This window comes from Faecalibacterium sp. HTF-F (genome assembly GCF_023347535.1).
Taxonomy (GTDB): Bacteria; Bacillota; Clostridia; order Oscillospirales; family Ruminococcaceae; genus Faecalibacterium; species Faecalibacterium wellingii.
Map to the genome: position 1 here is coordinate 1,717,345 of NZ_CP094473.1, position 461,373 is coordinate 2,178,717.

The following is a 461,373-nucleotide window of genomic DNA, read 5'->3' on the forward strand; positions in this document are numbered from 1 at the left end:
ATAAGCAAATTTCTTGTAGAAAAAATCGTTTCCGAAAAATCGTCGTTGATTCATTCAATATTGCACAAAACCGGAACTATTACTTCCGGTTTTGAAGGCAAAAAGCGGAAGTATCACTTCCTAAAAAATCGAGCAATTTTATGGTATGCTCTATCCAGAGCCGTTCACAAGAACCGGACCTCCCAAGTCCGGTTTTCTCCCTCAAAACCGGACCTGATACGTCCTAAAAATACTTATTTGATTGTGATAGGCTTTCTACAAGCCTTCATCGAACCTTGAGAACCGAATGACCGTCTGCATGGGATACCCGGCCATGACCCCGCAAGGGAGAGCCGGAAAACGCCGCTGGAAGGGGGTAGGAAGTCCGTGCAGAGAGAACGGCACCCAAAATTTGAAATCACGTTGATACGAAAAACCAGAACCAGTAGTTCCGATTTTGCCTTGAAATTCATTTCATATCCCTTAAAAACCGGAACTACCAGTTCCTAAAAACAAAATTTACGATGTGATACACTAAGCCCACAGAAGCACATTCTTCATTGCTTTCACACCAGTTCAGGCATTGAATGTCCGATTTTTAGCAGAAATTCAAATCAACTTTCGTAAAAACCAGACATAATGTGTCCTAAAAAATCTCCCATGAATGTGTTAGCCTAGTTTCAAATCTATCATTGAACCTTGAGAACCAAATGACCGTCCGCATGGAATACCCGGCGATGATCTCACAAGAGCGAGCCGGAAGACGCCGCCGGAAGGGGGCAGGAGATCCATGCGGGGATAACGGCTGAACTACCAATAAATTTTTGAAAGGAGATTTTGCCTATGAAGAAAAACAAGTTTGAATTTATCATTGATTCCGAATTTCAATCTCAGATTCCTGCATTGACCGATGAAGAATTTCAGCAACTGGAAGAAAACATCCTTTCAGAGGGCGAAGTCCTGTCTCCCCTGATCGTCTGGGGCAACATTCTTGTTGATGGTCATAATCGCTATAAGATTCTCCAGCATCACCCGGAAATTCCTTATACCACCCGTTCGATTTCCTGCACCTGCGAAACCCGTGAAGATGTTCTGGCATGGATCTGCAAACATCAGCTGAGTCGTCGGAATCTGACACCCGAGCAGAAAAAGTTTCTGATTGGAAAGCAGTATCACTCTGAAAAATCCACTCGTGGGGGAAACCATGGCAATCAGTACACGCAGGTGGCAAACTGTCAAATTGACAATTTGCCATCGGTAGAAAACACGACCGAACGAATCGCCAAAGAAAACAATGTAAGCCCTTCTTTCGTAATTCGTGCCGAGCAGTTCATGAAAACCGTTGAGCTGATGGAAAAATACTGCCCCGGCATTCAGGAAGAAATCTTATCCGGAAAACTTAAGCTATCTCAGCGAGAGGCTACCATTATCCGTGGAACTCCCACGGAAGCATTGCCTACCGTGGTATCAACGTGGCGAGAGGGAAAGCTGAACGGTAAACCAGACGATAGTGCAGACACCTATGAAAATTTAGAATTGCTTTCCAAGGTCACCGAACGCAATTTCTCTAGTGCTGCCACATCGAAGATCCAAACGGCTGATCCACTCTCGGAGAATCGACCTTTTATTTCATCGGGAAAGCGCAGCACCGAACTCCAGACCATTCGTGAGCTAGGAGAAAAGATGGCAACGGTTGATCATGTCGCCGATGCCGAAGGAATGTTCAGTGAAATCAACAGTGCCTCTGATAGCTTTATTTTCCGTCTCGAACAATGCTTTGCTCTGTATCCCGACTTTCTGACAAATGTAGAGATTGAAGCAAAAGTTATTGCTGCTTTGCAAAAGGCAGAAAGCTATATTGTGCATCTGAAAGAACAGCATCGGCAGCATCTTCTGGAGACTACCAACAGCCAGTAAAATGCTTTCCAAAAATTTGTTTGATGAAAAAACACTGGAGGTGAATTTTATTTCCGACTACCTGACTGTTACTACACCTTTGCCGCAATATCTGCCCTATGCTCGCTTTCTACTGGATACAGACCTGAGCCACACAGCAAAATTGCTCTACACCCTGCTGCTGGACCGGGCAACACTTTCCCAAAAGAACAACTGGATGGATGAGCGCGGCTTCGTCTATGTAATTTTTCCCATTTCATCATTGAGCGAAGCCCTGCGATGCAGTACCATGAGCACTAAACGTGCATTGCGCTCACTGGAGGATGCCGATCTGATCGAGCGCAGAAGAGGTCGCATTACTGTGCCCAACAGCATCTTTGTAAAAGTCCCGACAGAACAAAAATGTTCCTTTGCATGGAACGATTCTGCCCTATGCGATGGAACAGAAATGATACCTTCCACGGAACAAAAGTGTTCCACTAACCAACGTAATAAGAACAACCTGAAAGATAACCACCTGATAAAAACAACAGCTGCTCATTTGACCTTTGGCGAATATCAAAACGTCTTTTTAACAGAGATGGAGTACAAGCGGCTCAAAGCCGACTTTTCCGGACTAGATGGCCTGATCGAACAGCTTTCAGCTTATATCCAGTCCACCGGCAAAAAATATGCCGACCATGCCGCTACCCTGCGCATCTGGGCAAAACGGCAAAAGTCGGAACAAAAGCAAGCACCGGGCATCCCGGACTACACATTCAGGGAAGGAGAAAGCCTATAAAGACGATCGAAAAAATTTTGGAACAGCTCCCATCCAGTATTCCCGAAAACACCGATGATTATTATGGCAAGGACGGCCTGCTTCATTGTGGAAAGTGTCACACCCCAAAAGAAGCGTTCTTTGCAAAGGGCATTGCCCTGATGGGCAAAAACAAGCACCCAATCGAATGCATCTGCCAGCGCACGGAAAGAGAAAAACAAGAAGCCCTTATCAGCCAGCAAAAGCACAACGACCTTGTGCGGCGGCTGAAAGCAGAGGGATTTTCTGACCCGTCAATGCTGGACTGGACCTTTGAAAACGACAATGGCCGCAGCCCACAGATGCACCACGCACACCGCTATGTAGAGCAATGGCAGACCATGCGCGCAGAGAACCTTGGGCTTCTTCTCTGGGGTGGTGTAGGCACCGGCAAGAGTTTCCTTGCCGGGTGCATTGCAAACGCTCTGATGGAGCAGGAAGTGCCTGTGCGTATGACAAACTTTGCCCGAATCCTGAACGAGTTGAACAGCAGCTTTTCCGGGCGGAACGATGTTGTGGACAATCTCTGTCGCTACCCCCTGCTCATCATTGACGATTTCGGCATGGAACGTGGCACCGAATACGCACTGGAACAGATCTACAACATCGTGGACAGCCGATACCGCAGCCGGAAGCCGCTGATCGTCACCACCAACCTGACGCTGGGCGAGATACGATACCCACAGGATACCGCCCATGCCCGCATCTATGACCGCCTGCTGGAAATGTGCATTCCGATCTCCTGCATTGGGGTCAGCTTACGGAAGGAGAACGCACAGGAAAAGCTGGAACGCTTAAAAAGTTTAATCGGATGAATCAAAAAATATTTCTAAAAATCCGCCTGGACTGTCAAAGTTCTGCTACAAGGAAATGGAGTTGCCTATTGAAAAAATACTATGACACCGAAACTGACAATGCATCCTTTGTACGCTGTATCGATGTTATGGCAAAGCTGATTCAAAAATATGGCTCAACTGTACTGGAGCAAAAGGAGTCTCCGCTTTGCGCGACCAACAATAAAGCTGCATAAGCAAATTTACACGTTGCGTAATTTTTATTTTTATGTTAAAATAATTGCGTAGCGTGTTTTATATATATGAGGGCAACTTTATGGACTGCAAAGACAAAATCCTCGAACTGCGCGAATCGACCGGGATGAACCGCCGGGAGTTTTGCACTTTCTTCCAAATTCCCTACCGCACTGTAACAGAATGGGAACTCGGCCACCGCCATGCGCCAGAGTATGTACTCCGGTTGCTAGAGTATTATATCCAGCATGAAAATCTCACACAACAACCAACCGCTGAAAGTGAGGATTTCTTATGAAAAAAGCACGCACCAAATGCTACATTTATACTCGCGTATCTACGGCCATGCAGGTGGACGGTTACAGCCTTGATGCACAGCGTGAAAAGCTGCGCAAATATGCCGATTATGAAGATATGGTCATTGCTGGAGAATATTCTGATGAAGGATTTTCCGGTAAGAACATTCAAGGTCGGCACGAATTTCAACAGATGCTGCGAGATGTGCAAGACTGTAAAGACGGCGTTTCTTATGTTCTGGTATTCAAACTCTCCCGTTTTGGGCGCAATGCGGCCGATGTTCTGAACTCCTTGCAGCTTATGCAGGATTTCGGTGTCAATTTGATTTGCGTAGAAGATGGCATCGACAGTTCCAAAGATTCCGGCAAGTTAATGATTTCCGTTCTTTCTGCTGTTGCTGAAATCGAACGTGAGAATATCCGTGCTCAAACGATGGCCGGCCGTGAACAAAAAGCCCGTGAGGGCAAATGGAACGGCGGCTTTGCACCCTATGGCTATAGGCTGGAAAATGGCGAGCTTTCGATTGCAGACGATGAAGTGGAAGTTATCCGTGTTATTTTTGACCGCTTTATCCATACCAACGATGGTGTAGCAGGTATTGCCCGGTATCTGAACACCCATGGGTATGTGAAAAAGCTCCGTCAGAATGGAACTATCCCAAAGTTTTCTGCTGTATTTGTTAGAGGTATTCTGGACAATCCCATTTACTGCGGTAAGATTGCATTTGGTCGCCGCAAGGTTGAAAAGAAACTCGGCACTCGAAACGAAATGCACGTTGTGAAGCAATCCGAGTTTCCCGTCTATGTCGGTCAACATGAAGCCATCGTTTCCGAGGACGACTGGAATCTTGCACAGACAAAGCGTCAGCGTACCACAGGGCGGCGTGAAAAGGTCCGCGACCCAGACCACGCACATATTCTTTCCGGCATTCTGAAATGCCCCTGCTGTGGACGGAATCTGTACGGAAATGTCTCTAAGGCTCACAGCAAGGATAACAAAACTCGTTACTACTACTTCTGCAAGAGTATCAAAGGGCAGACTGGACACGAATGTTCTTTCCGGTTGAACATTGAACAGAACGAAATCAATCAGATGGTCGCATCCATCGTATCCGCTATGGTTCACGACCCACGCTTCGTAGATGCCATCAAAGAGAAAATCGGTTCCGCAGTCGATACCAGCGAGTTAGACCGTCAGGCCGATGCAATCAAAGTGCAGCTCCGCCAGCGACTCAGTACGAAATCTCGTCTGGAGCACCAGATGGACACACTGGACTTTAATGATCCCTATTATGACCGTAAGTCTTTGGATTTGCAGCGACGTTACGATGAGCAATATGAACTGATTGAGGACATGGAAACCCAGCTCGCTGAAATCCAAGGTCAGATTGATGACATTCATCAGGAGAAGATCACAGCTGACAACATCTATCACCTGCTTCTGGCCTTCGATGAAGTCTACAATGCCGCCACTGAGGTGGAGCAAAAGGAATTCATGCGCGCCTTCATCGAGCGCATTGATATTTTCCCGGAAAAACAGCCAAATGGCAACTGGATTCGGAACATTGTATTTGCCTTCCCTGTTCCCTATAATGGAAAAGAGATTCGAGAATTTCCCTTGGAATCGCAATCAACCGTTGAGTGCGTACTCTTGATGTCAAAAGCGCAGTAATATCGTGCGGTGATTCGTTTAATATTGTTTAGACATCATTTTACAGTCTGAACCGTTCTCGTCCTTGGAAACAGGTCGAGGGCGGTTTTTGAGAATTTGGACAGTATCTAAATTGTAGCCACAGGGGTAACAGATAATTGAGTTTCTGGATTAGATGTTTGGGCTAACAGCAAATCCGGCAACTCAGGTATCTTGGGGTATTCAGTGTAGGATTTAGATGTCATCTATAAAGGAGGATAGCAAACAGAAATGAGTACGAAAATCAAGGGTTCCGAATTTCCGCTTGCAAAGATTTTCAGTTCCGATTTTGATTACAATATCCCATCTTTCCAGCGCCCTTATTCCTGGACGGAAGACCAGACGCGAGAACTCTTCAACGATTTGCACGATTTCTATGTAGAAGAGAGCTCCGAAGAACAATATTTTCTTGGCAGTATCGTTCTTGTAAAGGAAGATGACAAGCCGCACTCGGAAGTGATTGATGGGCAGCAGCGTCTTACCACTCTGACGATTCTTCTGGCTGCGCTGACTTCCAGGCTAACCGGGGACAATCGGGCGGATTTCAAAAACTATATCATCGAACCCGGTCGTGCCTCTCAGGGCATCGTTCCCAAACCGCGCCTGCAATTGCGCAAGGTGGACAATCCTTTCTTTTGCACTTATGTGCAGGAAATGCAATTTGATAAACTGTTTGGTTTGAATCCTGATATGCTGCCAACAGAAGCGCAGCAGAACATTCTTCTCAATGCCAAATTGCTGATGGACCTTCTAGTGGCTAATTTTGCCTCGGAGGCCGAACTGGTTCGTTTTGGTGCTTTTCTGGTACAGCGCTGTCTACTGATTGTAGTATCTACCCCCACCGAGCAATCTGCGTTCCGCATCTTTTCGGTCATGAACAATCGCGGTATGGATTTGCTTGTCACTGATATCATCAAGGCAGATGTAATTGGAGCCATCACGCCAGACAGCCGGCAGCAGGATTACAATGAAAAATGGGAATCCCTTGAAATTCAGCTTGGCCGATCCGGATTTAACGACCTCTTCGGCCATATCCGCATGATCCGGATGAAGGCCAAAGCCAAAAAATCCCTGCAAGAGGAATTTTACAAGTTCGTTCTGCCTGCCATCACCTGTCCTATAGCTATTGATTTTATTGACAACACCCTAGAGCCCTTTGCAAACGCCTATGACATAATTTCCAGCAGTCATTACGCTGGTGCCGAGGATGTTAATAACATACTCCGCTGGCTGAACCGGATTGATAACTCCGATTGGCTTCCAGTCGCCATGCTTTACTATGTGAAGCACAAAGACAATGCTGTGCTTCTACAGCGTTTTTTCAGCAAACTGGAACGCTTGGCTGCCTATATGCGCATTTCCTCTACGGATGTTACCCACCGAATCGACCGCTATGCCAAGGTTCTAGCCGATCTAGAAAACCCTGCTGTGGCAGACTTTGGTCCCTCTATCGAACTTTCTGCCGCCGAGATTCAGGACTTCCTCACACGCCTGGGTTCCGATGTCTATAAGATGACTTCCAACAAGCGCAACTATCTGGTACTCCGGCTCGACTCCTTTGTATCGGATGGTTCGGCATACTATGATTCCAAACTTCTTACCATTGAACATGTTCTGCCCCAGACAGTTGCTCCCGGAAGTCAATGGGAAAAAGACTGGCCCGATCCTGTCGAGCGAGAAAAGTGGCTGCATAAACTCGGAAACATTCTGCCGCTTTCCAAACGAAAGAATTCACAGGCGCAGAACTACGAATTCCCAGTCAAAAAGGAAAAGTATTTCAAAACAAAAGGTGTTTCTTCCTTTGCACTGACTACACAGGTTCTTAATTACACCACATGGACTCCTGCTATTGTACAGAAACGACAGTCTGAACTTATTGAGATCTGCAAAAAGAAGTGGGATCTCATCCTCTAAATTTCTCTAATACTCCTTATATTTTTAATTACAAAAAGCCGCCAGCGTATCATGTGAAAATCCATCACACTGTACGCTGGCGGCTATGCTTTATCCTCTATTCTTTTCATTTTTCACACAGGCACATCAATACTAACTCCAGACTTCAGTTCCACGGTGTAGTGGTCATCCCAGACCGTGATTTGCCGGAGCCAGCGTTTGACCAGCTTTTCATCAAACTCGGTCAGCTCATTTCTCTGCTGCCCGATAAAATCCTGCAAGTCCTTGATGCGTTCCATCTGGATTGCCTTGGTGGTTTCATCGGAATCCGTCTGCTGCTGCAACTCTCGCAGATGGAAGATCTCCTCGGCAACATCATCGTAGGCTTCCCGGTTGTTGGCACGGTTCAGCAATTCCTGTTGGAGCACCAGCAGCCGCTCCGCAATGCGGTCTTTCTGGGCAGAAGTATCATTCCGCAGCACAAGCATATCCAATCATGGATTTATGCTGGACTGATCTGGTCGGGCGCATTTGGCTGTCTGATCGCTGCTCTGAATTTCAGAAATGCAGATAAAGATGAACCTGATAAAAATAAAATCAAACCAGATTCCAACGGTATCTTCCACTCAAAAGTAACTGTAGGTACTCAATCCGACAATTCTATCTAAGTGACACTTGACATTTTTAAGAAATACGCTTTCATGCGTAGTTTTACTGTCAACAATTTATTTGTTGACAGTTTTTTATTTTCCTGCTATACTCTATAAAAAGAAGCTGGAGGTGGTATGACATGGCAGAAACATTTGAACAGCAGATTTTAAATGTGTTCGGCACAACCGACATCAAAAAACTTCGTAGGATTTCAGATGATGCTGCAAAATACCGTAAAGCAACAACCAGTATCAAATCTCCTGCTGGCCGAAAGAACTCTTTCACCAACGCCCAGCGCGCACAAATTCTTGCATTGCAGGCATCTGGCATGGACATTGTTAAAATTGCGCGCACATACAACGTTTCTCGGCAAACCATCTACAACCAAATCAATCAAGCCCACCATTTCAGTAACGACCCCGATGTTCAAATGCGCATGAATTTTATGAACCGGGATCAGCTTTGCACGGCTATCGACATCGATTTTAAACATGAAAAAATAAAAATTTGCAACTACACAAATCAGATTCCTCTTCGCGCATTTGGCATCATCGAGAATCCCACATGGAATGATTTTGAACGTTTTTTGGAAGACCGCTGTTTTCCTAAAAGTCGTGACCACGCTAAAACCATTCTGAAAGAAATGCAGCTCCCCTTTTACGATCCACTATTGATTGTTGAGAAAACACATGGTCGCATGGCTGGTGACCACCAGTGGATCATGATTCTAAAGAAGGAGGATCAGTAATGGCAATAAATCTTAACACAGTTTCCCCCCTTCACAAAACCGGACATACATCAAAAGGTGACCAATTAAAATGGACTACTAACAGAATCTGGTACAAAGCTGACTATAACATCGGTGTACAAGGGGTACAAACGAGATAAAATAGAAATGAGGGGCGATAGAGCGGAAATATCAGATTTTCCACTCTATCTGAACACGGTCGCTGGTGGCCTTGATTGTAGAGATCAAACCATCGGCGGCTTTTCTTTTGTCGTCAAAATCTATGCTGTCCCAGTTGTCGAGATAATAGGATAACTTCTTTATCTGCTGAGGAGATATGGTTTCAACGCTCAATTCAGCGATTGCCTTTGAAATGGTCTGGCGTCGGGTGTCCAGTTCTTCAATTTTTTTGTTAGCGTAGGCAAGCAAGGTCGCATTGGCTCCGGTTAGCGTATCCAGCAGCTTTTCAATTTCTGCCTCCACCTGTGCCAGCTCCACTTGATAGGCGGTCAGTTTCGGATTGACTTTTTCCTCTCTGCCGTGGAGTATCTGAAAGTCTTTGAACTTTTCCTGCATGGCCGAGAAAATGAATTGCTCAAATTCTTCTTTGCGGATTTTCCCGCAGCCCGGACAGCCTTTGTTTTCCGTCCGTTTGGTACAGCGGAAATATCCGGTGCTGTTTGGTACATGGGTGGCTTTCAGAGCATACCCACAATGCCCGCATTTGATTTTTCCGGCCAGCCAAGTGTTCTTCGGTTTCCGTCCCTGCTGGAAGGTGGTATTTTCCATAAGTTTTTTCCGGCATTTCAGCCATGTGTCAGAGGAAATGAGTGCTTCATGGGGAGCGATAACAAGTATCTGGTCTTTTAAGCACCTGTCCTTGTCCTCTTTCACATCCCGCCCCTGATAGAGATAGCAGCCGTTTGTTCCGGCAAAGTCAGAAGCGTCATTGACAATCGCTGCACCCTGACTCTTGAAAAATTCGTACAGCTCCAAATCGGCCTGTGCGTAAACGGGGTTTCTTAAAAGCTGGGAAAGAAATGTACGGAACATGGATTTTCCATAAATTTTTATATCATGTTCCTCGAAGTATCGGGTAATATCTCCGAAGGAGGTTTCCGGTTCAGCGTACATTTCAAACATCAGCCGAACATGGTCGGCGGCTACGGGGTCGGCAACCATTTTCTTTGTGCGGATACCCTCTACCACAGTAGGCTCTAACTGATAACCGTATGGCGCCTGCCCGCTCATGTGAAAGCCTTTCAAGCAACGGGAATAGTAGGCGTCCGTGACGCGCTTCTGGATTGTCTCACGTTCAAGCTGGGCGAATACAATGCAGATATTCAGCATGGCCCGGCCCATCGGGGTCGAAGTATCAAACTTTTCCGTGGATGATACAAACTCCACATCGTACTCTTGAAACAGCTCCATCATCGTTGCAAAGTCCAGAATAGAGCGGCTTATACGGTCCAGCTTGTACACAATGACCCGCCGGACCTTTCCCTTGCGGATCTCGCCCAACAGCTTTTGAAACTCCGGCCTGTCCGTATTTTTACCGGAATAGCCTTTGTCCTTGAATACCCGGCAGCTCCCACCTTTCAATTCATACTTGCAAAAGTCGATCTGACTTTCAATGCTAATACTGTCCTTGCGGTCTACTGACTGTCTTGCGTAAATACAATCTTCTCTGATAAATTCCATATTGGGCTCCTTTCCTTGTTGGAATGGAGCTACCAACCTTACAACTATATTATACCATCAGCAGCCCCGGACAACAATGTTGCGAATGATTAGGGAAATCTGTCCCCATATTTTCTGAACACCTCATAAAGACAACGCTCAATTTCTTTTTTGCGCTGTGCTTTCTCCTTCGGGGGAAGTACCGGCGTGAGGCTTTCCAGCACAATGATCTTCCCTTGAAATGCGACAGACTTTGTTTCTCGTTCATAAGTGACAGCTTGCGTCATTGAAAACCTCCTTTGCGAAAGTGCGTGTATATGCCTGCCTTTCCCGCTTGTCCTGTGGGGAAATGTCAAAAGACGGCACCCAGCAGGTGCCGCCCTTTGAGCTTTCTCCACTTCGGGTCGATGTGACCCGAGGTCAGTAAGGACTGGAATGGTACTTTTCTTTGGCGTCCTCCACGCTGTTGAGGTCAAATACTTCATAAAGCTGTCCCACAACACGGCGAATATCCTTCTTTGAAAATCCGCAGTCCTCCATTGCCATAATGACATAACCACGGCAGGCGTCATTGCTCCATTCGTCCGGTTCCAAGCCGGGGATCATTCCAAACGCATTTCCCATAAAGTGCTCCTTTTTTTGAAAAGATGGGGAGCCACGCCGGATTGGTTGGCCTATCACCAGACAGCATTGCCGGGGGCTCCCCATAGGTTTTCACTTCATTTCAGACACACCGGACGGACATAGGCTTCATGCCCCATAGTATTTCAACTCTCCCCATTCTGATGGCAAGGCGTTCTCATTGCCTGCGACGGCTCACGGCTTGCAAAGCCGCTTCAACGCTCGGACTGTGACTAAACGCAAGTATCCGGGTTCTGCGCCTGTTCCGGTGGAGCCAGCCTTGCCCCACCTATGGCATGGACCTGTTCGCTCGCTCAGTTTTACAAAGACTGTATTCTCTGAAATCCGAGGTCATGGCGGGTCTGTCACACAGCGCGTTCCCCTTCGTATCCGGGTGTCTTTTTATTCAATTTTCAATCTGCATGAGGCTTGTCTGAACCTCGGGTCATTGTGACCCGAAGTGTTTTGCCTCTCATAAACCATTTCATTTTCCGGTCTAAATCGGTACGCCTTACAAAGAATTTTTCAAAATTTTTTCTAAGTGCCGCAGACCTCGCTCGATTGCGACACGAATCACTTTTTCATGGACGCCCTCTGCCCGGGCAATGTCCTGTTTTGTCATGCCGAGAATGAAATGAGCATAAATCCGTTTTGCCTGTTTGTCCGGCAGACTGGCAATCGCCGCATGAAGCTCCTGCATGGTCACTTTCCGCTCATACAGTTCATGGGGAGATAAGGCAACAAAGACAGCCTCATGCTCCAGCCCGTCATCCCGATCAAGGGAATAGTAGGCTTTGTGGCGGTATGTACGCAGCCGGTAGGCCGCCTCTTTACGATCAAACTCTTTGAACATTTCTGCAACTTCTTCCGATACTTCCATGAAGCAATCCGATGTATAGAATGGGTAGTAGTCCCGCAAATTGATAATAGCCATATTGACCTCCGTTTCGGTTGTTGGTTGACGAGTGACCGAAACGAAGGCGGCGGTGAGCGGCACCGGGGAATGGCTTCGGGCCAACATGACCCGAAGCCGCCCCATAAGAACGCAAAAGCGCCCGGGCGGCATGAAGCCACTCGGACGCATGAAAATACATATTCAATTATGTGATATTTATTTTCACATCCATAACCAGACTGTCCCGGCGGCGGGGCAAGACTTTTTTTAATTGATGTAACTCATGGGTACTATGAACCACTAACGCAGACATGGCGGCATCCTCCTTATATGCCGCCCTTGCTGATTGCATAAGGGTCGTCGGGTTTCTATTTTAGGCAAAAAGAAACGGCGGCTCTGAATTTTTCAAAGCCGCCGAAGATAGTATAGGCGTGTTGATGTGTCTGCTGTACGACGGCTTTTTTCTTTTGCCGTCGTGCGGCAGATATACATATTCACTATTTTGAAAATATAATATCAAAACTGTACGGATTCAGCATGAGTAAATCACGCATCTTTTCTGCGTGATTTACTCATGTTCTTTTTTTCTATGCACGCTATACTGTCCGTGTACCACGAAAGGAGCGAATCATTATGAGTACACTATTACAAGTAAAAAATATCACAAAAATCTATCCGAACCAGCCAAAGCCCGGTCTTGACAATGTTTCCTTTGAGGTTACACAGGGGGAGTTTTTAGGCATCATGGGTGCGTCTGGCTCAGGAAAAACAACTCTCCTGAATGTTTTATCTACAATCGATGTTCCGACTAACGGCCATATTGTCATGGGAAAAACCCATATTGAAAAGCTTGGCCAAAGACAGGCCGCTGATTTCCGTAAAAACAATCTAGGCTTTATCTTTCAGGAATATTTCCTTCTGGATAGTCTTACTGTACGCGAAAATATTGCAGTCCCATTGACTCTGCTTCACAAACCAGCGCAGGAGATTGATAGGAAAGTTAAGGAACTGGCCGAACTGTTTGGGATCGACTCTCAGCTTAAAAAATATCCCAGCGAATTGTCCGGCGGTCAACGGCAGCGTGTGGCGGCAGCGCGCGCAATGGTAAAACGGCCTCCTCTGATTTTTGCAGATGAACCCACCGGTGCACTGGACTCCAGTTCCGCAACAGAACTGCTTACTGCATTGAAAGAGGTCAATCATACTTTGGGAACCACAATCCTCATGGTAACACACGATCCCTATGCTGCCAGCTATACAGACCGTATCCTTTACTTCAAAGATGGACATATCATCTCCGAGTTGCAGCGCCATAATTCTGAACGCCGGTGCTTCTATGAGGCTATTATTCAGGAATCTGCCCGGCAGGACGAGAAACGGTAACTGGGGGGTGAATATATGAACTTAACGACGATAGCGTTAAAAAACCTGAAACGAAACTTTTCCTTTTATTCACTGTATCTTGTGTCCGTTTCTTTCGTTTTGATGGTTTACTTTTGCTTTACTTCTTTTTCTATGAATGAGATTATCATGGCGAAAATCTCATCGGATGGCCGCGTAGAAATGATGTGCAGCGTAGTCGCAGTATTCATCATGGCGTTTGTTGTGTTTTATATGTTCTACTCGAACAACTTTTTCATGCGCCGCCGAATGAAAGAATTGGGGATTTATGCCCTACTTGGATACCGCAAAGTGGATATGCTTTGTCTGCTAACCATAGAAAATATTTTCATTTGCCTTGGGGGATTGTTCATTGGCATTTTAGCTGGTAGCCTGCTGCACATCGGCGTAACGGCAGGAATTGTTGCTTTGCTTGGTCTGACGATTGATATGGGGGCAATTCCGTTTATCAATCCTCATGCTGTCAGTTTGATTTTCCTGTTTATCCTTGCTGTGCTGCTTACCCTTACGGTTTCCAATGCAGTATTGCTTCTAAAATCAACCCTTTTGGATTTAGTCCGACTAGAAAAAAAGGTGGAAAAACCTGTTTGTCCGAACATCATTTTTTCCGTCATAGGAATTATTTCTCTGCTCGGTGGATATGCTCTGGCATTGGACATGGTTCGGGGTGCTCGCTCTGTCTGGACAACAATTGGATTTTATCCTATTGCATTGTTGACACTGGTGCTGGTAGTAGTTGGCACAGTATTGTCCATTTATTCTTTTGCTCCCTTTGTATGCCAATGTATCAAAAATCGCCATAGCGTTCTGTACCGGGAAAATACAATTATTGTAGTTCCTAAATTTATGCACCGCATCCGCTCCAATGCAAAATCGCTGATTCTTTTGGTTTTGCTTGCTGCCGGAACACTTGCCGTTTTTGGGGCAACCACACTTTCAGTCTGGTATCCTTACAGAGCTGTGGAGCGAATCATTCCTTCTGCCATTGAATACCGGATTGAGGACGAACAGCAGAGTAAAGACGCATTGGAGGCATTAGCTAAGGCTCTAAATGGACAGGAATGCCAGGTACAAGAAACCACCTTACTCAAAACCACAGCCATATCAGATCATCTTCCCTATGAATATAACATTAGCGGCGAAGAAATACGGACTCCGGGTTTTGAATGTATGAGTCTGACAGACTACAATACTTTATTAAGCAGTCAGGGAAAAGAAAGTACGATTTCTGAGCTTAGTGATACAGAATGTGTTTTAGTGAAATATCGCCCAGACCCGGAAAACAAGGATGTTGGTGCTGTTTATCGCCTGAACATTGGCAATGGAGGCACAACGGATGTGACAGTTGTTCAGACCACCTTGAATAATCCTATCGGGTTTGCAAATAGTGTTGCTACGCTTCTTGTCTCTGACCGGCTTTATCAGACCATAGCAAGCGGGCAGCCTGAACAGATCACTGTTGTCAGCATCAACGGAGGAACGACCCGTTCTGATGGGACTGCCTATACGATTTTGAAAGGTGCTATGCCCGAAAACATTTATCTTACAAGTGCATGGCAGCGGCAGACTGAAATTGTCCAGCTGAACAGTTCCACCTATCTGCTGATTGCATTTGCAACCATCATCTTCCTGATCGCAACCGGTAGCATCCTCTACTTTCAAAATCTATCTGCTGTCTCCTACGATCGGGATGATTACAACATCCTTCAGCGCATGGGTTATAGCAGGGATACGATAAAAAGATGCGTCCGTCGGCAAATACAAATTTACTTTGTGATCCCTTATGTGATGGGTATGTTACACAGCATTTTTGCTATTGTATGTTATAAATCTGCATTGATGGATGATGTGCTGGGTCAGGCAGGCGAGGTTATCCTGCCCATAGCCTTAGCTATCGGAATTTTTTCTATCATTTATTTTATCTACTATCAGATAACTAAATATTCCTGCTATAAAGCAGCGATAAACTAATAGCATCGTAGGCAGTTGGAATCCAGTATGAATCCCGACTGCCTACGGTGATTGCTCCATTTCATTTTCTTGCGGATATGGCACAAGTAGAGTAAAATAGAGAAAAGCAAGGAGGTGTTGCTGTGAAACGAAAATATATGCTAAGACAAGGCTTGATGATTCTCAATCAGCTATTGCTTATCGTGTTTCTGTGCGTAATGAATACAATCGAAGCTACAATACCGGTAGAAAATATCGTTCATATTGGACTTCTCACATTTCTGTTTTGGGATGGCTACAACATATCCGGTAAAAATATAAGAGGGAATCCTGTCCTGTCACAATTTGCAATTCTCCTAGTGTTATTTGGATGGCACTTTGGATTATCTTTGTTTGCTTCATATTCCCTTGCAGACATAGCATCAGTTGTGATTCTTCCAGTCTGTTTGTATCAGCTGGTGAACTTTGTACAGGCGTTTCTTTTTCAGGGCGTCAATTACAAGGGAAGGAAGATATTCCTATCTGGGATAGCGATACTTTGCTTTACAGCAACTATGAGCTTTTTCTTTGACAGACGATGGTTTTATATCCTCTATAACATTCAGTTTCTATTTTCCTTCGTCTGGTGCATTGCCATATCCGTAGTTCATCGTAAACGAATATGGTTTATTTTAAGGAGTCAAAGAAAGCAGCTATTATTTTCAGTGTTCTTTGTTCTGCTCCCATTTATGTGCTACATGACAGCTTTTTCTAGGAAAGAGAGTTATGTTAAACAGATGGGGTTATATCTGATCGTTGTGCTTACATTTGTAACTATACACAGTATTATTTTTGGGGCAGATCATAAGCAAAAGACATTTTTTTCATTAAGCAGGTCTGTAATTGCTATTTTTCTTTTTGTGTGTATGACCAGTTTCCTGTTGACCATATGGTTATTTGATTTGCCTATTTTAACGGTGATTACACTGATTTATCTGCTTGTGTTTTGGGTATTGCTTTATCGCCTGCTATTGTTCTGGAAAGCAGGAAAATTGGAAGATAACACCTCAGATGAAGTTTCTTCATTTTATGAATACACAGTAGCACAAATCAAGCATGAAGAAGCTCTCCGAAAAGAGTTTACCAATTACCTGCACGACGATATTTTACAGGATCTTCTTTCCATGAAAAACCTGGTGCATAAAGCTAACCAGATTGAAATTCAGCAACTGCTGGAAGATACGTTGCGGAAACTCACATCTTCCATACGGTTCCAGATGCAGGCATATCATCCAAAATTATTAAAGAACTTGACATTCAAAGAGAATCTTCAAAGTGTTCTGGACTCTATTACTAATGACAGTGACACCTTAGTTGTTTTGGATTGCAGAGACGATATTTTTTTGGTGGAACCATACACTATGTTAATTTGTCGGTTTGCAAGAGAGTTGACCGTAAATGCCCTCAAACATTCTCATGCAGTAAGAATTGATGTGAAACTGCAACAGGAACAAGATATGATTACCCTGCAAGTGTCAGACAATGGAACAGGATTTTCAAAAATACCTGACGAGAACATCCTTCATCACGGACTTGCTTCTATTCAGGAGTCGGTGGCCTTTTTGAATGGCAAAATGACGATTAGAGCAAATCCGGGAGGTGGAACAAATATCAATCTCTTAATTCCCATGAAAGGAGAGGAATCTTATGCGAGTTTTGTTGGTCGATGACCATGCGCTTTTTGCCAAAAGTCTTTCAATCGCCCTGTGTGATTTTCCAGAAATCGATCAATTTTCCAGCACAAAAGATATTAAAAATTTGGAAAATCATATTACCACAGAGCAACCAGACATTTTACTGATTGATATTAACCTAGGGGGGCTGACGAATGAGGATGGTTTAATGCTCACACAACATTTATTGAAACATTTTCCAGAACAAAAAATAGTTATTCTCTCTGGCTATAATCTCCCTGTTTATCATAAAGAGGCAAAACGAATTGGTGCAAAAGGATTTATCAGTAAAGATGTGGAACCGGATGAACTGCTCCATATTTTAATGGCTATCAGAAATGGAACTACTTATTTCCCACAGGAAAAAATATTTATTGAAGATTTGACAGAGGGAGAAAAGAAAGTTCTCGAATTGGTATCAACTGGTGCCAAGCGTAAAGAAATTGCCAAACAACTTTTTATTAGTGAACGGACAGTATCAAATCACTTACAGCATATTTTTGAAAAGTTGCAGGTTGGGTCTACGGTAGAGGCAGTAACAAAAGCAATTCAAATAGGCTATATATCTCCCGTGAAATGAAATACTACTTAATGTAAAATTTCATTACATTCTCATAATTCAACCCGAAATGTAGAATGATATAGGGTGATATGAGAATGAACCAAGATGAAAGAAGATTTGACTTTCACGGCCTCGGGGCAGCTCTCAAACGAGCCAGAGAAGAAAAGGGCTGGACACAAGCCTATGTTGCGGAATTAGTAGACCGTGACTCCCGTACCATTATGAATATTGAGAACAAAGGTCAGTATCCCAGCTTCGACCTTTTTGTTAAACTCATTACTATGTTTGACGTTTCAGTTGACCAGTTTATTCATGCGGACGGAGGGGCAAGGTCAAGTTCTTGCAGAAAGCACATTGATGTTCTTCTAAACTCCATGAACGAAAAAGAGCTTGTCGTGATAGAAGCCACAGCCGAGGGCATTAAGAAAGCCAGAGAAACGGAGGTTCCAGAATAAGGGCCTCTGTTTTTTTGCGCCATTTTAGGGGCTGCCGCTAAGTGGCAAGCAATGCCTCTGTGGCCACAAGTGGCACAAAGGCGGCTTGTTGGGGCTCGCCCCAAACCCGTATCTTCGGGCCAACATGGCCCGAAGTGTCAGCGTCGCTTTGCTCCTTGTTTTCATAACCTTAACGCTCCTTTTCCTGCTTTCTTCCCGATTCGGTGTAGCCCATCAGAGTGTCAATGTTCGCTTTGATCGTGACGATCTCCTGCATATCCCGTCGTGCCTTTTGATATTCTCCATAGAGCTGTTTTTTCTTTGCTGTGAGCTTACGGCCTTCTTCCTTCAGCACATCCATTTTGGGGAGCTTCGCCCCGCCCAGCAGAGAGCGCATTTCCGTTTGTGCAGCCCGGTACAGTTCAAGGTCGGCCTCATGCTCCGCAAGGAATTTCCGGCTGTACTTCGTCGCCTTATACTGCTCAAAGACTGGACGGGTTTTGGCATACTGAACCGTTGCGGCCTTTAGCCCGGCATTGGTTTTCATGGCCTGCTCCGTCTGCTTGACCTGTTCGGAAATAACATGGAAACGGTCTGCCGCCTCGGTGGCTTTCTTCGCCAACTGCTCATAATCGGTCAGGTTATTGTCCTGTATATAGGCAAGAGCGGCGGCCATCTGCTTAATGTTAAATACCTTCGCCCAGCGTTCATATCCCGGCCCCTTACCGGCAGCCAGCTTTGCTTGAATATCCACCGCCAGACTGATTTTCCGCTCCGAGTGCCCGGGGCGTTTTTCTTTGCCCTCAATGGCGGCCAAAACATCTTGCAAGTCGTAGCCGTCCCCCAGCGTGGAGGCACGCAGACGGGTGAAGCGTTCCTGCCCTTGCCCGGTCAGCCGGAAACTGATACCGCCGCCCCGAACCTTCTTGACTTCATATCCGGCCCGTTTCATCAGGGCAAGAAATTCATCCAGATCGGCGGGGCGCTCGGCCAGTGCGGTATCAATGGCAAGGCGCAGTCGGTCCTGATAGGAAAGCGGCCCTTTCCGGTCTTTCTGCCACTCCCCATAGTTCCGATACTTGCCCTTGCTCCGGGGCTTCGGGTTCTCCACAATGGACAGCCCGTTTTCAAGACACAGCCTGTCAGAGAGCCGACGGAGGGCAAAGCTGGAACCCCAAAAGTTTCGGAATTTCCGGGTACAGTCAAGGATGGTGGAGTTGTAATAAATGTGACAATGGATGTGCTGCTTGTCAGTATGCGTGGTAACGATAAATGCGTGCCGCCCCTTTGTCCAGCGCATAGCCAGCTCATAGCCGATACGGTTCGCCTCCTTCGGGGTGATCTCACCCGGATAGAAGGATTGTCGTATCTGATAGCACAGCACATCATTTTCTTTTTTCTGTTCTCGGCCCGTCATAGCGGCATAGCTGGCCTTTGCCAAAAGGAACTCGTCTGCCACGGTGGCCGGATCACATTCATAAGCGGAGATATACTTTCCGCTTTCTGTTTTCTCCGGGTCCTTGCCATAGTCCAGACAATCCCGGATTGCCTCGGCAATCGTTTCGCCTTCGCCCGCATGGCGCTGCAACAAAGTTGTGGTAGCCAGAAATCATCCCTCCTTTCCATGAGAAAGGGGCGGCCTATTCAGACCGCCCCGACTTCGGGCCAACATGGCCCGAGGTTGTTTAACTTGCCAGAAACCGGTACAGAGCGGATTTGCCTCCATCCAGCGCCCAAAGAAGGGAGCCCGCCGCCGCTTGCAGTCCATACGGCGAAAGAAGGAAGGCAAGAAACAGAAATACAATCCCGCCTATGGGCGTCGGCGTGAAAAAGAGAGCGACACCCAGCACCGCCAGGATCACAGAGGCAATCGTCAGCAGGACGGCACAAATCTCAAACAGAAACACCAGCAGAGCCGCCAGAAGGGACAGCGCCAAAGCAAAGGGAGCAACCAATATTTTCAGCAGTATCTTCATCTTCAAAACCTCCTTTATCTATCCTTTCTACCTCTATTTTATCATGCCTGCCCGGGGACATAAATGTTGCGAAAGATTAGTAAATCCTGTCCTAAAACTTCGGGTCATGCTGGCCCGAAGCTTGATGGTTTTATCTAAAAAGTTATGATATAATGAAATCAATATTTTGGTTAGACGAGGTGATGAACATGGGGAACAGCAGAGACGACTTTACTTCAGCAACAAAGGAATTACTGGCAAATCGGGTTGGTAGAAGATGTAGTAATCCTGCTTGCCGAAAGTTGACTTGTGGGGCAAATACCAATCCTGAAAAAATTACAAATATAGGGGTAGCAGCTCATATCTGTGCAGCGGCTCAAGGCGGTCCACGCTATGACGATTCTATGACACCCGAAGAAAGAAAGTCGTTTGAAAATGGAATTTGGTTATGCCAGTCTTGTTCTAAATTGATTGATACGGATATTACTCGTTATCCTAAAGAACTGCTACAAAGTTGGAAGCAGCTTGCAGAACAGACAGCAATTTTGGAAGTCGAAACTACTTCTTCCACACCTGCCTTTGAAAAAGATAAAGAGCTTGTCCAATTTTATTTGGAGTGCTTTAATCGTCCAGCCTTTCAAGATGACATTTATCAAGAAGGTCGAATGGAGGATTTTGATAAAGCGATTGAAGATACGCTGATTGCCTTGAATACAGGGGTACTAAGAACTCGTGATGGCTCCATATTAAAACAGGCTGATGGAAAATCTTCTGTCCAAAACTCTTTATGGAGAGAAAAACTCTATACTATCACTGATATGCTAACAGCAATTCGCAGACGATTGAAAATAGCCAAAAAGGAAAAAGCCTATTCGACATATGGCACAGGCGAAGATGTCGCTTATTGTTTCTATGATCGTGAGCTTGCTGAATGGCTTAATTCTACACGAGAAGAAATACTAAAAATTCTATCGTCTATTTGTAAAGAGGCTGGACTTCGGGAATTACATTTTCGGAAACATAGATATAGATGGTAAAAAGAACAAGGCGGCAGGTCCCAACATCGGAACCTGCCGCCCTCGTCTTACTTTGCCACCAGCTCGGAAAGCTCCCGCAACACCTTTGACACCTCGCCCCACAGCTTTTCATAGTCCCGCTTCAATCCGTCGATTTCCTCCGGGTACACGCCATAGGTGTGTGCGTGTACGGCGACCTGATTGAGATTGTTGGAACAGCGCCGTTGCAGAGAGATCAGCTCTTTTACGGGCGTAAGGTCGATGTGCAGGATATACCCGTTCAGAGCCATTTTCCGTACATAAGCCCCGGCGTTGGAAATGCCCGCCTCGGTCATCCGCTCATGGATGGCCGCCAGCTCGTCCGGCGTTACCATAACGTGCAGATGGACATTCCGCTTGCGGTTCTCCATCAGAGTTCCAGCTCCCGGCCTTTCCGGCGCTCTTTGGGCTCCTTTACCTTGTCCAGCGGCTTTGCGTCCAGCTCCGGGGGCGTGGGTTGGATGGGCGTGTTGTTGGGTACGCCGTCGATCATGTTGCAGTTCTGCTCTGTGGAGAGCTCGGCGGTTTTCAGATAGTTGTCTTTTTCGTGCATGGCGATCCTCCTTTATCGTTCCTCATGGTTTTTATGGCTCCGCTTCTGGCCGGGCTCCTTCGGGGGTTCCTGCCCTCTGGTTCCATCTTTGAGCCGGGCGGTAATGGATGGGCGCACCCGGTCAGGATTGCCCGGTGCTGGTTTCAGCTCATAATCCTCTATCTGCTTTTCGGTCAGCGGCTTTGCGTAGGTCAGTTCGCCCCATGCCATCAGCCTGCCGTCTGCCACAGGACGCCGCCTGTCATCATCGTAGTTGACGATGGAAAGAGGCTGGTTATCCGGCGGCTTCGGGTAGGTGCCTATGTCCACGGGTCGCTGGGTGGAATAATAGCGGTAAACGCCCTCCGGTCCCAGCTCGGTATGCTTGACCGCCGCATGGTAAAGCTGCTGATAGTCGTCCACCCGGCGGTCAAAGTCCCTCTGCGCCCACGCCTGACTGGTTCCATAGCGGCCCCAGTAGTAATCCCGATGGCCGTTTTCCCCCTCGGTAAACTGCCAGGTCACAAAGGGGCTCGGTGCTCCCGGATTATGCCCCAGCGCAAAGCCGTGTCCGGTTTCAAAGGCGGCAGTTTTCAAAATCACATATCCTTGTACGGTCTCCAAGAGATCCCTCCTTTCTGTGCCTCGGGCCAATATGACCCGAAGTGCTGGATGTTACGAAATAAGAGGGCAGACCGGGGAGGAATGTAATAAGATATTCCACCCCGGAAACACCCTCAAAAAAGCCCGGAATGTCAAGCCTTTGGAGGCGGCAAATCGTAACAGCCGCCCGGCCTTTTCTCCCGCATTTTCCTCATGCGTTCCCGGCTTTTCCGTCGGTTCCCTTCGGCCTTGCAGGCGTCGGAGCAGTAGGCTTGACGCCCCTCGGGCAGAAATGCCTTTCCGCAGACCGCACAGGCCCGCAGCTCCGGGGAGATGCCTTCCGTTGTCAGCGCCGCTTGAAGCTCCGGGTTAAGGGGCAGGACAGCCTCACGGAAGTAACGGCAGTACGCCCCTGTCCAGCACTTGTGCAGCATATAGCAGGCACAGTCAAGAGGAAGGCACAGGCCGCTTTCCCGGTCATAGTTGGCGCACATCCCCATGACAAGAGAACGGATTTTCTTCTTCTCGTCACGGGTCAGCTCCCGGGCGTCCATTTAAGACTTCGGGCCACGATGGCCCGAAGGGCGGGGCTCCACGATCAGCGCCCGGAACTTCTTCCGGCACTGTTTTTTCTTTCCTTTGCACTCCTTGTAGTAACGGCATCCCTTACAAGGGTCGTCATTGTTCCAGCCGGGGTGCGGTACTTCCTTCATCATTCGTTCAAAAGGGCTGCTTGTAAAATTCATTCTCATTCCTCCGTATCTTCCTCCCACGGCGGGGTATCTTCGTCATCGGGTTCCTCTGCGATCTCCTCCAGCTCCCCGTCCTCATATTCGCAGTAATCATCTTCCAAATCCGGGGCCTCATGCTTCGGCTTGTAAATCTTGAAATAGTAACCAATCCCACCGCCGGCCAACACCACCGCACCGATCAGGAGCAGAGAGAGAAGGGGGCTGTCCTTTTTCTCCGGCTTGGGTTCCGGTACTTCCTCCACCGGTTCGGTGGGCTTTGGCTCTGGCTCAGGGGTCACTTCTTTGGGCGGTTCCTTACCCTGTTCAGCAAGAGGCAGAAGGTCGTCTGTGGTAACGGTATTGAGAAAATAGACGTTCTCGCTGGTTTTCTGTTTGTCGATCACCAGATAAAACACGCTCTCGTCTGCTGTGGTGATGGTGTAGAACTCCTTTCCATCCTCGTCGGTGGCGTTGTCCACCACGGTTCCCGTCCCGTCCGGGGTAAAGGGGTTCTGGGTTTCCGGCTCTGCTTCGGTTTCTGCCGGGGAGGGAGCTGTCTCCGGCTGCGGCTCGCTGCTCTGTGCATAAGCCGGGACTGTAAAGATCAGGCAACACAAAAGGCTGGCAGCCATCGCCGCCAGCCTGCGAAATTTAGTTTTCTTCATGGGCCGTGTCCTCCTTTTCGGGTGCCTCCGGCTTCGGGTCAGTATGGCCCGAAGCGGTAAGGCTGTTTTTGGGGTCATTCAGAAAAGCCATAAGCTGGGCGGGCGTCAGTTTGAGGGAGCGCACCGCCTGCACGATCTGGCTGTTTTCTTCCTCCTGTTTCTGCTTTTCCAGCTCCCGGATTTTGGCCTGCCATTCGGCGGCCTTCTCCCGGGCTTTTTCCAGTTCCTTATCGAGCTTGTCGATTTTGTTCATGCAAGGACTCCTTTCCTCTGGCTCACAAACGCCCGAAGGCATAGAAATGTGTCTGCCAGTAGCTTGAATTGATGTTTGCGTATTGGATGGGCGAACCACAATGGAGCATCATCCCGTCGCCCACATAAATCCCCACATGGGATACAGGGCCGGGGCTGTCATAGGTTCCCGTGAAAAAGATAATGTCGCCGGGCTTTGCCTCGGAGGGAGAAATGATAGCACACTGGTTGTAAATGCCCTGCGCCGTGGTACGGGGCAGGTTGTGGACGCCGCTGGCCGTGTACACCCAGCAGACAAAGCCCGAACAGTCAAAGGAGGTGGACGGGCTGGAGCCGCCCCACACATAGGGCCAGCCGATGTACTTTGTGGCTTCTTCCATGAGCGCCGCAAAAGCCGGGTCATCCAGCGCCTCGCCGGGTATCTCATAGCTGGGGCCGGTATCTTCGCCACCGTTGTAAATCCCTTCCCACAGATAGGGTTTGTTGCCTTTGAGCTGCTGCATAACGGTGTAGATTTCCCGCTGCTGTTCGTTAAGCCTCGGCAGGATCACGGCAGGCAGCGTCTTGTTTGTGAGGGTCACATTGAGAATGTAATACTCATAGGGAACTTCCTCGGTGGTGGTTTCCCCGGTCTCCGGGTCGGTGCTGGTTTCGGTGCGGTAGCGTATCTCGACTTCCTCCGTCAAGGTCAGTTCATACTGTGCCTCGAAAATCTCCCGCAGCTCGTCCTGCACCTGTTCACGGAAATACACATGGTACTTTGCCGAGAGATAGGACGCCAGCTCATAGGGGTTATGGCCGATCTCGTCCACGGAATAGCGGTACTCGTCATAGCCGGGATGGGTGCTTTCGATGTTCGCTACCGTCTGCGCCAGCTCGTTTTCCAGCGCTGTGTAGTCCTCGTCCACCCCCAGCAGGTCCGTATCCTCCGAGGCGTAGGAGGTGCCGGATAACACATTGGCGAGGCCGCTGCCAAGCGTGGGGAAGATGGAACTTACCGCCGACACAAGAAAACAGAGCAGCAACAGCAGGAGCAGGACCAGCACCGCCACGGGATGACGGGTCACAAACTGCGCCGCCCGACGGGTCGCAGTTCCCGAAGCGGCAGCGGTTTTCTTTGCGGCCTTTGCGCCCTGTTTTGCAGCCGCCTTTGCTTCTTTGGAATACCGGCGTTTCAGTTTCCATTTCTGCTGCGCACGGGAAAGCGGATTGCTGGCAAGCTCCGGGTGATCGGAGGCCATCTTTTGAAAATCCACATTGGCCCGGGCTTTTATGTCCTTCCGTTCCCACTTTGCCACCTTCCGGGCCGGGTGTTCCCGGTATCTCCGTTTGGCATACCGGGTCAGTTTCCGGGCTCCGGCCTCGGCCACAAGTTCCGACTTATGGGCTCCTTCCACACCCACATTTTCATGCTCAACTTCGTGGATTTTGTTGTGGAGATAAAACCATGCTTCGGTGCGGGCTCCCCGGACTGCCTTTTTTGCAAGCCCCGGCGGCTTCTTCGCTGCCCGTTTTGCCTCGGTCTTGTCCAGTTTCTCCCGGGCCTTTCCCAGCTTTTCCCCGGCGTGTTCCGCTTTTGCCTGTGCTTTCTGGTACTTGTCCTTTTTGCTCCCGGCCTTCTCGGCGGAGCCCTCCGGCTCCTGTGCCTTGCCGGTATCCTGCGGCCCGCCCGCTTCATCTTCCTGCCTCATGCGGTCAGAGGGACGGCTTTTCCGGCTGTCCTCTTGAAACTTGCCGCTTTTGGACTTCGGGCCATCATGGCCCGAAGGACTGTCCTGCCCGGTATCCTCGTTCTTAAACCGCAGGCGTCGGGATGGTGCGGGGGAAGGCCCTTCCCGTTCAGCCGGTCCGGGGCGATTGCTCCCGGTATCCTCCGTCGGCCCCGGCCTTTGAAAATTCCGTTTATCCGGTTTCTTTCCGATGATGTATCCCTCCTTTCCAAACCTCGGGCCATCATGGCCCGAAGTGCGTTATGCCCGGTTCATTTCCTGTTTTTTGTCCTCCGGGCGGGTGGTCATAATGGCGTACAGCTCGGTATTCTGCGGGAAGCGGTCAACAAACGGGATGGTGGTATTCCCGAAGAACAGCAGCCCTTCGCCGGAATTGGTATGGGTCACATAGGAAAGCTGGTGGGGGCTGATCCCAAGCTGTTTGGCTAAAATCTGCCGGTCCCCCTGTGCCTGCGAGAGCAGCACAAGGAAGTCCGAGTTTTCAAAGATGTTCTCGATCTCCGGGCTTGCCAGAAAATCCTTCACGTTCTGCGTTAAAGCACTGGGAACGCACCCTTTTTTTCGCAGCATTTTCCAGATCGCCACACAGTAGCTTGCCGTCAGCCGGTCACGGAGCAGCACATGGAACTCGTCGAAGTAGCACCATGTAGCGATACCGCGGAGGAAATTCATGGACACCTGTGAGTTTACCAAGTCCTGCATAATGAGCATGGCAATCGTCCGAAGCCCGGCCCCCAGCTTTTTTAAGTCAAGGCATACCAGACGGCGGTTTAAGTCCACATTGGTTTCATGGTTGAACACGTTAAGGGAACCCGACACATAGATTTCAAGGGCAGTTGCCAGCCGTACCGCCTCGCCCTCCGGCTGGGAACAGAGCAGGTCATACAGGGTTTGGAGGGTCGGCATTTTGCTTGTTTCCGGGTCCTGCAAATGTTCCCGGTACATCTGGCGTACACAGCGGTCAATGACGGTCCGCTCCACCGGCTGCAAGCCATCCTTGCCGCCAACGATTAGCTCCATCAGCGACAGGATAAAGTCGGCTTTCAGCGCCATCGGGTTTTCCTCGTCAAAGCTCAGGTCAATGTCCATCGGATTGATGTGGTGGGGGCTGTCCGGGGCGATCTCGATGACCTGTCCGCCCAGCCGCTTGATAAGGGGCGAGTATTCGCCCATCGGGTCCACCACAATGATCCGGTCACGGGTGGCAAGGAACACGTTCACAAGCTCCCGCTTTGCGGCAAAGGATTTGCCGGAGCCCGGCACGCCGAGGAACAGGCCGTTGGGGTTTTTGAGCTTTTTCCGGTTTGCCATGATGACGTTATGGGAAAGTGCGTTGAGCCCGTAATAGACGGCTTCGCCATCCATGCGGAGCTCCTGCGTCATAAAGGGAACGAAAATGGCCGTGGAGCTGGTCGTCATGCCGCGCTTGATCTCAATGCCGTTATGGCCCAGCGGAAGGCTGGAAAGAAAACCATCCTCCTGCTGGAAGTCCAGCCGCTTCAAGGTGCAGTTGTATTTCTGGACGATACCCGACACCGTGAACAGGTCATTGTCCAGCTCCCGGCGGGTCGGGGCCATGTTTACCACAAGGAAGGTCAGAAGGAACATTCGCTCATTCCGGCTCTGTAAATCTTCCAAGAGGGTCTTTGCGTCGTTGCTGTACGTTACAAGGTCGGGTGGAAGTATGTCCATGTCGTACCCTGACCGGGCTGCCTTCTTTTGTTCCTCCACCTTCATCTTGTCAATGTCGGAGACTTTGGCCTTGATGGATTTTACGGCGGCGGCCTGATCGACGGTTTGGATATGGAGAGTGATGGTCATTTCCGCATCCATTTCCAAAAGCTCCGCCAGCAGCTTGTCCGAGAGCTCCGAGGCCAAAATCTGCAAGTAGGAGGCGGCACCCCAAGTCGTCCCCACCCGGAACAGACGGCTGAAACGGAAGTCGAAGCTGTCCGGGGCGATAAAGTCTTTGGTGGAAAGCCCGGTTTTGGGGATCATATCCCATGAAAACCGGAAGGGGGAGCCGCTGCCGGGGTGGAGCTGCCCGTGAAGAAGCTCCAGCCGTTCCAGCCCCGAAAGGGAGCGGCACTTGACGCCCAGCTTTTTGAAGTTCCCGCAAATGTCCGCCTCTACACGTTCCAGCCTTGCCCTGGCGGTGGGAAGGTCGTCCACATTCACGCCGAAGGTCAGGAGCTTTGTGCGGACAATGCCGTTGTTGCTTTTGGCGATCTGGTTTTCCAGCATTTCCACATACTCACACCGGACGCTGTTGTAATCATCGTCCTGCATGGGGATGTTCACGCTGTACCGGCTGCCCGGGCGGCTCCGGTGGTTGAGGAAGGAAAGCTGGAACGGAAGGCTGCTGTCAAAGTAGTTGAGGCAGGCGCTCCACCCGTCAAAGATGGCTGCCTGATCTTCGGACTGTGCGAGCTGGTAGTTGATGTCCTCGTATTCAATGGTTTTGGTGTAATAGCGGTCCGCTACCCGGCACACGCCGTCCCGGTACATTTCCCGGTAAGGGAGGGTCTGCTGGGCGGTGGTGGGAATGTTCTTTCCTTTCGTGAACAGGCCGGTAAGGCCCTGTTTTTCAGGCTTTCTGCCTGCGGGCTTTCCGGCCCTTCTGCTGTTTCGCAATCGGCTGCGCCTCCTTTCTGGCGCTAAGCAGCGCATAGAAGTTTTCGGTTTTGTAAGGCCGCACACGGGGATAGAGGAACCGGGTGCGGATGATGTTTTTCAGCACTTTTTCCAGCGGCAGACCGTCTCGTTCATACATAGCCAGAAAGAAGAACGGGAGCATGAGGCCGATCATCAGGAACATGGCGGCACTGTTCCCGATACTGCCACGGGAAAACAGGTAGGCCGGGAGGCCCACCGCCGCCGCGCTGGAAAAACAAACAAGCTGGCGCTTCGTCAGATTGAAGGCCAGCTTTGTCTTGATTTTGGAAAGGTCTTTTGGTACTGGTACATAGGCCATTTTGGTACACCTCCTTTATTGCTTCGGGCCAGCATGACCCGAGGTTATCTTGCGGCCTCTTTGGCCGGGGCTGTGCTGCGGGCAGCTTCGGCGGCCTCTCGTCCGCTCTGCCTTGCCCGCCAGTATTCGGGGTGATACTGCCGGATGGACTGATTGAGTTTTTCTTCAAACTGTCCTTTGTCCTTAATGCGGTCAGGGATTTTCCACAGCTTTTTGTCCAGCAGCTCCCGGAGCACTACGCTTTCCTGTGCGTCCTCCTCATAGCAGATATAGCCCTTGTCCTTGAAGCCGCATTTTTTGGCCGCTGGGGAGAGAACAGCGGCTACCTCGTTTGCCACCATCGTTCCGCCGTGGCTGGCGGTAGATACCAGAAACGCCCCCGGACAGAGGGTTTCACAATTCTGCACCTCGCCCCACGGGGAGCTTTTCGGCGCATGGAACATTCCGCCCGTCCGGCTCCGGTCCGCCTGCATGAGCGCCGCCTTTTCCAAGATGGCTTTCAGTTCTGGGGAAAAATAGGCATATTCCCGAAGAACACGGGCAGCCTCCCCGCCGCAGGCGTTCATCAACAGGGTATAGGCGTCGCTGTCCGCTTTGGTACAGCGGCCCAGCAGTTTTCCGTCGTAATAGCAGGCCGCGTCATAGCCCGTCCGTTTGCGTGGCATGGTTCCCGCCTCCTTTCTGCTTCGTGCCAGCATGGCCCGAGGTCAACGCTCTGCACTGCGGCTGGGCTTTTCCTTCGGAGGCCGCTCTGCCTTTGCCTGTTCGGCAGCCGCTTTTCCGGCTTTGAGCTGGTCGCTGATGGACGCACGCCCCACAGAGCCGCGCTCCGCCATCTGTTCCAGCTTTGCCTCATAGGCTTGCAGAACAGCGGTGTTGAGCTGTTCTCGGAACTCCTTTGTGACAGGGTAGGCCATATCCCGGTAGCCGCCTTTGCCGTCCGGCTGGCTGGGCATCCCAAGAAAGAGGCCCTTGCTGCCCTGTACGATTTTCAGATTTTCCACCACAAAGCAGTCATTGAATTTCACGCTGGCAAAGCCCATCAGATTTTTCATAGGTTCGATGACCCGCACGCTTACATCCAGCTTCAACGGTGCGGCCGGGGTGGTGTTTGCAACCTTTTCCTGCATGGTTTCCTCCTTTCCGGCGGGAACAAGGTTCCCGTCCTTGTAGGCATAGCCTTCCGCCCGGAGTGCCGCCAGCGTGTCCGCCGATACGCACCCGGACAGTTTCAGATCGGTTTCCACCATAAAGCGCATGGTGTCTGCTTTAGAAAATTCTTCGGGGAACTTTCCGTAGAAAGCCGGGTGCGGCTGTCCGTCCGCACCCTGTTTGTAACGCCGGGGCATACCGCCTCCTTTCCGCTTCGGGTCAGCATGGCCCGAAGTCTCTTAATGGCAGCCGAAGATGGATTTTGCAAGACTGCCTGTTTTGAATAAGGTAAAACACAGCAACACCGTATATCCCACGCATCCCCAGATCGCCCCGATGGGGTCGCCGTCGGCGGCGATACTCTGGATCAGCACCGCATAGATGGCGACACAGACTAAGATCAATAGACCTTGAAAGCCCACCGCAAAGAGGGAGCGGAAATAGTTCTGCCCCATGTGTCCGATTTCCCTGTTGGGGACGGTGGCAAACGGGATAGGCGCTAAACTTGTGAGTAAATAAATTTCAATCATACGGCCATATACGATGACGAAGATCACGATGTTTAAGGCAATCATGGTAAGCTGGATCAGGAAGGATTGTAGCCAGAGTCCGAACAGAGGGCCTAACTCCATCGCTTCAAGTTCTGTCCGCAGACTGTCCAGCACATCCGGCGTGATCTCTGTCCCATTCTGGATAATGCCCGCTGACTGCTGTATCACATGCTGGCTCACATCAAAGACCGCCAGCACGATATTGAAGGTATTCGTCAGGATCATCACAGCCACAAAGGTTTTGAACACCCACTTAAAAAACATCCATGTGTCAACTTCATGTAGGTTGTTGCGTTCTATGAGCATCTGTATCAGTTCATAGGTCATAACAAAAGTGAGGATGACCCCGGCGATTGGCAGAATGGCAGTTTCGGAGATCTGTCGTATCATGGAAAAGACCCCGGCGTTCCAGTCCGCCGGGGTCGTGCCTACCTGTGTGGCGATTTCGCCAACGCTCTGATTGACGTTATCGAAAAGGCCGTCCAGATTTCCCATGATACCATCGACGAGCAGACCTTTCAGCCATTCAACGATTGCGTCGATGATAAAGTCCATACATCAGCTCCTTTTCTGGAAAAAGGGACAACGGGTGACATTTAGCTGAACAGCCCGGACAGCAGAGGGATAAGCTGAAGGCCGATCAGAACGACACCGCCGCCCGCCATGAGCTGCTTAATGCCCTGGCTTTTTGCTTATGTGTGATAAAGAAGTAATAGAAGTGTAAAAAATTTTGCCGTTCCTATCCGGCACTTAGCTCTTGTGTCGGATAGGTCGGGCGGTTATTCGGGCAAGTCCACCTTGCCAACAAAAGAATAATAAATCTCAATGTCCTGTCTGCGGGTCTTGTTCTCGTCATAGCTGCACTCATGCACAACGATTTTCTCTACAAACTCCCGCAGCAGAGTGGGGGTAAGTTCTTCAAAGCTGGTATGCCGCCGGACAACATTCATAAACTTTTCTGCGTTCACGGTGGCTTCCTGTGCTTTGGAAAGCTCCGCTTGGATAGCAGCGGCTCTTTCTTTCAGCTCCCGTTGCTCTGCTTCATAGTCTGCCGACAGTTCTGTGAAACGCTCGTCTGATATGCGCCCGGTCACGCTGTCCTCATACAGCCGCTTGAAAATAGCGGAAAGCTCACCGATACGCTTTTCAGCGGCTTCCAGTTCCTTTTTCTTAGCGGCGTTCCGGCGTTTGCCGCCGTCCTCGTTCTGCTCGATCAGCAGCTTCATAAACCGGGCTTCATGCTTTGCCGCATAGCTCGTCACTTTCCGCAGATTGGAGAGAACGCCCGCAGTCAAAAGGTCAGTGCGGATAAAATGCGCGGTGCAGTCATGGGTACGCTTCTTGTAATTCCCACAGATATAGCAGTCCTGTTTTCGCTTATCGGTCTGGTAACGCTGCTGATACATGACGCTGCCGCAGTCCGCGCAAAAGAGCATACCGGAAAATAAGCCCACTTCATCATAGCGGTTCGGACGCTTGCGCTGTTTGCGTAATTCCTGCACGCGCTCCCATGTCTGGGTGTCAATGATAGGCTCATGGTGGTTCTCGAAAATCGCCTGTTTCTCAATGGGATTTTCTACGCTGTGTTTGGTCTTGTAGGACGGTTTCTCCGTCTTGAAGTTCACCAGACAGCCCATGTACTCCCGGTTTTCAAGGATATGCACCACGGTATTTGTCGCCCATTTGCACTCATAGCCGGGGTGATAGCGGCGTGTGCTGCCCGTCCTGCGGTATTCCAGCGTTCCCGGCGTTGGGATTTCCTGCTCGGTCAGCATACGGGCTATCTTGGTCGGACCGTTCCCGGCAAGGCACAGACGGTATATCTGCTTGACTACGGGTGCGGCTTCCTCGTCAATGATGAAGTTTTCGTCCTCGTCCATGAGGTAGCCGTACACGGGTTTGCTCGTAACAGGCTTGCCACTCATGCCTTTTGACCGTTTTACAGCTTTAATTTTCTTGCTCGTATCTCTCACCAGCCATTCGTTGAAAATGTTCCGCAAAGGGGCAAAATCATTGTCGCCCTGTGCACTGTCCACTCCATCATTGATAGCGATGAAGCGGACACCTTTCTGTGGGAAAATCATTTCTGTGTACATTCCCACTTGTAGGTAGTTTCGCCCTAACCTCGACATATCCTTTACGATAACTGTCCCGACTTTTCCGGCTTCAATGTCTGCAAGCATGGCTTGAAAACCGGGTCTTTGAAAGTTCGCACCAGAATAACCGTCGTCCGTGTACCAGCGCAGATTGGAAAAGCCGTTCTGCTTTGCATAGGTTTCAAGGATACGCTTCTGATTGGAAATGGAATTGCTTTCGCCTTGCAGCTCGTCCTCATGGGAAAGTCTTGGGTAAAGGGCGGTAATTGGTTGTTGGTTGGTCTGTCTTAACATAAAATCCTCCGTTTCCGACAGCCAGCCCCACTATTCCGTACCTTGATTGTACCACATGGGGCGGCTGTCTGTATAGCGGCAAAAGCGTCAAATCTGCTTCTTTATGGTCGGTCAAATCGCCGTTTTTTGTGTAGCAGCTTCCGCTTCCAGCACTTTCATCATCTTGTCTGCTGCGGTATCGGTTGCGCCCTGCTTGAAGAAGCCGGAAACGGTAAGGACGGAGTTGCCCATGCGGATTTCCGTTACACAGTCCGGGCGGCGGTCTGTTTTGGTGGTGCTTGTCTGTTTGGTTTCTGTCATAGGCTCTCCTTTCGCTGCTTCATCAGTTGCTTTAAGCGTTCCAGCTTTTCCTGTGCGGTTTCCTTTCGGAAGTTGCTGCCCGTGAAGCGAACGGGGGCGCACATGGAAGTCAGCCTGTCATAGATACGGGCGTGGGGCGTGTCCTGCGGGTGCTGCAATTCCTCCAGCGTGAGGTTGGTCGTGGCGATCAGCGGCTTGCCGCTTCGGTAACGGCTGTCAATCACGCTGTAAACCTGTTCCAGCCCGTATTCTGTCCCTCGCTCCATACCGAAATCATCAAGTATCAGCAGGGGATAGCTGCAAAGGCGGGAAATATATTCGTTCCTGCCCTCAAAGCTGGCGGCAAGGTCACCCAGTATCGTTGCAAAGTTTGTCATGCGAACGGCAACCTCTTTTTCCATAAGGGCGTTGGCGATACAGGCGGCAAGGTAGCTTTTTCCTGTCCCCACGCCGCCTCAAAACAGGTAGCCGATATTTTCAGCCTGCATGGTTTCCCAGCTCTCCACATAAAAGCGGGCGGTTTCGGTCTGTGGGTTTCTGCCGTTGTCATGCTCAAATGTCCAGTTCCGCATAGCAGGGTCGGTAAAGCCCCGGCGTTTCAAGTCCTCCACTTTTTCAAGGTGCTTCTGTCGGCTTTCGGCGGCTTGCTGCTTTTCACGGGCTGCTCGCTGACAGTCGCAGTCTGTTGGGTGGCGGTCATACCCTAACCATTGGGCAGTTTCTTTTGAAAAGTAGGCTTCTTTTGGCGTATGGCACTTGCCACAGTATAAAAGCCCGTCCTCGCCTGTGTAGTCCTCCGCTTCGGCGGTAGTGGTTGTAATGTCCGTAATCATAGCTTCAATCTCGTTTTTCATAAGCTCTCGCCCTCCTTGCATGAGTAATCGGGTATGCCCTGTTTCGGGGCAGCCTTGCCTTTGGCAACGTCCTCCTGCGCCCACTTGTAAATGGTGGCTGCATGGCTGTGGTACTGCTTCCCGGTGGAAGCGATATGGCAGGAAAGCCGGTCAATATAATACTCCCACTTGTCGGGCAGCTCTGTTTTCAGCCCGGAAAGCTCTGTATCGGTCAGTATCACATTGTTGTATCTGCCATAAGCGGCGGGGGCGGGGTGTCCCTTTTCTCCCTCTCTCTCTTTTTCTATCTCTATCTCTTTCTCTAACTCTATCTCTGGTGGACGAATGTCGGACAAATGTCCGCCTTTTGTCCGGGGCGGTAAAAGTGCCTTGTTTTCCAGCCTTGCAGCCCGTTTCCTCTCGGCTTCGGTAGAGGACTGTCCTATCATCAGCTCAATGTCGGTCATATAGAAAGCCCCGCTGTCAAGCTGCTCCACAAGCCCCAACTGCCGGAAAATCTCTAAAGCCCTTTCAACCGTCCCTATCTGGTGGCGGGTCAGTGTCGCTATCATCTGCGCTGTGTAGGGGATATGCTCGTCAAGCTGCAATTTCCCGCCGTTTTTCAGCGATTTTAAGTACAGCTTCAAGAGGATATTGGAGTATAAAATCCCGTCTTTCATATCTTCCAGCAGCACAATGGAGTCGCTGTCAAAAAAGTTCTCTTTCAGCTTGAGGTAGTAATATTTGCGGTTATCTGCCATTGTCCCTGTCCTCCTTTTTCCGGCGTTTGGAGTAGTAGCGGGGGCAGAGTATGATAACCGCCCGGAAGCTCTGCTTGCAGCTATGGGTACAGCCCCGACAGAGGTCGTTGTATGTGATACGGTCGCAGGTGGTATTCCCGACTTTCACTTGCCGCAGGAAAAAAGACCATTCCAGCCGCCGTTTCTTGCTCATTCTTGGCATGGGTGCGCTCCTTTCTGCCGTTTCCGCTGGTGTGACGGTATCGGCGGTAATTCTGTATCATCTCGGTATCATTTTCGGGGTTTTTCTGCCCTGTAAGCCCGTTAAAAAATCCTTTGGTATTGCGGATAGGGTACGGGGCAGCCCCCTTGTTCGGTATGGGTTCGGGTACATTTTGGGGTGGTTTTTATCGATCCTGTTCCTGCCTTTTCACAGGCTTGCGTTCCCGGCGTAAAATCTGGTCGATATTGCCCTTGACAGTCTGTAAGCGGCGGTATTCCTCCCGTTTTGCCCGGTAATCGTTGTAGCCGCTGTTTTTCTCTTTGATAAGGGTTTCAATCTCTGCTTGCAGGGCTTTATGGCTCGGCAGCTTGGAAATGCCGTTCTCCCTGAAATAGCGGGCGGCTGCGTCTGCTATAATAAAGTCGCTTTCGTGCTTCTGACGGTAGGCTGCTTTTGCTTTGGCGTTTTTCTGCTGTTTCAGCCCGTCCCGGACAGGGCGGGTCTTGGAATAGGCAAGCACCTGCCGTTGCAGCTCCTTTTTTCCGTTCAGCGTCTTTTCCACCTGCTTCAGCTCTGCAAGGCTTTCCTGCATGGTGGTATAAGCGGCAAAACAGACTTCGTCCAGTTCCTCCGGGGAAGAAAAGCCGTACTGCTGATAGGCGGTAACGGTAGCCGCCATTTGCTTTAGATTGTGCTTTGCCGCCCAACGGTCATAGCCCACGCCCTTGCCCTCGGCTCGCTTTGCTTCCCGGTCAACCATGCGCTGCAAGGTGTTGTCTGCCGGGGTGGTTTTTGTGGTTTTTTCCCCTTGTGACAGCTTTTTAACTGCGGCAGGGTATTCGGGTATGGCTTTGCTCTGTTCGGCGGCTCTGTGGGCGTTCTGCGTGAGCAGGGCAAGGACAGCAGCCTTGTCAAAATCGTCCCCCAGCTTCCGGGCTGTGATAGGCTTTGTCCTGTCCGGCGTGAGGTAGGAAAGCCGCCCCCGGCTCTCCTTGACGGTCACACCCTCCCGCAGCAAAAGGGAAGAAAATTCGTCAAAGCTGGTAGCTTGGGAAAGTGCCTGCCGTATCGTCCGGCGCAGCTTCGCCTTGTCCGTTTCAAACTTGGTGGGCTTGGTCGGCTGTCCTGCGGCTTCTCTGGCAGCGTTCTCTTTATCAAGGGCAAGCTGCCCTTTCTTTGCCGCCCAGTATTCCCGTTCCGTTATCCGTTCCTTGCTGCCGTTCAAAAGGTCGATTTGGTAAAGCCCCTCCCGGTGGCACATCTCCATGACTTCACTCTTGAAATATTCCATAGCGGCATTGGTGCAGCGGTGCTTGCAGCCCTCCCGTGTGTCGGCTGGTCTGTCCATGTAGGGCAGAAGCGGGACTTCATAAATCCGCAGGGAGTTGATGACGATATGCACATGGATATTGCCGCTGTGGTTATGCCCGTCCGGGTGGGTGCAGACTAAGGCTTGGTGTCCGGGAAAATGCTCTTTACAGAACTGCTCGCCCAGCTCCTGCGCCCGGTCTACGGTCAAGCCGTTGTCTGTCCCGTCCCGTGGGTCAAAGCTGATGATATAGTGGTGGCTTTTCACATCTTCCCGTTTTTGGTTTTTCTCATAGTGGAGATTGGCTCGCATACAGGAAACGGCGAAATCCTCGCCCCCGCAGTTGAGGGAAGAAATGCGGTAATCCTCCCTCGGTATCAGCCGCCCGTTTTCATCAAGGGTGGGCTTCATGGTAAACTCGTCATGCTCAAATGTGAGATAGGCTTCCGCTGCGCCATAGTCAGCATTTTTAGAGCTGATATGTTTGAATGTTGCCAACAGCGTCACCCACTTTCTGCAAGACTTCAAACTTTAGGGCAGCAAGGTCGGAAAACGCCGCCCGTACCTCCCCGGCAAGCTGCGGGTAGGGGCTGTGCCACTCGTTCAGCGTCCGGGCTATCTGGTTTAAGTTGCCGCCGATCCTGCCGTATTCGGCGGTCAGCTTCCCAACAGCGGCAAGCAGCTCATCATTGACGGGAGAAACGGTTATGATGGGGCGTATGGCTGCCCCGGTTATGGCTTGCCGGATAAACTCGGCTTGGCTCATGTTGTAGGCAGAAAGCCTTTCTGCAAACTCGGCGTATTCTTCCTCGGTCATGCGTGTCTTGACTACCCGGCTGCGGTGCGGCGTGTTGTATCGTTTTCGCATGGTAAAACCTCCTTTCTGTGCGTGGTGTCCTCTCACTAATAGGAGAAAAACGGGGTGTGAAGCGGAACTGTTTTTGAAAAATCCGAAAAAATATTTTGAGGGATTTTTAAGCGGCGCAAGCCGCATAAGCAGGGTTTGGGGAAGGCACTCCCCAACAAGATTCCCGCAGGGGCAAAATGAGCGAAAAGCGAATTTTGGTACTGCGGTAGAATCTTGCTCTAAAAAACTACCGCTTTCCTCGCTCTAAAAAACTACCGCTTTCCTCGCTCTAAAAAACTACCGCTTTCCTCGGCGGCTCTGGTTTGCGGATATACTGGCTTGCTCCACCAATATAGCGATTGCGGCGGCGTGTTCTGCCCGCTGTTCACCACTACAACGGTGAAAAGGGGTCGTTTTGGCAAACGCAGCGGAAATTTTTTTGTTTTTCCTGTCTGCTCCCTACAACAATCCGGCGGTGTGGTTTGCCAAAGATTTTTGAAAATGGGCGCAAAAAAAGCAGTAAACCTTTTCAAGATTTACTGCTTATCTGCCGCTGTGATGGGCGGCGGTATTAAATTGTCAGCCGTTTTTCAAATGGAATTTATCTGCAATCGCTTTCTTTCCGCTTTCCAATTCCTTTTCTGTAATCTTCCATAATCCTAACGCAATGATCTGCTATCTTTTGCATTCCGAGTTCTTCAAAAAAGGCAATTTGTATTTTCATCAGTTCTTCACAAACAGTCAACTTCTGCTCATCCATATTGCTAATAGCAAGCCATGGGAACGCTTTATATTTCTTAGTGTCCCCAATGAGAAAATTGTACCCTATCAACTCATTTTCACGGAAAACGAAATAGAATTGTGGGCCTGAACCTGGAACTGACTTTTCCATAATTTGCTGCATTGTTCTCACGCCGCCGTATGCCGGAAAAAAACCTATTCGCTCAAGAGCATTTAATATGTCAATCCTTTTATCTGTGGGTATGTCTCTATAATTGATAATCTGTTCCATTTGCTCTACCCTCATTGAAGTTTAATTTGTCAGGCTCTAATTATACAACTTTTCTGTTTAGCGGTCAAAGCGGAACTTCAACAGGCTTTCTATCAGTTGCCTGACGATATGCTCCTGCATATCCGTGTTAATCTGTCCGTCCATTTTCGCACAAGAGCGGACATATCCCGCATAATGGGATAGGACGGCGGCAACAGCTTCCGGGTCGCCCTCGCTTGCCTTAACGATTGTCTCATAGGGAAGTAGCTGGCTCATAGGACAAACCCTCCAACTCTGCCCGTAGCCGCCGTAAAATCATCTGAATACGCCGCCCGGTTGTGTTGCCAGCCCGTCCATATCTCCGTCCAATCTCCCTATGCGTCAATCGTTGGAAGTAGTACAAGAAAATGATTTCCTGTTCCATCTGTGATAGTGCGGACAGGGCTGCGGCAAGCTCTGGACTTTCCAAAAGCACCATCTGACCACAGACGAAAAGCGGATAGCTGGTCATGCCGGATTGCTCCGCAAAGTATTTATCTGTGGTACTGAATGGATAGTGTTTTTCTTCTATCAGATATTCAAGCGAGATTTCCCGCTTGCGGCGGCTCCGTATGCTCCGGGCTGCGTCTATGGCAGCGTGGCGAATAACAGTCTTGCAAAAGGCATCGTGTGTATGCCGGATATGTTCTTGATACTTTTCGTGTTCGGTCATGGAAAATCCCCCTTTCTGAATAATGGCAGAGGGCGGCAGCATCTTGTGCTGTCGCCCTCTTGATTACCGAACAGCAAAGACGGGCGGGGCTGTCAACGGCGGCGCATTTGCGCCGTTCATCTTGACCGTTGACAGGCTCGGCTGGGTTTGCTATCTGCTCACGGCAATTCACTCTCATTGATAGGAATTGCCTCAAGTTCCGTATTCAAATTGTTCCAATAAGAGCCGATATCCGCACTTGTGAAATACTTAAAACCGCCTGCTGCTGACTTCAATTCGCCGTTTTTAACCCCATAGCAGGCGTAAATCAAATCGTAGCTTGTTCCATCTGAGAGGTTAAATCTAAAGCTGGTCACATCTGCTCCGGCAGTTTCCTCAGTCGTTTTGTCTTTTAGGGATAAGCCCTTGAACTTATCATACAGGGTCTTTATATCATTTTCAGCAACAACTACTTTCTTTTCTGCTGATGCAGGCACTCCGTCATAGTGGTACATTTCAACGTTTTCGACATCTTCAACCTCAAATGGGAAGTCGATTTTGACAGGCTCATAAGCAATGTTTATAGGTAACAGAAAGAGAGCTGTAAAAATTGCAATGATACAAAGAGCGATGGAAACGAGAACAGCAATCGTTATCTTTTTTCTGCCTCTCTGCTTTTCTTTTGCCTCATGGCGCATAATAACGCTTTCGCTTTCTTCGTGAAGAACATCTTCGCTCGTGTGAGAAAGCAATTTTTGATAAATTGCGTTACAGTCAGCACAGGCGTTCAAATGCTCTTTTACCATCTCTGCGCTTGCTTCGCTGCAAGCACCGTCAACATACAGCGGAAGAATATCTCGAACAATATCGCATTGTTTACTCATGCTTTTCATCCATCCTTTCTTGAATTTTTAGCTTTGCACGATGATAAGTAACTCTCGCCCATGATTCTGTTTTTCCAAAAATTGCAGCGATTTGTGAAAAAGATAGTTCCCCGAATACGCGAAGCTGAAAGACTTCTTTGTATGGTTCTTCCAAACGGTGAAGAACGAGGTGTATGCGGAACGCCATGTCAGAATCTGCAACTGAGTTCTCAACATTTTCATTTGATGGCAAGTCATTGATTTCACTCACATCAGCTACTCGCTGACGGCTTCGCATTTCATCATGGTAAAGGTTTTTTGCTATGGAGCAGAGCCATGTCAATTCATCTGACTTACCTTTGAATTGTGATGTTGTAGAAACAGCCTTATAGAATGTGTTCTGCGTGATTTCCTCTGCTATCTCACGATTTTTGGCAAGAGAAATAGTATACGAGTATACCTGTAAATAGTAGGCTTTATAGAGCTTTTCATAGTCCATACTTGTCATCACCTCCTTCAGCTTCATAGGTTAGACGGAGAAATCGGAATTTCGTTACAAAGAAGTTTGAAATTATTATACCTTTACGCTACTCTTGCTTTGTGCGGACTATTGGTAGACGCGCATTAACGGCAAGTAAAGAGATTGCTGTGTCAGCTTGATATGTTCAAATGCTAATTAAGTATAGCATACAGCTATGAATTTTTCTATTGCGTTCCCCTGACTTCGGAATAGTGGCAGGGCTGGCTATCCTTGTTTTGCTTTGTGCTTCTCTACCGTACATGAGCATTTGCCGCAGGGTTGTCCGACCCGTAACCTTCCAGAAGGTTGATGACGCCCCATACCGCCAGACCAGCGCCAAGAGCCATGACCAGAATTTTAAGAATGTCGATTGCCTGATTGAAAAATTCCATATACGTTCCTCCATTTTGTTTGTTTGATGGTTTTGGGTACAAAAAAAGCCGCCCACATCGGCGGCGCTTCGGGTCATCATGGCCCGAAGTTACACAAACTCGTCGCTGTCCAGATCATCGAAATTCAACAGGTCAGCTTCTTCGTCCGTGTCGGAGCCGTCCACTTCGTACACCGTGTATTCGTCCTCCGGCTTTAGTCTCAATGGCCGGTGGCGGAACAGGCTTTCCAAGCGGAAGGCGTTTTTCTTTTTATCAAATTCGGCTGTGTACTTGTAATTCGGGTGCTTTTTCAAGTCATACTTCGGGGACAGGAAGGGCGGGAGCCCCCGAAGCTGCAAGATACATTTATCCCCGGGCATGGTGGTGATCTCGCTGGTGGTCATCAGTTCCCGGCCAAGCCGCTGCATATTCTGGCTGTAACTTTCAGACTGTCCCCGGCTTCGGCCCTCGGTCTGCATGGAGATGGTGGCCTTGCCCAGCCAGTTTTCCGAAATATCCTTTAGGGTGGAAGCCTCCCGGCCTCCGAGGAACACGATGCTGTCCATGTTTCCCATGATGGTTTCGGAATGGTCTTTGTACAATGCCTTGCACTGGCTCATAGCCTGATAAAAGAGCGTCAGGCTGATCTCCCGGGAGCGAATGACGGCCACGATCTTTTCCAGCCCCGGCACCTGCCCGGTGTTGGCAGCCTCGTCCCACAGCACCCGCACATGGTAGGGCAGACGCCCGCCATAGGTGTTGTCAGCCCGTTCACACAGAAGATTGAACATCTGCGAGAAAGCAAGGGCAACCAAAAAGTTGTAGGTGGTGTCCGTGTCGCTGATAAGGAAGAACAGAGCCGATTTTTCATCCCCCAGCTTATCCAGTTCCAGCTCGTCATAGGACATGATCTCCCGGAGCTGTGGAATGTCAAAGGGAGCCAGCCTTGCACCGCAGGAAATCAAAATGCTTTTGGCTGTCTTGCCGCTGGCGAGCTTGTATTTCTTATACTGCCTCACGGCGAAGTGCTGGGGGCTGCGGCGTTCCAGCCCGTCAAACATATAGTCCACCGCATTTTTGAAGGTTTCGTCATCCTCCCGGACTTCCATGCTGTTTATCATTTCCACCAGCGTATTCATGTTGCGTTCTTCTTCCGGCCCCTCAAAGACGATGTAGGCCACAAGGGCGCAGTATAAGAGGGTTTCGGCTTTGGTCCAGAACTCGTCGCCCTCCTTGCCGTCGCCTTTGGTGTTGGCGATCAGAGCGGTAACGAATTTCAAAACATCGCTTTCCGTCTTGATATAGGCCAGCGGATTGTAGTGCATGGATTTTGAAAAGTCGATACTGTTGAACACCCGCACCCTGTATTTCTCCCGTTGCAGAAACCGCCCGCACTGGTCGAGGGTGCCGCCCTTCGGGTCTACCACCACATACGAGGAATGGGCTTGAAGGAGCTGCGGGGTCAGCCAGAACCTTGTCTTTCCCGAGCCGGACGAGCCGATGACACAGGCGTTTAGGTTCCGGGCATTGGCGGGAATCTTCGGGCGGGTGTTCATGGTAAGGAACTCCGTCCCGGTCAGAATGACATTGTTCTGAAATTTAGGGTCAACAAACGGCTTTATATCCTCCTTTGTTCCAAAGCGGGCGGTGCCGTACTCCGCATCCCGCCGGAATTTTTTCGCCTGCCTGATCTTTGACTGTATCAGCAGATACACCCCAGCCGCACCGGCAAGGCCCACCAGGAGGTCAATACCTCCCAGCCCCGGCCAGTAGGTTTCACAGGCTTTGGGGAAGGTATCGAGCATCCCCATGAGCTTTGTCCCGAAGTCTGTGCCGGGGGCGATCCGGTAGGCCGTCCCGATTTTGGAGAAGAACCAGAACACAAAGAGGTACGGCAGGTTTGGGAGCACATATTTTCTGATCTTGTCACTCAACGTCCGTCCTTCACCGCCTCTCTGGTTCGCTGCTTTTCCTTTGCCTGTGTCCTGATCTGCTCCGTGAATTTCCGAAGCTGGCCGAAGATGGAAGCCTTGTCCTGCTCTTTGTTCAGCACCTTTGCGCTGTACTTCTGGAAGGCCGCCGTGATAGCGTCCGCCTGATTGGCTTTGAAAAACAGCAGGTAATGACCGGGGCTCACTTTATGGAAAGCGTAGTCCACATGGAACTCCTTCGCGATCCGGTCAAAATCCTTTGGAGCTCCCACATAGGGCATGGCACTTTTGCCGCCATAGTGGTTCATCAGCTTTTTCACGCTCTGGCGTCCCTGCGGGGTCAGCGCCTTCTGGTGGTGCTTTTGCAGCGCCCGAACCACCTTGCCAAGAGCGGCAGCCAGCACTTTTCCCGTGAGTTTCGTTGTCCTGATCGAAAGGGCAACCGTTTTTTGGTTTACTTCTTCCTGCATAAAACCTCCTTTCCGTCGGGGTTCCCGCTATCCGGGAGGCCCCCGTACAATCTCGGGGAACAGAAAACCTCGGGCCAATGTGGCCCGAGGCTTACCGCTCGGCATCTCTGCCGGACGGAGCTTTCTTTTCCGGCTCCGTCTGGACTTTTTCGTCCTGTTCCCGCATGGTCTGCAAGATAGAGGGCTTCTTTTGAAGTTGGGAGGGCTTTTCGCCGGACAGCGGCTTGATACATTCCAGACGGTCAGCCGCCCGGATGGCGTTGTCCGTGAGCTGCCTCTGCCATGCGCCCACGCTGGGAGCCCAACGAAAGCCGCTGCTTTTCAGCTCGGCCCGGGTGTCCGCGTCAGGCTTTCCGTCAAAGAACACCTGCAAGCGGTTGTCCTCCCGGTTCATTTCCACACGACCCCCATCGAACTCCCAGCCGGAAAATTCCTGCTGTGCCTGTTTGGAAAGCTGTTCGATACGGGCCTTTACCCGGCGGATCTCCGCATTGTTGTTGGTTAGCTGGTAACTTTCAAAGGGCCTCGGGTCGCTTCGCCAACTTGACGCCATGCTTGCTTTCAGCTTTTCAATCTGGTCCGGCGACAGCAGCGCACAGCCGTCCAGCTTGCCATGCTTGCGGTAATAGGCGTTGACCTCCTTCATAATGAGCTGGGAGCGTTCCAGCCCGTCCAGCTTCTTCTGGAGCTTTTCAATCGCTGCCGGGTCATCGGCGCTGATCCCGCCCATGCCGGTGCTGCGTATCTTATCCAGCAGCCCTTGAATATGCCGCCATTCCTCCATGTTGCTGTCCCGCGCCCGGTTCTGTTTATCCTTCTTTCCCACCGGGAAATTGGAAGGCCCGGCGATCAGCACAGAGGGAACCCTCGCGTCAATGGCAAAGCCTTGGTTCATGTTTTCGGCCAGCTTGCGGGCGTAGGTGTCTAACAGATGGTCGATCTTCTCATGGTACATGGGGTCCACCCGGGATTTCTGCTTTTCCGCTATGGCAGCGGCCTTGTCCACCATTGCCCGGTATTCCGCCGTTGCGCTCCCTTCCTTGTAGTCGGAAAAGCTGTTCATTTCTTTTGCCCGGCGGGCGGCTCCTTCATTGATAGGGTAATAGTTGATGGTATGCACCTCCTTCATGCTTCGGGCCATGCTGGCCCGAAGTCTTACCGTTCTTCATGGGAAGGCCCCGCCTTGTCCTTTTTCGGAGCGGGCGGGGCTTCTTGAAACCGTTTGAGTGCAGCGAGAATGGAGTGGACAGGCTCGGCCTTTTCGGGATAGGCAAATATCCGGTGTTCCGGCGGGATGTCCTGCGATCCGTGGTAATACTCCTTGAAGCCCTCCGGGACTGCCGACACATACCCACCGGGAGCGAATACGCCGCCTTCGTTGATACGCACATCCCGCCCGTATGCCTCATAATCGAAGTAGTTCTGAATGTGCTCCGGTATGTCGATAGTCCCAAGCTCGTCGGCGTAAAGACGGCCCAGCCCTTCATCATCGGAAATATCCGGGTAAAAGCGGTACAGGTCAAGGTTCTGCGTCAGGTTTATCAAATCCTTCACGCTCCTTGTGTAGTTTCCCAAGACAAGAGCGGCTTCAAAGGTTTCCAGTCCGCCCTTATCCCGTACTTCCAGCAGGGCGTGGCCCAGCTCGTTCAGCTCGTCGATGTTCTCACATTCGTAGAGATGATCGTAGAGCCCCAGCACATCGCTGTCAAAGCTGGTAAAGAACACTTCGCTGTACCGTTTCCCATCTATCCCGATTTTGGCAAGGGCGGCCTGCAACTCCTGTGTCGTCATGGGGAAATGTACCGTTGTCCCTACCTCAATCCCCATCAAGGGGTACAGGGCGGTGTTGGTTATATAGGCTTCAAACATGGGCTCATTCCTCCTTTCCGGCCCGGTCAGCCAGCACCTCATAGATCCCGGCCATAATGTAATCGGCGCAAGGGAGGGCAATCGCATTTCCCAGCGCCTTGTAGCGTTGCAGAGGCCGGATCTCCATGCCGTCCGCCCCGTACTTTGTCCAGCCCTCCGGCAGCCCCATCAGCCGTTCACTTTCTGTTTCCGTCAGAAAACGGATACAGCCGCCCTCCGGGTCGCCCTCATACCAGAAGGCAAAGGGCGTTACATCACTGGCTAAAAGAGTGGGAAAAGGGTCAGTTGGTAATCCGAAGCTGTTTCGGAAGGCCGTTTCTTCCTGCCTTTTTGCCGCTCCCCGCATACGGAAGCACTGAAAGGGGTGGATGACTGGTATCTGCCGCCCTGTTTCAAAAGAAGCTGTTCGATTTCCTTCGGCGGCGGCCCGCCCGCCCTCTCCGCAAGGCGGAGGAAGTGGGAGCATTGGACGGGGCTTAAATAGTATGTCTGCGGCACGTCTGCCTCCAAAATCCGCCACGACGAAAATCCGCTGCCTTCGTGCCAGCCTTCGGGAGCCTGCCCAATACTGGGCGTCCATGAGCCGCCAGCACACATCAGGCGTTCCCCCTCGCACCATTCCGGCGTTTCCCCATCTTCCCGAAGGAGGCATTGGAACTTCGGTGTCCGAGAAGGCGGATAGGACGGCTCTAAAGTCCATCCGGTCATTTGTAGAAAACGCTCCCATGACGTTTTCCCAAACAGCGATAGCTGGATATAGGTTATCAGTAGCATCCCTCATTTCCTGTATGATACGAAACGCCTGATAGAACAGGCTTGATTTTGCCCCGGCAAGGCCGGAGCGGTTGCCGATCAGAGAAAGGTTCTGACAGGGAGAGCCGAAGGTTATCACATGGACCGGCGGGATTTTCCCGCCGTCCACCTTCGTAATATCCCCCAAATGCACCATGTCGGGAAAGTGCCTTTTGGTTATGGAGATGGGTGCTTTTTCAATCTCGCTGGCCCATACCGGACGGATACCGCAACGGGAAGCCGCCAGAGGGAACACACCAATCCCGTCGAAAAGGCTCCCCAGCTTAACGTCCGGCATGGCCCGGGGTGCCGTGTCCCTTCACGGCAAGCACCCCTTCCAGCGTTGTCGCCGCAATGCCCAGCCGTCCGGCAACCGCAATATCGTTTTTCACATCCTCGTCCACAGCGCTGCCGCAGACGATCAGGGTGTGGGAGCGCCGCAGCATATCCCGGCGCATATCGATCCCGGCCTTATGTTCCTCGGGAACGCTGTCATTCAAAAACAGCGGCAGATACAAGAGCGGGCAGATCGGGGAAAAGCCCGCCTCATAAGCAAGGCGGCAGTAGTGGGCCGCCAGCTCCATATCAACATCCGGCTCACCGCTCCATGCGGCGGTCAGGTATGCTAAAGGTCGTTTCATTGGTTGAACCTCCATTTCTGTTTTGGTTTAGGGAAAAGCAAGGTATCGCCTAACCCCTCCGCCCCTTCCCCCGGGAAGGGGAACGGCTCTGGAGAATTTATATCCCCGTCGCTTGATCGGGAAAAAGCATAACCGGGAGAAATCCGTCAAGGGTGCCTCTGGCACCGCCTGCGGCGGCGCTGCCCTTGACTGATTTTCCCGGCTATGCTACGGAATAACTGGCGACGGGGAATAATTTATATCTCCAGAGCTTCGGGGCGCGGGGCAGAGCCCAGCAATCCTCGGGCCACGTTGACCCGAAGTTTCGGCTTACTTTTCCTGTTCGTTTTTCTTCTCCGGCTTTTCGTGTTCCCTCTGCTGGCCCTTCCAGTCGTCCAGCAGCTTGATGATCTGGTCCTTCATTTCCCTCGGCGTAGTTTCCTTGCCGAAATACTTGCTCAGTTCCGCACCTGTCAAAATCACTTTGTCTACCTCCTTTTTGTCCTCCATCATAATGCCGTCGATCACATCCCCGTTGAGCAGCTTCTTTTCGTCCAACTCACGCATACGCTTTGCCTGCGCCTGTGAAGGCGAGGACTGCTGGCTGTCAATGGCGACGGCGATATAGTTCTGGTTCTTCTTGCCGATATAGGAAAGCTCCACCGCCGTAGTAAAACCCAGCTTTTTTTCATCCATCAGCTTCATCAGGTCTGGAACCAGCTCATTGAGACGGATATACCGCTGCACCTGCTTGACCGCCATCTTATTGCGCTCGGCTACAATTTCGTTGGAGCGTTTTCCTGCGTCCTTCGGGTCAATCTGGCCCGAAGTGCGGGAGCCCTGGTGCTTGATGGCCTCAAGCTGCATTTTCAAGGCTTTGGCCCGCTCACTGGGGAGGATTTCTTCACGCTGGTTGAGATTGTCCTCGACCATCTGCGTGATGGCTTCATCGTCCGTCAGATTGCGAACAATACAGGGCATATCCGCATATCCGGCAAGCTCGCTGGCCTTCTGGCGGCGGTGGCCGGACACGATCTCATAGCCGCCATCCTCACGGGGACGGACGATAGCGGGCTGGGTCACGCCCTTGTCCTTGACGCTGGACACCATAGCCCGCATTTCTTCATCATCCCGAACCTCAAAGGGATGGTTCTTGAAGGCGTGAAGCTCGTTCAGCTTGATATAGACGATCTGTTCCTTGCCCCGGCGTGGTGCATCCTTCGGTTTTTCGGGTTCCTTCGGAGCGGGAGCGGCCTGTACCGTTGGCGCCGTTTTTTTCTCCGGTTCCTTTTTGACCGCATTTTCCGGTTTCTGTGCGGGAGCTTCGGGCTTCGGGGTTGCGGCCTTGTCCTTATCTGCTTTCGGGGGACGGCCCCGGCGCTTCGGCTGTTCCGGCTCTTTGTGTTTTTCCTCCGCTTTCTTCGGAGCCTCCGGCTGCTTTTCCGGTTTTTCCGTTTTTGCCGGGGCAGGCTTTTCCCCGCTGGGAGCTGCCGCCCGTTCCTCGACCTTCTTTTCCTTCATAATTTCAGCGAAGTTATAGACGGAAACCTGCGGGTTCTTTACCTCCGGTTCCGTCTTTTTTTCCGGCTCCGGAGAAACGGAAACCTTCTCCGGCTCTTTTGGGGGAGCGGGAGGCGTTTCCTTGCCCGGCCCGCTATCCGTTACCGGCTGTTCCGGCGTTTTTGTGGTTTTATCATCTGCCATAAGCATTTACCTCCTGTTTTTTGGCATGAAAAAAGAGGCTCAACTTTTCAGTCAAGCCCCCGTGGGAAGTTCCTCCTTTCTCCGCCATGATACAAAAATACCGCCCGTAGTCTCGTTTGGGCGGTACTTTGTGTAAGATTGGCAGTCCATTATTAAGTTTTTTATTATGTTCCCTTTGTACACCGTTGCTATGGGATATGAAGGTTTATCCGAGGTTTTGGTATCCCATCTTTTGCAGAAAAGCACTATACAACATTCTTTTGTTCTATACCATCCGGTTCAAATAGAGTATAACAATACCCTTTATACTGGATGCACCAGCACAGATTTTTTGAAAGAAGATCAGATGTTGATTCCTCTTGAGAAACTATATCGTCAATTCACAGGTGAGAGCCTCGCCATCAAACTATCAGAACTTGATGGTTCGTCCGAACGGATTCCATTCCTTGTGGGTGAGGTTGAGCGCATCACCGGTCTAACAAACTTCGGCGCATATCTAACCGCTATGCTCGAAATTGATGCTTTCTTTTTGAATGAAGATCGGCATACAAACAACATCGCCGTCCTCTATAACGATAAAATACAGGAATATGCTTTAAGTCCGCTTTTCGATCAAGGACTTTGCTTATTTGCGGATACAAGTAACGATTATCCGTTAGAGTTACCTTTGGATGCTTGTTTGAAGAAAATCGAAGCAAAACCTTTTAGCCTTAGCTTTGATGAACAGTTAGATGCCGCAGAAGAGTTATACGGCATACAGTTGCATTTCAACTTTACGATAAAAGATGTACATAATGAATTGGAGCAACTGGTTCCATACTATGCTCCAGAAATTCGGCAGCGCATAGAGCAGCTGCTCCGGATACAAATTCGCAAATATGCTTATCTGATGGACAATTGATAGATATTCATTGCAATCACAAAGCGTTTGCAGTATATTATTTTATAATAAAATGGTTGCTCTGTTCCCCAGAACGAGCCACTTTTCTCCTCCTCCCCTGCCCCATCCCCAAATCCGCATTACTTTGTTTCCGAGAACGAATCCCCAAAATGTATGATTATGACATCATTTCGCAGGTATCGAGCCATTGCGAGGTTGTGAGTTGTTATACCAAAACGATGTAACAAACGCAACCCTCAAGCCATTGCGAAGCGGTTCTCCTTTTGACCAAACTCAATGTCGAGCGGCACATCGAAGTGGACGTCAGCATGGATGAACTGGATGTGACTGCTGCGGAAAGCAAGGCGACTTACAATGAGATTCGGGATTATGTATGGGAGCATCATCAGTTGAAGGCCTCCAATCTCTATATCGCACAGGTGAAGCAGAAGTACGGCATTATTGAGCGAGAGAATTACCATAAAGCGAAAAATGAAAATGCGAAGCAGCCCAAGTGTCCGAAGGAGAAAGAGGATGCGATTGTGGAGGCTTTGAAGCATTTTCAGATGATTTGATACGCAATCCCCAGTCTAAACCGACTAGAATCAGTATAGACTGGGGACTTTTCAATCATCCGTTGGATTCATGATTGCATTCAGATTGTCTATCACGAATTCCTGTGCATTCTCATCGTAGACAACGCACGGATATTCTCCATGTACTCCTGTACGGATTTCAGTAGTGATTCCCATCGCAATACCACTGGCAGTTGGAACCTTGCGACATTTTCCATCTGAAATATCTTCCTCCTCCATAAGTCCAACTTTTACCAGCCACGTGGTGATGGTTCGATAAGATACCTTCCGCATTTTCTTTTTGTCCAGAATCTCATTTACTTTATAGCTGATTCCACTGGCAGGTATCGGTGTTTTTGACGGTACATATTGCAGCTTTTCTTCTTCCGTAATGTAAAACAGTTTCTTATCCTTCTCGGACACCTTTTTAGGTTCATGACCATCAAGCTGTTTTCTCAGGACATCGGATACAAAGAACAGGCATCGAGAAATCTTTACGTTATTCACGATGTCCTGTTCTGGAATCGGTGTTCCATCCAGTGGATTCAACCCATTGGCAAGGCTGTCAATATAGTGTTTTGCGTGGTGGAGTTTTTCCTGTTCAGTCATCGAGCACACTCTCCTGTACACTTTACATAATATAGAGTTCTATTGTCTTATCAGACATTCAAAATCTTCTGAACTGCATACGACTTTGCATATTGTCCGCACAATTCACACATAAAAAGCCCACTGCGTGCAGATACCGATTCTCCCGGATGGCTACGGGCGACTTCTTCAGGTGCGATATGAGTCCAGCCCTTAGAAGACCACACACATACATGCGTTAGTGATCCCATAATAGTTCTCCTCATACACTTTGTCGAACCCAATTATAATAGATTAATATTACCACTAATAGTTCAACAATAAAATAGAAATTCCAAACAGCCGCATTTTATCCAAATCATTCGGTTGAAATTTGTTTGTTATACCAGTTTTTTCGGTACATCAGCCTGCATCCGGCGGATGCAGTTCACGGGTTTTGGTGTCCCCCAACAAGCATTTTGCAATGAAAAAGTTGCCGTTGTATATCTCATCTCTGAAATTCTGGAGAAAACATTTTGTTTTTTCGTCTGTCTACTTGACAGGGAGCGGTTCACTATCCTTGTGCAACAGCCTCTTGTCTTTCTGTGGGCGTGCTTTCACTGGGCGGTTACCTATGAAGCCTCTCAACGTGCTTCCCGTATTTGAAAAAAGGACGCCTGTCCTCGGTTTTTCCCGAGGGCAGGCGTCCTTTGATTTTTGCGGGCAACGAAATTTTTATTAGGACAGGATCATGCGGTCGTTTGCAAACTCACCGCCGCTGGCGATCTGGAATTTGGCCAGCAGGTCAGAAACATGCAGATTCTTCTTTTCCTCACCGGCCACGTCATAGATGATGTGGCCCTCGTGCATCATGATGAGGCGGTTGCCATACTTGATGGCATCCTTCATGTTATGGGTGATCATCATGGTGGTCAGGTGGTTTTCCTCCACGATCTTGGCTGACAAGGTCAGCACCTTTAATGCCGTCTTGGGGTCCAATGCCGCCGTGTGCTCGTCCAGCAGCAGCAGCTTGGGCTTGTTCATGGTAGCCATCAGCAGGGTCAGTGCCTGACGCTGACCGCCGGAAAGCAGGCCTACACGGGCGGTCAGACGATTTTCAAGGCCCAGATCAAGGGTCTTGAGCAGCTCACGGTACTGCTCACGCTCGGCCTTTGTGATGCCGATGCGCAGGGTACGTGGCTTGCCACGGCGGGCTGCCAGCGCAAGGTTTTCTTCGATCTGCATGGTGGCGGCGGTGCCGGTCATGGGATCCTGAAATACACGGCCGATATAGGCTGCGCGCTGATGCTCGCTCAGGCGGGTGACATCCACACCATCAATGATGATCTTGCCCTCATCCACCGGCCACACACCGGCAACAGCATTGAGCATCGTAGATTTGCCCGCACCATTGCCGCCGATCACAGTGACAAAATCGCCCTCATTCAGCTTCAGGTTCAGGCCGTTCAGGGCAGTTTTCTGGTTGACCGTGCCAGCGTTAAAGGTCTTGGAAACGTTCTGGATCTCAAGCATTTTTTGCATCCTCCTTTGCCTTCTTCACCGGCTTCGAGAAGTACTTGCCCTTCCAGTACGGCACGGCAAGGAAAATTGCCACCACGGAGGCGCTCAGCAGCTTGAGCAGGTTTGCATCAAAGCCCAGCGTCAGCACCAGCTGGATCACAATGTAGTAGATGATGGCACCCAGAGAAACGGCAGCCATCTTGAGTGCAAAGTTGTGGAAGATGCGGCTGAACAGTGCCTCGCCGATGATAACCGCAGCCAGACCAATGACGATGGCGCCACGGCCCATGCCGACATCTGCAAAGCCCTGATACTGGCTCAGCAACGCACCGGACAGAGCCACAAGACCATTGGAGACCGCCAGACCCATCACAATATTGAAGTTGGTGTTGATGCCCTGCGCCCGGGACATTGCGGGGTTGGAGCCGGTAGCACGGATGGCGCAGCCCAGCTCGGTGCCAAAGAACCAGTACAGGATACCGATGAGCGCAGCGGTAACGATGATGACCATGATAATGGGGTTATGGAGTGCAAATTCCTTGACCCAGCGCAGGGAGATCAGCAGACTGTACTTATCCACATTGATAGCCTGATTGGCCTTGCCCATGATTTTGAGGTTGATGGAATACAGCGAAAGCTGGGTCAGGATACCGGCAAGGATAGCCGGGATTCCCATAAAAGTGTGCAGGATGCCGGTGACAAAGCCTGCCAGCAAGCCTGCCAACAGCGCCATGAACAGCGAGACCCAGACATTCTGGCCGGACAGCAGGCACATGACGCACACTGCGCCGCCGGTGCCAAAGGAACCATCCACGGTCAGGTCAGCCACATCCAAAATGCGGTAGGTCAGATACACGCCAATGGCCATGATGCCCCAGATAAGGCCCTGTGCGCAGGCACCCGGCAAAGCGCCCGGCAGATTTGCCAATCTTGCAATAACGTCCAAAACAATTCCTCCTGATTCTGATACACTTTTTTATTCGCCCGTTTGAATACGGGAAAGCGGAGAAGAGCGTTCTCAGCCCTTCTCCGCTGATTTTCTATTTTGTTTTCCGAAATACTTTAGCCTTCGATTTCCTCGTAGCCATCGGGAACGGTCAGGCCCAGATCGTCGCAGATGGCCTTGTTGTACTTCTTGGTTACATCGGTGTACTCGATGGGCATAGAAGAAATATCAGCCTCGCCATTCAGGATCTTGACTGCCATCTCACCGGTGGTGTAGCCCAGATCGTAGTAGCTGATGGAAAGGGTGGCCACACCGCAGCCGGCGCAGATGCCCTCTTCGCCTGCGAACACAGGCTTCTTTGCCGGGCGGCAGATACCGTCCACGATGCCGGTGTTGGCAGCGACCGTATTATCGGTAGGAACGTACAGAGCATCGTTCTCGTCCGCAGCCTTCTGGCAGACAGAGGACAGGTCGTTGGAATCAGAGAAAGCGTACTGAGTAACGGTGACACCCTTTTCCTCCAGATACTTCTGAACCTCGTCCACCTGATACTGGCTGTTGGCCTCAGCAGAGCAGTACAGCAGGCCAACCTTCTTGGCTTCAGGCATCCACTCCACGATCATCTCAGCCTGCTGATCCAGCGGGGCCAGATCGGAAGTGCCGGAGATATTGCCGCCCACAACGCCGTCGAAATCGGTCAGGCCCAAAGCCACACCGTACTCGGTAACAGAGGTGCCCAGCACCGGGATAGTGTTGGTGGCAGACTGTGCAGCCTGCAGGGCAGGAGTGGCGTTTGCCATGATCAGATCCACACCAGCAGAAACAAAGCCGTTGGTGATGGTAGCGCAGGTTGCAGAATCGCCCTGTGCGTTCTGGAAATCGAAAGTAACATTCTCACCGAAGGACGCAGTCAAAGCATCTTCAAAACCCTGAGTGGCGGCATCCAGAGCGGCATGCTGCACCAGCTGGCAGATACCAATGGTGAACTTCTGGCCGTCAGCTGCAGCAGAGGTTGCTGCAGAAGATGCAGGGGCGGCAGAAGAAGCAGCTGCAGAAGATGCAGAAGAACCGCCGCAGGCAGTCAGAGCAGCTGCAGCACCGCAGGCAGCGGCTGCTGCCAGAAACGAACGACGAGTGATTTTACGCATAATGATCTATCTCCTCTATCTCTTTGCTTACGCGGCCTACAGGTGCCGCGCCAGAAAGCATAGTCTTGTATGCGGGACTTGTACAGTCTCGCTTTACACTCGTGAAGTATAACACACATTTCGCGGTAAAACAACTCACTTTTGTTCAAAAACGGCCTTTATTATCGATTGCATCAAATATATCTATCGATTATTTTGATTTGTTATTTTGCTTTTTCTGATATTCCGTCAATTTTATAATTTCGCCATTCAGCCAATCGAGATTGCGCTCCAACTGCGGCAGAAACAGCTGTGCGTAATCGTAGTTAAAGTACAGCGCCTGCCAGAGTTTCGCCTGCATCCGCCGTACCAGCACCGGGCTGAGCAGCATCTCGGCCTGTTCCACTACATCTTCCAGCTCCATACAGCCCAGTGCCCAGCGCACGTCCGTCTGCTCCCGGGCGGGAACATCATAGCGGGACAGGTAATCCTCCACCTTCGCTTCGATCACCCGTCCGCCGCAGGCAGTAGGCTGCAGAAAATAACTCACCTCCCCTTCCCTGCTGATCTCCTGCGCCAGCGGGTAAAGTGCACACACCAGCGGCTCAGCATCATGGATGGCGCAGTGATTCCCGGTGAGGAAAGGACAATTGTTTCGGTTTTCTTTCACCGGGGCCAGCCGCAGCACCGGCAGATGGCTCACTGTGCCGATGCTTGCCCGGCAGAACCCCCGCGCCACTATTAGCGGTGGCAGACGCAGCCGGGCCGCAATGCGCCAGAGATCAAAGCCCGACAGCACGATATCCTCCCGCCCCCGGCAGCAATCGCCACAGCCATTGCACGCAAAGCTGAAATGCGCGTCCCGTGCCAGCAGAGGCATGGCATCCGTACGTGTGAAATCAATCTGTCCGCAAAGGTCGATATGATGGTTCCTCATTTGTTCTTCCTTCTTTCCCTGCAATCCTGCCCACATAAATTCAAAAAAGCCCTGAGACATCCATCTCAGAGCTTTCTGTTCAAGTCGGCGACTACCTATTTTCACGCGCCGTTTCCAGCGAACTATTTTCGGCACAAGTGAGCTTAACTTCTGTGTTCGGAATGGGAACAGGTGGAACCTCACCGTCATCGACACCGACCGATTTGACTGGCCTAGTATAACATACATGTTGTACTTTGTCCAGTGTTTCTTAGAAGGACGTGCCTTCAAAACTGAATAATCACTGCTAGCATTTTTTCGTTGACTCTCAGAGTCTCAAGCGAATTGTGGTCAAGCCCTCGACCTATTAGTACACGCTTGCTGAATGGATCGCTCCACTTACACATCGTGCCTATCAACCTTGTAGTCTTCAAGGGGTCTTACTTGTTTGAAACAATGGGATATCTTATCTTTGGGTCGGCTTCACGCTTAGATGCTTTCAGCGTTTATCCGATCCGTACATAGTTGCCCAGCTATGCTCTTGGCAGAACAACTGGTGCGCCAGAGGTACGTCCGCTCCGGTCCTCTCGTACTAGGAACAGCTCCCATCAAATATCCTGCGCCCACGACAGATAGGGACCGAACTGTCTCACGACGTTCTGAACCCAGCTCGCGTACCGCTTTAATTGGCGAACAGCCAAACCCTTGGGACCGAATACAGCCCCAGGATGCGATGAGCCGACATCGAGGTGCCAAACCTCCCCGTCGATGTGGACTCTTGGGGGAGATCAGCCTGTTATCCCCAGGGTAACTTTTATCCGTTGAGCGATGGCATTTCCACTCACATACCACCGGATCACTAACTCCAACTTTCGTTACTGCTCGACCCGTCAGTCTCGCAGTTAGGCTCGCTTCTGCGTTTGCACTCTTTTGCTTGATTTCCGTTCAAGCTGAGCGAACCTTTGAACGCCTCCGTTACTCTTTAGGAGGCGACCGCCCCAGTCAAACTGCCCACCTAACAATGTCCCCCGCCTTGATTCAAAGGCGCAGGTTAGAATTCCAATATCGCAAGGATGGTATCCCAACGGCCACTCCACAAGCGCCAAAGCACCTGCTTCCCAGTGTCCCATCTATCCTGTGCATGCAACATCGAAACCCAATATTAGGCTACAGTAAAGCTCCATGGGGTCTTTCCGTCTTGTCGCGGGTAACCGGCATCTTCACCGGTACTACAATTTCGCCGGGCGGGCTGTTGAGACAGTGCCCAAATCATTACGCCTTTCATGCGGGTCAGAACTTACCTGACAAGGAATTTCGCTACCTTAGGACCGTTATAGTTACGGCCGCCGTTCACTGGGGCTTCGATTCAATGCTTGCACATCTCCTCTTAACCTTCCAGCACCGGGCAGGCGTCAGCTCGTATACGTCATCTTTCGATTTAGCACAAACCTGTGTTTTTGGTAAACAGTTGCTTGGGCCGATTCTCTGCGGCTGCATTGCTGCAGCACCCCTTCTCCCGAAGTTACGGGGTCAATTTGCCGAGTTCCTTAACAACCCTTCTCCCGTTGGCCTTAGAATCTTCTTCCTACCTACCTGTGTCGGTTTGCGGTACGGGCACCGCAGAAATACACACAGCTTTTCTCGCCATCTTCCATCCCGGACTTCGGTACTAACTTCCCTCGATCGCTACCGGAACCAACACCCGGCTCCGAGACTTCATATGTGTCCCTGTGCTTAACTCTTTTGGTGGTGACGGAATCTCTACCGTCTGTGCATCGGCTACGCCGTTAGGCCTCACCTTAGCTCCCGACTAACCTGGAGCGGACGAACCTTCCTCCAGAAACCTGAGGCTTTCGGCCATGCAGATTCTCACTGCATTCGCGCTACTCATTCCGGCATTCTCACTTCTATACACTCCACAGCCGCTTACGCTACTGTTTCACCGCGTATACAACGCTCCCCTACCCAATACATTGCTGTATTGCCTAAGCTTCGGTGTCAGGTTTAGCCCCGTTAAATTCTCCGCGCAAAGACGCTCGACCAGTGAGCTATTACGCACTCTTTGAATGAGTGGCTGCTTCTGAGCCAACATCCTGGTTGTCTGCGTATCTTCACATCGTTTTCCACTTAACCTGACTTTGGGACCTTAGCTGTAGATCTGGGCTGTTTCCCTTTTGACAATGACATTTATCTGACACTGTCTGACTCCCAAGCATCAATACTCTGGCATTCTGAGTTTGATAAGCTTCGCTAACCTCTCGGCCGCTAGGCTATTCAGTGCTTTACCTCCAGGTATCTAACTTGAGGCTAGTCCTAAAACTATTTCGGGGAGAACCAGCTATCTCCGGGTTCGATTGGAATTTCTCCGCTACCCACAGTTCATCCGCCGCCTTTTCAACGGAGGTCGGTTCGGTCCTCCATGGAATTTTACTTCCACTTCAACCTGACCATGGGTAGGTCACCCGGTTTCGGGCCCATTATATGCAACTTAACGCCCTTTTCAAACTCGCTTTCGCTTCGGCTCCAGACCTTAAGTCCTTAACCTTGCTGCATACAATCGCTCGCCGGACCGTTCTACAAAAAGTACCCTATCACGCTTTGACGCGCTCTAGGTGCTTGTAGGCACAGGGTTTCAGGTTCTTTTTCACTCCCCTCCCGGGGTGCTTTTCACCTTTCCTTCACAGTACTATACGCTATCGGTCACTGGGTAGTATTTAGGGTTGGAGGGTGGTCCCCCCGTATTCCGACCAGGTTTCACGTGTCTGGCCGTACTCTGGAATTCGCTCGGCTCTTGTCGTTTTCACCTACGTGGTTTTCACACTCTCTGACCGGCCTTCCCATGCCGTTCGGTTAACAACTTAAGTCCTAAATGCGCTCCGTACCCCGAAAGTATTTCTACTCTCGGTTTGCCCTCTTCCGCGTTCGCTCGCCACTACTTACGGAATCTCGTTTGATGTCTCTTCCTCGCCCTACTTAGATGTTTCAGTTCAGGCGGTTCCCTCGATATACCTATTTTGAAGTTCAGTATAACGTACCTGAGTATGAACCCAGGTGAGTTTCCTCATTCAGAAATCTCCGGATCAATGCTTATTTGCAGCTCCCCGAAGCTTATCGCAGCTTATCACGTCTTTCATCGGCTCCCAGTGCCAAGGCATTCGCCCTGCGCCCTTGTTCGCTTGACCTTTCAAACGTTCTCTTGGAACATTTGGTATCCTCTTGATTCTCTCTTGCCAACGAAGATTATTGTTACCCTTCCTTTTGAAATTGTAATATTTCTTAAAAAGAACTTACTATAATCTTTGTTTCGCAGTTATTATTCAGTTTTCAAGGTACGTCTTTGAAGGTTCTTTCAAGCTTTCGCTCTTCAGGGCCCTCAAAATCGAACAATATCTACTCTGCTTGTTTGTTACCTGTCCGAAAGATCGTCATCTTTGATGTCGCTCTTTCGCCTGACTCCTTAGAAAGGAGGTGATCCAGCCGCAGGTTCTCCTACGGCTACCTTGTTACGACTTCACCCCAATCACCAGTTTTACCTTCGGCGGCGTCCTCCTTGCGGTTAGACTACCGACTTCGGGTCCCCCCGGCTCTCATGGTGTGACGGGCGGTGTGTACAAGGCCCGGGAACGTATTCACCGTGGCATGCTGATCCACGATTACTAGCAATTCCGACTTCGTGCAGGCGAGTTGCAGCCTGCAGTCCGAACTGGGACGTTGTTTCTGAGTTTTGCTCCACCTCGCGGTCTTGCTTCTCTTTGTTTAACGCCATTGTAGTACGTGTGTAGCCCAAGTCATAAAGGGCATGATGATTTGACGTCATCCCCACCTTCCTCCGTTTTGTCAACGGCAGTCTGGCCAGAGTCCTCTTGCGTAGTAACTGACCATAAGGGTTGCGCTCGTTGCGGGACTTAACCCAACATCTCACGACACGAGCTGACGACAACCATGCACCACCTGTCTCCTTGCTCCGAAGAGAAATACTGTTTCCAGCATCGTCAAGGGATGTCAAGACTTGGTAAGGTTCTTCGCGTTGCGTCGAATTAAACCACATACTCCACTGCTTGTGCGGGCCCCCGTCAATTCCTTTGAGTTTCAACCTTGCGGTCGTACTCCCCAGGTGGATTACTTATTGTGTTAACTGCGGCACTGAAGGGGTCAATCCTCCAACACCTAGTAATCATCGTTTACGGTGTGGACTACCAGGGTATCTAATCCTGTTTGCTACCCACACTTTCGAGCCTCAGCGTCAGTTGGTGCCCAGTAGGCCGCCTTCGCCACTGGTGTTCCTCCCGATATCTACGCATTCCACCGCTACACCGGGAATTCCGCCTACCTCTGCACTACTCAAGAAAAACAGTTTTGAAAGCAGTTTATGGGTTGAGCCCATAGATTTCACTTCCAACTTGTCTTCCCGCCTGCGCTCCCTTTACACCCAGTAATTCCGGACAACGCTTGTGACCTACGTTTTACCGCGGCTGCTGGCACGTAGTTAGCCGTCACTTCCTTGTTGGGTACCGTCATTATCTTCCCCAACAACAGGAGTTTACAATCCGAAGACCTTCTTCCTCCACGCGGCGTCGCTGCATCAGGGTTTCCCCCATTGTGCAATATTCCCCACTGCTGCCTCCCGTAGGAGTCTGGGCCGTGTCTCAGTCCCAATGTGGCCGTTCAACCTCTCAGTCCGGCTACCGATCGTCGCCTTGGTGGGCCGTTACCTCACCAACTAGCTAATCGGACGCGAGGCCATCTCAAAGCGGATTACTCCTTTTCCCTCTGCTCGATGCCGAGCCGTGGGCTTATGCGGTATTAGCAGTCGTTTCCAACTGTTGTCCCCCTCTTTGAGGCAGGTTCCTCACGCGTTACTCACCCGTTCGCCACTCGCTCGAGAAAGCAAGCTCTCTCTCGCTCGTTCGACTTGCATGTGTTAGGCGCGCCGCCAGCGTTCGTCCTGAGCCAGGATCAAACTCTTTATAAATGATATTTATCACTTAAAAGTGTTAAATCTTGTTCGCTCAGCACGCAATCGCTTGCGTCCTGTGTGAATTACTTTTGGAATTGTTTTAAGTGTTTTTCCAAACACATAAAGGTTCCTTACAAGTTTTTCGATATTGTTCAATTTTCAAGGTCCTGTGCGCCTCAGCCTTGCGGCTGACGACCTGTTTATTGTACCACCGAAGTGGTTTTTTGTCAAGCCTTATTTTTTAGAAGCTTTTGAACTTTCTGAACTTGGACGCTCAAGAAGTTTCTCAGAACAAACTGGAACTTTTTTCAGCGTCTATTGGTTCTTTTCAAGGGCTTCCTGCTGTGGCTTCGGAAGTCATTCTTTTGCCTCAGCGCTTGGCGCTCAAGTATAATACCACACCCCCGCCCCCTTGTCAACACTTTTTGACAACTTTTTTCATCTTTTTTCTTGCGCTGCTGAAAAACGTTCATTTTCTTGTATTCAACGTTCTCTTTTTACGCAAAAAAGCCGCCTGCACATTCCTGCACAGACGGCCTTATATTACTTATATAATAAAGTTAGCGGATCTCGATGCCAAGCTTGAACTTCAGGTTGCCGAGGATCTTCTTGACCACACGCTCCACTTCCTCAGCGGAAACTTCCTTCTTCGGGTCGGACAGAGACAGGGTGAATGCCATGCTCTTCTTACCCTCGCCCAGATTTGCGCCGCGGTAGATATCGAACAGCTTGATCTCACCCACCAGAGGGCTGGCCTTCTTGATGGTTTCTTCAATCTCGCCGCAGGTAGTCTTTTCATCGCAGACCAGTGCCAAATCACGCTTGACAGCAGCATAGGGGCTGAGCGGCTGATAGCGCAGCTCGCCGTCCACGCAGGACATCAGGGCCTCGTAATCCAGCTCGCCCAGATAAATATTCTGGCTGTCTTTCTGATCCTTTGCAATTTCCAGCTCGCCGTTGATCTCGTTGGACAGCTTGCCGAATACACCCAGACGCTTGTCACCGCAGTAAACAGCAGCACTGATGCCGGGGTGCAGCCAAGAGGTGGTCTCGCGCTTGTAGTCAAAGCTCAGGCCAAAGCCGGCTGCCAGTGCTTCCAGTGCACCCTTGACGGTGAAGAAATCTTCTTCAGGGCCGAATGCGCCGATGCACAGGGTCTGGCGCTCGTGCGGATGCTCGTTGATGGGCAGTTCCTTGGCAAGATACACCGGTGCCATCTCGAACAGACGGCCTTCCGTGTTGCCCTTCTTGAGATTGTCCACAATGACATTCAGCATGGAGGGAGCCAGCAGGGTACGCATGATGGACAGATTCTCACTGATGGGGTTCAGGATGCGAATGGCCTTGCGGGCAGCATCGTCCGCCGGGATGTGCAGCATATCCAGTTCTGCGTTGGAGTAGAAGGCCAGCGTGGAGGCCTCGTAGAAGCCCTGCGCAGCCAGCAGACGCTTGGTCTTGAGCTGCTGCTTCTGGTCGTAGTTCAGACCGCCGTTTGTAACGGAGGCGGTGTTCAGGAAGGTGGGCACGATGTGGTCGTAGCCGTACTCACGGATGACCTCCTCGGCCAGATCCGGGAAGCTCTCCACGTCCTCGCGGTACAGGGGTGCGGACACGTCCCAGCTGCCATCGGCCTGTACATCCACCGTGAACTCCAGACGCTGCAGAATGTCGATCATGGTCTGATCCGGCACGGTAATGCCCAGCACGCCGCAGATCTTAGCCGGGGTGGTAACGATGTGCTTGCGCTCCATCGGGCGGCCATCGGTCAGGTCATATTCCAGCGTGGTGATGTCGCCGCAGTCCAGCTCCTGGATCAGGTGCAGGGCACGGGCAAGACCCAGTTCAGGAGAGTGGCGGTCCACACCCTTCTCGTAGCGGGCGGATGAGTCGCTGTTCTGGCCCAGAGCGCGGCTGGTCTTACGCACGCAGTCGCGGGCGAAGGTGGCACACTCAAACAGCAGGCTGGTGGTGTTCTCGTCCATGCCGGAGTTTGCGCCGCCCATGATGCCGGCAAGTGCCACCGGCTTTTCGGCATCGCAGATGACCAGATTGTTGGGGTTCAGGGTAAATTCCTTCTCGTCCAGTGTGACGATCTTCTCACCCTCATGGGCACGGCGCACATCGATGGTGCGGCCGGCGACCTTGTTCAGGTCAAAGGCGTGCATGGGCTGACCCATTTCCAGCAGGGTGTGGTTGGTGATATCCACCACGTTGCTGATGGAGCGCAGGCCGCACAGAGCCAGATGGCGCTTCATCCAGCGGGGAGACTCGCCCATGCGGATGTTGCGCACATAGTGTGCCATGTAGCGGGGGCACAGGTCCGGTGCCTCCACCTTGACGGTGATGGGCGCATCCGGCTCGCAGGCAGTCTTGTAGTCCATGGCGGGCATGTGCAGGGGCTTACCCAGAACGGCAGCCACCTCGCGGGCGATGCCCAGAACGGACTGGCAGTCCGGACGGTTTGCGGTGATGGAGATATCAAAGATATAGTCATCAAGACCCACCACGGGAGCAATGTCGGTGCCGGGGACAGAATCCTCGGGCAGGATGAGCAGGCCGTAGACCTCAGAGCCCGGGAACAGATCGTCGTTCAGACCCAGCTCTTCGCCGGAGCACAGCATACCGTTGGACTCCACGCCCTGCATCTTGCGGGCCTTGATCTTGATGCCGCCGGGCAGGGTGGAGCCATCCAGAGCAGCGGGCACGCAGTCGCCCAGCTTCATGTTGGCGGCACCGGTGCTGATGCGGATGTCGTGGCCGTAGTCGCCGCAGTCCACCACACACTTGGTCAGGTGGGTGCCCTCCTGCTTTTCCATCTCCACGATCTTGCCGACGACAACCTTGCTGATGCCGGCATCCAGCGGGATCAGCTCTTCGACCTCAAAGCCGCAGGAGAAGAGCTTTTCCTCCAGTTCCTGCGCAGTAACGTCGATGTCTACAAATTCTTTTAACCAGCTGAAAGGTACTTTCATTGTCTCTTCTCTCCCCTCTTATTCGTGAAACTGCTTGAGGAACTGCAGGTTGTTCTCGAACATCAGGCCGATGTTGTTGATGCCATACTTCAGCATGGCGATACGCTCGATGCCGATGCCGAAGGCGAAACCGGAATACTCGTCCGGGTCGATATTGCAGTTCTCCAGCACCTTGCGGTTGACAACGCCGCCGCCCAGCACCTCGATCCAGCCGGTGTGCTTGCACAGCGGGCAGCCCTTGCCGTGGCACTCGAAGCAGCTCACGTCCACCTCCACGCTGGGCTCGGTGAACGGGAAGTAGGAGGGACGCAGGCGGGTGCGGGTGTCAGCGCCGAACAGCTTCTGCACGAAGGTGTTCAGTGCGCCCTGCAGGTCGCCCAGCGTGATGCCCTTATCCACCACCAGACCTTCCATCTGGTGGAACATGGGGCTGTGGGTGGCGTCGGAGTCGGAGCGGAACACACGGCCGGGCATCAGGATCTTGATGGGCGGCTTCTGAACGTCCATGGTGCGGATCTGGCCGCCGGAAGTCTGGGTACGCAGCAGGAACTCCTCCGACAGGTAGAAGGTGTCCTGCATGTCGCGTGCCGGGTGATCCTTGGGCACGTTCAGGCGGGTAAAGTTGTGGTCATCGTCCTCGATCTCCGGGAAGGTGCCCACCGAAAAGCCCATGCCGGAGAACACGTCGATGATCTGGTTGGTGATCAGGGTCAGCGGGTGCAGGCCGCCCATGGGGCGGGTCTTGGCAGGCAGCGTGATATCCACCGTCTCCGCAGCATTGCGGGCAGCAAGCTCTGCCTGCTTCACCTGTTCTGCGGCAGCGTCATAGTCTGCCTGCACCTTGGCCTTAAGTTCGTTGATGATCTTGCCCATGGCAGGACGCTCTTCCGGCGCAACGGTGCGCAGGTTCTTCATCAGGGCAGGGATCTTGCCGTTTTTGCTGAGGTACTCCTGCCAGAAGGAGGCCAGCGTTTCCTTGCCGGACACCTGACCAAGGCTTTCAGCGGCCTGTTTTGCCAGCTCGTCGATCATTGCTTGCATGGATGTTCTCTCCTTTATTCTTCGTGTTGATGAGCGGAGTGCAACAAAAAAGCTCCGTCCCCCTGCCCGATTTCTCAGGCAAAAGGGACGAAGCCGTAATTCTTCTGCTCCGCGGTACCACCCGGTTTCCACCCGTGCACAGATGCCGGGCGGCTCTCAGAACGCCGTAACGGGGCGCAACCGTTCTGTGCTAGTGAGCTTCCGCCTTTCGCACAGACCGCTCAGGAGCGAACTTCAGCCAGCCCGCACACGGAAGCCCTTTCAGCCGGTGAAGCTTCTCTCTTTGCCGTGCGGTACAGACCTACTCTCTCCGTCGCTGCGTTTGGGAGTATTCAGGTTTATAACCGTATGTATACTACCACATTTCGCGGAAGTTTGCAAGGGGTTGTATCATTTCCGCCCAAACAGGATCAGTCATATTCGCCGCTCATCATTTTATTTTTCCAGTCTGCATCCAGATGATATTCTTCTGAGACCTTTATCACAAGCACACCATCCATTTTCCGGATGGAACCTTCCTGCGGGAATGTCGGCATCTCTGCGATTTCCTCCGTTTCAAGAAGTTTCTGATAAGTTTTGTCATCACACAGATTCAGCCAGATCGGCGTATAATCGCGGAAAGCTGCATCCCAGGAAAAACGGATCGTACCCGCCGTCTCTGCCATAAACAGTCCCACTCTCGCATACGGGTTTGCCGTGTGGTATAGCTCATGGGTGCGGAACAACGGGCTGCTGCTTGCATTTCCCACAAGCATCACCGGGATCTCGTTATCGTAATATCCTTCGCTCACCAGCGTCTGTGCGATCAGGTCAGAGAGTTCTTTCGTTGCCTGCCTGCCCTCATACATCGCCTGCTGATCGACCGCCGACATGAATACGCTCCCGTAAACGACAGCAGCCGCCGTCAGCAGGATCAGTGCTTTTTCTGCTTTATTCCAGCATTTGCGGAACGCATCACAGGCTGTTTCTCCCTCCCGGCTGCTGTCCAATAGCCAGAAACAGACCGGCAGGAACAAGGCCAGACCTCCGGACATGGGAATATAAAACGACGCCTGCGAGGTTGCCACCATAAATACCGTGCACATCATGGGTAGCACCAGCAGCGCTGCCGTGCCATAGAAAACGTTTTCCCAATCTTTCCGGCGTATGAGCCGAACCATTCTGCACGCAAGCGCGGCACCCACCACACAAAAAATCAAAACAAATACAACTGCAGTTTCCTGCAGCATATTGTGTTTTACAAGGGTGCCAAAGAAATACCGATAAAAAAGCTCATAGCACTTTGCAACGCTGGAAGGAAGATTTTTCAGGATTCCAGACACTGAAATATCTGCTCCGCCCTGATAATTCGTCATTGCAACACCTGAAATCTTCAGAATAATCTGCAATATTCCCCAGTACAGCGCCGCGCCACACACCGCACTGCCCAGACATTTTGCGATATAGCACCGGAGCTTTATCCCTTCTTCACCTCGGAACAACAGTACCAGAAACCACGCCAGCAGCACCATGCAGAAGCAAGCAAGGTCTGTCTGATAGAGTCCAAGACTCAACGCAAGTAAAAATGCTCCCTGCGCAACGCCTGCCGCAATGCTGCGGCTTCTGATCACACAGACCGCTGCCAGCACCGACAAATAAAATGCCAAACCAAACTCGACCGATTGATGTGCAAACGAGAGGTAACAACCGATCACGGTATTAGCCAAATAGCATAATCCTGCGAGCCAGTCAATGCAGGATGTTCTCATCCATGCCGGTTTGAAGAGCATATGAAGTCTGGTGACTCCAAGAGAAACCAGCATCAGACACACCACTGCGTTGATGGGTTCCAGCTGCAGGCTAAACCGTAAAAAGCTGAACGCTGGCCAAAGCCATCGTCCGTTGGAAAGCTCCCACCCGCCTACCCGGTATTCCGCCGTTGTCCACATTCCGTCATAAGCATTTGTCAAACGCTGGCTGACAAGCGGAAAAAACACAAAGGATGAAAAAAGCAGCATTCCCAAAAAATATTTTTTATCCAGTTCATTCCACCATTGCAGTATATTCCGCTTTATTGTTTTTAACATCCGCAATTTCCTCCGACCCAAATTTTAATTGTATTATATCAGGCTTCTTTCGATTGTTCAATTGCTGCAAAAAGGCCGCTACCCGCCGAGGCTCTTCGGCAGGCAGCGGCCCTGTACAGACCATTCTGTTTACTTTTCCGTGATCTCCGCAGCCAGAGCATCCATCTGGGCTTCTGCAGCGGCATTGGCGGCAGAACGGATGGTGACCACATTCTCACAGACCGTGATGTTCTTCATGCCTTCCAGCTCGGCGCGCATGAGCTTTGCGGCCATGGGTGCCCAGGTGCCATTCTCCATCAGGCCGACCGTGCGGTTCTGGAAGCTCTTGGTCTTGAGGTGGGTCAGCAGATTCTCCATCGGCGGGAAGAGGAAACCGTCGTAGGTGGCGCAGGCCAGCACGATCTTTCCGCAGCGGAAGGCTTCGGTGACGGCATAGGACACATCGGTGCGGGTCAGATCCATCTCCACTACCTTTGCGCCCTTTGCACGCAGCTTTTCTGCCATGAGGTGGGCTGCTGCACGGGTGTGGCCGTGGATGGAAGCACTTGCCACAAGAATCTTTTCCGGCTCCTCGGGCTTGTAGCTGGACCAGATGTCATAGTAATTCAGGTACTTGCCCAGATCTCCGGTCAGCACCGGGCCGTGCAGCGGGCAGATGGTCTGGATGTCCAGCGCCGCTGCCTTTTTCAGCAGCGCCTGTACCTGCGGGCCGTACTTGCCTACGATGTTCAGGTAGTAGCGGCGGGCTTCGCTGGCCCAGTCGGCCTTTTCGTCAAACTTTGCCACGGCGCCAAAGCGGCCGAAGCCATCAGCGGAGAACAGCACCTTCTCGCTGCTCTCATAGCTGACCATGACCTCCGGCCAGTGCACCATGGGGGCAAAGACAAAGGTCAGGGTGTGGGTGCCAAGGCTCAGGCTCTCGCCGTCCTTCACCACCACGCGGCGCTCCTTTGCCACAGCATCAGCACCAAAGAACTGATCCATATACAGGAAAGTCTTGGCGTTGCCCACCACCTGCATCTCCGGATAGAGTGCCGCCAGCTTTGCGATATTTGCGCCGTGGTCTGGCTCCATGTGGGAGACCACCAGATAATCCGGCTTACGGCCTGCCAGAGCTTCGGTCAGGTTTTCCAGCCACGGCTCGGTGGCGCGGGCATCCACCGTATCCAGAACGGCGGTCTTCTCGTCCAGAATGACATAGGAATTATAGCTGACACCGGTGGGCACCGGATACTGGCTCTCGAACAGGTCGATGGTGGTATCATCCACACCAACGCCCAGAATGGCTTCACTGATCTTGTTTACGCTCATAATGCTCGGTCTCCTTATTTATATTTTTATGCAGTGCCGCGTTTTTGCGGCGGTTGTTTCTGAGAACAGTTCCTATCATACCACATCGTCAGAAAAATCGCAAGGGATAACGCGGGAATATTCTGCACATCAGAGCTCTTCCCCATTCTCCGGCAGATGTGCCGCCACCGGTCTGCCCGGCTCGTTGTCCAGCTCCAGCAGCGCGGCGGCAGCGCCCTCGTCCATGGTCTGCACCGCCCGCAGCTTGCGGCTGATGGCACGGCTGCGCACCCCGATGAGGTTATCCAGCTCTTCGTCGGTCTGGCGCAGACGCTGCTGCATCTTGGAAAGTCCCTGCCCGAACTTGTCAAATTCGGTCTTTACCGCACCCAGCAGCTGCCACACCTCGCCGGAGCGCTTCTGGATGGCAAGGGTCTTGAAGCCCATCTGCAGACTGTTGAGCAGCGCCGCCATGGTGCTGGGGCCCGCGATGTTCACCTGATAGTCCCGCTGCAGCACTTCCAGCAGACCGGCGTTCACCACCTCGGCATACAGGCCCTCAAACGGCAGGAACAGGATGCCGAAGGCCGTGGTATAGGGCGGCTCCACATATTTTTCCCGGATGTCCTTGGCCTCGCTGCGCAGCACCAGTTCCAGTGCATGGCGGGCATTCTCCACGGCCTGTGCGTCGCCGGAAGCCTGCGCGTCCTGCAGATGGGCATAGGTGTCGCCCGGGAACTTGGAATCGATGGGCAGCCAGACCGTGCTGCCGTCCGCGCCGGGCATCCGGATGGCATATTCCACCCGCTGGGTACTGCCCGGGATGGTGGCCACATTGGTGTCGTACTGTTCCGGGGCAAGGATCTCTTCCAGGATCGCACCCAGCTGGATCTCGCCCAGAATGCCGCGGGTCTTCACGCCGGAAAGCACCTGTTTCAGCCCGCCCACATCGGCGGCAAGGTTCTGCATCTCGCCAAGACCCTTATATACCTGTTCCAGCTGGTCATTGACCGCTTTGAAGCTCTCGGTCACCCGCTTTTGCAGGGCATCCTGCAGCTGCTCGTCCACGGTATGCCGGATCTCGTCCAGCTTCTGGGCGTTCTGGGTCTGCAAGGTGGTCAGGCCCTCGGCAAGGGTGCGGCGCATCTCTTCCAGCTTACGGGAATTAGAGGCTTCCAGCCCCTGCAGCCGCTGCTCCATGGTCTGCTGCTGACTGCCCTGCCCGGCAGCAAGGGCAGTGCTCATGCTCTGCACCGAAGCCTGCAGCGTCTCGCTGATCTGCCCCATGGCGGCAAGGTTTTGCTGAGACATCTCTGCCAGCTTCGCTTCCATCTGACGGTTCTGCGCATCCAGCTGCTGGCGCAGCCATTCCTTCAGTTCCGTATCGTCCCGGCTGGCCGTCGGCTTTGCCGAGCGGTAGAGCAGCAGCGCCATCATCAGGCAGATGGCCACCAGCAGCACCGTGTAAAGAAATGCCAGAAATTCCATTTTCGTCTCCCATTGCAAAATCCGGGCTGTGCAGCTGCAAAGCCCGGATCTGCGTGTTTTTTATTTTGTCTGTTCTTCCCAGAATGCAACAGCCTCGTTCAGCCAGCCTTCTGCATCGGTGCCGCGTCCTGTAGAAATCGAATGCGGCGCGTTATCATACACATGGCTGACATAGGGCACGCCGTTCTTCTCCATCGCTTTTTGAAGCTGCGGAATTTGTGCGTACCAGTCCATCAGCATAAGAGTCAGGTCATTTTTGCCACACCAGAAAAAGGTCGGTGGGTAATCCGGCGTTATATAGTCCGACACATTCATATCGTAATACCGCTGTGCAAGCACACCGGGATCCAGCAGGATCCGATAGCCCGGTTTCAGTTCCCGGAATGTATTTACCGGATAACCCAGCAGCAGAGCACCAGGCTTTGGCAAGCCGTAGTTCCGGTATCCCACTGCATCTGTACCGAACAGACCGGTGATCTGTCCGCCGGAAGAGTATCCGATCACCGCATACTGCTCCGGCTGCACATCAAACTGCTCTGCATGTGCGGTGATATACTGCACTGCCCGCGCCACATCTTCCATAGGTGCGTTGCCGCCTGCCCGTATCCCGATACGGTAGCGCAGCACAAACGTAGTATAGCCCATCTGGTTCATCTGCCACGCCGTAGATATGCCCTCGCGGATCTCGGCGCTGGTGATCAGGGCATTTCCACCCAGCACCAGTGCATATTTCCGGTTTTTCGTTTCTCCCTGCGCCGGAAAATAGTACAGCTCCACAACATCCCGGCTGGTGTCCTGCGCAATTTCCTCTGCCGTATACAGCGGGTAGGTGATCTGGATGCCCGCATTATAATTCCGGATCAGCTGATTGAGGCCCTCTGCCGCATCCTGTGCCGTCCACTGATTGGAGAACTTTTCAAGTTCCTGTGTACCCCAGTAGGCTTGTTTCAGGGTGCAGTCCTGCTCACGCGAGTAGGTGTACAGGCCGGAGCCCACGATGCTGGGATTTTCCCTCAGCTCATTCATCGTGGTCTGCGGGGTAATATTGGCTTTGCCGTATTCTGCCGCCCATGCGGGCAGTGCCAGAGCCAGCAGCATCCCGATGCACACTGCAGCCGTACAGAGTTTGTGTCTCATTGCCACATCTCCTTTTTATCCGACCTGTTCTTCCCAGAACGCAGCTGCCTCCGTCAGCCAGCCTTCTGCATCGGTGCCCTTACCCGCACCTACCGCATGCGGTGCATTATCATACACATGATAAATATGGGCAACACCGTTCCGGACCAGCGCTTTTTCCAGCACCGGTCCCTGTGCCCACCAGCACATGCTCATTAGGGTCAGGTCGTTCTTACCGCACCAGTGGTAGGTAGGGGGATAGTCCGGCGTGATGTAATCCGACAGCGTCATCTTATAATAGCGCTGCTGACACACACCGGTATCCAGCAGAACATTATAGAGCGGCTCGAACTCCAGAAAGGTATTTACCGGGTAGCCCAGCAGCATTGCGCCCGGCTTCGGCAGGCCGTAGTTTTTATAGCCCACCGCATCGGTGCCGAACAGGCCAGAGATCTGTCCACCGGAGGAATAGCTCAGGATCGCGTAATCCTGTGCCCGTACACCAAACTGCTCTGCATGCTCAGTGATATACTGCACGGCACGGGCCACATCCTCCAGCGGCGCATTGTTGGTCGCTTTTATGCCGATCCGGTAGCGCAGCACGAACACCGGGTAGCCCATTTCGTGCAGGTTCCATGCCGTGGAAATGCCTTCGCGGATTTCCGCGCTGACCACAATGGCATTTCCTCCGATCACCAGCACATATTTCTGGTTCGGCTGTGCATTTTCTGTCGGCATATAATACAGTTCTACACCATCCCTGCTGGTATCCTGAGCGATTTCTTCTGCCGTATAGAGCGGAAAAGTCACCTGTTGTCCGGCATTGTATGTTCGGATCAGGTAATTCAGTCCATCTGCCGCATCCTGCGCCGTCCAGTGATTGGAAAGGCGGCTCAACGGCTGTGCATCCCAGTACAACCGATCCAGCGCACGATCCTGGTCCAGTGAATATGTGTAGATGCCCGCCCCCACAATGCTGGGGTTGGAGCGGATCTCCTCCATTTTGGTCTGCGGTGTGATATTGGGCTCGCCCAGCTCTGCCGCAAATGCAGGCTGTGCCAGCAGGAACAGGAGTCCCAGACTCAGCAGCACCGCACGAAATCGTTTTTTCACAGCAATCCCCTTTTTCTGTCGGTTATTTACACTGTTCCTCCCAGAACTCAGTAGCCAGCTTGATCCATCCGTCCGCATCGGTGTGACGGCCCGGGCCAATGGCGTGCGGGGCGTCCTCATACACCACGCACTGATAGGTCGCACCGCTCTCCTTCAGGGTCTTTTCCAGCAGGGGGCCCTGCTTTTCGTAGTTCATGCACTCCATGTAATAATCGTTTTTGCCGTACCAGAAGAAGGTGGGGGTGTAATTCTTGTTTACCACATCCGAGATGTTGGTCCAGTAGTAACGCCAGCTGATCATGAGCGGGTCGATGGCAATGTGGTACAGCGGCTTTACCTCATAGAAATCGTTGATGGGATAACCCAGCAGCAGTGCTGCCGGCTGAGGAATGCCAAAGGCCTTGTAGCCGAACCGCTCGTTGTCCGAGCCGATCAGTCCCACGATGTGTCCGCCGGACGAGAAGCCCATCAGGGCGTAGTTCTCGCGCTGGACACCGAACTGCTCTGCATTTTTGGTCAGATACTTCACGGCATTGGCAATGTCGTACAGCGGCGCGTTGTCGGAAGCATTCAGGAACGAACGGTACCGCAGCACGAACACCGCATAGCCCAGATCGTGCAACTGGTTCGCGATGGATGCGCCCTCGTTCAGCTCTGCCGTGGTGTTGCCTCCGTTGCCGGGCACCACGACCACATATTTGGCGTTTTCCGTTTTTGCCGGGAAATAAAACAGCTGCACCATGCCCAGCGCCGGGTCTGCCTCGATCTCTTCCGGTGTATACACCTGCCATGTGACCTGCACGCCCTTGTTGTAGTTCTCGATCACAAGGTTCATGCCCTCGGCGGCATCCTCAGAGGCCGCCCAGCTCACATAGCCCTTAATAGGCGTGTTGTCGTATTTTGTGCTGCCCTCGATCCACTCGTTGCAGTAGGTGTAAAAGCCCGAACCCTTGATACTGGGGTTTTCACGCAGCTCCTTCATCGTGGTCTGCTCTGTGATGTTCGGCTCTCCAAGCTCTGCTGCAAAAGCCGAAAGTGAAAGGCACGCCAGCATTCCCAGCGCACATAGTGCCGTTCTGATCCATTTCATGTGTCAATGTCCTCCGTTCTGCAGCGGCGGTCTCTGCGCCGTGCCCTTGTTTATATGTTTTATTGTATCACAAACCTGCCTGATGTCAAAGAAATTTCTGTGCAGTGCGGCGCTTGTACCGCACTGCAAATTCTGCTATACTGAAATCGGTCATTTTTGAGAGTTGAGGGTATGGGCAGGCTTCTGCCTGTCCGCTGGGAAATTGCATATGAGCAAGATCACGATCCGGCCCATGGAGCCGGAAGACTGGGACGCCGTTTCCAGAATCTATTTAGAGGGCATCGCCACAGAACATGCCACCTTTCAGACTACCTGCCCCCCATACGCTGCGTGGGATGCCTCCCACACAAAGGACTGTCGGCTGGTGCTGCTGGTGGATGATGTCATTGCCGGGTGGACCGCACTGCACCGGGTAGACCCGCGCTGGTGCTACCGCGGCGTAGCGGAGGTGAGCATCTATGTGGGGGAGCAGTTCCGCGGCCATGGACTGGGCTGTCATCTGCTGGCCGAGCTGTGCCGTCAGGCCGAAGAGGCCGGCTACTGGACCCTGCAGTCCACCGTGCTGCAGGATAATGCTGCCAGCCGTGCCCTGCACACCAAGTGTGGCTTCCGCCTGGTAGGCCGCCGCGAGCGCATTGCACGGGACTGTCATGGCCGCTGGCTGGACACCTTCCTCATGGAGCGCCGCGCCGCTGCGGATGAGCCGGAGGGCTACAAAAAGCTGTGAGATGCAAAAAAGGACTCTGCACCTTGACGATGCAGAGTCCTTTTTTTGTTTCGCTTATTTACCAGCAGGCAGGCTTACCACTCTTCGCCATCGACTTCCACGCTGCCGTCTACCACAGCACCGGCGTGGGAGCGCTGGAACATGCTCTCCACCACAGCGCAGTACTTATCTGCCAGACAGACGATAATGGCCTCACGGCAGGTGGGTACATGACGGAAGGTCAGCGGCCACATGTGGCTGGAAATGATGCTCTGTTCCTTTTTGGTGATGCCGAACACACGCTCTGCATTGATGCAGGCACAGCCCGGGTGCGAGAAGCCGTGCATCTCAAACAACCGGCGCAGGCCGTGGAAGGTGCCCTTGTTATGCCAGTCATACAGATAAAAATCATGCAGCAAGGCCCCCACCGCCAGCGAGGTCTCGTCGGCGTGCAGATGCAGACGGCGGTTGAGCCAGAAGCTCACCAGCGCCACATTCTTGCAATGCTGGTAGGTGGTGACAGAACCGTGCTGGATATACTCCCGCATCCGCTGTACATCCGGGTGATGATCGTACTTTTCTACGATGGCATAAAGCTGTTCGCGCTCGATCTCAGAAAGCTGCATGCTGCAAAATTTCCTTTCGCTTTAAGGTGATGTTTTCAGGAACGAAGCTGGACCGGATTGGAATTGCCGAAGTTTTCTGCGCTGGAAGGGTTCTCCCGCTTGAGGGAAAGATCTACCAGATACTGCTTGCCGTCGCCCAGTTCTTCCAGCTGGGCCAGCTTTGCGTTTGCAGCCGCTTTGTCCGGATACCACTGGATCAGGAAGAAGTTCTCTTCCTCCACCCCGTAGTACAGCCACTGGCCGTCGGCACGCAGCCAATCGTCCAGATGATCCACCTCTTCGCCGTCCGGCAGGCCAAGGCCTTCTTCGGCATAAAGGTTTTCCGGTTCCACCTGCAGCATTTCGATCACCTGAATGGAGCTTTGCAGGTATTCGTCCTGCGAGACTGTCTTGTCCGAAAGCTCCCATCCGGTAAGAAATGCCTGCATGAGCAGGTCGCGCACAGAAACACGCGGCAGGGTCGGGTCCATAACCATAGGTATTCCTCCTTGAGTTTGTCCCTGCTGACCAGTATACGTCAAAGGTTTATGCAAGTCAACAGTTTAATTGTAAATTTTTTGTAGGTTCGTTCAAATATGTCAGATTTATCCAACCGACCAGTCAAAAGTGTCTCCCAGCCATTCCACTGCCAGTTCCACCCAGTGATGCCGGTGGCGGCTGGGCTGATCCACCTCTGCGGTGCTGATGCTGGTGCCGTGCACCCCCTTTTCAAACAGATGCGCCTCGCAGGGCACACCTGCCCTGTGCAGAGCGCTCACCAGCATCAGCGTATTCTCCACCGGAACAGTGGCGTCCTCCATGGTGGCCCACACAAACACCGGCGGCGTCTGCGGCGTGATCTTATCCTCCAGACCGAATGCCTGCTGTGCCGCCGGGTCGGTGCTGCCCGCCAGCTGCACAAAGCTGCCGCGGTGGGCATACTGTCCTGCGGTGATCACCGGATAGCCCAGGATCACCGCATCGGGCCGGGGCTGGGCGCGCTCCCCGGGAATGTCCAGCACAGCACCGGAAAGTGCCAGATGGCCGCCCGCCGAAAAGCCGCACACTGCGATCTTTTCCGGCAGGATATGCCATTCGGCCGCGTGCTGCCGCACAAGGCCGATGGCCTGTGCCAGCTGGCGCAGCGGCAGACCGTCCTTCGCCTGTTCGCAGATGGCGTAGTCCAGCACAGCGGCATGATAACCCGCTGCTGCAAACTGCAGTGCCACCGGGTCGCCCTCCCGGGCGCTGACGTGGGTATAGCCGCCGCCGGGCACCACCAGCACCAAAGGCCGGTCGATGGCCTTCGGCATCCGTTCGCAGGATTCCCGCAGATAAACAGTCAGCGTTCCGCCGCCCTCCAGTTCCAGCTGCTTCAGCTGCATGATATTTTCCCCCTTCGGAAATGATCTTCGGGGTTCATTATAGCACAAAACGCTTTCATTTGAAATACGATTTAAACCCGTCTTTGTGTGCACCACGGTCATCTATAATGGCAGTTCCGTTTTTATTGGCAGGCACAAAAGGTCTGCACAGACCGCAGGCCGCTTCCGATTTTTAAACTTTTTATGAAAGCCCTTGATTTTTGCCGGGAAGCGGTGTATATTAGCACTCGAAAGTTATGAGTGCTAAGCATTTCGAAGTGTTTCAGCTTCCCGAGTGCCCGGCGCTGAATACAGATAAAAAGAGGTCTTGCATTATGGCTAAGAAAGAATTTCAGGCTGAAAGCAAAAAACTGATGGATATGATGATCAACTCCATCTACACCAATAAGGAGATCTTCCTGCGGGAGCTGATCTCCAACGCATCGGATGCCATTGATAAGCTCTACTATAAGAGTCTGACCGATCCCTCCGTGGGCATGAACAAGGGCGATTTCCGCATCCTCATCACCCGCGACAAGGATAACCGCATCCTGACCATCGAGGATAACGGCATCGGCATGACCAAAGAGGAACTGGAACAGAATCTGGGCACCATCGCCCACTCCGGTTCTCTGGACTTCAAGAAAGACAACAAGGACGAGAACATCGACATCATCGGTCAGTTCGGCGTGGGCTTCTACTCCTCCTTCATGGTCGCCGACAAGGTCACGGTCATTTCCAAGGCCTATGGCTCGGATGAAGCATGGCAGTGGGAGTCCTCCGGCGTGGACGGCTACGAAATGACCCCCGCCCAGAAGGACACCGCCGGCACCCAGATCATCCTGCACATCAAGCCGGACACCGAGACCGACCACTACGATAATTTCCTGGATGAATACGGCATTGTTGCCATCGTCAAGAAGTACAGCGACTATGTGCGCTACCCCATCCAGATGGAGCGCCAGCACGAGCGCCAGAAGCCGGAACCGGACCCCAAGCCCGAGGATTACAAGCCCGAGTGGGAGAGCTACACCGAGCTGGAGACCCTGAACAGCATGGTGCCCATCTGGAAAAAGCAGAAGAGCGAAGTGACCGACGAAGAGTACGCCAGCTTCTATAAAGAGAAGTTCAACGATTATACCGATCCTGCCCGTGTCATCGTCAGCCGCACCGAGGGCACCGCGAACTACAACGCCCTGCTGTTTGTTCCCAGCCACCGCCCCTACGATTTCTACACCAAGGATTACGAGAAGGGTCTGGCCCTGTACGCATCCGGCGTGCTCATCATGGAGAAGTGCGCTGACCTGCTGCCCGATTACTTCAGCTTCGTCAAGGGCATCGTGGACAGTCAGGATCTGAGCCTGAATATCAGCCGCGAGATGCTGCAGAAGGACAACCAGCTCAAGCTGATCCACAACGCTCTGGAAAAGAAGATCAAGAACGAGCTGCACGCCATGCTGGCCAACGACCGCCAGAAGTACGAGGAATTCTGGAAGGAGTTCGGCCGTCAGATCAAGTTCGGCGCTTACTCCGACTACGGCATGCACGCCGAGCTGCTGCGCGACCTGCTGCTGTTCTGGTCTGCCAAGGAGCAGAAGATGGTCACCCTGCAGGAGTATGTGGACAAGATGCCCGCTGAGCAGAAGTATATCTACTTTGCTGCCGGTGATTCTACCGACCGTCTGGCAAAGCTGCCCGCCGCTGAGTTGGTCATGGATAAGGGCTATGACGTCCTGCTGCTGACCGAGGATGTGGATGAGTTCTGCCTGCAGATCCTGCGCAGCTATCCCCGCAAGGATGCTGAGGGCAAGGACGGCATTGTGGAGTTCAAGAATGTCAACAGCGGCGATCTGGGCCTTGAGACCGAGGAAGAGAAGAAGGCCGCCGAGGATGCCACCGCCGAGAACAAGGCTCTGTTCGACACTATGAAGGATGCTCTGGACGGCAAGGTGAAGGAGGTCAAGGTCTCCACCCGTCTGAAGGATCACCCCGTGTGTCTGAGTGCCGACGGCCCGCTGTCCATCGAAATGGAAAAGGTGCTGTCCAAGCAGCCCGGCAGCGAGGGCGTAAAGAGCGACAAGGTGCTGGAGCTGAATGTCAACCATCCCGTGTTTGCCGTGCTCAAGGCCGCACAGGAGGCCGGTGACACCGACAAGCTCAAGAAGTACAGCGCTCTGCTGTATGCACAGGCACAGCTCATTGAAGGTCTGCCGGTGGATGACCCTGCCGCTTACGCGGAGGCCGTCTGTAGCCTGATGAAGTAACGTTTCCCGGAAAACAGCGGTCTTACTCCCCTGCTGTTTTCGCACGCATCGATATTTACCCCTTAACAAAAAGACCGTGCTCCGCTATAATAGAGTGGAACGCGGTCTTTTTCTGTTTTGAACTGTTTTTGATACATTGAGAGGTCTTATCCATGCAGCCAAAGAAGCACTATTTTGCGCATATCCCTACCATTGCCATTTTTATTGTGTTTGCCATGTCGGCACCGCTGGGCGTGCTGCTGTTCATCTTAAAAAGCATCGATAAAAACGCTGAAAAAGAAGAAAAAGCCGCTGCACAGGCGCAGGCAGACTATCGTTCCGACCTCGGCCCCGCCCCTGCGCAGACGGCACCCCGGCAGGAAACCGAGCCAACTTACGGCCACGATGTTCCCACCAAAGAGCAGAAGGATGCCAAGGAGCGGCACAAGCTCCTTACCACCCTGTGCACCATCGGCGGTGCCGTCTTTCTGTTTGCAGGCTTCAGCACCCTGTTCATGGATGATGCTGACAGCATGATGGAGGCGTTTACAGCCATCGCCCAGATGCTGGGCGGCGGCGCTGCTCTGCTGACCGGCCTGCGCATGGACCGCACCCGCAAGCTGGAACGCCTGCTGGACAAGATCGCAGGCGACCGCGACAACATCCCGCTGGACGAGCTGTTTGCCGCCGCAGGCATCGATGCCGCAAAGGGGCGTGCTGCGGTGGAAAGTGCCATTTCCCACGGTTACTTTGGTGCCGACGCCTACATCGACAACCGCACCGCTACCCTTGTGGTGCGCGGTGCTGCGCCCCAGCCGCCCAAGCAGCCGGAACCGAAGCCCGCACCGGCACCAGCGGACCAGTACGCCGCCCTTCTGCAGCAGCTGCGGCAGGCCAACGATGCCATTCCTGACCCGGTGATGACCGCCAAGATCAGCCGTCTGGAAGCGGTCAGCGCCCGCATCTTTGAGCTGGCAAAGCAGGACCCCGGCAAAAAGGCGCAGCTGCAGAAATTTATGGACTACTATCTGCCCACCGCTCTCAAGCTGCTGAACACCTATGCCAGCCTTCCTGCGCAGGATGTACAAGGGGAAAACATCGCCGATGCCAAAAAGAACATCGAGCGCAGCATGGACCTGCTGGTGACCGCCTTTGAAAACCAGCTGGACAAGCTGTTCCAGTCCGACGCGCTGGATGTCTCCGCCGATGTGGCTGCACTGGAAGGAATGCTGAACATGGACGGCCTGACCGGCAGCGATTTTGCAAAATAACCGCTCAGGCGGGATCTTATATCATAGGAGGCCGGGACTGCCGCACCAGACGATGTGCAGCAGCCCCGGTTTTTTTATTTCACCGGAAGGGTCATGGCCGTCAACGGCATTGTCCCATCTGTCCGACGCAAATCTCCATGCCGTGCAGTGTTTGTCCACCTTGCGCAAAGCACCCGATTCACAGGCGTTTTCCACAATGGTTTTTCCGTTTCTAAATTGATTTTATTTCAATCGTCCATTTCCCTTCCGATGCCGGATTTTACACTTTTTGCAACTTTTCATTCAGATGCAACAATAACACATGGTTTTTTCTGTCCGGATTTTATATGATAAAGGCAGAAGTGTGCAGAGCGTCCTGTATGCTGCCCTGTACTTGCAGTTCCAACCCGCTCAAAAGGAGGACTATCCTATGATGAAATCTGTTTCCACATGGAAGCAGGAGCTTTCCAGCGGCGCACACGCTGCCCGTCTGGCATCGCTGTACTGCTGCGCACCCGAAGAGACCGCCCCGCAGGCTGCCCGCTACGAAGCAGCCCTGAATGGTCTGGAGACCACCTTTGGCCCCCACGCCGAAGCCGGCCTTTACAGCGCCCCCGGCCGCACCGAGATCGGCGGCAACCACACCGACCACCAGCACGGCCGCGTTCTGGCCGGCAGCGTGAACATTGATATGATCGCCGCCGCCGCGCCCAACAGCCTGAACCAGCTGCGGGTGCAGAGCGAGGGCTACGACCTGTGCGTTATCAGCCTTGACGACCTGACCGCCCGTAAGGAAGAGGAAAACACCACCATCTCCCTTCTGCGCGGCGAGTGTGAGGCGTTCCGTCAGCGGGGCGCAGAGCTGGCCGGTCTGGATGTGTACATTTCTTCCAACGTGCCCAAGGGCAGCGGCGTTTCTTCCTCTGCCGCCTTCGAGGTGCTGATCGGCGTCATTCTGAACGACTGCTTCATGACCGATAAGGTCTCCCCCATCGAGATCGCGCAGATCGGCCAGTGGGCAGAAAATGTCTACTTTGGCAAGCCCTGCGGCCTGATGGATCAGATGGCTTCCAGCGTGGGCAACATCATCACCATTGATTTTGCCGACCCTGCCCACCCCGATGTGGAGCCGGTGCCGGTGGATTTCTCCAAGGCCGGCCTTGCACTGTGCATTCTGGACTCCTGCGCAGACCATGCCGACCTGACCGACGAATACGCCGCTGTCCCCGCCGAATGCCGCGCTGTGGCCGCTGTGTGCGGCGGCGAGGTGCTGCGGGATGTGCCCTTTGAGACCTTCCTTGCAAAGCTGCCGGAATGCCGCAGGCAGTGCGGCGACCGCGCGGTGCTGCGTGCCTTCCATATTTATGCCGACAACGATCGTGTGGCAAAACAGGTCACCGCTCTGCGCGAGGGCGATTTCGGCACCTTCCTGCGTCTGGTCAACGAATCCGGCCACAGCAGCTGGGAATACCTGCAGAACGTCATCCCCGCCGGGTATAAGGAGCATCAGGAAATGGGCGTGACCATTGCTGCCGCCAAGCATTACCTGAACGGCAAGGGCGCGGTCCGCGTGCACGGCGGCGGCTTTGCCGGTACCGCGCAGGCTTTTGTGCCGGTGGAAATGCTGGCTGATTTTAAGAAAAACATGGAGGCCATCCTCGGCGAGGGCCGCTGCCATGTGCTGAGCATCCGTCCCGAAGGAGGCGCTGTCCTGTGATCTCTACCGCCATCCAGCAGCTCGTGAATTACGGGCTGGACACCGGGCTCATCCTGCCCGACGACGAAATCTATATCCGCAACCAGCTGCTCATGACCATGCAGCTGGACGATTTTACGGCACCCGAGGGCGAGGTATGCTACACTGATCTGGAAAGCATCCTGAAAACGTTGGTGGACGACGCCGCAGCCCGCGGCGTGTGCGAGGACAATTCCACCGCCCGCGATTTGTTCGACACCAAACTCATGGGTGTGCTGACTCCGCGTCCCAGCATCGTGCGCGCCAATTTTGAGGAACGCTACGAAAACGAAGGCCCGCAGGCTGCTACCGACTGGTTCTATAAGTTCAGTCAGGATACCGATTATATCCGACGCTACCGTATCAAGCGGGATCTGAAATGGGTCACCCGGACTCCCTACGGCGATCTGGACATCACCATCAACCTCTCGAAGCCGGAGAAGGACCCCAAGGCCATTGCCGCCGCAAAGCTGGCCCCCCAGAGCGCCTATCCCAAGTGCCAGCTCTGCGCTGAGAACGAGGGCTATGCAGGCCGCATGAACCACCCTGCCCGCGAGAACCACCGCATCATCCCGCTCACCATCAACGACAGCGCATGGAACCTGCAGTACAGCCCTTACGTCTACTACAACGAGCACTGCATCGTGTTCAATAATCTGCACACCCCCATGAAGATCGAGCGCGCCACCTTCCGCAAGCTGCTGGACTTCGTGGGCCTGTTCCCTCACTATTTCGTGGGCAGCAACGCCGACCTGCCCATCGTGGGCGGCAGCATCCTGAGCCACGACCATTTTCAGGGCGGTCATTACGAGTTTGCCATGGCCAAGGCTCCCATTGAAAAGAAGTGGGTGTTCCCCGGTTTTGAGGACGTGGATGCCGGTATCGTGCACTGGCCCATGAGCTGCATCCGTCTGACAAGTGAGGACGACAGCCGCCTTGTGGAGCTGGCGGACAAGATCCTGACCGCATGGCGCGGCTACTCTGACGAGAGCTGTTTTGTCTTTGCCGAGACGGACGGCGAACCCCACAACACCATCACTCCCATCGCCCGGATGCGGGACGGCAGATACCAGCTGGATCTGGTGCTGCGCAACAACATCACCACCCCGGAACATCCGCTGGGCGTGTTCCACCCTCATGCAAAGCTGCACCACATCAAAAAGGAGAACATCGGTCTGATCGAGGTCATGGGCCTTGCCGTGCTGCCCAGCCGCCTGAAAAAGGAAATGGCTGAGCTTGCCGATGTGCTGGTCTCCCGCACACCTGCAGCCCAGTACCCCGAAGAGCTGCAGAAGCATGCCGAGTGGGCCGGGGACATTCTTGCCCGTCACCCTGAACTCAGCGCCGACAATGTGCACCCCATCCTGCAGGATGAGATCGGTCAGGTGTTCGCCGAGGTCCTCGCCGACGCCGGCGTCTACAAACTGGACGAGGCTGGCCGTGCAGGCTTTGTGCGGTTCCTCGCAAGCGTACAATGATCTTTTAAGATAGTCGCTCTCCCCCTTTCCCCCGCCGGTATGCCTTGCCGGCGGGGGATTTTTATTGCTCAGCGAAGATATCGGGCCGATCTTCATTCCGCAACACAGCACAAAAAAGCCGCCTTTCGTGCCAATCAGCACAAAAAGCGGCTTTTTATCGTCTTATTTCAGGAGCAAAGAGCCTTGCGGAAGCTTATTCCGGCAGGTCCTCTTCGTTCTCCAGGCTGTGCCAGACGTTCTGGACGTCATCATTGTCTTCCAGTGCATCCAGCAGCTTGCCCATCAGCTTCAGCTGATCGGGGTCGGTCAGGCGGGTGGTGGTCATGGGCACCATAGCCAGATCGTCGGACAGGATCTCGTAGCCCTTCTCCTCCATGGCCTTGACCACGGCAGAGTAGTTCTCGGGGTCGGTGGTGATCTCAGCTGCATCCTCGCTGGCGTCGAAGTCCTCGGCACCGGCATCCAAAGCATCCATCATAGCCTCGTCGGCATCCTTATCTTCCAGAGAGATATCAATGACACCCTTCTGGCTGAACAGGAAGCCCACGCAGCCCATAGCACCCAGATTGCCGCCGTTCTTATCGAAGTAATGACGCAGATCGGCAGCGGTACGGTTGCGGTTGTCGGTCAGGGTCTCGACCATGACAGCAACGCCGCCGGGGCCGTAGCCTTCGTAGGTGATTGCTTCGTACTCGGTCTTATCGCCGCCCTCAGCCTTCTTGATGATGCGCTGGATGTTATCGTTGGGCACGCTCATGCGCTTTGCCTTGGCGATCAGGTCAGCCAGCTTGCTGTTGGAAGCAGGGTTCGGGCCGCCGGTACGGACGGCAACGCTGATCTCGCGGCCGATCTTGGTAAAGACCTTCGCCTTTGCGCCGTCGGTCTTTTCCTTCTTGCGCTTAATGTTGTTCCATTTGCTATGTCCAGACATGGGAAAGAGCCTCCTGTATATTCTCAAATCTCCGCCTGCGGGCAGACGGGCTGTGGTCGCCCGCATTGTGGCAGCACACAAAATCTAACTCTATTATTGTAGCACAACCGGGCAGAGCGTTCAAGTCTTATCGGCCCGGTTTTCGGCGGGTCGTGGAGAAAAATGCGCTTTTTCTGCCTGTTTACAGCAGACGCAGGGCCTTGGGGTAGTGGTTTTTCACCCGCCCGCCGGACACCTTGCCGCCGCCCAGCGGCCAGCCGTCCACCGTCACACAGCACCAGCTGTCTGCGGCAGTGCGGGCCTCCACCTCACGGCCGGAAAGGTACTCTGTCGTGCGCGGGTCGGCAAGGGTCAGCTGCTCGCAGTTCGTACACTGCGCGCCGAACGCCGTGAACAGGTGGTGCTCCGGCACAAAGCGGCCCTTCTGCACGCTGCCCACGAACACGCCCGCCCGCAGCACATGCAGGTTCGTCTGCGGGAAGGGCACCGGCAGCAGCACACCGCCGCCATGCACCACAGCCGGGCGGTCTGCCAGCGCCGGGAAATACTGCCCGGCAAATTCATGCCACGCTGCAAGGCTCTGGGCAGGGCTTGTCTCCCCTGCCTGTGCTTCGCGGCTGCGCTTGCTGCCCTGCACCGCCTCACGGCAGGCGCGGGCATTCTCGCGGCGGGCGCTGCGGGCGTCCGGGGTCTTGGCAGGCTTACCGTTCTTCCCCTTGGCCTTTTTGCCTGCGGCTTCCGCTGCGGCCAGCCAGAGCTGCTCCTCCGGGGTGTATTCTCCTTCCGGCGGCAGGGCGCGAGGCGTGCCTGCCTTGATAAGCCTTGCCATAAAATGCCCCTCGCCGCCCTGACAGGGCCAGATGCGCCGCACCTTGCTCACATCCAGCGGCAGACCGCCGGTGCGGTTGGCTTCGCCCTCGCTGCCAAAGGTATAGTCCACATTTCCCAAGGCATCTGCAAGTGTGAACTCCGGGTGGCGCTGCAGGAATGCCGCCACCTGTCCCTCGTCCTCCTCCGGCGCAAAGGTGCAGGTGGAATAAACCAGCTGCCCGCCCGGGGCCAGCACGGCGGCTGCACAGTCCAGAATTTCCGCGCCCAGCTCAGCACACTGCTTCACCAGCGCTTCACAATGCTGCTGACGAGCCACCGGCTCCTTGCGGAACATGCCCTCGCCGGAACAGGGTGCATCCACCAGAACACGGTCAAAAAACTCCGGCAGAGCGTCCGCAATGCGGGCGGGCGACTCATTGAGCACCACCGCATTGGACACGCCCATGCGTTCCAGATTGCTTTTCAGGATATCCGCACGGGCCGCAACATATTCGTTGCTCACCAGCACACCGCGCCCCTGCAATGCCGCCGCCAGCTGACTGCTTTTGCCGCCGGGGGCTGCACACATGTCCAGCACGCGCATTCCGGGCCGCACGCCCAGCAGCGGCGCTGCCGAGGACGCCGACGGCTCCTGCGAGTAAAACACGCCTGCATGGTGGTACGGATGCCGCCCGGGCTTAAAGTCCGGCTGGTGTACCACAAATGCCGCCTTGCAAAAGGGTGATGCTTCCAGCGAAAAGTCTGCCTTTGCGGCGAACTGCTCCGGCGTCGTGCGCAGGGCCGAGACCGTCACGCCGCGCTCGGCGGTCTCCTGCGGGGCCGCGTACAGTGCGTCGAACCGCTCTCCCAACAGGGCACGCTCCCGCTGCTCAAAATATTCTGTAGGCATTCTGCAATCCTCCTGTGGGATGTATAAAGCCGCCGTCTGCGGCCAAACTAGGTCTTGTGAGGGGCACACCGCCCCGCACGGAAAACCGAAAGGAGATCATTCACTATGGCAACCGAAAACCGCAGCAATAACTGCAAGAATCAGACCTCGAACCGTACGTCCAACCAGACTTCCAACCGCACCAGCAATCAGACCTCCAACAGCGCCACCAACGAGCACAAGCACCCCAACCAGTACACCAAGGGCGCTGACGACGAAAGCGCCAAAAACTCCACGAACAGCCGTTCCAGCAACGCCAGAAACAGCCGCTAACGCTGCCCTGCGCGCCTGACGGACCACAGACGTGCACCCTTTGACCTTTCTCTCAAACCGCAAAGCCCGCTGCCCTCCGGCACTGTTTTCCAGTGCGGAAAGCAGCGGGCTTTCGCGTTTTTATTTTTCGTTGGGGTCAAACTGCTGCCAGAGCGTATCAAACAGCTCATGCACACGGCTCAGCTGCCCATTCAGATACAGCCAGCCCAGCAGGCACTCGAAACCGGTGGAAGCGCGGTATTCCTCAGGGGATGCATGCTTTGCCACACTGGCCTTGCTGGCGTTGCGGCCCCGCTTGAACACAGCCAGTTCGTCCTCGGTGAACAGCGGCTCCAACAGCTGTTCCTCCCGGAACTGTGCCCGGGCCGAAACATATTTGACCTTTTCTGCGTTGAGCTTTCCGGCAGACAGGCGGTGATGCTCCACCAGCCGCTGACGCACCAGCAGTTCCAGCACGCTGTCACCCACAAAGGCCAGCGCCAACGGGCTGAGCTCCCGCAGGTCGATCTTTTCTGATTCGTTCATAAAAAATTTCCTCTGGAAAGCGTCCTCGCCCTCTCAGCTTCGTTGCGCTCAGCAGCTCTCCCAAAGGGAGAGCCTTTGGCAAAACCGGAAAGTCTGCCGCACTGCCAAGGCCTCTCCCTTTGGGAGAGGTGGACGCGAGTTTAGCGAGCGGACGGAGAGGGCGAGCCAGTTTCCCATTTTAGAAGATATAATCGAACTGGTAATCGCCGATGAGGATGGTATCGTTCTCCTGCACGCCCTTTTCCACCAGAGCATCCAGAATGCCGCTCTCTCCCAGCTGACGCTGGAAGAACTGCAGGCTTTCGTAGTCGTCCACATTGCTGCCGGCCAGAATGTATTCCAGCCACGGGGCTTCCACGCTCCACACATGGGCTTCCATGCGCTTGATCTCAAACGCACGGTCGTTGGCCTTGGGTTCGGGCTTCTTGTACTCGGGAGCAAACACCGGCACCGGCGGGATATCCTTCAGGCGGTTATACACGAGGCCCGGCAGTTCCTTCACGCCCTGCATGGTGGCTGCAGAGATGGGCACAAAGGTCAGGCCCTTGGCTTCCACATACTTGCGGAAATCCTCGATCTGCTCCTCGGTGGCCAGATCGCACTTGTTGCCAATGACGATCTGCGGACGCTCAGCCAACACAGGGCTGAACTTTGCCAGTTCCTCGTTGATCTTCTCAAAATCCTCGATGGGCTCACGGCACTCGCTGCCGGAGACGTCCACCACATGCAGCAGCAGGCGGCAGCGCTCCACATGGCGCAGGAAGTCGTGGCCCAGACCGATGCCCTCGCTGGCACCCTCAATCAGGCCGGGGATATCGGCGCAGACAAAGCTTGCGCCCTCTGCCACGGACACGACACCCAGCGTGGGCACCAGCGTGGTGAAGTGGTAGTTTGCGATCTTGGGCTTGGCTGCGCTGATGGTGGAGATGAGGGTGGACTTGCCCACATTGGGGAAGCCGATCAGGCCCACATCGGCGATCAGTTTCAGCTCCAGCGTCACCTGAATGTCCTCGCCGGGCATACCGGGCTTTGCAAACTTGGGGATCTGGCGGGTGGGCGTGGCAAAATGCGCATTGCCGTAACCGCCGCGGCCGCCCTTTGCGATGGTGACAGGGATGTGATCGGACAGGTCCGCAATGACAAGGCCGCTCTCGGCGTCCTTGATGACGGTGCCCAGCGGCACCTTGATGACAAGGTTCTCCGCGTTTTTGCCGTGGCACAGGCTGGCGCCGCCCTTGCCGCCCTCCGGGGCCACATACTTGCGCTTATAGCGGAAGTCCATCAGGGTGGTCAGGTGATCGTCCACCACAAAAATAATGTCGCCGCCGCGGCCGCCATCGCCGCCGTCCGGGCCGCCAGCGGCCACGAATTTTTCACGGTGAAAGCTCACCGCACCGTCGCCGCCCTTGCCCGCGTGGAGCCATATCGTGGCGATGTCGATAAAGTTGGTTTGTGCTGCCATACAGCCCCTCCTTAGTTTTTACCTCTATTCAGCTCGCCCCTCGGGAGAGCTGGACGCGCCAGAGCGCGGCCTGAGAGGGTTCTTTTCATCAAAAAGAGCCGGGCCACGAGGGTCCGGCTCTCTACGTTTTGCAGTTATCCGAAAGAAGTTACTGCTTGACGCTGCACTTCTTGCCGTTCTTGCCCACGCGCTCAAAACGGACGGTACCGTCCACCAGAGCAAACAGGGTATCATCGCTGCCCTTGCCAACGTTCTCACCCGGCATGATGTGGGTGCCACGCTGACGAACCAGGATGTTGCCGGCCAGAACGAACTGACCGTCTGCACGCTTGGTGCCCAGACGCTGTGCTGCGGAATCGCGGCCGTTCTTGGTGCTGCCTACGCCCTTTTTATGTGCCATTGTAATTTACCTCCTTAGCCGTTGATCGCAGTGATCTCAACCTTGGTGAAGGGCTGACGATGGCCCATACGGCGAGCACTGTGCTTCTTTGCGCGATAGGTGATGATGTTCAGCTTCTTGCCCTTGCCATTCTTGATGACCTTAGCAGAAACGGTAGCACCCTCAACAACAGGAGCGCCAACCTTCACAGAACCCTCCTCGCCAATAGCGAGAACCTGATCAAACTTCACTTCGGAGTCGGCCTCAACGTCCAGCTTTTCGATGTAGACGATGTCGCCCTGCTCCACGCGGTACTGCTTACCGCCGGTAACAATGATTGCGTACATTTTGTTCATTCCTTTTCGTTGTACTCGCTGGTCGTAAAGGCAGGCCCTTACACTGGGCCATTTCAGGCGCCCACACCACGCGGCTAGAATAGTATAGCAAAAAAAGGCCGGGATTGCAAGAGGAATTTTCCTCTTTCCGAAAGATTTTTTATTTTTCCGCCTTTCCGCTTTCCGCGATGGTGCGTTTTACTTCGGCGTTATACGCTTCGGTGCGCTCCACGAAAAGCTTGCGCGGGCTGGAAGCCAGCAGCTGGGTCTTGCTGCCTGCAAAGGCGATGGGCCCGTCCAGCTTTTTCATGGCCGCTTTATTATCAGCGTTCAAAGCCAGCTCCACCATCAGGGGCTTGTCCCTGAACTTATGGGTAAAGTAGATCTCTGCCGCAAGGCCTGCCACCACGGCGATACCTGCCACCAGCTGGGACGCCCGCAGGCCAATAGAAGGCACCAGCATCAGACTGTCGGTGCGCAGTGCTTCGATCCAGAAGCGGCCTGCACCGTACCAGATCATATACCGCAGGGCGATGTCGCCGTTGAATCTGCGCTTTTTGATGTAGCGGAACAGCAGGAGGAAGCCCACGAAGCACCAGATGCTCTCATACAGGAAGGTGGGATGCACCGGCAGGTTCGGATCGATGGTCACGCCGCTCTGGGCTGTGACCGTACTGCCCATGAGGTATGCTCTGGTAGCCTCGCTGTACATGCCCCACGGCAGGGTGGTGTTGCAGCCAAAGGCCTCCTGATTAAAGAAGTTGCCCCAGCGGCCGCAGCCCTGCCCCAGCAGAAAGCCCATGGCGGTCAGGTCGAACATGGGCAGCACCGGCACGCCCCGCCATTTGCAGGCAAGGCCTCCGAACACAAAGCCGCCGATGATACCGCCGTAGATGGCCAGACCACCGTCGCGGACCGCGATCATCTCCCAGATGCTCTCATATTTAAAAGGTGCCATGGCTACATAGTAGGCGCGGGCGCTGACAATGCCCAGCACGATGCCGATCAGGATCACATCCACCATGCTGTCCGGGTCCACGCCGAACTCGATGCTGTGACGGAACGCGAACACCAGCGCCAGACAGATGCCAAACGCGATGCACACACCATACCAGTAAATGCTGAATCCACCGATGGAAAAGGCCACACGGTTGAGCTCAAAGCTCAGGCCAAGGCCCGGGAACTGTACCAGATTTGTCATTCTGCTTCCTCCTCGTCCTCTGCCAGCGGCGCAGTGCCGTCCGGCTGGATATACATGACCGCCATGCGCTCTGTGCTGAGGATGTGCTGCAGTGCTGCATCCGCATCCTCTGCGGTCAGGCCCGCCAGCATGGCGATCTGCTGGGCCACCGTCTGGCCGGAGAGGGCAAAATCTGCCATCTGACTGGCCGAATCCTCCACATTTTCGAGGTTTTCGATCAGCTGGCCGTATTTTTCGTTCTTGCACAGGGTAAAGATCTCCCGGTCCACGCCTTCTGCGCGGATGCGGGCGATCTCGTCCAGAAGCATCTGCTTCACGGCATCGGGGGCGTCGCTCTCGCCGGTGAACAGGATGCAGCAGCAGCCGTCCACCCGCAGCACTTCCCCGCCAAAGCCCGGGTTCACAAGGCCTTCGTCGTACAGGCGGCGGTACAGCGGTGACATGCCGCCGGTGATGCAGCTCAGGATCAGATCATACAGCGCTTCGGTGCGCAGGTCGCCGGACGGCAGCGGCTCTTCCTTGAAGCCCACGCCGAAGCAGGGCTTGGACACCGGCATCTTCAGCGTTTTTTCCGCTGTGGCCAGCGTCATGGGCTCCGGCGTCCAAAGGCGCCGCACACCCTCTGCCGTGCGGGGCTCCGTCAGACCATGGCGCTCGCAGGCGGCTAAAATTTGCTCCATGGTGGTATTGCCAGCCGCTGCCAGAACCATGTTGCCCGGTGCATAGAACGCTTTGCAGCTGTCGTAGAGCATTTCGGGCGTAATTTCCGCAATGCTCTCCACCGTGCCCGCGATATCACTGCGGATGGGGTGGCTGTGGTACAGGCACTCGAACAGGCCGGTGATGAGCCGCCAGTCCGGGCTGTCGTCGTACATTTTGATTTCCTGCCCGATGATGCCCTGCTCCTTGGCGATGGTCTGCTCGGTAAAATAGGGGTGGGTCACCATGCCCAGCAGCACATCCAGACTCTCGTCCAGCTGCTGGGTCGCGGTGAACAGATAGCAGGTGCGGTCAAAGCTGGTGAAGGCATTGGCGTTCGCACCAGTCTTTGCGTACTTTGCAAAGGCATCCCCGTCCTGATCCTCGAACATCTTGTGCTCGAGGAAGTGTGCCACGCCTGCGGGCAGGTGCACTTCTTTTCCGTCCAGTCGGAAATCCCGGTCGATGGAGCCAAAGCGGGTGGCAAAAATGACATGGGTGCTGGAATAGCCCGGCATAGGCCGCACGATGACGGTCAGGCCGGAGGGCAGGATCTTCCACTGATCGGCCACGGTCTTTTCCAGCAGGGTCTGATCATTCTGCGGCATGGGCGTCCACCTCCTTTGTGAGCAGATAGCTGACCGAGAGGGTCAGCTTGCGCAGGATCGCGCGCACATCATCCCGGGTCACAGCCTGCAAAGCGGCGCGGGCCTCGGCAGGCGTTTGGACTTTGGCAGGGTCGCCGCCGCTGCGCAGCACCTCGATATAGTACCATGTCTCAATGCCGCCCAGCGTATCCTCCACGCCCTGCATCCCGCTCAGCAGTCCCAGGCGGCAGTCCTCCAGCTCCTCATCGGTGATGGGCCCGCTGCACAGGTCGGCCAGCTCCTTCAGGATAGCCTGCTCGGCGCGGGCAGCGTCGGCGTGCTCCACGCCGCTGTTCACAGCCATGCTGCCGGTAAAGCTCTGGAACGAGGACGAGCAGTAGTAACACAAATGGTCACGCTCGCGCACATTCAGGAACAGGCGGCTGGTCACGCTGCCGCCATACAGCGCCATGGCAAGGCGGACTGCTGCCAGCTGTTCGGTGCGCATGGGCTCGCCCAGTGTGAACAGCATACACAGCTTTGCCTGCACCATATCGTAGGTTTCTACCCTGTGCACAGGCTCGCGGCGCGGCATGGCAATGTTCTCGGCCAGCGGCAGTGGAGCCCGGTCGATGGCGGCAAGTTCGGCCAGCAGGGCATCCCGCACGGCTGCCGTCTGCGCGGCGTCGCAGCCCAGCACAAGCAGCTCAATGTTCGCGGTCCGCAGCATCTCGTAATAAGCCGCGGTAAGCTGTTCCGGCGTCAGGTCGTCCACCTCTTCCAGATAGCCCTCCTGCCGCACGCTTGCCGGGCTGTCGCCAAAGAATTCCCGGTTGGCCTGATGCAGGCAGTACAGGCGCTTATCGTTAATCTCATCTTCCAGCGCCTTTTTCAGCATCTGCTTTTCAATGCCCACGGCCTCCGGGTCAAAGGTTCCGCCCACAAAATAGGGGTGGAAGGCCGCGCCCAGTGCAATGGATGCATATTCCCGCGTCAGTTCTTCGCCTTCCAGCGCAAATTTATCCTTGATGCCGGTGACGCTGACGCACAGATTGTGGCTGCAGCCCATGGGCCGGGCATCCACCGTGAGATCTGCACCGTAGAGCTTGGCCAGCCTTTTGGTCAGTCGGGTCATGTCCGGGCAGTCGGCATAGCCGCGCTCCATCACAAGGGGCAAAAGTGCATGTGCCGTGGCGGTCTCCCGCTTTGCCGGAAAGGCAAAATGGATGCTGATGCGGCAGCGGTTGAATTTTTCCGCCGGGTCGCAGGAAAGGTGCACGCCCGGCGCAATGAGAGTACGTTTCAATTTGTTCCTCCACCCTGCTTTTACAGGGAGCTTTTTATTTTATGATGCCTTCTGCAAGGCAAGAAATTCTTCCAGACTCAAGCCGCTGGCCCGGATGGCAAGGGCATTTTCTGTACCCACATACCGCCAGTGCCACGGCTCGAACACCACGCCGGTCGCGGCCTGCCGGTCTTCCGGGTAGCGCAGGATGAAGCCGTATTCCGCGGCATAAGCGGTCAGCCACTCGTAGGCGCGGGTCGTATCAAAGCCGGTGTCACGGTCCGGGTAGTCGCTGCTGAGGATATCCGCCGCATAACCGGTGCCATGCTCATTGCATTCTGCAGGCAGCTGGATGTCTGCGGACAGGCTGGCGGCTTCCTCCTCGGTCTTGCCCTTTTCCAGATACTGCTGCTTCTGTGCCTCATAGGCTGCGGTCCGGGCATCTGCGTCCTGATAGCCTGCGGACAGCACCAGCGCAACGCCATCCTCTGCCGCTGCGGCAGACATCTGCCGGTAGGCATCGGCAGCCTCCGCTTCCAGCTGGATGGTGCCATCCTCATTGGCCGGGGCAAGGGTCGGCGACGGTTCCCCGGCAAAGGGCAGATTGGCGTTTACCAGTATAAGCCGCGCATCGTCGGCATCAAAGGTGTAGCCGGTGCCGCTGTAGCTGGCAGCTTCAAAGCTCCGGGGCCCGGCAAGCAGAGCGTTTGCTTTGGGCAGCAGCCAGAGGATGCCCCGGGTCATCAGGGCCACGATGGCAGCACAGATCAGGATCAGGAGCGCCCAGTTGCGGGCCAGACGCAGGCGCTTGCGGCGCATGTATTGCTCACGGGTCATACGGGGCTTTACAGTTTTTTTGCTGGTTGGTTCCATGGTGCGTTGCAGCTCCTTTGGCAGAATTTGCAGCGCGCTGCGCCGCACAGATACAGTGTATATTATACACCCCTTTGCATTTTGTGTAAACGCCGGAAGTGTAAAATAAGTATGACCGTCCTCGTCAGCGGCCTTGCCTTCTCCGTCCGCTCACGCTGTTCGCGTCCACCTCTCCCAAAGTGAGAGGCCTTGGCAGAACCAGAAAGTTTTTCTCTTCGCCAGAGGCTCGCCCTTTGGGAGAGCTGTCGCGTAAGCGACTGAGAGGGCGAGGCCGTTAACAAAAAGAGCGCTGTACAGCTTTCAAAGAAACTGTACAGCGCACAAAATTCATTTTTTACAAATCAGTCAAACAGCATATCGTGGATCGCAGAAACGGCCTTGTCGGCATCCCCGCGGTCGATGATGCAGGAGATCTTGATCTCACTGGTGGAGATCATCTTGATATTGATGTTGTTGTTGGACAGTGCCTCAAACATCTTGGAAGCAACGCCGCTGTGGCTCTGCATACCGGCACCCACGATGGAGACCTTTGCGCAGGTGGTGTCCACGCTCACATCGTTGAAGTGTGCGCTCTCCTTCAGCACGCGCATGGCCAGATCGGCTTCGCCCTCAGAACAGGTAAAGCTGATATCCTTCTTGCCGTCACGGCCGGTGGACTGCAGGATGATGTCCACGTTGATGTTCTTCTGGGCCAGCAGACCGAAGATCTTGAAGCTCATGCCCGGCTCGTCGGGAACGTTCAGAATCGTGATAACAGCAACATCAGCGTCCTTTGCGACGCCCTTGATCAGCATACCTTCCATGTCTTTCGTAACCTCCTTGACCACCGTACCGGGCACGGGATTCAGGCTGGAGAGCACCTCCAGCTCCACATTATACTTCTTCGCCAGTTCCACGCTGCGGTTGTTCAGCACCTGTGCGCCCAGAGATGCCAGCTCCAGCATCTCGTCAAAGGTGATCTCCTCCAGCTTGCGGGTGTTGCGCACCTTGCGCGGGTCGGCCGTGTAAACGCCTTCCACATCGGTATAGATCTGGCAGCGGTCTGCGTGCAGGGCTGCTGCAATGGCAACTGCACTGGTGTCGGAACCGCCGCGGCCCAGAGTGGTGATGTCGTCCAGCTTGTTCAGCCCCTGGAAGCCAGCCACAACAACAACACGGTTGCGCTCCAGCTCCGAGGAGATACGCTCGGTCTCCAGACGGCTGATGCGTGCCTTGGTGTAGGCGCGGTCGGTGCGGAAGCCTGCCTGCCAGCCGGTCAGGCTGATGGCATGGCAGCCCAGCTCATTCAGCGCCATGGCCAGCAGCGAAATGCTGATCTGCTCGCCGGTAGCCAGCAGCATATCCATTTCACGAGCCGAAGGGTTGTGGGTGATCTCCCCAGCCTTGGCGATCAGGTCATCGGTGGTATCGCCCTGAGCGGACACCACCACAACTACGTCATTGCCCGCGTTGTGGGTGTTTGCCACAATGCGTGCCACGTTGAAGATACGGTCACGGTCCTTCACCGAAGAACCGCCGAACTTCTGTACGATCAACGCCATATCTTGTCACTCTCCTCTTTTTGTCCCTTGATCAAAAGGGGTACACCGGGTGGAAGCAGCAGGCAGAACCTTGCACTTCCCTATCCCATTTATCATTCCACCGTTGCGCCGGTGTTATCGGCATCCAAACGCAGCAATGTAAATGCTTCACATCCGTCCAGACCTTCCAGAAGCTCCAGACCCTTTTCCAGCTTGGAATAGAACTTTTCGGCCTCAGCCTTTTCGGCCACCGCCATCACGGTGCTGCCCGCACCGGAAACATAGACCGCCTTTGCACCGCACAGGCGCGCCATGTCGAACACTTCCTTGGAGCCCGGCATCAGCGGCATGCGGTAGGGCTGGTGCAGCTTATCCTCCGTGGCAATGGCCAGCAGGTCATGTCTGCCCTCACAGAAGGCGGCAGGCACCAGCGCTGCACGCGAAAGGTTATATACCGCATCCTTGTGGGAGACCTCTTTGGGCAGTGCCGCACGGGCGGCTTCCGTCAGCAGCTTGTAGTCCGGCACGATGGCGGCAAAGCACAGTGTTTCGTCCACATTGCGCTTGACCGAGTACACCTTGCCCTCCTCAAACACGCTGCTGGTCAGACCGCCCAGCAGGGCCGGGGCCACGTTATCGGGGTGGCCCTCGATGGAGGTAGCCAGCGTGAGCAGCTCCTGGGTGTTGAGCACATCGCCCAGCATCCGGTTGGCACCCAGCAGGCCCGCGATGATGCAGGCCGAAGAAGAGCCCAGACCCCGGGCCATGGGAATGGGGTTGGTCTGGGTGATCTTGAGGGGCGGGATCTGCTTGCCAACTTTTTCAAACAGGCCCTTTGCCGAGCGGTACACCAGATTGGATTCACCGCGCGGGATGCGGGTACCGTCCGCAGACGAGATATCCAGCACCTCACTGTCTTCAAAGGTGACCGTATTATACAGCGTCACCGCCAGACCCAGCGCATCAAAGCCGGAGCCGATGTTCGCGCTGGTGGCCGGGACAGAAACCTTGATCTTCATAGCCGCTGCACCTTTCTTTTCCGTTATCAGTTTTCTTCCGGCAGACGCTTGAGCACCAGCTTCACGCTGCCGCCCACGGCTTCCACCTTGCGGGCCGCTTCGGACAGAGCTTTGTCATCGGCACGCTCCACAAAGTAGGCGCAGCCCTCGTAGCGCTCATCCACCACCTTGCCGTAGCCGTAGATGGCTTCCACCACTGCGGGAGCAATGCCTGCCACACGCACATAATATGCAGCAGGAGCAGGATCGGTGAGCATGCCGTCCACCGGCTCAGCGGGCTGCCAGAACAGGCTGTCGTGCACCTTGGCACCATGCTTCAGGGCATCCACCACATCGGCCACAACGGCGCTGGCGGTGGGCAGCTTGCCGGCGCCCTTGCCGTAGAACACCACATCGCCCAGCATATCGCCCTTGACCAGCACGGCGTTGAACACATCGTCCACGCTGGCCAGCTGGTTTGCCTTGGGCACCAGACAGGGCTCCACGCCCGCCGCCACGCTGCCGTCCTTGCCGCGCTTCATCCATGCGATCAGCTTGATGACACAGCCGAGCTTTTCAGCTGCTGCCACATCCGCGGCGGTGATATCGCGGATGCCGCGGGTGGGAATGTTCTGGGGGTAGATCTGGTGGCCGCAGACCAGCGAGGACAGAATGGCGATCTTGCGGCAGGCATCGCGGCCATCCACATCGTCGCTGGGGTCCTTGGTCTCCGCATAGCCCAGCTCCTGCGCAATTTTCAGTGCATCGTCAAAGCCCAGACCCTCACGCACCATCTTGGTGAGCATGAAGTTGGTGGTACCGTTCACGATGCCCTCCACCTCGGTGATGACGTTCGCGGCCAGACACTGGTGCATCGGCGTAATGATGGGGGTGCCGCCGCCCACAGAAGCCTCGAACAGGAAGGCACAGCCGTGCTCTTTGGCAAGGCCCAGCAGCTCAGCGCCGTAGGTGGCCACCATTTCCTTGTTGGAGGTGCACACGCTGCGGCCGCTCTCAAGACAGGCCTTTACATACGGGTAGGCAAAGCGGGTGCCGCCGATGGTCTCCACCACTACCCTGATCTCCGGGTCCTCCAGAATGACATCAAAGTTCTTGACAAACAGGTTTGCGGCCGGATGACCGGAAAAATCCTTCGGGTCCAGAATATACTTGACCTCTACCGGCTCACCTGCACGGCGGGAGACACTTGCAGCGTTGCGGCACAAAACCTCGTACACGCCGCTGCCCACCGTGCCAAAGCCCAGAATTGCAATTTTAGCCATTGTTGCTCTCCCTCGTTTTCCTGAGTTTTCCTGATTTGATATCTACTTTACAGATTGTATCCGCAGTGCACACCCACCACCATGCGCTGACGCGAAAGCTTTTCGGTCAGCTCTTCCGGAGTCATCTGCATGGTGTCGGTGCGGATGGTGACTGCCACCAGTGCTGCACCGTTTTCCGGCGTGGACTGGTTGATGGTCACAATGCTGGCACCTGCAGCGCTGATGCCTGCCAGCAGGCTCTGCAGCGCACCGGTCTCATCCCGCAGAGTGGCCATGACGGTGATCACTTCGCGGCCATTCTCGGAATCAAAGATGCAGTCCTTATACTTATAAAAAGCGCTGCGCGAAAGATCAACTGCACGGGTAGCAGCGGAAATGCTGCGTGCCTCCCCGCTGGCCAGAAGCTCTTTAGCGCGTACCACCTTGAGAAAAACCTCAGGCAGCACCTGCGCGTCCACCAGATAAAAGCGGCGTTCCAACTTGTTCACCTCACAAACACAAGTGTTCTTGCAGTGAATATAATAACATCCGGCCCCCTGCAATGCAAGGGGTCGGATGCGTTTTTGTCAGATTACCCAGTTTTGTTGTGTGACGTGCGGTGTTTCCTTGCCGGATTCACCCCGGGGCCGTGTTGAAAGTACGCCTTTTGCGTTTTGTTTCCCCGCCGAATACAGATTACTCGGTATCCAGATTACTTGTATCTGCTGGGATGACAGTCTGCTCCGGTGCTGCATCTGCTGCATCTGCTGCATCTGCTGCAGGCGCAGCGGGTGCTGCCGCATGGGAATAGTTGCAGGCGGCGGGCAGATCATCTGCACGGTAGTAGCCCACGGCCGTGCTGGGGCAGGAACCGCCGGCCAGCAGACCGCTCTGGGTGCAGTAGCGGCGCTCCACAACGCCAGCGGAACTGGGGAATGCCTTATAAGGCAGGTCTGCCTGCACCTGTTCCATCAGTGCCTTCCACGCCATAACACAGGTACGGGTCTTTGCCTGCTGCTTGCCAAGGGTCTTGGTCATATCGTAGGGTGCGTCGTAGCCCCACCACACAGCGGTGACATAATACGGCGTGCCGCCCACGAACCACAGATCCTTTTCGTCGCTGGCCGTACCGGTCTTACCAAAGGACTCCATACCGTTGGAGTTGGGGTAGCGTCCGCCTGCGGTACCCACGCTGGAGTACAGCACATTCTTCAGCAGGCGGTTCATCACGTAAGCGGTGTCCGGCGTCAGTGCCTGATAGCTGGTAGCATTGTTTTCCAGATAAATGTTGCCGTCACGATCCAGCACCCGGGTGTACAGGTGCGGGGTGGTGTACTGGCCATCGTAGAAGATCTGGAATGCAGCCGCCAGAGCCGTGGGCGTAACACCATGGGTCTGGCTGCCCATGACCATCTGGGCAAGACCCACATCGTTCACCGGGTCCAGCGTGTTCAGTTGCAGGGTGTTGTAAACAAAGTTGAAGATATTGCTTGCGCCCACCAGATCGCCCACGCGGATCGCGATGGTGTTCAGCGAGCGGGCAAGGCCGTTCCACAGCGGGATATCGCTGTGGTCGCCATAATTGCCGCCGTAGTTCCGGGGCCAGCTGCGCCATGCGTTGGGGTAAGCACGCAGCTGCTTGTCCGACAGGCCCATCAGGCCGTTCTTACGGCAGTAGTCCTCATCACGGATCACCATGTCCTGCTTCTGGTACAGAGGCGAGTTGTTGAGCATGGTAGACCAGTTCACCAGACCATATTCAATGCCCAGTGCATACGCGCCAATGGGTTTGATGGTAGAACCCGTCTGGCGGGTGACGCTGTAAGCGCGGTTCAGCGAGAGGCTTCTGGTCTTTTCGCCCAGACCACCCACAATGGCGATCACATTGCCGTCATAGTCCAGCGTGACCATCGCCGCCTGTGTGCGGACGTTGCGATAATAGTAGACCGTGCCGTCATCGCCAGTACGGGTCTTGGGGGTACCGTCGTCGTTCATCACCTGAACGTCGTCATCGGAAATGGAGGTCACCTCTTCCTCATGCCAGCCCGCCGGGAAATATGCGTCGTTGGCATTCAGCATCAGGTTCTCCATGGCAGACTGCACCTTGGTGTTCACCGTAGCCTCCACGGTAAAGCCGCCGGTGTACAGCAGCTTCTGGGCTTCGGATTCGGAGATGTTCTCCTTGGCCATGATATCCTGCACCAGCTCCGTGAACAGTGCATCGGTAAAATACGAGGTAACAGAAGAGTTCTTCTTGCTGTCCTCTTCCTCAGCCAGTACCAGCGGCTGGGCAGCTGCATTGCGGTACTCTTCCTCACTAATCACGCCCTGCTGCCACATGTTGTACATGAGGAAGTTGCGGCGGTTGATGAGGTTTTCGGGATTCGTATAGGGGTTGTAGTTGGTAGGGTTCTTGGTAATGGACGCAATGGATGCGCATTCCCACAGGGTCAGCTGGCTGACATCTTTATTAAAGTACTCGTTGGCCGCAGTCTGCACGCCCTGAATGGTACCGGTAAAGCTGATGGTGTTCAGGTACGCTTCCAGAATGGTCTCCTTGGAATAGCTTCGACTCAGGCAAAGGGCACGATAGATCTCACGCAGCTTGCGCAGTGCGCCCTCGATGCCGCTGGCGCTGTTGTCATCCGTCAGGTTTTTGATGAGCTGCTGTTCCAGCGTGGACGCACCCTGCTTGGAGCTGTAGATGGGCAGCAGATACTCATTGATCATTGCGCCAATGGTGCGCTTGAAGTTGACGCCGGGCTCGTTGTAGAAATCCTTATCCTCCGTGCAGATGAACGCATACTGCAGGTTGGCAGGAATCTGTTCCAGATCTGCCCACACGCGGTGGCTGTTGGAGGAGCGCAGGGTCGCGTACTCCACCTGTGCACCAGTGTCCGGGTCGGTGGCCATCACCACGCTAGACTGGCTCAGTTCAATGTTATCCAGATCCAGCAAATCGCCGTCATTGGCCGTAGCCTGCACCACGTAATAGACGGCACCCACAGCCAGCAGGCTGCCTGCCATCACGCCCAGACAGAGCAGGGTGGCAATGGTCCGGCCAATGAACCGCAGGAGCGGATGCTTTTTCTTTTCACGGGATTCCTGCAGCTCCTCCGGTTCCCGTCCGGACCGGGGGGCATGCTGAGGTTCCCGGCGGCTGTTGCTCGTATTCACCCTCCGGCCTTTGGGCGCAGCAGGGCGTCCGTTGTCGGAGCGGTTGATCTTCTTCATATTGGAAATAGGAATCGCCTCCTAACATTTCAGGCTGCATTTCAGCGCCGTGCGCTGGTATCTTCCATCCATGCGCACACAGCTGCACACAATACCATATTATAGCACGCACACAGAATGCGGGCAAGAACCAATCTTCGGCCATAACAGGTCTAATCGATTGTAGTATAGCACATCCTGCCATGCAAAGTACAGCATTCTCGTGTGAAAATTGACTGTTCTCCCCTGTTTTTGGGCATACTTGTGCCAGAAGGGAGCGTGTTACCCCATGCGCAAATTGTGTGTCTGCCTGTTTTATGGGCTGTGCGTATTTACCATTGTGTTCAGCCTGTTCTGGATGGCCCTGCCAAAGCTGCGCCTGCCGGTGCCCGATCCCGGCAGCGAAGCCCCGCCCTCCTCCGCAGCAGACCTTGCCGCGCAGGCGCTGCCGGAACTTGCCGCGCAGAGCTACCGTCTGTGCGACAAAGGCGGACGGGTGGCCGTGTACCGCTGCGGCACCAACGGTCAGCCGGAAGTGCTCATTACCATCACCGGCATCTACACGAATCTCCTGCCGGAGAACGATGCTCTGCGCATCAAGCGCGGCGTGACGGTGTACAGCGAACGGGAATTGGACCTGCTGCTGGAAGACTTGGGAGAGTAAGTGCAATTTGCCTATTTTTATTCCAATTTTGTAATCGTTTTTGTTGACATTCCGGTGTAAAAAACATATAATAGGGATGTAAGGTAAAGTTTTTTAACCCGTTTCAGCAGTTATAAAAGGAAGTGCGTCCTTATGTCAGAACAGATCACCCTCCATTACCAGTGCCGTCTTTGCGGCAAGCAGCTGGACCGCGGCGTCCACCTCGGCCCGCCCAGCCCCGGTACCTGCAGCAAAGCTGCCAAGGTGGACGGCTTCCATGGGCCGCACCGCTGGGTCATTGTGTCTCTGCCCAAAAGTGCCTGAGCACTCCATTTCACTGTGATGCAAAAAGGACCTCCGGATGCTTCTCCGGAGGTCCTTTTCTCATTCAGGTTCAGGCTTCCATTTCTTCCAGCGGAACAAGGTAGGTCTTGCGGCACTCCTCGTATTCCAGCATGTAATCCTTGGTGGGATTGTGGTGCATGATGCTCTTGAGGGTATGGGAGTCGTAGTCCTCACTGGCATCCATGCCAATAAGACGCGCGGCAATATTCGAGCAGTGATCCGAGATGCGCTCTGCATTGTTCAGCACATCCAGGAACACAACGCCGGTGTCAATGGAGCACACGCCGTCCTTCAGGCGCAGGATGTGCTGGTCGCGCAGGCGCTCTGCCATCACATCGATCACCTCTTCCAGCGGTTCCACCTGAGCCGCCATGCGCATATCGTTGTTGTCAAAGGCATCGTTGGTCAGGGTCAGGATGCGTTCCAGTGCATTTTCCAGCAGCAGCAGCTCCTTGGTGGCACTCTCACTGAACGAAGCTTCCTTCTCTTCCAGCTCCTCTGCCTTTTCCATGATGTTCACTGCATAGTCACCAATGCGCTCGAACTCAGTAACAAAGTTCAGCAGCTCCGTCACGGTGTGGCTCTCGTCGTCGCCCAGCTCCTGATCGGTCATTTTGATCAGGTAGTTGGAGATCGCCACCTCCATCCGGTCGATCAGGTTCTCACGCACACGGATGGCGCTGACCGTATCCTCGTCCATTTTCAGCAGCAGCGGTGCGGCCAGATTCACATTGCGGGCAGCACGGCGGGACATCTTGACCACAGCGCTCTTGGCCTGCTGTAGGGCAACCGCAGGGCTCTTGAACAGGCGCTCGTCCAGCACCGGCATGCTCAGCTCCTGTGCTTCCTCGGCACTGTCCGGCACAGTGAGCATGGCCAGCTTGGACAGCACACCGCTGCAGGGCAGGAACAGCAGCATGGCGCACACGCTGGAAAGGGTGTGGATGTTTGCGATGGTGCTCTTGTTCATCACGTCGTTCCACATGGGGATGCCAACGGTGAACTGCACCGCATACACCAAGGCCAGCAGGATCACGCTGCCGATGATGTTGAAGTACAGGTGGATCAGTGCAGCGCGCTTACCGTCCTTGGAAGAGCCGCCGATGGTCAGCAGCGGCGTAAACGCGGTGCCGATGTGGGCACCCAGAATGATGGGGATGGCCGAGCTGAAGGTAACAAGGCCGGTGCTGGACAACGCCTGCAGGATACCCACCGATGCAGAGGAGGACTGGATGACCACCGTGACTACTACGCCCACCAGAATGCCCAGAATGGGATTCGTCATGGTAACGAACAGGTTCTGGAACACGGCACTCTCACGCAGGGGAGCCACACCGGTGTCCATCAGGCTCATGCCGGTAAACAGGATGCCAAAGCCCAGCATGATCTGGCCGATGTTCTTCTTTTTGGCGCTGCGCAGGAACACATAAAAAATGCAGCCAATAAACGCCACCACCGGTGCAAAGGTCTTGGGCTGGATCAGGGTCAGCCAGAGGCTGTCGCCGGAGATGTCCGCCATGCGGATCAGCTGACCGGTAACAGTCGTACCAATGTTTGCACCCATGATGACGCCTACGGACTGCGTAAGGGTCATGATGCCGGAGTTGACCAGACCGACACAGATCACGACCGTGCCGGCCGAGGACTGAATGACACCCGTGATCAGGGTGCCGAAAATAACTGCTTTGAGCGTAGAGGAGGTCAGTTTTTGCAGCACGCCCTGCATTTTGCCGCCAGCCAGCTTTTCCAGACCAGCGCCCATAATGGACATGCCGTACAGAAACAGCGCAATTCCACCCAACAGAGAGGTAATGTGTGTGATATCCATAACGATACTCCTAAAAAATGATCTTCCTTTTGATCCTTGTCCATCTGCCCTGCCCGCACACCGGACCTACTTTATCCGGCAGATGCCGCGGTCTGCCGCTCTGCTGCGCAGAACGGTGCACAATGACCGCGCTTGAATTTATTATATCATTTTTTATCCCGTCACAACAAGGTTTATTTTACAAGAAAATCACTTTTTCTACACATTTTTCCGTCTCTTAATAGTTTCGCTCTTTCTTTTTTCAATTATTTTACATTGATTTTACATTAAAGCCGTAAACGACTGTAGTCGTTCCATACACAGAAGTTGTTTTTTGCAGGATGAGCATGCCGAATGGCCCGAGTTTTCCGGCCCGGCAAGGCGTTTTTCCGTATCATGAGGGAACGCAGCCTCTTACTCTGCCAGTTCCTCCATGGCCTCCCGCACGGTATCTGCCGAGAACAGGAACGCTCCGCTGCCGCTGTATACTTCCACATGGCTTCCTACATAACGCATTTCAAAATCCTTCATAGGGGTTCCCTCCCATATCCGTTTTTTGCAGATTTTTGGAACCTTTTTGGTTCCATGGCTGTATTATCGCACAGTTCAGGTCCCATAAACCGGATTTTCAAATCCTTTTTCAGAACAAAGACCGCCCTGTTCCTTCAGCCGAACAGGGCGGTCTCCTACATATTATAATATGGCGTGATGCAGCTTTCCTTTCCTCAATGGACTGCCGCATATTCCAGAATGTGTTTTTCCTCGTGCTGCTCGGCGCGAGTCTTGTCGTAGCAGTACCGGATGATGGCCTGCCGCCGCACGATGCCGATGAAGATGCCCCGGTCATCCACCACCGGAACAAAGTTCTGGTTCATGGCTGCTTCGATCAGCTGATCCATGCTGGTGGTCACGGTGACGGCCTTGTAGTCCCGTTTGTGGGGAAAAGCGGAAATGGGCACATCCTCAGCCGCTTCCAGATCCAGCCCGTGGTATTTTTTCAGGCCCCAGAGGATATCGCCCTCGGTCAGAGTGCCCACATATTTGCCCTGACGGTTGAGCACCGGAATGGAGGCGTAGCGGTTATTCTCCCACTTTTCCAGTGTCTGTCGAAGGGTGAAATCGTCGTAAACGTACATCAGATCCTGCTTGGGGGAAAGGAAGAACAGAATATTCATGACAACAGCTCCTAAACATTGATCCATGCGCCGTGCGCAAAAAATAACGCAGTCCATCCGCACAAGCGGGAACCCTGCGCCGCAGTCCCTATCCTTGATTCTATTTTAGCACTTTTTCATAGTCAGATAAAGCATCCCCTGCCATCTTTTATAATTTTTTAACAGATTGTTTGCTTTCTTTCGTCATACTTTCGTATTTGATAAAAAAGCGGCTCACGTTCAGCATCTTAGCATCGGCCTCCTGCGAAACAGCCCGAACTCTGCAAAAGCCGCAAAAAACTGTGCAAAAAGTGGATATCCCAGCAATTAGAACTGTACAACCGTCCCCGGAAGTTGTATAATAAGGTGGGTGTTTCTCGGTGCAGCATGTGCAGATGCCTGCTGTACCCCAGACCTTGAATGTGTTTTACGAAAACGAACATAAAGGAGCAGAGCGACTATGATCACTTCCCGTTTCCCTCTGGGGGATGTCAGCTTTACGTCCGGGTACTTTGCTACTCTGGTAGGTGAAGCAGCCAAACAGTGTTACGGCGTTGCCGCAATGGCACCCCGTGATATGACCGATGCCGTCAAGAGCATGGTGCACGGTTCCGATTACCCGGAAAAGGGTGTCCGTGTCACGCAGGAGGATGGCCGTCTGGTGATCGAACTGCACATTGCCGTGAGCTACGGCCTGAATATCTCCACAGCCGCCCGCAGCATCTCCCACCGCGTCAAGGACGAGGTGGAGCATTCTACCGGCCTGAAGGTGGCACGCGTTGTGGTCTCCGTAGACGATGTGATCGCCTGATTTTTGTCCGACCATCCCAGGGTGTGTCTGAAAGCGCCGGGCTTTTCCGGCAAGTACAAGGAGTAAAAAAGAATGATTTCTGGTAAGGTTTTGCGTGACGCCATTATCTCTGGCGCCAACAACATCAACAATCAGCGTTCCCGCGTGGACGAGCTGAATGTTTTCCCTGTTCCCGATGGCGATACCGGCACCAACATGGGCATGACCGTGGGTGCTTCCGTGCGCGAGCTGGAGGCTCTGGACGACAGCTGCACTGTAGGCGAGGCCTCCAAGACCGCTGCTTCTGCCATGCTGCGCGGCGCACGCGGCAACTCCGGCGTTATCACCAGCCTGCTGTTCCGCGGTTTCTCCAAGGCTCTGGAAGGCAAGAAGGAAGCTACCGCCGCCGACATCGTCGAGGCTCTGAAGAAGGGCGTTGAGGGTGCCTACAAGGCCGTCATGAAGCCCACCGAGGGCACCATCCTCACCGTGGCCCGCGTTGCCTCCGAGGAAGCCGCTGCCTGCGGCGCTGAGGATGTGCCGGCCCTGTGGGATGTGGTGATGGCCGCCGGCCAGAAGGCTCTGGAGAACACCCCCAACCTGCTGCCCGTGCTGAAAAAGGCCGGCGTTGTGGATGCCGGCGGTCAGGGCATCATGGTCATCTTCGAGGGCATGGGCAAGGTGTTCCACGGTGAAGGCATCGTGGCTGGCGGCGAAGCTGCCCCCAATAAGGCAAAGCTGTCCACCGAGAACGCCGGCAAGGGCGTGTTCACCGACGACCTGATGAAGGTGGAAGACATCAAGAACGGCTACTGCACCCAGTTCCTCATCAACAAGTATGAGGGCGCAAGCGCCGCAAAGATGCGTGCCTTTGCAGAATCCAACGGCGACAGCGTGGTGTGCATTGAGGATGATGACGTCATCAATCTGCACGTTCACACTGCCGACCCCGGCAAGATCCTGAGCGAGGCCATCAAGTATGGCTACCTGACCAACTTTAAGATCGAGAACATGCACGAGCAGTTCCTGGCCCGCCAGAAGCAGGGCAAGAGCCTGGAAAAGCAGGCTTCTGCCGAGAAGGCTCCTTCCCAGTCCAGCGAGTTCATTTATGCTGCTGTAGATCCTAGCCGTGACTACGGCTTTGTGGCTGTTGCTGCCGGTGAGGGCCTGAAGGCTGTGTTCACCGACCTGTCTGCGGACGCGGTCGTTTCCGGCGGTCAGACCATGAACCCCGCCACCGAGGACATCCTTGCAGCCATCCAGAGTGTGCCCGCCAAGACCGTGTTCGTGCTGCCCAACAACAAGAACATCATTATGGCTGCGGAGCAGGCCCAGAAGCTGGCTGACCGTCAGGTGGTCGTTCTGCCCACCCGCACCGTGCCCATGGGCATTACCGCCATGCTGAACTTTGATCCCTCTGTGAACGCCGAGACCAACACCATCAACATGATGGCTGCTGCCGATAAGGTGTCCACAGGCCTGATCACCTATGCAGCCCGCGACAGTGAGTACGACGGCAAGCGCATCCGGAAGGGCGAGATCATGGCACTGGAGAACGGCAAGATTGTCTCCACCTCCAACGACATCACCAAGGCCACCTATCGTCTGGCACGCAGCATGTGCAAGAAGGATTCCAGCTTTGTCACCATCATCTCCGGCTGCGACGTCAGCGATGAGGATGCCGAGAAGGTCACCGAGATCGTAAAGGCAAAGTGCCCCAATCACGTGGAGGTCAGCCACATCCGCGGCGGCCAGCCCGTTTACTATTATATGATCAGCGTGGAGTAAAAACTCCTTCTATTTTCATCGCAAAAGCGGAGCTTTCCCCTTTTGCCATATCTGGGATCGAGAAAAAATCGAGCCGGGAAGCTGCTGGAAGGCAGCCGCCCGGCTCTTTTCTTTTTGGATTTCGCAAGGGCTTTTTGACTTTCAAAATCCGAAGTGAGGCCAGAGTATAAAGAAGAGACGCTGGTTCTGAACGAACCAGCGTCTCTTCTGCATGGAGCGGGCAATGGGAATCGAACCCACCTCCTCAGCTTGGAAGGCTGATATACTAGCCGATGTACGATGCCCGCATTTACGAACGATATTATAACATGTTCCGGCGCAAATGTCCAGCCCAATTTTTGTGTGTTCCTTAAAGCACCGGAAAAGAATTCCGGAACGGCCTTGCTTTTCCATACGGCTCTGCTACAATAGAAAAGAATGGAGGGAAAGAGGATGGAGCCGGAAGCAGAGATCATTCGTGCGCAGCTGTTTGCCTTGCAGGATGAAGCATACCGCACCTTTCACAGTGCGTTGATGCCCACCGTGCCGCCGGAAACGGTGATCGGCGTGCGCATTCCGGCTCTGCGCAGGCTGGCAAAACAGCTCGCGGGCACAGCGCAGGCAGAGGTGTTTTTACAGGCCCTGCCGCATGGATACTACGAAGAGAACAACCTCCACGCGTTCCTGATCGAGCTCATCCGGGACTACGACAGGGCGCTGGCTGAAACGGAAGCGTTCCTGCCCTACATCAACAACTGGGCCACCTGCGACTGCTTCTGTCCCAAAGCGTTTGCAAAGCACAAGAAGGAGCTGCTGGTGCCCATTCGCCGCTGGCTGGATTCGGGTGAGGCATACACCGTGCGCTATGGCATGGAGATGCTGATGCGCTATTATCTGGATGATGCATTCCGGCCGGAATATCTGGAATGGGTAGCCGATGTGCGCAGCACGGAATACTATATCAATATGATGCGGGCATGGTATTTTGCCACGGCACTGGCAAAGCAGCCGGATGCCGCGCTGCCGTGGCTCACAGAAAAGCGGCTGGATCTGTGGACCCACAACAAAGCCATCCAGAAAGCGGTGGAAAGCCGCCGCATTCCGCCCGGAATGAAGCAGTTGCTGCGCGGTCTGCGCAGCCGTTCATAAAAGCTTCCGGATTTCCGCGCAGATTTCCTGTTTACTTTATTCAGGTTTTATTGTAAAATATACTTGAATAACAATGCCGGGCATAGACCCGACGGAATATAAACAGGTGGTGTTTGAATTATGGCATTGAAATATCAGCGTATCCTTCTGAAGATCAGCGGCGAAGCACTGGGCGGCGAAAAGGGCATGGGTTTTGACGAACCCACCATGGACGCGATCTGCGGCGGTGTGAAGAAAGCACACGAGCTGGGCGTGCAGATCGGCATCGTGGTTGGCGGCGGCAACTTCTGGCGCGGCCGTTCCAGCGGCAAAATGGAGCGCACTCTGGCCGATAAGATCGGCATGCTGGCAACGGTGATGAATGCACTGGCTGTCTCCGACAAGCTGGAGCAGCTGGGTGTCCCCACCGAGGTGTTCACCTCCATCACGATGCCGCAGGTGGCACAGCCCTTTACGCGCAAGGAGGCCCTGCGCGCCATGGACGAGGGCAAGATCGCTGTGTTCGGCGGCGGCACCGGCAACCCGTTCTTCTCTACCGACACGGCTACCGCTCTGCGCGCTGTAGAAGTGAGCGCGGATGTAATGTTCAAGGCTACCATGGTGGATGGCGTCTACGATAAGGACCCCCACAAGTACCCGGATGCAAAGAAGTACGATACCCTTACCTTTACCAAGGTGCTGGAGGATCAGCTGGCTGTCATGGACGGCACTGCAGCGACCCTGTGCCGCGACAATAAGCTGCCCATCCTCGTGTTTGATCTGGCCGACCCGGACAACATTGCCCGTGCCGTGCAGGGCGAGAATGTGGGCACGCTGGTTTACGAGGGCTGAGAAGCCCGCAGCAGACATACATTATAGGGGCAGTGCTCTGCGCACCGCCCTGAGATAAAAAGGAACAGGAGACTACCACAATGAGCAGCAACACCAAGGTTTACGAAGAAAAGATGAAGAGCTCGGTCGAGCATCTCAGCCGCGAGCTGGCCGCTGTGCGCGCAGGCCGCGCAAACCCCGCTGTGCTGGATAAGGTCAGCGTGGACTACTACGGTGCCCCCACGCCCATCCAGCAGGTGGCATCTGTGGCTGTTGCCGAGGCGCGCACCCTGACCATCACTCCCTGGGATCGCACCCTGCTGCGCCCCATCAGCAAGGCCATCATGGCAAGCGATGTGGGCATCACCCCCATCGATGACGGCTCCACCATCCGGCTGAACTTCCCCGCTCCCACCGAGGAGCGCCGCAAGCAGCTGGCCAAGGAGGTCTCCAAGCTGGGTGAGGATGCAAAGGTCGCCGTGCGCAACATCCGCCGCGAGGCAATGGACAAGGCCAAGGCAATGAAGAAGGCCGGCGAGCTGACCGAGGACAGCCAGAAGACCATGGAAGAGGATGTCCAGAAGCTGACCGACAAGTATATCAAGAACATTGATGCTGCAGTGGAAGAGAAGCAGAAGGAGATCATGTCCGTCTGATCGGCTGCATAAAGTCAAAAAGAACGCAAGGTGCCGTGCGCTGGTGAGGAGTTATGCTTCTGTGGTGCGCGGCACTTTTGTTGGAGGCGGTCTGACCGCCGGGAGGAAGGAATGGAGCATCCGAAAGAGTTTGCCGAGGGGCTTTCCATCGGCATCATTATGGATGGCAATGGCCGCTGGGCAAAAAACCGGGGTCTGCCCCGTACTGCGGGCCACAAAAAAGGCGCAGAGGTCTTCAGCGATATTGCCGACTACTGTGACGAACTGGGCGTTTCGTCGGTGTACTTCTATGCGTTTTCCACCGAGAACTGGAAGCGCCCGCTGGAAGAAGTCAACGCCATTATGCGGCTGTTCGGCGAATATCTGCTGAAAGGCTTTGACTATAAGAACCGCAACATCCGCATCAAATTCATGGGTGATCGCACCGTACTGGACCCGAAGCTGCAGGCGCTGATGGATCAGCTGGAAGCGGATTCCTCGGTCAAGACCGGCATGACTCTGAACATCGCCATCAACTACGGCGGCCGCCCGGAGATCGTGCGCGCCGCGCAGCGTCTGGCTGCAAAGGCAGCGGCCGGTGAGATCCGTCCGGAAGAGATCACCGAGCAGATGCTCAGCGACGCGATGTATACCGAAGGCCAGAAGGACCCGGATTTCATCCTGCGCCCCAGCGGAGAGAAGCGGCTTTCCAATTTTATGCTGTGGCAGGCAGCCTATTCTGAACTGGTGGAAATGGACGTTCTGTGGCCAGATTTCACCCGCAGCGATCTGGACGCCGCCATTGAGGAATTCAACCATCGTTCCCGCCGGTTTGGCGGACTGTAAACCCAAGACCTCCTGCACGCGGTGCAGGGACCGGACGGCCCGGCGGCTTTGCCGGAGCCAAACTTAATCCAGAGGGGCGCGGCACCCGACCGGTGAAAAGGAGATCCAATCTATGAAAACACGTGTTATTACTGCGATCGTGGGCATCATCGTACTGATCGGCGTGATGTTCACCTTCAACACCCTGATCTTTAATCTGGTCATCGCGGCCATTACGCTGATCGCCATCCACGAGATCTACAGTGCCCTCGGCTTTGAAAAGAAGGACTGGCTGATGTATGCGGTTCTGGTGCCGTATACACTGCTGGTCATGACGAGCAACTATCAGGTCATGCGGCGGCTGGTGATGCCGATGTCCTTTCTGCTGGTCACATTTTACGCCATCTATCTGGTGGTGCGCAACGGCACCATCAGCTATCAGAAGGCCAGCGGCCTGCTGATGTTCTCCGGCATCGTGATCTTCTGCTTCTATTCCTTTATCCGGCTCAAGGAGCTGCTGCCGGTGGAGCAGTACGGCTACGATGCGGTGTTCTTTATCCTGCTCATTCTCTGCTTTGCCTGGGGCGGCGATACCTGTGCCTACTTTGCAGGCCGTGCCTTTGGCAAGCACAAGCTCTGCCCGGTGGTCAGCCCCAAAAAGACCGTGGAAGGTGCCATTGGCGGCGTTCTGGGCACCATGGTGTTCGGTGTGATCATCACGCTGGTGTACTCGGTGGCAGCAAACCGGATGGAAGCCTTCACCCGCTCCAACATTGGCGTTTCCATGTATGTGATCATTGCGCTGCTGGGCTGCGTGGCCGCGGTGCTGGGCATTTATGGCGACCTGTTTGCCAGTGTGGTCAAGCGCCAGTGCGGTATCAAGGATTACGGCACCATCTTCCCGGGCCACGGCGGCATTCTGGATCGTTTTGACAGTGTGATGTTCATTGCGCCCTTTGTGACCATGGTCATTACGGCGGTGTTCTATTATTAAGGGAGGGAATGTGTGATGTCGAAAAGAATCACGCTGCTGGGCTCTACCGGCTCTATCGGCACCCAGAGTCTGGATGTGATCCGGGCTCAGGGGTACGAGGTGTTCGGCCTTTCCGCCCACAGCCATGTAGATGAAATTCTGCAGCAGATCGAGGAGTTTCATCCGCGTTATGTCTGCATGACCGATCCGGATGCAGCCCGCAGGCTGGATGCGGAGCTTTCCGGTCGTGCAGATGCGCCCCGGCTGCTGGTAGGGCCGGAGGGGCTCAAGCAGCTGGCCGCACTGGACGGCACCGATGTGGTGCTGAACAGCGTGGTGGGCATTGCAGGTCTGGGTGCCAGCCTGTGCGCCATCGAAAGCGGCCATGATCTGGCGCTTGCCAACAAGGAGAGCCTTGTCACCGGCGGTCATCTGGTCACACAGGCTGTGGCAAAGCATGGTGTAAAGCTGCTGCCGGTGGACAGTGAGCACTCTGCCATTTTCCAGTGCCTGCAGGATAAGGAGAGCGCCCCCAGCCTGACCAAAATCCTGCTCACGGCTTCCGGCGGTCCCTTCTTCGGGATGAAGACCGAGGAGCTGCGCGGCAAGACCAAAGCTGACGCCCTCAAGCACCCCAACTGGAACATGGGGGCAAAGATCACCATTGACTCTGCCACCCTGATGAACAAGGGTCTGGAGCTGATCGAGGCCGTGTGGCTGTTCGGCCTGCCGCCGGAGAAGATCCAGATCGTTGTCCAGCGCCAGAGCATCGTCCACTCGGCGGTGCAGTTCAGCGACAACTCAGTGATCGCACAGCTTGGCGTGCCGGACATGCGCATTCCCATCCAGTACGCACTCACCTATCCCAAGCGGGTGCCGGGCGTCGTGCCGGAGCTGGACTTTGCCGCGCTGAAGGTGCTCACCTTTGATGTGGCGGACGACGAGACCTTCCGGTGTCTTGCCGCCTGCAAAAAGGCCATCCGGAAGGGCGGCCTGGGTCCCTGCGCCGCCAACGGTGCCAACGAGGAAGCCGTCAGGCTCTTCCTTGAGGACAAGATCGGTTTCCTCGACATTGGCCGTCTGGTGGAGGCAGTCGTGGACAGCGACAGCTTTGGCGGGGACTATACCCTTAGCGATGTGTACGAGTGTGACCGCATGGCACGGGAATTTGTAAGAGCGCACTTATAAAAACCCTCTCAGCCTCACTGCGTTCGGCAGCTCTCCCAAAGGGAGAGCTTTCAAAAAGCATCAGGCCAGATGTGCAAAAGCTCCCCCTTCGGGGGAGCTGGCAGGGCGGCAGCCCTGACTGAGAGGGTTTCCGACTTTTCAGCTTTAGGAGACGCAATGTCAATTTTCATTACCCTGATCGCCGCACTGATCGTGTTCAGCGCGGTGATCGCCATACACGAGTTCGGGCACTTTGCGGTGGCAAAGCTCTGCGGCATTCAGGTCAACGAGTTTTCCATCGGCATGGGTCCGGCTCTGTGGAAGAAGATCTATAAGGGCACTCAGTACAGCCTGCGTGCATTGCCGGTAGGCGGCTATGTGGCGCTGGAGGGCGAGGAAAGCCCCGAGAGCCAGCAGGCCGAAGCAGCCTGTGACGAGCGGGAAGCAGAGACCGCAAGCCCCATCCCGCCGGAGCAGCGCACCGGCATCCCTTTGAACGATGCCCCGGTATGGCAGCGTGCATTGGTGATGGCGGCAGGTGCCTTCATGAATTTTGTGCTGGGCTTTGTGGTGCTGGTCATTCTTGTGACAGCGCAGGAAGGCCCCATCACCAGCAGGGTCATCTACTCCATTGAGGGCAGCGCCCTCTGCGGTCAGACCGGCCTGCAGGCGGGCGATGAGATCGTTGCTGTGAACGGCAGGCGCTGCTTTGTGGCCAACGACATCCTTTATGAGCTGGTGCGCACCGAACAGTACCGTGCCCGGTTCACTGTGAAGCGGGATGGCCAGAAGGTGGAGCTGCCGGACGTGCAGTTTGACACCTGGCAGGACGAGGACGGCCAGACCCATATGAGTCTCGGCTTTACGGTATACGGCATCCCGAAAACACCGCTCCATGTGCTGAGCGAAGCGTGGAACAGTACCCTGTACTATGGGCGCATCGTGTTCACCTCCCTGACAGATCTTGTACGCGGACGGGAAAGCATCAACAACCTCTCCGGCCCGGTGGGGATCGTGACCGCCATCGGGCAGGCGGCAAGCTACGGCTGGCAGGACCTGCTGGAGCTGCTGGCGCTTATCACCATCAATCTGGGCGTGTTCAATCTGCTGCCCTTCCCTGCGCTGGACGGCGGCAAGGTCGTATTTTTGGTCATTGAGGGCGTCACGGGCCATGCGGTGCCGGAAAAGCTGCAGAGCTGGCTGACACTTGCAGCCTTTGCACTGCTGTTCGGTCTGATGCTCTTTGCAACCTACAATGATATCATCCGGCTTTTGACCGGTGCAATGTAAACGAAAGGGGAACCCTATGCGGCAATTAAAGCGGGAAGTAAAGATTGGCAATGTGACCATCGGCGGCAAGAATCCTGTTGCGGTGCAGACGATGCTCAATGTGCCGGTGGAGGATATTGAGGGCAATGTGGCTCAGGCAAAACGGTGCGAAGCTGCCGGCTGCCAGATCCTGCGGGTGACCTGCCCCAGCCCGGCAGATGCAAAATGCATCGAAGCCGTCAAAAATGCGGTGAACATCCCCATCGTGGCAGACATCCACTTTGACTACAAGGCAGCTCTGGCCTGCGCGGACGTGGGTGTGGACAAGATCCGCATCAACCCCGGCAACATTGGCGACGACGACCGGGTGAAGGCGGTGGTGGATGCCTGCCAGCAGAAGAACATCCCCATCCGCATCGGTGTGAACGGCGGCAGTCTGGAAAAGCATATCCTTGCCAAATATGGCGCCCCCACCCCGGAAGCCATGGTGGAGAGTGCACTGTACCATGTGCGCCTGCTGGAAAAATTCGATTTCAACAACATCGTCATTTCCATCAAGAACTCCAATGTGCCCCGCATGATGGAGGCCTACCGCCAGCTCAGCGCTGTCACGGATTACCCGCTCCATGTGGGTGTTACCGAGGCGGGTACCTACCAGATGGGTCTGCTGAAAAGCGGCATGGGCATCGGCGGAATGCTGCTGGAAGGCATTGGCGATACCATCCGCGTCTCGCTGGCCGCAGAGCCGGAAAAGGAAGTGGAAGCTGGCTACAACATCCTGCGTGCCGTAGGCTTCCCGGTGGCGGGCCCGGAGGTCATCACCTGCCCCACCTGCGGCCGCACCCAGTATCCATGCACCCAGATCGCCAACGAGGTGGAAAAGCGGCTGCAGGGCTGCAAAAAATCCATCAAGGTGGCCGTGATGGGCTGCGTGGTCAACGGCCCCGGTGAAGCCCGCGAAGCAGACATCGGCATTGCCGGCGGCAAGGGCGAGGCGGTGCTGTTCATCCACGGCAAGCCCATCAAAAAGCTGACCGGAGACAACATTCTGGATCAGTTCATGGATGAGATCTATAAACTGTAAAGTGGGAGAATGCTATGGCACTGCAAAATAAACTGGGCCTGACCGATGAACTGGAGCTTGCCCGTGAAGAGGAAAGGATCAGCAAACAAAAGGCGCTGGCGCTGTATGATACGGGTTTGCTGGATACTTTTCCGGTAGGAACATTTGCAGGCCTTGCAATGATCCATAAATATCTGTTTGAAGATATCTATGAATTTGCCGGTCAGATGCGCACCGTAAACATCGCAAAGGGAAATTTTCGCTTTGCACCGGTCATGTATCTGCGCCCGGCACTGGAAAGCATTGACCAGATGCCGCAGTCTACGTTTGATGAAATTATTGAAAAATATGTAGAAATGAACGTGGCGCACCCTTTCCGGGAAGGCAATGGCCGCAGTACCCGTATCTGGCTGGACTGCATCCTGAAAAAAGAACTGCATCAGGTGGTGGATTGGAGCCGCGTGGATAAAAGCGACTATCTGATGGCCATGGAGCGCAGTCCGGTGAAAGATCTGGAAATCAAGGTACTGCTGCATAAAGCACTGACGGAACAGATCCATGACCGTCAGGTGTATATGAAGGGTATTGATGCAAGCTATCATTATGAGGGCTACCAGATTTTCAGAACAGAGGAACTTGCAAAGAAATAAAACCACATTTTTGCTGCCACACCTGCAAAAAACGGGTGCGGCAGTTTGTGCTGTATAAAAAGGAGTACCATTTGTGACACCACTCGTATCCAACCTGTGGCCGCAGTTCATGGTGGACCCGGCATTTGCGGCCTGCTTCGGGCAGGTCATTGTGGAGCACGCGCAGATGCTGCGGCAGGAGCGGCAGGTCATCTTTACCCTGCGCAGCGGTGCACCGCTGGACAAAGATCTCTGTGCCCGGCTGCTGGCATCCCTGCAGCCGGACTATGAGGGCTTTGAGCTGCGTATCCAGAACCTGTTTGGCTATGCCATGCTGGATGAAACCGCTCTGCGCGGCCTGATGGACGAAATGAAGCGGGACGGCGTGCCCATCAACGGCTTTCTGGACCGGTGCACCATCCAGATCGTTGGCCAGAAAATCACCATCGGCGTGTGCCACGGCACAAAGTTTTTGCAGGAAATGCACTTTGAAAAGCTGCTTGCCGAGCGCATTGCGGCGCACACCGGGGTAACGCCGCAGGTAACACTGCAGAGTACTGTGAGTGAGGCGGAACAGCATCAGCTGGAGGAAAAACTGGAGCGCAAGATCGCGCCGCCGGTGGTTAAGTTCGAGAAAAAGAACACCGCACCGTCCATCAAGGTGGATGGTCTGGATCTGACCGATAAGCCTGTCACCATTTTCCATGGCAAAATGTTCACCCCCAAGAACCTCACCCCGCTGAAGGATCTGGGCGGTGAGGGCGGCAAGTGCATCATCTGGGGCGATGTGTTCTTCTCGGAGGTCAAAGGCAACTACCGCAAGATCTACACCGTGTCCATCACCGACTATCAGGGCTCCATCAACCTGAAGATCCGTGCGCAGGAAGGTGAGGATTGCTCCAAGTGGGAGAGCCTTGGCAAGGGCACCACCCTCATCGTGCGCGGCGACTGCTCCTACGACAAGTACGAGCACGATTATATCGTCTACCCCTACGATGTGCTCATCGTGGAGCGCAAAAAGCGGGAGGACACCGCACCGGAGAAGCGGGTGGAGCTGCATCTGCACACCAAGCTTTCCAGCATGGATGGCTTCTGCGACCCCGGCGGCATTGTCAAGCTGGCCCACCGCATGGGGCATCCGGCCATTGCCATCACCGACCACGGTGTGTGTCAGGGCTATCCGGAAGCCATGCTGGCAGCGGACGATATCCATAAATCCGATCCGGATTTCAAGTTGATCTATGGATGCGAAGCCTACTTTGTGGACGACATGATCCCCTGCGTGTACGGTGTGAAGGATCAGCCGCTGGACGGGGAGTTCTGCGTCTTTGATACCGAGACCACCGGCCTTGACCCGGGCGTGGAGTATATGACCGAGATCGGTGCCGTCATCGTGAAAAACGGCGAAGTGATGGAGGAATTTGACACCTTTGTCAAGCCCGGCAAGCCCATCACCCCCAAGATCACCGAGCTGACCGGCATCACCAACGAAATGGTGGCGGATGCTCCCGGCGAAAAGGAAGCGCTGGAAGCCTTCCTCAAATTTGCGGGAGACCGCATCCTTGTGGGCCACAACGTCCACGCCTTTGATATGCGTTTCCTGCGCGCCGCCGCCAAGCGCAGCGGCATCAGGCTGGAGCCGACCTATATCGACACCCTGACCATGGCGCAGGCCATGTATCCCGGCCTGCACAATTACAAGCAGGGCACCATCAACAAGCATCTGGAGCTGCCTGCCTACGAGGCCCACCGTGCCTGTGAGGACTCTGCCGCGCTGGGCCGTATCTTTGGTGTCATGCTGAAGGATCTGGAAGAAAAGCAGGTAGCAAAGGTCAGTGAGATCAACACCGGCCTTGGCGGCAACCGCGAGGTGCTGAAAAAGAAGTATTACCACCTCATCATTCTGGTCAAGAACCAGATGGGCCTGAAAAATCTGTACAAGATCGTCAGCGAAGCCCATGTGAACTACTTTTTCAAAAAGCCCCGGGTGCCCCGGAGCCTTTTGAACAAATACCGGGACGGCCTGCTGCTCACTTCCGCCTGCGAAGCCGGCGAGCTGTACCGGGCCATCGTGGATGGCACCAGCTACGAGGAACTGAAAAAGATCGCCGCCTACTACGACATCCTTGAGATCCAGCCGCTGGGCAACAACGCCTACATGGTGCGGGACGGCAAGGTGGACAGCGAAGAGGACATCAAAAACTTCAACCGCACGGTCATCAAGCTGGGTGAAGATCTGCACAAGCCGGTCATTGCCACCGGCGACGTGCACTTTACCGAGCCGGAGGATGCGGCGTACCGCGCCGTGCTGCAGGCGGGCAACGGCTTCAAGGATGCGGACAACCAGCCGCCCCTGTTCTTCCGCACCACGCAGGATATGCTGGCACAGTTCTACTACCTGCCCAAGGAAAAAGCCTACGAGGTGGTGGTGAAGAACCCCCGCAAGATCGCGGCGATGATCGACAACAATGTTCGTGCCATCCCGCGCGGCACCTACCCGCCCAGTATCGAGGGCGCAGAGCAGCAGCTGCGCGATGCTACGTGGGAACACGCCAAGCGTGATTACGGCGATCCCCTGCCCGAGATCGTGGAGAAGCGGCTGCAGAAGGAACTGGACTCCATCTGCGGCCATGGCTACGCCGTGCTGTACGTCATTGCGGTCAAGCTGGTGGCCTACTCCAACGCGGGCGGCTATCAGGTGGGCAGCCGTGGTTCGGTCGGCTCATCGGCCGTGGCCCACTTCTCCGGCATCTCGGAGGTGAACAGCCTGCCGCCCCACTATCGCTGCCCCAAGTGCAAGCACAGCGAGTTCATCACCGATGGCAGCGTGGATGACGGCTTTGACCTGCCGGATAAAAACTGCCCCCACTGCGGCACCCGGATGCTGGTGGACGGCCACGACATTCCCTTCGAGACCTTTCTCGGCTTCTACGGCGACAAGGAGCCGGATATCGACCTGAACTTTTCCGGCGAGTACCAGTCCAACGTGCACCGCTACACCGAGGAGCTGTTCGGCAAAGCCAATGTGTTCAAGGCAGGCACCGTATCCGGTATTCAGGACAAGACCGCCTACGGCTATGTGAAAAAGTATCTGGATGAGCGCGGCCGCACGGTGAACCACGCCGAGGAGAACCGCCTGACTCTGGGCTGCACCGGCGTCAAGCGCACCACGGGTCAGCACCCCGGCGGCATGGTCGTTGTGCCGGACACCTACGAAATCTACGATTTCTGCCCCATCCAGCACCCGGCGGATGATGTGGCGGGCGGCCTGCTGACCACCCACTTCGAGTTCAAGTATCTGCACGACACCCTGCTCAAGCTGGACGAGCTGGGCCACGATATGCCCACCTTCTACAAGTATTTTGAGGAGTACACCGGTATTCCCATCGACAGCATTCCCATGAACGACCCCAAGGTGTACAGCCTGCTGACCAGCCCGGAAGCGCTGGGCGTGACCCCGGAACAGATCGACAGCCAGACCGGCACCTTCGGCATCCCGGAAATGGGTACCAACTTCGTGCGCGGTATGCTGGTGGAGGCACGCCCCAAGAACTTTTCCGAACTGATCCAGATCTCGGGCCTGTCCCACGGCACCGATGTGTGGACCGGCAACGCGGACGAGCTGATCCGCAGCGGCACCTGCACCATTGCGGAGGTCATTGGCTGCCGTGACAGCATCATGCTGTACCTGCTGCGCAAGGGTCTGGAGCCCAAGATGGCCTTTGATATCATGGAGGCTGTGCGTAAGGGCAAGGTAGCCAAGGGCGGCTTCAAGGATGGCTGGGAGGAAGCCATGCGGGAGCACGAGGTGCCGGACTGGTACATCGAGAGCTGCCGCAAGATCAAGTATATGTTCCCCAAGGCCCATGCTGTGGCCTACCTGATGTCGGCCATCCGCCTGATGTGGTTCAAGATCTACCGCCCGCCGGAGTTCTATGCCGTGTACTTTACCGTGCGCGGCGACGATATCGACTACGAAGCCGCTGTGGGCGGTGCGGCAGTGGCCCGCGCCCACATGGAAGAGGTCAAGCGCCGCCTGAAGGAAGAGAAGAACGCCAAGGACGAAGATGTGCTGGTCAGCCTGCAGCTCGTCAACGAGATGCTGGTGCGCGGCTACGAGTTTTTGCCCATTGAGCTGGGCAAGAGCCGCGGCTCCAAGTATGTGGTGGAGGACGGCAAGGTACGCCTGCCCTTCTGTGCACTGAAGGGTCTGGGCGGTGCCGCCGCCGAAGCGCTGGAACGTGCCACCATCCACGGTGAAGAGTATATCTCGGTGGAGGAGCTGCAACAGGCGTCCGGCGTCGGCAGCAGCATTCTGGACCGCCTGCGTCAGGTGGGCGCTCTGGGCGACCTGCCGGAAAGTAGTCAGGTGAGCTTTTTCTGAAAAACGCTACAAAATGATATGCCCCCGGAGCAGGCAGAGCAACGCCAGAACTCTGCACGCTCCGGGGGTATTTTTATGTCAGGGAAGAACGATCACGGGCTGGGCAGACACCGGTTTGCACAAAAAATTCGCCGTTCCTTTGTGGAAACGGCGAACATTGTTCTTGTATTGTTTTGCCTTATCGATCCCACTTGTCACACAGGGCGTTGATCTGGTCGGCAAACTTTGCCAGATCCTTGTTGGCACCGCCCTCGTTGTGCTCAATGACACGCAGCAGGCGCTTGCCGGCACTGACCAGCCGCTGGAACACGCTGGCGGCACGGCTCTGCCCTTCGGATGCCTTGTGCTCAATGCGCACCCGGGAGCCCTCCTGCAGACAGACAGCACCCTCGGCACCAATGGCCCACTGTGCCCCATTGTAGGGTGCGCAGGCGGTAAATCCCTGTTCGGTCAGGGTCTCCACAAAGCGGTCCTCGGTCTCGTCGTCGCCGTGCATCACAAAGACCCGCTTCGGCTTCTGCTCAAAGGCACCCACCCAGCGCAGCAGGCCCTCCCTGTCCGCATGGCCGGACATGCCGGTGAGCTGGCAGATCTCCGCCTGTACCTCAATGGGCTCGCCAAACAGCTTGACGTTGACTGCACCATCAATGAGGGTGCGGCCCAGCGTGCCCACCGCCTGATAGCCCACGAACAGGATCGTGCACTCCGGACGCCACAGGTTATGCTTGAGGTGATGGCGGATGCGGCCCGCTTCGCACATGCCGCTGGCCGAGAGGATGACCTTGGGCACACGGTCTGCGTTGATCATACGGGATTCATCACTGGTCACGGTTACCCGCAGGCCCGGAAGCGCAATGGGGTCAATGCCTTTTGCCAGCATGGCCCGGGTCTCTTCGTCAAAGCACTCCATGTCGGTATCCCGGAAGATCCGCGTTGCTTCAATGGCAAGCGGGCTGTCGATGTACACCGGGAAATTGCCGTGGCCTTTGACCAGCCCTTTTTCCTTGATCTCACGGATAAAGTAGAGCATCTCCTGCGTGCGGCCCACCGCAAAGCTGGGAATGACCACATTGCCGCCGCGGTCAAAGGTGCGCTGCAGGATCTTTGCCAGCTCGTTCACATAATCCGGCTTTGGACCGTGGCTGCGGTCGCCATAGGTGGACTCCATAAAGACATAGTCCGCCTCTTTGATGTAGGTGGGGTCCCTGATGATGGGCTGGTCCGTATTGCCAATATCGCCGGAGAACACCAGTTTTGTGGTATTTTCGCCCTCGGTGATCCACAGCTCGATGCTGGCCGAGCCCAGCAGATGGCCCACATCCACAAAGCGCGCCTCAATGCCCGGCGCCAGCTCCACGCGCTGTTCATAGTTTACTCCCCTGAACAGCTTCATGGCCGCTTCGGCATCCTGTACGGTGTACATGGGCTCCACCGGCTCTGCACCGGAACGCTGGCCCTTGCGGTTTTTCCATTCGGCTTCAAATTCCTGAATATGGGCTGAGTCCCGCAGCATGATGCCGCACAGCTCCACCGTCGGGTTCGTAGCATAGATGTTGCCCCGGAAGCCATTGCGCACCAGCAGCGGCAGCATGCCGGTATGGTCGATATGGGCATGGGTAGCCAGCACCCAGTCGATTTCCCCGGGAGCAACCGGGATGGGCTGATTTTCGTAGACATCCTTGCCCTGCTCCATGCCGCAGTCGATCAGAAAGCGCCGTCCGGCCGCTTCGATCAGCGTACAGCTGCCGGTGACCTCATGGTTCGCGCCCAGAAACGTGATCTTCATAAAAACACCTCCGGTTTTGCAGCATTTTATCGGTACTTCTCCGGGCTGAGGGCCGGGAGTTTTCCCAGCGAATGATCCGAGGGTGGGAGCTGGAAGCCCCGAAATTTCGCGGGAAAAGCCCCCGGCTCGCAACCCCGTTCTCCGCATTTTGCTTTTGCACCCTTAGTATAGCATATTTTCAAGGGACACGCCGCACAAATCACGCCGCTTTTCTCGGGCATTCTGCCGAAAGACTGAAAAATTTTTTATACAATCTTGACAAACCACCCTCTTCTGTTATAAACTTAGGTTTGTATGACGTTCGTTCGTATTTTATGAGTTTTAATAATAGAGAGGTTGAATTTTATGGTTCGTAACGATTTGCGCAACGTTGCCATTATCGCTCACGTTGACCACGGCAAAACCACCCTGGTGGACGCAATGCTGCGTCAGAGCGGCGCGTTCCGCGACAATCAGGTCGTGGCTGAGCGCGTCATGGACAGCGGCGATATCGAGCGTGAGCGCGGCATCACCATTCTGGCCAAGAACTGCTCCTGCACCTACAAGGGCGTCAAGATCAACATCGTCGATACTCCGGGCCATGCCGACTTCGGCGGCGAGGTCGAGCGCGTGCTGAAGATGGTCAACGGCGTTCTGCTGCTGGTGGACGCTGCCGAGGGCTGCATGCCCCAGACCCGTTTCGTGCTGCAGAAGGCTCTGCAGCAGAACCTGAGTCTGGTGGTGGCCATCAACAAGATCGACCGTCCCGATGCCCGCATCAAGGAAGTCATCGATGAGGTGCTGTACCTGCTGATGGATCTGGGCGCCACCGATGAGCAGCTGGACTGCCCCATGCTGTTCTGCTGCGGCCGTGATGGCACCGCAAGCCTGGACCCGGATGTGCCCGGCACCGACCTGATCCCCCTGTTCGATACTCTGCTGAGCACCATCAAGCCGCCTGAGGGCGACCCCGAGGCTCCCTTCCAGATGCTGGTGTCCTCTGTGGACTACAACGACTTTGTGGGCCGCATTGGCATCGGCCGCATCCAGAACGGCGTTGCCAAGGTTGGCGAGGAAGTTGTCGTCTGTGACTGGCACAATCAGGATCTGAAGATGCGCGGCCGTCTGACCAAGCTGTACGACTTCCAGGCCAATGGCCGTCAGCCCTGCGATAACATCACCGCCGGCGATATCGTGGCCTTCTCCGGCCTGCCCGATGTGACCATCGGCAACACCCTGTGCAGCCCCTCCAATGTGGAGCCGCTGCCCTTTGTGAAGATCAACGACCCCACCGTGGAAATGACCTTCTCTGTCAATGACAGCCCGCTGGCCGGCCGTGAGGGTAAGTATGTTACCAGCCGTCAGATCCGTGACCGTCTGCAGAAGGAACTGCTGAAGGACGTCGCTCTGAAGGTGGAGGATTCTGCCACTACCGATTCCTTCCGCGTTATGGGCCGTGGCGAAATGCATCTGTCCATCCTGATCGAGACCATGCGCCGCGAAGGTTATGAGCTGCAGGTCTCTCCCCCGCACGTTCTGACCAAGGTCATCGACGGCAAGACCTACGAGCCTATGGAGCATGTTGTCATCGATGTGCCCACCCAGTATCAGGGCGCTGTCATGACCGGTCTGGGCCAGCGCAAGGCCATCCTGCAGCAGATGGAGTCTCTGGGCACCGACCGCGTGCGTCTGGAGTTCCGTATGCCCAGCCGCGGCCTGTTCGGCTACCGCAACCAGTTCCTGACCGATACCCACGGCGAAGGCATCATCAACCAGATCTTCGACGGTTATGATGTCTGGGCCGGCATGATCGCCAACCGCTCCACCGGTTCTCTGGTCAGCTTTGAGACCGGCGAGGCCGTCACCTACGGTCTGTTCAACGCACAGCAGCGCGGTACTCTGCTGGTGGGCGCCGGTGAGAAGGTCTACGAAGGCATGGTCATCGGCTACACCGCTTCCGGCGAGGATGTGGATGTCAACGTCTGCAAGACCAAGCATCTGACCAACACCCGTGCATCCGGCTCTGACGATGCCCTGCGCCTGATCCCCATCAGCAAGCTGAGTCTGGAAGGCTGTCTGGAGTTCCTGGCACAGGATGAGCTGCTGGAGGTCACCCCCGAGAATCTGCGCATCCGCAAGCAGATCCTGAACCACGAGCAGCGCATGAAGGCCAAGAGCAAGCTGAAGTAAGCGTTCCACTCCCTTATATAATATGCATTTCCCGCCCTGCAGCGTTTCAAAAACGCCGCAGGGCTTTTTGTTTTTGCAAAAAATCTCTGATTTTGTAAAAAAAGGCTTGCAAAAGGCATTCTTATGCGGTATAATATCTCTCGCAGTCACAACTGTGATCTGCCTCTTTAGCTCAGTCGGTTAGAGCACCTGACTGTTAATCAGGGTGTCGCCTGTTCGAGTCAGGCAAGAGGCGCCAAAGCAGAGCAATGTTCCTTACGGACATTGCTCTTTTTATTTGTGCTGCAGCCGGCAGCTGATGCCGCATGGATTTTCCCCTCTGTCCCGCCATCTCCGGTCTCTGTCCACAGCCCCGGAAAAGGCAGCATCTATGCAGAAAAAAGCATCCAGCTTAATGATTTCTTAAAAATTGACCACTTGAAGAAGATGTTGCATTGTGGTATACTTTTTATGTTCTTTGGGAATTAGTATCTGATTTTCCAAAACCCGGCACACAGTTCCATGGGCATTTTGCCATTTTTAACAGCAGCTGACCGGTGCTTTGCCGCCGTTCTCCGCAGGACGGGGTAAGCCACCGGTTTTTATACTGCTTACAGACTGTGTTTTTTGTGTTGTCAGAGCTGCTGCCGTCCGCTTCCCTTGGAAGTGTTCTGCAGTCGTTTGAATAAATTTGTATATGATCAAAGGAAGCATCTATGCGTTATACCTACGTCCGGCAGCATGACACTACCGACTGTGCGGCTGCCTGCCTCGCAATGGTGTGCCTCCATTACAAAAAGGAAGTTACCATCACCCGCCTGCGCGATATGATGGGCACTGACCTGAAAGGCACGAACCTTGTTGGTTTGCAGAAAGCCGCTAACGAGTTGGGTTTTTCCACCGCAGCGGTTCGCGTGGACCGTGAAAATTTCCTCAGCGATTTCTCTTTGCCCTGTATCGCACAGGTCATTACCGACCAGGGTCTGGCCCACTTTGTGGTGGTCTTTAAAAAGACCACCATCAAGGATGAGGGTGAGCGCCGCAAGCACATGCTGAAGGAGTCGGAATCTGCCAAGGAAGATGAGAAGAACGGCAAAAAGCACAAGTGCAAGGATTATGTCATCATCGGCGACCCCGCCACAGAGCTGAAAAAGATCAGTCTGGATGAGTTCTACAAGAACTTTACGGGCGTTCTGCTGCTGATGAACCCCACCTCGGAGTTCAAGGGCGGCAAGGTGGAAAAGGGCGGCATGTTCAAGCGCTACATTGATCTGCTGCTGCCGCAGAAAAAGCTTTTCTTCTATGCAATTTTTGCCTCACTGATCACAACGATCCTCGGCATTGCATCCTCCATGTTCAACAAGATCCTGATGGATGAGGTGCTGCCCTACGGATTGGATAATCTGCTGGTCACACTGATCCTCGTGTTCAGCATGGTCAGCCTGACCAATACTCTGATCGGTTTTGTGCGGCAGTGGGTGCTGATTCATCTGTCCATCAAGATCGATATCCCGCTGATGATGGGCTACTTCGGGCACATCTTCCACCTGCCCATGAAGTTCTTTGCCACCCGCAAAACTGGTGATATCACCACCCGTTATTCGGATGCAAACACCATCAAGTCCATCTTCACCAGCATTGCGCTGAGTCTGATCATGGATATTTCCATGGCCATCATCACCGGCATCATCCTGTTCCGCATGAACGCGATGCTGTTCTCCATTTCGCTGTTCATGGCTCTGGTCAGCATCCTGCTGGTGCTGATCTACAAGCAGCCGTATAAGAAGATCAACGAAGAGACCATGGTGCAGTCTGCTGCACTGAACAGCCAGATGATCGAAAGCCTGCGCGGCATTGAGACCGTCAAGTGCAACGCCAACGAGGACACCGAGCTGGAAAACCTTGAGCGCGAGTACATCAAGAGCCTGAAGATCAGCCTGCGTTCCAGCCGCATCAGCACCACACAGGGTCTGATCTCTACCTTCATCTCCATGATCTTTGGCATGCTGACTACTTATGTAGGTATCAGTCAGGTGCTGAACGGCGAAATGACGCTGGGCGGCTATATGGCTTTCAGCACCCTGTCTTCCTACTTCACTTCTCCGCTGAGCAACCTGATCGGTCTGCAGATGCAGATCCAGGAAGCCAACATCTCCATGAAGCGTCTGACCGAGATCATGGACTATCCTTCTGAGACTGCCGGCGACGAGGATCGCACGGATCTGGAAAAGGTGGAGGGCGACATCGAGTTCAAGGATGTTACCTTCCGTTACGGCAACCGTGCTCCTGCACTGGATCACATCAGCTTTACCATCCCGGCCGGTAAAAAGGTGGCTCTGGTGGGCAGCAGCGGCAGCGGCAAGTCCACCATCACCAAGCTTCTGCTCAAGTATTATGAGCCGGAGGATGGTGAGATCGACTTCAACGGTGTGAATCTGACGGAGTATACCAACGATTCTGTCCGCCGCGCCATTTCCTATGTGCCGCAGAACGTTGAGCTGTTCAGCAAGACCATCTATGACAACATCCGTGTTTCCCGCATGGATGCCACCATGGACGAGGTCAAGGAAGCTGCCAAGAAGGCCGATGCGCACGACTTTATCCGTCATCTGCCCCTGCAGTACAACACCTATCTGGAAGAAGCCGGCAACGGCCTGTCCGGCGGTGAGAAACAGCGCATTGCACTGGCTCGTGCTTTCCTGAAGGATTCCAACCTCTACATTCTGGATGAGTCCACCAGCAACCTCGACTTTGCAACGGAAAACCTGATCTTCAACATGATCTATGATCAGCTTGCGGATCGTTCCATGTTGATCGTTGCTCACCGTCTGTCCACTGTCCGTGACTGTGACATGATCCTGGTGATGGATCACGGCCAGATCGTGGAGCGCGGCACCCATGAGGAGCTGCTTGCCAAGGAAGGCAAATACTACGAGCTGTGGAACATGCAGCAGGGTATTTACCGCAGCAAGAAAAAGGCAGAACCCAAGCAGCCTGTCATGCAGGCTGTCGTGGAAGAGGATGACGACGGCGAGTCGATCACCTATTGATATGCTGAGATCGGATGGAGTTCCGGTTCCATAATATGACTGCCAGGGCCATCGATGCTGACAACAGAAAGCCTGTTTGTCTCGTCTGTCCTGAATAAGGAAGATGGTGTTACCCTGAAGCGGCGCGGCCTGCTCAGGTGACAATGCCTTACTATGGTGTGCCCGGAGACAAAGCGCCTCCGGGCACATTTTATCTAACGCCGATGTAAAGTAAATCTGAAACGAAACAGAGGTATTTATCATGAATGAGATCAAAGTAGCTGAAAACAAGACCCTCAAGCTCACCAATGTGCTCTCCCGCGAGATCCGTCCGGAAGAAATGGCCAGCCTGCCGGTGGTGCTGACCCAGATGCACAATTTCATCAAGAGCAACAACGCTCAGCCCATCGGCCCCATCATCCAGTCCCTTGCACTGGGCGAGGATCATCAGATGCACCTGTACATGATGCAGCAGGCCACCCAGCTCATCCCTCAGATGGACCCGGGCTACCACATGGATGCCATCCTGCGCGTCAAGAACTGCCTGTACGCCCACTACACCGGCCCCATGGAAAACAGCCAGCTGGCCTCCTACAAGCTGCAGGTCCACGCTTTTGAGAACGACCAGAAGCTGACCGGCACTACTTATACGATCTATGTCAATCAGGATTCTGACGATGCTGTGATTGATGTCTTTATGGAGACCAAATAATTATGACGATGAAAGTTCAAAGCCTGACGGACCTGCAGGACCGCCGTATCATGCTGGACAGGGATGTGCCGCCCTACGGTTACGCCTTTGTCATTCTGGTGGGTATCTTTATGGTGTTCCTTCTGGTGTGGAGCACCCAGACCAACCGCATTTATGTCAGTCAGAACACCGGCACCGTGCAGGCCAGCAACAAGACCTACATCATGTCCAGCTATTCCGGTTCCATCACCGAAATGTATATCTCGGAAGGCAGCTATGTGAACGAGGGCGACCTTGTGGCGCACATCAAGAGCACCGACATCGATATGCAGCAGGACAATCTGGAAAGCCAGCTCAAGATCTACCAGACCCAGCTGGACCAGTATAATAAGCTGTTGCAGTGCGTGCAGGACGACACCAACTACTTCAGCGAGACGAACCCGGAAGATCAGCCTTACTACTACCAGTACGAGACCTACAAGAGTCAGGTCTCGCAAAAGACCTTTGACGCTACTGCCTATCAGGCTGCCGGCTATTCGGATGCTCAGATCAAGACCATGATGGAGCAAAGCCAGAGCGAGGTGGAGGCCTTGTACTACTCCACCATGCAGTCCATTTCCCAGAGCATCACCAGTGCGCAGAGCAACGTGGACAACATTCAGGCCCAGATCGATACCCTGAACACTGGTGCCAACGATTATTATATCTATGCTCCCACCTCCGGTGTGATCCACATGGATACCCCCTATAAGGAGGGCATGGTCCTGAGCGCCGGTTCTCCGCTGGCTACTGTCGCCAGTGAGAACGACGATCTGGAGGTCGTTGCCATGGTCACCGTGAATGACCGTCCCCTGCTGCATGTGGGCGACCCCTGCAAGATCGCCATCACCGGCCTGTCGGAGTACTCCTACGGCACCCTGACCGGCACCGTGACCGCGATCGACAGCGATGTGACCGCCAGCACCAATGCATCCTACTACAAAATGACCATCAAGCCGGATACCACCTACGTGGTAAGCAAGAGCGGTGATAAGGTAGACCTTTCCAACGGCATGAGCGTTACCGCCCGTGTGGAGTACGACCAGATCACTTACTTTGAGTACGCAATGGAAGCACTGGGTGTTCTGTTCCATTAAAACCGGACTGTCAGCCGCTGCCAAATCACCCCAAAGAGGTATACTTACTATGAAATCAACCGCAAAAAAACTGGCCGTCTGTGCGGCAGCGTTTTGCCTGCTGGCCTGCGGCACAGCTGTGTCTGCGGCCGCAGCAAGCCCGGTCTCCGGCCTCGCCCTGAGCGGCATTACCATGCCGTGGGATCAGAATGTACCTGCCGAAAGCATTGAAGCCGGCAGCTATACCGCCAATATGTTGCTGGGTTCTTCTCAGCAGCTGTCCCCTGTGGTGCGTCCCCGCAACTCTACCGATTCGGTGGTCTATATATCGGACGATACCTCCATTCTGACCGTGAGCAACACCGGTGTTGTGCAGGCCGTGGGTGTGGGCACAACCCGTATCACAGCTGCTGCCGGTAATCAGATCTGTGCTTACACCATCGTGGTCTCCATGGATTCCTCCATGATCGTGACCGAAATGGATCTTTCTCTGTCCTCCAATACCATTTATGTCGGCAACTCGGTATCGGCACAGCTGCAGGTGCGTCCCACCTCGGCCTCCAATTATGCCACCGTCACCCTGACCTCTTCCAACGAAAAGGTAGCCACGGTGAATAATTTTGGCCGCGTTACCGGTGTCGCCCCCGGTACTGCCACCATCACCGCTACCTGCGGTTCGGTGACTGCTACCACCAATGTTACGGTCATGAGCATTCCCAACTCCGGAACCGGAACCGGAACCGCCAGCACCGGTTCTTCCAACAGCGGTCAGGTCGTCACGGTGAATCCTTCCTACGTTGTACTCAAGCCCGGTGCCACCCGCACCCTGACCGCCAGCGTCAAGCCTTCCTCTGCTTCTCAGAAGTTCACCTTTAAGTCCGCCAACAGCAACATTGCCACGGTCAGCCCCAGCGGCGTGATCACAGCTGTGGGCACCGGTGCAACCTCCATCACGGTCTCCAACGGCACGGCTTCTGCTATGGTCACGGTCATTGTCAACCGTTCTGCTGCTTCCTCGGAGGAATCTTCGGACAGCAGCACTACAAAGCCGGAGGGCGATACTCCCATTGAGATCGATCCCGTGGTGCAGGCGATCCAGGACAGCACGGACAACGAGATCGTCTTTACGCAGGCCGAAGTTCCCACTGTGACCGGTGATATCCTCAACGCCCTGCGCACCACCGGCAAGACCCTGTGTGTGGTGGGCGACGGCTACACCATGCAGATCGCGGGCAGCAACGTCAAGAGCACCACCAGTGAACTGGATACCATGCTCGTGCTGACCGAGAGCAAGGAGGGCATTGAGTTTGAGCTGGACAAGGGCAAAGCCCTCCCCTGCTCGGTGCGCATCGATCTGGATGTGAGCACCTATACCCGCTTGTATCTCTACAACCCCACCTCTGGCAAGTGGCAGTACCTGAACAGCTACACGGACGGCATCATCACAGCAGATACCGCCGGCCATTATCTGCTGACCAATCAGAACCTGAAATTTGCCAACATCAACTGGACCTTCTTCATTGCCGGCGGCGTGACGATCATCATTATCGGCATCGCCTATATCGTGCTGAAAAAGCGCTACTGGTTCTGGTAAGCCGGAAGCTCTATAAAAACAGCAGCTCCCCTCTCTGACAGCTCAGAGAGGGGAGCTTTTTTCGTTCTATCCATCGGTCCGGCGTCCGCATCTTCTCAGAGCGGCCTGCGGGCCTTTTCAGCGTGGTTTTGTGCCATTACTCCACCGTCACGCTCTTTGCCAGATTGCGCGGCTTATCCACATCACAGCCGCGCAGAACAGCCATATAGTAGGCAAACAGCTGCAACGGCACAATGAGCTGCAGCGGCATCAGGATATCCTCGTATTCATCCAGCCGGACCACCGCATCGGCCACACCCTCGGGCACCACGGCGTCCTTTGTGGTGAACAGCAGCACCCTTGCGCCGCGGCTGCGGGTCTCTTTGGCATTGGAAATGGTCTTTTCGTATACCTGCTTCTGGGTCGCCAGTGCGATCACCGGCACGCCATCCGTGATCAGACTGATGGTGCCATGCTTGAGCTCCCCTGCCGCATAGGCATCCGAGTGCACATAGCTGATCTCTTTGAGTTTAAGGCTTCCTTCCAGCGAAAGTGCGTAGTCGAAGCCACGCCCGATAAAGAAGCAGCTCTGGGTGTTCACATAGCGGCTGGCAAGGTATTTGATCTGCTCGCAGTCCGCCAGACGTGGCTTGATGACCTCCGGTGCATGCAGCAGCTGCGCCGTATAGCGGCGGGTCTCCGTCTCGCTCAGTCGGCCGCGCGCATAGGCCAGACGCAGGGCAAACAGGTACAGCACACACATCTGCACCGTGTAAGCCTTGGTGGAGGCCACAGCGATCTCCGGCCCCGCATAGGTGTACATCACGTAGTCGGCCGCGCGCGCAATGGAACTGCCCACCACATTCACGATAGCAAGCACCGGCACACCGCGGCTCCTGGCCAACTTGAGTGCTGCCAGCGTGTCGCTGGTCTCGCCGGACTGGCTGATGATGATGACCAGATCATTCTTTTCCAAAATCGGGTCCCGGTAGCGGAACTCGCTGGCAATGTCCACCTCGGCAGGCACACGGGCCAGCGCTTCAATGGCAGATTTCCCCACCATGCCGGCGTGCATCGCCGTGCCGCAGCCCACCAGATGCACCCGGCCAATGCCGCGCAGCACCTCGTCCGTCAGCGCCGGGATGCGCAGCTCCGGCATTCCATCCTCCACACGGGGGCTCACTGTGGCCGTGATGGCGGCAGGCTGCTCGTTGATCTCCTTGAGCATGAAGTGGGGGTAGCCGCCCTTCTCAGCCGCTTCCATATCCCAGTCTGCCGTGAGCTGCCGACGTTCCACCGGCTCACCAAATTCGTTGTAGAAGCGGATGCCCTCAGCCGTGCAGACGGCCATATCGCCCTCTTCCAGCACGCTGTATTTCCGGGTATATTTGAGCAGCGCAGGGATATCCGATGCAATAAAGTTTTCGCCTTCTCCCCAGCCGACGATCAGCGGGCTTTCCCGCTTGACCGCAAAAATGGTGTCCGGGTAATCGAAGAACAGCACCGCCAGCGCGTAGCTGCCGCGCACCTTGGCAAGAGCCTGCTGCAGCGCCCGCAGCGGGTCGCCGGTATAGCAGCTGTCGATCAGCTTTACCAGCACTTCCGTGTCGGTCTCGCTCTGGAAAGTATAGCCCTTTGCAGCCAGCCGTTCCTTGAGCAGCCCGTAATTTTCAATGATGCCGTTGTGCACGATGCTCACACGCGGCGTGGAATGCGGATGGCTGTTCACGTCGCTGGGCTCGCCATGGGTAGCCCACCGGGTGTGGCCGATGCCGCAGAAGCTTTGTGCCAGCTGCTGTGCTGCCAGCTTTTCCCGCAGGGCTGTGAGCCGTCCCTTGCTTTTTACTACGCAGATCCCCCCGTCCAGCGCAAGCGCCACACCGGCGGAATCATATCCGCGATACTCCAGCTTTTCCAGACCATCCAGCAGCACATCCTGTGCATTGCGCTTACCGACATAACCAACGATGCCGCACATACAAAACACCTCCATACCGACCGCTCCCGCGCAGAAAAGCGCAGTGACACACGGTCAGCTTTCTTGTACAGTTTATGTTCTTGTATGGCTTTCTTTGAAGGGATCTGTTGCGGTATTGCTGCCGTTTTTTGCCCTTCTCTGCGGCTGGTCTAGCCCTCAGCCGGAGAAACATCCGCCGAATCTTTCGATGATTCCTCTCCTCGTCACCCTCGCGGCTGTCACCCGCGTGGCCCGGCGCTTTGCGTTACCTGTGTGCTGCGCTCTCCCCTTTCTGATGCCTCATTATAGCACAAAGGCTGGCTCAACGCCAGCCCAGAGTTTTATGAAGTTTCGGCCGCCAGACCAGCCGGTACATCATGAGCATGTTGTGCAGTGCCCGGTCGTACAGCACAAAGGCAACGTTGCCCATGGCCAGCGTTGCCAGCGATACCGCCAGTGCCGTGGTACGCAGCTCCTGCGAAATGCTGCCTGCCGGTACCAGCAGAAATACCAGTCCATACATGGCCAGCACTGCGCCGTTGCACAGCAGCAGCTTGCAGACAATGCGCAGAACAGCAGGGCGGATGCGCTCAAACTTCGGCTTTGCCAGCGGGTAATACCCCAGCAGGAACACGAAGATCAGCGCCACTTCCTTATCCGGCACAAAGAGCAGCGCCAGCAGGCTGACCGCAGCGTAGGCCGTCAGGGCCAGCTGCATCCCGCACTCCACGCAGACTGTTGCAACAAGAAAGCCCGCCACTGCAGGCGCAATGAACATGGCAATGGGGATCACGGCCCCCAGCAGCATCAAGGCGACACACAGTGCCGTCACGATGCCGCAGTAAGCCATGCCCCAGCTTTTTTGATGTTTCCGATTCATGGGATCTCCCAGTTTTCCCGCTCAACGCCTGCTTCCAGCGGCTCCACCGCATGATGCAGGCCCAGCAGCATGATATTATCCAGCAGACTGCGGTTCAGCTTGACGTCCAGCATACTGTACACCCGGATCAGGTCGTTGGCCACCGCCAGCGCCTGACGGCGGGCATTTTCCATTGCAGCAGACTGCCCTTTCAGCTCATTCACCACAAACACGTTGTAGCGGCCGCTGCGCTTGTCCGTTTCAAACCGCTCAGCCTTATCCAGCAGATAAAAGATGCGTCCGATGCAGCTGCCAATGTAGCGCATGCTCTTGCGCTGGCTGGGGTCATCGGTGGCAAGGGTGGAATACAGGGCACCATAGATGTTGCTCATGGGTTCCGCTGCGAGGGTGTAGTTTTTGGCGCTCAGTTCCATCTGCGTCACAGCCTGCTCCCGCTCCTGCACGAACAGGCGTTCCAGTGCCGGGTTCTCCTCCACAGCACGCATGTAGGCGCGGCGCAGCAGCAGCCGGTCCACCGCACGGCACAGACGCTTGAGCGGCTTCAGCTCACTGTATTTGCGATCCTGCAAATTATGCCAGCCCAGCAGCACCTCCACCTGTGCGGCCAGCCGGATGCCCTGGGTCTGGCACATGAGCCTGCGCCAGGCCAGTGTGCCCGGGACCCGCTTGCGCTGGCAGGTGGCCTGCCGCCCGGCCAGACCGTCCGAAAGGATAGCAAACAGCACGCCGTTGCTCCGCAGCAGATGGCAGGAATATAATCCGTATGCCTCGTACAGCTGGCGCCGCACCCCGCGCAGATACCGCAGGTAGATATTGTAATCCCGGATGGTGAGCTCCGGCAGATATGGCCGCATCCTACCCTTCATATACACCTTTTCCTCCTCGGAAGAACTGTAGAATAATAAGGTAAGTATAATCCATTTTCAGCCCGGGTTCAACCATCCTTTGTAAAAAGAGCATGAATTTGTCTCATCTTTGCAGCACAAGGCACTGAACATGGGATAAAACTTTCTGTGTGTGCGTCCGTTTCCCCTGCTTTGGCAGGAATTTTTCCGTTTTGATTTTTCCGGTAATTACCGGCTGCAATGTAAAAAGCCGCACGGGACAGCTCCGGTGCGGCAGGTAACATTTATCAATTACTTCTTGTCAAAACGGTTCGGCGTAGTGCGCTTGCCGTCAAAACCGCTTTTCGGCATGGGCTTTGCGGTATGCTCAAACTTGGGTGCATTGTAGTACATATACAGCTGGCAGGGGATCATGCCATTATACATCTTGCGGCGCTTGTTGGCACGCTTGCCGTAGTGGTTCTCAAAATCCATATCGGCAGTGATGGCGTACACGCCTGCACAGGGGTGTGCTTCCATCTGCCGGCCCAGCGTGCGGGCCAGCTTAGCAGCACCTTCAATGGTGCTCATGCGCTCGCCGTAGGGGGGGTTCGTCAGCACGATGGCCTCCTGCTTTGCAGCAAAGTCGGCCACATCGGCCACTTCAAAGTGGCAGCGCTTTTCCACACCGGCCAGCTTGGCATTGGCATTGGCCAGCGCCACAGCAGCAGGGTCGATGTCATAACCGAAAGCTTCAAAGCCCACGTCCAGCTTGGCCTCGGCCAGTGCCTTCTGACGCTGCTCGGCCCAGATGGCTGTCGGCACAAAACCATAGCGCTCGGCAGCAAAGCGGCGCTTCAGGCCGGGGGCAATGTTCATGGCCTTCTGAGCGGCTTCGATCAGCAGTGTGCCGCTGCCGCAGAAGGGGTCCTCCACCAGACTGTCGCGGCGCACACGGCCAAGATCTGCAATGGTGGCTGCCAAGGTCTCGCGGATGGGCGCCTCCATGGCGTTGCGGCGGTAGCCGCGCTTATGCAGACCATCGCCGGTGGTGTCCAGCATGATCTCACACTGATCCTTGCGCAGCATGAAGCGGATCTTGTACTCGGCACCGGTCTCGGGCAGCACAGAGGTGTGGTGCTTTGCCATCAGGCGCTTGACCACAGCTTTTTTGATGATGCTCTGGCAGGCGGGCACACTGGACAGCTGGCTGTTCAGCGAAGAGCCGGTGACCGGAAAGGCTGCGTCTGCGGGCAGCAGCTCCTCCCACGGGATATCGTACACACCGTCGAACAGATCATCGAAGGTGGCGGCCCTGTAGCGGGCCAGCAGCAGCATCACGCGCTCCACCGTGCGCAGGTTGAGGTTGGCTGCGGCGATCATATCGGCACCGCCGGCAAAGCTCAGACGGCCATCCTCTACCCGGATGTTCTCTGCGCCGATGCGGGTCAGCTCAAATTTTGCAGTGGACTCGCACCCAAAAAAGCAGGGAGCGATCAATTCAAATTTTGCAGGCATTGCAATTCCTTTCTTTCAGCGAAAAAACAGACCTGCCCGATCAAATGAGACAGGTCTGTTCCATCCTTTTGACTTAGAGCGGACTGAGAAGAAGTGCCGTTTCTCAGCGGCGTCCGCCACGACCGCGGGGCGCATAACCACCGCCGCGGCGGTTGTTGGTCTCGTGGTCGAGATCTGCCATCTTCTCTTCGCTCTGGCTCTTGAAGCGGCTCATCATGTCCTCAAAGCTCATATTGTCGGAATGGACCGGAGCCTTGGGCTGCCACACACGGGGTGCGCTGTCACGGGCAGGGCCTCTGCCGCCCTCACGGGGGGGACGGCCATTGCCGCCGCGGCCTGCACCAAAGTGTCCACCCTCACGGGGGCCGCCCGGGCGCGGAGCGCCGGGACGTGCTCCGCCTGCGGGGCCTCTGCCCTCACGCGGCTGGCGCGGAGGAGGAGGCAGCAGACGCTTGATGGACAGTGCGATCTTGCCGTCCGGTGCAACATTGATGACCTGCACCTTGACCGTATCCCCAATATGCAGGACTGCTGCAATGTCCTGCACGAATTCATTGGACACCTCGGAAATATGGACCATGCCCGTACCGCCCTCCGGCAGTGCGACAAATGCGCCAAACGGCTTTACACCGGTGACGCGGCCCTCGAATACGTTCCCTACCTCAATTGCCAAAACTCAATACTCCTTGTTTTCCATAGTATCGGCAGCCGTTCAGCTGCCGGTCACATCCACAAAGATGCGCTCGTTCGGTGCGGCGTAGTTGTAAGAATCCCGCGCGACCCATTCTGTGATCTGATCCGAATCGCCGCTGAGGATACGCTGCATTTCCTCATTCTCGGTTTTCTGCTGGTCGATCTGCTCGTTCAGTGTGTCCAGCTCTGCGCGTTTGGAGCTGATGCTGACCTGATTGGAGATGTACGCTGCCAGCATGCTCAGCAGCAACAGGACAAAAAACACCCGCACAAGCGTTTTAACGACCACTTTCTTCTTGCGTTTTCTGCGGTCCGGTGCTGCCATTGTTTCTTCTGCCCCCATTGCAATTTGGTTCTTACTGATGTCACTTATGAATTATACATCATCCGGCGCTGGTTTGGCAAGTTCTTTTTGCGCTTTTTTGCGGTTCTTTTTGCGTTGCGGCGTAATTTGCGGGCATTTTGCCGCCGGGCACGCCGCTGTGCGGCAGGCCGGAGCACCCGCCGCTGCAAAGCCTTCCCTGCCGCGCGCAGCGGCACGCCCAGAACAAAGGCCGCAGCGCCTGCTCCGGCAAAGCCAGCTGCTGCCATATACCAGCGCAGCACGCCCGCCGGGCTCTGCCCCGCCGCATAGCTCTGCAGCAGGGTCAGCACCGTGCCCACCCATAGAAAATCGGGCACCCACGCCGCCCGGCCCCTGACCGGGAACACGGCCCGCACCACACCGGTGCACCCGCCCAACACCGTGCAGGCGGTCAGCTCCTGCGCAATGGCTGAGGGCGGCAGGACCGGGATCATCGCAGCAGGCGGTGCAGAAAACTGCCCGCCGGGGCGCTGGCCGTGTATTCCAGTGCGTCGATGCGGCCGGTGAACTTTGCCTCCCCGGCCTCCAAGTCCAGTGCCGCCATGCTCAGCTGTGCCCCGGCAAGATGCAGGATGCCCCTGCCGGTCTCTATTGCGGCACTGTCTGCATTGCAATGCAAAACCTTCTGCACGCCCGTCACGGTCAGGCGTGCACGGCCCTCTAAGATCAGGTCATGCGGCGGCGCAGGCTGCGGGCTTCTGGTGTTTTTTTCCGGCATTGCTCGTCTCCCCTTTTCTGGTGCATCCTATGCACCAGACGAGAGCTTTTATACCGTTTACTCGCTGATGATCTCGTACATTTCGCGGGCCACATCCTTAGTGCGGGGTTCCACATCCGAGAGCACCCGCACCCTGATGGGACGGTTGCCGAAGGTCACCTCAATGACATCACCCGCCTTGACGGCCTGACTGGCCTTGGCGATCTTGCCGTTGATGAGGATGCGGCCTGCATCGGCCACTTCGTTTGCCACAGTGCGGCGCTTGATGAGCCGCGAAACTTTCAGATACTTATCCAGACGCATCGTCTTATCCTCCTGTGATGAAAAATGCCGCCGCACCTCCTGCGAGGCAGCGGCGGCAAAAGAAAACAGCTTCTTACAGGGTGTCCTTCAGGGACTTGCCGGGCTTGAACACGATGCTGCGGGAAGCAGCAATGGTGATGGGCTCACGGGTGCGGGGGTTGATGCCCTGACGCTCTGCACGCTCGCGCACCTCAAAGGTGCCAAAGCCGGAAATGGTGATCTTTTCGCCCTCGGCCATGGCCTTGCCCAGTGCCTCGAACATGGCATTGACAGCCTGCTCAGCATTTTTCTTGCTCATCTCAGTGTTCGCAGCAACCTGTGCGATCAGATCGGTCTTCGTCATAAAAATACCCTCCAAATTTGTTCCTTGGTGTTCTTCTTTCTCTATCGGAGCAGGTCACTCGACCTGAGTACCGCTTTGTGGCTCCTGTTCCAGCAGCCCTGCACAGAAGCGCTTGGAGGCAAAGGTCAGCGCCTCCTCTGCATCCACTCCGGCCAGCCGCATGGCGTTGGCTGCGGCAAACAGCAGCTCCCCCGCCGTCCGGGCATCCTGTTCCCGGCTCCAGCCGTCCAGAGCATCCTGCAAAGCCTGCTGCGCCCGGGTCTTGTCCGGCTGCGCCGCACCGCAGCGGTCGGCACGCTTCTGCAGCTTCTGAGCACGCATCAGTGCAGGCAGGGTGGCGGGCACCGTGCCCAGCTCATCGGCCAGAGTGGTGCGGCCCTTTTCCTTATTTTTGAGCGCATCCCAGCCATTTATACCGGCATTCTGCGCTGCTGAGGATGCAAAAATGTTCGGGTGGCGGAACACGAGCTTCTCGCACACCTCACGGCAGACATCCTCAAAGGTAAAGTGTCCGCGCTCCTCTTCCATCACGGCATGGAACGCCACCTGCATCAGCACATCGCCAAGCTCTTCCTGCATCAGCACCGGGTCATCGGCATCGATGGCCTCCAGCGCCTCACAGGTCTCCTCCAGAAAGTTCTTCCGGATGGAGGCATGGGTCTGCACCTTGTCCCACGGGCAGCCGTTCTCCGGGTCCCGCAGGATGCGCAGGATCTCCAGCAGCTGTTCTGCCGTGTAAGGGGCCTTGGGCTGCCAGTCCAGCACAGTGCTCACACTCCTTGCAAAAGATACTGCATATTGTACCGCATCTTCCGCGTTTTTTCAAGACAGCACCGGCAAATTCCGGCAATTTGCCTTTATTTTCTGCATTTTAGCCTATCCCGCAAAAAACAGGACGGTGCCCTGCGGGGAGCGCCGCCCTGTTGCCTGACGGAGATTACAGCTGTGCGCCGCACTTGTTGCAGAACAGTGCATCGTCCGAAACGGGCGCGCCGCACTGCGGGCAGCTCTTGTGCTCTGCAGGCGCAGCCTCGGCGGCAGGAGCTTCCGGCTCTGCAGCGGGCTCCTCCTCGTGCACCACATAGTCCACCTCTGCGGCTTCTGCCGGGGTCAGCGATGCCTTCAGGCGGGTGATCTCCTGCTCGATGTGATCGATCATTTCGATATACTTATCCACCAGCGGCTGGTTTTCTTCCTTGCCCTTGGCCAGACTGTACACCAATGCGCCCAGCTGACGCTGCGCCTTGAGCAGCTTGCCCTGTTCGTTGACGATCAAAGCCTGCGTTTTGCCCTTTTCGGCCAGATCCAGTGCAGCGTTTTTGCCTTTTTCGGCATATTCCAGACCCATTTCCTTGATCCTGTTGAAATCCATAAAAGACACCTCTCTTACTATCGGCCTGTTTATCGTGGGCCATGTGCGGATGTTATCTCCATTATAGCGCACAGGCCGCCCGTTTGCAACGAACGGGCCGCATTTTTTACAGTTTGGTGCCGGTTTGGAAACAGTTTTTTCGCATTCAGACTAAATTTACACGATATTTTCACACATTGGCATCCTGTGCCATGCGGTCGGCCGCGCCGCCGTAGAATTCCCGCAGCATACTGTCTTCCGGCAGCAGCTCCAGCTCCAACGGTGCCACATGCTCAAACCGGCGGGCGGTCTCATCCCACAGCTCGGCATTGTGGCCTTCCAGCGTGAACTGACGGCGCACCACGCCCAGCAGCTTGGAGATCAGGCCCAGCTCGTAGGTAAAGGAGGTATCCAGCAAAAAGTCCGCTGTGGATTTGAAGCCCTTGATATAGCGTGTTTCACCGTCCAGCACGCGGTCCCACATGGCAAGGGTCTTTTCCGGGCTGCGGCCGCGGGCGGCAGCATCGCGCAGGGTGCGGCGGCACAGGCGGATATCCTGTGTATTGATGACTCTCCGGCCATCGATGCAGTATTCCTCCCGCAGGCCGGCATACACGCGGTAGATATCGTCGCCTTTCACAAGGCCGGTGAGCTCCGGGTTCAGGGCATGGATGCCCTCCACGATGCATACACCGCCCTGCAGGTCGATGGGCTCCACCTGCTCCGAGCGCCTCTCTGCAGAGAAATCATAGACTGGCAGCACGGTCTTTCCGGTCTCGCTGAGTTCCCGCAGGCACTGCTTGATGAGGGGCAGGTCCAGCGTATCGGGGTTTTCGTAATCCAGTGTGCCGTCCGGCAGCCGGGGGTAGAACTCTGCCCCTTTGAAGAAATTATCCAGACTTACCACCTGCGCCGGAGTCCCGCGCTTTTGCAGAGCTTTTGCCAGACAGTGGGCGCTGGTGGTCTTGCCGCTGGCCGACGGGCCGGTGAGCATGACGATCTTTGCGCCGGAGAGCTGTACCTTCTGGGCGGCATAATCCACACGCTGTCTGTAGCTCCGCTCGCTCAGATCTGCCAGCATCTGCGGGCTGCGGGCCGCCACATTGTACAGATCGACCTCAACCAGACGTTTCGGTACCCAGATCGTGATCATAAAAATCAGCCACTCCTTTTTTGCGTTCCAGCACCTCCGCAAAACGCTGGATATATTCATTCGGATATTTGAAGTTAAAGATGCGCTGCATCCGTTTGCCGCCGTCGGCCACCAGCTTGGTGCTGCCGCCTGCACCGGCGGAGAGGATGGTCTGGACTTCCTCCATGATATAGATGTTGTAATATCCCTCGTGGCCCGGCTTGCACCAGCCCACGTTCTCAAGGTTCTGCAGGGTGTTTTTCTGGCGGTAGAGGTAGTAGGGACGATAGCCCGCTTCTGCCAGCAGACGGCATTTTTCCAGCATGGCGGCGACGTCGGCGTAGTCGTTGGTGCTCTGGTCCTCGATGACGATGCGGGAAGCCCGCTTGAGGGTCAGGGTGTGCACGGTGATGTTCTCCGGGTCCAGCGCAATGGCCTGCCGCAGGCTGTGCTCAAAGCTTTCCACCGTGTCGCCGGGCAGGCCGGCAATGAGGTCCATGTTGATGTCATCGTGACCGGCTTTGCGTGCTTCGGCATAGCAGTCCAGAATGTCCTGCGCCGAGTGCTTGCGGCCGATGCCGGCCAGCACCTCGTCCGAGAAGGTCTGCGGGTTGATGGAGATGCGGGTAGCGCCGTATTCCCGGATGACAGCCAGCTTTTCCGCATCCGTACAGTCCGGACGGCCTGCCTCCACCGTATATTCCACGACCTTCGAGAGGTCAAAATTCGCCCGGACCGTGCCCATCAGCTGCCGCAGCTGGTCGGCAGACAGGCTGGTGGGCGTGCCGCCGCCAATGTAGATGCTGCAAAGGGTAAGCCCCGCCTTGTCGGCCTGAATGCGGATCTCTTCCACTTCCCGGCACAGACAGTCCACATAGGGCTGCACCATCTTGCGGTCGCGGTCCAGATTGCAGCTGACAAAGCTGCAGTAGCTGCACCGGGACGGACAGAACGGGATGCCGATATACAGGCTGTAGGTTCTGGGTTCACTGCCCACCTTCAGGATGGGCTCCTGCAGATCTGCAATGGCCTTGGCCATGGTGTATTTCTGCTGCGAGCAATCAAACCGCTCCAGAAAAAAGCGGTCGATCTCCGCTTCCGTCCAGCCTGCGGCGCGCTTGTCATGGATGAGCCGCACCGGGCGCACGCCGGTCATTTTGCCCCAGGGCGGGCGGAGCCCCGTCCACTGGCGCAGCAGATCGTAAGTCAGGCTGGCAAGGCTGAATTCCGGGGTCTCGCCGCCCTGTTCCACAGGCGCAGGCAGCGGTGCGTGCCGTTCAGCACTTCTGCCGCCCTGACGCACCAGCGCATGCAGGCCGTCCGGCGTTTTTTCTGCCCAGACGCAGTCCTCGGCGTCCTCCGGTGGGGTGAGGGTGAGCGGTGCCATGGGGTAAAACAAACGCACCAGATGCTCCACTTCGTAGCCGGAGGGCAGGCCGGTAATATAGATCTTCATTTTCGTTCACTCTTCAAAAAATGTCGTTTCCGCCGCGCAGAGCGCTGCGGATATAGTAGTTATTGTCCAGTTCATCGCCAAAGGTGGAGAACTCGCCATGGCCCGGCAGCACCTGCGTTTCCCGTGGGATGGGCAGCTTTGCCAGTTTACGCAGACTCTCAGCCATCTGTGCACTGCTGCCGCCCTCCAGATCGGTGCGGCCGATGCTGCCTGCAAACAGGGTGTCACCGCAGAAGAGATAACCGCCGCACAGCAGCACCACGCTGCCGGGGGTGTGTCCGGGCGTGTGCCATGCCGTAAAGATCAGTTCATCCACCGTCACGGTGCCGTCCTCGGCATAGCCGCAGTCTGCCGCAGAAAGCGGATACATGCGGTCGCCTGCAAGGTCCGCAGCCTCACAGTAGAGCTTTGCGTTCCACTCGGTGCGCAGGGCTTCGGCGCTGCCCACATGGTCGTAGTGACCGTGGGTGCACAGGATGGTGGTGAGCCGGGCATGGTTCTCTTTTAAAATTTTATCGTAGGTCTGCGCATCTGCCGCCGGGTCAATGACCACGGCATGGCCTGCATCGGAAATGAGCAGGAAGGTGTTGGTATACAGCGGCGCATCGGCCGGAATGTGAAAAGCCTGCATGGCATTTACTCCTTTTTCTTCCACTCGTCGGTGTCGATGATGATGGTGCAGGGGCCTTCGTTCACAAGCGACACCTGCATATCCGCGCCGAACTCGCCGTGCTGCACGTCCTTGAGGCCGTGCTTGTTCATCTCGGCAAGGAACAGCTCGTAAGCATCCACCGAAAGGGGCGGCTTTGCGGCCTTGATAAAGCTGGGACGGTAGCCTTTTTTCGTGTCACCATAAAGAGTGAACTGGCTCACCACCAGCGCGGAATAGCCAAGATCCCGGGCACTGAGGTTCAGCTTGCCCTCGGCATCCGGAAAGATGCGCAGCCCCGCACATTTATCGGCAAGCTTTGGCACGATGTCAAGGCTGTCGGTATCCTTGACCCCCAGCAGGATCACAAGTCCCGGGCCGATGGCGCGGGGCTCACCGCCGTTCACCCGCACACTGGCGGAAGAGACTGCCTGAATGACTGCACGCATGTTTTAGCTCCTTGTCACCTTGAGCACGTCCTTCACCTTGGAAAGTCTTGCGACCACGCGGTTGAGGTGCTCGGTATTGTTGATGCCGATGGTCAGGCTGACCATCGCACAGCCGTTTTCCACCTGACGGGCGTTCACCGCATAGATGGGCACCCGGATGTCTGCCAGCGCAGCCAGCACATCCTGCAGCAGCTCGTTGCGGTTCAGCGCGATGATCTCGATGCCAGCCTTATAGCTGTCCTTAACGCTGTCGGCCCAGTAGGCCTTGACCCAGCGGGGGGCGTTGGTGGGGTCCTTCATGCTGGAAATGGCATTGGCACAGCTCTGCTTGTGGATGGACACGCCAAAGCCGCGGGTGATGAAGCCTACGATGGGGTCACCCGGCAGCGGGCTGCAGCACTTGGCAAACTTGATGGGCGTGTTGTCGAAGCCTTCCACCACCACGCCGTCGGTGGCATGCACACGGCTCAGATCCACCTTGGGCAGGTCTTCCTCGTTTTTATCCTCGGCCGCCTTCAGCTTCTGCCACTCTTCCTTGATCTTGGGCAGGCAGTTCGCAATGGTCATGCCGCCGTAGCCGATGGCTGCATACAGCTCCTCGGCGTTGTTCTGGCGCAGACGGCGGGAGCAGCTGTTGATGAAATCATCCAGCTGGTCGTCCGGAATGATGATCATTTCGCGGCGCAGCTCACGGGCCAGTGCATCGCGTCCCTGCGTGATGTTTTCCTCGCGGCGCATCTTCTTGAACCAGTTGCGGATCTTGCTTTTGGCCTCGCTGGTGCGCACGATCTTGAGCCAGTCGCGGCTGGGGCCCTTGTCTGCCGGGCCAAGGATGACCTCGATGATCTCACCTGTGGAAACGATGTGGTCGATGGGCACCATGCGGTTGTTCACCTTGCAGCCCACCATGCGGTTGCCCACCGCCGAATGGATGGCATAGGCAAAATCGATGCAGGTGGCACCGGTGGGCAGGTTGATGACATCGCCCTTGGGGGTAAAGGCAAACACCTCTTCCGGCAGAAGGTCGCTCTTGAGGTCGTGGAGAAGGTTGCCGGAATCCTCGCTGACGCGCTGGTTTTCCAGCAGCTGGCTCACCCACGCCAGACGTTCGTCCAGCTTGTCGTGACCGTCCAGTCCCTCTTTGTACTTCCAGTGGGCGGCAACACCGTACTCGGCTTGTTCGTCCATCTTGCGGGTGCGGATCTGCACCTCAAAGGGGATGCCCTCGTGGCCGATGACGGTGGTGTGCAGGCTCTGGTAGCCGTTGGGCTTGGGGGTGGAGATATAGTCCTTGAAACGGTTGGGCAGCGGGTGGTACATATCGTGGATGAGGCCCAGCGTGCTGTAGCACTCGGCCAGCGTATCCAGAATGACCCGCACCGCATAGATATCATAGATCTCGTCGAAGGACTTGTTCTGCATGATGGTCTTGCGGTAGATGCCGTAGATGCTCTTGACACGGCGTTTGATGGTGGCACCCTCGATGCCGCTTTCCACCAGACGCTGCTCAATGACTCCGGACACTCTGGCAAGAAATTCCTCACCGGCACGCTCGCTGAGCATCCGGCTGATCTCCTCATACCCCACCGGGTCGAGGTAATGCAGACTGCGGTCCTCCAGCTCTTCCTTCACGTTCAGGATGCCCAGACGGTTGGCGATGGGGGCATACACCTCCATGGTCTCGCGGGCTTTGTCGCGGCGCTTCTGCTCCGGCCATGCATCGCCGGTGCGCATGTTGTGCAGCCGGTCGCACAGCTTGATGATCATGACCCGCACATCGCGGCTCATGGCCAGCAGCATCTTGCGCAGGTTTTCAGCCTGCAGCTCTTCGATGTTGGAGAACTGGATCTTGGTCAGCTTGGTCACGCCGTCCACCAGCAGGGCCACTTCCTCGCCAAAGGCGTCGGTCAGGTCTGCCAGCGTGGTGGGGGTGTCCTCTACCACATCGTGCAGCAGGGCGGCGGCAATGCTTTCGGTATCCATGCCCAGATCCAGCACCAGCCGGGCCACGGCCAGCGGATGGCAGATATAGGGCTCGCCGCTGCGGCGGCATACCCCCCTGTGGGCAGTGTTAGCAAGGTCGTAGGCCTTTTCGATCATTTCCATGTTATAGGAGCGGCCGCTTGCCCTGATGGCCTCGCACAGCTTTTCCCAGGTAACGATCTCCGGCCGCACCTCCGAAGGCAGAGCGCCTTCCGGTGCATCAGCCAGCTGGGCCGTGGCTGAAACGGTGGCCGTTTCCTGCACTGGCATCGGCTGATGCAGGTGGGTCTTTGCGGAGTAGAGATCTTCGTCCCGCACCGGCTTGGGTGCCGGGACCGCAGCTTTCTTTCCCTCTGGCATTTTACATTCCCTCCAAACATTTCAGGACCGGGGCATCTGCAAGGTTCTTTTTGCCCTGCGCAGGCACAAGCTCCAGATATTTTGCCCCACCCTTTTCCACAGCGGCGATCAGGCCCACCTGTTCCAGAGCCGTCACTGCCACCAGTGTTTTGCCTGTATTTTCCTCGCCCAGCTTCGCACACAGCGGCTGCAGATCCTCTGCATGCCAGCGGCGCGCCTGCAGCTCACGATATACCGTGATCATGTGGCTGCGGTCGGGCGTGATCAGTGCTTTTTGTTCTGCCGTCAGCGGCGTGCCCCGGCGCAGCGCCGCCACCAGTGCGGCCTGTTCCGCAAGTTTGCTGCCAAGGCCTGCCGGGTGCAGATCCAGGATGCGGCCCGAAAGCTGTGCGCCCCGGGGCGAATCGTAGACCGAAAGATTCAGCGCTGCATCCACCACGTCTCCCGTGGTGTAGGGCAGCTGCTCCGGGTGCATGCCGAACCACACCGCATACACGCTGGCGTTGCCCTGCCGCAGGCGCAGGCGGCTGTGCCTGCCATCCGACACCGGATACACCCCGTCCACCACGGCATTCTGCAAAAGGAACACCGGGGTGGGATTTTCGGCGCCATAGGGTGCCAGCTGATCCAGCCTGCGCACGCTCTCCACCGTGACCCGGTCCAGATGAATGGACAGGTCACATTCCAGCGGGGTCGCATGCAGCACCGGGCATTCCCGCGCGGCCCACTCGTTCAGGCGGCGGCGCAAGGCAGGCAGGTTTTCTTCCCGCACCGAAAGGCCCGCCGCCATGGCGTGGCCTCCGTAGCGGATGAGCAGGTCTGCGCAGGAGCCGATGCAGTCGTGGAGGTTGAATCCCTGCACACTGCGGCCGCTGCCTTTGCACTCGCCATGCTCGTCCACCGTCACCACGATCACCGGCCGGCCGGTGCGCTCCACCAGCCGGGAGGCCACGATGCCAATGACGCCGGGGTGCCAGTCGCGGCCCCACAGCAGCATCACGCGGTCTTCCAGCCGTTCCGGCTCCTGTTCCAGAAGCTCCTGCGCCGCATTGAAAATCTGCAGCTCGATCTCCTGACGCCGGGCGTTGATCTCGTTCAGTTTGCGGGCCAGCTCCTCGGCACGGTCGGGATCCTCGCAGAGCACCAGCTGCAGGGCGGTCACGGCGCTGTCCATGCGGCCCGCCGCGTTGATGCGCGGCGCAATGGCATAGCTGACATTCTCCGCCGTGACGGGTTTACCCGTAAGGCCCACCTCTTCCAGCAGGGCTTCCAGCCCGGGACGGTCGGTGTTTTGCAGCTGGTGCAGGCCGGATCTTACCAGTGTGCGGTTCTCGCCGGTCAGCGGCATCACATCCGCCACCGTACCCACAGCGGCAAGGTCGCCGCAGTAGTCCAGCATTTCCTCCGGCGGGCAGCCGTCCAGCGCGGCGCACAGCTTAAAGGCCACGCCCGCACCGCACAGGCCCTTGAAAGGGCTGGTATCATCCCTGCGGCGGGGGTCCACCACAGCAGCCGCCTTCGGCAATGTATCCGGCGGCAGATGGTGGTCGGTGATGATCAGGTCGATGCCCAATTCTGCAGCGTAATCCGCTTCGTCCACGGCAGAAATGCCATTGTCCACGGTCACGATCAGCTGACAGCCCTTGTCGTGGATGGAGCGGATCGCGTTTTTGGAAAGGCCGTAACCATCGCCCTCGCGGCTGGGCAGCATACACTTGACGGTCGCTCCCATGCCCTTGAGATGCTGGTACAAAAGGGCCGTAGCGGTCACGCCGTCCACATCGTAATCGCCGAACACCACGATGGTTTCCCCGTCATCGATGGCCCGCCAGATGCGCTCACAGGCCTTCTGCATATCGGTCAGCAAAAACGGGTCGCTCAGCTCTTCCTCACCGGCCAGCAGGGTCAGCGCGTCGGTGGGGTCGGTGACGCCGCGGGCCGTCAGAACGCCCGCCAGCAGGGCGTTTTCCTTCTGCTGGGCAGCAAGCACGGCCTTGTATTTCTGTTCGCTCCAGGGTTCCCCCTCCTGCGCATTGTATTCCAGTTCTTCAGCTGCCTGCTCCGCAATGGCTGCGGTCAGTTCCCGCAGGGCAGCGCGGTCAAGGTTTTTCAGCTCCCATGCACGGTAGGTCATTGAAAATCCCCTCCCGTCAGCCCATCGCTGGCCAGCATACCCTGCAATGCGGCGATCTCCGAGGAGACATCCATGGCAACATCCGAGAGCAGCGTATCATACAGGGTGTCGTACGCCTGATTCAGCGTGTGAAGGATGCCCGCGATATCGCGGCGGATGGTCTCGGCGTTTTCGCCCTGCTGGCCCTGCACGTCGTTGTAGGTGTGCAGCAGCTTGAGGGTGGTGGGGATATAGTATTCCGCAAAGCGGCGGGCCTTGGGCAGGCTTTCCGGGTGTGCCTCCAGCCAGTCACAGATGGCGGTGGTGGTGGTCTGCATATGGTCCAGCTCTTCGCGGCCCTGCGCATCCTGCATCAGCTGTTTTTCCTGCTGCAACACGACGGCAAAGCGGCGGGCCGTTTCCAGATTGAGCGGCACATCGTCTGTTTTTTCCTTTACCGGTTCCGGCTGCGGCTCTCTGGGGGCCGCTGCGGCCTCCTGCGCGGCGCGGTAATCTTCCGCCGTCAGATAGAGTTTTTCCGTTTTTTCGTCCACCCATGCGCTCAGCCAGCCATTGCGGATGAATCTGCGCACCCACTTGAGGGCCCGGGTCTTTTTCTCGTCCACGGCTTCCAGCGGCAGGCCCTTTTTGCAGTCAAAGCCTTCCGCCGCCTCGGCCAGACGGAGCAGCGTCTTGCTGGCCTTCAGGCGGGACGCACCGGCAGTGATCATCCACACGAACACGGCCGTGACAGCCGCAAAGCACCAGCCGGTGATGCGCACCGCCCCCAGTGCAAAGCTGCCCATGGCTGCAGCATTTTCTGCCATAAAGCTGTCCTGCAGAATGGCCTGCAGAACAGCCGTATTGGGCGTAAACAGGCCCGCCGCACCCAGACAGGAGACTGCCGTGATGCCAAAGATCACCGTAAACGTAATGCCGACTGCCAGCAATGCGCAGCCAGCGCTGTGCCGTTTTTTGGCGCTGGCGCGGATCTCGTCTGCCGGGGTCATCTCTGCCTTGCCGAACATCTGCCGGAACCAGCCGGGCATTCCGGCGGCCTGCGGGGCGCGGTACTCTTCGTTCAGGCCCTGTTCCTTTTGTTCCGGTGCGCCGCTGTGCGCATTCCGGCGGCTGCGGAAAGCCTTTGCCGCCTCGTTGATGCCATAGTTCGCGGCATCCACCGCAGCACGGCCCACGCCATAGGCGCGGTCGCCAATGTCCTCGCCTCTGCCCTCAAAGCCATGGGCAAACGCATCGGACATGGTATCGCCAAAGGCGCGCAGCTGGGATTCCAGCTCCTGCTGCACCTGACGGCCATCGGTCTGTTTTTTTGTATCGTTTTCACGATCGTTCATCAAAATTTTCTCACCCTTCTGCCGGTGCATACCGGCTGATGATGGCGCGGGCCACCCGCAGGCCATCCACGGCGGCGCTCATGATGCCGCCCGCATATCCGGCACCCTCGCCGCATGGATACAGGCCCGCCAGCTGAGAGCACTCAAAATTATCTTCCCGTTTCAGCCGCACCGGGCTGCTGGTGCGGGTCTCAAGACCGGTCAGGATGGCCTCCGGTGCGGTGTAGCCTGCAATTTTGCGCTCGTAGGCACGTAGGCCTGCCCGCAGCGTATCGGCCAGCTCCCCGGGCAGCAGTGCACCCAGATCCGCGGCTGTCACGCCGCGGTCGTAGGTAGGCTGCACACGGCCGATGTTCAGCTGACCGTGCCCTTCCAGAAAGCTCTGGATATTTTCAGCCGGGGCAGCATACTCTCCTGCGCTGCGCCCGGCGGCGTAGGCTCTGGCTTCCAGCTCCCGCTGGAATGCGATGGCCCGGCGCGGGTCGTCCCCAAAATCTTTGCCGCCCACGCTCACCACCACAGCCGCATTGGCATTTTTGCCGCTGCGTGCGTGGTAGCTCATGCCATTGGTGACAACGCAGCCTTTCTCGCTGGCCGATGCCACCACCTGCCCGCCGGGGCACATGCAGAAGGTGTACACACACCGCTCCCCCACATGCTGGGAAAGCTGGTACTCGCCCCGCGGCAGGGCCGGGTGCCCGGCAGCTTCGTGATACAGGCTTTTTTCGATCTCGCTCTGTAGGTGTTCGGCGCGGAATCCCACGCTGAAGGGCTTGCACTCCAGCACAAAGCCGCCATCCATCAGCATCCCGAAGGTGTCCCGGGCCGAGTGGCCCACTGCAAACACCAGCGCTTCGCAGGCAAAGGTACCGCTGGTGGTAAAAATACCGGTGAGCGCGCCATTTTTCTGTTCAAAGCCGGTCAGGGCCGTGTTGAAATACACCTCACCGCCCAGAGCTTCGATCTCTCTGCGGATGGAGGTGATGACGCCACGCAGCAGGTCGGTGCCCACATGGGGCTTCTGCTTCCAGGCGATCTCCTCCGGCGCACCGTGCTGCAGGAACACCTCGGTGACAAAACCGCACAGCTCATCGCCGATGCGGGTGGTCAGCTTGCCGTCCGAAAAAGTACCGGCACCACCCTCGCCAAATTGAATGTTCGCATTCACATCCAGCTCGCCGGTGGCAGAGAAGTGCTCCACCGCCTTTACGCGCTCGTCCAGCGCCGGGCCGCGCTCCAGCACAATGGGCCGGTAGCCCTGCCGGGCCAGCAGCAGCGCCGCGAACAGGCCCGCCGGGCCAAGGCCGCACACCACAGGCCGGTGCGCCAGCGGAAGCGTGCCATTCTGCACCGAAAGATCCACCTTTTTCTGCAGGGATGCATCGCCGCAGCGGGCAGCAAACGCTGCTTCTTCGGCAGGCTCTTTCAGGGTGACGGCCACCGTGTACACCAGCTTGGGCTGGCCATGGCGGGCATCCACCGAGAGCTTTGCCACGCCCAGATGCTGCACCTTTCCGCGCGGGATGCGGGCAGCGTGCAGGGCTTTTTCAAATGCCTGCGGCTCTCCGGCAGAGAGCGGCAGACGGATGTTGCGAACCAGAATCATAGTATCGTGTGTTCCTTTTTTCAGTTGCTGTCGATGCGACACTGCAGCACATAGCTGCCCAGCGCAAAGATCTTGCCATTGGAGGGCACATACAGGCGGCAGGCGATGTTCTGCTCGCCCGTTGCCACCGAGAAATCCTCTGCATCGATCTCAATGACCACCTGCTCCGGGGTCAGAGACGCCATGGCGGCCTTGGGCCCGCAGAGAGTCACGTTCATCAAGCGTTCGGTCTGCACCGTCAGCTGATAGGTAGGCGGCAGGTTGACCACCTGCACACAGGTGTTGGGCAGGTTCATGGTCTTGGTCTCCAGAGCAGAGCAGTCAAAGCTGACTGTGATGGTGGAGATGTTATCCAGCAGATAGATGTCCGTGGGCAGGTCGATAGGCAGCTCGTAGCTCTTGTTCAGCGTAAAGGTGGAAAGGTCGATGCTTCCAATGGGCAATGTGGACAGCATATCGATCTTAGCCTCCGGGCCGGCCACCTTGAGCTGCTTGCGGCTGAGCGCATATACCAGCACCGAATCATCAAAATCGCGCGGTGCATTGATGAAATTCACATTCACCGGCAGGGTGGCCATCTTGTACACCTGCAGGGTGACGTCCACACTGTTTTCTTCCAGCTCCGTGTACTCAAACTTGACCTCCCTGCCGCCGGAGGTGTAGAAGCGCAGCGGCGTGCTCAGCGTGACTGACTCGGTCAGCTCCCCGCTGTAGGTCACCTCTGCGGTACAGGTAACGGCCCTGTCCAGCTCACTGCTGGGGCCGGAAAGGGTGATGTTCTCCTTGGAAACATCGGTGCTGTAGAGGATATAGCCATCCGCAATGGTCAGGTAGTTGGTGGTAACGGTAACGGGCAGGGTCTTTTCCTCCACCACGTCGAACACCACGTCCACCGTGTTATCATTGCCTTCCATGGTCACAGTGACACCGTTCAGCAGGCCGTTGGCACCGCGCACCAGCAGGCGCAGAGTCTTTTCGCCGCTGTCGCGCACGCTGGAAAAATCCGGGTAGACCACAAAATCGGAAGCGGTCAGGCCGCCGATGGTGTAGCCGTCACCGGAGATCTTCAGGTTCACGGTCTTGTCCTCGGCGCTGACGATGCTCAGGCCCCGGGAAGTGTAAGCTGCGGAATCGTAGGTATAATCCACCGGCACATTGTAAATGGTGTTGGTGGTGCCTGGCTGGACGATGATCGTGACCACCATCCATGCAACAATAGCACCCAGCACCGAAAGTGCCAGCCGGATGCGGCGGTCATCCAGAATGTTTTTCTTATGGGCGACCGCCGGCTTTGCGCCGTTTTTCTTGTTGGGTTCGTTGTTCATTGCGCATCGTCCTCCTTCTGGCTGACCCATTTCCACAGACGGTCCAGCTGACCGCGCCAGCCGCTGACCGTCGTCTTTTCGGCAGCGGTCTCCTTGGGGATCATTTCGTCCACCAGACGGGTATACAGGGTCTGGCGGTCAAAGTGGCGGATCAGCACACCGTTTTTCGCCATGGAGATGATACCGGTCTCCTCGCTGACCACGATAGCGATGGCGTCGGAATTTTCGGCAATGCCAAGGCAGGCACGGTGACGGGTGCCCATATCCTTGCCGAGATCCAGATTGTTGGAAAGCGGCAGCACACAGCCCGCCGCTTTGATGCGGCCGTTCTCAATGATGGCGGCACCGTCGTGCAGAGGCGTGCCCTCATAGAAGATGGTGCCCAGCACCTCCAGATTGACGGCGCTGTTCACCGGCGTGCCGGTGCGCACGATCTCCGAAAGGTTCGTGTGGCGTTCCAGCACGATCAGCGCACCGGTCTTGGTCTCCGAAAAGCGCTCGGCGGCGTCGCAGATGGCAATGATGGCACTGCGCCATGCGCCCTTGAGGCTGGGGTCGTTGTAGCGGCCTTTGACATTGAACAGCTTGGCAGCCCACTGGTCGGTCTGGCCCATGCGCTCCAGCGCACGGCGGATCTCCGGCTGGAACAGCACCACCAGCGTCAGCAGGCCCACCTGCAGCAGTGAGTTCAGCAGCCATGTGACGGTACGCATGTTCAGCGTTTCCGCCACCAGATAGACTGCCATCACCAGCAGCGCACCCTTGAACAGCTGGCCGGCACGGGTGCGGTTGACAATGCCCAGCAGCTGGTAGATCAGGAAGGAAATGATGATGATATCCAGCAGATCGACCAGCTTGAAGGTCTGGAAATTTGCAATGATCGCGTTCAGAGTCATTGGTACACGCTCCCGTTTACAGTGTTTCGATCAGGGCAACGGCATGGGCGGCAATGCCCAGCCCCTCGCCGGTAAAGCCCAGATGTTCCTCGGTGGTAGCCTTCACGCTCACAGCGTCCACCGGCAGGCCGAAGGCGTCGGCCAGATTCCGGCGCATGGCCGGGATGTGCGGTGCCAGCTTGGGCCGCTGACACAGCAGCGTTGCGTCGATATTTTCAATGCGGAAGCCATGCTCCTTTAAAATTTCAGCCACACGGCGGGCCAGCTTCAGGCTGTCTGCGCCGGAGTAGGCAGGGTCATTGTCCGGGAAATGCTGGCCGATATCGCCCAGCGCCGCCGCGCCCAGCACCGCATCCATCACAGCATGGGCCAGCACATCGGCGTCCGAGTGGCCCAGCAGGCCCTTTTCAAAGGGCACTTCCACGCCGCCCAGGATCAGCTTGCGGCCTTCCACCAGGCGGTGCACGTCATAACCATGTCCAATGCGCATTTTATGTTCCTCTTTCTGTTCCGGGCGGGGCAGGTCCTCGCGGGTGGTGATCTTCAGATTCGCGTAATCGCCCTGCGTCAGCTGCACGGGGCGCCCGGTCAGCTCGAACAGGCTGCAGTCGTCCGTGACAAGGCGGGCTTTTTCGGCGTCCAGCTCTTCCAGCGCTGCCAGATAGGCTGCGCGGTCAAAGCACTGCGGCGTCTGCACCGCATACAGGGTGCTGCGGTCCGGGGTGGCATGTACAAAGCAGCTTTCCGGCACCGTCTTGCCGCTGCCCCGCACTGCCGCCTTGATGGTATCCTTCACCGGCACGGCAGGCGCTGCGGCACCGCACCGGGCTGCAGCTTCCAGCGCAGCAGTGATGACCTGCTGGCTGACGAAAGGCCGGGCCGCATCGTGCACAGCCACAAGCGCACCGGAAGCTGCCAGCACACCGTTTTTCGCGCTCTCTGCGCGGGTGGCACCGCCCGCCACAACGCATACAGGCTTTGCGCAGTCTGCGGCCTGCTGCTGGGCAAAGGCACGGTTGCTGCCTGCCACCAGAATGATTTCGTCCACCAGCGGACACTGCGCAAATGCGCGGATGCTGCGATGCAGCACCGTCTCCCCGCCCAGATCAAAGCTGAGCTTATCAAAACCCATGCGCGTGGAGGAGCCTGCCGCCACCAATACCGCCGATACTTTCTTTTCCAATCTCTTCACCTGCCCGATCCCTATAATAAGCCATATTTTATTATAGCGTATAACTTCTCAAACTGCAACCGATAATCTGCAGCAAAAATGCCCCTCTGCACAGGGCAGAGGGGCACAAACTTGTTCTTGATGAAGTTTACTTCAGCATCGGCTCAATGGCAGCAGCCAGAGCATCTTTCTGTGCCTGTGCTTCTGCCAGATCCTTACCCAGCGTGGTGAAGTAGGTCTTGATCTTCGGCTCGGTGCCGGAGGGACGCACCACAACGGTAGCGCCGTTTTCCAGACTGTAGATCAGCACGTTTGCTGCAGGCAGGCCGGTCTCCTCGGGCTTCTTGTAGTCCGTCACCTTGACCACCTTATGACCGGCCAGCTCAGCGGGCGGTTCATCGCGCAGCTTCTGCATGATGGAAGCCATCTTCTCCATGCCGGTCAGGCCGGGGAACTCAAAGCTGTCCACCTTGTTCAGGTAGCGGCCATACTGCTTATAGATCTCTTCCAGACGCTGCTTGATGGAGGAACCGATGCTGCGGTAGTAAGCAGCCATTTCGCAGATCAGCATGGAGCCGATGACAGCATCCTTATCGCGCACATAGGGGCCGGCCAGATAGCCGTAGCTTTCCTCAAAGCCGAAGATGAAGCGGTCCACCTCACCTGCAGCTTCCAGATTTGCGATCTGGTCGCCGATCCACTTGAAGCCGGTCAGCACGCTGCGCATCTCCACGCCGTAATGTGCGGCAATGGCGTCGGCCAGCGGAGTGGACACGATGGACTTGACTGCCACCGGATCCTTGGGCATGGTGCCCTTTTCAATGCGGCCTGCGCAGATGTAGTCCAGCAGCAGAGCGCCCATTTCGTTGCCGGATACCAGCTCATAGCTGCCATCCGGGCACTTCATGGCGATGCCCACACGGTCCGCATCGGGGTCGGTGGCCAGCATCAGGTCTGCACCGGTCTTGGTGGCCAGATCCAGACCCAGCTTCAGAGCCTCAAAGATCTCGGGGTTGGGGTAGGAGCAGGTGGTAAAGTAGCCGTTGGGATACTCCTGCTCGGGCACGATGGTGATGTCGGTGATGCCCATATCGTTCAGCACATGGGTGACCGGCACCAGACCGGAGCCGTTCAGCGGGCTGTACACCAGCTTCAGGCCGGCAGTCTTGCACAGTCCCGGGCGCACCTGACGAGCCTCAATGGCGTCGTACAGAGCCTTTTTGCAGTCATCGCCCACAAAGCGGATCAGACCCTGCTCCACGCCCTCAGCAAAGGAAATGTACTTTGCACCGGTGAGCACGTCGGTCTTCTGGATCTCATCGTAGACGATGGCAGCAGCGTCATCAGTCATCTGGCAGCCGTCCGGGCCGTAGGCCTTATAGCCGTTGTACTTGGCCGGGTTGTGGGATGCCGTGACCATGATACCGGCGTTGCACTGGTAGTAACGGGTAGCAAAGCTCAGGGCAGGCACGGGCATCAGGGCATCATAAATGCGCACCTTGATGCCGTTTGCAGCCAGAACGCCTGCGGCAGTCTTGGCAAAAACATCGCTCTTCAGGCGGCTGTCGTAGCTGATGGCCACGGTCTGGGTGCCACCCTGAGTCTTGACCCAGTTTGCCAGACCCTGCGTAGCCTGACGGACGACATAAATATTCATACGGTTGGTGCCAGCGCCCAGAACGCCGCGCAGACCAGCCGTGCCAAACTTCAGAGCCACCGCAAAGCGGTCCTTGATCTCTTCGTCATTTCCCTCGATCTTGGCCAGTTCCGGCTTCAGATCTGCATCTTCCAGATCGGCAGCCATCCAGCGCTTATATTCATCCAAATACATCTTGCACACCTTACCTTTTGTAAATTTTTCCGCAAAAAGAAACAGGTTTAACAAAACCTACTTATAATATAAACTCTCTGCGTCCATGTGTCAATTGCGTAATCTGCAACAAGATTTGCTGCTTAAAACCGGCATAAGGCACAAAAATCCAAATTATCGCCTGCAAAGTCCGGGATCATCCCGGCTGTGCCTGCATTTTCCAGCAGCTCATAGCTCTGGCCCACATCCGTCAGCACCTCCAGCCACTGCTCCAGACCCACGCTGTTTTCGCACAGGTAGCGCAGCAGCTGCATGGCCCGGGCAAAGCTGCCCTCGGGCAGACGCACCGCACTGCAGCGCACCCGGCCATCCTGCTCGTGCCGCAGCTCCATCACCACGCCCTGTGCGGACAAAGCTCCGCAATAGACAAGGCTGTGGGCATGCTGCAGCCCCTCCAGCTCCGAATATGTATGGATATAGCGGCAGTATTCTTTGTTCATCATGGAAAAATTCTCTCCTCTCTATCGCATTGACATCTTTCCTGCCCTTTACTATAATGAATCCAGACATATTTTTGTGTCGAAGTTTGGCATTTTTGTCCATTATTTTCCACTTTTGCCAATTCTTTTCCGTTTTGTCACTCATTGGAGCGAGGGAGAGCACCATGTATTCTGTCACCCGAAGCTTTGGTCTGAAGGGCCTGAACGGCTTTGCCGTAGCGGTAGAAGCCGATGTTTCCGGCGGTCTGCCCGCATTTTCCATCGTAGGTCTGCCGGATTCCGCTGTGCGCGAAAGTGCAGACCGCGTGCGTGCCGCCATCAAGAATCTGGGGTTCAAGTTCCCGGACCGGCGCATCACCATCAATCTGGCCCCGGCCGATGTCCGCAAGACCGGCCCGGTGTATGATCTGCCCCTGCTGCTTGCGCTTCTTATTTCCAGCGGCCAGCTGGAGGCCGTCCCGACAGATTCTGCCTTTCTGGGCGAGCTGGCGTTGGACGGCACCCTGCGGCCAGTATCCGGCGTTCTGCCCATGGCTCTGGCCGCTGCCGAAAGCGGCATCCGTGCTCTGTATGTCCCCGCCGAGAACGCCGCGGAAGCTGCCGAGGCCTGCGCCGATGGAATGGCGGTCTACCCCGCCCACACAGCCCGTGAGGTAGTGGATGCGCTGAAGGGAATCTCGTCCCTGTCCCCTGCCGCTGCTGTCCCCTTTGATCCGGCAGAAGCTTGGGCACAGGTACCGGATTTTGCGGACGTACTGGGCCAGTCTCTGGCGCGGCGGGCCATGGTCATTGCCGCTTCCGGCGGACACAACGTTTTGCTGATCGGCGCACCCGGCACTGGCAAATCCATGCTGGCAAAGCGCCTGCCCGGCATCCTGCCGCCGCTCACCCGGGAGGAAGCCGTGGAGACCACCAAGATCTACTCCATTGCGGGCCAGCTGCCGCAGGGACATGGGCTCGTCTCTGTACGCCCCTTCCGCAGCCCGCACCACTCAGCCAGTGCCGCAGCGCTGGCTGGCGGCGGTGCGCAGTTCCGGCCCGGCGAGTGCAGCCTTGCTAACTGCGGCGTGCTGTTTCTGGACGAGCTCCCGGAGTTTTCCCGCGAGAGTCTGGAAGTCCTGCGCCAGCCTTTGGAGGATGGTCAGATCACGGTCAGCCGCGCGGCAGGCAGCGCCACCTATCCCAGCCATTTCCAGCTGGTAGCAGCCATGAACCCCTGCAAATGCGGCTACTACGGACACCCCACCCGGCAGTGCACCTGCTCACCCAGTGCCGTGCGGCAGTACCGCAGCCGGGTGTCCGGCCCGCTGCTGGACCGCATCGACCTGTGCGTAGAGATGGACCCCATCGCCTTTGACGAGCTGCACACATCGGCTCCCTCCGAGAGCAGCGCCGATCTGCGCAAACAGGTGCTTGCCGCCCGGGCCATTCAGGCAAAGCGCTATGCCGCCCCGGGTTTTGAGGGCGTGCTCTGCAACGCCCAGCTCACCGCCGGGCAGGTGCGGCGCGTCTGCCGCATGACCCCCGCCGCCGAGCGGCTGCTGCGTGCCTCCTACGACGCTTTGGGCCTTTCCGCCCGCGCCCATGACCGCATCCTTCGGGTGGCCCGCACGGTGGCCGATCTGGCAGGCAAACAGCTGCTGGATGAGGACTGCGTGCTGGAAGCCCTGCAGTACCGGTCACAGGAAAAAGTAGAAGTATAAATGCCTTTCCGTCTTTGCTTCGCAGATCCGTCTTCCCCGAAAAGGGAAGGTCTTGTGTGGTTTACCGTTACGCGCAAAAAAGCCATCTGTATCTTTCCGAATGCTCAATACGAGCAGAGGATCACAGATGGCTTTTTGTTATCGCTTTTTAGAATCTGCGCCACGTATCCGGCAGGAACAGCACCAGCATCGGGAAAATCTCCAGACGGCCGGCCAGCATGTCGAAGATCATCACCAGCTTTGCAGGGTTCGTAAAGCTGCCAAAGTTCATCATGGGGCCCACCTGCGCAAGGCCCGGGCCGATGTTGTTCAAGGTAGCTGCAATGGCTGTGAAGTTCGTCACCATATCAAAGCCATCCAGACTGATGAGCAGGAAGGATACCACGAAGATGAAGAAATACGCGCCCATAAACACATTGGTGGTGCGGATGGTCTCATGGTTGAGCAGCTTGCCGTCCATGCGGACGGGGGCCACCACCTGCGGGTGCAGCGCCTGCTTGAGCTCCTTGCCCAAGGTCTTGCCCAGAATGAGGAGGCGGCTCACCTTGATGCCGCCGCCGGTGCTGCCTGCGCAGGCACCAATGAACATGAGCACCACCAGAATTTCTTTGGAGAGGGTGGGCCACAGGTCAAAATCGCAGCTGGAAAAGCCAGTGGTCGTGATGATGGAGCCCACCTGAAAGGCTGCCTGACGCAGCGCTTCGCCAAAGTTGTTGTAGATGCTGTAGATGTTGGCCGTGATGAGGCCCACCGCTGCCAGGATCACCACAAAGTAGCCGCGCACCTCCTCGCTGATGACGCGGTTGAATTTGCGCAGCAGCAGCAGGAAGTAGGCATTGAAGTTGACGCCGAACAGGATCATGAAAATGGTCACGACCCACTGGATGTAGGGAGAAAAGCTGGTAAAGCTGTCATTCTTGAAGCCGAAGCCGCCGGTGCCCGCCGTGCCGAAGGCCGTGAGCATGGACTCAAACAGCGGCATGCCGCCCAGCATCAGGAATACCAGCTCCAGCACGGTGAGTGCAAAATAGATGCCGTACAGGATCTTTGCGGTAGATTGCACCTTGGGCACCAGCTTATCCACCTGAGGGCCAGGGCTTTCCGCCTTCATCAGGTTGACGTGGGAGCCGCCGGTCAGGGGCAGCAGCGAGAGCAGGAACACCAGAACGCCCATGCCACCGATCCAGTGGGTGAAGCTGCGCCAGAACAGGATGCCCTTGGGCAGATCCTCTACCCCGGGCAGGATGCTGGCACCGGTGGTGGTAAAGCCGGACACTGTCTCAAACAGTGCATCCACCGGGTTCGGGATGCAGCCCGTCACCACAAACGGAACGGCACCCACGATGGAAATGACGATCCAGCTCAGCGAGGTAGCCGCAAAGCCCTCCCGCATATAGAACACCTTGCTTTGGGGCTTGATGCCGCGCAGGGCGTAGCCGATGGCGGCGCTGACTGCCGCCGTGATCAGAAACACGCCCAGCACAAACCATTCGCCGTAGAATCCGCTGGCCGCTGCGGGCAGCAGCAGCAGCGCGCCTTCGATCATCAGCACATAGCCCAGCAGACGGAAAACGATCGCATAATTCATAGTCTGCCTCCGTCAACCCTCTGCGCCCTTATCCAGAATATCGCGCAGATCATGCAGGCCATGCTCCAGCGTGACCACGATCACGTTATCGCCCACCTGGATCTGGTCGCCGCCGCGCGGGATCAGGATCTGATGGCCGCGGGTGATGCAGCACAGCAGCAGGTTCTTTTTCAGGTGCAGCTGGCTCAGGGGGACACCCGTGGCAGCGCTTTCCTCGTGGACGGTAAATTCCAGCGCTTCCACGCGGTCGTCCAGAATGCGGTACAGCGTCTTGATATTGCTGCCCGCTTCGTTCTGCAGTGCACGCACATACTGCACGATGTAATCGCAGGTCATGTACTTGGGGTAGACCACGCTGCCCAGATCCAGACCGGCCAGAATATCATCGAACTCCAGACGGTTGACTTTGGTTACCAGCTTGCCCTTGGAGTGCTTTTTGGCAAACAGGGTCAGCAGCACGTTCTCTTCGTCGATGTTGGTCAGGGCCACAAAAGCTTCGGTGGACTCCATGCCCTCGGACAGCAGGAATTCGCGGTTGGAGCCGTCCTCGTTCAGGATCTGTGCGCCGGGCAGCTGTTCTGCCAGCTCCATGCAGCGGGCAGGGTCGCGCTCCACGATGCGCACCCGCACATGGTTTTCCAGCAATTCCTGACTCAGGTAGAAGGCAATGGCACCGCCGCCCACGATGAAGGCATTGCGCACCGGGCGCACCGGCAGATGGATGCGCTGGAAGAACTCGTGGGCCTTTTCCTGTGTAGCAAGGAAGGTGACCTGATCGCCGTTCTGCAGCACAAAGTTGCCGTTCGGGATGATGACGCCGCCGCTGCGCTCCACAGCACACACTAAAATATCGCTCTTCAGGCGGGTGGGGATCTCGCGGATGGCCACACCGTCCAGCCCCTGCTCTGCAGTGAGTGCAAACTTGATCAGCCGCACACGGCCGTCTGCAAAGGTGTCGATCTTGCTTGCGCCCGGGAAGCGCAGCAGATGGGAGATCTCCTTTGCTGCAGCCATTTCCGGATTGATGATGGCCGAAATGCCGATCTGCTTTTTGATAAAGTCCAGCTCATGGCTGTAGGACGGGTTACGCACACGGGCGATTGCATGGCAGTGGCCCGCCTTTTTGGCAAACATGCAGCACAGCAGATTCAGCTCATCGGAGCCGGTCACGGCAATGAACACATCCGCATCTTCAATGCCGGCCTCTGCCAGCGTGGTGATCGAGGAACCGTTGCCCACGATACCCAGCACATCATAGCTTTCAGTCAGATGTTCCACACGCGCTTTGTTGGTGTCCACAATGGTCACATTATGGTCTTCCTCACTGAGCTGCCGCGCCAGCGCAGTGCCAACCTTGCCGCCGCCCACCAGAATGATCTTCATAACAAGTCCTTTCTCTTTCCGCGTCCCTTCTGCCGGGACAGCACAAATCCATCATAGTATAGCATATCCCCCGCCAAAGTTCCACTGTTTTCCACATTATGCAGCAAAAATGGCAAAATGACGCAAAAAAGCCCCGGGGCACAGGCCCCGGAAGCTTTTTAATCACATTTCAACGCCGTCCTTTGTCACAAGCGCATATACCAGCGGAGCTTCCTCCGGCTTTTCGGCGCCATACACAAGGCCGCTGCGGTACTCGGCTGCAGCAGCCTCAAACTTGTCTGCTGCGCCGTAGAAGGTAGCCAGACTCTCGCCCTTCTTTACGTAGTCGCCGCGCTTTTTATGCAGGGTGATGCCAGCTGCAAAGTCCAGCGGGTCGCCCTTTTTCTGTCGGCCCGCACCCAGCAGCACGCTGGCAGAGCCGATTTTCTCGGCATCGTTCGCCACAATGTAACCGTCCTGCTCTGCCAGCAGCTCAAAGCTTGCCGCAGGCCGCTCAAACAGGCTGTAGTCGTCCAGCACGCGGGTATCGCCGCCCTGCGCCGCAAACATCTCCTTGCACTTTGCAAAGGCAGAGCCGTCGGCAATCGCCGCCTCGGCCATGGCACGGCACTCGGCAGGAGTGCCCTTATCGGCCAGCACCAGCATGTTGGTCGCCAGCTGCAGGCAGACCTCGGTCAGGTCGGCGGGGCCATGGCCCTTGAGCACATCCATGCTTTCCATGACTTCCAGACTGTTGCCGATGTTATGGCCCAGCGGGGTGTCCATATCAGTGATCATGGCGGCAACGCGGCGGCCATGGTGGGTACCGATGGAGACCATCAGCTTGGCCAGCTCAATGCTCTGGTCTACCGTCTTCATAAAAGCTCCGGTGCCGGTGGTCACATCCAGCAGGATGGCATCCGAGCCGGAAGCCAGCTTTTTGGACATGATGCTGGACGCAATGAGCGGGATGCAGCTGACGGTTGCGGTCACATCCCGCAGGGCATACATCTTTTTATCGGCAATGGCAATTCCCTCGCTCTGGCCAATGACCGACAGGCCGATCCTGTTCACCTGCGCAAAGAACTCCTCCTGCGAGAGGGCGGTTTTGGTGCCGGGCACGCTCTCCATCTTATCGATGGTGCCGCCGGTATGGCCAAGGCCCCGGCCGCTCATCTTGGCGATCTTCACGCCGCAGGCTGCGACGATCGGTGCAATGACCAGTGTGGTCTTGTCGCCCACGCCGCCAGTGGAGTGCTTGTCCACCTTGATGCCCGGAATGGGCGAAAGATCCACCATCACACCGCTGTGAGCCATCACATCGGTCAGCTCTGCGGTTTCTTCATCGGTCATGCCGCGCAGATAGACAGCCATCATCCATGCAGCCATCTGGTAATCAGTCACTTCTCCGCTGACATAGCCATTGACGATCTGCTCCAGCTCCTCACGGCTGTGCGTACCGCCGTCACGCTTTTTTGCAATCAGATCATAAACGCGCATCGTATCACGCTCCTCGTTTTTTCAATAGTACGACATTGTAAGATATAGTATAGCAAAATTCCAAACAAAAGCAAGTATCATTCTGTAAACTTTGCCCAATTTTAAGTCAAAAAGGGCGCAGCCGCCCGGAAAAGCAGCTGCGCCCTTGTTTTGGGATCACGAGTCGTCGTTTTAGCGGGATCCCTTGTCGTAGGGGATGCCCTCTGCCTTGGGTGCCATGCTGTTCTTGGAGGTAAATGCAAGAATGATCATGGACGCCACGAACGGCATCATGTTGTAGATGTTGCTGGACCAGTGCAGCTGTGCCAGGAAGGTGGAGTCTGCAATGTTTGCCAGACTCTTGAACACAGCAAAGAACATTGCTGCGCCAAAGATGTTGAAGGGCTTCCACTGACCAAAGATCATAACAGCCATAGCCAGGAAGCCTGCGCCGGCCACGCCCACTTCAAAGTTCCAGGTCTGCACCGGGGGCACGATGTAGGCCATGCCGCCGATCGCACCCAGTGCACCGGAAATGACAACACCGGCATAACGCATCTTGTAGACGTTGATACCCACAGAGTCCGCTGCCTGCGGATGCTCGCCGCAGGCACGCAGGCGCAGGCCAAAGCGGGTCTTGTACAACACCACATAGCTGATGATCAGCAGAATGATGCCCAGCGGCACAAAAATGCTCAGCTCCAGCCCGCCGATGCTGAACAGGAAGGGCTTGTTGGTGTAGTTCAGCTTTGCACTGCCGCTATCGCTGAAATACTTGGCAATGACCACCGCGATGGCCGTGGCCAGCAGGTTCAGGGCCGTGCCGCCGATGGTCTGATCCGCCTTCAGGTTGATGGAGGCAAAGGCCAGCAGCAGACTGTACACCATACCGGCCAGTGCCGCCACCAGAACAGAGATCAGCACCACGAGGAAGACCGGCATCCCGGCAGGCAGCATGGTCAGGGTGAGAACACCCGCCACACCGCCAATGACCATGATGCCTTCCAGTGCGATGTTGATGATGCCGGAGTGCTCACTGAACATACCGCCCAGTGCCACCAGCATCAAAACGATGCCATACAGCAGCGTATATTTGATCAGAAGCAGCATATCACTTGCCCTCCTTTTCGGTTGCAGGCTTTGCAGGAGCAGCAGGCTCTGCGTTCACATTGGTCTTGTCGGCATTCCTGAACAGCAGTGCGTGGATCCTGCCGCGGAACAGCATGGAGAATGCGCACAGGTAGATGATGATGCCGCTGATCAGATCCGAGATCTCAGTGGGGTAATACTTGGTGGAAAGGAAGGAACCGCCCACCGAGATATGGGAAATGAAGATGGCCGAGAAGATGGTGCCGATGGGGTTGGAGCTTGCCAGCAGTGCAACGGAAATGCCGTTGAAGCCCATCGTCGGCAGGCTGGTGGAGTTCAGCGGGTTCCACTGGGACACATTGGAAAGGTAGTACAGGCCCGCACCAAAACCGGCCAGCGCACCGGCAATGGCCATGGAAAGGATGATGTTCTTCTTCTCGTTGATGCCGGCGTAGCGGGCAGCGCTCTTGTTCAGGCCGACTGCCTTGAGCTCGTAGCCGAAGGTGGTCTTGTTCAGCACCACCCAGATCAGAACTGCCACTGCTGCCGCCAGAAAGATGGCGATGGTGGTGCTGTTAGTCTGGAACAGCTTGTTCAGGCCAAAGTCCGGGATGATGGACTGGGCGTAATCGGCGTTCTTGCTCAGGTTCATGGTACGAGTGTTTCGCACATCGTACATGGGGCCGGTGCCGTTCTGGTAAATGAGCTCATTGACCAGATACAGGCCGATCCAGTTGAACATGATGGAGGTAATGACCTCGTTGATGTTGAAGTAGGCCTTGAAGAAGCCGGGGATCGCACCCCAGAGACCGCCCAGAATGGTGGCGGCGATCAGGCAGACGAACCATGGCAGCTTGAGCATGATGGCGCAGTACAGAGCGCCGTAAGCGCCCAGCGTATACTGGCCCGCCGCACCGATGTTGAACAGGCCGGTCTTGAAGGCAAACGCCACGGACAGACCGGTCATAATAAGGGGAGCCGCATTTGCCAGTTCCTTGCCGACGCCATAGGGTGCGTCATGAAAGCCGCCCTTCAGGATGCGCACAAAGCCGTCGCCCCATGCGTGTGCCGGGTTGATGGCCAGCAGCACCAGAAAACCGACCACAAGGCCGATCAGGATGCACAGCAGAGCAGCCAGCACACTGGTGATGGAGCTGTTCAGACTGCTGTGGGAAAGTTTTTTCTTGTTCATGTGTTATTTGCTCTCCTTTCCCTGCTTGCGTGCGCCTGCCATATACAGGCCCAGCTCCTGCACGGTGGTGGTCTTGGGGTCAAATTCGCCCACGACCTCGCCCTCGTACATCACAAGGATGCGGTCGGACAGGTTCATCACCTCGTCCAGCTCCAGACTGACCAGCAGCACGGCCGTGCCCTTATCGCGCTCGGCCACGATCTGGCGGTGGATGTATTCAATCGCACCAACGTCCAGACCGCGGGTGGGCTGGACTGCCACCAAGAGCTTCGGATCCTTATCGATCTCGCGGGCAATGATGGCCTTCTGCTGGTTGCCGCCAGACATGCTGCGCACGGTGGTCAGGCTGCCCTGACCGCTGCGCACATCATACTGCGCGATCAGCTTATCGGAGTATTCGCGCACCTTATCGCTGCGGATAAAGCCGCCCTTCTGGAACTCCGGCTGCCAGTAACGCTGCAGCACCATGTTGTTTTCCAGACTGTAGTCCAGCACCAGACCGTGCTTGTGACGGTCCTCCGGGATGTGGCTCATGCCGTCCTTGGAGCGCTGACGAATGGTCTCATTGGTGATGTCCTTGCCGTCCAGCATGATCTTGCCGCTGCTGATCTTTTCCAGACCGGTCAGGCCGTAGACGAACTCGGTCTGGCCGTTGCCCTCGATGCCTGCAAGGCAGACGATCTCGCCCGCGTGTACCTGAAAAGAGATATCCCGAACCGCGTCCTTCTTGTGCTGGGCATTGTGCATGGTGACGTTTTTCACATCCAGCACCACCCTGCCGGGGTCTGCAGGCTTTTTGTCCACCTGCAGCTGCACATCGCGGCCCACCATCATGCGGGAAAGCTCTTCCTTGGTGGTATCCTTGATGTCCACGGTACCCATGCACTTGCCCTTGCGCAGAACTGTGCAGCGGTCTGCCACAGCCATGATCTCGTTGAGCTTGTGGGTAATGAACAGGATGGACTTGCCCTCCTTCTTGAACCCGCGCATGATCTCCATCAGTTCGTCGATTTCCTGCGGGGTCAGCACTGCCGTGGGCTCGTCGAAGATCAGGATCTCGTTGTCGCGGTACAGCATCTTCAGGATCTCAACGCGCTGCTGCATACCAACAGAGATATCGCTGATCAGTGCATCCGGGTCCACGCGCAGGCCGTACTTTTCGCTCAGGGCCATTACCTTTTTGCGTGCCTCAGCCTTCTGCAAAAAGCCCATCTTGTTGGGCTCCACGCCCAGAATGATGTTGTCCAGCACGCTGAAGCATTCTACCAGCTTGAAGTGCTGGTGCACCATGCCGATGCCCAGTGCATTTGCATCATTGGGGTTGCGGATGGCAACCTCCTTGCCGTTTTTGCGGATCTGACCAGCTTCCGGCTGGTACAGGCCAAACAGCACGCTCATCAGCGTACTTTTGCCGGCGCCGTTCTCGCCCAGCAGGGCATGTACCTCGCCTTTGCGCAGCTGCAGGGTGATATCGTCGTTTGCCTTGATTCCAGGGAACTCCTTGGTAATGTGGAGCATTTCGATCACAAAATCCTCTGCCAATCTGCTCACTCTCCTTTCGTGTCGTTTCGACACAGATACTTCTTTAGTATTCATTATACCTGATTTGCGGCAATTTGCACATGTCTTTTTTGCTTTTTGGCAGAAAGCACAGATAATAGTATTACTTTTGTGCCTTTTTCACGAAGAGTCCGCTGCATTTTTTCCGCATTACGCCAATAGCTGACAGAAAAAGCGGGGCACCCCGCTACAGGATGCCCCGCTTTAAAAAGACCTATCGATCGTCCGCAGGCAGGCCTGCCGGACAATAACTTACTGGATGTAGTTGACAGTGGTGAACTCGCTGACGGTGGGCTTGGTAGCGTCGTCGGAGCTGTTATCAACAGTGATCTCGCCGCTCTTGATCTTGCCCTTGACTTCCTCGTACTCGTCGGTGGTGAAGGACTCGAAGTTCCAGCTGTCTGCATCGGTGGGCAGGCCGATATAATCGCCGTCCTCCAGACCGAAGTTGCCATTGGAACCTGCGATGTCGCCCCAGCTGCCGGCCTCGATATCAGCCAGAGCAGTGTTGACAGCCTCGGTCAGACCCTTCATAGCGGAGGTGATGAACGGGTTGTAAGCGTAGGTGCCATCTGCAACGCCCTTTGCACCGATGTAGTTCTGGTCAACGTCAACGCCGATGACGTAGCCGTTGTTCTTCAGAGCAGCCTCAACAGCGGAGGTGTAGATGCCGCCGCCGCAGGCAAAGACGACCTGAGTGCCGTTGGAGTACCAGCCCTCCATACGGGAGGTGATGTTTGCATCGCCGTAGAACTGGCCGCCGTAGAAGTAGTTGATCTCGATGTTCTGGCCCAGCTCAGCAGCAGCGGCGTCAGCGCCCTGCACGAAGCCGTAACCGTAACGGATAACAGCGGGAACAGCCATGCCGCCCAGGAAGCCCAGCTTGGTCTTGCCGTCCTTTGCAATGGCGTAGCCTGCCAGATAGCCTGCCTGCTCCTCCTTGAAGGTGATGCAGTAGCAGTTGGCGGGGATGGCGTCGGTGCCGATATCGCCCTGAGTCACATCGATGGCGATGAACTTGACATCGGGATACTGGTCAGCAGCCCATGCCAGAGAAGCGCCGTACAGGTAGCCGACGCAGACGATCACATCAGCGCCGTCGTTGACAGCCTGACGGATCTTGGTCTCACGGACCTCATCGGAAGCGTCAGCATCGGGGATGTAGTACTGGCAGTCATCGCCCATGTAGCTGGAAACAGCAGTCCAGCATGCCTGGTTGAAGCTCTCATCATCGATCGTGCCGGTATCGCAGGTCAGAGCGACCTTGACGATCTTCTCACCGCCCTCAGCAGCAGAGGAAGCGGTAGAAGCAGCAGCGGAAGAAGCGGTGCTTGCAGAAGAAGCGGAAGAACCACCGCAGGCGGTCAGAGCAGCGGCAGCGGCAGCGGCGCCAGCCACAGCCAGGAAATTACGACGAGAAATCATCATAATCAAACTCTCCTTTTATTTTTAATAAAAATTGCGTCAAATAAATAAAATGCGCAGAACTGCACATTTACTGGCTCAAGTATAACGGCAAGCCGTGTCAGATGCAAGCAAATTCCGATTACAAAATCTTTACAATAATTTTGTAAGTTTTTATTAAAAGTAGTATTTATGCACAAATTTGCCGTAGTTCCGGCCATTTTCCGTGCACTCCCTGTGTTTTGCCGCACAATGCACGTATTGCCGTTACTTTATTGTCCTGCAGTGCGCCTCTGCGTTTTTATCCCGTCACTTCACGGCACGGTTGCCCGCCACATTGGAGGGGCCAAAACCGAAGGGCAGCAGTTCATCCATGCTGCGCTCGATAAAGTCTTCCGGCGTCTTTGCCATGATAACGTTCAGTTCCGGCCCGCCGAATTCAAACAAAGCCTGACGGCACACCCCGCAGGGGGAAGTGATCTGCTCGTTCACCTCACCGCGGCGGCTGCCCACCACAGCAATGTCGGTGAACTCGGTCACGCCCTCGGCCACCGCCTTGAACAGAGCCGTGCGCTCGGCACAGCTGGTGGGGGTAAAGGCAGCGTTCTCCACGTTGCAGCCGGTAAAAATGCGGCCGTCTCTGGCACGCAGGGCAGCACCCACCATAAAATCGCTATAGGGCACATAGGCTTTTTCCCGTGCAGCCAGTGCCATGCGGATGAGCTCCTTCTTTTCCTCCAAAGTCAGATTGGTCATATCCGTTACTCCTTTTTTATTATGCAAAGGGAGAAAACAGCGCGGCCCGCCCTCCGGCAGGCAAGCCGCGCTGAAATGCGTTTTTAATGCTTAGTATTCTGCGCCCAGTGCTACCTTCATCATGTCGGTAAAGCTCTTCTGGCGCTGCTCGGCCGTGGTGATCTCCGGCGAGACAAAGCTGTCGGAAATGGTCAGCAGACAGGCAGCATTCTTGCCCAGCACCTGTGCATTGGCAAACAGAGCAAAGCTCTCCATCTCCACGCACAGGCATCCGCGCTCATCGCGCAGCTTTTCCCAGTAGGTGGGCTTCGCATCGGAGGGCTGACGGTAGAACACATCCGAAGAGTGGATGTTGCCCTCGATGAGGGGGATGCCCTGCTTTGCGGCAGATGCGCGCAGCTTGTCGTTCAGGCTCTGGCTGGGCAGCGTGAGGTCCCCTTCAAAGCCGCTCTGCACACGGGCATAGTTGCTCTCACTCACAGCACCGGCGGCCAGCACGGTGTCAAACAGTCTGGCCTTGTCGGTATAGCTGCCGGCAGAGCCAATGCGGACGATGTTCTCTACATCGTAGAACTTGAACAACTCATAGGAATAAATGCCAATGGACGGCATGCCCATGCCGCTGCCCATCACGCTGATGGGACGGCCCTCGTAGGTGCCGGTAAAACCCAGCATCCCGCGCACGCCGGTCACCTGACGGACATCCTTGAGGAAGGTGTCCGCAATGAATTTTGCGCGCAGAGGATCGCCCGGCATCAGGACGGTCTTTGCAAAATCGCCTTTTTCAGCACTGATGTGAGGGGTAGACATAAGATCATCTCTCCTTTTCTGTTACATAATACAGCAGATGGGCCTTCTCCGGAGAAAAAGCCCTCTGCAAACTTACCTATACTTGCTGCGGTTGAACACATTCTGCGGCGCGATGTAGCTGCCGTTGCGGCGGATCTCAAAGTGGCAGTGGTTGCCGCTGGAGCGTCCGGTGCTGCCCACATAGCCGATCAGCTGGCCCTGCTTGACCGACTGACCAGAGTGCACCGCCAGCGACAGACAGTGCGCATACACCGTGGTGTAGCCGCTGCCGTGGCTGATGATGACGGAGTAGCCGTAGCCCGTGCCGGCACCAGCCTTATTGTAGCCTGCCTTGGTTACAGTGCCGCCTGCCGATGCGTAGATGGGCGTACCCGCTGCAGCGCAGATATCCACGCCCTTGTGGCCGCTGCCGTACCAGCGCGAGCAGTAGCGGTAGCCGGGCACCGGCCAGATGAACTGACCGCTGCCGGTGATATAGGCGGTGCTGTTGGTCACCTTCTTGGTGCCCTTCACGATCTTTTCGGTGACAGGCTCCTGCACCACTTCCGTGCTCAGGATCTTCTGGGAAAGCTGGATGCCATCGGTGTTATAAACACGCTGCGCCGTGATCTGGCGCAGGCCGTTCACACCGTTCTGCACCGTTTTCTTGGTGCCCACCGTGTACTCGTTGGAGGTAGTGGTCTCGGTGGAGTAGGGGATCTCTTCCTGCCATGTTTCCACCTTGGTGATGCGCACTTCCAGCATGGCTTCCTGCTTGGTGACGATCAGTTCATCCCCTGCCTGAATGTTGGAGTTTTCATTTAACTGTGCGCCTTTGAAGCTGGGGTTCAGCTCACACAGCTCCCGGAAGGTCAGATCGTTTTTCTGGGCAATGCTCCACAGCGTATCGCCCATCTGCACAGTATAGATCTTTTCCTGCTGCTGCACACCGGAAAGCTGCTGCTCCACATCCGCTTCGTTCTGGAAGCTGTCGTTGAAGTAGATACCGTTCTCCAGCGTAACTTCCTTATTGAAGCCCACGGTCATATTGGAATTTTCGGGGTCTTCATAGGGTTCCAGCAGGCTGCTCAGGTAGCTTTGCAATGCTGTGCCGTCATTGCACACGGCGGTCAGCTCGCCGTCCAAGTACAGGGCTGTGCCCTCGCTGATCTGGTCGCTGGCGCTCTTCAGGATGGCGTCTGCCATTTCGTTTTCGTCCAGGGTCTTATGGGCCACGGTAACGGTGTAGGTAGGTTCCACGGTCCACTCCGTATGGTCGGTGCCGGCGTAATTGATACGCTCCTGCACTGCCTCGCGGGCCGAGTTGAACACGTCCTCGTTGGCCACATAGCCCACGGTCTGGCCGTTCACCTGCACTTCCAGCGCGTAGGGCTGGCGGATAGTATTGTTGAACACAGTCACCATGACTGCCAGTGCACACACCGGCAGCACATACATGGCCATCCGCGGCAGGGTCCTGATATTGCGGCGCACGCCGCTGGTCAGATAATGTACACTTTCGCGGCAGGCCACGGCAAAGCCTTTTTCTTTGCGCACCCGATGGGCGTGGACCAGCAGGGAGCCGCAGCCCCGGAAAAACAGCCAGATGGGCCCGAACAGATCCCGGAACATCTGTGCAGCGCCCGGGAATGCGATGGCTGCCGTATTCCTCAACAATGCCGCAGCAGAGTGCCACAGCCACAGCCAGCTGCTGCGCAGGCCGCGTCCGGTGCGGACGAATACATACTCGGTGGAGTAGCCCAGTGCATACAGCGCCTCGCCAATGACCGGAACGGCAGCGTTCTGGGCGATCTTTCTGCTGAAATTGCTTACACGATTCTGCGTTTTACGGCGCAGCCGATGCCGGTGCAAAAGCCCCATGCACTGCAACTGTGCCCAAAGGGAGCGCAGCTTCTGTCCCCACTTGGGCTTTGCCGGTGAGGCAGGCTGCTGCTCCTTTGTTTTATCTTCGATCAAAAGGTCTTTCTCCTTCCTTGCCGCCAGTGCACACAGCGGTGCGGGGGTAAGACGGCGGCGGTCTGAAACGTGCGCAGCCTTTCCAGCGGCTCCGCGCACGCAGTTATCTTATTTTATTATACACCCTGTCGGCATTGAAACAAGCATTGTCACAAAATTTGGCAGGTTCTTTCACTTACTTTTCACCAAAAAGCTGTTTCATGTCCTGCGGCAGGGGGCTTTCCACCGTGACCACCGTGCTGTGCTCACGCACCGGCACCTGCACACGGATGCCGTCCGGCTGTCCGACATACATCGGTACCTGAAAGCTCTGCCTTGCGCAGTGCAGCGCCTGACGGCCAATGCGTGCTCTGCTTCCGCCGTAAAGATCATCCCCCGCCAGCGGGTGTCCGATGGACGCAAAATGCACCCGGATCTGGTGCGTGCGGCCGGTCACCGGCACACAGGCGGCAAGGCTCAGGCCGTTTTCTGCCTTTAATATGGTATACTCGGTACGGCTGGGCTTGCCATCCGGGGTCACACACCGCCCGATAACGCTCTCGGCCTGACGGCCAATGGGCGCATCGATCACGCCCGGGCCCAGCGGCAGCTCTCCCTCCACAACGGCATAGTAGAGCTTTTCCACATTCCGGGCCAGCAGCGGCGCAGCGTAGGCGTGCTTCGCAGCCAGAACAAGGCCGCTGGTGTCCTTATCGATGCGGTTCACCGGGCGGAACACCGGGCTGATGCCCTGCTGCGCGGCCCATGCCGCATAGCCGTTGGCAAGGGTATCGCAGGGGTAGTTCAGGGTGGGGTGCACGGCCAGATGAGGCGGCTTTTCCAGCACCACCGCAAACGCATCCTCATAGACCACCTTTACCGGGATCTCCGGCTGCGGGGCCACGCCGTCTCCCTCCGGCGGCAGCTCAAAGGACACCACCTGCCCCGGGTAGACCCGGCGGTTGGCAAGGACAGGCTCCCCTTCTGCAAAGAAGCCGCTGCCCCGGAACTTGACTGCACGGGCAAGCTCGGTGGAGACGGCACACTGGCGCAGAAAATTGCGCACAAGCACGCCGTCCTGCGTCTGCGGTGTCTGCGGCACGGTAAATTCCAGCTGTATACGCCCCACCCCCTGTGCAAAAAATATATGAATATTATACCAAAAAACGCTTCTACTTGCAAATCCTGCTTTTTTATGGTATCATGAGGAGCGGAAAACGAGTGGAACATACGGCGGCGGGGCGGCTTTGACCGCTCTGAGGAAAGTCCGGGCCTCACAGAGCACGGTAACTGCTAACGGCAGCCGAGGGTGACCTTAGGGAAAGTGCAACAGAAAACAAACCGCCGCAGCAATGCGGTAAGGATGAAACGGCGAGGTAAGAGCTCACCAGCGCATGGGTGACCATGCGGCTTTGTAAACCCTACCGGAAGCAACGCCTATATGGGACGTACAGCGCTGCTCGCGTGTCCCGAAGGCGGCACGAACCTGTCAGCAATGGCAGGTCTAGACAGATCGTCGTTTAATACAGAACCCGGCTTACGGTCTATCTCGTTTTCCATTTCTCAGTCTTTGCTTCCCGCACATTTTTGTGTGGGATTTTTTATTTTTTGTCTTGCCCGCTTTCTCCGTCGGGAGCGGGCGATGCTGTTTTGTTTTTGTCATTGTTCTTTTACTTCCCGTTTGGGTCTGTTTGTGGTATACTATGTGCACTGCAGGAAATTGCAGTCAACTTAGAAAGACAGGATGTGAAAACCTCCGATGAAAGATGGTTTTTTGAAAGCAGCCGCCCTTTCTCCCGCACTGCGGGTGGCCGACTGCGCCTATAACGTCCGGCAGATCACCGAGGCTCTGCGCAAGGCCGCAGCTCGCGGCGTGAAGCTGGCCGTGTTCCCCGAGTTCTGCCTGACCGGCTATACCTGCGGCGACCTGTTTCTGCAGCGTACTCTGCAGACCGGCGCGCTGGACGCTTTGAGCGCCCTGCTGGCTGAAACGCAGGAGCTGGACGTGGTGGCTCTGGTCGGCCTGCCGCTGCTGGTGCACGGCAAGCTGTACAACTGCGCCGCCGTGCTGTGCCATGGCAGGATCCTGGGCCTTGTGCCCAAGACCTATCTGCCCAACTACGGCGAGTTCTACGAAAAGCGCCAGTTCACCCCGGGCAGCACCGAGGTGGAGCTGACGGAGGTGTGCGGTCAGCAGGTGCCCTTTGGCACCTCCCTGCTGTTCCGCTGCCGCCAGATGCCCAGCTTTGTGCTGGGTGTGGAGATCTGCGAAGATCTGTGGAGCGCCCTGCCGCCCTCCACCTTCCATGCGCTGGCCGGTGCGACCGTGATCGCAAACCTTTCCGCCAGCGATGAGACCGTTGGCAAGGCCGAGTACCGCCGGGCGCTGGTGTCCAACCAGTCTGCCCGCCTGCTGTGCGGCTACCTTTATGCTTCCGCCGGGCACGGTGAGAGCACGCAGGACATGGTGTTTGCCGGGCATGACCTCATTGCCGAGAACGGCACCGTCCTCTCTGAGAACGCCCCCTTTGACGGCGGTTGTGCCGAGACCGAGATCGACTGCCAGCGCATGGAAGCCGAGCGTGCCCGCAACACCAGCTTTGAGCCGGCCGGTGAGGGCTACCAGACCGTGGAGTTTGATCTGGAGCCGGTGGAGACCGTGCTGACCCGCTGGATCGATCCCGCGCCCTTTGTGCCCGGCGACCCCAAGCGCCGCGCTGAACGCTGTGAGCTTATTTTGAAGATGCAGGCGGACGGCCTTGCCAAGCGACTGGATCACGCCCACGCCAAAACGGCGGTCATCGGCATTTCCGGCGGGTTGGACAGCTGTCTTGCGCTGCTGGTGGCCGTGCGTGCCATGAAGCAGCTGGGCCGCCCCGCCCGGGATGTGCTGGCTGTGACCATGCCCTGCTTCGGCACCACGAAGCGCACCCGCAGCAATGCAGAGATCCTGTGCGATGAGCTGCAGGTCTCCTTTAAGGAGATCGATATCGCCAACACCGTGCACAGCCATTTTGCGGACATCGGTCAGGATGAGAGCGTGCTGGACGTCACCTTTGAAAACGGACAGGCCCGCGTGCGCACGCTGGAGCTGATGGATACCGCCAACCGCACCGGCGGTCTCGTGGTGGGCACCGGCGACCTTTCGGAGCTGGCGCTGGGCTGGGCCACCTACAACGGCGACCACATGAGCATGTACGGCGTCAACGCCGGTGTGCCCAAAACGCTGGTACGCCACCTTGTGCGCTACGAAGCCGACATTGCCGCCACCGATGCCCTGCGCACGGTGCTGCTGGATATTCTGGACACCCCTGTCTCCCCGGAGCTGCTGCCCGCCAAGGACGGCGAGATCGCACAGAAGACCGAAGACCTTGTGGGTCCCTATGAGCTGCACGATTTCTACCTGTATCAGGTGCTGCGCTTCGGCTTTGGCCCGGCCAAGATCTTCCGGCTGGCAAAGGCTGCATTCGCAGGCCGGCCGGAGTACCCGGACAGTGTGCTGTACAAGTGGCTGCGCAACTTCTACTGGCGGTTCTTTGCCCAGCAGTTCAAGCGCAGCTGCCTGCCCGACGGCCCCAAGGTGGGCAGCGTGACCCTTTCGCCCCGCGGCGACTGGCGGATGCCCAGCGATGCCTGTGCTGCACTGTGGCTGGCTGAGCTGGAACAATTACAGATCAAGGATTAACGCATGAAAAACAAAAAGCTGCTTACCAATCTTCTGTTTGCCGTGGTCATTCTGGCCATTGCCGCTGTGCTGCTGGTGGTACGCCGCGTGCACGCTTCCGGCTCCGGACTGCGGGCCGAGCTGATTTACGGCGACAACAACACCACCATGAACCTGCCGCTGGACGTGGATGAGACCTATGATGTGGACACCGGTTACTATACCGTCCACATCCAGATCAAGGACGGTGCAGCCCGGTTTGTGGATTCGCCCTGCCCGGATCACATCTGTGAAGGCTTCGGCTGGCTTTCCAACGAGGATCAGACCGCCACCTGCCTTCCCGCCCGTGCAGTGCTGACCATTGTACCTGTTTCCTGACAAAAAGGAGTGGTTTTGAATGATGGATGAAAACGATCGTTCCCACGAAGATTACCGTTCTCTGCGGCACATCAGCCGCAAGGAAGGCTCTGAGGATACTGCGCCCATTGAGGTGGACAGCTCGGCGTTCTTTTCCGAGACTCCTCCGGAACCGCCGCAGACCCCGCCGCCCAAGCGTCCTTCCGCCCAGAAGCCCACGCACAAGCATCACGATGCACCGGTACCGCCGCAGGCGCATCCGCCCGTGGACGGAGCCGTGGCCGTACCTTCCAAATGGGGGAATATTTTGCTGATCTTACAAGGCCTTTTAAGTGTTCTGTCTCTGGTGCAGCTGTGGCGCACCCAGATGCTTCCGGTTCTGTATCTGGTCATTCTGGCCGCGCTGCTGGCGCTGCTGTGGCTGCTGGTAAAGCGCTGTCAAGAGTACAACGTTCCCGGCAAGGTTGCCCGGGTGTTCTCGGTGTTCCTGTGCGCCGCCATGGCGCTGGGCTGCTTCTGGGCTCAGCAGGGCCTTTCCGCTCTGGGCAGCATGACCTCCGGCCTGCTCACCGGTGCCGAGGCCAACAAGATCACCAAAGAGCCCTTTGTGATCTACCTCAGCGGTGTGGATACCCGCGGCGAGCTGACGGAAAATGCCCGCAGCGACGTGAACATCCTTGCTGCCGTGAATCCTGTCACCAAGCGGGTGGCCCTCGTCAATACGCCCCGCGACTATTACGTAGACCTTGCCGGCACCGACAGCAAGGACAAGCTGACCCACGCCGGTCTGTACGGCGTGGAGACCAGCATGGAAACGTTGGGCAACCTGTACGGCGTCAACGTGGATCATTACATCCGCATCAACTTTGCAGGCTTCATCAGCATCATCGATGCGCTGGGCGGCGTGGATGTCTACTCCGATCAGGCGTTCACCTCGGTGGGCAGCCCCGGATACTACGATCCCACCACCTTTGTAGAGGGCTGGAACCATCTGGACGGTAAGTCCGCACTGGCCTTTGCCCGCGAACGCCACGCCTTTGCGTCCGGCGATATCCAGCGCGGCATCAACCAGATGAAGGTGATCGATGCCATGCTGAACAAGATCAAGTCCCCTGCCCTGCTGATGGGCTTTTCCAAGATCATGGATGCCGCCTCCGACTGCTTTGTGACCAGCTTTTCACAGGATCAGATCAGTGCGCTGGTGCGGATGCAGCTGAGCGACTTTGCCGAGTGGGATATTGAAAGCTATACCGTCACCGGCACAAGCTCCAGCAGCACCAAGTGCTACTCTGCCAAGGGACAGAAGCTCTACGTCATGAAGCCGGACGATTCTTCTGTAAGCAAGGCCAGGGAAATGATCGCGTCCGTGATGGGCGGTGAGGGCACCGTTGCCGACACCACCCAGAAGCCGGAAAAGACCGAGGTGTTCACCCCCACCACCGACCCGAACGCCGCTGTTTCGGAGGTGCCTGCCGAGAGCGTTCCCGAGGAAGTGCCCGCCGAGAGCGTGCCGGAAGAGACCGTCCCGGCCGACCAGCCTGCAGATGCAGAGCAGCCTGCCGACACCCAGACGCCGGAGCCGGAAGCTCCCGCCGAGGGTGAGACCGGCGGGGACACACCTGCCGAAGCCCCGTCTATCTCCCTGCCCACGCAGGAAGAGGTGGAACAGGCTGCATCGTCCATCTACAATGCGGCTTCCTCCATCTGGGGTGCCATTCAGGATGCCGCATCTCAGCAGAACGACGCGGCCTGACGATTTGAAATCTCCTCTGCGCAAGCTCCGGACTCTATAGCGGAAATATTATTTTATTTGCAAAACAGGAAACGACTGCGGTCATTTCCTGTTTTGCTTTTTCACCAGAAAGGCCGTGCCGCTGAACCGCATAAAAATGCCGCCTGCATCTTGAACCAATGCAGGCGGCTTTCTCATTTTATAAAATCATTACGCTTTGATCTCATTCCAGACGCTCTTGCCATCCAGACTGGAAGCATCCACATCCAGATACTCGCAGATGGTCTGGGCAATGGTGCCAAAGCACAGACGGGTGCCAAGGTCAACGCCGGGCTTCACGCCCTTGCCGCAGATCAGGTACGGCACATACTCGCGGGTGTGGTCGGTGGTCTTGGTATAGGACGGGTCACAGCCGTGGTCAGCCGTCACCATCAGGAGATCGCCCTCCCGCATTCCGGGGATGAAGTCTGCCACGAACCTGTCGAACTCCGTAGCAGCGGCGGCATAGCCCGCCACATCACGGCGATGGCCGTAGAGCATATCGAAGTCCACCAGATTTACAAAGGCAAGGCCCTCAAAGTCGCGGGTCTGCAGTGCCTTGGTGAAGGCGATGCCGTTGGTATTGCCGGTGGTCTTGATCTTCTCGGTCACGCCCTCGCCGTCAAAGATATCGAAGATCTTGCCCACGGCGATGACATCCCTGCCCGCGTCCTTCAGCAGATCCAGCATGGTGGCGCGGGGCGGCTTCAGGCTCAGATCGTGGCGGTTGGTGGTGCGGTAGAAGGTGTCGGCAGTATGGCCCAGGAAGGGGCGTGCGATCACGCGGCCCACACCGTACTCGCCCTTGAGCATTTCGCGGGCGATCTCGCAGTAGCGGTAAAGCTCATGCACCGGCACCAGCTCTTCGTTGGCAGCCACCTGAAATACGCTGTCGGCACTGGTGTAGACGATAAGGGCGTTTTCTTTCATGGCCTGCTCGCCGTAATCCTTCAGCACCTGCGTACCGGAATAGGGCTTGTTGCACAGCACCTTGTGGCCGGTCTTTTCCTCAAACTCGTGGATGAGCGCCTCCGGGAAGCCCTCCGGGAAGGTGGGCAACGGCTTGGGGCTGACAACGCCCGCGATCTCCCAGTGGCCGATGGTGGTATCCTTGCCCATGCTCTGCTCCTGCAGGCGGGCAAAGGAGCCGATGGGTGCATCGGTCTTTTCGCCTGCCGTGACGCCATCGATGTTGAACATGCCCAGCCTGCGCAGATTGGGGCAGTTGAAGTTGGGATGCTTTGCAATGGCGCCCAGGGTGTTGGTGCCCTCGTCGCCAAAGGCGGCGGCATCCGGCTCTGCACCGATTCCAAAGCTGTCAAGGACGATCAGAAAAACACGCTTCTCCATATCGTTTTTTCTCCATTTCCTCCGGAGCATGCCCCGGATAAGTGATACTATCTTTACTTATCATTATAAGCAAATCCCGCACCGGATGCAAGCTTTTTCGCCCTCCCGCAAATATCCGTCATTTTCACCAAAATGTTCGTCATTTTGTTCACGAATCGACCGGGCGTTTTTTCATTTTTGAGCGTAAATACGTCATTCCGTGGTAAAGATTTCTTGACCGCCTAAAAAATTCAGCCATAGCGCAAAGTTTTCCTTGCCCTATTGTATCCCAGCGGATATAATAATAGATGGAAAAGTTTTGAACCACAGGATTTTTCCGCTTTTGTACCACAGCACGGGATTTTTCCCGTTGGCCGCGCGCAGCTGTCTGTATGACAGTGGACAGCCTGCCGCAAAATAGAGAATGTGAAGTAGTAGTTGGAGGTAGTAAAAGTATATGAGAAAAACAAAGATCATCTGCACTCTGGGCCCGTCCACCGATCAGGAAGGCGTTCTGCGCGAGCTGGTCGCCAACGGCATGAACGTTGCCCGTTTTAATTTTTCCCACGGCTCTCACGAGGAGCATCTGGGCCGCTTTGAAAAGCTGAAGGCCATCCGTGAAGAGCTGGGCAAGCCGGTCGCTGCCCTGCTGGACACCAAGGGCCCCGAGATCCGCCTGAAGGACTTCAAGAACGGCACCGAAATGCTGGAAGCAGGCCAGACCTTCACCCTGACCACCCGGGATGTGGAGGGCACCAAGGAGATCTGCTCCATTACCTATAAGGACCTGCCGCAGGATGTGCAGCCCGGCGGCACCATCATGCTGGACGACGGCCTGATCAAGCTGCAGATCGTCACCGTGAATGATACTGACATCGTCTGCAAGGTGCTGAACAACGGCAAGATCAAGAACAAGAAGGGCGTCAATGTACCCGGCGTGCACCTGTCCATGCCGTATATGAGCCAGCGTGACCGCGACGACATCATCTTCGGCGCACAGCAGGGCTTCGACTTCATCGCTGCTTCCTTCGTGCGCACCGCACAGGATGTGTACGACATCCGCAACCTGCTCAACGAGTACGATTCCGACATCCGCATCATCGCCAAGATCGAGAACCGTGAGGGCGTGAACAACATCGACAGCATTCTGGCTGCAGCCGATGCCGTCATGGTGGCCCGCGGCGATCTGGGCGTTGAGATCGACTTTACCGAGCTGCCCGGCATCCAGAAGAACATCATCGAGCGCTCCTTCTCCTTTGGCAAGCCCATCGTCACCGCTACCCAGATGCTGGACAGCATGATCGTGAACCCCCGCCCCACCCGTGCCGAGATCTCCGACGTGGCAAATGCCATCTACGACGGCACCTCTGCCATCATGCTTTCCGGCGAGACTGCTGCCGGTGCTTATCCGGTGGATGCTCTCAAGACCATGTCTGCCATTGCTGAGCGCACCGAGCAGGAGAACCACGCCCGCTTTGTCCCCCTCACCGAGAACACCGGCAAGATCAGCGTGAGCGATGCAACTGCACACGCTGCCTGCCTGACCGCCAAGGACGTGAACGCCGCAGCCATCGTTACGGTGTCCGAGTCCGGCAACACCGCCCGTCTGCTGAGCAAGTATCGCCCGGAGCAGCCCATTATCGCCTGCGTGATGAAGGAACAGGTACAGCGTCAGCTGGCCCTGAGCTGGGGCATCACCCCGCTGATGATGCCTCTGGCACACAGCACCGATGAGCTGATCGAAATGTCCACCTCTCTGGCCAAGGAGAACGGCTACCTGCACAACGGTGAGCTGGCAGTCGTGACCGCAGGCGTGCCCGTGGGCGTGTCCGGCACCACTAACATGATCAAGATCCACATGGTGGGCAACTGTCTGGCTACCGGCGTGGGCGTTGGCCGCGAGAATGCCGATGTGACCAGCGCCACCGGCAAGGCCTGCGTCTGCCGCACTCTGGAAGAGGTGCGTGCAAAGTTCAAGCCCGGCATGGTGCTGGTGGTCCCCGCTACCAGCAACGAAATGCTGAGCTATGTGCGTGATGCCGCCGCTCTGGTGGTGGAAGAGCCGGGCCTGAACAGCCATGCCGCCATTGCCGGCAAGGCCCTGCTCAAGCCCACCGTCGTGGGTGCTGCCGGTGCCACCAGCCACATCCGTGACGGCCTGATGGTCGCTGTGGACTGCGCGCACGGCAGCGTGCAGCGCCTGCAGGCATAAGCCAAAGGAGAAAAACTCATGGAACGCATTGCAAGCTTCTGTGTTGACCATACCAAGCTGGACCGCGGCATGTATCTGAGCCGTCAGGACGGCGATGTTCTTACCTGGGACATCCGCATGAAAAAGCCCAATCACGGCGACTACCTGACCACCGGTGCCGCCCACACGCTGGAGCATCTGTTTGCCACCTATGCGCGCAACAGCGCCTTTAAAGACAGCGTGATCTACGTTGGCCCCATGGGCTGCCGCACCGGCTTCTATCTGCTCACCCGCGGCCTGACTCCCGCCGAGGCACTGGAGCTGACGGTGGAGTCCTTCCGCTTCATGGCTGGCTTTGAGGGCGCAGTGCCCGGTGCCAGCGAAGTGGAGTGCGGCAACTACCGCGATATGGACCTGCCCGCTGCCAAGGCCGAAGCCGCTGCCATGCTGCCGGTGCTGGAAGCACTGACCGGCGACGAGCTGCATTACTAAGCTATCTTCACCCTTCAAATTCATCATCATAAAAAGCGCTCTCCCACCGGGTTTCCGTTGGGAGAGCGCTTTCGTTTTATTCGGTTCTTAAAGGCTATCCAATGCCTGCCGTGCAGCACGGACGTTTGCTTCGCTGGTCTGCCACACCTCAAACTCCGAAAAGCCGGGCAGGCCCATGGGCACGCCCTCGCGCCGGAAGGTCATGCGGCTTTGCAGCACCTGTTTGCCGGAAAGGTGAAATGCCCGCACACCGGTCTGCGCGGCCAGCACCGGGATGTTCTGTGCCGAGACCCCGGCACCTGCCAGAATCTCCACATCCTTCCCTGCCCGCTCTGTCAGCTGCCGCAGCAGTGCAGCGCCCTGCGGCGCGCTGGCCGCCTGTCCGCTGGTGAGGATGGTACAAAGGCCCATCTCCCGGGCTGTTTCCAGCGCAGCAAAGGGGTCCGCGCAGACGTCAAAAGCGCGGTGCAGGGTACACGCCACCGGACGGCCCGCCTTCTCTGCTGCCTTGCGTGCCGCCGCATAGATGGGCTGCATGGCTCCTGCATCCAGCACACCCTCCGGGGTCAGCACACCGGTCACGATGCCGTCTGCCCCGGCTTCCACCAGCTCTGCGGCCAGCTGTTCCATCTGGGCAAGCTCATAGCTGTCATAGCAGAAATCGCCAAAGCGGGGCCGCAGCAGCGCCCGCACCGGCAGGCCGGTCTCTGCCTTGACCTGCTGCACCAGCGTCAGGCTGGGCGTTGTACCGCCAACGATGAGGTCGGCACACAGTTCCAGCCGGTCGGCACCGCCGCGCTTTGCCGCCAGCGCACTGGCGGTGCTGTCCACACATACTTCCAGAACGGAACGCATGATAATTCCTCCTTTTTTGCCGGATGGCTCTCCGGCGCTTTGTTTTATTCTACCACATTTTTCCGGTTTGTAAAATTATTTTATTGTGCTCCGGCGATGTAGCAGCAAAAAGGCTACGGCCCGGGTCTTATCCCTGCCGCAGCCTTTGTTGTTTTTGTTCAGATCAGGCCAAGCGCCTTGAACTCCTTTGCAATGCCGTCCTCATATACCGAGGGCGCAATGCGGTCACAGCGCTTTTTCAGTGTTTCAGAGCCATTGGCCATACACACGCTGATGCCTGCCACATCGGTCATCTGCAGGTCATTATCGCTGTCGCCAAAGCCAATGGTATCTGCCAGCGTACAGCCCAGATGGTCACAGATGGCCTTGATGCCGGTGCCCTTATCAAATTTGCGGTTGATGAGCTCACCATTCACAAAGCCATCGGTCAGGCTGTCCAGCTTGCTCTCGCAGAACACGAACTGATCCGCATAGAGCCGCTTTGCCTCGGCAAGGTCGCTTTCGTGGTCGGCAATGAATACGATCTTATACAGCGGTTCCCCTTTGTAATCGGAAAGCGGCAGGATGGACATACCCTCTTCCATGGCTTTGCGCCAGCGCTCTGCTTCGCTGTTCAGCGGTGCTCCGTTCTTTTGGTGGATAAAGCTCCACCTTTGGGTCATTTTGACACCGCCAAAAGTAGCATCCCGGGCTTCCAGCGTGCACTCCACGCCATGGCGTTCCAGCGCCGCGCGCACGCCTTTGGCCTGCTGCGGCTCCATGGGGATATCCACCAGAGTCTTGCCATCGCACAGCACATAACCGCCTGCACTGCATACCGCGCCCGCAAAGCAGCCGTGGCGCAGCAGCGGCTCGGTCATGCGGTGGTTGCGGCCGGTGCACAAAAACAGCCTGTGCCCGTTTGCTTTGGCGCAGTCCAGTGCGGCCAGTGTGCTTTCCGGGATCAGCATATCCCCCGGCGGCAGCAAGGTACCGTCAATATCCAGAAAAATCAATCTGTGATCCATATCATCCTTACCCTCTGTTTACAGAGAACCGCGCTCCACTACCTGATACCCCAGCGTCACCTGACGCACCGGGCCGCCATGTTCCTTCTCTTCCAGCATCTGCAGCAGGATCCGGGCGGCTTCCTGCCCCACCTGCTTCTGATAAAACCGCACCGTAGCCAGACCCGGGTCGGTCACATTGCCCGCCCAGCTGTCGCCAATGCCGGCAAGGCCCACATCCCGGCCGATCTGCCGTCCTGCCTGCTTGAGCGCATGCATGGCGCCAAAGGCCACCGTATCGGTCACGCAGACCACACCATCCAGAAACGGGCAGCGGGTCAGCAGCTCCTGCATACAGCGCTGCCCCTCTTCCACGGTGAATGCATTGCAGCAGATGCGGGGCAGCTGGTCGCCGTCCAGCCCTGCGTCCCTCAAGGCATCCTGCACGCCTTCCCGGCGCTGGATGCCGGTGGCATCGTCCCGTTCGGAGCCGCCAATATAAACGATCCTTCTGCGGCCATGCTCCAGCATCCGCTGGGTCAGCTCCCGGGCGGCGGTATGGTCATCGTTGTACACGCAGGCCACGTCCGGAAAACGCTGGCCTGTGACCACCACCGGCACACTGCAGTTTTTCAGCGCCTGTGCCAGCTGAGGGGTATAGTAGCTGCCCAGCAGGATAATGCCCGCCACGTGGTTGCGCTGCATGGCAGTCAGATAGCCCAGCTCCCGCTGGGCGTCCAGCTCGGTGTTTCCCAGCAGCAACAGATAGTTTCTGGCATCCAGCTCACTGGCGATCCCGGCGGTGAGCTGCCCGACCGACTGGGAGCCGATGCTGGGGGCGATCACGCCGACCTGATTCACTTTGCCGGTGCGCAGAGTCTGAGCGGTCGTATCGGGGCGGTAGCCGGTCTTCTCCACGACCTCCCGGATGATGGCACGCTTCTGCTCGCTCAGAGGCCCGCCGTTCAGGTAACGGCTGACGGCCGCACTGGACACGCCAGCCATTTTTGCAATATCACTGATGGTCATATTCGCGGTACTTCTCTCTTTTGGGGTGCATTGTTGTGTGTAAACGTTTTCACGCTTATTATAAACCGCTTTCACCCATCCTGCAAGATGCGCTTTTTCCGGTTTATCCCGGAATGCGATTTGTTTTTTTATCAACCGTGCACAAAAGACAGCCTTTTCTCCCGGCGAAAAGCGACCATTTTTTTCAAAACAGACGGGTCACACTGCACCCATGCTCCAGGCACGCACCAGCAGCCCCAGCACCAGCGCTGCCAGCAGCACGATCATGACTGTCTGATTGCCGGAATTTTTTCGTTTCTTTTTACAATTTGTATTTCCACGGCCCTTTGCAGAGCTGCTGCGGCCGGAATTGCCGTGCGCTGCCGTTCTCTTGCCGGAAGAGCGGCTGCTGCCTGTTTTGCGGCTCTGGGCGCTTCCGTGCTGGTTCTGTCTTGTGCTCTGGCGGGATGTACTGCGGGCGGCAGGCTTTTCTTCAGCCGGTGCACGGCTGGATGCAACAGGCTCCTTTGCCCCGCAGCGGGACAAAAACTCCTCTGCCTGACGGTAATAGCGGGCCAGCTCGTTTTCCCGGAAGGCCGTGCCCGCATAGGCATCCTCCAGACATTCGATGGCTTCGTTGAACAGGATCGCCGCCTGCGCCGCATCGGTTTGGTCGGTGGCGTGGGCTGCTTCGTTGCGGGCCGTGCGCACGGTGTTGCAGGCGCGGCGGGCTGCACCCGGGCTGCTGGTGTTTCCCAGCAGATCCAGAGGCTTTTCCGCATCCTTTTCCGGGTCCAGCAGCACACGCATACAGATGGTGGTGTCCAGCTGCTGCCAGCTGCTCTTGCCGGAAAGATCCGGCATCCGGTCATAGTAGTCCGGGCTTTCCTGCTGGCGCTGGGCAATATGGTCAAGCAATGCGCCCAGACTGTTGGAGCCGGGCTTGTGCTCCCAGTGCCAGCGCAGCAGGCGGCGGCTGATCTCATCACAGGCGGTCTTGATCTCAAAAGCGGCCTGTAAGGCTTCTTCCGGCATAGTCGGGTTCTCCCTTCTGATATGCAAAAAGCGGAGAAGGCAGATCAGCCCTCTCCGCTGCTGTTTGTGTTTACAGTACGAACTGATAGTACACGAAGCCGCACAGCGCCACAGCCGCACAGATGACGGCAGTGATGGGCGGCACCCAGCGGATCAGCGTTTCTGCCACGCTGTCGCGCTCGTCCTCGTACTCCTCATTGTCCTCATAATCAGGCTCCGGCTGCTGGGCCGCCGGCTGTGCACGGCGGGAGGCGGCAGGCATCACACGGGTGCCTTCCTCTGCCTGTGCACGCGCTGCCCTGTCCGGGAACTGTTCCCGCATTCCGTCATCCAGCATACGGGTCGGCTCTGCAGCAGGCTCCTGCGGCTGCGGGCGGCGCGGTGCGCCCATGATGCGGGTGGGCTCCTCCTGTGCCGGCTGCACAGGGGCGGCTCCCATGATACGGGTCGGCTCTTCCTGTTCCGGCTGCGGCGCCAGAGGAGTTTCCAGCTCCGGCTCGGTCTGGGCAGGCTGTTCCGGCTGCAGCAGGGTGTTCAGCGCATTCTGCAGCAGGATGCGATCACAGCCACACTCCGAGCAGTAAACGGTGTCTTCTTCCTTGGGATGGAACGCACCGCAGGCGCAGTACCAGCCGTTTTCAAACACCTGAGGCTGATACTTCAGCTCCGGGCGGTTCATGCGGACCTCCAGCGCCTTTTCCAGCTCTGCGGACAGGCGCTTGGGGGCAGGCAGGCGCACGCGCTTGATGGCATCCAGATGCACCACCCGCTTGCCGTTGTACACATTGCACAGCGAAACATCCACGCTGGTGATCGCCTTGGAGGTAACGAACACGGCATCGTCCATGCCAAACATTTCGCCGGGCTTCACTTCCAGATCGCGGTACTCGAACCGGTCTTCGCACAGGATCACACCGTCCACGCCCTTGCACTTGAAGTGGATCTCCAGCGCAGTCAACGTCACCTTGGAAATGTTCTTGAAGGTCAGGCAGACCGCGTGCTCACCGCTGACATCCCCCTTGAGCAGCTCCACGCAGACGAACTGCACCGGACTGCCGGGGGTGTAATAGTTTGCGCGGGTCCGTGCGACCGGGTTAAAATTTTCCTCCACGACACTCGCTCCTTTCCATTTGGATCAAATCAGTTCTGCGGGTCCTGTGCATCCGGCGTTTCCGGTGCAGCGGTCTCCGGCAGCGGCTGGGCCGTTTCGGCCTGTTCGGCAGGCTCCGCAGCTTCTGCAGGCTGCGCCTGCTCTGCGGTCTCGGCCGGTGCAGCCTGCACGGTCTGCTCCGGCTCATCCCCTTCACGCGGGGGCAGGGTGCCGCCGGCCATGATGGTGTTGAACTCCTGCTCGTTGAGCTTTTCGCGTTCCATCAGAGCCTTTGCCAGCGCGTGCAGCTGATCGATGTGCTCGGTCAGGGTGCGGCGGCAGGTCTCGTAGGCTTCGTCGATGATATCCCGCATCTCGCCGTCGATCTCGGCAGCAGTGGTCTCGCTGTAGCCCTTGCCCTGACCCAGATCGCGGCCCAGGAAGGTCTCCTCCTGCGAGGTGCCGTACACCACAGGGCCGAGCCTCTCCGAGAAGCCGTACTTGGTGATCATCTGGCGGGCAATGTTGGTAGCCTGCTGCAGATCATTGGAGGCACCGGTAGAGATATCCTCCAAAATCAGCTGTTCGGCCACGCGTCCGCCCAGACTGGAAACGATATCCTCGAACATTTCGCCCTTGGTCACATAGCTGCGGTCTTTCTCGGGCAGATACATCGTGTAGCCGCCTGCCTGACCGCGGGGGATAATGGTGATCTCGTGCACACGGGGATGATGCTTGCAGTAGAAGCCCGCCACCGCGTGGCCTGCCTCATGGTAAGCAGTCAGCTTCTTTTCCTCGGGGGTCACAACGCGGCTCTTCTTTTCGGGGCCGGCCATGACCTTCATGGAAGCTTCCTCGATATCCTCCATGGTAATGGCCTTGCGGTTGCGGCGTGCAGCCAGCAGGGCCGCTTCGTTGACAAGGTTCTCAAGATCTGCGCCCGCAAAGCCTGCGGTGCGCTGTGCAATGACCCTGAGAGAGACATCCGGGGCCAGCGGCTTCTTTTTGGTGTGGACCTTGAGGATCTCCTCACGGCCCTTGACATCCGGCAGGCCCACATAGACCTGACGGTCAAAGCGGCCCGGACGCAGCAGAGCCTTATCCAGAATGTCGGCGCGGTTGGTGGCCGCCATGACGATGATGCCGTCGTTGGCCTCAAAGCCGTCCATTTCCACCAGCAGCTGGTTCAGGGTCTGCTCGCGTTCATCGTGGCCGCCACCCAGACCGGCACCACGCTGACGGCCCACAGCATCGATCTCATCAATGAAGATGATGCAGGGCATGGACTTCTTGGCCTTATCGAACAGATCACGCACACGGGATGCACCCACGCCGACATACATTTCCACAAAATCAGAGCCGGAAATGGAATAGAACGGCACACCGGCCTCACCGGCGCAGGCACGGGCCAGCAGGGTCTTACCGGTGCCCGGAGGGCCTACCAGCAGCACGCCGTGGGGAATGCGGGCACCCAGAGTGTTGAACTTTTCGGGGCTCTTGAGGAACTCCACGACCTCTTTCAGCTCTTCCTTTTCCTCGTCCTCACCGGCAACATCGGCAAAGGTAGCCGTCTTTTTGTTCTCGTGCTCATCCTTCACCTTGGCCTTGCCAACGTTCATGATCCCGCCGCCGCCAGCGCCGCCGCGCATCATGGAGAAGAGCAAAAAGCCGGTGCAGCCCAGCATTGCCAGATAGAACAGGATCTCCATCCATGGGATGCTTTCCTTGACAGGGGTATAATCGTACACCATGGGAGCATCCGGGTTTGCTTCGTCATAGGCGGCAATGTAGTCGCCCACATACTTGACGAACATGGAGGCATAGGGCAGCTTGTAGCGCACCGTCACAGTGCCGTCGCTGTTCTTCTGCGCAGCGGATGCAGTGCTGTCCGAGGAGGACAGCATCCCGCTCAGCAGGCCGCCGGTAGCCTGTGTGGTGCTCGGGGCCGTGGTATCCGGCAGGGGCAGGTTATTTTTGCCGCCTTCCTTGAGGTTCATGGTGATGACGCCGGTGTTCAGGTCCAGCGAGAACTGCGTGACCTGCAGGCTTTCAAAGTAATGCACCACCGTGGAATACTCCATGGAAGAGCTGCCGGCAGAGCCGGTGCCGCCCAGCACCGACCAGACCATCAGCACCGCCGCCAGCGCCAGCGCCAGGATCAGCGGATTGAAACGGGGTCTCTTGGATTGCAAAAAAATCAACTCCAGTTCTTGGATGAATTATAGTGTGAGAAATCACTTCTCGTAGACTTCAGGCTTGAGCACACCCACATAAGGCAGGTTGCGGTATTTTTCATCGTAGTCCAGACCGTAGCCCACCACGAACTCGTCCGGTACCTGGAAGCCCTCGTAGTCGGGCTGGATATCGGCCTTGCGGCGGCTGGGCTTGTCCAGAATGGTGCAGATCTTCACCGAGTTGGGGTTGCGCATCTTGAGCATGGGCACAAGGTTCGAGAGGGTGACGCCGGTATCCAGAATATCCTCCACGATCAGCACATCCTTGCCGGACAGATCGCCGTCCAGATCCTTGATGATCTTCACAAGGCCGCTGGTAACGGTGTTGCTGCCGCCGTAGCTGGACACCACCATAAAATCGATGCTGCACGGAATGCTCACCGCACGCATCAGGTCGGCCATAAACACCACCGAACCCTTGAGGATGGACACCAGAACAAGGTTTTTGCCCTCGTAGTCCCTGCTGATCTGTGCACCCAGCTCAGCCACCTTTGCCTTCAGCTCTTCTTCACTGACCAGAACGTTCTTGATATCATCATGCATGCTCATGATAGTTCCTCCCTATGTTCCATTTCCATCTGCAGCACCTGTGCAGTGCCCTCGTCCGGGGCAAGGCCCTCTGCAAAGCCTGCACCGCAGACCCAGAGCACCTCGCTGCCCGCCGCCAGCAGCGGCAGCTGGTCGCGCATCTGCGCGGGGATTCCCGCTTCGTTCATCCACTTGCGCAGCCGGTTGTGCACACTTCGTCCCGCCGGGCGGTAGACATCCCCCGGCTGGCGGGTGCGCAGAACAAGACCAGCATACAACGTAGTTATTCTAGCATAATCCGCCTGATTTTTTAAGTCTTTTTTATGAACGACTTGTATTTTTTCTTCAAAATCAGCCGTAAAAAGCTCTGCAGTCACCTTCCAGCCGCCTGCAAAGCCGTATTCTGCCTGTTTTTCCGGCACAAAAGGCCAGCTTTCGGGCTGCGGCGCGGTCTGCCTCTGCGGCAGCTCCGGCACCTCTTCCTGCCAGAAAAAGCCATTCCCTGCACAAAAGCGCACCCGGCCGGTCAGCTGCACCGCGCCGCTGCCGCGCCGCACAAGGGCGCACAGCAGCTGCACATATTTTTCCTCTGCGTCCCGCACAGGGGCCGTCAGCGAATGCATGGCCGCTTCCAGAACAGGCGCATCCGCAGCGGAAAGCGGGCCCAGCCGCCACACCCTGCAGGCGTCCGGGGCCCTGATGCCGGCCTGGGTCCCATCCAGACGCGCAGCGGAAAGCAGTTCCTGCGCTTTCCGGGCAAAGTAGTCATCCGCCCGGGCCGCTTTTTCGCAGAAGCGGGCAAGGTTTTCCACCGCTGCGCCGTTGGTGCTCTGCAGTGCAGGCAGTGCCGCACGGCGCACCCGGTTGCGGGCATAGGCATCGGTCTCGTTCGTCTCGTCCGTCACCCAGCGCTGCCCGGCTGCACGGCAGAAGCTTTCGGTATCCTGCCGGGTAAGGGGCAGCAGAGGCCGCAGATAAGGCCCGCGTCTGGGCCGGATGCCTGCTGCGCCGTGCATCCCCGTGCCCCGGGCCAGACGCAGCAGCAGGGTCTCCGCCTGATCATTTGCAGTATGGGCTGTTGCAACGGCGTCTATCCCCTCCCTGCACAAACGCGCAAAGCAGGCGTAGCGCAGGCGGCGGGCCCAGTCCTCCCCGGCATGTTCCGGCACAGGGCCAAGCTCTTCCGCATGGAACACCCGCAGCGGCACGCCCAGACGGGCGCATTCAGCACGCACAAAAGCTTCGTCCCGGTGGGCGCTCTCACCCCGCAGGCCATGGTTCACATGGCAGGCAGAAAGCACAAATCCGAACTCCGGCTGCAGGGCCAGCAGGATGCGCAGCAGCGCCATGCTGTCTGCCCCGCCGGACACTGCCGCCGCCAAATGCAGCTCATGCAGCGGGGCACCCGGGGTCAGCAGTGCTTCCCGCAGACAGTATTCCCGCACCCGGGCAAGGATCGTTTCGTTTTCCATCAGCGTTTGAAGTCCACATCCATAAAGCGGGTGTGGGCACCATCCCAGCCCAGCGGCACCGTGCTGGTCTCGCCATGACGGTTCTTTGCCACGATGCACTCGGCGGTATCGGCGTCCACCTCCGCGCCGTCCGGGTTCTGGCTGGCATAGTAGGAATCGCGGTACAGAAACAGAACGCAGTCGGCGTCCTGCTCGATGGAGCCGGAGTCGCGCAGGTCGGAAAGCTGGGGCCGGTGGCTGGAGTTGTTGCCCTGTTTTTCCACCGCACGGGACAGCTGGGAAAGCGCGATGATGGGCACATTCATCTCCTTCGCCATGATCTTGAGGTTTCGGGTAATGGAGCTGATCTCCTGCACGCGGTTCTCGCTGCGCTGGCCGGTGGTCATCAGCTGCAGATAGTCGATGACGATGAGGCCCACGTTCGGGCGGGTGGGGTCCTGATTCACCCGGCGGATCTTTGCCTTCATCTCGGTGATGGTGATGCCGGAGGTATCGTCCATATAGATGGGTGCATCGTGCAGCTTTTCGGTGGCAAGAGCCAGATACTCCCAGTCCTCGGCACGCAGGGCGCCGGTGCGGAAGGCCTGACTGTCGATGCCGGCTTCGGCAGAAAGGATACGGTTGGTCAGCTGTTCCTTGGTCATTTCCAGACTGAAGATCGCCACCGGGACCTTTTGCTGCATGGCCACGCGGGTGGCAATGTTCAGCGCAAAACTGGTCTTGCCCATACCGGGGCGGGCCGCAAGGATGATGAGGTCGCCGCGGCCAAGGCCGGTGAGCACCGTATCCAGCAGGCGAAACCCGGTGGGGATGCCCTTGTATTTGTCTGCATCCGGGCCGCTGATCTTCTGCAGGTTGGTCAGGGTCTCCACCATGCTGGAGGAAAGCGGTGTCAGTGCGCTGGAATCGCGGCCGGAGCGGATCTCATAAATGCGCTGTTCCGCGTTTTCCAGCAGCAGGTCGGCGTCCTGCTCATCTCCGGCATCCTGCAGGATGTCCTTTGCCACCCCCATCAGCTGGCGCACCAGATACTTTTCCTGCACGATCTGGGCGTAGGCCTTCACATTGGAGATGCTGGGCACCGTCTCGGCAAGGCCGGTCAAGTAGACCTTTGCTTCGTCGGCACTGGGGAACACGCCGTCCGAGATCACCGCGTCCAGCAGGGTAACAAAGTCGATGGTCTGGTCGGCGGTGAACAGCCGCAGCATCTCCGAATAGATCTGCGCGTTCTGCCGGGTATAGAACATCTCCGGCCGGATGATCTCCACCAGATCGGTCAGAGTCTCGGGTTTGAGCAGCACCGCGCCCAGCACGCTCTGCTCTGCCTGCATGTTATAGGGCAGGTTGATGCCCACACTTTCCAGATTCAGTTCATTGGAATAACGTCGTTCATTCGGCATGGTCATTTATCCTTTTGCGTTTTTGCTGAAAAGCCAAAAAGCGCCCCCTGCTGTGAGGGGGCGCAGATGGCAGAAAAATCAGGCCTGTTCCACTTCCACCTGGATCTTGAAGGAAGCAACCACACCAACGTGCAGGCGGACCTTGCCGTTGAACACACCGGCGTCCTTGATGTCCTTGGTCTCCAGCTCGATCTTCTTCTTATCGATGGGAGCACCTGCCAGCACAGCCAGAGCATCGGCAACTTCCTTGCCGGTGACTTTGCCGTGCAGACGGCCGGATGCACCGCCCTTGGCCTTGATGGTCACGGTCTTGCCCTCGATCTTTGCAGCCAGAGCCTTGGCAGCGGCCACGGTCTCAGCCTCATGGAAGTCGGCTGCAGCTTCCTTGCTGCGGGCAACGTTCACAGCGCTGGCATCTGCCACAGCGGCAAGCTTGCGCGGGAACAGATAGTTGCGGGCGTAGCCGTCGGAGACCTCGTGGATCTCATCCTTCTTGCCAATGCCCTTGATATCCTGCTTGAGAATCACTTTCATGATAGTATCCCTCACTTCTCACCGGAAAACCGGTGCAGTTGTTGTGTTTATAGTATAGCGCATTTGTCGCTTTTGGGCAAGAGGAAGCGCCTGACCATTTAAAATGGCCGCCGCTCCGCTCCGGCCATATTCAGCGGTAATTTTATTTTTAATTTGTAAATCAGAAAAATCTGCGGATTTTTCTGATTTACTTTTTCACGGGAGGGGTCGTAACGGCAAACGGCATATGCTGCTGTCGGCCTGCGGCCGTTGCGCAGCGACTTTAATACGAAAAGCGTTAAGCAAAGCGGTTACGCCAGTTCCTTTGCGGCCACGTCCAGAGCTGCCTCAATGACCTTGTCCATGTCGTAATACTTGTACTCGCCCAGACGGCCGCCGAAGATGACGCCCGGCTCCGCATCGGCCAGCTTCTTATACTCGGCATACAGAGCGCCGTTCTTCTCGTCATTGACGGGATAGTACGGCTCGTCGCCCTTTTTCCATTCGGCGCTGTACTCGCGGCTGATGACCGTTTTGGGCTGGGTGCCGAACTCAAAGTGTTTGTGCTCGATGATTCGGGTGTAGGGGGTCTCGGCGTCGGTGTAGTTGACCACCGCGTTGCCCTGATAGTTGTCGGTGTCCAGCACCTCGGTCTCAAACCGCACGCTGCGGTACTGCAGTGCGCCCAGACGATAGCCGAAGTATGCGTCCACAGGGCCGGTGTAGACCACCTTCTCTGCCAGTGCGTTCAATGCGTCACGGTCAGCCAGATAATCCACGCCCAGACGCACCTCGGTGCCGTCCAGCATTTTTTCCACCATGGCAGTGTAGCCGCCATTGGGGATGCCCTGATACAGTGCGTTGAAGTAGTTGTCGTCGTAGGTGAAGCGCACCGGCAGGCGCTTGATGATAAAGGCCGGCAGCTCCGTGCAGGGACGGCCCCACTGCTTGCCGGTGTAGCCCTTGATGAGCTTTTCGTAGATATCGGTGCCCACAAGGCTGATGGCCTGCTCTTCCAGATTCTGCGGGTCGGTGATGCCGGCAGCAGCCTTCTGCTCCTCGATCTTGGCCTTGGCCTCGGCGGGGGTAACAACGCCCCACATCTTATTGAAGGTGTTCATGTTGAAGGGCAGGTTGTAGATCTCGCCGTGATAGTTTGCCACTGGGCTGTTGGTGTAGCGGTTGAACTCCGCAAACTGGTTCACATACTGCCACACGGCCTTGTTGTTGGTGTGGAAAATGTGCGCACCATAGCGGTGGACGTTGATGCCCTCCACCTGCTCGGTGTAGATGTTGCCTGCAATGTGGCCGCGCTTGTCAATGACGAGGCACTTTTTGCCTGCTTTTTTTGCTTCCTGTGCGAACACGGCACCATAAAGGCCGGCGCCGACGATCAGGTAATCGTATTGTTTCATAGGTGTGGACCTCACTCTTCTGGTTATTTTCCCTCAGCACCGCCCTTTTTCTGCGATGCGTAGTATTTGTCGATGGCGCCCTCGATGCGGGAACGGGCTGCCTCCGGCGTGATGTGCTTGAGCTGTGCCGCGGCCATGGTCTGGTGTCCGCCGCCGCCCAGACTCTCCATGATGACCTGCACGTTCACAGCGCCCAGACTGCGGGCCGAGACGTTCACGCCTGTGCCCACCTGCACCGCCACAAAGCTGGCATCCACGCCCTGAATGGTCAGCAGGTCGTTTGCTGCCTGTGCAATGGCCACACGGGCCTCCGCGGCCACCTCACCGCCGATGGAAATGGCGCAGTTCCGGTACATTTTTGCTTTTTCCACAAGCCCCGCCTTGGCGTTGTACTCCACCATCGTCACGTCGAACAGCTGACGCACCCGCTCGGTCTCCGCACCGTAGCGGCGCAGAGCAGCGGCGGCTTCAAAGGTACGCACACCGGTGTGCAGGGTAAAATCGCGGGTATCCAGCATGATACCGGAGAGCAGGCCCTCGGCTTCCACCCGGTTGGGTTTGTCGTCGCGCTCGCCCACGTACTGCAAAAGTTCGGTGACAAGCTCGCTGGCCGAGGAGGAATAGGGCTCGTGGCAGACAAGGTCCGGGTTCTGGATGTAGCCCACGCCCTTGCGGTGGTGGTCGATGACGGCCACCCTGCCGCATTTTTCCAGGATCTCCTTGCTCTCCACAAGACCTGCCTGATATGTATCCACCACGATGCACAGGGTGCGTTTGGAAATAATGGGCAGGGCATCCTTCGGGTCGATGAAATCATCCCGCTGGCCCGCTTTGCACAGGGCATCGATCAGGCTGCCCGCCAGCGTGGCGTCCCGCCGCACTGCGATCACCGCCGGGACGTCGCAGATCTTGCAAATGCGCAGCACACCCTCGGCAGAGCCAATGGCGTCCAGATCGCTCATACGGTGGCCCATGATGACCACATGGTCGGCTTCCTTGATCAGCTTCACCAGCTGATCGGCCACGATGCGGCTGCGCACCTTGCTGCGCTTTTCCACGCCATGGCTCACGCCGCCGTAAAAGGTAAAGCCGTCCGGCGTCATTTCAGCCGCCTGATCGCCGCCGCGGCCCTGCGCCATATCCAGTGCCTGCACGGCCATATCCTGCGCTTCCCGCAGGGTCTTGGCACCGCGGCCAATGCCGATGGACAGCGAAAGATTCACGCTGGGGTCCAGCGCACGGATCTTGTCCAGCACATCGTAGCCCCGGTTGGCGAACTGCTCCATCTGGCGCTCTTCCACCACGGCGATGTAGCGGCCGCTGGCCACACGGCGCAAAAAGCCGCTGCCCCGGCCGATCATATCCTCCAGCGTGCGGTTGATGCCTTCCAGCAGGCGGGCGCGCTCGCTGTCCAGCATGTCACCGAACACATCATCGTAGCCGTCCACCAGAAACACCAGATAACCCGGACGGCTGGCTTTGTATTCCGCCTCCACCTTGCGCAGGGCGGTTTCCTCGTTCAGCACCAGCAGGGTCATGCTCTCGGCATTGCCGGGCACCGTGGAACTGTGTACGCTCCACATGCCGTCCGCGAGGGTCAGCAGCTGGCCCTCCTGCTTGCGGCACTGCTGCAGGTCAAGGCCGGGCATCACCTTCTGCACACGGCTCACCAGCACATCCTGCCCGTTCAACAGGCGGGCGCGGAACTGTGCATTGTACCACAGCACCGTCTCACCGGAAAGCAGCGCGGCCGGCTGCGAGAGCGGCTCCAGACTGAACTGCAGTTTGGAGCTTTCAAAGCTGCCGCCGCACATCCACCGGGCCACCCACTTGCGCAGCTGGCAGCGGAACAGCACCACCACAACGCCCCACAGCACCACCAGTGCCAGCAGCGCCGGCCATGCCGTGGGCCGCTGGACCAGCAGCACCAGCACCAGCAGGCCGCACAGCACGGCCAGACTGGCGGTGAGCATCTCCAATGTCCATCTTGGTTTTTGTTTCATCAAATCTCCTGCCTTCCGCCGCATTGTTTGCGGCAGCGTGCCCGGATCAGACCTCCATCAGGATGGGGAGGATCATCGGGCTGCGCTTGGTGCGCCGATAGATATAGCTGCTCAGTGCCTCGCGCACACGGGTCTTGACGCTGTTCCAGTCGCGCACATGCTCGTCCACGCAGCGGTCCAGCGCATTTTCCACGATGCTCTGTGCACCGTCCATCAGGCTCTCGTTCTCGCGCACATACACAAAGCCGCGGCTCACAAGGTCGGGGCCGGCCAGCACTTTGCCGGTCTTGCTGTCCACGGTGGCCACAATGATCACCAGACCGTCCTCGGACAGGTGCTTGCGGTCGCGCAGGACTACATTTCCCACATCGCCCACGCCCAGACCGTCCACCATGACGGCACCGGCCGTCACCGGCTCGCCCAGCTTCATCTCATCCTGACTGAGGATGACGTTGGAGCCATTCTCCGCAATGAGGATGTTGCTGGTGGGGATGCCGAGGCTTGCAGCGGTGAGGGCATGCTTTTTGAGCTGCTTGTACTCGCCGTGCACCGGCAGGAAATACTTGGGCTTCGTCAGGGTGAGCATGAGCTTCTGCTCTTCCTGACAGGCGTGGCCGGAAACGTGCACATCGTACATGCTCTCGTAGATGACCTCTGCCCCCAGCAGCAACAGCCCATTGACGATCTTGGTCACGCTCTTCTCGTTGCCGGGGATGGGATTTGCCGAAATGATAATGAAATCGCCGGGGCCCACCCGCACCTGACGGTGGCTGCAGGACGCCATGCGGGAAAGGGCGCTCAGGGGTTCGCCCTGACTGCCGGTGGTAATGAGCACTACCTGCTCCGAGGGATACTGGTTCAGCTCATCCACGCTGATGAGGGTGCCCTCCGGGATGTGCATATAGCCCAGCTCCTGTGCCATGGCGGTGTTGTTCACCATGCTGCGGCCACTGAAGGCCACCTTGCGGCCATCCTCCACAGCCAGATCGATGATCTGCTGCACGCGATAGATGTTGGAAGCAAAGGTGGCAATGATGATCCGCTTGTTGCGGGCACGGGCGAACAGATTGCGCACGCCTGCAGCCACCTTCTGCTCGGTGGCGGTAAAGCCCGGGCGCTCGGAGTTGGTGGAATCGCTCAGCAGGGCCAGCACGCCGCGCTGACCGTACTCGGCCAGTGTGGACAGGTCGGTGACACCGCAGGCCAGCGGGGTATAATCGATCTTGAAGTCGCCGGTCTGGATGATGGTGCCCGCCGGGCTGTCGATGGCAAAGGCCACTGAGTCCGGGATGGAGTGGTTCACATGGATGGGCTCAATGGTAAAGCAGCCCAGCCTGATCTTCTGTCTGGGGGTGATCTCCACAAACTTGGTCTTGCCTGCCAGACCGAACTCTTCCAGCTTGTTGCGGATCAGGCCGCAGGTCAGGCGGGTGCCATAGATGGGCAGATCAAATTTCTGCAGCAGATACGGGATGCTGCCGATGTGGTCTTCGTGGCCGTGGGTGATGAGCAGGCCCTTGATCTTATCCTTGTTCTGCACCACAAAGGTGAAGTCCGGGATGACCATATCCACGCCGTACATGTCGCTGTCCGGGAACACCAGACCGCAGTCCACGATGATCATATCGCCGTTGCACTCGTAGACGGTCATGTTCTTGCCCACTTCACCCAGACCGCCCAGCGGATAGATGTGGATGGGCACAGCGGCCTCTCTGGGCTGCTGCGGGCGGCGGGGCCGACGGTTATAATAAGGACGACGGGTGGTGCGGGGGCGCTTTTCGCCCGTCTGCGCAGCAGGTGCGCCCGCATTCTGATTCGCTGCTGCGGCCTTGCCGCGTGCGGAAACATTGGTATTTTCTTTCGACTGTGCCATTCTGACCTCCAAAATAATTACAGCGCAGGCCGTCCCCGTTTGTGGGAACAGCCGCGCTGTGCATGGGAAGCACCTTGAAAAATCGCATCGGCTTCCGTTGGATGCACCGTATAGAATTTATTTCTCAGCGTGTTTTTTGCAAACCGCTGCCTGTTCCGTAAGAGGTTTTGTGCCAGATAAGTCCATCTGCTCGATGCGACCGTGGCTTTTCTGTTGGAACGCCCGGGCACACGCCTGCGGTGCGCCCCTATACGCATTTTGTTAGGATAAGTATAGTATTTCCCGGCGTTTTTGTCAATTCCAAGGTTTGGCAGCTCCGGCACGGAATATACATTCGCACTTGACAGAAGCCCAAAAATAGCGCTAAATAGAAGCAACTCATTTTATAAGGAGAACCGCATGAAGCAGGTCGAAGTGTACACCGACGGCGCATGCAGCGGCAATCCCGGCCCGGGCGGCTGGGGTGCCGTGCTGCGCTACCGTTTTAACGGCAAAGTCTATGAAAAGGAGCTCAGCGGCGGTGATGACAGCACCACCAACAACCGCATGGAGCTGACAGCCTTTATCGAGGCGCTGCGCCAGCTCAAGGAGCCGTGCGAGGTGCGGCTGTGCTCCGACAGCCAGTATGTCATCAACGGGCTGCAGAAGGGCTGGGCCAGAGGATGGCAGCGCAGGGGCTGGAAAAAAGCGGATGGCTCCCCTGCCCTGAACCCGGACCTTTGGGCACAGGCACTGGAGCAGGAAGCCCGGCACAAGATCACCTACGTCTGGGTCAAGGGCCACGCAGGCCACCCGGAGAACGAACGCTGCGACCAGCTGGCCGTGGCACAGAGCAAAGCACATGGCGGGAGGCAGGGAACATGAGCGACACATTTTTGCCCGGCAGCGGGTTTGACACCTACGAGAGTCAGGATAAAGTTCTGGTGCAGATGGATGGCAGCAGAGAATGCGCCGTAGCCGTGCGCATTTTACAGCAGCAGGGCTTTGCCGTGGCAGGTGCCGCCGTGCGGCTGGACGCCGGGCAGGCCGCCGGAGCGGAGGCGGCCCGAAAGGCGGCGGAAGCCCTTGGCATCGAGTGCATCGTGCTGAACGCCGAAGCACTGGCCGGGCAGGACGCCGATGTTCTGGGCGATGGCGGCACGCCGCTGTTTGCCGCCCTGCTGACGGCTGCAGACAAGCTTGGGATGCAGTATGTGGCAACCGCTCACCGTGCCCGGGTGGAGACCGGCGCAGACGGCGTGCACACTGTCTGCCCGCCCGCAGGCACCGGCAGCGATGACAGCACGATTCTTGCAGCTCTGCCGCAGGAGACACTGGCACGGCTGATCTTGCCGCTGGGCGATTTTGCCCCGGAAGACGTAGCCGAAATGGCCGAGGATTTTAAAGTTTAACAAATACAATTTTGAATAGCCTCCGTTGCACTCTGGCCATATTCAGCGGAAATTCTATTGATAATACGAAAATTGGGAGTATCTGCGGATGCTCCCAATTTTCATTTTTACGGAAGCGGGGTCTAAACCGCAGAATGCATTTCTGCTGCCGTGTGCCGCAGCGGCCTTTCCCGTGAAAAAAGAATTCCGGAAAATCTGCGGATTTTCCGGAATTCTAATATAAAAAATAATGTTTCCTCTGATTATGGCGCAGCGCACGCAGAGCCATTCCAAATCGTTTTGTCAGTTCTGGGGATGCACGATATCGCGCCAGTCCAGATCGCCGCGCTCCAAGCCATGGATCAGCACCTCGGCGGTGGCAATGTTGGTGGCCATGGGGATATTGTGCACATCGCACAGGCGCAGCAGCGTCATTTCGTTGGGCTCGCTGGGCTTTGCGTTGATGGGGTCGCGGAAGAACAGCAGCAGGTCGATCTCATTACAGGCGATGCGGGATGCGATCTGCTGGTCGCCGCCCTGCACACCGGCCAGAAAGCGCTGCACCTGTAAACCGGTAGCCTCGGCGATCAACTTACCGGTCGTACCGGTGGCCACCAGTTTATGCTGGCTCAGGATACGGCAGTAAGCCGTACAAAACTGAACCATCAGCTCCTTTTTGGAGTCATGTGCAATGAGTGCGATCGTCATCCGTTACCCTCTCCTCTTTCTTCACGATGCGGACCCACTTGTAAAAAGTCCTTCGGTTGAAATGATATCACAAAATCCAATCTTTTACAACCGGTTTTTATACAAAACATTCAATTTTGTTTTCTTTTCAGGGGTGTTCCCATTCAAACCACCGCTGCAGCGCCCTTTCCCGCGTCGGTTTTGTCTCCCGTTTTCAGTTCTCCGGCGCAATGGCATCGGGGTTTTGTTCGGCCTGCGCTACGTCCGGTCCATCCTGTACAGCAGGCTGCGCTGTGTCTGCGGCAGGCCCTTCCGGTGCAGCGTCCTGCGCTGCGGGAGCCGTCTGCCCGGCCTGCGGCGCAGCGGTGTCGGCGGTCTGCCCGACTGCCGTTTGTCCTGCGGCATCGGTCTGGGACGCGTCCTGTTTCGCCTGCTCGGCCTCTTTTTCTTCCTCTGCCTGCTGGGCAAGAGAGCCATCCTTCAGGGCAAAGTAGGCATTGGCGATATCCACCACCAGATCACCGGTACGGGCACCGTAGCCGCCGTACTCAATGGTGATGCCAATGGCGATCTGCGGATCGTCCGCCGGCAGGTAAGCCACCATCATAGCGTTCAGATAGTGCTTGCCTGAGGCATAGGTCTCGCTGCGCTGGGGCGTACCGGTCTTGCAGGCGATGGGCACCGGATAGCTTGAAATTTTGCCGCTGATGGTGCTGGGCACCTGCTTCATGCCCTGACGCACCAGTTCAAAGGTGTTGCCGGTGCCCTCGATGACATCCATGACCTCGGGCTTGGTCTCGCTGAGCACCTCGCCGGTATTGGTATCCAGAATGGCCTTGACGAAATGCGTGCGGTAGCGGGTGCCGTTGTTGGCCAGCGTTGCCGCATAGGTGGCCAGCTGGATGGGGGTGACTACCGTATTGCCCTGACCGATGGCGGCCTGAACGTCCAGCGATGCGGTATAGTTGGAGTCGTTCTTGGTGGTCAGCCGTCCCAGCGCCTCACCCACCTCCACGCCGGTGCGCTGGCCCAGACCCAGCTTATAGGCATAGGCATCATAGACATCGCTGGTCAGGCGGCGGCCCACATCATAGAAGAAGACGTTGCAGCTCCACTTGATGGCTGTGATCACATCGATGTTGCCGCTGTGGCCGTGGCGGGTGCAGCGGGGATGATAGTCCTTAAAGTAGTTGTACACGCCGTTGCAGTATACGGTAGAATACTGATTGATGAGGCCGCTGTCCAGCGCAGCCACCGCCACGGCGGGCTTGAAGGTGGAGCCCGGCGTATACAGGCCCTGCAATGCGCGGTTGAACAGCGGCAGGCTCGGGTCAGAGCTGTACTCACTGTAGTTGGACGCATACAGGTTCTGGTCGTAGCTGGGGTAATTGGACGCTGCCATCACGCTGCCGTCCTTCACATCCAGCACCACCACCGCACCGGCGGCAGCTTTCATGGTGCCGGTGTTGTACACGCGGTTGATCATGTCGATGTTCTCTGCCAGTGCCTTGTCCACAGCGCGCTGGAAGTTGCTGTCGATGGTCAGCTGCACCGTGTGGCCCGGCTCCGGCACTGTGGTCAGGCGGGTATCCACGATCACGCCGTCCGAGTTGCGGGTGATTGTCTCCACGCCATCCTTGCCGCGCAGCTCGTCCTCATAAACGGATTCCAGGCCGGAAATGCCCAGAACATCGTTCATATTATAGCCTTTTTCCCGCAGCGGATAGGTCACCTGACCATTTGAATCGGTCACCTTCCACTTTTCAGCGGTGATCTTGCCCACACGGCCCAGCACGGCCGGGATGATATCGCTCTGGTCGTAGCTGCGGGCACTGGTCTCCACGATCTCCACGCCGGGCAGCTGCAGGCTGTGCTCCTTGATGGTAGCCACCGTTGCCGCGCTGACGTTTTCTGCCATGACAAAGTTGTTCACATTGGAAAAGGCCTGCCGGTCCATCTCGTAGTGGATGCCGGCCAGCACCCGCTGCCATTCCAGCGAGAAGCCCTGCAGCTCGTTCTTTTCCACCAGCATTTCCATCACATCGTTGGCGGTGGCATACTGCTGCAGGCCAAGGGTCTCCTTCATATCCGCCAGCTGCTTCTGATCGCTGGCAGAAGAATCATCGTCTGTAAAGGCATAGCGGCCTGCTGCGTCCGGCTGGCCGATGAGCAGGGTATCGTTCCAGCTCTCGCCGTTTTCCCGCAGCAGCTCCACGATCTGCTGCAGCATGGCGTCCAGATCGCGGTCCCCCATCAGCAGCTTGTTGAGCACCACATTATAGCTGGTGGCCGTGGTGGCAATGCGTCGCCCGGCGCTGTCCACGATGTCGCCGCGGGCCGCAGTGACCGTGAAATTATAGTCGGTGGTGTTGGTCGCCTTGGCTTTGAAATCGTCGCCGTTGACCAGCTGCAGAAAGATCAGCCGCATCGCGTACAGGCCCATGATAACACAGGCCACTGCGATGAGCAGGAGCATCCGGTGCAAGACGTTTTTTCGTTCGTTTTGGTTCATCCGCGTTTCCTCCGGCGGTTCAGATCACGCCGTTGTCGATTTTGAACTCGTTATAAATGCGCCGCACCAGACTGAACAGCACCAGCGACGGCACCAGCGTCATCACTGCCGAGGGCAGCACAAAGGTGAGCCAGCGGCTCAGCGCCCAGCTGTAACCCGGCATATAGTAAAAAAACAGCCAGTCCAGCGAGAGCACCACAAGGGCCGTGCCGGTGCCGATGAGCGCAAAGTTCCATGTGCTGCCCTGCAGATACACCTGCACCAGCACCGAAAGCGCAAAACAGAGCAAAAGCAGTTCCAGCGCCAGCATTCCCACCGTGCGCCCGGCGGTGTAATCCCACAAAAGGCCGCCTACCGCGCCAAACAGCGCCCCGGCAAACTCGCCCTCGTACACCGCCACCGCAAGACAGAGCGGCAGGATGAAAAGCGGTTTTGCCTGCCCCAGCCGGAACAGGCCGGGCGTGGTCTGCAATGCCGCGCACACAAACAGCGCTGCTGCATAGCAGGCCCATTTCAACGCCTGACTGCGGCTGCGCATACGGCGTGATTCCATACCGGTGCCTCCTTAATAATCGGTGATGACAAAAACATGCTTGACGGTGCGCGGGTCTGCGCCCGGGCGGATGACCGCCAACGAAGATTTGCCGCTGACTTCCGGCTCCACCTTCTGCACCACGCCCACCAGCACATCCGGCGGGAACACGCCGCCAAGGCCGGTGGTGATGACCTGATCGCCCATCTGAGTTTCGGCGGCGCGCTCCAGATTGGTGAGCACGCACAGGCCGTCACCGGCGTAGTCGGTGCTGCCGGTGAGGATGCCGTTTTCCCGCGTGCGGGACACAACGCCCGCTGCGTTGAAGCTGGGATGCAGGACGGTCATCACCTTGCAGCTGGTGGTATCTGCCTCCACCACGACGCCCACAAGGTAGCCCTTATCGCTGATCACGGCATCGCTCACGGCCACACCGTTCACGGTGCCGCAGTCCAGCGTAAAGCCGCCAAACTCATCCAGCGGGTCGCGGCCGATCACAAAGCCGGAAACATAACTGGCCTCGCTGTTGGCATCCTGAATGCGGGTCAGCGCCTTGTAGGCTTCGTTCTCCGCCTTGATGCGGTCGTAGTCCACCATCTGCTGGCGCAGTTCAGCGTTCTCAGCTTCCAGCTGTTCGTTCTGGGCCATCACATCATCGATGCTGGTGTATTTTTCCCACACCGAACCGATGCCGCCGCTCAAGGCCGAAGTCACCTTCTGAAACGGCGTAAGCACCACGCTCAGCAGCTCCTGCGGGGCGGCAGTCAGCCGGCCATTGGCGCCGGCATAGGCCATGATTCCCACCAGAAACACCGCCACCGCTACCAGTATCTTAAATTTCCATGTGTCAAAAAAATCCTTCAAGGGGGTGTCCTCCTGTTCGGGCTCCTGCCATAAGAAAAGCGCGGACAGCTCTGCCATCCGCGCAAGGAACATTGTTTGCCGCGGAAATCAGCGCAGGCGCTGCGCAAAAGAGCTTTTTCCGCAAGTACGGGCTGCGGCCCGTGTTACATGTGTCCGCCGTCGGTGTCCAGCACATCATGCAGGACGTCCACATGATCCAGGACCGCACCGGCACCCTTGGCCACGCAGTCCAGCGGATCTTCCGCAATGTGCACGTCGATGCCGGTCTCGCTCTGGATCAGCTGATCCAGTCCCCGCAGCAGTGCGCCGCCGCCGGTCAGGGTGATGCCGCGGTCAATGATATCCGCGCTCAGCTCCGGCGGGGTGCGCTCCAGCGTTTCCTTGATGGCGCTGGTGATCTTGACCAGACACTCCAGCAGCGCCTCGCGCACATCCTCCGAGTGGACTACGATGTTTTTGGGCAGGCCGTCCACCAGATTGCGACCCTTGATCTCCATGGTCATTTCAGGGTCCAGCACATAGGCAGAGCCGATCTCGATCTTGATCTGCTCTGCGGTGCGCTCACCAATGAGCAGGTTGTACTTGCGCTTGATGAAGGCAATGATGGCCTGATCGAACATATCACCGGCCATGCGCACGCTGCGGGAGGCCACGATGCCGCCCAGAGAAATGACAGCAATCTCAGCCGTGCCGCCGCCGATGTCCACGATCATGCTGCCGGTAGGCTCGCTGATGGGCAGGCCCGCACCGATGGCAGCAGCCATGGGCTCTTCAATGACGGACACCTGACGGGCACCGGCCTTGAGAGTCGCTTCGCGCACCGCGCGGCGCTCCACCTCGGTGACGCCCGACGGGATGCAGATGACCACGCGGGGGCGGGAGAACATGCTGTTGCCGCATGCCTTCTTGAGGAAGTTCTCCAGCATATTGGCCGTGATGTCAAAATCGGCAATGACGCCGTCCTTCAGGGGGCGGACCGCCACGATGCTGCCGGGGGTGCGGCCAATGACTGCCTTTGCCTCGGCACCCACGCAGCGCACCTCATCGGTCTTGGTGTCCACGGCCACCACCGAAGGCTCACGCATGATGATGCCCTTGCCCTTCATATATACCAGAGTATTTGCGGTACCCAGATCGATACCCACATCTTTTGAAAACAGGCCCATTGTAATTTCTCTCCTTATTGCTTCCCATTGAAATCTATCCAGAGCGTCCGGCGGACTTTTTACACCGCCCTGCGCAGAATAACACGGTACTATTATAGCCGCAAGCCAATAATTTCTCAAGCGTTTGCGCAAGTTTTCTTCGTTTTTTCCAGTTTTCTCACATAAAATGTGCCAGCAGCTGTACGGTGCGGCTCACCGGCAGGCCCATGATCGTGTAGTAGTCGCCCTCGATGCGGTCCAGCCAGAGGGCCGCACGGCCCTGAATGGCGTAGGCACCGGCCTTGTCGTAGGGTTCAGCGGTGGAAGCGTAAAAGTCGATCTCCTCCCCGCTCAGCGGGAAAAAGGTAACGCGGCAGCTGTCCACAAAGCTTTCGGTGCGGGTCCCGTCCGAAATGCACACACCGGTATGCACCTCGTGGGCAGCACCGGAAAGGGCCCGCAGCATCCGCTTTGCGTCCTCTGTACTGTGAGGCTTGCCGAATACTTCACCGTTCACATCCACCACGGTGTCGCAGCCGATGACCACCGCACCCGGGTGCTGGGCCGAAACAGCAAGGCATTTGCCCCGGGCCAGCTGCTCCACCAGCTGAGCAGGGGTGTCGGCCTGCACTGTACTCTCGTCAAAATCGCTGACACAGACGGTGAAATCGGTGGTGTACAGGGAAAGCAGCTCCCGCCTGCGCGGGCTGCCGGAAGCTAAAATCAAATTCATAGGATCCATCTTTCTTTTCAACATCCTTGCCAGCTTATTTACCCGTCGAGCCAAAGCCGCCCTCGCCGCGCTGGGTATCGCCCAGTTCTTCGGCGGGCACAAAGGCGGCGGTGTACACCGGTGCGATGCACAGCTGTGCCACACGCTCACCGGGCTGGATGGTGTAAGCCTCCCTGCCCAGATTGACCATGGGCACCTTCAGTTCGCCGCGGTAGTCGCTGTCCACCACGCCCACGCCATTGGCCATGCACAGGCCGTGCTTGATGGAAAGGCCGCTGCGGGCATACACCAGTGCCACGCTGTGGGCACCCGGCAGCTCGATGGCAAGGCCGGTGGGCACCAATGCCCGCTCCATAGGGGCAAGGGTGAGCGGCTCATCCAGCACGGCGCACAGGTCGGCGGCGGCAGAGCCGGGGGTGGCGTAGGCGGGCACCTTTGCCCGGGCATCCAGTACCTTATATTTTACAGTGATGGGTTCCATAGTATACCTCGTTTTGGTTTTATAGCAACTCCTTCAGTCTCGCATACGCTCGACAGCTCCCTCAGGGAGGGAGCCTCTTCAGTCGATCTGTCGGAAAAGCCTCCCTCCTTGAGGGAGGCGGCATCGCGTCAGCAATGACGGAAGGAGTTTCAGTTCGTACCTTTAAAATACAGTCCGCGGGTAAAATCCCCCTCAAAGGGTGCGTGGGTGCGGATCATGTCAAGGATCTGCGCTGCTTCCTCCCGGCTTTCCAGCGTGAAGTAGGCCACGCCGTAGTCCACCGTCAGTGCGCCCGGCTTATCTCCCATATAAATAGGTACGGGATTGTAGATGGTGCGCACACCAAGGCCGCACCGCACCGGGAATTTCTTTGCCTTGCGGTCGGTCAGCACACCGGTCTTATCGCAATGGGCGCAGTCGTGGATGTTCTGCAGCGGGCAGGCGCGGGTGACCATCAGCGGCATGTGACCGTACACCAGCACACCGGTGGGCACCGGCCTGCCGTCATGGGTGGGGGCAATGGTGCTGATGTCGCTGTCCTTCACCTCGGGCAGGATGAGCATGGAGCCAAGGCCGTTGTCTGCATAGAACTGTGCGGCCAGCTGATTGGTGATGTTCAGGCCAAAGCTGCCGCTCATGGGCAGGCCCCGGCACAGGCGCAGGTGGGCGATATTGCTCACCTCATAACCCGCAAAACCGGCATCCTGCGTGGCCGCGATGCGGCGGGCAGTGTCCTCTTCCAGACGGCCGAACATGACCCGGGGCAGCTCCAAAAGGGTCTTTGCCCGCCATTCCCGGGGCACGCGGTCGGCCTGCGCAATGGGCAGGATGAGATACTCGATGCCGTCAAGCGCCCGCTCCGGCACCTGCTCCCAGTTCTCGAACCGGGCACGCAGGGTGCGGCGGGACGGCAGGGTGCGCAGCGGCAGAGCGGGCACATGCTCGTCCGTGGTGGGCCATGGGCGCAGCACTTCCCGCTTTTTCAGCAGGGCATCCAGCGCTTCCCGGCGCAGCTCGTTGACGGCGCTGCCGGGCACGAACCACGGCCCACCGTCCATTTCCACCGTGATATCCTCTGCCGATGCCGCAAAGGGCGTACCTCCGGTCTTAGCAAGGCTGCGGTGCAGGCTCTCGGTGGGGTCGGTGCGGGCGGGCTGCGGCTCAGCGTCGCCATAGGCGAAGGCCTTATTGCCGTCGGCGTCCATGACGGTGAGCTTCTCGCCGCCCTCTTCGATCTCCAGCTTCATCTTCACCGGCACACGGCTGCGCTCACGGCGGTAAAGCTCCCGCAGCATAGGCAGGGTCTTTTTGGTCTGCTCGGCGTCCGCTTCGCTGCGCACACCAAACATGGTACCGTCAATTTTCCCATCCAGATAGCCAGAGGTGAAGCCCGAACGACTGAAGGCATTTTTCAAAAGGTCACGGTCGTAGGCGCGGCCCTCCCGGCCTGCCAGACAGGCGCTGACCGCCGCCGCCACGTACTCCGGCGTGCGCAGACGGCCCTCAATTTTTGCCGATGCCACGCCAAGCGCCTGCAGCTGGTCCAGCTTATCGATGACCGAGTTGTCCTTCAGGGACAGGTGGTGCAGACGGCCCGGCTTACCCTCCGGCAGAGCGTTTGCCTCAAAGGGCAGTCGGCAGGGGCCTGCACAGGAGCCGCGGTTGCCGCTGCGCCCGCCCAGAAAAGCCGACATATAGCACTGGCCGCTGACGCACATGCACAGTGCGCCATGCACAAAGCACTCGGTCTCGATGCCGCAGTGCTTCGTGATGTGCTCCACCTCAGGCAGGCTCAGCTCCCGGGCCAGCACCACCCGGGTGAAGCCCAGCTCCTTGAGCTCCAGTGCACCCTGCAGGCTGTGCACGCTCATCTGTGTGGAGCCGTGGCGGGGCAGCTGCGGAGCGATCCTGCCGATCAAGGTTGCCACCGCCAGATCCTGACAGATGACGGCATCTGCCCCGCTGGCGGCAACGGCGCGAATGGCCGCTTCCAGCGCAGGCAGCTCCCCGCCGTAGACGGTAGTGTTCAGTGCCACATGCACGGCCACGCCCCGGGCATGGCAGAAGCGCACCGCATCTTTCAGCGTGTCTGCGTCAAAATTGTTGGCACTGGTGCGGGCATTGAAGCCCGAAAATCCCAGATACACTGCATCGGCCCCGCTGAACACAGCGGCACGCAGCATTTCTTCATTGCCCACCGGGGCAAGGATCTCGATCTTTGACATATTTCTCCTTTATCCTGTAAAAGGCGCTCAGCCCTTCTGTTCCATGCCTTCGCTTCTGCCCGCCGTCTGCTGCGCGGCCTGCTGGGCGCGCTCTTCGCGCCGGGCTTCCTTGCTGCGCATCTTTTCCAGCTGTTCCCGCAGAGCGGCAGCCTCCCGGCGCAGCACCTCATTTTCCGCCTTTGCCTTGTCTTCTGCCAGCTTTGCGCGGGCGGCGTCCGCAATGTAGTCCTGAATCTGGCTGCGCATGTTCTCCGCGCTGCCGGTGCTCTTGCGGTACTCATCCAGATAATCCATGGCGCAGAACACCGCCGCCTTCGTCACCGAAAGGTTTTCGTTTGCGTCCAGCAGCTTTGTGATATCCTCGTCCAGCTTTTTTGCCAGCGACTGGATATATTTTTCCGGGTCCGTCGTAGCGATGGCATACGGCGTACCCGCAATGTTCACCCGTACCTTGTTGACCATATCTATTCCCCTTTATCCTTTTCCGCCCTTGCACAGGCGGTTCTGTTCTTGGTGATTTCCGAAAAGCGGCACCGTTTCCGGTACCGTTTCGGCGTTTTGTTCCCCTCCGGGAGAGTTACCCGACACATTTCCCCCGGAATTTGTGCCCGAAAATGTTTCGGAAAGCAGGTTTCTCTCCCTATTATAATATAAATAAGCATCAAGAAAAAGTGTATTTTTTGAAATTTTGGCATATTTATCAGAAAGTTCAATAAAAAAATGTCAGTTACGGAAAAAATCCCTTGATTCCTTGCATTTGTCATTCTGTCATATTATAATATCTTTGTTATGTTGGCGGCAGAGCAAGTGAGGGAAAGTGTCTGCAGGCGCCAATTATTTCAATTATTTTAGCAAAGCTGAAAACTTATGCGGATAGGAGTACCTTTATGACATCGAAAGAATTCGGTAAACTTCTTCAGGACAAGCTCACCAGCGAGTACGGCGTGGAGCTGAGTGTTGCTTCCAACCAGCAGATCTACCGTTCTCTGGCACTGATCTGCCGCCAGATGATGAGCGAGAACCACAAGAAGTTCCAGTCCAAGGCCATTGGCACCGGCACCAAGCAGGTGTACTACCTGTGCATGGAGTTCCTGATGGGCCGCAGCCTGAAGACCAGCCTGCTGAATCTGGGTCTGGACGAGGTGGCAAAGAAGGCCCTGTCCGATGCCGACATCAGCATTGACGGCATCTTTGAGGAAGAGCCGGATGCAGGTCTGGGCAACGGCGGTCTGGGCCGTCTGGCTGCCTGCTATCTGGACGGCATGGCCACCACCGGCATCTGCGGCACCGGCTACTCCATCCTGTACGAGTACGGCATCTTCAAGCAGAAGATCGTGGACGGCTGGCAGCAGGAGCGCGCTGATAACTGGCTGCCCGGCGGTCAGGTCTGGCTGAAGAGCCACCCGGATCAGGCAGTGGAAGTCCGTTTTGACGGCGAGATCCACGAGAACTGGGACAACGGCTTCCACTATATCCAGCACACCAACTACAACAGCGTCATGGCTGTTCCCTCTGATATGTATGTGCAGGGCTACGACGGCAAGGGCGTTGCCAAGCTGCGTCTGTGGCAGGCAAAGGCACCGGATTTTGATATGTCCAGCTTCTCTCTGGGCAACTACAACACTGCAATGAGCAAGAACGCCAATGCAGAGCTGATCTCCAAGGTGCTGTACCCCAACGACAACCACGTGGAGGGCAAGATCCTGCGCCTGCGCCAGCAGTACTTCCTGTCTGCCGCATCCATCGGCGATATCGTGCAGAACCACCTGTCCAGCTATGCGACCCTCGAGAACCTGCCCGACAAGGTCGCCATCCAGCTGAACGACACCCACCCCACTCTGGCCATCCCCGAGATGATGCGCATTCTGCTGGACGAGTGCGGCTTTGACTGGGACAAGGCATTCAACATCTGCCAGAAGGTCTTCTCCTACACCAACCACACCGTCATGGCTGAGGCTCTGGAAAAGTGGAACGTGGACATCTTCAAGATGACCCTGCCCCGCATCTACCAGATCGTGGTGGAGATGGACCGCCGCGCCCGTGCAGAGCTGGAGAAGGTCTTCCCCGGCGACAAGGGCAAGATCGACTATATGGCACTGATCGGCGACAATCAGGTGCGCATGGCAAACATCTGCGCCTACACCGCCAACAGCATCAACGGCGTGTCCAAGCTGCACAGCGAGATCATCAAGGACAGCGTCTTCCACGATTACTACCTGTTCAAGCCGCAGGCCTTCAAGAACGTGACCAACGGCATCGCTTACCGCCGCTGGCTGCTGGCCTCTAACCCCAGCCTGTGCAAGCTGCTGGACGAGACCATCGGCGACGGCTACAAGCACGATGCTTCCGATCTGTCCAAGCTGAACAAGTTCGAGAACGACAAGACCGTTCTCAAGCGCCTGAACGAGATCAAGCTGGAGAACAAGACCAACTTTGCCAACTATCTGGCAAAGAGCACCGGTCAGATCATCGACCCGAACTCCATCTTTGACTGTCAGGTCAAGCGTATGCACGAGTACAAGCGCCAGCACCTGAACGCGCTGAACATCGCTGCCCAGTACCTGTACCTGAAAGAGAACCCCAACGCCGACTTCATCCCCAAGACCTATATCTTCGGCGCAAAGGCTGCTCCCGGCTACTACATGGCAAAGCAGATGATCCGCATGATCTGTAAGCTGGGCGACCTCATCAACAACGACCCCGCTGTGCGCGACAAGCTGCGCGTGGTCTATCTGGAAGAGTACTGCGTCTCTCTGAGCGAGCACCTGATGCCCGCTGCCGAGGTCTCTGAGCAGATCTCTCTGGCAGGCACCGAGGCTTCCGGTACCGGCAACATGAAGTTCATGTTGAACGGCGCTATCACTCTGGGCACTTTGGACGGCGCAAACGTGGAGATCGCAGATGCTGCCGGCAAGGAGAACGAGCTGATCTTCGGTATGCTGACCCCCGAGGTGAACAACCTCAAGCAGGTGGGCTACCATCCCAACGCCTTCATCATGGGCGACGATGTTGCCAACAACGCTCTGAACTTCTTGGAGCGCGGCTGGAATGGCGAGAACTTCCACGAAGTGACCGAGAACCTGCGCAGCAGCGACCCGTATATGGTCATGGCCGACTTCAAGGATTACCGCCGCGCACAGGCCGACCTGCAGAAGCTGTATGCCGACCGCGAGAAGTGGGCACACATGAGCCTGAAGAACATTGCCAACAGCGGCATCTTCAGCGCCGACCGCTCTGTGCTGGATTACGCACACGACATCTGGTACGCTTCCCCGGTGCCCATGGGCAAGTAATTTTCCCTTAAAAAATCCATCTGCCCCGGCGGCGTTTGGCCCGCCGGGGCTTTTTTGAGAAAGGACGACCCTGCTTTGTCTTGTCTGTTCAATAGCTACGACCCCTATTTCAAGCAGCCATTTGGTGCGCTGCGGGCCGGTCAGACCGTGCGCCTGACCCTTTGCATCCCGGAAGAGCTGGGCTATGTCGATCCTCATCTGGTGCTCCAGAAAGAGGGAAAATATGACGTACCGGTGCACTACCGCATGAAGTTCGACGGCCAGACCCCCCAGCAGAACCACTTTTCCGTGGAGCTGCCGCTGAATGACCCGGGCCTGTACTTCTACTACTTCGATCTCTACACCGACTTCCGCCGCATCTACCGCGGGCCGGACAACTGCGGCGTTGTCAGCTGGCAGGAAGGCGAAAAGTGGCAGATCACCGTCTACGATGCCGGTTTCCAGACCCCGGAGTGCATCAAGGGCAAGGTGTTCTATCAGATCTTCCCAGACCGGTTCTGCGAGGGCATTGAGAACAAGCCCATGCCTTTCCCGGACCGGCTGTATCAGGCCGACAAACACGCCGAACCCTTCTGGCAGCCCAACGAGACCGGCGGCCACCTGAACGAGGACTATTTCGGCGGCGACTTGGAAGGCATCCGTATCAAGCTGCCCTATCTGCGGGAGATGGGGGTGGACTACCTTTATCTTAACCCCATCTTTGAGGCCCACTCCAACCACCGCTACAACACTGCTGACTATCTCAACGTAGACCCGCTGCTGGGCACCAACGAGGAGTTCGAGGTGCTCTGCCGCGAGGCCGCCAAGTACGGCATTGGCATCGTGCTGGACGGTGTGTTCAGCCATACCGGCTCCGACAGCCGCTACTTCAACCGCGAAGGCCGCTATGGGGACGGCGGCGCTTACCGCGACCCCAGCTCTCCCTACCGCAGCTGGTACGATTTCGACCCCAAGTATAAGGGCGGCTACCGCAGCTGGTGGGGTTTCGAGACTCTGCCCGAAGTGAACGAAGAGACCCCCTCGTTTGTGGAGTTCATCACCGGCGAGGGCGGCGTCATCGACACATGGCTGCGGCGCGGTGCCGCAGGCTTCCGGCTGGATGTGGCCGACGAGCTGCCGGACGACTTTATTGAAAAGATCCGTGCCGCTGTCAAGCGGGTCAGCCCGGAAAAGTTCCTGCTGGGCGAGGTGTGGGAGGATGCCACCACCAAATACGGCTTTGGTCAGCGCCGCACCTACCTGCTGGGCAGGGGGCTGGACAGTGTGATGAACTACCCCTTCAAGAATGCCGTGCTGGATTTTGTAAAGGGCAAGCCCGCCCAGCAGGCCATGGGGGAGATCCTGTCCATCTGTGAGCACTACCCCGCCCCTGCCATGGACACTGCGCTGAACTTTCTCTCCACCCACGACACCGAACGCGCTCTCACCGTCATTGCGGACGAGCCCGCCAACGGCCGTGGCCGCGAGTGGCAGAGCGGCCGCTGTGTGACCGGCGAAGCCTACGAGGAAGGGATGCTGCGCCTGCGCATGGCCTATGCCATCATCTACACGCTGCCCGGCGTGCCCTGCCTGTATTACGGCGACGAGATCGGGATGCAGGGCTACCGCGACCCCTTCAACCGTGCCTTCTTCTGCTGGGACAGCCACGAAAAGCGCCTGAAGCCGGTGCTGGCACAGCTGGCGCAGCTGCGCCACAGCTGCGAAGCCTTCCGCACCGGTGAGCTGCGGGTGCTGCGGGCGCAGGACGGCATCCTGCACTACCAGCGCGTAGGCGAAGCGGAAACCGCCGAGATCATCGTGAACCGCTCGGAGCACATCATCGTGGAACCGCTGGCTTCCGGCAAGCACACGGAGGTGAACCCCATGGGCTTTACCATCGTGGTGGAGGAGAACGGCCACAATCCGAACCACAGCTATTACGATATCAAGTAAAAACGATTTGAATGCCCGCCGCGTTCGCTCTGGGCACATTCAGAGGAAATTTTATCTTTTATTATCGCAACAACGGGCAGCCTGCGGGCCGCCCGTTGTTGCATTTTCACGCAAAGGGCCGTATCCGCAAACTACATCTTGCACTGCTTTTCATTTATTTTGTTCTTTATTTCGTTTTCTGCGCAACGTTCCATCAAAAAACGCTTGACCTTCCACCCGGGGGATACTCTATAATAGGGGCATAAGGAGGGAGAACCATGAATCCTGTTCCATTTCTCTGGCTGGCTGCCGTGGTGGGCTTTTTGCTGTTAGAGGCTTCCACCTTCAGCATGACCTCCGTCTGGTTCGCCGTCGGCGCAGCTGCCGCTCTGCTCACCTGCCTGTTCACCGGTTCCTTCCGCGTTCAGGCACTGGTGTTCATTGTGGTAAGCGCCCTGTGCCTGCTGATGTTCCGCCCGCTGGCCGCAAAGCTGCGCCAAAAAAACGTTCCCACCAATGGCGACCGCAACCTTGGCCGGGAGGCCACCGTGCTGACCACCGTCACCGCCGACCTGCCGGGCCGTGTGCGGCTGGACGGCGTGGACTGGAATGCCCGCTGCGCCACTCCCGGCGACACCCTCACCCCCGGGCAGCGCTGCCGTGTGACCGAACTGCACAGCACCCTGCTCATCGTGGAGCCCGTATTGACCGAAAGCCGCAGAGCGTGATCTGCGTTCTGCGCTGAAACGTTGCACCCATCTGAAAAAGGAGAACCACTATGGTCATGTTTTTTCTGATCCTCGCGCTGGTCTTTGTCGTCCTGCTGGTGATCATCACCAACATCGTCATCGTGCCCCAGTCCAAGGTGTATGTCGTTGAGCGGCTGGGCAGCTACTCCGACACATGGTCGGCAGGCCTGCACATCAAGATTCCCTTCATCGAGCGCATCGCCAAAAAGGTGAGCCTGAAAGAGCAGGTGGCAGACTTTCCCCCTCAGCCGGTCATCACCCGCGATAACGTTACCATGCAGATCGATACCGTGGTATTCTTTCAGGTAATGGACGCCAAGCTCTACACCTACGGCGTCAATCAGCCCATTGCCGCCATCGAGAGCCTGTCTGCCACCACCCTGCGCAACATTATCGGCGAAATGGAGCTGGACCACACCCTGACCAGCCGCGACGTCATCAACGGCAAGATCACCGCCATCCTGGACGAAGCCACCGACAAGTGGGGCATCAAGGTGAACCGCGTGGAGGTGAAGAACATCATCCCGCCGCGTGAGATCCAGGAAGCCATGGAGAAGCAGATGAAGGCTGAGCGCGAGAAGCGCGCCGTGATCCTGAAGGCCGACGGTGAAAAGCAGGCTGCCATCACTGCCGCCGAGGGCGAAAAGGAAGCCGCCATTCTGCGTGCAGATGCTGTGAAGCAGCAGCGCATTCTGGAAGCTGAGGGTGAAGCACAGGCCATTCTGGCCGTTCAGAAGGCCAACGCCGACGCCATCCATCTGCTGAACGAAGCCATGCCCAGCGACAAGGTGCTGGCCCTGCGCAGTCTGGAAGCTCTGGCCAAGGTCGCCAACGGCAAGGCAACCAAGATCATCATTCCCTCGGAATTGCAGAATCTGGGCGGCGTTGTGCCCAGCATCAAGGAGCTGATGACCGACCCCAAGGACGCAGAGTGAGCTTTTTGTTTTGAATCGCCTCCGCTTCGCTCTGGCTGTTTTCAGCGGAAATCACTTTTAAGTAGAACACCTCCGGGCAGACTGCGGTCTGCCCGGAGGTGCATTTTCACTGGAAAGGCCGGAATGAAAACATGCATTTTGGGGTTTCAGCCCTTCCTTGTGAAAAAAGGGTATTTCAAAATTAAAAATTCATTTTCGCTGAATCTGTACAGAGCAAAGCGAAGCACATTCAAATCGTTCGTATTGCATCTGTGCCCTGCCTGTGATACCATACAGATAACAAAAACGATACAGCTGGAGGACTTTTCCATGATCTACGATACCCTGAACAACCTGCCCAACTATCTGGGCGTCAGCGACAATCTGGACACCGTCATTGAGTACATCATGGCCCGGGATATCACCACCCTGCCCGCCGGGCGCACCCGCATCGATGGAGACAAGGCCGTGGTCACCGTGAGCACCGTCACGCCCCAGACCTCCGACAAGGCTCTGTTCCAGCGCCACGACAACCACATCACGCTGGAGACCGATCTGGACGGCAGTGAGCTGTTTGAGGTGAGCCTTGCGGAGCTGACCCCCACCAAGCCCACCGATGAAGCCGCCGACACCACCGTGGGCACCGCCGGCACCAGCATTGCCGGTATGCTGTGCGAGGGGCGGTTTGCCCTGTATCTGGCCGGAGAGCCCTATAAATCCGGTCTGAAGGCGCAGGGCTGCGGTAAACTGAAAAAGGCCGTGTTCAGCATCGAACTGGACCCGGACGAGGAAGAGACGGAGGAATAACCAAAAGGAGACTTTCTGCATGGGATTTTTTGCTGTACTGGCTGCAAGCCTGTTTGCCGTATTCCTCTTTACCGTGTTCGGCGGCTATTCGCTGCTGCTCTGGTGTCAGCAGTCCCTGTGGATGGTGGTTCCGCCTGCGGTGGTTCTGGCTGTTCTGGTGTGGACGTTCCTGAAAATGGACGACAAGATCACCGCCCTGCAAAAGCGGGTGGAGGAGCTGGAAGCCGCACAGAAAAACGCCGAAGAGTCCGAGAAATAAATACAGCGACGCCCCTGCAGAAAAAGCTTTTCCTGCAGGGGCGTCGCACTTTTTACACCTTACTTTTTATCCTGTGGGTCATCCAGCCCTTTAAACATCACCATACCCAGACTTGCAAAGCTGGCACCCAGCACAAAACCGACCGTTCCCAGCGTCACGCTGAACAAAACGCCCATAGCAACACCGAACAGGATGCCTGCAGTTTGACTTTTCTTCATCTTACTGCTCTGCCTTTCCGTACCATGCAACGGATAGCCGCCACGAGAGAGCATACAGCACCAGCGCCGCCGCCGCAATACCCAGCAGCCCCAGCGACGAGATGCTCTGCGGAAGAAGGTTTCTCACAAGACCGTCCTCGTTTGCGGCCACGGAAAAGCCCATCAGGGCCGAGAGTGCACCAACTATAAAATAGAACCCGACCTTTGCCTTTTCGTAGCCGAAGCGGTAGCTCAGCGGCAGCAGGATGGTGCTGCTGAGCAGGGTGGTCATGCCCACCTGCACCAGCGTAGAGATCACGAGCGCGCTATCCACGGCTACCCAGTGCAGCTGTGCCACGCCAAGCGCCGCGGCAGCAAAAGCCTCTGCCAGCACCAGCCCGCACAGACCAACGATGTATTTACACCCCACCAGCTGCTCTTTTGTGGCCGGAAGCGCGGCACTGTATTCGTTGAATTTGCTGGTCTGGTCGTATGCCAGCAGTGTCATGGGCATCATACCCAGCAAAAAGCCCGCATAGACAATGAAGAAATTGGCCCCGTTCATTATCGAGATCACGCCCACACCCATCATGACTACAGCTGCCACAACGACCATTTTTGCGTAATACCATGCCTGATATGCGTCCTTTAACAGCAAGCCTTTCATGCAGCACTCTCCCCTTTCACCATCAGCACAAACAGCTCCTCAATGCTTACCGGGGTAAGCTCTGCCCCGGCGGGCATTGCATCCCGGCGCACAAGCGCCTCTACCCCGTAGGGGGTGACCCGCTTGCCGTACACCCGCGTATCCAGTGCCGCCAGCTGCGCCGCCGTACCGTGCCACAGGGCGTATTCCTCCCGCAAAGCGTCCTTTTCCTCACAGAGCAGCAGCCTGCCCTTGTGCAGGAAGGCGATGGTATCGCACAGCTTTTCCAAATCGCTGACGATGTGGGAGGAGATGAGGATAGAGTGGTTTTCGTCCCGGGTAAAGTCCAGCAGCAGGTCGGTCACCTCGTCCCGCACCACCGGATCCAGCCCGTTGGTGGCTTCGTCCAATAGCAGCAGCTTCGGGTGGTGCGCCAGCGCCACGGCAATGCACAGCTTCATCTTCATGCCGGTAGAGTAGTCCTTGTATTGCTTTTTGTCCGGCAGGCCGAACTTCCGGCACAGCTCCGCATAGGCAGCAGCATCCCAGTTGCGGTAGATGCCCGCCATCACCTTGCCTGCCTGCACTGCGTTCAGGCACAGGGGGATGCCCTCGCTGCCCAGCACCACGCCGATCTCCTCTCTGGTGCGGACGGAAACAGTGCGGCTGTCCCTGCCAAGGATGGTCACGGTACCGCCGTCCCGCTGCACCATATCTAAGATTAACCGGATAGTGGTGCTTTTGCCTGCTCCGTTTTCACCGATCAGTCCGCAGATGGTGCCGCCGGGCAAGGTCAGATCCAGCGGTCCGAGGGTAAAGTCCTTATAGTGCTTTGTAAGTCCCCGCAGTTCCAGTGCGTTCATGTTCAGCCCTCCCACAGCAGTTCCAGCATCTCCCGCAGCTCTTCCCTGCTCAGCCCGCAGGATACGGACAAGCGGACGGCCTCGGTAAGGTGCGCTTCAATTTTTTTCAGGTTCTCTTCCCGCAGCAACTCGGTGTTTTTAGGGGCTACAAAAAAGCCCTTTGCCGGTACTGCGTAAAGGAAGCCCTCTTTTTCCAGTTCATCGTAGGCGCGCTTGGTGGTAATGACGCTGATGCGCAGATCCCGTGCCAGCCCCCGGATGGAGGGCATGGCCTCGTCCGGCTGCAAAGCCCCGCTGATGATCTGCTGCTTGATCTGGTTGTAGATCTGGTCATAGATGGGCGCGCCGCTTTTGTTGTTGATAAACAGTTCCATCGGCTGCTCCTTTGGCTCTTGTGTTTTATCTGTATATGCACAGTATATACAGTAGATACAGATTTGTCAAGAGAATGCGCAAAAAAATACACCCGCCGTCCAAAATGGACAGCAGGTGCATTTTTTAGGTTTTACAGTGCCTTGATGGCGGTCTTGATGCGCTCGGCGGCCATCTTGGTCTTTTCGGCGTCACCGAAAGCGGTCAGGCGGAAGTAGCCCTCGCCGCACTCGCCGAAGCCCACGCCCGGGGTACCCACCACGCCGCAGTTTTCCAGCAGCCAGTCGAAGAACTCCCAGCTCTTCATGTTACCGGGGCAGCGCAGCCAGATGTAGGGGCTGTTCTTGCCGCCGCAGTACCACACGCCGCACTCGTCCAGAGCGTCCGCGATGACCTTGGCATTCTTGCGGTAGTAGTCCAGATTCTGCTGGATCTCGGCCATGCCGCTCTCGGTGAACACCGCAGCGGCGGCGCGCTGCACCACGTAAGGCACACCGTTGAACTTGGTGGTCTGGCGGCGCAGCCACAGCTTATTGATGTTCATGCCCTCGCGCTCCAGCTCCTTGGGCACCACGGTGTAGCCGCAGCGGGTGCCGGTGAAGCCTGCGATCTTGGAGAAAGAGCAGATCTCAATAGCGCATTCGCGGGCCCCCTCGATCTCGAAGATGCTGCGGGCGAGGTTCTCGTCCGAGATGAAGCACTCGTAGGCAGCATCGTACAGGATGATGGCATTGTTCTTGCGGGCGTAGTCCACCCAGACCTTCAGCTGGTCGCGGGTGTAGGCGGCACCGGTGGGGTTGTTGGGGCTGCAGATATAGATGATGTCTGCCTTTACGTTCTCGTCCGGCATACCCAGGAAGCCGTTCTCCTGACCGGTGCGGCTGTAGATGATCTTACGGCCATCGGTCACGTTATCGTCCACATAGGTGGGGTAAACGGGGTCCGGCACCAGCACGGTGTTGTCCACATCGAACAGGCCCAGCACATTGGCCAGATCACTCTTGGCACCGTCCGAGATGAAGATCTCGTCCTCTGCCAGCTGGGTGCCGCGGCCTGCATAGTAGCCCTGAATAGCCTGCTTCAGGAAGGGGTAGCCCTGCTCCGGGCCATAACCATGGAAGCCTTCCTTTGTGCCCATTTCGTCGGCAGCGTCATGCATGGCCTTGACCACGCACTTTGCCAGCGGCTGGGTCACATCGCCGATGCCCAGACGGATGATCTCCTTCTCCGGGTGTGCCTCCTGATAGGCAGCCACCTTGTGGGCAATGTCCACGAACAGGTAGCTGGCCTTCAGCTCGTTGTAGTGTTTGTTCATTTTCATAATACTTTCCCTCGCTTCTGTTTTGGTATGACCCTCTCATTCATCTCGCGTCCGCTCGATGCCAGCTCCACCGAGTGGGGGAGCTTTTTTGTTGTGAAGAAAAACTTTTCCTCTTGATGTGGAAAAGCTCGCCCTTCGGGAGAGCTGTCGCCGTCAGGCGACTGAGAGGGTTCTCGTTTTTCTTACACTTCCGTCGTGCCCTCGCACACGGTCTCGGCGGCGCCGGTCATCAGCAGCTGGCAGCCTGACAATACCCGGATGGTCAGCACACCGCCCCGCAGCTGCACATGGATGTCCTCTCCGGCGGGGCAGATGCCCAGCTCGGTCAGGGCTGCCACAGTGGCGCAGGTGCCGGTGCCGCAGGCCCATGTCTCGCCGCTGCCGCGCTCCCACACCCGCATTTTCAGGTGGGTGGCATCCACCACCTGCACGAACTCGGTGTTGATGCGCTCCGGGAAGTTTGCGTGGTGCTCAAAGCCGGGGCCGATGTCCTCCAGCTTCAGGCTGTCCACATTCTCCACCACGGTCACGCAGTGAGGATTGCCCACGCTGATGCAGGTCACCTGCCAGTCTTTCCCGTCCACGGTCAGGGTCTTATCCACAAGTGCGCCGTCTCCCATGTTCACCGCCGGCAGGTCGGCAGGCATGGCACTGTAGGCCCCCATCTCCACCTGCCACAGGCCCGCGCCCTTGCGGGTGACGGTCTTCAGACCGCTGAGGGTATCAATGGCAAGGGTCTCTTTGGAGATGCCGTGGGTATACAGCCACTCGGCCACGCAACGGATGCCGTTGCCGCACATCCTGCCCTCGCTGCCGTCGGCGTTGAAGATGCGCATCATGCCGTCGGCACCCGCCGTCTGCGCAGCGCAGATACAGATGATGCCGTCGGCTCCGATGGAAAAATGCCGCCGGGACAATTTTTCGGAAAAGGCTGCGATGTTCTCCGGCACACCGCTTTCGCGGCAGTCCAGATAAATATAGTCGTTGGCGCAGCCCTGCATTTTGGTAAATGAAAGCTTCATGTTCCATTCTCCTTATTGGTGAACATTCCGTTCACCTGAACTCACTTCTCTATAATGATAAGAAACCCGGGGGCTTCTGTCAAGCGAAAATATGCGTTTTGGAACTTTTTTCGTGTTCCCGGACGGGAAAGCGAAAACAGGGCTTGACAACAGCCACGGCATGGGATATAAAAAAAGAGAGCGTTCTGTACAGCCCGGTGGAGCCGCGCAGCATCCGCAGGCGCACCATCACAGCGCCGCACCCACGGCCCCAGTGTACAGACCAGCAAAACAACTGCAAAAAGGAGACCACAGGAATGGATACTTTTGAAAAAATCCGTGCATTGCTGGCGGAGCAGCTGGACGTTGATCCGGCAAAGATCACGATGGACAGTGACATCATGAGCGATTTTGAGGCCGACAGCCTGGACATCGTGGACATGGTGATGACACTGGAGGATGAGTTCGGCATCGAGGTGCCGGATGACGCCATCGAGTCCCTGCGCACCGTGGGCGATGTGGTAAACTTTGTGGACAGCCACGCGCAGAACTGATTTCAGTCGAAAAGCCCCGTTCTCCGCGCTGCGGCACCCGGCCGCGGCTGCAGGCGGGGCTTTATTATGGTTCGTGCGGAACGTACAGCGTTTGGCGCACGGCCTTAGGAGGATAAATACAAATGGCAAAAGATTCAAAGAAGCTCGTACAGGCGATCACCAGTCAGGAAGAAAACTTTGCACAGTGGTACACCGATATCTGCGTCAAGGCAGAGCTGGTGGAGTATTCCAGTGTGAAGGGTTTCATCATCCTGCGCCCCTATGGTCAGGCCATCTGGGAGCTGATCCAGAAGGACATGGATGCCCGCTTCAAGGCCACCGGTCATGAAAACGTGGCAATGCCCGTGCTGATTCCGGAAAGCCTGCTGCAGAAGGAAGGCGAACTGGTCAATGGCTTCGCGCCGGAGGTGGCGTGGGTCACGATGGGCGGTTCCGACAAGCTGGAAGAGCGTCTGGCCGTGCGTCCCACCAGTGAGACCATGTTCTGCGACCACTGGTCACGCGTGCTGCACAGCTACCGCGAGCTTCCCATGAAATACAACCAGTGGTGCAGCGTGGTGCGCTGGGAAAAGACTACCCGTCCCTTCCTGCGCAGCCGCGAGTTCTGGTGGCAGGAAGGCCACACCATCCACGAGACTGCCGCCGAGGCGGAGGCTGAGACCCAGCAGCAGCTGAACTGCTACGCAGACGTCTGCGAGCAGGATCTGGCCATTCCCGTGGTGAAGGGCCGCAAGACCGACAAGGAAAAGTTTGCCGGTGCCGAGGCCACCTATACCATCGAGGCCATGATGAAGGACGGCAAGGCCCTGCAAAGCGGCACCAGCCACTACTTTGGCGACAAGTTCAGCAAGGCTTACGACGTCACCTTTACCGGCCGCGACAACCAGCTGCATCATCCGTTCCAGACCAGCTGGGGCGTTTCCACCCGTCTGGTGGGTGCCATCATCATGACCCACGGCGACGACGACGGCCTGATCCTGCCCCCGGCAGTGGCCCCCATTCAGGTTGTGGTGGTGCCCATTGCCGCCCACAAGCCCGGCGTCAGCGAGAAGGCTGCCGAGCTGGCTGAAAAGATCAGCAAATATGCCCGCGTGAAGCTGGACGACAGCGACAATGCCCCGGGCTGGAAGTTCTCTCAGTGGGAGATGAAGGGCGTGCCCCTGCGTCTGGAGATCGGCCCCAAGGATCTGGAAAAGAACCAGTGCGTGCTGGTGCGCCGCGACACCCGCGAAAAGGTCTTTGTCTCTCTGGACGAGCTGGAAACTGCCATCCCCGCCCAGCTGGAGGCTCTGCGCAAGGACCTGTACGAGCGTGCTCTTGCCAACCGCGAGAAGCGCACCTGGGCTGCCACCACCATGGACGAGGTGAAGGAGCTGGCCAAGGCAAACACCGGCTACATCAAGACCATGTGGTGCGGCGACCTTGCCTGCGAAATGAAGATGAAGGAAGAAGTCGGTCTGTCCAGCCGCTGCATGCCCTTTGAGCAGGAGCACCTGAGCGATGTGTGCCCCTGCTGCGGTAAGCCCGCCAAGACCATGGTCTACTGGGGCGTGGCATACTAAGCTTTCCTTTTACTGACAGCACAAAAGCTCCCGGAGCATTTCGATGTTCCGGGAGCTTTTTCTTGTTTGCAGAACTCCTTCCGTCATCGCTGGCGAGCGAAACGAGACTGAGGGAGTTTTATCGTTCAAATGTGGTGCTCAGGGTGGTCTTCCAGCTTTCACCCGGGGCAAGGCAGGCGGCGGCTGCACGCTGGCTCCACGCCTGCGGGTCGGTCTCAGCGGCGGGCAGGCTGTGCCACGGCTCGATGCACACAAACCGCACCGGCTTTGCGGGAGCCGACCAGATGAGCGAATAGGGGTAGCCTTCCACATTGCAGGTGATCTTGCGGCCGGTGTCCTTCTCACAGATGCCGATGGTGCCGGTGCGCAGGCCCGCCATGCAGAAGCTGTCGTTGTCAAACAGGTCATCGGTCAGCGGGATGGCCTGCTGGTTCTTCCACTGGTAATAGCATCTGCCGCTCAGCAGACCGTTGGGGCGGGCGTCGAGAATGACCGGGCTCTCCGGCCGGTCAAAACGGAACTCGTAGTCTGTGGTAGTGTGCTGATCGTCGAAGGGAATGTTGAACGCAGGGTGATAGCCGATGCCGAAACGCAGCTCCCCGCTGCCGGGGTTCGATACGGCCAGCGTGTGGTGCACGGTCTTCCCGTCCAGCCGGAAGGTGCTGGTGAGCACAAAATCAAAGGGGAAGCGCTCGGCCTTGATGGCGTCATCCGAGCGCAGCTCCAACTGGATGGTATCGCCCTCGGCCTTGAGCAGGGTGTGCTCCATGTCCCGGGCAAAGCCGTGCTGACCGCCCTTGTACGTTTTGCCGTCCACCTCAAAGGTGCCGCCGGGCAGCTTGCCCGTCCACGGGAACAGAATGGGGGCGTGGCGCTTCCACACAGCCGGGTCGGCCTGCCAAAGCATTTCTTCGCCCGCTGCATTTTTCAGGCTGACTGCTTCGGCACCGTGGGTGTCCACCGTGAGGGTCAAAAATTCGTTGTGAATGGTTGCCTGCATTGCTGTATTCTCCTTTGCTCTTCTTATCATAGACTGTCCGAATGGCAAGTGCGTCCACTCCGTCCTGTTTCCAGTATACACTCCTCTGCTGCAAAAGAAAAGACCCGATTCACGTCCGGCGGCGCGGCCGAATACGCTGTGGGAGAAGCATTCCATTCTCACAGCAAAGGAGCATCCGCCTATGAAAAACACCGGCATTCTACGCATTCAGGCTTTCGGTGCCCGTCAGTCCTCGCCCATCGAGGGCGTTCTCGTCACCGTGTCCGGCAACGGCTTTACCGCTCAGCGTATCACCGACGAGACCGGCACCGCTGCCGACCTCTCCATTGAAGCCCCCTCCTGCGCGCTGTCCCTGCAGGAGGACAACACCATCCGGCCCTATGCCGTTGTGGACCTGACTGCCGCAAAGGCAGGCTTCCGCACCGTGCGCATTCAGGGTGTGCAGATCTTTGCCGGGCAGGTCACACTGGCCCAGCCGGAGATGATCCCCGAGACCGAAGAGGATCGCGACGTGGTAAACCCGCCCATAGTCATCCCGGAGCATTCACTGTTCACCGGCGATGGCGGCAGCGGCCCGGACCCCATGGAGAACTGCGTGCCCCGGGTGCTGAGCCGGGTCATCATCCCCAAGAACATCACGGTGCATCTGGGCAAGCCTGCAGCCTCCGCACGGAACGTGACCGTCTCCTTCCGGGATTATATTGCCAATGTGGCGTCCAGCGAAGTGTATCCCACATGGCCGGAGCAGGCCCTGCGGGCCAACATCCACTGTCAGATCTCGCTGGCGCTCAACCGCATCTACACCGAGTGGTATCCCAGCAAGGGCTATACCTTCAACATCACCAACTCCACCAGCTATGACCAGTATTACGTCCACGGACGCACGGTGTTCGACGTGATGGTGCGCATCACCGACGATATCTTCAACACCTATCTCCGCAAGACCGGCACTGTGAACCCCTACTACTCCGAGTACTGCGACGGCAAGTCGGTCACCTGCCCGGGTCTCAAGCAGTGGGGCACCGTGACGCTGGCCAATCAGGGCCGTAACGCCTTGCAGATCCTGAAGTATTACTACGGCAACGACATTGAGATCATCCGCACCTCGAACATCCAGTCTATCCCCCAGAGCTACCCCGGTTCGCCCATCCGGCAGGGCGACAGCGGCACAGCAGTGTTCACCCTGCAGCGCCAGCTGAACCGCATCACCAAGGACTATCCCTTCCTCGGTCTGCTGACTGTGGACGGCGTGTTCGGGGCCCGGATGGCTGCCACGGTTCGGGCGTTCCAGAAGCAGTTCAACCTGACCGCCGACGGCGTAGTGGGGCGGCAGACATGGTACAAGATCAGCTATATCTACGTCTCGGTCAAAGATCTGGCCGAGCTGACCAGCGAGGGCGAGGTGTCCAGCGGCACCCTCTCGGACGGCACATGGGGCGGCACCGTGCTGCGCACCGGCTCCACCGGCAGCGCCGTGGAGCAGCTGCAGTTCTGGCTGAACACACTGGCCCAGTACACTTCCTCCATCCCATCGGTCACGGTGGACGGCGTGTTCGGCAGCGGCACCGCCGCAGCGGTGCGGGCCTTCCAGCGCAAATACGGCCTGACCGTGGACGGCGTGGTGGGGCAGAGCACATGGACCGAGCTGTACGACCAGTTCCGCAGCATCCAGTCCGACAACGGCACCCCCAACGCCTACCCGGGCACCGCTCTGCGGGAGGGTGCAAGCGGACAGAACGTGCGGCTGGTGCAGTTCTGGCTCAAGATCGCCCGCACGGTGTATTCCAGACTGAACTCCATCACGGTGGACGGCCGGTTCGGCGCCGCCACTACCGCCGCTGTTAAACGGTTCCAGAGCTACTTTGGCCTGACCAGTGACGGTGTGGTGGGCCGCAATACGTGGCTGAAGCTGTACGAGGTGTACAACGATATCGCCAACAAGCTGCTTTCCTCTTCCCTGCGCCCCGGCGAGTACCCGGGCGTGCTGCGCAAAGGCTCTTCCGGCACAGCGGTGCGGGAGCTGCAGTTCTACCTCTATCTCATGAGCGCCTACGAGAGCAGCATCCCGGCCATCGGCATCGACGGACAGTTCGGTGCTTCCACCGAAGCTGCCGTGCGGGCCTACCAGCGTTTTGCGGGCCTGACCGTGGATGGTGTGGTGGGCCGCACCACATGGAACAGCCTGTACGACAAGGCGTCCACCCTGCGGGCATCCGGGCCGGTGGTCACCCTGAAGCGCCTGCCCTACCCCGGTACCCCGCTCACAGTGGGGTCTTCCGGCAGTGCAGTGCTCTACTACAGCCTGCTTTTGCAGCGCATTGCCTACTACTTTACCAGTGTGGAGAACCCGCCCCTCTCCGACCAGTACACCGACGAGACTGCCGCCGCCACCCGCAGCGCACAGGAGCTGCTGGGCCTGCCCGAGACCGGCATTGCGGATGCCGACACATGGACAGCTGTGGAAGCGCTGAGCCTGCAGCTTGCCGCCGAAATGCCCAACCCCGACCGCAGCATCGGGCATGGAACGGTCTACCCGGGCCGGGCCATCCGCGCGGGCAGTGTGGGGCCGGACGTGGCACAGGTGGAGACCTGGCTGAACGGGCGTTCCTGCCTGTACTGCACCGAGGGCTATGTGACCGAGAACCGCCGTTTTGGCCCGGAAGAGACTGCCGCCGTCCGGCTGACACAGCAGCGGGCCGGGCTGCTGGTGACCGGCACCGTGGACCGCGGAACATGGGCCGCGCTGCAGGCCCAGAGCTGCCCACACTGTAGCAAGGAGGAATGAGCGATGGCACGTCTTCTGATCTACGACGCCTACGAGAACAAGGTCTACACCTACGCGAACCTGAACGAGAACGACCCCATGCCCTACAGCACCGGCACCACCCTGCGGGTGCGGGAGTTCCGGGGAAAATCTGCCAGCCCCACCCTGTGGACCACCATTGCGGCCATGGAAGCGTGGAACCTGACCCGCCGCAAGTACGGCAAGGGCATCCCGGTGGGGTATGCCTTCCGCCGCATCTGGGAGGGCGGCCACGGCACCCGCAGCCAGCACTACGCGGGCGTATCCTTTGACGTAGGCCAGAGCCTGACCCAGACTGCCCGCACGGCCATCTACAATGCGGCCCGGGGCACCGGGGCATGGGGCTATGTGGAGCCGCTGAGCCAGACCCCCACATGGGTGCACATGGACCGCCGCTACGGCACGCCTGCCTGCAGCGGCACCACGGCAGGCTACCCCACCCTGCGGCGGGGAAGCCGCGGTTGCTATGTGATGATCCTGCAGGACGCGCTTTCCACGCTGGGCTACCAGACCGGGAGCCGCATCGACGGCATCTTCGGTGCCCGGACGGAGGAAGCGCTGAAAGGCTTCCAGCGGCGCACGAGCCTGCGTGTGGACGGTGTGTGTGGCTGCAGCAGCTGGAAAAAGATCAGCACCGCCGTCATCGGCGTGGGGCGGACAAAAACGACGATCGATTAGCAGAAACTCCCCCAGTCACCTTCGGTGCCAGCCCCCTCGGAGATGGGGCCTTTGGCAAAACCGCAGGCCTTCCCTCTTCGCCAGAGGCTCCCTCATTGAGGGAGCTGGCAAACCCAAAGGGTTTGACTGAAGGAGTCCCCCGTGAAACAATCTTCGCTTCCCATCACCGAAAGTTGAAACTTTCTCCCTCATCTGCCCTTTTCGTTGCACAGGCAGGCAAAACGTGCTAAAATAGCTCTATTATTAAAATGGTTCATGTTGAAAACAAGAGGATTTGAGGGGTATTGTATCATGAAATTTTCCAAACGACTGGACTTGTTCGGCGATGAGATCTTCGCCGCACTGAACGAACGCAAGGTGGAACTGGAAGCTCAGGGCCGTACCATTTATAATCTGAGCGTCGGCACGCCGGACTTTGCGCCCGCCGAGCACATCCGCAAGGCCATGATGGACGCAGCCGCCGACCCGCAGAACTGGAAGTACAGCCTGCGCGACCTGCCTGAGCTGCTGGATGCTGTGTGCGGCTACTACAAGCGTCGCTTCGGCGTAGAGATCACGCCGGATCAGGTGGCCAGCTGCGCCGGCAGTCAGGAGGGCGTGGGCCACATCGGCATGGTGCTGTGCGATGAGGGCGACACCGTGCTGCTGCCCACCCCCTGCTACCCGGTGTTCATTGCGGGCAGTCTGCTGGGCGGCGCAAAGCCCTGGTATTACCCGCTGACCAAAGAGCATGGTTTCCTGCCTTACGTGAAGGACATCCCGGAGGATGTGGCCCGCAAGGCAAAGTACATGATCGTCTCCCTGCCCGCAAACCCGGTGGGCAGCGTGGGCACGCCGGAGCTGTACGCCGAACTGGTGGCCTTTGCAAAGAAGTACGACATCCTCATTATCCACGACAACGCCTACAGCGACATCATCTTTGACGGGGCCGTGGGCAACAGCTTCTTCAACACGCCCGGTGCCATGGATGTGGGCGTGGAGTTCTTCAGCCTTTCCAAAAGCTTCAACGTCACCGGTGCCCGCATCAGCTTCCTTGTGGGCCGCAGGGACGTGGTAGCCGCCTTTAAAAAGCTGCGCGGTCAGATCGATTTCGGCATGTTCCTGCCGGTGCAGAAAGCCGCCATCGCCGCCCTGACCGGCCCGCTGGACATGGTAAAGGCCCAGTGCGGCCTGTACCAGCAGCGCCGCGATGCCCTGTGCGGCGGTCTGCGTTCCATCGGCTGGAATGTGCCGGACAGCCACGGCAGCATGTTCGTGTGGGCTCCCATCCCGGCAAAGTATGCAAAGAGCATGGACTTCTGTCTGGAACTTGTGGAAAAGAGCGGCGTGCTGTGCACCCCGGGTTCCAGCTTCGGCCCCTTGGGTGAAGGCTATGTGCGCTTTGCCCTCACCCTGCCGCCGGAGCGCATTGCCGAGGCGGTGAATTCCATCAAAGAGAGCGGTATCCTGAACTAAAAAATAACGGGAACGTCCATGCGGCGTTCCCGTTATTTTTATGCGTTCACAATGTTCTCTCCTGCGCCATCCAGCCATGTGCGCAGGTTGTTGGTGGTAATGTCTATCAGCCGCTGCAGGGCTTCGTTGGTGGCCCATGCGATGTGCGGCGTCAGCAGGGCGTTGGGCAGGCCCCGCAGCGGGCTTTCCTGCGGCAGTGGCTCGGTGCCAAAAGCGTCTGCCCCGTAAAAGGCCAGCTGCCCGTTTTTCAGCGCATCGGCCACGGCCTGCTCGTCCACCAGCGCACCGCGGGCGGTGTTCAGCAGGATCATGCCGGGCTTTGCCCTGGCAAGGGAGTCTGCATTGACCAGTCCGCGCGTGGCGGGCGTGGCCGGGCAGTGCAGGCTGAGCACATCGCTGCGGGCCAGCAGGGCGTCAAAGTCCACGAACTCCACCCCGTCGGCGGCGTACTCCGGCCGCACGGTGCGGGTGCACACCAGCACCTCCATGCCAAAGGCTCTGGCAATGCGGGCGGTCTGCCGCCCAATGCTGCCGTAGCCGAAGATGCCAAAGGTCTTGCCCAGCAGCTCCACCTGCGGCAGCAGCCGGTAGGCAGCGGGATCTTCGGTGCGCCACCGGCCGTCCTGCACAAGACGGTCATAGCGGTCAGCACACTGGCAGATGGCCAGCAGCAGGCTGAAGGTCATCTGCGCCACACTGTGCGTAGAATAGCCCGGCACATTGGCCACAGCCACGCCATGGCGGCGGCAGGCCTGCAGGTCAAGGTTGTCGGTGCCGGTGGCGATGATGCCCACCCACCGGAGCTTCGGACACCGGGCCAGAACGGTTTCGTCGATGCGGCACTTGTTCAGGAACACGATCTCTGCATCCCCGATGCGCGGCACCACCTCCTCCGGCGCGGTGCGTCCATAGCGGGTGACGTCCGGCACCAGCGCTTCCACGCCCGACCAGTCCAGATCTCCCTGCTGTATGGCATAGTCTTCCAGAATAACTGCTTTCATTTGAACTTCCTCCCCTTTTATTTTACACGGGATACAGTGCCAGCACCGTGCCCTGCGGACTCTCGCGGCTTTCCAGCGCGGCATAGCCCCGGGCCAGCAGGATGGCAATGTGCACCCGGTCTGCCAGCGGCACCCAGACCGGCGGCTGGTTCTGTCCCAGACAGCCCGCCTGCAGCCAGAAGCAGGGGGCCAGACTGTCCAGCGGGCGGATAGCCCGCAGCGCGAACCCCTGCCGCAGGTACAGCGGCAGCACTTCTTCGGCAGCGCACTCCACCACAGCCCACCGAACCCGGCCCCGGGCCAGCTGTTCCTGCCGGGCGGCGGCAACAGCCAGCAGCGGTGCAAGGGTCCCGGCGGCACGGCTGTCCGGCCCGGCCGCCGGGGTGAGAAAGTACCCGCCCGCCGTGCAGCCCCAGCCCAGAAAGCTGCGCAGCGCAGCCGCTGCGGCAACATCGGCGTCCATGGGCAGCAGGATGCATCCGGCACCGGGAGCGCCCCGCACACCGCCGGTGCCCCATGCCTCGCCTACTGTCAGCATCCGCAGCACCTCGCTGCGCGGGCGGTACACACAGCTCACTTCACCTCTGACCAGCTGACAGAACTCTTCTGTTGAAAGCCGCCTTACCTGCCGCGTGCGCGGCGGGTCACAAACCTGGACCATTTGGTTTCCCCCATTCTTTTCGTTATGCTCTCAGCATACCGGACCGGGGGCGAGAATCGGCGCGAAACAGGGCCGTTCTTTTTTGTTTTACAGATCCAGCGTTACGTCCTCGCTCAGCACCTGACCAATGGGCTTTGCGATGCACAGGTCGGCTTCGGCATCGGCCCCGGTGGGCTGCATGTTGATGACCACCAGATGGTCGCCCCGGAAGTACCGGATGAGCCCCGCTGCCGGGTACACCACCAGACTGGTGCCGCCGATGATGAGGGTATCTGCATGACGGATGGCGTTCACCGCGCCGGACAGCACCTCTTCGTCCAGCCCTTCCTCATACAGCACCACGTCGGGTTTTACGATGCCGCCGCATTCGGTGCAGCGGGGCACGCCGGTGCTGTCTGCAATAAAGTCCACCTCGTAGAATTTGCCGCATCGGGTGCAGTAGTTGCGCAGGGTGCTGCCGTGCAGCTCGTACACCGTGCGGCTGCCCGCCGCCTGATGCAGGCCGTCGATGTTCTGGGTGACGACCGCTTTCAGCCTGCCCTCCCGTTCCAGCTTTGCCAGCCGCAGGTGGGCCGCGTTGGGCTTTGCCCCCTTCACGATGAGCTTATCGCGGTAAAAACGGTAAAACTCCTCCGGGTTCTCCTCCCAGAAGGTGTGGCTCAGGATGGTTTCCGGCGGGTAGGCGTACTTCTGATGATAAAGTCCGTCCACACTGCGGAAGTCCGGGATGCCGCTCTCGGTGGAAACGCCCGCCCCGCCAAAGAACACGATGCTGCTGCTTTTGGCAATGATCTCTTCCAATGCCTGTACCATAACAAAAAACGCCCCTTTCGCCGGATGTATATTTGTGTTAAGATAGCTTTAGTATAACACAAACTCACAGGAAAGGAAGCGCAGCTTTTGAACGTCTGGTATGTGAACAGCATTCTGGGCACCTTCCGGCTGGAAGAGGAGGACAATGCCATCTGTGGACTGGCCCTCTGCCCGGACGGGGTGCCGGAGCTGGAGCCCCTGCCCCGCAAAGTATGCGAGACGCCCCTTCTGCAGGAGGCCGAGGAACAGCTGAACGAATACTTTGCCGGGGCGCGCAGGGAATTCGACCTGCCGCTGGCCCCCAAGGGCACCCCCTTCCAGAAAGCGGTCTGGGCCGAGATGTGCCGCATCCCCTACGGCGAGACCCGCACCTACGGCCAGCTGGCCGCTGCCATTGGCAGGCCCTCTGCCTGCCGGGCCGTGGGCGGAGCCTGCCACAGCAACCCCATCGCCATCCTTCAGCCCTGCCACCGGGTGGTGGGCCGCAGCGGCCGCCTGACCGGCTACGCCTACGGCGTGGAGATGAAGCAGTATCTGCTGGAGCTGGAACAGGGGTAAGCCTTGCAAACGAAAAAGAGCCATTGCACACCCGTTTTGTGCAATGGCTCTTTATTTTTCACTCCGTTTTACTGTGCGCTGTACACGCTGCCCATCGTCCAGGAATTGTCCGCGCTGTACTTTGCATGGTTGCGCAGGTAGGTGACCCACGCGCCATAGCCGTTGCCGGCGCTCAGATGCACACCATCCGGTGCGGCAAGCATCTCCTTCAGGTTGCCCTCGCCGTCGGCAAGGGTCTCCCACAGGTCAAGGTAAACGCAGCCCTTGCTGGCCGCCATCTGGGCCAGCTGCTCGTTCACCCCCCGCAGCACATCGGTGGCAAGGCCAGGCTTTTCTGCTGCCACAGTGGGCCGCACCGGCGGGATGGACTGCACGTAAATGGTGCAGTCCTCGCCCAAAGCCTCGCGCAGCATATCCAGCATCTGGCCATAGTAGGCAAGGAAGCGATCCGAAGCGCCCAGTGTGGTGAGGGTGTTGGTGCCCAGCAGGATATACAGCTTTCTGGGCTGCGCGGCCGCCAGCACATCCAGTGCCACCTCCTGCCCGCGGGTGGGGCTCTTGACCGCGCTGCGGTTCACGATGGCATCCGGGCCCACGCCGGTATAGCCGCAGATGAGCGCCCCGCCCAGATTGATCTGGTAATCCGAGAAGCCCACGGTCAGGCTGTCGCCCAGAAAAGCCGCATCCGCAAAATAGCTCAGATCCACCTGCCCACAGCTGGGCTGACGGATCACACTGGCGTCATAGGCCTTTACGGTGTACGCTCCGGCGGTCTGCTTTGCTGGGCCAAATGCTTCCAGAGTGACGGCGTCCGGTGTGCCGATACTGCCGTCCGGTGCGGCACTGCTGCTGTCTGCCTCGCCCTGCATGGGCAGCGGGGCCAGAATGTTCTCGGCAATGCCGCCTGCATTGGTGGACGGGGTATCGTCCGCGCCCTCTGCGCCTTTTTCCAGAATAGCGGTGATGGCGTAGGATACCAGCAAAATTGCGATCACTGCGCCCAGAAAGCGCAGCCTGCCGCTGACGGTACCGTGCCGTGCCCGGCGCGGTGCCGAATGATATTCGTGTGAAATGCCCATGGTTTTTCCAGCTTTCTCCAATTTTCCCCCGCAGAGGGGGACTTTTACCGCCCCCGGAGCGGTCTGTTTTTTATTTTATCATAATTTTTTTGCCTGCGCAACCAATTGGGTCTTGCATACAACAGGCAAAACGGGTACAATAAGGATGTGGCAATTTTGCACATTTTACAAAAAGCATGTGCACATGCCGCAAACTTTTTTGTATCACTTGCAAGGTGCGGTCTGTTTACCGTCGGTCTGCGGGCAGTGCAGGGCCTCAGGACCATTTTCCTATGCAAAGCGGTGCGGAAGCCGTATCTTGCAGGCGGCGTCAAAATGATAAGAATGAAATTTGCAAAAGGAGGTTCTCATGGCCAAGAACGTGATCATTGGTCAGAGCGGCGGCCCTACCGCCGTGATCAACTCCAGTCTGGCGGGCGTGTACAAAGCAGCCTGCAGTCTGGGCGCAGACAAGGTGTACGGCATGAAGTACGGCATCGAGGGTCTGCTCAAGGAGGAAATGCTGGAGCTGAACGTCCTGCTGGACGACCGCATGAGCATCGAACTGCTCAAGCGCACCCCGTCCAGCTATCTGGGTAGCTGCCGTTACAAGCTGCCGGACCCGGATGTGGACTCCACACCCTTCATCAAACTGTTCACCCTGTTTGACAAGTACGACATCTGCGCGGTGTTCTACATTGGCGGCAACGACTCCATGGACACCATCGCAAAGCTTTCCCGCTACGGTGACCGTGTCGGCAGCAGTGTGCGGTTCATCGGTGTGCCCAAGACCATCGACAACGACCTGTGTCTGACCGACCACACCCCCGGCTACGGCTCTGCCGCCAAGTACATCGCCACCATTTTAAAGGAAGTCATCCGGGATTCCTCCGTGTATGACATCCGCAGCGTGACCGTGGCCGAGATCATGGGTCGCCACGCGGGCTGGCTGGCCGGTGCGGCCTGCCTTGCCGGCGGCGACGACTGCGAGGGCCCGGATCTGATCCTGCTGCCTGAGGTGCCCTTCGATCAGGACAAGTTCCTTGCCCGGGTGGACGAGCTGCAGCGCCGCAAGTCCAACGTCATCATCGCTGCCAGCGAGGGCGTCAAGACTGCCGACGGCACCTATCTGTGCGATCTGGTGTCCACTGCCGGTCAGCTAGATGCCTTTGGCCACAAGGCCGTGCTCAGCGGCACCAGCCGCTACCTGTCCGACCTGATTCACGACAAGCTGAACTGTAAGAGCCGCGCCATTGAGTTCTCCACCCTGCAGCGCTGCGCCAGCCATCTGGCCAGCCGCACGGACGTGAACGAGGCCTACGCTGTGGGCGGTGCCGCAGCCGCCGCCGCTTTTGCGGGCGAGACCGGCCGCATGATCGCGCTCAATCGCATTTCCGCTTATCCCTACCAGTGCATCACCGAGTCGGTGGATGTGCAGCAGGTGGCAAACCTTGAAAAGAAGGTGCCGCTGGACTGGATCAGCCCCGACGGGATGCAGGTGACGGCTGCTTTTGAGGAGTATGCCCGTCCGCTGATCCTGGACGAGGTGACCCCCGTTTACGTCAACGGCACCCCGCGCCACATCCGTCTGTAACCCCTTTTCCCGCGTCTGTTTTCGTGCATCCTGCACGTCATATTATATTGCCGAAACAGAAAAACAAAAAAGGAGAAATCATCATGGGTAAAAATGCAATCGTTGGTCAGTCTGGCGGTCCTACTTCCGTCATCAATGCAAGCCTTGCGGGCGTCTTTGAGAGCTGCAAGAGCCGCGGCGCAGACATCGTCTACGGCATGTGCAATGGCGTTGCCGGTCTGCTGGAGGAGCGGGTGGTGGATCTTTCCACCGTGCTGACGGACGATCTGGACATCGAGCTGCTCAAGCGCACCCCGTCCAGCTTCCTCGGCAGCTGCCGCTACAAGTTGCCCGACTGGCATGAGGACGAGACCGTCTATAAAAAGCTGTTCGCCATTCTGGAAAAGCTGAACATCGGCTACTTCTTCTACATCGGCGGCAACGACTCCATGGACACCATCGGCAAGCTGGCCGAGTACGGCGAGCGCATCCAGAGCGACATCCGCTTTATGGGCGTGCCCAAGACCATCGACAACGACCTGATGGTCACCGACCACACCCCCGGCTACGGCTCTGCTGCCAAGTACATCGGCGTGGTGATGAAGGAGATCATCCGCGACGCCACCGTGTACGGCACCAAGTACGTCACCGTGGTGGAGATCATGGGCCGCAACGCAGGCTGGCTGACCGCTGCCGCTGCTCTGGCAAAGAGCGACGACTGCGAGGGCGTGGACATGATCTGCCTGCCCGAAGTGCCCTTCAACGTGGAGCACTTCATTGAGAAGGTGCGCGTGATGCAGGAAAAGAAGCCCAGCATCGTTATTGCCGTGTCCGAAGGCGTCAAGCTGGAGGATGGCCGTTACGTCTGTGAGCTGGCCGACGATGTGCACGCTGTGGACGCCTTTGGCCACAAGGCCCTGACCGGCACCGCCCGGTATCTGGCCAACGTAGTGGCCCGCAATCTGGACACCAAGACCCGCTGCATCGAGCTTTCCACCCTGCAGCGCTGCGCAGGCCATCTGACCAGCCGCACCGACATCACTGAGGCCTATCAGGTAGGCGGTGCTGCTGCCAAGGCTGCTTTTGAGGGTGTCACCGGCCAGATGGTGGCCCTGAAGCGCATCTCCAACAGCCCGTACCAGTGCACCACCGAGCTTCACCCCATCAGCGAGGTGGCAAACCTCGAAAAGAAGGTGCCGCTGAGCTGGATGAACGCCAACCACACCCAGATGACCGATGAGTTTCTGGCTTATGCCCGTCCGCTGATTCAGGCCGAGCTGACCCCGCTGTACATTGCCGGTCTGCCCCACCACATCTACATGAAGAATCAGAAGTGATCTCTCCCGCATTGATTTTTCTCAAGGCATGATAAAAGCCCGTCCGGGCGTAAAACTCGGACGGGCTTTTTGCATTTCGGTATTCTTTGCTTCAGAAGCTCAGACCACTGCGCCGACTTTGGGTGCGCCGCCTGCGATCTCCTCTGCCGTCAGGGACTTTGCCTCCACCGGGGCATTCAGGCGCTCCTTGGCCACTGCCAGCATCAGCTTGATGCGGTTCTCCTGATTGACCTTGGTGGCACTGGGGTCGTAATCGATGGGGGTAATGTTGGCACCGGGGTACAGGGCGCGGATCTTGTTCACCATGCCCTTGCCCACGATGTGGTTGGGCAGGCAGCCGAAGGGCTGGGCGCACACGATGTTGCCGTAGCCGCCCTGCACCAGCTCGATCATCTCGGCGGTCAGCAGCCAGCCCTCGCCCATCTTGGCACCCAGCGAAATGATGCCCTTGGGCTTTTCCACCAGCTCCTTGAAGGGGCCGGGGGCGTAGAAGCCTGCGTCGGCCTCGGCCTTGAGCATGGTGCGCTCGATGCCATCCAGCCAGTTGAGGAACTGATCGATGCCGATCTTCACCGCCAGCTTGCCGCCGTACAGCACATGATCCTCGCCCATGTTGAAGGCGCAGTACTGCACAAAGCCCATCAGGCCCGGGAAGTTCACCTCACAGTCCTGACTTTCCAGAAACTTCTGCAGGTCGTTGTTGCCCAGCGGGCTGTACTTGACATAGATCTCGCCCACAACGCCCACCTTGACCTTAGGCACCCGGGTAACGGGGATGGCAGCAAAATCCTTTGCGATGAGGGGGAAGGTGTGCTTCATCTCCCCGGCGGTGTAGCCCTTGCCCGCCAGCAGCACACGGCCCAGACGCTCCACCCACAGGTCTACCATCTTATCGGCAGCACCCTTCTCGTTCTCATAAGGTGCCACCTGATTGCGCAGGGCGCACAACATGTCGCCGTAGAAAATGCAGGCCAGTGCACGGCGGGCCAGCGGCAGGGTCATCTGGAAGCCGCTGTCCTTTTCCAGACCCGAGAAGTTCAGGCTGGCCACCGGGATCTGCGGATATCCGGCCTTCACCAGTGCCTTGCGCAGCAGATGGATATAGTTGGAGGCACGGCAGCCGCCGCCGGTCTGGGTGATGAGCAGGGCGGTGTGGTCCAGATCATACTTGCCGCTGTTCAGTGCGTCCAGAAACTGGCCAATGACCAGCAGGGCCGGATAGCAGGTGTCGTTGTGAACGTATTTCAGGCCCAGCTGTGCCACAGCACTGCCGCAGTTGCCCAGGATCTCGCACTTGTAGCCGTCGTAACGCAGGGCGTACTCCAGCAGGCGGAACTGGGTAATGGCCATGTTGGGGATGAGGATGGTATGGGTCTTCTTCATCTCCGGGGTAAATTTGGGATAATTGTATTCCATAGGTTCCTCCTATGTTGCTTTTTTAAAAAGCCTTTTGCGCTCTCTCTATTTTATTCTGCCTTTTCTGCAGCTACCTCGTCCCGCTCATCCAGAGCGGCAAACAGGCTGCGCAGACGGATGTTCACGGCACCCAGATTGGTGATCTCGTCGATCTTGAGCTGGGTGTAGAGCTTGCCGCCCTCCTGCAGGATCTCGCGGGTCTCATCGGTAGTGATGGCATCCACGCCGCAGCCAAAGGACACCAGCTGCACCAGATCCATATCCTTCTGGGTGGTGCAGTATTTGGCGGCGGCATACAGGCGGCTGTGGTAGGTCCACTGGTTCAGCACGCTGGTGGGGAACTTCTGCACCCGGTTGGAGATGCTGTCCTCGGTAACAACAGCAGCGCCGTGGCGGGTGATGAGGCGGTCGATGCCGTGGTTCACCTCGGGGTCCACATGGTAGGGGCGGCCTGCCAGCACGATGATGCGCTTGCCCTGACGGCGGGCTTCATCGATGATCTCGCTGCCCTTCACCCGGATCTTTGCCATGTGGGACTCGTATTCCGCATAAGCGGCATCCGCTGCGGCCTGCACCTCTTTTTCCGAGATGCCGCCGAAGTACTTGGGTAGGATGTTCTTTGCCATCTTGTGCACAAAGTCCTTGGGGCGGTGGATGCCCACATAGTCATAAATGAATTTGGTACCTTCCAGCTCCGGGCAGTTGCCTGCCAGAACCTCGGGGTAGTAGGCCACCACCGGGCAGTTATAGTGATTGTCGCCCAGCCCCTCGTCCACATTGTAGGTCAGGCAGGGATAGAAGATGGCGTCCAGCTGCATCTGGCTCAACGCCTTGATGTGGCCGTGGCTCAGCTTTGCCGGGAAACAGGCGGTGTCGCTGGGGATGGTGGCCTGACCGGCCAGATACAGCCCGCGGCTGGACACCGGGCTGGTGTGCACCGCAAAGCCAAGCTTTGTCCAGAAGGCCCACCAGAAGGGCAGCAGCTCGTAGAAGCCCAGACACAGCGGGATGCCGATGGAGCCGCGGCTGCCGGGCACCGGCTTATACTCTGCCAGCAGCTGCTGCTTGTAGGCGTAGAGGTTCAGGCTGTCGTCGGAGCTCTTGCCGGTCACGGGCTTGTCGCAGCGGTTGCCGGAGATGTACTTGCGGCCGTCCGCAAAGGTGTTGACGGTGAGCTGGCAGTGGTTGCCGCAGCCGCCGCACTTGACACTGACCACCTTCTGCGCAAAGGCTTCCAGCTCCTGCTCGTTCATCATGGCAGAGGCGGCCTGTCCGCTCTTATGGCTCTGGCGCAGGCCGTACAGCGCCGCACCATAAGCGCCCATCAGACCGGCGATGTCCGGGCGGATGACCTCCACCCCCATCTCCTTTTCAAAGGCGCGGAGCACGGCTTCATTATAGAAGGTACCACCCTGCACCACGATCTTGCGGCCCAGCTCTTCCGGGCTGGAAGCGCGGATGACCTTGTACAGTGCGTTCTTGACCACGCTGATGGACAGGCCTGCTGAGATGTTTTCGATGCTGGCACCGTCCTTCTGGGCCTGCTTGACCGAGCTGTTCATGAACACGGTGCAGCGGCTGCCCAGATCCACCGGGCGGTCTGCGAACAGGCCAAGGCTCGCAAATTTCTTCACATCGTAGCCCAGTGCCTGTGCAAAGGTCTGCAGAAAGCTGCCGCAGCCGGAGGAACAGGCTTCATTCAGGAAGATGTTGCTGATGGCTCCGTCCTCGATCTTGAAGCACTTCATATCCTGCCCGCCGATATCGATGATGAAATCCACATCCGGCATGAAGTATTTGGCGGCGGTAAAGTGTGCCACCGTCTCCACCAGACCGTAGTCGCAGCGGAAGGCGTTCTTCACCAGCTCTTCGCCGTAGCCGGTGGTGGTGACGCTGGCCACCTGCAGGCCCGGGTGCTCCTTGTAAATTTTGAGCAGCTGCTCCCGGATCAGGGGCAGCGGGTTGCCCAGGTTGGGCTGATAGTTGGTGTAGAGGATCTGGCTCTTCTCGTCCACCACCACCAGCTTGACGGTGGTGGAACCGGAGTCGATGCCGATATGCACCGGGCCGCACTGGGCACTGAAGGGCACGCGGGGCACGCTGTGGGACATGTGGCGGGCGTGGAATGCCTCGTATTCCTCCTTGCTGGCGAACAGCGGCGGTTCACTGGCATAGGTGGCAGTGGCAGCATACTGGTCCAGCGCATCCGCCACCTCGGACAGAACAAAGGACTTGTCGGCATAGAGGGCAGCACCCAGTGCCACATACAGCAGGCTGTTCTCCGGGCAGGTGCCGGTCACGTTCAGTGCTTCGTCAAAGCTTTTGCGCAGCACGCTGCTGAAGGTGAGCGGGCCGCCCAGATACAGGATATTGCCCTTGATGGGACGGCCCTGTGCAAGGCCTGCAATGGTCTGGTTGACCACAGCTTTATAAATGCTGGCAGCAATGTCCTCGGTGCGGGCGCCCTGATTGATCAGCGGCTGCACGTCACTTTTTGCGAACACGCCGCAGCGGGAGGCGATGGTGTAGGTGCGCTGGGCATTCTCTGCCGCTTTGTTCATCTCGTCGGCACCCATCTTCAGCAGGGTCGCCATCTGGTCGATGAAGGCGCCGGTGCCGCCGGCGCAGCTGCCGTTCATGCGCACCTCGGTGCCATTGGTCAGGAACAGGATCTTGGCATCCTCGCCGCCCAGCTCAATGACACAGTCCGTCTGGGGCACAAAGCGCTTGACCGCCACGCGGGTGGAGAACACCTCCTGTACAAAGGGCACGCCGCAACTGTCGGCCAGGCCCATGCCCGCCGAACCGGAAATGCTCAGCAGCGCCTTCTGACCGCGCATCTGCTCGGCATCGATGCGGCGCAGCAGCTCCTGCGCCTTTTCCAGAATATGGCTGTAGTGCCGTTCGTATGTAGAATACAGCAGCGTATCATGTTCATCCAGCACCACACACTTGATGGTGGTGCTGCCGATGTCAAGACCTACTCTCACGTCGTTTTCCTCCTAAGGACAAATGCCGGAGACGACGTCCCCGGTAAAAGGCAAAGCAGTTTCTTTACCAAAAATTAGTTTGGTAACGAATCATTCATTGAATCGCATACAGCTGTATTATAATCCAATTCCGTGGTGCAATCAATGCATGTACTTCATTTTACACGGAAAAAATAGTATTTTCCGCGCAAAAAGTTAAACATTTTGTGAACTTGTCCAGACTGAAACGGCGGCATCTGCAGCTCAGTCTGCAAACAAAAACTGCTGCACAGGCGCTCTCCCATGCAGCAGTGTCTTCTTCCTATTTATCATGCAGCAGTGTCTTCTTCCTCTATTTATAGAGCAGGCTTCAGCACCAGTTCTTCACAGGTCTTCCATGCCGCCGCGCTCCGGCATAGTGCGCAGCTCCCGCACCAGCATATTGCGCAGCTGGTATTGCTGCTGCGTCCGCACCGGGCTGCAGTCCGAACGCAGTTCCACGGTCGGTTCCGGCATCGGTTCATCGCACAGCGGGATGGTCACGACGGCCCGGGTGCCTTTTTCCGGTGCACGCTGTTCTACCTGCAGGTCCCAGCCCATACGGCGGCAGCATTCGCGGCAGAGCAGCAGACCAAGCCCGGCCCCGCCCAGAAAGCAGCGGCGGTTCTCCAGCCACGCTTCCCTGCTCGTTTCCGGCAGACCGCAGCCGTCGTCCAGCACGGTCAGCTTCCAGAAGCTCTCGTACCGGCGCAGCGTCAGCTGCACTTTGCCGCCGGCTCCGCAGGCATGCAGCGCATTGGAGAGCAGATGCAGGCACAGCAGCTCTGCATCACTGCAGTCGGCCATCACACGGCAGGACGTCAAGCCGCCATAGTCCAGCGTCAGCTCCACATCCAGCTGCTCCTGCACCATATCGGCCTGCGCTGCGATCTGCTGCAGCATCTGGCACAGGTCCAGCGGGGAAAGCTGCGGAGGCTCTTCTGCACGCAGAAAATCCAGCAGGGTCATCACTTCGTTCATCGTACGGTCCAGCCGTGCCGCAGCGGCGCTGATGTCATTCACCGCCTGCCGGGTCTGCTCATCGGCTCCGACCCGTGCAAGGTGCTGCTCCAGATATTCGCAGTTGCGTCCGACCAGTCCCAATGCATGGAAGCAGGCCTGTTCCACATCTTTCTGCGGGATCGCCTGTGCCGTCAGTGCTCCCGCGTCATTTTGCCACTCTTGCTCCATACCTTTACGCCTCCAAATCCTCCTGCTCAGCCGCCTTTCTGATGCTGAAGATAGTTTTTGACTGCATAGATCAATTTGCCGGTCGTGGGCTTTTCGTCTGCAAAGCCGCTCTCATCCTTGAATGCCAGCCATTTTGCAGTGGGTCTGGCTTCCAGCTGATCGACCATGCGCCGGATCCCGCTGTCCACGGCAGAGACCGACACCTCATACTGTTCGCCCACCGCCTGCAGGATCTCCTTGCGGATCGCCAGCTTCTGGACGGTGCCATACACCACGCTCACTGCGCTGGACAGATAGCTGCTATTCACGTCGGGCTGCCGGATTCCCCAGCCCTCGTACAATTCCTGATACCTGCGTTCCATCTGCCGGTTCTGCCGTACCGGCATCCGGTACAGCTCCCACAGCAGGCTTCTGAGCTCCGCGCGGCCAACATAACACAGGCCTTCGCCGGACTCCGGACAGAGGATGCTGCTGTTCTGCCGCCGGGCTTCATCGATCATCAATACCGGGGGCCTTGCTTCCGTGGTGCGGAGCTCCGTCAGAAGTTCCAGCCCGCTCATATCTTCCAGCTGGCTGCAAAGGATCACTGCGTCAAATCTCCGGCCCTGCTGCAGCTGCTCCAGCAGGCGGCTGCCGTTCTGGAAACAGGTGCACTCTGACCCGGCGCATTGCTCCTGTATGTAATTCTTTTGTACCCGCAGTTCCTTGCGGTCGTAGCTTCCAAGGGCAATCTGCAGCGTTCTGTCTGTGTTCTCATTCTCCACACAACGCGCCGCCTTTCTGCCTGAGCTGGTCTGTGCCGGCCAGTTCCTCTACCACATCCTGCCAGATCTCCGGCTGGACGCCATTCTCACACAGATACCGCAGGATCCGGTAGCCGAACTCTGGTGCCGCCGCGATGTACCGGCTTTCCATACACTGTCGATCCCCGGTGCGGCAAAGGGTCAGACGACAGCCGCTTTCATCGTCCGCATCCATCGAATACACCAGCGTATATGCCTTCTGCAGCCCGTCAATTGCCGAAAACTGACGGATCATAGGTGAAAATGTACGTTCCATAATTCTTCCTCCTTGCTACAGGGTTCCGCAGTATTTTACTGTATTCCCTGTTTTTCCTGTTTTGCTGTAAAGGCTTTTACTGTCTTATTTTAAGGAGCAAAAAGGGAGTGGTACAACCCCGAAGAAGCGTCTATTTTCATCAGGCTGCATTTTTACGCCATACTTTATTTTTTACATTTTTTTACAATTCATGTTCATTTTGACCAGCATTTACCACGGTTTTTAGCATCTGGTCGCTTTTGTCCGGCCCGGCCATGCCGCTTTTTGCTTTTTCAGCGGCATTTCCTGCTCTTAAAATAGCACGAATGCGACGCAAATTCAACTTTTCGACTCATTTTCCCGGTCTTTTCCCGTTTTGGACAGCCAGTCTCTGCCAACAGCACATAATTTTATCCATTCCGCAGAAATTTCCACCCGATTATACACAGTTTTTTCATATTATTACGGTAGAATAAAAGAGTATGACATTCTGCGCAGAGCGCAGCTTTTGATAGTTCATTGGAAAGAGCGGCACCGTTCCTGTGGGGAGCGGCCGGAAAGGCTTGCACATGCTCCAACTCAAACACATCAAAAAAGAATACAAGACTGGCGATCTGGTCCAGAAAGCACTGGATGACGTCAGCTTGAACCTGCGGGACAATGAATTCGTTGCCATTCTCGGCCCCAGCGGTTCCGGCAAGACCACCCTGCTGAACATCATCGGCGGCCTGGACCGCTACGACAGCGGTGATCTGATCATCAACGGTGTTTCCACCAAAAAATACACCGACCGTGACTGGGACTCCTACCGCAACCACACCATTGGTTTTGTGTTCCAGAGCTACAATCTGATTCCCCACCAGACGGTGCTCTCCAACGTGGAGCTGGCACTGACCATTTCCGGCATTTCGGGTGCGGAGCGCCGCAGCCGAGCCGCCAAGGCACTGGAACAGGTGGGTCTGGGAGACCAGCTGCACAAGCATCCCAGCGAGATGTCCGGCGGTCAGATGCAGCGTGTGGCCATTGCCCGCGCTCTGGTGAACAATCCCGACATCCTGCTGGCGGACGAGCCCACCGGTGCACTGGACAGCGAGACCAGCATTCAGGTCATGGAGCTGCTAAAGGAGGTGGCCAAAGACCGCCTTGTGGTCATGGTCACCCACAACCCGGAACTGGCCGAACAGTATGCCACCCGCATCGTCCGTCTGCGCGACGGCATCATCCAGTCCGACACGGCCCCCTTCCTGCCGGACGATGCCGTGCTGGCCCCGCCGGTGCACAGGAATCTGGGCCATTCTTCCATGTCTTTGCTGACGGCTCTTTCCCTGAGCTTCAACAATCTGCTCACCAAAAAGGCCCGCACCTTGCTCACCGCATTTGCCGGTTCCATCGGCATCATCGGCATCGCGCTGATCCTTTCGCTCTCGGCCGGTGTGAGCAATTATATCCAGGACATGGAGCGCTCCACCCTTTCGGAATATCCGCTGCAGATCACCTATAACGGCATCGACCTTGCCGCCCTGCTGAACCCGGAGAGTTATACCACTGCCGTTGCCGATACCACCGGCGTCGGCAGTGTATCGTCCTCTTCCGCCCCGGAGGGAATGGTCACGGTGCGGGAGCTGCTTTCCCAGCTGACCGAGGACACCTCCAATTCCAACGACCTTGCCTCCCTGAAAGCCTATCTGGACAGCCCGGACTGCCCTATCCCGGAGGACGCTGCTTCCATCGAGTACACCTACGGCTCCTACCCGCTCATCTACCGCCAGAATAAGGACGGTACCGTGCGTCAGGTGTACCCGGACAACACCATCTCTTCCCTGAGCAACACCGCCTCTGCCGCCGGCATCGTCTCCTCCATGACCAACCAGAATGTGTTCACCGAAATGGCCGAGGCGCCCTCTCTGTATGAGGACCAGTACGACGTCAAAGCAGGCCGCTGGCCGAATGGTGCCAACGAAGCCATTCTGGTGCTGAACGCAGACGGCAGTGTCAGCGACTATGCGCTTTACCTGATGGGCATTGAGGACGAAAACGTGATGCTGCGTTTTCTGGAAGCATATTCCAGAGACAAAAACACTCCTGCGCCCACCGGTTACAGCACCTATCCCTACGAAACCTTTGTGGGGCTGAAGTTCAAGATACTGACCCTTTCCGACCTTTATGCCTATGACGAGGACCGCCAGATCTGGCGCAACCAGTCCGGCGATGAAGCCTTCATGGAACAGGCCGTTGCCGACAGCCCGAATCTGACCATCGTGGGCGTCGTCCAGCCCAAGCCGGACGCCAGCTCCACCATCCTGCCCACCGGCGTTGCCTATTCCCATGCGCTGACCTATTACGCCATCGACCATGCCGCCGAGAGCGAGGTCGTAAAGCAGCAGCTTGCCCACCCGGATACCAACGTGCTCACCGGTAAACCCTTTGACACGGAGCAGCAGGACAAGAGCAGCCTTGATCTTTCCTCTCTGTTCTCTGTGGACACCGATGCGCTGAAGGATGCCTTCCAGTTCGACGCCAGCAAGCTGCAGTTTGACCTGAGCGGCGCGTTCGATTTGACGAATGGCTCCTTCGACCTTGCGTCCATCATCGATCCGTCCTCCTTCCAGCTGGATCTGAACGATCTTGACCTGAGCGACATCGACCTGAGCGATGTGCAGCTGCCGGAGATGGATTCGCTGGATCTGAGCCAGCTGTTCGCGGATATGGACATGTCCGTTTCGCAGGATGCGCTGCAGGAGCTGATGAAGAACGTCATGAACGGCTACAAGCGCTACATCATCGGCAACGGCATCCTGAATCTGGACAAGATCGGTTTCTCTTCCTATATGGAGAGCGACATGTTCAAGCAGATCCTTGCCGAATCCATGGGCAGCCTGCTGGATACCTCCGGCCTGCAGGATCAGTTCACTGCATCGCTGCAGCAGAACCTGCAGGGCATCATGGCCCGCTATCTGGAAAGCTATTCCCAGCAGCTTACCCAGAAGCTGGGCGAAGCCTTGCAGGAAAAGCTCACTGCCGCCATTCAGGCTCAGATCGGCACTGTGATTCAGCAGCTGATGCGCCAGCTGACTGCGCAGTTCAGCCAGCAGCTGCAGACCGCGATCCAGAAGAACATTTCCAAGCTCAGCAGTCAGGTGGAGGACGCATTGCAGATCGACGCCGCAGTGTTCCAGAACGCCGTACAGTTGAATATGAGCACCGACGATCTGGTGGATCTGGTCAAGCTGAATCTGCAGTCCGGTTCCACCACCTACAACAGCGTACTGGGCTCGCTGGGCTACTCCGATTACGCATCGCCCGGCTCCATCTGGATCTATCCCAACAGCTTTGAGGCCAAGAACCGCATCGTGGAAAACCTGAACGCCTACAACGCCTCCATGCGCGAGCAGGGACAGGACGACAAGGTGATCGTTTTCTCCGACACGGTCGGCACCCTGATGAGCGCCGTGACCAAGATCGTGGGCATGGTCAGCAACGTACTGGTGGCCTTTGTGGCCATCTCGCTGGTGGTCTCCTCCATCATGATCGGCGTCATCACCTATATCAGCGTGCTGGAGCGCCGCAAGGAAATCGGCATTCTGCGTGCCATTGGTGCTTCCAAGCACAATGTCTCGCAGGTGTTCAACGCCGAGACCTTCATCATCGGTCTGTGCTCCGGCGTGATCGGCGTGGGCCTGTGCCTGCTGCTGCTGATCCCCGGCAACATGCTCATCCATTCCATTGCCGGTACCAACAGCGTCACTGCCGTGCTGCCGCCCAAGGCCGCATTGATCCTGATCGTACTGGCCACCCTGCTTACCATCCTCGGCGGCCTGATCCCCGCCCGCAGCGCAGCCAAGTGCAATCCCGTTACCGCACTGCGCTCCGAATAAATCTGTCCTTGCAGGCCGGTGTCCCCGCGTGGGATGCCGGCCTGTTTTGGGTATGGAGTTTTGCATTCCAGCCCGGGTTGTGCTAGAATAAGAAAAAAGCTTTTCCAAAGGAGATTTCCTTATGCCGAATATCATTGAGATCACCGACCTTTCCGCGCCGGAGCTGGACATCTACGCCCGCCTGACGCAGGCGCAGCTGCGCAGCCGTCTGGAGCCGGAAAAAGGCATCTTCATTGCCGAAAGCCCCAAGGTGATCGCCCGCGCACTGGATGCCGGGTACACGCCGCTCTCCCTGCTCATGGAGCGCCGACAGATCACCGGCCCTGCGGCAGAGATCCTGACCCGCTGCGGCGATGCGCCGGTGTACACCGCCGACCGTGACACGCTGGCCAGCCTGACCGGCTTTGAGCTGACCCGGGGTGTGCTGTGCGCGTTCCGCCGTCCGCTGCCCCGCAGTGTGGAAGAGGTCTGCCGCAATGCGCGCCGGGTGGCCGTGCTGGAAGGCATCGTGGACTCCACCAATGTGGGGGCCATCTTCCGCAGTGCTGCCGCGCTGAATATGGACGCAGTGCTCATCACCCCCTCCTGCTGCGACCCCCTGTGCCGCCGGGCAGTGCGCGTGAGCATGGGCACCGTGTTTCAGGTGCCATGGGCACAGATCGGTGCGTCCCCTGCCGACTGGCCGGAGAACGGCATCGCACAGCTGCACGCGCTGGGCTTCCGGACTGCCGCCATGGCCCTGAGCGACCGTTCCGTGAGCATCGATGATGCCACCCTTTCCGCCGAGCCCAGACTCGCCATCGTTCTGGGCACCGAGGGCGATGGCCTTGCGCCCAGCACCATTGCAGCCTGCGACCACACCGTGAAGATCCCCATGTCCCACGGCGTGGACTCGCTGAACGTTGCCGCCGCCAGTGCTGTGGCCTTCTGGCAGCTGGGCCGCCGCTGAAACAGCACATAATTCTCTTGACAAATCATCCGAACAGAGTTACACTAACAGCGTCATCATATGGGCCTGTAGCTCAGTTGGGATGAGCGTTCGGTTCGCATCCGAAAGGTCAAGGGTTCGACTCCCTCCAGGTCCATGATCTATAAACAGAGAAAGCCTCCATGTTCAACCGCATGGAGGCTTTTCTTTTTTATCCTGCAGAAAAATACCGGCAGAGCCCGTATCAGAAGGCCCTGCCGGTATTGTATTATCCGATCACAGATATGCTACCGTATCCGCAAGCGGCTTGCGGGAGCCATGGTTCGGCAGCGGCACAGCGCCCGGTGCGGCATGGCCCAGATCCATGATCATCAGGATCTCTTCGTTTTCGGGCAGGCCCAGCTCTTTTGCCAGCTGCTCCGGATCAAAAAAGTTGACCCAGCAGCTGTCCACGCCTGCATTGGCTGCGGCCAGGATCATGTGGGTGGCCACGATGGTGGCATCCTCCACACCGGAGTCCCGCCTGCCGCCGGGGTAGGTGAACACATTGGTACGGTCAAACGCCACCACCAGACAGGTGGATGCATTGTAGCGGCAGGGCGTTGCCTTGTCGATCTTTGCAAGCCCCTCTGCCGACTGGATTACATAGATCTTCTGCTCCTGAAAATTCTTGGCAGTCGGCGCCACACGGCCTGCCTCCAGGATCTCGGTCAGCTTTGCGGCATCCACCGCCTTGCCTGCATCAAAATTTTTGCAGGAATACCGGTTCCGGACTACTTCTGTAAATTCCATGCTCGTGTTCCCTCCTGTTTGTTCGGTTTTCTGCGCTCATTATAGCACATCACTGCACTGAAGAAAAGCCGCTGCGCATATTTTTCCGCTGCTTTAGCTCAGAACAGATCCAGCATACTGTCCAGATAGATCGCTTCCCGCACCTGCAGCTGATATTCCGGCTTTGTCATGTAGTACAGCAGAAATTCCAGGATCAGCGCGCTGCCAAGGCCTCTGCCTTCGATCTTGAAATGGGAAAAGCCCATGGGCAGATAGGTCCTGCAGATCTCCTCCGTCCCGATAAACGCCGGGCTCTGCATTGCCTTGGAAAAGCGGTAGCCCTCCTGTGCATCGGGTGCGGTACATACGTGCTCCGGGCAAGCTTCGCCAAGGTTTTTGCGGCTGACGGTCTCATAGCACAGCTTCCGGTCTTTGCAGCCGGGCCAGCAGCACTCATTGCAGAGAAATTCCACCTTATCCTTCTGGGCCTGCGGCAGTCCTTTGAGCTGGTCAAACGCTTTGTTCAGCCGGAAATCCGGCACCACAAAGCGGAACTCCTCCCGTTCCAGCTCCCTGCGCAGCTGGGCAAACTCCGTCAGGACTTTGGTAGTGGAAGACACAAAGTAAAAGCCCGGGTACCGCGCTTTCAGGTATTCCAGCAGAAGCTCCGAGTGGACGATGATCCCATTCTGCACACCGCTGCCCGCTTCAAACAGCGCACACAGGGCATTGCATTTCGGGTCGCGCAGGTGCTCCTTCTGCAGCAGTGAATTGCTGAAGGTAAGCCGGGCAGAGATGCCGTACTCCCGCAGCAGTGCCAGCACCTCTTTTGCGCTCTGGTCGCCAAAGCCTGCACGGCCCCCACCCCAGATGCAGTCTGCCGGGGCTCCGTAGATGGAACCGATCTCGCACCAGTCGTAGAAATACGCGCGGTGCTCCCGGAACAGGGGCAGAAACACACGGTACAGCTCATAAAATTCAAACAGGCCGGGCAGATGATAGTATGCCTTGCTGCCAAGATCGTTCATCGTTTTGCGCTCTCCTCCAATAGGCCGACCAAGGGCCATGATCTGCTTTTATTGTACCACGCTTTGCCAAAACAGAAAAGAGGGGGTCTGCCCCCCTCACGGAATTCAGCTTTTGCAGCCGGACCCGGAACGAAAGCCTTTGTGCGGAAGATCGATCTCCGTGTTCCGCCGCCCCCTTTATAAAAAGGAAGAGAACTGTGTCAGAATTGTAAAAGATAAATTATTTTAACTATTATTCTTGACTTATCCGACAGTTCGGCTATAATAGTCGTGTTCGCAAGAAACATCAAAATATTTAGTTAAAAATACAAACTTAACAGAACAAAGGAGACTACTACCATGACGTTTGAAGAAATGAAGAAGATCGTTGTCGATACCCTGAACTGCGACGAGGACAAGGTCACGATGGAGGCCAGCCTGACCGAGGATCTGGAGGCTGACAGTCTGGACGCTGTGGAGCTGAACATGGCTCTGGAGGATGCCTGCGGCGTGTCCATCCCGGACGAGGAGCTGGCAAAGCTCAAGACCGTGGGCGACATCTTCAACTACATCACCGCACACGTCTGAGGCAAAAAGCGATGAACGATATCCGAGATCTGTTCCCCGGCCGGATGCGGGAGCGCACCTTCCAGCTGAAAGCCAAGCGGGACGCCGGGGCCGTCTGGCACGAGCCCCAGTTCGTGGAGTGTAAGCAGTGCGGCCGCCGCGCAGCACGCACCCTGTGGACCAAAAGCCTTTTCGTCTGCCCCAACTGCGGCTATCACATGCCCATCGGCGGATACTACCGGCTGAGTCTGGTATTGGATCACGGCAGCTTCCGGGAACTGGATGCAGACCTGCCTCCGCAGGATGTGCTCAGCTTTCCGGACTACAGCGAGAAGCTTGCTGCCGCCCAGAACAAGACCGGCCTGCGCGAAGCCGTTGTCACGGCCACCGGCCGCATTGGCGGGGTGGCCTGCGTGGCAGCCGTGCTGGACAGCCGCTTTTTCATGGGCAGCATGAGCACTGCTGTGGGCGAAAAGATCACCCGCGCAGTGGAATACGCCGCCGCCAAGCGGCTCCCGCTGGTCATCTTTTCGGCCAGCGGCGGTGCGCGGATGCAGGAGGGCATTTTCAGCCTGATGCAGATGGCCAAGACCAGCGCCGCCATCCAGCGGTTCTCCGCAAAGGGCGGGTTGTACATCAGTGTGCTCACCCATCCCACCACCGGCGGCGTGACCGCCAGCTTTGCCAGCCTTGGCGACATCATGCTGGCAGAGCCCGGTGCGCTGATCGGTTTTGCCGGGCCCCGGGTCATTGAACAGACCATCGGCGAAAAGCTGCCTGCCGGATTCCAGCGCAGCGAGTTCCAGATGGAGCACGGCTTTGTGGATCAGGTGATCCCCCGCAGCCAGCTGCGGGATACCCTGATCCAGATCTTACAGCTCCACACAGGAGGAAAGCACGAATGATCAAAGAAATTCTGGAACAGCTGGCTCCGCTGGACGCCCAGATCGCCGCACTGAAGGGCCGCGGCAACGACATGGAAGCCATCACGGCTCATGCGTCCGAACTGGCTGAGCTGGCCGTGGAGGAGGACGAGATCCTGCGCACCTGCGGCCCGCTGACCGCTGAGGACCGGGTATTTCTGGCCCGGCATCCGGAACGCCCCCACATCGATGAGATCGTGAACGCATTGTTCACCGATTTCTTTGAACAGCGCGGCGACCGTCAGTGCAAGGAGGACCCTGCCATTCTGGGCGGCATCGCCCGTTTTCACGGATTGCCGGTGACGGTCATCGGCCACCGGAAGGGCGCTACGCTGGAAGAAAATCTGGCCTGCAACTTTGGTATGCCGGGGCCGGAGGGCTACCGTAAGGCTCTGCGCCTGATGAAGCAGGCGGAAAAGTTCGGCCGCCCCATCATCACCTTTATCGACACCCCGGGCGCTTACCCCGGAAAGGACGCCGAGGAGCGTGGTCAGGGCGAAGCGATCGCACGGAACCTGATGGAAATGAGCGGCCTGACTGTGCCGGTCATTGCCGTCGTTACCGGCGAAGGCTCTTCCGGCGGCGCGCTGGCTCTGGGTGTGGCAAACCGCATCCTCATGCTGGAAAACGCCGTCTACTCTGTCCTCAGCCCCGAGGGTTTTGCCAGCATCCTGTGGAAGGACTCTTCCCGCAGCGGCGAAGCCTGTGAGATGATGAAGCTGACGGCGCAGGATCTGTACCGCGGCGGCATTGTGGAGCAGGTGATCCCGGAGCCGGTGGGCGGCGCACAGCGCGGCCATGCCGCCCTGTTTGAGACGCTGGACGAAGCACTGCGTGCAAACCTGAGAGAGCTGTGCCGCATGAGCGGCCGGGCGCTGGCCGATCAGCGCTATAAAAAATACCGTCAGATCGGAGAAACGAGGAACCCATGAACGCTGCTTTGCGCTTGATAGCCACCGGCGGGGCACTGCCCGGCCGGACTGTCACGAACGAAGATCTGAGCCGCATGGTGGACACCAGCGACGAGTGGATCACCACCCGCACCGGCATCCGTGCCCGGCACTGGTGCGGCGAGAACGAATCCGCTGCCACCCTTGCCATTGCTGCCGCAAAGCAGGCGCTCAGCCGCAGCGGCCTTGCCCCGGCAGACATCGGCTGCTGCATCTGTGCCACCCTTTCGGCACCGGATGCGACCCCCAGCGTTGCCTGCCAGATCCAGGCAGCGCTGAGCCTGCCGGAAAACTGCCCGGCGCTGGACGTGAACGCGGCCTGCTCCGGCTTTTTGTATGGTACCGCCGTGGCACGCGGGCTGCTGGCAACGATGGGCGGGCGGTATGCCCTTGTGGTGGGCTGTGAAGCTCTCTCCCGCCTGATAGACCCGACCGACCGTTCCACCTGCGTATTGTTCGGCGATGGTGCCGGTGCGGCCGTCTTTGAGCTGACTGCAGCCCCTGTGCCCTTTGCCGTAACACTGGGTGCCCGGGGCGATGCCGCCATTCACGCCGGCGGGCCCAGCCGCGAAGGCTCTGCCCCCATCACGATGGATGGCAAAGCGGTGTTCCGCTTTGCAGTGGATGCTCTGCCCAGATGTCTGCACGCTGTGCTGGAAGAAACCGGCAAAACACTGGATGAACTGGACTGGGTGGTCTGTCATCAGGCCAACAGCCGCATCATCGACCACTGCGTGCGGGCGCTGAAGGCCGACCCGGCAAAGTTCTACAAGAACATGGAGCGCCACGGCAACACCAGCGCCGCCAGCATCCCGGTCGCCCTCAACGAGCTGGCCGAGAGCGGGCAGCTGAAGCCGGGCCAGCTGCTGGCCTGCATCGGCTTTGGCGGCGGCCTGACATGGGGCGGAATGATCGTGGAATATGACCCTCTCAGGCGCTGACGCGCCAGCTCCCCCAAAGGGGGAGCTTTATGGGCGGGTAGGGTCAGCGTGCTTTCCAAGAGAAGGTCTAGCTGACAGAAAAGCAGAAAAAAGCTCCCCCTTCGGGGGAGCTGGCAATGCCTTACGGCATTGACTGAGAGGGTTTTTAATGAAACTTTTAAATGAAATTCTAGGCACAAAATACCCCATCATTCAGGGCGGTATGGCCAACATCGCCACCGGCGAGTTTGCCGCTGCCTGCTCCAATGCGGGAGCGCTGGGCATCATCGGTGCGGGCGGCATGGATGCCGACACCCTGCGCCAGAACATCCGCCGCTGCAAGCAGTTGACCGACAAACCTTTCGGCGTGAACATCATGCTCATGCATCCGCAGGCAGATGTTTTTGCGCAGATCGTGGTGGACGAGGGCGTGTCCGTTGTGACCACCGGTGCAGGCAACCCGGGCAAATACGTGCCCATGTGGAAAGCTGCCGGCATCAAGGTGATCCCGGTGGTGGCCGCTGCGGTGCTGGCAAAGCATCTGGAACCGCTGGGCATCGACGCCGTCATCGCCGAAGGCACCGAGAGCGGCGGCCATGTGGGCGAAATGACCACCATGGCGCTGGTGCCGCAGGTCGTGGATGCGGTCAGCATTCCGGTCATTGCGGCAGGCGGCATCGCCGACGGCCGTCAGCTGGCAGCAGCTCTGGCTCTGGGCGCCTGCGGCGTGCAGGTGGGCACCTGCCTGCTGGCAAGCGAGGAATGCCCCATCCACCCCAACTACAAAGCCGCCCTGCTCAAGGCCAAGGACAGCGATACCATCGTGACCGGCCGCAGCGTGGGTGCGCCGGTGCGGGTGCTGAAAAACCGCATGAGCCGCGAATATGTCCGGCAGGAAAACGCCGGTGCCGACAAGATGGAGCTGGAAAAGTACACCCTTGGCAGCCTGCGCCGCGCCGTGTTTGAGGGCGACACCACCACCGGAAGCCTGATGGCCGGTCAGGTGGCAGGCATGCTGCACGAGGTGCGCCCGGTAGCGGATATTCTTGCAGACCTGTGGGACGGCGGGAGGCAGCGCATTGCCGCGCTGAGCACCGAATGCTGACCCTCGGCAGAAAGGCCCTGTCTGTGCCCATCTTACAGGGCGGCATGGGTGTGGGCGTTTCCCTTGGCGGGCTGGCCGGTGCTGTTGCAGCCTGCGGCGGCATGGGGTGCATCTCCACCGCCGATGCAGGCTACCGGGAGCCGGACTTTGCCCGTGACCCGGCAAGCGCCAATCACCGTGCCCTGACCGCCGAGATCCGGAAGGCGAAGGAGATCGCAAAGGGTGCCGGTATGGTAGCCATCAACGCCATGGTGGCAACGCAGGATTATGCGGCCGCGATCCGCACCGCTGTGGAAGCGGGCGTAGACGCGGTGGTGTCCGGCGCAGGCCTGCCGTTGGAGCTGCCCGGCATCGTGGGCACAACGGATGTTGCCATTGCTCCCATCGTTTCCAGCGGACGGGCCGCAAAGCTCATCCTGCGCCGCTGGGCCAAAGAGTTTGGCCGCACCGCTGATTTTGTGGTGATCGAAGGCTGCAAGGCAGGCGGACACCTCGGCTTTGCCGAAGATGATCTGCTGGCAGGCAAATGCCAGACCCTCGACGACATCCTGCCCGAGGTGCTGGCCGAGGTAAAGCCCTTTGAAGCACAGTTTGGCCACAGCATCCCCGTGTTTGTGGCAGGCGGCGTGTACACCGGTGCCGATATGGCCCACTTTACCGCAATGGGCGCTGCAGGCGTACAGCTTGCCACCCGCTTTATCACCACCTACGAGTGCGACGCATCCCAGGGCTACAAGGACGTTCTGCTGAACGCCCGGCCCGAGGATGTGCGGATCATCCACAGCCCGGTGGGAATGCCGGGCCGTGCACTGAACACCCCGCTGGTGCAGGCGCTGGCAGAGGGAACCCGCTTCCCTCCCCGGCACTGTGCCCGCTGCCTGAAGACCTGCGACCCCGCCAAGGTGCCCTACTGCATCACCCACGCGCTCATCGAAGCCGTAAAGGGCAATGTGGAGGAGGGCCTGTTCTTCTGCGGAGCCAACGTGGGCCGGCTGGACCGGATGCGCACGGTGCAGGAGCTGATGGATGAACTTGTGACCGAATGGAGGCAAAATCAATGAAGCTTGCCGTTTTATATGCCGGTCAGGGGGCACAGCACCCCGGCATGGGCAAAGAATTTTACGAAGGCTCTCCCGCGTTCCGGGCAGCATTTGACAGCGCCGAGCTGGACTTCGACCTGCACCGCGTCTGCTTTGAGGATCCGGACGGCCTTCTGAATCAGACCGAATACACCCAGCCCTGCATGGTGGCTTTTGCCTGCGGCGTGACCGCAGTGCTGGAACAGCAGGGCGTAAAGCCCGCTTATGTGGCCGGGCTTTCGCTGGGCGAATACTCCGCGCTGGAAGCTGCCGGGGTGTTCACCGCAAAGCAGGCCATCGAGCTGGCCGCTTACCGCGGCAAAGCCATGGCCGAAGCCGCAAAAGGCATCGACTGCGGCATGACCGCCGTGCTGAACCTTGACCGGCAGGCACTTGCAGCCTGCTGTGAGCAGGCTGCACAGCTGGGCTGTGTGCAGATCTGCAACTACAACTGCCCGGGCCAGCTGGTCATCGGCGGCGAGAAAGCCGCTGTGGACAAAGCCGCCGCACTGGCCAAAGAAGCCGGTGCCCGCCGCTGCATCCCGCTCAAGGTGAGCGGCCCGTTCCACACCCGCCTCATGGCCCCCGCCGGGGATGCACTGGCAAAGCGTTTTGCCTCTGAGTCCTTTGGCGAGATGCAGGTGCCGGTGCTGTTCAACTGCCTTGGCCGTGAAAAGGTTGACGCCGACAGCATCCCGGCGCTGCTGGTGAAGCAGGTGCAGAGCAGCGTTTACATGGAAGATACGCTCCGCCGCCTTGGTGAGCTGGGCGTAGACCATATTCTGGAAGTCGGCCCGGGCAGTGCTCTGGCTGGCTTTGTGAAAAAGACCCTGCCCGGCGTGGTCTGCGCTTCGGTGGAGACTCCGGAGCAGCTGAACGCCGCACTGACAGCATGGAAGGAAGAGCTATGAGCGAAGAAACGATCATCCGCACCGCCGTTGTCACCGGCGGAAGCCGGGGCATTGGCCGGGCTGTGTGCATCCAGCTTGCAAAGCAGGGCTGCAATGTGGTGGTGAATTACTGCCACGGCGAAGCTGCAGCTGCCGAGACGGTGGCTCTGTGCAAGGCCGAAAATGCAAATGCCGTGGCTGTGCAGGCCGATGTTTCCACTGCCGAGGGCTGCAAAGCGCTCTTTGAGCAGGCAGTGAACGCCTTTGGCCGGGTGGATATCCTTGTGAACAACGCGGGCATTACCCGCGATAATCTGATCCTGCGCATGAGCGAAGAGGACTTTGACGCAGTGCTGAACGCAAACCTCAAGGGTGCGTTCCTCTGCTGCAAGGAGGCCGCCCGCCGCATGGTGCGCCAGCGCTGGGGCCGCATCGTGAACCTTTCCAGTGTGGTGGCCCTGCGGGGCAACGCCGGCCAGACCAATTACGCCGCCAGCAAGGCGGGCCTGATCGGACTGACCAAAAGCCTTGCCCGCGAGCTGGCAAGCCGCAATGTGACCGTGAATGCGGTCGCGCCGGGCTTTATCGAGACCGACATGACCGCCGCCCTGCCGGAAGCCGTCCGTGCCGAAATGGCAAAGGGCATCCCCGCAGGCCGCGTAGGAAAGCCGGAGGATGTGGCAAATGCAGTGGCATTTTTTGCCGCAGAACAAAGCAGCTATCTCACCGGGCAGGTGCTCTGTGCAGACGGCGGCATGGCAATGTAAAAGGAGAAAACTCTCATGGAAAAACGCAGAGTCGTGATCACCGGCCTTGGCACCGTGAACCCGCTGGGCAACAACACCGCCGACAGCTGGGCCGCTGCCAAAGCGGGCAAATGCGGCATCGGCCCCATTACCCAGTTCGATACCACCGATTTCAAATGCAAGCTGGCAGGCGAGGTGAAGGGCTTTGACCCGGAAACCATCGTGGACAAAAAGGAAGCCCGCAAGATGGCCCGCTTTACCGTTCTGGCCCTTGCTGCCGCCGCTGAAGCGGTTGCAGACAGCGGTCTGGACACCGAAGCGGAAGCCAAGCAGATCGGCGTCATCCTTTCCAGCGGCATCGGCGGTCTGCCCACCATTGAGGAGCAGCACACCCGCGGTGAAGAAAAGGGCATGGAAAAGGTAAGTCCCTATTTTGTGCCCATGTCCATTGCCAACATGGCGGCGGCACAGGTGGCCATCCGCTTTGGCCTGAAGGGCATGTGCACCTGCCCGGTGACGGCCTGCGCCGGCGGCACCAATGCCGTAGGCGATGCCTTCCACCGCATCCGTGACGGCTACGAGACTGCCATGGTCTGCGGCGGTGCAGAGAGCTGCATCAGCCCTCTGGGCATCGGCGGCTTTACCAGCATGAAAGCGCTTTCCACCGCGACCGATCCGGATGCAGCCAGCCTGCCCTTTGACGCACGGCGCGGCGGCTTCGTGATGGGCGAAGGCAGCGGTGTGCTGGTGCTGGAAGAGCTGGAGCACGCCCGTGCCCGTGGTGCGCACATCTACGCTGAGGTGGTGGGCTACGGTGCCAACTGCGACGCCTACCATTTCACTGCCCCCGCCCCCGGCGGCGCAGGTGCCATCGACTGCATGGCGCTGACGCTGGCGGATGCAGGCATCGCACCGGAGCAGGTGGACCACATCAACGCCCACGGCACCGGCACCCACATGAACGATGCCTGCGAGACCGCCGCCATCCATGCGGTGTTCGGCGAACACGCAAAGCAGCTGACCGTGGTAAGCACCAAGAGCATGACCGGCCATCTGCTGGGCGGTGCGGGCGGCATCGAAGCCGTATTTACAGCGCTGGCCCTGCATGACCAGTTTGCACCGCCCACCATCCACTATGAGCAGCCCGATCCCGAATGTGATCTGGACTATGTGCCGAACACTGGCCGTGCGCAGACCATGACCTACGCACTGAGCAACAGTCTGGGCTTTGGCGGGCACAACGCCTGCATCGCCCTGCGCAGATGGGAGGGCTGACCCATGGCAGAACCCCGCACCGTGCGTGCAGACGCAAACGCCCTGAACAGCGAGGAGATCGCGGCGCTTCTGCCGCACCGCTATCCCTTTGCCCTTGTGGACCGCATTCTGGACTATGAGCCGGGCCAGTGGGCCATCGGCCGCAAGTGCGTGAGCCGCAATGAGGAATTTTTCTGCGGACATTTTCCCGGTCAGCCGGTGATGCCGGGAGTGCTCATTCTGGAAGCACTGGCCCAGACCGGCGCGGTGGCAGCGCTGAGCCTGCCGGAGAACAAGGGCAAACTGGCTCTCTTCGGCGGCATCAAGAATGCCCGCTTCCGCAAACAGGTCACCCCCGGCGATGTGCTCACCCTGCACTGTGAACTGGTAGAGCAGCACGGCCCGGTGGGCGTGGGCAAGGCTTCGGCGTGGGTGGACGGCAAGTGCGCCGCCACCGCCGAGCTGACCTTTGTTCTGACCGAAGCAGCCGCCAACCGCTGAACCCGGACGTTCCCTGTCCGCATGTCTCAGCAGACCGGCCGGTAAAAACAGACGATCAACAAAAAACCTCCCCGTGCAGCGGTTTGATCCTGCACGGGGAGGTTTTGTTATATTCTGAAAGCGCTGTGAAGATCAGCAAATACGCATTGTGCCTTGGCGCACATGCGCGGCGTTTTACTCAATTGCGATCAGGTTGGGGTTTTCCGGCAGAGCCTTCTGCTGCTGAGGAGCGGGCAGCTGGATGTGCAGGATGCCATCCTCGAACTTTGCGTGGATGTCTTCCTTCTTCACCGCATCGCCCACGTAGAAGCTGCGGGCGCAGGTGCCGGAGAAGGTCTCACGGCGCAGATAGCGGCCTTTCTCGTCCTTCTCATCGTTGCTGTGGCTGCGGACAGCCTGAATGGTCAGGTAGCCGTCGTTCAGTTCCATCTGAACGTCTTCCTTCTTGCAGCCGGGCAGATCCACTGCAACATCATAATTGCCATCAGCGGTCTGCTTCACATCGGTCTTCATCATGTTCGCACCACGCTTGCCAAAGGTGTCATGAGCCTCACGGTTCATTGCACGCTCCAGTGCAACATCGTTCCAGAACGGATCAAAGAGATCATCGAACAGGTTCTCATGAAAAACAGCAGGCATAAACATAAAACAACCCTCCAATCCCGGCGTTCGGGTCGGGTATAAAATCAAGATCGTGCATCAGGAGCGGAGTCTTCCCGGGAGCCTTGCGGTTCCCTCATGCCCCTTTCTCCTGAGCACGCCTTTGTTATAGCACACAGTTTTAGCACTGTCAATAGTAGAGTGCTAAAATTCATGGAAAGATAACACTTTTGCAACAATATCTTGTGTTTGTATCTCCCCGTCACCACAATAGCCTCATGCAAAATATGATCTGCAATAAAACAACGCCCCCGGAGAGTACCGTTCAAAAGCTCTCCGGGGGCGCTTTATCGGTTCACATACTATGGGCCACGGCAATGGTTCCGCGTGCTGCCACGTTTTTGGGAGCCATCGCCTCACGGTCCCGTCCGCAGGCATCGTGCAGAGCGCCGGTGCCTTGCCTTAACGGCAGCTGTCAGCATTCCACTGCCACCTTGATCACGCCGTCCCGCTTGTGTTCAAAGAGGTCGTAGCCCTCTTCGATCCGGCGCAGAGGATAGGTATGGGTGATGAGCGGTTCGGTATCGATCCTGCCTTCTGCAATGAGACGCAGCGTTTCTTCACAGTCGCAGCCGTCCACGCCGCCTGTCTTGAAGGTGAGATTTTTGCCATACATCTCCGGCAGCGGCAGGGTCTGCGCCTTATCGTACAGCGCCACCACGGTCACAATGGCGTTGGGTCTTGCGCACTCCCACGCCAGCCGGAAGGTGGAGTCCGCCCCTGCCACTTCCAGCACCACATCTGCCCCGCCGTGGTCGCTGTGGGCACGCACAAAGGCGGCGCAGTCCTCCGGCTGCACGGTGAGCACCTGCGGGTAGTGTTGGCGGAGGAACTGCAGGCGGCTTTCGTCCTTTTCGCACACGATGATGCGCTTGGGGCTGTGCAGCATAACGCACAGCAGGGTGCAGATACCAGTAGGCCCTGCGCCGAGGATCAGCACAGTATCCTCGGGGGTGATCTCAGAGATGCGCGCTGCCCAATAGCCGGTGGCAAGGACATCGCCCACCAGCAGCGCCTGCCGGTCGGTAACGCCGTCTGGGATCTTGTTCAGTCCCTGATCCGCAAAAGGCACCCGGACATACTCTGCCTGCCCGCCGTCGATGCGGCAGCCCAGCGCCCAGCCGCCGTTTTGATCGGTGCAGTTGTTCACAAAGCCCTTTTTGCAGAAGAAGCACTCCCCGCAGAAGGTCTCCACGTTCACGGTCACCCGGTCGCCGGGCTTCACATTGGTCACTGCACTGCCCACTTCTTCCACGATGCCCACCATCTCATGGCCTACCGTGATGCCGGGCACGGCCCGGGGCACGCTGCCGTGCTTGATGTGCAGGTCGCTGGAACAGATGCTGGCAAGTGTCACTTTCACAATGGCATCCCGCTCGTGCTGCAGCACCGGCTTTGGTTTTTCCATCAGGGCAAACCTGCCCTTTGAAACATAGGTGTAGGTCAGCATGCTTTTTTCCTCCGTGTACTTTATTTTTTCCGGGCTGCGCATCCCACGCAATCATGGCAGGGGGCAAGCCGCAGAAGGCCGTGGCTTTTTCCGCAGCTTCGGCGCGGTTGCCGCATAGCTCATTTCCAGCAGCATCCGGATCGTGTCATCCGGTGCACTGCCGTCCAGCGCTGCCGTGATCCAGTTGTCCTTATTCATGTGGTAGGCCGGGTAAAAGCCCGGCTCCATCCGCAGGGAACCGATGAGGAGGGGGTCACATTTCAGGTTTACGATGTCCACCGGCTGCTTCCCGGGCAGCCCCAGCTTGCTGCGGGACACCGTGGTGACCAGCGCGAACCATTTGCGGTTGCCCGGGTGGCGGAACACCGCCGATTCCGGGGTGTCCATCCAGGGATAGTCCGGCTCCACACTGCAGCTGTCAAAGATCAGCTGTTCCAGTTTTTTGCGATCCATTGATATTTTCCTCCTCCCAGGGCGTTTTTTCCGGCGACCAGACCTTGGGGCCGACACCACATACCGGACGCATTGTAGGCTGTGCCGGTCATGGATGCTGTTGTCAAAGCACGCTGTCCTTGAAATTTGCCAGCTGCATCTCGCACTTGGCAAACATGGAACCGACGATCTCATTCCCATTTGAAAAATCAAAGCGGTTGAAATTCATTTCGGTGAAGGTGTTGTATTTCAGGCTGCAATCCTTCAGCGTCTGGATGGGGTCCGGGAATGCGCCGTTGGACAGCAGCGTTGCCCACTCGATCTCCTGCAAACGGCAGTCCACAAAATCGCAGCTTTCAAAGACTTCCCCGGCAAACGACAGGCCGGTAAATCGTTCGCCCTCACAATAACGCTCCGTCATGAAATTCTCCTATCAGCGCAGTTCTTCCAGCAGAGCGGTGCAGCCTTCCAGCTCTTTCCTGCCGTATTGCAGCAGCGTACCGTCAATGTCGCTGCAGATCAGTCTGATCAGCATTTTCTGTCCTCATCTCTATCATCAATTTCTTTCCGACAATTCTACCAGCGGGTCATCTTCCTGCGTCCGCATTCACAGGATATATTCCATCTGCCGTTCCTTTGTTTTCATGCCCATCTTTTCGTAGAAGTGCTCTGCCGGGGTGTTTCCCGCCCAGACGTTCAGGGTCACCTCATAGCAGCCCAGCTCTTTTGCCTGCTGCTTCACGTATTCAAACAGACTTTCTCCGATGTGCTGCCCCCGTGCCTGTCGGTCAACGCAAAGGTCATCAATAAACAAGGACTTGAAGGGCACCATGTTGGTGGAAAAAGGCTGTTCTTTGAGCTGGCAGAAAGCATAGCCCCTACACACATCGTCCTCGTCCACCGCAACATAGATGGGTTTATCCTCCTGCTTCAAAAGCTCTGCCAACTGGCCGACAGTGTATTTGGTGGTGCCGGAAATAAAAATATCCGGGCGGATCTCTGCATGGATCTGCAATACCTGCCCCAGCAGCGCAAGAAGTCGGGGAATATCTTTTTCCTCTGCCTTACGGATCTTCATTTTACTTTCCTTCAAAACACTTTCAGCGCAGTCATTTTCTTTGACAGGCTGAAATTTGAACAGGTTCAGCCCGGTGACCGGATCATATGCACGGTCTACCGTTCCATCCAGAACATCGATCACCATTTCGCAGGTGGCGCTGACCACCGCCCGGTTCAGATGCCCGCCGAACACCTCACCCTTGTCGTTTCCGGCGCTCATGTGCAGATGGGTGTAAAATTCACCGTTCATGGTGTTGATGGTTCCGGTCAGCGAAACGATCTCAAAGCTTCCGCTGAAGGTGTTGGCGTAGTATTTCTTTTCGGCTACATTGTATACGCCCACCGTAAAGCTGTTGGTGGCCCCCAGCGCCTGAACGGCGGCAAGGCGGATCTTTTCCTTCAGAGCAAGCTCCTTTACTTTTTCAAGGATCTCCTCGTCCTTGTCGATGCGGACAAGGATCTTACTGCCAAAGCGTTTGTATTCCATTGCAAAATATCTCCTTCAAACAAGACTTTCTTCGTCTTACTCTCCCAGCACCTCGCCCAATGCCAGCACGGCGTTGCGGACGCACTCCGGGCAGGGGCACAGCGGCGTGCCGGTCTCCATACCCTTCAGATCCTTGCAGAGGGTGGCACCGCACTTATCCTGAAAGTTTTGCAGCAGTTCTTTGGAAATGCGGGGTGTGCCCTTGCCGTCTGTGACAACGCCCGCCACCATCACAGCGCCGATCAGTGCGCCGCAGGTGCTTTCCATGCAGCCCATGCCGGCGGCATAGCCCGCGCCCAACTTCATCAGGGTGTCGGTATCTACCGGCAGCCTGTCCTCAAATGCCTTCAGCACCGCCTGTGCGCAGTTGCACTGTCCGGCGGCTTTCCATGCGGCAGCCTGCGCTGCCCGTTCTTCAATGTTCATTTTACAGTCCTCTTTCTTCAAAGTATCCACAACTTGCTTTTACGCTCCACAATACGGTATCGTCCTGATACACAGCTTTCTGTCCGCATCAAAGGTATTTCCGGATGGTCGGCACAAGGATATTCATATTGATCGGCTTTGCAACATGGTCGTTCATCCCGGCATCCAGTGCCGCCTGCCGATCTTCGGAAAAGGCATTTGCAGTCATGGCGATGATGGGAATATCCGCTTTTTGGGGGTCTTCCATTCTCCGGATCTTTTTTGCTGCATCGTAGCCGTTCATCACAGGCATCTGGATGTCCATAAGGATCAGCTGATACGTTCCGTTCGCAGCTTTTTCCAGCATATCCACACATTCCACGCCGTCTTTGGCGCGGTCTACCGTGCAGCCCTCTTCCTGCAGCAGTTCGGCGGCGATCTCTGCATTGAGGTCGTTATCCTCGGTCAGCAGGATCTTCACACCGAGCAGGCTCTTTTTGTCCGAAGAAGTGGTATCCCGTTTCGCCTGTGTTTCCTCCTGCGATGCAATGCGGCTGGGAATGGTGACAGTAAATGTGGAGCCCACACCGATCCTGCTCTCCACTTCCACGGTGCCGCTCATCAGCCCGACCAGCTTTTTCACGATACCCATCCCGATGCCGCTGCCCTCCACTTTGCTGACAGTGGAAGTGCGTTCCCGTTCAAAGGGTTCAAAGATATGCTTCTGGAACTCCTGCGACATCCCGATGCCGTTATCGGCAACCGTGATCACCGTATCGCACCAGTCTTCTTTTTTGCCGGGCTTCTGCGTGATATCGCAGCGAATCGTGCCGCAGGCACCTGTGTATTTGACCGCGTTGCTGACAAGGTTCGTGCAGATCTCGGTCAGATGCGGAACATCCGCATAGATATACGGATGCAGCAGATGTGCTGTCACCGTAAGCGTCTGCCCCTTGCTGTCTGCCTGATTCTGGAACATCGCAATGCAGTTACGGAAATCTTTTTCGACATCCGAAACAGAATATTCGATCTCCGTCCTGTCGTTCTCAATTCGGGCAAGGTCCAGCACATTGCTCAGCAGCACCAGCAGGTTCTGTCCGCATATCTGAATGTTCTCCATGTATTTTTCCAGCTTTGCAGGGGCGTCCAGATGCCGGGAGGCAAGGTCTGCGTAACCGATAATGGCGTTCATGGGCGTGCGGATATCATGGGACATATTGAACAGGAAGGTGGACTTGGCGCGGTTCGCGCTCTCTGCTTTTTCCACAGCGACCTGCAATTTTGCATTCAGTTCCTGCGTATCGTTTGCGGCTTTCCTTGCAGCAGCTTCGGCTTTACGCGCCTTCTGGAGCAGCATCAAAATCGTGAACAGAACAACTGCAACAGCAATGCTGCTGATCAACATAACCTTAAAGAAGTTATCCTTTATAAAATCGCTCAGGGTAACCTTCCGCGCGGAGCTCTTATACATCGCAAGCGCGCCGGCAAGCATATTGGTCGGCATTGCCTTGATCGTTTTGTTCAGGATGGACAACAGGCTGCGGTTTCCGCTATTGACCGCAAAGCAGGATTTGACAGGGTTCAACAGCGGAACGCTGTAAAACCCGTATTTCTTACTGTAATTTTCCTCACTGCTGATCCCGGTAACAAAGCAATCTGCCTGTCCGGTTTCGATCAGCCTTGCCGCATCCTCCTGTGTATCGCAGTCCACGATCTCCCACTGCGGGTAATAAAACGCAAGGTACTTTTTCAGGGAGAGTTTGTTTTGGGGAACGGCAATGCGGTTTACATTGTTTTCGTTAAAGTGCTGTTTGTTCGTGACCGCCATCAGGTTGGAGGTCCACGTTGTGTTGGTACAGGCAAAGTGATACTCTTCCGCCAGATTCGGGTTCTGGTCGAAATGGAAGATCATGTCGATCTCGCCCGATTTCAGCGCATCCAGTTCTGCTTCCTTGCTGTCATAGCCGACCAGCTGGAATTCCAGTTCCTGATTGCCCAGACAATCTGCTGCAAACTGAATATAGTCCATGATTACCCCGGTAAACTCCCCGGTGGCAGGGTCAAAGGTGCTGACGCCGCGATCACTCGCCAGAAAGCCCATCTTGATGGCCCCGTGCTCTCTGAGCCACGCCTTTTCCTCCCCCGTAAGGATGGGCGTATAATCCATTGAGAAATATCTTTTGTACAGATCCGCCGTATAAAAAGGCACAGCTTCGTCCAACGCGCGCATTGCATCGTCCAGTTCTTCCTTGATATCAGGCCGGTTTTTGTTGATCGCATAGTAGATGCCGGATTCTCCCACACGGGTTATGGTCGAGATGCCACGCTCTGCCCAGAAGGATTCTTCCAGCGAAACAAAGCAGTCGATCTCGTGATTTGCCAGCTTTTGCTTCACATCCTCGTTGTTGGAGATGTTGACGTGTTCCGTTTCCAGGCCGTATTTTTCTTCCCACTCGGTCAGCATCACTTCCGGCTCCGTTCCCATCAGAACACCGATCTTTTTGCCGTTCAGCGTCTTGAAGTCGGAGGCGGAGATGTCTGCGCGCGAGAGATCGGCGTAGAGGTAATATTTTTCCACTCCCATCGGCTCGTCTGAAAACAGCATCTCCTCGGTGCGGTCCTCCGTATAGGAAATACCGCCCATAATGTCGATCTCGCCGTTTTCAAGTTTTTCAAAGCAGTCTGACCAGTCGCAGGTCACATACTCGAACTGCCAGCCTGTATAGCCGGATAAGGTCTCCAGCAATTCGTAGCCGTAGCCTTTTCTTGCACCCTTCTCGTTGACATAGTTGAAGGTGTCCTCAAACGAGCCGACACGAACAACCTTTGCAGGGGCGGTTTCCGCGGCAGCTTTCACGGGGAGCACGGCTGACAGTAGCAACAGCAGCAGGCTCAGCATCACACAGGCGCTTTTCCGCGTCAAGGTCTGCATGGTTTCGCTCATTCCAGAGTTTTTCATTTTATCCAATCTTTCTCCGCCCCAGACGGCCTCATTCCGGTTTCATTTCCATTGCACAGGTTTCAAGAAGTTCATTGCAGCATTGATCACGTCAGGTCGTCAGCAGCTTTTTTGAATACATATGCCATTATATAGCACATATTGTAACATTATAACAGAAGCGTTTCAAGATTTTTTCTCGTAAAGAGCACCTATTTTTACGGAACAGTTTTGTCCCTTACCGGCAAAAAGCTGTTCCCGCAAAAATACTGCGATGACGATAAAAAAGCGAGCAGCCTTTTTCAGGTCGCCCGCTTATGGAATCTATGGTATTTTACCGCAAGGCAAGAAATGAGTGAAGCATTAAAAGGCGGTATAGGTCTGCCCGGTGCATTCAATCCAGAATTTTTCCGTCAATGGAGATGGTGACCACCTGCCACGGAATGAACTTTCCACTGACCTGAAGCGCCTTTTTCGCTGCCATCTCCAAGCCGCCGCAGCAGGGCACCTCCATGCGGAGGATGGTCACGCTCTGGATATCGTTATTGCGCAGGATCTCGGTGAGCTTTTCGCTGTAATCCACCGCATCCAGCTTCGGGCAGCCGATGAGAGTCACCTTGCCGCGCATAAACTCCTGATGGAAATTGGCGTAGGCGTATGCCGTGCAGTCCGCTGCAATCAGGAGCTTTGCGCCCTCAAAGTAGGGCGCATGGACAGGAGCCAGCTTGATCTGCACCGGCCAGTTGCGCAGGCGGGAGACCGGCTGCACGGGGGCAGAAACTGCGCTTTCGGCAGTGGCCTCCGGCTGTTCCAGCATCCGCATCCGGGAGCCGGGGCAGCCGCCCTCATGGAGGTGTTTCATCTTCTCCTGCAGCTCCTTCTTCTTTTTGTTCTCCTGCACTGCTGCCTCGTCGTAAGCGGGGGCTTCCCGCTCCTCAAAGGTGATCGCGCCGGTGGGACAGCCTGGCAGGCAGTCACCAAAGCCATCGCAGAAATTCTCCCGCACCAGCTTTGCCTTGCCGTTGATGATGTCGATAGCTCCCTCGTGGCAGGCGGTTGCGCACAGCCCACAGCCGTTGCATTTTTCTTCGTCAATATGGATGATCTTCCGAATCATATTTATTTCCTCCAATTTGGGGTGTTTTTTGCATTTGCAGCCTTATTATAGTATACTAAAGGCAACTTGTATGTTTGAATTCCAACAAGGAGAGCCTTTATGCAAAAATATCTGCCTGTTCTGCGGAGCTGCCCCTTCTTTACCGGGCTTACCGATGATGAGATCTTGTCCATCCTGCACTGTGTCAGTGCGGCAAAGATCACCCGGCCCCGGGGCTCCTACATCTTCCGTGCCGGAGATTCCACAGAGGTCATGGGGCTCATGCTGTCCGGCTCCACCCTTGTGATTCAGGAGGACCTTTGGGGACACCGCAACATCCTGTCCAAGTGCAACACCGGAGACTTTTTCGGCGAACCTTACGCCGCCACCCCCGGTGCCATCCTGAACATCAGCGTGGTGGCAGAGGAGGATTGCGAGATCCTGCGGCTGAACGTCAAGCGGCTGCTCACCTCCTGCCCCACCGCCTGCGACCATCACCAGAAGCTCATCCGCAATCTGGTCAGTGTTCTGGCAAACAAAATATTGCTCTTTAACGATAAAATCACCCATGTCAGCAAGCGGACCACCCGGGAAAAGCTACTGTCCTACCTGTCCGCCGAGTCCATCCGGCAGTCATCTCTCTCCTTTGACATTCCCTTTGACCGCCAGCAGCTGGCAGATTTTCTCTGCGTGGAACGTGCCGCCATGTCGGTGGAGCTTTCCAAGCTGCAAAAGGAAGGGCTGCTGGTCACAAAGCGGAATCATTTTGAGCTGTTGACCCGTTGACCATTCCATACACTGCCCGCAGGCGTTTCGTCAGGCAGTTCTCCACTGCCGGGATGTGCGGGCATAAAAAGAGCGGACAACCGTTTCAGGGTCGTCCGCAGATGGTATGCAGCAATTTGGTGATCTGTCAAGCTGGAACTTGTCGGGGCGAGGCCCCTCCATCTTGCTAACGCAAGACCGTTCGGTCGCTTAAAAGCCCCACTGGGGCTTTCATTGTTCCGCTTCGCTCCACAAACGCGAACTTGTCGGGGCGAGGCCCCTCCATCTTGCTGCCGCAAGACCGTTCGGTCACTTAAAAGCCCCACTGGGGCTTTCATTGTTCCGCTTCGCTCCACAAGCGCAAATTTCTATTTCTGTTGCCATGTCATTACATACTCTTTTTCTCCGGTAGCCTCATCCAAACCACTATGCTGAATCTCAAATCCTTCTCTTTGATAAAAGGATATTGCCCGTACGTTCTTTTGGTATACGTTCAAGAACAGCTTATTCCTTTTATCCTTTGCATAATTCAGTAGAATTTTACCTATCCCCTGCGATTGCATTTCACCAGAAACAAAAATGCCCTCAACATATTCATCATTTATCCCTATAAAGCCCTGTATTTCTGTATCATACGCATACACATAAACCTCTGCTTGTAACAGCGCTTCTTTTACTGATTTGAAATTGCTTTTCCAGTATTGGGCGGGGATAAAATCATGTGCCTTTATATTTGTATCCAACCATATATCTGCAACTTTATTTATATCATTCCTTTGTAATTCTCTAATCATAACGGTGACTCTCCACAAATTTCGGGTTGTCGAGTTGAGCGTACCAGATAAGCGAACGCTCTAACCTTACAGCTCGGTTTCCACTGCAAGCTGTTCCTGCTTTTCTTTTTCATCAGCGATCTGGACATCAACATCTTCGCGCATCTTTTTCAGAAGTGCAAGGACTCGCTTGATTTGACCCTTGGTGTTTTCTACTCTGCTCTGTGCCTGATTGATATGGTCCAGAACCGCCCAGTCTGCAAAGAGGCCGTCAAAGAAGAAATCCGCAAATTTCAAAAAGCTGTCTACCGTGACCTGAAGGTCTGCAGTGATCTCGACATCGGAAAGTTCGGTTTTGAACCGCCGCAGTTCCACTTGGAGCTGTTCAACCTGCTTTTGTGCATTGTCCAGTTCCTCATACTTGGCAAGATCGGCCATCAAACCGCCGCCCATTACGTCCCATGTACTCCAGCCCTCGGCATTGTCGAGGGTTTCCAGAACTTCGTTGACCGTATGCAGGGCGGTCTTTCCTGCGTTGATGGCCTCCAGCAGTTCCCGCTTTTGGACTTTCAGTGCGGCAATACGGCTTTCGCTTTCCGCAACCTGCTGTGCGGCCGGGTGGGCAGAGGCTTTGATGCTTTTGATTTTTTCGGAAAGAGCAGCTTGATACCGCCTTTCACAATCGGACAGCCTTACCAGCCTATTTTGAATCTGCTCCAAGTCGGCATCAACGGAAGAAAGGTCATGGAGAGCCGCATCGTACTTGACACGGACTGCATAGGCTTCCTGCCGTTCTTTGTCCAGCTTCTCATCCATCTTTCCGATGACCTGATAGAAAAATGCGGCAAGGCTGTGACCCTCCAGACGGTCAACATCAGCCTGTTCCGCCAGCTTGGATTTTTCCAGCTTTTTCAGACGATCAGCAAGCGCATTTCGCTGGGCGGTCAGTTCTTTCTGTTTTGCTTCACAGCTTTTCTTTTCTGCGACCTGCTGCCAAAGCTCTTTCAACGTAGAATCACTCATATGGAATGTCCTTTCCCGGCATTACGTTTCTTCGTTCAAAAGCCGGTTCAAAAAATGCTGCCGATCATTTACAAATGTTTTGGCGATAACGTAGCTGTCCGTACAGCACTCCTTGCCGCATAATGTAGGAAACGCTTAGTTCCGCTCGAACCCAAGATAGCGGGTGCCCTGAAAACTCAGCTTTCCAATGTCGCCCTCCACAAGCATTCCGTAGTCCGAACCACTTACGGTAAGCTCCATGCGGTCGCCGCTCTCTACCTGAAAGGTCACATAATAGGTCGTGAACGTATGAGCCATCGTATTGTCTGTATGGTGGCGAGAAACTTCCGTTCGCTTTGCCATCACCGTTGCCGGCACGGTCAGCCGCGGCGAATGGTTGTTTTTATTCCATGTACTGATATTTCCGATGATGGTGTATAGGATCATGCCCAAAACCACAAGGAACAGGATGGGAAACAGGATGCTGAACAACAGATCAAATCCAACGTAAAACATTTCACTCCTCCAAAATTTCTTCCAGCAGGTCCTTTACATCGTCCAGAAAAGATTCTTCTCCGAGGGTGTTCACCTTAAAGAACACCGCTTGACTGCCTCCTGCGGTGATGGCAGACAGCCGGATCGGACTGTCCGCATTCTGGAACATGGTCAGCGTCAGACTCAGGCGGTTGCCGCCCATCATGCTGTACCGTTCAAACACACGGACACTGCACCGGGCATCGCCCTCTTTGAAATCACTGCCTGCCTCTAAATCTGCCGACCAACTGCTGTCCGGGATCTCTTGTTCCAGCTTCCGAAGCAGCTTGTCAAAGTTTTTGTTTCGGATGGTCTTTTCAAAGATTGCCATAATGGTTCCTCCGTTCTGACAATTAAAATTCAGTCCCTTATTTTTGATACGAGCAGAGACACCGGGAAATTGCAGAGAAATCGCTTGAAGAGAGGAATTTTGTCTGATCTGATTATAGCATATCTTTCGGGAGAACAAAATACTTTATGTACGCCGCCAGCAGTCAGGAAAAAAGGTAAGCCCTCCTTCATAAATTACAGTAACCGTTTATGACGCTTTGGGGAGAGGTCGGCATGTTTTTATCTCTTCTGCAATTTTTTGCCACAAAGTTTCTGGTTCTGGCGCTTCATCTGGAAAGCGGCAGCTTTCTGCTATCTTTGCGGATGTCAAAAAAGCTTTCCAGCATACTCATAAGTATCGGAAAGACTGATGATACCAGTTTTATCGGATGGTTCTGCGGAGCCATCCGTTTTTTCATATTCAGATCGCATTTTTTCTGTTTTCTCTTGACGATGCCCCGCTAATGGAGTAGGATGGTGCTGCAAAAAAAGATTGCAGAAGCTGTTGCTCTGAAATACGGAAAAAGGCCGTCCGGCACCGCAGCAGGGCAGCCTTTACAACTACAAGGATGTGTCTCTATGAAACTCAAACAATTCATTCAGCAGGAAACGGTCCTCACCGCAGCCGCTGTGCTGGCCGTTGTCTCCGCCTTCTTTGTTCCGCCGGATGTGCAGTATCTCGGCTACATCGACCTGCGCACGCTGGCAATCCTGTTTTCCCTGATGACGGTCATGGCCGGGCTGCGGCGGCAGGGCTTTTTTGATGGACTGGGACGGGCATTGCTGTCCCGCACCCACAGCACCTTTCAGCTGACGCTGGTACTGGTCGGGTTGTGCTTTTTCGGAAGCATGTTCATCACCAACGATGTTTCCCTGCTGACCTTCGTTCCCTTTACGTTCGTGGTCCTGAGCCGTCTGGGAGCGGATGTCCGCCGCTTCCTTCTGGTCCCGGTGGTCTGTATGCAGACCATTGCGGCAAACCTTGGCAGTATGCTGACCCCCATCGGCAACCCGCAGAACCTCTATCTTTACGGAAAAAGCGGCATGAGCATCGGGGGATTTGTGCTTCTTATGCTGCCCTACACACTGGTTTCTCTGCTCCTGCTGCTGGCTTGGGCAGCGCTGGTCTGCCGGAAAGCCTCTGCCGCCCTTTCCGTGGATGAGCTTGTTTCTTCTTCTGCATCTCAGGGAGATCAGAAGATCATCCTGCTGTATCTGGTTCTGTTTGCCGTCTGCCTGCTGTCCGTGATCCGGGTGCTGCCCTATGGCATTGCCTTTGCCGCTGTACTCGTCTGCGTTCTTTTTGCAGACCCGCACACCTTACGGGCAGTGGACTATTCCCTGCTTCTGACCTTTGTGGCTTTTTTCATCTTCATTGGCAATCTGGGGCGCATTCCGGCCTTTTCTGGCTGGCTGCAAGAATTTCTGACCGGCCGGGAAGTGCTGGTGGCGGTTCTTGCTTCGCAGGTCACCAGTAATGTTCCCGCCGCCCTGCTGCTGTCCGGGTTCACGACAGAGACACAAGCCCTCATCATCGGCACCAATCTGGGAGGTCTTGGCACTTTAATCGCATCCATGGCCAGTCTTATTTCCTACCGGCAGATCGCACGGGAGCTGCCACAGGGGAAGAAGCAGTATTTTGGGCTGTTCACCCTGTCCAACCTGATTTTCCTTGCGCTCCTGCTGGGCGTGTGGTTTTTGCTCCGCTAAGCGCGGTATCAGGCAGCGCTATGAACGTCTTTTTTCCTGCTGCCCGGCAAACACCACCCACTTCGCGCTGAGGTTTATGAAGCAAAAAGGGAGCTCTGTCACGGACGAAGATCCGGGCAGAGCTCCCTTTGGTTTTATCGTATGCAGTTATCAAGTAAAGAATAAAAATTTTGCAAAACAACCACTACAAGGCTCAAATCGTAAACGGTCAGCTGCTTTTGAAAGGAACCGGCAAACAGCATCCACATCCCCATGGGCATCCCGGCATATTTCATTGTCTGTCTCCAAATCCGATCTTCACGATCTGCATTTTCATTCCGTTGTCTCCAACCTTTGCGAGGAATCGGAAGAAGCCGCTGACAGAAGGATCTTTCAAATCGTTGTACCCCAGCATATAGCCCCGGCTGGACACTTGCAAACGGCTGTCCCATTGGGAAAGCTCGCTTTTCGCATCCGAAACCGCGAAATATGCTCCCACATCCTTGATTTTCGCCGTCCTGAGCCACGTTTTGGCGATCATCTTCACCGCCGTACGGTTGGCGGCATCGAATACCAGCACCCCGCCGGGAAAAGCATCTGCCATCCCCTGCACCAGTTCCCGAACCTGCTGGGTCAGGAAGTAATAGAACACCCCGGAGGCAAAGAACACCGCCCCGCCGGAGGCATCGATCTTGTCAAACCATGCGGGATCTTTCAGGTCGCAGGGGATGTTTTGCTCCCGCTCCCCGGCGGGCAGCAGCTGCTGCCGCAGGGCAATCACATCCGGGAAATCCAGATTGTAAATTTTGCATCTGCCGTTGTCACAGGCTCTGCCGGTGTTATCCAGCCCACAGCCCAAATTGACCACTGCCGCACAGGGGTGGTTTTTCAGGTACGCCTGCACCTCAAAGGCAAGGTCATTCTGCCGCATGGCGACCTCCAGCGCACCAAAGCGCTGCATCAGGCTGTGGGAGTTTTCCTCTGCCTCTGAAAAGTCGTAGTCGATCTGGTCGATCAGATGCACCGCTGTTTCGTCCCGATAAAGGTTCGGATACAGCTCTGTGCACAGCTTCCGGGAATACAGTGGGAGAATCAGCGTCTCCTGCACGGTGTTTTTCTCGATTTTGTATTTCATATCGGGTCCTCTCACTTTCTGATAAACGGCAACTTCGGCATACCGTCCTGCTCAGCGATAAATGCCAGCATTTCAGCAAAGCCCTTCGGATCACGAATCTGATATTGCATGTGATCGTATCCCTCAAAGACGGGATAATGGCCGCAGGGGTAGGCTTCCATCACTGCCTGACGGTATTTGAAATGATCTTCTATGCTGCCAAACTCGAAATAAAGATGCTTTTGCAGTTCTTCGGAAAGTGCTGGAAAGGGTTTATCCTCCAGGCTGTCCAGAATCTGTCGCCGCAGATTTGTATAGGTCAGATTTTCCCCTGCGGCTACAAAATACGGCTTTATGGAATCATCGTCACACCACAGGATCTTTTTCAGTGTGCCGCCCTTCGACCAGTACAGGCTCTTGATCGCGAAATACAAAAACGGTGTCATCATGCGGCGCATACCTTTTCCGATTTGCGCAAACTGCCCGCCATCGAAGAAAATGTGTCCAATGGGCAATTCTGTACTTGTCAAAAACGCCATGGCAAGGTCGGCACCGATTGAGGAAGCCACAACCAGTTCAATGTGTTCCACTCCCTGCGATTTCAGGTATGCTTCCACCTGACGAACCTCGTCTGCCTTGCTGACATATTTCTGCCCTTTGCAGTACACGGTGGAGGTTGGTAAAATGCAGAAATACCGATTCTGTAAATATTGCGCAACCGGTTCGCTGCTCTCCCCCGTCACGCCCATTGCGTGAAAAAACAAAACAGCGGGAGCATTCCGATTTCCAAATGTCTTAAATTTCATCGTAGTCCTTTCCGGCAGACAAACCATGCCATGCTCTTCACTGTGCCAAGTGTTACGGTTGCGTACCGTTTCTCCAGCCGTTTTTTCAAGCTGAAGGCCGTCTCGTAGGGCGGCGTGAAGAACCCCGTCTTTTCATAAACGTGCCGAACAAACCAATCCGTCCGCTTCTGCTCCCCCTTCACATAGAAGCAGCCGCAGAAGATTCCGCCGGGCCTCAAGACCCGGAACACCTCCCGATAAGCGGCTTCTTTATCCGGGAACGCGTGAAAGCCGTTCAGCGACAAAACAATATCAAAGACGCCGTCCGCATACGGAAGTGCACCCACATCCCCCTGCTGAAAGGTCACATTCTTCAGGTGCAGGCGGTCTGCCTTTTCCTGCGCCTGTCCCATCATATCCGCCGAGTAATCCAGACAGGTAATATCCGCTTTTGGCAGCGTCTTGTAAAGCGGCATGGTCAGAATGCCGGTGCCCACCGGCACCTCCAGCAGCTTGCCGGAAAAATGCTCCGGGATGCCGGACAGTGCCTTTTCCAGATAGGCGTCGTTTTCTGCCTTGTTCATGTCCCACACCAGACGGCATACCGCTTTCCCGCTCAGGGTGGAACAGGTGATCATACCATCATAAAAATTGTTGCCGCCTGTCAGCCGATAGGCACCGCGGATTGCTTCTTTTCGTTCCATGCTCCGTCCTCCTTACACTATTTCACCGCTTTTGCGCCGTAACGCAAAGCCAGCCCTTTTTATTTTTGTGGCTTTGGATCTTACAGAATCCTGCTTTTTCCAGATACTCTTTCAGTGCAGCATCCGTATAGATGGTCATGCCATCGATGATCTGCGTCCATCTGTCGTCTTTTGTCGTTTCGCCGTTTGCTTCGTTACAGATGAAAAAGATTCCGCCGGGCTTCAGCACTCGATAAACCTCTCTGAAATTCTGCGCAAGCTCTGGCCAGAAGTAGACCGTTTCAAAGGCGGTCACCACATCAAACTGCTCCGCTTCAAACGGCAGCTCTGCCACACTTGCCTGTTGCACGGCACACCGTCCTGCCGCAATGGCTCTGGCATTGACCTTTCGCGCTTTTTCCACGCTGACGGCTGAGTAGTCGATGCCCTGCACCTTGCCGTTGGGGCACAGTTTCAACAGCGTTTTAATGTTCGCTCCACCGCCGCAGCCGCAGTCCAGCACCATGGCATCCGGGGCAGGCTGTAAAAAACTCAGCCCCCATTCTGCCATTGCGCTGTGTCCAAAGTTCATCATAGCAACCATGATCTTCCCGCCAAGACCTACGGGCTTTCGGGTGTTTTCAAAAAAGGACATAATGCTACCCTCTTTCTGTTTACCGTTCACAATGCAATACTTTTTACCAGATGCGCCCACTGCACCGGGTGACAGGCCAGCAATTTCTCGTGCCGCAAGTTAGGTGAAGCTAACTTTCTGTTCTATAAAAAGCCGCTTCTCAGCGGTCCTTCTGCCAAAATAATACGCCCTGCCGTCTCCTCTGTCAAGAAGTTCAGGAATTTTCGGAGATTTTGAAAGAGATTTCGCTTCCGTCCCCCAACCATCACCCCAGTGCTACGTCCAGCACCATCATCACGCTGAAGCCCACCGCGAAAAATACCGTACCAACGTTGGAGTGCTGCCCCTGCGACATTTCCGGAATCAGTTCCTCCACCACAACATACAGCATGGCTCCGGCAGCAAAGCTGAGCAGATAGGGCAAAGCAGGCACCACGATGCCTGCCGCCAGAATCGTCAGCACTGCCCCGATGGGCTCTACGATGCCGGACAGTACGCCGCCCCAGAATGCCCGGCCCTTTTTCATTCCTTCCGCCCGCAGGGGCATGGAGATGATGGCACCCTCCGGGAAGTTCTGGATAGCAATGCCAAGGGAAAGTGCCAGCGCCCCGGCGGCGGTGATCTGAGCAGTTCCGGCAAGGTAACCGGCATAGACCACGCCCACCGCCATACCCTCCGGGATGTTGTGCAGCGTCACCGCCAGAACCATCATAGTGGTGCGCTGGAGCTGGCTTTTTGGCCCTTCGGCCTGCAAACTGTTCTGGTGCAGATGTGGGATGAGATGGTCCAGCAGCAGCAAAAACAGGATGCCCAGCCAAAAGCCCACCGCCGCCGGGAAAAACGCCAGCCTGCCCAGATCTGCGGCCTGCTCCATAGCCGGGATCAGCAAGCTCCATACCGATGCCGCCACCATGACTCCGGCGGCAAAGCCGGTGAGGGCGCGCTGGATGCCGTCACGCAGAGAGTTTTTCAAAAAGAACACACAGCCCGCCCCAAGGCTTGTGCCCAGAAAGGGGATCAAAATCCCCCAGAATGCGTCTTGTATCATGTAGTACCTCCTGCGGTTAAGCATAGCTAACCGCGCAAGCAGTATACTGCGCTCCGGCAAAAAGGTCAAGGGCTTTGCGGTATAGAGGATGCAGATCGTTTCCTGCATCGAAAAATTCACCTCTGCAAACTTTCCGGTTTCTACTTGACAACGCCCGGTGGGAGTGCTATTTTTATTTCGCGAATTTGTTTTACCTAACCATCTGAGGGGTTTTTCCCCTGTATTTTTTGCGCCAATTGTTAGGCAAAGCTAACTATTTTTTCAAAACTGAGATAGAGGTGTGTTACCATGAGATGGAAAAAAGTATTTGCAGGTGCACTTGCGGCCGCTATGCTGGTATGCGCTGTGGCAGTCCCGGCTTTCGCTGCGGAAGAGGTGGAACAGGAAAACTGCCTGCCCTCCAGCTATGTCCAGATGAACATCCCCTACGCCGACTTCTACAAGGCTGCCGGTGTGGACAACGCATCTGAGATCGACGCTGTGACCAGTGCCACCAGGAACAAGACCCGTGCAGGCAAACTTGCCGGCGGTTCCTACCACGTCAATGCGGACGGCTCCGACATCACCGGCGTTTCCTTCCCGGTCAAGGTGCTGACCCCGTGGGCGCTGAAGAACGCGAAGCAGGTCACCGATGCTGACAGCTACGACATTACCGTTACCCTGAAGGGCAAGGAATCCACCACCACCTACACCGGCGCAGATGCCTTGTTTGAGAACGAGAGCTACGCTTACTACAAGCTCAGTGAGACCCCTGCCTACTACATCACCGCATGGTATAACCTGCTGAGCGGCAAGTGGGAGTTTGGCAAGGTCCACGCCACCGAGACCACCGTAGAGGGCACCACTGTGGAGCTGAATACCAACGGTCACCGCGCCACCTACGAGATGAAAATCTCCGGTTTTGATCTGGACTACAAGGCCAACAAGGTCTACGGCGTAGTTCTGACCACCGCCGATGGCAGTGAGTACGGCCTGCATCATGTGACCAACATCTGGCATGGTACCAAGCTGGGCTTCAATGCCGATGATCCTTACTTTGCATCCATCATCGGCAAAACGATTACTCAGATCACCTTCTACGCCGCCGACGGCGTGTATGTCCTGCCGGTCAATGTGGCGCTGTGAATACACGGGAAACTGCCTAATTTATTGTAAAATATAACACAAAACGGCAAGGTCTCCTGAATGCAGGCGGCTTTGCCCTTTTTTATTGCAGATGGAGCCCAATCGCAGGGTCAACAGTTTTTACGTCTGCAAGACGGAATCAATACTGTCGGCATTACTCTGCGAATCACAAAAGGGTCCATCCAACAGCAATACTGCGGGATGGACCCTTTTTATTCGCCTTCCGGCTCCTTGCAGACATCCACCTAGCCCTCGGCTCCGGCGGCTGCTTCCAGCTCCTGCAAGGTCAGCTTGACGGCGGTGTGACCATTGCCCGCTGCCGGGTAGACGGTATCAAACTTGCGCAGGCTCTCGTCCAGATAGACCGCCACGCCCTCGTTCACTCCAAAGGGGCACACACCGCCGGGGGCATGACCCACATAGGCTTCCACCTCATCGTAGGGGATCATTTTGGCCTTGATGTGGAACAGGCTCTTGTACTTGTGGTTGTCCAGCTTTGCCGTGCCCTCGGTGACGATGAGCACCGGCTTTTGCTTTTTCAAAGGACATTTTCCCACTTCTCCGCTCTTATTCGGTAATGGCCCAAACCCGCGCGGGCAGACCAGTTGCACCTTCAATGCGGGGATAAGAAACGATGACCACCGCACCGGCAGGCTGAACTTTATCCAGATTTGCAAGCACCTCCACCTGCAACTTGTCGTTGTCCAGAACATAGCGCTCGCAGGCAAGGTCACCCTTTTCCTCCGCCACCGCAGAGGAATCGGTATCCAGCGTTTCGTGGCCGTTGGCGGCGGCATTGCGCACCTTGTAGATATACTCCAATGCTTCCAGCGACCAGCCGGGGGCATTTTCTTTGCCCTCTGCGTCGATGCCGGACAGCGCATCCATATCCGGCCACTTCTTATACCAGTCGCTGCGCAGAGCCACCAGCGCACCATCCGGGATAGGACCGTACTTTGCTTCATAGGCCTTGATGTCCTCCACCGTCACAGCGTAGCGAGGGTCTTTCTTGGCCTGCTCAGAAATATCGATGACCACCAGCGGGAAAATCAGGTCGTTCACATCATACTTTTCGGACAGCGCTTTGCCCTTGATGAAGTGCCCCGGGAAGTCGATATGGGTACCGAACTGTCCGGGGAATTTGAAGGTTTGAATCAGGCATTCCAGTTCCGGCTTGCCCCAGTCCCACACGGTCTTTGCCAGCTCCACAGAGCCTTCCGGGATGCCGGACCAGTAGGGGCTTTCGTTGTTCAGCGAGTGAGAAAGTTCCACCCAGCGATATTTTTTAGCGTCTTCCAGTGCGTTCCACAGTTTATAATCAGCCATTGTCGGTTCTCCTTTTATTGTGACGATGTATGTTCGGGCACTTCTCCCAGACAACGGCATCTTCCTGTTTTTTCTCAGTCTGTCTGCCGGGAATTTGTCTGGGAGCAGCGCATTCGCCCGGGTAGCCTGTGCCGGGCATCTGTTGTACGTTTCATCTGCCTGTGCTCCCTTCCTTGTGTTGGAGATAGTATAAGCCCATTTTCGCACCATGTCAATAGGTTTATTCTTTCAAAGACAAATCCGCCTTTTCATCTCCTCATTGCCCGCTGCTTTACTCTTTCTTCAGCAGCCTTTTATAGCTCAGATCCATGGCAAAGGCACCAAGGGGAGCCGTCAGCACGATGGCCAGCACCGCCACGGTAAGCACGGTATCACCACAGGCAAAGCCCAGTGCCAGCGGAATGCCGCCAATGGCAGCCTGCACGGTTGCCTTGGGGGTGTAGGCCATCATGGCGAAGAGCCGCTCCTTTTTGCTCAGGCTCGTGCCCAGAAGGCACACAAAAACGCCCAGCATCCGAAACACCAGCGCACCCACGATCAAAAGCAGTGCCTTTGCGCCCACCTTGCCCAGATAGCCGATATTCACCGTTGCACCCACCAGCACAAACAGGAAGACCTCCGCTGCTACCCAGAGCTTTCCATATTTTACCGAGAGCCTTTTTGCCACTACCGCTCTCTTTTTCTGCAGACCGATGCCGATAAACATAATGGCGATCAAGGCCGAGAAAGTGATGGCGGTGGTCAGGGCATCCTCTGCTGCCACCAGCAGGAAAGAGATACTCAAAATGATCAGCACCTTTGCGGTATCCCGGATGTGGACCTTTGCAAAGAAGAACGCCAACAGGAATCCGACCGCCAGACCCACCGCCATGCCCAACAGGATGGACACCGGGATGTTGACAAAACTGAGCAGGGAGGCACTTTCGCCCTGCATCATGCCCACAAAGGTGGAGAACAGCACAATGACATACACGTCATCTACCGACGCCCCTGCAAGGATCAGCTGCGGAATGCCCTGCTTTACGCCGTAGCCCTCATCCATGAGCTGGACCATCCGCGGCACCACCACCGCCGGGGAAACTGCCGCCAGCACAGCGCCAAGGATGGCTGCCTCCAGCACCGTCAGCCCCATGAGCTTCGGTGCCAGCAAAAGCACGCCCATCAGCTCAAAAGACGCCGGAACAAAGCACATCAAAACGGCAGGCCGCCCCAGCTTTTTCAGCCCGGAAGTATCCAGCCCCAGCCCTGCACGGGTGAGAATGATGATCAGGGCGATCTTCCGCAGCTCCGGGGAGATGCCCAGAATGCTGCCGTCCAGCAGGTTCAGGACGTATGGTCCCAGAACTATGCCGGTTGCCAGCATTCCCAGCAGGCTCGGCAGCCTGCACTTCTGACAAAGCCACCCCATGAACATGCCAACGATCAAAATCAGCGAAATACTCAGTAACATAAAAGTTCCTCCTTACCCACAACACGCAAAAAAGCTGACACCTTCTGCGTGATTTTCGTCGCAGAAGTCATCAGCTTTCAAAGCGGTTCAAGTAATCTGGTTACTTCGGGAGAACTTCATTCCCGTTTATTCTGTTGGCAGTATAGCACACCTGTCTCTCAAAAGCAACTCCGGTCTGTGCAGCGCCGGAGTTTACTCTGCCTCATACGTCCTGCTGCTTTTCCAGTGCTTCAAAGTGATACCGGGGCTTGCCTTTGCTCTTTTTGCCGTACTCGATGGCTTCTTTGGGGCAGTAGCAGATGCAGGCCATGCAGTGGGTGCAGTTTTTGCCCCAGACCGGTTTGCCGTTTTCCAGACGGATGTTGTTCAAGGGGCACAGCTCCACGCACTTACCGCAGCCGATGCAGGCATCCGTTGCCCGGAAGGCATCCGCTTTTACAAAAAAGCGATAGAACACCGGGTTTACCGGGCCGCTCATAAAGCGGTCGTAGAGGTTCTCTCTCGGCGGAGGAAACTCCTGCCCGGCCTTGAGCTGCGCCAGCACCTTCTGAAGCGCAGACTCTGCCTGCTCCACGATGCTCCGTGCCTGCTCCTTTTGGGGCGCATTGAACATGGCAATGTAGTTTTCCGGCATGATGATCTGAGCTGTACCCATGTACCGCAAGTGCTTTTGCGCTGCAAGCTGCCGGTTATAGCCTGCTGCATTGCCAATTTCGCTGCCGCAGTCCATCACAAACCAGATACGCTCTGCCCCGGTCAGCTCGGTCTTGCCCAGCCACTCCGACACCACCCGGGGGATACGCCATGCGTAGGTAGGCGTGACCAGCACCACATCCCGGCCAGTCTGCACCGGGGCGGTATTCCCTGCCTTGATGCAGGCGTTCAGGTCGTAAAGCGGCATCTCCAGCCCTTCGGCAATGCGCCGTGCCAGATACCGGCTGTTGCCGGTTCCCGTAAAATAAAGTACCATGGCTGCCCCCTCATTTTTTGTGTGTTTTTCAGTTGTCTGTCTGCCCGGCAAACTGGTAATTACAGAACTATTTCTCGTAACAAATATGCGGCTTTTACAGCCAAAATGTGTACGTGATATTTTCGTATATTCCATCTGCTTTTTTTCGGTAAAATACCTGATTCGTCGAGGATGAATCCAAGGATCCTAAGAATTGCTGGTAGCTACCAACCTTGACATAATCAAACACATTCATCCAATTTTCTGGCTCAACATCACGTCCCGAGTATAAACAAACCTTCTTTCCCATTTTTGAAGCCTGTTTTGCAAATATTGTTAGCTCTCTGCGACTTTGTAGTGTGTTTTCACCTTCTCCCAAAAAGCAAACACATGTTGCCTGATAAAAATACAGCTCCAACAGTTTTTCAAAGAAATCAATGAGTGGTTCTCCATAATTTGTCTTTCTTAAATCTGGATAGTGACAATTCTGACAGATTTGCTGACATCCTGAAATGTAAATGCAGAGGCTTTGCTCATTAGGAACTTCATATGGACTCAAATCTACTTCTGTGTAATAGATTGATGCCATGGTGCTCCTCCAAATTCCGAGTTGTCGTTCTCTCTGTATACCATAATTTCCGCACACAAAAAGCCCCCTGTGCAAGATATGTGCTTACACCTCGCCCGCAAACTTCATGCCCCAGCTCATGCGGGTGTCGTACATCAGGCGGGTCAGGGCAAGGCTGTCCTGCGGGGTGTAGCGGTCGCTGCCGGGGCGCCCCAGTTTGACGCAGCGGCTTGCTTCCCGGATCTCATACTCAAAGCCGTTGATGTCCACCGGGCAGCGGATGACCTCCGGCTCTTTGCCCTCCACTTCCAGCGTCATGGTCTCGGCGTGCTGGAAATCCGGCAGGAAAATACTGCCCTTGGTGCCAACGATACGGGCATTGCGCTCCAGCTCCTGCCCGATGGTCTGGACAGACTCCGCCTTGCAGCCGCCGGGGTAGGTCAGCGCAAGGCGACTGTAATCGTCGGTGCCGTACTCGTTGATGTGGACCTCTTTGGTCTCCACCTTCTCCGGGTCCTGTCCGGTAAGGATGCGCAGAAAACCCAGATTGTAGATGCCGATATCCAGAAGCGCACCGCCGCCCAGACCGGAATCAAACTTGCGGTCCTTCCGGGCACCGGAGGCAACAAAGCCGTACTGACAGGTGATCTGCTTCAGCTCCCCGATGGTGCCCGCCGCAAGGATCTCGCGCAGGCGGTCGTACAGCGGCAGCAGCCAGATCCAGAACGCCTCCATGAGAAAGAGGTGCTTTTCCTCTGCCAGACGGTACAGCTCCTGCGCCTGTTCCGGGCTGATGGTAAAGGGCTTTTCGCACAAAACGTGCTTGCCCTGCTCCAAGCAGAGCTTGCAATTTTCGTAATGCAGGGTGTTGGGGGTTGCAATGTAGATAGCCTCCACCTCCGGGTCGGCGGCAAGGGCTTCGTAGGAGTCATAGCAGCGGGGAATGCCGTACTGCTGCGCAAACGCCTGTGCGCTTTCCATGTGCCGTGACCCCACGGCAACAAGCTGCTCCCCCTCTGCGCCCATCTGTTCCACCGTAGATGCAAACTTTTTGGCAATGGTGCCGGTCGCTAAAATTCCCCACTTCATAACGGTACCTCCTGGTTTATTCCTTTGGATTCGTTGCGTTCAGTATACCATGGTTTTCCCCTGCGGAAAAGATAGTGAAAAACAAAAATGCCCCCGGATGGCTTGTTCCAACTCTCCGGGGACAGATCCTATGCACCGGTATCTTTCATCTTGTTCCAAAAAATCGCATCCATTATAATAGAGATAGAAAGAAGGTGCCAACATGAAACATCGCATTGTGACGGCTGCGCAGATGAAGGAAATCGAACAAGCCGGGGATGCCCACGGTCTGTCCTACCTGCAAATGATGGAAAATGCCGGAATGGCGGCTTACGCTGAACTGCAAAAGCAGTTTCCGCATCCCGGCAGGCTGCTGGTGGTCTGCGGAAAGGGCAACAACGGCGGCGATGGGTTTGTGATTGCCCGTGCCGCAGCAAAAGACGGCTGGAGCGTGACCGTTCTTCTGGCCGAGGGCGAGCCGAAAACCGCTGACGCCATCCGCAATTTTGAGCGTCTGCACTCCCTGCCGGTGCACATCTGCGCCGACGGTTCTATACTGGAAACCCAGCGCTTTGATGCTGCTGTGGATGCCCTCTACGGCACCGGGTTCCATGGTGAACTGCGGCCTTCCGGTCTTGCTGCCTGCGGTCTGATGCGCCGTCTGCACAAGAGCGGTGCCTTTGTGCTGGCCGTAGACCTGCCCAGCGGCATCAATACGGACACCGGCGAGGTTGCCGAGGGTGCTGCCCATGCAGACCTGACCGTAACCTTCGACAGCTATAAGCCTTTGCATATTGCAGAAGCTTCTGCGCCGCTGTGCGGAAAAATCGTCTGTGCCGACATTGGCATCCGGGATGAATGGCACCCGGAGTTTTGACGAGGGCTTGCCGCTGCGGAAAAGCACCTGCACGCAAAAGACCCCGGCAGCTTTCAAGGCACGCCGGGGTTCTTTTTGTCATTCTGCTGCAAAATGTCTGCACTTTCTTGGCAGAACGCAGAAAATGTGGAAACCGCTTGATTCAGCTCGGTTTCCGCACTAGAATGGAAACCAGAAAAGCAAGCACAGTTTCCACAAGGAGGACGCTCATGCAGGAAAAGCTCGATGCGCTGGTGCGCACACAGGCGATGCAGTTATTCCGTCAACAGGGGCTGCGTTTCACCATGCAACAGGTGGCAGAGCCGCTGCACATCAGCAAAAAGACCATCTACACCGTTTACCCTTCCAAGGAGGCGCTTCTGCTGGACATGGTAGACCATGCCTTTGCGGACATCCACCGCTGCAAGCAGGAAATTCTGGCGGGCAGCGGTACTTTGCAGGAGAAGCTGCGGGCGGTCATCATTGCCATGCCGACAGAATACGCCGCGCTGGACCTGCGGCAGATGAAGGAGCTGGACGAGAAATACCCGGTGGTGGCGGCGCGGGTGCGCAGTCAATTGGAAAACGGGTGGGAACCCACCATGGCGCTGCTGGAACAGGCTGTGGCAGAGGGGGTCATGCGTCCGGTGTCCCTGCCGGTGCTGCGGCAGATTATCACCGCTTCCATCGAGAGCTTTCTGGCAGACCGCAGTCTGGCAGAAAGCGGGGTGCATTATGTGGCTGTACTGGAGGAAATGATCTCGATTCTACTGGAAGGAGTGCTGCCGCGATGAAACGCAGCTTTTGCGAGGACTGGGAGTTTACAAGACACTGGACGGAAGCCTTTGGCAAGGGGCTGCCTGTACCAAAACAGCAAGCCGTCCGCTTGCCCCATACCTGCCGGGAGGTGCCACTGCACTATGCCTCCCCCGCCGATTACGAGATGGTCTGCGGCTACCGCAAACGGTTCCGAGTGCCGCCGGTACAGACTGCGCCCCGGCTGTTCCTCCGCTTTGACGGAGCCGCCCATCAGGCAGTGGTGCGGGTCAACGGCAGGGTTGCCGGGCAGCACCGGGGCGGCTATACCGGCTTTGCGGTGGAGATCACAGCCCTTGTGGACCGGGAGGGTGAAAACCTGCTGACCGTGCAATTGGATACCCGTGAAGACCCGGCCATTCCACCCTTTGGCTTTGTCATCGACTACCTGACCTACGGCGGGCTGTACCGGGAGGTCTGGCTGGAAGCTACGGCAGAAAGCCGCCTGACTGATTTGTTCGTCTACACGCCCACCCTGCATGATGCCGTGGTGCAGTGGACGGCAGAGCTTACACCCGCAGCCGTGGCGGTCCGCATCCGGCTGGAGACCGCAGACGGCACCCTGCTGGCCCAGCAGACCGCACAGGCGGCAGAAACCGGGAAGATGCAGCTTTCCGTCCTGGACGCACAGCCGTGGGATACCGAGCACCCGGTTTTGCATCATGCCGTGGCAGAGCTTTTGAACGCAGCCGGACAATCCATCGACCGCAAACAGGTGACGTTTGGCTTCCGCACCGCAGAGTTCCGGGCGGATGGCTTTTACCTCAACGGAAAAAAGACCTTCCTGCGGGGGCTGAACCGGCACCAGAGCTTTCCTTACATCGGTTACGCCGCACCGGAAAGCCTGCAGCGGGAGGATGCCCGCATTTTGCAGGAGGAGCTGCACTGCACCGCCGTGCGCACCAGCCACTACCCCCAAAGCCAGTATTTTCTGGACGAGTGCGACCGGCGGGGTCTGCTGGTGTTCACTGAATTGCCAGGCTGGCAGCACATCGGGGACGACAACTGGAAGGATGCCGCCTGCGAGATGCTGCAGGAGATGATCTTGCAAAACCGCAATCACCCCAGCATCATCCTGTGGGGCGTGCGCATCAACGAGAGCGTGGACGACGATGCCTTCTACACCCGCACCAACAAAATCGCCCATCAGCTGGACCCCAGCCGCGCCACCTCCGGTGTGCGGTATCTGGAAAAAAGCCATCTGCTGGAGGATGTCTACGCCTACAACGATTTTTCCCACAACGGCGTAACGCCCGGCGCAAAGCCCAAAAAGGACGTGACCCCGGATATGGGCAAGGCGCTGCTCATCTCGGAGTGCAACGGTCACATGTACCCCACCAAGCCCTTTGACGATGGCCCTCATCGACAGGAGCACGCCTTGCGGCACGTCCGGGTGCAGAACGCCGCCTATGCCAGCGGAGAGCACGCCGGGTGCTTTGGCTGGTGTATGTTCGACTACCAGACCCACAAGGACTTTGGCTCCGGGGATCGCATCTGCTACCACGGGGTGCTGGACAGCTTCCGCAACCCCAAATTGGCGGCAGCGGTCTATGCCAGTCAGGGCGATACTGACCCGGTGCTGGCGGTCAGCTCCTCCATGGACATCGGCGATAACCCCGCCGGGCAGCTGGGCACAGCCTACGTTTTCAGCAATGCCCAGCAGGTAAAGCTTTACAAAAACGATGTGTTTGTCACCGCCCTGCGCCAAAGCGAGTGGACGGCGCTGCCCCACCCTCCCTTTGTGATGGACGATACCATTGGCGAGCTGCTGGAAACGCAGGAGCACTTTTCCCCCGCCAAGGCAGCCGCTGTGCGGGACTGCCTGCTGGCCGCCGGAAAATACGGCTTGGCGGGACTGCCGCTGGCCTACAAGGTCAAATTCGGCTGGTGTATGTTGCACTACAAAATGAGCTTTGAAGATGGCGTAGCGCTTTACGGCAAATATGTGGGCAACTGGGGCGGCGAAGCTACCCGCTGGCGGTTCGATGCCGTGCAGGACGGCAACGTGGTGCGCAGCGTGACCCTCTGCCCCAGTGCAAAGCTGCACTTGGAAGTCAAGGCCAGCCGGACGGCTCTTCGGGAAAAAAATACTTACGATATGGCGGCTGTCCGGGTGCGCATTCTGGACGAGAATGGCACCCCTGCCCCCTACGCACAGTTCCCGGTGCAGTTTGCGGTGGAGGGCAACGCCGCCCTTGTGGGCCCGCAGACTGCCGTGGCAGAAGGCGGCATGACCGGTACCTATCTGCGCACCGTGGGCACTGCCGGAGAAGCCCTGCTGACCGTTTCTGCACCGCAGATCCAGCCCGTTGTGCTGCGGTTCACCATTGAAAAGGAGGACGCTGTATGGAACTGACCCTGAAACAAAAAGCCGCATTCGGCATTGGTGCCGTGGGCAAGGATATGGTATATGCCCTGTCGGCTTCTTACGTCATGTATTATTATCAGGATGTGCTGGGACTTTCGGCCAGCTTTGTGGGCGTCGTGCTCATGGCTGCCCGGTTCTTTGATGCCTTCAACGACCCCTTTATGGGAGTTCTGGTGGCAAAGACCCGCACCCGCTGGGGACGTTTCCGTCCGTGGATCTTTTCCGGCACGCTGCTCAATGCGCTGGTGCTCTACGCCCTGTTTGCCGCCCCGGTGCTGGACGAAGCGGCGTTGATGGTCTATTTCAGCGTGGTGTACATCCTGTGGGGCGTCACCTATACCATGATGGATATCCCCTACTGGTCCATGATCCCGGCCGTGACCCGCACCCCAAAAGACCGGGAGAACCTTTCCATGGTGGGGCGCACCTGTGCAGGCGTTGGCTCTGCCCTCATCGCTATGTTCACCATGCTGCTGGTGGGAGCCCTTGGCGGCGACAGCGAGCGCGCTGGCTTCCGCTGGGTGGCATTGATCGTAGCGGCAATTTTTGCAGTGACCGAGCTGGTGTGCTGCATTTCCATGAAAGAAACCACCCCCAGTGAGATGAAGACCGCCACCGTAAAGGAGATGTTCTCCGCCCTGTTCCGCAACGATCAGGCTATGGTAGTGGTAGGCAGCATCGTGCTGATCAACTCGGCGCTGTACCTTACCTCCAACTTCATCATCTATTTCTTCAAATACGACCTTGGCGGTGCAGGCTGGAAAGCCACCTACACCCTGTTTTCCACCGTGGGCGGTGCGGCACAGATCCTTGGCATGATGGTGCTTTACCCCTTGCTGCGAAAAAAATTCAGCAGCACGCAGGTATTTCACCTGAGCCTTGTGCTGGCACTGTGCGGCTACGGCACCCTGCTGGTGTTCTGCCTGACCGGCCTTTCCCACAGTCTGGCGCTGCTGTGCATCCCGGGCGTGGTAGTGTTTGCCTGCAACGGGATGCTGACCGTGCTGACCACCCTGTTCCTTTCCAACAGTGTGGATTACGGCCAGCTTAAGACCGGCCGCCGGGAGGAGAGCGTCATCTTTTCCATGCAGACCTTTGTGGTCAAGGCTGCCTCCGGTGTAGCGGTATTCCTGACCGGCATCGGGCTGGACCTGATTGGCCTTGTGGGCAACACGGAGGAGACCGGCCCCGTAGCAGTACAGAGCGCCGGAACGCTGCTGGGTCTGCGCCTGATGATGACGGTCCTGCCCATGCTGGTGCTGGCAGGTGCGCTGGTGCTGTTCCGCCGCAAGTTTGTTCTGACCGATGCCCGCGCTGCCGAGATCAGCGCACAGCTCCACAGGGAGGAAGCGCACCATGACTGAAACGTTGCACTGGTACGCGGAAACTTCCGGCGGCGTACAGACAGGCAACTGCACGGTCACGGAGAATGGCGGTGCGCTGCATCTGACGGCAGACCTGCCCGCCGGGACGCTGAAGGCGGTACGTGCCGAGATGCCGTGGACGATGGAAGCAGACGAGCACTTGTTCATGAACGGCTACCAGACATGGACCTACAGCCCGGAGCTGGACCGGAACGGCAAGCTGCGCGGCACCGACCACATCCCCGGCTTTCTGCGCAAAAAATACGCCTTTGACCGCTACGGCGATTATCACTTTGTACCTTACGGGCATCAAAAGGGTCAGAGCCACGGCTTTTCCTACTGCTATTTCCGCAAGGGCGGGCAGTTCCAGCTGGTGGCATCGCTGGACGAGAAGCCGGGCTACACCATCCTCCGCTACGACAGCGGCAAAGCCCTGCTGACGCTGGAGCGTGACTGCGCCGGGGTGGAGCATCCCGGCGGCAGCTTTTCCCTGTTCGACCTGTTTTTTGCCGAGGGCGGCGAGACTGAGGTGTTCGACGGCTGGTTTCAGGCTATGGGCATCAAGCCCCGGACGGAGAAGAAGCTGGCAGGCTATTCCAGTTGGTACAACCGCTATCAGGACATCACCGAGGACACCATCCGGGAGGACCTGACCGGATGCCGCAGCCTGCTTTGCCCGGGAGACCTGTTTCAGATCGATGATGGCTGGGAGCCGAAAGTGGGTGACTGGCTGGAAACGGATGCGCAGAAGTTCCCCCACGGGCTGCGGAGCATGGTAAACGAGATCCACGCCGCCGGTTTTCAGGCTGGGCTCTGGCTTGCACCCTTTGTGTGCGAAAAGGACTCTGCTCTTTTCCGGCAGCACCCGGACTGGCTGCTGAAAGTGGACGGCAAACCGTGGTGCTGCGGCAGCAACTGGAGCAGCTTTTATGCGCTGGATATCGACAACCCGGCGGTGCTGGACTATCTGCGCCGGGTGTTTGACCGGGTGCTGAACGACTGGGGCTTCGACCTTGTCAAGCTGGATTTTCTGTACGGCGCTGCTCCCTTTGGCAACGCCCATGAGAGCCGGGCAGCCCGGATGTACCGTGCCATGGAGCTGCTGCGCAGTTGGTGCGGACAAAAAGCCATCCTCGGCTGCGGCGTGCCGGTGATGCCTGCCTTCGGGCTGGTGGACTACTGCCGTGTCAGTTGCGACGTGAGCTTGGACTGGGACGATGTGTGGTATATGCGCCTGTTCCACCGGGAGCGGGTGTCCACAAAGCAGGCGCTGAACAACACGGTGTTCCGGCGGCAGCTCAATGGCCGCGCCTATGGCAGCGACCCGGATGTGTTCTTTCTCCGGGAAGAAAACTGCAAGTTGACGGCAGAGCAAAAACGCACCCTTGCCACGGTCAATGCCCTGCTGGGCAATGTGTGCCTTACCTCGGATATGCCGTCTCACTACACGGATGCGCAGCGGGCAGAGTACCGCCGTCTGCGCACCCTCTTTGAGCACGCCACGCAGGTGCAGGCAGAAGCGGAAAACGACCGTCTCTATATCCGGTATCTGCTGGACGGAACTCCACAAAAATTATGTTTCGACCTGTTCTGACAGTGCGAACAAACCACAACAAAACCACACCCGCCCATGTACTGTGCTTTGCACACAATACGCAGGCGGGTGTTTTGTTGTTCTTCCGGTACGATCCTCAGTTTTTTAAATACAGCTTGGGTCTGTGCAGCACCGACGGTGTCACATCCTGCGCTCAAGGTTCTGCCAGAACAGCTCATATGCTGCCCGCAAATCCTCCGGCAGCCGCTTCAAGGTTTCCTGCTGCAACTCGGGCGGCATCCCGTAAAAGGCTTCGGCGATGCCGCCGGTGATGCAGGCAAGGGTGTCGCTGTCACCGCCGAGGGAAACAGCATTGCGCAGGGCATCCTCAAAGCCGGTGCTTTCCAGAAAGGCGATAATGGCCTCCGGCACGGTCTTCTGACAGGTCTCCATACGCCTGCGCCGTCCGGGCATCAAAGCAGCAGAAGATGACCCTCATATCGTAGTCGGCGTGGTTTTGCAGCCAATCTGTCACTGTATCCACCGCAATCTCGGTGGCAGCATCCAGAGGGTAGCCATCATCCCTCTGGCTACACGCCAAAACAGGCTCCTGCAAGCGTTTAACCACTGGCAGGAGCCCGTTCATTTCTTAAAGTTTCGTCATCCACAGACCATGCAGGTTGCAGTAAGCGTAGACCGCCACCGGCTTTTCGCTGCCCAGCTCAAACACCGCCTTGGGTGCCTGCCCGGGAGCAAGAGTACGGAACTGTCCACCGTTTTCAGTCTCCACAAAGAGCCACTGGATGTGGTGCACATCCACCATGGGGTGCTCCACCGCACCCACCGTAACCGTGAGGGTGCTGCCGGAAAACTCTGCCACCGGCAGATGCTTTTCGCCGCTGGCTTCCACGGTGTTGGGGAGCAGTTCCTTCATCTTTTCGCCGCAGCAGACCAGCGGAACGCCTGCATTGTGGATGGTGGTGATCAGGTTGCCACAGTGCTCACAGATATAAAATTTTGCTTTCATATTAAAATCCTCCATCGGAATGTTGTTGGTGTTTTCTATGGCCATATGATAACATTTCCTAGTTAGATTTTCTGTGACCGGGTCACGCAAGGCTGCCTTGTGCTAGAGGGATACCCTCAGCTTCCCATGCCGAGGAGCACCAGCACGACCACCACCGCAATGGCGATGAGACAGCCGCAGCCGCTGCCGTCTCCCCCGCCGCCATTGTTGTGGGTCCCACCGCCACCGCCGCCAGACGAACCGCCAAAGTTGCGGTTGAAAGCCGTCATGTACTGGGCATAGCCCGTGTCGCCTTTGCCGAAATAGCCGTAATCACCGTTTGCCATTGTATTTTCCTCCGTCTGAAGTGTGTTTTGCTTCTTCTGAGGTCATTTTATCGAAAGAGCTGTCCTATAAACATCTCTTTCAGCATTTTTTGTCATCTCATTCTTCCCGGATTCCCAGATACACATCAATGTCCATGATACCTTCCCCACTGATTTCCACCAGATCTTCAAAAGGCACTACGGTTTCGCCCACCTGCAGGGTGCGGAACACCGGGTCGATGCGGTCCGCTTTTCCGGTCAGGGTGATGTAGTTACCCACTGCCGGAACCTCCGGGTGGGCGGTGTCCTCCTTGAAGTACCGCACCGTGATGCTCATGCCCTTGGTGACCTGCATCAGCCTATCGGACAGAGCGGACATTTCTTCCTCGGTCAGAATGCGCTTGGTCACACGCTCGGTACGCTGCTTTTCTGCGGCAAGCTGCTCGTCATAGCCCCGCAGCGGAGAGAAGGGCGAGAAGATTTTGGCCCGGTTCTGTAAGGTCATGCGGGGGTGCTTGCGGAGGGATTCTTCCGTGTGGGGGCGTTCCATCTCTAAGATGTCCCCGTACTTTTGGGCGGTCTCCAGCCCGATTTTTCTATTTTTGTAGTTTTCCATCTGAACCTCCCGCCGAACCTCCTGCACTGTGCCCGCCGATCTGCGCGTTGCGCTGGCGCATGGTGGCACCTTCTTCGTAGCTGCTGGCTTTCAGCACAGCGTTTTTGCCGTACTTGCTCTTGATGCCCAGCATGGCTTGCTGGAGTTTTTTCTCCTTTTCCAGCTTCTTGGTGTCCGTGAAAAAGTCCACCTGATAGATGCCCTCGTCCGGCGTGACCTTGTTGGCGTTGATGGTGATGCGCCGCACCGTCAGCGCCGGGTCGGTGATGCGCTCAAACAGCTTTGCGCTTTCGTTGATGAGGGTGCTGCCCAGATTGGTAGGGGCATCAAACCGGATAGTGCCGTGTGCCGCCTTGGGGATGATCCTGCCGTAGCGGTCGGTCTGGGTCAGACCACGGTAGCCGCCCTTGTCCACGTTCTCCCGGTCGTAGCCTATCTCCAAGGTGATGGATTCCGTCACCAGCTTCTTTTCGGTGAGCCGGAACATCAGAATCTCTGCCATCTCCCGGACGATGAGCTTTGCTTTGTCGTTGGGGTAAGGGCAGGTCAGCACCTGCCCCTCGCTGATGCTGTTTGTGCTGGGCTTGTAGCTTTTGATTTGTTCCATGCCGCAGGGTTCATAGCCCCATGCGTGGTCGATGAGGATTTCTGCATCCACGCCAAAAATTTCATATAGACGATCTTCTCCGTGGATGGAAAACCGTGCCAAGTCCCCCATCGTATAAATGCCGTGGGCTTCCAGCCGCTTGACGGTGCCGGGGCCGGTCATCCAGAAATCCGTCAGCGGTCTGTGGTTCCACAGCAGATACCGGTAGGACTGCTCGTCCAACTCCGCAATGCGGACACCATCCTTGTCCGCCGGGATGTGTTTTGCCACAATGTCCATGGCCAGCTTTGCAAGGTAGAGGTTGGTGCCGATGCCTGCCGTTGCGGTGATGCCGGTGTTGTACAGCACCTCCCGCACCATGGTCATGGCAAGCTCGTGGGCGCTCATGTGGTAATAGGGCAGATAGCCCGTCACATCAATGAAAACCTCGTCGATGGAGTAGGGGTAGATATCCGCCGGGGACACATATTTGAGGTAGGTCTTGTAGATTTGGGTAGAAACGTCCAGATACCGCTGCATCCGGGGCGGCGCAACGATGTAGCTCAGCCCCAGTGCAGGGTCTGCGTTCAGGGCATTGGCATCAAAAGAGGTGCTGGCAAAGTGGTATTTTCCATCCTCTCCCCGGACTGCCTTTTGCTGCCGGATGGCAGTTTGCAGCCGCTGAGCGTTGACCTCTTTCACCCGCTGAACGGCTTCAAACAGCCGTGCTCTGCCGGGTATCTTGTAGGCTTTCAGGGAGGGCGACACCGCAAGGCAGATGGTCTTTTCGGTGCGGGAGGCGTCCGCCACCACCAGATTGGTGGTCAGGGGGTCCAGATGACGGTCTACGCACTCCACCGAGGCATAGAAACTTTTCAGGTCGATTGCCAGATAGGTGCGCCGCGCTGCCATACTTCAGCCCTCCTTTGCAAAAGTCACAACTATTTATCTTATTATAATAAATCTTTACGCTGTTTTCAAGATGAAACGCTATTTTATCTGTGATATAGACAACAAAAAAGAGTGGCAGCATTTCAAGCTGAAATGCTGTCACTCTGTAGGAACTGCGTAATGACTGACGATTATCCTTCTACTTTGACCGTAGCACGATCGCTCTTTGCGTTTCCATCCGCATCCAGCGTGATATGCACAAAATGTTCCGGTTTGTCGTAATCCTTTGTCTCGCCGTCATCGGTATAGTATTCATAGGATGCACCATCGGGAGCATAGGCAAGCAGGCGCAGATCTGCAAAATCCACATCGGCAACGCTCTGGATCTTTTTGCCGTCCTTGGCAAGGGGCAGAAGGTGTCCCTTGCGCATAAAGAACACCACTTCATCCAGCTCCACCGGAATGTAATGATGGCCTGCCGGCAGCACGCTGGTTTCCATGCGGTTGCTTTCGCTGCACTTTACCCGCACCTGCAGCATCTCCTCCGGCAGATAAACATACCGACCTCGGGCGTTTTGCTCATATACCGGGGCGATCAACAGGCTTTCACCGATCATCACCTCATCCTCTACCCGGCGGGCAAAGTCGTCCTCCGGGAAGGCGAACGCCAACGGCATACAGTACATGCCGTCGTGCAGGGCAGCCTTCATGTACTCGCTGTAAATGTAGGGCAGCAGCAGGTAGCGCAGCTGTAAAATACCGGCAAAGGCAGCCTTGTTCTTAAAGCGGTAGGGCTCCTGCCGGCGAGTGCCGTTGGCAGAGTGGTTCCGCAGCAGCGGAGAGAAGATGCCCAAGCCGTACCAGCGCAGCACCAGATCCTCCGTGGTATTGCTGCCAAAGCCGCCAATGTCGGGGCCTTCGTACAGGAAGCCGCACATATTCAGGGAGGGCATCATGTGCAGCGCAAGCAGAATGTGGCTCCACCAAGAATGGTTGTCGCCGGTCCAGATGCCGCCATACCGGTGCATCCCGATGCAGGCAGAACGGGAGTATATTAAAATGCGCTTGTCCGGCTCCAGCCGCTCGAAAGCCTCGCCTGCCGCACGGGTCATGTTATAACCAAAAAGATTATGTACCTTGTCGTGCCGCATACGCCCCTGTTTGGTGTTGTGGTAGAACAGCTTATAATCGTTTTCGTTGTTGGAAAGCTCTGCCACCATGCCGGTAAAAGCACCAAAGCTGGAAATATCCAGGTTTTGCTTGCTGTATTTCTCAATTTGAGCAAAGGTCTTTTTCAGTCTTTCCTCTGCGTAGAAGATAGCAGGCTCGTTCATATCATTCCAGAAGCCCTCGATCCCCTGATCCAGCAGAACTTTATATTGACTGCCAAACCAGGCACGGGCTTCCGGGTTGAGCATATCAGGGAAGTGTACCCGTCCCGGCCACACACCGGCTACAAAGGGGGTGCCATCCTGATTCGTGCAGAAGTAGCCGTTTTTCACGCCCTCCTCGTACACATCATATCCATCTTCGACCTTGACTGCTGCATCGATGATGGGGACAAGATGGATGCCCTGTGCTTTCATCTCGGCGGCAAAGTCTGCAAAACGCGGGAAGCGCTGCGCATCCACCGTAAAGTCCTTGTAACGCTCCATGTAATCAATATCCAGAACCACAGCGTCCAGCGGCATATGATTGGCACGGTAATTTGCCACCACCTCGCGGACCTCGTCCTCGTTCATGTAGCTCCAGCGGCTCTGGGCGTTGCCAAAAGCCCATTTGGGCGGAATATAACTGCGCCCTACCAACTGGCGGAACTGGCGTACAATATCGGTCAGGCTCTCGCCCTCAATGATGTAGAGATCGTAATTTTCCTCGGCCACCGTGATGCGTAAGGTATCCATGTCGGTGTAGCCGCAGTCAAAGGTGACCTTGCCCGGGTAGTCGATAAAAACGCCAAATGTATCCTTGCCGGACACGATCATAAAATTATAAGCACCGTACAGCGAGGATTTGCCCTCGGTATGGTTGCCGTCATCGGAGCATTTGCTTTCGTACACCCACCCGCGCTTGTTGATACCACGGACGTTTTCGCCAAGACCATACAGGACATCCTGCGGTTCCATGGCATAGGAGAAACCATCCGGCTCCTTGGTCAGATAGGGTATCGTTTCCATCATGGGCAAAAAAGAACCCACTACACTTTCGGTATCAAACGGTTGACCGTATTGCTTTTTGTAGATCATAGTAAAACACCTCTCCTTTGTTTTTTGAATCGTCACAGTGTAAAACGTACCAACGTATTTTTGATGGACAATTAAGAAACTCTGACATTGGCTGGAGCAATTGGGGCTTCAGCCTTATTTTCAACCCAATAGCTGCGGTTGTGCAGCTATTTCAATACAAGATCCTCAAAACGTGATGTTCCTGCTTGCCCAGATACTGCAATGCACAGATCACAGCCACCGTTTCAGCACATCGTTCAGCTTATTCAAATCAAGCGGTTTGGCGATATGCTCGTTCATGCCGGTGTTCTTTGCCAACTGCACGTCCTCGGCAAAGGCATTTGCCGTCATGGCAATGATGGGCACTTTGCCCCGGCTGCCGGCAAGCGCACGGATTGCAGCAGTGGCTTCGTAACCATTCATGATGGGCATCTGGATGTCCATAAAAATGAGATCGTACCACTTTTCTGGCGCTTCCATCACCTTTTCGACTGCAATTTTTCCGTTTTCGGCAATGTCAATGGTCACGCCCGTCATGCCTATGATCTCGGTTGCGATCTCACGGTTCAGCGCATTGTCTTCCACAAGAAGGATCCGCTTACCCGCATAGTTTTCCTTCGCAAAGTCTTCCAGATAGCTCCGGGCGTTTTTCTCCTTCTTCCCGGATGTAAACTGCCGCAGAGTTGCCGTCAGACGGGAACGGAACAGCGGTTTTGCCATAAAAGCATTCACGCCCGCTGCTCTGGCTTCTTCTTCGATCTCGCTGAAATCAAAGGAAGTCAGGATGATGATCGTGACATCTTCTCCTACCTGTTCCCGGATTTTTCTGGCGGTTGCAATACCGTCCATTTTCGGCATCTTCCAGTCCAAGATCACCGCAAAATAGTCGCAGCCGGTCTTGTGCCGCGCAGCGCAGCGTTCCACGGCTTCCTTGCCGGTCAGGGCCCATTCGCCCGCTATGCCGATCTCCTGAAGGGTTGCAACAGTGCTTTCGCAGCAGGTCTTGTCATCGTCCACGACCAGTACCGGCAGATCGAGCAGTTCTTTTTCCTGTTCCTTCTCGTTCTCCTGAAGCTTCAGATAGACCGTGACCGTGATCTTCGTGCCCTTGTTGGGAGCGCTTTCGACCTGAATGTCACCATTCATCAGATTGACGATGTTTCTTGCAATGGCCATGCCAAGACCGGTGCCCTGCACCTTGGTCGTCCGGTGATCGTCTGCCCGGCTGAACGGCTCGAACATGATCTTCTGGAATTCCGGCGTCATACCGATGCCGTTGTCCTCGATGGAAAACTCGTAGCAGCCAAGCTCCGAGAAGCCGTTCGGTTTTTCCTTGATCGTAAAGGTGATGTTTCCTCCATCCGGGGTGTACTTGACGGCGTTGCTCATCAGGTTCACAAAGATCTGCTGGATGCGCAGGCTGTCGCCGCAGACAGCTTCGTGCTCAATGTGCTCAATATGGACTTCGAGCTGATGTCTGTGCTCGTCGATTGCCGGTTTTGTGAGGGTGAGCAGGTTATCGACCAGCTCCGGCAGGCTGAAATCCTCCTCGGCAAGGCTCATTCGCCCGCTCTCGATTCTGGCCATATCCAGCACTTCATTGATCAGTCCCAACAGATGACGGCTCGACTTTGTGATCTTGCCAAGGCACTCGACCACCCTGTCCTGACTCTCGATATTCGCACCCGCAATGGCGGTCAAGCCAACGATTGCATTCATCGGTGTACGGATATCATGGGACATATTGGAGAGAAATTCCGTCTTGGCGCGGCTTGCGTTTTCCGCCGCCCGGTACGCATCCTTCAGTGCCTTATGGGATTCGATCTCGGCCTTTTTCTCCTGTGACACATCCATAGATGCCAACAGTGCTTTGACCAGCTTTGTGCCATCCCACTCCAGCGGAATGAAGGATGCGATCTTATAGATATTTTCGTCTATGGAGCAGTATTCAAATTTGTAGATGTCGTTCTCGCCCTGCAGATTCTTTCGGATATTTTCCGGTGAGAACAATGCGTCCATCGCCGCCAATGGTTCCAGCGTCTTATACTTTGCCGCCACCTGCTCCACAAAATCATGGTAAGCCCCCGTCGGCGCATAGATCATGTCGCCTTGCAGATTATAGAACCGATACCGGTCATTCTCCAGATCGCAGACGACAAAGCGGTCCAGCAGACGCACCATACTCTTGATCAAAAGATCCATCGATGCGTTATCTGAGGCCATCTGCATCCGCCGTGCCGTCTCTGCTTTGGACTCTGTGATGTCCCGCAGAAAAATCATCGCATATTCGGAATCTTCGATCTCGCCGCGCATGACCACGTTGCTGACCCATCGTTTCTCTCCATCCAGAACGATGCGGCACTCCTGACGCAGCTCCGTCTCCAGCCCCTTTAGTTTTTCCGTGATGTAGGCGCGATTGTAGAAATCCGTTACAGACTTTTTGTCCTCTTCAACCACATAGTTATCCACAAAGAATCTGACCAGTCCATCCCATGTGTGGTTCTGCTCAAAGGCTGTCATCAAAGAAGGCTCCACTTTGAAAGTATCAAAGGTGTTTTTTTCCAGATTTACATAGTATTCGCAGAGGTTTGCGCTGGTAAATGCGCGGTGAAATGCCGCTGCCCGCTGCGCCTGCATCCGGCTTCTTTTTTCTGCGTCAATGTTGCTGATGATTCCGGCAATGCGATTGGCCGAACCATCCAGACGGCGTATCACCTCCGCTGATGCCCGGAACCACTGGTACTGGCCATCCTGCATTTTCAGCCGGTACTCTACATTATATTTTGTAGTATTGGTTTTGTCCGCAATTGTTTCCAAAAGCAGCTGCATTACCCGGTCATAGTCCTCCGGGTGCAGAAGGTTCGACCACGAATCCAGTTTGTTCGGAAAATCCAGAATGTCATGATATCCAAGGATCTGCCGGAACGCATGGCTCCAGTTCACATGAACGATCTCATCATTTTCATTGCACTCAAAATACCATAGTGCAGAATGGATGGATTCATTAACCAGCGCAAGGTTCTCATACGCCCAGTTCATCTGTACTGACATGATCCAGATCGGTGTTCCATCCGTATCGACTGTATCTTTTTTGTAGAGACGCACATAGACGGGAGACCCATCTGCTGTAAGGATCCGGCCCTCCCCTTCGCCTTGGAGCTGACGAAAGCGTGCATTGTCAAGGAATGCGGCATCTTTCTTATAGAAAAGATTCTTCAGCGAACCCTTTGTCTGCTCCATCAGGGATGCATAGCTGTGGTTCAGATTATGCAGCAGCAGATCACTGACCGACAGGATCGACAATTCGGCATCATAGTACCCGGTAATGGTTCCGACACCGCCATTATGATAGATCGTCTCCTGCATGGCCTGAAATGCATCTTTTCCCAACCTTACCGTATCGGAAGTGTAGATCTCATCTGTAAGTCTTCTATCGAATTTCATTTTTATCCTCGTAGGGTTTTGATTCTGCCGTGCACTTCAATTCTGGTATGTCTTTTATGGTCAACTGGCATACTGATTTTTGATCAAGCTTGTACAATATAACTAGTATAGTATACTTGCGCAGCGTTTCGTTTTCAAGTACTAATTGGCATTGGTTGTGTAAAAAAGAGAGACCAATCTGCGTAAAAATTTGCGCAAGTTGATTCCTGTACTTTTCCACAATCCGGCTATCCGTATAGACAGCCGCCCTGCGATGCGGTATACTCGAACCAGATCAACATTTTCAGGAGGGAAAATCATGGCGGGAGAAAACAACAGGGTCGTCATCGTTACCGGAGGAAGCTCCGGCATCGGACGGTGCACGGCATCCGCTCTGAAAGAGAACGGCTGCATCGTCTATGAGTTCAGCCGCAGAAGTATCCCTATGGTGGGTGTTACCCATCTGTCTGTCGATGTGACCGATGAGGATGCGGTCAACGCTGCCGTGCAGCAGGTCATCCAAAAAGAGACCAAAATCGACGCTGTGATCAACTGTGCAGGCTTTGGGATCTCCGGTGCGGTGGAGTTTACGTCCATGGAGCAAGCCAAAGCACAGTTTGATGTGAACTTTTTCGGGACAGTCACTGTAAATAAAGCAGTTCTCCCCTTCCTACGCCATCAAGGGAAGGGGCATATTGTGAACATCAGCTCCGTTGCCGCCGTAGCACACATTCCGTTCCAGACCTTCTACTCTGCAAGCAAAGCCGCCGTTTCTTCTTACTCTTACGCTCTTGCAAACGAAGTCAAGCCCTACGGCATCCATGTTACCGTCGTAGAATTGGGTGACATCTGCACCGGGTTTACAAAAGCACGTCAGAAAAGCATTCTCGGCGATGATGAATACGGCGGACGTATCTCCCGGAGCGTCAGTCAGATGGAGCACGACGAACAAAACGGCATGGACCCGGCACGCATTGGACGGTACATCGCCGGTATTGTGGAGAAAAAGAACCCGGCAGTCGTTTATGTTGCCGGTGCACAGTATAAATTCCTGAGCCTTTTGTGCAAGCTCCTGCCTGCCGCAGCACGCGGAAAGATTGTAGGAAAAATATACGGGTAACAGGCGCGTTGCTCCGCAAAGCTGCTATATCCGTATTTTGTGGACAACGAGGCGGAGCTTTTCGCCCCGGAGTCCGGAAAAAGGGCAAGCCCTCCTTCATAAATTGCAGTAAACCGTTTATGATGCTTTGGGGAGGGGTCTGCATGTTTTTATCTCTTCTGCAATTTTTTGCCACAAAGTTTCTGGTTCTGGCGCTTCATTTGGAGAGCGGCAGCTTTCCGCGGCCCCTCTCTGCCCAGGAGGAAGCCGAAGCCTTTGCCGCACTGCGTGCCGGTGACCCTGCCGCGCGGGAAAAGCTGATCCGGCACAATCTGCGTCTGGTGGCACACATCGTAAAAAAATACTACGCCCTGCCCGGCGATCAGGACGACCTTGTTTCCATCGGCACCATCGGCCTGATGAAAGCGGTGGACACCTTCGACTCTGCCCGCAGGACACGGTTTTCTACCTACGCCAGCCGGTGCATTGAAAATGCTATCCTCTCCCCAGCGCACTTTCAGATGGAAAAGAGAACCCACCCCTCTCATGCAACAACGCATCTACGTCAAAATGGTTTTTTTGGAGCCAAGAGAGCGGTTCCTTTTTTCTACTTCAGAGGGTGTCATGTGAGAGTCGTGGTCTAACCCCTCTATACATCTTACAGGTAAGTTTGGCAGGCCCCCGCACCACCGTAGAGGCGCAGGCGTTCTACCGTATGTACCACTCTTACGCCGACATCCCGAACCCATGGGACCGTCTGCGTTGGTGCCGCTATGGTCTTGACCTGCTGCAAAAAGAGGTTGCCGCCATGGTGGGCATGGAAGAATGGCTCTATCAGGATCTGGAAAGCGGCGCATTTCACCGCAGCTTTACGCCGGAGCTGGCGGACAAGCTCGCCGCCCTTTACGGCATCCCCGTGGAGGACATTCTGGACGACTACACCCTGTTTCTGCACCGGGGCGGCGGAGACTTCCTCCGCAGATACCGGGAGGCAAAGGGATGGAACCGTCAGCAGCTTGCCGACCATGCGAAGGTCGGCCGGACAAGCATCCGCTGCTGGGAAAGTGGACAAAAGATCATCAGTCAGAAGTGCTTTTGCCATCTGGTGGAAAACCTTGGTTCCGATTTTCCATCTATGCTTCGCATGTGAGGTATGGTAATTTTTCTCCGGCCAAACGAAAAAGCTCGTCTGCAAGCCACGATATGTGGCAGCGCAGACGGGCTTTCGTTATGGAATCATTCTGTTTCAATTATTCTGATATTCGCTCTGACTTACATGGCGTTCCGTAAAACACGCAGTCGTTCTTCAAACGTTGCTTTCCATGCCGGATGCTCGGAGAATATGGTGTGCTCCACCTGACGGACTTGGTTCAGTCCGATGTTCCGCACCGCTTCCACTGCAGCATCTTTTTGACTCAGATGGCGTTTTCCCACGGTCAGACAGTTTGCGCCTTCTGGCGTGTCGTACTGCTGAAACGCCCGGTTGAAGTCCATCAGGTCATGCAGACGGATGGGCTGATTGGTTTCGTTGTCTACCAGCAGACCCCAGTTTTCCCAATGACGGTCGGTATTGCCCACCAGATAATCCAGAATGTTCATCATATAGTAGCCGGGAGCATCCAGCTCTAAGATCTTATCCAGCGTGTTCCAATCATGGTTCGTGCAGTAGACGTCATAGGCTGCATAGGTCACAAGACTGTATCGCTGAGATGTCATGATTTTGCTGATAGAAACCAGCTCATTTTCAAACATTCCCTGCTCATACAGTACCTGATGGCAGTCAAAGCACCGGCAGATTTTGCTTGCCAGCACTTCACGTTCCACCGCATCCCTGCCGCCATCCTTGTAAAGATAGAATCCATCCTCTTTGCGCACCCATGCTTTGGGGTACAAGCCGCCCGTAGACAGGTCATTTGCCAGAAGATGGGCGTTTGTCACCGTCATTTGGTGCCCCCGCAGCGCAATATCCACAAGCGCATTGCTTAAGGAGTGTGCAAAAAGGTTGATATCCTCGAATCGAATCTTCTCGTTTTCTTCTTTCACCCAGAACACATCCAGCAAAGACAGACAATGGTAGGATAATGCAATCTGTGCTCGTTCCCTGTCCGTAACACTCTGAGATGCACCGATACTGTTCAGGATTTCCTTGGCGTAGGTGCGATCCAACGTCAACATCCGGGAGGCGCACCAATAGTAAAAGTTCGTTACATTATTGATGCGCTCGTCAAAATCATCCGATTCCACCAGAACCAGATCATAGGGCATGAAATCCTCGAGGCAGACCCTGCATTCCCCTGTCGTGCTGAGTTGTGCCACACAGCTTTCCCGGTGCATGATCTCGTAAAACATGGTTTTCATCCCTCCCTGCGTTCTGTGTCTTGCTCTGTATTTATATTACCTTCTTTTTTCACGGGACGCAAGAGCTTTTACTTTTCAAAAAGCTTTTTCTGCTGTTCCAAAAGGACGGTTTCGATACGCTCTTTCAGCAAAAAGTGGAACTGTTTTGAGTGTTATGCAATGCCATAGGATACCATATTGGCCGCCAACAATCAATGATTTTTTTGTCAGAAAAATTCCAAAAACTTATGTAACACAAAAAGCCCCACGCTCAACACTGCCTCTGAATCTGACCGTCTCTGGTCAGAGCAGAAAAGCATATGTTGAGCGTGGGGCTTTGTTTATCGGCTCGGCTGCCAGCCGGGCTTTTGGTGTTCTTTGGGTTTGTAGGTTCCTTTGGTAGTATCGATCACCGCCTGCAGCAATTCGAGCTTCTGCCATGTGGGGCAGTTCAGACGGTCGATTTTTTCGATCACATAGTTGGCGTGGGCGGTTGCGACCCGTTTTCCGAGTTCGTCCCATCCCTCTTTCGTTTTGGGGTAATGTACCACCACTTCAATGGGGGCACTCTTTCGCATGGCTCACTCACCTCCGGTTACATCGCTATCACCTCATTTTTACGGGTTACTGGTTGTCCGCTATTCGCTGCGGTTTCCGCTCAGAACGTTCAGAGCCAGACTGACCAGCAAAGCCATATCAATGCGGAGCATTTCAGCCTTGCTGGCATAGCCCATAAAGCGTTCGATGCGGGATTTATCGATCGTGAAGATCTGCTCCAGAAGAATCATGGACGGTTCTTCAAAGGCCGGGTTGGAATCCACCAGCACATGGGTGGGCTGTTTTTTCTTCTTTTCCGTCCGGGTGGTAACAGTTGCAACGATCAATGTAGGCGAATGACGGTTTCCAATGTTGTTCTGCAGAACTACCACAGGGCGTTTCCCGCCCTGTTCCGAGCCGATATGCGGCTCCATGTCTGCATAGTAGATGTCCCCTCTGAGATATCTCCAATTGTTCGGTAACATAAAAATCGATGTGATCATTTTGATCACATCGATTTACTTTATTGCAATTTCCGGGCTGCCCGCCCACTGCCAGTTTGGTCGATTCATACTCCTTGCCCAGAAGAAACTTCTTTCGTTCCGGGCTGAGATTTCTGCGGCCAAGCTGATTTTTGCAGATCCATGCAAGCGCTTCGTACTTGTTCGCAAGCTGGATTTCTTCCACTTCAAACTTGATAAAGCCGTGCTTTTTCAGGATGCGGTAGCGGGTGTGCCCATCCAGAATGTAGCCATTCCATGTGATGATGGGATTCAGAAGACGACCCTCGGCAATGATGTTCTGCTCAAGCTGCTGTTCTTCCTCAAACTGCAGCGGCGGAATTTTGCTTTGGAACTCCGGGTCAATTTTAAGCTGGCTCAGTTTCACGTCGGTTCTCCTTTCCGGTCATTTTCGATTTACGGACAATGGGCTGAACGTAGTAGTCAAACCCATATCGTGTCTGGCAATACGTGCAGACATCCTTGACGAGCTGCCTGGGGTCGGCTCTGCGAAGCCGGACACCCTTTGCGTCCAAAAATGCCCCTCGGCAGACGGCGCACAAAGTTGTCAGGGTGGATTCATCCACCTTTTTTGTGGTCTTGCGATTCATTTGCGTACTCCTTTTCGCTGATATATAAAAACGCCGTCCGTGGTTTCCCTCGAACGGCGTTTGGAAAAGGTTTTGTATGGTTTCTCTTAATTTGCCCCCGGCACCCCTGAGAAAGGGAAACATTCAGGCGTTGGATTTGCACCACTCCATTGGCCTCTCGGCCACCCCGTCTTCTTTATGACCGGGCCGCGAATTACGGAAGTATCATTATCTGGAAGTACCTGAAGCTGCATATTCAATTTTCAAGGTCCGCCCGGCTGCGGCTCCCGCTCCCTTTTGGAGGTGGGCCGCTGCCGTGACAATAGTGTATCGTACTTTCGAGCAAAAGTTTATGGACTCGTAGTCCAAGTCACCCACCCTCTTAGTCCATATATTGTATACAACAGTCCCAAAAAGCAAAAAAATCCCGCCTGAAAAGCAAAACCTTCGCTTTGCCCTCAGACGGGATGTCTTTCGACACGACTGTTAGCTAAATCAACCAGTAAAGGCCTCCGAATCTCTTTCTTATTAGGAAAAGATTCAGAGGCCTCTGTTTTACAATTTTTTCGGAATAGCGGCTTTCACCAGCAGCATCATGGGACGGCCCAGTTCATCTTTCATTCCGGGAATCCTCAGCATCTCTGCAGAGGTTCGTTGTCATATTCGCTGGTATGGAGTGGTTTCACTGGCTGCATTGAACTTCTGATAACATCCAAAATAGTCTGATCCGCCGGGAGCCACGGAACGGAATCAATGTCATCTTTTGTCAGCCACCGCGCGGCTTCCGCTTCTTTCAGAACAAGATCACCGGAAACCACTTCACACCAGAAGCAGTCCATGGAAAGATGAAACGCCGGATAATCATACTCGATTGTCCCAACTAGATTCCCCACGGCGATTTCCGTGTCCAGTTCTTCTTCGATTTCCCGCTTCAGAGCCTGCTGCGGGGTTTCGCCCGGCTCGATTTTGCCGCCCGGAAACTCCCACTGGCCTTTATAGTCGCCATAACCGCGGGCAGTGGCGTAGATTTTGCGCTTTTCCTGCATGGCGTCGCAGATCACAGCGGCCACAACACGAATCGTTTTCATAACGTTCTCCTTTTAACCGACCACCAGTTTATTGGTCTTTTTGAGGAACTTTGCCGGAATCGGACGATCCAGCTTCCATGTAATATTCATTGGGCGGGAGCCTTCATGCGTTACATAGTTCACTGTGCCCAAGTAGGTGTAGGCAGCTGCACCGCCAAAACGGGAGTCCGCCTTGAATTCACGGACAAACAGCAGTACACGGCTTTCCTTCTCCCTGTGGTGAATGTATCGCTGTCCGGTAGCCGATTTTTCTGCGGTCGTGCTCTGGCTTTGCCAGTGGAACAGGCTCTCGTTGATGGAGTAATCTTTGTACATGGTGGTTGGCGAATAATCCTTGTCCGCTTTATTCAAGGTCACAAAGAACACGTCCAGATTCTTGTCCGGCAGCCATTTCACGCCCTCGCGGACAGTAGCAGGTTTCAGAAAGTCCAGCGCCACCAGCAGCTGGTCACGAGTATAAGTGCAGTGCAAATCCAGCGGGCAGTCAAAACCAACATCTACCGGCTCATCGATAAAGTCAATTCGATTATACTGATAATGCAAAAGTGTTTGCAATTCACTCAGCAAAACCGGGCTGTCCGAGAGAACATATAGGTTATCGAGAACTTCTTCATCATCCCAATGTTCTGCAGCTTTACCCCACACGGTTACATAGAACATCTGCAGCATTCGCTGTTCTACCGGTGATAGTGCTGCAAAATCAGTGTCGTCCAACTTGGGCAAAAGGTTCAACAGAAACTGAATCCACCTGCGAGAATCCACAACCGCAAAGCGTGCAAGTGCTTTGGTCATGATTTCTTCCAGCGGCTCAGAGAAATCGGAAGCTGTACCGGCTAAAACACATAACCGGGTAAAACAGATATTTTTGTTTTTAACCTTCTTACTGTAAATCGCACGTGGGTCGAGATGGTAGTAATCGAGAAAATTTCCCAGCGTCAACGGCAGGCCAGTATCCTCTGTGAAGGAGGCTGCCCGTGCCACAAGGCCGGAAGTGCGGTCATAGGATGCGCTAATGTTATCCAGAACATACTTTGCTGCGATTTTTTCCAGCTGAATGTAGCAGCCTTTGGGCGCGGAGAGAAACCCCTCTTTGATTTCCCGGCTTACGCTGCGGGTGGTATTGGAAAGCAGTGCTGCAAACTTCTCCTCAAAATTATACTTTTTGTTTGCCTGACCGATAAAATCCAGCACGGTCAGGCATTCTTTGTTTTCGGCCAGACGCAGGCCGCGGCCCAGCTGCTGCAAAAACACGGTCAGCGATTCCGTGGGACGCAGGAACAGCACCGTGTTCACTTCCGGAATGTCCACGCCCTCATTATAAATATCCACAACAAAAATGAAACGAAGCTCCCCAGAAACAAGCCTTTGTTTGGCCGCGTTGCGTTCCTCATCCGGAGAGTCTCCTGTCAATGCCATGGACGGAATGCCGCGTGCATTGAAATAATCAGCCATGAACTGGGCATGTTCAATGGAAACGCAAAAGCCCAGGCCTTTTACCTCGTTGATGTCCGTCACATATTTTAGGATAGAGTTCACTACAAGGTCGGCACGCCGCTCTGCCACCAAACCGCTGAGGGTGTACAGATTAGACAGTTCGTTTTTGTCGTATCCGCCCATGCGCCATTTCAGGCTGCTCAAATCTGCCGTGTCGGTCACACCGAAATATTGGAAGGGACAAAGCAGTTTCCGGTCAATGGCTTCCGGCAGACGAATTTCGGCAGCAATGCGCCCACTGAAATAGTCCAGGATGTTCTTGCCGTCCATGCGTTCCGGGGTGGCGGTCAGGCCCAGCAGGATTTTCGGCTGATAGTATTCCAGCAGCTTCTGGTAGGTCGGTGCAGCGGCATGATGGAACTCATCCACAACGATATAATCGTAGAAATCCGCATCTGTTTTCGTGGTAAAATCCTGCGAATTGAAAGTCTGAATGGAGATAAACAGATGGTCGATGCTGTCAGCCTTGTGGCTGCCCACAAACAGCTCGCCGAAATTGGCGTCTTTCAGCACCGCCCGGAAGGTGTACAGGCTTTGCTTCAGAATCTCCTCCCGATGCGCCACGAACAACAGCCGGCAGGGGTGACCCGGATGCTGTTTGCAGAAACGCTTGTAATCCAGTGCAGAGATCACAGTTTTTCCGGTTCCGGTCGCAGCCACTACAAGGTTGCGGTTGTACCCTCGCACGGTGCGTTCTGCTTCCAGCTTATCCAGAATCTCCTGCTGGTAAGAATATGGCAGAATGTCCAGCGTGTAGATGCCACTGTTGTCGGTTTCGCTGTACCTTTCATCTTTTAAGGCACGGGTCAGGCGTTCCTTCTGCCCTTCATCGTAATATTCAAACTCGTTGGAGTTCCAATAGCTTTCAAAGGTGGCTGCAATTTTGTCAATCGTCTCCGGCAGATCTTTCCGGGTCACTTTCACGTTCCATTCCAAGCCGCTGGAAATGGCCGCGTTGGACAGGTTGGAGGAGCCAACATAGGCCGTCGTGAAACCGGTATCCCGGTAGAACACATACGTCTTGGCGTGGAGTCGGGTGCGCTTGGTGTCGTAGCTGACCTTGATTTTCGTGTTGGGCAGCTGGCGCAGTTCTTCGATAGCCTTTACATCGGTGGCACCCATGTAGGAAGTGGTAATGATACGCAGCTCTCCGCCGTTCTGGGTAAACTGTCGTAGCTCGTCCATAAGCAGGCGCAGACCGCTCCACTTGATGAAGGATACCAGCATGTCGATGTGGTCGGCAGACACGATCTCCTTTTTCAGTTCAGTGTACATCTGCGGCTCGTGGATGGCACCGGTGAACAACGAGCTTTGCGCAAGAGACGTTTCCGGTCGTTCCAGCTCTTTTGCGCTTTTTCCTGTGACAAGGCGCGGGTCGTTGTCTCGTAAAAGCGCAAGAAGCTGCTCTGCCTGCTGGTCAATGCCCAGCGAAGCAAAGTCAGCTTCCTGTGTGGTGTTCTGGATCGTGTTTACGATCTGATTTGCCAGCTGAATCTGCGCTTCGAGTCCTCCACCGTTGTCCTGTACATTCTCAAGGCCCTTCTGCACCACATCGGTCAGATACTGCGCCAAAACTTTGGACGCCTCTGCTGTATCGATGGGTGCAGTGGACTTACGGGCCTCCGGAATCTCTGAAAGCTCGCTGCTCAGTGCGTTATTGATGACCTGTTCATACAATCCGGGTTGGAGCATGGCAAATTCCCCCTTGAATTTTTCGCCTCATTACAATGATAGGACATCAGACGCTCTACCGACACGATAGAACACCCTGTTTCCTGCTTTTCTTGCAGTAAGCAGCCCCATCTCATGGAATTTCATCACAAACGTCCGAATGGTTGCATACGCAGCGTTTCGGAAATCCTTTTCCAGCTGCTTTGTGGTAAACTCCTCTGCACCATAAGCAGACAGAACATACTCCCAGAGCAGCCGTTCTTTTTCTGTGATTTTTCCTTCCGCAAGAGCAGTTTGATATACCTCAAAATCAGTTTTCGGCGGGACTGCATCCACCTGCAGGCGGTTATAGACCTCATTGCAGAAGTAGAACAGAAAGGGAGTCACATCCGTATAGCCGGAAATCAGAGCATTTCTCTCCACGCGTTCGTAGGCTTTGTAATATGCGCCCTTGTTTTCAGCGATGTATCGGGAAAACGGCGTGAACAGTGCCGCAGGATAGCCCTGCTGAACAAGATACCAGAGGTGACATAGCCGTGCAGTGCGTCCATTCCCGTCAAAATAGGGGTGGTAGTACGCAAAAGCAAAGTGCAGAATGGCAGCCTTATGCAGCTCATTGATGCCGTCATTGGCATTCGCAAAATCGACAAGACATTTCATGGCACCGGGAAGCCGCTCTGCCGGAAGTCCCGGTCTGGGTTCTTCACCGCCCACAATAAAAACCTCGCCATGCCGATAAAAGTGGTTTGGCAGTAATCGATCTTCATCCGGGAGATAATCCCCTGTGCTGATCTGATATAGGTGATGCAGATTCTGCTCGGTGATCGTATTCTGACGATTCGCGATAAACTCCAGTCCGCGCTTCATACCATAGATGCGGGCTTCTTGTTCATCACGAGGGGCATAACCATCGAGGATATAACGGATACTGCTGCGGGTCGAGCGGATACTTTCAATTTGAAAAGTAGCATAAATTTCCTCGGTCATCGCCGACAAACCGAAGTTTTGTCCACTGACAGGGACAGAGAGCAACTGCTTCATACCATTTGTTGAAATTTGCGCGAGGTTCGGCAGGTAAAACAGCTTATTTCCAGAAAAATCAGTCAACGGCAGAGGCTGCGCAAAGTTTTGCTGCAGCAATTCGGCAAATTCTTTGACGCTGACAGTCGAGTACTTGTATTCCATCCGATTGAGTTCAAACAAATGCTTATCTGAAAGCATTTTGGCAAACTGTGCCCCATCCATTCTGTCCACCTCGCAGTTGATACTTATTGATACTATATAGTATCAATATACCGATTCTTTATAAAAAAGTCAACCGAAACAGGCCGAACCAACTTTTTTCCATACTCTCCGTCAAAATTCCCGTGGTTCCGTCACGGATCACATCTCCATCGGCTTATTCCCCACTTCGTCCAGATACGCATTCAAAAATTCCGCTGCAAGGCTGTTGGGACGGATGTTTTCTTTGGCTTCCTGTGGGGTGAACCACTTGCAGCGGTCCACTTCGTGGTTGATATGCAGCGCCTTTGCGGTTCTGACGAAAGCCGTAAAATTGCACATCAGCGTGTTGGACGGCTCAAAAAACTTGGTACGGTTGAACCGGAGGTGCTCTACTTCCAACCCGGTTTCTTCCCGGACTTCCCGCACCACGGCGTGTTCTTCTGCCTCACCGCGGTTCACATATCCAGCCACCAGAATATAAGAGGGCTTGCCGTACTGCTGGATGAGCAGAATTTTCCCGGTTTCCTCATCCACAACAATCATGCTGACTGCCACATTGTACATCGGGAACCGGTATTGCTGGCATTTCGGGCAATAAGGCACAATGCCCTCTTCTTCCAGTTCTTTTTCAATCAATGCCGTACCGCATTCAAAGCAATGCTTCTGAATCATTTTTACACTCCAAACACTGTTTTCGTCAGCCGGATACCTGCGACCGTCTTCATCGTATGTTCCATAAAGGTTCGGATTGCCTGCCGGTCGTACCCGCTTTCGGACGCATTGACGATATAATCTGCCTCAATCAGAATCTGATAGTCAATGCCGTTGATCTGCGCCGGACTATGGTGGTGCCCTACCAGATAGGCCACACGGTCGATCTGTGCCGCTGTCATGCCGGTATCCGCCAAGAACTCCCGCACCAGCGGGGCACCCTCCTGCTCCTGATATTTACCATTGGTGTTGCCGTACTTTTTGCGGCAGAGCGGGCAGGCGATATCGTGGGTGATGGCCGCCACCTCCAGAATAAACTGCGTGTCTGCGTCCAGCCCCTCCAGCTCACCAATGGTTTTGGCATAGGTCCACACGCAGCTTAGGTGCGTGATGTCATGGATATTCCCTTCGGAAAAGGCGATCATCTTTTCCATGATCTGTGCAATGGTCATCATTTGTTCCACTCCCGTTTTTAATACTTAAATGTTCACCTTGATAAACGCGAAGTTGTCAGCCTAATTGCTTTTTGATTTCAGCTTTCACTTTATCCAAATCACTGCAAGTCAAGATTGGAATCAGCCGGTTGATTTCGTCAATGCTCCTATCCCACCACTTGAATCTCAGCAGCAATTCAATCAGTTTATCGTCAAAGCGTTTTTGAATTGCTCTTGCAGGATTCCCAACGACCTTCGTATATGGTGGAACATCACTTCCCACAACGCTGTTTGCACCAATGATTGCACCATCTCCAATGTGAACGCCGGGAAGGATTACCGAATTTTGCCCGATCCAAACATCATTTTCGATAACGGTATCTCCTTTTAATGGCAGATCCGTCTTTGCAGGCGGCGACATTTCCCATCCCTCCAAGGTATAGAACGGGAATGTAGAGACGGCGTTCATCTGATGGTTTGCACCGTTCATCACAAACTCAACTCCGGCGGCGATTTGACAGAACTTTCCGATGATGAGTTTGTCATCATTCCACTCGTATAAGTGTGAAACATGACTTTCAAAATCCGAATCGGCAATATAAGTAAAGTCCCCGACAATAATATTCGGATTTGTAATCGTCGGCTTCGCATATATTTCTTTATCATACCCTGCAATTGGATGGATTGTATTGGGGTTGGGGTGTTTTCCGTCTTTCATCTTAACTACCTCTTCAAATTCCGAGTTGTAGGTTTCAGTATACCATGCCTTCTCCCCACAGAAAAGCATGGCGAAAAACAAAAATGTCCCCGGAGGGCTTGTGCGTATGTTTTTCCAGCGTTTCCAATCTGAATTTCTCAGAACAGAATATCCTCCGGCTTGAACTTATCTTTTTCGGTAATGGGGCGGATCACCTTGCAGGGCACCCCCGCAGCGATGACGCCGGCGGGAATGTCATGAGTGACGACGCTTCCCGCCCCGATAACCGAGCCTGCCCCGATGGTAACGCCGCCGCAGACGGTGGAATTTGCGCCGATCCAGACGTTTTCCTCCAGCGTAATGGGTGCCGAGGTGCCAATGCCGTGGCTGCGCTGCTCCGGGTCGATGGCATGACCGGAGCAGGCAAGGCATACGCCGGGGGCAATAAAGGCACCTGCTCCGATGTTTACCGGAGAGGTATCCAGAATGACGCAGTTATAATTGATGACCGCCAAGCCGTGGGTATGGATATTGAAGCCATAGTCACAGTGGAAATCTGGCTCAATGCCGGTCATGGGAGAGCAGGTGCCCAGCAGGGTCTGCAGGATACTGCGCCGCTTTTCCTGTTCGTTAGGAGCGGTGCGGTTGTACTCCCAGCACAGTTGCTTTGCACGGTTCTGTTCCTCCGTGGGGGTGTTTTCATAGCCGCTGACGTAGGCGGCAGGGCGTTTCATAATATCCAGAGCGTTCATCATGTTTGTCCTTTCCATACAGTGTTTTTTCAAGGATTATACCACATTCTCTGTCGGTGTATAATAGGCTGCTTTTCCTCATTTGTTTGTCCGCTTGATCTTCTCCATCGCTTTGCCCTTAGTCAGCTCATCCACCAGCTTGTCCAAATAGCGGATCTCCTTCATCAGCGGCTCTTCGATGCTCTCCAGCTTTACGCCGCAGATGCTGCCCTTTATGAGCACCCGGTCCGGATTGAGCTGCGGAGCATCTCGAAAGAAATCTCCATACAGCGTTCCATTCTGCACCGCAGCCTCAATTTGCGGGGCGCTGTAACCCGTCAGCCACCCAATAATTTCATCTACTTCTGCCTGCGTCCGCCCCTTGCGGACTGCCTTTGCCACCAGCATAGGATATATTTTTGCAAATGGCCCGGAGACAGACCATTCGGGTCGGTCTCCGGCAGTATTTTTGTTATTGCCTATTAAAAAACAGCCGGAACGACTTTCTGCTGCGCTACATCGATGATGCCGTATGTATTCAGTCTGAGTTTGGGAATGACCGGAAGGCTGACGAAGGCGAGGGTCATAAAAATGCCGATGTCTTCCGCTACACCATGTGCCTTGAGGGCATCGTTCAGCGCCTGCATTTTCGCCGCAACGCTCTCTGCGCTTTCGGTGCTCATCAATCCGGCCACCGGAAGCGCAAGTTCTGCCACGACCTGTCCATCTGCCACAAATGCAAGTCCGCCTTTGTTTTTCCGCACGGTGTTGCCGGCCAGCATCATATCGGTATCGTTGTCCCCTGCCACAATCAGGTTATGGGAATCATGTGCGATGCTCGATGCAACGGCTCCGCATTTCAGGCTGAAGTTTCCTAAAAAGCCAATGCCCACATGGCCGGAGTGATGATGCCGCTCAAAAACGGCCAGTTTTACGATGTTGTGTTCCGGGTCCACACCGGGAGCTTTGCCCGGATGCCGTTGGAACGGGATGATTTTTTCCTCCGTAAGCAGCTCGCCCCGGTTCAGGCAGATGACACGCTCCTGCTCCCCGCTTTCCCGAAGTTCCAGGTCCTGCAGTGTGATCTCATCCAGATCAAAGGAATCCATAACGTGGGAAAATCTCACACGGTCGATGTCAAACGGTGCGGGTTTCAGCGTTTTTCCGTGCTCGGCCACCAGCGTGCCATTCTTGTAAACCTGTTCGACCGTAAAGGATTCCAGATCAGGAACCACAACCAGATCTGCCCGGTACCCCGGTGCTACGGCACCGCGTTGCTTGAACCCAAAATACTGTGCCGGGACCAGCGTTGCCATTTTGACGGCCACTGCTGGGTCTGCGCCCAGCCGGATCGCTTTACGGATGTTGGAATCGATGTGTCCGCTGTCCAGCAGGTCACCGGGGTGCTTATCATCTGTCACCAGCATACAGCGGCTGCAATAGGGCTCCCGGAACAGCGGCATCAGGGCCTCCATATTTTTGGCAGCCGTTCCTTCCCGGACCATGATATATTGTCCAAGCCGGAGTTTTTCCATGGCTTCCTCGATGTTGGAGCACTCGTGATCGGACTGAACGCCTGCCGCAATATAAGCATTCAGGTCCTTATCGCTCAAGAGCGGCGCATGGCCATCCACGATCTTTCCCGCTTCGGTGCAGTCGCGGATCTTCTGCAGGATCTTCGGGTCACAGCGCACCGTTCCATAGGCGTTCATCAGTTCCGCAAGCCCCAGCACGCGGGGATTGCCGTAGTAAGGCCGCAGCTGTTCTGCGTTCAGCACCGCACCGGATTCATCCAGATCCGTGGCCGGCACACAGGAGGGCAGCATGAAATAAACCGAAAGGGTCAGATTTTTTGTCGTTTCCAGCATGAAATCCAAGCCTTCCAGCCCCGCAACGTTCGAGATCTCGTGTGGGTCTGTGACCACTGCAGTGGTACCGTGGGGCAGCACTGCCTGCTCGAAAGCCGGACCACAGAGCATGGAGCTTTCGATGTGAATATGCCCATCGATCAGGCCCGGGCAGACATATTTGCCGTGCAGATCAACTTCTTTCCGGCCATGATACGTGCCCACGCCCACGATCGAATTTCCGCTGATGGCAATATCAGCGGTGTCGATCTCATCGGTAAACACATTGACGATTCTGGCATTTTTCAAAACCAGATCAGCCAAAGCATCTCCTCTGCCTGCCGAGATCCGGCGTTTCAGCTCATCAGACTGCATAGAAACATCTCCTCTCTCTGAAGTTCGATTTTCTCACCTGTGGATTGGTTCTGCCATTATTCTACCACGCCTTGCCGCTACGGAAAAGATGTCGGGAAACAAAAATGGCCCCGGAGGGCTTGTTACAGCTCTCCGGGGCCACCTTATGTGCGTTGTGCCTTGGCGCACACGACCGGCGTTTTACTCGATCTCGATCAGGTTCGGGTTCTCAGGCAAAGCCTTCGTCTGCTGAGGAGCAGGCAGCTCGACGTGCAGGACGCCATCCTCGAACTTTGCGTGGATGTCTTCCTTCTTCACATCGCCCACGTAGAAACTGCGCGCGCAGGTGCCGGAGAAGGATTCGCGCCGCAGATAGCGGCCCTTCTTATCCTTTTCATCGTTGCTGTGGCTGCGCACTGCCTGAATGGTCAGGTAGCCGTCGTTCAGATCCATCTGAACGTCTTCCTTCTTGCAGCCCGGCAGGTCAACCGCTACTTCGTAGCCGTTGTCCGTCTGTTTGACATCGGTCTTCATCATGTTTGCACCGCGCTTACCAAAGGTATCACGAGCCTCACGGTTCATCATACGTTCCAGTGCAGCGTCATTCCAGAACGGATCGAAGAAATCATCGAACAGGTTTTCATGGAAAACAGTCGGCATAAGCATAAATCATTCCTCCAATCCCGGCGTTCGGGTCGGGGCAAAAAATCTGAAGCGTCCATTCAGAAGGGCTTTCCGGGGAGCCTTGCGGCTCTCCTTTTGCCCTTCCTCCTGAGCACGCCACTGTTATAGCACCGTTAATTAGCAGTGTCAATAGAAGAGTGCTAAAATTCATAAAAGAATAATACTTTTATAAAATCCCATGCAATCTTTTCAAAATTCAGTCGCATCATCGTATTTTATATCATCTTGGCAATCATGAAGCACAACAGTTCATATGCTTCCCGGATATCCTCCGGCAGACGTTTCAAAGTCTCGTCCCGCAGTTCCTGCGGCATCCCGTAAAAAGCTTCGGCAATGCCGCCGGTGATGCAGGCAAGGGTGTCGCTGTCGCCGCCCAGAGAGACCGCATTGCGAAGTGCATCCTCAAAACTGACGCTTTCCAGAAAAGCAATGATTGCTTCCGGCACAGTTTCCTGACAGGTCTCCACATGATGATAGGTCGGCCGAATTTCATCGCAGGTACGGTTCAGGTCATAACCGAAGGTCTGCTCCACATATTGTTTGATTTTCGGCTTGCTGTGGCCGGTACGGGCCAGAAAAATCACTGCCGCCGTGGCCTGCGCGCCTTTGATGCCCTCCGGGTGGTTGTGGGTGACTTCAGCGGTCACTTTTGCCATTTCCAGCGTTTTGTCCAGCGTATCGAACAGCCAGCCCGCTGCCGACACCCGCATAGCCGAGCCGTTACCGAAACTGCCATAGGGATTCGGATTTTCTGCGTGCAGCCACCGGCGGAACATCCCGCCGTAACCGGCATGGGGATATTCACGGCCCCAGAACCGCATTTCATGCTGCACTGCACAAAATGTTCTCTCCGGCAGACCCTTTCCGTCAATCAGACCAACTGCCACCGCAGCGGTCATGACGGTATCATCGGTGAAGTGCGATTTCTCGCTCAGCAGCGGAAAATCCTTGTGCTTGTAATTGTTGTGGTCAAATTCATAGGGACTGCCCACGATGTCACCCAAGATTGCTCCTAACATGGCTGTTTCCTCCCTTACCCGTGATGCCGCTTCTGGAAATCAGCTTCGATTTGTTCTTTCCACTCTGCGCCGATGGACGCGCAGCAGGGTGCTTCCCGCATCCGGGAGACTGCCTCGCTGACAACGTGGTAGTTGACCGCCACGCCCTGTGCGTCATTCTCAAACCGCACAGCCCGGTCGGACGAGATGCCGAAGCGGGCAGCTTCCTTCACAGCGTCCATGTTGGCACCGAGGAACAGGAACTCCCAGCCGTACTGCTCTTTTTCCCGCTCGATCATCCGGCGGATCTTCTCATAGCTAAACCGTTTGCTGGCGTTTTCCAGCCCGTCCGTGGTGATGACAAAGATGACCTTTTCGGCACGCTCGTCCTCCGGCAGATGGCGCTGGATGTTCGCCATCTTCTCCACGCCGTAGCCAATGGCGTCCAGTAGCGCCGTACAGCCCCGGACGTAATAGTCCTTTTCGGTCAGCGGTGCAACAGCCTTCAGTGGGAAACGGTCGTGCAGCAGCTGCACCTCATGGTCGAACAGGATCGTGGTCACGTTGGCCTCGCCCTCCTGCTCCTTCTGCCGGGTCAGCATGGCGTTGAACCCGCCGATGGTGTCCTGCTCCAGCCCGCCCATGGAACCGCTGCGGTCCAGAATGAAAACAAGCTCGGTAAGATTTTTCTTCATAATAAATGCCCTCCGTTTTGTGGTGTATCGCTTTCGTTGGCAAAAGGATACCACAAACCGGAGGGCAAAAGGTCAACGGGCAGGCGACAAATTACGCACCCAGCTGTTCCTGATCGTATTCAAACAGCAGCGTATTGACCTGATTGATGTTATAGATTTTGTGTTCCAGGCAATACCGCACGATCCAGTCCCGCTTGGAGCCATCCGAAAAGGCATAGCCCGCACTCTTGAGCAGGTCGATGGTTTCATCTTCGGACAGGTGCAGCCCAACCGCAAAGGCCAGCACCGTTTTCTTTTTGGGGTTGTAGTCGCGATTGCACTGAATTTTGGAGAAGTGCTGCCTGGAGATGTTGGACTGCTTGTACACGGTGGAGTCTTTCAGCCCCCGCTCGTCAATGAGCCGCAGCAGCCGGGTGGTGAAGCTCTCGCCAAGGTTGTCCATCAGGCTTTCCAGACTGCGGGCTGTCCTGGGTGCCGCGGCGGGTGCCGGAACTGCACCTAGCATCGGCACGGCGGCATCTTCTTCCAGAAGCCTCCGCCGCTCTGCCAATTCCCTGCGCCGACGGCCAAATCCGTAGCTTTCATCGTTCTGTGCTACATAGTGGTCGTCAATGTACTCCTCCACCGAGGCGAACAGCTTCCGGCTCACGGCCAGCGAGCCCCGGTCGTAAAGCACCAGATACACGGTCAGGTCGTGCTCCATGACGTACTGCGTGATGGTGTCCACCGCAATGCGGAAGGCCTGTTCTTTGGGGTAGCCATAGTTCCCGCTGGACAGCAGCGGAAAGGCCACGCTCTCGCAGTGGTACTCTGCGGCTAATTCCAGTGCAGAATGGTACGCATCAGCCAGTTGTTTTGCTTCGCCAAAAAATCCACCGTGCCATGCCGGGCAGACCGCATGGAAGATATACTTTGCGGGCAGCCCGAATGCCGGGGTACACACCGCCCTGCCCGGCTCGCAGTGCCCGATGGCTTCACCGGCGGCGGTCAACTCCTGCTCCCCTGCCGCCTGATAGATGGCGCGGCTGGTGCCGCTGCCCTGCAAAAGGTTCCGGTTGGCGGGGTTGACGATGGCATCCGCTGTTACCTTGGTGATGTCGTTGCGGATCATCAGAAACGGCATGGTAGTTCCTCCCTCACATGGTTTTCTTCATCCTATCACATCCGGCGGGGCGGTGCAAGGGGTGCTCTTGTTTCCTGTCCGCGCAGCTATTATAATAATAGGTACCGAAAGAAGGTGAGCTTCCTGCACGACATCTGGAATCCATGGCACGGCTGCGTCAAGTGCAGTGAGGGCTGTCAGAACTGCTACATGTATTTTCTCGACCGGATGCGGAACCAGAACGGGGCCGAGATCTACAAAACGAAAAGCGGCTTTTCCTACCCGCTCCAGAAAGACCGCACCGGACACTACAAAATCCAGAGTGGCGAGCAGATCCGGGTCTGCATGACGTCGGATTTCTTCTTGGAAGAAGCCGACCCGTGGCGGGCTGAGGCGTGGGACATCATGCGCCAGCGCAGCGATGTGGTGTTTTTTCTGCTCACCAAACGGCCGCAGCGGGTACGGGAGTGCCTGCCGCCGGACTGGGGCAGCGGTTGGGACAACATCTTTTTCAACGTCACCTGTGAAAATCAGCGCCGCGCCGATGAGCGCATTCCCATTCTGTTTGACCTGCCCTTCAAGCACAAGGGCATCATGTGCGCGCCCTTCATCGGGCCAGTAAGCATCCGGCAGTACCTTACCGCCGGGCAAATCGAGCAGGTCATCTGCGGCGGCGAAAACTACGATGGTGCCCGCCCCTGCAATTTCGATTGGGTCAAGTCTCTCCGGCAGGAATGCGTGGATGCCAACGTAACCTTCTGCTTTATCGAGACCGGCACCGTGTTCATCAAGGACGGCAGGCGCTACCACCTGCCAAACAAGCAGCTGCAAAGCCGAATGGCCTGTAAATCCGGCATGAATTTTCAGGGCAGGCCCATTCATTTTGACCTCGTGGACGACTGGGGCTACCCTATCCCGCAGGAAGATCTCTATGTGCCCCATTTCCGCGCAAACTGCGAGACCTGCGGCAGCAAGTTGATCTGCAACGGCTGCAGTGACTGCGGAAAATGCTTATAAAATAAAGGAGTTCTATGAAGAACCAGAAGAAAAAATCGTTTCCCCGCAGAGTGTTCCTCTGCCTGCTGGCTGTTTTGCTGGCCGTCTGCGTTGCGTCCGGCGTTTACGTCAGCGACTACTACCACGCAGACCTGACCGACAGCGGCCTGCGGGTCTATGCCGCCTACGGCAGCGAGGACGGCGTACTGAACCGCGAAAAGTACGAAGCCGACCGCGTAAATCTTCCGCAGGACACTACCGAAACGGTCATTGACGGCGGCTGTCATGCCGGATTCGGCAGCTACGGTGCCCAGAAGGGCGACGGCGCGCCTGTTATCTCCGCCGAGGAACAGCAACAGCAGACAGCGGGTGCACTGGCGGCGTGGATGACTCTTCAATAAAAAGCAAAATATCCCGACCATTTTCCTGCAAATCACAGGAGAATGGCCGGGACTTTCTTTCGTATTCCGTAAATCAGGAATCAATACAAATGAAATTTATGGCTGATCTGATGTGCAATTTCATCCGGCAGCGGGCGGAAACCGATGCAGGTCAGGGTCATGCCTTCTCCGTTTTCATCAAATTCTTCCGGTTCCAACTCGGTGTGGCAGGCATCCCGGATAAGGAAGAAGTCTTTGTTTTCCACAAGCCCCAGTTCTTCGGCAATGGTCTTTGCTTTCAACAGCTGATTGCGGTTCTTTGCCCCGCAGATAGTTTTGGTAAAAGAGCCATCGAACCACTCTTCGTAAGTTGCCTTATCCAACATGATTTCTGCCCGATAGCCGGTAATTTCTCCGTCTTTCTCAATGGGTTCCACGCCCTGTCCCATGCCGATGGGGTCGGTGAGGAATGCCAGCGAAGCATGGCAGCACTGCGCCGCCAGCTTACCGGGAGACATCTGCAGGTCTTTTCGTGCAATGATGAGTTGACGCATTTTTTCTCCTTCTTACGACAGCTTGATCTTCAAATCTGCCAGCAGATTCACCGCTTCCGGCAGGGAAAATTTCGCATCCTTCAGGCGGCTGCCCAGAATGTCCACCTTATAGCCTGTAGCATCCCGGAAATCCGCCTTGCGCAGATCACACTGGTAGAACTCCGTTTCGTGAAGTTCCACTCCCTTGAAATTCGCCAGCTGCATCTCGCATTTGGCAAACATAGAGCCGACGATCTCGTTTCCGTCTGAAAAGTTGAAACGGTTAAAGTTCATTTCGGTGAAGGTGTTATATTTCAGACTGCACTCTTTCAGCGTGTGAATGGGGTCTGGGAAGGCACCGTTGGACATCAGCGGTGCCCACTCGATTTCATTCAGGCGGCAGTCCTCAAAATCCAGCGACTGCACCGAGGAATGGGTACTGCGCAGACCTGTGATCTCACACCGCACGAATTTGCACTCGTTCAGCGTGGTATGATTCAGTTCGCATTTGGTAAAGGAGCAATCCACAAACACGCAGTCGGTAAAGTCGCAGTCCTCAAAAGTCTCCTCGGTGAACGACAGGTCAGCAAACCGTTCACCTTCACAATAACGCTCTGTCATAAAATTCTCCTGTCAGCGCAGTTCTTCCAACAAGGCCGTGCAGCCTTCCAGCACATCCTGCCAGGTAGCTTCAAAGTCCCCGGTATACCATGGGTCGGCCACATCGCCGGGGCGACGGGTATGATCCATCAGCAGAGACACTTTATGCTCCGGGTCGCCGCCCACAAAGCGCGCCATATTGCGCAGGTTGTTGTGATCCATGGCGATCAGGTAATCGTAGGTTTCGTAATCCCTCCGGGTCATCTGCCGGGCGGTTTTACCCTCGCAGGAGATGCCGTGCTCGGCCAGCTTCCGCTGGGCGGGCGGATAGACCGGGTTGCCGATTTCCTCGGTGCTGGTGGCGGCGGATGCGATTTCAAACTGGTCGGAAAGCCCGGCCTTTTCCACTAAGTCCCTCATCACAAATTCCGCCATGGGGCTGCGGCAAATGTTGCCATGGCAGATGAAAAGCACTTTCGTCATGTCAAAATATTTCCTTATATCGTATCATTTTGAATTTTGCACACATGCGTGCAAAATTCAGTTCTGCTTCAAGAACTCCCGCAGCACATCCTCTGGGCGGGGTGTATGGTTCGGGTACTTTTCCCGCAGCGGTGCGGCGGCACCATCCATAATGTAGGGCACACCCACAATGTCCAGCATCGACACATCGTTATAATTGTCGCCAAAAGCCATCACATCGGCAAGGGCGATGTCCAGAGTCTTGCAGATGCTGCGCACACCGATGCCCTTGTTGGCAAAGGTGGTGTCGATCCAGTACGGCCCTGCCACAGCGCAGTTCGCCTCTTTCCATCGTGGGACAAACCGTTCCGTGTAAGATTCTACGCCTTCGTGCAGATACACCGATACTTTTGTGATCTCCTCCGGCACCTCAGACGGGGCATGAATGATCTGATAGTTGTTCCCGATGAACTGAATACGCTTGAGCATTCCCAGACCCCGCTCCATCAGGTATGCAGTATTCTGACCGGAGAGCATCACTTCGCCCTGCCCGTCGCTGCGGGTCCACAGGTCGTTGGCGATTTCTTCGGCCAGTGCACGGGGCATCGGGTTCTTGGCGATGCACTGTTCGTCTTTATAGATCACGCCGCCGTTCTCACAAAGAAACACACAGCAGTCTGCCACCGGTGCAAAGAGCTTGCGCAGGCTGGTATACTGCCGGCCGGATGCCGGGCAGAACAAAATACCGCGCCGATGCAGCTCCCGTATCTGCTCAAAGATCTCGTCTTCCAGTTCCTTTTTGCCGTATTGCAGCAGCGTACCGTCAATGTCGCTGCAAATCAGTTTGATTGACATTTTCCGTCCTCATTTTTCAAGATAATTTTAGGCAATTCCCCGGCATCCAGAACACGGACGCCTTCGTCCATCAGCATTTTCGCAAAAACGCCCTGTCCGGAGATTTTTGTACCGGAAAACATTCCGTCGTAAATTTCCTTCACGCCGCAGCTGGGGCTGCGGGATTGCAGGATGGCAAGCTCCACCCCATTTTCTTTTGCAATGGCAAGGGCTTTCGCTGCACCTGCCCGGAACTCCCGGTCCACATTGATGCCCTCTTTGTTCGTGACAACGCCCTGCACGATTTCCGCCGGGCACCGCGGTGTGGGCAGGCCGCCCAAAACCTCCGGACAGACCGGAACCACCTGATGCCCCCGCGCAAAATCACAGACCGCCTGATTGTAATTGTTTCCGCCGCTGTATTTGCAGTTTTCGCCCAGCAGGCAGGCGCTGACCAGAATCTTCATTGTTGCGTAGTAATTTTCCTTTTCATTCTCATTCAACAAGTCTTATCTTCAATTGCTTTACGTTTTCTTGCAATTCTTTGCTGAACCCGTTCAGGTCATCCAATGAGATAACATTCTCATTCAACAGATTGACAAGCGTCAGTGCGATATCCGGCTTACGAAGCGACATTTTTACACCAAGATTCTTCTTATCCTCTTGGATGCGCTGATTCAACTTCCAGAATTTATCCGAAGCCAAACCGTCTCCGCTTAAAATTTCGATATATTGCTCATTCAAGCGTTTGATATATGTTTCCTGCCATTCCCCGATGCACGCACAAAACAGCTTCCAATTTGCCTTCGACCAGTCCATTGCAACGTCCTCCGTTTCAGCTCTATTCTACCACGCTTTTGGGCATTGAAAAAGAGGATTTTGCTTTTCCTATCCCCATACCGGGAGGTCCGCCGTAATCTTTTCTAATTCCTGTGCAAGAAACGTCAGTCTTTCCCTCAGATGGTTGTTATGCGGTGCATCTCCGTTCAGCAGATAGTCCGTTCTGACATTCAGGCAGGACGAAAAATCCTGCAGCAACTCAATCGAGCAGCAGCGGCTTCCCGTTTCAACTTTTGCAAGATGGTTCGCACTAACGTTCAGCATTATACTCAACTGTTCCTGTGTAATCCCCCTTCTTTTTCCGCAAATCGCGGATACGTCCGCCGAATTCTTTTGCATCAAATCGCATTGTTCAATCCTTTCCTTTGCGCCGGAAACACAAACAGGCCGAGACTCCTTTTCCGAGTCCCGGCCTGTTTTCAGCTTGAAAATGCACAATGACCGCGACTCGATGGAGCTGCTCTTGTGAGCAGCTCCCGGAGTATTATCAGCCTTTAATGCATTTCAGGCAATTTTCCCTCTTGCGCAACTGAAACCTGCGCCATGGCGATATTATATCAAGTACTTTCATTGCTGTAAAGCGCTAAAATATACTGTTTTTGCGGCAAAACCGCTCATTTTTCTGCGATTTACTTTGACGGCTGCAATTTTTTCTTGAGGTCATCCAGCATCTTGCAAACCAATGTACTGTTTTCAGAACAACCTTTCAGCAGGAAATCGCTGCTGACTCCCATTGCATCCGACAGGCGTCCCAAGTGGTCTACTCCCAGATTGCGCTGTCCTTTTTCCAATGCACGAAGCTGCTGCACTGAAATTTCAGCTTCTGCTGCAAGCCGTTCCTGCGTCCAGCCTTTTTCGAGGCGGCTTCCGCGGATTCTGTTGCCGACTTGCACTTTGTCATAACTCATATTCGGTCGTCCTTTCTGCTGCTACGCAGCGGTTTGGGCGGAGGAACTGGGTTTTGTTTGCAATCCTCCCTGCGATAAAGATGCTTTCTCCTTTTCCGCATACCAGGATAATGCATGCGGATTCAAATTCAACTTTATTTCACAAAAGCGAATTTGCTCATAAATTACCACAGAGTATTTTTTCCGTCAAGTCCTTTTTTTGCGGCGGAACGTGACAAATTCACACAACAAACTCACAAGAATGAATATCTGCACTCGAATTACACATGTTTCACTATAAACTCGTTTCAAAAACATCAATATGTCTTAGTTTGCAGCGCAACCATATCAAATTTTCTATGTTTTTCACAGGTCTCATTTTCACGATTCCACGCAAAAAATTGAATGCTGTCAGCGTTTAACAAACGCATATAGTGTGCCTACTCATTTTATCCATCCCATTTATACACAGTTCCGAACCAAAAGAACCGCATAAAGTTCTCATCAAAAAACAGGGAGTGACATCAAATCACTCCCCGTTTGCATTGATTGTATCAGAGTTTCGTCATCCAGAGCCCATGCAGATTGCAGTATGCGTAAACGGCCACCGGCTTTTCACTGCCCAGTTCAAAAACAGTGCTGGGAGCCTGCCCCGGATTCAGATAGCGGATCTGCCCGCCGTTCTCAGTCTCCACAAAAATCCACTGAATATAGTGAACATCCGCCATGGGGTGCTCCACCGCGCCCACTGTGACCGTGAGACGACTGCCGGAAAGCTCTGCCACCGGCAGATGCTTCTCGCCGCTGGCTTCCACCGTATTGGGAACCAGCTCTTTCATTTTCTCCCCGCAGCAGACCAGTGGAACGCCTGCGTTATGGATGGTAGTGACGAGGTTGCCACAGTGATTGCAGATGTAAAACTTTGCCTTCATATCGAAATCCTCCATTGGAATGTTATCGGTGTGTTTCTTGTATCTATATGATAACATTTCCTATTTATGATTTCTGTAACTGAATCACGCAAAGCGTTTTTGGGCTCACTTGCAATAAATCTCAATGGCTTTCTGCGCAAATTCTGCGGCACCGGCACCGCCGGCAGCATTGATGTTTTCCGTAAATGCTCCGCCTGCCCCATACATCTGCCCCAGCTGATTCAGGATTACCTTGGAACAGTTATAGTAGTGCTCTGTGATAAACTCCTGCAGCTTCTTCACCTGTGCCTGCACTTCAGAGTCCGCCGGGTCTTTGCTCTGCATCCCGCCGAATGCCGCCACGATGTCCATCAGTTGACTGCTCATGTCCTTGACCTCTTTCTCGGTCTTATGGGCAGTTTTTTCCTCAAACTCTTTGTATTCCGGCGTTTCGCCCCATTCCTTTTTGGCCTGCTCGGTATACTTCTTGATCTTCCGCGTATCAAATGCGGTAAAGTCCATAACCATTCCTCCTGTGGATCGAATTTTCTGCGCAAGGCCGATCAGATCTTCAAGATGCTGCTTTTTCAATGTCAGAAGTGTGATCTGCTGTTCCAGTGCTTTCTGCCGGTCAAAAGCAGGATTCTCCACGATTTTCTGGATGTCCTTCAGCGGAAATTCCAGTTCCCGGAACAATAAGATCTGCTGCAAACGTTCCAGCGCGGCATCGTCATACAGCCGATAGCCTGCTTCGGTACGGCCCGCCGCGCGCAGCAGACCGATTTTATCGTAATATTGCAGGGTCCGGATGCTCACTCCGGTCCGCTTGCTCACTTCGTTCACTGTCATCATCTTGCTGTCCTCCCTTGCGACAGCCACAGTATACGCTATGACGCTGCGTCAGGGTCAAGAGGTTTTCTGAAAAATTTTTCAGCCTTCCCTCTGCTCCGCGATTTCCAAGCTGTCACGCCCCACACGGCAGAGCAGAAACAGCACCCGCACACCTGCGGCCTTTGCTTCGGCCAGTGCCGTACCAAACTCCGGCTGTGTGCTGACATTTGGCCGCACCTCGGTGATGCCTTCCATCTGAATCACGAAAGCCACTGCGCACCGATACCCTGCCTGCTGTGCCTGCGCCAGCTCGTGCAGGTGCTTCACGCCGCGCTCGGTAGGTGCATCCGGGAAGTAGCCGATACCGTCCACTTCCAGTGTGCAACCCTTGACTTCCATCAGATACTTTTGCTCGCCCTTTTCCATATAAAAGTCGATGCGGGACTTCCCATAGGTAAATTCCGGCTTGATATAGTCGCAGCCCTGTTTTGCAAGCCACTCTCCTACTACCTTGTTGGGTGCCTGACTGTCCATGTTGACCCAACCAAGCCCCTGCTTATGTACCGCCACAAGGTCATATTTTGTTTTGCGTTTCGGGTTGTCCGACACTTCCAGCCGAACCGCCGTACCGGGCAGCAGCAGTTCCTTGCACCGCCCGGTGTTCTTGACATGGACGGTTTCCACTGCTCCATTCACTCCCACATGGGCAATAAAGCGGTTGGGACGGTCAACAAAAATGCCGTCTGCGATTTCTCTGTATTTCAATCTTTACTCCATTTTCAGTACAGGATTCGGGAGCCATGCCCATCCTGTTTACCAAGATACAGTTCCACGACCATCCTGCCGCTTTCACTGTTGCAGAGTTCTTGCCTGATACACCCGCTCCGTCCGGGCATCGAAGCAGCAGAAAATCACCTGCATGGCGTAATCCGCGTGATCTTCCAGCCACTGTGCCACTGTTTTGACTGCAATCTCCGTGGCATCTTCCAGCGGGTAGCCATACACGCCGGTCGAAATTGCCGGGAACGCAATGCTATGGACATCATGCTCTTTGGCAAGGTTCAGCGAATTGCGGTAGCAGTCCGCCAGCTGCGCGGCATCCTCTGCTGTGCCGGAATAAATCGGCCCTACTGTATGAATGATATACTTTGCTTTCAACCGGTAGCCCTTAGTGATTTTTGCTTCTCCGGTGCGGCAACCGTGCAGCGTGCGGCACTCCGCCAACAGTTCCGGCCCTGCTGCCCGGTGGATGGCACCATCCACACCGCCGCCACCCAGCAGACTGCGATTGGCCGCATTCACGATGCCGTCACAGTCCAGTTTGGTAATATCACCCTGCACCACTTGAATCTGATTTTTTACTTTTTCAGAAATCATTGTAAACACCTCACTTTTTGAGCAGCTCCAGCGCCTTGTCCATGGGCACACAATCGGCATAGCGGTCCGGCCAGAGGAATTCATTGTAATAGTGGTAGCTCTGCTCCCCTGTCATATACTCGTTGTCCTGCGTGGAATTTGCATAGGCAGGAACGATCATGTGCAGGCCATGCTCAAAGCCCGCCTCCACCGTTGCATTGATGCAGAAGTCCGTCATGATACCGCAGACCATCACATCTTTTTCGCCCTTTTCCGTCAGATATTCCAGCAGACCGCTTTCTTTTTTGAACGCGCTGCATACGGTTTTGACGAACCGTTTTTCAGTCAGCAGCGGCGCAAACCCGGAATAGACCTCAAATTCATCGTCTCCGATGGAAAAGCCTGTACCGGGCCCATCGTCATGCTGGACATAGACGACCTCGATTCCCTGTTCGCGGGCAGTCCGGATCAGTTTCCTGATGTTGCTGACAAACTTTTCAAACGCATACAGGCGTTCATCCACGATACCTTTCTGTGTATCCACAACCAGTAAAACCATGTGTAAGCCCTCCTGTTTTTCTTTGATTTCATGCTACCATAGACCGCCGTTTTCTACAAGCAGATTCGAAAAATTCACTTCTTCCAAAGCCTGTCTGATGGGTTTGTTATGGCTCCCCATCGCCGTAGCAGTCCACAGGCGGTTTTGAAAGATAGATCTCCTTCATTTTCATTTTCTGCTTAACGGCAGCAATAAAAAAGACCCCCGCAGCGTATGATTTGACGCCGCGGGGTTTCTCAATTGTTCGGTTTGTATTGCAGCACCTTCTGGGAGAACGTCCGATCGAAGAACTGGATGAAGGGCCCAAGGCAGAACGCACAGATCAAGGTGCCAAGGCCCACAAGGCCACCCAGCAGCCAGCACAGCAGGGCGCTGAGCGCATCGGTGAAGATGCGGCACCCGAAGTACGGGCAGGGTGTGTAGTCCCGCAGACCGAGGGAAAGGTAATCGTAGGGCGCGATGCCGAGGTCGGCGGTCTGGTAGAGCGAAGCGCCCAGCGCCGTAACCAGCACCGCCGCGATGACCCACGCCAACTGCACCGCCAGCGACGGCGCGTCGCCGAAGTGGGCGTGAATGGGGTCATAGAACGCCGTGACGATGTACCCGATGCAGATGCCGTTGACGAAGGTGCCAAGGCCGATGTACTTGCGCCCGAACCAGAATTCCAGCAGGAAAAACAGGATGTTCGTGCACAGGTTCTGGGTGCCCAGCGAGATGCCGAGCAGCTCCGCCAGCCGCATGTTCAGGGCGCTGATGGAGTCGTTGCCGAGGTGGGACTGCTTGAAAAGCGCAATGCCAAGGGCGATGATGACGATGCCCGCCACCATGCCCACCACCCGCCGGGCAGTCGGTTTGCGCAATGCGGTGCCGTTCATAGGGGATTCTCCTTTAGCGTTTCTTTTCCCCTATTATACGCCTACTTTGGGCGGGAGACAAACTATTTATGGAAAGATACAACGATATACGGGGGATCCGCCTTATCCCTTTAATCTCACCTCAATCCGTTCTTTCTCCAGCCCCTCCCCGATCACGATGAGCACTTCCTGCCCCTTGGGGATAGCGTTTACCGTCAGGCCGTCGGCGGTGGCGTTCAGCTCCACCCAGCCGTTCTCGTCCTGTACGAAGCCTTTCGCCCGCAGCCCATGGCCGCACGCGGGGTCGGTGAAGAGGGCCGGGATATTCTGTTCGAGCTGCTGGCACGAGAGGCCCAGCTCCAAAAAGTAGGCCGAACCAAAGGCCCTATTCAGCTTCATGAATCGGCTGCGCACGACCTCCGCAGGCTTGTCATCCCCTGCCACCCGCAGCATTCTGCGTTTCGAAGAACAGGTATCCACCAGAAGATTCACGATTTGATGGATGGTGTCCTCCTCATCCGGGCAGGCCCGGAGCAGCAAGTCCACCTCCAACGACTGCATAAAATACGCTTTCAGCCGTGTGCGCTCATTCGGTTCGCTTTCCGCGTCGGAAGAGAAAGGATCAGGTTCACTCCCCTCGGTTTTATTCCACTCAGTCTTATTTCCTCGTGATTTTGCCGTTTCCTGCTGCGCTGAATCCGCGGCACCGGAACCGTTCTTTTCACGATTCCGGAAACGCGGGTCTGCAAAGTTTTTGACGTAAATCAGATTTGGTTTTCCCAGCCCGCGCCGTTTGCGCTCAATCAGTCCAAACTTTTCCAATTCCCGGAACAGTTTGGTTGCCTTGTTGTCTGCGCAGCCCAGTGCATCCATCACTTCCTGCACAGGAAAAATGATATACACCCTTCCCTGCTCATCCAGCCATCCGTTTTTCACCGACAGCCCCATGCGGTCCAACAGGATGCCGTACAGCGTTTTGGCATCGGTGGACAGGTCCTTGAATTTTATGTCCCGGAATAAAATTTTGGGCACCCGGAAATACGAGAACATCTCGCCCGACTGCCCATAGAAATAGTCAAACATCCTGACTTCCTCGCTTGTTCTGCCTTGTCACATCCTTGACACCTCCGTTCGTAGTATGATGAAATATGTATGACTATCGTTATTTTTCTTTACAAAGATGGCCTGCCATGCTACAATAGCCGCATCTACGGCCACCGGACAGCAGGAAAGGAGTATCTTATGGCCAAAACTGCCGACACCATTGCCATCTATTCCCGCAAATCCCGCTACACCGGCAAGGGCGAAAGTATCGGAAATCAGATCGACCTCTGCCGCGAATATATCCGCACTCACTACGGCGATGCTGCCGCGGAACATGCCGTTGTCTTTGAGGACGAGGGCTTTTCCGGCGGCAACCTGAACCGCCCGGATTTCAAAAAGATGATGACTGCGGCCAAGGACCGGAAATTCAAGGCCATTGTGGTCTACCGTCTGGACCGCATCAGCCGCAACATCAGCGACTTTTCCAGCCTGATTGAAGAACTGGGACGGCTGGGCATCGACTTTGTGTCCATCCGTGAAAGTTTTGACACGTCCAGCCCCATGGGCCGCGCGATGATGTACATCGCATCGGTGTTCAGTCAGCTGGAACGTGAGACCATCGCGGAGCGCATCCGGGACAACATGCACGAATTGGCAAAGACCGGGCGCTGGCTGGGCGGCACCACCCCCACGGGCTATGCTTCCGAGAGCGTCAAGAGCATCACGGTGGACGGCAAGACCAAAAAGGCCTGTAAGCTCAAGCTGCTGCCGGACGAAGCCGAGATCATCTACAAAATTTTCGACCTCTACGAGCAGTATGATTCCCTGACCATGACCGAGACCGAGCTGCTGCGGCAGGGCATCAAAACAAAAACCGGGCGTTCGTTCACCCGGTTTTCCATCAAGTCGATTTTGCAGAATCCTGTCTACCTGATTGCAGACAAGGATGCCTATCAGTATTTTGTGGACAATGAGGCAGAGCTGTTCGCCCCGGAGTCCGATTTCGACGGTGTGCGCGGCGTGCTGGCCTACAACCGCAGCGACCAGGAAAAAGGCCGTGCTACGGTCTACAATCCCATCAGCGAATGGATCGTTTCGGTGGGCGAGCATCCCGGCATCATCTCCTCGAACCGGTGGATTCGGGTGCAGGAGTCGCTGGAACGGAACAAATCCAAATCCTACCACAAGTCCCGCGGCAACGAAGCTCTGCTCACCGGTCTGCTGTGGTGCTCCTGCGGCAGCCGGATGTACCCGAAGGTCACCGGGCGCAAAACTGCCGACGGGCAGGTGGTCTTTCCCTATATGTGCAAACTGAAGGAGCGCAGCCGCCGGAAGCTTTGCAGCGTCCCCAATGCCAACGGCAATCTGTTGGATGCTGCCATCTGTGAACAGGTCAAGCACCTTGCCGACCATTCCAGCGACTTTATGAAGCAGTTGGAAAAGGCAAAGTCCGCCCACGCAGGCAACCGCTCCGAGTTTGAGACCAAGCTTTCCACCCTGCGCAAAGAGCAGGCCGAGACGCAGCGGAAGATCAATGCACTGATCGATTCGCTGGCTGACTTCAGCGACAGCACCGCTGCTGTCCACCTGAAAAAACGCATCGAGGAACTGAACGGTCAGGATGCCGCCCTGAGTTCCCGCATCCGGGAATTGGAGAGCCTCACCGACAACGGTGTTCTGGGCGGCATCGAGTTTGACGTGATGCGGCAGCTGCTGACCGTGTTCCACGACAACATCGACGATATGACCGTGACCCAGAAGCGTGCTGCCATCCGCACGGTGGTGCGCAAGGTAGTGTGGGACGGCAAAGTGGCTCATGTGGTGCTCTTCGGTTCACCGGAGGATGAGATCGACTGGACCACCTTCCCGGTAGACCCGGAAGAGGACGAGAATGACCCCGAGGGCGGTGGAGATGGTTCCGATTCTCCATCCGGCGTTCGCTCGGGTGAGGATAGCAAACGAGCTCCGGATGCAGTTCCGGCGGGAGCGCAAGACCGGCGGCACTATCTCTCTGCAGGAAACGCTGGAATCTGATGAGGCTTCCTCTTTGACTCTGGCCGATGTTCTGCAGGACAGCTTCTGCATGGAGGAGACCTGCGAAAAGCAGGACGAGATCCGCCAGGCCAGACTGCTTCTGGACGGTCTGCCCGCCCGGGAACGGCAGATCATCCTGCTGCGGTATGGCCTTGCCGGCCAGCCGCCGCTGACCCAGCTGGAGGTGGCCGGGCTTCTGAACATCAGCCGGAGCTATGTATAGCATCCTCACTATTGTACATATATGTTTCAACGGTTTATCGTCCATTTTGATTTTCCTTTATCTTTTACAATGTCATAGTTCATATGTAATTACTGATCCGAAAGGTAGTAGCCAGTTTGAGCGCATCCCGCTGTCCTTTGAGCGGCAGGAGCGCATCATTCAGGAGCAAATTGATGAGACCCTTGCCGCCATCAACGAACTGAAAGCCCATGCAGGTGAGAATTTCAGTATCAAACAGATGGAAAAGACCCGGAAAACGCTGGAAACCAAGCTGGAAAAACTGCGCTCCGATGAGCGCAAGGACGATGTGATTACCTTTGAGCAACTGGGCATACACTTCCGTAAAAGGAGCGCGACAGAAACACTTCATCCGTTTCAAAACACTGGGCGAGGGATACAGTGAAGAGGAAATCAAGGCTGTGCTTGCTGGAAAAGCGGAACATCATCCGCGTCCGAAACAGTCGCCGCAGGAGCAGCCGTTCCAGTTGCTCGTGGACATTCAGGCAAAGCTGGCCGAGGGCAAAGGCGGTGGTTACACGCGTTGGGCAAAAAAGCACAACCTGAAAGAAATGTCCAAGACCCTGATTTTCTTGCATGAGCAGAAGATCAACAGCACGGAGGAACTGCGAGAATGCGCAGTGGAGGCAACTGAAAAATATCACGAGTTGGGTGATTCCATCAAGGCTGCGGAATCCCGGATAGCAGAAATCGCCGTGCTGAAAACGCACATCGTCAATTATGCCCGGACACACTCGGTCTATGATACCTACCGCAAGACCGGATACAGCAAGAAATTTCTGGAAGACCACCGGGAAGAAATCACATTGCACAAGGCAGCGAAAGCTGCTTTTGACGATGCTGGGTTAAAAAAGCTGCCAAAAGCAAAAGAGTTGAACATTGCGTACGCTGACCTGATGACAAAGAAAAGGTCAGCGTATCCAGACTACCGCAAAGCGCGCGAGAAGATGCAGCAGCTTCTCCGGGCGCAGAAAAATATCGAGATGTTCTTTGAGGAAAAAGACGCTCCATCGAACGAGCAGTCCCGATAAAATAGAATCCCACCGAGAATCCAGCCGTTTCGGCCGGGTTCCCGGTGGGATTTTTTCGTTTAATTGCGATAGCAGCGGTCTTGGGTCACGAGCCAATCTTCGCACAGCCGCTGCGCTTCGTCCATGGACTTGCAGGTGCAGTTGAACAGCTTGCCGTGCAGGGATCAATAAGTATAATGAATTTTCGGCACACCGTCCGCGTCCCTGAATTTCGTGTAGCGTTCTTCGCCGGGCATCAGATAAAGCTGTTCCATTCCTGCATCGTCCTCTCCGTTTCGCGCGTCAGGCACACAACGTGTTCATTTTACCACGAACGGCCTGCCGATGCTATTGACGCTTGCGTCAAAAAGCATCCCGGATTTGCGGAGGAAGTGTGCATTGATACGACATCGAAGCGTTCCGCAGGAACGCGCAGCCTGCATCCACCGAATGCAGAACGTAAGGGGTTTGGGCGCAGTCCAACAAGCATTTTGAATTTGATTCTGAAAAAATCAGATTCAAAAATCGCAGACTGGTACCAGCCTGCATTGCTTGCCAAAGAAGCTCAAGCCGTTTTCAGAGAGTATTGATTTTAGAGTTCAACTCACTATCCGTTGCATCCGGATATTCCTTCCGATAGGTATCCTTGAGTGCATCATACATTTTTTGCTGGTCTTCGCTTCCGATACCAAGTTTTCCCGAAAGATAATCCGAAAAAGTCGCGCCGCTTTCGATTCCATGCTCCTTCATGAATTCGATCAAGTCACTCGGCATTTCTTCTGAGATTTTGCCCTCATTCCTCAGTTCTGCGGTACTGTGCCAGAACTCCGGCGGAAGTTCTATATTATATTTTTCTTCCACCTGTTTTACATACAACCCTGCGCCGATCGCAGCATAGGTTGCTCTTTCTTTTTCATCCATTTCCTTGAGACGCTCTTCATCGACCTTGATATCGTTCCGCAGATGTTCAATATAATCGTTGATCGAATCAAAGTCTTCCGGCTTTTTATCTGCCATTTCTGCTTTCAATCCGATCTCTTCCGGCGTTTCTTCCTTTGGTTTTTCTGTTAATGCGCCTGCCACCGCGCTGATCACGTCGATCGCCAGCGTCAGGATCTTTCCCAGTACAATACTCGGTATGATACCCGGAATCGGCCCGGTCACCAAATCTTTAGCAAAAGTTCCAACTGCCGACATCACTTCACCGCCAATTTTAGCGCACGTCGAAACCACGGCTGTACCAAGAGACCAAATCGCATCTATAAAGCCCATAGTATTATTCCTCCGTTACATTTTCACATTACGTTTTACATAACTCCTCTTATTGACGATCCATTGATTTTTTCCACAGCATCGTTCTCCATATAGGACTTGAAAAATTCTTTTATGGCCGACCTGCTGTTTTCTGGTATTTCACCTCCAAAAGAGATCCAATTGATAATGTCTTCCAAAGTGACCCATCCGGATTCCACAGACTTTTTCAGCAGTTCCGCATAGTCTCTTCTATACCACGCATCTTTTTCTTTTCTCTCCTTTCTCCACAGCCTTATGATCTGATTGGGAATATCACTTCGGATAAACCTCCACACGTCTCCCGGTGTTTTTTCATTGCCTTTGCCTGTAACAGGCATAAATATTTTTCGTTTGCATTCTCCACTGTAATATTGCTGGACTCGTTCGGTCAGGAGCGCATCGCTCAAAGGCGCGTCATCCGTGCTGGTCTCTCCCTTGACCTGAACCAGCATTGCCTGACCATAACCGTCCGAGAATACGACCGCTCTTCCCGTATCGAGATTGGACAAGAAGCTTTTTTGTTCATCATTCAGGGCAATCGTGTTGCCCACAGCCTCTTTATCATCCTGCGCGAATATGCGGTGGATTATTTTTGTATTCGTATTCTTCAGAACCTCTGATGCCAGCTTGTTTGGGATCTGATCCACTATCATCAGACACTCCCCATATTTTCTGATCTCCGCCAGCATATCGGAAAAGGTTTCCACACCTTGCTTTTTATTTTTACTATCTCCAGCTGTGTACTTGCTCAGAAGACGATGAGCTTCTTCGACAAGCAGGATGTGAGAATGCTTTTTTCCTGTTTTCAGGTACCTTTCCCGGATCGCTTCATTCAGAGCAGACATGATAAAGCCCATGATCAATGCTTTTTCATTTCCGTTCCGGATATTCTCCAGTTCCAGAACCACTTGTTTATCCAGCAGCGCATCAACATCAATGGAACGCGGCGTGTTCAGCATTGCCCCCTTGGCACCAAGCGTCAGGCTCTGGAGCATGGCGCGGATCGAACCAATATATTCGTCCTTCAGCCTCTCGTCAAAGCCCTGTTCGATGACAATTTCAGGAACCACATCCAAAAATTGATTGATCGTCGGGAACGCATGAACGCCATCTGCAAACGGATCATCGTATTTTGTGTTGTAATTGTTTGCAATGTCCCAGCCACAGTTTTCATAGCAGCGGTAAAGTGCTGCTTCAATGATCTGAGGCTCTGCGGCCTCCTGATCAAACGCCGCTTCCAGACTGGCTTTGATCATATCCACGTGCGATGTGATGCTTTCCTTCGGCATAAATTCAAACGGATTCAGCCGAAATGGGGCAACGTCATCATTTCCCAACGTAAAAACCAGAAGATTTTCACAGGCGGGATATTTCTTCATAATGCGGTATTCTGTCTTTGCCGGTTCTATCACAAGGAAGGGCAGCCCACTTTGCAGCAAGATCTTTTGACAGGTCGTCGTTTTTCCGCTTCCTGTCACACCAGCAATAAAAATATGCTTATCCAGTATCTCTTTGTCCAGATAAACCGGCATCCTGTCCACATCGATTCCATCCTGAACCATCGTTCCCAGTTCGATCTGATTTTTTTGCATCGGAACGGAATAGTTCAGACCAAACTCCACCTGCTTTTGCAGACGCATCCCGATGACTTCCCTTTGGGGAAGCCCTGCAATGACGGACAGTTCATTTGTTGAGATCCAGTTGCTGATAAGCGCAGTCCTGTCCGGGCGAACGCTTTGCGACAAGAATGTTCTGGCTTTGCATTGTTCCGCTGTATCATAAACGGAGCAGCTTGGGATCTGGAATCGTTTCATAAAAGCGATTTGATTCTTTGCGTTGCTATCGCTTCGGCCTGAGATTCGGAATGCACGCAGAGGAACACGATTCCCCTGTTTTCCGGAATAAAGCGACAATGCGGTGTTTTCCAGCTTGATTTGAGATGTTGCATACTCGGACATCACATAAAAAGCCGTCATGAAAAGGCCTTTGCCGCGGCCGTAATCAATGCGAGGAAACAGCACGTCATCGCAATACTTGATCCATTCCTGTGCGCATTTATTCAGATGCTCTTTCGTGACGCTGGTAGATTCCCCTACAGACTTACTGCTCTGTACGGAATCCGAATGGGATGTACCGGAATTTTCTCCATTCGTCTCCGACTTCCCGGTCTGCTCGCTGTGACTGCTCCCTTCCGTGCCGCTGTTAGAGGTACTGCTCGAACCGCTGCCTGAAGTTCCCTTCGTCGTACTCTTGCTGCTCCCAGTACTCTTGCTGGTCCCATTTGAAGTGTTACTGCTTTTTGCCGTGGAAGTTGAGCTGCCCTTAGTTGTTCCATCTGTTTTTGTGCTGGAGCTGCTGCGTCCGCTGTTGCTTCCGTCCTGCAAACTCACCTTAACGTAGGTGTTCAGTTCCGAATAGGCCTCATGCAGATTCTGTTCCAAAGCAGCAATTTCTTCCGGCTGGATCGCCTGCGCAACAATGAGGACGCAGAAATCGTTGCCGCGCATTACATCCACCAGACGATCCACACCTTGAAATTCTTCGTTATCCTTGATGCTTCCAGCTACGCCCTCGATACGAGAAACGAATTTTTTTGTACGAACCTTCTCCAACACGTTGTTTTTTTCTGTCGTACTGGGTTCTTTGATCTTACAGCCACGAAAATTTCCTTCCAGACTGGCTTTCAGGATACTTTCACCGACTTCCGGCACATTCAGTCTCTGGATCTCCGGCATTGCATCTGAGTCCACGCGATTCAGGCCATAGTAAAATTTCACGCCATGCGAATCGCCCATCAGGAGATAAATAAAATTGTAACCGGGGACCCTGACTGCGCTGAGCACGTTTTCCAGTGCTTCTTTTCTTGGTGCATGATCCTTGTCATCATAGGTGATCTCTTCGATCTGATAGAGGAAGATCTCCTCATTTCCGATCCCGGCATTGCCATATCGCTTTGTCGCATTTGGATCAACGACCTGTCTCTCTTTTCCAGGTGCAGTCAAATAATGAAAACGTTCATCCTGTAAATATCGTAAAACTTCAGGCGGCGCAAGCTCTGCGCTGCCTTTCGCTTTTTCATCTGCTGTTCGTAACATATTTTTCTCCTTGAAGCCTATAACATCCTTTTAATCCAGCATGATCTTGGTCGGTCCGAATGTATAGTTGCCAGCGTCGGCATCCACCTGTGAAGCCGCAACGACAAACTCTATCTCATCGGGCGAAACAGGGCGAAGATACACCATTGCATCCTCATCAACTGCGCTTTCCGGGAAGGAAAGGATTTTCTTCTTCACCGTTGCGCTTTCCATCAGCAGATGTTTAGGAATTTCTGCGGAGGGATCAGAAGTATAGAACAAGTCAAATTCGTTGACTCCCGCATCCAGATATTCGACCCATTTCTGGTAAGCCGAATTCCTGTTCAGGTAATACTTGAAATATTCATCGCTGTCATCGTCGTAAAATCCGACCCAGAACTTGAACTTGATTTCGCTGTCGATCTCTGCCGATTTATCATTGATCACCTTGATGGAGGAGTTCTTGCTGCACTGAACAAGCCCTATCGCCACGCCGGTCTTTCCGGTAGGCCGGGTAATGTCGTTTTGTTCGCCACTCCCAATCAGCTCCTCCGCTTCTTTTGTTCCGAGCGGCGGATAGATTTTGAAGTATTTCACGTCATCATCCGGATCACCCACTTCATTCCGGATTTCTGTCGAATACTTTTCGCATTTGTCTCGGAAAGTTTCACGCAGGATCTCAGATTTGCTTGAGTTTCCCGCAAGAAAAATATGAACAGAGTTGATTTTTTTCAGTTCATCCCCGTGTTTTCCGTGCTCCAGCGAGAACAAAGCATTGAAAAATGCATCAACACCTTGTTCGATCCTCTTCCTGAGTTTGCTGTCCAGCATTTTCACGTCAACAGCCAGCTCAAAATTTTCCAGCTTATTGCCGCTGCTGTCGAAGAGACGCAGTTTTATTACTCCAGCGTCAAACAGCTTCTCGTAACCATCCCTGCGTTCCCAGAACGGACGAAGGCACTCCATCATCTGCCGCATATTTGTCCATGCTTCCTGCGAATCGCTGAGCAGCATCTCGTCGCCGCCAAAGTGCTGGCACTGCGGTGGAAGAGGGAATGCGATATGCGCTTTACGCAGCGTATCACGATTTGCCTTGAACACCTCAAAAGCCAGCAACTCCAACAGATTTTCTCCGCCAAGATAGGAGTCTCCGCCGTCTCCGAAATGATGGATCACGTATCTGTATCGCCGCTCCTTCTGCCCGGAAGCTTTTCTCCAGACGCCAAAATCAAAGTCCGTTGTTCCACCACCGAAGTCAAACACGCCATATACGATTTTTTCATCGGACGCCGGGATCAGTCTGTATTCCTGCAGAGCGCAGACTGCATAAGCCGCCGGTTCTCCGGCTCCCTCCTGAACCTGAAATCTTTCCATGCAGGAAGGATCGTTTCTTATCGTCTCAGGAAAGGACTGCGCCAGACCTTTTTTGAAACTGTTCAAAATTTTTTCTCTCACAGATTTTGTATAGGTGACCGGGAACGAAAGCAGATATTTCAGATAAATATGCTTTGTATGCATATTATTGATGTATAAGCCAATGTAATAAGCGTAGATCTCAATGGGATCAAAATCACCGTCTTTCAGATTCTCATAGGGGCTCAGATCAATTTCCGTGCCTTTCTGATCCCTGATCCGAACTCGCCGTTTCGGATCTCCAGCCCATTGTTTCAGGTCGTTGAAAAAGGAAAAATAATCTTCTGTGTTTTCATTTTCTTTCCATGCGCCAAACGCCGTATGAGAGATGCAGATGTCCGACCATTTGGTCAGCGGTCTTCCGGCTGTTGCATTATAGTCTCTGCGAAACGTGTCGATATCGCAGAATTGCATCACGGTTGGATTTTCATAATCAGACGCAGTGGGAGCTTTTTCATACCGCCCCATTCCGATTCGGAGCGGACGAGTGACCTCGTTGCCCTCTTTGCACACAACAACAGTACTTTTGGTTCCGAAATCAATCCCGATGATTCCGTCTTCCTGAATATCCAGCCGTGGGTCTCTGGCGTAGTAGGTCTTCGCAGCATCTGTATACTGTTGATTTTTCGTTTCGTCCTCCCACAGATCCCACAAACCGCCATTGGGATCCTCCACGATTCTTGGCACATACGGCGTCATATCCGCTCGGATCGTATCAAGCTCCAACAGTCTGTCTACGATCTGCTTTTCCTTTTCCTCCGAAATTTTTTGCATCGAATCTGCGAACCGTTTCCGAACTTCGCTTTCCGGGAACGTCAGACTGCCAAGGCTCTGAATCTCCCCTCGCACGATCTGGCCGACGATTTTGTTATAGGCCTGCTGATTTACCACGGCTGTATATTTTTTTTCCTGCATGGTCGGTTTGATTGGGCCGATTCTATAAAGTGCGGTCAATTCGATCAGACCGATTCTATAAAACAGCGCAAGGTTTTTATACTCCGCATTCATCTGGAAATTTCTGTCTACAAGTACCCATTGGAGCGCGTTTTTATTCTGTGGGATCTTTGCAGTATAGATATCTCCGACGTCATCGTGCTTACGGAATTCACCATATTTTTTTTCCGAGTGATCATTCATGGAATAATACTTGCTTGGAGTCCTTTGTCCGCCGATCGTAAATCCGTCCAGATAGCCTCCGGCATGTTTTTCCAGAAATTTGATTCCACGGGTCGTACCAAGAAAATATTTCAGCTCATTCAAGTCAGATATTGCCCAAGGATAATTGGAAGGCAGATTTTTCCTGCATGAATCCTCACACTGTGAATAGCTAAAATAGCTATCGTGAATATCCATTTGTATTTTGAAGACATCCATAACCAGAAACTGCGTATCAGGATTCGTCGGAAGAAGAACGTTGTTTCCGATGGCAATAAAATCATCTTCCGGCCACTGCTCCAACTGATTTTTAATATTTTCAATTTCTTCTTGAATCATCGAACCGACCGCGATGCTTTTCACGAATTCATCATCGTCAGAGATCGGAAGCTTCTTTACGGCACAAATCGCGTGATTCGGATCAAATGCGGCGGAAATATTCTGTCGCGGAGCGGTATGCACCGCTTCTTCCCGTTTCGGATAACTTTGTCGGTTTTCTGGATTATTTCTGTTTTTGCTCATACAGCGTCTCCCTTTCTATTTTCATACGATCACGAGACTTTTTCTGACGACGGTCTCGCCGTTATAAACATTCACGATCCCCGGTATACAAACCTGCCGTATCTCACCGGAATATCTGCTGCTGTCCGCCGTGCGGATGTGCAGCTTATCATCAAATGGATCTCCGACATGGCAGTCCATCCATTGAAATATAGGCCGTTGATACTGGTTGTTGATCATTTTCAGAAAATATGTCAGCGTCTCCAGCAAAATTTTCGTTTCGGATTCACCCAGCCTTTCCCATTCCGACTTCATAAAATCCCACAGCGCAAGCACATTATCCTTCTGACATCCCATAGCAAAAAACAGATCTGCTGATTCCGGGCGAATGATGCTCGCAGCCTTCCGAAGCACATCGGACGGCAAAGAGCAATATGCCCGAAACAGTGTCACAGCTTCATCAAAGACGCGGTATCCCGATATTTCATTCTGGATATCTTTGAGCTGCACCGCCTGCTTTGCAACATATTCCTCATACTGTTTCAGCTTCATTTTTTGATCTTCAAGTTCTTTTCTCTGCTCCTCGCATCGCTGTTCTGCCGCAGTTCCAGCTTCAGCCATGCTCTGATTTTTCTGCTTCAGAAGTTCGCTTTCTGCATAAATACGTTCGTTTTCATTTCGCATCTGTTCCAGCTCTGATTTCAGCTCTTCGATTTTATTTTTCAGCTCTTCATTTTTTGCAGAGCCGATCTCACTCGGAGCAGCATCCGATTTCTCTCCCGAAATTATGATCTTCCTGATTTCGGACTGAATCTCCGAATCCTGAAGAGCTGTCAGAAGTTTATCTTTGAATTTTTCATCTTGCATAAATACGCACCTCAAATTCGGCTGGCTTTTTTTGCGCCAAAATATTCCTCAAATACACGTTTTGTATCCTTGTATCCCTGTTCAATTCTTCGCATGGCGCTCTCGGATGAAAAATCCAGCGTTCCGGTGAACAGATTCCCCAGATCGATTTGTGGGGTAATCTCCAGAATGCAAGCCCCGGGAAATTTGATACAGTCAACTTTTGAATCCCTGCTCAAATGTACGACAATGAAAAAACGGATCCCCCTATCATACAACGGCCTGATGGGGGTATTGTCTCCGCCCAACAGCTCAACTCCACCGTCACAGTAGAGTTTTCCGTCGAACAATATCGGATCAAAGACAATCGGAATCGCAGAGGAAGCCAGCAGGATCGTCTCGATGTTATTTTTTGCATAGCATCTCAGTTCAAAGCGTTTTACCGCAGGAAGTACGCCAGATATTTCCAGACAAGTTGCGAAGCATGGAATTCCTGCGCGCTGGACTTTTCTCATGTCAACATATCTGTGCATGATCCTCAGCAATCCATCCCGTGTGAACAAGGCCTGTCCCATAGCCTGATTGACCGTTCGTTCAATGGCAGAACGTGAAACAGTCCTCCATATATTCGCAAGCGCAGCCTGCGAGCCTGCACCTGCCAATGTATCCGTAAAAGCTTTGGAGGATAATATCTGGTCGCGTGAGATGTTTTTCCAGATCCTTTCTGCCGTACTATAATCGCCTGCGGCGAACAGCACCGCGTTCAACGCCCCGACCGATGTACCAGATACACCTCCCACATACCGATCCAATCCTTTTTCACGGAGATACTTCCATACACCGATCTGATACGCGCCCTTTCCTCCACCGCCCTCAAAAACTAAACCGATTTGGTTCAATGTCTCTGTCTCCCTTCTCACTTGATCGTCACAGCTTTCAAATGTCTTGGCAAAGAGCCCACTACGATCAGTTTTTTGGCATCATCATGTAAAAAGTAAATTCTCAGCAGATTTTCCGGGTCATTTCCTACCCCTAGATGAAAATCCAGCGGGCATTCCACCGGCTTTCCGGCAGCTCCCTGAAAATACTTTACCTTATACTGTGTCGGAGTGAATTCCACAGTTGTCGTTCCCGTGGGTTTTACCTCAAAAGGACGTCCATATTTTTCAGAGCATCGATTATTCATCTCATCTGTGCTGATCCTTTCATATCGGCGCTCCCAATAATCTGTTGCAAGAAAATCCAATGCATCACAAATCAAATCGACGCTGATCGATTTTGCGGATCTGTCTTCTAGTAGAGCCTTCGCCTTGGGGTGCAGCAAAATTCGTCCCGTGAAATTTTCCTCGACCCATTCGGCGATCCGACTATGCTCTTTTGGCTGACTAAGTTTTCGCTTCAAATAAGCGATGTCTTCATCCTTTTCTGCCAGAATCGTTTCTATTTTCTGCCGCTCTGCAGCAATTTCCTTCCGAAGTTCTTCTTTTTCCTTATCGATTCGCTCCTGATACAGTCTCTGTCGTTCCAACTGCTCCTTTAGTGACTGACATTCCTGATCTTTCTTTTTCAATGTCTCCTTCCATTGCACATCACAAAATGCCAACTTCTGTTCCCACTTTTCCTCTGCTTTCGCAGATCGCTCCACAATGTCCGCTGAACTCTGAATCAGTCCTTTTCGTGCCATCGAAAGAAACTGAACCATTCCAAAAGACACTTGCTTATTCCGGGAATAACTCCGCAGTTCATTGCTCAGCTGCTCCAGCTGCACTGCTCGCCGGGCACTCGACGATTTATAAGGTACTATCTGAATTTTTCCACCATAGCACAGTGGATTCAGAATTAAAATATCACCACATTGTGCTGATATTCCTACCATAGAAATAAACCGTTCAAACAACGCATCTTCTAACGAATAACTGCGGAAAAATGTAACACCGCTTCTTGCAAAATCTTCCGTCTGATATGGCACCCCTGCTTTTTTCGGCATCTGCACTGGAATTTTGTCCAGCGGAATCTTCGGCATCCATGAATCCCGAAGATCGTTCTGTTGAACAAATAATGGTACGTTATCTTCCTTGTTTTCGCGGTAACGAGTAAAAACTACACAGGGCAATTGATTATCCTGATTTTTCCAGATGGACAGAAGTTTCTTCACTTGCTCTACCGTTGAAAGGGAAATCGTTTCTTCGGTCAGCTTTGTGAGCTGCCTCAAACCAAAATTCGGATTTTCGATTAGCCGACGAATGATGGCTAACCGATAGACTTCTGCCTGCTGCGTGCCTTCCGGATCAGAAATAACGGTTTGAAAACCACACTCTAGTTGTGTGTCTGAGATCCTGTATCCTACATTTGTCTCAATCACCCGACCGGGTACTGCCTGCCGAATTTGCTTCGGATTGCCGGGATCTGATCCAAGATCAGGTTCTGTGATCTGCAAAGTCCAGATTCCATTCTCCGGCAGCGATACAATATCAATTACAAAGCCAGCATTGACATGAAGAGACGGAAGGCAGGTATTGTCCGATGTCGTGTATGCAGATGGTGTCGGTAAGCATAACAATTCCTCCGGGACATGATCTCCCAAACGCTGCCGAAGCCATTCCATCGTAATCAAAGCAGCTAATCGCAATCCCTCCTGTGGGGTCGTTTTACTGTTTGCCATATAAGCATGAAGCTGATATGTTGGATATAGTTGATTCTTTATCAATTTCACAATGTGATGCGTCTGACTCATCTTGCACACTCCCAACAAAGTACTACGAGCAGCGTTCCTTGTGTATAGTGTACATCAACAGCCTTTCGATGGCAATAAAAAATGACAACTTTCGCCAAATCCAGCACCCAGTCACTGTAACCATGTGCTTTTTCAAACGGAATATGGTCAGTTTTCCTCTGCGTCATTCAGTCTTCAACAAATTTTCTGTCCGATTACGACCTTATTATACCAACCCAGAATGACAAAATCTGACATTCCGCTTATTTCATACAGATCATCTGATTTCCTTCCAGACAGAGAAAAACCTCCTCATGCGGTTCGATCCACATGAGGAGGTTTTTCTTACGATTTATTTTGTCATTTAGTTTCCCATCGATTTTCTCTGAAAGAACCTGTAAAGGTCGCTTTCAGCCTTGTCATTTTCATGTTTAGCTCTGACTGAAACTTCAGGAAACGTCGATATGTGAACGATATCACAGCCTTTTTCAACAGGAAAGTATCCTGAAACTGGCAGTTCTGTTCCATTCAGAAACCACTTTCCTGCATGAAGGCTGCAAACACTTCTTGCGTCTGAAATGGAATCCCATGTCCATCCAGCTTCCAAAAAGCCTGTCGGACATTCAACCGGTATGTCCGAAAAAACAATAAACCGACAGAGATCACGCTCTTTGTCAATCTGAAGATTATGGATGATCCTATCCCATTGCAGATCATCCCACCGGGAAAATTCATTTCCATTATTGTATTGCTTCTTCACCGAATTCTCTGTAATTGAATCCTCTGTACCGTAAAGCACCGAATATCTCGAATGGAACACTTTCACAATCACTGTTTTCTTTATAACATTTTCATTTTCTGGCATCACTTGTTCCTCATCCCTATCCGAAGACCAGCTTGCTGTGGCCTGTGACAATCCATCTACATACTGTTATAAAGTATAATACAGTCACAGGATGTTTGCAAGCACGACCGCTCTCATTTGTCAAATGATGCCTGAGTAGTTCTTTTTTTGAATCATGCCACTCGCTTAAAATACCGTCCTTCAAACTTTACCCGTGCATTTCCACGTTCCAGACTGGTATGCCTGCCCCAGTTCTCATTTCGGATAACAGCTTGTTTTTGCTGATTTTCACTTTGTACCATTTGCCGGAGGCGCGCCACTGCTTTCTGTTTGTTCAGGTATTGGCTGCGTTCATCAGTGCAAACACTGTTCTGTCCGGTCGGCAGATAAATCACCCGGACACCGGTTTCCACCTTGTTCACGTTCTGCCCGCCCTTGCCGCTGCTGCGAAAGGTTTCAAACAGCACTTGTTTCGGGTCAAAAACTTCTGTTTTGGCTTCTGCGCAGCTGCTGAAATCCAGAAACCAGTTCTTGCGCTTGTGACCAATGCGATAAGGACTTGGACAGACCCACTGCACCGAACCGACAAACTGCGATAAATCAGCATCTGTCTGGATTCGCACGGAGCGATAGGTATTTTCGTAGTATCCCTGTGACGTTTCCAGTACGGAGATTTTATAATATTTTTGCAGGTAGGCCAGAAATTTTGCCACACCAAGCTCACACTCGGCAGGTCCTTGCCCCGAACTGATTTGGTAAATCATTTTGCAATTTCCTCACTTGCCTTAAAGTTGTAGATAGGCTTTGTCCTCTCTACGATTTCCACAGTAGGTTCAACCTGCCGGAGAATAGTTTCCATCGGCTTATAGGCCATTGGGCTTTCGTCCAGTGTGTTCCGATTGACAGAGCTGGTATAAACACCCTGCATTTCTTTTTTGTACTGTGACAGTGTAAAGCTGTTTCGTGCATCTGCACGGCTCATCAGGCGGCCTGCACCGTGGGGAGCCGATTCGTTCCATTCCAGATTGCCCTTTCCAATGCAAAGTAGACAACCATCCCGCATATTCATCGGGATCACGAGTTTTTCGCCCGCCTTTGCGGAAACTGCACCCTTGCGCAGAATCATGGAATCCAGATCAATGTAGTTATGGATGGTAGAAATTGTTTCTTCCACGTCCAGCTTCATGCTTTTCACAATATCATTTACAATCGCTCTGCGGTTCAGTTCCGCAAACGCCTGCGTGATTTTCATGTCGTGCAGATAATCGTCCATCAGGCTTTCCGTAGCATAGGCCAGCTCAAAAGGTGTGCCTTCCGGGCACTGTTGAAATGCTTCGCTCTGGTAAAACGATGCCACTTCCACACCAAGCCGCCGACTGCCGGAATGGATAATGAGCCAGTATGAGCCATCCGCCGCCTTATCAACCTCGATAAAATGGTTGCCGCCGCCCAATGTGCCTATAGCGCAAAGAGCCTTATCCTTCTGGACATGACGCAGACAAAGCAGCTCGTCCAAGTGTGCCTGTTCTGCAAAATGATGCGGCACGGAGCGCACCTGTTTTCCGGCTGGAATTTTATCGCGAATCAATTTATCCAGCTTTTGCAGTTCCAGACGTTTAGCATGGAACTTGACTGCCAGCATTCCGCAGCCAATATCCACGCCTACCAGACCGGGAGCCACACAGTCCTTGATGGTCATTGTAGTGCCGACTGCACAGCCTTTTCCAGCGTGAACATCCGGCATAATGCGGATGCTGCTGCCTTTTGAGATTAGACTGCCGCACAGTGCACGAATCAAACCCTCTGCACCGGAATCCAAAGTCTCTGCATATACCAGCGCAGAATTATAAGTATTTTGTATTGTAATCAAAGCAATGCCTTTCTTTTATTTCAGCCGGAACACCGGCCCTTTGGGTGGAAACGGGAGCCGATTGCCCCATGGAATCAGATAAGCGTGGTTGCGTCCCCGCAGATTAAGCCGGTCACAGGCTCCATCGGTAATGATGAGCAGCGGCGCATCTTTCGGGAAACATATATCATTTTCCAGCAGGTCGATTCCGGGCTGTAAACGGGTGCCGCCGCGTCCTTTTACCTGAACGGCTCCGGCAATCTCTTCCGGGTTCATCATCCCCTGGTCGTAAACGGCAGCATCACAGAAAATCACCCGGATCGCCTGCACATCTCTTGCTTCACTATAGCTGGCGATAGAGCCAAGCGCTGCTGCCAGCAGTCCACGGGACATGGAACCGGAGGTGTCCAGCAGCACCGCAAATGTCTGCTGTTTTTCCGGGTGCTCTTCCAGCCGCCATGCGGGGCGTGGAATATCCGGAGTGGAACTCTGCCGCCGACTGAGTCGCGCATAGGAACGGTGCTTTTCCATGACCGTAAAGTTTTCATCAAACCATTTTCCCAGTTCCACATCCCACGAAATGGGCGGGCGGGACAGCGCATGGATTTCTTCGATTAGTCCAGCAGGCAGATAGCCCCTGTTCTGCTGGGTGTGATATACAAGCCCCTGCTGCAAGGCAGAACGATAGACGGAATCCAGTTTATTGCCGTTCAAATCTACCACTTCTGAGCCATCGCCATAAAGCAGATCACCCGGATTTTCTTTCAGGTACTGCCGGATGTTTTCACAGAGTTGGTCATAGACCGCTTCTGCGGACATCCCATGGAACTGGTTATCGAACAGTGCTGACTCTAGCATACAGCCTACTTTCATCTCACAGAGCCAGTCATTCACCACATAATCACAGGCAACATTCCAGAGTTCGGGTATTCTATCTTCACAGCGCAAATCATGGCGCAGAGCCGCATGAAGAAATTCATGCGCCAGCACGAATTTCCACTCTTCCAGATTCAGGCGGCAACGAGGATTGATATAGATTTCGCCCAGTTGCGGGCTGACTGCTGCAACCGGGATGTTCAGCCGGGAAACAACATCGCCGCTGTCCACGATGTGGAACGCCGAGGCTACTGCACCCAGCAGCGGAAAACTGGATAAAAACCAGTCCCGTGCCTGCAAATAGACAGGCTGCATCCAGTAATGCTGATGTCCGGTGGAGATTCCTCTGGATTCCATCAAGGTCTTCTGCATTGATGCCTGAAGGGACTGAGCAAAAATTTCTGTATAATCCGTTTTGATATCGTCCCGGTTCCACACCATATCGGGCCTGCCGCCAGTCATAGTGCTAAAAATGCTTCCAGAAACCGAGGCGGTCTGTAATTGCTGGAACGCCTGCTCTTCCTCTTTGACCGGAAAAGGCAGCTCCTGCTGAAACTCCGGAGGCGGTGTGCCGATATGGCTGTCCTTCAGGAAGCGCGCAATGACTAAATCACAAGCCATATTCCAACGGGTATCTTTCATACGCTCTTTCTGAAAATGTCCGAAGCCAAGATGCAATAGGCAGTGGCTTATGATATATTCCCACTCTCCAACGGATGCTTTCCGGTGCGGATTCAGATAAATGTCCCCATCGTTTGTAACATAAGCCCAGTCTGCTTTTGCCATGGGATAACGTTCAGAGCAGTATACACGCGTGCAGTATGCAAGCCGGAACAGGGGGCCATCCTCAATTTTTTCAACCGCCTTTCGCCATGTGGGGATGCTGTCCTGCTGCGTTTTTTCCTCTTTTTGGCCCATATCGTCACCCCATCTTCTTGTTGGTCAGTGCGGGCAGGTCGCGGGTCACTTCCACGATGAACCACGCAGGAAGCGTTTCGCCATTCTCTGGGGTAATTGCCATCTGTGCGATTTCCAGACTGATGCCCGCCAGCTCGACCAGCAGGTCCTTTGCACGCAGTGTAAGTGTCTGTGTAGCAGACGTGAGTTTGCTGCGGTTACGGGGCAGTTCTTTCAGTAGCTGTGCCCGGAAGCTCTGCGCCAGAAAGTAGAGCACATCGCGCTCTTCCGGTTTATCTGGCCAATTCTGCGTTCCATTGATGATTTTCGTGATAGAATATGCCTGCCGCACCTGCCGGACATAGGCCACAAACTGTGCCGCATGAGCAGCGGTCAGACAGCCGTTTGCCAGAACCGCCAGTTCCTGTTCCGAAATAGAATCGCCGTAACTGATAATGGCATCGCTGAGCATGTGCCAGCTGCGGGGAGAAGAAAAGGGCTCTTCCGTTTTGGATGGTTGACTCCACAACTGGTCGGGGCGGAAACAAATATAATCGTATACATAAGGGTGAATGCCGTGCCCTGCGGCCCATTCCAGCCAGATACGGCTGTCAGCGCGAAGCTCAACATGGAACATCCGGTTGAGTAGCGCAGAGGACATAGGCCGGGTTATGGCGTTGTCCTGCGCACGGTTGCCTGCACCGATCACGATAGAGCCTTTGGGCAGGTGATATTCCCCGATGCGGCGTTCCAGAATAAGGGAATAAAATGCTTTCTGTACTTCCTGAGAACAGGCGTTCAATTCGTCCAGAAACAGGCAATAGGGTTCTTCCCGTGCGATCATTTTAGGCGGGCAGAACACGCTGCGGCCATTTATGATTTGCGGCACACCGATAATATCTTCCGGCGCAAGCTGACTGCCCAGCAGAGAAACGCAGGGCAGTCCCATATCTGCGGCGAACTGCTCTACGATAGCAGACTTGCCGATGCCGGGTGCTCCCCAGATAAAGACAGGGCGCACAATGCCAACGTTCAATAAAATATCCAGAAGCTGTTTCTGGTCAACCGATACTGCAAGATTCAAAGTAATCTTACCTCCATAATTTTTCGGATAGTTTTCTTTCTATGATTCAAAGATTTCATCTTGTTGCTTCTCCTTTCCCGTTTGTTTGAGCATAGTATAGCAGAACAGCATGACAGAATCTGTCATGCTGCAAACTTATAATATCATTATCCTGAGATTGTCTTTTGAAGGATTTTTTCGTATACTAAACGTAAGAAACGAGGGAGAGAGCATGGACTATTCTAAAAATGAGCGGATATTGGATTTGTATGAACGCTTATGCGCTGGCCGAACGCTTTCCAAAGCAGAAGAAGCCCTTCGCTTTGGCATTGATGAGCGTTCCGTCCAGCGAGACATAGACGATATTCGAGCCTTTCTTGCAGAGCGCAATGTTGCCAAGGGAGAAAACCGGCAGATTATTTATGATCGCCAGCAAAAGGGATTCCGGCTGATGGGCAGTCCGTCTCCATTGATGACCAATAGCGAGATTCTGGCAGTCAGCAAAATTCTGCTGGAAAGCCGTGCTTTTACCAAAGAGGAAATGTCCGTTATCCTGAACAAGCTGGTGGCGGGCTGTGTGCCACTGGAAAACATCAAGCTGGTTTCCGATTTGATCTCCAATGAGCTGTTCCACTATGTAGAACTGACCCACCCGGCAGGCATTCAGGATAAGCTGTGGGAAATCGGCTGCGACATTCAGCAGCACAAGCTGATGCAGATCCATTACCAGCGTCAGGGCGCAGATGTAGCTTCTACCGTGGAACGCATTGTGGAGCCGGTATCCATCCTGTTTTCGGAATACTATTTTTATCTGAACGCTTACATTACAGAAGAGGAAAACGGAATATACAACCGCAAATATGACTATCCTGCTATTTTCCGCATTGACCGCATCACAGATTACAAAATACTGGAACAGACCTTCTCTCTGCCTTATGCAACACGCTTTCAGGAGGGCGAGTTCCGCAAACGGGTGCAGTTCATGTATCCGGGTCGATTGCAGCGCATCCGGCTGCGTTATACCGGAACCAGTGTGGAAGCGGTTCTTGACCGCCTGCCCACCGCAAAAGTCATTTCTCAGGATGAAAAAGGCTCTATTATCGAAGCCGAAGTTTACGGCAACGGCATCGTCATGTGGCTGCTCAGTCAGGGTAACAGGATAGAAGTGCTTGAACCGCAGGCACTGCGGGATGAGATGAAAAAGATTCTGACAGAGATGCTGGAACAATACAAAGACGACACCGAGGTGTAATGATATGAACCGAAAAACAGCGTATATCTTCACGACAGCACGGCTGCTCAGAAGCGTGATTGAACCAATGGATTTTGGAAGGAAGAGAGTTTTTATGAAAAAGAAGCAGGACAGACCGCTCACCGCAGAGATGGTAACAGAAGAGACCGTCTTACAGCCGGTTGACGAAGCAGAAAATAATGCAGACAGCAAAATCCGCACACAGGAGCGCATCAAACAGCGCCCGCTGCCCCCGCCGCCTGTTAAACCGACCAACTAAAAAGCGTTGTGCTTCACGGTTTGACGTAAAAATAAAAAGCATCTGTCCTGCGCGGCATGATACACTTTGTGGAGCTGTATCACGGCGAGTTCATCGAGGAGCGGCTGGTTCGTGCGCTTCGTAGCGCCCCCCATGGAGATCTACCGTGTCGGCAGGGATAACCCTGCAAAGTTGCCCGGATGGAAGAAATACGTTTTTCCCATCTACATAGCTTATAACGGTAAAAGCCGCAAGGATGCTCTGCCGATGAAGTTCTAAAACATATTTTCTCTGCCAAGGGGCATCTGCAAACAGCGGGTGCCCCTTGTTACATAACCACCAAAATCATCTGTTTCAATCTGGGGACAAGCAAATTGTTTCAGATTGATTCATATCTATAACTATATCTATTTCAAGGAGGCTTTTTATGAAAAAGAAAGAACTTACAGTGAAATGTACTTTTTCTAAAAAAGGTGAAGATTTGGATAAGCTGATTTGCCGTTCATTCCAGCTTTACCTGCGCCGCATCCTTGCGTCTGACAGCGGAAAAGTCGTATCATATCAATGACGATAAACCGCTTATCTCAAGGAGGCTAATTATGTATTTAGAGATAAGCAATCCCATGGAATATCATGCAGCACTTTATATTCGCCTTTCCAAGGAAGATGAAACCATCGGTCCTTCACAGAGTGTCACGAACCAGCGTTCCTTACTGGAGGAGTTCGTGCAACAGCACCGACTGTCAGTTTATGACACTTATATTGATGACGGATGGTCTGGCACCAACTTTGATCGTCCTTCATTTAACCGGATGATTCAGGACATCGAAGCGAAAAAGGTCAACATGGTGATCACGAAAGACCTTTCTCGACTGGGACGTGACTACATCATGACCGGTCATTATATGGAACGGTATTTTCCAGAACATCGTGTACGCTACATTTCCCTTCTGGACGGAATTGATACTGGAATCGATTCCACTGCGAACGACATCACCCCCTTCCGGGCAATTATGAATGATATGTACGCAAAGGACATTTCCAAGAAAATCAAGTCTGTCAAACGGGATAAACAGCGCAAAGGCCTTTTTATCGGTGGAAAACCTGTATACGGCTACAAAATGCACCCTACCGAAAAAAATAAAATCGTGGTAGATGAGCCTGCTGCTGCCATTGTACGCCGGATTTTCGCCATGGCATTGAGTGGGCAAAGCTGTCATAGTATCGCATGGCAGTTAAACTCCGAACAAATTCCTCCTCCATCCGTCTATGCCGGGCTTCCATCGCGGAAAGGTCGGTATGCAGGGTTGTGGAGCAGTGAACGAATCTCGGAAATGCTCCTGAATGAAACCTACATTGGTAATATGGTGCAGGGGCGGCAGGTCAAAATCAACTACAAATCCAAGAAATGTTTGAAACAAGCCCCTGAAAACTGGGTCGTTGTAGAAAACACTCATGAACCACTTGTAGACCGTGAAGTTTTCCGGCAAGTTCGACTTCTGGTCGATAGCCGCAAAACCACTCGCAGCAGAACTTATGATTATCTGCTCAAGGGAATCATCTATTGTCATGAGTGCGGCGCACGCCTAACTGTATCCAACCGCAAGACCTCAAAGGGAGAATACCGCCTGTTTTTTGTTTGCAAAACCTATCAACGCTTTACAAAGGCCGGCGTCTGTACCTGCCATGTCATCAAAGTTGACACCGTGACCGATGCTGTCGTGAGTAAAGTACGCGAAGTATGTCAGTCCTATTTGGACGCTGACAAGCTGCTGCCCCTTGCCGAAAATGCTTTAAAAGAAAACGAAAAGCAAAATCAGACCGAGCAACAGTTCACAGAGATTCAAAAAAAGATCGACCTGATGACAGCCAATCTCGACCGCATGTATACCGACCGTCTGGAAGGACTTCTGCCAGAAGCGGATTTTCAGCGCATTTTCAACCGAATCAAGTTGGAACGGCGTCAATTGGAGTTGCAACAGGAGGAGCTTCGCAGTTTGTTGAAGACCCCTTTGAATAATTCTGATAAGGCAAAAGAACTGGTGCAGAACTTTTTGGAAAGTGCCTGCACCAGTCGGGAGCTGTTAATCAATCTGGTAGATAGAGTAGAACTGGACAAAGAAAAGCATCTGGAAATCCACTTCCGCATCCCTGAATTACAGCATTTTTCCGGATAATTTACACAGGTATGCTTGTATTTTTGTCGTGTATAATACGCAGGACGTTATGTCTCCCGCCTTGAGACCCATGCATTGGAACTTCTGCGTCAGCGCTGGAACGCCCCGGACACAAAAACAGCGCAGAGGTGAAAAGTGTGCTCTCCCCTGCGCCATGCAGTCAGTTGTTCAGGATTTTCAACTGCATCTCGTTCAATTGTTCAAAAGTATACAGCCGATTCAGCGCCTCCACCAGTTCCTTTTTGGAAAGACGCGGCGGCAGACCCAGCGCGTTCAGCAGCTTTGCCTTGCGCTCGGCACTGCCCGGTCTGCCGGAGAGCCCCCACTCATAGAGATCGGTATAGGTGATCTGCCGTCCCTCCGGACGGGCTGCTGCGGCACCCGCCTCTGCGCCAAGGGCATCCCGCAGCGCCTGCAGAACGATGGCGTCGTCCACGCCCTCGACCCCCAGCAGGCCCTCCTTGCCGGGCTGTTCCTTGCGCTTTTCCTTGCCGTGGATCGCGGGCACGTAAGCCTGCACCACATTCTTTTCTCCCACCAGATTGGTGATGTAGGTGCGGATGCGGAAGCCTGCCGCGTCCGAATCCGTCAGCAGGATCAGACCGTTTTTCTGCGCCAGCGCTTTGAACAGCTGCTGGCGCTTTTTGTCGCTGTAAATGCCAAAGCCGTCGGTCAGCAGGATCATCGCATCGGTCAGATGGGAAAGCCGGGCCGCATCGTATTTGCCCTCCACAATGAGCACCCGGCTGGTATGGATCATTTCGTTTTCCTTCATCGTCCGCTCCCCGCCATTGCCAACCGGCACAGCGCTGTTTCCAGCAGGATCTGGTCATCGGTGGGCTGGCTTTTCAGGCTCTGGTCCAGTTCCAGAAGCACCTGCATACAGTTTTCGATCTGGCCCAGCGTGTAGTGCGAGGCCGTCTCGGCCGAACGCTTGAGCCGGTAGTCACTGCCCTTGTAGCCGAAATCCTTGAACACGGTGCCGTAAGGCTTGCGCTTTGCCGCGCCCAGCTTGACACGGTACAGGTCCACATAACTGCCGATCAGTGCCGCCGTGATGGCAATGGGCTCCTGCTGCAGGCGCAGCAAAGTCTGCAGCTTTTTGCAGGCACCTGTGGCGTTTTTGGCCGTGATCATGCGGATCATTTCAAACACATCCGCTTCCAGACTCACGGTGCCCATCTCGGCCACCATCGCTGCCGTGACCGTCTGGTACCCGGACAATGCACAGAGCTTGTCCACCTCATTTTCCAGCAGGAAAGGGTCCTCGCCGCAGCGTTCCAGCAGCGCCGCCGCTGCGCCGTCCGGCAGGCTGGTGCCCTGTTCTTTGGCCCGGTCGATCATCATCATTTTCAGCTCAAAGGGCTTCGGCTTAGCCAATTCTTCGGTGTAGCCGATGCTTTTGCACTGCGCAATGAGCTTCTGCGCTTTTTTGTTCAGCCTGAGCTTACTGCGCTCCAGCTCAAACACGCTTCCCAGCACCACCACGGCATTTTCCAGACTGGCAAGCGTGCTGCTGAGTTCTTCCAGATCTTTATCCCCATAGCTGCCGGGTTCCAGTTCCGGCAGCACCACCACACGCCGGGTCCCAAAAAAAGAAATGGTGCCCGCTGCCATGATGAGCTGTTCGATCTCCGGCGCACCGCCATCCAGAATGGTGGCGTCCTCGTCGCTGTCTGCGGTCAGGATGCGGGTGGCCGCTGCCACGGCCTGCCGCACCAGATACCGTTCACTGGAATAAAAATAGTAGACCGGGCAGCCCTTGTCTGCCAGCTGCCGGAGCCTGGTTTCGGTGGCCATGCAGGCACCCCCTTTCCCCTCATGTTGTTCTATTGTACCACACTCTGCCCGGATTGCAAAGCATCACTCCGCTCTGAGCCCGCCATACCGCCGCAGGCTGAGAGACGAGGACTGCGCTGCTCCGCCGGTCATCCAATCATACCGCCGCAGAGCCAGAACCTCTTTATACTGTACCGCCTCCGGCCTTGCAGGGGATGCCAGAAGCCACCGGGCCGAGACCGGCTGCGCCAGCTCCACCCTGCCGCTCAGGGTCACGAACTGCCGGTTGCCGATGGTCAGCCGCACAAGGCAGCCGTTCCGGGTGCGCAGGACCTCCACGAGTGCAGGCGTGCACTTTTGCTTTTGCGCGGTGTTCACAGACATTTCTTCTGCTAAAACGCTCTGTTCCGCTTCCAGCGCACAGGGCGTTTCCGGTTTTGTGCGCAGATCCACCAGCAGTTCGATTTTCCCCGCGCCCCGCCGAGCCAGCTGTTCTTCCACTGCATTCCGGACCGAATTCCCGCCCCGGAACAGTACCACAGCGGTATCGTTCTGGGTGACCACCACTGCCGGCGCGTTGGCGCTGCCCACAAGGTCGATGTGCACCACATCCCGGCTGAGGGCATTGCCCAGCCCAACGGAAACCGCCGCTGTCAGCACGATGCAGGGCACGGCCACCCGCAGACGCAGACGCCAGCGGAAGGCCAGCCAGCACAGCACGATGAGCACCAGACAGACAATGGCCGCATAGGACGTATCAAAGTAGAGCCCCGCGCCCGGCTTTGCCGCTATCCAGACGGCCCAGCGGTCGAGCAGGCCGGTCAAGGCTGCGGACAGTACGGAGAGCGCACCATGCAGCGGCGCAAGGACGGGCACCAGCCCGGTGAACGCCGTACCGAGACCCAGCAGCATCATGGGCTGGATGAGCCAGAGGACCGTCACGCTGGAGACCACTGCCCAGATGCTGACGCTCAGCCCGCGCAGCACCAGCACCGGAAAGGTCGCCGCAGACGCACAGACCGAAATGCAGACGCTTTCCGCAAGGCCCCAAAGGCGCTCCGGCAGCTTGAAATACCATGGGCGCTTCACCGGAGCGCTTGCTTTACTCCGGAAACGGATGCTGTACCACTTCCGAATGCGGCGGATGCACGCACCGCCTGCCACCGTGCCCAGCACCGCCGCAAAGGAAAGCTCAAAGCCGATATCACACACGGCATAGCTGCTGCCTGCTGTCATCGCGATGCCAGCCACCGCCAGAGAGGTAAGGGTATCCGGCGGGGCATACAGCCACACCCCCAGCGCACTGACCCACACCGCTGCCGCTGCACGGAGCACCGAGGGCGTAAAGCCGGTCACGCCCACCAGCAGCAACGCAAGCAGCGCCTTCCACACTGCTCTCAGGCGCAGCGCCGCATAGCAGCGTTCTTTCTTCCTGCGTGCATCCAAGCGGAACACCTCACCGCACAGGATGGATACATGCATTCCGCTCACCACCAGCACATGGGCAAGGCCCGCGCCCCGGTAGGCGCTGCGCAGCTCCGGGGAAAGATGCGTCCGGTCGCCCACCGTCATGGCCGCCAGCACGCCGCCGGTCTTGCCATCCATGCGGCGGCGCAGGGCTGCGCTGAGCCTTTGCTGCAGCCGGTGGGTGCGGGCACGGAAGCTGCTGCTCTGCCCCAGCTGTTTGAAATCCGGTTTTTCCTCGTCCGGTTCTGCCAGCAGCACAATGCCGTCCGAATACAGGCCGACCCGGCTCTGCTGTGCCGGAACGGACAGCACAAATCTGCCCTGCACCCGCTGCCCCGCCTCACATTCCGGCAGAGTCTCGCATTCCACCCGGAAGGAGGTCTTTGCATCATTGATCTTCTCCACCCGCAAGACCGCGTCCACAACGCCGGGATAGTAGGAGTCCGAAACGCTTTCCACCTCTGCCGTCAGCACCAGCGGGCGGGCGGCATACTGCACGCGGATGCGCTCCAGCCGGTTTGCCGTGTGCAGCACCGATGCCATGCCCACCACAGCACCCAGCAGGATGCAGAGCACCGCTTTGCGGGCAGCATCAAAGATGCACAGCACCAGACAAACGGCAACAAAAAATGCCGCAAACGGCACAAAAAGCTCCGTTTGCGGCAAAAAAGCACACACGAACTCAACACCCAGCATTCCAGCGCAGAAAACGCAGAGTGGGCGTCGCATGGCAGCTTAGTGGAAGAACAGGGGCAGCGGCTCCAGGAAGATGATATCCTTGCGCTCAGCTGCATCGCCCTCGGCCAGAACAGCGGCCTGGCCTACAATGGTGCACTGGGTCTTCTCAGCCAGCGCATCCAGAGCCTTGAGGGAACCGCCGGTGGAGATGACATCATCCACCACCAGAACGCGCTTGCCGCTCATCTTGTCCAGCTCCTTGCGGTCAATGACCAGTTTCTGCTTACCGGCAGTGGTGATGGACTGATCCTCCACCACCACGGGGTCGGTCATATACAGCTTTTCGCCCTTGCGTGCACAGACGTAGGGCTTGCCGCTCTGGCGGCTCATCTCGTGAGCCAGAGGGATGCCCTTGGCCTCAGCGGTCAGCAGGATATCAAAGTCCGGGCACTTTTTCAGCAGCTCGGTGGCAGCAGCCACGGTCAGCTCGGCGTCACCCAGCATGATAAAAGCCGCAATGTCCATGTGGTCATTCACCTTGCAGATGGTCAGCTCACGGGTCAGGCCTGCAACATGCAGGGTATAAGTCTCAGCCATAATTCAACGCTCTCCCTTTTTTGGAATCAGACGGGCAGCTTTTCGCCGCCCAGAACATGGAAATGCAGATGCTTCACGGTCTGGCCTGCGTCCTCGCCAACATTGGAAATGACGCGGTAGCCGTTTTCCAGACCCTGCTCCGCAGCCAGCTTTGCGATCACTGCAAAAATATGGCCCAGCAGTGCGCCGTCCTCTTCGGTCAGCGCAGCAGCAGAGGTGATGTGCTTTTTGGGCACCACCAGAAAGTGCACCTTGGCCTGCGGGTTGATGTCGTAGAACGCCACCACCTGCTCGTCCTCGTACAGCTTCTTGGAGGGGATCTTGCCCTCCGCGATCATGCAAAACAGACAATCTTCCATGGGGAACAACTCCTTCCTGATATTTTATAAACGTCCCCGCCCTCTCAGGCCGCTTTGCGTCCAGTTCTCCCAGAGGTGGCAGCGCGTCAGCGTTGACGGAGAGGGCGAACCCGTTTTCTTATTCGCCCAGAGCCTTCTTGACGATGGCGCTGACAGCCGCCAGAGCCTCATCGATCTTGGTCTCGTCCTTCAGGCCGGCCATTGCAAAGTCCGGCTTGCCGCCGCCCTTGCCGCCAGCAATGGCAGCGATCTCCTTGACCAGAGCACCGGCCTTCAGGCCCTTTTCCTGTGCCTGCTTGCTCACAGTGACAGCCATAGTGATCTTGTCCTCAGCCTTGCCCACCAGAACCGCCACAGCGGGCTTCACAGCCTTGTCGCGGATGGTATCGCACATGCCGCGCAGGGTGTCGCCGGTGGTGCCGGTGAAGTATGCAGAAGCGATCTTCACGCCGCCGATCTCCTCGGCATTGTCAAACAGGCTGGTCACCTTGGAAGCGGCGACCTGTGCCTTGATCTCTTCCAGCTCCTTGGCCAGAGCCTTGTTCTCAGCCATCACGGCCTCAGCGCGGACGGGCAGAGCGGTCACGTTATTTGCCTTCAGGGTGTTTGCCACGGTATGCAGCATAGCCTCCTGCAGATTTGCACGGATCAGCAGGTTGCGGCCGGTGACAGCCTCGATGCGGCGGATGCCCGCAGCAACGGAGGCCTCGCTCACGATCTTGAAGCCGCCGATCTGGGCGGTGTTCTTCACGTGGGTGCCGCCGCAGAACTCGGTAGACCAGCCCTCGATGTCCACAACACGCACGACCTTGCCGTACTTTTCGCCGAACAGAGCCATTGCACCCAGCTTCTTGGCTTCCTCAATGGGCATTTCCCGGACGGTGACGTTCATGGACTCGTAGATCTTGTCGTTCACGATCTTCTGCACGCGGGCCAGCTCCTCGGGAGTGACAGCGCTGAAGTGGGTAAAGTCGAAGTGAGTGATCTCTGCATCCTGATAGGAGCCTGCCTGATGCACATGGTCGCCCAGCACTTCACGCAGCGCTGCCTGCAGCAGATGGGTGGCGGTGTGGTTGCGGGCAATGGCCATGCGGTATTCCTTGTCCACCTGAGCGTTCAGATGGTCGCCCACCTTCACGATGCCGCTCTCCAGCACGCAAGTATGGACGTAGTAGCCCTTGGGGGTCTTCTTCACATCCAGCACGCGCAGGCTGCAGTCAGCGCTGTTCAGCACGCCGTGATCCGCAGCCTGACCGCCCATCTCAGCGTAGAAGGGAGTCTTATCCAGAACCACCAGCACGCCATCCTTTGCTTCCTCATCGGTAGCAATGGCGTCGGTCAGGTTCTCCTCGTCGCTCAGGGCGACCACGACACCGGTGTCGTTCAGGGTCTCGTAGCCAGTAAAGACGGTGGGCTCTGCATCCAGCGCACCGAACAGATCCTCGCTCCAGCCGGAGATGTTCTTCTTCAGGCGCTCCGCACGGGCACGCTCCTTCTGCTTGGTCATTTCGGCGTGGAAGCCTTCCTCGTCGATCTCAATGCCTTGCTCCGCAGCGATCTCCTTGGTCAGATCCAGCGGGAAACCGAAGGTATCATTCAGCTTGAACACATCCAGGCCCTTCAGCAGATGCTCATGTGCCTTTTCCAGACCGTCGATCATGTTGTTCAGGATGTTCATGCCGGCATCAATGGTGCGGGCAAAGTTTGCCTCCTCGGTGCCGATGACCTTCTTGATATAAGCATCGTGCTCGCGCAGCTCGGGGTATGCGGTCTCGCTGGACTGGATGACAGTCTCCACCAGCTCCACCAGGAACGGGCGAGTGATGCCCAGCATACGGCCATGGCGGGCAGCACGGCGCAGCAGGCGGCGCAGCACATAGCCGCGGCCCTCGTTGGAGGGCAGGATGCCGTCGGACACCATGAAGGTGCAGCTGCGGATGTGGTCGGTGATGACGCGGATGGAGATATCGGTCTTGGGGTCTTCGCCGTAGGTCTTGTTGGCGATGTGCTCCACATGATGCAGCACGCTCTGGACGGTATCCACCTCAAACAGGTTGCCCACGCCCTGCATCACGCAGGCCAGACGCTCCAGACCCATGCCGGTATCGATGTTGGGGCGTGCCAGACGCTCGTAGTGGCCCTTGCCGTCGGCGTCGAACTGGCTGAACACCAGATTCCAGATCTCCATATAGCGGTCGCAGTCGCAGCCCACGCCGCAGGTCGGCTTGCCGCAACCGTACTCGGGGCCGCGGTCAAAGTAGATCTCGGAGCAGGGGCCGCACGGGCCGGAGCCATGCTCCCAGAAGTTGTCTTCCTTGCCCAGACGCACCATGTGGTCGGGGGCGATGCCCACCTTCTTGGTCCAGATATCGTAAGCCTCGTCGTCCTCTTCGTACACAGAGATGTGCAGGCGGTCCTTCGGAATGGCCATCCACTCGTCGGAAGTCAGGAACTCCCATGCCCAGGGAATAACCTCTTCTTTGAAGTAATCCTGGAAGGAGAAGTTGCCCAGCATTTCAAAGAAGGTGCCGTGGCGGGCAGTGATGCCAACACGCTCGATATCCGGGGTGCGGATACACTTCTGGCAGGTGGTCACGCGGTGACGGGGCGGCTCTTCCTGAGCCAGAAACCACTTTTTCATAGGTGCCATGCCGCTGTTGATGAGCAGCAGGCTGGGGTCGTTCTTGGGCACCAGCGGGAAGCTGTCCAGACGCAGGTGGCCCTTGCTTTCAAAGAAGCTCAGGTACTTTTCACGCAGTTCATTCAAACCGGTCCATTGCATAGGTTTTCTCTCCTCGATTGTCCTTGGCGTTTGCACGTCAGATTTATGATTATGGCAGACGGGGCGGGTGGGCGCAGAAAACAAAAAACAGCCCCATCCCAAAAGGGACGAGGCTGCCTGTAAACTGCTCCGTGGTACCACCCAAATTGCAAAGGATAAAATGTGTCCCCTGCCGCTTTCGGCGCGTTAACGCTGCGCTGCGTCCGACTTGTGTCGCCGGAAGCTCCGGGGCGGCACAAAATGGAACCGACCGGAACGCCTTGCAGCTGGAAGCGCTCTCTCTGAACGGCGGTGTACATTTCTGACCCCATCATTGCCATCTGTCATAATATTCATGCACATGCGGAAAGCACACAGTTCTTTCCACGTACAGTTAAATTATAGCATGAGCCGGGCGTTTGTCAACGGGTTTGGACAAAATTTTCAGTCTGCTGTGCTTGACGCAGCGTGCCTGTTCCGCTACAATAAAAATATTGAAAGCACATTCTTATTTTATAATAGAGAGGAATATTCCGTGAAGATTTTAAAAGTAAAGTGTCTTGCCCCCACCCGGCTGGACAACTATCTGACCCAGCAGTACCCCGCCCTGACCCCGGGCCGCCTGAACAAGGCCCTGCGGGAGAACAAGATCAAGCTGAACGGCAAAAAGCAGCCGCTTTCCACCCGCGTGATGGCCGGTGACGAGATCAAGCTGTTCATTCTGGATGAAGTTCTGGATGCGGACCGCCGTGTGGAAGGCCCGGCGTGGAAGAACGCCCGCGGCCCGGCACAGGTGGTGTATGACTGCCCGCAGATCATCATTGTGAACAAGCCCGCCGGTCTTGCCGTGGACGGCCCGGAGGACGACACGCTGCTGAACCGCACCCTGCTCTACCTGAACCAGCAGGGCGAGTACAAGGAGAACGACCTGTACACTCCGGCGCTGTGCCACCGGCTGGACACCGGCACCAGCGGCCTTGTCATCGTTGCCAAGACCCCGGAGGCCGAAGAGCTGTTCCTTGCAGCCATCAAGAACCGCGAAGTGAAAAAGACCTACCTCTGCGTCACCTTCGGCCGTCCGACCCCGCCGGATGCCACTCTGGGCGGCTATCTGCTTAAGGACGCCGACCGCGGCATCGTGAAGATCGTGGAGGACAAGCAGCCCGGTGCCAGGGACGTGGAGACCCGGTACGAGACCATCGCCGTCTCCGGTCGTCTGGCCCTGCTGAAAGTGCAGCTGATCACCGGCCGCACCCATCAGATCCGCGCCCACATGGCCAGCATCGGCTGTCCCATTCTGGGCGACAGCAAATACGGCAACAACACCGCCAACCGTGAGCTGAAACTCAAGTATCAGGCCCTGTGCGCATGGGAACTGACTATGCCCCACTTCAACCAGCCGGACTTTGCCTTCCTCAGCGGCAAGACCTTCCACGCCCCCAAACCATGGTATTACAATCAGGTGCTGGACGGCACGCTGAAATAAGCCCTTTGCACCAAAAAAGATGACCCGGAGCGGCAGGCCCCGGGTCATCTTTTTGTTTTGCGTTTTAGTGGAAGAGGCTTTCAAGCCAGCCCAACGTGGACTCGGTCGCACTGGTAAACGAATCCTGAACTTCCTGAATGCTGTCCAGCAGCTTGGCACCCTCGGTATCTTTTACCGACCAGTAGGTTCCGGTGCTTGCAGAACCATCCGAAACCGTAAAGTCGCTGGTGAAGCAGAGGTTATCGCCATTGGAGTCGGTCACGATCACCATGTAAGTGTAGCTGCCTGCAGGCAGTTCGCCAAAACGAATCTCGCTGTCCAGCGTCTTGAAGGAAAAGCCTGCCGCATTGGGCGATGCCTGCGCCGTGACCACAGTCTGGTCATTTTCATCCAGCACTGCCACCTGAACATCGGTCAGCGTCATACCCAGTGCAGCGTTCGCGGTACCGGTCATAGCCATGCCCTTGCCTGCATGGATGTTGATGGGATAACTCATACCCTCCAGCCGCAGGCTGTCCGGCGAGGACGCAACCGCGTTGTGATCGGATGCCACGTACCAATAGCAGGAAGAGCCGTTGATCGAAACACTGGAATTTTCCAGCGGGATACGGCCGGAAGAAATATTCCCTGCCGGGTCGGAGCAGTAGAAAGTACCATTGGTGTAATCGGTCAGCAGCAGCGCATGGGGCTGTCTGCGGTCATACAGCACAATGCCCTCCGGATGCTGCGACAGCAGGGTAATGAGGGTCTGGATCTTTTCCTGTTTGCGGGAAGGCAGGGTTCCGTAGCCCACCTGCATTTCCTTATATGTAAAGCTGTGTGAGAGACCGTTGGCCCATGCCGTGGAGCGTACGCTGTTTTCTGTCACAGCGGTCCAATCCGTCAGACCATCAAGATACGCCCGGCGGCGCAGCATCATGGCTGCGGATGCCAGCGTGCAGGTGCCGCCGCGGCTCTGCTTGAAATAGAAGCCCGCGTCCACATTCAGGTCCACTGCCAGAGCAGCAGGCAGGCAGGTGAGCATTACCACCAGCGTCAGCACAAGGCTCAGCAGTTTTTTGCGAAAATGGGACGATGCAGCGGTATTCACGGTCGATTCTCCTTTCAGCTTCTGCAATTCCTGTTATCTACCGCTATAAAGTATACCAGCCTGTTACCATTTTGTAAACGTTTATGAAGCGTTTTTCTCAATATCAACACGTTTGGGCAGATTTTGTTAGAGAGAATGCATAGTTTCCAGAGCGATATTCTACATTTCCGACAAAAAAATCAGCCTGTAAAAAGAATGCGGGAAAAATTTTTTCAGCGCAAATCTACCAGGTTACTCTGATTTTCCCAGACGATCCCGGTAGTCCTTCCGAATCCTTTATGCCAGTCGTCGCAGATATTCGATCAAAGCAGGCATACCTGCGATCGACCAGATAAAATCGTTGGCATTGTGGTCAAAATTGTGGTCAAAACCAAATGAGGCCAGCCTATAAACAAAAAAATCCAACGATTTCTAATGTGAAATCGTTGGATTTATGGTCCAGCAGAGCTGGACAAATCCGAACTTTTTTCCTCCGCTGAGTCAGCGGTCAAAGTGTCCTCAAGCCGGACAGTTTGGGTGCCATCCTTGTAGTTGAACGTGAGCAGCATCCGGTCATCGTACAGGAAAATGGCATTGACAAAAATTTCAATCAACGCTTTTCGTTGCTTTTTCTGCGAAATATCGAACCTTCTAAATTTCATCAGCCAGAACCGGATGAAATCCTCATTGAAGCTAGGCTTCTTCAATTTTTCATCTGCGATTTTTGCAGTCAGCTCATCCTTTTGGATTTCCAGAGCTTCCAGACGCTCTTTCGTTGTCCGGGTGTACAAGCCGTCCTCGATAGCCTTCATCAGGTTGTCCAGCTTTTTGTTGACCTCTCGCAGTTGCTTTTCCAGCAGCGGGATCGTGGTGTTCTCCTGATTCTGGACATCCATGACCAGTTGAACGATCTTGTCGATCACCGCATCGTCCTGAATCAGCTTCATGGTCTCCCGAACAACCAGATCTTCCAGCCAGTCCTTCTGCACGGTCTTTTTGTTGCAGCCCTTACGCCGCTTGACGTTGGCGCATTTATAATAATAGTAGGTGCGTCCGGTGGCACTGGTTCCGCTTTCGCCGAACATCAGCGCACCACACTTGCCGCAGAACAGCTTGGTGGTCAGCAGATATTCCTCGTCTGCCTTGCCACAGGCAGGGGCACGCTTGTTCTTATCCAGACGCTTCTGCACCCGGTCAAACAGGTCTTTCGGAACAATAACCGGAATTGCATCCGGCACAACGATATCCCGGAAAGACAGTTCGCCAATGTATCGACGGTTCTTCAGCATGGTATTTACGCTGCTGTGGGTCATTTTACCGCCCAGCATATTGTGGACACCCTTGTCGTTGAGGAAGTTTACGATTTCCACCATCTTATCGCCGTTGTCATACCGCTGAAATGCTTCCAGCACCAGCGGAGCGGTCAGCGGGTCAAGATGATAAAACTTGTCATCGTCGATTTTATAGCCGATGGTTCCCGTACCGCCAGTGCACTTACCCTTCAGGGCGTTCTCGGTCTGACCACGAATCACTTTTTCGGACAGCTCTGCCGAATAGTATTCTGCCATGCCTTCCAGCAGCGTTTCCACCAGAATGCCCTGTGAGCCCTCGGCAATGGGTTCCATAACAGAAATCAGATGGACACCGTTCTTTTTCAGGATCATCTTGTAGTTTGCACTATCAAAACGATTCCGGGCAAAGCGGTCAAATTTCCAGACGAGAACAACATCAAACAGCTTCTTGCCGCTGTCTTTGATCATCTGCTGGAACTCCGGGCGATTGTCCGTTTTGGCAGAGAATGCACGGTCAATGTAGTGCTTGATGACCGTGATACCGTTCTTTTCCGCATAAGCCGTGCATTCCCGAATCTGGCCTTCGATGGATTCTTCGCGCTGGTTATCGCTGGAATAGCGGGCGTAAATTACGGAGGTCATAGACTCACTTCCTTTTCCTTATCGAACAGACGGGTAGCTTTTTGCATATTTGTAAATCTGCCGTGCACAGTCAAGGCTCATTTTGCTGGAATCGTTGTGTTTGAGCCATGCATTCACATTGCCCGGATTCAGCTTCAAGTCTGTGTAAAGGCGATAATTCGTCAGTTTCTTTTTTTGCTGAAGTTCCAACACCCGGCGATGAATCAGTTCTTTCGTGTCATTGTCTGCAAGGGCGGCATCCCGTACCGAACAATAGCTGCGCCAAACCTTCAAATAGCCTTCCGGCAGTTCTGATGATTGCTTTTCAAGAAGCACCAGCATTTGCTCCAGCGAATAGAGATTAGAAAGTTTCTCATATTCCGCAGCAATCGTGCTGTTTGCGGTGTAGCGGAGCAGCAGTTCTACTTTATTAAAGGCCAGCGCATAGAGGAAGAGCGGTTCTTTCAGGCGGGGATTTTCTGCCATGCAATCTGCCAACTTATGGACACTTGCCGTCTGCACCCCGGAAAGCTCTGCCACATACTGCTTCAAGAAACCCTCAAATGTCAGCTTTCGCATGGTCTCCACCTCTCCACATACTCCTGATAACGGATATAAAAATCCCGATACCGCCAATCGTTCAAGATGCTGGCTTTCAGTTCATCTTCATCCGTTGCAAGGTGTTCCAGCAAGTCCCAATCCAAAGAGTTCCGCACAGCTTCGCTCTCTACGTCTGCCTTGTCAGTATCCCGGAACGAGCAGAGCTTTGCAATCACCAAATCCTCCAGACTGGGTGTGTAGAACTGTACCTTTGTTCCACCAAAGGGCAGCGGCTGAAGCCGGTCTTGGAAGTTATACGGGAAATTGTCGATGTAGGCTTCCACATCGGTGTTGATGTCGTACTTGCCAAGCAAACTGTACAGTTCTTTCGGAACACTCAAGGCATCAATGTCATGGGTAGCGCGGGTCAACTTACCCAGCAAAATGAACGCACTGCCACCCACGATCACCATCTGATAGCGGTCGTTGTTGTCGATCATCAGGTCGGCATCTTCGTCCAGACGTTCCAGACGCTTGCGGAGGTCATCTAAGATCATCTTTCCCATAAAACAGCCTTTCTTATTTTAAATAATAGTATTTTCTAAAATCATTTTACAGAAAAGGAATCCGATTGTCAAGCACAAATCAACGACATTTCATACAATTCATACTACCATGTTGTCAGTCCACATCTCACACTGGCTAATGACCGTGCTGATTGCCGTATCATAATCTTCCGGTGGATACTTATATTTTTTCAGCAAGTGCTTCACCATCTTACGCATACTCGCACGGGCAGTTTCTTTTTTCTGCCAGTCTATCGTCCGATTTTTGCGCAGCATTTCCGTAAGTTCTCTGGTCAAGTCAATCAATTCATTATTTTGATAGAAGTCCTTTATGTTTTCCGGCTTTGTCAGAGCATCGTAAAAAGCCAGTTCTTCCTGCGTCAAGCCCAGCTTTTTACCATTGTTATACAGTTCTGTAATCTCCTGTGCCGTTTTCAGAAGTTCCTTGATGACCTCCTCGTTTGTAATCAAGCCATTGTAGTAAGAGTTCATCAACTGTGTAATCTTTTCTGAAAACTTCTGAGACTGCACAACATTTGTCCGTTTATACAGTGAAACTTGCTCTGCCATAAGTTTTTTTAAAATTTCTACGGCAATGTTCTTTTCTTTCATTTTTGAAATTTCATCCAACACCGCCGGGTCAAACAGGCTGATATTTTCATCTGCCTTCTTACTGTCAAACAAACTGATAACACCTTGACTCTGGATACTTGCTTTCAGCAGTTCATTGATTTGAGCATTGATTTCTTTCAAAGAAAGTGTCTTGCCGCCACTCCCACCATAGGTGATCTTCACCACCGTAGAACGGACTGCTTCCATATAGGCCGCTTCATGTCGCTCCCGCTCCGTGGTCATGCTGGAACACAGCGAATGCGACTGTTTCAGCAACAGAGCTTCTCGCAGGAACAGATCTTTGCGCTTGGGTGCTTTTGCGTCCAGAACAAAGTTTACGCCGCCAGTGACCAGCTTTGCCATCATCAACGGAGAACCGCCAATAAATCCGCTGAAATCAAAGCCGTGCAACAAATCTTTGCACACCTGAAGCTTTTCCTGAAACTTTGGATAAGCAACTTTGGCAATGTCCATATCGCCATATCGGGACTGGTCACGCTTGGTATACTCCTTCATAGCGGCTTTGAGGGCAGACGCAATGCCAACGTAATCTACAATCAAGCCGCCCTCTTTGTCCTTAAACACGCGGTTGACACGCGCGATGGCCTGCATCAGATTGTATCCGTGCATTGGCTTGTAAACATACATCGTGGCCAGTGAAGGCACATCAAAACCTGTCAGCCACATATCCACAACAATGGCAATCTTCATCGGGTCATCGTTGTCTTTGAATTTCCGGGCAAGTTCTTCTTTGTGAGATTTTGTGCCGATGATTTCTTTCCAATCCTCCGGGTCATTGTTGCCACCAGTCATAACTACGCCGATTTTTTCGTTCCATGTCGGGCGCAGCTCCAGAAGTTTTCGATAAATCTTCATCGCAATCGGGCGCGAATACGCCACGATCATCGCCTTGCCCGTCAAAAGATTAGCGCGGTACTTTTCGTAATGGTTGACAATATCTTCGCACAGGGATTGAATGGTAGACTCTGCTCCCAACACACTCTCCATCTGCCCCAACATCTTTTTGCTTTTTTCAATCGTTGCAGCGTCCGATTGCTGTTCCAGCGCATCGTAGGTCGCATCAATCAAGGCCAGCGTATTTTGGTCAAGGTGGAGTTTGATAACACGGCTCTCATAGTAAACCGGACGCGTTGCGCCATCTTCCACCGCCTGTGTCATATCATAAATATCGATATAATCACCAAAAACTTCACGCGTATTTCTATCTTTTGCCGAAATAGGTGTTCCTGTAAAGCCTATGTAAGTTGCATTCGGCAGGGCATCATGAATGATACGGGCATTGCCAATGACCGTATGTGCTTCTTTTTCACCCTGTTCATTTTCTTTGATGACAATTTTTTCATCAAAACCATACTGTCCACGGTGGGCTTCATCCGCCATTACCACAATATTTCTACGTTCGGACAGTGGCTTCTCGCCACGCTCAAACTTGAACATCGTGGTGAAGATAATGCCGTTTGCTTTTCGACCATCCAGCAGCTTGCTTAGATTTTCCTTGCTGGTTGCCTGTACAGGTATCTGGCGCAAAAACGGCGCACACTTGGCGAACTGCGTGTAGAGCTGATCGTCAAGGTCAATGCGGTCCGTCATCACAACGATGGTGGGGCTATCCAAAGCTTCTTGCAGTAAATGGGCGTAGAATACCATCGACAGCGATTTCCCGCTGCCCTGCGTATGCCAGAACACACCACCCTTGCCATCCGTTTTAGTGGCAATCTTGGCCTTTTCGATAGCTTTTCGCACTGCAAAATACTGGTGGTATCCAGCCAAAATTTTAATCGGCTTCTGCCCATCGCCGGAAAACAGGATAAAATTTTTCAGAATATCTAGCAACCGGGCTTTCTGGAACATCCCCTCATAGAAGGTATCAAACTGCGCATACGCCGTATTTTCGTAATCGCCATCCTTTGTTTTCCACTCCATAAAACGGTCAAGTCCAGAAGTGATTGTTCCCGCCTTATTGGTCGAAAGGTCACTGATTACGCAGACAGCATTATAGTAGAACATTGAAGGAATATCCTTCATATAGTTTCGAATCTGGTTGTATGCGTTTTCTGCGCCCACTTCGTCCTTAGAAGGGCTTTTCAGTTCGATCAAAACCAACGGCAAACCATTGATAAACAAAATAATATCCGGGCGGCGGTTGTTTCCATTTTCCACGAAGGTATACTGGTTTACCACATAGAAATCATTTTTGTCTGCATCTATGTAATCAATCAGCTTTACTACCGAAGACCGTTCTTCACCCTTGACTGCGTATTTGACCGTGATACCGTTTTGCAGATAGTCCATAAAGACAATATTCTTCTGCAACAGGCTTCCCGCATCAAAATCATTCAGCTTTAAAATGGCTTCATCAATTGCCACAGCCGGAAGGCTGCGATTCAGCCTCACCAGACAATCCCGCAAAACATCGTCCAGCAGAGGGCGGCTGTAATCCGTCCGGTTCATATCGGGAGCATAAATGTGGGTGTAGTCCATGTTCTCAAACAATTCGATTATGGCTTGTTCAAAGGTGTCTTCATTGAAAAGCATATTCTTTCTCCGCCAATAAATCAATCTTGATTTTTTTCGAGTTCTTTTGTGATGGCATCAACTATATCGTCAATGATTGACTTTGACACAGTTTTTGCCATAGGGCGTTCCATCGATGCATATTTCTGTAAGGCATCTGCTAAAGCTTTTCGTGCCTTACTCTGCCCGATTTCTTTGTTGTACCAATCAGGAATCAAGCTTTCCTGAACTGCAACATAGCATTCATCAAAAAGAATCGGATTGATTTTCTCTTTCAAAATGTCTCTAATGATTTGACTATCTTCGACATGTGGTGTTTTCTCCAGTGTTGCAGTATCACCATTCATTAAAGCCACATCAAACATTTCAAATGGCTCATCTTGTAGGGATGGCATGTTTACATGAACATCTTTTATATACGCCATTTGGTGTTCCAATTCAGGGAACAGGCTTCCTTCGTTTATATTGTAAAAATCCAACTCCCTTAGAATGTGCTCTTTTGATTCTGCCGGGATTCTAAAGCTGAATTCATCAAATTCGTCCCGAACATTTTTATAGGCTCTTTTTATAATGTATTCTCCAGCCCCCTCTCCTGCGATCTGAATATTATATTGTCCGCAGATCAAAAATGAGCCATTTTGCCTTATCAAACGTTCGTTATTAAGATTTGATAAAACAAAATAGTTGTTCTGAATGATTTCAATGATACTCTTATATCCATTTTTTCTGCAATTGACCGCATCAGCTTTTGAATAGATGCCTTCCTTCTGAAGCTTGTCGAGTAATGTTTCCAACTTGAAGTTTCCTGTTATCTTTTCTGTTGCCAAATAGGACAGAACCTTAATCTCATCATCGTCATATGATTTTCCATACTCCTGCTTAAAATAAACGCGTCCGTCTGTTGGCGGCAACAACGCAGTCTTCCCATCTGAAATCGATATATCTTGATTGGTCTGGCACGCAAAAAACAGAGCAACCAATGGATTTTCTGTAACATCCAATAGTCTTGTTGGCAGTCCGTAATGCTGCAACTTTGCAAGCTTTTCAAACGCCGTCATCGTATCGCCGAAGTCTCTTGGGTTCCGTATGTACGCAGCACGAATCATATCATACTCGTGCGCCAACATTCCGTTACGAAATATTCCCGGCATAACATTCCAATCATAGCTGGCTTGTCCTCGAAAGAAATAATGCTTCGCGCTCTCTTCGGGTTCTACATTAGCCATTTCATTCTTTATCAGCGAAATTCCGTCCAAATAGCCATTCAGATCCCAGACAACCCAACTGTCATGGCTACTGGTTCGTGTTTTGTCTGAATTATCCATGTTATTCCTTCATTTCTTTTATAAACGATAATTTAGCAGCTTAGAGTCGGATGGCAGAGACATCAATCTCGCCGGACATCAACTTGGGCAGTAGCGAGTTGCGAATCGCTTCTAATCGGCAGTTTTCTTCATAATTGGTGCGGATTAACTCATCTATCGGATGTGCGACAGCCTCAAACTGGTCTATTTTGGTCACGAGAGGAACATCAATCGGTATGGCATTGAGTGCATCCCTATTGATAGAGCCAAAGACCGTACCCTCGCCATTGAAAACATTGAGCTGAGACCTGAGCGCAAACATCGTATAGAGGACAAACGAACTGTGACCCGTTTTACTATGAATAGCACCTAAGCCGCGTCCAATGCAGCATCTCTCATACGCCATATTGAGATCACCCACGGGAGCGCGGACGCTGAGAAGGACATCACCAGCCACAGCCATGCGTTTAGGTTCGGTGGTAAAAAGACGCCGTTTGGGAAACCGAAATCCAAATTCAGCTCGTCCCTGATAGAAAACCTCGCCAACACCATCTTCGTTGTAGCTGCTGCCACTCGGAGACTGCCCCATTGTGATAACTGCAATGTCACTGAGAGTTCCAGAGGTAACATCGTTGTTGGAACTGTTGAGGAACATTTCAGCATACAATGCCATCGCTTGCTGCTGTAAATTATCGTTTATCTTTTGATTCAGTTCTATCTTTCTATCTATGGACAAAAGTAGAGAGGCTATTCTTTCTTGTGTAGTATAATCGGGAAGGTTAATGGCTATATTTTGAATATTTTTGATTGGCAACTTGGCTTGAACAGCTCCTACTGTTCCACATCTGATTTCTTGTTGCCCACAATCAGACCTTAAATAATAATACAAAAAGTCCCGGTTCACACCATGAAAAGATGACAGTTTAACACAGTTTTCAGTAAGATTTGCTCCATCTAACGTTCTACCAACAATAGCCACAAGACCAATCGTACCCACAATAGACAATACCACATCGCCCGTCTTAACTGTATATTTTGAAATCACCTTTTGTGTTTCGTTGTCCACGTACTCATACGAATTGTCTAATTCGAGTAGTCGTTTATTATTCAAGTCTCGTACCCGAATATACGGATGACCATTTGGAATGTTAATCAATCCAATCCCTTTAGGAATTCTTTTTCCACCTTTAACATTGGCAACTTCGCCCAATTTTACTTCTCTGGTTTTCATTTTATCCTCTCACTCATCCAATAAATTTCCTATGTGCCAATTTCACGTTTTGCTGTTTTACCATCGCATAGTGCATCGTTGTGTCGATTTTCTGGTGTCCTAAAAGCTGCTGCACCTGTTCAATCGGCATTCCCTTGTCAATTGCTGATGTTGCCAATGTACGCCGGAACTTGTGCGGGTGCACCTTATTTAGCTTCAATCGCCGTCCCAATTCACGGAGCATCGTTTCCACACCACCGATCATCAATCGCTCGTGCGGCTCTTTCAGCGTCACAAAGAGTGCTGGATTGCTATCTGACCGTTCATCCAGATAATTTTGAAGGTGGATCTTCGTCCGTGCGTCAAAGTATACCAATCGTTCCTTGTTGCCCTTACCAAATACAACACATTCGCGCTCGTTGAAATTGATATCCTCCCGATTAAGTGTCACCAATTCCCCGACACGCATTCCAGAAGATGCCAGCAAATCAATAATCGCCAAATCTCGTACTGTTGAACAGTTGTCACGCATCAGCTCCAACGCTTCATCCGTATACGTTTCCTTGATGATTTTGGCGGTTTTCACTTTGTGAATCCTGCGGACAGGGCTTTTCACAATGAAATCTTCATCTTCCAGCCACGAGAAGAAACTGGAAAGAATACGCCGGATATTGTCAATCGTAACTTTGCTTGAGTGCCGCTGTGTCTGATAATCCGTCAGATATTTTCGCAAATCGTCCGTTGTAATTTGCTGCGGTGATTTTCCAACGCCATTCAGCATCGCTGCAATAGTTTTTGAATAATAGGTCAGTGTTTTCTCGGAACAGCCTTCTATCCGCTTTGCCGTAATGAACGCTGCTGCCGAATCTTGTTCCTCAGCCTTTGGCTGCTCTTCACCCATTTCAATTATGACACCTTGAAATGACGCTTCCAGCACTGCTTTCAAATGCAGCAACTGTTCGTTATTGAGATACGGCAGCATTTTCCGCTGTATCTCGTTGATAACTTTATTTTTCATCGCCGTATCTCCTTATTACGATTTCAGAGAACGACGGCAGTGGCAGTTTCTCCATAGAATCTCCCGCCACTGGTGGGAGTTATTGAAATTTAAGTAAACGATAATTTAGAGCAGCAAGCAGTTGCTCTTTTCAAGTCTTGGTTTGTAGATTTTAGCTTGTTCGGGGGTACTGTTCCTGAAAATTGGGAAGATACCACACTGGAAAATATCACGACACTGATAACGCGTGGAATCGCACCTAAATATTCTGATAATTCTGATCAAACAGTTGTCAATCAAAAATGTATTCGTAATCATACAATCGATCTTTCGCTTGCTCGAACCCATACACCGAAAGCTATCAATGAAAAATGGCTCAAATTTGGTGATCTATTGATTAATTCTACTGGTGATGGCACTTTAGGGCGAGTTGCACAAGTCTGGTTCACCCCTAAAGCCCTTACTGTTGATTCTCATGTGACTATTGTCCGGCCAGCGCGAGAAGAACTGATTTTCTATATCGGACTTTGGGGAATTTTACACGAGAAAGAGATCGAATCGCTTCACACAGGCAGTACAGGGCAGACAGAATTACCCAGAGATCGAGTGAAAATGCTGAAATTACTTCTGCCTGATGATAGCAGCTTGAGTCGATTTAATTCCATAATCGCCCCGATGGCTTCTACTATTATTTCAAATCAAGAAGAAAATCAAAAACTTGCAAGTCTCAGAGATACGCTTCTGCCAAAGCTCATGTCCGGTGAGATCGATGTTTCCAACATTCAGCTTTAAGCCACTAAATTATCGTTTACCTTTGCATTACATCTAATTTTTTCGCTGATGCTACTTGCGAATCCAACGATACTTTTTCTTTCTTGCTCACTCGGAATCGGAATCATTAGCTTTTGTAAAAAATCTAAATCAAATTTTCCCGCTCCAATTCCTGTAACTCCAACCTTTGCCATCAAATAATCTTTTTGCGACAACAACCAATAAAATATAAACTCGTTTTCCACTTCTCCATATGAATCCAGACACTTTATATCTTGATTGAAAGCCACATCTTTTTCAACTCTAGCAATTGGTATTCCATTAAAAAGACCGCTTCCTCGTGTAAGAAGTAAGATGCTTCCCTTCGGCGCAATCTTGCTTCCAGCTTTTAGCCCTTCTTCTGTTATAAACAAATCAGATGTGTCGATATTCTCCGTTTTCAATGTCTTTGCACTAATCCAAGGAATAGTTCCGCCCCAATAATCATCTCTTTTTTTACTCGGTGTTCCTCCTGATGCAAAAGATACAAGCTCACCAAGTGGGCGATATGTCCATTCAGATTTCATATCCAATCGCCCCCAGCTTCTCCTTGATTTCTGCTTCCAGCTTGTGCGACTGCTTGAACAAATCTGAAAGTTCTGAGGTCAGCCGAACCATTTTTTCTTCAAAAGGTTCACCATCATCTTCCTGTTCCTCAACGCCAACATAACGACCCGGTGTTAAAATATAATCTTGCTCCGCAATTTTCTCTGTATCAACAACTGCGCAGAAACCTTTTACATCTTCCAGTGTGCCATTAACATAGGCATTATAGGTATCGGCAATTTTTTTAATATCCTCATCGGTCAGTTCACGCAGCTTGCGGCTCACCATATCGCCCATCTTCCGGGCATCAATAAACAGCGTTTTACCGGCTTGTTTCTTGCGTTTAGAGATAAACCAGAGCGAAACCGGAATCTGCGTCGTATAAAACAACTGTGTCGGCATGGCAATAATGCAGTCCACCAAATCAGCATTCACAATGTTCTTGCGAATCTCGCCCTCACCGCCGGACTGGGAGGACAGGGAACCATTTGCCAAAACCATGCCCATCCGACCGCCAGGCGCAAGGTGATAAATCATGTGCTGAAGCCATGCAAAGTTGGCATTGCCAGCCGGCGGCATACCATATTGCCAACGCACATCATCTTTGAGCTGCTCTGCGCCCCAGTTGGACAGGTTGAACGGCGGATTTGCCATGATATAATCTGCGCGCATGGTGGGGTGCTGGTCGTCAAGGAAAGTGTCAGCCGCATACTTGCCGAGGTCAGGTTCGATTCCACGGATGGCAAGGTTCATCTGCGCCAGCTTCCACGTTGTAGGGTTAGAATCCTGACCGTAAATCGAAATATCGTTGATGTTGCCGCTGTGGTTTTCTACAAACTTTGCCGACTGCACAAACATACCACCGCTGCCACAGCAAGGGTCATATACACGCCCCTTAAACGGTTGCAGCACTTCTACCAGCGTCCGCACAACACAGGACGGCGTAAAGAACTCGCCGCCACGCTTGCCTTCCTGTTCTGCAAACATAGACAGGCAGTATTCATAAGTGCGTCCCAGAATATCCTTTTCGCTGCCATGTTCAATCATTTTGATGTTCGTAAACAGGTCAACGACTTCGCCCAACCGACGTTTATCCAGTTCCGGACGCGCAAAATTCTTTGGCAGAATATCTTTTAGGCGCGCATTTTCTTTTTCGATAGCGCGCATTGCATCGTCAATTACCTGACCGATTTCCGGGTCATGTGCCTTTGCAGAAACATCGCTCCAACGCGCACCAGCAGGCACAAAGAAGATTCCCTCCGATGTGTACTCGTCACGATCTTCCTCAAAACCATCACCATCTGCAACCAACTGATTGTACTTATCTTCAAAACGATCCGAAATATATTTCAAGAAAATAAGACCAAGGACGACACCCTTATACTCTGAAGCATCCATATTGCCCCGAAGCACGCAGGCAGCATTCCAAATCTGCTTTTCAAATCCAATGTCGGCGGTGTTTTTCTCTGCCATGGTTCAATACCTCCGTTTTAGCTCAACAAATTCTGCTTTGAGTATAGCACAGATGTGCTGATTTTCCAATTTGTGCGCACAAATTCTTTGTAAGATGGTTCAATTTCCGGCCGATAAGTCCTACTATCACAACTTTATCGCAATAAATTTCACAAAACCATCTTGACGCACCCTGCAAACCATGATATTCTCTGTCACAAATTCCACCGATTTTGTGGATTGGTTTGAAACCATCCACAAGATGTGGTCGTGTTCATTTTGAACACTGCCTCGCCGTGGATCATCCCTGAAAGATTAACCGTCCCGCAACACACCCGATTCATTTTGCCGCTGTTTCACCCGACAAAATCCATCGCTGCGCTGCTTGGGCGGTATTTTTCTTTATGGGAAACGTACCTTGAAAATCTCATGAGCCGACCGAACGTGATACCGACTTTTCGTCAACGCCGCTGCACAAACAGGGGCAGGAACTTCGTTCGGAGCAAACGGTGACTCCCATACATGAGCAGAGACCTTTTATTTATTTTTTGCGTCTTAACAATTCGGAAACATTTGCCGATGAAGCGTTTTGAGCGCAGCTGTAGAGGGCAAGAACCGTCCCGTGGCCACAAATTTTCAATTCTTGAAAATGTTGTGCTCCACTGGGACTTCACTTCTGCAATGCGTCTGCATTTACGAAGCGATCTTGTTGGGGTAGCGCTTGTCGGGGCAACGCCCCTCCATCTGCTGTCGCAGACCGCGCTGCCGCTTAAAAGCCCCACTGGGGCTTTCATTGCTCCGCTGCGCTTCGCAAACGCGGTCCCACCCCAAACCCTGCTCATCGTTCGCACCTGACGGTGCGAACAGCAACGGCGTGTCGTGCTTACATAACTTCACCGAGGAGTTATCGAACAGACAGGAGGTACAATGACCAAAACGAATGTTCAACCGATTCCTAGCAATTCCCAGCGCCACGACACGCCGAACAACAAAACGCGCGTCATCAAGTTCCGTGTGACAGCGGAGGAAAAAGCGTCACTGGAACTCACTTGCAAACTCCTGAATCTCTCCCTCTCCACTTTTATCCGCCGTGCCATCCACAACGTCAAGATCGAGAAAACAGTCATCGTTGCAGGCGGCGGCGAAGAAACCCTGACTGCTGTTTCCACCCTGCTTGCCCAGTGCAGCAAGGTGGGCACCAACCTCAACCAACTTGCAAGGCACTTCAACTCCGGCGGTGCAGACACCGAGCAGATCCGGGCGAAACTCCTTGACGAACTTGCAGACCTGACCGCATTTCGGCTACACGCCGAGAAAGTTCTGGGTGAACTGTATGGCAACGCTCAAGCATATCAGCTCTAAGAACTCGGACTATACCGCCATCGAAGCGTATCTCGTTTACCAGCATGATGCGTTCACTGGAAAGCAACTTCTGGATGAACAGGGCAAGCCGAAGCTGCGGGATTCGTACCTGCTCGATACCCTTGAGTGCGGCGATTTCTCGTTTGCAACGGCCTGCCTGCTGGCAAACCGCAAGTATGGCAAGAACACCCAGCATGGTGATATCAAAAGCCACCAGTATATCATCAGCTTTGACCCACGCGATGCAGCCGACAATGGCCTGACCATGGAAACGGCACAGGCTCTTGGCCTGAAATTCTGCGAAGAAAACTTTCCCGGTCATCCCGCCATCGTCTGCACTCACTCGGATGGGCACAACCATTCGGGAAATATCCATGTCCACATCGTGATTGGCAGCATCCGAACACGAGAAGTGGAGCGTAAGCCCTATATGCAGAAGCCCCGCGACTGGCTAGAGGGCATGAAGCACTCCAGCACAGCCCAGACCATGCGGCACTTGCGTGTCGAGGTCATGGAACTGTGCGAGGGTGCCGGACTGTACCAGATCGACCTGCTCAACGGCTCGAAGGAGCGTGTGAGCGAAGCCGAGTATTGGGCGCGTAGGCGCGGCCAGTTGAAACTTGACCGCGAGAACGCATCCCTTACCGCAACCGGACAGCATCCCCGGCAGAAGAAGTTTGAAACCGTAAAGGACATCTTGCGGAAACAGATTTCTTCGGTGTTGTACCGCACAACGAGTTTTGAAGAATTTTCCGATAGGCTCATGCAGCAGTATAGCATCACGGTTAAGGAAAGCCGTGGACAGCTCAGTTATCTGCCCTCTGGCAGAACAAAGTTTATCCGGGCGAAACATCTCGGTGACAAGTTCGATAAGGCAGCAGTGCTTGCCACGTTGCAGGCAAACACCGAGCGCAAACCCAAGGCGCAGTTCAAGCAGGATACCATCGGGAAACTGATTGACATCCAGTCGAGGATGACCGAGGACAAGGGCATCGGCTATAAGCGTTGGCTCACGAAACACAATCTCAAAATTATGGCACAGACCGTGAAGCTTCTGCAGGAAAAGGGCTTGACCGACGAGGACGCCCTGAACCAGCGCATCGCCGAACTGGAAGCCAAGTATCACGACTCGCTGGCGGTGGTGAAAGATCTCGAAGGTCGCATGAAAGCCAACAATGAGCTGCGCTATCACATCGCAGCCTACACCAGCACCAAGAATGTCGCGCAGCAGTTAAAGACTGCCAAACGACCCACAGCCTTTGAGGAGCAGCACCGTGCAGAGCTGACAGCATACCGGGTGGCAGCAGCCTATTTCAAGGCAAACAACATCACAAAGCTGCCCAGCCCGAAAAAGCTGGAAGCCGAGTATGCGCAGCTGGCATCCGAAAAGGCAAAGTTCTACGAGCAGTACAAGGAAGCTAAAGAGGAACTGCTCAAACTGAAAACCGCAAAGCAGAATGTTGCGTCCTTTTTCCGGGAGGAAGAACCGGCGCAGCAGGAGAGATAAAGGAGTGTGCGTATGATCAATCTGAAAATCGACCCTGAGTTCCAGTCCCAGATTCCCCCTCTGACCGATGATGAATTTAAGCAGCTTGAAGAAAATATCCTCAAGGAAGGCAAGCTGATTTCTCCTTTGATCGTGTGGAACAACACACTTGTTGACGGACACAATCGTTATGCAATCCTCCAAAAGCACCCAGAGATTTATTTCTCCACCATGCCGCTCCCGTTTGAAAGCCGGGAAGAAGTTCTCGCTTGGATTTGCAAAAATCAGCTGGGGCGGCGTAATCTGACCCCGGAGCAGAAGAAGTTCCTTATGGGTAAGCAGTATTCCTCTGAAAAGCGCACCGAAGCATTTCGCGGCAATCAGCATACTGCAAAGAAATCTGGCAGTGTTCAATCTGAACACAACCAGAAGCCTATGAAAACCTGTGAGCGCATTGCACAGGAAAATCACAGCAGCGCAAGTTCAGTCCGCCGGGCAGAATACTATGCCCACGGCGTTGACGTTGCGGATGAACTGTCTCCCGGTTTCCGTGATCGGTTCTTCCGCGAGGAACTGCACATTCCCGATTATCTTCTCGAAAATCTCGGCAAGGCCAAGCCCGAAGAACAGGCTGAAATTTTTGAGGAAATCAAGAATTATGTGCCGAAGCCGAAGAAGGTCAAGCCTAACAAGGTAACGGTGAAGCAGGCAGAGAAAGCCGCCAGCAACACCATTGATGAAAACTATGATGTTCCCCAAAAGTTTCTCGAACTGTACTACCGGCTCCACAATGCTGAATCTCTCATGCGAAAGAGTTGGGAGGTTACGTTCGACTTGAACCCGAAACTTCTTACGCATCCGGAACAGGTCAAAGTTCTTCGCTTTGCCTTGAAACCTCATCTTGAATTTTTGAAAACGCTGGACGAAGTTCTTGCAGAATCCAGCAGTGAATCCTCTAAAACGGCATAACGGCAGGCACTTGTAAGCCATCAATGAGCCACCAGCCGCAAGTACAGGGCGGAAAGCATCCGCGCCCTTGCGCCTGACATGAAATTGGAACTTTGATTTTCTTGCCCGGCTTTGCCACGGTGGGACAGTCAAAGGAGTGTGCGTTTGAACAAAAAGAAAAAGTCCACAAACACTTCCCCTTACCCCGATGAAGTCATCGACCGTCTGGCACGGGCATTCTACCCGGCCATCCTTGCCTGCTGGAACAGCGAGGAAGGCCAAAGAGAATTTGCCGCATGGCAGGCAGAGCAGGCTCATCACACCACCAGCAAAGAAAAACAGAGCGTTCCCGACGGGGAACGCCCTGCTGTACATATCGCTGTTGTCTGTGGCTTTTGGCAGGGTGCGTCCGCAGGGCGCACCCTGTTTTTCTGTATAAAAAGATTTGTTAGTTTGGCTTGAACTCAACTCTACTAAAAGAACCCGACATAGCCGGATCAAGCGTATGCTGTTTCAATCCCATCAAATCCTCAAATGTTTTTTGTTGTGCCGTAAAACAGTTTTCGTTCAGATATTTCAGCAAATTTCCTTTTTCTATAATTCCATTGTCATCCAGAATCTTTACAGACACCGAAAAAAGAGATGCCGTGGGAACTTCAACCATATCTCCCGGTTCAAATGTTCGCCATCCACGACTTCCAAGCTGTCTAAACAAATATTGATATTGACTTGGAGATAGTACCTCCAACATATATGCTCTACGAATCATCATCGCAATTGAGACATGCCATTTTTCTTTTAATCTTAAATATTCATTTAAAACCGTTGGATATTGAAGATCTTTCAAGAATGCTTCTTTTGGCAGCAAAAATGCAGATGCAAATTGATTTGCGTCTGATTCATTGCTCCGATACTCGGCATCTGCTTGCGATTTCACATCTGAAACAATATGACCGAGTATCCAGTGTCCTAGTTCGTGAGCCAACGTAAAGTTCAATCTTGCAGGTGTTGTTTTATCTGTATTATATGTTGTGAAATAGAACCTCTTGCTTTCTCCATTATTGGCAAGGACCGGAATGTGACTGATTGCGTCCAAATGCCCTACGTTTTCCGAGAAAGAAGTTACCACAATTCCAAGATTTTGTAACAGATAACTCATATTACGAATGGGCCTATCCGACAAGTCCAATTTTTCCCGAATTTTTTTTGCGATTAGTTCCATGTCAGAACACTCTGCTACAGATTTCATACAATCAATCAATTGTTCGGTTGATGGATATTCAATATATTCTGCAAAAAAGTCATAAATATATGATTTCAATACATCAATGTTTGTTTGCCGTAGTTTTACGGCTCTTGTCGTGGTTGTAGTTGCTCTACAATATGCAACTCCGGGACTAAAATTATCGCTGCTACCTTCAAAGAAAAATTTCGGTGGAAATTTCAATTCTTGCGAAATTGCTAATACTTTATCGGCACTTGGTTTGATTAAACCATTTTCATACTGAGAGACAGTTTGCTTTGTCACCCCTATCTTTTCTGCTAGCTTAGGACTGGAAATATTTTGGATTTCACGAGCCAATGTCAGCCGCATTCCATTAAACTCGGATGTAACAATGGCACCCATTTTTTACCCATCTTTCCGTACAAATTTTTTCCGCGGTTTGAATTCCGGAATACTGTCGATTTGAACGCCATACTCATTACCAGTTTCTTCCTTAAACTTAGTAATTTCATCTTCCGGAACAGCTTCTTTCCAATTCATCGGAATTGCAGAATCCAAATTCATTTCATCAACGATGCAACCATTTGCATTCAAAATTTCCAATGTACAGCTTCTGATCAATTGAGCTAAATCCAAGCGGTACGTTAAAATTCCAAATCTCAAGACTTCACCGTCTACTGCTTGCTCCAATTCATCGAAGGGCTTTTCGGCTTTTTGCTGCACAGTTTTATCTTGTCCAAACAGTGACATCTGCTCATACTGGGGAACCATTTCATTCAAATCTTGATTAGCCGGAAGTCCCGAAAAAACGTAATGCATCTCACCATTCTGCAATTTGACAAGTCTATTGCGGAAATTTTCTTGGCGAAGAATCAAAATGGCTGTTTTGCTGTGAGGATCATATGCCACAGCATACTTCCAGCTTCCAGAGACCATCAAAACCACACGATATCCTGCCTTTGTTAAATGTTCATGTTCATTTTGAAAGATATGTGCCCAGCCGTGCTGTCCTTTTCCGTTAGAATACATCAAATCGGCATAGACACCTTCATTTTCTTCCATGCCATGGTAGATGCTTTCAACAATCAGTTTTGCCATTGCCATTGCGGAATCTTCAAAAAATGCTTTTTTCATGTGAACCTCCTTCACAGATGAAATTATAAGCGGTGGAATTTTCTTATACTTCACATTTTACATAAATTTTGTAAAAAGTCAAGTGACCGAATGACGTTTTATTCATTCAAATACAAAAGCGCAGCACCTTCCAAAAAGTACTGCGCTTTTGTATAATTTGAGCTACCAGTTAGTCCTCCAACCTACAGCTCCCGGTCACATTCTTCAAATATTCCTCCGGGTCACCATTCAAAATCAAATCAGCATAGCCCAGCGGGTCATTATAGATGAGATAGTCTAACTCCGACCTCTGCGCCATGGTCACATTCAACGCATCCTCGACCCCGGTGCAATTGATGGAAATTTTTCTTCCATCCCGGAGCAGCAGTTCCACGCACCCGGTGTCCATGTTGAAATGGCAAGCTCTTGCATCGTACTTCATGTTCGTATCCTCCTGAAATCATGTTGTGGTTTATATCGGCCAATCTATGATTTCGGATTTTATCTTCCACGGACACCTGCATTGAACTTTCCGAAGAAAACAAATAATCCGAACCCATCTCCTATCGGAAACAAGTTCGGATTATTTTTGTTTGGTCCGAGTGGCGAGAATCGAACTCACGGCCTCTTGAACCCCATTCAAGCGCGCTACCAAAACTGCGCTACACCCGGATATCTGTAAGCGGTTATCGCTCACAGCTCAATTAGTATACTTGATTCAGGGTGTTTTGTCAAGCTTTTTCGGCCAGATTTTTTTAAAAATCCGGTTCATTTTCCTGCAGCGGCTGATCTTTTGCGGGGAACGCTTCAAATTCAACGGTGGCAAGTGCAATTGCAAACACGCTTTCTGCACCTGCCGCCAGCAGGGCCTGCGCACAGGCCGCAGCCGTAGCACCGGTGGTGATCACATCGTCCACCAGCAGCACCTTCCGGCCTTCGATCCTGTCCGGATCTGTCACGCGGAACGCACCCGCCACATTGGCCATGCGCTGCTCAAACGGCAGGCCAGCCTGATGCTGTTTTGCACGGGTGCGGCCCAGTGCCTCCGGGTACAGTGGAACACCCAATGCCCGTGTCAGCGGCAAAGCCATGAGCTGCGGCACATTGTAGCCGCGGGCTGTGCCGGATGCCGGCACAGGAACGATACAGTCATATCCAAGGGACATGCCCTCCACCAGTTCCGGCAGCAGCTCTGCACCCGACATTCGCACCTCACTGCCAAAGGCCAGCTTTGCCAACCAGACGCCCATTTCCACTGCTGCCCACGGTGCGGCACGATATTTGGTGTGCAAAACGCCCCGCCGTACACAGCCCTCATACCGGAAGGGCGCCGCCGCACCGGCCAGCCTGCCCAGATAATGCTGGGAAGCATCCAGCCGCATGCCCGGCTTCCTGCGCAGTTCTTCCAGTTCTGCGGCGCAGTCCGGGCATGTGGGCACACTGCCCAGCACCTGATCGCAGAACGGGCAGCGGCGTGGATACACCAGCTGTCTTGCCCCGCGCAGCAGGCGGCGCGGAACGCTGTAGTAATCCATCAGTCCTTCTTGACAGCTACGATGACACGCACACGCTTGCCCGCAGCACAGCCAAAGTTATCGTACCAGCCGGTAAGATAGTAGTCGTCCGAGTTCACTTCGGTCAGCTTGGTCGCGTAATACTGGCCCTTATACCACAGGTAGACCTGTGCATCGTCCGCCATCTCAAACCGGTTCCCGTTGCTCATGACCGATGCTGCGCCCACCTGATCGATCTTCATGGGCATCAGCTGGACCATCGTCTTTACGCTGCCGGTGGTCTCCTTGCGGGCTGCAACACCGCCCACCAGCACCGGATATTTGACGTTGGTGGTGAACGCCACCTGCGAACCATTGACATAGCACACATAGGTGGCACCGCCGCCAATGTAGCGGAAGATCGATGCATAGGGTTCCCCTACAAGGGTGCCCACCTGCCGCAGACCCAGACTGAGCAGGCTGTCCGTATTGGCCGTGATCTTCTGCCAGACGGTGGAGAGGATGTCGCCGTTGATCACGCCCCACAGCACCTCGCTGGTGGTGGGCACCAGAACACCCTTCAGGTCGTCCACGATCTTATCCTGCGTATCCGTGCTGGTGTTGGAACCGGTCGAAAGGATGGTGGCCAGCGTTTTCAGCTCGGAATAATTGACCGAAACATTTTTGATATCGTCCAGCACGCCATAGGTCCACAGGTCGCCGGTGACATCGTTCAGGATCAGACGGTCGATCTCGCCCTTCTCATTCAGCGTATAGTAGCGGACATTCAGAAGATTCAGGTCTGTCCCCGCTAGGCGGCTGGGACGAATCGTCCCAGCCACACCCTCCGAAGTCGTATCCAGAATCTGCACATCGTCTGCCAGAGTGTACTTGCCCAGCGTTGCCGCATCCGCACTGACCTTGCCGGTAACGACCTTGTTCTCGATGCCGCTCACGGACTCGCCTTCCGGCGTTACGCGGATCTCCACCAGCCAGCCCGTGGGATAGTTCAGGCTTTTGTCCACATTCACAGTGCGCTGAACGCCATCAGTGCACATGACCGACACGCGCTGCAGCACATCCGCGCCGTTGTCTTCCACAAGGCTGCGGGCTGCGCCCTGTACCACGCCGTAGAACACCTCATCGGCTTCTGCACCGGTGATCACGTCTGCTGCTTCGTTGTTCATGCCCAGCAGCAGGGTGACCACTTCGCCCACACCGCCGCCGTTCAGGCTGGATACCTTGGAGGCAACTGCCGTGCTGCCCAGCTGATAGCTGACGCCTGCCACAGTAACGGCTGTGGGTGCGCTGGCGCTGGGCGAAACGGCTGTGATACGGCCTGCTGCTTTGCGGGTGTAGATCCATACAGTCTGCAGACTTTCGCTGTAATAATACACATCGTAACGGTTCAGCTCGGCAGAAGCCGAGACCTTATCGTTGCGGTAAACACTGACCGGTGCAAACGGCAGCTGGGTGCCTTCCGCTGCCACAAAGGGGCCCTTCAGGCTCTTGAGCATCACGGTAGAGGTGTCCACCTGACCGTTCGCCACTGTAAAGCCCAGGCTGGTGCCATAGGCGCCGCCGGCGGCTGTGTTTGCCGTGAGGGTGTTATACAGCAGCAGAGCACAGTCCTCGTAGTTCATGGTCTCGCCCTGATTGCGGTTCAGCTGGTTGCGCAGACCCAATTCCTGTGCTTTGGTCAGCTGCGCCATCGGGAACACGCCATTCAGTTCGGTCATTTTATAGCCCAGCAGCTTGAGTGCTGCCGTGCAGGCCTCTTCCAGCGTAACTGCGTTGTCCGGACGGAAGGTGCCGTCGGTGTAGCCGTTCATCCAGCCCTGCTGCACTGCAATGCGCACATAAGGTGCCCACTGGGAGGTGCCAGGCACATCCTTATACAGGGTGCCGATGTTGCCCTGCTGGGCTGCGCTTTCGCGGTAGGCCGAAAAGGAGACCAGCATCCTGGCAAATGCACCACGGGTAACGGCAGCATCCAGACTGCCGGTCTGGCTGGTATCCATAGCGCCCAGCGTGATGGCCGTCTGGATTGCCGAGTTGTTCAGGCTGGCCGCCGATGCCGGCAGCACCAGCATGGACACAGCCATGCATGCTGCAAGCAGACATGCGAGAAGACGTTTTTTCATAGGTGTATTCCCCTTCCTTGATGTTTGGCTGCCGCTCAGAAGCAGCCGCCGTAAGCAGTCCGGCGCAAAGCCGGCTGAGAGGAGCTTAAAAGCTGTTTTTCGCAAGCAGGGCGCATCGGGTCGATGCGGCGTATGCCATGCGGACGAAAACGGCTTTTTAATCATAGCGCAGAGCCTCGATGGGATTGAGACGGGCCGCACGCTTTGCCGGCAGATAGCCGAACAGCACGCCGATGCCCACCGAAATGCCGAAGGCCACCGCGATGGAGTTGAAGGACGGACTGACCGTGACCGTAGTTCCGCTGGTGAACATGGGCAGCAGCCGGTTCGCCACCATGGATACGATGTAGCCCAGTGCAATGCCCAGTACGCCGCCCAGCGCCGAGGTGGTGGCTGCTTCCACCACGAACTGCGACAGAATGGTGCGCTCCTTGGCGCCCAGTGCCTTGCGGATGCCGATCTCGCGGGTGCGCTCAGTCACCGACACCAGCATGATGTTCATGATGCCGATGCCGCCCACCAGCAGCGAAATACTGGCGATGCCGGTCAGGATCACGATGACCATGTTGATCATCTTGTTCATTTCCTCCAGCCACTCGCTGGCGCTGTAGACGTAGTAGCCGTTATCCGAGCCAAGCTGATGCTGCAGTTCGCTTTCCACCGCAGACTTTGCTTCGTTGGCACGGCTCTCATCCTCCATGACCGCGGCATAGTTGCTCACCATACTCTGGCTGGACAGGCGCATGGCCGTGGTATAGGGCAGATAAACGCAGTCGTCATCGCTGCCCTGCTGCATGTCCGGGTCGCTCACCTTTGCCGCCAGCACACCCACGATGCGGAACTTGTTGGCTCCGATCTTGAGCGTCTGGCCCAGGCCGTTGCCGCCAAAGGCCACACGGTTCAGATAATCGCCGATGATGCACACCTGCTTGTTGTCCTTGATGTCCATGTACTGCAGACCGCGTCCCTGCGCGATCTGGTAGTTCTTCATGGCGGAATAGCTCTCGTCCACGCCGCTGATGGTGGACCAGCGGTAGCTGTTGGTGCCGATCTTCAGCGTACCGCTGCCGCTGAAATCGATCTGCGGCGAGATGGACTGGATCAGCTCCGGGTACTTTGTGGGCAGCTTGTACATTTCCTCCACCGGAACGGTACGGGAGCCGTTGCCCCACACCTGCACCGAAAGGGTGTTGGTGCCCAGTGCCGAAAAGCTGTCGCGCATGCTCTTGGTCATGCCGTTGCCCAGACCCACGATAACGATGACTGCCATGACACCGATGATGATACCCAGCATGGTAAGGAAGGTGCGCAGCTTATTGCTCCACACGTTCTGGATGGCCTGACGGAAGGTCTCAATGATCATGCTTTTTCCTCCTCATCCGGCAGCAGTGTGGGCTGCACGATGGCCTCCGGCGCATGGGAGTCGCCATCGTAGACCACCCGCCCGTCTTCCAGACGGATGATGCGGTCTGCCTGCACCGCAATGGAATTGTCATGGGTGATGAGCACCACGGTGTGGCCCTCATCGTGCATCTGCTGCAGCATCCCCAGCACTTCGCGGCCGGTGTGGCTGTCCAGTGCGCCGGTAGGCTCGTCGGCCAGAATGACCGCCGGGTTCCGCACCAGTGCCCGGGCAATGGAAACACGCTGCTGCTGGCCGCCGGAAAGCTGGTTGGGGCGGTTCCTGAGCTTATCACCCAGGCCCACCTGCTCCAGCACCTCTTTGGCCCGGGCGTGGCGCTCGGTGCGGCCGATGCCCGCATACACCAGCGGCACCTCTACGTTCTCCATCAGGTTGAGCCTTGGCAAAAGATTATACTGCTGGAAGATAAAGCCCAGCATTTCGTTGCGGATCGCAGCCAGCTCGTTGCGGCTCATCTTGCCCACATCCCTGCCGTTGAGCCGGTAAGTGCCATGGGTCGGCACGTCCAGACAGCCGATGATGTTCATACAGGTGGACTTGCCGGAACCGGACTGGCCGACGATGGCTACGAACTCGCCTTTTTCGATTTTCATGGTGATGTGGTCTGCTGCTTTTACCGTGGTATCGCCCATCTGGTAATACTTGCACACCTCATCAAACTCGATCAGAGCGCTCATGCATTCCTCCTGTATCAGCCTGTGATGATCACGCCGTTTGCATCTGCCGGGTCTGCAGTGTCACCCGCATCGGCAGATTCTTCCATCGGCTCCTCTGCTGTGCTGCCGTCTGCAGTGTCCGTGTCGTTCTCTGTGTCAGCTGCAGTTTTGTCCATGGCATCACCATAGCCGCCGTCATCGTAATAGTAATCGGTGCTCACAGAGCTGGGGTCATAGGCCACGGTGTCGTTGCCGGTGACACCACTGATGATCTGGGTATAGTCGTCGTCACTCACGCCGATCTTGACCGGAACGTACACATAGCCTTCCGGTGCGGTCATATCGGGGTCTGCATTGGCGGCGCTGGGCGAATCCTTGGTCACCAGCACATAGCCGCCGCGCACGATGGCCGCATTGGGCACTGCCAGAGCGTTTTTGGCCTCCGCGATCACGATTTCTGCGTTGGCATTCATGCCGGGGCGCAGGCCCTCGGTCTCATCGATGCGCACCGTGACCGGGTAGGTGGTGGTGCCGCCGTTGGAAGAGCCCTTCATGGAAACGCGGGTCACGGTGCCGGTGTAGGTCTTATCCGGCACTGCATCTGCCGTCACCTGCACGCTCTGGCCCACCGAAACATCGCTGACCTGCAGCTCATCCACATTGATGACCATGACCAGATAGCTCAGGTCGTAGATGGTGCACAGGTCTGCACCTGCGGTCAGTGCATCACCGGCCTTGGCGTTCTTCTCAATGATGGTGCCGCTGATGGGCGAGGTGACGGTGTAGTTGTTCATGGCCTCCTGCAGGTTATCCATGTTCAGCTCTGCGCTGCGCAGGGTCTCCGCAGCGGACTGGATTGCTTCGGTCAGGTCCTCACCGCTGATCTGCAGCACGATGTCGTCCTTGTTCACGGCACCGCCCTCCTGCACATTGATGGCAGTGACCGTACCGGCTGCAAGGGTGGTCAGGGTACGCTCTGCCTGATATTCAAAGCACTTGGCTGCAATACAGCTGACACCGTTGATGGTAGCCGTTGCCGCCTGAGCCGTGGTCAAGCCGCCTGCATTGCGCACAGTGATGGTCACGGTGCGGGTGAGCAGGTTGCCGGTGCTCAGCGTATCCGTGCCGGTCACAGCGGTCACGGTCCCGGTCAGGGTCTCAAAGGTGCCGTCCAGCGTCACCTCAGCGCTCTGGCCCACCGAGAATGCGGCGGCGTCTGCCGCAGGGAACTCCAGCTGCAGCACCATCTTGGAGCTGTCGCGGATGACAGCCACTTCCTGGCCGCTGGTCACTTCGTCACCCTTGGCCACCTTCAATGTAGCCACAACGCCTGCCACCTCGGCACGCACATACTGGCGGTCCACGGTCTTATCGTAGCTGCGCTGTGCCTGCTGCAGGGTGATGGAGGCCTGCTCGGCCTTGGTGGTAGCATCGGAGGCATCCACCGTGTACAGCACAGTGCCTTCCTCCACAATGTCGCCTTCCTCAATGGTGCTGGTGAGCACCTTGCCTGCCACCAGCGATTTGACATTGTATGTATTGGCCGGGTTCAGCGTACCGGTGCCGCTGAGGGAGTTGGACAGATCCCGCTTTTCCGGCGTGGTCTGCACATAACTCACATCCACATTGGCGTCCTGTGCCCTGTCCGGACGCAGGATGAACCATCCGCCCAGCACGGCCACACACACCACCGGCACCATCCACTTCCAGTTTTTGCGAAAAAATGCAGCCACTTTGTCTTTTCCTGCGGGTCTTGCCTCACCGGCAGCCGCCTGCTGTGCCGCAGCATCCTGCTTCTTTTTAAAGATCATGCTTGCTGTTTCCTCCTGTATCTTTCAGAGCCCCTCTGCCTTATGCAGGGCGCCCTGTAATTTCTGCCCGTTCTGTCTTTTCCGCCTTCTGCACTGTACAAAAGGGTGACATTGTTAGTTTATCGCATTTTCGCCCAATACACAAGCGTCTAAATTTTGTTTTGAGGTTTTGCGCCAAACTTTTATGGAACTTTCACACCCTTTTTCCTCCTGCATCCTGTACAAAGCAAAAGAGGCAGCGCCCCGGTCTCCCGAAGCACTGCCCCTTTTTGAGCATGATCTTTATTCTGCGGTGTCCTCTACGACCACATACACCCCGGCAGGGATGCAGGCAGCCCATGCGCCATCCTTGTCCAGCCAGCCGAATTGCTCGCACACATGGTCCGGGCACTGACTGTCCAAAAATGCGACTGCACCGTCTTTTACCTGCAAATGCACGACATAATCGCCCACATCATACAGGTAATCGTGATCCGTATCCAGCGGCAGGGTCTCGGTGATGCCATCGCCGAAATCGACGACCGCCTGCAGACCACCGCCTTTGCCGCTGTGGGCTGCGCGCACGCCGAAATACAGCGCTGCCGCCAGCACAAGGACCACCAGTGCAAAGATCAGGTTCTTCATCCACGGCTTCCGTTTTCTGGAACCGGAAGCGGTTTCAACCGTTTTGCGGTTGCTCATGCAGCGTAATCGCTGGCAGCCTTACCTGCAATGCGGCCAAACACGGTGAAGTCTGCAACAGCGTTGCCGCCCAGACGGTTTGCGCCGTGAACGCCGCCAGTCACCTCACCTGCTGCGAACAGGCCGGGGATAACGGTACCGTCAGCCTTCAGCACCTCAGTGTTGGTGTTGATGGTCAGGCCGCCCATGGTGTGGTGCACGCCAGCGGTGACCTTGATGGCATAGTACGGAGCGGTATCCAGCTTGTTTGCAAAGCTGGTGCGGCCAAAGTCGGGGTCGTTCTTGGCCTCAACATAGCCGTTCCAGGTCTTCATGGTCTCGGCAAACGCAGCCTCATCAACGCCCATTGCCTTGCCCAGCTCCTCGTAGGTCTCGCCGGTCACGGTATAGCCCTTCTTGATGTAGCCCTGAATGACGCTGGAAGCATCTACCATGGCCTGATCGACCACCAGCCAGCTGTAGCTGCCGGTCTGAGCGATCTCTGCAGCAGAGACCACGTCACGGGTGCCCACTTCGTCGATGAAGCGCTTGCCCTCGGCGTTGATCAGCACAGCGCCGTCGCCGCGCAGACCCTCGGTGATCAGGGCAGCGGTGTTGGCCTCAACGGTGGGGTGGATCTGGATCTGGTCCATATCCACAGTGCCGGCACCGATGGCGGTGGCCATCTCAATGCCCTGGCCCTGAGCGCCGGCAGCATTGGTGGTCATGAAGCCCTTCAGCTCAGGCTTGTACTCGACAACCATGTCCAGATTTGCGCCGAAGCCGCCGGTGGTCAGCACCACAGCCTTGGCGTTCACAGTGACGGTCTCGCCGGTAGAACCGGTGGCCTTGATGCCCACAGCTGCGCCGTTGGCATCGGTCAGGATCTCGTTGGCGGTGGTGTTCAGCAGGATCTGAACGCCAGCCTTCTCACAGTTCTCCTCCAGCAGGGGGATCATGTAGGAACCGACAGAAACGGTCTTGCCCTCTGCGTCCACAGGGCGATGGATGCGCTTGACGGATGCACCGCCAAAGCTGGAAACGCTGTGCAGGGTGATGCCGTGCTCGTCCAGCCAATCGATGGCATCAGCAGAGTTGGAGCACAGGGTCTCCACCAGAGCGGGGTCGTTGATGCCCTTGCCGCCGATCATGGTATCCAGCTCCATCAGCTCAACAGAGTCGAAGTAGCCGGTGGGGTTCTTCTGGTACTCTGCCCACTGCTCAGAGACAGTCTTTGCCAGAGCGGTGATGGTCTCGTTGTCAGCGTACTTTTCAGCAGCGGTCTTCAGGGTCTTTTCGACACCGGCAGACTCGCCGAACTCGTTCTCATCCTGATACACGGTCTTGCCGGCGTTCATGCCGCCGGTAGCGCGCACAGAGTTGCCGCCCACCATGGGCTGGCTCTCCACGATCACAACGCTCTTGCCCTCGGCAGCAGCGGTGATGGCAGCGGTCATGCCTGCGCCGCCTGCACCCACGATGACAACGTCAGCGTCAATGGTGGAATCCTCGGCCTTGGTCTCGTCGGCCTTGACCTCGATCTTATAGTCGTCAGCGTTCAGGCCGGCGGCAGTCAGGGCAGCGGCTGCTGCCTCCTTGATGGCGTTGGAGGTGATGGTCGCGGTGGACACGCCGTCCACGGCGATGCTGCCGGTCTCAGCGATCTGAGCGGGCAGCTGCTCCAGTGCCAGCGTACCGATGCCGGGGGTCTCATCCTTGCCCTCAGCGGTGCAGCCGGTGATCTTGCCGTCTTCCAGCGTCAGGGTAACGGTAACGTCGCCGCCCATGCCCTTGGCTGTGCCGACGAAATCGCCGGACACGCCGCCTGCGGTGGAAGCGGACTTGCTGCCGCAGCCGTAGCCCAGCAGGCTGACGCCCACAACAGCCGCCATGGCCAGCGCAGCCACGCTCTTGCGGATCTGATTCTTTTTCATTGTTTCTTCCTTCTCATATTCGGGTTGCTTGTGTTCGGACATCTATCAGCAAAAAAGGGGAAACTGCTCATTCGGAAAGCAGTTTCCCCTCGCTGAAACTTGGGAAAGACTTAGGCGTTAGCCTGAGCTGCAGCAACAGCGCATGCAACGGTAGCACCAACCATCGGGTTGTTGCCCATGCCGATCAGGCCCATCATCTCAACGTGTGCAGGCACAGAAGAAGAACCTGCAAACTGAGCATCGCCGTGCACACGACCCAGAGAGTCGGTCAGGCCGTAGCTTGCGGGGCCTGCAGCCACGTTATCGGGATGCAGGGTACGGCCCGTGCCGCCGCCGGAAGCGACAGAGAAGTACTTCTTGCCGTTCTCGATGGCCCACTTCTTGTAGGTGCCGGCAACCAGATGCTGGAAGCGGACGGGGTTGGTGGAGTTGCCGGTGATGGAGCACTGAACGTCCTCCTTCTTCATGATGGCAACGCCTTCCATAACGTCGTTTGCACCGTAGCACTTGACGGCAGCACGCTCGCCCTCGGAGAAGGGGATCTCCTTGACGACGGTCAGGGTCTGAGTGGGGATATCGTACTCAGTCTGAACATAGGTGAAGCCGTTGATACGGGAAATGATGTAAGCTGCATCCTTGCCCAGGCCGTTCAGGATGACGCGCAGGGGGGTCTTGCGAACCTTGTTTGCGGTGCGGGCGATGCCGATAGCACCCTCAGCAGCGGCAAAGGACTCGTGGCCTGCCAGGAAAGCGAAGCAGGTGGTGTCCTCGCTCAGCAGACGAGCGCCCAGATTGCCGTGGCCCAGACCGACCTGACGCTGCTCAGCGACAGAACCGGGGATGGTGAAAGCTTCCAGACCTTCGCCGATGGCAGCAGCGCACTCGGCAGCATCGGTCAGGCCGCGCTTGACGGCAATAGCGGTGCCCAGGGTATATGCCCAGACAGCGTTATCAAAGCAGATGGGCTGAACGCCGCGCACGATCTTGTCGCAGTCGATGCCCTTAGCGAGGAGCATCTCGTTGCAAGCGTCCAGAGACTCCAGGCCGTTAGCCTTCAGGCATGCCTCGATTTTCGGCATACGGCGATCCATAGATTCAAAAGTTGCCATTGAGTTGTTCCTCCTCTCTTATTCCTCACGCGGGTCGATGTACTTCACAGCGCCCTGCTCCTTGCTGAAGCGGCCGTAAGTACCCACGTTCTTCTCGTAAGCCTCGTTGGGGGTCTTGCCGTGACGGATATCCTCCATCATCTTGCCCAGCTTGACGAACTGATAGCCGATGACCTCATCGTTAGCGTCCACAGCCAGCTTGTTGATGTAGCCCTCGGTCAGCTCCAGATAACGGACGCCCTTCTCCTTGGTGGAGAAGATGGTGCCGGTCATGGAGCGCAGGCCCTTGCCCAGGTCGTCCAGACCTGCGCCGATGGGCAGACCGTCCTCAGAGAAAGCGGTCTGGCTGCGGCCGTAGACGATCTGCAGGAACAGCTCACGCATTGCCACGTTGATGGCGTCGCACACCAGGTCGGTGTTCAGAGCTTCCAGAATGGTCTTGCCGGGCAGGATCTCGCCTGCCATAGCAGCAGAGTGGGTCATGCCGGAGCAGCCGATGGTCTCCACCAGAGCCTCTTCGATGACGCCGTTCTTGATGTTCAGAGACAGTTTGCAGGTACCCTGCTGAGGTGCACACCAGCCCACACCGTGGGTGTAGCCGCTGATGTCCTTAATCTCATAGGCCTTGACCCATGCGCCCTCTTCGGGGATGGGAGCCGGACCATGCTTAGGACCTTTGGTGATCGGGCACATATTCTGTACTTGCTGCGAATAGGTCATAATCATACTCTCCTTTTGACAAATGTCGCTTTGCAGCACAAAACCGCCGCCGCGCCCTGCCGGCACAGCCGCTGCTCTGTACTGCTTGCATCCGAACCGGGCACGCTGCTCTCTTTCAGCGCCTGCACCGGTACTACCACGCATGATTTTATTATAGAGAAAGCGGACGGATTTTGCAATACATTTCCGGGAAAAACATCAAAACTATTTGCGGTTGTCTGCCGCTAACTGTCAATTCAGATGCTTTTGTCATTTCATTCGTCAATTTTTTGTCAACTTTGTCAAGGAGACAAATTTCACGCTCCTGTGTCCTGCCTGCGGGGCTGCTGTCCGGCAGATTTCAGCGCCCACATGGCAGCAAAACCTGCCGCCGCACCGCCCACAGCCAGCCAGTGCCGCCCGGCTTCCAGCCCCCACAGATTCGCCGCAGCCGGAAATGCCAGACTTCCCACGCTCTGCCCCAGCGCCAGAAAGCCGTAGTTCACCCCTGCGTGGGGGAAGCCGAACAGGTCCGTGGAGAGGGCAGGCAGCACCGCCGCAAGGCCGGAGTAGCAGAAGGTGAGCCCCGCATAGCAGGCCACCACCCACCAGCCCTGCGCAAACGCAAATCCCGCTGAAAGCCCCAGCGACACCGCAAACAGCAGCATGTCCGTGGGCCTGCGGCCGATGCGGTCGCTGAGCATGGGCATCAGCAGGCGGCCTGCCGCACTGCCCACGCTGCCCAGCACCACGCTCCACAGAGCAGCGTTCTCGTCCAGCCCCCGCTCCACGCCCAGCTTCAGGATGATGGGGCTGAACAGCAGCACCGCCGGGGTGGAAAAGCACACAGCCCCTGCACACAGCCAGTACTGCCGTGTGCGCAGCATCTGCCATGGCGAGAGGTCAATGGTATTTCTGTCGTTTTTCTGCTGTTTTTCGGTGTCCTGCGGCGGGTCCTGCAAGAGCAGGCTGCCCACAAGGCAGATGGGCAGCGTGACGGCTCCCAGTGCCCAGAACGCACCCCGGATGCCCTGCACGATCCCAAAGCCCCTGACCGCCGTGCGCACGAATACGGTGAGGAACGCACCGGAAAGCCCCACCGCCCCGCCGATGACCCCGGTGGCAAGGCCCTTGCGTCCGGCATACCACTTCTGTGCACAGGACTGGATGGACGGGTACAGAAACGCCGTGCCCAGCCCTGCCGGGATGCTGAATGCCAGAAAAAAGCTGCCTGCACTGCCGCCCGGCAGCATGGCCGCCGCAAAAAATCCGCCGCACAGCAGTGCTGTCCCCCACAGAGCCGCACACCGCGGGCCGCGGCTGTCCTGCAGAAAGCCGCCGAGGACGCACCCCACACCGAACGCCGCAATGAGGATGCCAAAGGCATAGCCCGCCCCCTGCTCGCTCAGGCCGTACTCCTCCATCACCGGCTGTTGAAATACGCCCCACGCCGCCGGGATGCCCGTGAGCACCTGAATGGCTGCGCCCGCCGCAAGGATGGTCCACGGGTGTTTTGCTGCAAATTGCTGTTTCATTGCCTGCCCTCCGAATGGTTTTTCCCTTACAGTGTGCCCATTTCAATTGACAAAACGGCAGATTCCTTTATAATGAATAAGGTAAAAGCATTTACATTGATTCATATAGAGAGGAACCATCTTATGAAAACACAGGCATTGAAGGGCATGCGCGACCTGCTGCCCGCAGAGCAGACCCTGCGCGATTACATTCAGGGCAAAATTCTGGAGACCTACCGTGCGTCCGGCTTCGAGCGCATTTCCACCCCCATGCTGGAGGATATGGAAAATCTGGACAAATCCGACGGCGGCGACAACCTGAACCTGATCTTCAAGGTGCTCAAGCGCGGCGATAAGCTCACCGCTGCCCTGAACACCGGCGACCCCAAGCAGCTGTCCGACATGGGCCTGCGCTATGACCTGACCCTGCCTTTGAGCCGCTACTATGCCGCCAACAAGGATAAGCTGCCCAGCCCCTTCAAGGTGATCCAGACCGACCGCGTCTTCCGCGCCGAGCGTCCCCAGAAGGGCCGTCTGCGGGAGTTCGTGCAGTGCGATATCGACATTCTGGGCGATTCTTCCCCCAACGCCGAGGTGGAGCTGATCGACGTGACCACCCGCGCTCTGCTGAACATCGGCTTTACCGGCTTCACCGTCAACATCAACGACCGCCGCATCCTGCGCGGCATGCTGGAAAGCATGGGCTTTGCCGCAGATACGCTGGATTCCGTCTGCATCACCTTCGATAAGATGGACAAGATCGGTGCCGAGGGCGTCAAGGCTGAGCTGACCGAGAAGCAGCTGCCGGAAGCCGCCATTCAGGCTCTGGCCGATTTCATCGCCGCCGGTGAGGTAACGCTGGACGCCGTAGCGGCCCGCTGCGCAGATCCGGCCATCGCCGACGACCTCAAGTATGTTCTGGCCACCGCAAACGCCATGGCTGCAGGCCGCTATCAGGTGGCCTACTGCCCCAGTCTGGTGCGCGGTCAGGGCTACTACACCGGCATGGTGTTCGAAATCACCTGCCCGCAGTTCAGCGGTGCCGTTGCAGGCGGCGGCCGCTACGACAACATGGTGGGCAAGTTCCTTGGCACGCAGGTGCCTGCCGTGGGCTTCTCCATCGGTTTTGAGCGGGTGTGCGGCATCCTGCTGGAGCAGGGCTATCAGATCCCTGGCGCCAAGCAGAAGATCGTCCTGCTGTACACGAAGGATGCCGATTTCCCCGCCGTGCTGGCAAAGGCCGCTTCCCTGCGTGACAGCTACAACGTGACCGTTCTGCCTCAGGGCAAGAAGCTGGGCAAACAGCTGGGCCAGCTGGAAGCCGCCGGTTTTGTGGGTGCCGCCTTTATGGATAAGGACGAGATCAAGATCTTTGCACAGCAGTAATTCTTCTGAAGCGTAAAAAGTCCCGGTGCAGTAAAACCGAACTGCACCGGGACTTTTTTGCGTCTTGCTTGCTTCTTGTATGCTCAGATGGTGAACTGTACCACGCAGAAGGCCGCGTAGATGCACAGCAGAGCGATGCCCTGCGGGCGGCTGAGCCTGCCTTTGATGAGGGCCGGCACCGTCAGCAGCAGCATCACGGCAAACATCACCGGGAACTCCAGCACCAGCGAAGCGTTGTGTCCGAACAGCATGGAGTTCTGCGGGATGGTAAAGGGTGCCACCACTGCGGAAACACCGCTCACCAGCACCAGATTGAACACGTTCGCGCCGATGACATTGCCCAGAGACAGCGCACCATGGCCCTTGGCCAGCGAGGTGATGGCCGTTACCAGCTCCGGCAGCGAGGTGCCCAGCGCCACAAAGGTGAGCGCGATCACCGACTCCGGCACGCCCAGTGCCTGTGCGATCAGGGTGCCGTTATCCACCAGCAGATTCGCGCCCACGGCAATGAGCACTGCGCCCACAGCCAGCAGACCCAGCTCCTTGGCAAGGGACCCATTTTCATCGGTCTCCTCCGCTTCTTCCGGGGCGGGGGCGTTCTTCATCGCCATCACGTTGCAGACGATGTAGGCCGCGAACATGGCCAGCAGCACAAGGCCCACCGGGCGGGAGTAGTAGCCGGTGGTATAGGCCACGCCCGCGTAAAAGGCTGCTGCCACAAAGAAGAACAGCACCGGCGTGCGCAGGCTCTTGGGGTCTACCTTGCCCGGCTTCACCGCAATGGTGATAGCCGCAATGAGGGATGCATTACAGATGATCGAGCCGATGGCGTTGCCATAGGCGATCTCGCCGTGACCGGTGAAGGCCGAGGTGGTGGAGACCATGACCTCCGGCAGGGTGGTGCCAATGGACACCACCGTAGCACCGATGAGCAGCTCCGGCACATGGAAACGGCGGGCAATGCCCGTGGCACCATCCACAAACCAGTCACCGCCCTTGATGAGGCACAGCAGGCCCACGATGAACAGCAAAACAGGGATAAGCATAGTTTTTTCTCCTTTTGTTTCCGGCAGAGCAGCCATAAAAAAGAGACCTCTATTACAGCTTGCCCAGAAACGGGAAAGCGTAATAAAAGTCTCAAGCATCCGGCACCGCAGCGGGCATTTCTGCGGGGATGCCGCTGCGGCACAGCGCATCGTTTTGCGAACGTGCGCCCTCTACTCCCTTTTATCCGGAAAGTATTATACCGATTTTTGCACCAAAGTGCAAGAGGAACGTTGAAATTTCATCCAGCCTTGGCCACTTTCTTCGCGTTGGGATAGATGCGCTCCATACGGACGTCATCAAAATGGTCGTCCAGCAGCGTATCGATGCTGTTTTTGGGGCCTTCACCGCTGGTGCGGGCATCGTACCGGGCCAGCGCCAGCGCACTGGTGAGCATGTTCACCGCCATGAACACTGCCAGCAGGACGGTCATCCATGGGCGGACGTGGCTGCGCACCTTCTCCATGCCTCTGAGCACCAGCGGATAGCCGTAGCGCATCCATATCACCGCCGCAATGCCCCAGAAAAAGCAGTACAGCAGGTTGATGCGCCCGCCCAGATTGAACTTGAACTTGCTATAGTCCCAGAACACGGTGCCGAACAGCAGCTCAGTGACGGCGCTGCACACGTATTCGTACACACCGCCCATGACGGTGCCGAAGGCGAACAGATAGCGGTCGCTCCGGTCCTTTTCCTGACGCAGCAGCACCGTTGCCAGCACCAGCGCCAGACCCCACACCACGCTGAACGGCCCCCAGACCAGACTGGAGCGGCTCATCCAGACCCCGGCGGTCACGCGGCAGAACACCGTCTCCACCATGTCGCCCAGAAACGCGCCGATCACGAACAGCCACAGCAGGTCGGACACGCTGAGGAAGTTCTTTTCCCCTTTCCGGAGCGCAGTCTGCTCCTGCCGGGCCGCAGCCGGGTAAGCATACTGGATGCGTTTTTCAATGTAAAGCGCGATCCTGCGGCGCAGCGTATCCGACCGCTCCCCCAGTCTCTGGTTGAGCTGCTCCAGCACCGGGTGCCGGGCCGCATACTGCTGCACCAGCACTGCCGACCCGATCTGGTCCAGCACCGCCACCGTCAGCGAGATCCATACTGCCGGGCGCAGCAGCCAGACCGGGATATGCGCGCACAGCCGCAGCAGCACATCATTGCCCCACAGCACACTTGCCGTGCCCAGTGCACCCCACAGCAGCGAATACTGCAGGCACACATAGCCATTCAGATTGAATTTTTTGCCGGAATAGTCCCACCACTTGCGGCGGTGCAGACGTTCCAGCAGCTTGGCAGTGATCCATTCCATCACCGTTGCCGCCATCATGCAGGCAAAGAACAGGTAGACCGGCTCGGTGCGCAGGTCGCCGAAACTCACGGCCAGCAGCACGCCGGTGGTACCGTAGATAAAGCAGAACGGGCCTGCCGCCGCACCGCGGTTGGCAAACCTTCCGCCCCGGATGGTCGCGACTACCGTCTCCGCCACCCAGCCCAGAAAGGAATATACAAGATAAATAACACTCAGAGTATAGAAATTCAGCGTCATAAGGTTCCTTTCGCTTCCAGTTTTTTTCTTACTGCATTGATTGTACCCGTTTTGGGCACTGTGTACAAGAGCCGTGCAGAAATTTTGTCACTCTGCGACGCGGCAGACTCTCCGGGCATCTCTGAAAAGACGAAGATCCAGTCTGTTGCTTTGTTTTCAGATACATCTTAGAAAAAAGCCCTGCCATCCCGAAGGACAGCAGGGCCCAAAATTACAGCTTGAATTTACAGAGCGGAATCACAGCTGGCTCTTATACAGCTCCACGATCTCCTCCACGCTGGTGTCGCGGGGGTTGCCGGGACGGCAGGCGTCTGCAAATGCGGACTCGGCGAGGAACTGGATATCCTCTTCCTTCAGGATGCCGTGCAGGTTTGCGGGGATGCCCACGTCTGCGCTCAGCTGCTTGACGGCGGCGATGGTGGCGTCAGCGGCTTCCACATCGTTCATCTCGTCGATGCCCACAACGCCCATGGCCTTGCCGACTGCGCGGTAGCGCTCACCGGCGACGCTCTTGTTGTACTCCAGACCCACCGGCAGCAGGATGGCGCAGGCCACACCGTGCGGGGTGTCATACAGAGCGGACAGGCCGTGTGCCATGGAGTGGACGATGCCCAGACCCACATTGGAGAAGCCCATGCCGGCGATGTACTGGCCCAGAGCCATGCCCTCGCGGCCTTCCGGGGTGTTCTGTACAGCGCCGCGCAGGCTCTGGCTGATGAGCTTGATGGCTTCCAGATGGAACATATCGGAGATGACGCAGTGGCCCTTGGTGATGTAGCCCTCGATGGCGTGGGTCAGAGCGTCCATGCCGGTGGCGGCGGTCAGGCCCTTGGGCATGGAGGACATCATATCGGGGTCAACCACAGCGATCTCGGGGATATCGTTGGTATCCACGCAGACGAACTTGCGCTTCTTCTCCACATCGGTGATGACGTAGTTGATGGTGACCTCGGCAGCAGTGCCGGCGGTGGTGGGAACAGCGATGGTGAACACCGCGTGCTTCTTGGTGGGAGCAACACCTTCCAGAGAGCGGACATCCGCAAACTCGGGGTTATTGATGATGATGCCGATGGCCTTTGCGGTATCCATGGAGGAGCCGCCGCCGATGGTCACGATGCAGTCAGCCTCAGCAGCCTTGAAAGCGGCCACGCCGTCCTGCACGTTGGCGATGGTGGGGTTGGGCTTGATCTCGCTGTAAACAGCGTAGGCAAAGTTTGCAGCATCCAGCAGATCGGTGACCTTCTTGGTGACGCCGAACTTGATCAGGTCGGGGTCGGAGCAGACGAATGCCTTCTTGTAGCCGCGGGCGGTCAGTTCGGGAACGATGTTCTCAATGGCACCGTGGCCATGGTAGGAGATGGTATTCAGAACGATGCGGTCAGCCATAGTTATTTTTCCTCCAAATCTCTTTTCCGCCGCTTTCCGGGCGGAGCTCTCTGTTTTTCAGCATAGCACATTGTTAAAAGCTTTGCTATGTGAAATTGTTTGAATTTATTGTAATTTTTTATCAATGTGCAGTATTTTATAGGCACTTTTTCCGATTTTCCACAGTTTTATAATGTTTTTTCTTTTTTCCCTTGACAAGCAGCGCAAATCGTGTATTATTGTATCAAGCGCTTAGTACAATGAGACAAGGAGATGATACCATGGGCGAACAGTTTGATGCCAGCCGCCCGATCTATGCCCAGCTTGTGGAACGGCTGAAGGCCCGGATCCTGGCCGGCACCTACCCGCCGGGCGGGCATCTGGATTCGGTACGGGATCTGGCCGCAGCCGCCGGGGTAAACCCAAACACGATGCAGCGGGCCCTTGCCCAGCTGGAGACGGAAGGTCTGGTGCACACCGAACGCACCGCAGGCCGCTATGTTACGGAGGACATTGCATTGATCGAACAGCTTCGTGCCGACACCGCCCGGACGCTGGCGTCGGATTTTCTGGAAAAGATGCGCGGCATCGGCTACAGTCCCGCACAGGCGGCCGCGCTTTTGGAACACTGGGACGCAAAGGAGGACCGCAATGAGTGAACTTTTGAGCTGTGAAGCACTGACCAAGTGCTACCAGAAGGATAAGACCGCACTGGAAAATGTAGACCTGCACATCGGCTTTGGCCGCATCGTGGGGCTGCTTGGCCCCAACGGCAGCGGCAAGACCACCCTCATCAAGCTGGCGAACGGTCTGCTGCAGCCCAGTGCAGGCAGCATCCGGATCGCCGGCATGACCCCCGGGCCGGACACCAAAGCCATCGTGTCCTATCTGCCGGACGCCGACTGGCTGCCGGACTGGATGCGTGTGGAGCAGCTGGTGGAAATGTTCCGCGAATTTTATGCCGATTTTGACCCCGCCAAGGCGAACGAAATGCTGGCCCGGCTGGAACTGGAACCGAAGGCGCGGCTCAAGACCCTGTCCAAGGGCAGCAAGGAAAAGGTGCAGCTGATCCTGGCCATGAGCCGCGCCGCAAAGCTCTACCTGCTGGATGAGCCCATTGGCGGCGTGGACCCTGCCGCCCGGGACTACATCCTGAGCACCATCCTGAACAACTACAGCCGGGATGCGACCGTCATTCTATCCACCCACCTCATCGGCGATATCGAGCCCATTCTGGACGAAGCCGTCTTTTTGAAGGATGGCCGGGTGTTCGCCCACCGCAATGCCGAAGAGCTGCGCGAGACCGAGGGCATGAGCGTGGATGCATATTTCCGGGAGGTATTCAAATGCTGAAACAGCTGTTAAAATATGAATTCAAGGCCACCGGCCGCACCTATGGCGGGCTGTATCTGGCCCTTGTTGCGCTGGCAGTGCTGAGCGGCTTTTCCCTGCGCAGCTCTTCCAAGGACGACTTTGCATCTCTGCTGCTGTTCGCCTACATGATCGTAGCCGTTGCGGTGGCAGTGGTGTCCGTGATGACCATTGTGACCCGCTTCACCCGCAATCTGCTGGGCCGCGAGGGCTACCTGATGCACACCCTGCCGGTGACGGAAAGCCAGCTCATCCTTTCCAAGCTGATCTCCAGCGTGGTTTGGATGCTTTGCAGCAGCATCGTGGGTATTTTCTCCTTTGCGGTGATGCTGCTGGCTCTGTCTCTGAACAGCGCGGCCCTGCAGCAGCTGCCGGAGCTGTGGCAGAAAGTGGTGGAGATCTTCCGTATGACCGGCAGCTCCGGGTGGCTCTGGCTGATCTTTGAAACGCTGAACGGGCTGGTGGCACTGGTGTCCAGCATCCTGTGCATCTATGCCGCATGCATGATCGGCCACCAGTTCAAAAAGCACATGGTCCCGGCCGGTATTCTGGCATTTTTCCTGCTGTCCTTCCTGCAGAACTGGCTGAGCTCCGGTGTCAGCAGTGCCGACATGCTGCAGGCTGTTTCCTATCCCACCCTTGGCGGTGTAGATGTTTCCATTGCTGCGCCCAGTGCTTTCACCACCCTATTCGGGCTGGCGGTCAGCATTGCCTTTGCCGCAGGGTACTTTCTGCTGACCCGCTGGCTGATGGAGCATAAGCTGGATCTGGAATGATTTTAATGTCCTCCGCTTTCGCTCTGGACATTTTCAGCGGAACTATTTCTTTAATTGCAATTTGTAAAAGGCCGAACCATAAACTTCATCTGATACAAAAAACATCTGCAAGCTGCCCCATTCCGGGCAAAGTTTGCAGATGTTTTTCTTGTTATAAGGTGTTCAGCACTCGTCGTACTGCTTTTTCAGGTAGTTCAGGCATTCCACCGCGTTTTCCGGGGTGGTATTCTCCAGCGTTGCAAAGATATAGGGCTTTTCCTGCTTTGCAAAGCGCAGGATGGTGCGGTAGTCCTCCATGCCTCCCTGCCCTGCACCCGTAGCAGCCAGCTGGCCGCCCGCATCCTTGCGCAGAAAATCCTTGAAGTGGATCATGGCAATGTCCTTGCCCAGAAGCTCGATGGCCTCGGCGAACACTTCCTCGCGGTGGTCCACATTTTCCATGTTCAGCAGGTTGACGGGGTCGAACAGGATCTGCAGGTTCGGGCTGCCGATCTCGTCCAGCACGGTGCGGGCGCGTCTGGCATCGTACACGATGTGCTTGACCACCGGCTCAATGGCAATGGTCACGCCGTACTGCTCGGCACAGCGCACCACCGGCTTGAAGTTCCGGATAAAAGTAGCAAGGGCTTCGTCGCTGCGGCACTCCGGACAGAATTTGTACTCCGCGTTGGGCGCACCGGTCTCGGTGCCCACCATTCCGCAGCCCAGCAGGCTTGCAAAACGGATATGGGCATAGTATTTTTCCTGAATGGCGTGCAGGGCATCCGCATCCGGGTGGGCAAGATTGAGATAGTTGCCCAGCACGGCAATGTCGATGCCGTTTTTCTCAAACAGATGCCGCAGGTACAGCGCATAGCCGGGGGTCAGGGCGCTGGGGGTGCAGGGCAGCTCCTTGAAGGATTTGCTCAGGGCCACATGGGCGCAGGTAAAGCCTTTCTGGCGCACCAGCGGCAGCACCTGTTCAACGGGCAGCTTTTCCGCGTCATGCAGACGCAGGCCGAATTGGATCATGGAAAACCTCCTCCTTTCCCGCACAACACGCGGGGTTGCATTGACACGGAAATCAACTTTCCGAATAAAGGCTTCCCCCGGTCGGGGGAAGCTGTCACCGCAGGTGACTGATGAGGGCGCAGGACAGCTGCATTTTACCCTAAATACCCCTCATCCGGCGCTACGCGCCACCTGCTCCCCCTTTTGTCGCTATGCGACATTTTCCCCCGGTGCGGGGGAAATCTGTCCCCAAGGGGTGAAGGCTTTAGCTCTGGGTCAAGCTGCAAAAATTGATTTCCGTATTGCATTGACCTTATTATACACGAAAGCTGCGTTCCATGGAACAGCCTGAAACAAAAAAGAGCATCACTTTGCATCCTCAATGGATACAAATGATGCTCTCTTTGCAGATCTGGTCCCGACAGATGCGGCTCTTTCTCAGCGCCGGTACTTTGCAGCGGCCTGCAGGCGCTGCATCGCACGGTCGAGCGCGATCTTGCTCTGATAATATTCATGCATGCTCTGCTGATGCTGCAAACGCTCCTCGGCACGGATGCGGGCAGCCTCGGCACGGTTCTTGTCGATATCCTCCGGACGCTCAGCGCTGTCCACCAGCACCATCACGTAGGCAGGCGTCACCTCGGCAATGCCGTCGCCTACCAGGATGTCCTGGCTTTCACCGTTCACCTCAAAGTGCAGGATGCCCATGTGGATGGCCACCAGCACCGGGCTGTGTCCGGCCTGTATGCCGTACACGCCATCGCTGATGGGCAGCACAAGGTCTTCGCAATCGCCCTGATAGTACTCACCGCTGGACGCAGTGATGCTCAGCATGAACTTGTTCATCAGACGGCACCGCCCTTTTCCTCAGCCAGCTTTTCCGCTGCCTTCTGGCGGGCATCTTCCAGCGTACCAACGTTGAAGAAAGCCCACTCCGGCAGATCGTCGGCCTCGCCGTCCACAATGGCGGCAAAGCCGCGCACGGTATCCTGCAGCGGCACATACTTGCCCTTCAGGCCGGTAAAGTTCTCGGCCACAGCAAAGGGCTGGGAGAGGAACTTCTGCAGCTTGCGGGCGCGGGCAACGGTGAGCTTGTCGTTCTCGTCCAGCTCATCCATGCCCAGAATGGCAATGATGTCCTGCAGCTCCTGATAGCGCTGCAGAATGGACTGCACCTTGCGGGCCACGCGGTAGTGCTCCTCGCCCACGATATCTGCTTCCAGAATGCGGGAGGTGGATGCCAGCGGGTCCACGGCCGGGTAAATGCCCTGCTCCACGATCTTACGGGACAGCACGGTGGTGGCGTCCAGATGTGCAAAGGTGGTGGCGGGGGCCGGGTCGGTCAGGTCGTCGGCGGGGACGTAGACGGCCTGCACAGAGGTGATGGAGCCTTCCTTGGTGGAGGTGATGCGCTCCTGCAGAGCGCCCAGCTCGTTGGCCAGAGTGGGCTGGTAGCCCACAGCAGAAGGCATACGGCCCATCAGGGCGGACACCTCGGAGCCTGCCTGCACGAAACGGAAGATGTTATCAATGAACAGCAGCACGTCCTTGTGGGTCTCCTCACGGAAGTACTCTGCCATGGTCAGGCCGGTCTCAGCAACACGCATACGTGCTCCTGGGGGCTCGTTCATCTGACCAAAGACCAGTGCGGTCTTGCTCAGAACACCGGACTCGTTCATCTCGCCCCAAAGGTCGCAGCCCTCGCGGGAGCGCTCGCCGACGCCGGTGAAGATGGAGTAGCCGCCGTGCTCGGTGGCCACGTTGTGGATCAGTTCCTGGATCAGCACGGTCTTGCCGACGCCTGCGCCGCCGAACAGACCAATCTTGCCGCCCTTTGCATAGGGGGCCAACAGATCGATGACCTTGATGCCGGTCTCCAGAATTTCGGTCGCGGGCTTCTGCTCTGCAAAGCTGGGAGCCTTGCGGTGGATGGGCCAATGCGGCACATCATCCACAGAGCCCTTGCCGTCGATGGGTCTGCCCAGCGGGTCGAACATGCGGCCCAGCGTGGCTTCACCCACCGGTGCGGTCAGGCCGTGGCCGGTGGCCTGCACGGTCATGCCCTTGCCCAGACCCTCGCTGGCGGAAAGCATGATGCAGCGCACAGTGGTCTCGTTGACATGCTGTGTCACTTCCATCGTGCGCTCGGTGCCCTCGGCGGTCACGGTAAGCGCTTCCTGCAGGGCAGGCAGCTTGCCTGCGGTGAACTGCACGTCCACCACAGGGCCGGCTACGCGAATAATAGTTCCCTGTATCATTTGGATTGCCTCTATCTAATGTGTGAATACGTTTTATTCTGCCCGGTTTTGCACGGCAGCCGCACCGCCGATGATCTCGGTGATCTCCTGTGTAATGGAGCCCTGACGGGTGCGGTTGTATTCCAGCTGCAGCTCCCGAATCATATCGTTGGCGTTCTTGGTGGCGGAATCCATGGCAGTCATGCGAGCGCTCTGCTCTGCGCAGAAGCTCTCGGTCATGGCACCAAAGATCATGCCGTGCATATAAATGGGCGCGATTTGTTCAAACACCGTCCATGCAGACGGGAACATCTCCACATCGCCCTTCGGATCGCCCAGACCCTTGGGGGCAGGCTGCAGATGGGCGCGGTCCAGCGGAAGCAAACGCACCATGGTGGGCTCGCTGGTCAATGCATTCTCGATGCGGGTATAGATGAGATAGATCTCATCCAGCTTGCCGGTCTTGAAATCATCGATGGCGTCCATCGTGATATCGCGGGCGCGCTGCAGCGTGGGCTCCGTGGCGCCGTAGTGGAAATCCTCCACCAGCCGCGGGTCCTTGTGGTACAGAGCGCGGTAGCCGGTCTGGCCGATCACATAGAACCGGTCATTCTCATCCGCATTTTCCTTGAGGAACTTGATGATGTTCTGGTTGTAAGCGCCTGCCATGCCCTTATCTGCCGTCAGCACGATGTAAGCGCGCTTGGGGTTTGCGATGTTGCGTTCGTGGAAGAACGGATGCACCGGCTCTTCCGGCAGGTGGGGCACCACACGGGAAATGGTATCGCGCATACGGTTGAAGTAGGGCGACACATTCTGGTAGTTCTTACGTGCCTTGCGCAGCTTGGACGAGGAGATCAGGTACATGGCGTTCGTGATCTTCATGGTGTCCTGAATGCTCTCGATGCGCTCCTTCAGCAGCTTACTGGACGGCATGGCTGTCGCCTCCCGCATAAGCTTTCCAGGCGTTCAGGATGGCATCGACCATTTCAGGTTCCAGCTTGCCGGTGGCGGTGATCTTATCCATCGTACCGGACACATCCGCGCGGAACTGACGCACAAATGCGGAAGTTTTGGTGCGCAGCTCGGCAGTGGGCAGTTCGTCCAGCACACCGTGGGAAGCCAGCACCAGCGTGACCACCTGCTCGGCGTCGGACTTGGGCTGATACAGCGGCTGCTTGAGCATTTCCATCAGAGCCTTGCCGTGATCCAGCTGGCGGCGGGTCTCCGCGTCCAGATCCGAGCTGAACTGTGCAAAGGACTCCATATCCTTGTACTGTGCCAGCTCGATACGCAGGTTGGCGTTGGCCTTCTTCATGGCCTTGGTCTGGGCAGCGCCGCCCACACGGGACACCGACAGGCCCACATTGACGGCCGGGCGGTTGCCTGCATTGAACAGGGCGCTCTCGAGGAAGATCTGACCATCGGTGATGGAAATGACATTGGTGGGGATGTAAGCCGAAACGTCGCCTGCCTGCGTCTCAACGATGGGCAGTGCGGTGATGGAGCCGCCGCCCAGATCATCGCGCATCCGGCAGGAGCGCTCCAGCAGACGGGAGTGCAGATAGAACACATCGCCGGGGTAAGCCTCACGGCCCGGAGAGCGGCGCAGCAGCAGAGAAATGGCACGGTAGGCCACTGCATGCTTGGACAGATCGTCGTAAACGATCAGCACACTCTTGCCCTGACTCATGAAGTACTCGGCCAGTGCGGTACCGGCATAGGGTGCGATGTACTGCAGGGGAGCGGAATCCGAAGCAGTAGCCGCCACGATGGTGGTGTAACTCATGGCACCGTGCTTCTGCAGATCGCCTGCCACGCGGGCAATGGAAGAAGCCTTCTGGCCGATGGCCACATAAATGCACAGCACACCGGTGTTCTTCTGGTTCAGGATGGCGTCCGTGGCGATGGAGGTCTTGCCGGTCTGGCGGTCGCCGATGATCAGCTCACGCTGGCCGCGGCCGATGGGGAACATGGAATCGATGGCGAGGATGCCGGTGTGGAGCGGGGTATCCACGCTCTGACGCTCCAGAATACCGGGGGCCTGCTTTTCGATGGGGTTGTAGCCCACAGCTTCAATGGGGCCCTTGCCATCGATGGGCTCGCCCAGCGGGCTGATGACACGGCCCAGGAAGGCATCGCCCACCGGGATGCCGGCACGCTTGCCGCTGCGGGTCACCATGGTGCCCACGCCGACGGTCTCAGCTCCGTCGAACAGCATGATGCCCAGCTGTTCGGGGTCCACGCTCTCCACCATACCCTTGGCACCGTTGTCGAAGGTGACGATCTCGCCGTACACGGCGCGGTTCATGCCCTCGACGTGCACGATGCCGTCGGCAGAGGAGATGACCACACCGCCCTCGGCAGAGGTCTCGGCGGGCTTGTAGTCCTCAATGCGGGTCTTGAGGGTAGCCAGCGAGGGCTTGCCCTCCATCATCTTGTCCAGCTGATGACGGCCGGAGTTATCGAACACACGGTCGCCCACCTGCAGGACATAGCCGGACAGCAGGCTCTCGTCCACCGTCACGTTCAGGATGACCTCGGTGGCGTCATACAGCTTGCGGACCTCGGCGCGGACCCGGTTCAGCTCCTCTTCCCGGGGCTTGCGGGCGCTGCGCAGCTCGGCCTTGACGATGCGGTTGTCCGCAAAAAATTCACGACTGAATTCAGTTGCCATTGCCTGCACCTGCTTTCTCCAGCAGATCGTCCAGCAGACGTGCGTCGTCCTGGGCGGTCAGATTGCGGGCCAGCAGCTTCTCGCACATCGCACGGGCCAGTGCCGTGGTCTGGGCATCGGCTTCCCGCAGCTTGCTCTGGCGTTCGGCCTCGGCGCTCGCCTTGCCGGCGGCCACGATGGCGTCTGCCTGCTTGCGGGCATCTGCCAGCAGCTGCTGCTTTTCGACCTCAGCCTGCTTTTCGTAGGCTTCGCGGCGGGCAGCGGCCTCATTGTCCACATTGCGCAGTTTTTCCTGCGCGGCGTTCATGGTCTCGGCGGCTTCCTTCTTGGAGGTCTCCGCATCGGCCAGGTTTGCGTCCACCATCTGCTGGCGCTTTGCGATCACGTCCTGAACAGGCTTGAACAGGAACTTGCGCAGCACCGCATACATGACGAGGACGTTCACGACGGTCCACAGCAGGTTAATATCCAACTTCAGCATTCGTCTGCGCCTCCGTTACTGACCCAGGAACAGGATGATCAGCAGTGCAACGACGAAGCCGAAAATTGCAGTACCTTCTGCCAGAGCAGCGCCCAGCAGCAGGTTGGTCTGGATCTTGCCGGATGCCTCGGGCTGACGGGAGATTGCCTCCGTTGCCTTACCCGTTGCGATGCCGATGCCGATACCGCCGCCAATGCCGGTCAGCGCTGCAATGCCAGCGCCCAGAGCAATCAAACCATTCATAGTAATAATCTCCTTTTAAATTCAGTAAATATCAATGGATCAGTCTTCTCCGCCCATGGTCTCTTTCATGAACAGCGAAGTCAGGAACACGAACACGTAGGTCTGGATCAGACCGTCGAACAGGTCAAAATACAGGCTGAACACCGCCGGGACGAACACGGGCACCACGAGCTTGATCAGCTCCATGATGACGAATGCACCCAGCACATTGCCGAACAGTCGCATGCACAGGCTGGTCGGGCGGATGGCGATCTCGAGGATGTTCATAGGGGTCATGACCGGAGTGGGGGCAGCCAGACTCTTGAAGAAGCCCACGCCGCCGCGTGCCCGGATGCCGGCACCCTCGATCAGGATGATGCTCATCAGCGCCAGCGCTGCGGTCACATCCAGATCCTTTGTGGGGGGCTTGACGCCGAACACGCCGATCAGGTTGCTGAAAGCGATGTAGATGGCCACGGTCATCAGGTAAGGCACATAGCGCCTGCCCTTTTCGCCCAGCAGACCTTCAAAGAAATTGGTGCCTGCGAGGTAGGCCATTTCCAGCACAGCCTGACGCTTGCTGATGTGGTCCACCTTCAGGTTTCTGGTAAGCAGGATCGAGCCGATGGTGACGATGGCCAGGATCACCCAGCTGATGACCACGGATTCCGGGATCTGCAGCGGGCCGACCTTGACGTATTCGACGGTCAGCTCTTCCATCAATGCTTTGGTCAGATTATTCAATTGTTTTTCCTCCTTCCTGAAGAATAGGGTTCCGGGGGTAAGACCGCCGCACCGCCCCGGCGGCGCAGCGTCCTTCTTATCGCTCGAAGAAAAGGCGCAGCTTTGTGAAAAAAGTAAGGAAGGCGTTCGGCTTTGTCCGGTCACACCCTCCCTCCTGCACGGATCACTTCGTCTTTTTTCGTTGTGTATGATAGTACGATTGACGAAAATTGGCAAGTGGCTTTGTGCACATTCTACATTTTAGGTGGTTCTACTGCATTGATATATAAAAAAAGTTGTGCATCTTGTCCAACAAAACGCTCTTTGCATGTACTTTTTCCACAAATTTCTTAGCCAATTCTTAGGTTCCAATGGCTTTTTCGGGGCATTCCGGGAAATATTTCCATCAAAAATGCCCCATTGTACATGCTTTATATGCCCGATATATAAAATTCGTATAGGTGTCTCGTCCGGTATTACACCCGCTCCTATACATATTTATTATAACTGCATATATCTAAAATCTGTCAGTCCGTCTGCTTTTCGCCCCGGCGGAACACCAGCCGGAAGATGGCACGGGTAAGCGGGCCGCAGTACAGCAGCTGCCAGCACAGGGCCATGGGCATATTGCAGCCCCAGGTATGCACCCAGGTGCCAAAGCTGGGTTCTTTAAACAGCACCGTTGCGATCAGACTCATCACCGGGCACATGATGCACACGATCATCAGCGAGATGGCATAGGTGATGAACTGCGGACGATCTGTGGGCCGCATGAACATAAACGCCAATCGGGTGGCCAGTTTCTCCACCACGAAAAATTCCAGCACGCAGGCAATGGGAACCATGATCGGCATCTCGTGCAGAGCCATGACAAAGGTGGCATTGGTGACACCGCCTGTGTTCAGCGCCACATTGTAAACGATCATGCCATAGACCATAATGGCAGCCATGACAATGGTAAAGAAGATACGTTCCGGTAAAGTTTTAGGCATTTTGATTGTGTCTCCATTTCTTTTATGTGTAAATTTTTGCCGCAAAAAAGCCGCCCCGCGAAACTTTCATCTCGCGGGGCGGCGGCGACTACCATTCATTGGCGCTATTTTAGCACAAATCCATCTGACGCATAATACCCTGTGGACATTTTCTCCCGTTTTGCGCAAAATCCTCCACAAACGGCCCGGAACTTCTGGGCAGCTTTGCTGTGACTTCCTCGGCAGCCCTCTCCAAAGGGTACGATCGTCCGGACAGGCCGCACAGAAAGCGGCATTTTGTACGTTCCATCTGCCATTTTTCAAGAACTGCACAATTTTATGTTTCTATCCTTGTGCACTCTGCGAATAGACAAATCGATCAGGAATATGTATAATAAAGCCAGAAACCAGAGAAGTACAGCAGAAGCTCAAGAGAGAGCTACTCCCGCTGACTTGAAGCAGAAAGGAGCGAGACCGATGGTCGATATGGAACCCGCACAGTTTGGACAGGCTGTCGGGATTCGCTGAGAGGCAAAACAGAGGCTCACCACAAACGGGATGTTTCCCCCGTATAAAAACACAACAAAAATGAGCCAGTCTTGAGTATCAAAAATGCGATTACACGACAACCTGTCGATTAACTAAAACCCCAGCGATTCAAATAGATCCGCCGGAGATGATTCCTATGAAGGTATCTTTTGTACGGAGAGCATTATTTGAATAGCAAAAAGGAGTTCTACCAATGTACTAAGTAACTTGTCCCTGGCAAATCTAACTCGAAAGAATGTGGTAATATGAAATTCATCTTCAGAATCTCGGTGCCGCACTCCATCAGTTAAGAGAAGGGTCAGTCCAATGTACTAAGTAAATTCGTCCCCTTGAAATAGATTCTCAGTTTCCAGTAGTTTCTAAGGAGAGTCACCCTATGAAACGTATACTCCGAAAATGAGGAACCCCAAGGAGAAGAGGCTTATGACTCCGAAGAAGTAAGTATCCAGCCGGACGAGGGCTTGCAAACGCCTCGTCCGGCTGGTTTTATTTTGTGCTGTTTTCACCAACAGTCAACGCCCGATTTGTGCAAATTTTACGCAGGAAGGTTGAATGCCGTCCTTGCGTTTTCACCTCCCTATGTTATAATTGTGGAAAAAGATGGGAGGTGTATTCCATGGAGTCGCTCTTTTCGTTTTCCACTCTATTCAACCTTGTGCTGACCGTTATCTGGTTCCTCTCCGGCATTCGGGATCTTCAAGGCAAAGACCCGTTCATCGATCTGCCGTTCAACCAGTATCACCGCGACCCGGAGTACCGCGCCTTCTGGCAGAAAAAGAACGGCGTGTTTTACATGCTCAACAGCATCGCCTTTCTGATCTTAGCCTTCACACCTGTTACATCGCTGCTCTACCGTATCCTTTTCGGCATTGCCATCGTGGGAGACCTTCTTTATCTTGTCGCTTACGAAAGCTGGAACCATAGTGCGGATTGACAGCCGGAAAGGGACCACCATGAATTTGAATCTTTCGGACTGGGATTGGCTGAACGCTGCACTGGGCGTACTGTTTTTGTACCGCGGCATCCGGGACCTGTACAATGGCACCGGCACCGGTTGGAGCACCGAGGACGAAAAGAAGCACTTTCACAAATTTTACGGCATCCTGTTGATCCTTTGCGGTACGTTCTGGCTGGTCAACATTTTTCTGCCAAAGGTCGAGCCGCTGAATTCCATTTTGATGGTGGCGGCGCTCGTGTTCTGCGTTATCCTGCTGATCTCACATCTGTGCTATACTCTGAGCAGGGACGACAAAAACAAAAAGTGAGAGTTTTCTATGGAAGTCATCTTATCGATCTTAGCCGCCCTTTTCGGCATCGGGTTCGGCATTTTTATGGCGCTGCAGCCGGAGGATACCATTGCCCTGCATGACCGTGGGCGGTATACGCAGGCACCCGAACCCACGGAAGAGTACATCCGGCTGACCCGGCTGGAGGGCATCGTAGTTTCGTTGCTCTGTGCCGTGCTACTGGTGGTGCTGCTGTTTGCACCCAAATAATACTTTGCAGCTTTCCTCTTGCGGATTTTTTCTCACCCTGCTACAATGAGAAAAAACGCAGGAGGTATTTTATTATGGTCAAGCATGTGATCCTTTGGCAGCTGAAGGACGAACTGTCCGACGCCGAAAAAGCTGCCGTCAAGGCAGGCATCAAGGAAGGGCTGGAAGGTCTGGCAGGCAAGGTCCCGGGCCTTGTGGAAGTGCATGTCAACATCAACGGTCTCCCCTCTTCCACCGCCGACCTGATGCTGGACACCACCTTTGAAAGCGCCGAGGCCCTCAAGGGCTACTCCGTCCACCCGGCCCATGTGGCTGTGGCCGACAGCAAGGTGCGGCCCTACACCAAGGCACGGTTCTGTCTGGATTACGAGGTGTAAGAAGTCTTTTTCAGAAGTTGAAATGAGGTGTGCAATCATGAAAAAAACACTGCGGAAGTTCATTGCTCTTTTTCTTGCTGTTCTGCTCTGTCTCTGTCCGCTTTCTGCACAGGCCGCCGGCGTCACCGGTGAAACCGCTCTTGCAAGCTATCACACTCTTATCGACACTTACAACAATTTCGCCGACCTGCACGAAGCCTATCTGAGCACTCTGGGTGACGATGAGTATGCCGCGGATTCGGTCCGTTCCTATTACAGCGGCGTAAATCTGGTCTTGGACAACCTTTATGCCAGCAGCACAGCAAAAGAATACTTTGATACGCTGGATATCGGAACGCTGACCGAGATCAACAACATTCTCACCGAGGATATTGCTTTCATGAACGCTGCCAGCGCTGCGGTTCAGGCACAGATGACCAACGGCTATCCTGCCGGAAACTACAAGCCCGGCACTGTTTACGGCCCAAAGCTGAACCAGTCCGAACTGAACGAAGTGGCCGCTGTGGTCAGCCGCTTTGACGCCAGTCTTCCTCTGGACGGCATGAGCGATATCGACAAGGTCATGGCTGCTCGCGATTATCTGATCCAGTTCTGCTCCTATGCACCGGACTGGTCAAAGAATCAGGCAAATACCGCTTGGGGCGCATTGGTCTACCATGAAGCCCAGTGCTCCGGCTATGCCCGTGCCATGAAGGCTCTCTGCGACTCCATGGGCATCGACTGCCGCTATGTCCACGCAGACAAAAAGGCATCCAACTCGAGCCATCAGTGGAATACTGTAAAGATCGACGGTCAGTGGTACATTATCGATGTGCAGGGTGACGACTCTGCCGGTTTTGAGGCATTCTTCCTGCTGTCGGATGACACCTATGCAAACGACACCGGCCTGTCGTGGGATCGCACTTCCGTCCCTGCCTGCCCCGCCAACTACACAGGCGTGCACTATCATTATGTATTCTATCAGCGGATGGATCAGAGCCTGTTTGGCGCAAGGATGATTTGAGAACTTTTTATTGACAAACCCACCGTTTTTGCGTATTATATACATAACAATGTAAATTGGCTGTGAAGAGAAGAGTACGCACCGTCTGCGCCTGACAGAAAGCCCGAAGGATGGAACCGGGCAGGCCGCGCGATGCCGAAGATGGTCTCGGAGCTGCGCAGGTGAAGATTGAGCCTGCGACGGGTGCGCCCGTTATCGCGCTGCGCCGTGCTTTTTGGCCCGGCAAAAGGCTGCGCCCGCAAAGGTGCGGCGAAGCAAGGTGGTACCACGAAAGTTTCAGGCTCTCGTCCTTGTCCGGCTCAGTCCGGCAGGATGAGGGCTTTTTTCGTCCCCCGCCAAATCAGGAAAGGAAGAGTATCAACCTATGAGTGAGCACAAGACATTCTACATCACCACTCCCATCTACTACCCCAGCGACAAGCTGCACATCGGCCACAGCTATACCACTGTCGCCTGCGACGCACTGGCACGCTTCAAGCGGATGCAGGGCTATGACGTCATGTTCCTGACCGGCACCGACGAGCACGGCCAGAAGATCCAGGACAAGGCCGCCGATGCCGGCGTGACCCCCAAGGAGTATGTGGACAAGATCGTAGCCACCGTCAAGGATCTGTGGAAGCTGCTGGACGTCAGCTACGACCGCTTCATCCGCACCACCGACGACTACCATATGGAGTCCTGCCAGAAGATCTTTACCAAGCTGTACGAGCAGGGTGACATCTACAAGGGCGAGTACATCGGCCACTACTGCAAGCCCTGCGAGAGCTTCTGGACCGACAGCCAGCTGGTGGACGGCAAGTGCCCGGACTGCGGCCGTGAGGTCTACGACGCCCACGAGGAAGCCTACTTCTTCAAGACCAGCAAGTATGCCGACCGCCTGCTGAAGCTCTACGAGGAGAACCCCCAGTTCATCCAGCCCGAGAGCCGCAAGAACGAGATGATTGCCTTCATCAAGCAGGGCCTGCAGGATACCTGCGTGTCCCGTACCTCGGTCAAGTGGGGCATCCCGGTGCCCTTCGACCCCAAGCACACCATGTATGTGTGGGTGGACGCCCTGAGCAACTATATCTCCGCGCTGGGCTACGGCAACGAAAAATATCACGACTATGACAAGTTCTGGCCCGCCGACCTGCACATGGTGGGCAAGGAGATTCTGCGCTTCCACACCATCCTGTGGCCTGCCATGCTGATGGCTCTGGATCTGCCTCTGCCCAAGCGGGTGTTCGGCCACGGCTGGCTGCTGATGAACGGCGGCAAGATGTCCAAGTCCGTGGGCAATGTGGTGGACCCTGTGATCCTGTGCGACCGCTACGGCGTGGACTCCATCCGCTACTTCCTGCTGCGTGAGATCCCCTTCGGCAACGATGGCATGTTCACCAATGAAGCTCTGATCAACCGCATCAACAGCGACCTTGCAAACGACCTGGGCAACCTGCTCAGCCGCACGGTCGCCATGTGCGAGAAGTACTTCGGCGGCACCGTGCATAACGTTGCCGGCACCGAGGCCATCGACACCGAGCTGGAGACCATGGTCAACGAGCTGACCGCCAAGGTCACGGCCGACATGGACAGCCTGACCATCCCGCAGGCTCTGATGGAGATCTTTGCGGTGATCCAGCGTGCCAACAAGTACATCGACGAGACCGCTCCCTGGGCACTGGCCAAGGATGAGGCCAACAAGGCCCGTCTGGAGAGCGTGCTGTACCACCTGTGCGAGGCACTGCGCGTGTGCGGCATCCTGCTGAACGCCTACCTGCCCACCACTGCCCCCAAGATGATGGAGCAGCTGGGTCTGGACGCTTCTGCTTTGGATCTGAGCAAGACCACCTACGGCGCACAGGAGACCTACACTGTGCACAAGGGCGAAGCACTGTTCCCTCGCATCGACGTGGCAAAGGAGATCGCCCATCTGAAAGAAGAGGACGAGAAGCGCAAGGCCGCTGCCGAAGCTGCCAACAAGGCCAAGGCAGAAGCAGAGAAGAAGGCTGCCGCCCCTGCCGAGGAGAGCACCGTGGACTTTACCCACGAGGAAGAGATCGACTTTGACACCTTCTGCAAGGTGGAGCTGCGCGTGGCCGAGGTGCGCGCCTGCGAGAACCTGAAGGAGAGCAAGAAGCTGCTGCACCTGACCATGTTTGACGGCGAGCGGGAGCGCTGCATCCTTTCCGGCATTGCAAAGTGGTTCAAGCCGGAAGACCTGATCGGCAAAAAGATCGGCATTGTGTGCAATCTGGCACCTCGCCCCATGATGAAGGGCAAGTACGTCAGCGAGGGCATGATCTTTGCTGCTGATACCGCCGACGGCGGCTGCTCTATCGCTTTCTACGGCGACGACACCCCCGTAGGCAGCCGCATCCACTGAGCCATGGAAACTGTAAAGCTTTCCCGCGCGGAATGGCTGGATAAGATCTTCGGCACGCCGGTGTTCGCCGTGCTGCTGGCCATCTTCTGCAATGTGCTGTGGGGCTCGGCGTTCCCGTTCATCAAGCTGGGCTACCGGCTGTTCTCCATTGAGACCAGCAACACCGCGTCCATTTTCTGCTTTGCCGGTGTGCGGTTCATGCTGGGCAGCTTTCTGGTCCTGCTGGGCAGTGTGCTGCTGCAAAGCCGGATCCCCCGCCTGCCCCGGGGCAAGGTCGCGGCAGAGTGCTGTGCGCTGGGCCTGTGGCAGACCACGTTTCAGTACGCCTTCTATTATATCGCTGTTGCCATGCTCACCGGTGCCTTTGGCGGCATCCTGAACAGCACCCAGAGCTTTCTGGGCGTTATCTTTGCCCACTTCATCTACGGCAACGCCGACCGCATGACCTCCGCCAAAACACTGGGCTGTGTCATCGGCTTTGCGGGCGTGCTCATCGGCACGCTGGGCAACCACGGCAGCGGCAGCGGCTGGGGCGTGTTCTGCATGATGACGGCCACCGTCATCTTTACCCTGTCCGGCCCGTGGAACAAATCCGTGACCAAAAAAGCAGACAGCTTTGCCGTCTGCTTCATCAACCTGTTCGTGGGCGGTCTGGCACTGTTTGTGCTGGGCGTGGTCATGGGCGGCAGTCTCCATGTGCAGAGCGCACTGGCGGTGGTGGTCATGCTGTATCTGGCCTTCATCTGCGGGGCAGGCTATGTGCTGTGGGCCCTGTTGATGAAGAACAACCCGGTCAGCCGCATTGCCATCTTTGGCTTTGTGAACCCGGTGGTCAACGTGCTGCTGAGCGCCGTGCTCAACGGCGAACCCCTGTTCCGCTGGCAGTATCTGGCGGCGCTGGTGTTCGTGTGTGTGGGCATCTGGCTGGTGAACAAGGCCCCCGCCAAAAAGGAGGGCAAATGACCGGCCCCATTTTTGACACCCACGCGCACTACAGTGCCCGCGCCTTTGACGCCGACCGCTATCCCCTGCTGGACAGCCTGCCCGGTAAAGGCGTGGTGGGCGTGTGTGAACAGGCCACCCACTCCGGGGATGCACCCCGGGTGCTGGAGCTGGCGCACCGCTACCCGTGGGTGGTGGCCGCCGTTGGCATCCATCCGGAAAGCCTGCTGCCCGCCGCCGACTGCGGCGAGGAAGGCCCGGCTCCTACGGTCTCGGTCTATGGCGGCAACTGGGCCGCCGAGATGCGTGCCCTGATGCCCTATTATGCCGACCCCAAGGTGGTGGCAGTGGGGGAGTGCGGGCTGGACTACCACTGGCCTGTGCCCAAGGACGCCCAGCTGGCCATGTTTGAGGCACACATCCGGCTGGCGCTGGAGCTGGACAAACCCATCATCGTGCACGACCGCAATGCGCACGCCGATGTTTACGCCCTGCTCAAAAAATACCAGCCCAAGGGCATCGTCCACTGCTATTCCGGCAGTGCCGACGACGCGGTGTGGCTGGCAAAACAGGGACTGTTCATCGGTTTTGGCGGGGCGTGCACCTTCAAGGGTGCCAAGCGGGCGGCAAAAGCCATCAGCGCCCTGCCGCTGGAAAGCATCGTGCTGGAGACCGACTGCCCCTACATGGCACCGGAGCCGGTGCGCGGCACCCGCTGTGACAGCTCCCTCATCCGCTATGTGGGCGAGTATATCGCCCAGCTGCGGGGCATCTCTGCCGAAGAGGTGTTCCGCACCACAGCCGAAAATGCCCGCCGGGTATACGGGCTGTGATCCGTTTTTTTGCAAGTTGCACAGTTTTTTCTCTGTGCTTCTGTATAAATCAACAATCAAAATCCAAACTGTTATAAGGAGAACCTACCATGAAAGCACGTATTCCTAAGCACCGCGAGTTCATCATCAACTTCCCCGACAGCATCGACCAGAACAAGGCCAACGAGGGCTGGGCAAAGCTGCAGCAGATCGTTGAGGACTACAAGAAGGCCCACAATGGCGCTTCTGTCTACGCCCCCACCTTCATCGAGGACTGCGAGGCCGAGGTGAAGAAGCTGCAGGAAGAGTACGGCTTCGAGTACACGGTCGAATACGTTCAGTAATTTCTGATATTCAAAATCCCCTCTGTGCATCTGCGCAGGGGGGATTTGCTGTTTCAGGGGGCCGCTTTTTCTCCTGCGGTGTGCTCCCGCAAAAATACAGCCCCGGCAGACTGCATGGTCTGTCGGGGCTGTGCTTTGCTGTTTGGGTCACTTTTCCACTTTACTCAGCAGGATGCGGTCATTGTCCAGATTCTTGCCGGCATTCTCGCGGAACTTTTCAAGCAGGCCGTCCACGGTCATCCGGCTGCGTTCCTCGCCCTTCACGTCAAAGACGATGCGGCCGGAATCCATCATCAGGGTGCGGTTGCCCAGCTCCAATGCCTGATGCATGTTGTGGGTGACCATCAGGCAGGTGATCTTCTTTTCGGCCACGATGCTCCTGGTCAGCTCCAGCACCTTTTCGGCGGTGGCGGGGTCCAGCGCTGCGGTGTGCTCGTCCAGCAGCAGCAGCTTGGGGGTGACCAGCGTTGCCATGAGCAGGGTCAGCGCCTGCCGCTGACCGCCGGAAAGCAGTCCCACCGGCTGCTTCATCCGATCCTCAAGGCCCATATCCAGCAGCGCCAGCTTTTCGCGGAACACTTCCTTGTCCTTGCGGGAGATGCGGGAGAAGATGGCGTGGGGCGCAGTGCCGGCACGCAGATAGGCCAGCGCAAGGTTTTCCTCAATGGTCATGTTGGGTGCGGTGCCCTTGAGCGGATCCTGAAACAGGTGGCCGATGACCTTGCTGCGCTGGTGCTCCGGCTCAAAGGTGATATCCTGTCCACCCAGCAGGATGCTGCCCTCATCCGCGATGAAGCCGCCGGTGATGGCGTTGAACAGGGTGGATTTGCCCGCGCCGTTGGAGCCCACGATGGTGGCAAAGTCCCCGGCTTCCATGTGCAGACTGACGCCGTTCAGGGCAACTTTTTCATTGACCGTGCCGGGGTTGAAGGTCTTGTGCAGATCGTTCAGCTGAAGCATTTCCATCTTACTTTCCCTCCTTGCCGGTGATCACGCGGCGGCAGGCCCCATGCTTGCGCTGCTCAAAGGCGATTTTTTCCTTGATGGCCGGCATCGAAATGGCGATGGCCACGATGATGGCAGACACCAGCTTCATGGCGGCGGCGGGCACATTGAAGCGCAGCGCCACAGCCACGATAAAGCGGTACAGGCAGCTGCCGAACACCACGCCGATGATGCGGCGCGGCATGGTGCGCTTGCCGAGCAATGTCTCGCCGATGATGAGGGAAGCCAGTGCGATGGTCACCATGCCGGTGCCCACATTGATATCGCAGCTCTTCTGATACTGCGCCAGCAGGCCGCCGGAGAGGGCGCACAATGCGCCGGAAACGCACAGGCCCACCGTGATGGTGAAGGCCGGGTTGATACTGGAAGCACGCACCATGGCAGCGTTGTCACCGGTGGCGCGGATGGACAGGCCCAGCCGGGTGCCGAGGAAGCCCAGCATCGTCGCGCCTGCAAGCACGATGATGACCAGCGCGATGGCCAGCTTATACCAGCCGCCAAGGAAGCTCAGCGGGCCTTTTGCCAGCGAGAAAACAGTGTCGGTCTTGACCAGCGACATGGTGGAGGAAAAGCCCATCACGGCCAGATTGATGGTGTAAAGGCCGGTGTTGACGATGATGCCTGCCATGATGCTCTCCACGCCAAGCCGGGTCTGCAAAAAGGCCGTGACAAAGCCGGAGCACACACCTGCCGCCATGGCTGCAACAAGTGCCAGAATGGGGTGGCCGGTCAAAGCCACCTGACAGGCTACCGCGCAGCCCAGTGTGAAGCAGCCGTCGGTGGACAGGTCTGCAATGTTCAGGATGGAATAGCTCAGGAACAGTGCCAGCGCCACAAGGGCATAGATACAGCCCAGTTCCAGCGCCGTCTGTAGGACGTTGAGCGAAAAGATACTCGCCAGCATGTGTGTGCTCCTTTTATATTTCTTTTTGAATGGACGATTTGAAATGGCCTCCGCTTGCGCTCTGGCCATAATTTAAGGAATCAGTTTTTTATTTCGGAATACCGGAGCGTCTGCGGACGCTCCGGTATTCCATTTTCACAAGTGGGGTCGTAAAGGGAAGCGGGCTCGACACTTTGCACTTGAATCGGAAACTTTCCCGCTATGCCAAGGGCTCTCCCTTTGAGGAAAGACTTCCCCCGGCCGGGACAGATTCTCCCCGCGCCGGGGAGAAATGTCACCACAGGTGACAAAGAGAGGAACAGATGTCGCGCAGCGACAAAAGGGGGAATCTGGCATCACGCAGCGATGGCTGAGAGGGCAAGGATGCTGACCTTGTGCAGCAGACCGCTTTCCTCAGAACCGCCAAAAGCTCCCCCTTTCGGGGGAGCTGGCAAAACCGTCAGGTTTTGACTGAGAGGGTTCTTTTTTAAGAGAAGTTCTCTGCCGTGGTCACTTCCACGATCTCGGTGCAGTAGGGCTTGAAGGCTTCCTTCACGGTGTCGAGGTCCAGACCCAGTGCTTCGCAGGTCTCGGTGTTGATGGTGACGATGCCGTTGTCAAAGGTCTGGTACGGCAGGTCTGCGGTGGTCTTGCCCTCGCACAGCAGCTCCGCCACCATATCGGCAGTGGCTTCGCCCAGCTGGACGTAATCCACGCCGTAGCCCACGAACGCACCGTTCAGTGCAAAGCTGTCAGCACCGGTGTAGTGCTGGACGCCTGCCTCGATGAAGGTCTCGTAGATGGACAGCTCTGCGGTCATCACGGTGTTGTCGGTGGGGGTGAACACGGCCTTGACGCCGGAAGCGATCAGGGCCTCGGCAGCCATCTGCACCTCGGCGGTGGTGGTGCCGTTCTTCTCAATGTACTTGATGCCGTTGGCGTCGCAGAAGGCCTTTGCGTCTGCAATGGCCTGGGTGGAGGCATCCTGACTCAGATCGTACAGCAGGCCGATGGTGTCAATGTCCGGGTTGACGGCAGTGATCAGCTTCATGATGGCCTCGGTGTTCAGTGCGTCGGAGGTGCCGGTGATGTTCTCCTCGCCGTCAAAGCCTGCAGCGGCGGGGTCGGTAACGGCAGAGTAGACAACGGGGATATCGGTATCCTCCACAGCAGCCAGCATGGTTGCGGCGGTGGGGGTAGCCACAGCCACGATCACATCCACGCCGTCACCTACGAGGTCGGCACCGATCTGGTTCAGGTTGGACTGGTCAGCCTGTGCATTTGCGTAGTAGTCGGCGTAGTCAAAGGTAACGCCCTTCTCAGCGCCCAGCTCATCCAGACGGCTCTCCACAGATTCCACGATCTGGTTCAGGGAAGCATGATCCACGTAGTTGACGATGCCCACCTTGAAAGTCTGACCGCCCTCGGCAGCGGAAGAAGCGGTGGAAGATGCAGTCACGGTGCTGGAAGCAGCGCCGCCGCAGCCGGTCAGCGCCAGTGCGGAAACGGCGGAAGCAGCCATAGCGGCCTTGAGGAAGCTGCGGCGGGAGATCATGGTAACGTTTTTCATAATAGTAAGCTCCTTTCCCGGAGCGGGCGGCCCATAAATTTTAAATAAAAAGACCCGCTCCCCTTGCGGGACGGGTCTTTGCAATAAAAAACGACCCTGTCCCTGTGTGTTCATCCACAAGGACAGGATCGGTAAAATTCGATTCTGCGGTGCCACCTTGCTTGCCCTGCTTTCCAGACGCAGAGCCTCTCACGGAGAGCCAACACTCCCCTGTCCTGTAACGGAGACTTCCGTCCAAAGCTACTAAGGCTTGCTGCCCGTTTGCCCGGCCCTCGGCGGCCCACGAAACTCTGCCCCGCTCTCGCCCGTTCTCACTGTCCGGGCTCACTGAAGATGCGCTGTGCAGGTTCTCTTCCGCCTCATCGGTTTGATTGCATTATACACTTTATCGGCATAAAGTCAAGAGGAAATTGCAAAAATTTCTTTTTTCTGCGGCACAAAGTCATTCTTCCCTGTGTCAGCTCCGCTTTGTGCGGCGTCTGCGCCAGACAAAGCAGGCCGTGTACACCAGCCACACCGCGATGCCGCCCAAGGTCAGCGGGCGGCTCAGCCGGATGCCGTCGGGCTGATAGACAAAATTGATGCTGTTTTCCCCTGCCGGGCACAGCACGGCCATCAGGCCCTCGTCCACCTGCAGGATGTCTGTTTCCTGCCCGTTGACATAGGCGGTAAAGCCGTCATCATAGGGCACCGAGAAGAACACAAGGTTCTCTTTTTCCAGCGTGATCTGCGCATGGAAGCCGGAATTGTTCATCTGGAACACGCTGGCGGCTGTGGCGCGGCGCTCGCGGCAGTCCTGCACGTAGGACTCATAGTACAGCTCCTCCCGTCTGCCCTCCGGCAGATGGGTGAGGTATTGGCCATAGACCGCAGCATCCTCATCCCGGAGCACCAGTGCGCGCATCAGGAGGTTTGCGCGCGTGGTCTTGGTGGTCTCCTCATACTCGCTCTCGGTAAGGTAGCAGTCGTAGGTAAAGCCCATGGGCACATAGTTCGTGTTGCGGTACACCGCGTAGCCGTCCTTTGTAAAGGCATGCTCCCAGCCCGCATCGGCTTCGTTCTCAAAGTCGTTCTGCTTTTCCGGCGTAGTGATGAGGTATTCCACGCTCAGCAGACCCCGCAGTGCATAGTTGGAAAGCTCCGGTTCGCTGCGCACATCCCGCTTGACCCCCAGCGCCGGGTAGAAGCTGAGGATGCTGGGCGCGGCGGTGCTGCCGAAATACTGCAGACAGCCCTTATCCAGCCACATGCCGATGTTATCGTGGATCTTGTAGGTGTCGATGCGGTAGTCGCCCTCGGGCAGGTCGTTTTTCAACAGCAGAGCATTCGTGTCCTGCTCCACAAGGTCGCTGTCGGTATACCACTGGCCGAACTTGCCAATGCCGATGTGCACCACGCTGAACAGAAAGGCAAATACCAGCACCGCCGCCGTCATGCGCTGGGCAAAGCGGCGGTCAGCCCGCCACTTCTGGCAGAGATAGCGGTACAGCAGCAAGCCCAGCAGTCCAAAGCCCAGCACCGCGCAGTACTGACCGGGGTTCTTGAGCACGCCGAGGGACCAGCTGCCCGTGTCGCTGTCCTTTACCGGTACCACCGCAAAGGCCACCGTGGCGATCATCAGCCAGCTGATGCCCCGGGCGGGGCTGTCCAGATCGGTGTTGTGATCCTCCATCGCATTGACGGTCATCGCGGCCAACACCAGCACCGGCATATAGTACCAGCGTGCATAGTAGCTGGAGTTGAGGGCATAGAACGCACTGTTCAGAATGGGGACCAGCGCGAACACCGCACAGGTGCCCACGATGCGCTTTTTGCTGTCGCCGTGCTTTGCCTGCCAGTAGGCCGCAGCACCGGCCAGGCTGCACAGCGGCAGATAGGCCGACATACTGGTCCACTTGATGACGCCCTCTGACCAGATGGAGGTGAGGTAGGGCGAATCCGGCGGCATGATCCAGCTGACCAGAATGGCAAGGTACTGCTGCACCTTGCTGTAGGTCAAAAAGCCCCATCCGGAGGAAAGGTCGATGGTGCGCGGGTTCTTCAAAATGGAGAGCACCGCAGGCACCAGCAGGATGCTGCCCATGGCAACGCCCAGAACACTTTCAAAGGCCAGCAGCCCGAACTTTTTTGCCGTCAGCCGGAAGTCTCCTGCGCTGAGCTTGCAGATAAAGTAGATGGCTAAAAACACCACCTGACCGATGAAGAAAAAGTAGTTATTGACAAGGTTCACCGCCACCCAGAATGCAAACCAGCTGCGGCGGTCATTGTAAAGGGCCTCGTCCAGCGACCACAGCAGGTACGGGAACAGCGCCACCACATCCACAAAGTGGTTGAAGAACACGTTGTACACCGTAAAGCCGGAGAAGGCATACAGCACCGCTCCCAGCACAGCGTAGTCGATGTTTTTGACGTAGCGGCGCAGATACAGATACGCACCGCCACCCGCCACGGCAAACTTGAGCACCAGAAGCGGCACCATCAGGTAGGGCAGCCACTTCTGCGGGAAGAGCAGCGAGAACCAGAAGAACGGCGAACCGTACAGGTAGAACGAGTAGGCGTTCATGACGCCGCTGCCAAGGTCGGTGGCCCACGAAAAGGTGTTGCGCACCGTGGTGAATGCACTGTCCGGATAGCCGGCACCCTTGACGAAGCCGTTCATATAGCGGTAAAAGCTGATCTGCTGGCTGTTGAAATCGCCGGCGTAGTGGAAAAAACCGCCGTCGATGAGATAGAACGGCAGAAAGAACAGCGCCGCCGTCAGAGCGCACAGGCCCACTGTCAGCCAGAATTTATCCTTTTTTTGTTCCAGCAGACGCGGCTGCCGGGCAGTATCAGACCATTCCATGGTTTCCTCTTTTCTCTGCCCCCTGCGGGGCAAAAAGCTCAAATTTTTACGGGAACGGCACCTCGCGCACGTCGTCCGGGTCCAGCCCGGCCTTGCGCTGCTCTTCAAACACGGCGTCGATCAGCTCATCCAGATCTTCCAGATGGGTCAGGGTGCAGCAATAGCGGCGCAGATTGGCCGCCCCCTTCAGCCCCTTCATATAGTGCATGGTCTGGGAGCGGGCCTGCGGCATGGCCACAAACTCGCCCTTCTGCTCCACCATCTCTTCCACCTGACGGCGCAGCGCATTCATGCGGGCCTGCAGGTTCGGCTCTTTGGGGGCAGGCAGGCCCTCGATGGCCGCATTCACCCGCTCGAAGAGCCACGGGTCGCCCAGTGCGCCCCGGGCGATCATCACGCCGTCGCAGCCGGTGGCCTGCATCATCCTCACCGCATCCTCTGCCGAATGGATGTCGCCGTTGCCCAGCACCGGCACCCTGACGGCATCCTTCACCCGGGCGATGATCTCCGGGTCGATGCCGGGGGCATACATCTGCTCCCGGGTACGGGCGTGCACCGCAATGAGGGCCGCACCGGCCTGCTCACAGGCCTTGGCACACTCCACGGCAGTGATGTGGTCGGCATCCCAGCCCTTGCGCATTTTGACGGTGACAGGCCGTTTTGTGTGGGCCACAACCTGCTCCACGATGCGCCCGCAGCGGTCCGGGTCCAGCATCAGCTTGCTGCCTGCGCCGCCGGAAACGATCTTGGGGGCCGGGCAACCCATATTGATATCCACAAAATCGAATTCGTACTGCTCCATGGCAGCGGTGGCTTCGCCCATGATCTCGGGCACTTCGCCAAAGATCTGCACGCCGTAGGGCGCGCCGTTGGGCTCGGCCTTCAGCATGCTGACCGTCTTGTGGTCGCCGTAAACAAGCGCCCGGCTGGACACCATTTCGCTCACCGTAAAGCCCGCACCGTGCTGGGCCATCAGGCGGCGGCAGGGTGCATCCGTAAAGCCTGCCATCGGGCCGAACACCGCCCGGTGGGGCAGGATGATATTGCCGATCTTCAAAGGTTCCATGGGTTCTCCTTGTATCTGTTTTGGGGTAAACGATTTTGAATGCGCTCCGCGTTGCTCTGCGCATGTTCAGAGGAAAGATTATTTTTATTTCGCGTTTGTCGCGCTCTGCGGAGCGCTCCAAACGCATTTTCACGGGAGGGAGCGTGACGGAAAGAGGCAGTTGCTTTCCATCCATACACCGTAAAAAGGGGCTGTTGCGCCAAATGCTGTGCAACAGCCCCCATGGTTTTATGTTACATCTTCTCGGGCACGTTGATCTTGAACATGGTCAGCACGTTGAAGATGACATTCTTGACGCCGATGCACAGGGCCAGACGTGCCTGCTGCACAGCGGGGTCTGCGCCCTGAATGCGGCAGTTGCCATAGAAGCGGTGGAAGGCACTGGCCAGATCAATGACAAAGCGGTTGATGCGGCTGGGGTCGTACTTTTCTGCCGCCATGACGATCTCCTGCGGGAAGGCTGCCAGCATCCGGATCAGATCCATCTCGGAAGGCTCGGTAAGCAGGGTGGCGTCCACCTTCTCGGCACCGGCAAACTGCACGCCTTCGCTCTCCATCTTTTTCAGGATGGAGCAGATGCGGGCATGGGCATACTGCACATAGTACACCGGGTTGTCGTTGTCGGTCTTGACGGCCTGATCCAGGTCAAAGTCGATGCCGCTGCCTGCATCGTGCATATTGAACAGGAAGCGTGCGCTGTCGATGGGCACCTCTTCCAGCAGGTCGGTCAGGGTGATGGCGTTGCCGGTGCGCTTGGACATCCGGACAGGCTGACCGTCCCGCATCAGGTTGACCATCTGCATCAGTACCACGTCCAGATCCTCGCCATGCAGGCCGATGGCGTCCATGGCACCCTTCATGCGGGCCACATGGCCATGATGGTCTGCGCCCCAGACGTCGATGGCCTTGGCAAAGCCACGGGTGGCCAGCTTGTTGTAGTGGTAGGCGATATCGGCGGCAAAGTAGGTGGGGATGCCGTTGGCACGGACCAGCACTTCGTCCTTGGCTTCCTCCTCGGTGCCGTCCTCGGTCTTTTTCTTGTTCACGGTGCCGTACTTGGCGGCGTACTGGGCGCTGCGGTACATGATGGCACCGTCCTCTGCCTTATAGCATGCGCCCAGCTCCAGCAGCTTATCCACCACGGCCATGACCGCGCCGGACTCGTGCAGAGTGCTCTCGTGGAACCACACATCGTAGTCGATGCGGTACTTGCCCAGATCACGCTTCAGGGCGGCAATGTTCTTGGGCAGGGCATAGGCCACCAGTGCGTCCTTCAGCTGGGCAAAGGCTTCGCTCTCGAACAGAGCCTCCTCGCTCAGCCCGGAGCAGGCGGCAACGTACTTGTCGCCGTTGATGTCGGCAAACTCACCGGCCAGCACCTTGATGTCGCCGCCCTGATAGCACTCGGCGGGCAGAGGGAAGGTCTCCTCGCCGCAATACTTCTGCAGGTAGCGCACTGCAAGACTCTTGCCGAACTTCTGGATCTGGTTGCCGGCATCGTTGATATAGAACTCGCGGGTCACATCGTAGCCGGACCAGTCCAGCACAGCAGCCAGACAGTCGCCCAGAGCGCCGCCGCGGGCATTGCCCATGTGCATGGGGCCGGTGGGGTTGGCGGAAACGAACTCCACGTTGTACTTGGCACCCTTGCCGTGGTCGGTGCGGCCATACTCCCTGTTGGCGCAGGCACCCAGCACCACGCCGGCCCAGAAGCTCTGGGACAGGAACAGGTTGATGAAGCCGGGGCCGGCCACTTCCACCTTGGCAAACACGCTGTTTTCCATGGAGGGCAGGTGCGCCAGCAGGGCGTCCGCGATCATCCGGGGGGCCTTGCGCCAGCTGCGGGCACCGGCCATGGCGATGTTGGAGGCGATGTCGCCGTTCTTCACGTCGGCGGGGATCTCCACGATGAAGGCGGGCAGATCGGCTTCCGGCAGAGCACCATCGGCCATAGCGGCCTTGGCGGCGGCAGTCAGCAGAGCGCGGGCCTCATCCAGCGCAGCCTGACGGGGGTTGTAGTTCTGGTAGGTCTTTTCAAATTCAGTCATTGGTCTGATTCCTTTCACAGTCTGGGGGAACTCTCAAATTCTCAGTTCACATGGGTCACGGTCACTTCCAGGCGGTTGCGGCTCACCAGTTCAGCGCTGTTGGCGTCCAGTAGATAGCCGAACTTTGCAGTGCCGCCCTTCTCGGTCAGGCTGCAGATGATCTCGTCAGCCGTCACGCCCAGCGTCATGGAGCCGTAGCCGGTCTCGTAATGGCAGAGGTTGCGCTTGCCCTTTTCGATGAGCAGCTGGGTACCGGCCCCGCTGCCCTTGCCAAAGCGCAGCATGGCCACCCGGCTTCCGTCGGCGGCGATCTTCAGGGTGGTGGTGCAGCCCTCGTAGCCGGTGGTCTCCGTTTCTTTATAGGTAATGTAGTAGCTGCCGCCCTTCTGCACGAACTGGCCCCGGGTCATCAGCTCCACAAACTCTTCCTTTTCTTCTTTCTCCGCAGGTTCTTCCACATGCTGCTCGATGCGGCTCTTGATGCGGATGATATAATCTTCCTTTAACGGTTTGCTCACATTGCTTTTCCTTATCAATATTTGTCAATGGCGATCTGTTCCACCGGGCCGCCCTTGTACTCGCCCAGAAACAGGTCTGCCGTCTGCACAAAGCTGTCCGGCACATCGCTGACATAGAAATGTGCCTGTCCCTCATGCTCCTGCGCCGCTTTCAGGCCGCGTTCCGAGAGCATCCGTTCCAGATGATGGGCGGCAGTCTTGGCGGGGTCCACCAGCGTCACCTTCCGTCCCATGAACTCACCGATCATGGTCTTGAGCAGCGGATAATGGGTGCAGCCCAGAATGAGGGTATCCACCCCGGCATCCCGCACCTCGGTCAGGTACTGCGCAATGACCAGCTTCGTCACCTGCTGCCGACTCTCCTCGCTGTGGTCCACATAACCGGCTTCCACCAGCGGAACGAACAGCGGACAGGCCCGGGCGGTGATCTCCACACCGGGCACCAGCTGGCGCAGCAGCTTTTCATAGCTGCGGGAGCGGATGGTCGCCGCCGTGCCAATGACGCCGATGCGGCGGTTGCGGGTGGAAAAGGCCGCTTCCCGGGCGGCGGCATCCACCACGCCCAGATACGGCACCGGCAGCCGGGCTGCCTCTGCAGCCGGGTAGGTGCTGGACACTGTGCCGCAGGCCGCCATGATGCATTTTACATCTTTCGAAAGCAGGAACGCAACATCCTGACGGGCGTACTGCAGGATGGTCTCCGGGCTGCGGCTTCCGTAGGGCACGCGGCCGGTATCACCAAAATAGATGATCTCCTCGTGGGGCAGACGCTTGCGCAGCTCCCGCACGCCGGTCAGCCCGCCCAGACCGCTGTCGAACACGCCGATGGGGCGATTATCCATGCTGCTTTTCCTTTCTTTCCAGAGCCAGTGCGATCAGCCGGTCGATGAGGGCCGGCACCGGCAGGCCCTCGTGCTCCATCAGCTTGGGATACATGCTGATGGACGTGAAGCCCGGGAAGGTGTTGATCTCGTTGATGAGCACCCGGCCGGTGCCGTGCTCCACAAAGAAGTCGCAGCGGGCCAGCCCCTCGCAGTTCAGGGCGGTGTAGGCCATGGCGGCGTAGGTCTTTACCTCGTCCAGCTTTGCCTCCGGCAGGTGGGCCGGGATGACGGTCTGGCTGACGCCGTTCTTGTACTTGTCATCATAGGTGTAGAACTCGGCACCGGCAAGGATCTCGCCGGGACGGGTCGCCACGGCAGGGTCGGAACCGATGACGGCGCACTCCACTTCCTGACCGTCCACAAAGGCTTCAAACACCACCTTGCGGTCGTTTTCCAGTGCAAGGTCGATGGCCTTCTTCAGTTCCTCGCGGCTGGACACCTTGGAGATGCCCACACTGGAACCGGCATTGGCGGGCTTGACGAACACCGGCCAGCCCAGCTTCTGCTCCACGCCGTCGCACACACCTTCCAGATCAGACTCGATCTCCCAGCGGTTCGCGGCCACCCACTTGGTATGGGGCACGCCGTTGGCCTCAAACAGAGCGTTGGCCACGGCTTTGTCCATGCACACTGCGCTTGCCAGCACGCCGCAGCCCACGTAAGGGATGCCGGCCAGCTCCAGCAGGCCCTGCACCGTGCCGTCCTCGCCCCACAGGCCATGGAGCACCGGGATGACCACATCCACATGCACCTTTTCCACATGGCCTTCCGGGGTGAACAGGATCATGCCATGGTCGGCGCGGTCCGGGCTGATGACGCAGGGCATATTGCCTGCCAGCTCTTCCCAGCTGCCATCGGCCATCTGGGCTGCAGTGGCCTCGGTGTACAGCCAGCGGCCCTCCTTGGTGATGCCCACGGCAAGCGTCTCATATTTTTCGCGATCAATGTTGTTGACGAAGTTGCCCACCGAAACGCGGCTGACCTCGTGCTCGCTGGACATACCGCCAAACAGCAGGACGACGCACATTTTTTCAGACTGCATGATATCTCTCTCCTATTTATAAAGCCCCATGAAGCAGGGCGGGTTCTAACCGGTAAAATGCCGTTCTGGCTTATTATACAATATCTATGCGCGTGATGCAAGCACAATGCCAAAAGGCCTGCCGCTGTCTGGAGAGATTTTTTAAGGAAAACTTTCTGAAAATCGCAAATTTCCGCTTGACGGATGGAAAACGGCGTGATACAATGATATCACCTCTTTTGCGGGGTTATTAAGTGCGCCTGTTTTACAGATGCCACCCGCAACCCGAGGGAGGTTCAAAACGACCGTTATAATGGAGGTGTCAACAAATGACCGTTAAAATCACTCTGGCCTGCACCGAGTGCAAGCAGCGCAACTACAACACCACGAAGAACAAGAAGAACAACCCCGATCGTCTCGAGATGAAGAAGTATTGCCGTTTCTGCAAGAAGCACACCGTTCATCGCGAAACCAAGTAAGAAAGGCGGACGCATCATGGCAGACAAAACCGAGAACAAGCCGGGCTTTGTGGCCAGAGCAAAGGCCGCTGTGAAGAATTTTGGCGCACGCGTCTCCAAATTCTTCCGCGACACCAAGAGCGAGCTGAAGAAGGTGGTGTGGCCGTCCAAGGCGGACGTCAAGACCAACACCATCGTCGTGCTCATCACTGTCGCCATCGCAGCGGTCGTGATGATCCTGCTGGATGCCATCTTCGGCGGCATCCTGGGCCTGATCATCGGCGCCTGAGAATCATCTTGAAACGGAGGGTCAACCAAAATGGAAGAACAATCCAATGAGGCACTTTGGTATGTCGTGCATACCTATTCCGGCTATGAGAACAAGGTCGCAAACGATCTGCAGACCATGGTGGAGAACCGTCATCTGCAGGATCTGATCTGCGATATCAAGGTTCCCGTCGAGATGGTTCCCGAAATTGACAAGAACGGCAAGCAGAAGATGGTGGAGCACAAGCTGTTCCCCGGCTACGTTCTGGTCAAGATGGTGATGAACGACGATACCTGGTATGTGGTGCGCAATACGCGCGGCTGCACCGGTTTTGTCGGTCCCGCATCCAAGCCCGTTCCCCTCTCCCCTGAAGAAGTGGAGAAGATGGGCGTAGAAAAGGCTGCACCTCTGGCTGTCGACTTTGCTGTCGGCGACACCGTGCAGATCACCGCCGGTCCTCTGGAAGGCTTTATGGGCCTTGTGGAGGCCATCGATACCGAGAACTTCAAAGTGAAGCTCAAGGTCAACATGTTCGGCCGCGAAACTCCCGCAGAAGTGGAGCTTGGTCAGGTCGAGCTGCCGTAACCAACCGGCAAGGAACGTTTACCAAGGTAAGACCGCAGTGCGGTTCTTATAGAGCGTGTGCATTGGGCACATGCTCGTGGGAGGTACGGAGACACCGTACCGCAACTCACCACAGATTTTTGGAGGTGCATTTATCATGGCACAGAAAGTTACTGGCTACATTAAGCTGCAGATCGAGGCCGGCAAGGCAACTCCGGCTCCCCCTGTTGGCCCTGCTCTGGGTCAGAAGGGCGTCAACATCATGGCCTTCACCAAGGAGTTCAACGAGCGTACCAAGAACCAGATGGGTTATGTGATCCCCGTCGTCATCACTGTTTACGCTGACCGCTCCTTCAGCTTCATCACCAAGACTCCTCCGGCAGCCGTTCTGATCAAGAAGGCCGCTGGCATCAACACCGCTTCCGGCAAGCCCAACAAGGAGAAGGTCGCTTCTCTGACCGCCGCTCAGGTGGAAGAGATTGCAAAGACCAAGATGCCCGACCTGAACGCTGCTTCTCTGGAAGCTGCATGCAGCATGGTCCGCGGCACCTGCCGTTCCATGGGCATCACCGTCGAGGGCTGAGACATAAACAGTGGGAGGGCATAACACTGCCCGCATGACCACACAGGAGGATATACAATGAAACATGGCAAGCACTATGTCGACGCTGCAAAGCTGGTCGATTCTACTAAGGCATATGATGTGAACGAGGCTCTGGAGCTGGCTTGCAAGACCGCTTCTGCCAAGTTCGACGAGACTGTTGAGCTGCACGTCCGTCTGGGCGTTGATGGCCGTCACGCTGACCAGCAGGTCCGCGGCGCTGTCGTTCTGCCCAACGGCACCGGCAAGACCGTCCGCGTCTGCGCAATCGCCAAGGGCCCCGCTGCTGCTGCTGCTGAGGCTGCTGGCGCTGATATCGTCGGTGATGACGAGCTGATCGCAAAGATCGCCGGCGGCTTCATGGATTTCGACGTCGTCGTGACCACTCCCGATATGATGGGCCGCGTTGGCCGTCTCGGTAAGGTCCTGGGCCCCCGCGGCCTGATGCCGAACCCCAAGGCCGGCACCGTTGCTCCTGACCTGGGCAAGGCTGTTTCCGAGGCCAAGGCTGGTAAGATCGAGTACCGTCTGGACAAGCAGAACATCATCCATGTGCCCGTGGGCAAGGCTTCTTTCGGTGCAGAGAAGCTGTACGCCAACCTGGACACTGTGATGGAGGCTATTGCCAAGGCAAAGCCCGCTGCAGCAAAGGGTACCTACTTCAAGAGCGCTACCATCGCCACCACCATGGGCCCTGGCATCCGTCTGAACACCCTGAAGTACGGTGTCTGATTTGAAGTTCTGATCGTTTTTCTGCCGTTTGTATGGACGGCAGAAAAATTTTGTCAGGAAATTTCAAAAAAGACTTGACAACTCCGCACGTTTGCGGTAAAATGATCATGCTGTTTTTGAGACAGCAGGTACTGGAGTCCAGTGTAAGGCTATGCCGCCTGCCGAGAAACGTGCGTAAAGTTGTTTTATGCCTCTTTCTCGACCAAGTGCGGGAAAGAGGCTTTTTTCATACTTGCTCCGGTTTTCGATACAAGTTTTTGAAACGAGGTGAAACCGAATGCCCAGTGCAAAGATTCTTTCTGAAAAGCAGGCTTATGTCGCTGATCTGAAGGCAAAGTTTGAGAGTGCGGTTTCCGGCTGCGTCGTCGCTTACGGCGGCATTAACGTCGAGAACGACACCAAGCTCCGTAAGGAGCTGCGTGAGGCAGGCGTCGATTACATGGTCGTGAAGAACACCATGCTGCGTCTGGCTGTCAAGGGTACCTCTCTGGAGGGCCTGGCTGAGCAGTTCAAGGGCGATACCGCTATCGCTTTTGCTCACGAAGAGGATCCCATGTCCGCTGCCCGCATCCTGTGCAAGTATCAGGATGGCGATAAGTCCAAGAAGTTCGTCGTGAAGGCTGGCTTCATGGAAGGCAAGGTCATGAATGCAGCTGAGACCAACGCAATCGCAAAGCTGCCCAACCGCGAAGGCATGCTGTCCATGTTCGCAGGCGCCCTCACCAGCACTCTGTCTGGTCTGGCCGTTGCAATGCAGGCTTATGCCGACAAGCAGGAGGAGCCCGCTGCCTGATGGCCGCGTGACTGCTGCTTAAACAATTCTGAAATCAACAAACAAAACCATTGATATTGGAGGGTTACTACTATGGCTTCTGAGAAGATTACTGCCATCATCGACTCCGTTAAGGAGCTGTCCGTTCTGGAGCTGAAGGAACTGATCGACGCTTACTGCGAAGAGTTCGGTGTTTCCGCTGTTGCTGCTGCTGCTCCCGCTGCTGCTGGCGCTGCTGCTGCCGCTGAGGAAGAGAAGACCGAGTTCGACGTCATCCTGGCTGAGGCTGGCGCTACCAAGATGCAGGTCATCAAGCTGGTGAAGGAGATCACCGGTCTGGGCCTGAAGGAAGCTAAGGCTATCGTCGATGGCGCTCCCAAGGCTGTCAAGGAGAAGGTCTCCAAGGCTGAGGCTGAGGACATCCAGAAGAAGCTGACCGAGGCTGGCGCTAAGGTCGAGGTCAAGTAATTGAACCTCTTCTGAGAGTCGTTCATTCTTGAACAATGAGGTGCCCGTACCGAAAGGTGCGGGCACCTTTTTTGTTTGATGATTTGTGTTCAGAAAATGTCTGCGGACATTTTCTGAACACTTTTTCACAGGAGGGGCGGTAAAGGCAAGCGGCATCTGTGCGGTAGGAAAATGCATTTGACGCTACGACTCTATGGTGAAAAAGCAGCTCCGAAACGACCGCAGTCGTTTCGGAGCTGCAAATATCTAAAAATATGATTTCCGCTATTTATGCCCAGAGCGAAGAGGAGGGCATTCTAAATCGTCATCGTCGTATCTTTTCTGCATTCAAAAACTATGCTATACTATCCTCAACAGGAGGAGCGGCAGAGCCTTTACCCCCTCTGCCGCAAAAGAGAGCTATGGAATACCGCAACTGGAGCAAAAACGATATCCGCACTTCCCTTTTGGGCTACGGCTGTATGCGCTTTCCCACCAAGGCCGACGGCACCATTGATGAAGAGCGCGCCGAAGCGCTGCTGAACACCGCCAAGGCCGCCGGTGTCAACTACTTCGATACCGCCTATCCCTATCACAACGGCCAGAGTGAGCCGTTTGTGGGCCGGGTCATTGCCAGGTGGGACCGCAGCAGCTTTTATCTTGCCACCAAAATGCCGCTGTGGAGCTGCAAAAATCTGGACGATGCCAAGCGCATTTTTGAAGAACAGTTCCAGCGGCTTGGCGTTGAATACATCGACTTCTATCTGCTGCACTCCCTGCACAGAGCACGGTACGAAAAGGCAAAAGCCGTGGGCCTTGTGGACTGGCTGTGGCAGCAGAAGGCTGCAGGACGCATCCGGAACTTTGGATTTTCCTGTCATGACAACTCTGCCGGGTTTGAGTACATTCTGCGCGACCAGCCGTGGGATTTCTGCCAGCTGCAATACAATTATCTGGACCGGGACGACCGTGCCGAGGAGATCTCCGGTGACCGGGGCTATCAGCTGACCGAAGAATGCGGCGTGCCTCTTATCATCATGGAGCCCGTCAAGGGCGGCACGCTGGCGTCTCTGCCTGCAGACGCCGCCGCACCGCTGCACGCCCTGCGTCCGGATGCCTCCGATGCCTCCTGGGCGCTGCGCTGGGTGGGCAGCCACAACAACGTGCATGTTATCCTGTCCGGCATGAGCGCCGAGGAGCAGCTGACCGACAATCTGGCTACCTTTGGCTCTTTCCAGCCGCTCTCCCCTGCCGAAAATGCCGCCGTGGAAAGCGTTGCCGACGAGCTGCACCGCCGTATCAAGGTCGGCTGCACCGGCTGCCGGTACTGTATGCCCTGCCCCATGGGGGTGGACATCCCGGACAATTTCAGCATCTGGAACAAGCTGGGCATGTTCGGGCAGAAGGATGCCATTAAGACCCAGTGGGCCGAGTGCTTCCCGGACAGCGAAAAGGCCCTGCACTGCGTGCGCTGCGGCAAATGTGAGGCAGTCTGCCCGCAAAAGCTGCCCATCCGCGATTCGCTGGCACAGCTGCAAAAGGAGCTGGATGCACTGTAACTCCTTCCGTCATCGCTGACGCGATGCCACCTCCCTCAAAGAGGGAGGCTTTAAGGCCCCATCTCTGAGGGGGCTGTCACCGCAGGCGACTGGGGGAGTCTCATAACAAAAAGACCGTCACACGTTTTTTCGTGCAACGGTCTTTTTTATGCAGTTTTTACCACAGCCGGATGACCTTGATGACGCCCTCCGCCTTATCGCGGGCCAGCTCCAGGTGATGCTGCAGAGAATCCGCAGCCAGATCCCAGTTGTCCGCCAGCGCGGCATCCAGAATTTCCAGATGCTCGTCACAGGTCTGCTCCTGATTGATCATGCTCACCTTGCCGGTCATGATACGGAACCGGGTGTTCAGGCCGGTGATGCGGTCGTAAGCCGAGCGCAGGTACTTATTGGGCAGGGTGCTCATGAGCAGTTCATGGAACGCATCGTCCGACTCGCAGAAGTCGGTGATGCGGTCCGGGTGATGCATCAGCTCAGCAAACGCCTCCAGCTGCTCCCGCGGGATGCTGCTGCCATAAGTACGCAGGGCATACGGCTCCACCAGCAAACGCATTTCAAACATGCTGTGCACGTCCTCTTCGGTGATGCCGGATACCATCAGGCCCTTTTTGGGCAGGATGGTGATAAGCCCCTCCTGCTCCAGACGGCCCAGAGCATCCCGCATGGGAGTGCGGCTGATGTTGCCCATTTCCGCACAGAGCTTCTGCTCGTTCAGGAATTCATTGGGCCGGTACTCGCAGTTCAGGATCCTGGTCTTGAGGTACTGGTACGCCTGCAGCTTCAGGCTCAGTTTGGTCTGCGACTCCGTTTCTTTCATATTTTGCACAACTCCTATTCCCTTTTTCCTTTGCAATGAAAAAGGTTTCTTCTCCTATAATACTTTGGAGCGCATGCTTTTTCTTCTTCAAAAGCACTCTTGTATTCTTGCTGCAATCCAAGTAGTATTCCAGTTCTATTATTTCATAACAGGGCAATTATTACAATACTTTTTTGCGAACTTTGGTGCGTTTTCCGTTTTTGCTAATTTTCATGTCTTATTTTTTGCTAAAATCAACAACGTTTTTTGTGCTTGTAGCCAATGCCGCTTCTTTTGGCCCGGTTCTTTTGCATCCAACACAAAAATATGCTACAATGAATAAAATAACGAAAAGGGTGTGGATCTCTCTTATGGCACGAAGCGACGGCTACAATACCAAGACCCGTCAACTGATTTTAGATTATCTCATCAACAACCGGCAGCACGCGGTGAGTGCTTCCAACATTCTGGAGCATCTGGAAGCACAGGGCGCAAGCCCCAACCCCACCACGGTGTACCGCTATCTGGACAAGCTGGCCGGGGAGCAGCGCATCATGAAATACGTAGCCGACAAGGGCGAAAAAGCCGTGTTCCAATACGTGGACGAGGGCCGCCACTGCCGGGAGCATCTGCACCTCAAATGCGTGCAGTGCGGACGCATCTATCATCTGGACTGCCACTTCATGGACGAGGTGCGCGCCCATCTAATGGCAGAGCACGGCTTTACCCTGCAGTGCGAGGGCAGCGTTTTGTATGGTTTGTGCCGTCACTGTGCCCAAAAAGCGGAACAGTCCGACTCTGCTGATCAAACCGCACAAAAATGCGCCTGCTGTGTTGACACGGACAAAAAGCCGTGATACAATGCAGGCAAGAAAAAGCGTTGACCGGGAAAAGTAAGGTTTCAATGTCCTCTTTCAGAGAGTGCGGGCAGCTGGGAGCCGCGCAGAGGACGAAGCCCGAACGAACACCCGTGAGCTTCCCCCTGAACCTGTTTGTGCAGCAGTAGGGGCAGACGTGCGCCGCTCGTTATCGCGGCAGTGCTTTCAACGGGGAGAGCGCACAAAAGTGACTGGCATGGTTTTATGCCGGTAATTTAGGTGGCACCACGGATACGGCAGCATATTCGTCCTAGCAATTGGGATGAATGAGCTGCCGTATTTTTTTATTGAAAAAAGAGGGGTAAGAAATATGTGTTGTGTTATGGGCTATACCGGGCACGATCTGAGTGCCGCCAAATTCAAGGAATACCTGCTGCGCACGGTTATGCGCGGCCCGGACGACCAGCGTGTGGTGGAAGGGCCTTTCGGTCTGATGGGCTTTGGCCGCCTTGCCATCATGGGCTTGACGCCGGAAGGCATGCAGCCGTTCTACCGCGGTGCCGACTGCGTGGTGTGCAACGGCGAGCTGTACGGCTTCCGCTTTGAAAAAGAAGTTCTGAAGCGCCGGGGCTACAAATTCCAGTCGGACTGCGACTGTGAGATCCTGCTGCCGCTGTACTATGAGTATGGTCTGGATATGTTCCGCCACATGGATTCCGAGTTCGCGCTCATCATGTACGATTCCCGCAAGGACCGGCTCATCGCCGCCCGCGACCCCATCGGCATCCGTCCGCTGTTCTACGGCTACTCCAAGTCCAGCCACCAGATCGCCTTCGCCTCCGAGATGCAGAACCTCATTGGCTGGTGCGACGACATCCGTCCCTTCCCCATCGGCAGCTACTACTGCGATGGCCGCTTCGTCCGCTATGAGGATATCGCCGATGTGCCCGCTCCCATGCAGGACAATATGGACACCGTGCTGCGGAACATCCGCGAAAAGCTGATCGCAGGCGTGGAGAAGCGTCTGGACGCAGATGCCCCGGTAGGCTTCCTGCTTTCCGGCGGTCTGGATTCCTCGCTGGTGTGCTCCATTGCCGCCAAGAAGCTGAACAAGCCCATCCGCACCTTTGCCATCGGCATGGACACCGACGCCATTGACCTGAAGTATGCGCGCCAGACCGCTGAATATCTGGGCAGCGAGCACCACGAGATCATCATCAACCGGGACATGGTCATCAACAGTCTGGAAGAGGTCATCCGTCTGCTGGGCACCTGGGACATCACCACCATCCGTGCCAGCATGGGCATGTACCTGCTGTGCAAGGCCATCCACGAGCAGACCGATGTCCGGGTGCTGCTGACCGGTGAGATCTCCGATGAGCTGTTCGGCTACAAGTACACCGACTACGCCCCCACCGCCGACGCCTTCCAGCAGGAAAGCCAGAAGCGCATCCGGGAGCTGTACATGTACGATGTGCTGCGGGCCGACCGCTGCATCTCCTCCAACAGCATCGAGGCCCGCGTGCCCTTTGGGGATCTGGATTTTGTGCGCTACGTCATGGCCATCGACCCGGAAAAGAAGCTGAACAGCTACGGCAAGGGCAAGTACCTGCTGCGCAAGGCCTTTGAGGGCGACTGGCTGCCGCCGGAGATCCTGTGGCGCGAGAAGGCTGCCTTCTCGGATGCCGTGGGCCACAGCATGGTGGATGATATCAAGGAGTATGCCGAGAGCCTTTACACCGACGAGGAGTTCCAGCTGCGCCGGGCGAACTATTCGGCCCACTGCATGCCGTTCACCAAGGAAAGCCTGTTCTACCGCGAAATTTTCGAGAAGTACTACCACGACCAGAGCCGCACCATCGTGGGCTTCTGGATGCCCAACAAGGCATGGCCCAACTGCAACGTCAACGACCCCTCTGCCCGCGTGCTGGCAAACTACGGCGCTTCCGGTGTGTAATTGATTTTAAATGGCCTCCGCTGCGCTCTGGCCATCTTTAGCGGAAATAAAGTTTTTATAGTTTGCAGTTCAGCAAAGCCTGCAGGCTTTGCTGAACTGCTTTTTCACCGAAGGAGTCCGAAAGGCAAACTGCATCTTCTGTACCTATTCCCTACGGGAACATCTGCACAGGGAAAAAGATGCCGCTTCCAGTTACGCCCCCTCTTGTGAAAATGCAATGCCGGGCGGTCCGCAGACCGCCCGGCATTGCTCTGTTAAAATTATTTTTCCGCTATTCACGCCCAAAGCGCACGCGGCGGGCATTCTGATTTGTTACATCCTGATTTTTTGCGCCGCACGGGCAATGGACGCCAGCAGCGCCACCAGACGCTTTTCGTCCATCTGGCCGCAGTAGCTGGTGAAGGTGTAGTAGCAGCCCTGCACGCAGAAGGAAAGCACGATCTTGCGCACCACATCGGCATCAAACGAAGGGTCTCGCTCCGAGATGCATTTGCACATGGCCGCTTCCACCCGGTTGATGAACAGTCCCTGCCGGGAGCCGGAAAACAGGATGCTGATCTCGTTCTGATTCCGGGTAAAGGCCCGGAACATTTCCCGGGTCAGCCACTCGGTGCGCTCGCTCACATCACTGGCGGTCAGCTGCGGCAGACTTTCCACCACCACCTCCACCATTTCGTCCTCCATGGCGTTGGCCAGCGCATAGATATCCTGATAATGGGCATAAAAGGTGGACTTATTGATGCAGGCCAGATCGCACAGCTCCTTGACCTTGATCTTTTCCAGCGGTTTCTGCGCCCGCAGCTCCATGAATGCCTGCTTGATGGCACGCTCCGTTTTTTCAATGCGAATATCCAGAAAATCCACCTCTTTTGCAATTCTGTTGATTATCCAACCATTTTCCTGTTTTGCGGATAGACAAGGCCCTCAGCCTTTTTTATACTGGGGCTATCCCCCCTCCGCGTCACTCCTTGCGGTACAGGATGCCTTTTTCGTCCAGCGCCTGCCGGATGCGCTCAAAGCTGTCGGCATCCGGGCAGTGCAGTGTATGCAGGTGCACGCCGCTGGTCATGCGGCTCAGCAGGCTTTCCGGCGTATTTTTTGCCTGCTGGATAAAGTTGTCCACATCATAGCGGCTGGCAAGGTTCAGGTTGCCCCGCAGTTCACCATACAGGCTGTTCTCCACAGCCACATCCACCACGATGCCGCCCTGATCCACAATGGTGTACAGCTCGGTGCGCATCTCTTCCTCGGTGCTGTGCACGCAGGCCAGAATGCCCACATAGCCCTTTTGGGCCGGATGCAGCTGATAGCCCCGGGGCGTTGCATCGATCTGTGCGCCGCCTGCCCGCAGCAGAGCCACATCCCCCACCACGATCTGACGGGATACCCCCAGCTGTGCCGCCAGGGCACTGGCACTGACCGGGGTCTCGGCCCCGCTGAGCCGGTTCAGGATGGCTTCTCTGCGCTGCGCTGCGTTCATAGGTCTCAGGCTTCCTTTCCGCATTTCTGCATTCCTGCTCTATTGTAGCAAAACACGGCGGTTTGTGCAAGAAGCCAGCCCTTTATTCCAGCTGCAGGATGGTAGCATAATTGGAGGGCAGCTGCACCTTCATGCGGCCCCACTCCATGCTGGTCAGAACAGGCTGTGCGCCCACGGTATCCGCCAGCAGGTCAACGGCCCCGGAAGCCTCCACCGGCAGCTGGAATTCCAGCTGTGCGGGACTGTCGCCGTTGTTCAGCACCACGACGCAGGCCTTTCCATCCAGCACCCGGGCAAAGGCATAGCACTGGGTGGTGAGCTGCAGCTCCTTCACCTCGCCGTCGGTCAGCTCCGGCAGCTCCGCCTTCAGTCTGCCCAGTGCGGCATACACGCTGGTGACAGGGTTGGTGGTCTCAGCGTCCTTGAAGTCGGAAAGCTCCAGACAGGGACGCAGCGGCCAGTCGCTTCCCCACTCTTTTTTGCCTTCAATGCCAAATTCTGAGCCATAATAGATGGACGGAATGCCCCAAAGCGTATATACTAGAATTGCAATGTGACGGATGTGCTCCCGGTTGCGCAGCTTATTGGGCAGCCGCTCCACATCGTGGTTGTCCGAGAACAGATACAGCCGGGTATCGTGGCACAGGCCCTGCAGACGGCGCATGGTGTGGGCGATCTCGAAATAGTTGTGGTCGTTGTGGCCGCTCCACAGGCCCTTGTGCAGCTCGTAGTTGGTCACCGAGTGCAGCATCTCCGGGTTTGCCCAGCGGCTGTAATCCCCGTGGATCACCTCGCCCATGAGCCAGAACTCGGGCTTTACCTCATTGGCAAGGCGGCGCAGCCCCCGCATGAAGTCAAAGTCCAGCACGTCGGCGGCGTCCAGACGGATGCCGTCAATGTCAAATTCATCCACCCAGAAGCGGATGGTCTCGTAGTGGTAGTTCTGCACCTCCGGGTTGCGCTGGTTCAGCTTGACCAGCAGATTGTAGCCACCCCAGTTGCCGTAGGAAAAGCCGTCGTTGTACTCGTTGTTGCCCCAGAAATTCACATCGCAGAACCAGTCCTTATAGCGGGCGTTCTCGCGGTTCGCCTTCAGGTCCTGGAACGCAAAGAAATCCCGGCCCACATGGTTGAACACGCCGTCCACGATCACCTTCTGGCCCCGGGCATGGCAGTCTGCCACAAAGTCCCGGAACTCCTCATTGGTGCCGATGCGGCGGTCTACCAGCCGGTAATCGATGGTGTCGTAGCCATGGGAGCCGCTCTCGAACAGCGGGCCGATATAAATGGCCGTGCAGCCAAGGTCCGCTGCGTGCTTCGCCCATGCGTTCAGCTTCTCGAATGCGCCGGGCACCGCCTGCCCGTCGTTCTCATGTGCGCAGCCGCACAGCCCCAGAGGATAGATGTGATAGAATACCGCGTTGTCATACCAAGCCATTGTTCATACCGCTCCCATACAAAAAAATCAGCCGCCGCCCACTGCAGCGGCAGGAATAGTATAGCACAGAATCTGTAAAATATGTTAATATTTGCCGATTTTTGTCAAGAATCGACAAGAATATCGGCTACTGTGCCCCATTTCGCCTTGTTTTTATTGGATATATTGCCCAAATACCTGTATCACATGCAGTGCCGCCGGGCACTGCTCATCATAGAATGTAAGGAGATCTTTGCATGAATTACCCCGCCATTCCCCGTGAATTCTTCAATGGAGACTGCTTTGATGCCTACCGCATCCTTGGTGCCCATCCCTGCTCCGACAACGGCACCGAAGGGTGGCGCTTTGCGGTGTGGGCCCCCGGTGCCACGGCAGTGGAGGTCTGCGGCGGCTTCGACGGCTGGGAGGCAGGCGTGCCCATGGAAAAAGCCGATACCGGCGTGTGGAGCGCATTCGTCCCCGGCCTTACAGAGGGCGACCTTTATAAATACCGGGTGCATGGTGCCGACGGCAGTGTGGTGATGCGCAGCGACCCCTACGCATTTTCCACCGAGCTGCGGCCGGGCACAGCCAGCCGTCTGATAAAGCTGGACTTTCACTTTGACGACAGCGCATGGATGGAGCGCCGCGACAAATGCCGCAACCGCCCGCTGAACATCTACGAGATGCACGTTGGCAGCTGGCGGCACAAGCCCGGCAGCAAGGAGGCCGATGGCTCAGACGGCTGGTACAACTATGAGGAGCTGGCCAAGGAGCTGATTCCCTGGCTGCTGGACCATCACTTTACCCATGTGGAGCTGCTGCCGCTGGCAGAGCATCCCTTTGACGGCAGCTGGGGCTACCAGACCACCGGCTATTTTTCCGTCACCAGCCGCTACGGCACCCCCGCCCAGTTTGCCGGCTTCGTCAACGCCTGCCACCGCATGGGCATCGGCGTCATCATGGACTTTGTGCCGGTGCACTTTGCCGCCAACGCCGACGCTCTGGCAAAGTTTGACGGCACCTACCTCTACGAGTACGACAGCGATGTGGGCCACAGCGAGTGGGGCACCTGCAACTTCAATTACTACCGCCGGGAGGTGTGCAGCTTTTTGAACAGTGCCGCTGCCCTGTGGATGGACGTGTACCACTGCGACGGCATCCGCATGGACGCCATTTCCCGCGCGCTGTACTGGCAGGGAGACCCGAACCGCGGCGTGAACGAGGGGGCTGTGAACTTTCTGCGCAGCCTGAACCACGGCCTGAACGAGCGCTGGCCCACCGGCATCTACATGGCAGAGGACTCCACCAACTTCCTCAAGGTGACAGCTCCCACCCGCTACGACGGCGTGGGCTTCGACTACAAGTGGGACATGGGCTGGATGCACGACACACTGGACTATTTTGCCACCCCCTTCGGCGAGCGTCCGAATGCCTACGGCAAGATCGTTTTCAGCATGCATTACTTCTACAACGAGCTGTATCTGCTGGCGCTGAGTCACGACGAGGTGGTGCACGGCAAAAAGACCATCATCGATAAGCTGTGGGGCACCTACGCGGAAAAATGCGCCCAGCTGCGCACCCTGTATTTTTATATGTATATGCACCCGGGCAAGAAGCTGAACTTCATGGGCAACGAGATGGGGCACTTCCGGGAGTGGGACGAAAAGCGGGAGCTGGACTGGGATCTGCTGAAATATCCCTTCCACGATGCCTTCCAGAAATACTTTGCCCACCTGAGCCGGGTCTACTCCACCGAACCCGCCCTCTACGATGGCGAGTACAACCCCGACTGCTTTGAGTGGGTGGCCTGCGAGAGCCGCAGCGAGGGCGTGTACGCATGGCTGCGCAAGGGACAGGGCCAGAGCCTGCTGTGCATCATGAACACGCAGGATCACGCCCAGAAAAAGTTCCCCCTCTACCTCCGGTTCCCCTGCGGTGCCGAGGAGGTGCTGAACACCGAGTCCCCCGAGTGGGGCGGTGCGCTCAAGGGACGCCGCAAGACCAGCCTGCACACCACCGACGGCGGCGTCTATGGCCGGGATTACACCCTCACCATCGACCTGCCCGCCATGGGGAGCTGCCTGCTGCGGCTGACCCCGGAAGCCCCGAACCCGGACGCCGCCCGCATCAGCGCTAATAAAGCCATGGCGCAAAAGCGCCGCAGCGCCCGCAGCACAAAGACCGCTTCAAATTCCAGCAAGTAATATTCACCTCAAAATGTCCTGTATGCTTTGAAAGCTGCGGGACATTTTGCTGTTTTCCGCGCCCTGCGGCTGGACAGTGCAGATTTTGCTTGCTATACTGTAGCTGTGATATTCTGCAACTGAGAGGTTTTTGGGGATGAATGGAATCGTTTCCCGTCTGTCTGCCCTTGGCAAGGTCTGGCTGGGCCTTGCTGCCGGGGCGCTGGCGCTTATCGTATTCAGCCTTGCCGCACCGGGCAGCGGCCTGTTTTTCCCGCTGCTGAGCCTGTGGTGCGATGCAGCGCTGTTTGCACTGGCGCTGCTGGTGCTGCGCCGGGCCGGTGTGGAGCTGGACCTGTTCCACAAGGCGGTGCTGGTGGGCGTCTGGGCTGTGGCGGCGCTCTGCTTTTTCTGGGCGCTGGGCAGCCGCACCTTCCTCTACTACTGGGACTATGTGAACTACATTTTAAAGCAGTATAACGCCGAAGCTGCCTTTGCCCAGAGCACAGGCGCAGGCTTCCGGTTCCTCCTCGATTCCATCACTGAGGACTACACCAACTTCATCCCCTTGTTCACCGAGTTCCCGTTCTGCCTGAGCGGCAAGACCGGTGACGACTACGCATTCTGTCAGCTGTTCAGCGTCCTGCCCAGCCTGCTGGTACTGCTGGCTGGACTGGTGTGCAAAGCCGGGCAGCTGCTGCGGGTGAAAAATACCCGCTGGTATTTCCTCATCGGCTTTTCCTGGTGCGTCACCTTCCCGTTCCTGCGCATGTCTGCCATGCTGGGCCAGCCGGACTGGTTCGGGCTCATCTTCGCCTTCATGCTCCTGCTGCTCACGCTGGACTACTGCTTTGACCGCATCGATCTGCCCCGCTGTCTGCTGATCTTTGCCGCCACGGCGGGGGTCATCCTCACACGGCGGTGGTACTTATACTTTGTGGTGGGCTACTGCTTCGCCTACGTCCTGTTGCTGGTGGTATCCAGTGTGCGGCTGGCAAAAAGCGGCCAGCAGTCCCGGGCTGTGCACCGCCTCGTCCGGCTGGCCGTGTTCGGCCTGTGCGCCGCCGGGGCCATGGTGCTGCTTCTGCTGCCCATGGTGCGCAAGATCCTCGGCTTTGATTACGCCGGGCGCTACTCCTACTATAACTTCGGCGGCATCACGCTGGAGCTGGCCGCACAGACCCTGCGCATCGGCCTGCTGAACTTCATCCTCATCGGGCTGGGGCTGTGGTTTGCCGCAAAACGCCGTCTGCCTGCCCTGCCCTGTCTTGCGGGTGTGGAGCTGCTCACGAGCCTTCTGCTGTTCACCCGGGTGCAGAATACCGGTTCCCACCAGATGCTGCTGTTTGTGCCGGGTTGGCTGCTGCTGTTCCTCACCGGTTCTGCCGCACTGGCCGAGGGCATCCGGAAGCACCGGAAGCTCAAGCTTTTCTACTGGGCCTTCACACTGGTGTTTGCCATGTCGGTGCGCTGTTCCCCGCTGACCACCGTGGCCCTGCCGGGCTTTGTGGTGGACCACTTTCCCCTCAAGGCGGTGTCGGAGTACGTCCGGCTGGACAAGCTCACCTACGACCGCACCGACGCCGCCCAGATCCAGCGCGTGGACGACTGGATCGATACCCACTGCGATGCGGAAAAGGGCGAGTTCGCCTACATGATTCCCCACGATATGCTGTATAACTCAGACATGTTCCAGTATGCCGCCCTGCCGGACATCCAGCTGCAGGGCAGGCTGGCCGCCGGCATCTCCATCCCGGGCACCCACGAGTTCCCGGTGCGGTTCTTTGAGGCGAAGTATGTGCTCACTGCAGAGCCCTTCCCTCAGACCTTTGTCAGCGGCGGCGAGCTTTCCGGCCGGTGGAACGCCCTCTTCTGCGCCGCGCGGGATGAACACTTTACGCAGGCCGCCAGCTTTGACATGGGCAACGGCACCGTGTTCACCGTGTGGGAGCGCACCGAGCCTGCCGACCGGGCTGAGGTGGAATATTATCTGGATGCCTTCGCGCAGGAGGATGCCCTCTACCCCGAGATGTTCTCGCAGGTGGCAGAAAGCTGGCTTGCCGGGCATGGACTTTAAGCTGCCGTTTTCTCAGGCCGTCTGCGCCTGTACTTTGGAGATAAAAGGAGTCTTTTTCGATGGAACAGAATGCAAACGCCCTGCCCAAGGTCACGCTGGGCCAGTACAAAGGGCTGGACTTTACCCGCCGGGTGCGCCCGGTGTCTGAAAAAGCCGTGGAGCTGGAGGCCTCAAACCTCACCCGCACCCATGCCCCCTTTGTGCCGGTGGAGCTGCCCGCCGCACGCGGGATGCGTGTAACGCTGGATTTTGAGGGGTTTCTGGGCGGAGTCCCCATCCCGGACAGCCGGATGGAAAACGTCACGGTGGTGCTGGGCACCGGCCAGCTGATGCCCGCCGCCGAAAACGCGGTCTACGGCCACAAGGCAGGTGAGGATTTCCGGTTCGATTTTACCTACCCCGCCGAGTTCCGGGTGCCGGAGCTTTCCGGCAAAACGGCACAGTTTGCCATTGCCCTGCACACCGTGGAGCAAAAGCAGACCGTGCCGCTGGACGACGCCTTTGCCGGAACACTGGGCTTTGACTCGGTGGACGCACTGAAAGAGAGCATCCGCGAAAAGAAGCGCCGCTCCCACGAGGCCAACGCCGACCGCATTGCCGGTGCCGCCCTGCTGGACATGGCCGGGGCGAACCTGACGGCAGAGCTGAACGGCGCTGTTCTGGATCAGAACGCGGAGCGGGACATGAACGCCCTGCGCGACCGGCTGCGCCGCAGCAAGATGACCATGGAGCTGTACTGCAAGGCAGGCCAGACCACACCGGACGAGGTGCGTGCCGCCTTCCGCCGGGATGCGGAGCGCAAGATGCGCAGCATCCTTGCGGTGCGGGCCATTGCCGAAGCAGAGCAGATCACCGTGTCCAACGCCGAGGTGGACGCCGAATACGCCCGCCTTGCCAAGCTGCACGACACCCCGGAGCCTGAGATCCGCAAAGTGCTCAGCCGGGACGCTGTGGCCTCTGCCGTGACCACCCAGAAGGTACAGCGCTTTCTGATCGAACATGCAAACATCACTTCTGTTGTGGAAGGGGAGTAAATTATGGGCTTTTTTACACGCACCGCGATGGATATGCTGATGAAAACTACCCATCCCGAGATCAACCGCCGCCAGTGCTGGAACCTGCATCCTCATCGCAAGCCCTGCACCGAGTGCAAGGATATCTGCCCCTATGGCGAACAGATCTTTACCCGCCCGAACCTCGTCAAGGACTGGGACCCCTGCACCGAGTGCGGCCTGTGCGTTTCTGCCTGCCGCAGCGGCTGCATCATCCCTTCGCCGGAGCAGGTGCAGCGGGACACCTCTGCCGCCGATACCGACAATGACACCATCTGGATCGGCTGCGAAAAGTCCACCCGCAAAAATTCCATGGTGCGCGCCTGCATCTCTGCCCTCACATGGGAGACGCTGGCCTACCTTGCCCTGAACAAAAAGATCGTGCTGGACCTGACCCCCTGCGGTGAGTGTGAGAACGACCTGTGCGCCGCCCAGCTGCGCAAGGAGCTGACAAGGCTTGTGGATTTCTTTGGTCAGCCCATGTTCGAGGCACGGTTCACGCTGGCCTACGAGCAGGACGAAGCGCCCTATCACGTAAAGGAGCTGAGCCGCCGCGAAATGTTCGAGCAGGTGAGCCACGGCTCCAAGAGCGGCACCAAAAAGCTGCTGCAGCTGCTGCCCGGCCTGCGCAGCGAGGACGACGGCGGTGTGGATTTCCGCCTTTTGCTGCACCAGCGCACAAAGCAGCTGAAAGCGGCCATGGACACGCCGCTGAAGTACGGCTACTATCTGCCCAACTTCACCGACAAATGCTTTGGCTGCGGCAAATGTGAAAAGGCCTGCCGCGCCGGTGCGCTGAAGCTGGAGGACCTGCCCGACGGCCAGACCCGCATCGTCATCACGCCGTGGAAGTGCAGCGAGTGCGAGGTGTGCGTGGCATCCTGCTCCAACCATGGCATCGACGGCATGAAGCTGCGCCAGCTGACCTCCCTTGGCCCGGTGAGCATCTACAAATGCCGCAAGACCCTGTGCAAAGAGTGCGGCAAGCCCATTGCGCCGGACAGTGCGGAGGGCGTGTGCACCGTGTGCCGCATCAAGGCACGCACCAAAAAGCGGCAGGAGGAAGCCGCCGCCCGGGCAAAGCAGTTGCGGGAGGAGCGGGAGGCCAAAAAGGCTGCCGAGGAGGCCGCAAAGGCAGCGGAGGAGGCCGGTGCCGCTGTTTCTGCCGAGGCCGCAGCGGTCCCCGCCGAAGCCGCTGTCCCGGCTGCAGCCGGTTCGGTCATCAGTGCCGTGACGCCTGCCAAGCCCGCGCCCATGCTGCCGGACGAGACACCCGAAGCCGCTACGCCGAAAAACGATTGACGGCGCATCGATTCAATGCTATACTGACCATAAAGCCGCCCTTTGTGCGGCAATGGACTGTTACAAAGGGGGTAACGGATGTGTGTTCCGTTACTCCCTTTTTTCAGAGCACACAAATGCTAGAGCTAGAAGAAAGAGGGATCACACTATGCGTCATTCCATTTCCCGCCGTCAGTTCCTGAAGGGCAGCGGTGCAGCCGCCCTTTCTGCTGCAGCTGCCGGTCTGCTGAGCAGCTGCGGCGGCTCCTCCGCTTCCAATGGCGGCGGCGCCGGCGCTTCCGGCAGCAGCTCCACCTATACCGTGCTGTACTCCCGCCAGCCTGCCACCCTGAACTATCTGGTCTGCTCTGCCGACCCGGACCTCTACCACGGCACCCAGTGCATCGACACACTGGTGGAATACGACAACCGCGGCAAGATCCGGGAGGGCCTTGCCACTGCGTGGGAATGGGACGCCGACAGCCTGACCTGGACCTTCCACCTGCGGGACGAGAACTGGGTGGACTGCAATGGCGAGGTGCTGGGTCCTGTGACCGCGCAGGACTTTGTGGATGCGCTGGCCTATGTGCTGAACCCGGACTATGCTTCCTCCACTGCAAGCCTTGTCACCCCCTATGTGGCCGGTGCAGACGATTATTACAACTACTGTGTCTACCGCAACAACGCCAACAACGGCACCGTGGCCGAGGATGGCACCACCTACGCCATCGATGCAAACGGCACTGTGACGGCCACCGCTGCGGACGGCACTGCCACCGAGTATCCGGCTGTGGACTTTGACACCGTGGGCGTGAAAGCTGTGGACGAGCACACCCTGACCTACACCCTGAACTTTGATTTTCCGGGTTTTCTCAGCCTGTTGAGCTACGCCCCCTACGAGCCCGCCTACGGCCCGCTGCTGGAGGAGTTTGCCGACCAGTTCTGCACCAGTGCCGAGACCGCCTGCAGCTGCGGCGCGTTCTATCTGGCCGAGTACACCCCGCTGGAAAACTGGGTGATGAAGAAAAACCCCGAGAACTACGATGCCGACAGCGTTTATATCGATACGGTGCGCTACATCTACAATCAGGAAGAGCTCATCAGCGGCCCGGAGATGGTCAAGCGCGGCGAGATCGATCAGGCCACCATCAGCTCGGACATTCTGGACAGCTGGCTGGCCGATGACACCACCAGAGATATGGTGTCCATGGAGCGCCCGGAGACCGGCAAGAGCTATTTCTACATCTTCAACTTCCTGCCCTACCGCCACGAATTCTCCAACTGGACCGTGACCGGCGTGGACGCTGAATATGAGCCGGACAACTGGGCCAAAGCCATCAACTCCACCAACTTCCGCAAGGCGTTCCTGTATGCCATCAATCCCTCCGTCACGCTGGCCGTCACTGCGCCCGAGGGCTACGAAAACTATAAGCTGCACACCATCACCCCGCCTTCCTTCTGCGCCAACAGCAAGGGCGTGGATTATACTGAGTGCGGCGGGCTGGCAGACCTGTCCGATTTCTTTGACGAAGCCACCGCCAAACAGTACCGCGATGCCGCAGTGGAAGAACTGACGGCTGCCGGTGTCACCTTCCCCATCAAGGTGCAGTACCCCTACAACCCCGCCGTGGTGGACTGGGACAAGCAGTGTCAGGTGTTCAAGCAGCAGGTGGAGAGCGTGCTGAACGACGGCTTCGACTTTGTGAACATCATCATCACCCAGGGCCCCTCCGACAACTTCCTGAACGCGGTGCGCCGGGTGGGTGCCTACCAGCTGATGTCCTACTACTGGGGTGCCGATTACTCCGACCCCGAGACCGAGGTGTACCCCTTCTATCAGGAAGCCGGCGACCGCGGCACCTGCTACAGCTTCCTGCGCACCGGCGTGGAGGACGGCATCGTGACCGGCGAGACCGCCGAACTTGTGATGCAGTACATGTCTCTGGTGGAGAAGGCAAAGACCATCACCGAGGATCTGGATGCCCGGTATGACGCCTTTGCGGATGCCGAAGCCTTCCTCATCCAGAACGCGCTGGTCATCCCGCTGGGGATGCCGGTGCCGCCGTACATCGCCACCCGCCTGAACCTGTGGGAAGGCCAGTACGCTCCCACGGGCCTGTCCACCAACCGCCTGAAGGGCGTGCACATCCTCGACCATTACGTTTCCATGGAGGAGTACAACCAGAACCGCGACGCGCGATAAAACGGTTTAAAATGCGCTCCGCGTTCGCTTTACGCATAAATAGCGGAAGAATTATTTTAATCAGAGCAATGCCGGGCAGCCTGCGGGCTGTCCGGCATTGCATTTTCACGGGTAGAGTCGTGGAGGAAAGCGGCATTTGCAGCGCTGGTTTCCTGCGGAAACATCCGCGCTGCGGGGAGCGGGCTAGCCTTCTCCGTCCGCTTACTGCGTTCGCATCCACCTCTCCCAAAGGGAGAGGCCCTGGCAAAGAGATGAACTTTGCGTGGACTGCCAAGGGCTCCCCCTTTGAGGAAAGACTTCCCCCGGCCGGGACAGATTCTCCCCGGCCGGGGAGAAATGTCACCGTAGGTGACAAAGAGGGGAACGGATGTCACCGCAGGTGACAAAAAGGGGAATCTGGCATCGCGCAGCGATGACTGAGAGGGCGAGGCCGCTGACGGAGAGGGCAAGGTCGGTAAAGTGTGCATCTACTGTTTCCGGTCTACGACCCCACTGGTGAAAGCAGCGTTTGGAGTAGGTCGCGGTTGCGCAGCAATAAAAGCCCCAGTGGGGCTTTTAAGCGGAGGAGCGGTCTGCGTTAGCAGATGGAGGGGCCTCGCCCCGACAAGTTCCCGCAGGCCGCGACAAACGCGAATTAAAAATATTTTTTCCGCTGAATATGGCCAGAGCGCAAGCGGAAGCTATTTTGAATCGTTCCTCACCCCATTTTCCCGCAAAAACTCACAAATCCCTTTCCAAACGTAAAAAATTGCGGTATTCTATAGGTATCTGTATTTCAATCGAAAAGTGAGGTGCACAGCGATGGTGCCATATCTCGCAAAACGCATCGGGCGCTCGATTCTGACCCTGTTCATCATCGTGACGCTGGTGTTCTGCCTGCTGCGGCTCATGCCGGTAGAGGGCTACTTTGCCAACTACGAAAAAATGACCGAGGCACAGATCCAGGCCGGACTGCAGTCCATGGGTCTGCTGGACCCGCTGCCGGTGCAGATCGGTCATTTCTGGCGGGACGCACTGCACGGTGATCTGGGCGTGAGCCACATTTACAAGCTCAACGCTCCCGTGACCAAGATCCTTGCCCAGAAGCTGCCCATTTCCATCGAAATGGGTGTGCTGGCCATGCTGCTCAGCCTGATTTTCGGCATCCCGCTGGGCCTGCTCATGGGCCGGTGCAAGGGCCGCTGGCCGGATAAGTTGGGCACAGCCGTCATCGTGCTCATTCAGGCCGTGCCTGCCGCCGTGTACTTTTTGTACATTCAGATGTACGGCACCACCGCCATGGGCGTGGGCCTGCTGTTCGATGCCGCCAACTGGCACTATTGGGTGCTGCCGGTGTGCAGCATGAGCCTTGCAAACCTTGCGTTCTACGCCATGTGGCTGCGCCGCTACATGGTGGACGAAAGCAACAAGGATTACGTAAAGCTGGCCCGGGCCAAGGGCGTGAGCGAGAGCGGCATTGCCCTGCATCACATCTTCCGCAACGCCATGGTGCCGCTGGTGCAGTACATCCCCTCCGCATTTCTGAACACTGTCGTCGGCTCCATTTACATCGAGAGCCTGTACAGCATCCCGGGCATGGGCGGTCTGCTGGTCACCTGCGTGCAGCGCCACGACAACACCATGGTGCAGGGCATCGTGCTGCTGTATGCCTGCGTGGGTATTATCGGCCTGATTTTAGGCGATGTGCTCATGGTTCTCCTGGACCCCCGCATCCACTTTGGCAGGAAGGAAGGTGGCCGCTGATGCTCTCTTTTCTCAAACGTGAACGCTCCCGGCTGCTGGAAGACAAGCTCAACGCCGCGCAGGCACAACACACTGCCGGATGGGAGGCTCTGCCCGAAGACGAGCTGTTCACCCCCGCCGGGTTCAGCGAGGCGCAGGCCGAAGCCACTGCCAGCTCCAACTACAGCTACTGGGGCAGCACCTTCCGCGCCTTTTTCAAGAACAGGTTCGCGGTGGTTCTGCTGGTGGCACTGGCAGCTGTGGTGGCCTTTGCCTTCATCCAGCCCCACCTGCCCGGTCAGGCAGACCCGAACCTCTGCGCCGTGGACCCCGCCACCGGCATCCAGTACCGCAACATTGCCCCCGGGCAGGACGGCTTTATCTGGGGTTCCAACTCCATCGGGCAGGACCTGTGGGCACGCATCTGGGCCGGTGCACGCACCAGCCTGACCATCGCCTTTTTCGTGGCCCTCATTGAAGCGGTGGTGGGCATCACCGCCGGTGTGCTGTGGGGCTATGTGCGTGGACTGGATCCCGTGTTCACCGAGTTGTACAACATCTTTGATAACATCCCCACCGCCATTGTGCTGATCCTGATCTCTTACGTAGCAACGCCCAGCATCTGGACCATGGTCCTTGGCATGGCCATCAAGGGCTGGATCGAAATGGCACGCTTCATCCGCAACCAGATCCTCATTATCCGCGACCGGGATTATAATGTAGCGTCCCGCTGCCTCGGCACACCCACTGTGCGCATCGTACTGCGCAACCTGCTGCCCTATCTCGTCTCGGTCATCATGCTGCGCATGGCCCTCACCATCCCGGAAGCCATCGGCAACGAGGTGTTCATCACCTACATCGGCCTCGGGCTTTCGGTGGAGACGCCTTCGCTGGGCAATCTGGTCAACGATGGCCGCAAGGTGATGATGCAGGCCGGGCTGCGCTACCAGCTGCTGTACCCCACCCTCATCCTGAGCTTTGTCACCATTGCGTTCTACCTGATCGGCAACGCCTTCTCGGACGCCGCCGACCCGAAGAATCATCTGCAGTAAGGAGGGGATATCATGGAACATCACCCGCTCATTCTCTCCGCAAAAGATGTCAACATCCAGTTCGATCTGCGTGGAAAAGTGCTGCATGCCATCCGGGGCATCGACCTCGACCTCTATCAGGGCGAAGTGCTCGCCATCGTGGGCGAGAGCGGCTCCGGCAAGAGCGTGTTCACCAAGAGTATCATGGGCCTTCTGGACGCCAACGGCTCCATCACCGGGGGCACCATCGATTACTACGGCATGGCGGACGGCAAGCCGCTGCGCCTTTCTGACCTCAGAACCGAAAAGGACTGGCTGCGGGTACGCGGCCGTGAGATCGCCATGGTCATGCAGGACCCCATGACCAGCCTGAACCCGCTGAAGACCATCGGGGCACAGATCATGGAAGCCGTCACCCTGCATCAGGGCCTGAAGGGCGCTGCCGCAAGGGAAAAGACGCTGGGATACCTGCGGGATGTGGGCATCTCGGAGCCGGAAAAGCGCTTTAAGCAGTACCCGCACGAGTTCTCCGGCGGGATGCGCCAGCGGGTGGTGATCGCCATTGCAGCGGCCTGCAGCCCCAAAATTCTGATCTGCGATGAGCCCACCACCGCACTGGACGTGACCATTCAGGCCCAGATTTTGCAGCTGCTCAAAAAAATGCAGGTCAAGTACGATCTGACCATCCTGCTCATCACCCACGACCTTGGCGTGGTGGCCAACATTGCCGACCGGGTCGCCGTGATGTACGCGGGCGACATCGTGGAGATCGGCACCGCCGACGAGATCTACTACGACCCCCGCCACCCCTATACATGGGCACTGCTGTCCAGTATGCCCCAGATGGGCGTGAAGGGCGAGGACCTGTTCAACATCGTGGGCACACCGCCGAACCTGTTTGCGGAGATCCGCGGCGACGCCTTTGCGCCCCGCAACCCGCAGGCGCTCAAGATCGATTTTGTCAGGCGCCCGCCTTACTTTACCGTATCCCCCACCCACAAGGCCAAAACATGGCTGCTGGACCCGCGGGCACCCAGAGTCGAGCCGCCGGCTGCGGTGAAAATGCTGCGAGAGGAGGGGCTGTAAGATGGAAAATGAACGCGAAGTTCTTGTGGAAGTGAACCACCTGAACGTGACCTACGGCTCCGGCCGCAGCACCTATCATGCCGTGCAGGACGCCAGCTTTAAAATTTATAAGGGCGAGACCTTCGGCCTTGTGGGCGAGAGCGGCAGCGGCAAGACCACCATCGGCCGGGCCATCCTGCGCATCCTGCCCACCTCCGGCGGTGACATCCTCTATAAAGGCCAGAAGATCAACGGCAGGATCAGCCATCAGCTGGACCGGCAGATCATCAAGGAGATCCAGATGATCTTTCAGGACCCGCAGTCCTCGCTGAATGAACGCGCCAAGGTGAGCTACATCGTGGGCGAGGGCCTGCAGAACGTCCGGCCCGACCTCACCGCCGCCCAGCGGGAGGAGCGGGTAAGGCAGGCTTTGCGGGACGTGGGCCTGCTGCCGGAATTTGCTTCCCGCTTTCCTCACGAGTTTTCCGGCGGGCAGCGCCAGCGCATCGGTATCGCCCGGGCGCTGATCGTGGAGCCGGAGTTCATCGTTGCCGATGAGCCCATCAGCGCACTGGATATGTCCATCCGCGCGCAGGTGCTGAACCTTTTGCGCCATTTACAAAAAGAACGCGGCATCACCTATCTATTCATCGCCCACGACCTGTCCGTGATGCGCTACATCTCCGACCGCATCGCCGTGATCCACAAGGGCCGCATCGTGGAGCTGGCCGGGGCCGAAGAGCTGACGGCCCATGCCATCCACCCCTACACCCGCAGCCTGCTTTCCGCCATTCCCATGCCGGACCCCCGCCGGGAGCGGCAGAAAAAGCTGCTGGTCTACGACCCCGCCATGCACGACTACTCCAGAGAGACCCCCCAGTGGCGCGAACTGCGGCCTGAACATTTTGTGCTGTGCAGCGCCGCCGAAGCGGAGCAGTGGCTGCCGCGCTGACCCCCGACATTTCGGGAGAAATCGTTGTTTTACGGCACTTTTACGCAACGTTCATAGTTTATTTCTTGACATTCTCAGGCGGCTCCACTACAATAGAGACTGCATCATTGATTCTAATTTTTGAGTTATTAGAGTGTTCTGACCGGCGGCTTTCATCTTTCTTGCAAAGCTGTCGGCTTTTAGCAATGAAAAGAAGAAAGAAAAGAGGACTTTATTCTATGACTACTGAACAGCGTGAACCGCTCTATGCGTCCACTGCGAAGCCCTGGCTGAAGTACTATGACCAGAAATACATCGACATGCCTCTTCCCAAGTGCAGCGCCTTTGAGTATCTCTGCCATCAGAACAAGAACCATCTGAGCGAGACCGCTCTGGAGTATTATGGCCGTAAATTCACCTTTGCAGACCTCTTTGTGAATGTCAAGAAAACCGCTGCCGCCTTCCGTGCTCTCGGCGTGAAGAAGGGCGACATCATCACCGTTGTCAGTGTGATGACCCCCGAGGTGATCTACGCCTTCTACGCTGTCGATATGATCGGCGCAACGCTGAATCTGGTGGACCCGCGCTACAGCGTTGAGGGCATCCACGAGTACATCGAGGAGGTGGATTCCCGCCTGCTGATCTGCCTGAATGTGACCTATGAGCGCTGCCACAAGGCAGAAAAGCGCACCAATGTGGAGCGTGTTCTGGTCATCAGCCCCGCAGACTCCCTGCCGCTGCATCTGGCCGTCGGCTACAAGCTGACCAACCCCGATAAGAACCGCTACAAGTCCAACGTGATCCACTGGAAGGACTTTATTGCACAGGGCAAGAATCAGAGCATGAACGCCGAACCCTACGACCCGCAGCACGCCTGCGTGGTGGTGCACACCGGCGGCACCACCGGTTCGCCCAAGGGCGTTATGCTGACCGACGACAGCTTCAACTCTCTGGCCCACGAATTCATTGCCCAGAGCAACCTGTTCTGCCGCGGCCAGAAGCTGATGAACGTCATGCCTCCGTTCATTGCCTACGGCTATGCCTGCGGCGTGCATATGCCGCTGGTCATGGGCCTGCACGTTGTCATCATCCCCAATCTGGACCCCGACAAGCTGGGGGCACTGATCTGGAAGCACAAGCCCGAGCACATGTTCGGCGTTCCGGCTCACTACCAGCAGATGGCAGCATCTCCGCTGCTCAAGAAGAAGAAGGATCTCTCCTTCATCCGCAACTATGCCGCTGGCGGCGACTCGCTACCGCTGGGCGCTGAGCTGACCGTGAACGAGTTCCTGAAGGCACACAACGTGGAGTATCCGCTGGCCAAGGGCTACGGCATGACCGAAGTCGCTTCTGCCGCTACCGTTGCCGCCGGCAATGTGACCAAGCCCGGCAGCGTGGGCATCCCCATGCTGAATACGGTGGTGTCCATCTTCGAGCCCGGCACCGAGACCGAGCTGCCCATCGGGGAGCGCGGCGAGATCTGCATCTGCACCCCCACCGTCATGAAGGGCTACTACAACAAGCCCGATGAGACCGATATGATCCTGCGCCGCCATGCAGACGGCCAGATCTGGGCACACACCGGCGATGTCGGCTACATGGACGAGGACGGCTTTGTGTATCTGGACTCCCGCATCAAGCGCATGATCATCCGTCACGATGGCTTCAAGGTGTTCCCGTCCATGATCGAGAACGTCATCAGCCGCCATCCGGCTGTGCATCAGTGCTCGGTGGTGGGCTGCACCGACAAGGACCATGTGCAGGGTCGCCTGCCCTTCGTCTACGTGGTGCTGGACCCGGAGGCCGACAAAAAGAAGCGCCAGATCGTGCGCGAGCTGCGCCAGCTGTGCAAGGAAGAGCTGCCGGAGTACGTGCAGCCGGTGAGCTACAAGTTCATCAGCGAAATGCCGATGACCCCCGTTGGCAAGGTGGACTACCGCAAGCTGGAGGAAGAGATCACTCCCCGCGATTATTGATCCTGAACATCACCCTGTAATTTTTCAGACACTGAGCTCTCCCGCAAGGGAGAGCTTTTTTGTATGGGAGAAACCGCAGAATACGGGCGCAGCGATGACCGCAATTTTTTGAATTTTGTCAGTTGACAATTTTTACTTTCCATCTTATCATAGAGACAACAGCTGTGCCGCACAGGTGCAGTCATTCCGGAAAGAAGGAATCACAATGAAAAACAAAAAATTTGCCAGCTTTCTGGCCGCAGCGGCAGCGCTTGTGCTGCTGGCCATGCCTGCATTTGCTGCCGACGAACAGACGGAGCTGCCTGCCGCCGAAGCAGCAGAAGTGCAGCAGGGGCAGACTGCAGCGCCTGCCGAGCAGGAGACTGCCCTGCCCGCCGATGCCCAGACAGCCGGCGAGCCGGAGCCGCAGCTCACCTATGTGGCGCTGGGCGACAGCATCACCTCCGGTGTCGGCCTTGCCGATATGAAATACAACATCGCCCAGATCGGCTACGATCTCCGGCCAAACTTCGAGGGCTACTCTTCCCAGTGCTATACCGCCCTTGTGGGCAAGGGCCTTGGGCTGGACCGCCAGCACGCCATCAATCTGGGCCTGCCCAGCCTGATGAGCCCTGACATGCTGGATATGGTGCAGAACAGCGCCATGCCCAAGATGAATCAGGCTTCCGGCTCGTACTACGTCTACCCGGAATATCAGGAATATCTGCGCAAGGCCGATATCATTTCCATCCAGATCGGCTCCAACGACGCGCTGGTGCCCTGCATCGTAGGTCTGGGCGAGGCCACCAACTGGAAGAGTGAGCAGCTGGCCGGGCTGATGGTCAGCGGTGCCCTGCGTGATTTCAACTTCCAGAAGCTGGGGCTCTTCCTCAAAGCGCTGAACCGTATGACCCTTACCTTTGACGAGAGCCGCGCCACCAACCGCCTGCTGTTCCGCGGCATGGATGAGATCTGCGATCAAGCCTATACCAATGTGACCAACAGCCTGCCGCAGATCGTGGCCAGTATCCGCGCACTGAACCCGGATGCCAAAATCGTGCTGCTGGGCTACACCAATCCGGTGCCTCTGCTGCCCGCATGGAACCGCTACTTCAGCAAACTGAACCGCTTTGCCAAAGACCTTGCCGCACAGGAAGGCTTGATCTATGTGGACATTCCCCGCACCCAGACCGCTGCGGACGGCCACCCCACCGTCAAAGGCCACAAGTACATTGCACAGCAGATCCTGAATGCGATCCAGTAATTCTCTATGACCAAAAACAGCCGGCCTCCGCACAGGAGGCCGGCTGTTTCTTTGTAGAACCCGTTTTCAGCTCAGGCGGCCGCTTTCCACCGAAAAGCTGATGTCTGCCGCCGCCATGGTAGACTTTCGGTGGGAGACCAGCAGCACCGTTTTGTCTTTGCACTCTGCCCGCACAGCCTTGAGGATGACCCCCTCGTTCAGGCTGTCCAGATTGGAGGTAGGCTCGTCCAGCAGCAGAAACGGCGCATCGTGCAGGAACGCACGCGCCACACCGATGCGCTGACGCTCGCCGCCGGAAAGGGCACCGCCCAGCTCACCCACCGGGGTGTCATAGCCCTTGGGCAGGCTGCGGATGAAGCCATCCAGTGCAGCTTTTTTGCAGGCCGCTTCCACCTCTTCCCGGGTGGCATCCCGCTTTGCAATGCGGATGTTGTTCTCGATGGTGTCATCGAACAGTTCGGTCTCCTGGGTCACAAGGCTCTCCTGCGCACGCAGGGCGGCGGTGTTCACTCGGCGGATGTCCTGTTCTCCAAAGCGGATGCTGCCGCCGGACACATCCCAGAATCGCATCAGCAGCCGCAGGAAGGTAGACTTTCCGCTGCCCGAACGGCCCGTGATGCCCACGATCTTCTTTTCCGGAATGGTCAGGCTCAGGTCATGCAGGATTTCTTCCTCTGCATAGGCAAAGCTCACCTGCTCTGCCGCAGCACCCGCAAAGGCGGTGTCTGTGCCATCGGTCACATCCGCAGTGACAGGCTCTTCCTCCAGCAGGTCCAGAACACGGTCGGCGCTGGCGAACACCTGCGTCAGGCCCACACCAAGGTTTGCCAGTGCCACCACCGGGCCAAAGGAGCTCAGGGCCGAAAGGGTGCACACCAGCACTCCCTCGGCACCCAGTCTGCCGCTCTGGTAAAGGCTCAGGCTGGTGCCCAGCACGGCCAGCACCGTGAGCAGGATCAGGGTATTGGTCAGGGCCACGGTCAGGCCCTCGCGGTACTTGAGGGACTTCTGTTTTTCGCCCAGCGTCTCACTGTGGGCCGTGATGCCCTCGGCACGGGCTGCGGTGTCCTGATACTGCAAGGTATCCTTCAGGCCCCGCAGGCTTTCCAACACATAGCTGTTGGTATCGGCCAGTGCCTGACGGTACTCCCGGGCGGCACGGTCGCCGCGCTTTGCGCTCCAGATGGGCAGGGCCGCGCCCACCAGCAGATAGCCCGCCAGCAGCACCAGCGCAGGCAGGATGTGCCAGCTGCCCACAAAGCCCGTCATGCCGATGACGCAGATGCACGCGATGCAGATGGGCGAAATGGTGTGGGCGTAGAACACCTCCAGTGCCTCGATGTCGGCGGTGATGAGCGAGATCAGGTCGCCGCGGTCACGGCCTTCCAGCTTTGCAGGGGTCAGGCGGCGCAGCGCCCCGAACACCTTATCGCGGATCAGGGCCAGCAGCTTAAAGGCAATGTAGTGGTTGGACGCCTGCTCTGCGTAGCGCAGAACGCCGCGCAGCAGCGCAAACACCAGAATGCAGGCAAAGGCCGTGCCCACAGTCCTCACCGGGCTTGCAAGCCCCAGCGCACGCAGGATGCCAAAGCCGCCGAAGATCGTAATGAAGGTGGCGCAGAAATGGCCTGCCACCCCCATCACGATCGCCGCCAGCATAACGGGCAGCATGGGCTTTACCAGTACGATAAGCCGTCCCACAATGGCAAAGGGGCTGCGATGATTGCTCTTGTTCATGCTCAGGCATCCTCCTCTTCCAGTGTTTCCAGCTGCCGCTGTGCCAGATACAGGCGGCTGTAAGCCCCCTGCTTTGCCAGCAGCTCGGCGTGGGTGCCCTGTTCGGTCACGCGGCCATTGCTCATTGCATAGATGCAGTCGCTGTGCACCACGTTTGCCAGACGGTGGGAGATCAGGATGATCGTCTTTTTCCCGGCAAGGCTGTGGATGGCCTGCATGATGTCGTTCTCGCTCTCTGCATCCACGTTGGAGGTAGCCTCGTCGAAGAGGTAGATGGGCGTATCATGCAGCAGGGCCCGCGCCATGGCAAGGCGCTGGCGCTGACCGCCGGAAAGATTGCTGCCGCCCTCATGCAAGGCGGTCTGCAGGCCGTTCTGGCTGCGGCAGAAATCGGCCAGATTCACCTGTTCCAGTGCGTTCCACAGCTCTGTTTCGGTGGCATCCGGCTTTGCCATGCGCAGATTGCTCTCCACCGCACCTTTGAAGATGGCGGCGTTGTGGGGCACCAGCGTCAGGGTGCGCAGGCGCTGTTCCTGCTGCAGCTCCTGCACCGGCACGCCGCCCAGCGTCACGCTGCCGGTATAGCCGGTGCGGCTGCCGGACAGCAGCGCTGCGATCGTACTTTTGCCGCAGCCGCTCTCGCCCACCAGCGAGACAAAGCTGCCCTGCGGGATGGTGAGCGATACATCCTTCAGAATGGTGCGGTCTTTCTCGTAGCCAAAGGTGACATGATCCAGCTGCAGGGTGGTGTTTTCGCCGGGCAGGCGGTCGCCGTCGGCGGGCTCTTCCGCTGCCAGCAGCCGGAAGATCTTTTCTGCCGAAGCGGCGCCGTTCATGGCAATGTGGAAGTAGCTGCCCAGCAGCCGCAGCGGCAGGAAGAAGTCTGCCGCCAGCAGCACGATGGTCAATGTGGCGGTCAGGGTCAGCCGGCCTGCCGCAAAGGCAGCCACCGCGCTGATGATGCCAAGGCCCGCACCGCCGTAGGCCATCAGGTCCATCAGTGTCACCGAGTTCAGCTGCATGGTGAGCACCTTCATGGTGATCCTGCGGAAGCGCTCAGCCTGCGCGTTCATCTGCTCGTGCTTCCAGCCGTCTGCCTGATAGATCTTCAGGGTGGTCAGGCCCTGAATGTTCTCCAGAAAGCTGTCGCCAAGGGTGGTGTACTCGCCCCAGTAGTTCGCCAGCAGCTTTTTGGCAAACTTCTGCACCGCTACGATGGACATGGGGATCAGCGGCACGCAGCACAGCAGGATGATGGCAGACCGTGCGTGCACACCCACCAGCAGCGCGAACAGGGTAACAGGAGCCAGCAGGCTGTAGAACAGCTGCGGCAGGTACTTTGCAAAATAGGTATCGATCTGCTCCACGCCTTCGCTGGCCAGCATCACCACCTCGCTGGTGGCCGCCGTCTCGGTGTAGCTGGGGCCAAGGCGGGCAAGCTTTGCGTAGATGCTGCTGCGCAGGGTGCGCTTGACGTTTTTGGACGCCCAGTCGCTCATGCCGGAGGCCAGCATGGTGCAGGCAAAGCGCAGCGGCACCGTAGCAAGGCACAGCACCAGCTGCTGCCACAGCAGGGCGCTGGTCAGGCTACCCGCAAAGGCAGCACCGATGAGCCCCGCAACAGCCTTTACAAACACCACATTGCACAGCATTCCCAGCCACTGGAACAGCACATTCAGCTCCACATACCGCAGCGCACCGCGGTCAAAGGACAGCAATTTTTTGTTGATCACTGGGCTTTCTCCACTTCTGCGTCATCCGCCGCTGTTCCGAACAGACGCTCATATTCGCCGGTAAAGATGCGCTCCGGCAATGCACTGGTCATGGCCAGCGCCGCCGCAAAGCGTTCCGCCTCTGACAGCGGCTCGCTGACCGGCGGGAAATGGGTCAGGATTGTTTTCAGCTGCCGGTCCACCTGCTTTGCCACCCAGATGCCCCGGTCGGTCATATAGATCTTGCCGTAATGCTCCTTTACGATCATGCCATGCTCCATAAGCAGGTTCATGATGCGCACCACCGAGGGCTTGGTGACCCCCAGCTTTTCCGCAATGCTGCGGGAGCTGATATCCAGATGGGTCTGGGAGACCTCGTAGATCGCCAGCAGATAGCGCAGATGCGCCGACGTAAGTTCCATCCCGATCACTCTCTTTCGTTTTGATGTTACTCAAGGCTAACTTTTTTCTTTTGAAAAAAGGGCGCGAGCCGAAAGTTCCAGCCCGCGCCCCTTGCGGTTTTTACCGATCAGTGACAGCCGCTGCAGCCGCCGCAATTACCATTGCAGCCGCCCTCGCCGCAGCCACCGCAGCCGCCATGCTTGTGAGAGTGCCATGTGATCCAGCCCACACCGCCAAACACGATGACTGCCACAATGATCGTAGGCAGATTAAAGTTTGCTGCCAGAAATTCCATCATAAAGCATCTCTCCTTTCAGCAGACGAAGCTTACTTGTTTGCAGTGATCTTGGAAACGTCGATCTTGACCTCGTTGTCGCCGGTGTACTTGTTGGGACGAACCAGCAGGTAAATAAAGCAAGCCAGAACCACAGCCGCCACGATGGTAAAGAAGTTGAAGCCAACCTCGCCGGTGATCAGGCCGCCAAGCTGGTAAACCACCAGAGCTGCGCAGTAAGCCAGAGCACACATATAACCAATGGCGATGGCCGTCCATCTGCCGTTGTTCATCTCGCGCTTGATGGCGCCCATTGCAGCGAAGCAGGGAGCGCACAGCAGGTTGAAGATCATGAAGGCGTAAGCCGACAGAGCGGTGTAGTCCTGCGCAACAGCAGCCCAGATCTCATCGCCGTTCTCAGACAGCTCGCCGCCGAAGTGATACAGAACACCGAAGGTACCAACCACGTTCTCCTTTGCGATCAGGCCGGAGACGGAAGCGACGGTTGCACGCCAGTTGCCGAAGCCCAGAGGAGCAAAGATCCATGCGACCTTGGTAGCGATAGCAGCCAGCACGGAGTTGTCCTGATCCTCGACCATACCGAAGGCACCGTTCTCGAAGCCGAAGCCCTGCATGAACCACAGCACAACGGTAGCGGCCAGAATGACGGAGCCTGCGCGCTTGATGAAGGACCAGCCGCGCTCCCAGGTTGCACGGAACACGTTGCCCCATGCAGGCACATGGTATGCGGGCAGCTCCATCACGAAGGGAGCGGGATCACCTGCGAAGAGCTTGGTCTTCTTCAGGATCACGCCGGAGCAGATGATGGCAGCCATGCCAATGAAGTAAGCAGAGACAGCCACCAGAGAAGAACCGCCGAACATCGCACCTGCGATGAGGCCGATGATGGGCATCTTTGCGCCGCAGGGGATGAAGCAGGTGGTCATGATGGTCATGCGGCGGTCGCGCTCGTTCTCGATGGTACGGGATGCCATGACGCCCGGGACGCCGCAGCCGGTGCCCACCAGAACAGGGATGAAGCTCTTACCGGACAGGCCGAACTTGCGGAAGATACGGTCCATGATGAAGGCGACACGGGACATATAGCCCACATCCTCCAGAATGGACAGCAGGAAGAACAGCACCAGCATCTGGGGAACGAAGCCCAGAACTGCGCCGACACCGGCAACGATGCCGTCCATAATCAGGCCGTACAGCCAGCCTGCCACGCCGATGCTCTCCAGCAAGCCGCCCAGAGCATTGGGAACGATCTCACCGAACAGAACATCGTTGGTCCAGTCGGTGGCAAAAGTACCGATGGCCCAGCCGCCGTCTGCAATGGAGGTACCCATGGACAGAGAGTACATCAGGTACATGACCAGTGCGAAGATGGGCAGAGCCAGAATACGGTTGGTCACGATCTGGTCGATCTTATCGGAAACGGTCAGGTGCTCCACGCGGGCCTTCTTCTTGACAGCCTTGCCCACCACGGTGTTGATGTATGCATAGCGCTGGTTGGTGATGATGCTCTCTGCATCGTCGTCCAGCTCGGTCTCGCAATCCTTGATGTGCTGATCGATGTGATCCATCAGGGTCTTGTCCAGCTTCAGCTCATCCTGCACCTTGTCGTCGCGCTCGAACAGCTTGACAGCGTACCAGCGCAGGAAGCGGTCATCCACCTTGCCCTGAATGGACTCTTCGATGTGGGCAATGGCGTGCTCCACGCTGCCGGTGAACACGTGAGGCAGCTCGCCGGCCTTGGTAGCCTTGGCGGCAGCCACAGCAGCCTTTGCAGCGGCCTCGGTGCCCTCGCCCTTCAGTGCGCTGATCTCCACCGCCTGACAGCCCAGCTCTGCGCTCAGCTTCTTCAGGTCGATCTTATCGCCGTTCTTGCGCACCAGATCGATCATGTTCACCGCCATGACCACCGGGATGCCCAGCTCGATCAGCTGGGTGGTCAGGTACAGGTTGCGCTCGATGTTGGTGCCGTCGATGATGTTCAGGATGGCGTCGGGCTTCTCCTTGACCAGATAGGTACGGGAGACGACCTCTTCCAGCGTGTACGGAGACAGAGAGTAGATGCCGGGCAGGTCCTGAATGATAACATCCTTATCGCCCTTCAGCTTACCTTCCTTCTTTTCCACCGTAACGCCGGGCCAGTTGCCGAC

The 461,373-nt window shown here is 55.8% G+C and carries 420 protein-coding genes, 4 tRNA genes, 3 rRNA genes, 1 other RNA gene, 5 pseudogenes, 1 riboswitch and 1 other annotated feature (1 of these 435 only partly in view); of the genes and pseudogenes, 141 read left to right on the top strand and 292 right to left on the bottom strand.

Annotated features, from left to right (window positions below; genetic code table 11):
• Positions 1–822: 822 nt before the first annotated feature.
• From MTP37_RS08200 to MTP37_RS08225, 6 genes are all read left to right on the top strand, one after another.
• Positions 823–1,896, top strand: a complete 1,074-nt coding sequence (locus MTP37_RS08200) for a ParB N-terminal domain-containing protein (RefSeq protein WP_249236844.1) — start codon at positions 823–825, stop codon at positions 1,894–1,896.
• 1 nt (position 1,897) lies between these two features.
• Positions 1,898–2,656, top strand: coding sequence for a replication initiator protein A (locus MTP37_RS08205; protein WP_249236845.1), 759 nt, complete (start codon positions 1,898–1,900; stop codon positions 2,654–2,656).
• Positions 2,653–3,489, top strand: coding sequence for an ATP-binding protein (locus tag MTP37_RS08210; RefSeq protein ID WP_249238715.1), 837 nt, complete (start codon positions 2,653–2,655; stop codon positions 3,487–3,489). The genes MTP37_RS08205 and MTP37_RS08210 overlap by 4 nt, the downstream gene beginning before the upstream one ends.
• Positions 3,490–3,784: 295 nt before the next feature.
• Complete coding sequence (locus MTP37_RS08215) at positions 3,785–4,000, top strand: helix-turn-helix domain-containing protein (protein ID WP_097792018.1); 216 nt, start codon at positions 3,785–3,787, stop codon at positions 3,998–4,000.
• Positions 3,997–5,670: a recombinase family protein gene (locus MTP37_RS08220; RefSeq protein WP_249236846.1), complete on the top strand. Its 1,674-nt coding sequence runs from the start codon at positions 3,997–3,999 to the stop codon at positions 5,668–5,670. Before MTP37_RS08215 ends, MTP37_RS08220 begins: the two co-directional genes overlap by 4 nt.
• Positions 5,671–5,919: 249 nt before the next feature.
• Positions 5,920–7,602 (top strand): DUF262 domain-containing protein, encoded by a 1,683-nt coding sequence (locus MTP37_RS08225; RefSeq protein WP_249236847.1) that lies wholly within the window; start codon positions 5,920–5,922, stop codon positions 7,600–7,602.
• 113 nt (positions 7,603–7,715) lie between these two features.
• Here MTP37_RS08225 and MTP37_RS08230 read toward each other — a convergent pair whose 3' ends face one another.
• Positions 7,716–8,063 carry a hypothetical protein gene (locus MTP37_RS08230; RefSeq protein WP_249236848.1) on the bottom strand — a complete coding sequence of 116 codons (348 nt, stop codon included), beginning with the start codon at positions 8,061–8,063 and terminating at the stop codon, positions 7,716–7,718.
• A 308-nt stretch (positions 8,064–8,371) separates the two neighbouring features.
• Here MTP37_RS08230 and MTP37_RS08235 point away from each other — a divergent pair, with 308 nt between their 5' ends.
• The gene (locus MTP37_RS08235; RefSeq protein ID WP_249236849.1) at positions 8,372–8,980 is read left to right on the top strand and encodes a helix-turn-helix domain-containing protein; all 609 of its coding nucleotides are present in this window, start codon (positions 8,372–8,374) and stop codon (positions 8,978–8,980) included.
• 171 nt (positions 8,981–9,151) lie between these two features.
• Here the strand turns inward: MTP37_RS08235 and MTP37_RS08240 are convergent, their stop codons facing one another.
• The 4 genes from MTP37_RS08240 to MTP37_RS08255 all read right to left on the bottom strand — a co-directional run bounded on the left by MTP37_RS08240 (position 9,152) and on the right by MTP37_RS08255 (position 12,194).
• Entirely contained in the window at positions 9,152–10,660 is a 1,509-nt protein-coding gene (locus tag MTP37_RS08240; RefSeq protein ID WP_118643589.1) for a recombinase family protein, read from the bottom strand.
• Positions 10,661–10,749: 89 nt separating this feature from the next.
• A complete protein-coding gene (locus tag MTP37_RS08245) occupies positions 10,750–10,926 on the bottom strand; it encodes a hypothetical protein (RefSeq protein WP_165483719.1) in 177 nt (58 codons plus the stop codon).
• Positions 10,927–11,059: 133 nt separating this feature from the next.
• Complete coding sequence (locus MTP37_RS08250) at positions 11,060–11,263, bottom strand: hypothetical protein (protein ID WP_044927990.1); 204 nt, start codon at positions 11,261–11,263, stop codon at positions 11,060–11,062.
• Between the two features lie 508 nt (positions 11,264–11,771).
• A complete protein-coding gene (locus MTP37_RS08255) occupies positions 11,772–12,194 on the bottom strand; it encodes an RNA polymerase sigma factor (protein ID WP_249236850.1) in 423 nt (140 codons plus the stop codon).
• Between the two features lie 594 nt (positions 12,195–12,788).
• On the opposite strand from MTP37_RS08255, the gene MTP37_RS08260 reads away from it, so the two are divergent.
• From MTP37_RS08260 to MTP37_RS08280, 5 genes are all read left to right on the top strand, one after another.
• Entirely contained in the window at positions 12,789–13,538 is a 750-nt protein-coding gene (locus MTP37_RS08260; RefSeq protein ID WP_249236851.1) for an ABC transporter ATP-binding protein, read from the top strand.
• 15 nt (positions 13,539–13,553) lie between these two features.
• Entirely contained in the window at positions 13,554–15,527 is a 1,974-nt protein-coding gene (locus tag MTP37_RS08265) for an ABC transporter permease (RefSeq protein WP_249236852.1), read from the top strand.
• 122 nt (positions 15,528–15,649) lie between these two features.
• Complete coding sequence (locus MTP37_RS08270; RefSeq protein WP_249236853.1) at positions 15,650–17,215, top strand: sensor histidine kinase; 1,566 nt, start codon at positions 15,650–15,652, stop codon at positions 17,213–17,215.
• The gene (locus MTP37_RS08275; RefSeq protein ID WP_249236854.1) at positions 17,193–17,798 is read left to right on the top strand and encodes a response regulator transcription factor; all 606 of its coding nucleotides are present in this window, start codon (positions 17,193–17,195) and stop codon (positions 17,796–17,798) included. The genes MTP37_RS08270 and MTP37_RS08275 overlap by 23 nt, the downstream gene beginning before the upstream one ends.
• A gap of 71 nt (positions 17,799–17,869) precedes the next feature.
• The gene (locus tag MTP37_RS08280; protein ID WP_004064252.1) at positions 17,870–18,235 is read left to right on the top strand and encodes a helix-turn-helix transcriptional regulator; all 366 of its coding nucleotides are present in this window, start codon (positions 17,870–17,872) and stop codon (positions 18,233–18,235) included.
• A 169-nt stretch (positions 18,236–18,404) separates the two neighbouring features.
• Here the strand turns inward: MTP37_RS08280 and MTP37_RS08285 are convergent, their stop codons facing one another.
• Both MTP37_RS08285 and MTP37_RS08290 read right to left on the bottom strand, forming a co-directional pair.
• Positions 18,405–19,805, bottom strand: coding sequence for a relaxase/mobilization nuclease domain-containing protein (locus tag MTP37_RS08285; protein ID WP_437443556.1), 1,401 nt, complete (start codon positions 19,803–19,805; stop codon positions 18,405–18,407).
• A gap of 94 nt (positions 19,806–19,899) precedes the next feature.
• Positions 19,900–20,190: a CD1845 family protein gene (locus MTP37_RS08290; RefSeq protein WP_118564839.1), complete on the bottom strand. Its 291-nt coding sequence runs from the start codon at positions 20,188–20,190 to the stop codon at positions 19,900–19,902.
• A 188-nt stretch (positions 20,191–20,378) separates the two neighbouring features.
• On the opposite strand from MTP37_RS08290, the gene MTP37_RS08295 reads away from it, so the two are divergent.
• A complete protein-coding gene (locus tag MTP37_RS08295) occupies positions 20,379–21,206 on the top strand; it encodes an HNH endonuclease (RefSeq protein WP_249236855.1) in 828 nt (275 codons plus the stop codon).
• A 47-nt stretch (positions 21,207–21,253) separates the two neighbouring features.
• On the opposite strand, the gene MTP37_RS08300 is transcribed toward MTP37_RS08295, so the two are convergent.
• The 34 genes and pseudogenes from MTP37_RS08300 to MTP37_RS08465 all read right to left on the bottom strand — a co-directional run bounded on the left by MTP37_RS08300 (position 21,254) and on the right by MTP37_RS08465 (position 47,884).
• Entirely contained in the window at positions 21,254–21,595 is a 342-nt protein-coding gene (locus MTP37_RS08300) for a plasmid mobilization protein (protein WP_154277157.1), read from the bottom strand.
• On the bottom strand, positions 21,595–21,777 hold the full coding sequence (locus tag MTP37_RS08305; protein WP_249236856.1) for a DUF4316 domain-containing protein: 183 nt from the start codon (positions 21,775–21,777) through the stop codon (positions 21,595–21,597). The genes MTP37_RS08300 and MTP37_RS08305 overlap by 1 nt, the downstream gene beginning before the upstream one ends.
• Before the next feature lie 12 nt (positions 21,778–21,789).
• Positions 21,790–22,380 carry a defense against restriction DarA-related protein gene (locus MTP37_RS08310; protein WP_249236857.1) on the bottom strand — a complete coding sequence of 197 codons (591 nt, stop codon included), beginning with the start codon at positions 22,378–22,380 and terminating at the stop codon, positions 21,790–21,792.
• Positions 22,381–22,511: 131 nt separating this feature from the next.
• On the bottom strand, positions 22,512–22,913 hold the full coding sequence (locus tag MTP37_RS08315) for a cysteine-rich VLP protein (protein ID WP_249236858.1): 402 nt from the start codon (positions 22,911–22,913) through the stop codon (positions 22,512–22,514).
• Positions 22,914–23,105 (bottom strand): hypothetical protein, encoded by a 192-nt coding sequence (locus MTP37_RS08320; RefSeq protein WP_330413212.1) that lies wholly within the window; start codon positions 23,103–23,105, stop codon positions 22,914–22,916.
• A 2-nt stretch (positions 23,106–23,107) separates the two neighbouring features.
• The gene (locus MTP37_RS08325; protein WP_173892476.1) at positions 23,108–23,755 is read right to left on the bottom strand and encodes a DUF4366 domain-containing protein; all 648 of its coding nucleotides are present in this window, start codon (positions 23,753–23,755) and stop codon (positions 23,108–23,110) included.
• Positions 23,742–24,008, bottom strand: a complete 267-nt coding sequence (locus MTP37_RS08330) for a DUF4315 family protein (RefSeq protein ID WP_005927622.1) — start codon at positions 24,006–24,008, stop codon at positions 23,742–23,744. The genes MTP37_RS08325 and MTP37_RS08330 overlap by 14 nt, the downstream gene beginning before the upstream one ends.
• A 22-nt stretch (positions 24,009–24,030) precedes the next feature.
• The gene (locus MTP37_RS08335) at positions 24,031–25,698 is read right to left on the bottom strand and encodes a C40 family peptidase (protein ID WP_249236860.1); all 1,668 of its coding nucleotides are present in this window, start codon (positions 25,696–25,698) and stop codon (positions 24,031–24,033) included.
• A gap of 279 nt (positions 25,699–25,977) precedes the next feature.
• Complete coding sequence (locus MTP37_RS08340) at positions 25,978–28,407, bottom strand: VirB4-like conjugal transfer ATPase, CD1110 family (RefSeq protein ID WP_370866625.1); 2,430 nt, start codon at positions 28,405–28,407, stop codon at positions 25,978–25,980.
• Positions 28,325–28,711 carry a PrgI family protein gene (locus MTP37_RS08345; RefSeq protein ID WP_003500106.1) on the bottom strand — a complete coding sequence of 129 codons (387 nt, stop codon included), beginning with the start codon at positions 28,709–28,711 and terminating at the stop codon, positions 28,325–28,327. Before MTP37_RS08345 ends, MTP37_RS08340 begins: the two co-directional genes overlap by 83 nt.
• 44 nt (positions 28,712–28,755) lie before the next feature.
• The gene (locus MTP37_RS08350; RefSeq protein ID WP_396344387.1) at positions 28,756–29,376 is read right to left on the bottom strand and encodes a DUF7007 domain-containing protein; all 621 of its coding nucleotides are present in this window, start codon (positions 29,374–29,376) and stop codon (positions 28,756–28,758) included.
• A gap of 42 nt (positions 29,377–29,418) precedes the next feature.
• Entirely contained in the window at positions 29,419–30,060 is a 642-nt protein-coding gene (locus tag MTP37_RS08355; protein ID WP_249236862.1) for a septation protein SpoVG family protein, read from the bottom strand.
• A gap of 42 nt (positions 30,061–30,102) precedes the next feature.
• The gene (locus tag MTP37_RS08360) at positions 30,103–30,969 is read right to left on the bottom strand and encodes a VirB6/TrbL-like conjugal transfer protein, CD1112 family (protein ID WP_003500109.1); all 867 of its coding nucleotides are present in this window, start codon (positions 30,967–30,969) and stop codon (positions 30,103–30,105) included.
• Between the two features lie 41 nt (positions 30,970–31,010).
• Positions 31,011–31,106 (bottom strand): annotated as a pseudogene (locus MTP37_RS13160) (Maff2 family mobile element protein); the annotation flags it as partial.
• An 87-nt stretch (positions 31,107–31,193) separates the two neighbouring features.
• Complete coding sequence (locus MTP37_RS08370) at positions 31,194–32,804, bottom strand: recombinase family protein (RefSeq protein WP_249236863.1); 1,611 nt, start codon at positions 32,802–32,804, stop codon at positions 31,194–31,196.
• A gap of 111 nt (positions 32,805–32,915) precedes the next feature.
• Entirely contained in the window at positions 32,916–33,104 is a 189-nt protein-coding gene (locus tag MTP37_RS08375; RefSeq protein WP_002569233.1) for a transposon-encoded TnpW family protein, read from the bottom strand.
• Positions 33,101–33,958: pseudogene (locus MTP37_RS08380) on the bottom strand (ATP-binding protein). The gene MTP37_RS08375 and the pseudogene MTP37_RS08380 overlap by 4 nt, the downstream one beginning before the upstream one ends.
• The gene (locus MTP37_RS08385; protein WP_249236864.1) at positions 33,955–34,698 is read right to left on the bottom strand and encodes a phage replisome organizer N-terminal domain-containing protein; all 744 of its coding nucleotides are present in this window, start codon (positions 34,696–34,698) and stop codon (positions 33,955–33,957) included. Before MTP37_RS08385 ends, MTP37_RS08380 begins: the two are co-directional and overlap by 4 nt.
• Positions 34,688–34,900, bottom strand: coding sequence for a hypothetical protein (locus MTP37_RS08390; RefSeq protein WP_005927784.1), 213 nt, complete (start codon positions 34,898–34,900; stop codon positions 34,688–34,690). Before MTP37_RS08390 ends, MTP37_RS08385 begins: the two co-directional genes overlap by 11 nt.
• 184 nt (positions 34,901–35,084) lie before the next feature.
• On the bottom strand, positions 35,085–36,707 hold the full coding sequence (locus MTP37_RS08395; protein ID WP_249236865.1) for a relaxase/mobilization nuclease domain-containing protein: 1,623 nt from the start codon (positions 36,705–36,707) through the stop codon (positions 35,085–35,087).
• Positions 36,679–37,077, bottom strand: a complete 399-nt coding sequence (locus tag MTP37_RS08400) for a plasmid mobilization protein (RefSeq protein ID WP_249236866.1) — start codon at positions 37,075–37,077, stop codon at positions 36,679–36,681. Before MTP37_RS08400 ends, MTP37_RS08395 begins: the two co-directional genes overlap by 29 nt.
• Positions 37,078–37,657: 580 nt before the next feature.
• The gene (locus MTP37_RS08405) at positions 37,658–38,083 is read right to left on the bottom strand and encodes a hypothetical protein (RefSeq protein WP_005921288.1); all 426 of its coding nucleotides are present in this window, start codon (positions 38,081–38,083) and stop codon (positions 37,658–37,660) included.
• A 42-nt stretch (positions 38,084–38,125) separates the two neighbouring features.
• A complete protein-coding gene (locus MTP37_RS08410) occupies positions 38,126–38,323 on the bottom strand; it encodes a helix-turn-helix domain-containing protein (RefSeq protein WP_005921293.1) in 198 nt (65 codons plus the stop codon).
• Positions 38,301–38,759, bottom strand: a complete 459-nt coding sequence (locus tag MTP37_RS08415) for an RNA polymerase sigma factor (protein ID WP_023921375.1) — start codon at positions 38,757–38,759, stop codon at positions 38,301–38,303. The genes MTP37_RS08410 and MTP37_RS08415 overlap by 23 nt, the downstream gene beginning before the upstream one ends.
• A 158-nt stretch (positions 38,760–38,917) precedes the next feature.
• Positions 38,918–39,622, bottom strand: coding sequence for a zf-HC2 domain-containing protein (locus MTP37_RS08420; RefSeq protein WP_005946129.1), 705 nt, complete (start codon positions 39,620–39,622; stop codon positions 38,918–38,920).
• Entirely contained in the window at positions 39,615–40,127 is a 513-nt protein-coding gene (locus MTP37_RS08425) for an RNA polymerase sigma factor (RefSeq protein ID WP_003533443.1), read from the bottom strand. The genes MTP37_RS08420 and MTP37_RS08425 overlap by 8 nt, the downstream gene beginning before the upstream one ends.
• Positions 40,128–40,384: 257 nt before the next feature.
• Positions 40,385–40,513: pseudogene (locus MTP37_RS08430) on the bottom strand (Maff2 family mobile element protein); the annotation flags it as partial.
• Between the two features lie 89 nt (positions 40,514–40,602).
• Positions 40,603–42,426: a VirD4-like conjugal transfer protein, CD1115 family gene (locus tag MTP37_RS08435; RefSeq protein ID WP_249236867.1), complete on the bottom strand. Its 1,824-nt coding sequence runs from the start codon at positions 42,424–42,426 to the stop codon at positions 40,603–40,605.
• A complete protein-coding gene (locus MTP37_RS08440; RefSeq protein ID WP_249236868.1) occupies positions 42,423–42,893 on the bottom strand; it encodes a PcfB family protein in 471 nt (156 codons plus the stop codon). The genes MTP37_RS08435 and MTP37_RS08440 overlap by 4 nt, the downstream gene beginning before the upstream one ends.
• 91 nt (positions 42,894–42,984) lie before the next feature.
• The gene (locus MTP37_RS08445) at positions 42,985–44,022 is read right to left on the bottom strand and encodes a hypothetical protein (RefSeq protein WP_249236870.1); all 1,038 of its coding nucleotides are present in this window, start codon (positions 44,020–44,022) and stop codon (positions 42,985–42,987) included.
• A 26-nt stretch (positions 44,023–44,048) separates the two neighbouring features.
• Positions 44,049–44,762, bottom strand: coding sequence for an antirestriction protein ArdA (locus MTP37_RS08450; RefSeq protein WP_249236871.1), 714 nt, complete (start codon positions 44,760–44,762; stop codon positions 44,049–44,051).
• A gap of 4 nt (positions 44,763–44,766) precedes the next feature.
• Entirely contained in the window at positions 44,767–45,852 is a 1,086-nt protein-coding gene (locus MTP37_RS08455; RefSeq protein ID WP_249236872.1) for a DNA cytosine methyltransferase, read from the bottom strand.
• Entirely contained in the window at positions 45,839–46,195 is a 357-nt protein-coding gene (locus MTP37_RS08460) for a DUF7768 domain-containing protein (protein WP_249236873.1), read from the bottom strand. Before MTP37_RS08460 ends, MTP37_RS08455 begins: the two co-directional genes overlap by 14 nt.
• 309 nt (positions 46,196–46,504) lie before the next feature.
• On the bottom strand, positions 46,505–47,884 hold the full coding sequence (locus MTP37_RS08465; RefSeq protein WP_249236874.1) for a ParB/RepB/Spo0J family partition protein: 1,380 nt from the start codon (positions 47,882–47,884) through the stop codon (positions 46,505–46,507).
• Between the two features lie 325 nt (positions 47,885–48,209).
• On the opposite strand from MTP37_RS08465, the gene MTP37_RS08470 reads away from it, so the two are divergent.
• Together MTP37_RS08470 and MTP37_RS08475 are read left to right on the top strand one after the other, a co-directional pair.
• Positions 48,210–48,779: a hypothetical protein gene (locus tag MTP37_RS08470; RefSeq protein ID WP_249236875.1), complete on the top strand. Its 570-nt coding sequence runs from the start codon at positions 48,210–48,212 to the stop codon at positions 48,777–48,779.
• Between the two features lie 263 nt (positions 48,780–49,042).
• On the top strand, positions 49,043–49,333 hold the full coding sequence (locus MTP37_RS08475; RefSeq protein ID WP_316543758.1) for a 23S rRNA methyltransferase: 291 nt from the start codon (positions 49,043–49,045) through the stop codon (positions 49,331–49,333).
• Between the two features lie 51 nt (positions 49,334–49,384).
• On the opposite strand, the gene MTP37_RS08480 is transcribed toward MTP37_RS08475, so the two are convergent.
• The 16 genes from MTP37_RS08480 to MTP37_RS08555 all read right to left on the bottom strand — a co-directional run bounded on the left by MTP37_RS08480 (position 49,385) and on the right by MTP37_RS08555 (position 71,543).
• Complete coding sequence (locus tag MTP37_RS08480; RefSeq protein WP_249236876.1) at positions 49,385–49,942, bottom strand: hypothetical protein; 558 nt, start codon at positions 49,940–49,942, stop codon at positions 49,385–49,387.
• 696 nt (positions 49,943–50,638) lie between these two features.
• The gene (locus MTP37_RS08485; protein WP_249236877.1) at positions 50,639–51,433 is read right to left on the bottom strand and encodes an ABC transporter ATP-binding protein; all 795 of its coding nucleotides are present in this window, start codon (positions 51,431–51,433) and stop codon (positions 50,639–50,641) included.
• The gene (locus tag MTP37_RS08490) at positions 51,426–52,367 is read right to left on the bottom strand and encodes an ABC transporter permease (protein WP_249236878.1); all 942 of its coding nucleotides are present in this window, start codon (positions 52,365–52,367) and stop codon (positions 51,426–51,428) included. Before MTP37_RS08490 ends, MTP37_RS08485 begins: the two co-directional genes overlap by 8 nt.
• 116 nt (positions 52,368–52,483) lie before the next feature.
• Entirely contained in the window at positions 52,484–53,515 is a 1,032-nt protein-coding gene (locus MTP37_RS08495) for an ABC transporter substrate-binding protein (protein WP_249236880.1), read from the bottom strand.
• 190 nt (positions 53,516–53,705) lie between these two features.
• Entirely contained in the window at positions 53,706–54,431 is a 726-nt protein-coding gene (locus tag MTP37_RS08500; RefSeq protein WP_249236881.1) for a YkgJ family cysteine cluster protein, read from the bottom strand.
• 82 nt (positions 54,432–54,513) lie between these two features.
• Positions 54,514–54,630: ribosomal RNA gene (rrf, locus tag MTP37_RS08505) — 5S ribosomal RNA — on the bottom strand.
• Between the two features lie 127 nt (positions 54,631–54,757).
• Positions 54,758–57,592, bottom strand: a 23S ribosomal RNA gene (locus MTP37_RS08510).
• 279 nt (positions 57,593–57,871) lie between these two features.
• Positions 57,872–59,382: ribosomal RNA gene (locus MTP37_RS08515) — 16S ribosomal RNA — on the bottom strand.
• Together the 16S, 23S and 5S rRNA genes form the textbook arrangement of a ribosomal RNA operon.
• 545 nt (positions 59,383–59,927) lie before the next feature.
• Entirely contained in the window at positions 59,928–62,339 is a 2,412-nt protein-coding gene (pheT, locus tag MTP37_RS08520; RefSeq protein ID WP_249236882.1) for a phenylalanine--tRNA ligase subunit beta, read from the bottom strand.
• A gap of 18 nt (positions 62,340–62,357) precedes the next feature.
• Complete coding sequence (gene pheS / locus MTP37_RS08525) at positions 62,358–63,380, bottom strand: phenylalanine--tRNA ligase subunit alpha (protein WP_249236883.1); 1,023 nt, start codon at positions 63,378–63,380, stop codon at positions 62,358–62,360.
• A 410-nt stretch (positions 63,381–63,790) separates the two neighbouring features.
• A complete protein-coding gene (locus MTP37_RS08530) occupies positions 63,791–65,446 on the bottom strand; it encodes a glucosyltransferase domain-containing protein (RefSeq protein ID WP_249236884.1) in 1,656 nt (551 codons plus the stop codon).
• Positions 65,447–65,575: 129 nt separating this feature from the next.
• Entirely contained in the window at positions 65,576–66,757 is a 1,182-nt protein-coding gene (locus MTP37_RS08535; RefSeq protein ID WP_249236885.1) for an FprA family A-type flavoprotein, read from the bottom strand.
• A 129-nt stretch (positions 66,758–66,886) separates the two neighbouring features.
• The gene (locus MTP37_RS08540) at positions 66,887–68,224 is read right to left on the bottom strand and encodes a DNA recombination protein RmuC (RefSeq protein WP_249236886.1); all 1,338 of its coding nucleotides are present in this window, start codon (positions 68,222–68,224) and stop codon (positions 66,887–66,889) included.
• A 60-nt stretch (positions 68,225–68,284) separates the two neighbouring features.
• A complete protein-coding gene (locus MTP37_RS08545) occupies positions 68,285–69,361 on the bottom strand; it encodes an alpha/beta hydrolase (protein WP_249236887.1) in 1,077 nt (358 codons plus the stop codon).
• Between the two features lie 15 nt (positions 69,362–69,376).
• Positions 69,377–70,453: an alpha/beta hydrolase gene (locus MTP37_RS08550; protein WP_249236888.1), complete on the bottom strand. Its 1,077-nt coding sequence runs from the start codon at positions 70,451–70,453 to the stop codon at positions 69,377–69,379.
• 22 nt (positions 70,454–70,475) lie between these two features.
• Entirely contained in the window at positions 70,476–71,543 is a 1,068-nt protein-coding gene (locus tag MTP37_RS08555; protein WP_249236890.1) for an alpha/beta hydrolase, read from the bottom strand.
• Between the two features lie 208 nt (positions 71,544–71,751).
• Here MTP37_RS08555 and MTP37_RS08560 point away from each other — a divergent pair, with 208 nt between their 5' ends.
• Positions 71,752–72,270, top strand: a complete 519-nt coding sequence (locus tag MTP37_RS08560; protein ID WP_249236891.1) for a GNAT family N-acetyltransferase — start codon at positions 71,752–71,754, stop codon at positions 72,268–72,270.
• A 74-nt stretch (positions 72,271–72,344) separates the two neighbouring features.
• Here MTP37_RS08560 and MTP37_RS08565 read toward each other — a convergent pair whose 3' ends face one another.
• The 3 genes from MTP37_RS08565 to MTP37_RS08575 all read right to left on the bottom strand — a co-directional run bounded on the left by MTP37_RS08565 (position 72,345) and on the right by MTP37_RS08575 (position 74,239).
• The gene (locus MTP37_RS08565; protein WP_249236892.1) at positions 72,345–72,875 is read right to left on the bottom strand and encodes an HD domain-containing protein; all 531 of its coding nucleotides are present in this window, start codon (positions 72,873–72,875) and stop codon (positions 72,345–72,347) included.
• Between the two features lie 35 nt (positions 72,876–72,910).
• Complete coding sequence (locus tag MTP37_RS08570; RefSeq protein WP_249236893.1) at positions 72,911–73,351, bottom strand: hypothetical protein; 441 nt, start codon at positions 73,349–73,351, stop codon at positions 72,911–72,913.
• A gap of 108 nt (positions 73,352–73,459) precedes the next feature.
• Complete coding sequence (locus tag MTP37_RS08575) at positions 73,460–74,239, bottom strand: alpha/beta hydrolase (protein WP_249236894.1); 780 nt, start codon at positions 74,237–74,239, stop codon at positions 73,460–73,462.
• 314 nt (positions 74,240–74,553) lie between these two features.
• On the opposite strand from MTP37_RS08575, the gene htpG reads away from it, so the two are divergent.
• The 4 genes from htpG (at position 74,554) to galT (ending at position 80,924) form a co-directional block, all read left to right on the top strand.
• Positions 74,554–76,482 (top strand): molecular chaperone HtpG, encoded by a 1,929-nt coding sequence (gene htpG / locus MTP37_RS08580; RefSeq protein ID WP_249236895.1) that lies wholly within the window; start codon positions 74,554–74,556, stop codon positions 76,480–76,482.
• A gap of 152 nt (positions 76,483–76,634) precedes the next feature.
• The gene (locus MTP37_RS08585; protein ID WP_249236896.1) at positions 76,635–77,732 is read left to right on the top strand and encodes a 5-bromo-4-chloroindolyl phosphate hydrolysis family protein; all 1,098 of its coding nucleotides are present in this window, start codon (positions 76,635–76,637) and stop codon (positions 77,730–77,732) included.
• A 409-nt stretch (positions 77,733–78,141) separates the two neighbouring features.
• The gene (locus MTP37_RS08590) at positions 78,142–79,428 is read left to right on the top strand and encodes a galactokinase (protein WP_249236897.1); all 1,287 of its coding nucleotides are present in this window, start codon (positions 78,142–78,144) and stop codon (positions 79,426–79,428) included.
• Entirely contained in the window at positions 79,425–80,924 is a 1,500-nt protein-coding gene (gene galT / locus MTP37_RS08595; RefSeq protein ID WP_249236898.1) for a UDP-glucose--hexose-1-phosphate uridylyltransferase, read from the top strand. The genes MTP37_RS08590 and galT overlap by 4 nt, the downstream gene beginning before the upstream one ends.
• A gap of 193 nt (positions 80,925–81,117) precedes the next feature.
• On the opposite strand, the gene MTP37_RS08600 is transcribed toward galT, so the two are convergent.
• A complete protein-coding gene (locus MTP37_RS08600; protein ID WP_044954219.1) occupies positions 81,118–81,855 on the bottom strand; it encodes a YebC/PmpR family DNA-binding transcriptional regulator in 738 nt (245 codons plus the stop codon).
• 181 nt (positions 81,856–82,036) lie between these two features.
• On the bottom strand, positions 82,037–83,575 hold the full coding sequence (locus MTP37_RS08605) for an RsmB/NOP family class I SAM-dependent RNA methyltransferase (protein WP_249236900.1): 1,539 nt from the start codon (positions 83,573–83,575) through the stop codon (positions 82,037–82,039).
• A gap of 105 nt (positions 83,576–83,680) precedes the next feature.
• Here MTP37_RS08605 and MTP37_RS08610 point away from each other — a divergent pair, with 105 nt between their 5' ends.
• Positions 83,681–83,887 carry a hypothetical protein gene (locus MTP37_RS08610; protein WP_249236901.1) on the top strand — a complete coding sequence of 69 codons (207 nt, stop codon included), beginning with the start codon at positions 83,681–83,683 and terminating at the stop codon, positions 83,885–83,887.
• A gap of 120 nt (positions 83,888–84,007) precedes the next feature.
• On the opposite strand, the gene MTP37_RS08615 is transcribed toward MTP37_RS08610, so the two are convergent.
• The 13 genes from MTP37_RS08615 to MTP37_RS08675 form a co-directional block, all read right to left on the bottom strand.
• A complete protein-coding gene (locus MTP37_RS08615) occupies positions 84,008–84,412 on the bottom strand; it encodes a Mini-ribonuclease 3 (protein WP_249236902.1) in 405 nt (134 codons plus the stop codon).
• 178 nt (positions 84,413–84,590) lie between these two features.
• The gene (obgE, locus tag MTP37_RS08620) at positions 84,591–85,874 is read right to left on the bottom strand and encodes a GTPase ObgE (RefSeq protein WP_249236904.1); all 1,284 of its coding nucleotides are present in this window, start codon (positions 85,872–85,874) and stop codon (positions 84,591–84,593) included.
• A 148-nt stretch (positions 85,875–86,022) separates the two neighbouring features.
• Positions 86,023–86,274: a 50S ribosomal protein L27 gene (rpmA, locus tag MTP37_RS08625; protein WP_097800350.1), complete on the bottom strand. Its 252-nt coding sequence runs from the start codon at positions 86,272–86,274 to the stop codon at positions 86,023–86,025.
• A 14-nt stretch (positions 86,275–86,288) separates the two neighbouring features.
• On the bottom strand, positions 86,289–86,600 hold the full coding sequence (gene rplU, locus MTP37_RS08630; protein ID WP_120120768.1) for a 50S ribosomal protein L21: 312 nt from the start codon (positions 86,598–86,600) through the stop codon (positions 86,289–86,291).
• A 148-nt stretch (positions 86,601–86,748) separates the two neighbouring features.
• Entirely contained in the window at positions 86,749–87,789 is a 1,041-nt protein-coding gene (gene lgt / locus MTP37_RS08635) for a prolipoprotein diacylglyceryl transferase (protein WP_249236905.1), read from the bottom strand.
• A complete protein-coding gene (gene yfmH / locus MTP37_RS08640) occupies positions 87,786–89,096 on the bottom strand; it encodes an EF-P 5-aminopentanol modification-associated protein YfmH (RefSeq protein ID WP_249236906.1) in 1,311 nt (436 codons plus the stop codon). Before yfmH ends, lgt begins: the two co-directional genes overlap by 4 nt.
• Positions 89,083–90,381: a M16 family metallopeptidase gene (locus tag MTP37_RS08645; protein ID WP_249236907.1), complete on the bottom strand. Its 1,299-nt coding sequence runs from the start codon at positions 90,379–90,381 to the stop codon at positions 89,083–89,085. Before MTP37_RS08645 ends, yfmH begins: the two co-directional genes overlap by 14 nt.
• 39 nt (positions 90,382–90,420) lie before the next feature.
• Positions 90,421–91,233, bottom strand: a complete 813-nt coding sequence (locus tag MTP37_RS08650) for a M15 family metallopeptidase (protein ID WP_249236908.1) — start codon at positions 91,231–91,233, stop codon at positions 90,421–90,423.
• Between the two features lie 341 nt (positions 91,234–91,574).
• Positions 91,575–92,774 (bottom strand): aspartate kinase, encoded by a 1,200-nt coding sequence (locus tag MTP37_RS08655; RefSeq protein WP_249236909.1) that lies wholly within the window; start codon positions 92,772–92,774, stop codon positions 91,575–91,577.
• Positions 92,775–92,866: 92 nt separating this feature from the next.
• A complete protein-coding gene (gene thrB, locus MTP37_RS08660) occupies positions 92,867–93,772 on the bottom strand; it encodes a homoserine kinase (RefSeq protein WP_249236910.1) in 906 nt (301 codons plus the stop codon).
• 26 nt (positions 93,773–93,798) lie between these two features.
• A complete protein-coding gene (locus MTP37_RS08665) occupies positions 93,799–95,034 on the bottom strand; it encodes a homoserine dehydrogenase (protein WP_249236912.1) in 1,236 nt (411 codons plus the stop codon).
• Between the two features lie 47 nt (positions 95,035–95,081).
• Positions 95,082–95,522, bottom strand: coding sequence for an ACT domain-containing protein (locus MTP37_RS08670; RefSeq protein WP_005945891.1), 441 nt, complete (start codon positions 95,520–95,522; stop codon positions 95,082–95,084).
• A gap of 187 nt (positions 95,523–95,709) precedes the next feature.
• The gene (locus MTP37_RS08675; RefSeq protein ID WP_249236913.1) at positions 95,710–98,247 is read right to left on the bottom strand and encodes a transglycosylase domain-containing protein; all 2,538 of its coding nucleotides are present in this window, start codon (positions 98,245–98,247) and stop codon (positions 95,710–95,712) included.
• Positions 98,248–98,515: 268 nt separating this feature from the next.
• Between MTP37_RS08675 and MTP37_RS08680 the strand changes: the two genes are divergently transcribed.
• Entirely contained in the window at positions 98,516–98,890 is a 375-nt protein-coding gene (locus MTP37_RS08680) for a hypothetical protein (protein ID WP_249236914.1), read from the top strand.
• A gap of 132 nt (positions 98,891–99,022) precedes the next feature.
• The gene (locus tag MTP37_RS08685; protein ID WP_249236916.1) at positions 99,023–99,193 is read left to right on the top strand and encodes a hypothetical protein; all 171 of its coding nucleotides are present in this window, start codon (positions 99,023–99,025) and stop codon (positions 99,191–99,193) included.
• A gap of 70 nt (positions 99,194–99,263) precedes the next feature.
• Here the strand turns inward: MTP37_RS08685 and MTP37_RS08690 are convergent, their stop codons facing one another.
• Both MTP37_RS08690 and MTP37_RS08695 read right to left on the bottom strand, forming a co-directional pair.
• Positions 99,264–101,042, bottom strand: a complete 1,779-nt coding sequence (locus MTP37_RS08690) for a Na/Pi cotransporter family protein (protein ID WP_249236918.1) — start codon at positions 101,040–101,042, stop codon at positions 99,264–99,266.
• A gap of 704 nt (positions 101,043–101,746) precedes the next feature.
• The gene (locus tag MTP37_RS08695) at positions 101,747–102,196 is read right to left on the bottom strand and encodes a CBS domain-containing protein (protein WP_249236919.1); all 450 of its coding nucleotides are present in this window, start codon (positions 102,194–102,196) and stop codon (positions 101,747–101,749) included.
• A 439-nt stretch (positions 102,197–102,635) separates the two neighbouring features.
• Between MTP37_RS08695 and MTP37_RS08700 the strand changes: the two genes are divergently transcribed.
• Both MTP37_RS08700 and MTP37_RS08705 read left to right on the top strand, forming a co-directional pair.
• Positions 102,636–102,986 carry an Asp23/Gls24 family envelope stress response protein gene (locus MTP37_RS08700; RefSeq protein WP_249236920.1) on the top strand — a complete coding sequence of 117 codons (351 nt, stop codon included), beginning with the start codon at positions 102,636–102,638 and terminating at the stop codon, positions 102,984–102,986.
• Positions 102,987–103,058: 72 nt separating this feature from the next.
• Positions 103,059–104,753 (top strand): DAK2 domain-containing protein, encoded by a 1,695-nt coding sequence (locus tag MTP37_RS08705; protein WP_249236921.1) that lies wholly within the window; start codon positions 103,059–103,061, stop codon positions 104,751–104,753.
• Positions 104,754–104,965: 212 nt separating this feature from the next.
• On the opposite strand, the gene MTP37_RS08710 is transcribed toward MTP37_RS08705, so the two are convergent.
• Positions 104,966–105,040, bottom strand: a tRNA-Gly gene (locus MTP37_RS08710).
• Positions 105,041–105,185: 145 nt separating this feature from the next.
• Between MTP37_RS08710 and MTP37_RS08715 the strand changes: the two genes are divergently transcribed.
• The 10 genes from MTP37_RS08715 (at position 105,186) to MTP37_RS08760 (ending at position 117,636) form a co-directional block, all read left to right on the top strand.
• Positions 105,186–105,881, top strand: a complete 696-nt coding sequence (locus MTP37_RS08715) for a DNA alkylation repair protein (RefSeq protein ID WP_249236922.1) — start codon at positions 105,186–105,188, stop codon at positions 105,879–105,881.
• A gap of 120 nt (positions 105,882–106,001) precedes the next feature.
• Positions 106,002–106,712, top strand: a complete 711-nt coding sequence (gene pyrH, locus MTP37_RS08720) for a UMP kinase (RefSeq protein WP_249236923.1) — start codon at positions 106,002–106,004, stop codon at positions 106,710–106,712.
• 80 nt (positions 106,713–106,792) lie between these two features.
• Positions 106,793–107,347 (top strand): ribosome recycling factor, encoded by a 555-nt coding sequence (frr, locus tag MTP37_RS08725; RefSeq protein ID WP_249236924.1) that lies wholly within the window; start codon positions 106,793–106,795, stop codon positions 107,345–107,347.
• A 111-nt stretch (positions 107,348–107,458) separates the two neighbouring features.
• On the top strand, positions 107,459–108,172 hold the full coding sequence (gene uppS, locus MTP37_RS08730; protein WP_249236926.1) for a polyprenyl diphosphate synthase: 714 nt from the start codon (positions 107,459–107,461) through the stop codon (positions 108,170–108,172).
• A gap of 112 nt (positions 108,173–108,284) precedes the next feature.
• Complete coding sequence (locus MTP37_RS08735; RefSeq protein ID WP_249236927.1) at positions 108,285–109,145, top strand: phosphatidate cytidylyltransferase; 861 nt, start codon at positions 108,285–108,287, stop codon at positions 109,143–109,145.
• 15 nt (positions 109,146–109,160) lie between these two features.
• The gene (dxr, locus tag MTP37_RS08740; protein ID WP_249236929.1) at positions 109,161–110,312 is read left to right on the top strand and encodes a 1-deoxy-D-xylulose-5-phosphate reductoisomerase; all 1,152 of its coding nucleotides are present in this window, start codon (positions 109,161–109,163) and stop codon (positions 110,310–110,312) included.
• A gap of 156 nt (positions 110,313–110,468) precedes the next feature.
• Positions 110,469–111,581: a M50 family metallopeptidase gene (locus MTP37_RS08745; protein ID WP_249236930.1), complete on the top strand. Its 1,113-nt coding sequence runs from the start codon at positions 110,469–110,471 to the stop codon at positions 111,579–111,581.
• Positions 111,582–111,597: 16 nt separating this feature from the next.
• Complete coding sequence (gene ispG, locus MTP37_RS08750) at positions 111,598–112,644, top strand: flavodoxin-dependent (E)-4-hydroxy-3-methylbut-2-enyl-diphosphate synthase (RefSeq protein ID WP_249236932.1); 1,047 nt, start codon at positions 111,598–111,600, stop codon at positions 112,642–112,644.
• Between the two features lie 14 nt (positions 112,645–112,658).
• Positions 112,659–113,273 (top strand): protein adenylyltransferase Fic, encoded by a 615-nt coding sequence (gene fic, locus MTP37_RS08755; protein ID WP_249236934.1) that lies wholly within the window; start codon positions 112,659–112,661, stop codon positions 113,271–113,273.
• Positions 113,274–113,382: 109 nt separating this feature from the next.
• On the top strand, positions 113,383–117,636 hold the full coding sequence (locus MTP37_RS08760; protein WP_396344256.1) for a PolC-type DNA polymerase III: 4,254 nt from the start codon (positions 113,383–113,385) through the stop codon (positions 117,634–117,636).
• Between the two features lie 178 nt (positions 117,637–117,814).
• On the opposite strand, the gene MTP37_RS08765 is transcribed toward MTP37_RS08760, so the two are convergent.
• Complete coding sequence (locus tag MTP37_RS08765; RefSeq protein ID WP_249236936.1) at positions 117,815–119,422, bottom strand: MBL fold metallo-hydrolase RNA specificity domain-containing protein; 1,608 nt, start codon at positions 119,420–119,422, stop codon at positions 117,815–117,817.
• Positions 119,423–119,767: 345 nt separating this feature from the next.
• Between MTP37_RS08765 and typA the strand changes: the two genes are divergently transcribed.
• From typA to MTP37_RS08795, 6 genes are all read left to right on the top strand, one after another.
• Complete coding sequence (gene typA / locus MTP37_RS08770; RefSeq protein ID WP_005945857.1) at positions 119,768–121,591, top strand: translational GTPase TypA; 1,824 nt, start codon at positions 119,768–119,770, stop codon at positions 121,589–121,591.
• Positions 121,592–121,752: 161 nt separating this feature from the next.
• Positions 121,753–121,829, top strand: a tRNA-Asn gene (locus MTP37_RS08775).
• Between the two features lie 457 nt (positions 121,830–122,286).
• Positions 122,287–124,620, top strand: coding sequence for a peptidase domain-containing ABC transporter (locus MTP37_RS08780; protein WP_249236937.1), 2,334 nt, complete (start codon positions 122,287–122,289; stop codon positions 124,618–124,620).
• 241 nt (positions 124,621–124,861) lie between these two features.
• Positions 124,862–125,311 carry a hypothetical protein gene (locus MTP37_RS08785; protein WP_249236938.1) on the top strand — a complete coding sequence of 150 codons (450 nt, stop codon included), beginning with the start codon at positions 124,862–124,864 and terminating at the stop codon, positions 125,309–125,311.
• 2 nt (positions 125,312–125,313) lie between these two features.
• Positions 125,314–126,426, top strand: coding sequence for an HlyD family secretion protein (locus tag MTP37_RS08790; RefSeq protein ID WP_249236939.1), 1,113 nt, complete (start codon positions 125,314–125,316; stop codon positions 126,424–126,426).
• Positions 126,427–126,475: 49 nt separating this feature from the next.
• Positions 126,476–127,999, top strand: a complete 1,524-nt coding sequence (locus MTP37_RS08795) for an Ig-like domain-containing protein (protein ID WP_249236940.1) — start codon at positions 126,476–126,478, stop codon at positions 127,997–127,999.
• Positions 128,000–128,135: 136 nt separating this feature from the next.
• On the opposite strand, the gene glmS is transcribed toward MTP37_RS08795, so the two are convergent.
• From glmS to MTP37_RS08925, 26 genes are all read right to left on the bottom strand, one after another.
• The gene (gene glmS, locus MTP37_RS08800; protein WP_249238717.1) at positions 128,136–129,956 is read right to left on the bottom strand and encodes a glutamine--fructose-6-phosphate transaminase (isomerizing); all 1,821 of its coding nucleotides are present in this window, start codon (positions 129,954–129,956) and stop codon (positions 128,136–128,138) included.
• Between the two features lie 301 nt (positions 129,957–130,257).
• A complete protein-coding gene (locus MTP37_RS08805) occupies positions 130,258–130,815 on the bottom strand; it encodes a hypothetical protein (RefSeq protein WP_249236941.1) in 558 nt (185 codons plus the stop codon).
• Positions 130,812–131,681 carry a DUF5685 family protein gene (locus MTP37_RS08810; RefSeq protein WP_249236942.1) on the bottom strand — a complete coding sequence of 290 codons (870 nt, stop codon included), beginning with the start codon at positions 131,679–131,681 and terminating at the stop codon, positions 130,812–130,814. The genes MTP37_RS08805 and MTP37_RS08810 overlap by 4 nt, the downstream gene beginning before the upstream one ends.
• 68 nt (positions 131,682–131,749) lie before the next feature.
• The gene (locus MTP37_RS08815; RefSeq protein WP_249236943.1) at positions 131,750–131,944 is read right to left on the bottom strand and encodes a hypothetical protein; all 195 of its coding nucleotides are present in this window, start codon (positions 131,942–131,944) and stop codon (positions 131,750–131,752) included.
• Positions 131,945–131,951: 7 nt separating this feature from the next.
• A complete protein-coding gene (locus tag MTP37_RS08820) occupies positions 131,952–133,157 on the bottom strand; it encodes a THUMP domain-containing class I SAM-dependent RNA methyltransferase (protein ID WP_249236944.1) in 1,206 nt (401 codons plus the stop codon).
• A 103-nt stretch (positions 133,158–133,260) separates the two neighbouring features.
• Positions 133,261–133,830, bottom strand: coding sequence for a S1 RNA-binding domain-containing protein (locus MTP37_RS08825; protein WP_249236945.1), 570 nt, complete (start codon positions 133,828–133,830; stop codon positions 133,261–133,263).
• 39 nt (positions 133,831–133,869) lie between these two features.
• A complete protein-coding gene (locus tag MTP37_RS08830; protein WP_249236946.1) occupies positions 133,870–134,175 on the bottom strand; it encodes a septum formation initiator family protein in 306 nt (101 codons plus the stop codon).
• 44 nt (positions 134,176–134,219) lie between these two features.
• Positions 134,220–134,648 (bottom strand): hypothetical protein, encoded by a 429-nt coding sequence (locus MTP37_RS08835; protein ID WP_249236947.1) that lies wholly within the window; start codon positions 134,646–134,648, stop codon positions 134,220–134,222.
• On the bottom strand, positions 134,645–134,932 hold the full coding sequence (locus tag MTP37_RS08840; RefSeq protein WP_249236948.1) for a YabP/YqfC family sporulation protein: 288 nt from the start codon (positions 134,930–134,932) through the stop codon (positions 134,645–134,647). The genes MTP37_RS08835 and MTP37_RS08840 overlap by 4 nt, the downstream gene beginning before the upstream one ends.
• Before the next feature lie 57 nt (positions 134,933–134,989).
• Positions 134,990–135,235 (bottom strand): RNA-binding S4 domain-containing protein, encoded by a 246-nt coding sequence (locus tag MTP37_RS08845; RefSeq protein ID WP_249236949.1) that lies wholly within the window; start codon positions 135,233–135,235, stop codon positions 134,990–134,992.
• 73 nt (positions 135,236–135,308) lie between these two features.
• Positions 135,309–135,578, bottom strand: a complete 270-nt coding sequence (locus tag MTP37_RS08850) for an HU family DNA-binding protein (protein ID WP_249236950.1) — start codon at positions 135,576–135,578, stop codon at positions 135,309–135,311.
• Positions 135,579–135,632: 54 nt separating this feature from the next.
• Positions 135,633–136,343, bottom strand: coding sequence for a MazG family protein (locus MTP37_RS08855; RefSeq protein WP_249236951.1), 711 nt, complete (start codon positions 136,341–136,343; stop codon positions 135,633–135,635).
• A gap of 172 nt (positions 136,344–136,515) precedes the next feature.
• Entirely contained in the window at positions 136,516–136,950 is a 435-nt protein-coding gene (locus tag MTP37_RS08860) for a zinc ribbon domain-containing protein (RefSeq protein ID WP_249236952.1), read from the bottom strand.
• A 169-nt stretch (positions 136,951–137,119) separates the two neighbouring features.
• Complete coding sequence (locus tag MTP37_RS08865) at positions 137,120–138,082, bottom strand: uridine kinase family protein (RefSeq protein WP_249236953.1); 963 nt, start codon at positions 138,080–138,082, stop codon at positions 137,120–137,122.
• Positions 138,048–139,517 (bottom strand): coproporphyrinogen dehydrogenase HemZ, encoded by a 1,470-nt coding sequence (hemZ, locus tag MTP37_RS08870; protein WP_249236954.1) that lies wholly within the window; start codon positions 139,515–139,517, stop codon positions 138,048–138,050. Before hemZ ends, MTP37_RS08865 begins: the two co-directional genes overlap by 35 nt.
• 13 nt (positions 139,518–139,530) lie before the next feature.
• Complete coding sequence (locus MTP37_RS08875) at positions 139,531–140,148, bottom strand: MBL fold metallo-hydrolase (protein WP_249236955.1); 618 nt, start codon at positions 140,146–140,148, stop codon at positions 139,531–139,533.
• Positions 140,149–140,153: 5 nt separating this feature from the next.
• Positions 140,154–140,615, bottom strand: a complete 462-nt coding sequence (gene dtd / locus MTP37_RS08880; RefSeq protein WP_249236956.1) for a D-aminoacyl-tRNA deacylase — start codon at positions 140,613–140,615, stop codon at positions 140,154–140,156.
• 3 nt (positions 140,616–140,618) lie between these two features.
• Complete coding sequence (locus tag MTP37_RS08885) at positions 140,619–142,958, bottom strand: RelA/SpoT family protein (protein WP_249236957.1); 2,340 nt, start codon at positions 142,956–142,958, stop codon at positions 140,619–140,621.
• Position 142,959: 1 nt separating this feature from the next.
• Positions 142,960–145,092, bottom strand: a complete 2,133-nt coding sequence (recJ, locus tag MTP37_RS08890; RefSeq protein ID WP_249236958.1) for a single-stranded-DNA-specific exonuclease RecJ — start codon at positions 145,090–145,092, stop codon at positions 142,960–142,962.
• Positions 145,089–146,426 carry a 5-bromo-4-chloroindolyl phosphate hydrolysis family protein gene (locus tag MTP37_RS08895; RefSeq protein ID WP_249236959.1) on the bottom strand — a complete coding sequence of 446 codons (1,338 nt, stop codon included), beginning with the start codon at positions 146,424–146,426 and terminating at the stop codon, positions 145,089–145,091. Before MTP37_RS08895 ends, recJ begins: the two co-directional genes overlap by 4 nt.
• A 10-nt stretch (positions 146,427–146,436) precedes the next feature.
• Entirely contained in the window at positions 146,437–148,032 is a 1,596-nt protein-coding gene (locus MTP37_RS08900; RefSeq protein WP_249236960.1) for an NAD(P)/FAD-dependent oxidoreductase, read from the bottom strand.
• Positions 148,033–148,052: 20 nt separating this feature from the next.
• Positions 148,053–149,357 (bottom strand): CdaR family protein, encoded by a 1,305-nt coding sequence (locus MTP37_RS08905; protein ID WP_249236961.1) that lies wholly within the window; start codon positions 149,355–149,357, stop codon positions 148,053–148,055.
• Positions 149,354–150,253 carry a diadenylate cyclase CdaA gene (cdaA, locus tag MTP37_RS08910; protein WP_249236962.1) on the bottom strand — a complete coding sequence of 300 codons (900 nt, stop codon included), beginning with the start codon at positions 150,251–150,253 and terminating at the stop codon, positions 149,354–149,356. Before cdaA ends, MTP37_RS08905 begins: the two co-directional genes overlap by 4 nt.
• A 16-nt stretch (positions 150,254–150,269) precedes the next feature.
• Positions 150,270–151,436 carry a 2-C-methyl-D-erythritol 2,4-cyclodiphosphate synthase gene (ispF, locus tag MTP37_RS08915; protein WP_249236963.1) on the bottom strand — a complete coding sequence of 389 codons (1,167 nt, stop codon included), beginning with the start codon at positions 151,434–151,436 and terminating at the stop codon, positions 150,270–150,272.
• Between the two features lie 136 nt (positions 151,437–151,572).
• The gene (locus MTP37_RS08920; RefSeq protein WP_249236964.1) at positions 151,573–153,255 is read right to left on the bottom strand and encodes a phospho-sugar mutase; all 1,683 of its coding nucleotides are present in this window, start codon (positions 153,253–153,255) and stop codon (positions 151,573–151,575) included.
• Between the two features lie 122 nt (positions 153,256–153,377).
• Complete coding sequence (locus tag MTP37_RS08925; RefSeq protein WP_249236965.1) at positions 153,378–153,737, bottom strand: hypothetical protein; 360 nt, start codon at positions 153,735–153,737, stop codon at positions 153,378–153,380.
• A 161-nt stretch (positions 153,738–153,898) separates the two neighbouring features.
• Here MTP37_RS08925 and MTP37_RS08930 point away from each other — a divergent pair, with 161 nt between their 5' ends.
• Entirely contained in the window at positions 153,899–155,437 is a 1,539-nt protein-coding gene (locus MTP37_RS08930) for a YifB family Mg chelatase-like AAA ATPase (RefSeq protein WP_249236966.1), read from the top strand.
• A 148-nt stretch (positions 155,438–155,585) separates the two neighbouring features.
• Here MTP37_RS08930 and MTP37_RS08935 read toward each other — a convergent pair whose 3' ends face one another.
• The 11 genes from MTP37_RS08935 to MTP37_RS08985 all read right to left on the bottom strand — a co-directional run bounded on the left by MTP37_RS08935 (position 155,586) and on the right by MTP37_RS08985 (position 169,714).
• Positions 155,586–157,025 carry a TrkH family potassium uptake protein gene (locus MTP37_RS08935; RefSeq protein WP_249236967.1) on the bottom strand — a complete coding sequence of 480 codons (1,440 nt, stop codon included), beginning with the start codon at positions 157,023–157,025 and terminating at the stop codon, positions 155,586–155,588.
• Positions 157,026–157,037: 12 nt separating this feature from the next.
• Positions 157,038–158,408, bottom strand: coding sequence for a Trk system potassium transporter TrkA (gene trkA / locus MTP37_RS08940; protein WP_249236968.1), 1,371 nt, complete (start codon positions 158,406–158,408; stop codon positions 157,038–157,040).
• A 162-nt stretch (positions 158,409–158,570) separates the two neighbouring features.
• Positions 158,571–159,887, bottom strand: a complete 1,317-nt coding sequence (locus MTP37_RS08945) for a thymidine phosphorylase (protein WP_249236969.1) — start codon at positions 159,885–159,887, stop codon at positions 158,571–158,573.
• A gap of 171 nt (positions 159,888–160,058) precedes the next feature.
• Entirely contained in the window at positions 160,059–160,976 is a 918-nt protein-coding gene (locus MTP37_RS08950; RefSeq protein WP_249236970.1) for an ABC transporter permease, read from the bottom strand.
• Position 160,977: 1 nt separating this feature from the next.
• Positions 160,978–162,147 (bottom strand): ABC transporter permease, encoded by a 1,170-nt coding sequence (locus tag MTP37_RS08955; protein ID WP_249236971.1) that lies wholly within the window; start codon positions 162,145–162,147, stop codon positions 160,978–160,980.
• 3 nt (positions 162,148–162,150) lie between these two features.
• Positions 162,151–163,665, bottom strand: coding sequence for an ABC transporter ATP-binding protein (locus MTP37_RS08960; protein ID WP_249238718.1), 1,515 nt, complete (start codon positions 163,663–163,665; stop codon positions 162,151–162,153).
• 294 nt (positions 163,666–163,959) lie between these two features.
• Positions 163,960–165,135: a BMP family lipoprotein gene (locus MTP37_RS08965; protein ID WP_249236972.1), complete on the bottom strand. Its 1,176-nt coding sequence runs from the start codon at positions 165,133–165,135 to the stop codon at positions 163,960–163,962.
• Between the two features lie 285 nt (positions 165,136–165,420).
• Positions 165,421–165,894 (bottom strand): cytidine deaminase, encoded by a 474-nt coding sequence (locus MTP37_RS08970; RefSeq protein ID WP_256469098.1) that lies wholly within the window; start codon positions 165,892–165,894, stop codon positions 165,421–165,423.
• Positions 165,895–165,957: 63 nt separating this feature from the next.
• Complete coding sequence (gene deoD, locus MTP37_RS08975; protein ID WP_249236974.1) at positions 165,958–166,677, bottom strand: purine-nucleoside phosphorylase; 720 nt, start codon at positions 166,675–166,677, stop codon at positions 165,958–165,960.
• A 72-nt stretch (positions 166,678–166,749) separates the two neighbouring features.
• Positions 166,750–168,633 carry a M23 family metallopeptidase gene (locus MTP37_RS08980; RefSeq protein ID WP_249236975.1) on the bottom strand — a complete coding sequence of 628 codons (1,884 nt, stop codon included), beginning with the start codon at positions 168,631–168,633 and terminating at the stop codon, positions 166,750–166,752.
• Between the two features lie 175 nt (positions 168,634–168,808).
• Complete coding sequence (locus tag MTP37_RS08985; RefSeq protein WP_249236976.1) at positions 168,809–169,714, bottom strand: RluA family pseudouridine synthase; 906 nt, start codon at positions 169,712–169,714, stop codon at positions 168,809–168,811.
• A gap of 116 nt (positions 169,715–169,830) precedes the next feature.
• Between MTP37_RS08985 and rnpB the strand changes: the two genes are divergently transcribed.
• The 4 genes from rnpB (at position 169,831) to MTP37_RS09005 (ending at position 174,386) form a co-directional block, all read left to right on the top strand.
• Positions 169,831–170,168, top strand: an RNA gene (rnpB, locus tag MTP37_RS08990) — RNase P RNA component class A.
• A 203-nt stretch (positions 170,169–170,371) separates the two neighbouring features.
• Positions 170,372–172,297 (top strand): NAD(+) synthase, encoded by a 1,926-nt coding sequence (locus MTP37_RS08995; RefSeq protein ID WP_249236977.1) that lies wholly within the window; start codon positions 170,372–170,374, stop codon positions 172,295–172,297.
• Between the two features lie 3 nt (positions 172,298–172,300).
• A complete protein-coding gene (locus MTP37_RS09000; RefSeq protein WP_005940047.1) occupies positions 172,301–172,654 on the top strand; it encodes a NusG domain II-containing protein in 354 nt (117 codons plus the stop codon).
• A 19-nt stretch (positions 172,655–172,673) separates the two neighbouring features.
• On the top strand, positions 172,674–174,386 hold the full coding sequence (locus tag MTP37_RS09005) for an LCP family protein (RefSeq protein WP_249236978.1): 1,713 nt from the start codon (positions 172,674–172,676) through the stop codon (positions 174,384–174,386).
• 189 nt (positions 174,387–174,575) lie between these two features.
• Here MTP37_RS09005 and MTP37_RS09010 read toward each other — a convergent pair whose 3' ends face one another.
• Positions 174,576–175,754, bottom strand: coding sequence for a phosphopentomutase (locus tag MTP37_RS09010; RefSeq protein WP_249236979.1), 1,179 nt, complete (start codon positions 175,752–175,754; stop codon positions 174,576–174,578).
• Positions 175,755–176,190: 436 nt separating this feature from the next.
• Between MTP37_RS09010 and pyk the strand changes: the two genes are divergently transcribed.
• Together pyk and MTP37_RS09020 are read left to right on the top strand one after the other, a co-directional pair.
• A complete protein-coding gene (gene pyk / locus MTP37_RS09015; protein WP_249236980.1) occupies positions 176,191–177,945 on the top strand; it encodes a pyruvate kinase in 1,755 nt (584 codons plus the stop codon).
• Between the two features lie 18 nt (positions 177,946–177,963).
• On the top strand, positions 177,964–178,416 hold the full coding sequence (locus tag MTP37_RS09020; RefSeq protein ID WP_249236981.1) for an S-ribosylhomocysteine lyase: 453 nt from the start codon (positions 177,964–177,966) through the stop codon (positions 178,414–178,416).
• An 87-nt stretch (positions 178,417–178,503) separates the two neighbouring features.
• Here MTP37_RS09020 and MTP37_RS09025 read toward each other — a convergent pair whose 3' ends face one another.
• The 13 genes from MTP37_RS09025 to MTP37_RS09085 all read right to left on the bottom strand — a co-directional run bounded on the left by MTP37_RS09025 (position 178,504) and on the right by MTP37_RS09085 (position 194,828).
• Positions 178,504–179,271, bottom strand: coding sequence for a copper homeostasis protein CutC (locus MTP37_RS09025; RefSeq protein ID WP_249236982.1), 768 nt, complete (start codon positions 179,269–179,271; stop codon positions 178,504–178,506).
• A 158-nt stretch (positions 179,272–179,429) separates the two neighbouring features.
• Positions 179,430–180,278, bottom strand: a complete 849-nt coding sequence (locus tag MTP37_RS09030; RefSeq protein ID WP_249236983.1) for an HAD family hydrolase — start codon at positions 180,276–180,278, stop codon at positions 179,430–179,432.
• Positions 180,279–180,296: 18 nt separating this feature from the next.
• Entirely contained in the window at positions 180,297–181,286 is a 990-nt protein-coding gene (locus tag MTP37_RS09035; protein ID WP_249236984.1) for a LacI family DNA-binding transcriptional regulator, read from the bottom strand.
• Positions 181,287–181,484: 198 nt separating this feature from the next.
• Complete coding sequence (locus MTP37_RS09040) at positions 181,485–182,300, bottom strand: hypothetical protein (protein WP_249236985.1); 816 nt, start codon at positions 182,298–182,300, stop codon at positions 181,485–181,487.
• A gap of 70 nt (positions 182,301–182,370) precedes the next feature.
• A complete protein-coding gene (locus MTP37_RS09045) occupies positions 182,371–183,411 on the bottom strand; it encodes a hypothetical protein (protein ID WP_249236986.1) in 1,041 nt (346 codons plus the stop codon).
• Positions 183,412–183,440: 29 nt separating this feature from the next.
• Positions 183,441–185,591: an ATP-dependent zinc metalloprotease FtsH gene (gene ftsH / locus MTP37_RS09050; protein WP_249236987.1), complete on the bottom strand. Its 2,151-nt coding sequence runs from the start codon at positions 185,589–185,591 to the stop codon at positions 183,441–183,443.
• Between the two features lie 33 nt (positions 185,592–185,624).
• Positions 185,625–186,173 (bottom strand): hypoxanthine phosphoribosyltransferase, encoded by a 549-nt coding sequence (hpt, locus tag MTP37_RS09055; protein WP_249236988.1) that lies wholly within the window; start codon positions 186,171–186,173, stop codon positions 185,625–185,627.
• The gene (gene tilS / locus MTP37_RS09060) at positions 186,170–187,624 is read right to left on the bottom strand and encodes a tRNA lysidine(34) synthetase TilS (RefSeq protein WP_249236989.1); all 1,455 of its coding nucleotides are present in this window, start codon (positions 187,622–187,624) and stop codon (positions 186,170–186,172) included. The genes hpt and tilS overlap by 4 nt, the downstream gene beginning before the upstream one ends.
• Positions 187,624–189,024 (bottom strand): replicative DNA helicase, encoded by a 1,401-nt coding sequence (gene dnaB / locus MTP37_RS09065; protein WP_249236990.1) that lies wholly within the window; start codon positions 189,022–189,024, stop codon positions 187,624–187,626. The genes tilS and dnaB overlap by 1 nt, the downstream gene beginning before the upstream one ends.
• 78 nt (positions 189,025–189,102) lie before the next feature.
• Positions 189,103–189,558, bottom strand: coding sequence for a 50S ribosomal protein L9 (gene rplI, locus MTP37_RS09070; protein ID WP_249236991.1), 456 nt, complete (start codon positions 189,556–189,558; stop codon positions 189,103–189,105).
• Between the two features lie 290 nt (positions 189,559–189,848).
• Positions 189,849–190,952 carry a UDP-galactopyranose mutase gene (glf, locus tag MTP37_RS09075; RefSeq protein WP_249236992.1) on the bottom strand — a complete coding sequence of 368 codons (1,104 nt, stop codon included), beginning with the start codon at positions 190,950–190,952 and terminating at the stop codon, positions 189,849–189,851.
• A 23-nt stretch (positions 190,953–190,975) separates the two neighbouring features.
• Positions 190,976–192,955: a DHH family phosphoesterase gene (locus MTP37_RS09080; protein WP_249236993.1), complete on the bottom strand. Its 1,980-nt coding sequence runs from the start codon at positions 192,953–192,955 to the stop codon at positions 190,976–190,978.
• A 46-nt stretch (positions 192,956–193,001) separates the two neighbouring features.
• Positions 193,002–194,828, bottom strand: a complete 1,827-nt coding sequence (locus tag MTP37_RS09085; protein ID WP_249236994.1) for a ribonuclease J — start codon at positions 194,826–194,828, stop codon at positions 193,002–193,004.
• A gap of 399 nt (positions 194,829–195,227) precedes the next feature.
• Between MTP37_RS09085 and rnhA the strand changes: the two genes are divergently transcribed.
• Both rnhA and MTP37_RS09095 read left to right on the top strand, forming a co-directional pair.
• Positions 195,228–195,692: a ribonuclease HI gene (gene rnhA / locus MTP37_RS09090; protein WP_249236995.1), complete on the top strand. Its 465-nt coding sequence runs from the start codon at positions 195,228–195,230 to the stop codon at positions 195,690–195,692.
• Positions 195,689–196,219, top strand: coding sequence for a hypothetical protein (locus tag MTP37_RS09095; protein ID WP_249236996.1), 531 nt, complete (start codon positions 195,689–195,691; stop codon positions 196,217–196,219). The genes rnhA and MTP37_RS09095 overlap by 4 nt, the downstream gene beginning before the upstream one ends.
• 282 nt (positions 196,220–196,501) lie before the next feature.
• On the opposite strand, the gene mgsA is transcribed toward MTP37_RS09095, so the two are convergent.
• From mgsA to MTP37_RS09140, 9 genes are all read right to left on the bottom strand, one after another.
• Entirely contained in the window at positions 196,502–196,906 is a 405-nt protein-coding gene (gene mgsA / locus MTP37_RS09100) for a methylglyoxal synthase (RefSeq protein WP_005939970.1), read from the bottom strand.
• Positions 196,907–197,099: 193 nt separating this feature from the next.
• Positions 197,100–199,397 (bottom strand): peptidoglycan D,D-transpeptidase FtsI family protein, encoded by a 2,298-nt coding sequence (locus tag MTP37_RS09105; protein WP_249236997.1) that lies wholly within the window; start codon positions 199,395–199,397, stop codon positions 197,100–197,102.
• A gap of 19 nt (positions 199,398–199,416) precedes the next feature.
• Positions 199,417–199,950, bottom strand: coding sequence for a rod shape-determining protein MreD (gene mreD, locus MTP37_RS09110; RefSeq protein ID WP_249236998.1), 534 nt, complete (start codon positions 199,948–199,950; stop codon positions 199,417–199,419).
• A 12-nt stretch (positions 199,951–199,962) separates the two neighbouring features.
• Positions 199,963–200,793, bottom strand: coding sequence for a rod shape-determining protein MreC (mreC, locus tag MTP37_RS09115; protein ID WP_249236999.1), 831 nt, complete (start codon positions 200,791–200,793; stop codon positions 199,963–199,965).
• 143 nt (positions 200,794–200,936) lie between these two features.
• A complete protein-coding gene (gene mreB / locus MTP37_RS09120) occupies positions 200,937–201,959 on the bottom strand; it encodes a rod shape-determining protein (RefSeq protein WP_249237000.1) in 1,023 nt (340 codons plus the stop codon).
• Between the two features lie 157 nt (positions 201,960–202,116).
• Positions 202,117–202,671 (bottom strand): Maf family protein, encoded by a 555-nt coding sequence (locus MTP37_RS09125; protein WP_249237001.1) that lies wholly within the window; start codon positions 202,669–202,671, stop codon positions 202,117–202,119.
• 34 nt (positions 202,672–202,705) lie between these two features.
• Positions 202,706–203,152 (bottom strand): dUTP diphosphatase, encoded by a 447-nt coding sequence (gene dut / locus MTP37_RS09130; protein WP_249237002.1) that lies wholly within the window; start codon positions 203,150–203,152, stop codon positions 202,706–202,708.
• Positions 203,153–203,301: 149 nt separating this feature from the next.
• A complete protein-coding gene (locus tag MTP37_RS09135; protein WP_249237003.1) occupies positions 203,302–205,377 on the bottom strand; it encodes a U32 family peptidase in 2,076 nt (691 codons plus the stop codon).
• Between the two features lie 27 nt (positions 205,378–205,404).
• A complete protein-coding gene (locus MTP37_RS09140; RefSeq protein WP_249237004.1) occupies positions 205,405–205,839 on the bottom strand; it encodes a cell division protein ZapA in 435 nt (144 codons plus the stop codon).
• 425 nt (positions 205,840–206,264) lie between these two features.
• Here MTP37_RS09140 and MTP37_RS09145 point away from each other — a divergent pair, with 425 nt between their 5' ends.
• The 6 genes from MTP37_RS09145 (at position 206,265) to MTP37_RS09170 (ending at position 213,310) form a co-directional block, all read left to right on the top strand.
• Positions 206,265–208,670 (top strand): glycogen/starch/alpha-glucan phosphorylase, encoded by a 2,406-nt coding sequence (locus MTP37_RS09145; RefSeq protein WP_249237005.1) that lies wholly within the window; start codon positions 206,265–206,267, stop codon positions 208,668–208,670.
• A gap of 75 nt (positions 208,671–208,745) precedes the next feature.
• Positions 208,746–210,602 carry a glycoside hydrolase family 13 protein gene (locus MTP37_RS09150; protein ID WP_249237006.1) on the top strand — a complete coding sequence of 619 codons (1,857 nt, stop codon included), beginning with the start codon at positions 208,746–208,748 and terminating at the stop codon, positions 210,600–210,602.
• A gap of 257 nt (positions 210,603–210,859) precedes the next feature.
• Positions 210,860–211,309, top strand: a complete 450-nt coding sequence (locus MTP37_RS09155) for an NfeD family protein (RefSeq protein WP_249237007.1) — start codon at positions 210,860–210,862, stop codon at positions 211,307–211,309.
• A gap of 50 nt (positions 211,310–211,359) precedes the next feature.
• Positions 211,360–212,265 carry an SPFH domain-containing protein gene (locus MTP37_RS09160; protein WP_249237008.1) on the top strand — a complete coding sequence of 302 codons (906 nt, stop codon included), beginning with the start codon at positions 211,360–211,362 and terminating at the stop codon, positions 212,263–212,265.
• Positions 212,266–212,574: 309 nt separating this feature from the next.
• Positions 212,575–213,051: a NanQ anomerase/TabA/YiaL family protein gene (locus MTP37_RS09165; protein WP_015537814.1), complete on the top strand. Its 477-nt coding sequence runs from the start codon at positions 212,575–212,577 to the stop codon at positions 213,049–213,051.
• Between the two features lie 19 nt (positions 213,052–213,070).
• Complete coding sequence (locus MTP37_RS09170) at positions 213,071–213,310, top strand: hypothetical protein (protein WP_249237009.1); 240 nt, start codon at positions 213,071–213,073, stop codon at positions 213,308–213,310.
• A gap of 59 nt (positions 213,311–213,369) precedes the next feature.
• Here the strand turns inward: MTP37_RS09170 and MTP37_RS09175 are convergent, their stop codons facing one another.
• The 6 genes from MTP37_RS09175 to dapF all read right to left on the bottom strand — a co-directional run bounded on the left by MTP37_RS09175 (position 213,370) and on the right by dapF (position 217,731).
• Positions 213,370–213,528, bottom strand: a complete 159-nt coding sequence (locus tag MTP37_RS09175; RefSeq protein ID WP_249237010.1) for a hypothetical protein — start codon at positions 213,526–213,528, stop codon at positions 213,370–213,372.
• A 1-nt stretch (position 213,529) separates the two neighbouring features.
• Complete coding sequence (locus tag MTP37_RS09180; RefSeq protein ID WP_249237011.1) at positions 213,530–214,174, bottom strand: ABC-2 transporter permease; 645 nt, start codon at positions 214,172–214,174, stop codon at positions 213,530–213,532.
• A complete protein-coding gene (locus MTP37_RS09185) occupies positions 214,171–215,016 on the bottom strand; it encodes an ABC transporter ATP-binding protein (protein ID WP_249237012.1) in 846 nt (281 codons plus the stop codon). Before MTP37_RS09185 ends, MTP37_RS09180 begins: the two co-directional genes overlap by 4 nt.
• A 2-nt stretch (positions 215,017–215,018) precedes the next feature.
• Positions 215,019–215,438 carry a GntR family transcriptional regulator gene (locus MTP37_RS09190; RefSeq protein ID WP_330221217.1) on the bottom strand — a complete coding sequence of 140 codons (420 nt, stop codon included), beginning with the start codon at positions 215,436–215,438 and terminating at the stop codon, positions 215,019–215,021.
• Between the two features lie 83 nt (positions 215,439–215,521).
• Positions 215,522–216,709: an LL-diaminopimelate aminotransferase gene (locus tag MTP37_RS09195; RefSeq protein ID WP_249237013.1), complete on the bottom strand. Its 1,188-nt coding sequence runs from the start codon at positions 216,707–216,709 to the stop codon at positions 215,522–215,524.
• Between the two features lie 182 nt (positions 216,710–216,891).
• A complete protein-coding gene (gene dapF / locus MTP37_RS09200; protein WP_249237014.1) occupies positions 216,892–217,731 on the bottom strand; it encodes a diaminopimelate epimerase in 840 nt (279 codons plus the stop codon).
• A gap of 296 nt (positions 217,732–218,027) precedes the next feature.
• On the opposite strand from dapF, the gene acpP (MTP37_RS09205) reads away from it, so the two are divergent.
• Together acpP (MTP37_RS09205) and proS are read left to right on the top strand one after the other, a co-directional pair.
• Positions 218,028–218,264 (top strand): acyl carrier protein, encoded by a 237-nt coding sequence (gene acpP / locus MTP37_RS09205; RefSeq protein ID WP_044953468.1) that lies wholly within the window; start codon positions 218,028–218,030, stop codon positions 218,262–218,264.
• Positions 218,265–218,386: 122 nt separating this feature from the next.
• The gene (proS, locus tag MTP37_RS09210) at positions 218,387–219,826 is read left to right on the top strand and encodes a proline--tRNA ligase (protein WP_005939895.1); all 1,440 of its coding nucleotides are present in this window, start codon (positions 218,387–218,389) and stop codon (positions 219,824–219,826) included.
• Positions 219,827–219,944: 118 nt separating this feature from the next.
• Here the strand turns inward: proS and MTP37_RS09215 are convergent, their stop codons facing one another.
• Entirely contained in the window at positions 219,945–220,826 is an 882-nt protein-coding gene (locus MTP37_RS09215; protein WP_249237015.1) for an aldose 1-epimerase family protein, read from the bottom strand.
• Positions 220,827–221,007: 181 nt separating this feature from the next.
• On the opposite strand from MTP37_RS09215, the gene MTP37_RS09220 reads away from it, so the two are divergent.
• The 3 genes from MTP37_RS09220 to MTP37_RS09230 all read left to right on the top strand — a co-directional run bounded on the left by MTP37_RS09220 (position 221,008) and on the right by MTP37_RS09230 (position 225,762).
• Positions 221,008–223,611, top strand: coding sequence for a peptidoglycan-binding domain-containing protein (locus MTP37_RS09220; RefSeq protein WP_249237016.1), 2,604 nt, complete (start codon positions 221,008–221,010; stop codon positions 223,609–223,611).
• A 3-nt stretch (positions 223,612–223,614) separates the two neighbouring features.
• On the top strand, positions 223,615–224,307 hold the full coding sequence (locus tag MTP37_RS09225) for a peptidoglycan-binding domain-containing protein (protein ID WP_005939873.1): 693 nt from the start codon (positions 223,615–223,617) through the stop codon (positions 224,305–224,307).
• A 291-nt stretch (positions 224,308–224,598) separates the two neighbouring features.
• Positions 224,599–225,762 carry an aminotransferase class I/II-fold pyridoxal phosphate-dependent enzyme gene (locus MTP37_RS09230; protein WP_249237017.1) on the top strand — a complete coding sequence of 388 codons (1,164 nt, stop codon included), beginning with the start codon at positions 224,599–224,601 and terminating at the stop codon, positions 225,760–225,762.
• A 38-nt stretch (positions 225,763–225,800) separates the two neighbouring features.
• On the opposite strand, the gene MTP37_RS09235 is transcribed toward MTP37_RS09230, so the two are convergent.
• The 3 genes from MTP37_RS09235 to MTP37_RS09245 all read right to left on the bottom strand — a co-directional run bounded on the left by MTP37_RS09235 (position 225,801) and on the right by MTP37_RS09245 (position 228,237).
• Positions 225,801–226,763, bottom strand: coding sequence for a D-2-hydroxyacid dehydrogenase (locus MTP37_RS09235; protein WP_249237018.1), 963 nt, complete (start codon positions 226,761–226,763; stop codon positions 225,801–225,803).
• 22 nt (positions 226,764–226,785) lie between these two features.
• Complete coding sequence (locus tag MTP37_RS09240; RefSeq protein ID WP_249237019.1) at positions 226,786–227,424, bottom strand: hypothetical protein; 639 nt, start codon at positions 227,422–227,424, stop codon at positions 226,786–226,788.
• A gap of 87 nt (positions 227,425–227,511) precedes the next feature.
• Positions 227,512–228,237: an NAD-dependent protein deacylase gene (locus tag MTP37_RS09245; RefSeq protein ID WP_249237020.1), complete on the bottom strand. Its 726-nt coding sequence runs from the start codon at positions 228,235–228,237 to the stop codon at positions 227,512–227,514.
• A gap of 87 nt (positions 228,238–228,324) precedes the next feature.
• Here MTP37_RS09245 and MTP37_RS09250 point away from each other — a divergent pair, with 87 nt between their 5' ends.
• Positions 228,325–228,795 (top strand): methylated-DNA--[protein]-cysteine S-methyltransferase, encoded by a 471-nt coding sequence (locus tag MTP37_RS09250; RefSeq protein ID WP_249237021.1) that lies wholly within the window; start codon positions 228,325–228,327, stop codon positions 228,793–228,795.
• Between the two features lie 68 nt (positions 228,796–228,863).
• Here MTP37_RS09250 and MTP37_RS09255 read toward each other — a convergent pair whose 3' ends face one another.
• Positions 228,864–229,874 carry a GDSL-type esterase/lipase family protein gene (locus MTP37_RS09255; protein WP_249237022.1) on the bottom strand — a complete coding sequence of 337 codons (1,011 nt, stop codon included), beginning with the start codon at positions 229,872–229,874 and terminating at the stop codon, positions 228,864–228,866.
• Between the two features lie 349 nt (positions 229,875–230,223).
• Here MTP37_RS09255 and MTP37_RS09260 point away from each other — a divergent pair, with 349 nt between their 5' ends.
• Together MTP37_RS09260 and MTP37_RS09265 are read left to right on the top strand one after the other, a co-directional pair.
• Positions 230,224–231,447, top strand: a complete 1,224-nt coding sequence (locus MTP37_RS09260; RefSeq protein WP_249237023.1) for a 6-phosphofructokinase — start codon at positions 230,224–230,226, stop codon at positions 231,445–231,447.
• Positions 231,448–231,530: 83 nt separating this feature from the next.
• Positions 231,531–232,763, top strand: a complete 1,233-nt coding sequence (locus MTP37_RS09265; RefSeq protein ID WP_249237024.1) for a 6-phosphofructokinase — start codon at positions 231,531–231,533, stop codon at positions 232,761–232,763.
• Positions 232,764–232,862: 99 nt separating this feature from the next.
• Here MTP37_RS09265 and MTP37_RS09270 read toward each other — a convergent pair whose 3' ends face one another.
• The 6 genes from MTP37_RS09270 to MTP37_RS09295 form a co-directional block, all read right to left on the bottom strand.
• Positions 232,863–234,179, bottom strand: a complete 1,317-nt coding sequence (locus MTP37_RS09270) for a 2-hydroxyacyl-CoA dehydratase (RefSeq protein WP_256469100.1) — start codon at positions 234,177–234,179, stop codon at positions 232,863–232,865.
• 50 nt (positions 234,180–234,229) lie between these two features.
• Positions 234,230–237,169: an acyl-CoA dehydratase activase gene (locus MTP37_RS09275; protein WP_256469101.1), complete on the bottom strand. Its 2,940-nt coding sequence runs from the start codon at positions 237,167–237,169 to the stop codon at positions 234,230–234,232.
• Between the two features lie 363 nt (positions 237,170–237,532).
• The gene (locus MTP37_RS09280) at positions 237,533–238,378 is read right to left on the bottom strand and encodes a sensor histidine kinase (RefSeq protein WP_249237025.1); all 846 of its coding nucleotides are present in this window, start codon (positions 238,376–238,378) and stop codon (positions 237,533–237,535) included.
• A 26-nt stretch (positions 238,379–238,404) separates the two neighbouring features.
• Positions 238,405–239,142 carry a response regulator gene (locus MTP37_RS09285; RefSeq protein ID WP_249237026.1) on the bottom strand — a complete coding sequence of 246 codons (738 nt, stop codon included), beginning with the start codon at positions 239,140–239,142 and terminating at the stop codon, positions 238,405–238,407.
• Complete coding sequence (locus MTP37_RS09290) at positions 239,132–239,437, bottom strand: hypothetical protein (protein ID WP_249237027.1); 306 nt, start codon at positions 239,435–239,437, stop codon at positions 239,132–239,134. Before MTP37_RS09290 ends, MTP37_RS09285 begins: the two co-directional genes overlap by 11 nt.
• Positions 239,438–239,618: 181 nt before the next feature.
• Positions 239,619–239,759 (bottom strand): hypothetical protein, encoded by a 141-nt coding sequence (locus MTP37_RS09295; RefSeq protein ID WP_249237028.1) that lies wholly within the window; start codon positions 239,757–239,759, stop codon positions 239,619–239,621.
• A gap of 226 nt (positions 239,760–239,985) precedes the next feature.
• Between MTP37_RS09295 and MTP37_RS09300 the strand changes: the two genes are divergently transcribed.
• The 3 genes from MTP37_RS09300 to MTP37_RS09310 all read left to right on the top strand — a co-directional run bounded on the left by MTP37_RS09300 (position 239,986) and on the right by MTP37_RS09310 (position 244,376).
• Complete coding sequence (locus MTP37_RS09300) at positions 239,986–243,291, top strand: ABC transporter ATP-binding protein/permease (RefSeq protein WP_249237029.1); 3,306 nt, start codon at positions 239,986–239,988, stop codon at positions 243,289–243,291.
• A 121-nt stretch (positions 243,292–243,412) separates the two neighbouring features.
• Entirely contained in the window at positions 243,413–244,240 is an 828-nt protein-coding gene (locus tag MTP37_RS09305; RefSeq protein WP_249237030.1) for a TrmH family RNA methyltransferase, read from the top strand.
• 62 nt (positions 244,241–244,302) lie between these two features.
• Positions 244,303–244,376 (top strand) — tRNA-Ala (locus MTP37_RS09310).
• A 119-nt stretch (positions 244,377–244,495) separates the two neighbouring features.
• Here the strand turns inward: MTP37_RS09310 and MTP37_RS09315 are convergent.
• Both MTP37_RS09315 and MTP37_RS09320 read right to left on the bottom strand, forming a co-directional pair.
• Positions 244,496–245,011 carry a nitroreductase family protein gene (locus tag MTP37_RS09315; RefSeq protein ID WP_249237031.1) on the bottom strand — a complete coding sequence of 172 codons (516 nt, stop codon included), beginning with the start codon at positions 245,009–245,011 and terminating at the stop codon, positions 244,496–244,498.
• Between the two features lie 98 nt (positions 245,012–245,109).
• Positions 245,110–246,018 (bottom strand): hypothetical protein, encoded by a 909-nt coding sequence (locus MTP37_RS09320; RefSeq protein ID WP_249237032.1) that lies wholly within the window; start codon positions 246,016–246,018, stop codon positions 245,110–245,112.
• A gap of 339 nt (positions 246,019–246,357) precedes the next feature.
• On the opposite strand from MTP37_RS09320, the gene acpP (MTP37_RS09325) reads away from it, so the two are divergent.
• From acpP (MTP37_RS09325) to fabZ, 10 genes are all read left to right on the top strand, one after another.
• Positions 246,358–246,585, top strand: a complete 228-nt coding sequence (acpP, locus tag MTP37_RS09325) for an acyl carrier protein (protein ID WP_249237033.1) — start codon at positions 246,358–246,360, stop codon at positions 246,583–246,585.
• A gap of 11 nt (positions 246,586–246,596) precedes the next feature.
• Entirely contained in the window at positions 246,597–247,469 is an 873-nt protein-coding gene (gene accD, locus MTP37_RS09330) for an acetyl-CoA carboxylase, carboxyltransferase subunit beta (RefSeq protein ID WP_249237034.1), read from the top strand.
• On the top strand, positions 247,466–248,419 hold the full coding sequence (locus MTP37_RS09335; protein WP_249237035.1) for an acetyl-CoA carboxylase carboxyltransferase subunit alpha: 954 nt from the start codon (positions 247,466–247,468) through the stop codon (positions 248,417–248,419). The genes accD and MTP37_RS09335 overlap by 4 nt, the downstream gene beginning before the upstream one ends.
• Positions 248,416–249,378, top strand: coding sequence for a beta-ketoacyl-ACP synthase 3 (locus MTP37_RS09340; protein ID WP_249237036.1), 963 nt, complete (start codon positions 248,416–248,418; stop codon positions 249,376–249,378). The genes MTP37_RS09335 and MTP37_RS09340 overlap by 4 nt, the downstream gene beginning before the upstream one ends.
• 148 nt (positions 249,379–249,526) lie before the next feature.
• Positions 249,527–250,462: a DUF561 domain-containing protein gene (locus MTP37_RS09345; RefSeq protein ID WP_249237037.1), complete on the top strand. Its 936-nt coding sequence runs from the start codon at positions 249,527–249,529 to the stop codon at positions 250,460–250,462.
• A complete protein-coding gene (locus tag MTP37_RS09350) occupies positions 250,456–251,523 on the top strand; it encodes an NAD(P)H-dependent flavin oxidoreductase (protein WP_249237038.1) in 1,068 nt (355 codons plus the stop codon). The genes MTP37_RS09345 and MTP37_RS09350 overlap by 7 nt, the downstream gene beginning before the upstream one ends.
• Positions 251,520–252,452, top strand: a complete 933-nt coding sequence (gene fabD / locus MTP37_RS09355; protein WP_249237039.1) for an ACP S-malonyltransferase — start codon at positions 251,520–251,522, stop codon at positions 252,450–252,452. Before MTP37_RS09350 ends, fabD begins: the two co-directional genes overlap by 4 nt.
• Complete coding sequence (fabG, locus tag MTP37_RS09360) at positions 252,449–253,198, top strand: 3-oxoacyl-[acyl-carrier-protein] reductase (protein ID WP_249237040.1); 750 nt, start codon at positions 252,449–252,451, stop codon at positions 253,196–253,198. The genes fabD and fabG overlap by 4 nt, the downstream gene beginning before the upstream one ends.
• Positions 253,199–253,213: 15 nt before the next feature.
• A complete protein-coding gene (fabF, locus tag MTP37_RS09365) occupies positions 253,214–254,452 on the top strand; it encodes a beta-ketoacyl-ACP synthase II (RefSeq protein WP_249237041.1) in 1,239 nt (412 codons plus the stop codon).
• A 3-nt stretch (positions 254,453–254,455) separates the two neighbouring features.
• Positions 254,456–254,932 carry a 3-hydroxyacyl-ACP dehydratase FabZ gene (gene fabZ / locus MTP37_RS09370; RefSeq protein ID WP_249237042.1) on the top strand — a complete coding sequence of 159 codons (477 nt, stop codon included), beginning with the start codon at positions 254,456–254,458 and terminating at the stop codon, positions 254,930–254,932.
• A gap of 174 nt (positions 254,933–255,106) precedes the next feature.
• Here the strand turns inward: fabZ and MTP37_RS09375 are convergent, their stop codons facing one another.
• The 8 genes from MTP37_RS09375 to MTP37_RS09415 form a co-directional block, all read right to left on the bottom strand.
• Complete coding sequence (locus MTP37_RS09375) at positions 255,107–255,577, bottom strand: Hsp20/alpha crystallin family protein (RefSeq protein ID WP_249237043.1); 471 nt, start codon at positions 255,575–255,577, stop codon at positions 255,107–255,109.
• 430 nt (positions 255,578–256,007) lie between these two features.
• Entirely contained in the window at positions 256,008–257,042 is a 1,035-nt protein-coding gene (locus MTP37_RS09380) for an alcohol dehydrogenase (RefSeq protein WP_249237044.1), read from the bottom strand.
• 51 nt (positions 257,043–257,093) lie between these two features.
• Positions 257,094–257,495: an MmcQ/YjbR family DNA-binding protein gene (locus MTP37_RS09385; protein WP_249237045.1), complete on the bottom strand. Its 402-nt coding sequence runs from the start codon at positions 257,493–257,495 to the stop codon at positions 257,094–257,096.
• Between the two features lie 103 nt (positions 257,496–257,598).
• Entirely contained in the window at positions 257,599–257,895 is a 297-nt protein-coding gene (locus tag MTP37_RS09390; RefSeq protein ID WP_249237046.1) for a pentapeptide repeat-containing protein, read from the bottom strand.
• 186 nt (positions 257,896–258,081) lie between these two features.
• A complete protein-coding gene (locus tag MTP37_RS13215) occupies positions 258,082–259,020 on the bottom strand; it encodes a GNAT family N-acetyltransferase (RefSeq protein ID WP_396344199.1) in 939 nt (312 codons plus the stop codon).
• Between the two features lie 36 nt (positions 259,021–259,056).
• Positions 259,057–259,446, bottom strand: coding sequence for a C-GCAxxG-C-C family protein (locus tag MTP37_RS09405; protein WP_249237047.1), 390 nt, complete (start codon positions 259,444–259,446; stop codon positions 259,057–259,059).
• Positions 259,447–259,534: 88 nt separating this feature from the next.
• Positions 259,535–262,384 (bottom strand): hybrid sensor histidine kinase/response regulator, encoded by a 2,850-nt coding sequence (locus MTP37_RS09410; protein WP_249237048.1) that lies wholly within the window; start codon positions 262,382–262,384, stop codon positions 259,535–259,537.
• A gap of 373 nt (positions 262,385–262,757) precedes the next feature.
• Positions 262,758–263,480, bottom strand: coding sequence for a 4Fe-4S binding protein (locus MTP37_RS09415; protein WP_249237049.1), 723 nt, complete (start codon positions 263,478–263,480; stop codon positions 262,758–262,760).
• Between the two features lie 99 nt (positions 263,481–263,579).
• On the opposite strand from MTP37_RS09415, the gene MTP37_RS09420 reads away from it, so the two are divergent.
• Entirely contained in the window at positions 263,580–264,245 is a 666-nt protein-coding gene (locus tag MTP37_RS09420; RefSeq protein ID WP_249237050.1) for a Crp/Fnr family transcriptional regulator, read from the top strand.
• Between the two features lie 347 nt (positions 264,246–264,592).
• On the opposite strand, the gene MTP37_RS09425 is transcribed toward MTP37_RS09420, so the two are convergent.
• The 4 genes from MTP37_RS09425 to MTP37_RS09440 all read right to left on the bottom strand — a co-directional run bounded on the left by MTP37_RS09425 (position 264,593) and on the right by MTP37_RS09440 (position 266,864).
• Positions 264,593–265,018, bottom strand: coding sequence for an N-acetyltransferase (locus tag MTP37_RS09425; protein ID WP_249237051.1), 426 nt, complete (start codon positions 265,016–265,018; stop codon positions 264,593–264,595).
• Between the two features lie 66 nt (positions 265,019–265,084).
• Positions 265,085–266,020: a hypothetical protein gene (locus MTP37_RS09430; RefSeq protein WP_249237052.1), complete on the bottom strand. Its 936-nt coding sequence runs from the start codon at positions 266,018–266,020 to the stop codon at positions 265,085–265,087.
• A gap of 135 nt (positions 266,021–266,155) precedes the next feature.
• A complete protein-coding gene (locus tag MTP37_RS09435; protein WP_249237053.1) occupies positions 266,156–266,515 on the bottom strand; it encodes a DUF2500 domain-containing protein in 360 nt (119 codons plus the stop codon).
• Position 266,516: 1 nt separating this feature from the next.
• Complete coding sequence (locus MTP37_RS09440) at positions 266,517–266,864, bottom strand: DUF6054 family protein (RefSeq protein WP_097793435.1); 348 nt, start codon at positions 266,862–266,864, stop codon at positions 266,517–266,519.
• Between the two features lie 578 nt (positions 266,865–267,442).
• On the opposite strand from MTP37_RS09440, the gene MTP37_RS09445 reads away from it, so the two are divergent.
• Positions 267,443–268,573 (top strand): SLC13 family permease, encoded by a 1,131-nt coding sequence (locus MTP37_RS09445; protein WP_249237054.1) that lies wholly within the window; start codon positions 267,443–267,445, stop codon positions 268,571–268,573.
• A 271-nt stretch (positions 268,574–268,844) separates the two neighbouring features.
• On the opposite strand, the gene MTP37_RS09450 is transcribed toward MTP37_RS09445, so the two are convergent.
• The 5 genes from MTP37_RS09450 to MTP37_RS09470 all read right to left on the bottom strand — a co-directional run bounded on the left by MTP37_RS09450 (position 268,845) and on the right by MTP37_RS09470 (position 272,816).
• Positions 268,845–269,687, bottom strand: a complete 843-nt coding sequence (locus tag MTP37_RS09450) for a class I SAM-dependent methyltransferase (RefSeq protein WP_249237055.1) — start codon at positions 269,685–269,687, stop codon at positions 268,845–268,847.
• Between the two features lie 11 nt (positions 269,688–269,698).
• Entirely contained in the window at positions 269,699–270,472 is a 774-nt protein-coding gene (locus tag MTP37_RS09455) for an alpha/beta fold hydrolase (protein ID WP_249237056.1), read from the bottom strand.
• Complete coding sequence (locus tag MTP37_RS09460) at positions 270,469–271,155, bottom strand: class I SAM-dependent methyltransferase (protein ID WP_249237057.1); 687 nt, start codon at positions 271,153–271,155, stop codon at positions 270,469–270,471. Before MTP37_RS09460 ends, MTP37_RS09455 begins: the two co-directional genes overlap by 4 nt.
• Before the next feature lie 22 nt (positions 271,156–271,177).
• Entirely contained in the window at positions 271,178–271,789 is a 612-nt protein-coding gene (locus tag MTP37_RS09465) for a class I SAM-dependent methyltransferase (RefSeq protein ID WP_249237058.1), read from the bottom strand.
• A gap of 244 nt (positions 271,790–272,033) precedes the next feature.
• Positions 272,034–272,816: a ZIP family metal transporter gene (locus tag MTP37_RS09470; protein ID WP_097770701.1), complete on the bottom strand. Its 783-nt coding sequence runs from the start codon at positions 272,814–272,816 to the stop codon at positions 272,034–272,036.
• 288 nt (positions 272,817–273,104) lie between these two features.
• On the opposite strand from MTP37_RS09470, the gene MTP37_RS09475 reads away from it, so the two are divergent.
• Positions 273,105–273,941, top strand: coding sequence for a hypothetical protein (locus MTP37_RS09475; protein WP_249237059.1), 837 nt, complete (start codon positions 273,105–273,107; stop codon positions 273,939–273,941).
• 245 nt (positions 273,942–274,186) lie between these two features.
• On the opposite strand, the gene MTP37_RS09480 is transcribed toward MTP37_RS09475, so the two are convergent.
• From MTP37_RS09480 to MTP37_RS09505, 6 genes are all read right to left on the bottom strand, one after another.
• The gene (locus MTP37_RS09480; protein WP_396344193.1) at positions 274,187–274,483 is read right to left on the bottom strand and encodes a YbaK/EbsC family protein; all 297 of its coding nucleotides are present in this window, start codon (positions 274,481–274,483) and stop codon (positions 274,187–274,189) included.
• A 25-nt stretch (positions 274,484–274,508) separates the two neighbouring features.
• On the bottom strand, positions 274,509–275,267 hold the full coding sequence (locus MTP37_RS09485) for a cyclase family protein (RefSeq protein ID WP_249237061.1): 759 nt from the start codon (positions 275,265–275,267) through the stop codon (positions 274,509–274,511).
• Positions 275,268–275,538: 271 nt separating this feature from the next.
• Positions 275,539–276,717, bottom strand: a complete 1,179-nt coding sequence (locus MTP37_RS09490; protein WP_249237062.1) for a cation:proton antiporter — start codon at positions 276,715–276,717, stop codon at positions 275,539–275,541.
• 54 nt (positions 276,718–276,771) lie between these two features.
• Positions 276,772–276,850, bottom strand: a riboswitch (Fluoride riboswitch).
• 69 nt (positions 276,851–276,919) lie between these two features.
• Positions 276,920–277,687, bottom strand: coding sequence for an EFR1 family ferrodoxin (locus tag MTP37_RS09495; protein WP_249237063.1), 768 nt, complete (start codon positions 277,685–277,687; stop codon positions 276,920–276,922).
• A 94-nt stretch (positions 277,688–277,781) separates the two neighbouring features.
• A complete protein-coding gene (locus MTP37_RS09500; RefSeq protein ID WP_249237064.1) occupies positions 277,782–278,255 on the bottom strand; it encodes a 4Fe-4S cluster-binding domain-containing protein in 474 nt (157 codons plus the stop codon).
• Positions 278,256–278,339: 84 nt separating this feature from the next.
• Positions 278,340–279,323, bottom strand: a complete 984-nt coding sequence (locus MTP37_RS09505) for a Gfo/Idh/MocA family protein (protein WP_249237065.1) — start codon at positions 279,321–279,323, stop codon at positions 278,340–278,342.
• Between the two features lie 202 nt (positions 279,324–279,525).
• Here MTP37_RS09505 and MTP37_RS09510 point away from each other — a divergent pair, with 202 nt between their 5' ends.
• From MTP37_RS09510 to MTP37_RS09530, 5 genes are all read left to right on the top strand, one after another.
• Positions 279,526–280,179, top strand: coding sequence for an NAD(P)H-hydrate epimerase (locus tag MTP37_RS09510; RefSeq protein WP_249237066.1), 654 nt, complete (start codon positions 279,526–279,528; stop codon positions 280,177–280,179).
• Positions 280,180–280,388: 209 nt separating this feature from the next.
• The gene (locus MTP37_RS09515) at positions 280,389–280,952 is read left to right on the top strand and encodes a TetR/AcrR family transcriptional regulator (protein WP_249237067.1); all 564 of its coding nucleotides are present in this window, start codon (positions 280,389–280,391) and stop codon (positions 280,950–280,952) included.
• Positions 280,949–283,330, top strand: a complete 2,382-nt coding sequence (locus tag MTP37_RS09520) for a glycoside hydrolase family 2 protein (protein ID WP_249237068.1) — start codon at positions 280,949–280,951, stop codon at positions 283,328–283,330. The genes MTP37_RS09515 and MTP37_RS09520 overlap by 4 nt, the downstream gene beginning before the upstream one ends.
• Entirely contained in the window at positions 283,321–284,706 is a 1,386-nt protein-coding gene (locus MTP37_RS09525; RefSeq protein WP_249237069.1) for a glycoside-pentoside-hexuronide (GPH):cation symporter, read from the top strand. Before MTP37_RS09520 ends, MTP37_RS09525 begins: the two co-directional genes overlap by 10 nt.
• Positions 284,699–286,300: a glycoside hydrolase family 36 protein gene (locus MTP37_RS09530; protein WP_249237070.1), complete on the top strand. Its 1,602-nt coding sequence runs from the start codon at positions 284,699–284,701 to the stop codon at positions 286,298–286,300. Before MTP37_RS09525 ends, MTP37_RS09530 begins: the two co-directional genes overlap by 8 nt.
• Before the next feature lie 141 nt (positions 286,301–286,441).
• Here the strand turns inward: MTP37_RS09530 and MTP37_RS09535 are convergent, their stop codons facing one another.
• From MTP37_RS09535 to MTP37_RS09570, 8 genes are all read right to left on the bottom strand, one after another.
• The gene (locus tag MTP37_RS09535) at positions 286,442–286,693 is read right to left on the bottom strand and encodes an ADP-ribosylglycohydrolase family protein (RefSeq protein WP_249237071.1); all 252 of its coding nucleotides are present in this window, start codon (positions 286,691–286,693) and stop codon (positions 286,442–286,444) included.
• Positions 286,629–286,841: a macro domain-containing protein gene (locus tag MTP37_RS09540; RefSeq protein ID WP_249237072.1), complete on the bottom strand. Its 213-nt coding sequence runs from the start codon at positions 286,839–286,841 to the stop codon at positions 286,629–286,631. Before MTP37_RS09540 ends, MTP37_RS09535 begins: the two co-directional genes overlap by 65 nt.
• Positions 286,842–286,889: 48 nt before the next feature.
• The gene (locus MTP37_RS09545) at positions 286,890–287,267 is read right to left on the bottom strand and encodes a desulfoferrodoxin family protein (protein ID WP_249237073.1); all 378 of its coding nucleotides are present in this window, start codon (positions 287,265–287,267) and stop codon (positions 286,890–286,892) included.
• A 116-nt stretch (positions 287,268–287,383) separates the two neighbouring features.
• The gene (locus MTP37_RS09550) at positions 287,384–287,593 is read right to left on the bottom strand and encodes an HFLK protein (RefSeq protein WP_249237074.1); all 210 of its coding nucleotides are present in this window, start codon (positions 287,591–287,593) and stop codon (positions 287,384–287,386) included.
• Positions 287,594–287,690: 97 nt separating this feature from the next.
• Positions 287,691–288,188 carry a YolD-like family protein gene (locus MTP37_RS09555; RefSeq protein ID WP_249237075.1) on the bottom strand — a complete coding sequence of 166 codons (498 nt, stop codon included), beginning with the start codon at positions 288,186–288,188 and terminating at the stop codon, positions 287,691–287,693.
• Complete coding sequence (locus tag MTP37_RS09560) at positions 288,169–289,686, bottom strand: Y-family DNA polymerase (protein ID WP_249237076.1); 1,518 nt, start codon at positions 289,684–289,686, stop codon at positions 288,169–288,171. Before MTP37_RS09560 ends, MTP37_RS09555 begins: the two co-directional genes overlap by 20 nt.
• A 170-nt stretch (positions 289,687–289,856) precedes the next feature.
• A complete protein-coding gene (locus tag MTP37_RS09565) occupies positions 289,857–291,911 on the bottom strand; it encodes a TIM-barrel domain-containing protein (protein WP_249237077.1) in 2,055 nt (684 codons plus the stop codon).
• A 210-nt stretch (positions 291,912–292,121) separates the two neighbouring features.
• Entirely contained in the window at positions 292,122–295,334 is a 3,213-nt protein-coding gene (locus MTP37_RS09570) for a hybrid sensor histidine kinase/response regulator (RefSeq protein ID WP_249237078.1), read from the bottom strand.
• Between the two features lie 298 nt (positions 295,335–295,632).
• Between MTP37_RS09570 and MTP37_RS09575 the strand changes: the two genes are divergently transcribed.
• From MTP37_RS09575 to MTP37_RS09585, 3 genes are all read left to right on the top strand, one after another.
• The gene (locus tag MTP37_RS09575) at positions 295,633–296,433 is read left to right on the top strand and encodes an SDR family oxidoreductase (protein WP_249237079.1); all 801 of its coding nucleotides are present in this window, start codon (positions 295,633–295,635) and stop codon (positions 296,431–296,433) included.
• Between the two features lie 143 nt (positions 296,434–296,576).
• A complete protein-coding gene (locus tag MTP37_RS09580; RefSeq protein ID WP_249237080.1) occupies positions 296,577–297,056 on the top strand; it encodes a sigma-70 family RNA polymerase sigma factor in 480 nt (159 codons plus the stop codon).
• Positions 297,057–297,127: 71 nt separating this feature from the next.
• Entirely contained in the window at positions 297,128–297,562 is a 435-nt protein-coding gene (locus tag MTP37_RS09585) for a helix-turn-helix domain-containing protein (protein WP_249237081.1), read from the top strand.
• Positions 297,563–297,684: 122 nt separating this feature from the next.
• On the opposite strand, the gene MTP37_RS09590 is transcribed toward MTP37_RS09585, so the two are convergent.
• The 3 genes from MTP37_RS09590 to MTP37_RS09600 form a co-directional block, all read right to left on the bottom strand.
• Complete coding sequence (locus MTP37_RS09590; RefSeq protein WP_249237082.1) at positions 297,685–298,770, bottom strand: HipA domain-containing protein; 1,086 nt, start codon at positions 298,768–298,770, stop codon at positions 297,685–297,687.
• A 320-nt stretch (positions 298,771–299,090) separates the two neighbouring features.
• On the bottom strand, positions 299,091–299,327 hold the full coding sequence (locus MTP37_RS09595; RefSeq protein ID WP_005922522.1) for a hypothetical protein: 237 nt from the start codon (positions 299,325–299,327) through the stop codon (positions 299,091–299,093).
• A gap of 60 nt (positions 299,328–299,387) precedes the next feature.
• The gene (locus tag MTP37_RS09600; RefSeq protein ID WP_217210187.1) at positions 299,388–299,771 is read right to left on the bottom strand and encodes a type II toxin-antitoxin system PemK/MazF family toxin; all 384 of its coding nucleotides are present in this window, start codon (positions 299,769–299,771) and stop codon (positions 299,388–299,390) included.
• Positions 299,772–299,781: 10 nt separating this feature from the next.
• Between MTP37_RS09600 and MTP37_RS09605 the strand changes: the two genes are divergently transcribed.
• Complete coding sequence (locus tag MTP37_RS09605) at positions 299,782–300,273, top strand: hypothetical protein (protein WP_249237083.1); 492 nt, start codon at positions 299,782–299,784, stop codon at positions 300,271–300,273.
• A 735-nt stretch (positions 300,274–301,008) separates the two neighbouring features.
• Here the strand turns inward: MTP37_RS09605 and MTP37_RS09610 are convergent.
• From MTP37_RS09610 to MTP37_RS09670, 13 genes are all read right to left on the bottom strand, one after another.
• Positions 301,009–301,464, bottom strand: coding sequence for a (deoxy)nucleoside triphosphate pyrophosphohydrolase (locus MTP37_RS09610; RefSeq protein WP_249237084.1), 456 nt, complete (start codon positions 301,462–301,464; stop codon positions 301,009–301,011).
• Between the two features lie 12 nt (positions 301,465–301,476).
• Positions 301,477–304,650 carry a DUF3427 domain-containing protein gene (locus tag MTP37_RS09615; RefSeq protein ID WP_249237085.1) on the bottom strand — a complete coding sequence of 1,058 codons (3,174 nt, stop codon included), beginning with the start codon at positions 304,648–304,650 and terminating at the stop codon, positions 301,477–301,479.
• Between the two features lie 30 nt (positions 304,651–304,680).
• Positions 304,681–305,874 (bottom strand): Fic family protein, encoded by a 1,194-nt coding sequence (locus MTP37_RS09620; protein ID WP_249237086.1) that lies wholly within the window; start codon positions 305,872–305,874, stop codon positions 304,681–304,683.
• Between the two features lie 138 nt (positions 305,875–306,012).
• Complete coding sequence (locus tag MTP37_RS09625; RefSeq protein ID WP_227613667.1) at positions 306,013–306,525, bottom strand: NAD(+) diphosphatase; 513 nt, start codon at positions 306,523–306,525, stop codon at positions 306,013–306,015.
• Between the two features lie 2 nt (positions 306,526–306,527).
• On the bottom strand, positions 306,528–307,019 hold the full coding sequence (locus tag MTP37_RS09630; RefSeq protein WP_249237087.1) for an HD domain-containing protein: 492 nt from the start codon (positions 307,017–307,019) through the stop codon (positions 306,528–306,530).
• A 55-nt stretch (positions 307,020–307,074) separates the two neighbouring features.
• Positions 307,075–307,716, bottom strand: coding sequence for a CatB-related O-acetyltransferase (locus MTP37_RS09635; RefSeq protein ID WP_249237088.1), 642 nt, complete (start codon positions 307,714–307,716; stop codon positions 307,075–307,077).
• Positions 307,717–307,853: 137 nt separating this feature from the next.
• The gene (locus MTP37_RS09640; protein ID WP_081458334.1) at positions 307,854–308,447 is read right to left on the bottom strand and encodes a sugar O-acetyltransferase; all 594 of its coding nucleotides are present in this window, start codon (positions 308,445–308,447) and stop codon (positions 307,854–307,856) included.
• Between the two features lie 78 nt (positions 308,448–308,525).
• Positions 308,526–308,909 carry a DUF2200 domain-containing protein gene (locus MTP37_RS09645; RefSeq protein WP_256469132.1) on the bottom strand — a complete coding sequence of 128 codons (384 nt, stop codon included), beginning with the start codon at positions 308,907–308,909 and terminating at the stop codon, positions 308,526–308,528.
• Positions 308,909–310,648 (bottom strand): adenine deaminase, encoded by a 1,740-nt coding sequence (gene ade / locus MTP37_RS09650; protein ID WP_249237090.1) that lies wholly within the window; start codon positions 310,646–310,648, stop codon positions 308,909–308,911. The genes MTP37_RS09645 and ade overlap by 1 nt, the downstream gene beginning before the upstream one ends.
• Positions 310,649–310,828: 180 nt before the next feature.
• Positions 310,829–311,293 carry an Hsp20/alpha crystallin family protein gene (locus MTP37_RS09655; protein WP_005932430.1) on the bottom strand — a complete coding sequence of 155 codons (465 nt, stop codon included), beginning with the start codon at positions 311,291–311,293 and terminating at the stop codon, positions 310,829–310,831.
• Positions 311,294–311,526: 233 nt separating this feature from the next.
• Complete coding sequence (locus tag MTP37_RS09660; RefSeq protein ID WP_249237091.1) at positions 311,527–312,330, bottom strand: ADP-ribosylglycohydrolase family protein; 804 nt, start codon at positions 312,328–312,330, stop codon at positions 311,527–311,529.
• Between the two features lie 14 nt (positions 312,331–312,344).
• Positions 312,345–313,004 carry a vWA domain-containing protein gene (locus tag MTP37_RS09665; RefSeq protein ID WP_249237092.1) on the bottom strand — a complete coding sequence of 220 codons (660 nt, stop codon included), beginning with the start codon at positions 313,002–313,004 and terminating at the stop codon, positions 312,345–312,347.
• Between the two features lie 91 nt (positions 313,005–313,095).
• On the bottom strand, positions 313,096–314,127 hold the full coding sequence (locus MTP37_RS09670; RefSeq protein WP_249237093.1) for a macro domain-containing protein: 1,032 nt from the start codon (positions 314,125–314,127) through the stop codon (positions 313,096–313,098).
• A gap of 114 nt (positions 314,128–314,241) precedes the next feature.
• Between MTP37_RS09670 and MTP37_RS09675 the strand changes: the two genes are divergently transcribed.
• Both MTP37_RS09675 and MTP37_RS09680 read left to right on the top strand, forming a co-directional pair.
• Positions 314,242–315,123, top strand: coding sequence for a DUF5131 family protein (locus MTP37_RS09675; protein WP_396344180.1), 882 nt, complete (start codon positions 314,242–314,244; stop codon positions 315,121–315,123).
• A 14-nt stretch (positions 315,124–315,137) separates the two neighbouring features.
• A complete protein-coding gene (locus tag MTP37_RS09680) occupies positions 315,138–315,503 on the top strand; it encodes an alpha/beta hydrolase (RefSeq protein ID WP_249237094.1) in 366 nt (121 codons plus the stop codon).
• 80 nt (positions 315,504–315,583) lie between these two features.
• Here the strand turns inward: MTP37_RS09680 and MTP37_RS09685 are convergent, their stop codons facing one another.
• From MTP37_RS09685 to MTP37_RS09750, 15 genes are all read right to left on the bottom strand, one after another.
• Entirely contained in the window at positions 315,584–316,036 is a 453-nt protein-coding gene (locus MTP37_RS09685; protein ID WP_055185766.1) for an aminoacyl-tRNA hydrolase, read from the bottom strand.
• Positions 316,037–316,048: 12 nt separating this feature from the next.
• Positions 316,049–316,636, bottom strand: coding sequence for a pentapeptide repeat-containing protein (locus tag MTP37_RS09690; protein ID WP_249237095.1), 588 nt, complete (start codon positions 316,634–316,636; stop codon positions 316,049–316,051).
• A gap of 12 nt (positions 316,637–316,648) precedes the next feature.
• Positions 316,649–317,098 carry a low molecular weight protein-tyrosine-phosphatase gene (locus tag MTP37_RS09695; RefSeq protein ID WP_249237096.1) on the bottom strand — a complete coding sequence of 150 codons (450 nt, stop codon included), beginning with the start codon at positions 317,096–317,098 and terminating at the stop codon, positions 316,649–316,651.
• Between the two features lie 57 nt (positions 317,099–317,155).
• Positions 317,156–317,932 carry an HAD-IIB family hydrolase gene (locus MTP37_RS09700; protein ID WP_249237097.1) on the bottom strand — a complete coding sequence of 259 codons (777 nt, stop codon included), beginning with the start codon at positions 317,930–317,932 and terminating at the stop codon, positions 317,156–317,158.
• Positions 317,917–318,378, bottom strand: a complete 462-nt coding sequence (locus tag MTP37_RS09705; RefSeq protein ID WP_249237098.1) for a 2-thiouracil desulfurase family protein — start codon at positions 318,376–318,378, stop codon at positions 317,917–317,919. The genes MTP37_RS09700 and MTP37_RS09705 overlap by 16 nt, the downstream gene beginning before the upstream one ends.
• A gap of 28 nt (positions 318,379–318,406) precedes the next feature.
• On the bottom strand, positions 318,407–318,730 hold the full coding sequence (locus MTP37_RS09710; RefSeq protein WP_249237099.1) for a multidrug transporter: 324 nt from the start codon (positions 318,728–318,730) through the stop codon (positions 318,407–318,409).
• Positions 318,731–318,799: 69 nt separating this feature from the next.
• Positions 318,800–319,090 (bottom strand): helix-turn-helix domain-containing protein, encoded by a 291-nt coding sequence (locus tag MTP37_RS13220; protein ID WP_396344254.1) that lies wholly within the window; start codon positions 319,088–319,090, stop codon positions 318,800–318,802.
• A 290-nt stretch (positions 319,091–319,380) separates the two neighbouring features.
• Positions 319,381–319,659: a helix-turn-helix domain-containing protein gene (locus MTP37_RS09715; protein WP_236131313.1), complete on the bottom strand. Its 279-nt coding sequence runs from the start codon at positions 319,657–319,659 to the stop codon at positions 319,381–319,383.
• A 533-nt stretch (positions 319,660–320,192) separates the two neighbouring features.
• A complete protein-coding gene (locus MTP37_RS09720; protein ID WP_149793754.1) occupies positions 320,193–320,570 on the bottom strand; it encodes a desulfoferrodoxin family protein in 378 nt (125 codons plus the stop codon).
• A gap of 105 nt (positions 320,571–320,675) precedes the next feature.
• Positions 320,676–321,401 (bottom strand): MerR family transcriptional regulator, encoded by a 726-nt coding sequence (locus MTP37_RS09725; RefSeq protein ID WP_249237100.1) that lies wholly within the window; start codon positions 321,399–321,401, stop codon positions 320,676–320,678.
• A 78-nt stretch (positions 321,402–321,479) separates the two neighbouring features.
• On the bottom strand, positions 321,480–322,145 hold the full coding sequence (gene sfsA / locus MTP37_RS09730) for a DNA/RNA nuclease SfsA (protein WP_249237101.1): 666 nt from the start codon (positions 322,143–322,145) through the stop codon (positions 321,480–321,482).
• Between the two features lie 84 nt (positions 322,146–322,229).
• Complete coding sequence (locus tag MTP37_RS09735) at positions 322,230–322,757, bottom strand: O-acetyl-ADP-ribose deacetylase (protein WP_236131315.1); 528 nt, start codon at positions 322,755–322,757, stop codon at positions 322,230–322,232.
• 10 nt (positions 322,758–322,767) lie between these two features.
• Positions 322,768–323,295, bottom strand: coding sequence for an isochorismatase family protein (locus tag MTP37_RS09740; protein ID WP_055191168.1), 528 nt, complete (start codon positions 323,293–323,295; stop codon positions 322,768–322,770).
• Between the two features lie 236 nt (positions 323,296–323,531).
• Complete coding sequence (locus MTP37_RS09745) at positions 323,532–324,170, bottom strand: YczE/YyaS/YitT family protein (protein ID WP_097771470.1); 639 nt, start codon at positions 324,168–324,170, stop codon at positions 323,532–323,534.
• 102 nt (positions 324,171–324,272) lie between these two features.
• Positions 324,273–325,232, bottom strand: coding sequence for a replication initiator protein A (locus tag MTP37_RS09750; protein WP_249237102.1), 960 nt, complete (start codon positions 325,230–325,232; stop codon positions 324,273–324,275).
• A 159-nt stretch (positions 325,233–325,391) separates the two neighbouring features.
• Here MTP37_RS09750 and MTP37_RS09755 point away from each other — a divergent pair, with 159 nt between their 5' ends.
• The 5 genes and pseudogenes from MTP37_RS09755 (at position 325,392) to MTP37_RS09775 (ending at position 329,068) form a co-directional block, all read left to right on the top strand.
• Complete coding sequence (locus MTP37_RS09755) at positions 325,392–327,227, top strand: recombinase family protein (RefSeq protein ID WP_249237103.1); 1,836 nt, start codon at positions 325,392–325,394, stop codon at positions 327,225–327,227.
• Positions 327,163–327,450, top strand: coding sequence for a sigma factor-like helix-turn-helix DNA-binding protein (locus MTP37_RS09760; RefSeq protein WP_249237104.1), 288 nt, complete (start codon positions 327,163–327,165; stop codon positions 327,448–327,450). Before MTP37_RS09755 ends, MTP37_RS09760 begins: the two co-directional genes overlap by 65 nt.
• A complete protein-coding gene (locus MTP37_RS09765; protein WP_249237105.1) occupies positions 327,443–327,853 on the top strand; it encodes a hypothetical protein in 411 nt (136 codons plus the stop codon). Before MTP37_RS09760 ends, MTP37_RS09765 begins: the two co-directional genes overlap by 8 nt.
• A pseudogene (locus MTP37_RS09770) lies at positions 327,783–328,499 on the top strand (relaxase/mobilization nuclease domain-containing protein); the annotation flags it as partial. The gene MTP37_RS09765 and the pseudogene MTP37_RS09770, both read left to right, overlap by 71 nt.
• A gap of 44 nt (positions 328,500–328,543) precedes the next feature.
• Entirely contained in the window at positions 328,544–329,068 is a 525-nt protein-coding gene (locus tag MTP37_RS09775; protein WP_249237106.1) for a hypothetical protein, read from the top strand.
• Here the strand turns inward: MTP37_RS09775 and MTP37_RS09780 are convergent.
• The 12 genes from MTP37_RS09780 to MTP37_RS13165 all read right to left on the bottom strand — a co-directional run bounded on the left by MTP37_RS09780 (position 329,055) and on the right by MTP37_RS13165 (position 345,438).
• Positions 329,055–329,750 (bottom strand): hypothetical protein, encoded by a 696-nt coding sequence (locus tag MTP37_RS09780; protein WP_249237107.1) that lies wholly within the window; start codon positions 329,748–329,750, stop codon positions 329,055–329,057. The two genes, MTP37_RS09775 and MTP37_RS09780, sit on opposite strands and share 14 nt — an antisense overlap.
• A 35-nt stretch (positions 329,751–329,785) precedes the next feature.
• A complete protein-coding gene (locus MTP37_RS09785; RefSeq protein WP_249237108.1) occupies positions 329,786–332,866 on the bottom strand; it encodes an ATP-binding protein in 3,081 nt (1,026 codons plus the stop codon).
• A gap of 30 nt (positions 332,867–332,896) precedes the next feature.
• Positions 332,897–335,935 carry an acetate and sugar kinases/Hsc70/actin family protein gene (locus MTP37_RS09790; protein WP_249237109.1) on the bottom strand — a complete coding sequence of 1,013 codons (3,039 nt, stop codon included), beginning with the start codon at positions 335,933–335,935 and terminating at the stop codon, positions 332,897–332,899.
• 21 nt (positions 335,936–335,956) lie between these two features.
• On the bottom strand, positions 335,957–336,781 hold the full coding sequence (locus MTP37_RS09795; RefSeq protein ID WP_249237110.1) for a hypothetical protein: 825 nt from the start codon (positions 336,779–336,781) through the stop codon (positions 335,957–335,959).
• 11 nt (positions 336,782–336,792) lie between these two features.
• Positions 336,793–337,659, bottom strand: coding sequence for a patatin-like phospholipase family protein (locus MTP37_RS09800; protein WP_249237111.1), 867 nt, complete (start codon positions 337,657–337,659; stop codon positions 336,793–336,795).
• 17 nt (positions 337,660–337,676) lie between these two features.
• On the bottom strand, positions 337,677–339,494 hold the full coding sequence (locus MTP37_RS09805; RefSeq protein ID WP_249237112.1) for a synaptonemal complex protein 1: 1,818 nt from the start codon (positions 339,492–339,494) through the stop codon (positions 337,677–337,679).
• Between the two features lie 343 nt (positions 339,495–339,837).
• A complete protein-coding gene (locus tag MTP37_RS09810) occupies positions 339,838–340,338 on the bottom strand; it encodes a hypothetical protein (RefSeq protein WP_249237113.1) in 501 nt (166 codons plus the stop codon).
• A gap of 152 nt (positions 340,339–340,490) precedes the next feature.
• A complete protein-coding gene (prfH, locus tag MTP37_RS09815) occupies positions 340,491–341,081 on the bottom strand; it encodes a peptide chain release factor H (protein WP_249237114.1) in 591 nt (196 codons plus the stop codon).
• Positions 341,078–342,187, bottom strand: coding sequence for an RtcB family protein (locus MTP37_RS09820; RefSeq protein WP_249237115.1), 1,110 nt, complete (start codon positions 342,185–342,187; stop codon positions 341,078–341,080). Before MTP37_RS09820 ends, prfH begins: the two co-directional genes overlap by 4 nt.
• Before the next feature lie 15 nt (positions 342,188–342,202).
• Entirely contained in the window at positions 342,203–343,960 is a 1,758-nt protein-coding gene (locus tag MTP37_RS09825; protein ID WP_249237116.1) for a vWA domain-containing protein, read from the bottom strand.
• Between the two features lie 4 nt (positions 343,961–343,964).
• On the bottom strand, positions 343,965–345,023 hold the full coding sequence (locus tag MTP37_RS09830) for an AAA family ATPase (protein ID WP_249237117.1): 1,059 nt from the start codon (positions 345,021–345,023) through the stop codon (positions 343,965–343,967).
• 256 nt (positions 345,024–345,279) lie between these two features.
• Entirely contained in the window at positions 345,280–345,438 is a 159-nt protein-coding gene (locus MTP37_RS13165; RefSeq protein WP_316543555.1) for a hypothetical protein, read from the bottom strand.
• Between the two features lie 36 nt (positions 345,439–345,474).
• On the opposite strand from MTP37_RS13165, the gene MTP37_RS09835 reads away from it, so the two are divergent.
• The 5 genes and pseudogenes from MTP37_RS09835 (at position 345,475) to MTP37_RS09850 (ending at position 348,669) form a co-directional block, all read left to right on the top strand.
• The gene (locus MTP37_RS09835) at positions 345,475–346,254 is read left to right on the top strand and encodes a WYL domain-containing protein (RefSeq protein WP_316543653.1); all 780 of its coding nucleotides are present in this window, start codon (positions 345,475–345,477) and stop codon (positions 346,252–346,254) included.
• A 94-nt stretch (positions 346,255–346,348) separates the two neighbouring features.
• Positions 346,349–346,513: a hypothetical protein gene (locus MTP37_RS09840; RefSeq protein WP_249237119.1), complete on the top strand. Its 165-nt coding sequence runs from the start codon at positions 346,349–346,351 to the stop codon at positions 346,511–346,513.
• Positions 346,514–346,560: 47 nt separating this feature from the next.
• Positions 346,561–346,771, top strand: a pseudogene (locus MTP37_RS13170) (DUF6551 family protein).
• A gap of 148 nt (positions 346,772–346,919) precedes the next feature.
• The gene (locus MTP37_RS09845; protein WP_249237120.1) at positions 346,920–347,060 is read left to right on the top strand and encodes a hypothetical protein; all 141 of its coding nucleotides are present in this window, start codon (positions 346,920–346,922) and stop codon (positions 347,058–347,060) included.
• A 31-nt stretch (positions 347,061–347,091) separates the two neighbouring features.
• Positions 347,092–348,669 carry a recombinase family protein gene (locus MTP37_RS09850; protein WP_249237121.1) on the top strand — a complete coding sequence of 526 codons (1,578 nt, stop codon included), beginning with the start codon at positions 347,092–347,094 and terminating at the stop codon, positions 348,667–348,669.
• Positions 348,670–348,829: 160 nt separating this feature from the next.
• Here the strand turns inward: MTP37_RS09850 and MTP37_RS09855 are convergent, their stop codons facing one another.
• The 6 genes from MTP37_RS09855 to alaS all read right to left on the bottom strand — a co-directional run bounded on the left by MTP37_RS09855 (position 348,830) and on the right by alaS (position 356,331).
• A complete protein-coding gene (locus MTP37_RS09855; protein WP_249237122.1) occupies positions 348,830–349,444 on the bottom strand; it encodes a toprim domain-containing protein in 615 nt (204 codons plus the stop codon).
• Positions 349,441–350,469 (bottom strand): DNA polymerase III subunit delta, encoded by a 1,029-nt coding sequence (gene holA, locus MTP37_RS09860; RefSeq protein WP_249237123.1) that lies wholly within the window; start codon positions 350,467–350,469, stop codon positions 349,441–349,443. The genes MTP37_RS09855 and holA overlap by 4 nt, the downstream gene beginning before the upstream one ends.
• A gap of 63 nt (positions 350,470–350,532) precedes the next feature.
• Positions 350,533–352,560: a ComEC/Rec2 family competence protein gene (locus MTP37_RS09865; protein ID WP_249237124.1), complete on the bottom strand. Its 2,028-nt coding sequence runs from the start codon at positions 352,558–352,560 to the stop codon at positions 350,533–350,535.
• A 90-nt stretch (positions 352,561–352,650) separates the two neighbouring features.
• Positions 352,651–353,190, bottom strand: coding sequence for a phosphoribosyltransferase family protein (locus tag MTP37_RS09870; RefSeq protein ID WP_249237125.1), 540 nt, complete (start codon positions 353,188–353,190; stop codon positions 352,651–352,653).
• Between the two features lie 26 nt (positions 353,191–353,216).
• Positions 353,217–353,549: a histidine triad nucleotide-binding protein gene (locus MTP37_RS09875; protein WP_249237126.1), complete on the bottom strand. Its 333-nt coding sequence runs from the start codon at positions 353,547–353,549 to the stop codon at positions 353,217–353,219.
• 118 nt (positions 353,550–353,667) lie between these two features.
• Entirely contained in the window at positions 353,668–356,331 is a 2,664-nt protein-coding gene (alaS, locus tag MTP37_RS09880) for an alanine--tRNA ligase (protein WP_249237127.1), read from the bottom strand.
• A 514-nt stretch (positions 356,332–356,845) separates the two neighbouring features.
• Here alaS and MTP37_RS09885 point away from each other — a divergent pair.
• Positions 356,846–357,796, top strand: a complete 951-nt coding sequence (locus tag MTP37_RS09885) for an RluA family pseudouridine synthase (RefSeq protein ID WP_249237128.1) — start codon at positions 356,846–356,848, stop codon at positions 357,794–357,796.
• 64 nt (positions 357,797–357,860) lie between these two features.
• Here MTP37_RS09885 and MTP37_RS09890 read toward each other — a convergent pair whose 3' ends face one another.
• The 8 genes from MTP37_RS09890 to xerA form a co-directional block, all read right to left on the bottom strand.
• Positions 357,861–358,886 carry a hypothetical protein gene (locus tag MTP37_RS09890; protein ID WP_249237129.1) on the bottom strand — a complete coding sequence of 342 codons (1,026 nt, stop codon included), beginning with the start codon at positions 358,884–358,886 and terminating at the stop codon, positions 357,861–357,863.
• A 431-nt stretch (positions 358,887–359,317) separates the two neighbouring features.
• The gene (locus MTP37_RS09895; protein ID WP_249237130.1) at positions 359,318–360,799 is read right to left on the bottom strand and encodes a recombinase family protein; all 1,482 of its coding nucleotides are present in this window, start codon (positions 360,797–360,799) and stop codon (positions 359,318–359,320) included.
• Positions 360,800–360,817: 18 nt separating this feature from the next.
• Positions 360,818–361,357, bottom strand: coding sequence for a transcriptional regulator (locus MTP37_RS09900; RefSeq protein WP_249237131.1), 540 nt, complete (start codon positions 361,355–361,357; stop codon positions 360,818–360,820).
• Positions 361,345–361,884 (bottom strand): DUF6036 family nucleotidyltransferase, encoded by a 540-nt coding sequence (locus tag MTP37_RS09905; RefSeq protein WP_005927020.1) that lies wholly within the window; start codon positions 361,882–361,884, stop codon positions 361,345–361,347. The genes MTP37_RS09900 and MTP37_RS09905 overlap by 13 nt, the downstream gene beginning before the upstream one ends.
• A gap of 99 nt (positions 361,885–361,983) precedes the next feature.
• On the bottom strand, positions 361,984–365,052 hold the full coding sequence (locus tag MTP37_RS09910; RefSeq protein WP_249237132.1) for a type I restriction endonuclease subunit R: 3,069 nt from the start codon (positions 365,050–365,052) through the stop codon (positions 361,984–361,986).
• Between the two features lie 20 nt (positions 365,053–365,072).
• Entirely contained in the window at positions 365,073–366,356 is a 1,284-nt protein-coding gene (locus tag MTP37_RS09915) for an FRG domain-containing protein (protein ID WP_249237133.1), read from the bottom strand.
• Between the two features lie 40 nt (positions 366,357–366,396).
• Positions 366,397–367,566 carry a restriction endonuclease subunit S gene (locus tag MTP37_RS09920; RefSeq protein WP_249237134.1) on the bottom strand — a complete coding sequence of 390 codons (1,170 nt, stop codon included), beginning with the start codon at positions 367,564–367,566 and terminating at the stop codon, positions 366,397–366,399.
• Positions 367,567–367,579: 13 nt separating this feature from the next.
• The gene (xerA, locus tag MTP37_RS09925; protein WP_249237135.1) at positions 367,580–368,563 is read right to left on the bottom strand and encodes a site-specific tyrosine recombinase/integron integrase; all 984 of its coding nucleotides are present in this window, start codon (positions 368,561–368,563) and stop codon (positions 367,580–367,582) included.
• 156 nt (positions 368,564–368,719) lie between these two features.
• On the opposite strand from xerA, the gene MTP37_RS09930 reads away from it, so the two are divergent.
• A complete protein-coding gene (locus MTP37_RS09930; RefSeq protein ID WP_249237136.1) occupies positions 368,720–369,334 on the top strand; it encodes a restriction endonuclease subunit S domain-containing protein in 615 nt (204 codons plus the stop codon).
• Here MTP37_RS09930 and MTP37_RS09935 read toward each other — a convergent pair.
• Together MTP37_RS09935 and MTP37_RS09940 are read right to left on the bottom strand one after the other, a co-directional pair.
• Positions 369,331–369,879 (bottom strand): restriction endonuclease subunit S, encoded by a 549-nt coding sequence (locus tag MTP37_RS09935; protein WP_249237137.1) that lies wholly within the window; start codon positions 369,877–369,879, stop codon positions 369,331–369,333. The two genes, MTP37_RS09930 and MTP37_RS09935, sit on opposite strands and share 4 nt — an antisense overlap.
• Complete coding sequence (locus MTP37_RS09940) at positions 369,869–371,371, bottom strand: class I SAM-dependent DNA methyltransferase (protein ID WP_249237138.1); 1,503 nt, start codon at positions 371,369–371,371, stop codon at positions 369,869–369,871. Before MTP37_RS09940 ends, MTP37_RS09935 begins: the two co-directional genes overlap by 11 nt.
• Positions 371,372–372,277: 906 nt before the next feature.
• On the opposite strand from MTP37_RS09940, the gene MTP37_RS09945 reads away from it, so the two are divergent.
• The 4 genes from MTP37_RS09945 to MTP37_RS09960 all read left to right on the top strand — a co-directional run bounded on the left by MTP37_RS09945 (position 372,278) and on the right by MTP37_RS09960 (position 375,608).
• Positions 372,278–372,712, top strand: a complete 435-nt coding sequence (locus MTP37_RS09945) for a plasmid mobilization protein (protein WP_249237139.1) — start codon at positions 372,278–372,280, stop codon at positions 372,710–372,712.
• Positions 372,684–374,219 (top strand): relaxase/mobilization nuclease domain-containing protein, encoded by a 1,536-nt coding sequence (locus MTP37_RS09950; RefSeq protein WP_249237140.1) that lies wholly within the window; start codon positions 372,684–372,686, stop codon positions 374,217–374,219. Before MTP37_RS09945 ends, MTP37_RS09950 begins: the two co-directional genes overlap by 29 nt.
• 12 nt (positions 374,220–374,231) lie before the next feature.
• A complete protein-coding gene (locus MTP37_RS09955) occupies positions 374,232–375,167 on the top strand; it encodes a ParB N-terminal domain-containing protein (RefSeq protein WP_249237141.1) in 936 nt (311 codons plus the stop codon).
• 138 nt (positions 375,168–375,305) lie between these two features.
• Positions 375,306–375,608, top strand: a complete 303-nt coding sequence (locus MTP37_RS09960) for a transposase (protein ID WP_249237142.1) — start codon at positions 375,306–375,308, stop codon at positions 375,606–375,608.
• Here the strand turns inward: MTP37_RS09960 and MTP37_RS09965 are convergent.
• From MTP37_RS09965 to MTP37_RS10030, 14 genes are all read right to left on the bottom strand, one after another.
• Positions 375,595–376,773, bottom strand: a complete 1,179-nt coding sequence (locus MTP37_RS09965) for a helix-turn-helix domain-containing protein (RefSeq protein ID WP_249237143.1) — start codon at positions 376,771–376,773, stop codon at positions 375,595–375,597. The genes MTP37_RS09960 and MTP37_RS09965 overlap by 14 nt on opposite strands.
• 3 nt (positions 376,774–376,776) lie before the next feature.
• Entirely contained in the window at positions 376,777–377,505 is a 729-nt protein-coding gene (locus tag MTP37_RS09970; RefSeq protein WP_249237144.1) for a DUF5986 family protein, read from the bottom strand.
• A gap of 169 nt (positions 377,506–377,674) precedes the next feature.
• A complete protein-coding gene (locus MTP37_RS09975) occupies positions 377,675–377,926 on the bottom strand; it encodes a DUF6061 family protein (RefSeq protein WP_249237145.1) in 252 nt (83 codons plus the stop codon).
• A gap of 152 nt (positions 377,927–378,078) precedes the next feature.
• Positions 378,079–378,156, bottom strand: a tRNA-Pro gene (locus MTP37_RS09980).
• 83 nt (positions 378,157–378,239) lie between these two features.
• Positions 378,240–379,019 carry a ComF family protein gene (locus tag MTP37_RS09985; protein ID WP_249237146.1) on the bottom strand — a complete coding sequence of 260 codons (780 nt, stop codon included), beginning with the start codon at positions 379,017–379,019 and terminating at the stop codon, positions 378,240–378,242.
• On the bottom strand, positions 379,019–381,121 hold the full coding sequence (locus MTP37_RS09990) for an S-layer homology domain-containing protein (protein WP_249237147.1): 2,103 nt from the start codon (positions 381,119–381,121) through the stop codon (positions 379,019–379,021). Before MTP37_RS09990 ends, MTP37_RS09985 begins: the two co-directional genes overlap by 1 nt.
• A 157-nt stretch (positions 381,122–381,278) precedes the next feature.
• Positions 381,279–382,484 carry an ABC transporter permease gene (locus MTP37_RS09995; RefSeq protein WP_249237148.1) on the bottom strand — a complete coding sequence of 402 codons (1,206 nt, stop codon included), beginning with the start codon at positions 382,482–382,484 and terminating at the stop codon, positions 381,279–381,281.
• A complete protein-coding gene (locus MTP37_RS10000) occupies positions 382,481–383,221 on the bottom strand; it encodes an ABC transporter ATP-binding protein (RefSeq protein ID WP_249237149.1) in 741 nt (246 codons plus the stop codon). Before MTP37_RS10000 ends, MTP37_RS09995 begins: the two co-directional genes overlap by 4 nt.
• 14 nt (positions 383,222–383,235) lie before the next feature.
• Positions 383,236–385,011: an HlyD family efflux transporter periplasmic adaptor subunit gene (locus MTP37_RS10005; RefSeq protein ID WP_249237150.1), complete on the bottom strand. Its 1,776-nt coding sequence runs from the start codon at positions 385,009–385,011 to the stop codon at positions 383,236–383,238.
• A gap of 282 nt (positions 385,012–385,293) precedes the next feature.
• Complete coding sequence (locus MTP37_RS10010; protein ID WP_249237151.1) at positions 385,294–385,635, bottom strand: NusG domain II-containing protein; 342 nt, start codon at positions 385,633–385,635, stop codon at positions 385,294–385,296.
• A 53-nt stretch (positions 385,636–385,688) separates the two neighbouring features.
• Positions 385,689–387,605 carry a flavocytochrome c gene (locus MTP37_RS10015; RefSeq protein ID WP_249237152.1) on the bottom strand — a complete coding sequence of 639 codons (1,917 nt, stop codon included), beginning with the start codon at positions 387,603–387,605 and terminating at the stop codon, positions 385,689–385,691.
• A gap of 110 nt (positions 387,606–387,715) precedes the next feature.
• Complete coding sequence (locus tag MTP37_RS10020; RefSeq protein WP_005935035.1) at positions 387,716–388,714, bottom strand: GGGtGRT protein; 999 nt, start codon at positions 388,712–388,714, stop codon at positions 387,716–387,718.
• An 18-nt stretch (positions 388,715–388,732) separates the two neighbouring features.
• Positions 388,733–389,434, bottom strand: a complete 702-nt coding sequence (locus MTP37_RS10025) for an iron-sulfur cluster assembly scaffold protein (protein WP_015537775.1) — start codon at positions 389,432–389,434, stop codon at positions 388,733–388,735.
• A gap of 296 nt (positions 389,435–389,730) precedes the next feature.
• Entirely contained in the window at positions 389,731–390,948 is a 1,218-nt protein-coding gene (locus MTP37_RS10030; protein WP_249237153.1) for an MFS transporter, read from the bottom strand.
• A gap of 123 nt (positions 390,949–391,071) precedes the next feature.
• Between MTP37_RS10030 and hisS the strand changes: the two genes are divergently transcribed.
• On the top strand, positions 391,072–392,313 hold the full coding sequence (gene hisS, locus MTP37_RS10035; RefSeq protein WP_249237154.1) for a histidine--tRNA ligase: 1,242 nt from the start codon (positions 391,072–391,074) through the stop codon (positions 392,311–392,313).
• 83 nt (positions 392,314–392,396) lie between these two features.
• Here hisS and MTP37_RS10040 read toward each other — a convergent pair whose 3' ends face one another.
• The 3 genes from MTP37_RS10040 to fucO all read right to left on the bottom strand — a co-directional run bounded on the left by MTP37_RS10040 (position 392,397) and on the right by fucO (position 396,292).
• The gene (locus MTP37_RS10040; protein WP_249237155.1) at positions 392,397–393,359 is read right to left on the bottom strand and encodes a calcium/sodium antiporter; all 963 of its coding nucleotides are present in this window, start codon (positions 393,357–393,359) and stop codon (positions 392,397–392,399) included.
• Positions 393,360–393,598: 239 nt separating this feature from the next.
• On the bottom strand, positions 393,599–394,906 hold the full coding sequence (locus MTP37_RS10045) for a putative ABC transporter permease (protein WP_249237156.1): 1,308 nt from the start codon (positions 394,904–394,906) through the stop codon (positions 393,599–393,601).
• Between the two features lie 237 nt (positions 394,907–395,143).
• Positions 395,144–396,292, bottom strand: coding sequence for a lactaldehyde reductase (gene fucO, locus MTP37_RS10050; protein ID WP_097781577.1), 1,149 nt, complete (start codon positions 396,290–396,292; stop codon positions 395,144–395,146).
• Positions 396,293–396,552: 260 nt separating this feature from the next.
• On the opposite strand from fucO, the gene MTP37_RS10055 reads away from it, so the two are divergent.
• From MTP37_RS10055 to MTP37_RS10065, 3 genes are read left to right on the top strand one after another with little or no spacing between them, the layout of a single operon-like run.
• Positions 396,553–396,930 carry a GntR family transcriptional regulator gene (locus MTP37_RS10055; RefSeq protein ID WP_249237157.1) on the top strand — a complete coding sequence of 126 codons (378 nt, stop codon included), beginning with the start codon at positions 396,553–396,555 and terminating at the stop codon, positions 396,928–396,930.
• Complete coding sequence (locus MTP37_RS10060) at positions 396,923–397,624, top strand: ABC transporter ATP-binding protein (protein ID WP_120120290.1); 702 nt, start codon at positions 396,923–396,925, stop codon at positions 397,622–397,624. The genes MTP37_RS10055 and MTP37_RS10060 overlap by 8 nt, the downstream gene beginning before the upstream one ends.
• A complete protein-coding gene (locus tag MTP37_RS10065; RefSeq protein WP_249237158.1) occupies positions 397,618–398,418 on the top strand; it encodes a hypothetical protein in 801 nt (266 codons plus the stop codon). Before MTP37_RS10060 ends, MTP37_RS10065 begins: the two co-directional genes overlap by 7 nt.
• A 162-nt stretch (positions 398,419–398,580) precedes the next feature.
• On the opposite strand, the gene MTP37_RS10070 is transcribed toward MTP37_RS10065, so the two are convergent.
• From MTP37_RS10070 to MTP37_RS10110, 9 genes are all read right to left on the bottom strand, one after another.
• Complete coding sequence (locus MTP37_RS10070; RefSeq protein WP_249237159.1) at positions 398,581–399,429, bottom strand: sugar phosphate isomerase/epimerase family protein; 849 nt, start codon at positions 399,427–399,429, stop codon at positions 398,581–398,583.
• A gap of 417 nt (positions 399,430–399,846) precedes the next feature.
• The gene (atpC, locus tag MTP37_RS10075; protein ID WP_249237160.1) at positions 399,847–400,254 is read right to left on the bottom strand and encodes an ATP synthase F1 subunit epsilon; all 408 of its coding nucleotides are present in this window, start codon (positions 400,252–400,254) and stop codon (positions 399,847–399,849) included.
• Complete coding sequence (gene atpD, locus MTP37_RS10080) at positions 400,254–401,666, bottom strand: F0F1 ATP synthase subunit beta (RefSeq protein ID WP_249237161.1); 1,413 nt, start codon at positions 401,664–401,666, stop codon at positions 400,254–400,256. The genes atpC and atpD overlap by 1 nt, the downstream gene beginning before the upstream one ends.
• Before the next feature lie 33 nt (positions 401,667–401,699).
• Entirely contained in the window at positions 401,700–402,581 is an 882-nt protein-coding gene (gene atpG / locus MTP37_RS10085; RefSeq protein WP_097781573.1) for an ATP synthase F1 subunit gamma, read from the bottom strand.
• Complete coding sequence (gene atpA / locus MTP37_RS10090; protein ID WP_249237162.1) at positions 402,568–404,322, bottom strand: F0F1 ATP synthase subunit alpha; 1,755 nt, start codon at positions 404,320–404,322, stop codon at positions 402,568–402,570. The genes atpG and atpA overlap by 14 nt, the downstream gene beginning before the upstream one ends.
• Complete coding sequence (locus tag MTP37_RS10095) at positions 404,312–404,803, bottom strand: ATP synthase F0 subunit B (protein WP_005944489.1); 492 nt, start codon at positions 404,801–404,803, stop codon at positions 404,312–404,314. The genes atpA and MTP37_RS10095 overlap by 11 nt, the downstream gene beginning before the upstream one ends.
• Positions 404,804–404,818: 15 nt before the next feature.
• A complete protein-coding gene (gene atpE / locus MTP37_RS10100; RefSeq protein ID WP_005944490.1) occupies positions 404,819–405,046 on the bottom strand; it encodes an ATP synthase F0 subunit C in 228 nt (75 codons plus the stop codon).
• A 39-nt stretch (positions 405,047–405,085) separates the two neighbouring features.
• Positions 405,086–405,745, bottom strand: coding sequence for a F0F1 ATP synthase subunit A (locus tag MTP37_RS10105; protein ID WP_097775399.1), 660 nt, complete (start codon positions 405,743–405,745; stop codon positions 405,086–405,088).
• Between the two features lie 530 nt (positions 405,746–406,275).
• Positions 406,276–406,740 carry a DUF2798 domain-containing protein gene (locus MTP37_RS10110; RefSeq protein WP_249237163.1) on the bottom strand — a complete coding sequence of 155 codons (465 nt, stop codon included), beginning with the start codon at positions 406,738–406,740 and terminating at the stop codon, positions 406,276–406,278.
• A 1,144-nt stretch (positions 406,741–407,884) separates the two neighbouring features.
• Here MTP37_RS10110 and MTP37_RS10115 point away from each other — a divergent pair.
• The 9 genes from MTP37_RS10115 to MTP37_RS10155 all read left to right on the top strand — a co-directional run bounded on the left by MTP37_RS10115 (position 407,885) and on the right by MTP37_RS10155 (position 414,604).
• Positions 407,885–408,202, top strand: coding sequence for a hypothetical protein (locus tag MTP37_RS10115; protein ID WP_249237164.1), 318 nt, complete (start codon positions 407,885–407,887; stop codon positions 408,200–408,202).
• 19 nt (positions 408,203–408,221) lie between these two features.
• Positions 408,222–408,533 carry a hypothetical protein gene (locus MTP37_RS10120; protein WP_249237165.1) on the top strand — a complete coding sequence of 104 codons (312 nt, stop codon included), beginning with the start codon at positions 408,222–408,224 and terminating at the stop codon, positions 408,531–408,533.
• Positions 408,534–408,542: 9 nt separating this feature from the next.
• On the top strand, positions 408,543–408,764 hold the full coding sequence (locus tag MTP37_RS10125) for a hypothetical protein (RefSeq protein WP_249237166.1): 222 nt from the start codon (positions 408,543–408,545) through the stop codon (positions 408,762–408,764).
• 74 nt (positions 408,765–408,838) lie between these two features.
• Positions 408,839–409,141 carry a Dabb family protein gene (locus MTP37_RS10130; protein ID WP_249237167.1) on the top strand — a complete coding sequence of 101 codons (303 nt, stop codon included), beginning with the start codon at positions 408,839–408,841 and terminating at the stop codon, positions 409,139–409,141.
• A gap of 37 nt (positions 409,142–409,178) precedes the next feature.
• On the top strand, positions 409,179–410,144 hold the full coding sequence (locus MTP37_RS10135; protein WP_249237168.1) for a transglutaminase domain-containing protein: 966 nt from the start codon (positions 409,179–409,181) through the stop codon (positions 410,142–410,144).
• A gap of 364 nt (positions 410,145–410,508) precedes the next feature.
• Positions 410,509–412,506 (top strand): methionine--tRNA ligase, encoded by a 1,998-nt coding sequence (gene metG, locus MTP37_RS10140; RefSeq protein WP_249237169.1) that lies wholly within the window; start codon positions 410,509–410,511, stop codon positions 412,504–412,506.
• A 3-nt stretch (positions 412,507–412,509) separates the two neighbouring features.
• Complete coding sequence (locus tag MTP37_RS10145; protein WP_249237170.1) at positions 412,510–413,469, top strand: DMT family transporter; 960 nt, start codon at positions 412,510–412,512, stop codon at positions 413,467–413,469.
• On the top strand, positions 413,466–414,281 hold the full coding sequence (locus MTP37_RS10150) for a TatD family hydrolase (RefSeq protein WP_249237171.1): 816 nt from the start codon (positions 413,466–413,468) through the stop codon (positions 414,279–414,281). Before MTP37_RS10145 ends, MTP37_RS10150 begins: the two co-directional genes overlap by 4 nt.
• A gap of 89 nt (positions 414,282–414,370) precedes the next feature.
• Positions 414,371–414,604, top strand: a complete 234-nt coding sequence (locus MTP37_RS10155) for a hypothetical protein (protein WP_005944505.1) — start codon at positions 414,371–414,373, stop codon at positions 414,602–414,604.
• 147 nt (positions 414,605–414,751) lie between these two features.
• Here the strand turns inward: MTP37_RS10155 and MTP37_RS10160 are convergent, their stop codons facing one another.
• The 9 genes from MTP37_RS10160 to MTP37_RS10200 all read right to left on the bottom strand — a co-directional run bounded on the left by MTP37_RS10160 (position 414,752) and on the right by MTP37_RS10200 (position 426,465).
• Complete coding sequence (locus tag MTP37_RS10160) at positions 414,752–415,564, bottom strand: ABC transporter ATP-binding protein (RefSeq protein ID WP_316543652.1); 813 nt, start codon at positions 415,562–415,564, stop codon at positions 414,752–414,754.
• 7 nt (positions 415,565–415,571) lie between these two features.
• Positions 415,572–416,513: an ABC transporter permease gene (locus MTP37_RS10165; RefSeq protein ID WP_249237173.1), complete on the bottom strand. Its 942-nt coding sequence runs from the start codon at positions 416,511–416,513 to the stop codon at positions 415,572–415,574.
• 466 nt (positions 416,514–416,979) lie between these two features.
• A complete protein-coding gene (locus MTP37_RS10170; protein WP_249237174.1) occupies positions 416,980–418,062 on the bottom strand; it encodes an ABC transporter substrate-binding protein in 1,083 nt (360 codons plus the stop codon).
• A 457-nt stretch (positions 418,063–418,519) separates the two neighbouring features.
• Positions 418,520–420,907 (bottom strand): YfhO family protein, encoded by a 2,388-nt coding sequence (locus MTP37_RS10175; protein WP_249237175.1) that lies wholly within the window; start codon positions 420,905–420,907, stop codon positions 418,520–418,522.
• 46 nt (positions 420,908–420,953) lie between these two features.
• The gene (dusB, locus tag MTP37_RS10180; RefSeq protein WP_249237176.1) at positions 420,954–421,973 is read right to left on the bottom strand and encodes a tRNA dihydrouridine synthase DusB; all 1,020 of its coding nucleotides are present in this window, start codon (positions 421,971–421,973) and stop codon (positions 420,954–420,956) included.
• A gap of 233 nt (positions 421,974–422,206) precedes the next feature.
• A complete protein-coding gene (gene argS, locus MTP37_RS10185) occupies positions 422,207–424,021 on the bottom strand; it encodes an arginine--tRNA ligase (RefSeq protein ID WP_249237177.1) in 1,815 nt (604 codons plus the stop codon).
• A gap of 41 nt (positions 424,022–424,062) precedes the next feature.
• Complete coding sequence (locus MTP37_RS10190; RefSeq protein ID WP_249237178.1) at positions 424,063–424,539, bottom strand: YwiB family protein; 477 nt, start codon at positions 424,537–424,539, stop codon at positions 424,063–424,065.
• 14 nt (positions 424,540–424,553) lie between these two features.
• Positions 424,554–425,381 carry a glutamate racemase gene (gene murI, locus MTP37_RS10195; RefSeq protein ID WP_249237179.1) on the bottom strand — a complete coding sequence of 276 codons (828 nt, stop codon included), beginning with the start codon at positions 425,379–425,381 and terminating at the stop codon, positions 424,554–424,556.
• Positions 425,374–426,465: a D-alanine--D-alanine ligase family protein gene (locus tag MTP37_RS10200; protein ID WP_249237180.1), complete on the bottom strand. Its 1,092-nt coding sequence runs from the start codon at positions 426,463–426,465 to the stop codon at positions 425,374–425,376. The genes murI and MTP37_RS10200 overlap by 8 nt, the downstream gene beginning before the upstream one ends.
• 308 nt (positions 426,466–426,773) lie before the next feature.
• Between MTP37_RS10200 and rpmG the strand changes: the two genes are divergently transcribed.
• The 8 genes from rpmG to MTP37_RS10240 all read left to right on the top strand — a co-directional run bounded on the left by rpmG (position 426,774) and on the right by MTP37_RS10240 (position 431,845).
• On the top strand, positions 426,774–426,923 hold the full coding sequence (gene rpmG / locus MTP37_RS10205) for a 50S ribosomal protein L33 (RefSeq protein WP_005920501.1): 150 nt from the start codon (positions 426,774–426,776) through the stop codon (positions 426,921–426,923).
• 16 nt (positions 426,924–426,939) lie between these two features.
• Complete coding sequence (secE, locus tag MTP37_RS10210; protein WP_249237181.1) at positions 426,940–427,191, top strand: preprotein translocase subunit SecE; 252 nt, start codon at positions 426,940–426,942, stop codon at positions 427,189–427,191.
• Between the two features lie 30 nt (positions 427,192–427,221).
• The gene (nusG, locus tag MTP37_RS10215; RefSeq protein WP_249237182.1) at positions 427,222–427,755 is read left to right on the top strand and encodes a transcription termination/antitermination protein NusG; all 534 of its coding nucleotides are present in this window, start codon (positions 427,222–427,224) and stop codon (positions 427,753–427,755) included.
• Between the two features lie 136 nt (positions 427,756–427,891).
• The gene (gene rplK / locus MTP37_RS10220) at positions 427,892–428,317 is read left to right on the top strand and encodes a 50S ribosomal protein L11 (RefSeq protein WP_118551709.1); all 426 of its coding nucleotides are present in this window, start codon (positions 427,892–427,894) and stop codon (positions 428,315–428,317) included.
• A 57-nt stretch (positions 428,318–428,374) separates the two neighbouring features.
• A complete protein-coding gene (gene rplA / locus MTP37_RS10225) occupies positions 428,375–429,067 on the top strand; it encodes a 50S ribosomal protein L1 (protein WP_005944523.1) in 693 nt (230 codons plus the stop codon).
• A 277-nt stretch (positions 429,068–429,344) separates the two neighbouring features.
• Positions 429,345–429,860 carry a 50S ribosomal protein L10 gene (gene rplJ / locus MTP37_RS10230; protein WP_249237183.1) on the top strand — a complete coding sequence of 172 codons (516 nt, stop codon included), beginning with the start codon at positions 429,345–429,347 and terminating at the stop codon, positions 429,858–429,860.
• A 72-nt stretch (positions 429,861–429,932) separates the two neighbouring features.
• Entirely contained in the window at positions 429,933–430,307 is a 375-nt protein-coding gene (gene rplL / locus MTP37_RS10235) for a 50S ribosomal protein L7/L12 (RefSeq protein ID WP_005944525.1), read from the top strand.
• A gap of 401 nt (positions 430,308–430,708) precedes the next feature.
• The gene (locus tag MTP37_RS10240) at positions 430,709–431,845 is read left to right on the top strand and encodes an aldo/keto reductase (RefSeq protein ID WP_249237184.1); all 1,137 of its coding nucleotides are present in this window, start codon (positions 430,709–430,711) and stop codon (positions 431,843–431,845) included.
• A gap of 157 nt (positions 431,846–432,002) precedes the next feature.
• Here MTP37_RS10240 and MTP37_RS10245 read toward each other — a convergent pair whose 3' ends face one another.
• Entirely contained in the window at positions 432,003–432,662 is a 660-nt protein-coding gene (locus MTP37_RS10245; RefSeq protein WP_249237185.1) for a GntR family transcriptional regulator, read from the bottom strand.
• Between the two features lie 350 nt (positions 432,663–433,012).
• Between MTP37_RS10245 and MTP37_RS10250 the strand changes: the two genes are divergently transcribed.
• Together MTP37_RS10250 and asnB are read left to right on the top strand one after the other, a co-directional pair.
• The gene (locus tag MTP37_RS10250) at positions 433,013–433,498 is read left to right on the top strand and encodes a Fur family transcriptional regulator (protein ID WP_249237186.1); all 486 of its coding nucleotides are present in this window, start codon (positions 433,013–433,015) and stop codon (positions 433,496–433,498) included.
• A gap of 14 nt (positions 433,499–433,512) precedes the next feature.
• Positions 433,513–433,775: a binding site (T-box leader), on the top strand.
• A 54-nt stretch (positions 433,776–433,829) separates the two neighbouring features.
• Complete coding sequence (asnB, locus tag MTP37_RS10255; protein ID WP_396344139.1) at positions 433,830–435,416, top strand: asparagine synthase B; 1,587 nt, start codon at positions 433,830–433,832, stop codon at positions 435,414–435,416.
• Positions 435,417–435,728: 312 nt separating this feature from the next.
• Here asnB and MTP37_RS10260 read toward each other — a convergent pair whose 3' ends face one another.
• From MTP37_RS10260 to MTP37_RS10270, 3 genes are all read right to left on the bottom strand, one after another.
• Positions 435,729–436,280, bottom strand: coding sequence for a TetR/AcrR family transcriptional regulator (locus MTP37_RS10260; protein WP_249237187.1), 552 nt, complete (start codon positions 436,278–436,280; stop codon positions 435,729–435,731).
• Positions 436,281–436,377: 97 nt separating this feature from the next.
• Positions 436,378–436,896: a transcription repressor NadR gene (locus tag MTP37_RS10265; protein ID WP_249237188.1), complete on the bottom strand. Its 519-nt coding sequence runs from the start codon at positions 436,894–436,896 to the stop codon at positions 436,378–436,380.
• 82 nt (positions 436,897–436,978) lie between these two features.
• Positions 436,979–438,334 carry an alpha-amylase family glycosyl hydrolase gene (locus MTP37_RS10270; protein WP_249237189.1) on the bottom strand — a complete coding sequence of 452 codons (1,356 nt, stop codon included), beginning with the start codon at positions 438,332–438,334 and terminating at the stop codon, positions 436,979–436,981.
• A gap of 236 nt (positions 438,335–438,570) precedes the next feature.
• On the opposite strand from MTP37_RS10270, the gene glgB reads away from it, so the two are divergent.
• The 11 genes from glgB to MTP37_RS10325 all read left to right on the top strand — a co-directional run bounded on the left by glgB (position 438,571) and on the right by MTP37_RS10325 (position 455,080).
• Entirely contained in the window at positions 438,571–440,520 is a 1,950-nt protein-coding gene (glgB, locus tag MTP37_RS10275; protein WP_249237190.1) for a 1,4-alpha-glucan branching protein GlgB, read from the top strand.
• Positions 440,521–440,656: 136 nt separating this feature from the next.
• Positions 440,657–442,576, top strand: coding sequence for a hypothetical protein (locus MTP37_RS10280; RefSeq protein ID WP_249237191.1), 1,920 nt, complete (start codon positions 440,657–440,659; stop codon positions 442,574–442,576).
• A gap of 59 nt (positions 442,577–442,635) precedes the next feature.
• Positions 442,636–443,610: a trigger factor gene (gene tig, locus MTP37_RS10285; protein ID WP_249237192.1), complete on the top strand. Its 975-nt coding sequence runs from the start codon at positions 442,636–442,638 to the stop codon at positions 443,608–443,610.
• A 3-nt stretch (positions 443,611–443,613) separates the two neighbouring features.
• Complete coding sequence (locus MTP37_RS10290) at positions 443,614–444,930, top strand: 4Fe-4S dicluster domain-containing protein (RefSeq protein ID WP_249237193.1); 1,317 nt, start codon at positions 443,614–443,616, stop codon at positions 444,928–444,930.
• 148 nt (positions 444,931–445,078) lie between these two features.
• Positions 445,079–447,112: an ABC transporter substrate-binding protein gene (locus tag MTP37_RS10295; protein ID WP_249237194.1), complete on the top strand. Its 2,034-nt coding sequence runs from the start codon at positions 445,079–445,081 to the stop codon at positions 447,110–447,112.
• A gap of 801 nt (positions 447,113–447,913) precedes the next feature.
• Positions 447,914–448,855: an ABC transporter permease gene (locus MTP37_RS10300; protein WP_249237195.1), complete on the top strand. Its 942-nt coding sequence runs from the start codon at positions 447,914–447,916 to the stop codon at positions 448,853–448,855.
• On the top strand, positions 448,855–449,886 hold the full coding sequence (locus MTP37_RS10305) for an ABC transporter permease (protein ID WP_249237196.1): 1,032 nt from the start codon (positions 448,855–448,857) through the stop codon (positions 449,884–449,886). Before MTP37_RS10300 ends, MTP37_RS10305 begins: the two co-directional genes overlap by 1 nt.
• A gap of 12 nt (positions 449,887–449,898) precedes the next feature.
• A complete protein-coding gene (locus MTP37_RS10310) occupies positions 449,899–450,951 on the top strand; it encodes an ABC transporter ATP-binding protein (RefSeq protein WP_249237197.1) in 1,053 nt (350 codons plus the stop codon).
• A 1-nt stretch (position 450,952) separates the two neighbouring features.
• Positions 450,953–451,882: an ATP-binding cassette domain-containing protein gene (locus MTP37_RS10315; protein WP_249237198.1), complete on the top strand. Its 930-nt coding sequence runs from the start codon at positions 450,953–450,955 to the stop codon at positions 451,880–451,882.
• A gap of 218 nt (positions 451,883–452,100) precedes the next feature.
• The gene (locus MTP37_RS10320) at positions 452,101–453,837 is read left to right on the top strand and encodes a class I adenylate-forming enzyme family protein (protein WP_249237199.1); all 1,737 of its coding nucleotides are present in this window, start codon (positions 452,101–452,103) and stop codon (positions 453,835–453,837) included.
• Positions 453,838–454,042: 205 nt separating this feature from the next.
• On the top strand, positions 454,043–455,080 hold the full coding sequence (locus tag MTP37_RS10325; protein ID WP_249237200.1) for an SGNH/GDSL hydrolase family protein: 1,038 nt from the start codon (positions 454,043–454,045) through the stop codon (positions 455,078–455,080).
• A gap of 66 nt (positions 455,081–455,146) precedes the next feature.
• On the opposite strand, the gene MTP37_RS10330 is transcribed toward MTP37_RS10325, so the two are convergent.
• The 5 genes from MTP37_RS10330 to feoB form a co-directional block, all read right to left on the bottom strand.
• Positions 455,147–456,817 (bottom strand): amino acid ABC transporter ATP-binding/permease protein, encoded by a 1,671-nt coding sequence (locus MTP37_RS10330; RefSeq protein WP_249237201.1) that lies wholly within the window; start codon positions 456,815–456,817, stop codon positions 455,147–455,149.
• A 2-nt stretch (positions 456,818–456,819) separates the two neighbouring features.
• Complete coding sequence (locus MTP37_RS10335) at positions 456,820–458,550, bottom strand: ABC transporter ATP-binding protein/permease (protein WP_249237202.1); 1,731 nt, start codon at positions 458,548–458,550, stop codon at positions 456,820–456,822.
• The gene (locus MTP37_RS10340; RefSeq protein ID WP_249237203.1) at positions 458,547–458,951 is read right to left on the bottom strand and encodes a metal-dependent transcriptional regulator; all 405 of its coding nucleotides are present in this window, start codon (positions 458,949–458,951) and stop codon (positions 458,547–458,549) included. Before MTP37_RS10340 ends, MTP37_RS10335 begins: the two co-directional genes overlap by 4 nt.
• A 107-nt stretch (positions 458,952–459,058) precedes the next feature.
• Positions 459,059–459,229, bottom strand: a complete 171-nt coding sequence (locus tag MTP37_RS10345; RefSeq protein ID WP_249237204.1) for a FeoB-associated Cys-rich membrane protein — start codon at positions 459,227–459,229, stop codon at positions 459,059–459,061.
• 29 nt (positions 459,230–459,258) lie between these two features.
• Positions 459,259–461,373: the 3' portion of a ferrous iron transport protein B gene (gene feoB, locus MTP37_RS10350; RefSeq protein ID WP_249237205.1), read on the bottom strand. Its footprint extends 84 nt past the window's final position; the window shows 2,115 of its 2,199 coding nt (coding positions 85–2,199); its start codon lies off the right edge, out of view; its stop codon occupies positions 459,259–459,261.

Coding starts and splice junctions, on each gene's coding strand:
- MTP37_RS10290 (WP_249237193.1), top strand. CDS start 443,614: ATGGGCTTTTTTACACGCACCGCGATGGATATGCTGATGAAAACTACC.
- MTP37_RS08555 (WP_249236890.1), bottom strand. CDS start 71,543: ATGAAATGGATCAGAACGGCACTATGTGCGCTGGGAATGCTGGCGTGC.
- MTP37_RS08675 (WP_249236913.1), bottom strand. CDS start 98,247: ATGAAGAAGATCAACCGCTCCGACAACGGACGCCCTGCTGCGCCCAAA.
- MTP37_RS08405 (WP_005921288.1), bottom strand. CDS start 38,083: ATGAGGGTAGAGCAAATGGAACAGATTATCAATTATAGAGACATACCC.
- dapF (WP_249237014.1), bottom strand. CDS start 217,731: ATGAAGCTTTCATTTACCAAAATGCAGGGCTGCGCCAACGACTATATT.
- MTP37_RS09945 (WP_249237139.1), top strand. CDS start 372,278: ATGACCAAAACGAATGTTCAACCGATTCCTAGCAATTCCCAGCGCCAC.
- MTP37_RS08300 (WP_154277157.1), bottom strand. CDS start 21,595: ATGGAGAACCGCAAGCGGAATGTCCATCTGCACGTTATGGTAACGCCG.
- MTP37_RS09290 (WP_249237027.1), bottom strand. CDS start 239,437: ATGGAACGTACATTTTCACCTATGATCCGTCAGTTTTCGGCAATTGAC.
- MTP37_RS09230 (WP_249237017.1), top strand. CDS start 224,599: ATGAAATTTTCCAAACGACTGGACTTGTTCGGCGATGAGATCTTCGCC.
- rplL (WP_005944525.1), top strand. CDS start 429,933: ATGGCTTCTGAGAAGATTACTGCCATCATCGACTCCGTTAAGGAGCTG.
- rplK (WP_118551709.1), top strand. CDS start 427,892: ATGGCACAGAAAGTTACTGGCTACATTAAGCTGCAGATCGAGGCCGGC.
- MTP37_RS09685 (WP_055185766.1), bottom strand. CDS start 316,036: ATGCGTCAACTCATCATTGCACGAAAAGACCTGCAGATGTCTCCCGGT.
- MTP37_RS08965 (WP_249236972.1), bottom strand. CDS start 165,135: ATGATGATTTCTCGTCGTAATTTCCTGGCTGTGGCTGGCGCCGCTGCC.
- MTP37_RS09185 (WP_249237012.1), bottom strand. CDS start 215,016: ATGAACGCACTGGAACTGCGGGGACTTACAAAGCACTATAAGGACTTT.
- MTP37_RS09455 (WP_249237056.1), bottom strand. CDS start 270,472: ATGAAATTTAAGACATTTGGAAATCGGAATGCTCCCGCTGTTTTGTTT.
- MTP37_RS08455 (WP_249236872.1), bottom strand. CDS start 45,852: ATGCCGGACGTTAAGCTGGGGAGCCTTTTCGACGGGATTGGTGTGTTC.
- MTP37_RS08830 (WP_249236946.1), bottom strand. CDS start 134,175: ATGGCAGCACCGGACCGCAGAAAACGCAAGAAGAAAGTGGTCGTTAAA.
- MTP37_RS09125 (WP_249237001.1), bottom strand. CDS start 202,671: ATGAATTTGATTTTAGCTTCCGGCAGCCCGCGCAGGCGGGAGCTGCTT.
- MTP37_RS09315 (WP_249237031.1), bottom strand. CDS start 245,011: ATGGAATTTACAGAAGTAGTCCGGAACCGGTATTCCTGCAAAAATTTT.
- MTP37_RS08250 (WP_044927990.1), bottom strand. CDS start 11,263: ATGGGAAATGCGTTTGGAATGATCCCCGGCTTGGAACCGGACGAATGG.
- MTP37_RS08290 (WP_118564839.1), bottom strand. CDS start 20,190: ATGAAGATACTGCTGAAAATATTGGTTGCTCCCTTTGCTTTGGCGCTG.
- MTP37_RS09160 (WP_249237008.1), top strand. CDS start 211,360: ATGGTCATGTTTTTTCTGATCCTCGCGCTGGTCTTTGTCGTCCTGCTG.
- MTP37_RS10250 (WP_249237186.1), top strand. CDS start 433,013: ATGGCACGAAGCGACGGCTACAATACCAAGACCCGTCAACTGATTTTA.
- yfmH (WP_249236906.1), bottom strand. CDS start 89,096: ATGCCGCAGAATGATCAGACCCTGCTGGAAAAGACCGTGGCCGATCAG.
- MTP37_RS09305 (WP_249237030.1), top strand. CDS start 243,413: ATGCCGAATATCATTGAGATCACCGACCTTTCCGCGCCGGAGCTGGAC.
- MTP37_RS09080 (WP_249236993.1), bottom strand. CDS start 192,955: ATGAAACAAAAACCAAGATGGACATTGGAGATGCTCACCGCCAGTCTG.
- dxr (WP_249236929.1), top strand. CDS start 109,161: ATGTCGAAAAGAATCACGCTGCTGGGCTCTACCGGCTCTATCGGCACC.
- secE (WP_249237181.1), top strand. CDS start 426,940: ATGGCAGACAAAACCGAGAACAAGCCGGGCTTTGTGGCCAGAGCAAAG.
- MTP37_RS10175 (WP_249237175.1), bottom strand. CDS start 420,907: ATGGAATGGTCTGATACTGCCCGGCAGCCGCGTCTGCTGGAACAAAAA.
- MTP37_RS08260 (WP_249236851.1), top strand. CDS start 12,789: ATGAGTACACTATTACAAGTAAAAAATATCACAAAAATCTATCCGAAC.
- MTP37_RS08610 (WP_249236901.1), top strand. CDS start 83,681: ATGGCAACCGAAAACCGCAGCAATAACTGCAAGAATCAGACCTCGAAC.
- MTP37_RS09215 (WP_249237015.1), bottom strand. CDS start 220,826: ATGCAGGCAACCATTCACAACGAATTTTTGACCCTCACGGTGGACACC.
- MTP37_RS09235 (WP_249237018.1), bottom strand. CDS start 226,763: ATGAAAGCAGTTATTCTGGAAGACTATGCCATACAGCAGGGAGATCTG.
- obgE (WP_249236904.1), bottom strand. CDS start 85,874: ATGGCAGCACAAACCAACTTTATCGACATCGCCACGATATGGCTCCAC.
- MTP37_RS09790 (WP_249237109.1), bottom strand. CDS start 335,935: ATGAGCAAAAACAGAAATAATCCAGAAAACCGACAAAGTTATCCGAAA.
- rpmG (WP_005920501.1), top strand. CDS start 426,774: ATGACCGTTAAAATCACTCTGGCCTGCACCGAGTGCAAGCAGCGCAAC.
- dnaB (WP_249236990.1), bottom strand. CDS start 189,024: ATGCCGAATGAACGACGTTATTCCAATGAACTGAATCTGGAAAGTGTG.
- MTP37_RS09025 (WP_249236982.1), bottom strand. CDS start 179,271: ATGCGTTCCGTTCTGGAAGTATGTGTGGACAGCACCGCCAGTGCGCTG.
- MTP37_RS09805 (WP_249237112.1), bottom strand. CDS start 339,494: ATGAGTCAGACGCATCACATTGTGAAATTGATAAAGAATCAACTATAT.
- MTP37_RS10065 (WP_249237158.1), top strand. CDS start 397,618: ATGCTGAAACAGCTGTTAAAATATGAATTCAAGGCCACCGGCCGCACC.
- MTP37_RS09875 (WP_249237126.1), bottom strand. CDS start 353,549: ATGGAAGATTGTCTGTTTTGCATGATCGCGGAGGGCAAGATCCCCTCC.
- rplJ (WP_249237183.1), top strand. CDS start 429,345: ATGCCCAGTGCAAAGATTCTTTCTGAAAAGCAGGCTTATGTCGCTGAT.
- MTP37_RS09785 (WP_249237108.1), bottom strand. CDS start 332,866: ATGTTACGAACAGCAGATGAAAAAGCGAAAGGCAGCGCAGAGCTTGCG.
- MTP37_RS08440 (WP_249236868.1), bottom strand. CDS start 42,893: ATGCAGGAAGAAGTAAACCAAAAAACGGTTGCCCTTTCGATCAGGACA.
- MTP37_RS09555 (WP_249237075.1), bottom strand. CDS start 288,188: ATGGAAAACTACAAAAATAGAAAAATCGGGCTGGAGACCGCCCAAAAG.
- MTP37_RS08650 (WP_249236908.1), bottom strand. CDS start 91,233: ATGGAACCAACCAGCAAAAAAACTGTAAAGCCCCGTATGACCCGTGAG.
- MTP37_RS08935 (WP_249236967.1), bottom strand. CDS start 157,025: ATGAATTATGCGATCGTTTTCCGTCTGCTGGGCTATGTGCTGATGATC.
- MTP37_RS09350 (WP_249237038.1), top strand. CDS start 250,456: ATGCTGACCCTCGGCAGAAAGGCCCTGTCTGTGCCCATCTTACAGGGC.
- dut (WP_249237002.1), bottom strand. CDS start 203,152: ATGGAACCCATCACTGTAAAATATAAGGTACTGGATGCCCGGGCAAAG.
- MTP37_RS08500 (WP_249236881.1), bottom strand. CDS start 54,431: ATGAGGAACCATCATATCGACCTTTGCGGACAGATTGATTTCACACGT.
- MTP37_RS08795 (WP_249236940.1), top strand. CDS start 126,476: ATGAAATCAACCGCAAAAAAACTGGCCGTCTGTGCGGCAGCGTTTTGC.
- MTP37_RS08305 (WP_249236856.1), bottom strand. CDS start 21,777: ATGCACGAAAAAGACAACTATCTGAAAACCGCCGAGCTCTCCACAGAG.
- MTP37_RS09585 (WP_249237081.1), top strand. CDS start 297,128: ATGTACCACTCTTACGCCGACATCCCGAACCCATGGGACCGTCTGCGT.
- MTP37_RS09985 (WP_249237146.1), bottom strand. CDS start 379,019: ATGGATTACTACAGCGTTCCGCGCCGCCTGCTGCGCGGGGCAAGACAG.
- MTP37_RS09180 (WP_249237011.1), bottom strand. CDS start 214,174: ATGAAAGGCTTGCTGTTAAAGGACGCATATCAGGCATGGTATTACGCA.
- MTP37_RS10000 (WP_249237149.1), bottom strand. CDS start 383,221: ATGAGCGCTCTGATCGAGTTTGATGAGGTGTGCAAGTATTACCAGATG.
- MTP37_RS10055 (WP_249237157.1), top strand. CDS start 396,553: ATGGGCGAACAGTTTGATGCCAGCCGCCCGATCTATGCCCAGCTTGTG.
- MTP37_RS08350 (WP_396344387.1), bottom strand. CDS start 29,376: ATGCCACGCAAACGGACGGGCTATGACGCGGCCTGCTATTACGACGGA.
- hisS (WP_249237154.1), top strand. CDS start 391,072: ATGAAAACACAGGCATTGAAGGGCATGCGCGACCTGCTGCCCGCAGAG.
- MTP37_RS09280 (WP_249237025.1), bottom strand. CDS start 238,378: ATGGAGCAAGAGTGGCAAAATGACGCGGGAGCACTGACGGCACAGGCG.
- MTP37_RS09520 (WP_249237068.1), top strand. CDS start 280,949: ATGAAACGCAGCTTTTGCGAGGACTGGGAGTTTACAAGACACTGGACG.
- MTP37_RS09735 (WP_236131315.1), bottom strand. CDS start 322,757: ATGATTTCTGAAAAAGTAAAAAATCAGATTCAAGTGGTGCAGGGTGAT.
- MTP37_RS10265 (WP_249237188.1), bottom strand. CDS start 436,896: ATGAACGCAGCGCAGCGCAGAGAAGCCATCCTGAACCGGCTCAGCGGG.
- MTP37_RS09175 (WP_249237010.1), bottom strand. CDS start 213,528: ATGAAGAAAAGTCAAACTGCAGGCATCCTGTTCGGTGTTGCTATGGGC.
- fabZ (WP_249237042.1), top strand. CDS start 254,456: ATGGCAGAACCCCGCACCGTGCGTGCAGACGCAAACGCCCTGAACAGC.
- MTP37_RS08905 (WP_249236961.1), bottom strand. CDS start 149,357: ATGAACAACGAACCCAACAAGAAAAACGGCGCAAAGCCGGCGGTCGCC.
- MTP37_RS09580 (WP_249237080.1), top strand. CDS start 296,577: ATGTTTTTATCTCTTCTGCAATTTTTTGCCACAAAGTTTCTGGTTCTG.
- MTP37_RS08925 (WP_249236965.1), bottom strand. CDS start 153,737: ATGATGAACAAAGAATACTGCCGCTATATCCATACATATTCGGAGCTG.
- MTP37_RS10145 (WP_249237170.1), top strand. CDS start 412,510: ATGGAAACTGTAAAGCTTTCCCGCGCGGAATGGCTGGATAAGATCTTC.
- MTP37_RS08460 (WP_249236873.1), bottom strand. CDS start 46,195: ATGAAACGACCTTTAGCATACCTGACCGCCGCATGGAGCGGTGAGCCG.
- MTP37_RS08950 (WP_249236970.1), bottom strand. CDS start 160,976: ATGCTGCTTCTGATCAAATATACGCTGCTGTATGGCATCGTTTTGATG.
- MTP37_RS08960 (WP_249238718.1), bottom strand. CDS start 163,665: ATGCTCCACATTACCAAGGAGTTCCCTGGAATCAAGGCAAACGACGAT.
- MTP37_RS08375 (WP_002569233.1), bottom strand. CDS start 33,104: ATGACAGAAACCAAACAGACAAGCACCACCAAAACAGACCGCCGCCCG.
- MTP37_RS08900 (WP_249236960.1), bottom strand. CDS start 148,032: ATGATTCTGGTTCGCAACATCCGTCTGCCGCTCTCTGCCGGAGAGCCG.
- MTP37_RS08565 (WP_249236892.1), bottom strand. CDS start 72,875: ATGCAGCTTTCTGAGATCGAGCGCGAACAGCTTTATGCCATCGTAGAA.
- MTP37_RS08765 (WP_249236936.1), bottom strand. CDS start 119,422: ATGAAGATCACGTTTCTGGGCGCGAACCATGAGGTCACCGGCAGCTGT.
- MTP37_RS10340 (WP_249237203.1), bottom strand. CDS start 458,951: ATGGAACTTACGTCGGCGCATCTGCGCTATCTGCTGGCGATCTACGAG.
- MTP37_RS08385 (WP_249236864.1), bottom strand. CDS start 34,698: ATGGCAGATAACCGCAAATATTACTACCTCAAGCTGAAAGAGAACTTT.
- MTP37_RS09640 (WP_081458334.1), bottom strand. CDS start 308,447: ATGAACGCTCTGGATATTATGAAACGCCCTGCCGCCTACGTCAGCGGC.
- tig (WP_249237192.1), top strand. CDS start 442,636: ATGGAACAGAATGCAAACGCCCTGCCCAAGGTCACGCTGGGCCAGTAC.
- MTP37_RS08370 (WP_249236863.1), bottom strand. CDS start 32,804: ATGTTAAGACAGACCAACCAACAACCAATTACCGCCCTTTACCCAAGA.
- thrB (WP_249236910.1), bottom strand. CDS start 93,772: ATGAAGATCAAGGTTTCTGTCCCGGCCACCAGCGCGAACATCGGCTCC.
- MTP37_RS09155 (WP_249237007.1), top strand. CDS start 210,860: ATGAATCCTGTTCCATTTCTCTGGCTGGCTGCCGTGGTGGGCTTTTTG.
- MTP37_RS08495 (WP_249236880.1), bottom strand. CDS start 53,515: ATGCGTAAAATCACTCGTCGTTCGTTTCTGGCAGCAGCCGCTGCCTGC.
- acpP (WP_044953468.1), top strand. CDS start 218,028: ATGGATACTTTTGAAAAAATCCGTGCATTGCTGGCGGAGCAGCTGGAC.
- MTP37_RS08355 (WP_249236862.1), bottom strand. CDS start 30,060: ATGCCCCGGCGTTACAAACAGGGTGCGGACGGACAGCCGCACCCGGCT.
- MTP37_RS09745 (WP_097771470.1), bottom strand. CDS start 324,170: ATGAACGGCACCGCATTGCGCAAACCGACTGCCCGGCGGGTGGTGGGC.
- MTP37_RS08860 (WP_249236952.1), bottom strand. CDS start 136,950: ATGGATTTCAACAGGATCAAGGAAATGGGTCTGGAATATGCCGAAAAA.
- MTP37_RS10270 (WP_249237189.1), bottom strand. CDS start 438,334: ATGGCTTGGTATGACAACGCGGTATTCTATCACATCTATCCTCTGGGG.
- MTP37_RS09825 (WP_249237116.1), bottom strand. CDS start 343,960: ATGGGCCAAAAAGAGGAAAAAACGCAGCAGGACAGCATCCCCACATGG.
- MTP37_RS09560 (WP_249237076.1), bottom strand. CDS start 289,686: ATGGCAGCGCGGCGCACCTATCTGGCAATCGACCTGAAAAGTTTCTAT.
- MTP37_RS09225 (WP_005939873.1), top strand. CDS start 223,615: ATGGCACGTCTTCTGATCTACGACGCCTACGAGAACAAGGTCTACACC.
- MTP37_RS09630 (WP_249237087.1), bottom strand. CDS start 307,019: ATGATGACCATTGCACAGATCATGGAAAAGATGATCGCCTTTTCCGAA.
- MTP37_RS08450 (WP_249236871.1), bottom strand. CDS start 44,762: ATGTTTGAAGCCTATATAACCAACACCGCCCTGTACCCCTTGATGGGG.
- MTP37_RS10165 (WP_249237173.1), bottom strand. CDS start 416,513: ATGCTGGCGAGTATCTTTTCGCTCAACGTCCTACAGACGGCGCTGGAA.
- MTP37_RS08410 (WP_005921293.1), bottom strand. CDS start 38,323: ATGAGCCAGCTACTTCCCTATGAGACAATCGTTAAGGCAAGCGAGGGC.
- hemZ (WP_249236954.1), bottom strand. CDS start 139,517: ATGAAGATCTATATTACCGGCCTGCCCTCCGGCTACGAAGTGGAGCAT.
- murI (WP_249237179.1), bottom strand. CDS start 425,381: ATGGATAATCGCCCCATCGGCGTGTTCGACAGCGGTCTGGGCGGGCTG.
- tilS (WP_249236989.1), bottom strand. CDS start 187,624: ATGGAAAACGAAACGATCCTTGCCCGGGTGCGGGAATACTGTCTGCGG.
- MTP37_RS08735 (WP_249236927.1), top strand. CDS start 108,285: ATGAAAACACGTGTTATTACTGCGATCGTGGGCATCATCGTACTGATC.
- atpE (WP_005944490.1), bottom strand. CDS start 405,046: ATGAATGGTTTGATTGCTCTGGGCGCTGGCATTGCAGCGCTGACCGGC.
- MTP37_RS10240 (WP_249237184.1), top strand. CDS start 430,709: ATGGAATACCGCAACTGGAGCAAAAACGATATCCGCACTTCCCTTTTG.
- MTP37_RS08540 (WP_249236886.1), bottom strand. CDS start 68,224: ATGGAATTTCTGGCATTTCTTTACACGGTGCTGCTGGTGGCCATCTGC.
- MTP37_RS09845 (WP_249237120.1), top strand. CDS start 346,920: ATGAAAAAGAAAGAACTTACAGTGAAATGTACTTTTTCTAAAAAAGGT.
- MTP37_RS09505 (WP_249237065.1), bottom strand. CDS start 279,323: ATGAAGTGGGGAATTTTAGCGACCGGCACCATTGCCAAAAAGTTTGCA.
- MTP37_RS08955 (WP_249236971.1), bottom strand. CDS start 162,147: ATGAACAAGAAAAAACTTTCCCACAGCAGTCTGAACAGCTCCATCACC.
- MTP37_RS10155 (WP_005944505.1), top strand. CDS start 414,371: ATGAAAGCACGTATTCCTAAGCACCGCGAGTTCATCATCAACTTCCCC.
- MTP37_RS09450 (WP_249237055.1), bottom strand. CDS start 269,687: ATGAAATACAAAATCGAGAAAAACACCGTGCAGGAGACGCTGATTCTC.
- MTP37_RS09590 (WP_249237082.1), bottom strand. CDS start 298,770: ATGAAAACCATGTTTTACGAGATCATGCACCGGGAAAGCTGTGTGGCA.
- mreB (WP_249237000.1), bottom strand. CDS start 201,959: ATGGGCCTGTTTTCAAAAGATGTGGGTATCGATCTGGGTACCGCAAAT.
- MTP37_RS09690 (WP_249237095.1), bottom strand. CDS start 316,636: ATGACAGAGCGTTATTGTGAAGGTGAACGGTTTGCTGACCTGTCGTTC.
- MTP37_RS09990 (WP_249237147.1), bottom strand. CDS start 381,121: ATGAAAAAACGTCTTCTCGCATGTCTGCTTGCAGCATGCATGGCTGTG.
- MTP37_RS09655 (WP_005932430.1), bottom strand. CDS start 311,293: ATGCTTATGCCGACTGTTTTCCATGAAAACCTGTTCGATGATTTCTTC.
- MTP37_RS09710 (WP_249237099.1), bottom strand. CDS start 318,730: ATGGACTGGTCGAAGGCAAATTGGAAGCTGTTTTGTGCGTGCATCGGG.
- MTP37_RS08215 (WP_097792018.1), top strand. CDS start 3,785: ATGGACTGCAAAGACAAAATCCTCGAACTGCGCGAATCGACCGGGATG.
- MTP37_RS09635 (WP_249237088.1), bottom strand. CDS start 307,716: ATGAAAGACGGAAAACACCCCAACCCCAATACAATCCATCCAATTGCA.
- MTP37_RS08400 (WP_249236866.1), bottom strand. CDS start 37,077: ATGCGAAAACGATACAACACGCCGCACCGCAGCCGGGTAGTCAAGACA.
- MTP37_RS09905 (WP_005927020.1), bottom strand. CDS start 361,884: ATGGGAAAGATGATCTTAGATGACCTCCGCAAGCGTCTGGAACGTCTG.
- fucO (WP_097781577.1), bottom strand. CDS start 396,292: ATGGCTGACCGCATCGTTCTGAATACCATCTCCTACCATGGCCACGGT.
- MTP37_RS10295 (WP_249237194.1), top strand. CDS start 445,079: ATGCGTCATTCCATTTCCCGCCGTCAGTTCCTGAAGGGCAGCGGTGCA.
- MTP37_RS10315 (WP_249237198.1), top strand. CDS start 450,953: ATGGAAAATGAACGCGAAGTTCTTGTGGAAGTGAACCACCTGAACGTG.
- MTP37_RS09665 (WP_249237092.1), bottom strand. CDS start 313,004: ATGAAGAAAAATCTTACCGAGCTTGTTTTCATTCTGGACCGCAGCGGT.
- MTP37_RS08665 (WP_249236912.1), bottom strand. CDS start 95,034: ATGGCTAAAATTGCAATTCTGGGCTTTGGCACGGTGGGCAGCGGCGTG.
- MTP37_RS09855 (WP_249237122.1), bottom strand. CDS start 349,444: ATGAAGGAAAACGAAATGATCCATACCAGCCGGGTGCTCATTGTGGAG.
- recJ (WP_249236958.1), bottom strand. CDS start 145,092: ATGACCTACCGTGCATGGGAGCTGAAAAACCTTGACCGCGCTGCCCTG.
- MTP37_RS08995 (WP_249236977.1), top strand. CDS start 170,372: ATGAAAGATGGTTTTTTGAAAGCAGCCGCCCTTTCTCCCGCACTGCGG.
- rplI (WP_249236991.1), bottom strand. CDS start 189,558: ATGAAAGTGATTCTCAAGCAGGATATCAAGGGCATTGGCAAGAAGGAT.
- MTP37_RS08760 (WP_396344256.1), top strand. CDS start 113,383: ATGGTGGACCCGGCATTTGCGGCCTGCTTCGGGCAGGTCATTGTGGAG.
- asnB (WP_396344139.1), top strand. CDS start 433,830: ATGTGTTGTGTTATGGGCTATACCGGGCACGATCTGAGTGCCGCCAAA.
- MTP37_RS10110 (WP_249237163.1), bottom strand. CDS start 406,740: ATGCCTAAAACTTTACCGGAACGTATCTTCTTTACCATTGTCATGGCT.
- ispG (WP_249236932.1), top strand. CDS start 111,598: ATGCGGCAATTAAAGCGGGAAGTAAAGATTGGCAATGTGACCATCGGC.
- MTP37_RS08810 (WP_249236942.1), bottom strand. CDS start 131,681: ATGAAGGGTAGGATGCGGCCATATCTGCCGGAGCTCACCATCCGGGAT.
- MTP37_RS09835 (WP_316543653.1), top strand. CDS start 345,475: ATGACCAATAGCGAGATTCTGGCAGTCAGCAAAATTCTGCTGGAAAGC.
- MTP37_RS08320 (WP_330413212.1), bottom strand. CDS start 23,105: ATGAATTTTACAAGCAGCCCTTTTGAACGAATGATGAAGGAAGTACCG.
- MTP37_RS08835 (WP_249236947.1), bottom strand. CDS start 134,648: ATGATCCCGGTCCTGCCGCCCTCAGCCATTGCGCAGGAGCTGACCGCC.
- holA (WP_249237123.1), bottom strand. CDS start 350,469: ATGGCCACCGAAACCAGGCTCCGGCAGCTGGCAGACAAGGGCTGCCCG.
- MTP37_RS08420 (WP_005946129.1), bottom strand. CDS start 39,622: ATGAGTAAACAATGCGATATTGTTCGAGATATTCTTCCGCTGTATGTT.
- MTP37_RS08780 (WP_249236937.1), top strand. CDS start 122,287: ATGCGTTATACCTACGTCCGGCAGCATGACACTACCGACTGTGCGGCT.
- MTP37_RS09040 (WP_249236985.1), bottom strand. CDS start 182,300: ATGCCGGAAGAAGCCTTACAGGCCGCTTTTGAGATCAAGACCGCCTGT.
- MTP37_RS10060 (WP_120120290.1), top strand. CDS start 396,923: ATGAGTGAACTTTTGAGCTGTGAAGCACTGACCAAGTGCTACCAGAAG.
- MTP37_RS13220 (WP_396344254.1), bottom strand. CDS start 319,090: ATGCAAAAGAATTCGGCGGACGTATCCGCGATTTGCGGAAAAAGAAGG.
- MTP37_RS09460 (WP_249237057.1), bottom strand. CDS start 271,155: ATGGAACGAAAAGAAGCAATCCGCGGTGCCTATCGGCTGACAGGCGGC.
- MTP37_RS09550 (WP_249237074.1), bottom strand. CDS start 287,593: ATGGCAAACGGTGATTACGGCTATTTCGGCAAAGGCGACACGGGCTAT.
- MTP37_RS08820 (WP_249236944.1), bottom strand. CDS start 133,157: ATGCCTGCAAAATTTGAATTGATCGCTCCCTGCTTTTTTGGGTGCGAG.
- MTP37_RS09415 (WP_249237049.1), bottom strand. CDS start 263,480: ATGATTCGGAAGATCATCCATATTGACGAAGAAAAATGCAACGGCTGT.
- MTP37_RS08805 (WP_249236941.1), bottom strand. CDS start 130,815: ATGAATCGGAAACATCAAAAAAGCTGGGGCATGGCTTACTGCGGCATC.
- glmS (WP_249238717.1), bottom strand. CDS start 129,956: ATGTGCGGCATCGTTGGTTATGTCGGTAAGCGCAATGCACAGGATGTG.
- MTP37_RS09915 (WP_249237133.1), bottom strand. CDS start 366,356: ATGGATAATTCAGACAAAACACGAACCAGTAGCCATGACAGTTGGGTT.
- MTP37_RS08605 (WP_249236900.1), bottom strand. CDS start 83,575: ATGCCTACAGAATATTTTGAGCAGCGGGAGCGTGCCCTGTTGGGAGAG.
- MTP37_RS08345 (WP_003500106.1), bottom strand. CDS start 28,711: ATGGCCTATGTACCAGTACCAAAAGACCTTTCCAAAATCAAGACAAAG.
- MTP37_RS09035 (WP_249236984.1), bottom strand. CDS start 181,286: ATGACCATCAGTGATATTGCAAAAATGGCTGGCGTGTCCAGTGCGGCC.
- MTP37_RS09920 (WP_249237134.1), bottom strand. CDS start 367,566: ATGAAAACCAGAGAAGTAAAATTGGGCGAAGTTGCCAATGTTAAAGGT.
- fabD (WP_249237039.1), top strand. CDS start 251,520: ATGAAGCTTGCCGTTTTATATGCCGGTCAGGGGGCACAGCACCCCGGC.
- MTP37_RS09265 (WP_249237024.1), top strand. CDS start 231,531: ATGGGTAAAAATGCAATCGTTGGTCAGTCTGGCGGTCCTACTTCCGTC.
- MTP37_RS08920 (WP_249236964.1), bottom strand. CDS start 153,255: ATGTATTTGGATGAATATAAGCGCTGGATGGCTGCCGATCTGGAAGAT.
- MTP37_RS08340 (WP_370866625.1), bottom strand. CDS start 28,407: ATGCGCTGCTTAGCGCCAGAAAGGAGGCGCAGCCGATTGCGAAACAGC.
- MTP37_RS08200 (WP_249236844.1), top strand. CDS start 823: ATGAAGAAAAACAAGTTTGAATTTATCATTGATTCCGAATTTCAATCT.
- MTP37_RS08655 (WP_249236909.1), bottom strand. CDS start 92,774: ATGGCGTTGATCGTACAGAAGTTCGGCGGTTCTTCGGTGAAGGACCGT.
- MTP37_RS09405 (WP_249237047.1), bottom strand. CDS start 259,446: ATGAACATTGAAGAACGGGCAGCGCAGGCTGCCGCATGGAAAGCCGCC.
- uppS (WP_249236926.1), top strand. CDS start 107,459: ATGGAGCATCCGAAAGAGTTTGCCGAGGGGCTTTCCATCGGCATCATT.
- MTP37_RS09005 (WP_249236978.1), top strand. CDS start 172,674: ATGATGGATGAAAACGATCGTTCCCACGAAGATTACCGTTCTCTGCGG.
- MTP37_RS09495 (WP_249237063.1), bottom strand. CDS start 277,687: ATGGTACTTTATTTTACGGGAACCGGCAACAGCCGGTATCTGGCACGG.
- MTP37_RS08445 (WP_249236870.1), bottom strand. CDS start 44,022: ATGAAGGAGGTGCATACCATCAACTATTACCCTATCAATGAAGGAGCC.
- xerA (WP_249237135.1), bottom strand. CDS start 368,563: ATGAAAAATAAAGTTATCAACGAGATACAGCGGAAAATGCTGCCGTAT.
- MTP37_RS09755 (WP_249237103.1), top strand. CDS start 325,392: ATGGCCAAAACTGCCGACACCATTGCCATCTATTCCCGCAAATCCCGC.
- MTP37_RS10170 (WP_249237174.1), bottom strand. CDS start 418,062: ATGAAAAACGTTACCATGATCTCCCGCCGCAGCTTCCTCAAGGCCGCT.
- MTP37_RS09000 (WP_005940047.1), top strand. CDS start 172,301: ATGAAAAACAAAAAGCTGCTTACCAATCTTCTGTTTGCCGTGGTCATT.
- MTP37_RS09965 (WP_249237143.1), bottom strand. CDS start 376,773: ATGGGTGCCATTGTTACATCCGAGTTTAATGGAATGCGGCTGACATTG.
- MTP37_RS08485 (WP_249236877.1), bottom strand. CDS start 51,433: ATGCTTGAGATCCAGAACGTTTCCAAGACCTTTAACGCTGGCACGGTC.
- alaS (WP_249237127.1), bottom strand. CDS start 356,331: ATGCAATGGACCGGTTTGAATGAACTGCGTGAAAAGTACCTGAGCTTC.
- rplA (WP_005944523.1), top strand. CDS start 428,375: ATGAAACATGGCAAGCACTATGTCGACGCTGCAAAGCTGGTCGATTCT.
- MTP37_RS10280 (WP_249237191.1), top strand. CDS start 440,657: ATGAATGGAATCGTTTCCCGTCTGTCTGCCCTTGGCAAGGTCTGGCTG.
- rnhA (WP_249236995.1), top strand. CDS start 195,228: ATGAAGCAGGTCGAAGTGTACACCGACGGCGCATGCAGCGGCAATCCC.
- MTP37_RS09300 (WP_249237029.1), top strand. CDS start 239,986: ATGCTCCAACTCAAACACATCAAAAAAGAATACAAGACTGGCGATCTG.
- MTP37_RS09545 (WP_249237073.1), bottom strand. CDS start 287,267: ATGAAAGCAAAATTTTATATCTGTGAGCACTGTGGCAACCTGATCACC.
- rpmA (WP_097800350.1), bottom strand. CDS start 86,274: ATGGCACATAAAAAGGGCGTAGGCAGCACCAAGAACGGCCGCGATTCC.
- MTP37_RS09485 (WP_249237061.1), bottom strand. CDS start 275,267: ATGGCTGATTATAAACTGTGGAACGCACTGGAAGACGCTAAAAAATAT.
- dusB (WP_249237176.1), bottom strand. CDS start 421,973: ATGGAACCTTTGAAGATCGGCAATATCATCCTGCCCCACCGGGCGGTG.
- MTP37_RS09620 (WP_249237086.1), bottom strand. CDS start 305,874: ATGGATGGGGCACAGTTTGCCAAAATGCTTTCAGATAAGCATTTGTTT.
- MTP37_RS08865 (WP_249236953.1), bottom strand. CDS start 138,082: ATGATCACGATCTGGGTACCGAAACGTCTGGTTGAGGTCGATCTGTAC.
- MTP37_RS09375 (WP_249237043.1), bottom strand. CDS start 255,577: ATGTTTATGCCTGCTGTTTTTCATGAGAACCTGTTCGATGATCTCTTT.
- MTP37_RS10015 (WP_249237152.1), bottom strand. CDS start 387,605: ATGAAAAAGAATCAGATCCGCAAGAGCGTGGCTGCGCTGGCCATGGCG.
- lgt (WP_249236905.1), bottom strand. CDS start 87,789: ATGACAAATCTGGTACAGTTCCCGGGCCTTGGCCTGAGCTTTGAGCTC.
- MTP37_RS09260 (WP_249237023.1), top strand. CDS start 230,224: ATGGCCAAGAACGTGATCATTGGTCAGAGCGGCGGCCCTACCGCCGTG.
- nusG (WP_249237182.1), top strand. CDS start 427,222: ATGGAAGAACAATCCAATGAGGCACTTTGGTATGTCGTGCATACCTAT.
- MTP37_RS09430 (WP_249237052.1), bottom strand. CDS start 266,020: ATGAGTGATTCTACGTTGAAAGAGCTTTGGCAGCAGGTCGCAGAAAAG.
- MTP37_RS09475 (WP_249237059.1), top strand. CDS start 273,105: ATGAGATGGAAAAAAGTATTTGCAGGTGCACTTGCGGCCGCTATGCTG.
- MTP37_RS10095 (WP_005944489.1), bottom strand. CDS start 404,803: ATGCTGAAGTTGGATATTAACCTGCTGTGGACCGTCGTGAACGTCCTC.
- MTP37_RS10160 (WP_316543652.1), bottom strand. CDS start 415,564: ATGCTTCAGCTGAACGATCTGCACAAGACCTTCAACCCCGGCACGGTC.
- MTP37_RS08895 (WP_249236959.1), bottom strand. CDS start 146,426: ATGAACGATCGTGAAAACGATACAAAAAAACAGACCGATGGCCGTCAG.
- MTP37_RS09625 (WP_227613667.1), bottom strand. CDS start 306,525: ATGATTCAGAAGCATTGCTTTGAATGCGGTACGGCATTGATTGAAAAA.
- MTP37_RS10135 (WP_249237168.1), top strand. CDS start 409,179: ATGAAAAAAACACTGCGGAAGTTCATTGCTCTTTTTCTTGCTGTTCTG.
- metG (WP_249237169.1), top strand. CDS start 410,509: ATGAGTGAGCACAAGACATTCTACATCACCACTCCCATCTACTACCCC.
- MTP37_RS09085 (WP_249236994.1), bottom strand. CDS start 194,828: ATGGCACAGTCGAAAGAAAATACCAATGTTTCCGCACGCGGCAAGGCC.
- MTP37_RS08325 (WP_173892476.1), bottom strand. CDS start 23,755: ATGAAGAAAACTAAATTTCGCAGGCTGGCGGCGATGGCTGCCAGCCTT.
- MTP37_RS08245 (WP_165483719.1), bottom strand. CDS start 10,926: ATGACGCAAGCTGTCACTTATGAACGAGAAACAAAGTCTGTCGCATTT.
- MTP37_RS09660 (WP_249237091.1), bottom strand. CDS start 312,330: ATGTTAGGAGCAATCTTGGGTGACATCGTGGGCAGTCCCTATGAATTT.
- MTP37_RS08585 (WP_249236896.1), top strand. CDS start 76,635: ATGCAGCCAAAGAAGCACTATTTTGCGCATATCCCTACCATTGCCATT.
- MTP37_RS09895 (WP_249237130.1), bottom strand. CDS start 360,799: ATGACCTCCGTAATTTACGCCCGCTATTCCAGCGATAACCAGCGCGAA.
- MTP37_RS08330 (WP_005927622.1), bottom strand. CDS start 24,008: ATGAACAAAATCGACAAGCTCGATAAGGAACTGGAAAAAGCCCGGGAG.
- pheS (WP_249236883.1), bottom strand. CDS start 63,380: ATGCAAGCAATGATCGACGAGCTGGCAAAACAGGCCGCTGAAAGCCTT.
- MTP37_RS09020 (WP_249236981.1), top strand. CDS start 177,964: ATGGAACGCATTGCAAGCTTCTGTGTTGACCATACCAAGCTGGACCGC.
- mreD (WP_249236998.1), bottom strand. CDS start 199,950: ATGGAATCACGCCGTATGCGCAGCCGCAGTCAGGCGTTGAAATGGGCC.
- MTP37_RS08220 (WP_249236846.1), top strand. CDS start 3,997: ATGAAAAAAGCACGCACCAAATGCTACATTTATACTCGCGTATCTACG.
- acpP (WP_249237033.1), top strand. CDS start 246,358: ATGACGTTTGAAGAAATGAAGAAGATCGTTGTCGATACCCTGAACTGC.
- MTP37_RS09530 (WP_249237070.1), top strand. CDS start 284,699: ATGACTGAAACGTTGCACTGGTACGCGGAAACTTCCGGCGGCGTACAG.
- MTP37_RS10245 (WP_249237185.1), bottom strand. CDS start 432,662: ATGAAAGAAACGGAGTCGCAGACCAAACTGAGCCTGAAGCTGCAGGCG.
- MTP37_RS09840 (WP_249237119.1), top strand. CDS start 346,349: ATGAAAAAGAAGCAGGACAGACCGCTCACCGCAGAGATGGTAACAGAA.
- MTP37_RS08930 (WP_249236966.1), top strand. CDS start 153,899: ATGTATTCTGTCACCCGAAGCTTTGGTCTGAAGGGCCTGAACGGCTTT.
- MTP37_RS08785 (WP_249236938.1), top strand. CDS start 124,862: ATGAATGAGATCAAAGTAGCTGAAAACAAGACCCTCAAGCTCACCAAT.
- MTP37_RS09270 (WP_256469100.1), bottom strand. CDS start 234,179: ATGGAATACAATTATCCCAAATTTACCCCGGAGATGAAGAAGACCCAT.
- MTP37_RS10305 (WP_249237196.1), top strand. CDS start 448,855: ATGCTCTCTTTTCTCAAACGTGAACGCTCCCGGCTGCTGGAAGACAAG.
- MTP37_RS09165 (WP_015537814.1), top strand. CDS start 212,575: ATGATCTACGATACCCTGAACAACCTGCCCAACTATCTGGGCGTCAGC.
- MTP37_RS08480 (WP_249236876.1), bottom strand. CDS start 49,942: ATGACTGAACAGGAAAAACTCCACCACGCAAAACACTATATTGACAGC.
- MTP37_RS09380 (WP_249237044.1), bottom strand. CDS start 257,042: ATGCTGACCTACACCTATGTTTCAAAGGGCAGGTTTGCCCTGATGGAA.
- MTP37_RS09170 (WP_249237009.1), top strand. CDS start 213,071: ATGGGATTTTTTGCTGTACTGGCTGCAAGCCTGTTTGCCGTATTCCTC.
- MTP37_RS10005 (WP_249237150.1), bottom strand. CDS start 385,011: ATGATCTTTAAAAAGAAGCAGGATGCTGCGGCACAGCAGGCGGCTGCC.
- MTP37_RS09575 (WP_249237079.1), top strand. CDS start 295,633: ATGGCGGGAGAAAACAACAGGGTCGTCATCGTTACCGGAGGAAGCTCC.
- MTP37_RS09615 (WP_249237085.1), bottom strand. CDS start 304,650: ATGCTCCAACCCGGATTGTATGAACAGGTCATCAATAACGCACTGAGC.
- MTP37_RS08295 (WP_249236855.1), top strand. CDS start 20,379: ATGGGGAACAGCAGAGACGACTTTACTTCAGCAACAAAGGAATTACTG.
- MTP37_RS09810 (WP_249237113.1), bottom strand. CDS start 340,338: ATGCCAGAAAATGAAAATGTTATAAAGAAAACAGTGATTGTGAAAGTG.
- MTP37_RS10040 (WP_249237155.1), bottom strand. CDS start 393,359: ATGCTTATCCCTGTTTTGCTGTTCATCGTGGGCCTGCTGTGCCTCATC.
- MTP37_RS08840 (WP_249236948.1), bottom strand. CDS start 134,932: ATGCCGGAAAAAAACACCAGAAGCCCGCAGCCTGCGCCGCCGCATGAC.
- MTP37_RS08615 (WP_249236902.1), bottom strand. CDS start 84,412: ATGAACGAATCAGAAAAGATCGACCTGCGGGAGCTCAGCCCGTTGGCG.
- MTP37_RS08690 (WP_249236918.1), bottom strand. CDS start 101,042: ATGGATATCACACACATTACCTCTCTGTTGGGTGGAATTGCGCTGTTT.
- MTP37_RS10020 (WP_005935035.1), bottom strand. CDS start 388,714: ATGGCAACTTTTGAATCTATGGATCGCCGTATGCCGAAAATCGAGGCA.
- MTP37_RS08875 (WP_249236955.1), bottom strand. CDS start 140,148: ATGCAGGCTTTTCACATTCCGGCCGATGCGCCGCTGTATACCAACACC.
- atpC (WP_249237160.1), bottom strand. CDS start 400,254: ATGAACAAGTTCATGCTGAGCATCACTGCGTCCAGCGGTGAGTACTAT.
- MTP37_RS08790 (WP_249236939.1), top strand. CDS start 125,314: ATGACGATGAAAGTTCAAAGCCTGACGGACCTGCAGGACCGCCGTATC.
- ade (WP_249237090.1), bottom strand. CDS start 310,648: ATGCAGTCTGATGAGCTGAAACGCCGGATCTCGGCAGGCAGAGGAGAT.
- MTP37_RS09030 (WP_249236983.1), bottom strand. CDS start 180,278: ATGGATCACAGATTGATTTTTCTGGATATTGACGGTACCTTGCTGCCG.
- MTP37_RS10010 (WP_249237151.1), bottom strand. CDS start 385,635: ATGAAGAACCTGATCTTTGCACTGGTGGTCCTTGTGCTGGCGGCAGCG.
- MTP37_RS09195 (WP_249237013.1), bottom strand. CDS start 216,709: ATGAAAATGAACAAACACTACAACGAGCTGAAGGCCAGCTACCTGTTC.
- MTP37_RS09105 (WP_249236997.1), bottom strand. CDS start 199,397: ATGAACCAAAACGAACGAAAAAACGTCTTGCACCGGATGCTCCTGCTC.
- MTP37_RS08845 (WP_249236949.1), bottom strand. CDS start 135,235: ATGCGTCTGGATAAGTATCTGAAAGTTTCGCGGCTCATCAAGCGCCGC.
- MTP37_RS09335 (WP_249237035.1), top strand. CDS start 247,466: ATGATCAAAGAAATTCTGGAACAGCTGGCTCCGCTGGACGCCCAGATC.
- MTP37_RS09245 (WP_249237020.1), bottom strand. CDS start 228,237: ATGGTACAGGCATTGGAAGAGATCATTGCCAAAAGCAGCAGCATCGTG.
- MTP37_RS08815 (WP_249236943.1), bottom strand. CDS start 131,944: ATGTTACCTGCCGCACCGGAGCTGTCCCGTGCGGCTTTTTACATTGCA.
- MTP37_RS10330 (WP_249237201.1), bottom strand. CDS start 456,817: ATGAACAAGAGCAATCATCGCAGCCCCTTTGCCATTGTGGGACGGCTT.
- MTP37_RS09700 (WP_249237097.1), bottom strand. CDS start 317,932: ATGTCAATCAAACTGATTTGCAGCGACATTGACGGTACGCTGCTGCAA.
- MTP37_RS09910 (WP_249237132.1), bottom strand. CDS start 365,052: ATGCTTTTCAATGAAGACACCTTTGAACAAGCCATAATCGAATTGTTT.
- MTP37_RS09600 (WP_217210187.1), bottom strand. CDS start 299,771: ATGTTACCGAACAATTGGAGATATCTCAGAGGGGACATCTACTATGCA.
- MTP37_RS08715 (WP_249236922.1), top strand. CDS start 105,186: ATGGAGCCGGAAGCAGAGATCATTCGTGCGCAGCTGTTTGCCTTGCAG.
- MTP37_RS09490 (WP_249237062.1), bottom strand. CDS start 276,717: ATGTTACTGAGTATTTCGCTGATTTTGATCGTTGGCATGTTCATGGGG.
- MTP37_RS08275 (WP_249236854.1), top strand. CDS start 17,193: ATGCGAGTTTTGTTGGTCGATGACCATGCGCTTTTTGCCAAAAGTCTT.
- MTP37_RS08745 (WP_249236930.1), top strand. CDS start 110,469: ATGTCAATTTTCATTACCCTGATCGCCGCACTGATCGTGTTCAGCGCG.
- MTP37_RS09385 (WP_249237045.1), bottom strand. CDS start 257,495: ATGGATCGCAAAAAACTGGAACAGCTGATCTTTGACAGCTGCAGTGTG.
- MTP37_RS09670 (WP_249237093.1), bottom strand. CDS start 314,127: ATGCCGTTTCTGATGATCCGCAACGACATCACCAAGGTAACAGCGGAT.
- MTP37_RS09010 (WP_249236979.1), bottom strand. CDS start 175,754: ATGGAGAAGCGTGTTTTTCTGATCGTCCTTGACAGCTTTGGAATCGGT.
- fic (WP_249236934.1), top strand. CDS start 112,659: ATGGCACTGCAAAATAAACTGGGCCTGACCGATGAACTGGAGCTTGCC.
- MTP37_RS09705 (WP_249237098.1), bottom strand. CDS start 318,378: ATGAAGATTCTGGTCAGCGCCTGCCTGCTGGGCGAAAACTGCAAATAC.
- MTP37_RS09420 (WP_249237050.1), top strand. CDS start 263,580: ATGCAAAAATATCTGCCTGTTCTGCGGAGCTGCCCCTTCTTTACCGGG.
- MTP37_RS08240 (WP_118643589.1), bottom strand. CDS start 10,660: ATGGAATTTATCAGAGAAGATTGTATTTACGCAAGACAGTCAGTAGAC.
- MTP37_RS08600 (WP_044954219.1), bottom strand. CDS start 81,855: ATGTCTGGACATAGCAAATGGAACAACATTAAGCGCAAGAAGGAAAAG.
- MTP37_RS08225 (WP_249236847.1), top strand. CDS start 5,920: ATGAGTACGAAAATCAAGGGTTCCGAATTTCCGCTTGCAAAGATTTTC.
- atpG (WP_097781573.1), bottom strand. CDS start 402,581: ATGCCGTCCAGTAAGCTGCTGAAGGAGCGCATCGAGAGCATTCAGGAC.
- MTP37_RS10030 (WP_249237153.1), bottom strand. CDS start 390,948: ATGAAACAGCAATTTGCAGCAAAACACCCGTGGACCATCCTTGCGGCG.
- MTP37_RS10150 (WP_249237171.1), top strand. CDS start 413,466: ATGACCGGCCCCATTTTTGACACCCACGCGCACTACAGTGCCCGCGCC.
- MTP37_RS09750 (WP_249237102.1), bottom strand. CDS start 325,232: ATGTTTGACTATTTCTATGGGCAGTCGGGCGAGATGTTCTCGTATTTC.
- MTP37_RS10125 (WP_249237166.1), top strand. CDS start 408,543: ATGGAAGTCATCTTATCGATCTTAGCCGCCCTTTTCGGCATCGGGTTC.
- dtd (WP_249236956.1), bottom strand. CDS start 140,615: ATGCGTGCAGTCATTCAGGCAGTCTCTTCCGCCAGTGTGCGGGTGAAC.
- MTP37_RS09725 (WP_249237100.1), bottom strand. CDS start 321,401: ATGATGACAGTGAACGAAGTGAGCAAGCGGACCGGAGTGAGCATCCGG.
- accD (WP_249237034.1), top strand. CDS start 246,597: ATGAACGATATCCGAGATCTGTTCCCCGGCCGGATGCGGGAGCGCACC.
- MTP37_RS10345 (WP_249237204.1), bottom strand. CDS start 459,229: ATGATGGAATTTCTGGCAGCAAACTTTAATCTGCCTACGATCATTGTG.
- MTP37_RS08265 (WP_249236852.1), top strand. CDS start 13,554: ATGAACTTAACGACGATAGCGTTAAAAAACCTGAAACGAAACTTTTCC.
- MTP37_RS08255 (WP_249236850.1), bottom strand. CDS start 12,194: ATGGCTATTATCAATTTGCGGGACTACTACCCATTCTATACATCGGAT.
- MTP37_RS08425 (WP_003533443.1), bottom strand. CDS start 40,127: ATGAAGCTGAAGGAGGTGATGACAAGTATGGACTATGAAAAGCTCTAT.
- MTP37_RS08575 (WP_249236894.1), bottom strand. CDS start 74,239: ATGCAGCTGAAGCAGCTGGAACTGGAGGGCGGCGGAACGCTGACTGTT.
- prfH (WP_249237114.1), bottom strand. CDS start 341,081: ATGATTTACCAAATCAGTTCGGGGCAAGGACCTGCCGAGTGTGAGCTT.
- glf (WP_249236992.1), bottom strand. CDS start 190,952: ATGAAACAATACGATTACCTGATCGTCGGCGCCGGCCTTTATGGTGCC.
- fabF (WP_249237041.1), top strand. CDS start 253,214: ATGGAAAAACGCAGAGTCGTGATCACCGGCCTTGGCACCGTGAACCCG.
- MTP37_RS09795 (WP_249237110.1), bottom strand. CDS start 336,781: ATGCAAGATGAAAAATTCAAAGATAAACTTCTGACAGCTCTTCAGGAT.
- MTP37_RS08535 (WP_249236885.1), bottom strand. CDS start 66,757: ATGAGCGTAAACAAGATCAGTGAAGCCATTCTGGGCGTTGGTGTGGAT.
- MTP37_RS08705 (WP_249236921.1), top strand. CDS start 103,059: ATGATTTCTGGTAAGGTTTTGCGTGACGCCATTATCTCTGGCGCCAAC.
- MTP37_RS09445 (WP_249237054.1), top strand. CDS start 267,443: ATGAAACTCAAACAATTCATTCAGCAGGAAACGGTCCTCACCGCAGCC.
- MTP37_RS08415 (WP_023921375.1), bottom strand. CDS start 38,759: ATGACCGAACACGAAAAGTATCAAGAACATATCCGGCATACACACGAT.
- MTP37_RS09435 (WP_249237053.1), bottom strand. CDS start 266,515: ATGTTTTACGTTGGATTTGATCTGTTGTTCAGCATCCTGTTTCCCATC.
- MTP37_RS08360 (WP_003500109.1), bottom strand. CDS start 30,969: ATGGACTTTATCATCGACGCAATCGTTGAATGGCTGAAAGGTCTGCTC.
- atpA (WP_249237162.1), bottom strand. CDS start 404,322: ATGGCAACTGAATTCAGTCGTGAATTTTTTGCGGACAACCGCATCGTC.
- MTP37_RS09595 (WP_005922522.1), bottom strand. CDS start 299,327: ATGCGAAAGAGTGCCCCCATTGAAGTGGTGGTACATTACCCCAAAACG.
- MTP37_RS08335 (WP_249236860.1), bottom strand. CDS start 25,698: ATGAGGCAGGAAGATGAAGCGGGCGGGCCGCAGGATACCGGCAAGGCA.
- MTP37_RS09850 (WP_249237121.1), top strand. CDS start 347,092: ATGTATTTAGAGATAAGCAATCCCATGGAATATCATGCAGCACTTTAT.
- cdaA (WP_249236962.1), bottom strand. CDS start 150,253: ATGACTCTGAACGCGATCATTGCAAATTTCCAGACCTTCAAGCTGGTC.
- MTP37_RS09955 (WP_249237141.1), top strand. CDS start 374,232: ATGATCAATCTGAAAATCGACCCTGAGTTCCAGTCCCAGATTCCCCCT.
- MTP37_RS08315 (WP_249236858.1), bottom strand. CDS start 22,913: ATGGACGCCCGGGAGCTGACCCGTGACGAGAAGAAGAAAATCCGTTCT.
- MTP37_RS09535 (WP_249237071.1), bottom strand. CDS start 286,693: ATGGAGACCTGTCAGAAGACCGTGCCGGAGGCCATTATCGCCTTTCTG.
- MTP37_RS09140 (WP_249237004.1), bottom strand. CDS start 205,839: ATGGTCAACAAGGTACGGGTGAACATTGCGGGTACGCCGTATGCCATC.
- MTP37_RS08590 (WP_249236897.1), top strand. CDS start 78,142: ATGATGAAATCTGTTTCCACATGGAAGCAGGAGCTTTCCAGCGGCGCA.
- MTP37_RS09740 (WP_055191168.1), bottom strand. CDS start 323,295: ATGGTTTTACTGGTTGTGGATACACAGAAAGGTATCGTGGATGAACGC.
- argS (WP_249237177.1), bottom strand. CDS start 424,021: ATGACTGAATTTGAAAAGACCTACCAGAACTACAACCCCCGTCAGGCT.
- MTP37_RS08945 (WP_249236969.1), bottom strand. CDS start 159,887: ATGCGCGTTTATGATCTGATTGCAAAAAAGCGTGACGGCGGTACGCAC.
- MTP37_RS10045 (WP_249237156.1), bottom strand. CDS start 394,906: ATGACGCTGAATTTCTATACTCTGAGTGTTATTTATCTTGTATATTCC.
- MTP37_RS09255 (WP_249237022.1), bottom strand. CDS start 229,874: ATGGGCATTTCACACGAATATCATTCGGCACCGCGCCGGGCACGGCAC.
- MTP37_RS09470 (WP_097770701.1), bottom strand. CDS start 272,816: ATGATACAAGACGCATTCTGGGGGATTTTGATCCCCTTTCTGGGCACA.
- MTP37_RS08570 (WP_249236893.1), bottom strand. CDS start 73,351: ATGGTTATGGACCCGACCCTGCCGCGTGTTTCTGTGCGCGACCTGCTC.
- MTP37_RS09410 (WP_249237048.1), bottom strand. CDS start 262,384: ATGAAAAACTCTGGAATGAGCGAAACCATGCAGACCTTGACGCGGAAA.
- MTP37_RS10130 (WP_249237167.1), top strand. CDS start 408,839: ATGGTCAAGCATGTGATCCTTTGGCAGCTGAAGGACGAACTGTCCGAC.
- MTP37_RS10105 (WP_097775399.1), bottom strand. CDS start 405,745: ATGGAAGAGCTGACCGTCGAATACGTCAAGGTCGGCCCGCTGCAGATC.
- MTP37_RS09240 (WP_249237019.1), bottom strand. CDS start 227,424: ATGGTCCAGGTTTGTGACCCGCCGCGCACGCGGCAGGTAAGGCGGCTT.
- MTP37_RS09390 (WP_249237046.1), bottom strand. CDS start 257,895: ATGACGGAGCGTTATTGTGAGGGCGAACGATTTACCGGCCTGTCGTTT.
- MTP37_RS09975 (WP_249237145.1), bottom strand. CDS start 377,926: ATGAAGTACGATGCAAGAGCTTGCCATTTCAACATGGACACCGGGTGC.
- MTP37_RS08685 (WP_249236916.1), top strand. CDS start 99,023: ATGTCAGAACAGATCACCCTCCATTACCAGTGCCGTCTTTGCGGCAAG.
- MTP37_RS09440 (WP_097793435.1), bottom strand. CDS start 266,864: ATGGCAATCTTTGAAAAGACCATCCGAAACAAAAACTTTGACAAGCTG.
- pyk (WP_249236980.1), top strand. CDS start 176,191: ATGAGAAAAACAAAGATCATCTGCACTCTGGGCCCGTCCACCGATCAG.
- hpt (WP_249236988.1), bottom strand. CDS start 186,173: ATGAGCATGCATGATGATATCAAGAACGTTCTGGTCAGTGAAGAAGAG.
- MTP37_RS08700 (WP_249236920.1), top strand. CDS start 102,636: ATGATCACTTCCCGTTTCCCTCTGGGGGATGTCAGCTTTACGTCCGGG.
- MTP37_RS09760 (WP_249237104.1), top strand. CDS start 327,163: ATGCAGTTCCGGCGGGAGCGCAAGACCGGCGGCACTATCTCTCTGCAG.
- MTP37_RS09345 (WP_249237037.1), top strand. CDS start 249,527: ATGAAACTTTTAAATGAAATTCTAGGCACAAAATACCCCATCATTCAG.
- MTP37_RS09870 (WP_249237125.1), bottom strand. CDS start 353,190: ATGGCTGAGACTTATACCCTGCATGTTGCAGGCCTGACCCGTGAGCTG.
- MTP37_RS08560 (WP_249236891.1), top strand. CDS start 71,752: ATGAGCAAGATCACGATCCGGCCCATGGAGCCGGAAGACTGGGACGCC.
- MTP37_RS08390 (WP_005927784.1), bottom strand. CDS start 34,900: ATGCCAAGAATGAGCAAGAAACGGCGGCTGGAATGGTCTTTTTTCCTG.
- htpG (WP_249236895.1), top strand. CDS start 74,554: ATGGCTAAGAAAGAATTTCAGGCTGAAAGCAAAAAACTGATGGATATG.
- MTP37_RS09220 (WP_249237016.1), top strand. CDS start 221,008: ATGAAAAACACCGGCATTCTACGCATTCAGGCTTTCGGTGCCCGTCAG.
- MTP37_RS09765 (WP_249237105.1), top strand. CDS start 327,443: ATGTATAGCATCCTCACTATTGTACATATATGTTTCAACGGTTTATCG.
- trkA (WP_249236968.1), bottom strand. CDS start 158,408: ATGAAGATCATTCTGGTGGGCGGCGGCAAGGTTGGCACTGCGCTGGCG.
- MTP37_RS09570 (WP_249237078.1), bottom strand. CDS start 295,334: ATGAAATTCGATAGAAGACTTACAGATGAGATCTACACTTCCGATACG.
- MTP37_RS09465 (WP_249237058.1), bottom strand. CDS start 271,789: ATGTCCTTTTTTGAAAACACCCGAAAGCCCGTAGGTCTTGGCGGGAAG.
- frr (WP_249236924.1), top strand. CDS start 106,793: ATGAGCAGCAACACCAAGGTTTACGAAGAAAAGATGAAGAGCTCGGTC.
- MTP37_RS09135 (WP_249237003.1), bottom strand. CDS start 205,377: ATGTCAAAGATCGAGATCCTTGCCCCGGTGGGCAATGAAGAAATGCTG.
- MTP37_RS09695 (WP_249237096.1), bottom strand. CDS start 317,098: ATGACGAAAGTGCTTTTCATCTGCCATGGCAACATTTGCCGCAGCCCC.
- MTP37_RS09340 (WP_249237036.1), top strand. CDS start 248,416: ATGAACGCTGCTTTGCGCTTGATAGCCACCGGCGGGGCACTGCCCGGC.
- pheT (WP_249236882.1), bottom strand. CDS start 62,339: ATGAAAGTACCTTTCAGCTGGTTAAAAGAATTTGTAGACATCGACGTT.
- MTP37_RS08280 (WP_004064252.1), top strand. CDS start 17,870: ATGAGAATGAACCAAGATGAAAGAAGATTTGACTTTCACGGCCTCGGG.
- MTP37_RS10320 (WP_249237199.1), top strand. CDS start 452,101: ATGACTACTGAACAGCGTGAACCGCTCTATGCGTCCACTGCGAAGCCC.
- MTP37_RS10115 (WP_249237164.1), top strand. CDS start 407,885: ATGGAGTCGCTCTTTTCGTTTTCCACTCTATTCAACCTTGTGCTGACC.
- MTP37_RS10200 (WP_249237180.1), bottom strand. CDS start 426,465: ATGCAGTCTGAAAAAATGTGCGTCGTCCTGCTGTTTGGCGGTATGTCC.
- MTP37_RS09935 (WP_249237137.1), bottom strand. CDS start 369,879: ATGAAATCTGAATGGACATATCGCCCACTTGGTGAGCTTGTATCTTTT.
- MTP37_RS08205 (WP_249236845.1), top strand. CDS start 1,898: ATGCTTTCCAAAAATTTGTTTGATGAAAAAACACTGGAGGTGAATTTT.
- mgsA (WP_005939970.1), bottom strand. CDS start 196,906: ATGACGATCGCACTCATTGCACATGACTCCAAAAAGGAGCTGATGGTT.
- MTP37_RS08530 (WP_249236884.1), bottom strand. CDS start 65,446: ATGTTAAAAACAATAAAGCGGAATATACTGCAATGGTGGAATGAACTG.
- MTP37_RS09950 (WP_249237140.1), top strand. CDS start 372,684: ATGGCAACGCTCAAGCATATCAGCTCTAAGAACTCGGACTATACCGCC.
- MTP37_RS09515 (WP_249237067.1), top strand. CDS start 280,389: ATGCAGGAAAAGCTCGATGCGCTGGTGCGCACACAGGCGATGCAGTTA.
- MTP37_RS09510 (WP_249237066.1), top strand. CDS start 279,526: ATGAAACATCGCATTGTGACGGCTGCGCAGATGAAGGAAATCGAACAA.
- MTP37_RS08680 (WP_249236914.1), top strand. CDS start 98,516: ATGCGCAAATTGTGTGTCTGCCTGTTTTATGGGCTGTGCGTATTTACC.
- MTP37_RS09720 (WP_149793754.1), bottom strand. CDS start 320,570: ATGAAGGCAAAGTTTTACATCTGCAATCACTGTGGCAACCTCGTCACT.
- MTP37_RS08235 (WP_249236849.1), top strand. CDS start 8,372: ATGGCAGAAACATTTGAACAGCAGATTTTAAATGTGTTCGGCACAACC.
- deoD (WP_249236974.1), bottom strand. CDS start 166,677: ATGTCTACCCCTCACATCAGTGCTGAAAAAGGCGATTTTGCAAAGACC.
- MTP37_RS08465 (WP_249236874.1), bottom strand. CDS start 47,884: ATGCTTATGGCAGATGATAAAACCACAAAAACGCCGGAACAGCCGGTA.
- pyrH (WP_249236923.1), top strand. CDS start 106,002: ATGGCATTGAAATATCAGCGTATCCTTCTGAAGATCAGCGGCGAAGCA.
- MTP37_RS08545 (WP_249236887.1), bottom strand. CDS start 69,361: ATGAGACACAAACTCTGTACGGCTGCAGTGTGCATCGGGATGCTGCTG.
- MTP37_RS10310 (WP_249237197.1), top strand. CDS start 449,899: ATGGAACATCACCCGCTCATTCTCTCCGCAAAAGATGTCAACATCCAG.
- MTP37_RS10120 (WP_249237165.1), top strand. CDS start 408,222: ATGAATTTGAATCTTTCGGACTGGGATTGGCTGAACGCTGCACTGGGC.
- MTP37_RS09995 (WP_249237148.1), bottom strand. CDS start 382,484: ATGATCATTGAGACCTTCCGTCAGGCCATCCAGAACGTGTGGAGCAAT.
- MTP37_RS10070 (WP_249237159.1), bottom strand. CDS start 399,429: ATGATCCAATTCGGCCTGCGTCTGCATGACGCGGAAAAGCTGCCCGTT.
- MTP37_RS10300 (WP_249237195.1), top strand. CDS start 447,914: ATGGTGCCATATCTCGCAAAACGCATCGGGCGCTCGATTCTGACCCTG.
- MTP37_RS09095 (WP_249236996.1), top strand. CDS start 195,689: ATGAGCGACACATTTTTGCCCGGCAGCGGGTTTGACACCTACGAGAGT.
- MTP37_RS09500 (WP_249237064.1), bottom strand. CDS start 278,255: ATGGCATCAATCTATTACACAGAAGTAGATTTGAGTCCATATGAAGTT.
- MTP37_RS13215 (WP_396344199.1), bottom strand. CDS start 259,020: ATGGAATACAAACGCTTTGGCAGTAAGATCCTTGTCCGCATCGACAAG.
- MTP37_RS08695 (WP_249236919.1), bottom strand. CDS start 102,196: ATGAATATTCTGTTCTTCCTTTCCCCCAAGCAGGATCTGATGTACGTT.
- rplU (WP_120120768.1), bottom strand. CDS start 86,600: ATGTACGCAATCATTGTTACCGGCGGTAAGCAGTACCGCGTGGAGCAG.
- MTP37_RS09680 (WP_249237094.1), top strand. CDS start 315,138: ATGAAGAACCAGAAGAAAAAATCGTTTCCCCGCAGAGTGTTCCTCTGC.
- MTP37_RS10025 (WP_015537775.1), bottom strand. CDS start 389,434: ATGACCTATTCGCAGCAAGTACAGAATATGTGCCCGATCACCAAAGGT.
- MTP37_RS09320 (WP_249237032.1), bottom strand. CDS start 246,018: ATGAACGATCTTGGCAGCAAGGCATACTATCATCTGCCCGGCCTGTTT.
- typA (WP_005945857.1), top strand. CDS start 119,768: ATGGTTCGTAACGATTTGCGCAACGTTGCCATTATCGCTCACGTTGAC.
- MTP37_RS09940 (WP_249237138.1), bottom strand. CDS start 371,371: ATGGCAGAGAAAAACACCGCCGACATTGGATTTGAAAAGCAGATTTGG.
- MTP37_RS09425 (WP_249237051.1), bottom strand. CDS start 265,018: ATGATTAGAGAATTACAAAGGAATGATATAAATAAAGTTGCAGATATA.
- atpD (WP_249237161.1), bottom strand. CDS start 401,666: ATGATACAGGGAACTATTATTCGCGTAGCCGGCCCTGTGGTGGACGTG.
- MTP37_RS09970 (WP_249237144.1), bottom strand. CDS start 377,505: ATGAAAAAAGCATTTTTTGAAGATTCCGCAATGGCAATGGCAAAACTG.
- MTP37_RS08850 (WP_249236950.1), bottom strand. CDS start 135,578: ATGACGAAGACCGATCTGATCGCACAGGTTGCTGCGAACACTGAGATG.
- MTP37_RS09610 (WP_249237084.1), bottom strand. CDS start 301,464: ATGAAAACGATTCGTGTTGTGGCCGCTGTGATCTGCGACGCCATGCAG.
- fabG (WP_249237040.1), top strand. CDS start 252,449: ATGAGCGAAGAAACGATCATCCGCACCGCCGTTGTCACCGGCGGAAGC.
- MTP37_RS08885 (WP_249236957.1), bottom strand. CDS start 142,958: ATGCCAGAGGGAAAGAAAGCTGCGGTCCCGGCACCCAAGCCGGTGCGG.
- MTP37_RS09900 (WP_249237131.1), bottom strand. CDS start 361,357: ATGCGAAAGCTGACATTTGAGGGTTTCTTGAAGCAGTATGTGGCAGAG.
- MTP37_RS10325 (WP_249237200.1), top strand. CDS start 454,043: ATGAAAAACAAAAAATTTGCCAGCTTTCTGGCCGCAGCGGCAGCGCTT.
- MTP37_RS09715 (WP_236131313.1), bottom strand. CDS start 319,659: ATGAGTTATGACAAAGTGCAAGTCGGCAACAGAATCCGCGGAAGCCGC.
- glgB (WP_249237190.1), top strand. CDS start 438,571: ATGAATTACCCCGCCATTCCCCGTGAATTCTTCAATGGAGACTGCTTT.
- proS (WP_005939895.1), top strand. CDS start 218,387: ATGGCAAAAGATTCAAAGAAGCTCGTACAGGCGATCACCAGTCAGGAA.
- MTP37_RS09565 (WP_249237077.1), bottom strand. CDS start 291,911: ATGATCTACAAAAAGCAATACGGTCAACCGTTTGATACCGAAAGTGTA.
- MTP37_RS09145 (WP_249237005.1), top strand. CDS start 206,265: ATGACATCGAAAGAATTCGGTAAACTTCTTCAGGACAAGCTCACCAGC.
- MTP37_RS09525 (WP_249237069.1), top strand. CDS start 283,321: ATGGAACTGACCCTGAAACAAAAAGCCGCATTCGGCATTGGTGCCGTG.
- MTP37_RS09780 (WP_249237107.1), bottom strand. CDS start 329,750: ATGGGCTTTATAGATGCGATTTGGTCTCTTGGTACAGCCGTGGTTTCG.